Annotated in this window: 435 protein-coding genes, 1 tRNA gene, 7 other RNA genes, 4 pseudogenes and 1 riboswitch (2 of these 448 cut by a window edge); of the genes and pseudogenes, 233 read left to right on the top strand and 214 right to left on the bottom strand. The window is 68.3% G+C overall.

What is annotated here, in order from left to right; all coding sequences use genetic code 11:
• Positions 1-404: the 5' portion of a DUF2975 domain-containing protein gene (locus tag JNUCC0626_RS38595; RefSeq protein WP_394615598.1), read on the bottom strand. Its footprint begins 76 nt before the window's first position; only the first 404 of its 480 coding nucleotides appear in the window; the start codon lies at positions 402-404; its stop codon lies beyond the left edge, outside the window.
• A 76-nt stretch (positions 405-480) separates the two neighbouring features.
• On the opposite strand from JNUCC0626_RS38595, the gene JNUCC0626_RS38600 reads away from it, so the two are divergent.
• Positions 481-1,059 (top strand): TetR/AcrR family transcriptional regulator, encoded by a 579-nt coding sequence (locus tag JNUCC0626_RS38600; protein ID WP_394615599.1) that lies wholly within the window; start codon positions 481-483, stop codon positions 1,057-1,059.
• On the opposite strand, the gene JNUCC0626_RS38605 is transcribed toward JNUCC0626_RS38600, so the two are convergent.
• Positions 1,052-1,576, bottom strand: a complete 525-nt coding sequence (locus JNUCC0626_RS38605; protein WP_394622196.1) for a GNAT family N-acetyltransferase — start codon at positions 1,574-1,576, stop codon at positions 1,052-1,054. The two genes, JNUCC0626_RS38600 and JNUCC0626_RS38605, sit on opposite strands and share 8 nt — an antisense overlap.
• A 168-nt stretch (positions 1,577-1,744) precedes the next feature.
• The gene (locus JNUCC0626_RS38610; protein WP_394615600.1) at positions 1,745-3,919 is read right to left on the bottom strand and encodes a hypothetical protein; all 2,175 of its coding nucleotides are present in this window, start codon (positions 3,917-3,919) and stop codon (positions 1,745-1,747) included.
• 329 nt (positions 3,920-4,248) lie between these two features.
• Between JNUCC0626_RS38610 and ahcY the strand changes: the two genes are divergently transcribed.
• Entirely contained in the window at positions 4,249-5,712 is a 1,464-nt protein-coding gene (gene ahcY, locus JNUCC0626_RS38615) for an adenosylhomocysteinase (protein ID WP_394615601.1), read from the top strand.
• Between the two features lie 247 nt (positions 5,713-5,959).
• Entirely contained in the window at positions 5,960-6,421 is a 462-nt protein-coding gene (locus JNUCC0626_RS38620; protein WP_394615602.1) for a hypothetical protein, read from the top strand.
• Here JNUCC0626_RS38620 and JNUCC0626_RS38625 read toward each other — a convergent pair.
• Positions 6,414-7,019 carry a TetR/AcrR family transcriptional regulator gene (locus JNUCC0626_RS38625; RefSeq protein ID WP_394615603.1) on the bottom strand — a complete coding sequence of 202 codons (606 nt, stop codon included), beginning with the start codon at positions 7,017-7,019 and terminating at the stop codon, positions 6,414-6,416. The genes JNUCC0626_RS38620 and JNUCC0626_RS38625 overlap by 8 nt on opposite strands.
• Positions 7,020-7,104: 85 nt before the next feature.
• On the opposite strand from JNUCC0626_RS38625, the gene JNUCC0626_RS38630 reads away from it, so the two are divergent.
• Genes JNUCC0626_RS38630 through JNUCC0626_RS38640 form a run of 3 tightly spaced genes read left to right on the top strand, consistent with a single transcriptional unit; the run spans position 7,105 to position 10,360 of the window.
• Positions 7,105-7,866, top strand: coding sequence for an MBL fold metallo-hydrolase (locus JNUCC0626_RS38630; protein ID WP_394615604.1), 762 nt, complete (start codon positions 7,105-7,107; stop codon positions 7,864-7,866).
• Positions 7,867-7,903: 37 nt separating this feature from the next.
• Positions 7,904-8,287: a hypothetical protein gene (locus JNUCC0626_RS38635; RefSeq protein ID WP_394615605.1), complete on the top strand. Its 384-nt coding sequence runs from the start codon at positions 7,904-7,906 to the stop codon at positions 8,285-8,287.
• 21 nt (positions 8,288-8,308) lie between these two features.
• Positions 8,309-10,360, top strand: a complete 2,052-nt coding sequence (locus JNUCC0626_RS38640) for a hypothetical protein (RefSeq protein WP_394615606.1) — start codon at positions 8,309-8,311, stop codon at positions 10,358-10,360.
• A 104-nt stretch (positions 10,361-10,464) separates the two neighbouring features.
• On the opposite strand, the gene JNUCC0626_RS38645 is transcribed toward JNUCC0626_RS38640, so the two are convergent.
• Positions 10,465-11,433: a hypothetical protein gene (locus JNUCC0626_RS38645; RefSeq protein ID WP_394615607.1), complete on the bottom strand. Its 969-nt coding sequence runs from the start codon at positions 11,431-11,433 to the stop codon at positions 10,465-10,467.
• A 156-nt stretch (positions 11,434-11,589) separates the two neighbouring features.
• On the opposite strand from JNUCC0626_RS38645, the gene JNUCC0626_RS38650 reads away from it, so the two are divergent.
• From JNUCC0626_RS38650 to JNUCC0626_RS38670, 5 genes are all read left to right on the top strand, one after another.
• Positions 11,590-12,234 (top strand): dTMP kinase, encoded by a 645-nt coding sequence (locus JNUCC0626_RS38650; protein ID WP_394615608.1) that lies wholly within the window; start codon positions 11,590-11,592, stop codon positions 12,232-12,234.
• A gap of 76 nt (positions 12,235-12,310) precedes the next feature.
• Entirely contained in the window at positions 12,311-13,141 is an 831-nt protein-coding gene (locus JNUCC0626_RS38655; protein ID WP_394615609.1) for an SAM-dependent methyltransferase, read from the top strand.
• 185 nt (positions 13,142-13,326) lie between these two features.
• A complete protein-coding gene (gene mtrA, locus JNUCC0626_RS38660) occupies positions 13,327-14,004 on the top strand; it encodes an MtrAB system response regulator MtrA (protein ID WP_030471262.1) in 678 nt (225 codons plus the stop codon).
• Between the two features lie 10 nt (positions 14,005-14,014).
• Entirely contained in the window at positions 14,015-15,772 is a 1,758-nt protein-coding gene (gene mtrB, locus JNUCC0626_RS38665) for an MtrAB system histidine kinase MtrB (RefSeq protein ID WP_394615610.1), read from the top strand.
• On the top strand, positions 15,769-17,505 hold the full coding sequence (locus JNUCC0626_RS38670) for an LpqB family beta-propeller domain-containing protein (RefSeq protein WP_394615611.1): 1,737 nt from the start codon (positions 15,769-15,771) through the stop codon (positions 17,503-17,505). Before mtrB ends, JNUCC0626_RS38670 begins: the two co-directional genes overlap by 4 nt.
• 223 nt (positions 17,506-17,728) lie before the next feature.
• On the opposite strand, the gene JNUCC0626_RS38675 is transcribed toward JNUCC0626_RS38670, so the two are convergent.
• Positions 17,729-18,475 (bottom strand): ComF family protein, encoded by a 747-nt coding sequence (locus tag JNUCC0626_RS38675; RefSeq protein WP_394615612.1) that lies wholly within the window; start codon positions 18,473-18,475, stop codon positions 17,729-17,731.
• Positions 18,476-19,456: 981 nt separating this feature from the next.
• Between JNUCC0626_RS38675 and hpf the strand changes: the two genes are divergently transcribed.
• Positions 19,457-20,122 carry a ribosome hibernation-promoting factor, HPF/YfiA family gene (gene hpf / locus JNUCC0626_RS38680; RefSeq protein WP_394615613.1) on the top strand — a complete coding sequence of 222 codons (666 nt, stop codon included), beginning with the start codon at positions 19,457-19,459 and terminating at the stop codon, positions 20,120-20,122.
• 388 nt (positions 20,123-20,510) lie between these two features.
• Positions 20,511-23,462, top strand: a complete 2,952-nt coding sequence (secA, locus tag JNUCC0626_RS38685; protein WP_430623486.1) for a preprotein translocase subunit SecA — start codon at positions 20,511-20,513, stop codon at positions 23,460-23,462.
• Positions 23,463-24,094: 632 nt separating this feature from the next.
• On the opposite strand, the gene JNUCC0626_RS38690 is transcribed toward secA, so the two are convergent.
• Positions 24,095-24,502 carry an Rv3235 family protein gene (locus tag JNUCC0626_RS38690; protein ID WP_394615614.1) on the bottom strand — a complete coding sequence of 136 codons (408 nt, stop codon included), beginning with the start codon at positions 24,500-24,502 and terminating at the stop codon, positions 24,095-24,097.
• A gap of 69 nt (positions 24,503-24,571) precedes the next feature.
• Here JNUCC0626_RS38690 and JNUCC0626_RS38695 point away from each other — a divergent pair, with 69 nt between their 5' ends.
• Together JNUCC0626_RS38695 and JNUCC0626_RS38700 are read left to right on the top strand one after the other, a co-directional pair.
• On the top strand, positions 24,572-24,982 hold the full coding sequence (locus JNUCC0626_RS38695) for an HAD-IA family hydrolase (protein ID WP_394615615.1): 411 nt from the start codon (positions 24,572-24,574) through the stop codon (positions 24,980-24,982).
• Between the two features lie 86 nt (positions 24,983-25,068).
• On the top strand, positions 25,069-25,368 hold the full coding sequence (locus tag JNUCC0626_RS38700) for a hypothetical protein (RefSeq protein WP_394615616.1): 300 nt from the start codon (positions 25,069-25,071) through the stop codon (positions 25,366-25,368).
• Positions 25,369-25,374: 6 nt separating this feature from the next.
• On the opposite strand, the gene JNUCC0626_RS38705 is transcribed toward JNUCC0626_RS38700, so the two are convergent.
• Positions 25,375-26,121 (bottom strand): TrmH family RNA methyltransferase, encoded by a 747-nt coding sequence (locus JNUCC0626_RS38705; protein WP_394615617.1) that lies wholly within the window; start codon positions 26,119-26,121, stop codon positions 25,375-25,377.
• A gap of 105 nt (positions 26,122-26,226) precedes the next feature.
• Between JNUCC0626_RS38705 and JNUCC0626_RS38710 the strand changes: the two genes are divergently transcribed.
• The 3 genes from JNUCC0626_RS38710 to JNUCC0626_RS38720 are packed head-to-tail and all read left to right on the top strand — an operon-like array spanning position 26,227 to position 28,782.
• Entirely contained in the window at positions 26,227-26,892 is a 666-nt protein-coding gene (locus JNUCC0626_RS38710; protein ID WP_394615618.1) for a phosphotransferase, read from the top strand.
• Between the two features lie 10 nt (positions 26,893-26,902).
• Complete coding sequence (locus JNUCC0626_RS38715; RefSeq protein WP_394615619.1) at positions 26,903-28,294, top strand: WS/DGAT/MGAT family O-acyltransferase; 1,392 nt, start codon at positions 26,903-26,905, stop codon at positions 28,292-28,294.
• Complete coding sequence (locus JNUCC0626_RS38720) at positions 28,291-28,782, top strand: DUF6912 family protein (protein ID WP_394615620.1); 492 nt, start codon at positions 28,291-28,293, stop codon at positions 28,780-28,782. The genes JNUCC0626_RS38715 and JNUCC0626_RS38720 overlap by 4 nt, the downstream gene beginning before the upstream one ends.
• Here the strand turns inward: JNUCC0626_RS38720 and JNUCC0626_RS38725 are convergent.
• Together JNUCC0626_RS38725 and JNUCC0626_RS38730 are read right to left on the bottom strand one after the other, a co-directional pair.
• Entirely contained in the window at positions 28,779-29,615 is an 837-nt protein-coding gene (locus JNUCC0626_RS38725; protein ID WP_394615621.1) for a GNAT family N-acetyltransferase, read from the bottom strand. The two genes, JNUCC0626_RS38720 and JNUCC0626_RS38725, sit on opposite strands and share 4 nt — an antisense overlap.
• The gene (locus JNUCC0626_RS38730) at positions 29,612-30,025 is read right to left on the bottom strand and encodes a VOC family protein (RefSeq protein ID WP_394615622.1); all 414 of its coding nucleotides are present in this window, start codon (positions 30,023-30,025) and stop codon (positions 29,612-29,614) included. Before JNUCC0626_RS38730 ends, JNUCC0626_RS38725 begins: the two co-directional genes overlap by 4 nt.
• Positions 30,026-30,034: 9 nt before the next feature.
• Between JNUCC0626_RS38730 and pruA the strand changes: the two genes are divergently transcribed.
• On the top strand, positions 30,035-31,666 hold the full coding sequence (pruA, locus tag JNUCC0626_RS38735) for an L-glutamate gamma-semialdehyde dehydrogenase (RefSeq protein WP_394615623.1): 1,632 nt from the start codon (positions 30,035-30,037) through the stop codon (positions 31,664-31,666).
• Here pruA and JNUCC0626_RS38740 read toward each other — a convergent pair.
• Genes JNUCC0626_RS38740 through aroA form a run of 6 tightly spaced genes read right to left on the bottom strand, consistent with a single transcriptional unit; the run spans position 31,660 to position 36,177 of the window.
• Positions 31,660-32,388: an NAD-dependent epimerase/dehydratase family protein gene (locus JNUCC0626_RS38740; protein ID WP_394615624.1), complete on the bottom strand. Its 729-nt coding sequence runs from the start codon at positions 32,386-32,388 to the stop codon at positions 31,660-31,662. The genes pruA and JNUCC0626_RS38740 overlap by 7 nt on opposite strands.
• 22 nt (positions 32,389-32,410) lie before the next feature.
• Positions 32,411-32,938: a DUF3558 family protein gene (locus JNUCC0626_RS38745; protein ID WP_394615625.1), complete on the bottom strand. Its 528-nt coding sequence runs from the start codon at positions 32,936-32,938 to the stop codon at positions 32,411-32,413.
• Positions 32,935-33,393, bottom strand: a complete 459-nt coding sequence (locus JNUCC0626_RS38750; RefSeq protein WP_394615626.1) for a hypothetical protein — start codon at positions 33,391-33,393, stop codon at positions 32,935-32,937. The genes JNUCC0626_RS38745 and JNUCC0626_RS38750 overlap by 4 nt, the downstream gene beginning before the upstream one ends.
• Positions 33,390-33,878, bottom strand: coding sequence for a hypothetical protein (locus JNUCC0626_RS38755; protein WP_394615627.1), 489 nt, complete (start codon positions 33,876-33,878; stop codon positions 33,390-33,392). The genes JNUCC0626_RS38750 and JNUCC0626_RS38755 overlap by 4 nt, the downstream gene beginning before the upstream one ends.
• 29 nt (positions 33,879-33,907) lie before the next feature.
• Positions 33,908-34,906: a ribosome small subunit-dependent GTPase A gene (gene rsgA / locus JNUCC0626_RS38760; RefSeq protein WP_394615628.1), complete on the bottom strand. Its 999-nt coding sequence runs from the start codon at positions 34,904-34,906 to the stop codon at positions 33,908-33,910.
• A gap of 2 nt (positions 34,907-34,908) precedes the next feature.
• Positions 34,909-36,177 carry a 3-phosphoshikimate 1-carboxyvinyltransferase gene (aroA, locus tag JNUCC0626_RS38765; protein ID WP_394615629.1) on the bottom strand — a complete coding sequence of 423 codons (1,269 nt, stop codon included), beginning with the start codon at positions 36,175-36,177 and terminating at the stop codon, positions 34,909-34,911.
• An 86-nt stretch (positions 36,178-36,263) separates the two neighbouring features.
• On the opposite strand from aroA, the gene JNUCC0626_RS38770 reads away from it, so the two are divergent.
• The 3 genes from JNUCC0626_RS38770 to JNUCC0626_RS38780 are packed head-to-tail and all read left to right on the top strand — an operon-like array spanning position 36,264 to position 38,164.
• Positions 36,264-36,968 carry an SOS response-associated peptidase gene (locus tag JNUCC0626_RS38770; RefSeq protein WP_394615630.1) on the top strand — a complete coding sequence of 235 codons (705 nt, stop codon included), beginning with the start codon at positions 36,264-36,266 and terminating at the stop codon, positions 36,966-36,968.
• On the top strand, positions 36,965-37,576 hold the full coding sequence (locus JNUCC0626_RS38775; protein WP_394615631.1) for an alpha/beta hydrolase family protein: 612 nt from the start codon (positions 36,965-36,967) through the stop codon (positions 37,574-37,576). The genes JNUCC0626_RS38770 and JNUCC0626_RS38775 overlap by 4 nt, the downstream gene beginning before the upstream one ends.
• 42 nt (positions 37,577-37,618) lie before the next feature.
• Entirely contained in the window at positions 37,619-38,164 is a 546-nt protein-coding gene (locus tag JNUCC0626_RS38780; RefSeq protein WP_394615632.1) for a DinB family protein, read from the top strand.
• Between the two features lie 37 nt (positions 38,165-38,201).
• On the opposite strand, the gene JNUCC0626_RS38785 is transcribed toward JNUCC0626_RS38780, so the two are convergent.
• The gene (locus JNUCC0626_RS38785; protein WP_394615633.1) at positions 38,202-40,859 is read right to left on the bottom strand and encodes a hypothetical protein; all 2,658 of its coding nucleotides are present in this window, start codon (positions 40,857-40,859) and stop codon (positions 38,202-38,204) included.
• A 190-nt stretch (positions 40,860-41,049) separates the two neighbouring features.
• Here JNUCC0626_RS38785 and JNUCC0626_RS38790 point away from each other — a divergent pair, with 190 nt between their 5' ends.
• On the top strand, positions 41,050-41,523 hold the full coding sequence (locus JNUCC0626_RS38790) for a DUF4232 domain-containing protein (protein ID WP_394615634.1): 474 nt from the start codon (positions 41,050-41,052) through the stop codon (positions 41,521-41,523).
• On the opposite strand, the gene ybaK is transcribed toward JNUCC0626_RS38790, so the two are convergent.
• Positions 41,520-41,996, bottom strand: coding sequence for a Cys-tRNA(Pro) deacylase (gene ybaK, locus JNUCC0626_RS38795; protein ID WP_394615635.1), 477 nt, complete (start codon positions 41,994-41,996; stop codon positions 41,520-41,522). The two genes, JNUCC0626_RS38790 and ybaK, sit on opposite strands and share 4 nt — an antisense overlap.
• A gap of 50 nt (positions 41,997-42,046) precedes the next feature.
• Here ybaK and JNUCC0626_RS38800 point away from each other — a divergent pair, with 50 nt between their 5' ends.
• Both JNUCC0626_RS38800 and rsrA read left to right on the top strand, forming a co-directional pair.
• Positions 42,047-42,721 (top strand): sigma-70 family RNA polymerase sigma factor, encoded by a 675-nt coding sequence (locus JNUCC0626_RS38800; protein WP_394622197.1) that lies wholly within the window; start codon positions 42,047-42,049, stop codon positions 42,719-42,721.
• Positions 42,718-42,978 carry a mycothiol system anti-sigma-R factor gene (rsrA, locus tag JNUCC0626_RS38805; RefSeq protein WP_382444125.1) on the top strand — a complete coding sequence of 87 codons (261 nt, stop codon included), beginning with the start codon at positions 42,718-42,720 and terminating at the stop codon, positions 42,976-42,978. Before JNUCC0626_RS38800 ends, rsrA begins: the two co-directional genes overlap by 4 nt.
• Positions 42,979-43,042: 64 nt before the next feature.
• Here rsrA and JNUCC0626_RS38810 read toward each other — a convergent pair whose 3' ends face one another.
• Complete coding sequence (locus JNUCC0626_RS38810) at positions 43,043-43,117, bottom strand: 50S ribosomal protein bL37 (RefSeq protein WP_369809028.1); 75 nt, start codon at positions 43,115-43,117, stop codon at positions 43,043-43,045.
• Between the two features lie 55 nt (positions 43,118-43,172).
• Between JNUCC0626_RS38810 and JNUCC0626_RS38815 the strand changes: the two genes are divergently transcribed.
• Positions 43,173-44,651, top strand: coding sequence for a histidine kinase N-terminal domain-containing protein (locus JNUCC0626_RS38815; RefSeq protein ID WP_394622198.1), 1,479 nt, complete (start codon positions 43,173-43,175; stop codon positions 44,649-44,651).
• 143 nt (positions 44,652-44,794) lie between these two features.
• Here the strand turns inward: JNUCC0626_RS38815 and JNUCC0626_RS38820 are convergent, their stop codons facing one another.
• Both JNUCC0626_RS38820 and JNUCC0626_RS38825 read right to left on the bottom strand, forming a co-directional pair.
• Positions 44,795-45,049, bottom strand: a complete 255-nt coding sequence (locus JNUCC0626_RS38820; protein ID WP_330853468.1) for a WhiB family transcriptional regulator — start codon at positions 45,047-45,049, stop codon at positions 44,795-44,797.
• A gap of 246 nt (positions 45,050-45,295) precedes the next feature.
• The gene (locus JNUCC0626_RS38825) at positions 45,296-46,228 is read right to left on the bottom strand and encodes a diacylglycerol/lipid kinase family protein (RefSeq protein WP_394615636.1); all 933 of its coding nucleotides are present in this window, start codon (positions 46,226-46,228) and stop codon (positions 45,296-45,298) included.
• Between the two features lie 253 nt (positions 46,229-46,481).
• On the opposite strand from JNUCC0626_RS38825, the gene JNUCC0626_RS38830 reads away from it, so the two are divergent.
• From JNUCC0626_RS38830 to JNUCC0626_RS38840, 3 genes are all read left to right on the top strand, one after another.
• On the top strand, positions 46,482-46,901 hold the full coding sequence (locus JNUCC0626_RS38830; protein WP_394615637.1) for a hypothetical protein: 420 nt from the start codon (positions 46,482-46,484) through the stop codon (positions 46,899-46,901).
• 82 nt (positions 46,902-46,983) lie between these two features.
• Positions 46,984-47,697 (top strand): S1 family peptidase, encoded by a 714-nt coding sequence (locus JNUCC0626_RS38835; protein ID WP_394615638.1) that lies wholly within the window; start codon positions 46,984-46,986, stop codon positions 47,695-47,697.
• A gap of 143 nt (positions 47,698-47,840) precedes the next feature.
• Positions 47,841-48,653: an SAM-dependent methyltransferase gene (locus JNUCC0626_RS38840; protein WP_394615639.1), complete on the top strand. Its 813-nt coding sequence runs from the start codon at positions 47,841-47,843 to the stop codon at positions 48,651-48,653.
• Here the strand turns inward: JNUCC0626_RS38840 and JNUCC0626_RS38845 are convergent.
• The 4 genes from JNUCC0626_RS38845 to JNUCC0626_RS38860 form a co-directional block, all read right to left on the bottom strand.
• A complete protein-coding gene (locus tag JNUCC0626_RS38845) occupies positions 48,650-50,125 on the bottom strand; it encodes a glycoside hydrolase family 28 protein (protein WP_394615640.1) in 1,476 nt (491 codons plus the stop codon). The two genes, JNUCC0626_RS38840 and JNUCC0626_RS38845, sit on opposite strands and share 4 nt — an antisense overlap.
• A gap of 155 nt (positions 50,126-50,280) precedes the next feature.
• Positions 50,281-50,703: a DUF5684 domain-containing protein gene (locus JNUCC0626_RS38850; RefSeq protein ID WP_394615641.1), complete on the bottom strand. Its 423-nt coding sequence runs from the start codon at positions 50,701-50,703 to the stop codon at positions 50,281-50,283.
• A gap of 126 nt (positions 50,704-50,829) precedes the next feature.
• A complete protein-coding gene (locus tag JNUCC0626_RS38855; RefSeq protein WP_394615642.1) occupies positions 50,830-51,303 on the bottom strand; it encodes a GNAT family N-acetyltransferase in 474 nt (157 codons plus the stop codon).
• The gene (locus JNUCC0626_RS38860) at positions 51,303-51,899 is read right to left on the bottom strand and encodes a histidine phosphatase family protein (protein WP_394615643.1); all 597 of its coding nucleotides are present in this window, start codon (positions 51,897-51,899) and stop codon (positions 51,303-51,305) included. Before JNUCC0626_RS38860 ends, JNUCC0626_RS38855 begins: the two co-directional genes overlap by 1 nt.
• A gap of 68 nt (positions 51,900-51,967) precedes the next feature.
• Here JNUCC0626_RS38860 and JNUCC0626_RS38865 point away from each other — a divergent pair, with 68 nt between their 5' ends.
• Positions 51,968-52,129 carry a hypothetical protein gene (locus tag JNUCC0626_RS38865; RefSeq protein WP_394615644.1) on the top strand — a complete coding sequence of 54 codons (162 nt, stop codon included), beginning with the start codon at positions 51,968-51,970 and terminating at the stop codon, positions 52,127-52,129.
• Between the two features lie 293 nt (positions 52,130-52,422).
• A complete protein-coding gene (locus JNUCC0626_RS38870) occupies positions 52,423-55,083 on the top strand; it encodes an alpha/beta hydrolase family protein (RefSeq protein WP_394615645.1) in 2,661 nt (886 codons plus the stop codon).
• On the opposite strand, the gene JNUCC0626_RS38875 is transcribed toward JNUCC0626_RS38870, so the two are convergent.
• Positions 55,067-55,933, bottom strand: a complete 867-nt coding sequence (locus JNUCC0626_RS38875; protein WP_394615646.1) for a helix-turn-helix transcriptional regulator — start codon at positions 55,931-55,933, stop codon at positions 55,067-55,069. The two genes, JNUCC0626_RS38870 and JNUCC0626_RS38875, sit on opposite strands and share 17 nt — an antisense overlap.
• 153 nt (positions 55,934-56,086) lie before the next feature.
• Between JNUCC0626_RS38875 and JNUCC0626_RS38880 the strand changes: the two genes are divergently transcribed.
• Positions 56,087-56,923, top strand: a complete 837-nt coding sequence (locus JNUCC0626_RS38880; protein WP_394615647.1) for an oxidoreductase — start codon at positions 56,087-56,089, stop codon at positions 56,921-56,923.
• On the opposite strand, the gene fxsT is transcribed toward JNUCC0626_RS38880, so the two are convergent.
• Positions 56,917-59,028 carry an FxSxx-COOH system tetratricopeptide repeat protein gene (gene fxsT / locus JNUCC0626_RS38885; RefSeq protein ID WP_394615648.1) on the bottom strand — a complete coding sequence of 704 codons (2,112 nt, stop codon included), beginning with the start codon at positions 59,026-59,028 and terminating at the stop codon, positions 56,917-56,919. The genes JNUCC0626_RS38880 and fxsT overlap by 7 nt on opposite strands.
• Before the next feature lie 82 nt (positions 59,029-59,110).
• Here fxsT and JNUCC0626_RS38890 point away from each other — a divergent pair, with 82 nt between their 5' ends.
• Positions 59,111-59,698 carry a cadmium resistance transporter gene (locus JNUCC0626_RS38890; protein WP_394615649.1) on the top strand — a complete coding sequence of 196 codons (588 nt, stop codon included), beginning with the start codon at positions 59,111-59,113 and terminating at the stop codon, positions 59,696-59,698.
• 51 nt (positions 59,699-59,749) lie between these two features.
• The gene (locus tag JNUCC0626_RS38895; protein ID WP_394615650.1) at positions 59,750-60,097 is read left to right on the top strand and encodes a DUF4333 domain-containing protein; all 348 of its coding nucleotides are present in this window, start codon (positions 59,750-59,752) and stop codon (positions 60,095-60,097) included.
• A 40-nt stretch (positions 60,098-60,137) separates the two neighbouring features.
• Here the strand turns inward: JNUCC0626_RS38895 and JNUCC0626_RS38900 are convergent, their stop codons facing one another.
• The 3 genes and pseudogenes from JNUCC0626_RS38900 to JNUCC0626_RS38910 all read right to left on the bottom strand — a co-directional run bounded on the left by JNUCC0626_RS38900 (position 60,138) and on the right by JNUCC0626_RS38910 (position 61,418).
• Positions 60,138-60,545, bottom strand: coding sequence for an arsenate reductase ArsC (locus JNUCC0626_RS38900; protein ID WP_430623487.1), 408 nt, complete (start codon positions 60,543-60,545; stop codon positions 60,138-60,140).
• Positions 60,542-61,015 (bottom strand): annotated as a pseudogene (locus JNUCC0626_RS38905) (aquaporin); the annotation flags it as partial. The gene JNUCC0626_RS38900 and the pseudogene JNUCC0626_RS38905, both read right to left, overlap by 4 nt.
• Before the next feature lie 46 nt (positions 61,016-61,061).
• Positions 61,062-61,418, bottom strand: coding sequence for an ArsR/SmtB family transcription factor (locus JNUCC0626_RS38910; RefSeq protein WP_394615651.1), 357 nt, complete (start codon positions 61,416-61,418; stop codon positions 61,062-61,064).
• Between the two features lie 78 nt (positions 61,419-61,496).
• Here JNUCC0626_RS38910 and arsM point away from each other — a divergent pair, with 78 nt between their 5' ends.
• Positions 61,497-62,303 carry an arsenite methyltransferase gene (gene arsM / locus JNUCC0626_RS38915; protein WP_394615652.1) on the top strand — a complete coding sequence of 269 codons (807 nt, stop codon included), beginning with the start codon at positions 61,497-61,499 and terminating at the stop codon, positions 62,301-62,303.
• Between the two features lie 245 nt (positions 62,304-62,548).
• On the opposite strand, the gene JNUCC0626_RS38920 is transcribed toward arsM, so the two are convergent.
• The 3 genes from JNUCC0626_RS38920 to sodN all read right to left on the bottom strand — a co-directional run bounded on the left by JNUCC0626_RS38920 (position 62,549) and on the right by sodN (position 63,976).
• A complete protein-coding gene (locus JNUCC0626_RS38920) occupies positions 62,549-62,902 on the bottom strand; it encodes a hypothetical protein (protein ID WP_394615653.1) in 354 nt (117 codons plus the stop codon).
• A 195-nt stretch (positions 62,903-63,097) separates the two neighbouring features.
• Positions 63,098-63,367 carry a hypothetical protein gene (locus tag JNUCC0626_RS38925; protein WP_394615654.1) on the bottom strand — a complete coding sequence of 90 codons (270 nt, stop codon included), beginning with the start codon at positions 63,365-63,367 and terminating at the stop codon, positions 63,098-63,100.
• Positions 63,368-63,568: 201 nt separating this feature from the next.
• Entirely contained in the window at positions 63,569-63,976 is a 408-nt protein-coding gene (gene sodN / locus JNUCC0626_RS38930) for a superoxide dismutase, Ni (RefSeq protein WP_030476597.1), read from the bottom strand.
• A gap of 98 nt (positions 63,977-64,074) precedes the next feature.
• Here sodN and JNUCC0626_RS38935 point away from each other — a divergent pair, with 98 nt between their 5' ends.
• On the top strand, positions 64,075-64,356 hold the full coding sequence (locus JNUCC0626_RS38935) for a S24 family peptidase (protein WP_394615655.1): 282 nt from the start codon (positions 64,075-64,077) through the stop codon (positions 64,354-64,356).
• A gap of 3 nt (positions 64,357-64,359) precedes the next feature.
• On the opposite strand, the gene JNUCC0626_RS38940 is transcribed toward JNUCC0626_RS38935, so the two are convergent.
• Entirely contained in the window at positions 64,360-64,959 is a 600-nt protein-coding gene (locus tag JNUCC0626_RS38940) for a dTDP-4-dehydrorhamnose 3,5-epimerase family protein (protein ID WP_394615656.1), read from the bottom strand.
• A 335-nt stretch (positions 64,960-65,294) separates the two neighbouring features.
• Here JNUCC0626_RS38940 and JNUCC0626_RS38945 point away from each other — a divergent pair, with 335 nt between their 5' ends.
• The gene (locus JNUCC0626_RS38945; protein WP_394615657.1) at positions 65,295-66,491 is read left to right on the top strand and encodes an NAD(P)-dependent malic enzyme; all 1,197 of its coding nucleotides are present in this window, start codon (positions 65,295-65,297) and stop codon (positions 66,489-66,491) included.
• Positions 66,492-66,716: 225 nt separating this feature from the next.
• The gene (locus tag JNUCC0626_RS38950) at positions 66,717-69,896 is read left to right on the top strand and encodes a bifunctional diguanylate cyclase/phosphodiesterase (protein ID WP_394615658.1); all 3,180 of its coding nucleotides are present in this window, start codon (positions 66,717-66,719) and stop codon (positions 69,894-69,896) included.
• Here the strand turns inward: JNUCC0626_RS38950 and JNUCC0626_RS38955 are convergent.
• Positions 69,858-71,408 carry a bis-aminopropyl spermidine synthase family protein gene (locus JNUCC0626_RS38955; RefSeq protein ID WP_394615659.1) on the bottom strand — a complete coding sequence of 517 codons (1,551 nt, stop codon included), beginning with the start codon at positions 71,406-71,408 and terminating at the stop codon, positions 69,858-69,860. The genes JNUCC0626_RS38950 and JNUCC0626_RS38955 overlap by 39 nt on opposite strands.
• Positions 71,409-71,541: 133 nt before the next feature.
• Here JNUCC0626_RS38955 and JNUCC0626_RS38960 point away from each other — a divergent pair, with 133 nt between their 5' ends.
• The 4 genes from JNUCC0626_RS38960 to JNUCC0626_RS38975 are packed head-to-tail and all read left to right on the top strand — an operon-like array spanning position 71,542 to position 74,828.
• Positions 71,542-72,624, top strand: coding sequence for an ABC transporter ATP-binding protein (locus JNUCC0626_RS38960; RefSeq protein ID WP_394615660.1), 1,083 nt, complete (start codon positions 71,542-71,544; stop codon positions 72,622-72,624).
• Positions 72,621-73,259, top strand: a complete 639-nt coding sequence (locus JNUCC0626_RS38965) for an ABC transporter permease (RefSeq protein ID WP_394615661.1) — start codon at positions 72,621-72,623, stop codon at positions 73,257-73,259. Before JNUCC0626_RS38960 ends, JNUCC0626_RS38965 begins: the two co-directional genes overlap by 4 nt.
• A 7-nt stretch (positions 73,260-73,266) precedes the next feature.
• Positions 73,267-73,932: an ABC transporter permease gene (locus tag JNUCC0626_RS38970; RefSeq protein ID WP_394615662.1), complete on the top strand. Its 666-nt coding sequence runs from the start codon at positions 73,267-73,269 to the stop codon at positions 73,930-73,932.
• The gene (locus tag JNUCC0626_RS38975) at positions 73,929-74,828 is read left to right on the top strand and encodes a glycine betaine ABC transporter substrate-binding protein (protein ID WP_394615663.1); all 900 of its coding nucleotides are present in this window, start codon (positions 73,929-73,931) and stop codon (positions 74,826-74,828) included. Before JNUCC0626_RS38970 ends, JNUCC0626_RS38975 begins: the two co-directional genes overlap by 4 nt.
• A 45-nt stretch (positions 74,829-74,873) precedes the next feature.
• Here the strand turns inward: JNUCC0626_RS38975 and JNUCC0626_RS38980 are convergent, their stop codons facing one another.
• The 4 genes from JNUCC0626_RS38980 to JNUCC0626_RS38995 are packed head-to-tail and all read right to left on the bottom strand — an operon-like array spanning position 74,874 to position 78,006.
• The gene (locus tag JNUCC0626_RS38980) at positions 74,874-75,890 is read right to left on the bottom strand and encodes a GNAT family N-acetyltransferase (RefSeq protein ID WP_394615664.1); all 1,017 of its coding nucleotides are present in this window, start codon (positions 75,888-75,890) and stop codon (positions 74,874-74,876) included.
• A gap of 5 nt (positions 75,891-75,895) precedes the next feature.
• A complete protein-coding gene (locus JNUCC0626_RS38985) occupies positions 75,896-76,741 on the bottom strand; it encodes a haloalkane dehalogenase (RefSeq protein ID WP_394615665.1) in 846 nt (281 codons plus the stop codon).
• A 20-nt stretch (positions 76,742-76,761) separates the two neighbouring features.
• Complete coding sequence (locus tag JNUCC0626_RS38990) at positions 76,762-77,184, bottom strand: MarR family winged helix-turn-helix transcriptional regulator (RefSeq protein WP_394615666.1); 423 nt, start codon at positions 77,182-77,184, stop codon at positions 76,762-76,764.
• Positions 77,185-77,220: 36 nt separating this feature from the next.
• Positions 77,221-78,006 carry an IclR family transcriptional regulator gene (locus JNUCC0626_RS38995; protein ID WP_394615667.1) on the bottom strand — a complete coding sequence of 262 codons (786 nt, stop codon included), beginning with the start codon at positions 78,004-78,006 and terminating at the stop codon, positions 77,221-77,223.
• 113 nt (positions 78,007-78,119) lie between these two features.
• Here JNUCC0626_RS38995 and JNUCC0626_RS39000 point away from each other — a divergent pair, with 113 nt between their 5' ends.
• The 8 genes from JNUCC0626_RS39000 (at position 78,120) to JNUCC0626_RS39035 (ending at position 87,316) form a co-directional block, all read left to right on the top strand.
• Positions 78,120-78,647, top strand: coding sequence for a SigE family RNA polymerase sigma factor (locus tag JNUCC0626_RS39000; protein WP_394615668.1), 528 nt, complete (start codon positions 78,120-78,122; stop codon positions 78,645-78,647).
• Entirely contained in the window at positions 78,644-79,579 is a 936-nt protein-coding gene (locus JNUCC0626_RS39005; protein ID WP_394615669.1) for a hypothetical protein, read from the top strand. The genes JNUCC0626_RS39000 and JNUCC0626_RS39005 overlap by 4 nt, the downstream gene beginning before the upstream one ends.
• 73 nt (positions 79,580-79,652) lie before the next feature.
• Positions 79,653-81,158, top strand: coding sequence for a histidine ammonia-lyase (gene hutH / locus JNUCC0626_RS39010; protein WP_394615670.1), 1,506 nt, complete (start codon positions 79,653-79,655; stop codon positions 81,156-81,158).
• A complete protein-coding gene (gene hutU / locus JNUCC0626_RS39015) occupies positions 81,158-82,798 on the top strand; it encodes a urocanate hydratase (RefSeq protein ID WP_394615671.1) in 1,641 nt (546 codons plus the stop codon). The genes hutH and hutU overlap by 1 nt, the downstream gene beginning before the upstream one ends.
• A complete protein-coding gene (locus JNUCC0626_RS39020; protein WP_394615672.1) occupies positions 82,798-83,967 on the top strand; it encodes an allantoate amidohydrolase in 1,170 nt (389 codons plus the stop codon). The genes hutU and JNUCC0626_RS39020 overlap by 1 nt, the downstream gene beginning before the upstream one ends.
• Entirely contained in the window at positions 83,964-85,238 is a 1,275-nt protein-coding gene (locus tag JNUCC0626_RS39025; RefSeq protein WP_394615673.1) for a formimidoylglutamate deiminase, read from the top strand. Before JNUCC0626_RS39020 ends, JNUCC0626_RS39025 begins: the two co-directional genes overlap by 4 nt.
• On the top strand, positions 85,235-86,368 hold the full coding sequence (gene hutI, locus JNUCC0626_RS39030) for an imidazolonepropionase (RefSeq protein WP_394615674.1): 1,134 nt from the start codon (positions 85,235-85,237) through the stop codon (positions 86,366-86,368). The genes JNUCC0626_RS39025 and hutI overlap by 4 nt, the downstream gene beginning before the upstream one ends.
• A gap of 66 nt (positions 86,369-86,434) precedes the next feature.
• The gene (locus JNUCC0626_RS39035; RefSeq protein WP_394615675.1) at positions 86,435-87,316 is read left to right on the top strand and encodes a hypothetical protein; all 882 of its coding nucleotides are present in this window, start codon (positions 86,435-86,437) and stop codon (positions 87,314-87,316) included.
• Between the two features lie 129 nt (positions 87,317-87,445).
• Here JNUCC0626_RS39035 and JNUCC0626_RS39040 read toward each other — a convergent pair whose 3' ends face one another.
• A complete protein-coding gene (locus tag JNUCC0626_RS39040; protein ID WP_394615676.1) occupies positions 87,446-88,618 on the bottom strand; it encodes a S8 family peptidase in 1,173 nt (390 codons plus the stop codon).
• A 179-nt stretch (positions 88,619-88,797) separates the two neighbouring features.
• Between JNUCC0626_RS39040 and JNUCC0626_RS39045 the strand changes: the two genes are divergently transcribed.
• Complete coding sequence (locus tag JNUCC0626_RS39045) at positions 88,798-89,682, top strand: hypothetical protein (RefSeq protein WP_394615677.1); 885 nt, start codon at positions 88,798-88,800, stop codon at positions 89,680-89,682.
• 52 nt (positions 89,683-89,734) lie between these two features.
• Positions 89,735-90,727, top strand: coding sequence for an aldo/keto reductase (locus JNUCC0626_RS39050; protein ID WP_394615678.1), 993 nt, complete (start codon positions 89,735-89,737; stop codon positions 90,725-90,727).
• Positions 90,728-90,917: 190 nt separating this feature from the next.
• On the opposite strand, the gene JNUCC0626_RS39055 is transcribed toward JNUCC0626_RS39050, so the two are convergent.
• The 4 genes from JNUCC0626_RS39055 to JNUCC0626_RS39070 form a co-directional block, all read right to left on the bottom strand.
• Positions 90,918-91,451: an RICIN domain-containing protein gene (locus tag JNUCC0626_RS39055; protein WP_394615679.1), complete on the bottom strand. Its 534-nt coding sequence runs from the start codon at positions 91,449-91,451 to the stop codon at positions 90,918-90,920.
• 119 nt (positions 91,452-91,570) lie between these two features.
• Positions 91,571-91,750 carry a DUF6104 family protein gene (locus JNUCC0626_RS39060; RefSeq protein ID WP_285643817.1) on the bottom strand — a complete coding sequence of 60 codons (180 nt, stop codon included), beginning with the start codon at positions 91,748-91,750 and terminating at the stop codon, positions 91,571-91,573.
• Positions 91,751-91,832: 82 nt separating this feature from the next.
• Positions 91,833-95,528, bottom strand: coding sequence for a multifunctional oxoglutarate decarboxylase/oxoglutarate dehydrogenase thiamine pyrophosphate-binding subunit/dihydrolipoyllysine-residue succinyltransferase subunit (locus tag JNUCC0626_RS39065; RefSeq protein ID WP_394615680.1), 3,696 nt, complete (start codon positions 95,526-95,528; stop codon positions 91,833-91,835).
• A 328-nt stretch (positions 95,529-95,856) separates the two neighbouring features.
• Positions 95,857-96,906 carry a hypothetical protein gene (locus JNUCC0626_RS39070; protein WP_394615681.1) on the bottom strand — a complete coding sequence of 350 codons (1,050 nt, stop codon included), beginning with the start codon at positions 96,904-96,906 and terminating at the stop codon, positions 95,857-95,859.
• Positions 96,907-97,414: 508 nt separating this feature from the next.
• Here JNUCC0626_RS39070 and JNUCC0626_RS39075 point away from each other — a divergent pair.
• On the top strand, positions 97,415-98,632 hold the full coding sequence (locus JNUCC0626_RS39075; protein WP_394621944.1) for an IS110 family transposase: 1,218 nt from the start codon (positions 97,415-97,417) through the stop codon (positions 98,630-98,632).
• Between the two features lie 170 nt (positions 98,633-98,802).
• Here the strand turns inward: JNUCC0626_RS39075 and JNUCC0626_RS39080 are convergent, their stop codons facing one another.
• Genes JNUCC0626_RS39080 through JNUCC0626_RS39100 form a run of 5 tightly spaced genes read right to left on the bottom strand, consistent with a single transcriptional unit; the run spans position 98,803 to position 105,040 of the window.
• Positions 98,803-102,552, bottom strand: a complete 3,750-nt coding sequence (locus tag JNUCC0626_RS39080; RefSeq protein WP_394615682.1) for an ABC transporter ATP-binding protein — start codon at positions 102,550-102,552, stop codon at positions 98,803-98,805.
• Positions 102,553-102,578: 26 nt separating this feature from the next.
• Positions 102,579-103,454: a hypothetical protein gene (locus JNUCC0626_RS39085; RefSeq protein WP_394615683.1), complete on the bottom strand. Its 876-nt coding sequence runs from the start codon at positions 103,452-103,454 to the stop codon at positions 102,579-102,581.
• Positions 103,451-104,398 carry an ABC transporter ATP-binding protein gene (locus JNUCC0626_RS39090; protein WP_394615684.1) on the bottom strand — a complete coding sequence of 316 codons (948 nt, stop codon included), beginning with the start codon at positions 104,396-104,398 and terminating at the stop codon, positions 103,451-103,453. Before JNUCC0626_RS39090 ends, JNUCC0626_RS39085 begins: the two co-directional genes overlap by 4 nt.
• Before the next feature lie 22 nt (positions 104,399-104,420).
• A complete protein-coding gene (locus JNUCC0626_RS39095) occupies positions 104,421-104,858 on the bottom strand; it encodes a hypothetical protein (protein ID WP_394615685.1) in 438 nt (145 codons plus the stop codon).
• A complete protein-coding gene (locus JNUCC0626_RS39100; RefSeq protein WP_045312139.1) occupies positions 104,858-105,040 on the bottom strand; it encodes a hypothetical protein in 183 nt (60 codons plus the stop codon). The genes JNUCC0626_RS39095 and JNUCC0626_RS39100 overlap by 1 nt, the downstream gene beginning before the upstream one ends.
• A gap of 452 nt (positions 105,041-105,492) precedes the next feature.
• On the opposite strand from JNUCC0626_RS39100, the gene JNUCC0626_RS39105 reads away from it, so the two are divergent.
• Together JNUCC0626_RS39105 and JNUCC0626_RS39110 are read left to right on the top strand one after the other, a co-directional pair.
• Positions 105,493-106,941, top strand: coding sequence for an MFS transporter (locus JNUCC0626_RS39105; protein ID WP_394615686.1), 1,449 nt, complete (start codon positions 105,493-105,495; stop codon positions 106,939-106,941).
• A 9-nt stretch (positions 106,942-106,950) separates the two neighbouring features.
• Entirely contained in the window at positions 106,951-107,631 is a 681-nt protein-coding gene (locus JNUCC0626_RS39110; protein WP_394615687.1) for a TetR/AcrR family transcriptional regulator, read from the top strand.
• A gap of 70 nt (positions 107,632-107,701) precedes the next feature.
• On the opposite strand, the gene ald is transcribed toward JNUCC0626_RS39110, so the two are convergent.
• Positions 107,702-108,814 (bottom strand): alanine dehydrogenase, encoded by a 1,113-nt coding sequence (gene ald / locus JNUCC0626_RS39115; RefSeq protein ID WP_394615688.1) that lies wholly within the window; start codon positions 108,812-108,814, stop codon positions 107,702-107,704.
• Positions 108,815-109,038: 224 nt separating this feature from the next.
• A riboswitch (glycine riboswitch) is annotated at positions 109,039-109,132 on the top strand.
• Between the two features lie 62 nt (positions 109,133-109,194).
• Between ald and gcvH the strand changes: the two genes are divergently transcribed.
• Both gcvH and JNUCC0626_RS39125 read left to right on the top strand, forming a co-directional pair.
• Positions 109,195-109,578, top strand: coding sequence for a glycine cleavage system protein GcvH (gene gcvH / locus JNUCC0626_RS39120; RefSeq protein ID WP_394615689.1), 384 nt, complete (start codon positions 109,195-109,197; stop codon positions 109,576-109,578).
• A 32-nt stretch (positions 109,579-109,610) separates the two neighbouring features.
• Positions 109,611-110,975 carry an L-serine ammonia-lyase gene (locus JNUCC0626_RS39125; protein ID WP_394615690.1) on the top strand — a complete coding sequence of 455 codons (1,365 nt, stop codon included), beginning with the start codon at positions 109,611-109,613 and terminating at the stop codon, positions 110,973-110,975.
• Here the strand turns inward: JNUCC0626_RS39125 and JNUCC0626_RS39130 are convergent.
• The 4 genes from JNUCC0626_RS39130 to JNUCC0626_RS39145 form a co-directional block, all read right to left on the bottom strand.
• The gene (locus tag JNUCC0626_RS39130; RefSeq protein WP_394615691.1) at positions 110,962-111,579 is read right to left on the bottom strand and encodes a hypothetical protein; all 618 of its coding nucleotides are present in this window, start codon (positions 111,577-111,579) and stop codon (positions 110,962-110,964) included. The genes JNUCC0626_RS39125 and JNUCC0626_RS39130 overlap by 14 nt on opposite strands.
• A 39-nt stretch (positions 111,580-111,618) precedes the next feature.
• Entirely contained in the window at positions 111,619-111,972 is a 354-nt protein-coding gene (locus JNUCC0626_RS39135; RefSeq protein ID WP_394615692.1) for a winged helix-turn-helix transcriptional regulator, read from the bottom strand.
• Positions 111,973-112,051: 79 nt separating this feature from the next.
• Complete coding sequence (locus JNUCC0626_RS39140; RefSeq protein ID WP_394615693.1) at positions 112,052-113,641, bottom strand: TROVE domain-containing protein; 1,590 nt, start codon at positions 113,639-113,641, stop codon at positions 112,052-112,054.
• Positions 113,642-114,146: 505 nt separating this feature from the next.
• On the bottom strand, positions 114,147-114,797 hold the full coding sequence (locus JNUCC0626_RS39145) for a TVP38/TMEM64 family protein (RefSeq protein WP_394615694.1): 651 nt from the start codon (positions 114,795-114,797) through the stop codon (positions 114,147-114,149).
• Positions 114,798-114,867: 70 nt separating this feature from the next.
• Between JNUCC0626_RS39145 and JNUCC0626_RS39150 the strand changes: the two genes are divergently transcribed.
• On the top strand, positions 114,868-115,272 hold the full coding sequence (locus JNUCC0626_RS39150) for a hypothetical protein (protein WP_394615695.1): 405 nt from the start codon (positions 114,868-114,870) through the stop codon (positions 115,270-115,272).
• On the opposite strand, the gene JNUCC0626_RS39155 is transcribed toward JNUCC0626_RS39150, so the two are convergent.
• Positions 115,269-117,149 carry an ABC1 kinase family protein gene (locus JNUCC0626_RS39155; protein ID WP_394615696.1) on the bottom strand — a complete coding sequence of 627 codons (1,881 nt, stop codon included), beginning with the start codon at positions 117,147-117,149 and terminating at the stop codon, positions 115,269-115,271. The genes JNUCC0626_RS39150 and JNUCC0626_RS39155 overlap by 4 nt on opposite strands.
• Before the next feature lie 134 nt (positions 117,150-117,283).
• Between JNUCC0626_RS39155 and JNUCC0626_RS39160 the strand changes: the two genes are divergently transcribed.
• Positions 117,284-119,524: a glycosyl hydrolase family 95 catalytic domain-containing protein gene (locus JNUCC0626_RS39160; protein ID WP_394622200.1), complete on the top strand. Its 2,241-nt coding sequence runs from the start codon at positions 117,284-117,286 to the stop codon at positions 119,522-119,524.
• Between the two features lie 58 nt (positions 119,525-119,582).
• Here JNUCC0626_RS39160 and JNUCC0626_RS39165 read toward each other — a convergent pair whose 3' ends face one another.
• Both JNUCC0626_RS39165 and JNUCC0626_RS39170 read right to left on the bottom strand, forming a co-directional pair.
• Positions 119,583-119,978, bottom strand: coding sequence for an SSI family serine proteinase inhibitor (locus JNUCC0626_RS39165; protein ID WP_394615697.1), 396 nt, complete (start codon positions 119,976-119,978; stop codon positions 119,583-119,585).
• Positions 119,979-120,066: 88 nt separating this feature from the next.
• Complete coding sequence (locus JNUCC0626_RS39170) at positions 120,067-120,936, bottom strand: SGNH/GDSL hydrolase family protein (RefSeq protein ID WP_394615698.1); 870 nt, start codon at positions 120,934-120,936, stop codon at positions 120,067-120,069.
• An 87-nt stretch (positions 120,937-121,023) separates the two neighbouring features.
• On the opposite strand from JNUCC0626_RS39170, the gene JNUCC0626_RS39175 reads away from it, so the two are divergent.
• Positions 121,024-122,301: an MFS transporter gene (locus JNUCC0626_RS39175; RefSeq protein WP_394615699.1), complete on the top strand. Its 1,278-nt coding sequence runs from the start codon at positions 121,024-121,026 to the stop codon at positions 122,299-122,301.
• Here the strand turns inward: JNUCC0626_RS39175 and JNUCC0626_RS39180 are convergent.
• The gene (locus tag JNUCC0626_RS39180; protein WP_394615700.1) at positions 122,233-123,057 is read right to left on the bottom strand and encodes a hypothetical protein; all 825 of its coding nucleotides are present in this window, start codon (positions 123,055-123,057) and stop codon (positions 122,233-122,235) included. The genes JNUCC0626_RS39175 and JNUCC0626_RS39180 overlap by 69 nt on opposite strands.
• 23 nt (positions 123,058-123,080) lie before the next feature.
• Entirely contained in the window at positions 123,081-124,028 is a 948-nt protein-coding gene (locus tag JNUCC0626_RS39185; protein WP_394615701.1) for an SPFH domain-containing protein, read from the bottom strand.
• Positions 124,029-124,087: 59 nt separating this feature from the next.
• Here JNUCC0626_RS39185 and JNUCC0626_RS39190 point away from each other — a divergent pair, with 59 nt between their 5' ends.
• Positions 124,088-124,774 carry an NUDIX hydrolase gene (locus JNUCC0626_RS39190; RefSeq protein ID WP_394615702.1) on the top strand — a complete coding sequence of 229 codons (687 nt, stop codon included), beginning with the start codon at positions 124,088-124,090 and terminating at the stop codon, positions 124,772-124,774.
• 239 nt (positions 124,775-125,013) lie between these two features.
• Here JNUCC0626_RS39190 and JNUCC0626_RS39195 read toward each other — a convergent pair whose 3' ends face one another.
• Positions 125,014-126,021, bottom strand: coding sequence for a Gfo/Idh/MocA family protein (locus JNUCC0626_RS39195; protein WP_394615703.1), 1,008 nt, complete (start codon positions 126,019-126,021; stop codon positions 125,014-125,016).
• 193 nt (positions 126,022-126,214) lie between these two features.
• Here JNUCC0626_RS39195 and JNUCC0626_RS39200 point away from each other — a divergent pair, with 193 nt between their 5' ends.
• Positions 126,215-127,501: a bifunctional o-acetylhomoserine/o-acetylserine sulfhydrylase gene (locus JNUCC0626_RS39200; protein ID WP_394615704.1), complete on the top strand. Its 1,287-nt coding sequence runs from the start codon at positions 126,215-126,217 to the stop codon at positions 127,499-127,501.
• Positions 127,501-128,514 (top strand): homoserine O-acetyltransferase MetX, encoded by a 1,014-nt coding sequence (gene metX / locus JNUCC0626_RS39205; protein ID WP_394615705.1) that lies wholly within the window; start codon positions 127,501-127,503, stop codon positions 128,512-128,514. Before JNUCC0626_RS39200 ends, metX begins: the two co-directional genes overlap by 1 nt.
• Here the strand turns inward: metX and JNUCC0626_RS39210 are convergent.
• Complete coding sequence (locus JNUCC0626_RS39210; RefSeq protein ID WP_394615706.1) at positions 128,477-129,163, bottom strand: TioE family transcriptional regulator; 687 nt, start codon at positions 129,161-129,163, stop codon at positions 128,477-128,479. The two genes, metX and JNUCC0626_RS39210, sit on opposite strands and share 38 nt — an antisense overlap.
• A gap of 79 nt (positions 129,164-129,242) precedes the next feature.
• Here JNUCC0626_RS39210 and JNUCC0626_RS39215 point away from each other — a divergent pair, with 79 nt between their 5' ends.
• Complete coding sequence (locus JNUCC0626_RS39215; protein ID WP_394615707.1) at positions 129,243-130,370, top strand: erythromycin esterase family protein; 1,128 nt, start codon at positions 129,243-129,245, stop codon at positions 130,368-130,370.
• On the opposite strand, the gene JNUCC0626_RS39220 is transcribed toward JNUCC0626_RS39215, so the two are convergent.
• Complete coding sequence (locus JNUCC0626_RS39220) at positions 130,342-130,848, bottom strand: hypothetical protein (protein ID WP_382441550.1); 507 nt, start codon at positions 130,846-130,848, stop codon at positions 130,342-130,344. The two genes, JNUCC0626_RS39215 and JNUCC0626_RS39220, sit on opposite strands and share 29 nt — an antisense overlap.
• 120 nt (positions 130,849-130,968) lie before the next feature.
• Here JNUCC0626_RS39220 and JNUCC0626_RS39225 point away from each other — a divergent pair, with 120 nt between their 5' ends.
• From JNUCC0626_RS39225 to JNUCC0626_RS39240, 4 genes are read left to right on the top strand one after another with little or no spacing between them, the layout of a single operon-like run.
• On the top strand, positions 130,969-132,087 hold the full coding sequence (locus JNUCC0626_RS39225; RefSeq protein ID WP_394615708.1) for a sensor histidine kinase: 1,119 nt from the start codon (positions 130,969-130,971) through the stop codon (positions 132,085-132,087).
• Positions 132,084-132,737 (top strand): response regulator, encoded by a 654-nt coding sequence (locus JNUCC0626_RS39230; protein WP_394615709.1) that lies wholly within the window; start codon positions 132,084-132,086, stop codon positions 132,735-132,737. The genes JNUCC0626_RS39225 and JNUCC0626_RS39230 overlap by 4 nt, the downstream gene beginning before the upstream one ends.
• Before the next feature lie 52 nt (positions 132,738-132,789).
• Positions 132,790-133,494, top strand: coding sequence for an alpha/beta hydrolase (locus JNUCC0626_RS39235; RefSeq protein ID WP_394615710.1), 705 nt, complete (start codon positions 132,790-132,792; stop codon positions 133,492-133,494).
• Positions 133,491-134,528, top strand: coding sequence for an acyltransferase family protein (locus JNUCC0626_RS39240; protein WP_394615711.1), 1,038 nt, complete (start codon positions 133,491-133,493; stop codon positions 134,526-134,528). Before JNUCC0626_RS39235 ends, JNUCC0626_RS39240 begins: the two co-directional genes overlap by 4 nt.
• A gap of 1,351 nt (positions 134,529-135,879) precedes the next feature.
• On the opposite strand, the pseudogene JNUCC0626_RS39245 reads toward JNUCC0626_RS39240, so the two are convergent.
• Positions 135,880-136,344, bottom strand: a pseudogene (locus JNUCC0626_RS39245) (hypothetical protein); the annotation flags it as partial.
• Positions 136,345-136,480: 136 nt separating this feature from the next.
• Between JNUCC0626_RS39245 and JNUCC0626_RS39250 the strand changes: the two are divergent.
• The 3 genes from JNUCC0626_RS39250 to JNUCC0626_RS39260 are packed head-to-tail and all read left to right on the top strand — an operon-like array spanning position 136,481 to position 139,316.
• Positions 136,481-137,572: a DUF418 domain-containing protein gene (locus tag JNUCC0626_RS39250; protein ID WP_394615712.1), complete on the top strand. Its 1,092-nt coding sequence runs from the start codon at positions 136,481-136,483 to the stop codon at positions 137,570-137,572.
• A complete protein-coding gene (locus JNUCC0626_RS39255; RefSeq protein WP_394615713.1) occupies positions 137,572-138,699 on the top strand; it encodes a histidine kinase in 1,128 nt (375 codons plus the stop codon). The genes JNUCC0626_RS39250 and JNUCC0626_RS39255 overlap by 1 nt, the downstream gene beginning before the upstream one ends.
• Positions 138,696-139,316, top strand: coding sequence for a response regulator (locus JNUCC0626_RS39260; protein WP_394615714.1), 621 nt, complete (start codon positions 138,696-138,698; stop codon positions 139,314-139,316). The genes JNUCC0626_RS39255 and JNUCC0626_RS39260 overlap by 4 nt, the downstream gene beginning before the upstream one ends.
• On the opposite strand, the gene JNUCC0626_RS39265 is transcribed toward JNUCC0626_RS39260, so the two are convergent.
• The gene (locus JNUCC0626_RS39265; protein ID WP_394615715.1) at positions 139,313-139,885 is read right to left on the bottom strand and encodes an SACE_7040 family transcriptional regulator; all 573 of its coding nucleotides are present in this window, start codon (positions 139,883-139,885) and stop codon (positions 139,313-139,315) included. The genes JNUCC0626_RS39260 and JNUCC0626_RS39265 overlap by 4 nt on opposite strands.
• A gap of 163 nt (positions 139,886-140,048) precedes the next feature.
• Here JNUCC0626_RS39265 and JNUCC0626_RS39270 point away from each other — a divergent pair, with 163 nt between their 5' ends.
• The 5 genes from JNUCC0626_RS39270 to JNUCC0626_RS39290 all read left to right on the top strand — a co-directional run bounded on the left by JNUCC0626_RS39270 (position 140,049) and on the right by JNUCC0626_RS39290 (position 148,651).
• On the top strand, positions 140,049-140,837 hold the full coding sequence (locus JNUCC0626_RS39270; protein WP_394615716.1) for an SGNH/GDSL hydrolase family protein: 789 nt from the start codon (positions 140,049-140,051) through the stop codon (positions 140,835-140,837).
• A 138-nt stretch (positions 140,838-140,975) separates the two neighbouring features.
• On the top strand, positions 140,976-142,565 hold the full coding sequence (locus JNUCC0626_RS39275; protein ID WP_394615717.1) for a carboxyl transferase domain-containing protein: 1,590 nt from the start codon (positions 140,976-140,978) through the stop codon (positions 142,563-142,565).
• 2 nt (positions 142,566-142,567) lie between these two features.
• Positions 142,568-144,481, top strand: a complete 1,914-nt coding sequence (locus tag JNUCC0626_RS39280) for an acetyl/propionyl/methylcrotonyl-CoA carboxylase subunit alpha (protein WP_394615718.1) — start codon at positions 142,568-142,570, stop codon at positions 144,479-144,481.
• A gap of 5 nt (positions 144,482-144,486) precedes the next feature.
• A complete protein-coding gene (locus JNUCC0626_RS39285) occupies positions 144,487-145,638 on the top strand; it encodes an acyl-CoA dehydrogenase family protein (protein ID WP_285643725.1) in 1,152 nt (383 codons plus the stop codon).
• A gap of 289 nt (positions 145,639-145,927) precedes the next feature.
• On the top strand, positions 145,928-148,651 hold the full coding sequence (locus tag JNUCC0626_RS39290) for a hypothetical protein (protein ID WP_394615719.1): 2,724 nt from the start codon (positions 145,928-145,930) through the stop codon (positions 148,649-148,651).
• Here the strand turns inward: JNUCC0626_RS39290 and JNUCC0626_RS39295 are convergent.
• On the bottom strand, positions 148,648-150,183 hold the full coding sequence (locus JNUCC0626_RS39295) for an acyl-CoA dehydrogenase family protein (RefSeq protein WP_394615720.1): 1,536 nt from the start codon (positions 150,181-150,183) through the stop codon (positions 148,648-148,650). The two genes, JNUCC0626_RS39290 and JNUCC0626_RS39295, sit on opposite strands and share 4 nt — an antisense overlap.
• 113 nt (positions 150,184-150,296) lie before the next feature.
• On the opposite strand from JNUCC0626_RS39295, the gene JNUCC0626_RS39300 reads away from it, so the two are divergent.
• Both JNUCC0626_RS39300 and JNUCC0626_RS39305 read left to right on the top strand, forming a co-directional pair.
• Entirely contained in the window at positions 150,297-151,604 is a 1,308-nt protein-coding gene (locus JNUCC0626_RS39300) for an FAD-binding oxidoreductase (protein ID WP_394615721.1), read from the top strand.
• The gene (locus JNUCC0626_RS39305) at positions 151,605-152,837 is read left to right on the top strand and encodes a class I SAM-dependent methyltransferase (protein ID WP_394615722.1); all 1,233 of its coding nucleotides are present in this window, start codon (positions 151,605-151,607) and stop codon (positions 152,835-152,837) included.
• 48 nt (positions 152,838-152,885) lie between these two features.
• Here JNUCC0626_RS39305 and JNUCC0626_RS39310 read toward each other — a convergent pair whose 3' ends face one another.
• From JNUCC0626_RS39310 to JNUCC0626_RS39325, 4 genes are all read right to left on the bottom strand, one after another.
• Positions 152,886-153,713: a S1C family serine protease gene (locus JNUCC0626_RS39310; RefSeq protein WP_394615723.1), complete on the bottom strand. Its 828-nt coding sequence runs from the start codon at positions 153,711-153,713 to the stop codon at positions 152,886-152,888.
• Positions 153,714-153,779: 66 nt separating this feature from the next.
• Positions 153,780-155,813 (bottom strand): EAL domain-containing protein, encoded by a 2,034-nt coding sequence (locus JNUCC0626_RS39315; protein WP_394615724.1) that lies wholly within the window; start codon positions 155,811-155,813, stop codon positions 153,780-153,782.
• A gap of 246 nt (positions 155,814-156,059) precedes the next feature.
• Positions 156,060-156,527: a GNAT family N-acetyltransferase gene (locus JNUCC0626_RS39320; RefSeq protein ID WP_394615725.1), complete on the bottom strand. Its 468-nt coding sequence runs from the start codon at positions 156,525-156,527 to the stop codon at positions 156,060-156,062.
• The gene (locus JNUCC0626_RS39325) at positions 156,524-157,624 is read right to left on the bottom strand and encodes an LLM class flavin-dependent oxidoreductase (RefSeq protein WP_394615726.1); all 1,101 of its coding nucleotides are present in this window, start codon (positions 157,622-157,624) and stop codon (positions 156,524-156,526) included. The genes JNUCC0626_RS39320 and JNUCC0626_RS39325 overlap by 4 nt, the downstream gene beginning before the upstream one ends.
• Before the next feature lie 191 nt (positions 157,625-157,815).
• Here JNUCC0626_RS39325 and JNUCC0626_RS39330 point away from each other — a divergent pair, with 191 nt between their 5' ends.
• Positions 157,816-159,510: an FAD/NAD(P)-binding protein gene (locus JNUCC0626_RS39330; protein WP_394615727.1), complete on the top strand. Its 1,695-nt coding sequence runs from the start codon at positions 157,816-157,818 to the stop codon at positions 159,508-159,510.
• Here the strand turns inward: JNUCC0626_RS39330 and JNUCC0626_RS39335 are convergent.
• From JNUCC0626_RS39335 to JNUCC0626_RS39345, 3 genes are read right to left on the bottom strand one after another with little or no spacing between them, the layout of a single operon-like run.
• Positions 159,499-159,966, bottom strand: coding sequence for a flavin reductase family protein (locus tag JNUCC0626_RS39335; protein WP_394615728.1), 468 nt, complete (start codon positions 159,964-159,966; stop codon positions 159,499-159,501). The two genes, JNUCC0626_RS39330 and JNUCC0626_RS39335, sit on opposite strands and share 12 nt — an antisense overlap.
• Positions 159,963-160,442, bottom strand: coding sequence for an NADPH-dependent FMN reductase (locus JNUCC0626_RS39340; RefSeq protein WP_394615729.1), 480 nt, complete (start codon positions 160,440-160,442; stop codon positions 159,963-159,965). Before JNUCC0626_RS39340 ends, JNUCC0626_RS39335 begins: the two co-directional genes overlap by 4 nt.
• 56 nt (positions 160,443-160,498) lie before the next feature.
• Positions 160,499-162,154 (bottom strand): FAD-binding dehydrogenase, encoded by a 1,656-nt coding sequence (locus tag JNUCC0626_RS39345; protein WP_394615730.1) that lies wholly within the window; start codon positions 162,152-162,154, stop codon positions 160,499-160,501.
• Between the two features lie 69 nt (positions 162,155-162,223).
• Here JNUCC0626_RS39345 and JNUCC0626_RS39350 point away from each other — a divergent pair, with 69 nt between their 5' ends.
• The gene (locus JNUCC0626_RS39350; RefSeq protein WP_394615731.1) at positions 162,224-162,643 is read left to right on the top strand and encodes a cupin domain-containing protein; all 420 of its coding nucleotides are present in this window, start codon (positions 162,224-162,226) and stop codon (positions 162,641-162,643) included.
• Positions 162,644-162,922: 279 nt separating this feature from the next.
• On the opposite strand, the gene JNUCC0626_RS39355 is transcribed toward JNUCC0626_RS39350, so the two are convergent.
• On the bottom strand, positions 162,923-163,609 hold the full coding sequence (locus tag JNUCC0626_RS39355) for a hypothetical protein (RefSeq protein WP_394615732.1): 687 nt from the start codon (positions 163,607-163,609) through the stop codon (positions 162,923-162,925).
• A gap of 169 nt (positions 163,610-163,778) precedes the next feature.
• On the opposite strand from JNUCC0626_RS39355, the gene JNUCC0626_RS39360 reads away from it, so the two are divergent.
• Together JNUCC0626_RS39360 and JNUCC0626_RS39365 are read left to right on the top strand one after the other, a co-directional pair.
• On the top strand, positions 163,779-164,294 hold the full coding sequence (locus tag JNUCC0626_RS39360; RefSeq protein WP_394615733.1) for a hypothetical protein: 516 nt from the start codon (positions 163,779-163,781) through the stop codon (positions 164,292-164,294).
• Positions 164,295-164,573: 279 nt separating this feature from the next.
• A complete protein-coding gene (locus JNUCC0626_RS39365) occupies positions 164,574-167,816 on the top strand; it encodes a S8 family serine peptidase (protein ID WP_394615734.1) in 3,243 nt (1,080 codons plus the stop codon).
• Positions 167,817-167,867: 51 nt separating this feature from the next.
• On the opposite strand, the gene JNUCC0626_RS39370 is transcribed toward JNUCC0626_RS39365, so the two are convergent.
• Together JNUCC0626_RS39370 and JNUCC0626_RS39375 are read right to left on the bottom strand one after the other, a co-directional pair.
• On the bottom strand, positions 167,868-168,143 hold the full coding sequence (locus JNUCC0626_RS39370; RefSeq protein ID WP_394615735.1) for a hypothetical protein: 276 nt from the start codon (positions 168,141-168,143) through the stop codon (positions 167,868-167,870).
• A gap of 100 nt (positions 168,144-168,243) precedes the next feature.
• Positions 168,244-168,498 carry an alpha/beta fold hydrolase gene (locus JNUCC0626_RS39375; protein ID WP_394615736.1) on the bottom strand — a complete coding sequence of 85 codons (255 nt, stop codon included), beginning with the start codon at positions 168,496-168,498 and terminating at the stop codon, positions 168,244-168,246.
• Here JNUCC0626_RS39375 and JNUCC0626_RS39380 point away from each other — a divergent pair.
• Positions 168,497-168,703 carry a hypothetical protein gene (locus tag JNUCC0626_RS39380; RefSeq protein WP_394615737.1) on the top strand — a complete coding sequence of 69 codons (207 nt, stop codon included), beginning with the start codon at positions 168,497-168,499 and terminating at the stop codon, positions 168,701-168,703. The genes JNUCC0626_RS39375 and JNUCC0626_RS39380 overlap by 2 nt on opposite strands.
• On the opposite strand, the gene JNUCC0626_RS39385 is transcribed toward JNUCC0626_RS39380, so the two are convergent.
• On the bottom strand, positions 168,693-169,775 hold the full coding sequence (locus JNUCC0626_RS39385; RefSeq protein WP_394615738.1) for a mechanosensitive ion channel family protein: 1,083 nt from the start codon (positions 169,773-169,775) through the stop codon (positions 168,693-168,695). The genes JNUCC0626_RS39380 and JNUCC0626_RS39385 overlap by 11 nt on opposite strands.
• Before the next feature lie 59 nt (positions 169,776-169,834).
• On the opposite strand from JNUCC0626_RS39385, the gene JNUCC0626_RS39390 reads away from it, so the two are divergent.
• The 5 genes from JNUCC0626_RS39390 (at position 169,835) to JNUCC0626_RS39410 (ending at position 174,216) form a co-directional block, all read left to right on the top strand.
• Positions 169,835-170,317 carry a hypothetical protein gene (locus JNUCC0626_RS39390; RefSeq protein ID WP_394615739.1) on the top strand — a complete coding sequence of 161 codons (483 nt, stop codon included), beginning with the start codon at positions 169,835-169,837 and terminating at the stop codon, positions 170,315-170,317.
• A 64-nt stretch (positions 170,318-170,381) separates the two neighbouring features.
• A complete protein-coding gene (locus tag JNUCC0626_RS39395) occupies positions 170,382-171,389 on the top strand; it encodes an adenylate cyclase (protein WP_394615740.1) in 1,008 nt (335 codons plus the stop codon).
• A gap of 2 nt (positions 171,390-171,391) precedes the next feature.
• The gene (locus JNUCC0626_RS39400; protein WP_394615741.1) at positions 171,392-172,372 is read left to right on the top strand and encodes a hypothetical protein; all 981 of its coding nucleotides are present in this window, start codon (positions 171,392-171,394) and stop codon (positions 172,370-172,372) included.
• Positions 172,369-173,529 (top strand): adenylosuccinate synthetase, encoded by a 1,161-nt coding sequence (locus JNUCC0626_RS39405; RefSeq protein ID WP_394615742.1) that lies wholly within the window; start codon positions 172,369-172,371, stop codon positions 173,527-173,529. Before JNUCC0626_RS39400 ends, JNUCC0626_RS39405 begins: the two co-directional genes overlap by 4 nt.
• A gap of 18 nt (positions 173,530-173,547) precedes the next feature.
• Positions 173,548-174,216, top strand: coding sequence for an NUDIX hydrolase (locus JNUCC0626_RS39410; protein WP_394615743.1), 669 nt, complete (start codon positions 173,548-173,550; stop codon positions 174,214-174,216).
• On the opposite strand, the gene JNUCC0626_RS39415 is transcribed toward JNUCC0626_RS39410, so the two are convergent.
• The 5 genes from JNUCC0626_RS39415 to JNUCC0626_RS39435 form a co-directional block, all read right to left on the bottom strand.
• On the bottom strand, positions 174,194-175,390 hold the full coding sequence (locus JNUCC0626_RS39415) for a M1 family metallopeptidase (protein WP_394615744.1): 1,197 nt from the start codon (positions 175,388-175,390) through the stop codon (positions 174,194-174,196). The two genes, JNUCC0626_RS39410 and JNUCC0626_RS39415, sit on opposite strands and share 23 nt — an antisense overlap.
• On the bottom strand, positions 175,387-179,124 hold the full coding sequence (locus JNUCC0626_RS39420; protein WP_394615745.1) for a Pls/PosA family non-ribosomal peptide synthetase: 3,738 nt from the start codon (positions 179,122-179,124) through the stop codon (positions 175,387-175,389). The genes JNUCC0626_RS39415 and JNUCC0626_RS39420 overlap by 4 nt, the downstream gene beginning before the upstream one ends.
• A gap of 99 nt (positions 179,125-179,223) precedes the next feature.
• Entirely contained in the window at positions 179,224-180,903 is a 1,680-nt protein-coding gene (locus tag JNUCC0626_RS39425; protein ID WP_394615746.1) for a DUF4153 domain-containing protein, read from the bottom strand.
• A gap of 401 nt (positions 180,904-181,304) precedes the next feature.
• Positions 181,305-182,276: a HAMP domain-containing sensor histidine kinase gene (locus JNUCC0626_RS39430; protein ID WP_394622201.1), complete on the bottom strand. Its 972-nt coding sequence runs from the start codon at positions 182,274-182,276 to the stop codon at positions 181,305-181,307.
• A 23-nt stretch (positions 182,277-182,299) separates the two neighbouring features.
• Positions 182,300-182,986 carry a response regulator transcription factor gene (locus tag JNUCC0626_RS39435; RefSeq protein WP_394615747.1) on the bottom strand — a complete coding sequence of 229 codons (687 nt, stop codon included), beginning with the start codon at positions 182,984-182,986 and terminating at the stop codon, positions 182,300-182,302.
• Between the two features lie 84 nt (positions 182,987-183,070).
• Between JNUCC0626_RS39435 and recD2 the strand changes: the two genes are divergently transcribed.
• On the top strand, positions 183,071-185,254 hold the full coding sequence (gene recD2, locus JNUCC0626_RS39440; RefSeq protein WP_394615748.1) for an SF1B family DNA helicase RecD2: 2,184 nt from the start codon (positions 183,071-183,073) through the stop codon (positions 185,252-185,254).
• Here the strand turns inward: recD2 and JNUCC0626_RS39445 are convergent.
• Complete coding sequence (locus JNUCC0626_RS39445; protein ID WP_394615749.1) at positions 185,236-186,000, bottom strand: alpha/beta fold hydrolase; 765 nt, start codon at positions 185,998-186,000, stop codon at positions 185,236-185,238. The genes recD2 and JNUCC0626_RS39445 overlap by 19 nt on opposite strands.
• A gap of 480 nt (positions 186,001-186,480) precedes the next feature.
• Between JNUCC0626_RS39445 and JNUCC0626_RS39450 the strand changes: the two genes are divergently transcribed.
• The 5 genes from JNUCC0626_RS39450 (at position 186,481) to JNUCC0626_RS39470 (ending at position 192,129) form a co-directional block, all read left to right on the top strand.
• A complete protein-coding gene (locus tag JNUCC0626_RS39450; RefSeq protein WP_394615750.1) occupies positions 186,481-187,647 on the top strand; it encodes a M14 family zinc carboxypeptidase in 1,167 nt (388 codons plus the stop codon).
• Positions 187,648-187,661: 14 nt separating this feature from the next.
• Positions 187,662-188,744 carry a serine hydrolase domain-containing protein gene (locus tag JNUCC0626_RS39455; protein ID WP_394615751.1) on the top strand — a complete coding sequence of 361 codons (1,083 nt, stop codon included), beginning with the start codon at positions 187,662-187,664 and terminating at the stop codon, positions 188,742-188,744.
• 82 nt (positions 188,745-188,826) lie between these two features.
• The gene (locus JNUCC0626_RS39460; RefSeq protein WP_394615752.1) at positions 188,827-189,900 is read left to right on the top strand and encodes a serine hydrolase domain-containing protein; all 1,074 of its coding nucleotides are present in this window, start codon (positions 188,827-188,829) and stop codon (positions 189,898-189,900) included.
• A 70-nt stretch (positions 189,901-189,970) separates the two neighbouring features.
• Positions 189,971-191,062, top strand: coding sequence for a serine hydrolase domain-containing protein (locus JNUCC0626_RS39465; protein WP_394615753.1), 1,092 nt, complete (start codon positions 189,971-189,973; stop codon positions 191,060-191,062).
• Positions 191,063-191,064: 2 nt separating this feature from the next.
• Positions 191,065-192,129, top strand: a complete 1,065-nt coding sequence (locus JNUCC0626_RS39470; protein ID WP_394615754.1) for a serine hydrolase domain-containing protein — start codon at positions 191,065-191,067, stop codon at positions 192,127-192,129.
• A gap of 63 nt (positions 192,130-192,192) precedes the next feature.
• Here JNUCC0626_RS39470 and JNUCC0626_RS39475 read toward each other — a convergent pair whose 3' ends face one another.
• A complete protein-coding gene (locus tag JNUCC0626_RS39475; protein ID WP_394615755.1) occupies positions 192,193-193,821 on the bottom strand; it encodes a glycosyl hydrolase family 18 protein in 1,629 nt (542 codons plus the stop codon).
• Between the two features lie 236 nt (positions 193,822-194,057).
• Here JNUCC0626_RS39475 and JNUCC0626_RS39480 point away from each other — a divergent pair, with 236 nt between their 5' ends.
• From JNUCC0626_RS39480 to JNUCC0626_RS39490, 3 genes are read left to right on the top strand one after another with little or no spacing between them, the layout of a single operon-like run.
• Positions 194,058-194,888, top strand: coding sequence for a helix-turn-helix domain-containing protein (locus tag JNUCC0626_RS39480; protein WP_394615756.1), 831 nt, complete (start codon positions 194,058-194,060; stop codon positions 194,886-194,888).
• Between the two features lie 13 nt (positions 194,889-194,901).
• The gene (locus JNUCC0626_RS39485) at positions 194,902-195,081 is read left to right on the top strand and encodes a DUF397 domain-containing protein (protein ID WP_394615757.1); all 180 of its coding nucleotides are present in this window, start codon (positions 194,902-194,904) and stop codon (positions 195,079-195,081) included.
• 42 nt (positions 195,082-195,123) lie between these two features.
• Positions 195,124-195,795, top strand: a complete 672-nt coding sequence (locus JNUCC0626_RS39490; protein WP_394615758.1) for an HAD family hydrolase — start codon at positions 195,124-195,126, stop codon at positions 195,793-195,795.
• Here JNUCC0626_RS39490 and JNUCC0626_RS39495 read toward each other — a convergent pair.
• Positions 195,785-198,190, bottom strand: coding sequence for an ATP-binding protein (locus tag JNUCC0626_RS39495; RefSeq protein WP_394615759.1), 2,406 nt, complete (start codon positions 198,188-198,190; stop codon positions 195,785-195,787). The two genes, JNUCC0626_RS39490 and JNUCC0626_RS39495, sit on opposite strands and share 11 nt — an antisense overlap.
• A 204-nt stretch (positions 198,191-198,394) precedes the next feature.
• Between JNUCC0626_RS39495 and JNUCC0626_RS39500 the strand changes: the two genes are divergently transcribed.
• Both JNUCC0626_RS39500 and JNUCC0626_RS39505 read left to right on the top strand, forming a co-directional pair.
• Complete coding sequence (locus tag JNUCC0626_RS39500; RefSeq protein ID WP_285645022.1) at positions 198,395-199,108, top strand: response regulator; 714 nt, start codon at positions 198,395-198,397, stop codon at positions 199,106-199,108.
• A 144-nt stretch (positions 199,109-199,252) separates the two neighbouring features.
• The gene (locus JNUCC0626_RS39505; RefSeq protein WP_394615760.1) at positions 199,253-200,113 is read left to right on the top strand and encodes a DNA-3-methyladenine glycosylase family protein; all 861 of its coding nucleotides are present in this window, start codon (positions 199,253-199,255) and stop codon (positions 200,111-200,113) included.
• On the opposite strand, the gene JNUCC0626_RS39510 is transcribed toward JNUCC0626_RS39505, so the two are convergent.
• Positions 200,019-200,966 (bottom strand): serine/threonine-protein kinase, encoded by a 948-nt coding sequence (locus JNUCC0626_RS39510; RefSeq protein ID WP_394615761.1) that lies wholly within the window; start codon positions 200,964-200,966, stop codon positions 200,019-200,021. The two genes, JNUCC0626_RS39505 and JNUCC0626_RS39510, sit on opposite strands and share 95 nt — an antisense overlap.
• Positions 200,967-200,982: 16 nt before the next feature.
• Positions 200,983-202,356 carry an N-6 DNA methylase gene (locus JNUCC0626_RS39515; protein WP_394615762.1) on the bottom strand — a complete coding sequence of 458 codons (1,374 nt, stop codon included), beginning with the start codon at positions 202,354-202,356 and terminating at the stop codon, positions 200,983-200,985.
• Between the two features lie 52 nt (positions 202,357-202,408).
• Here JNUCC0626_RS39515 and JNUCC0626_RS39520 point away from each other — a divergent pair, with 52 nt between their 5' ends.
• Positions 202,409-203,104: a PP2C family protein-serine/threonine phosphatase gene (locus tag JNUCC0626_RS39520; protein ID WP_394615763.1), complete on the top strand. Its 696-nt coding sequence runs from the start codon at positions 202,409-202,411 to the stop codon at positions 203,102-203,104.
• A gap of 64 nt (positions 203,105-203,168) precedes the next feature.
• On the opposite strand, the gene JNUCC0626_RS39525 is transcribed toward JNUCC0626_RS39520, so the two are convergent.
• The 3 genes from JNUCC0626_RS39525 to JNUCC0626_RS39535 form a co-directional block, all read right to left on the bottom strand.
• Complete coding sequence (locus tag JNUCC0626_RS39525) at positions 203,169-204,941, bottom strand: alpha/beta hydrolase (protein ID WP_394615764.1); 1,773 nt, start codon at positions 204,939-204,941, stop codon at positions 203,169-203,171.
• Positions 204,942-205,118: 177 nt separating this feature from the next.
• Positions 205,119-206,009, bottom strand: a complete 891-nt coding sequence (locus tag JNUCC0626_RS39530; protein WP_394615765.1) for a helix-turn-helix transcriptional regulator — start codon at positions 206,007-206,009, stop codon at positions 205,119-205,121.
• 38 nt (positions 206,010-206,047) lie between these two features.
• Positions 206,048-206,869, bottom strand: a complete 822-nt coding sequence (locus JNUCC0626_RS39535) for an oxidoreductase (RefSeq protein ID WP_394615766.1) — start codon at positions 206,867-206,869, stop codon at positions 206,048-206,050.
• Positions 206,870-206,990: 121 nt separating this feature from the next.
• Between JNUCC0626_RS39535 and JNUCC0626_RS39540 the strand changes: the two genes are divergently transcribed.
• Positions 206,991-207,518: a TetR family transcriptional regulator gene (locus JNUCC0626_RS39540; RefSeq protein ID WP_394615767.1), complete on the top strand. Its 528-nt coding sequence runs from the start codon at positions 206,991-206,993 to the stop codon at positions 207,516-207,518.
• On the opposite strand, the gene cobF is transcribed toward JNUCC0626_RS39540, so the two are convergent.
• From cobF to JNUCC0626_RS39575, 7 genes are all read right to left on the bottom strand, one after another.
• The gene (gene cobF / locus JNUCC0626_RS39545) at positions 207,519-208,262 is read right to left on the bottom strand and encodes a precorrin-6A synthase (deacetylating) (RefSeq protein ID WP_394615768.1); all 744 of its coding nucleotides are present in this window, start codon (positions 208,260-208,262) and stop codon (positions 207,519-207,521) included.
• Between the two features lie 14 nt (positions 208,263-208,276).
• Entirely contained in the window at positions 208,277-209,497 is a 1,221-nt protein-coding gene (locus JNUCC0626_RS39550) for a phenylacetate--CoA ligase family protein (protein ID WP_394615769.1), read from the bottom strand.
• On the bottom strand, positions 209,497-211,950 hold the full coding sequence (locus JNUCC0626_RS39555) for an acyl-CoA reductase (protein WP_394615770.1): 2,454 nt from the start codon (positions 211,948-211,950) through the stop codon (positions 209,497-209,499). Before JNUCC0626_RS39555 ends, JNUCC0626_RS39550 begins: the two co-directional genes overlap by 1 nt.
• Positions 211,947-213,083 (bottom strand): hypothetical protein, encoded by a 1,137-nt coding sequence (locus JNUCC0626_RS39560; RefSeq protein WP_394615771.1) that lies wholly within the window; start codon positions 213,081-213,083, stop codon positions 211,947-211,949. The genes JNUCC0626_RS39555 and JNUCC0626_RS39560 overlap by 4 nt, the downstream gene beginning before the upstream one ends.
• Complete coding sequence (locus tag JNUCC0626_RS39565) at positions 213,080-214,234, bottom strand: GNAT family N-acetyltransferase (protein ID WP_394615772.1); 1,155 nt, start codon at positions 214,232-214,234, stop codon at positions 213,080-213,082. The genes JNUCC0626_RS39560 and JNUCC0626_RS39565 overlap by 4 nt, the downstream gene beginning before the upstream one ends.
• Positions 214,235-214,443: 209 nt before the next feature.
• A complete protein-coding gene (locus JNUCC0626_RS39570) occupies positions 214,444-215,082 on the bottom strand; it encodes a peptidylprolyl isomerase (RefSeq protein WP_394615773.1) in 639 nt (212 codons plus the stop codon).
• 57 nt (positions 215,083-215,139) lie between these two features.
• Complete coding sequence (locus tag JNUCC0626_RS39575) at positions 215,140-215,799, bottom strand: DUF2306 domain-containing protein (RefSeq protein WP_394615774.1); 660 nt, start codon at positions 215,797-215,799, stop codon at positions 215,140-215,142.
• Between the two features lie 523 nt (positions 215,800-216,322).
• Between JNUCC0626_RS39575 and JNUCC0626_RS39580 the strand changes: the two genes are divergently transcribed.
• Positions 216,323-217,177, top strand: a complete 855-nt coding sequence (locus JNUCC0626_RS39580; RefSeq protein WP_394615775.1) for a M23 family metallopeptidase — start codon at positions 216,323-216,325, stop codon at positions 217,175-217,177.
• On the opposite strand, the gene JNUCC0626_RS39585 is transcribed toward JNUCC0626_RS39580, so the two are convergent.
• Positions 217,178-219,847, bottom strand: a complete 2,670-nt coding sequence (locus JNUCC0626_RS39585; protein ID WP_394615776.1) for an AfsR/SARP family transcriptional regulator — start codon at positions 219,845-219,847, stop codon at positions 217,178-217,180.
• A 364-nt stretch (positions 219,848-220,211) separates the two neighbouring features.
• On the opposite strand from JNUCC0626_RS39585, the gene JNUCC0626_RS39590 reads away from it, so the two are divergent.
• The 3 genes from JNUCC0626_RS39590 to JNUCC0626_RS39600 all read left to right on the top strand — a co-directional run bounded on the left by JNUCC0626_RS39590 (position 220,212) and on the right by JNUCC0626_RS39600 (position 225,967).
• Positions 220,212-222,341, top strand: a complete 2,130-nt coding sequence (locus JNUCC0626_RS39590) for a bifunctional diguanylate cyclase/phosphohydrolase (RefSeq protein ID WP_394615777.1) — start codon at positions 220,212-220,214, stop codon at positions 222,339-222,341.
• Between the two features lie 26 nt (positions 222,342-222,367).
• Positions 222,368-224,341, top strand: a complete 1,974-nt coding sequence (locus JNUCC0626_RS39595; RefSeq protein ID WP_394615778.1) for an amino acid transporter — start codon at positions 222,368-222,370, stop codon at positions 224,339-224,341.
• 81 nt (positions 224,342-224,422) lie between these two features.
• Positions 224,423-225,967 carry a tannase/feruloyl esterase family alpha/beta hydrolase gene (locus tag JNUCC0626_RS39600; protein ID WP_394615779.1) on the top strand — a complete coding sequence of 515 codons (1,545 nt, stop codon included), beginning with the start codon at positions 224,423-224,425 and terminating at the stop codon, positions 225,965-225,967.
• Here the strand turns inward: JNUCC0626_RS39600 and pip are convergent.
• From pip to JNUCC0626_RS39615, 3 genes are all read right to left on the bottom strand, one after another.
• Positions 225,964-226,911 (bottom strand): prolyl aminopeptidase, encoded by a 948-nt coding sequence (gene pip, locus JNUCC0626_RS39605; protein WP_394615780.1) that lies wholly within the window; start codon positions 226,909-226,911, stop codon positions 225,964-225,966. The two genes, JNUCC0626_RS39600 and pip, sit on opposite strands and share 4 nt — an antisense overlap.
• 111 nt (positions 226,912-227,022) lie before the next feature.
• Positions 227,023-227,565 (bottom strand): DUF305 domain-containing protein, encoded by a 543-nt coding sequence (locus JNUCC0626_RS39610; protein ID WP_394615781.1) that lies wholly within the window; start codon positions 227,563-227,565, stop codon positions 227,023-227,025.
• Between the two features lie 74 nt (positions 227,566-227,639).
• Positions 227,640-228,113, bottom strand: coding sequence for a hypothetical protein (locus tag JNUCC0626_RS39615; RefSeq protein ID WP_394615782.1), 474 nt, complete (start codon positions 228,111-228,113; stop codon positions 227,640-227,642).
• Between the two features lie 276 nt (positions 228,114-228,389).
• On the opposite strand from JNUCC0626_RS39615, the gene JNUCC0626_RS39620 reads away from it, so the two are divergent.
• Both JNUCC0626_RS39620 and JNUCC0626_RS39625 read left to right on the top strand, forming a co-directional pair.
• Positions 228,390-229,142, top strand: coding sequence for a lytic polysaccharide monooxygenase (locus JNUCC0626_RS39620; RefSeq protein ID WP_394615783.1), 753 nt, complete (start codon positions 228,390-228,392; stop codon positions 229,140-229,142).
• Positions 229,143-229,146: 4 nt separating this feature from the next.
• Entirely contained in the window at positions 229,147-229,743 is a 597-nt protein-coding gene (locus tag JNUCC0626_RS39625; RefSeq protein ID WP_394615784.1) for a DUF305 domain-containing protein, read from the top strand.
• A gap of 41 nt (positions 229,744-229,784) precedes the next feature.
• On the opposite strand, the gene JNUCC0626_RS39630 is transcribed toward JNUCC0626_RS39625, so the two are convergent.
• Together JNUCC0626_RS39630 and JNUCC0626_RS39635 are read right to left on the bottom strand one after the other, a co-directional pair.
• The gene (locus JNUCC0626_RS39630) at positions 229,785-232,370 is read right to left on the bottom strand and encodes a BTAD domain-containing putative transcriptional regulator (protein WP_394615785.1); all 2,586 of its coding nucleotides are present in this window, start codon (positions 232,368-232,370) and stop codon (positions 229,785-229,787) included.
• Positions 232,371-232,374: 4 nt separating this feature from the next.
• The gene (locus tag JNUCC0626_RS39635) at positions 232,375-233,136 is read right to left on the bottom strand and encodes an AraC family transcriptional regulator (RefSeq protein ID WP_394615786.1); all 762 of its coding nucleotides are present in this window, start codon (positions 233,134-233,136) and stop codon (positions 232,375-232,377) included.
• Positions 233,137-233,186: 50 nt separating this feature from the next.
• On the opposite strand from JNUCC0626_RS39635, the gene JNUCC0626_RS39640 reads away from it, so the two are divergent.
• The 3 genes from JNUCC0626_RS39640 to JNUCC0626_RS39650 are packed head-to-tail and all read left to right on the top strand — an operon-like array spanning position 233,187 to position 235,422.
• Entirely contained in the window at positions 233,187-233,585 is a 399-nt protein-coding gene (locus tag JNUCC0626_RS39640; RefSeq protein ID WP_394615787.1) for a DUF2000 family protein, read from the top strand.
• A gap of 24 nt (positions 233,586-233,609) precedes the next feature.
• Positions 233,610-234,188 carry a Pr6Pr family membrane protein gene (locus tag JNUCC0626_RS39645; protein WP_394615788.1) on the top strand — a complete coding sequence of 193 codons (579 nt, stop codon included), beginning with the start codon at positions 233,610-233,612 and terminating at the stop codon, positions 234,186-234,188.
• A gap of 28 nt (positions 234,189-234,216) precedes the next feature.
• A complete protein-coding gene (locus tag JNUCC0626_RS39650; protein ID WP_394615789.1) occupies positions 234,217-235,422 on the top strand; it encodes an MFS transporter in 1,206 nt (401 codons plus the stop codon).
• Here JNUCC0626_RS39650 and JNUCC0626_RS39655 read toward each other — a convergent pair.
• Positions 235,332-236,153 carry an alpha/beta fold hydrolase gene (locus tag JNUCC0626_RS39655; protein ID WP_394615790.1) on the bottom strand — a complete coding sequence of 274 codons (822 nt, stop codon included), beginning with the start codon at positions 236,151-236,153 and terminating at the stop codon, positions 235,332-235,334. The two genes, JNUCC0626_RS39650 and JNUCC0626_RS39655, sit on opposite strands and share 91 nt — an antisense overlap.
• Entirely contained in the window at positions 236,150-236,833 is a 684-nt protein-coding gene (locus JNUCC0626_RS39660; protein ID WP_394615791.1) for an SRPBCC domain-containing protein, read from the bottom strand. The genes JNUCC0626_RS39655 and JNUCC0626_RS39660 overlap by 4 nt, the downstream gene beginning before the upstream one ends.
• A 143-nt stretch (positions 236,834-236,976) precedes the next feature.
• Here JNUCC0626_RS39660 and JNUCC0626_RS39665 point away from each other — a divergent pair, with 143 nt between their 5' ends.
• Complete coding sequence (locus tag JNUCC0626_RS39665; protein WP_394615792.1) at positions 236,977-237,561, top strand: DUF998 domain-containing protein; 585 nt, start codon at positions 236,977-236,979, stop codon at positions 237,559-237,561.
• Between the two features lie 58 nt (positions 237,562-237,619).
• Here JNUCC0626_RS39665 and JNUCC0626_RS39670 read toward each other — a convergent pair whose 3' ends face one another.
• Positions 237,620-237,844, bottom strand: a complete 225-nt coding sequence (locus JNUCC0626_RS39670) for a zinc-ribbon domain-containing protein (protein WP_394615793.1) — start codon at positions 237,842-237,844, stop codon at positions 237,620-237,622.
• 86 nt (positions 237,845-237,930) lie between these two features.
• Between JNUCC0626_RS39670 and JNUCC0626_RS39675 the strand changes: the two genes are divergently transcribed.
• Genes JNUCC0626_RS39675 through JNUCC0626_RS39700 form a run of 6 tightly spaced genes read left to right on the top strand, consistent with a single transcriptional unit; the run spans position 237,931 to position 242,689 of the window.
• Positions 237,931-238,431 carry a GNAT family N-acetyltransferase gene (locus JNUCC0626_RS39675; RefSeq protein WP_394615794.1) on the top strand — a complete coding sequence of 167 codons (501 nt, stop codon included), beginning with the start codon at positions 237,931-237,933 and terminating at the stop codon, positions 238,429-238,431.
• A gap of 36 nt (positions 238,432-238,467) precedes the next feature.
• Positions 238,468-239,058, top strand: coding sequence for a nucleotidyltransferase family protein (locus JNUCC0626_RS39680; RefSeq protein ID WP_394615795.1), 591 nt, complete (start codon positions 238,468-238,470; stop codon positions 239,056-239,058).
• Positions 239,021-239,269, top strand: a complete 249-nt coding sequence (locus JNUCC0626_RS39685; RefSeq protein WP_093592439.1) for a BON domain-containing protein — start codon at positions 239,021-239,023, stop codon at positions 239,267-239,269. Before JNUCC0626_RS39680 ends, JNUCC0626_RS39685 begins: the two co-directional genes overlap by 38 nt.
• Positions 239,266-239,985 (top strand): metallophosphoesterase family protein, encoded by a 720-nt coding sequence (locus tag JNUCC0626_RS39690; RefSeq protein WP_394615796.1) that lies wholly within the window; start codon positions 239,266-239,268, stop codon positions 239,983-239,985. The genes JNUCC0626_RS39685 and JNUCC0626_RS39690 overlap by 4 nt, the downstream gene beginning before the upstream one ends.
• Positions 239,985-241,742 carry a thiamine pyrophosphate-requiring protein gene (locus JNUCC0626_RS39695; protein ID WP_394615797.1) on the top strand — a complete coding sequence of 586 codons (1,758 nt, stop codon included), beginning with the start codon at positions 239,985-239,987 and terminating at the stop codon, positions 241,740-241,742. Before JNUCC0626_RS39690 ends, JNUCC0626_RS39695 begins: the two co-directional genes overlap by 1 nt.
• Positions 241,739-242,689: a TIGR03557 family F420-dependent LLM class oxidoreductase gene (locus JNUCC0626_RS39700; RefSeq protein WP_394615798.1), complete on the top strand. Its 951-nt coding sequence runs from the start codon at positions 241,739-241,741 to the stop codon at positions 242,687-242,689. The genes JNUCC0626_RS39695 and JNUCC0626_RS39700 overlap by 4 nt, the downstream gene beginning before the upstream one ends.
• 355 nt (positions 242,690-243,044) lie before the next feature.
• Here JNUCC0626_RS39700 and tuf read toward each other — a convergent pair whose 3' ends face one another.
• The gene (gene tuf / locus JNUCC0626_RS39705; RefSeq protein WP_394615799.1) at positions 243,045-244,226 is read right to left on the bottom strand and encodes an elongation factor Tu; all 1,182 of its coding nucleotides are present in this window, start codon (positions 244,224-244,226) and stop codon (positions 243,045-243,047) included.
• A gap of 206 nt (positions 244,227-244,432) precedes the next feature.
• Complete coding sequence (locus JNUCC0626_RS39710) at positions 244,433-245,302, bottom strand: LysR family transcriptional regulator (RefSeq protein WP_394615800.1); 870 nt, start codon at positions 245,300-245,302, stop codon at positions 244,433-244,435.
• A 70-nt stretch (positions 245,303-245,372) separates the two neighbouring features.
• Between JNUCC0626_RS39710 and JNUCC0626_RS39715 the strand changes: the two genes are divergently transcribed.
• Entirely contained in the window at positions 245,373-246,368 is a 996-nt protein-coding gene (locus JNUCC0626_RS39715; protein ID WP_394615801.1) for an FAD-binding oxidoreductase, read from the top strand.
• Between the two features lie 102 nt (positions 246,369-246,470).
• Positions 246,471-246,854 (top strand): STAS domain-containing protein, encoded by a 384-nt coding sequence (locus tag JNUCC0626_RS39720; protein ID WP_394615802.1) that lies wholly within the window; start codon positions 246,471-246,473, stop codon positions 246,852-246,854.
• Between the two features lie 27 nt (positions 246,855-246,881).
• On the opposite strand, the gene JNUCC0626_RS39725 is transcribed toward JNUCC0626_RS39720, so the two are convergent.
• The 7 genes from JNUCC0626_RS39725 to JNUCC0626_RS39755 all read right to left on the bottom strand — a co-directional run bounded on the left by JNUCC0626_RS39725 (position 246,882) and on the right by JNUCC0626_RS39755 (position 255,094).
• Positions 246,882-248,027 (bottom strand): glycosyltransferase, encoded by a 1,146-nt coding sequence (locus JNUCC0626_RS39725; protein WP_394615803.1) that lies wholly within the window; start codon positions 248,025-248,027, stop codon positions 246,882-246,884.
• A gap of 36 nt (positions 248,028-248,063) precedes the next feature.
• Positions 248,064-249,158 carry a nucleotide disphospho-sugar-binding domain-containing protein gene (locus JNUCC0626_RS39730; protein WP_394615804.1) on the bottom strand — a complete coding sequence of 365 codons (1,095 nt, stop codon included), beginning with the start codon at positions 249,156-249,158 and terminating at the stop codon, positions 248,064-248,066.
• 20 nt (positions 249,159-249,178) lie between these two features.
• Positions 249,179-249,688: a TetR family transcriptional regulator gene (locus JNUCC0626_RS39735; RefSeq protein WP_394615805.1), complete on the bottom strand. Its 510-nt coding sequence runs from the start codon at positions 249,686-249,688 to the stop codon at positions 249,179-249,181.
• 69 nt (positions 249,689-249,757) lie between these two features.
• A complete protein-coding gene (locus tag JNUCC0626_RS39740; RefSeq protein WP_394615806.1) occupies positions 249,758-250,678 on the bottom strand; it encodes a hypothetical protein in 921 nt (306 codons plus the stop codon).
• A 143-nt stretch (positions 250,679-250,821) separates the two neighbouring features.
• Positions 250,822-253,581, bottom strand: a complete 2,760-nt coding sequence (locus tag JNUCC0626_RS39745) for a helix-turn-helix transcriptional regulator (protein ID WP_394615807.1) — start codon at positions 253,579-253,581, stop codon at positions 250,822-250,824.
• An 86-nt stretch (positions 253,582-253,667) separates the two neighbouring features.
• Positions 253,668-254,591 carry an LCP family protein gene (locus tag JNUCC0626_RS39750; RefSeq protein WP_394615808.1) on the bottom strand — a complete coding sequence of 308 codons (924 nt, stop codon included), beginning with the start codon at positions 254,589-254,591 and terminating at the stop codon, positions 253,668-253,670.
• Positions 254,588-255,094: a SigE family RNA polymerase sigma factor gene (locus JNUCC0626_RS39755; protein ID WP_394615809.1), complete on the bottom strand. Its 507-nt coding sequence runs from the start codon at positions 255,092-255,094 to the stop codon at positions 254,588-254,590. Before JNUCC0626_RS39755 ends, JNUCC0626_RS39750 begins: the two co-directional genes overlap by 4 nt.
• Before the next feature lie 162 nt (positions 255,095-255,256).
• Here JNUCC0626_RS39755 and JNUCC0626_RS39760 point away from each other — a divergent pair, with 162 nt between their 5' ends.
• A complete protein-coding gene (locus JNUCC0626_RS39760; protein ID WP_394615810.1) occupies positions 255,257-256,870 on the top strand; it encodes a ricin-type beta-trefoil lectin domain protein in 1,614 nt (537 codons plus the stop codon).
• Here JNUCC0626_RS39760 and JNUCC0626_RS39765 read toward each other — a convergent pair.
• The 4 genes from JNUCC0626_RS39765 to JNUCC0626_RS39780 all read right to left on the bottom strand — a co-directional run bounded on the left by JNUCC0626_RS39765 (position 256,867) and on the right by JNUCC0626_RS39780 (position 262,323).
• Entirely contained in the window at positions 256,867-257,670 is an 804-nt protein-coding gene (locus tag JNUCC0626_RS39765) for an SAM-dependent methyltransferase (RefSeq protein WP_394615811.1), read from the bottom strand. The two genes, JNUCC0626_RS39760 and JNUCC0626_RS39765, sit on opposite strands and share 4 nt — an antisense overlap.
• 57 nt (positions 257,671-257,727) lie before the next feature.
• A complete protein-coding gene (locus tag JNUCC0626_RS39770) occupies positions 257,728-258,741 on the bottom strand; it encodes a hypothetical protein (protein ID WP_394615812.1) in 1,014 nt (337 codons plus the stop codon).
• Positions 258,734-259,204: an RNA polymerase sigma factor gene (locus JNUCC0626_RS39775; protein ID WP_394615813.1), complete on the bottom strand. Its 471-nt coding sequence runs from the start codon at positions 259,202-259,204 to the stop codon at positions 258,734-258,736. The genes JNUCC0626_RS39770 and JNUCC0626_RS39775 overlap by 8 nt, the downstream gene beginning before the upstream one ends.
• A 110-nt stretch (positions 259,205-259,314) precedes the next feature.
• A complete protein-coding gene (locus JNUCC0626_RS39780; protein WP_394615814.1) occupies positions 259,315-262,323 on the bottom strand; it encodes a TIR domain-containing protein in 3,009 nt (1,002 codons plus the stop codon).
• Positions 262,324-262,610: 287 nt separating this feature from the next.
• Between JNUCC0626_RS39780 and JNUCC0626_RS39785 the strand changes: the two genes are divergently transcribed.
• Entirely contained in the window at positions 262,611-263,081 is a 471-nt protein-coding gene (locus JNUCC0626_RS39785; RefSeq protein ID WP_394615815.1) for a DUF4262 domain-containing protein, read from the top strand.
• Here JNUCC0626_RS39785 and JNUCC0626_RS39790 read toward each other — a convergent pair.
• Positions 263,070-264,023, bottom strand: coding sequence for a helix-turn-helix transcriptional regulator (locus JNUCC0626_RS39790; RefSeq protein ID WP_394615816.1), 954 nt, complete (start codon positions 264,021-264,023; stop codon positions 263,070-263,072). The two genes, JNUCC0626_RS39785 and JNUCC0626_RS39790, sit on opposite strands and share 12 nt — an antisense overlap.
• Before the next feature lie 90 nt (positions 264,024-264,113).
• On the opposite strand from JNUCC0626_RS39790, the gene JNUCC0626_RS39795 reads away from it, so the two are divergent.
• Positions 264,114-264,587, top strand: a complete 474-nt coding sequence (locus JNUCC0626_RS39795) for a VOC family protein (RefSeq protein ID WP_394615817.1) — start codon at positions 264,114-264,116, stop codon at positions 264,585-264,587.
• Here JNUCC0626_RS39795 and JNUCC0626_RS39800 read toward each other — a convergent pair.
• The 5 genes from JNUCC0626_RS39800 to JNUCC0626_RS39820 form a co-directional block, all read right to left on the bottom strand.
• Entirely contained in the window at positions 264,571-264,957 is a 387-nt protein-coding gene (locus JNUCC0626_RS39800; protein WP_394615818.1) for a hypothetical protein, read from the bottom strand. The genes JNUCC0626_RS39795 and JNUCC0626_RS39800 overlap by 17 nt on opposite strands.
• Positions 264,957-266,324, bottom strand: a complete 1,368-nt coding sequence (locus JNUCC0626_RS39805; protein WP_394615819.1) for an NAD(P)/FAD-dependent oxidoreductase — start codon at positions 266,322-266,324, stop codon at positions 264,957-264,959. Before JNUCC0626_RS39805 ends, JNUCC0626_RS39800 begins: the two co-directional genes overlap by 1 nt.
• On the bottom strand, positions 266,325-267,539 hold the full coding sequence (locus JNUCC0626_RS39810; RefSeq protein WP_394615820.1) for an MAB_1171c family putative transporter: 1,215 nt from the start codon (positions 267,537-267,539) through the stop codon (positions 266,325-266,327).
• Positions 267,526-268,083, bottom strand: coding sequence for a hypothetical protein (locus tag JNUCC0626_RS39815; RefSeq protein ID WP_394615821.1), 558 nt, complete (start codon positions 268,081-268,083; stop codon positions 267,526-267,528). Before JNUCC0626_RS39815 ends, JNUCC0626_RS39810 begins: the two co-directional genes overlap by 14 nt.
• Positions 268,084-268,147: 64 nt before the next feature.
• Positions 268,148-268,855 carry a hypothetical protein gene (locus JNUCC0626_RS39820; protein WP_394615822.1) on the bottom strand — a complete coding sequence of 236 codons (708 nt, stop codon included), beginning with the start codon at positions 268,853-268,855 and terminating at the stop codon, positions 268,148-268,150.
• Positions 268,856-269,070: 215 nt separating this feature from the next.
• On the opposite strand from JNUCC0626_RS39820, the gene JNUCC0626_RS39825 reads away from it, so the two are divergent.
• Both JNUCC0626_RS39825 and JNUCC0626_RS39830 read left to right on the top strand, forming a co-directional pair.
• A complete protein-coding gene (locus JNUCC0626_RS39825) occupies positions 269,071-269,997 on the top strand; it encodes a diguanylate cyclase (RefSeq protein ID WP_394615823.1) in 927 nt (308 codons plus the stop codon).
• Positions 269,998-270,040: 43 nt separating this feature from the next.
• The gene (locus tag JNUCC0626_RS39830; protein ID WP_394615824.1) at positions 270,041-271,945 is read left to right on the top strand and encodes a right-handed parallel beta-helix repeat-containing protein; all 1,905 of its coding nucleotides are present in this window, start codon (positions 270,041-270,043) and stop codon (positions 271,943-271,945) included.
• Here JNUCC0626_RS39830 and JNUCC0626_RS39835 read toward each other — a convergent pair.
• Together JNUCC0626_RS39835 and JNUCC0626_RS39840 are read right to left on the bottom strand one after the other, a co-directional pair.
• On the bottom strand, positions 271,935-272,540 hold the full coding sequence (locus tag JNUCC0626_RS39835; protein ID WP_394615825.1) for a TetR/AcrR family transcriptional regulator: 606 nt from the start codon (positions 272,538-272,540) through the stop codon (positions 271,935-271,937). The genes JNUCC0626_RS39830 and JNUCC0626_RS39835 overlap by 11 nt on opposite strands.
• A complete protein-coding gene (locus JNUCC0626_RS39840) occupies positions 272,537-273,661 on the bottom strand; it encodes a glycosyltransferase (protein ID WP_394615826.1) in 1,125 nt (374 codons plus the stop codon). The genes JNUCC0626_RS39835 and JNUCC0626_RS39840 overlap by 4 nt, the downstream gene beginning before the upstream one ends.
• A gap of 114 nt (positions 273,662-273,775) precedes the next feature.
• Here JNUCC0626_RS39840 and JNUCC0626_RS39845 point away from each other — a divergent pair, with 114 nt between their 5' ends.
• Positions 273,776-275,899, top strand: a complete 2,124-nt coding sequence (locus JNUCC0626_RS39845; RefSeq protein ID WP_394615827.1) for an ATP-binding protein — start codon at positions 273,776-273,778, stop codon at positions 275,897-275,899.
• A 103-nt stretch (positions 275,900-276,002) separates the two neighbouring features.
• Here JNUCC0626_RS39845 and JNUCC0626_RS39850 read toward each other — a convergent pair whose 3' ends face one another.
• Positions 276,003-277,124: a hypothetical protein gene (locus JNUCC0626_RS39850; RefSeq protein WP_394615828.1), complete on the bottom strand. Its 1,122-nt coding sequence runs from the start codon at positions 277,122-277,124 to the stop codon at positions 276,003-276,005.
• Between the two features lie 244 nt (positions 277,125-277,368).
• On the opposite strand from JNUCC0626_RS39850, the gene JNUCC0626_RS39855 reads away from it, so the two are divergent.
• Positions 277,369-280,311 carry an AfsR/SARP family transcriptional regulator gene (locus tag JNUCC0626_RS39855; protein ID WP_394615829.1) on the top strand — a complete coding sequence of 981 codons (2,943 nt, stop codon included), beginning with the start codon at positions 277,369-277,371 and terminating at the stop codon, positions 280,309-280,311.
• 413 nt (positions 280,312-280,724) lie between these two features.
• Here JNUCC0626_RS39855 and JNUCC0626_RS39860 read toward each other — a convergent pair whose 3' ends face one another.
• The 3 genes from JNUCC0626_RS39860 to JNUCC0626_RS39870 form a co-directional block, all read right to left on the bottom strand.
• Positions 280,725-282,035: a DUF2252 domain-containing protein gene (locus tag JNUCC0626_RS39860; RefSeq protein WP_394615830.1), complete on the bottom strand. Its 1,311-nt coding sequence runs from the start codon at positions 282,033-282,035 to the stop codon at positions 280,725-280,727.
• Positions 282,036-282,302: 267 nt separating this feature from the next.
• Positions 282,303-284,303 (bottom strand): ArnT family glycosyltransferase, encoded by a 2,001-nt coding sequence (locus tag JNUCC0626_RS39865; RefSeq protein WP_394615831.1) that lies wholly within the window; start codon positions 284,301-284,303, stop codon positions 282,303-282,305.
• On the bottom strand, positions 284,300-285,517 hold the full coding sequence (locus JNUCC0626_RS39870; protein ID WP_394615832.1) for a glycosyltransferase: 1,218 nt from the start codon (positions 285,515-285,517) through the stop codon (positions 284,300-284,302). Before JNUCC0626_RS39870 ends, JNUCC0626_RS39865 begins: the two co-directional genes overlap by 4 nt.
• Before the next feature lie 152 nt (positions 285,518-285,669).
• Between JNUCC0626_RS39870 and JNUCC0626_RS39875 the strand changes: the two genes are divergently transcribed.
• From JNUCC0626_RS39875 to JNUCC0626_RS39885, 3 genes are read left to right on the top strand one after another with little or no spacing between them, the layout of a single operon-like run.
• Positions 285,670-286,338: a response regulator transcription factor gene (locus JNUCC0626_RS39875; protein ID WP_394615833.1), complete on the top strand. Its 669-nt coding sequence runs from the start codon at positions 285,670-285,672 to the stop codon at positions 286,336-286,338.
• Positions 286,335-287,648: a sensor histidine kinase gene (locus JNUCC0626_RS39880; protein ID WP_394615834.1), complete on the top strand. Its 1,314-nt coding sequence runs from the start codon at positions 286,335-286,337 to the stop codon at positions 287,646-287,648. The genes JNUCC0626_RS39875 and JNUCC0626_RS39880 overlap by 4 nt, the downstream gene beginning before the upstream one ends.
• 55 nt (positions 287,649-287,703) lie before the next feature.
• The gene (locus JNUCC0626_RS39885) at positions 287,704-289,788 is read left to right on the top strand and encodes a M6 family metalloprotease domain-containing protein (protein ID WP_394615835.1); all 2,085 of its coding nucleotides are present in this window, start codon (positions 287,704-287,706) and stop codon (positions 289,786-289,788) included.
• Here the strand turns inward: JNUCC0626_RS39885 and JNUCC0626_RS39890 are convergent.
• Together JNUCC0626_RS39890 and JNUCC0626_RS39895 are read right to left on the bottom strand one after the other, a co-directional pair.
• Complete coding sequence (locus tag JNUCC0626_RS39890) at positions 289,785-290,264, bottom strand: hypothetical protein (RefSeq protein WP_394615836.1); 480 nt, start codon at positions 290,262-290,264, stop codon at positions 289,785-289,787. The genes JNUCC0626_RS39885 and JNUCC0626_RS39890 overlap by 4 nt on opposite strands.
• A 57-nt stretch (positions 290,265-290,321) precedes the next feature.
• Positions 290,322-291,716, bottom strand: coding sequence for an LLM class flavin-dependent oxidoreductase (locus tag JNUCC0626_RS39895; protein WP_394615837.1), 1,395 nt, complete (start codon positions 291,714-291,716; stop codon positions 290,322-290,324).
• A gap of 64 nt (positions 291,717-291,780) precedes the next feature.
• Here JNUCC0626_RS39895 and JNUCC0626_RS39900 point away from each other — a divergent pair, with 64 nt between their 5' ends.
• Positions 291,781-292,263, top strand: a complete 483-nt coding sequence (locus tag JNUCC0626_RS39900) for a MarR family winged helix-turn-helix transcriptional regulator (RefSeq protein WP_394615838.1) — start codon at positions 291,781-291,783, stop codon at positions 292,261-292,263.
• Here JNUCC0626_RS39900 and JNUCC0626_RS39905 read toward each other — a convergent pair.
• From JNUCC0626_RS39905 to JNUCC0626_RS39915, 3 genes are read right to left on the bottom strand one after another with little or no spacing between them, the layout of a single operon-like run.
• Positions 292,260-292,637: a hypothetical protein gene (locus tag JNUCC0626_RS39905; protein WP_394615839.1), complete on the bottom strand. Its 378-nt coding sequence runs from the start codon at positions 292,635-292,637 to the stop codon at positions 292,260-292,262. The two genes, JNUCC0626_RS39900 and JNUCC0626_RS39905, sit on opposite strands and share 4 nt — an antisense overlap.
• Positions 292,630-293,010, bottom strand: a complete 381-nt coding sequence (locus JNUCC0626_RS39910) for a hypothetical protein (protein ID WP_394615840.1) — start codon at positions 293,008-293,010, stop codon at positions 292,630-292,632. The genes JNUCC0626_RS39905 and JNUCC0626_RS39910 overlap by 8 nt, the downstream gene beginning before the upstream one ends.
• 38 nt (positions 293,011-293,048) lie before the next feature.
• Entirely contained in the window at positions 293,049-293,549 is a 501-nt protein-coding gene (locus JNUCC0626_RS39915) for a class I SAM-dependent DNA methyltransferase (protein WP_394615841.1), read from the bottom strand.
• A gap of 226 nt (positions 293,550-293,775) precedes the next feature.
• Here JNUCC0626_RS39915 and JNUCC0626_RS39920 point away from each other — a divergent pair, with 226 nt between their 5' ends.
• The 4 genes from JNUCC0626_RS39920 to JNUCC0626_RS39935 all read left to right on the top strand — a co-directional run bounded on the left by JNUCC0626_RS39920 (position 293,776) and on the right by JNUCC0626_RS39935 (position 297,883).
• Positions 293,776-295,365, top strand: coding sequence for a glycoside hydrolase family 64 protein (locus JNUCC0626_RS39920; protein WP_394615842.1), 1,590 nt, complete (start codon positions 293,776-293,778; stop codon positions 295,363-295,365).
• Positions 295,366-295,564: 199 nt separating this feature from the next.
• Entirely contained in the window at positions 295,565-295,810 is a 246-nt protein-coding gene (locus JNUCC0626_RS39925; protein ID WP_394615843.1) for a hypothetical protein, read from the top strand.
• Between the two features lie 63 nt (positions 295,811-295,873).
• Positions 295,874-296,719, top strand: a complete 846-nt coding sequence (locus JNUCC0626_RS39930) for a peptidoglycan-binding domain-containing protein (protein WP_394615844.1) — start codon at positions 295,874-295,876, stop codon at positions 296,717-296,719.
• A gap of 51 nt (positions 296,720-296,770) precedes the next feature.
• Complete coding sequence (locus tag JNUCC0626_RS39935; protein WP_394615845.1) at positions 296,771-297,883, top strand: glycosyltransferase; 1,113 nt, start codon at positions 296,771-296,773, stop codon at positions 297,881-297,883.
• Between the two features lie 22 nt (positions 297,884-297,905).
• Here the strand turns inward: JNUCC0626_RS39935 and JNUCC0626_RS39940 are convergent, their stop codons facing one another.
• Both JNUCC0626_RS39940 and JNUCC0626_RS39945 read right to left on the bottom strand, forming a co-directional pair.
• The gene (locus JNUCC0626_RS39940; protein WP_394615846.1) at positions 297,906-298,697 is read right to left on the bottom strand and encodes a hypothetical protein; all 792 of its coding nucleotides are present in this window, start codon (positions 298,695-298,697) and stop codon (positions 297,906-297,908) included.
• A gap of 147 nt (positions 298,698-298,844) precedes the next feature.
• A complete protein-coding gene (locus tag JNUCC0626_RS39945) occupies positions 298,845-299,144 on the bottom strand; it encodes a hypothetical protein (protein WP_394615847.1) in 300 nt (99 codons plus the stop codon).
• A gap of 488 nt (positions 299,145-299,632) precedes the next feature.
• Here JNUCC0626_RS39945 and JNUCC0626_RS39950 point away from each other — a divergent pair, with 488 nt between their 5' ends.
• From JNUCC0626_RS39950 to cyaB, 7 genes are all read left to right on the top strand, one after another.
• Positions 299,633-299,947: a putative quinol monooxygenase gene (locus JNUCC0626_RS39950; RefSeq protein ID WP_394615848.1), complete on the top strand. Its 315-nt coding sequence runs from the start codon at positions 299,633-299,635 to the stop codon at positions 299,945-299,947.
• Positions 299,940-301,151 carry a helix-turn-helix domain-containing protein gene (locus JNUCC0626_RS39955; RefSeq protein ID WP_394615849.1) on the top strand — a complete coding sequence of 404 codons (1,212 nt, stop codon included), beginning with the start codon at positions 299,940-299,942 and terminating at the stop codon, positions 301,149-301,151. Before JNUCC0626_RS39950 ends, JNUCC0626_RS39955 begins: the two co-directional genes overlap by 8 nt.
• Positions 301,152-301,663: 512 nt before the next feature.
• Entirely contained in the window at positions 301,664-301,879 is a 216-nt protein-coding gene (locus JNUCC0626_RS39960) for a hypothetical protein (RefSeq protein ID WP_394615850.1), read from the top strand.
• Positions 301,880-301,974: 95 nt separating this feature from the next.
• Positions 301,975-302,109, top strand: a complete 135-nt coding sequence (locus JNUCC0626_RS39965) for a hypothetical protein (protein WP_394615851.1) — start codon at positions 301,975-301,977, stop codon at positions 302,107-302,109.
• 207 nt (positions 302,110-302,316) lie between these two features.
• A complete protein-coding gene (locus JNUCC0626_RS39970) occupies positions 302,317-304,464 on the top strand; it encodes a B12-binding domain-containing radical SAM protein (RefSeq protein WP_394615852.1) in 2,148 nt (715 codons plus the stop codon).
• Between the two features lie 51 nt (positions 304,465-304,515).
• A complete protein-coding gene (locus JNUCC0626_RS39975) occupies positions 304,516-305,541 on the top strand; it encodes an aldo/keto reductase (RefSeq protein ID WP_394615853.1) in 1,026 nt (341 codons plus the stop codon).
• On the top strand, positions 305,538-306,098 hold the full coding sequence (gene cyaB, locus JNUCC0626_RS39980) for a class IV adenylate cyclase (protein WP_394615854.1): 561 nt from the start codon (positions 305,538-305,540) through the stop codon (positions 306,096-306,098). The genes JNUCC0626_RS39975 and cyaB overlap by 4 nt, the downstream gene beginning before the upstream one ends.
• Positions 306,099-306,174: 76 nt before the next feature.
• On the opposite strand, the gene JNUCC0626_RS39985 is transcribed toward cyaB, so the two are convergent.
• From JNUCC0626_RS39985 to JNUCC0626_RS40070, 18 genes and pseudogenes are all read right to left on the bottom strand, one after another.
• Entirely contained in the window at positions 306,175-306,525 is a 351-nt protein-coding gene (locus JNUCC0626_RS39985) for a hypothetical protein (protein ID WP_394615855.1), read from the bottom strand.
• Positions 306,526-306,813: 288 nt separating this feature from the next.
• On the bottom strand, positions 306,814-307,146 hold the full coding sequence (locus tag JNUCC0626_RS39990; RefSeq protein ID WP_394615856.1) for a hypothetical protein: 333 nt from the start codon (positions 307,144-307,146) through the stop codon (positions 306,814-306,816).
• An 89-nt stretch (positions 307,147-307,235) separates the two neighbouring features.
• A complete protein-coding gene (locus JNUCC0626_RS39995; protein ID WP_394615857.1) occupies positions 307,236-308,483 on the bottom strand; it encodes a hypothetical protein in 1,248 nt (415 codons plus the stop codon).
• 291 nt (positions 308,484-308,774) lie between these two features.
• A complete protein-coding gene (locus JNUCC0626_RS40000) occupies positions 308,775-309,113 on the bottom strand; it encodes a sigma factor-like helix-turn-helix DNA-binding protein (protein WP_394615858.1) in 339 nt (112 codons plus the stop codon).
• Entirely contained in the window at positions 309,110-309,409 is a 300-nt protein-coding gene (locus JNUCC0626_RS40005; protein ID WP_394615859.1) for a hypothetical protein, read from the bottom strand. The genes JNUCC0626_RS40000 and JNUCC0626_RS40005 overlap by 4 nt, the downstream gene beginning before the upstream one ends.
• Complete coding sequence (locus JNUCC0626_RS40010; protein ID WP_394615860.1) at positions 309,406-310,590, bottom strand: hypothetical protein; 1,185 nt, start codon at positions 310,588-310,590, stop codon at positions 309,406-309,408. Before JNUCC0626_RS40010 ends, JNUCC0626_RS40005 begins: the two co-directional genes overlap by 4 nt.
• Positions 310,591-310,594: 4 nt before the next feature.
• Entirely contained in the window at positions 310,595-310,804 is a 210-nt protein-coding gene (locus tag JNUCC0626_RS40015; protein WP_394615861.1) for a hypothetical protein, read from the bottom strand.
• Entirely contained in the window at positions 310,801-311,475 is a 675-nt protein-coding gene (locus tag JNUCC0626_RS40020; RefSeq protein ID WP_394622277.1) for a toprim domain-containing protein, read from the bottom strand. The genes JNUCC0626_RS40015 and JNUCC0626_RS40020 overlap by 4 nt, the downstream gene beginning before the upstream one ends.
• Before the next feature lie 43 nt (positions 311,476-311,518).
• A pseudogene (locus JNUCC0626_RS40025) lies at positions 311,519-311,689 on the bottom strand (CHC2 zinc finger domain-containing protein); the annotation flags it as partial.
• Entirely contained in the window at positions 311,686-311,874 is a 189-nt protein-coding gene (locus tag JNUCC0626_RS40030; RefSeq protein ID WP_394615862.1) for a hypothetical protein, read from the bottom strand. The gene JNUCC0626_RS40030 and the pseudogene JNUCC0626_RS40025, both read right to left, overlap by 4 nt.
• Complete coding sequence (locus JNUCC0626_RS40035) at positions 311,871-312,248, bottom strand: hypothetical protein (protein WP_394615863.1); 378 nt, start codon at positions 312,246-312,248, stop codon at positions 311,871-311,873. Before JNUCC0626_RS40035 ends, JNUCC0626_RS40030 begins: the two co-directional genes overlap by 4 nt.
• Before the next feature lie 2 nt (positions 312,249-312,250).
• Positions 312,251-313,087: an AAA family ATPase gene (locus tag JNUCC0626_RS40040; RefSeq protein WP_394615864.1), complete on the bottom strand. Its 837-nt coding sequence runs from the start codon at positions 313,085-313,087 to the stop codon at positions 312,251-312,253.
• A 15-nt stretch (positions 313,088-313,102) separates the two neighbouring features.
• Positions 313,103-313,342, bottom strand: coding sequence for a hypothetical protein (locus JNUCC0626_RS40045; protein WP_394615865.1), 240 nt, complete (start codon positions 313,340-313,342; stop codon positions 313,103-313,105).
• Positions 313,342-313,776, bottom strand: coding sequence for a hypothetical protein (locus JNUCC0626_RS40050; protein WP_394615866.1), 435 nt, complete (start codon positions 313,774-313,776; stop codon positions 313,342-313,344). Before JNUCC0626_RS40050 ends, JNUCC0626_RS40045 begins: the two co-directional genes overlap by 1 nt.
• Before the next feature lie 198 nt (positions 313,777-313,974).
• Entirely contained in the window at positions 313,975-314,466 is a 492-nt protein-coding gene (locus JNUCC0626_RS40055; RefSeq protein WP_394615867.1) for a hypothetical protein, read from the bottom strand.
• Positions 314,467-314,501: 35 nt separating this feature from the next.
• The gene (locus tag JNUCC0626_RS40060) at positions 314,502-315,404 is read right to left on the bottom strand and encodes a RecB family exonuclease (protein ID WP_394615868.1); all 903 of its coding nucleotides are present in this window, start codon (positions 315,402-315,404) and stop codon (positions 314,502-314,504) included.
• Positions 315,401-315,667, bottom strand: coding sequence for a hypothetical protein (locus tag JNUCC0626_RS40065; RefSeq protein WP_394615869.1), 267 nt, complete (start codon positions 315,665-315,667; stop codon positions 315,401-315,403). Before JNUCC0626_RS40065 ends, JNUCC0626_RS40060 begins: the two co-directional genes overlap by 4 nt.
• Positions 315,668-316,078: 411 nt before the next feature.
• The gene (locus JNUCC0626_RS40070; protein ID WP_394615870.1) at positions 316,079-316,549 is read right to left on the bottom strand and encodes a hypothetical protein; all 471 of its coding nucleotides are present in this window, start codon (positions 316,547-316,549) and stop codon (positions 316,079-316,081) included.
• A 149-nt stretch (positions 316,550-316,698) separates the two neighbouring features.
• On the opposite strand from JNUCC0626_RS40070, the gene JNUCC0626_RS40075 reads away from it, so the two are divergent.
• On the top strand, positions 316,699-317,022 hold the full coding sequence (locus JNUCC0626_RS40075) for a hypothetical protein (protein WP_394615871.1): 324 nt from the start codon (positions 316,699-316,701) through the stop codon (positions 317,020-317,022).
• Positions 317,023-317,081: 59 nt separating this feature from the next.
• Here the strand turns inward: JNUCC0626_RS40075 and JNUCC0626_RS40080 are convergent, their stop codons facing one another.
• The 23 genes from JNUCC0626_RS40080 to JNUCC0626_RS40190 form a co-directional block, all read right to left on the bottom strand.
• Positions 317,082-317,318, bottom strand: coding sequence for a hypothetical protein (locus tag JNUCC0626_RS40080; RefSeq protein ID WP_394615872.1), 237 nt, complete (start codon positions 317,316-317,318; stop codon positions 317,082-317,084).
• A 55-nt stretch (positions 317,319-317,373) separates the two neighbouring features.
• Positions 317,374-317,724 (bottom strand): hypothetical protein, encoded by a 351-nt coding sequence (locus JNUCC0626_RS40085; protein ID WP_394615873.1) that lies wholly within the window; start codon positions 317,722-317,724, stop codon positions 317,374-317,376.
• A complete protein-coding gene (locus JNUCC0626_RS40090) occupies positions 317,721-319,010 on the bottom strand; it encodes a tail fiber domain-containing protein (protein WP_394615874.1) in 1,290 nt (429 codons plus the stop codon). The genes JNUCC0626_RS40085 and JNUCC0626_RS40090 overlap by 4 nt, the downstream gene beginning before the upstream one ends.
• A gap of 72 nt (positions 319,011-319,082) precedes the next feature.
• A complete protein-coding gene (locus tag JNUCC0626_RS40095) occupies positions 319,083-319,325 on the bottom strand; it encodes a hypothetical protein (RefSeq protein WP_394615875.1) in 243 nt (80 codons plus the stop codon).
• A gap of 9 nt (positions 319,326-319,334) precedes the next feature.
• Positions 319,335-319,949, bottom strand: coding sequence for a hypothetical protein (locus tag JNUCC0626_RS40100; RefSeq protein WP_394615876.1), 615 nt, complete (start codon positions 319,947-319,949; stop codon positions 319,335-319,337).
• 155 nt (positions 319,950-320,104) lie between these two features.
• The gene (locus tag JNUCC0626_RS40105; protein ID WP_394615877.1) at positions 320,105-320,425 is read right to left on the bottom strand and encodes a hypothetical protein; all 321 of its coding nucleotides are present in this window, start codon (positions 320,423-320,425) and stop codon (positions 320,105-320,107) included.
• 3 nt (positions 320,426-320,428) lie between these two features.
• Positions 320,429-321,646 carry a Gp37-like protein gene (locus JNUCC0626_RS40110; protein WP_394615878.1) on the bottom strand — a complete coding sequence of 406 codons (1,218 nt, stop codon included), beginning with the start codon at positions 321,644-321,646 and terminating at the stop codon, positions 320,429-320,431.
• Positions 321,646-322,506 (bottom strand): hypothetical protein, encoded by an 861-nt coding sequence (locus JNUCC0626_RS40115; protein WP_394615879.1) that lies wholly within the window; start codon positions 322,504-322,506, stop codon positions 321,646-321,648. Before JNUCC0626_RS40115 ends, JNUCC0626_RS40110 begins: the two co-directional genes overlap by 1 nt.
• On the bottom strand, positions 322,507-326,175 hold the full coding sequence (locus JNUCC0626_RS40120) for a hypothetical protein (protein ID WP_394615880.1): 3,669 nt from the start codon (positions 326,173-326,175) through the stop codon (positions 322,507-322,509). It lies immediately after the preceding gene.
• Positions 326,176-326,268: 93 nt separating this feature from the next.
• Positions 326,269-326,535, bottom strand: a complete 267-nt coding sequence (locus JNUCC0626_RS40125; protein WP_394615881.1) for a hypothetical protein — start codon at positions 326,533-326,535, stop codon at positions 326,269-326,271.
• A 110-nt stretch (positions 326,536-326,645) separates the two neighbouring features.
• Positions 326,646-326,999, bottom strand: coding sequence for a phage tail assembly protein (locus JNUCC0626_RS40130; RefSeq protein WP_394615882.1), 354 nt, complete (start codon positions 326,997-326,999; stop codon positions 326,646-326,648).
• Between the two features lie 132 nt (positions 327,000-327,131).
• Complete coding sequence (locus tag JNUCC0626_RS40135; protein ID WP_394615883.1) at positions 327,132-327,890, bottom strand: hypothetical protein; 759 nt, start codon at positions 327,888-327,890, stop codon at positions 327,132-327,134.
• Positions 327,891-327,968: 78 nt separating this feature from the next.
• On the bottom strand, positions 327,969-328,451 hold the full coding sequence (locus tag JNUCC0626_RS40140; RefSeq protein ID WP_394615884.1) for a hypothetical protein: 483 nt from the start codon (positions 328,449-328,451) through the stop codon (positions 327,969-327,971).
• Positions 328,448-328,801: a DUF5403 family protein gene (locus JNUCC0626_RS40145; protein ID WP_394615885.1), complete on the bottom strand. Its 354-nt coding sequence runs from the start codon at positions 328,799-328,801 to the stop codon at positions 328,448-328,450. Before JNUCC0626_RS40145 ends, JNUCC0626_RS40140 begins: the two co-directional genes overlap by 4 nt.
• Positions 328,801-329,136 (bottom strand): phage head completion protein, encoded by a 336-nt coding sequence (locus JNUCC0626_RS40150; protein WP_394615886.1) that lies wholly within the window; start codon positions 329,134-329,136, stop codon positions 328,801-328,803. Before JNUCC0626_RS40150 ends, JNUCC0626_RS40145 begins: the two co-directional genes overlap by 1 nt.
• Positions 329,133-329,594 (bottom strand): hypothetical protein, encoded by a 462-nt coding sequence (locus tag JNUCC0626_RS40155; RefSeq protein ID WP_394615887.1) that lies wholly within the window; start codon positions 329,592-329,594, stop codon positions 329,133-329,135. Before JNUCC0626_RS40155 ends, JNUCC0626_RS40150 begins: the two co-directional genes overlap by 4 nt.
• A 71-nt stretch (positions 329,595-329,665) precedes the next feature.
• Entirely contained in the window at positions 329,666-330,727 is a 1,062-nt protein-coding gene (locus JNUCC0626_RS40160) for a hypothetical protein (RefSeq protein WP_394615888.1), read from the bottom strand.
• A 75-nt stretch (positions 330,728-330,802) separates the two neighbouring features.
• Positions 330,803-331,366, bottom strand: coding sequence for a hypothetical protein (locus JNUCC0626_RS40165; RefSeq protein WP_394615889.1), 564 nt, complete (start codon positions 331,364-331,366; stop codon positions 330,803-330,805).
• A complete protein-coding gene (locus tag JNUCC0626_RS40170) occupies positions 331,363-332,415 on the bottom strand; it encodes a hypothetical protein (RefSeq protein ID WP_394615890.1) in 1,053 nt (350 codons plus the stop codon). Before JNUCC0626_RS40170 ends, JNUCC0626_RS40165 begins: the two co-directional genes overlap by 4 nt.
• A complete protein-coding gene (locus JNUCC0626_RS40175) occupies positions 332,412-333,839 on the bottom strand; it encodes a phage portal protein (protein WP_394615891.1) in 1,428 nt (475 codons plus the stop codon). The genes JNUCC0626_RS40170 and JNUCC0626_RS40175 overlap by 4 nt, the downstream gene beginning before the upstream one ends.
• A 14-nt stretch (positions 333,840-333,853) precedes the next feature.
• Positions 333,854-335,137 (bottom strand): hypothetical protein, encoded by a 1,284-nt coding sequence (locus JNUCC0626_RS40180; protein ID WP_394615892.1) that lies wholly within the window; start codon positions 335,135-335,137, stop codon positions 333,854-333,856.
• A 419-nt stretch (positions 335,138-335,556) separates the two neighbouring features.
• The gene (locus tag JNUCC0626_RS40185) at positions 335,557-335,991 is read right to left on the bottom strand and encodes a hypothetical protein (RefSeq protein WP_394615893.1); all 435 of its coding nucleotides are present in this window, start codon (positions 335,989-335,991) and stop codon (positions 335,557-335,559) included.
• A gap of 75 nt (positions 335,992-336,066) precedes the next feature.
• Positions 336,067-336,699 (bottom strand): peptidoglycan-binding domain-containing protein, encoded by a 633-nt coding sequence (locus tag JNUCC0626_RS40190; RefSeq protein ID WP_394615894.1) that lies wholly within the window; start codon positions 336,697-336,699, stop codon positions 336,067-336,069.
• A gap of 1,011 nt (positions 336,700-337,710) precedes the next feature.
• On the opposite strand from JNUCC0626_RS40190, the gene JNUCC0626_RS40195 reads away from it, so the two are divergent.
• From JNUCC0626_RS40195 to JNUCC0626_RS40350, 32 genes are all read left to right on the top strand, one after another.
• The gene (locus JNUCC0626_RS40195) at positions 337,711-337,926 is read left to right on the top strand and encodes a hypothetical protein (protein WP_394615895.1); all 216 of its coding nucleotides are present in this window, start codon (positions 337,711-337,713) and stop codon (positions 337,924-337,926) included.
• 1,060 nt (positions 337,927-338,986) lie between these two features.
• On the top strand, positions 338,987-339,361 hold the full coding sequence (locus tag JNUCC0626_RS40200) for a hypothetical protein (RefSeq protein ID WP_394615896.1): 375 nt from the start codon (positions 338,987-338,989) through the stop codon (positions 339,359-339,361).
• 78 nt (positions 339,362-339,439) lie between these two features.
• Positions 339,440-339,727, top strand: a complete 288-nt coding sequence (locus JNUCC0626_RS40205) for a hypothetical protein (protein ID WP_394615897.1) — start codon at positions 339,440-339,442, stop codon at positions 339,725-339,727.
• A 3-nt stretch (positions 339,728-339,730) separates the two neighbouring features.
• An RNA gene (locus JNUCC0626_RS40210) (hammerhead ribozyme type II) lies at positions 339,731-339,792 on the top strand.
• Between the two features lie 26 nt (positions 339,793-339,818).
• Positions 339,819-340,571: a hypothetical protein gene (locus tag JNUCC0626_RS40215; RefSeq protein WP_394615898.1), complete on the top strand. Its 753-nt coding sequence runs from the start codon at positions 339,819-339,821 to the stop codon at positions 340,569-340,571.
• A gap of 6 nt (positions 340,572-340,577) precedes the next feature.
• Positions 340,578-340,643: hammerhead ribozyme type II (locus JNUCC0626_RS40220), an RNA gene on the top strand.
• 17 nt (positions 340,644-340,660) lie between these two features.
• Positions 340,661-341,110, top strand: coding sequence for a hypothetical protein (locus JNUCC0626_RS40225; protein ID WP_394615899.1), 450 nt, complete (start codon positions 340,661-340,663; stop codon positions 341,108-341,110).
• Positions 341,111-341,175: hammerhead ribozyme type II (locus JNUCC0626_RS40230), an RNA gene on the top strand.
• 27 nt (positions 341,176-341,202) lie between these two features.
• Complete coding sequence (locus JNUCC0626_RS40235) at positions 341,203-341,760, top strand: hypothetical protein (protein ID WP_394615900.1); 558 nt, start codon at positions 341,203-341,205, stop codon at positions 341,758-341,760.
• Positions 341,761-341,826, top strand: an RNA gene (locus JNUCC0626_RS40240) — hammerhead ribozyme type II.
• A 78-nt stretch (positions 341,827-341,904) separates the two neighbouring features.
• Positions 341,905-342,033: a hypothetical protein gene (locus JNUCC0626_RS40245; RefSeq protein WP_394615901.1), complete on the top strand. Its 129-nt coding sequence runs from the start codon at positions 341,905-341,907 to the stop codon at positions 342,031-342,033.
• A 7-nt stretch (positions 342,034-342,040) separates the two neighbouring features.
• A complete protein-coding gene (locus JNUCC0626_RS40250) occupies positions 342,041-342,277 on the top strand; it encodes a hypothetical protein (RefSeq protein ID WP_394615902.1) in 237 nt (78 codons plus the stop codon).
• A gap of 86 nt (positions 342,278-342,363) precedes the next feature.
• Positions 342,364-342,936, top strand: a complete 573-nt coding sequence (locus JNUCC0626_RS40255) for a hypothetical protein (protein WP_394615903.1) — start codon at positions 342,364-342,366, stop codon at positions 342,934-342,936.
• Positions 342,937-342,991: 55 nt separating this feature from the next.
• On the top strand, positions 342,992-343,885 hold the full coding sequence (locus JNUCC0626_RS40260) for a hypothetical protein (protein WP_394615904.1): 894 nt from the start codon (positions 342,992-342,994) through the stop codon (positions 343,883-343,885).
• On the top strand, positions 343,882-344,157 hold the full coding sequence (locus JNUCC0626_RS40265; RefSeq protein ID WP_394615905.1) for a hypothetical protein: 276 nt from the start codon (positions 343,882-343,884) through the stop codon (positions 344,155-344,157). Before JNUCC0626_RS40260 ends, JNUCC0626_RS40265 begins: the two co-directional genes overlap by 4 nt.
• An RNA gene (locus JNUCC0626_RS40270) (hammerhead ribozyme type II) lies at positions 344,157-344,221 on the top strand. Before JNUCC0626_RS40265 ends, JNUCC0626_RS40270 begins: the two co-directional genes overlap by 1 nt.
• Positions 344,222-344,236: 15 nt before the next feature.
• Positions 344,237-344,506: a hypothetical protein gene (locus JNUCC0626_RS40275; protein WP_394615906.1), complete on the top strand. Its 270-nt coding sequence runs from the start codon at positions 344,237-344,239 to the stop codon at positions 344,504-344,506.
• A gap of 88 nt (positions 344,507-344,594) precedes the next feature.
• Positions 344,595-344,933 carry a hypothetical protein gene (locus tag JNUCC0626_RS40280; RefSeq protein WP_394615907.1) on the top strand — a complete coding sequence of 113 codons (339 nt, stop codon included), beginning with the start codon at positions 344,595-344,597 and terminating at the stop codon, positions 344,931-344,933.
• 3 nt (positions 344,934-344,936) lie between these two features.
• Positions 344,937-344,998: hammerhead ribozyme type II (locus JNUCC0626_RS40285), an RNA gene on the top strand.
• A 13-nt stretch (positions 344,999-345,011) separates the two neighbouring features.
• Positions 345,012-345,593, top strand: a complete 582-nt coding sequence (locus JNUCC0626_RS40290; protein ID WP_394615908.1) for a hypothetical protein — start codon at positions 345,012-345,014, stop codon at positions 345,591-345,593.
• A 109-nt stretch (positions 345,594-345,702) separates the two neighbouring features.
• Positions 345,703-346,305 (top strand): hypothetical protein, encoded by a 603-nt coding sequence (locus JNUCC0626_RS40295; RefSeq protein WP_394615909.1) that lies wholly within the window; start codon positions 345,703-345,705, stop codon positions 346,303-346,305.
• Between the two features lie 90 nt (positions 346,306-346,395).
• Positions 346,396-346,800: a hypothetical protein gene (locus tag JNUCC0626_RS40300; protein WP_394615910.1), complete on the top strand. Its 405-nt coding sequence runs from the start codon at positions 346,396-346,398 to the stop codon at positions 346,798-346,800.
• Between the two features lie 245 nt (positions 346,801-347,045).
• Positions 347,046-347,113: hammerhead ribozyme type II (locus JNUCC0626_RS40305), an RNA gene on the top strand.
• Positions 347,114-347,127: 14 nt separating this feature from the next.
• Entirely contained in the window at positions 347,128-347,349 is a 222-nt protein-coding gene (locus JNUCC0626_RS40310; RefSeq protein ID WP_394615911.1) for a hypothetical protein, read from the top strand.
• Between the two features lie 99 nt (positions 347,350-347,448).
• Positions 347,449-347,730: a hypothetical protein gene (locus JNUCC0626_RS40315; protein ID WP_394615912.1), complete on the top strand. Its 282-nt coding sequence runs from the start codon at positions 347,449-347,451 to the stop codon at positions 347,728-347,730.
• Positions 347,730-348,101: a dATP/dGTP diphosphohydrolase domain-containing protein gene (locus tag JNUCC0626_RS40320; protein ID WP_394615913.1), complete on the top strand. Its 372-nt coding sequence runs from the start codon at positions 347,730-347,732 to the stop codon at positions 348,099-348,101. The genes JNUCC0626_RS40315 and JNUCC0626_RS40320 overlap by 1 nt, the downstream gene beginning before the upstream one ends.
• A gap of 41 nt (positions 348,102-348,142) precedes the next feature.
• Positions 348,143-348,649, top strand: coding sequence for a hypothetical protein (locus JNUCC0626_RS40325; RefSeq protein ID WP_394615914.1), 507 nt, complete (start codon positions 348,143-348,145; stop codon positions 348,647-348,649).
• Between the two features lie 25 nt (positions 348,650-348,674).
• On the top strand, positions 348,675-348,851 hold the full coding sequence (locus JNUCC0626_RS40330; RefSeq protein ID WP_394615915.1) for a hypothetical protein: 177 nt from the start codon (positions 348,675-348,677) through the stop codon (positions 348,849-348,851).
• Positions 348,848-349,270 carry a hypothetical protein gene (locus JNUCC0626_RS40335; RefSeq protein ID WP_394615916.1) on the top strand — a complete coding sequence of 141 codons (423 nt, stop codon included), beginning with the start codon at positions 348,848-348,850 and terminating at the stop codon, positions 349,268-349,270. Before JNUCC0626_RS40330 ends, JNUCC0626_RS40335 begins: the two co-directional genes overlap by 4 nt.
• 57 nt (positions 349,271-349,327) lie before the next feature.
• Positions 349,328-349,591: a hypothetical protein gene (locus JNUCC0626_RS40340; RefSeq protein WP_394615917.1), complete on the top strand. Its 264-nt coding sequence runs from the start codon at positions 349,328-349,330 to the stop codon at positions 349,589-349,591.
• Between the two features lie 103 nt (positions 349,592-349,694).
• Positions 349,695-349,877, top strand: a complete 183-nt coding sequence (locus tag JNUCC0626_RS40345; RefSeq protein WP_394615918.1) for a helix-turn-helix transcriptional regulator — start codon at positions 349,695-349,697, stop codon at positions 349,875-349,877.
• Positions 349,877-351,277 carry an integrase gene (locus tag JNUCC0626_RS40350; RefSeq protein ID WP_394615919.1) on the top strand — a complete coding sequence of 467 codons (1,401 nt, stop codon included), beginning with the start codon at positions 349,877-349,879 and terminating at the stop codon, positions 351,275-351,277. The genes JNUCC0626_RS40345 and JNUCC0626_RS40350 overlap by 1 nt, the downstream gene beginning before the upstream one ends.
• A gap of 224 nt (positions 351,278-351,501) precedes the next feature.
• Here the strand turns inward: JNUCC0626_RS40350 and JNUCC0626_RS40355 are convergent.
• Positions 351,502-351,576: transfer RNA gene (locus JNUCC0626_RS40355), tRNA-Arg, on the bottom strand.
• A gap of 150 nt (positions 351,577-351,726) precedes the next feature.
• Between JNUCC0626_RS40355 and JNUCC0626_RS40360 the strand changes: the two genes are divergently transcribed.
• Positions 351,727-352,641: a cation diffusion facilitator family transporter gene (locus JNUCC0626_RS40360; RefSeq protein WP_394615920.1), complete on the top strand. Its 915-nt coding sequence runs from the start codon at positions 351,727-351,729 to the stop codon at positions 352,639-352,641.
• A gap of 264 nt (positions 352,642-352,905) precedes the next feature.
• Here the strand turns inward: JNUCC0626_RS40360 and JNUCC0626_RS40365 are convergent, their stop codons facing one another.
• A complete protein-coding gene (locus JNUCC0626_RS40365; RefSeq protein ID WP_394615921.1) occupies positions 352,906-357,138 on the bottom strand; it encodes a GH92 family glycosyl hydrolase in 4,233 nt (1,410 codons plus the stop codon).
• A 189-nt stretch (positions 357,139-357,327) separates the two neighbouring features.
• On the opposite strand from JNUCC0626_RS40365, the gene JNUCC0626_RS40370 reads away from it, so the two are divergent.
• On the top strand, positions 357,328-358,455 hold the full coding sequence (locus JNUCC0626_RS40370; protein ID WP_394622202.1) for an ROK family transcriptional regulator: 1,128 nt from the start codon (positions 357,328-357,330) through the stop codon (positions 358,453-358,455).
• A 220-nt stretch (positions 358,456-358,675) separates the two neighbouring features.
• Here the strand turns inward: JNUCC0626_RS40370 and JNUCC0626_RS40375 are convergent, their stop codons facing one another.
• From JNUCC0626_RS40375 to JNUCC0626_RS40385, 3 genes are all read right to left on the bottom strand, one after another.
• Positions 358,676-360,547 carry an acyl-CoA dehydrogenase family protein gene (locus JNUCC0626_RS40375; RefSeq protein WP_394615922.1) on the bottom strand — a complete coding sequence of 624 codons (1,872 nt, stop codon included), beginning with the start codon at positions 360,545-360,547 and terminating at the stop codon, positions 358,676-358,678.
• A 466-nt stretch (positions 360,548-361,013) separates the two neighbouring features.
• Positions 361,014-361,724: a DUF305 domain-containing protein gene (locus tag JNUCC0626_RS40380; RefSeq protein WP_394615923.1), complete on the bottom strand. Its 711-nt coding sequence runs from the start codon at positions 361,722-361,724 to the stop codon at positions 361,014-361,016.
• The gene (locus JNUCC0626_RS40385; protein WP_394622203.1) at positions 361,724-362,542 is read right to left on the bottom strand and encodes a DUF3105 domain-containing protein; all 819 of its coding nucleotides are present in this window, start codon (positions 362,540-362,542) and stop codon (positions 361,724-361,726) included. The genes JNUCC0626_RS40380 and JNUCC0626_RS40385 overlap by 1 nt, the downstream gene beginning before the upstream one ends.
• A gap of 169 nt (positions 362,543-362,711) precedes the next feature.
• On the opposite strand from JNUCC0626_RS40385, the gene argS reads away from it, so the two are divergent.
• The 11 genes from argS to prmC all read left to right on the top strand — a co-directional run bounded on the left by argS (position 362,712) and on the right by prmC (position 377,563).
• The gene (gene argS / locus JNUCC0626_RS40390; RefSeq protein ID WP_394615924.1) at positions 362,712-364,349 is read left to right on the top strand and encodes an arginine--tRNA ligase; all 1,638 of its coding nucleotides are present in this window, start codon (positions 362,712-362,714) and stop codon (positions 364,347-364,349) included.
• Positions 364,349-365,767, top strand: coding sequence for a diaminopimelate decarboxylase (gene lysA, locus JNUCC0626_RS40395; RefSeq protein WP_394615925.1), 1,419 nt, complete (start codon positions 364,349-364,351; stop codon positions 365,765-365,767). The genes argS and lysA overlap by 1 nt, the downstream gene beginning before the upstream one ends.
• Entirely contained in the window at positions 365,764-367,065 is a 1,302-nt protein-coding gene (locus JNUCC0626_RS40400) for a homoserine dehydrogenase (RefSeq protein ID WP_394615926.1), read from the top strand. Before lysA ends, JNUCC0626_RS40400 begins: the two co-directional genes overlap by 4 nt.
• Positions 367,062-368,114 carry a threonine synthase gene (gene thrC, locus JNUCC0626_RS40405; protein WP_394615927.1) on the top strand — a complete coding sequence of 351 codons (1,053 nt, stop codon included), beginning with the start codon at positions 367,062-367,064 and terminating at the stop codon, positions 368,112-368,114. The genes JNUCC0626_RS40400 and thrC overlap by 4 nt, the downstream gene beginning before the upstream one ends.
• The gene (gene thrB, locus JNUCC0626_RS40410; protein WP_394615928.1) at positions 368,111-368,962 is read left to right on the top strand and encodes a homoserine kinase; all 852 of its coding nucleotides are present in this window, start codon (positions 368,111-368,113) and stop codon (positions 368,960-368,962) included. Before thrC ends, thrB begins: the two co-directional genes overlap by 4 nt.
• 316 nt (positions 368,963-369,278) lie before the next feature.
• Positions 369,279-371,312 (top strand): transcription termination factor Rho, encoded by a 2,034-nt coding sequence (gene rho / locus JNUCC0626_RS40415; RefSeq protein ID WP_394615929.1) that lies wholly within the window; start codon positions 369,279-369,281, stop codon positions 371,310-371,312.
• A gap of 1,355 nt (positions 371,313-372,667) precedes the next feature.
• Complete coding sequence (rpmE, locus tag JNUCC0626_RS40420) at positions 372,668-372,880, top strand: 50S ribosomal protein L31 (protein WP_090095185.1); 213 nt, start codon at positions 372,668-372,670, stop codon at positions 372,878-372,880.
• Between the two features lie 103 nt (positions 372,881-372,983).
• The gene (prfA, locus tag JNUCC0626_RS40425) at positions 372,984-374,048 is read left to right on the top strand and encodes a peptide chain release factor 1 (RefSeq protein ID WP_394615930.1); all 1,065 of its coding nucleotides are present in this window, start codon (positions 372,984-372,986) and stop codon (positions 374,046-374,048) included.
• A gap of 23 nt (positions 374,049-374,071) precedes the next feature.
• Positions 374,072-375,280, top strand: a complete 1,209-nt coding sequence (locus JNUCC0626_RS40430) for an acyl-CoA thioester hydrolase/BAAT C-terminal domain-containing protein (RefSeq protein WP_394615931.1) — start codon at positions 374,072-374,074, stop codon at positions 375,278-375,280.
• A gap of 11 nt (positions 375,281-375,291) precedes the next feature.
• Positions 375,292-376,677: a dihydrolipoyl dehydrogenase gene (gene lpdA / locus JNUCC0626_RS40435; protein WP_394615932.1), complete on the top strand. Its 1,386-nt coding sequence runs from the start codon at positions 375,292-375,294 to the stop codon at positions 376,675-376,677.
• A gap of 19 nt (positions 376,678-376,696) precedes the next feature.
• Positions 376,697-377,563 carry a peptide chain release factor N(5)-glutamine methyltransferase gene (prmC, locus tag JNUCC0626_RS40440; protein ID WP_394622204.1) on the top strand — a complete coding sequence of 289 codons (867 nt, stop codon included), beginning with the start codon at positions 376,697-376,699 and terminating at the stop codon, positions 377,561-377,563.
• Between the two features lie 10 nt (positions 377,564-377,573).
• Here the strand turns inward: prmC and JNUCC0626_RS40445 are convergent, their stop codons facing one another.
• The 6 genes from JNUCC0626_RS40445 to JNUCC0626_RS40470 all read right to left on the bottom strand — a co-directional run bounded on the left by JNUCC0626_RS40445 (position 377,574) and on the right by JNUCC0626_RS40470 (position 382,941).
• On the bottom strand, positions 377,574-377,897 hold the full coding sequence (locus JNUCC0626_RS40445) for a hypothetical protein (RefSeq protein ID WP_394615933.1): 324 nt from the start codon (positions 377,895-377,897) through the stop codon (positions 377,574-377,576).
• The gene (locus tag JNUCC0626_RS40450; RefSeq protein WP_394615934.1) at positions 377,894-379,606 is read right to left on the bottom strand and encodes a hypothetical protein; all 1,713 of its coding nucleotides are present in this window, start codon (positions 379,604-379,606) and stop codon (positions 377,894-377,896) included. The genes JNUCC0626_RS40445 and JNUCC0626_RS40450 overlap by 4 nt, the downstream gene beginning before the upstream one ends.
• Positions 379,607-379,976: 370 nt before the next feature.
• Positions 379,977-380,726 carry an ESX secretion-associated protein EspG gene (locus tag JNUCC0626_RS40455; protein WP_394615935.1) on the bottom strand — a complete coding sequence of 250 codons (750 nt, stop codon included), beginning with the start codon at positions 380,724-380,726 and terminating at the stop codon, positions 379,977-379,979.
• Positions 380,723-381,967 (bottom strand): hypothetical protein, encoded by a 1,245-nt coding sequence (locus JNUCC0626_RS40460; RefSeq protein ID WP_394615936.1) that lies wholly within the window; start codon positions 381,965-381,967, stop codon positions 380,723-380,725. The genes JNUCC0626_RS40455 and JNUCC0626_RS40460 overlap by 4 nt, the downstream gene beginning before the upstream one ends.
• A 21-nt stretch (positions 381,968-381,988) precedes the next feature.
• On the bottom strand, positions 381,989-382,522 hold the full coding sequence (locus JNUCC0626_RS40465; RefSeq protein ID WP_394615937.1) for a DUF3558 family protein: 534 nt from the start codon (positions 382,520-382,522) through the stop codon (positions 381,989-381,991).
• Complete coding sequence (locus JNUCC0626_RS40470; RefSeq protein ID WP_394615938.1) at positions 382,522-382,941, bottom strand: type VII secretion target; 420 nt, start codon at positions 382,939-382,941, stop codon at positions 382,522-382,524. Before JNUCC0626_RS40470 ends, JNUCC0626_RS40465 begins: the two co-directional genes overlap by 1 nt.
• A gap of 229 nt (positions 382,942-383,170) precedes the next feature.
• Between JNUCC0626_RS40470 and JNUCC0626_RS40475 the strand changes: the two genes are divergently transcribed.
• The gene (locus JNUCC0626_RS40475) at positions 383,171-383,821 is read left to right on the top strand and encodes an L-threonylcarbamoyladenylate synthase (RefSeq protein WP_394615939.1); all 651 of its coding nucleotides are present in this window, start codon (positions 383,171-383,173) and stop codon (positions 383,819-383,821) included.
• 81 nt (positions 383,822-383,902) lie between these two features.
• On the top strand, positions 383,903-385,042 hold the full coding sequence (locus JNUCC0626_RS40480) for a glycosyltransferase family 4 protein (protein WP_394615940.1): 1,140 nt from the start codon (positions 383,903-383,905) through the stop codon (positions 385,040-385,042).
• Positions 385,043-385,052: 10 nt separating this feature from the next.
• On the opposite strand, the gene JNUCC0626_RS40485 is transcribed toward JNUCC0626_RS40480, so the two are convergent.
• Positions 385,053-385,397 (bottom strand): hypothetical protein, encoded by a 345-nt coding sequence (locus tag JNUCC0626_RS40485; protein ID WP_394615941.1) that lies wholly within the window; start codon positions 385,395-385,397, stop codon positions 385,053-385,055.
• Between JNUCC0626_RS40485 and JNUCC0626_RS40490 the strand changes: the two genes are divergently transcribed.
• The 12 genes and pseudogenes from JNUCC0626_RS40490 (at position 385,398) to JNUCC0626_RS40545 (ending at position 397,576) form a co-directional block, all read left to right on the top strand.
• A complete protein-coding gene (locus JNUCC0626_RS40490; RefSeq protein ID WP_394615942.1) occupies positions 385,398-385,790 on the top strand; it encodes an AfsR/SARP family transcriptional regulator in 393 nt (130 codons plus the stop codon).
• Between the two features lie 49 nt (positions 385,791-385,839).
• A complete protein-coding gene (locus JNUCC0626_RS40495; RefSeq protein WP_394615943.1) occupies positions 385,840-386,286 on the top strand; it encodes a hypothetical protein in 447 nt (148 codons plus the stop codon).
• A gap of 148 nt (positions 386,287-386,434) precedes the next feature.
• Positions 386,435-387,211: a F0F1 ATP synthase subunit A gene (gene atpB, locus JNUCC0626_RS40500; protein ID WP_394615944.1), complete on the top strand. Its 777-nt coding sequence runs from the start codon at positions 386,435-386,437 to the stop codon at positions 387,209-387,211.
• Between the two features lie 64 nt (positions 387,212-387,275).
• Positions 387,276-387,524 (top strand): ATP F0F1 synthase subunit C, encoded by a 249-nt coding sequence (locus tag JNUCC0626_RS40505; RefSeq protein WP_285646519.1) that lies wholly within the window; start codon positions 387,276-387,278, stop codon positions 387,522-387,524.
• A gap of 32 nt (positions 387,525-387,556) precedes the next feature.
• Positions 387,557-388,102, top strand: coding sequence for a F0F1 ATP synthase subunit B (locus tag JNUCC0626_RS40510; protein WP_394615945.1), 546 nt, complete (start codon positions 387,557-387,559; stop codon positions 388,100-388,102).
• A gap of 3 nt (positions 388,103-388,105) precedes the next feature.
• Complete coding sequence (locus tag JNUCC0626_RS40515; RefSeq protein ID WP_394622205.1) at positions 388,106-388,939, top strand: F0F1 ATP synthase subunit delta; 834 nt, start codon at positions 388,106-388,108, stop codon at positions 388,937-388,939.
• Positions 388,940-388,985: 46 nt separating this feature from the next.
• Complete coding sequence (gene atpA, locus JNUCC0626_RS40520; protein WP_394615946.1) at positions 388,986-390,632, top strand: F0F1 ATP synthase subunit alpha; 1,647 nt, start codon at positions 388,986-388,988, stop codon at positions 390,630-390,632.
• Between the two features lie 8 nt (positions 390,633-390,640).
• Positions 390,641-391,555, top strand: coding sequence for a F0F1 ATP synthase subunit gamma (locus tag JNUCC0626_RS40525; protein WP_394615947.1), 915 nt, complete (start codon positions 390,641-390,643; stop codon positions 391,553-391,555).
• On the top strand, positions 391,548-392,984 hold the full coding sequence (gene atpD / locus JNUCC0626_RS40530; RefSeq protein ID WP_394615948.1) for a F0F1 ATP synthase subunit beta: 1,437 nt from the start codon (positions 391,548-391,550) through the stop codon (positions 392,982-392,984). Before JNUCC0626_RS40525 ends, atpD begins: the two co-directional genes overlap by 8 nt.
• Before the next feature lie 145 nt (positions 392,985-393,129).
• A pseudogene (locus JNUCC0626_RS40535) lies at positions 393,130-394,328 on the top strand (MFS transporter).
• 15 nt (positions 394,329-394,343) lie between these two features.
• On the top strand, positions 394,344-395,849 hold the full coding sequence (locus tag JNUCC0626_RS40540) for an ABC transporter transmembrane domain-containing protein (RefSeq protein WP_394615949.1): 1,506 nt from the start codon (positions 394,344-394,346) through the stop codon (positions 395,847-395,849).
• The gene (locus tag JNUCC0626_RS40545; protein WP_394615950.1) at positions 395,846-397,576 is read left to right on the top strand and encodes an ABC transporter ATP-binding protein; all 1,731 of its coding nucleotides are present in this window, start codon (positions 395,846-395,848) and stop codon (positions 397,574-397,576) included. Before JNUCC0626_RS40540 ends, JNUCC0626_RS40545 begins: the two co-directional genes overlap by 4 nt.
• Before the next feature lie 246 nt (positions 397,577-397,822).
• On the opposite strand, the gene JNUCC0626_RS40550 is transcribed toward JNUCC0626_RS40545, so the two are convergent.
• Together JNUCC0626_RS40550 and JNUCC0626_RS40555 are read right to left on the bottom strand one after the other, a co-directional pair.
• On the bottom strand, positions 397,823-399,049 hold the full coding sequence (locus JNUCC0626_RS40550; protein WP_394615951.1) for a hypothetical protein: 1,227 nt from the start codon (positions 399,047-399,049) through the stop codon (positions 397,823-397,825).
• Positions 399,040-399,528, bottom strand: a complete 489-nt coding sequence (locus JNUCC0626_RS40555) for a SigE family RNA polymerase sigma factor (protein ID WP_394615952.1) — start codon at positions 399,526-399,528, stop codon at positions 399,040-399,042. The genes JNUCC0626_RS40550 and JNUCC0626_RS40555 overlap by 10 nt, the downstream gene beginning before the upstream one ends.
• Positions 399,529-399,636: 108 nt before the next feature.
• On the opposite strand from JNUCC0626_RS40555, the gene JNUCC0626_RS40560 reads away from it, so the two are divergent.
• Positions 399,637-400,002: a F0F1 ATP synthase subunit epsilon gene (locus tag JNUCC0626_RS40560; RefSeq protein WP_089921576.1), complete on the top strand. Its 366-nt coding sequence runs from the start codon at positions 399,637-399,639 to the stop codon at positions 400,000-400,002.
• A 22-nt stretch (positions 400,003-400,024) separates the two neighbouring features.
• A complete protein-coding gene (locus tag JNUCC0626_RS40565; RefSeq protein WP_382445019.1) occupies positions 400,025-400,456 on the top strand; it encodes a DUF2550 domain-containing protein in 432 nt (143 codons plus the stop codon).
• Positions 400,457-400,691: 235 nt separating this feature from the next.
• Here the strand turns inward: JNUCC0626_RS40565 and JNUCC0626_RS40570 are convergent, their stop codons facing one another.
• The gene (locus JNUCC0626_RS40570; protein WP_394615953.1) at positions 400,692-401,264 is read right to left on the bottom strand and encodes a cob(I)yrinic acid a,c-diamide adenosyltransferase; all 573 of its coding nucleotides are present in this window, start codon (positions 401,262-401,264) and stop codon (positions 400,692-400,694) included.
• Between the two features lie 35 nt (positions 401,265-401,299).
• Here JNUCC0626_RS40570 and murA point away from each other — a divergent pair, with 35 nt between their 5' ends.
• Entirely contained in the window at positions 401,300-402,565 is a 1,266-nt protein-coding gene (gene murA / locus JNUCC0626_RS40575) for a UDP-N-acetylglucosamine 1-carboxyvinyltransferase (RefSeq protein WP_394615954.1), read from the top strand.
• On the opposite strand, the gene JNUCC0626_RS40580 is transcribed toward murA, so the two are convergent.
• Positions 402,555-402,842: a hypothetical protein gene (locus tag JNUCC0626_RS40580; RefSeq protein ID WP_394615955.1), complete on the bottom strand. Its 288-nt coding sequence runs from the start codon at positions 402,840-402,842 to the stop codon at positions 402,555-402,557. The two genes, murA and JNUCC0626_RS40580, sit on opposite strands and share 11 nt — an antisense overlap.
• A gap of 127 nt (positions 402,843-402,969) precedes the next feature.
• Between JNUCC0626_RS40580 and JNUCC0626_RS40585 the strand changes: the two genes are divergently transcribed.
• The 4 genes from JNUCC0626_RS40585 to JNUCC0626_RS40600 all read left to right on the top strand — a co-directional run bounded on the left by JNUCC0626_RS40585 (position 402,970) and on the right by JNUCC0626_RS40600 (position 411,028).
• Positions 402,970-404,964, top strand: a complete 1,995-nt coding sequence (locus tag JNUCC0626_RS40585) for a protein meaA (RefSeq protein ID WP_394615956.1) — start codon at positions 402,970-402,972, stop codon at positions 404,962-404,964.
• A 71-nt stretch (positions 404,965-405,035) separates the two neighbouring features.
• Entirely contained in the window at positions 405,036-405,338 is a 303-nt protein-coding gene (locus JNUCC0626_RS40590) for a trypco2 family protein (RefSeq protein WP_394615957.1), read from the top strand.
• On the top strand, positions 405,335-410,260 hold the full coding sequence (locus tag JNUCC0626_RS40595; protein ID WP_394615958.1) for a trypsin-like peptidase domain-containing protein: 4,926 nt from the start codon (positions 405,335-405,337) through the stop codon (positions 410,258-410,260). Before JNUCC0626_RS40590 ends, JNUCC0626_RS40595 begins: the two co-directional genes overlap by 4 nt.
• A gap of 9 nt (positions 410,261-410,269) precedes the next feature.
• Complete coding sequence (locus tag JNUCC0626_RS40600) at positions 410,270-411,028, top strand: enoyl-CoA hydratase-related protein (protein ID WP_394615959.1); 759 nt, start codon at positions 410,270-410,272, stop codon at positions 411,026-411,028.
• On the opposite strand, the gene JNUCC0626_RS40605 is transcribed toward JNUCC0626_RS40600, so the two are convergent.
• Positions 410,943-411,797, bottom strand: a complete 855-nt coding sequence (locus tag JNUCC0626_RS40605) for a helix-turn-helix transcriptional regulator (RefSeq protein ID WP_394615960.1) — start codon at positions 411,795-411,797, stop codon at positions 410,943-410,945. The genes JNUCC0626_RS40600 and JNUCC0626_RS40605 overlap by 86 nt on opposite strands.
• 102 nt (positions 411,798-411,899) lie before the next feature.
• On the opposite strand from JNUCC0626_RS40605, the gene JNUCC0626_RS40610 reads away from it, so the two are divergent.
• Positions 411,900-412,601, top strand: coding sequence for an SDR family oxidoreductase (locus JNUCC0626_RS40610; RefSeq protein WP_394615961.1), 702 nt, complete (start codon positions 411,900-411,902; stop codon positions 412,599-412,601).
• Here the strand turns inward: JNUCC0626_RS40610 and JNUCC0626_RS40615 are convergent.
• Together JNUCC0626_RS40615 and JNUCC0626_RS40620 are read right to left on the bottom strand one after the other, a co-directional pair.
• A complete protein-coding gene (locus tag JNUCC0626_RS40615) occupies positions 412,598-413,005 on the bottom strand; it encodes a hypothetical protein (RefSeq protein ID WP_382445012.1) in 408 nt (135 codons plus the stop codon). The two genes, JNUCC0626_RS40610 and JNUCC0626_RS40615, sit on opposite strands and share 4 nt — an antisense overlap.
• Entirely contained in the window at positions 413,002-413,580 is a 579-nt protein-coding gene (locus JNUCC0626_RS40620; RefSeq protein WP_394615962.1) for a DJ-1/PfpI family protein, read from the bottom strand. Before JNUCC0626_RS40620 ends, JNUCC0626_RS40615 begins: the two co-directional genes overlap by 4 nt.
• A 107-nt stretch (positions 413,581-413,687) precedes the next feature.
• On the opposite strand from JNUCC0626_RS40620, the gene JNUCC0626_RS40625 reads away from it, so the two are divergent.
• Complete coding sequence (locus tag JNUCC0626_RS40625) at positions 413,688-414,614, top strand: GlxA family transcriptional regulator (RefSeq protein ID WP_394615963.1); 927 nt, start codon at positions 413,688-413,690, stop codon at positions 414,612-414,614.
• Here the strand turns inward: JNUCC0626_RS40625 and JNUCC0626_RS40630 are convergent.
• Positions 414,611-415,105, bottom strand: a complete 495-nt coding sequence (locus JNUCC0626_RS40630) for an NUDIX domain-containing protein (protein WP_394622206.1) — start codon at positions 415,103-415,105, stop codon at positions 414,611-414,613. The two genes, JNUCC0626_RS40625 and JNUCC0626_RS40630, sit on opposite strands and share 4 nt — an antisense overlap.
• Before the next feature lie 96 nt (positions 415,106-415,201).
• Here JNUCC0626_RS40630 and nucS point away from each other — a divergent pair, with 96 nt between their 5' ends.
• Complete coding sequence (nucS, locus tag JNUCC0626_RS40635; RefSeq protein WP_394615964.1) at positions 415,202-415,861, top strand: endonuclease NucS; 660 nt, start codon at positions 415,202-415,204, stop codon at positions 415,859-415,861.
• Positions 415,862-415,867: 6 nt separating this feature from the next.
• Here nucS and JNUCC0626_RS40640 read toward each other — a convergent pair whose 3' ends face one another.
• Positions 415,868-416,218, bottom strand: coding sequence for a hypothetical protein (locus JNUCC0626_RS40640; RefSeq protein WP_394615965.1), 351 nt, complete (start codon positions 416,216-416,218; stop codon positions 415,868-415,870).
• 188 nt (positions 416,219-416,406) lie between these two features.
• Here JNUCC0626_RS40640 and JNUCC0626_RS40645 point away from each other — a divergent pair, with 188 nt between their 5' ends.
• From JNUCC0626_RS40645 to JNUCC0626_RS40660, 4 genes are all read left to right on the top strand, one after another.
• Positions 416,407-418,098, top strand: a complete 1,692-nt coding sequence (locus JNUCC0626_RS40645; RefSeq protein ID WP_394615966.1) for a sodium:solute symporter family protein — start codon at positions 416,407-416,409, stop codon at positions 418,096-418,098.
• 11 nt (positions 418,099-418,109) lie between these two features.
• Positions 418,110-418,346 carry a hypothetical protein gene (locus JNUCC0626_RS40650; RefSeq protein WP_394615967.1) on the top strand — a complete coding sequence of 79 codons (237 nt, stop codon included), beginning with the start codon at positions 418,110-418,112 and terminating at the stop codon, positions 418,344-418,346.
• A 226-nt stretch (positions 418,347-418,572) separates the two neighbouring features.
• Positions 418,573-419,583: a hypothetical protein gene (locus JNUCC0626_RS40655; protein ID WP_394615968.1), complete on the top strand. Its 1,011-nt coding sequence runs from the start codon at positions 418,573-418,575 to the stop codon at positions 419,581-419,583.
• A gap of 86 nt (positions 419,584-419,669) precedes the next feature.
• Entirely contained in the window at positions 419,670-421,175 is a 1,506-nt protein-coding gene (locus tag JNUCC0626_RS40660; protein WP_394615969.1) for an aldehyde dehydrogenase family protein, read from the top strand.
• Positions 421,176-421,207: 32 nt separating this feature from the next.
• Here JNUCC0626_RS40660 and JNUCC0626_RS40665 read toward each other — a convergent pair whose 3' ends face one another.
• Entirely contained in the window at positions 421,208-422,200 is a 993-nt protein-coding gene (locus tag JNUCC0626_RS40665; RefSeq protein WP_394615970.1) for an ABC transporter substrate-binding protein, read from the bottom strand.
• A gap of 145 nt (positions 422,201-422,345) precedes the next feature.
• On the opposite strand from JNUCC0626_RS40665, the gene dhaK reads away from it, so the two are divergent.
• The 5 genes from dhaK to JNUCC0626_RS40690 all read left to right on the top strand — a co-directional run bounded on the left by dhaK (position 422,346) and on the right by JNUCC0626_RS40690 (position 428,094).
• On the top strand, positions 422,346-423,338 hold the full coding sequence (gene dhaK, locus JNUCC0626_RS40670; protein ID WP_394615971.1) for a dihydroxyacetone kinase subunit DhaK: 993 nt from the start codon (positions 422,346-422,348) through the stop codon (positions 423,336-423,338).
• 1 nt (position 423,339) lies between these two features.
• A complete protein-coding gene (gene dhaL, locus JNUCC0626_RS40675; protein ID WP_394615972.1) occupies positions 423,340-423,966 on the top strand; it encodes a dihydroxyacetone kinase subunit DhaL in 627 nt (208 codons plus the stop codon).
• A complete protein-coding gene (gene dhaM, locus JNUCC0626_RS40680) occupies positions 423,963-424,655 on the top strand; it encodes a dihydroxyacetone kinase phosphoryl donor subunit DhaM (RefSeq protein ID WP_394615973.1) in 693 nt (230 codons plus the stop codon). The genes dhaL and dhaM overlap by 4 nt, the downstream gene beginning before the upstream one ends.
• A 1,013-nt stretch (positions 424,656-425,668) precedes the next feature.
• Positions 425,669-427,444, top strand: coding sequence for a 3-hydroxyacyl-CoA dehydrogenase family protein (locus JNUCC0626_RS40685; RefSeq protein WP_394615974.1), 1,776 nt, complete (start codon positions 425,669-425,671; stop codon positions 427,442-427,444).
• A 44-nt stretch (positions 427,445-427,488) separates the two neighbouring features.
• Positions 427,489-428,094: a DUF3558 family protein gene (locus JNUCC0626_RS40690; protein ID WP_394615975.1), complete on the top strand. Its 606-nt coding sequence runs from the start codon at positions 427,489-427,491 to the stop codon at positions 428,092-428,094.
• A 33-nt stretch (positions 428,095-428,127) separates the two neighbouring features.
• Here JNUCC0626_RS40690 and JNUCC0626_RS40695 read toward each other — a convergent pair whose 3' ends face one another.
• On the bottom strand, positions 428,128-428,337 hold the full coding sequence (locus JNUCC0626_RS40695) for an FmdB family zinc ribbon protein (RefSeq protein WP_266038079.1): 210 nt from the start codon (positions 428,335-428,337) through the stop codon (positions 428,128-428,130).
• A 33-nt stretch (positions 428,338-428,370) separates the two neighbouring features.
• On the opposite strand from JNUCC0626_RS40695, the gene JNUCC0626_RS40700 reads away from it, so the two are divergent.
• Positions 428,371-428,664, top strand: a complete 294-nt coding sequence (locus JNUCC0626_RS40700; protein WP_285646468.1) for a hypothetical protein — start codon at positions 428,371-428,373, stop codon at positions 428,662-428,664.
• 7 nt (positions 428,665-428,671) lie between these two features.
• Here the strand turns inward: JNUCC0626_RS40700 and JNUCC0626_RS40705 are convergent, their stop codons facing one another.
• Positions 428,672-429,364 carry an alpha/beta fold hydrolase gene (locus JNUCC0626_RS40705; protein WP_394615976.1) on the bottom strand — a complete coding sequence of 231 codons (693 nt, stop codon included), beginning with the start codon at positions 429,362-429,364 and terminating at the stop codon, positions 428,672-428,674.
• Positions 429,361-429,903: a GNAT family N-acetyltransferase gene (locus JNUCC0626_RS40710; RefSeq protein WP_394615977.1), complete on the bottom strand. Its 543-nt coding sequence runs from the start codon at positions 429,901-429,903 to the stop codon at positions 429,361-429,363. Before JNUCC0626_RS40710 ends, JNUCC0626_RS40705 begins: the two co-directional genes overlap by 4 nt.
• 51 nt (positions 429,904-429,954) lie before the next feature.
• On the opposite strand from JNUCC0626_RS40710, the gene JNUCC0626_RS40715 reads away from it, so the two are divergent.
• Entirely contained in the window at positions 429,955-430,461 is a 507-nt protein-coding gene (locus JNUCC0626_RS40715) for a histidine phosphatase family protein (protein WP_394615978.1), read from the top strand.
• A 4-nt stretch (positions 430,462-430,465) separates the two neighbouring features.
• Here JNUCC0626_RS40715 and JNUCC0626_RS40720 read toward each other — a convergent pair whose 3' ends face one another.
• On the bottom strand, positions 430,466-431,755 hold the full coding sequence (locus JNUCC0626_RS40720) for a chromosome segregation protein (protein WP_394615979.1): 1,290 nt from the start codon (positions 431,753-431,755) through the stop codon (positions 430,466-430,468).
• 36 nt (positions 431,756-431,791) lie between these two features.
• Entirely contained in the window at positions 431,792-433,105 is a 1,314-nt protein-coding gene (gene ccrA, locus JNUCC0626_RS40725) for a crotonyl-CoA carboxylase/reductase (protein WP_394615980.1), read from the bottom strand.
• A gap of 164 nt (positions 433,106-433,269) precedes the next feature.
• On the opposite strand from ccrA, the gene JNUCC0626_RS40730 reads away from it, so the two are divergent.
• Entirely contained in the window at positions 433,270-433,629 is a 360-nt protein-coding gene (locus tag JNUCC0626_RS40730; RefSeq protein ID WP_319977776.1) for an SPW repeat protein, read from the top strand.
• 50 nt (positions 433,630-433,679) lie between these two features.
• Positions 433,680-434,243 carry a TetR/AcrR family transcriptional regulator gene (locus JNUCC0626_RS40735; RefSeq protein WP_394615981.1) on the top strand — a complete coding sequence of 188 codons (564 nt, stop codon included), beginning with the start codon at positions 433,680-433,682 and terminating at the stop codon, positions 434,241-434,243.
• Here the strand turns inward: JNUCC0626_RS40735 and mce are convergent.
• Positions 434,232-434,678: a methylmalonyl-CoA epimerase gene (gene mce, locus JNUCC0626_RS40740; RefSeq protein ID WP_394615982.1), complete on the bottom strand. Its 447-nt coding sequence runs from the start codon at positions 434,676-434,678 to the stop codon at positions 434,232-434,234. The genes JNUCC0626_RS40735 and mce overlap by 12 nt on opposite strands.
• A gap of 125 nt (positions 434,679-434,803) precedes the next feature.
• Between mce and JNUCC0626_RS40745 the strand changes: the two genes are divergently transcribed.
• The 5 genes from JNUCC0626_RS40745 (at position 434,804) to JNUCC0626_RS40765 (ending at position 439,870) form a co-directional block, all read left to right on the top strand.
• Positions 434,804-435,994: an acetyl-CoA C-acetyltransferase gene (locus tag JNUCC0626_RS40745; protein ID WP_394622207.1), complete on the top strand. Its 1,191-nt coding sequence runs from the start codon at positions 434,804-434,806 to the stop codon at positions 435,992-435,994.
• Between the two features lie 11 nt (positions 435,995-436,005).
• Complete coding sequence (gene meaB, locus JNUCC0626_RS40750) at positions 436,006-436,956, top strand: methylmalonyl Co-A mutase-associated GTPase MeaB (protein ID WP_394615983.1); 951 nt, start codon at positions 436,006-436,008, stop codon at positions 436,954-436,956.
• Positions 436,953-437,561, top strand: a complete 609-nt coding sequence (locus tag JNUCC0626_RS40755; protein ID WP_394615984.1) for a hypothetical protein — start codon at positions 436,953-436,955, stop codon at positions 437,559-437,561. The genes meaB and JNUCC0626_RS40755 overlap by 4 nt, the downstream gene beginning before the upstream one ends.
• A 150-nt stretch (positions 437,562-437,711) precedes the next feature.
• Positions 437,712-439,226 (top strand): GAF domain-containing sensor histidine kinase, encoded by a 1,515-nt coding sequence (locus tag JNUCC0626_RS40760; RefSeq protein ID WP_394615985.1) that lies wholly within the window; start codon positions 437,712-437,714, stop codon positions 439,224-439,226.
• Positions 439,217-439,870: a response regulator gene (locus JNUCC0626_RS40765; protein ID WP_382444984.1), complete on the top strand. Its 654-nt coding sequence runs from the start codon at positions 439,217-439,219 to the stop codon at positions 439,868-439,870. The genes JNUCC0626_RS40760 and JNUCC0626_RS40765 overlap by 10 nt, the downstream gene beginning before the upstream one ends.
• 291 nt (positions 439,871-440,161) lie before the next feature.
• On the opposite strand, the gene JNUCC0626_RS40770 is transcribed toward JNUCC0626_RS40765, so the two are convergent.
• Complete coding sequence (locus JNUCC0626_RS40770) at positions 440,162-441,502, bottom strand: glycosyltransferase family 2 protein (RefSeq protein ID WP_394615986.1); 1,341 nt, start codon at positions 441,500-441,502, stop codon at positions 440,162-440,164.
• 342 nt (positions 441,503-441,844) lie between these two features.
• On the opposite strand from JNUCC0626_RS40770, the gene wecB reads away from it, so the two are divergent.
• Genes wecB through JNUCC0626_RS40790 form a run of 4 tightly spaced genes read left to right on the top strand, consistent with a single transcriptional unit; the run spans position 441,845 to position 446,324 of the window.
• Positions 441,845-443,101 carry a non-hydrolyzing UDP-N-acetylglucosamine 2-epimerase gene (wecB, locus tag JNUCC0626_RS40775; protein WP_394615987.1) on the top strand — a complete coding sequence of 419 codons (1,257 nt, stop codon included), beginning with the start codon at positions 441,845-441,847 and terminating at the stop codon, positions 443,099-443,101.
• The gene (locus tag JNUCC0626_RS40780) at positions 443,098-444,867 is read left to right on the top strand and encodes a DUF2334 domain-containing protein (RefSeq protein ID WP_394615988.1); all 1,770 of its coding nucleotides are present in this window, start codon (positions 443,098-443,100) and stop codon (positions 444,865-444,867) included. The genes wecB and JNUCC0626_RS40780 overlap by 4 nt, the downstream gene beginning before the upstream one ends.
• Positions 444,868-444,924: 57 nt before the next feature.
• Positions 444,925-445,542, top strand: coding sequence for a hypothetical protein (locus JNUCC0626_RS40785; RefSeq protein ID WP_394615989.1), 618 nt, complete (start codon positions 444,925-444,927; stop codon positions 445,540-445,542).
• 35 nt (positions 445,543-445,577) lie between these two features.
• Positions 445,578-446,324 (top strand): hypothetical protein, encoded by a 747-nt coding sequence (locus JNUCC0626_RS40790; RefSeq protein WP_394615990.1) that lies wholly within the window; start codon positions 445,578-445,580, stop codon positions 446,322-446,324.
• Positions 446,325-446,364: 40 nt separating this feature from the next.
• On the opposite strand, the gene JNUCC0626_RS40795 is transcribed toward JNUCC0626_RS40790, so the two are convergent.
• The 7 genes from JNUCC0626_RS40795 to JNUCC0626_RS40825 form a co-directional block, all read right to left on the bottom strand.
• On the bottom strand, positions 446,365-447,882 hold the full coding sequence (locus JNUCC0626_RS40795; RefSeq protein WP_394615991.1) for an alpha/beta hydrolase: 1,518 nt from the start codon (positions 447,880-447,882) through the stop codon (positions 446,365-446,367).
• 7 nt (positions 447,883-447,889) lie between these two features.
• Entirely contained in the window at positions 447,890-449,431 is a 1,542-nt protein-coding gene (locus JNUCC0626_RS40800) for an alpha/beta hydrolase (RefSeq protein WP_394615992.1), read from the bottom strand.
• A 12-nt stretch (positions 449,432-449,443) separates the two neighbouring features.
• Entirely contained in the window at positions 449,444-450,967 is a 1,524-nt protein-coding gene (locus tag JNUCC0626_RS40805) for an alpha/beta fold hydrolase (protein WP_394615993.1), read from the bottom strand.
• A 210-nt stretch (positions 450,968-451,177) separates the two neighbouring features.
• Positions 451,178-452,152, bottom strand: coding sequence for an ABC transporter substrate-binding protein (locus JNUCC0626_RS40810; protein WP_382444071.1), 975 nt, complete (start codon positions 452,150-452,152; stop codon positions 451,178-451,180).
• A gap of 16 nt (positions 452,153-452,168) precedes the next feature.
• On the bottom strand, positions 452,169-453,206 hold the full coding sequence (locus JNUCC0626_RS40815; protein ID WP_394615994.1) for an ABC transporter permease: 1,038 nt from the start codon (positions 453,204-453,206) through the stop codon (positions 452,169-452,171).
• Complete coding sequence (locus JNUCC0626_RS40820; protein ID WP_394615995.1) at positions 453,206-453,970, bottom strand: ATP-binding cassette domain-containing protein; 765 nt, start codon at positions 453,968-453,970, stop codon at positions 453,206-453,208. Before JNUCC0626_RS40820 ends, JNUCC0626_RS40815 begins: the two co-directional genes overlap by 1 nt.
• Positions 453,967-454,049 carry the 3' end of a class I mannose-6-phosphate isomerase gene (locus tag JNUCC0626_RS40825; RefSeq protein ID WP_394615996.1) on the bottom strand. The gene runs 916 nt beyond the window's last position, so only the last 83 of its 999 coding nucleotides appear in the window; its start codon lies off the right edge, out of view — the gene reads right to left on this strand; its stop codon occupies positions 453,967-453,969. Before JNUCC0626_RS40825 ends, JNUCC0626_RS40820 begins: the two co-directional genes overlap by 4 nt.

A 454,049-nucleotide genomic window follows, 5' to 3' on the forward strand; every position in this document is an offset into this window, starting at 1 on the left:
CCGATCACCGACACCCCCGTCGTGAGCACGAAGAACAACACCAGCACACCGGGGTCGTCCGCGATGGTGCCGAGGTAGATGAACACCGCCACCAGCACGACCCAGCCGGCCGCGATCGCCCAGACCATCACGTCCACCCACTTGATCGCGGCCTCGGTGAAGATCAGATCCTTGCGCACCAACGTGAGCAGCTTCCACGTGGCCACGAGCACCACCTGCACGCACAGCACCCAGAAGATGGCGACGATCATGATCGCGAGGTTCTCGCCCGCGCGGTCCGGGTGCTGCTCGAGCGAGTACCGGTACGACCCCGGGATCGACAACGTCTCCAGCATGACCAGGACCCCGAACAGCGCCACGAGGAAGAACCGGAGCGCTATCACCGCCCAGCGTTCAGAAATCATGCATCGAGTATCGGTAGTGATCTATCGAAAGTCAATCGGTAGTGATCGTGTTGCAACAGGTCTCTACAGTGATCGCGTGGGACTGCGTGAACGCAAGAAGACCGAGACCCGAGCGGCGCTGTCGGCTGCGGCACTGAGGCTCGCCCTGGAGAAGGGCGTGGACGAGGTGCGGGTGGACGAGATCGCCGAGGCGGCGAACGTCTCACCGCGCACCTACAACAACTACTTCCCGAGCCGCGAGCACGCGATCGTCGCCGGCATCACGGCTTCCCGGGCGTTGCGAGTGGCCGAAGCCCTGCGTTCCCGGCCGCACGACGAACCGCTGGTCGAGTCGATCATCGCCGCGTTCGCCGAGCAGTACCGCGAACCCCCGACCGAGGCACTGGCCCTGATCACCTCGACGCCGGCCCTGCGCGAGGCCTACCTGGACTCGGTGACGTCGCTCGAACCGCCGATCGTCGAGGTCGTCGCCGCCCGCCTCGGCACGTCGGAGCTGGGCGCGGAAGTCCTGGCCGCAGCCATTTCCGCCGCCGCCCGCCTGGCCGTGCAACGCTGGGTCGACCTGCGCCCGTCCGGCCTGGTGGTGGTCGGCACGGCGTCCGTCGAGGACCACCTGCGCGAGGCGATCGGTCACCTCGCGCCCGCCCTCAGGTGAGCTCGTCCTTCAACACGCACATCAGCAACGCGTCGTGCCACTCGCCGTCGCGGAAGAACGACTGCCGGAACCGCCCGTCGACCTGGAACCCGACCTTCTTGTAGGACGCGATCGCGCGCTCGTTCGCTTCCACGACACCGAGTTCGATCGAGTGCAGCCGCATCGTGTCGAACCCGTACCGGCACACCGTCCGCAGTGCGTCGGTGCCGAACCCGCCACCCCAGTGGTCCTTCTCGCCGATGTAGATGTCGACCTCGGCGCGCGCGTTGACCGGATCCGCGTCCCGCAGCACCACGACCCCGATGAGCTTGCCGTCCCGCAACGTCTCGATGCAGAAGGTGACCTTCTCGTAGGAGTTCTCCTGCCGGTCGGCGAAGCGTTTGCGCGTCGACGCGAGCGACGAGTGGTAGTAGCTCTGGAGCCACCGCATCACGTCGTCGTCGTTGTGCCAGCGGTTGAACGCGTCGGCGTCCTCGGGCTCGACGGGCCGCAGTCGGACGAGCTCACCGGTCACCATGGTCATGCACTCCAACGAACTCGGACGACACCGTCGTCATCGGGCAGGGCTGTGCGCAGAACGTGCCACCGAACGGGATTCCCGACGTCCTCAGGACCGAAGTACCTGAAGCCGTCGAAGTGCGCCGGGTCGTACTTGGTCACCCGAAAGACGTGCACGCACCGGAGACTAGGAGCCGCCGAACGCGTCCCGCGACCGAGTTTCCGGCTTGCGCGCGAACGGCAGCGCCGGCGACTCCGGCGCGTCCACCTGCAGCAGCCCCGCCGCGACCGCCACCGCCCGATCCCACTCCGGATCCGACGTGTAGTCCGCGTGCCCCGACACCCCGGACCGCCACCGCCGACCGGGGAACGGCCCCCGCTGCGGATCCGGCAGCCAGTGATCACCGCCCAGCACCAAAGCCCCGGTAGGCCCGCGCAAGGCAGGGGCCAACGCGCCCTCCGAGCCGTCCTCGCGGTAGCCGACGCCGAGCAACATGCCGTCGAACACCTGCCGCCGCCACGTCGTCACCGCGCCGCCCAACGGGTCCGTGCCCCGGCACAACGCGCGCCACCGTCCGTCCAACCCACCGGCCAGCCGGGCCAGCGACGCGTGCGGCACCACCGCCGGGAACGCCCGCGGGTAAGCCCACTGCAGCTGCGAACCGGCGGTGACCAGCCCGATCCGTTCGCGGTCGTGCGCGGGCAGGTCCTCCAACAGTCGAGCCGCGGCAACGGCGACCAGCAACGACCCCTGCGAGTGCCCGCACAGAACGACGCGTGTGCCGGGGTCGCGCAGGTGGTCCTGCACGCGGGCGACGAGTTCCGGCACGACCTTCAACGCGTAGCAGGGCGGCACGATCGGGTGAGCTTCGCGCGGCCAGAACTGCGCGATGTCCGCGATGATCCCGAGCCGCCGTCCCGACTCCGGCTGCCGTGCCGCGAGGTAGACCGCGCGCAGCAAGGCCACCGCCAGCAGTCCGAGCACGAACACGCCGAACGCCGAGAAAGGCGCTGTCCACGACGCCAGCGGCACGTTCCGCAGTCGCAGCAACGAGGCCAGCACGGCGCCCACCACCAGCACGCCCGCGACGATCATGATCATGCGATGGCCGTGGTTGCGTTCCCAGCGCGCCCACCACCACGCACGCGTCGCGGCACGAAGGTCGCGCATACGTCCGGAGTGCAGCAACGACGCCTCACGCGCCCACACCTTGCCCTTGCGGAACGCCCGCCACCGCACAGCACCGGTGAACGACGCCACCGCGAACATGCTCAGCAGCGCCAACGCGCCCGCGACACCCCACAGGAGAGTGATGTAGTTGTAGCCGACCGGCAGCGCCAGCTCCGAGCCCAGCGCCTTGCGCACCGGCAACGCGACCCCCGCACCGAACCCGCCGCCGAGCAGCCCGGCGATCGCCAGCACGGGAGCCGAGAACCAGCCACCGGCCCACGGCCGGAGTTCGCGCGGCAACGACAGCCAGGTGCGCCGCGCCAGCAGGGCCGCGGGCACCAGCATCAACCCGAACAGCACCAGCACGAACGCCATCAGCAACGCCACGACCTGCACGGTCACGTCCGCACCCGGCACCCGCAACGGGATCTGCTCCTGCAAGCCCAACGTCGTCAGCACCAGCAGCACCGACAGGACGAGCAACACCCGCCGGGGCTTACGTCCCAACGCCGCCCGCAACCACCGTCCGCCGCGATGAGGCGCACCGCCCGTGGGGTCGTCCAGCAGCAGCACACCCAGCACGGACACACCGATCAGCACGAGTGACACGACCCACGCCACCGTGATCGCCACGCCCATCCCGCCGGTCGCGGTGAGCTGCTTCAGCGGTCCGCCCAACGCGATCAGCGCCGCCACCGCCAACGCCGTCACGACGTGCAGCGACCGCAACGCCGGCGTGTCCGGGTCGGTCGCGACGTGCGCGCCGGGCAGTCCGGACGACGGCTGCTTCTCCTGTTCCTCGGCGTCGGCGATCTCCCGCCGTTCGATCCGCCACTCGACGTGCGAGATCCGCCGCATCACGGCGACCACCACGAGGATTGGCAAAAGTCCCAAAAACGCCCGGAACCAGGGGAAGGCGCGCACGTCGTCCGGAATGCTGGTCAGGCACGCGGTGCCAGGACGGAGGCACTGCGCCGCGAGCAGATCGAGGCTGACCACGGAGATCTGCGCGATCAGCAACGCCGTCAGCAGCAGTGCGAACACCCGCAACAACGACCGCAGGCCGATGCCCAGCAGGTGGGCCGGGAGATTCCGCTCGGGGACGGGAGGGAGCATCCAGTGCGCGACGTTCGCGATGCTGAAGGGGAAGAGCAACGCCCACGTGGCCTTCGCCACACCCCCGGACGTCATTCCACCCCAGAGGTATCCCTCCACCACACGGGGAATCGGCCGTCCCTCGGTCTGCAGCACAGGTCCGGGCGCTGGTCTGCGGAGCCGGTCGGCAGGACGCACGATGCGTCCGAGCCCGTCTCCCGCAACGTCCACGGCCGCAACGGCGTCGACCAGCGTCTGCGGCGTCGTTCCTTGAACGCCGTGTACACGCAATTCGACGACACGTGTGTCCGGGCCGGCAATCAACACCCGAGACCTCCCTCACCCAACGTGGGGGCCATAGTGCTGCATCAGAGGGCGGTATGGTCGGACGACACCCGCTCTGAAGTGCCCTGGAGGACTTCGCAATGACCTCGGACCGGTTGCAGACCCGCAACGGCATCGACTTCGCAGTGGCCGATCTGTCGCTCCACGAGTTCGGTCGCAAGGAGATCCGTCTTGCCGAGCACGAGATGCCCGGCTTGATGGCGTTCCGGCGCGAGTACTCCGGGGTGTACCCGCTCAAGGGCGCCCGCATCTCCGGATCGCTGCACATGACGATCCAGACGGCCGTTCTCATCGAAACCCTGGTTGACCTGGGCGCCGAGGTGCGCTGGGCCTCCTGCAACATCTTCTCGACGCAGGACCACGCGGCCGCCGCCGTCGTCGTCGGCCCCCACGGCACGGAGGAGGAGCCCAAGGGCGTCGCCTGCTTCGCGTGGAAGGGCGAGACCCTGCCGGAGTACTGGTGGACGGCCGAGCAGATGCTCACGTGGCCGGACGGCAAGGGCCCGAACATGATCCTGGACGACGGTGGCGACGCCACCCTGCTCGTCCACAAGGGCGTCCAGTACGAGGCGGCCGGTGTCGTCCCGGCGGCGTCCGAAGATGACTCGGAAGAGTGGACCATCGTTCTCGACACGCTCCGCGCGTCGCTCGAGAAGGACGGCAAGAAGTGGACGAACATCGCCGAGGGCATCCGCGGCGTCACCGAGGAGACCACGACGGGCGTCATGCGCCTGTACCAGCTGGCCGCCGCCGGTGAGCTGCTCTTCCCGGCCATCAACGTCAACGACGCCGTCACCAAGTCGAAGTTCGACAACCGCTACGGCATCCGCCACTCGCTGGTCGACGGCATCAACCGCGGCACGGACGTCCTGATCGGCGGCAAGGTCGCGGTCGTCTGCGGCTACGGCGACGTCGGCAAGGGCTCGGCCGAGTCGCTGCGCGCCCAGGGCGCCCGCGTCATCGTCACCGAGATCGACCCGATCTGCGCCCTGCAGGCCGCCATGGACGGCTACCAGGTCGCGAAGCTCGAGTCGGTCCTGCCGCTCGCGGACATCGTGATCACGACGACGGGCAACAAGGACGTCGTCACCGTCGACCACATGTCGCAGATGAAGCACCAGGCGATCCTGGGCAACGTCGGCCACTTCGACAACGAGCTCGACATGGCTGGCCTGCAGCGCTACCCCGGCATCCGCAAGAACAACATCAAGCCGCAGGTCGACGAGTGGGTCTTCCCGACCGGCCGCACGATCATCGTGCTGTCCGAGGGCCGCCTGATGAACCTGGGCAACGCGACGGGCCACCCGTCGTTCGTGATGTCGAACTCCTTCTCCAACCAGGTGATCGCGCAGATCGAGCTGTTCACCAAGCACAAGGAGTACGACAACGAGGTCTACCGCCTGCCCAAGGTGCTCGACGAGAAGGTCGCGCGCATCCACCTGGAGGCGCTGGGCGGCGAGCTGACCAAGCTCACCAAGGACCAGGCCGAGTACATCGACGTCGACGTCGAGGGCCCGTACAAGCCGGAGCACTACCGCTACTGAGTTCGTCCGTTCGACGAGCCCCCGCCGCTGCGGGGGCTCGTCGTCGTTTTGAGGGGACCGAAGGTGTTCGAACGTTTCGTGGGCGCTCACCCGTTGGGCGCGGCGGAACCGACGCCGTGGAGAATCTCGAGGTGGTGGACGAGGAGGTCTGCTGGTCGGTCCACGGACAGCTGTGGGCCAAGGTCAAGGATCTTCCGGACGGCACGCCGGTCAGCGGCGTCGACATCAGCTGAGAGGACTGGCGACAGTGGGTTTCTTCGGCACCTTCGCCTACGAGAACGCTTCGTGGAAGACGCTGTCCGAGGGCGAGTTGCCGCCCCTCGCGGAGCCGTCGCTGTGGATCGACGTCCACGACAGCGACATCACCTCGGTCGTCTACGCCCCGGCGGGCCCCGGTTCCGGCGTCGCCTACCTGGGCCTGACGCCGCGCACGTACTTCGAGAACCCGAACGCCTCCGACCCGACGGACGTGCTGCGCGAGGCCGCCGGGCTGGCCGCCTGGTGGGGTGAGCTGAACCCCGGCGGTGACGTGCCGGCCATGCAGGCCGAGTTGTTGCAGTACCTGGCGGAGGACGAGGACCCCGACGGCTTCGAGTGGGACGAGGCCGAGGACGTCGACGACATCGACGACGGCGAGGTGTTCGTCGAGGTGAAGACCCGCCGCTTCCTGACCGCACTCGGGCTGCCGTTGCCCGCAGAGCTCAGCTGACCCAGTTCCGCGCGAACGCCCTCAGCGCGTCCAACTGGGCGTGCAGTTCCGGGCTGTCGGGCGCGGCCCGGGCGATGGTCATCGTGCCGAGCACGGCCGCCGTCATCAGGTTGGCCGCGGTCTGCGGTTCGGGCGCGTTCTCGCCGAGTGCGCGCGCTCGTTCGGCGACTTTCAGGAAGCCCTCCCTGATGTGGTCGCGGTACCGCTCGGTCGCCTGCGCGATGTGCTCGTCCACGGGCGCGACCATCGCCGTGGTCGCCATGCAGCCGTACCTGCCCTGCGACGTGTCCAGCACGTGCGCCAGCCGGTCCAGCATCTCCAGCACGTCCTCGCGGCCCCTGGTGCCGTGCGTGAGCGGCTCCAGGACGGCCACCATCTGCTCCAGGTAGTTGTCCATGGCCAGCCGGTACGTCTGTGCCTTCGTACCGAAGGTGTTGTACAGGCTGGAGGTCGACAGCCCCGAGGCCTTGGCCATCTGCTGCTGCGTCACCCGGTCGTAGCCGGTCTGCCAGAACAACGCCATCAGCCGCGTGAGCACCTCGGCCCGGTCGAAGCCCAACGGCCGACCGGACCGCGCGGGTTCCGTTCGCGAGGTCACCTCCTCAGTGTCCCAGCCGGTTGACACCTCTATTCTGAGTCGACAGACTCAGAACTACAACCCCGGCCTTCCATGGAGAGAACTCATGTCCCAGCACGTCCCCGTCCGCGCGTTCGGCGGCCCCACCACCCAGTTCTCCTACGGCGGCCTGAACTTCGTGACCGACCCGACCTTCGACGCCCCCGGCGAGTACCCGGTGCCCAACGGTCAGCTGGTCAAGACCGAGTCGCCCCGCGGCACCGTCGCCGACCTGGGCCGGATCGACGTGGTGCTGCTGTCCCACCCGCACCCCGACCACCTCGACCACGCCGGCCGAGCCCTGCTGGCCGAGGTACCGCAGGTCATCACGACCGTGAGCGCCGCAGACCTGGGCGACCACGTCACCGGCCTCGCCGACTTCGAGTCGATCGAGCTGAAGCGGCCCGACGGCGGCACGGTCGTGGTCACCGCGGCCCCCGCCGTCCACGGCCCCGGCACCCGCGAGCACGTCGAGTCGGTGCTGGGCGAGGTCATCGGCTTCGTCCTCACCGCCGACGACCTGCCGTCCGTCTACGTGAGCGGCGACAACGCCTCGCTGGACGAGGTGCGGAAGATCGCCGACCGCTACGCCCCGGTCGGCACGGCGATCCTGTTCGCGGGCGCACCGCGCGCGCCCCTGTTCGACGGCCAGTGCATCGTCCTGGACAGCAAGCAGGCGGCGGAGGCGGCACGGCTGCTCGACGCCCGGCAGATCGTGCCGGTCCACTACGACGGCTGGGCGCACTTCACCGAGGGGCGCGCGGACCTGGAGGCCGCGTTCGCCGTCGAGGGGCTGGCGGACCGCCTCGACTGGGGCAGGGACGACTGACGTTTTCCCGTTGCGCCGCGGAATTACCATCGAGGACGTGAACGAGTTCGAGCTGTCGATCGAGCCGCACGACGTCGTGCACGAGAACGTCGTCGTGCCGGTGCTCGACGGCTCCTCGCTGATCGACTGGCTCCAGGTCGAGGACGAGGACGACGAGCCCGCGTTCAGCGGGGTGCGCAAAGACGATCTCGACGCGAAGCCGTTCCAGCCGGGCAAGGCTCAGCTGGTGCTCGGGTGCACGTGCGGCATCGCGAGTTGCGGGCCGTTGGTCGCGGACATCACGGCGGACGAGAACACCGTCGTGTGGCGGCACTTCCGCCGACCGCATCGCAACGGGCGCGTGTACGAGGGCTTCGGGCCGTTCACGTTCGATCGCAAGCGGTACGACGAAGCGCTCAAGAAGCTGGCGGAACTCGGTTGACGTGCGGGTTTTACTGACGATGTGCTGACGACCATCATCAGGAAGACCCTGCGCGTTCCCACTTCGACGGGCGCCGCCGGTGACGGTCGGGCCGAGGCCAGGCAGCTCGACGCCGTGCTGGTCCAGGTGGGGTTCAAGGCGTCGAAGGACCTCCTCGACCACGTCTCCGGGCTCGCGCGGCCCGGCGCGTACACGCGGTTGGTCGTCGACGCCGTGCGCGCGCTCGTCGGTGACGACGTGCAGCACAACCCGTACTTCAAGGACTTTCCGCACGGTGTACCGGACACAGTGGAGTTCTGGGCTGACTGCGTCCGGGACGCGTTGAGCCGCGAGGTGCCCGACTTCCACGAGATCGGCCGCGGCAACCTGCTCGCGTTGCCGCGGTACGGCACGCTCCAGCACACCTACGAGGAGATGTTGGCGGCGCACGACGACCTGCTGCCGTCCGTCAAGGGACACCTGAAGATGCTGCGGCTCGGCGGGACGTTGGAGGAGGAGACGCACCGGCTGTACCTGGAGCTCGCGACGAGTCCGACGCCGCTCGGCGAGGCGGACCTCGAGATCCTCACCGAACTCGCCGAGCAGAGCGCGGAGATGCCGGAATCCGTGCCGGTGCGGGAGAACCGCGCGGTCATCAACGCCGCGCGGATGGCGCGGAACCTCCCGTTCGCCGTCGACACCGTCACGGACGTGCTGCGCATCGCGTGCCAGTCGAGCGGGGGCGACGTGACGCTGGTGCAGCCGACGCGCTTCCGGTCGTTCCGGCGGCCGGAGCGGCGTGCGCTGCTGGCGGCGCTGGACGAGGTGGTCAAGGACAACCCCGGCAAGCTCGGTGACGTCCGGCAACGCCGTGAGCAGTGGAAGCGGCTCGGGGAACGGCTGCACGCGCACGAGTTCGGTCAGTGGCCGCACGCGCAGGACGTGTTCGCGGTGGCACGCGGGGACAAGACCGCGCGGTCGTTCGCCGGGCGGTTGGACATGGCCTTGCAGGACAACGACATCCGCAAGGCCATCGAGGTGCTCGCCTCTGCGCCGGGCATGTTGTTGCGCAACGTCGACCGCCTGTTGCGCAGCACGACGGAGCCCGACCTCGTCGTGGAGGCGGTGCGCAAGGCCGCGCCGGACGCGTCGGGGCGTGTGTTGTGCTCGTTGCTCGAACACCTGGAGAACCGCGGAAAGCCCGACGCCGCAAGGTTCTTCGCGTCGCGGTCGCGCCGGGTGTGGATCACCGACGACGAGCGCGAGCCGCTCGACCCACAGGTGGTCCGTGCGATCGTGACGGTGATCGAGGACGAACTGGTCCGCAGGCTTCCCGTCGTGTCGGAGCTGACCGTAGACCCGGAGGCGTTGGACGTCGTGCTTCCGTTGTCCGGCAACAACTCCGAGGAAGGATTCGGTGTGCTGCCGCGTGGGTCGAAGGTGTGGCTCGAAGGTGACCTGCTGCGGTTCTTCACCTACTGGCGGCAGGCGGAGAGGACCACCGACTACGACCTGTCGGCCGTGCTGCTGGGCGCCGACCTTGACTACGCCGGGTCCGTCTCGTGGACGAACCACCGGTCGGACGGCGCCGTCTACTCGGGCGACCTCACCACCGCTGAGGAGGGGGCGACGGAGTTCATCGACATCCCGGCGGGCGCGGCCCGCACGAAGTACGTCTTGCCGCAGGTGAACATCTACCTCGGGGAGAGCTTCGACGACGTCGCCGAGTCGATGTTCGGCTTCATGTCGCGCGATCTCGACCAGAAGGGCAAGCCGTTCGAACCGAGCACCGTGCGGGCGCGCAGCGCCATGCGCGGCACCGGTCGAGTCGCCGTTCCGGTGATCTTCGAACGGTGCGAGGAGGGCTGGGTCGCCACGTGGCTGCACCTGTACCTGCGCGGCGTGGCCTGGGGCAACCAGGTGGAGCGAAACCACGACGCGTTGCGGGTGATCACGCGCGCTGTGTTGGCGCGCAAGCACTTCACGGTCGGACGGCTCGCTGAGCTGATCCGGCGCAAGTCCAGTTCGGACGGTCAGCGGCTGCACGTCGACCTGACGACCGTGGACCAGCTCGACAAACTGCTGGAAGCCTGAGCGCCGCGACTGCTAGCGTGACTGACGCGAGGCCATGAGAGTGCTTCCTTCTAACTCACTGCTGAACTAGCGCTCTCGCTTTCCTCGCCCCAGCTTCCCGGGCATCAGGTCCACTCGACGGCGATGCCCGCGATCCCCGGCCCGACGTCGCCGAAGTAGGCGCTCACGACGCCGCCGAGCCCGCACACCAGCTCGTCGACGTCGACCGGCGTCGCGTCGGCCGAGGCCAGGAACTGCTTCATGCAGCGCGCGGGCATCGCGCGCCGGTGGAACGACAGCTGCACCAGGTACGAGCCGCAGCGGTCGCGGAACGTGCGGTGGTGGCCCGGCGTCGCGTTGCCGGTGTCGTCGACGATCGTGAAGCTGAAGACGTGCTCCTCGCCCGCCGCGAGCCGCCGGTCGAACAGCATCTCCACGGCGAGGTTGCGGGAAGCGCTTTCCCGGCGCAGGCGTCCCTGCCTGCAGCCTTCGCCGGCTCTCACCATCGCGTTCTCGATCAACGAGCCGTCGTCGCCGTGGTGCATCGCCAGGTACCTGTCGGGGCCCTGTCGGGTCGCGCGCACGACCAGCCGGGTGGTGATGGAGCGTTGTTCGCGGTGCATGCCTATCTGGACGGTGTCGTGCACCGAGAGCACTTCCAGGTCGGCGTTGCCCCTCGCGGCCTCCGGCACCGAGTCGAACGTCGCGAGCAGCGGCGCTGGCTCCGGCCACGTCGCGACAGGACGCGGTGCGTACGTGTTGGCGTTGCGCGGGCCGATGAGGTCCAACAGGGACGACGGCGGTAGGCGCAGCACGGACTCCAGCGCGCGCACCGTCGTGATGGCCCGTGGGACCTCGGGATGACGCAACCCGCGTTGCCAGTACGAGAGCGTCGACTGGCCCACTTGGACACCCAGCTGCTCGAGATGTGCGCGCAGCCGGGCGAGCGAGAGGCCCCGGTGGGCGATCGCCTCGCGCAATGCGCGGTGAAAAGGCCCGTAGCGCAGCGTCTCGGCGAGAGGGGTCGGCAGACCCCCGGTCGGGTTACCGATCGGCTCGTCGACCGACCCGGCGTGCCCGGAATCCGCGGCCACCGCGGCACCTACCCTTCACACACGCGCCGTGTGACTGTTCACCGTAGTCACTCGTTCTGGTGATCGAAAGATCGGATTTCGCCCGTGTGGGGGACCTCCTGCCGCCGTGTGAGTGGGCGGAACCGGTCCCGCAGCCGGTCCCGTTAGGGTTCTGGCGTGGGAAAGCTCGTAGTGATCGAAGGCCTCGACGGTGCCGGGAAGCGCACTCTCGCCAACGGACTGACCGAGGCGCTGGCCTCGCAGGGCAGGACCGTGGCGAGCCACGCGTTCCCCCGTTACGGCATCAGCGTGCACGCTGACCTGGTCCGCGACGGTCTCTACGGCCGGCTCGGCGACCTCAGCGACTCCGTGTACGGGATGGCCGTGCTCTACGCGCTCGACCGCAGGGGAGCGGCCGACGAGATCCGCAAGGACCTCGAGGAGCACGACGTCGTGCTGCTGGACCGGTACGTGGCGTCGAGTGCCGCGTACAGCGCCGCGCGGCTGCACCAGGACGAGCACGGCGAGTTCGTGCGGTGGGTGCACGAGCTGGAAATCGAACGCTTCGGGCTGCCCGTGCCCGATCTGCACCTGCTGCTGCGCGTGCCCGTGGAGGTCGCGGCCGAGCGGGCGGCCAAGCGCGAACAGGCCGACGAATCGCGGGCCCGTGACATTTACGAATCCGATGGCTCGCTCCAGTCGCGGTGCGGGGTCGTTTACGACGGATTGGCGAACATCGGCTGGCTGGCCCCGTGGCAAGTGGTCGACGGGCGGTCAAACGTGAACTTTCATTCGCTTCTGGGACCACTCTTCACTCCTTGAGTGGTCGCTCACGTGCGTACCGATTGACACGATCGAGTGTCCGGTTAGTCACTGTGAGTGTATAGGAGATCGCAATTTGAAGCGTGTTCTGCAGCGCTCCCCGGTCGGTGTCGCCCGTACGGCGGTGCTGATCGCTGCCGCCCGCGCCAATGAGCAAAGTCGTCTCCGCCGCCTCTTCGACGACCCCCTGGCCGCAGGACTCGTGGAGGCCGCCGGCTCCGCGAACGACCTGAACGGCGTCCGGACCCTCGCGGGCGATCATTTCGTCCTGCGCACCCGTTATTTCGACGACCGACTCCTGGACAACGCCCAGCCCCAGGTGGTGATCATGGCGGCGGGCCTCGACACAAGAGCGTTCCGGCTGCAATGGCCACCAGGCACGACACTCTTCGAACTCGATCTGCCCGAGTTGATCGAGTTCAAGGAGGACGCCCTGCACGACCTGCGCGCCGAACCGGCGTGCGGCCGCGTGGTGGTCCCGTGCGATCTGCGCGAGGACTGGCCGACAGCGCTCATCCGCGCGGGGTTCGACCCGAAGAGGCCCACGGCGTGGTTGCTGGAGGGCCTCTTCATGTTCCTGCCCCCGGACGCCGGTGAACGGCTCCTGCACTGGGTGAGCGCGCTGTCGGCGAAGGACAGCACGCTCGCGCTCGAACACGTCAACCGCGCGTTCCGCGAGTTGCCGCAGATGAAGGCCGTGCACCGGCGGTTCGACCAGCTGGACGCCCGCTGGCAGTCCGACGTGGAGGATCCGGTCGGGTGGCTGGAGAGCCACGGCTGGGACGCCGAGGTGACGCATCAGGTCGATCTCGCCGCGCGGCACGAGCGCGCGGTGCCGGCGATCACCGATCCCCGGAAGGTGGGTGACGCGCGCATCTGGCTGGCCGCAGGCGTCCGCACGGGGTGAGAACACCTGGTAACGAAAGGTGATCCGCGCGCGCTTACTCCGGCGACGAACAGGTCAAACGGGGTGAGGTGGGGGACGTGGAACGACAGTTCCGGCCGGTGACCGAACGAGCGCGCACCGCCACCAGCGGTAACTCAACGTGGGCGGTGCGCGAACTCCCGACCGGCAGTGCAACGATGTTGGGTATGAAGGCACGCGTGCTCGTCGTCGATGACGACCCCGCCCTGGCGGAGATGCTGACGATCGTGTTGCGCGGGGAGGGCTTCGACACCGCGGTGGTCGCCGACGGTGCCCGTGCCCTGCCCGCGCTGCGCGAGCTCAAGCCCGACCTCGTGCTGCTCGACCTGATGTTGCCGGGCATGAACGGCATCGACGTCTGCAAGGCGATCAGGTCCGAGTCGGGCGTGCCGATCGTGATGCTCACCGCGAAGAGCGACACGGTCGACGTGGTGCTGGGCCTCGAGTCCGGTGCGGACGACTACGTCGTCAAGCCGTTCAAGCCCAAGGAGCTGGTGGCTCGCATCCGGGCGCGCCTGCGGCGCACCGAGGCCGAGCCGTCCGAGGTCCTGCAGATCGGCGATCTCACGATCGACGTCCCCGGCCACGAGGTGCTGCGCGAGGGCAGGCCGATCCAGCTCACGCCGCTGGAGTTCGACCTCCTCGTCGCGCTGGCCCGCAAGCCGCGCCAGGTGTTCACCCGCGAGGTGCTGCTCGAGCAGGTGTGGGGTTATCGCCACGCCGCCGACACGCGCCTGGTGAACGTCCACGTGCAGCGGCTGCGTTCCAAGGTCGAACGGGACCCGGAACACCCTGAGGTGGTGTTGACTGTTCGCGGTGTCGGGTACAAGGCCGGCCCTCCGTGACAGGTGGCGTATGAAGTTCGTACGGCCGGTCGCCGCTCGGGCGCGGTTCCTCGTCGAGGAAGCGCGCAAGCGGTGGGCCGCGTTTGGTGACCTCTGGCGTCGTTCGCTCCAGCTGCGCGTCGTCGTGTCCACGCTCGCGCTCTCGTCGGCCGTGGTGTTCGTGCTGGGCATGGTGCTGCAGATGCAGATCACCAACCAGCTGCTGAGCACCAAGGACGAGGCCGCGGTGCGCCAGGCGCTGGCCTCGCGCGCGCTGATCCAGTCCGACCTGGTGGGTCTCAACCCCGGTCCGGACAGCGTGCAGACGCGGTTCACCAGCGCGATCAACAAGCTCGCCGTGGGCGGTGCCGGCACGGACGCCACGACGGCGGGCGCCGGTGCGTTCGAACCGGTGCTGGCGGACGGGCAGAGCTCGGCCGGTGGTGGGCGCGTGCCGTCCGTCGGCAAGCTCGACGACGTGCCGCGCGGCCTGCGCGAGATGGTCGAGGACGGCGGTTCCGGCACCCAGATCCACACGGTGCAGCGCGACGGCCAGCCGACCACGTTGTTCGTCGTGGGCCTGCCGATCAGCACGTACGCGCGTTCCATGCAGCTGTACCTGATCTTCCCGCTGACCGCCGAGCAGCGCACGGCCGAGGTCGTGCAGTCGACGCTGGCGGTCGGCGGCATCGTGTTGCTCGTGCTGCTGGCGTTGATCGCCAACCTCGTGACGCGGCAGGTCGTCCGGCCCGTCCGGCAGGCGGCCGAGGTCGCGGAGAGATTCGCGGACGGCACGCTGCACGAACGAATGCACGTCGTCGGTGAGGACGACGTGGCCCGGCTGGCCGAGTCGTTCAACGAGATGGCCGAGTCGATCCAGGCCCAGTTCAAGCAGCTGGAGGAGTTCGGCCAGCTGCAACGCCGGTTCACCTCGGACGTCTCGCACGAGCTGCGCACGCCGTTGACGACGGTCCGCATGGCCGCGGACGTCCTGCACGCCTCGCGCGAGCAGTTCCCCGCCGGTCTCGCCCGCTCCACCGAGCTGCTGGTCGACGAGCTCGACCGGTTCGAGTCGTTGCTGGGCGACCTGCTGGAGATCTCGCGCCTGGACGCCGGTGTCGAGGAACTCACCGCCGACCAGGTCGACATCCGCGTGCTCGCCCGCCGCGCGCACGACTCGGTGCGCGCGATCTCGACTTCGGCCAACTCGCCGGTCGTGCTGGACCTGCCTGACTCGGAACTCGTCGCGGAGCTCGATTCCCGCCGCGTGGAACGAATCCTGCGCAACCTGCTCGCCAACGCCATCGACCACGGCGAGGGCCAGCCCGTCGAACTCACCATGCGCGGCAACGACGACGCCGTCGCCATCACCGTGCGGGACCACGGCGTCGGCCTGCGCCAGGGCGAGGCGGACCTGGTGTTCAGCCGCTTCTGGCGCGCTGACCCGTCGCGCAACCGCCGCACCGGCGGCACCGGCCTCGGCCTCTCGATCTCGCTCGAGGACGCCCGCCTGCACGGCGGCTGGCTGGAGGCGTGGGGCGAACCCGGCCACGGCGCCGTGTTCCGCCTGACGCTGCCCCGCCGCCACGGCGAGGAACTCCGCGAGAGCCCGCTGCCGCTGGCCCCCGCCCTCGAACTCGAACCCGTCGCCGTCGTGGAGGAACCGCTCCCCGAGGAGGAGCCGGGCGAGATCGAGCTGCGTCCCGAGGAGATCACCTGGCAGCCCGCCGAGCCCGTCGACGGCACCCCCGCCGCGAAGGTGGACGAGGTTTCGGAGGAAGTGCGGTGAAGCGCCTCGCGTTGCTGCTGCTCGTGCTCGTGACGCTCACCGGGTGCGCCGCGATCCCCACGAACACCCAGCCGAAGCCGATCGGCTCGAAGGACAACAAGGCGTCCAACACGCCGGCGGCCCCCGAGCCGTTGCCGAACATCGACCCGCTGACGCTCGTGCGCCAGTTCCTCGAAGCCACGGCGAACCCGGACGGCGAGTACGCGGCGGCCCGCGCGTTCCTGACGCCCGACGCGAACAAGAACTGGGACACCAAGAACCCGACCATCATCGAGACCGGCTTCTCGACCGTCCCGACCTCCGCGTCGGCGCAGGACAAGACGCAGACCGTTCTCCTGCAGGGCAAGAACGTCGGCCGCCTGGGCAGCGACAACGCCTTCACCTCGTTGTTCGGCGACTACATGAAGGCCGTGAAGGTCGAGCGCAACGCCGAGAACCAGTGGCGCATCTCCGAACCGCCCACCGGCGTGGTCATGCCGCAGAACGTCTTCAACAGCACGTACCGCCGCGTGACGCTCTACTTCTACAACCCGGAGTTCACCGTCCTGGTGCCGGATCCGCGCTACGTCGTGATCCCACCGGCCACGAGCATCCCGACCCGCGTCACCGAACTCCTGCTCGCAGGCCCCGGCGACACGACACGCGACACCCTCGTCAGCGCCCTGGGCCCGGACACCGACAAGTTCTCCGACACCAAGGAATCCGACGACGGAGCCCTGGAAGTCAACCTCACCAACGTCGGCAAGGACCTGACCCCGGAGAAGCGCAAGCAGATCGTCGCGCAGGTCGTGAAGTCGTACTCAGGCGTCACCTCCTCTCGTGTGCGCGTCCTGGTCGACGGCCAGCAAATCCTTCCGGACCAGCGCGACTACCGCCCGTCCGACGTGGCGGGCACAGCGGGCGACGCGCTGCTCTCGTTGAACTCGAACCTCCAGGGCATGCTCGTCTCGGACGGCAGCGTCCGCTCCCTGACCGACAACAACCCGATCAAGGGCCCAGCGGGTTCCGGCGCCTACAACGCCGTCTCCGCCGCCCAGTCCCTCGACGGCTCCCGCCTGGCCGTGGTCTCCAGAGCAGGCAGCTCGATGCGCCTGCGAATAGGAGAACTCGAACAGGACCTGTCCGAAGTGGACCTGAGCGCCACCACCCTGACCCGCCCGACCTGGCAACTCTCGAGCGGCCCCAAGGAACCGGGCACCGAAGTCTGGACCGCGGTCAACGGCAACTCGGTGGCCCGCGTGACCAGAGCCGACAACGGCAGCTGGACGGCCAAGGCGGTCAACATCACCGACCTCCAGCCGTTCGGCTCGATCAGCGAGATGCGCCTGTCCCGCGACGGGACCAAGGCAGCCCTGGTGATCGCAGGCAAGCTCTACGTGGCCTCGGTAGTCCGCAACGCCCAGGACGTGGCCCTGCGCCTGCCCCGCCAACTGCAACCAACGGTCCTGGGCTCCGCGGTCCAGTCCATCGACTGGCTCTCCCAGGACGTCCTGGCGGTCTCCACCAACCTCCCTTCGTGGCCGGTCAGCAAGGTCTACACGGACGGCTACAAGATGGACCGCTACAGCCAGTCCAACCTGACCGTCCCGGTGGGCTCGGTGGCGGCCGCGGCGGCACGCCAGGTGCAGGTGGTCGACCCTTCGGGCCTGTGGTCGGCCTCGGACATCACGGACGTGTGGAAGTCGAGCGCGATCCGCGTACCGCCGGGCACCCTGGTCTTCTACCCGGGCTGACCGCTCGCGCATCCCTCGGCCGGCTGCCGCAGGACGTGCGCGGTTCGGCGGGGGATCGGTGGTTCGGCTGACGGCGTGGAGTTGGCGGACGGCGCTGGGGCGGCTCGGTCGAGCTGACGCATGCTCGCCTTCGCAACTGAGCTGACCGCGAGAGCTGCGCAACGCCAGCCGCGCTGCTGGCGGCGTGCGGCATGAGCCGCGCCGTCGAGATCCCCAGCGGTCCCTACTCGCCGGGCCTGGGCGGCCGAGCCGACGTCAGCACCAGCACGGCGTGCGTCCGCACCCCGGCCTGCCTCAACGCCCGCACACAGGCCGAAGCCGTAGCCCCGGTCGTGACCACGTCGTCCAGCAGCACCGTGGTCCCAGCGGCGCCGCCAGACCGCAGCCCAGCCCTCGGCGGAGCCAAGCCCCCAGGCGGCCCAGGCCCCCGCGCGCCCACCAACCCGGCCGCCCCGAACGCCTCCTCCACCCCGAACGCCTCCTCCACCCCGAACGCCTCCTCCACCCCGTGCACCTCCACCCGCCCCTCCAGGTTCCGCCGCCGAGCCCCCGGCCCCAGCCCCACCGAATCCGCCACCCCGGCCGCCAGCCGCAGCACCGGTGCCACCGCGGCCACCTCCACCTCCCGCGCGATCCGCAGCACGTGGTCGCCCCCTCGGTCCCGCGCGGCACTGCGGCGAGAGGGGGCCGGCACGAGAGTCCAAGGTGGAGGTCCGATCGCGAGCAGGGCGGCTGCCACGAGGGCGCCGAACCAGGCCGCCAGTGCGTGGGCGCCGCGTTCCTTGAAGGCGAGCACCAGTTCGCGGGCCGCGCCTCCGTATGGCGCGAGTGTCCACACAGGCGGCGCCACACCCGGCACCTGCACACGCGCGGGCGGGCCGAAGGTGTCGAGGCACTTGGCGCAGCAGGGAGTTCCGGCGCGGCCGCAGCCTGAGCAGTGGGCGGGGACGAGGAGGTCGAGTGCTGTCATGGATTCAGGATGGCGGCGAGGTCTGACAGAAAATCGGGGGCAGCCCGGGGACGGACCGCGCACGGGGTCTTTCGGCACCGCCCACAAGGGTGAAGTTCAGGTGACGTTGTCGATCTCCGGGCGCCGCTGCGCGAGGAGAAATCCCCTGCTCGGCAAGAGTTCTGTGACGACGTCCCAAGATCCGGTGACTCGTTTCGACCCGTTTGTCCCAGCGACTGTTGAGCCGATGTTTCGGAACCGATCAGTCCGCACATCGGCACGGACGATCAAGCGCCCGCAGCCGTACTGCCCAGCCACGCGCACTACCCGCTCAAGGCCCCCTCACGCGCGCCTCAAGTTAACGATTATTCACGTATGGAGCTGACCAGCGGTTATTCATTGAATGGCCCCTGCGTGCCGTGTCGGCGGTGATCGACACCCTTGTCCGTGATTGGGCGAAATCCGCCGTTCAGCCGGGCGTGACAGGCCCGTGATCGGGCATCCGCACTGCCCGAAGGCGCCAGAAGAAGTGCGTCAGGCGTACCGGAAGTGGTTCGGAATTGATCTCTTCCAGGTTTCGGGAACATGACGCGCGGGTCGCCCGTTGGCTGGGTATGAGGGCGCAACGGGAGCCGTTCGACGCAGCGAGACTGCCGTCGAGTGCAGCTACGAGGGTGCGCCGTTCGGGTGAGCGAGGTGCTGTGGGGTTTGGTTCGGAGCACGCTCGGGAAGTGAGTGACGACAGGCTGTCGTCGCGCTGCGTAGTCACCAAAAAATCTCGTTGTTCCCCCGTCAAGGGGGCTTACGCGACGGTGAATCCCAAGCTAACGTGCACCGCTATCAGCGTTCCCGGCCCGCGGGGAGGAGGCGAACAGCCCATGATCCTGGCGCCGTGAGAGCTGCGAGGGGACAACCCTCAGCGACACATCCGCGATCCAAGATCGCCACGGCGCTTTTAAAGCAGTCCAGCCATAGCTCGCAGCAAAGCGAGGGAGGTCGTGTATGGACATCGTCGTTAAGGGCCGCAACGTCGAGGTGCCCGATCACTACAGGGTTCACGTCGCCGAAAAGCTGGCCCGGCTTGAGCGCTACGACCGCAAGGTCATCCGCTTCGACGTGGAGCTTTTCCACGAACCGAACCGCCGCCAGTCGAAGAACTGCCAGCGGGTCGAAATCACCGGCAAGGGACGTGGACCCGTGGTCCGTTCCGAAGCCTGCGCGGGTGACTTCTACGCCGCGCTTGATGCAGCGGTCGCGAAGCTCGAGAACCGTCTGCGTCGGTCTCACGACCGCAGGCGCGTCCACCACGGGGCCCGCGCCCCGATCTCGGTGGCCGAAGCGACAAGCGGGCTGATGGACCAGTCCGCCGGCGAAGCAATGACGTCGCGCCGCGCCAAGACCGCGGTGCTCGACGCACCCGAGGCCGACTACGAGGGCATGGCGGAAGTGCCCGCGCAGCGTTGGGACGACGGCCTCGAAGACAAGTTGCCCGGACGCGTCGTACGCGAAAAGGAGCACGCCGCCAAACCGATGACCGTCGACCAGGCCCTCTACGAGATGGAACTGGTCGGACACGACTTCTACCTGTTCGCCGACACCGAATGCGGGCGCCCGAGTGTCGTCTACCGCCGGAAGGGATTCGACTACGGCGTGATCAGGCTGGCCTGACCCGCACGGACCCTCGTTCCTTCGACCGCCGCCGCCCCGCACCCCTCGCGTGCGGGGCGGCGGCGTGCGTTTGCGCTGGCCCCGGGCGTGCCGTCTACCGCCACCCGGCCCCTTTTGACCCCGTGACGTTCACCGTCAAGGTGAAATCCGCCGGGCCAGGAACCTTTACGCGGTCCTCATGCGTTCACCACATCAGTAGCCGAGGTGGGGGCACCGGCGACAGGTGGGTTCGGGAAGATCCCGGAAACAGCACCTGACCTGCGGATTCCAGGTCGGGCGTGGCAATCCGCCTGTGTCCGTGCACACATCTTGGCGACTTGCCTACGATGGGCAGGGGAAAGGCGTCCGACGTGGGCGCGCCGCGATACAGGTGATGAGGTCTATCCAGATGGTGCTGTCCCGACTGCTCCGCTCCGGCGAGGGCAAGATGCTCAAGCGCCTCCGCAACATCGCACAGCACATCAACCACCTGGAAGACGAGGTGGTGGACCTCTCCGACGCAGAGTTGCGCGGCAAGACCGAGGAGTTCAAGAAGCGCTACGCCGAGGGCGAGTCGCTCGACGAACTGCTCCCCGAGGCGTTCGCCGTGGCCCGCGAAGCCGCGAAGCGCACCCTGGGTCAGAGGCCCTACGACGTGCAGATGATGGGTGGAGCGGCGCTCCACCTGGGTCAGATCTCCGAGATGCGCACCGGTGAGGGCAAGACGCTGACCTCGGTCATGCCGGTCTACCTCAACGCGATCGCCGGCAAGGGCGTCCACGTCATCACCACGAACGACTACCTGGCCAAGCGCGACGCGGACTGGATGGGCCGCGTGCACCGCTTCCTCGGCCTCACGGTCGGCGCGATCCTCTCCGAGATGACGCCGGACCAGCGCCGCGCGTCCTACAACTCGGACGTCACCTACGGCACGAACAACGAGTTCGGCTTCGACTACCTGCGCGACAACATGGCGTGGAGCCTGGACGAGTGCGTGCAGCGCGGCCACTACTTCGCGATCGTCGACGAGGTCGACTCGATCCTCATCGACGAGGCCCGCACCCCGCTGATCATCTCCGGCCCGGCTGAGCAGTCCGCTCGCTGGTACACGGAGTTCGCGCGCCTCGCCCCGCGCATGCGCGGCATCGACGTCACCCAGCTCTCCCAGAAGGACCGCATCGAGGTCATCGAGGAGAAGTCGAAGTCGTACCACTACCAGTACGACGAGAAGAAGCGCACGGTCGCCGTCACCGAGCTCGGTGTGGAGTTCATCGAGGACCAGCTCGGCATCGACAACCTGTACGAGGCGGCCAACACGCCGTTGGTGGGCTACCTGAACAACGCCCTCAAGGCGAAGGAGCTCTACAACCGCGACAAGGACTACATCCTCCGCAACGGCGAAGTGATGATCGTCGACGAGTTCACGGGTCGTGTGCTCTCCGGTCGTCGCTACAACGAGGGCATGCACCAGGCCATCGAGGCCAAGGAGGGCGTGGAGATCAAGGCGGAGAACCAGACTCTCGCCACGATCACCCTGCAGAACTACTTCCGCCTCTACGAGAAGCTCGGCGGCATGACCGGTACCGCCGAAACCGAGGCGGCCGAGTTCCACCAGACCTACAAGCTGGGCGTCGTCCCGATCCCGACGAACCGCCCGCCGCAGCGCACCGACCAGCCCGACCTCGTCTACAAGACGGAGGAGGCGAAGTTCGAGGCCGTCGCCGAGGACATCGCCGAGAAGCACGAGCAGGGCCAGCCGGTCCTGATCGGCACGACGAGCGTCGAGCGCTCCGAGTACCTGTCGAAGCTGTTGGTGCGCAAGGGAATCCCGCACGAGGTCCTGAACGCGAAGCACCACGACCGCGAGGCGCTGATCATCGCGAAGGCGGGCCGCAAGGGCGCCGTCACCGTCGCGACGAACATGGCCGGCCGCGGTACCGACATCGTGCTGGGCGGCAACCCGGACATCATCGCCGACCACGAGCTCCGCGACCGCGGCCTCGACCCGGTCACCACGCCGGAGGAGTACGAGGCCGAGTGGGCGAAGGTCGTCGAGGAACTGACGACCCTCGGCAAGGCGGAGGCCGACGAGGTGCGTGAGGCCGGCGGTCTCTACGTCCTCGGCACCGAGCGCCACGAGTCGCGCCGCATCGACAACCAGCTCCGAGGCCGCACCGGCCGTCAGGGCGACCCGGGCGAGTCGCGCTTCTACCTGTCCCTCCAGGACGAGTTGATGCGCCGCTTCAACGCCGCCATGGTCGAGATGGTCATGACGCGCCTGAACGTGCCGGACGACCAGCCGATCGAGCACAAGATGGTCACCCGTGCCATCCGCAGCGCGCAGACCCAGGTCGAGCAGCAGAACTTCGAGATCCGCAAGAACGTCCTCAAGTACGACGAGGTCATGAACCGCCAGCGCACGGTCATCTACGCCGAGCGCCACCGCGTCCTCGCGGGCGAGGACCTGCGCGAGCAGGTCGACCACATGATCGAGAGCGTCGTCGAGGAGTACGTCCACGGCGCCACCTCCGACGGCTACGCCGAGGACTGGGACTTCGAGAAGCTCTGGACCGCCCTCAAGACCCTCTACCCGGTCTCGGTCAACGCGGACGAACTCCTCGAGTCCGATGAGGACGTCACGCGCGAGTTCCTCCGCGACGCCCTCGTGAACGACGCGATGGAGGCCTACCGCAACCGCGAGACGGACATCGACGGCCGAGTGGGCGAAGGCGCCACCCGTGAACTGGAACGCCGGGTCCTCCTCTCGGTGCTCGACCGCAAGTGGCGCGAGCACCTGTACGAAATGGACTACTTGAAGGAGGGCATCGGCCTGCGCGCCATGGCGCAGCGCGACCCCCTCATCGAGTACCAGCGCGAGGGCTTCGAGATGTTCAACGCGATGCTCGACGCGCTGCGCGAGGAAACCGTCGGCTTCCTCTTCAACCTCCAGGTAGAGGCAGCAGAGCCCGAGCAGCCCGCCGAGCCGGAGGTGCCGGTGACCCTCGCGGCCACCCCGCAGGCGCTCCCGCAGGTCTCGGGCAACGGCGGCGGAGGCGGCGCCCGAGCCAGGGCAAGGGCCGCAGCAGCAGCCCAGCAGCAGGCACAGCAGCAGGCCCAGGCCCCCGCGGGCCCGGCCATGGCCCAACTGGCCAGCGGCAACGCCATCCCGCCTGCCCTGCGCGGCAAGGGCCTCGGCGGCCCCGGCCAGCAGAACCTGAGCTACAGCGGCCCGGCAGAAGACGGCGGCGTCGAGGAGCACGGCGAGCAGGGTGGCGCCCAGGCCCAGCAGGGCGGCGGCACCCGCAAGGAGCGCCGCGAGGCGGCCCGTCAGGCAGCCAAGAACCAGCGCAAGACCCGCTAGCCAGCACCACCGCACGACCACCGAGTGGGCCGCGTTCCTCAGGGACGCGGCCCACTCTGCATTTCCGGGGGAGGACGGCGGAGGCAGGGCGGGGAGGGGCGGGCCTGCGGAGGGCAGGGCAGGCGGGGCGACGCGAGGCGAGACGGGGCGAGGCAAGGCAAGGCGGGGCGGGGCGGGGCGGGGCGAGGTAAGGCGAGGCAAGGCGGGCGGGGCAAGGCGAGGCAAGGCGGGGCAGGGCAGGGCAGGGCAGGCGGGGGCGAGGCAGGGCAGGCGGGGCAGGGCAGGAGAGGCGGGGCGGGGAGGAGGGTGAGGCGGGGCAGGGGGTGAAGGCGGACAGGCAGCACGCTGCCCAGGCACGCGAAGCCGAAGGCGAGCCCGCATGAGCGCCGCAGATCGGCAAAGCGGTGTGGTGACATGCCAACGCAACTCAGCCACGTACGCGTGGGATTGGGGCTTGACTTTGGGTGCGAGGTGCTACCACTTGTGGCTCGGCCGGGCGCTTTTCAGCCCGGCCTTTCCGGTCCGTGAAGCGCCTCGCAAGGGCCCCGAAGTCAAGCCCCAATCCCTATCGTCGCGAAGCGGCGATGACTGGACCACGCTCGTCAAAGTCTTTGCACCCCAACGCAACCACCTCACTCCAGCACCGAAAACGACGTGAACCACCACCGCCCACCCCGATGCTCGACCCGAGCGGCCACAGCGAAAAACCGCCCACCGCGCCGAACAGTCACCGAAATCTCCCCGACCAACCGAGCAGGGTGACAAACACGAGGCGGCCGAACCATCCGAGTGGACGAAGCCCGAACCGAAGCACCCAACCGAGCAGCCACAGAAGGCACACAAACCTCCCGCAACAACCGGACCACCCGCCGCCCGTCCAACACCTCCAACACGACGCCGACCAACCGACCGGCGTCCAAAGCAGGCGGCACGGGCACCGGCAGCGGCACCCAAACAGGCCGAGGCCGAGGCAGCGGCACAAACGCGGCGCCACCAACGGGCGGTTCATACGGAGCGAGACGACGAATACCTGGGGGCATGCCGAACCAGGCGAACGAGCCGCCACATCAGGACGCCGAACACCCGAAAGTGTGGGTACGGTCCGAACCGTGCTCAAAGCCCTGGTGCTCGACTACGGCGGCGTCCTCACCGACCCCGGCGAGGACAACCCCGCAGAACCACCCCTCTTCACCGCCCTCAAAAAGGCGAGGCAACAGGGCCTCAAAACAGCCCTGCTGTCCAACGCGGACGGCTGGTGGCAGCCACCCCCGAACCTCACTGCCCTCCTGGACGCGACGGTCATCTCGGGCGAGGTCGGCCTGGCCAAGCCGGACACCCGGATCTACGAGCTGACGGCACGCGAGCTCGACCTCAAGACAACCGAATGCGTGTTCGTCGACGACCTGGCGATCAACGTCCGAGGGGCCGCGGAGGCCGGCATGGTCGGTGTCCACCATCGGTCGACACGGTCCACCCTTGAGGAGTTGGAAATCCTGCTAGCGATCGCACTCCGCGATTGAGGGTTCACCCTGCGGCGTCATTGCCCCTTAAAACGGCAGCGGCTAGCGTCTTTTTGGTCAGCCGGTCGGATTGCATAGGGGAGAAAATGCGAAGAATTGTCGCTTGTGTTGCAGTCGCCATTGCAGCCACGGCAATTGCATCACCCGCGCAGGCTCAGGAACGCGGTTGCTACGAGGATTATCTGCGGGACGGGCGCACCGTCGAGGTCTACTGCGACGACGGGCGGCCCGGGCGGTTCAGGGCCGTTGCGCACTGCACGAACGGTCTGGGGGTCTGGGACTCGTACGGGACGATCGGCCGGGTTCGGGGTGAGCCGTCGGTGGCCGCGTGCACGTCGTTGCTCGGGTACCCGCGGGTGAACGGGTACCACGTCGACTGGATCTGACGGGCGTCACAAACCTCGGCGGACCAGTTCGAAGCAGAGCACGGCTGCCGCTGAGGCCACGTTCAGGGATTCCACGCCCGCCGCCATCGGAATCGTCAGTCGTGACGTGATGTGCTGGGCCACGTCGTCGCTGATTCCGGATGTTTCGCCGCCGAGCACGAAGGCCACCGGGCCTTCGAAAGAGGCGGAATAAATCGTGTCGGACGCGTGGGAATCCAACGCGAACAACGCGAAACCGGAAGCCCGCAACAAAGCCGAGGCCTCCGCCGAGGTGCCGCAGCGCAGCACGGGCGCTCGGAAAGCCACTCCGGCGGAGGCCTTCACCACGAGCGGGTCGATCGAGGCGACGCCTCGGCGGGGGACGACGATGCCGTCGATGCCCGCGGCGGTCGCGGTGCGCAGGATCATGCCGACGTTCGCGGGCGTGGTGATGCCGTCCAGCACCAGCACCGAACGCATCGAGCCCTCTTCCAACGCCAGAGCCAGTGGCTTCATGCGCGGGGCGACGACGTCGGCCAGCACGCCCTGGTCCTGCTTGCCGTTGCCCGCCAGCACCTTCACGCGCTGGGCGGTGGCGCGCTGGACCTGAACCCCACGCCCTCGCGCCGCGTCGAGGATCTCGCGGGCGGCGGGGCCGCGAGCCGTGTCGGCGAGCACCACCTTGTCCACCGACAACGCCGGGTCGTCCAGCGCTTCCAGCACTGGCTTGCGGCCGTAGACGGTGACGAAGCGGTCCTTGGGCGAGATCTCCACCGGAAGAGAGTGCCAGAACGACGCACGCCGAGCTCAAACGGGTGAAGAGCCGCACTAGAGCCGTTCGGCCCTTGTGTTTCGGATCATATCGATGATGATCGTCACATGACGGCAGGTATGCGCAGCGTCGCGCAACGTCAACATCTCGCGAGCGGGCAGGAATCGGATGTCTTCATCCGGTCTGACGGCTTGCTGGTCAAGCGCACCCGCACCGGTCGTGACCTGCGGCGCGAGGCCGAGATGATGATGTACCTGAGCGGTCACGGCATCCCCGTTCCGCGCGTGCACGAGGCCACCGAGCAGGAACTCGTCATGCAGTACGTGCCCGGCCCGCGGATGTCGGAGGAGATCGGCCGCAAGCCGTGGCTCGCCGGCAGTCTCGGCGCGGACCTCGCCGACCTGCACCACCGTCTCGACGTCATCGCGGCGCCCGACTTCCTGGAGGGCGAGGGCGACCTGCTGCACCTCGACCTGCACCCCGGCAACGTCGTGCTCGGGCCGGAGGGGCCGGTGGTCCTGGACTGGGCGAGCGCCACGAAGGGTGACCGCAGGCTCGACGTCGCGCTCAGCTGGGTCTCGCTCACGGTCGCCCACCTCGCGCCGGTCATGAAGCTGACGCGCTGGCGGTTCCTGAGGTCGTTCATGGCCAACGTCGACCCGAAGGCCAAGGACGCGATTCCGGAGGCCGCGCGCATCCGGTTGCAGCGACACGACCGCGATCCGCGCGAACGCGCCGTGCTGCAGAAGCTGATGGACGGCGAACGCCACTAGGCTGGGCTGCATGCCGGACCGACTGTCAGCGCTGGACGCCTCGTTCCTGTACATGGAGGGCTCCACGACGCCGATGCACGTCGGTGGCGTGGCCGTCTTCCGCAGGCCCAAGGCGGGATTCGACTACGACAAGCTCGTCGACCTCATCGAGCAGCGCCTGAGCCTCGTGCCGCGCTACCGCCAGAAGGTCGTGCACGTCCCCGGCCGCATCGCGCGCCCGGTCTGGGTGGACGATCCGGACTTCGACGTCACCTACCACGTGCGCAGGTCAGCGCTCCCCAAGCCGGGCAACGACACCCAGCTGCACGACCTCGTCGCGCGCCTGATGTCGCGGCCGCTCGACCACTCCCGCCCGCTGTGGGAGATCTACCTGGTCGAAGGCCTGGAGGGGAACCAGACCGCGGTCATCACCAAGACCCACCAGGCCATGATCGACGGCATCGCGTCGCTGGAGATCGGCCAGGTCATGCTGGACGTCTCGCCGACGCCGCGCACCAACGTCGAGAACCTCTGGATGCCGCAACCCGAACCGGGCGGGCTCCAGCTCGTGGCCGACGCCGTCACCGACATCGTGCAACGGCCCGGCGAGCTCGTCGAGAACGCCCGCAGCGCCGTCCTCGACACGGTCAACACCGTCGAGAAGGTCTTCAACGCGTTCGGCATCCTCGCCCAGGCCGTCCGCACCGCCGCGACGCCCGCGCCCGGCACCCCGCTGAACGTCCGCATCACCTCGCCGCAGCGCCGGTTCTCCGTCGCGCGCGCCCAGCTCGACGACCTGCGCGCCATCCGCAAGGCACACGGCGGCACGGTCAACGACGTGGTGCTCGCGGCCCTGTCCGGTGCCCTGCGCAACTGGCTGCTCAGCCGCGGCGAGAACGTCACCGGCAGCACCACGATCCGCGCGATGGCCCCGCTCTCAGTGCGCGAGGCCGACCCGGACTCCGGCAACAACGTCAGCGCCTACCTGGTCGATCTCCCGGTGGGCGAGCCCAACCCGGTCGTGCGCCTGCACCACGTGAGCCACGCGATGCGCGCACACCAGGAGTCCGGCCAGTCCGTCGCCGCCGACGCGCTGGTGAAGGTCTCCGGCTTCGCCCCGCCGACGCTGCACGCGCTCGGCGCGAGGGCCGCGAGCTCGTTCAGCCGCCGGCTGTTCAACGTGATCGTCACGAACGTTCCCGGCCCGCAGGTGCCCCTGTACGCGGCGGGGGCGAGAATGACCGAGATCTTCCCGGTCGTCCCGCTCGCCAAGAACCAGGCGCTGGCCATCGGGGTGACGTCGTACGACGGCGGTGTGTACTTCGGGCTGAACGGCGACCGCGACGCCATGTCCGATGTGGACGTTCTCGCGACCATGGTCGAGGAGTCGGTGGAGGAACTGATGGGGACGGCGAGCGCATGAGGGTCTACATCCCGGCCACGGTGCCGATGCTGCGCACGTTCGTCGAGAGCGGCGAACTGGCTCCGGTGACCGGCACGGCGTTCGCGCTGACGCCGGCGTTGCGCGAGTCCTACGCGGCCGGCGACACCGAGGAACTCGAGTACGCGGCGATGCTCGACGCCGCACGGGCCTCCCTGCGGCTGCTCGCGGCCGACGAGAAGGCGGAACCCCGGCGCGCAGTGCTCGCGGTCGACATGGACGACGTGACGTTGCGGCCCGACCTCGACTTCTCGGTCGTGAAGGTCGGCGGCTCGTTCACGCTGAAGGACGTCGCGTCGGTGCACCTGGACACGGCCGAGGCCGAGCAGGACGTGCGCGCGGCCGCCGACGTCGTGGACGCGGCGGACATGGGCGACCCGGACGCCGAGTTCACCCTGGGCAGCGCCGAGGACCACGAACTGGCCTGGTACGCGGCGCAGGAGCTGCCGTTCGTGCTGGAGCTCCTCTAGTCACGCCGCTGGTCGAACACCTCGGGCAGCGCGGTGAACCCCGCTGCCCGATAGGTGGCGACCGCGCCCGCGTTCGACGAGGGCGTGCACACGAGCGCGCTCGACGAACCCAGCTCCCGCAACGCGGCCGCTCCGGCGATGGTGATCGCCGTGCCGAAGCCCTTGCCCCGATGGTCGCGGTGCACCCCCATCGGTTCGATCAGCCCCGGCCTGCCCGGACCCGCTGACCACACGATGATCGTGGCCACGGCGACACCCCGGTCGAGCGCGACCAGGCTGCGGGCGTCCGCGTACGGCGACCCGACCGCCATCGCGTGCCAGCGCTCCTCGGTGAACGTCGACTTCTCGAACGACGCCCGGATCACGGCGGCGTGCACATCGGCCTGATCGTGCCCGATGACCTCGATCGACACGTCGGGATCCAGCAGCGAGGAAGCACCGAGAGCGAGGCGCAACGGCGTCCACGGCTCGTCGGACTGCCAGCCGCGTTCGAACATCAACTCCTGGAACCGCGTGCCGCGCGGGGATTCCACGTAGACGGTCCCGGCGGGAAGGACACCGCGTTCGGGAGTGCAGACGTCGTCGGCCAGCCGCTGAGCCAGTTCGAAGTCCTGCCGCAGCTCGGGCGCGATCGTGCACCTCAGCAGGTCGGTGCCGTCCAGCAGCCCGACGGCGACGATCTCCCCGTCGACGTGCCAGATCCGGACCGCGTCGTCGGCCGCCTTGGCACCGAAACGCCGGTACCAGCCGAGATCACCGGGGTGGAGCTGGAACGGCTGGTCGTCGGTCTGCCACTCCCGCAATGCCTTGACGGCCTCGTCGAACACGCTCACATGCCCTCCGCCGGCTCCCACAGCTCGATCCGGTTGCCCTCGGGATCGACGCACCAGCCGAACATGCCGAACTCCGAGTCCTCGGTGTCGGGCAGCACCTCGACGCCGCGCGCCTTGAGCTTGGCCATCAGCGACGCCAGGTCGTCGACCCGCAGGTTCAGCATCGTGCGCTGGTGGGGTTCGCCGATGTAGTCCGTGTCGTGCGCGAACAACGCCATCGTCGTCGTGCCGGGGTGCTCGTTCGTCGCCGTGTCGAGCCAGTGGAAGGTGACGGTGCCCTTCTCGCTCATCGGCACGCCCAGGTTGTCGCGATACCAGGCGGCCAACCGCACAGGGTCTCTAGAACGCAGGAAAACCCCGCCGATGCCTGTCACCCGCGCCACCCGACGGACCCTACTACCGCGTGCCACGATGGGGGAATGGACGCTGTCACGTCTGCACCCGAACCGGTCAACGAGCCCGTGCGCACCTACGCACCCGGCAGCGCCGAACGGGCCAGTCTGAAGGCACGCATCGATGAGCTCGAAGGCACCACGCACGAGCTGACGATGACCATCGCCGGTGAGCAGCGCATGGGCGGCGGCGAACGCCTGAACGTCGTGCAGCCGCACGACCACAGGCACGTCCTCGGTGTCACGGCCCAGGCCACCAACTCCGACGTCGCCGACGCCATGCGCGCGGCTCAGCACGCCGCACCGGGCTGGCAGGAGTTGCCGTTCGACGAACGTGCCGCCGTGCTGCTGCGCGCGGCCGACCTGCTCGCCGGTCCGTGGCGCGACACGCTCAACGCCGCCACGATCCTCGGCCAGTCGAAGTCCGTGCAGCAGGCCGAGATCGACGCGGCGTGCGAGCTCATCGACTTCCTGCGCTACAACGTCCACTTCGGCCGTCGCATCCTCGAAGAGCAGCCGATCTCCTCGCCGGGCGTGTGGAACCGGATGGACCACCGGCCGCTCGACGGGTTCGTCGTGGCGATCACGCCGTTCAACTTCACCGCCATCGCGGGCAACCTGCCGCTCGCGCCCGCGTTGATGGGCAACACGGTGCTGTGGAAGCCGTCGCCGACGCAGCAGTTGGCCGCGCACTTCACGATGCGGCTGCTCGAGGAGGCCGGGCTGCCGCCGGGCGTGATCAACCTGGTGACCGGCGACGGGCAGGCGCTCAGCCAGGTGGCGTTGCGGGACAGGTTCTTCGCGGGCCTGCACTTCACCGGCTCGACGCGGACGTTCAAGGCGTTGTGGCAGACCATGGCGGGCAACCTCGACAACTACCGCGCCTACCCGCGCGTCGTCGGCGAGACCGGTGGCAAGGACTTCGTGCTGGCACACGCTTCGGCTGATCCGCGGGCCCTCGTCACGGGCCTGGTGCGCGGTGCTTTCGAGTACCAGGGCCAGAAGTGCTCGGCGGCGTCCCGCGCGTACATCGCCAGGTCGTTGTGGGAGGGCGGGGTGCGCGAGCAGCTGCTCGACGTCACGAAGTCGTTGTCCTACGGCGATGTCACGGACCTGTCGGTGTTCGGCGGTGCCGTGATCGACGCACGCGCGTTCGCGAAGCACAAGGAAGCGCTGCTGATGGCGTCCGCGTCCACTTCGGTCGAGGTGCTGGCGGGCGGCACGTGCGACGACTCGACGGGCTACTTCGTCGACCCGACCGTGCTGCTGGGCACCGACCCGCACCACGACATCTTCACCACGGAGTACTTCGGCCCGATCCTCGCCGTGCACGTCTACGAGGACGCGGACTTCCCGAAGATGATGGAAACCATCGACACGTCAACGCCGTACGCGCTCACCGGTGCCGTGTTCGCCCGTGACCGCGTCGCCGTCGAACAGGCTCATCGCGCGTTGCGGTTCGCGGCGGGCAACTTCTACGTCAACGACAAACCGACCGGCGCGGTGGTGGGACAGCAGCCGTTCGGCGGGTCGCGCGGTTCCGGCACCAACGACAAGGCGGGCTCGATCTACAACCTCCAGCGGTGGACGAGCCCGCGTGCCATCAAGGAGACCCTGGTGCCGCCGACGGACCACAGGTACCCGCACATGGGTCAGTGACGGGGCTGCCAGCCGGTGGCCTCGGTGAGCTTCGTGCTCACCACCCGCTGCGACCTGCCGAAGATCTCGAACGACAGGGCGAACTTCCCGAAGAACTTCGGCATGCGCGTGATCCCGGTGTCCCGCTTGAGCACCGGCGTGCCGACGTTGTAGATCCCGGCGGGCGCGTCGAGGGCGGCGATCGCTGCCGACGCGGCGTCCGCGGGGTGCACGACGGTCATCCAGCCGTCGCCGACGAGCACCGGCGGCGACTGCGCCTGGCCGCCGATCAGCAGGCCGTAGCGCAGGAACACGCCGCCGGGGTGGCTGAGCACGTTCTCCTGCGCCGTGACCGAGCTCGCGATGTGCCCGACGGGCTTCAGCGGCGCGCTCTCGTCGAGTTCGCGGTCACCGCCGTCCGCGTAGACGAACGAGATGCCCTCCTGCACGATCCGCCCGACCCCGGCCTTGGTCGCCGCCCGCACCAACGCCGCGCTGCCCGCGGTGCGGATGTGGTTGTTCTCCGCCCATGCGCTGGCCAGCACGGCCTTCGCGGAGAGCGGGATGCGGGTGGCGAGGTTGATGACGGCGTCGTAGCCCGTCAACGCGCGCGCCAGCTGGTCGGCGTCGAACATCGAGGTCGTGTGCCGGTCCAGCACCCCGACCTCGTGCCCGGCCGCCTCCAACTGCGGCACCGCTTCCCGTCCGAGGACGCCCGACGCACCGATCACGAATACCTTCATGACCGGTGGACGAGACAGCGCGTCAGGTTGTGACGAGCCGCTTGAACGCCTTCTGCGTCTTGCCGAGCGCGATCTGCGAGAGCTGGGAGGAGTTGGCGTTCGGCAGGTTCACGAGGACCATGAACGACTCGTTCGCGTTGACGGCGACGACGTAGCCGCACCCGTTGACGCCGGCCCGGTTCGTGAACATGATCGCGGTCGAGTGGCCCTCGATCAGCATCTCCGGCGCGTCCGGGGGCTTCAGGTAGATCTCCCCGAACGACACCAGCACGACCATGTCCGACGCGACGCCGGTGCCCTCTCGGAACTCGCACGTGCGCGGCAGGTCCCGGCGAAGTGTCGGCGGGCGCACCAACGGGGTGTCGAAGTCGGTCGAGGCGAGCAGTTCGCACGGGTCCGGCGGCAGCTTCTTGGGCGTGTCGATGCGGGGCGACGTCGTGATGACCGTCGTCTCCGTGGTCGTCGTCGTTGTGGTGGTGGGTGCGGGGGTCGCCACGGGGGTGGCGGTGCAGCCCGCGACCAGGAGCAGCAACGGCAGCAGGCGTCTCACTTAGGGAGCCTTTCGAAGACCTTGGCGGCGAGGCCCTGGAGGACCTGCCCGACCGCGTTGCGGTCGTCGTCGCGCTGGACCACCTGGAACCGGACGAGCTGCCGCTCCCGCACCTCCAGGACGGCGTCGCAGGTCACGACACCGGCGGAGTCCTTGCAGCGGGTGGTCAACGGGCGGTTGTTGCTCTCGGCCTCACCACCGGCGATCACCCGGCCGAAGCCGCCGTCGGACAGCAACGGGCCCGACTCGTCCGCGTAGGCCGCCTCGACCAGCGTCAGCTTCGCGGTCAGCGAGTCGAACTGGAAGTCGCACGACTGGCCTGACTTGGCGGGGGTGCCCTTCAGCGCACCCGCGTCGCCGTCCTTGAGCAACGCGCACGGGTCGGCGTCCGCGAACGTCGGGGCGGTCGAGCAGGCGGCGAGGACGAGGAGCAGCACGGGCAGCAGTCGGATCATGAGAACAACCTTTGCACCACCGCGACGGACCGCGTGCGGGCGACCGACCCGACGTCGTAGTTGCCCGGGATCTTCTCGGCCGTCATCACCAGCACGCGGTCCGCCGCGAGTTCGGTCACGACGGTGCCCAGGCTGGTCGACGGCTCGGCGGTGAAGTCCGTCTGCACGCCCCACCACGCCTTGCGGCCCTCGACGGTGAGCTCCGACCCGTCCCGGACGCGGACCTTCGCCTGCTCCAGCGACTCGTTCTCGACGCTCATCCACACCTTCTGGCCCTCGATCGACCACCGGCAGCTCAGCGGCTCGTTGAGCGGTTCCGGCGCCTTCGTGAGCGGCTTGCCGAAGTCCGGCTCGCCGAGCAGCGCGCAGGCGTCGACCGAGGCGAGGTCGCGGAGTCGGGGCGTGGCGGGGGCGGGGGATGGTGCCGGCGTCGAGCACGCGGTCAGCGCGGCCAGCAACACCAGAGCCCCCAGGCGTCTGTTCACAAGGGACAGTGTGACTGACCTGCGCAACCTCAATCCGTGTAATCGTCCAACCCGGCCCGCGAGGCCAGCAGCCGCCGCAACGACGTGAGCCGGCCCGGCGCGTCCGGCACCAGTTCGTCCAGCATGCAGTCGGGATCTTCGGGCGCACCCAGGTGACCGCAGCCCGGCGGGCACTCCTCGGCGGCCTCGGCGAAGTCCGGGAACGCCTTCACGATGTCGTCCGGCGTGATGTGCGCGAGGCCGAACGAGCGGATGCCCGGCGTGTCCACGACCCAGCCGCCGCCGGGCAGCCGCAACGCCACGGCCTGGGTCGAGGTGTGCCGGCCCTTGCCGACGCCGGACACCACGCCGACCGCGCGGTTCGCGTCCGGCACGAGCTTGTTGACCAGCGTGGACTTGCCGACGCCGGAGTGGCCGATCAGGCACGACACCGTGTCGGCCAGTCGCGCGCGGAGTTCGGCGGGTTCCTCGTCGGAGCGCGTGACGACGACCGGCACGTCGAGTTCGGTGTAGAGCGCGAGCAGCGAGTCGGGGGAGGCGAGGTCCGACTTCGTCAGGCACAGCACGGGTTCCAGGCCGCCGGCGTACGCGGCGACCAGGCAGCGGTCGATGAAACCCGTGCGCGGCGGGGGATCGGCCAGCGCCACGACCATGATGAGCTGGGAGGCGTTCGCGACGACGACGCGTTCGAACGGGTCGGTGTCGTCCGCGGTCCGGCGCAGCACCGAGGTGCGTTCCTCGACGCGCACGATGCGGGCCAGCGTGTCCGGCAGGCCCGACGTGTCACCGACGATGCCGACCCGGTCGCCGACCACCACGGGCGTGCGGCCCAGTTCGCGCGCACGCATCGCCGTGACGACGACGTCGGAGTCCAACGCGCACGTCCACCGGCCCCGGTCGACGCCGATGACCATCGCGGTCTCGGCGTCGGCGTGTTCGGGTCGTCTCTTGCTGCGCGGCCGCGTCCCCTTGCCGGGGCGCACCCGCACGTCGGTCTCGTCGAGCTTGCGCCAGTCCCGCTTGCTCACTTCTACGCGCCCCCGGTGAGCATGGCGTTCCACATGCCCGGGAAGTCCGGGATGGTCTTGGTGGTGCTGCCGATGTCGTCCACCTCGATGCCCGGCACCACCAGGCCGATGATCGCGCCCGCCGTCGCCATCCGGTGGTCGGCGTAGGCCTGCCACACCCCGCCGTGCAACGGCCTCGGGTCGATGATCAGGCCGTCCTCGGTCTCGGTGGCGTTGCCGCCGACCGCGTTGATCTCGTTGACCAGCGCGGCGATCCGGTCCGTCTCGTGGCCGCGGATGTGCGCGACGCCGCGGATGATCGTGCGGCCCTCGGCGAGGGTGGCCAGCGCGGCGACGGTCGGCGTCAGTTCGCTCTCGTCGCGCAGGTCGATGTCCACACCGGACAGCTTCGCCGGGCCGCGCACGGTCAGTCCACGCTCGGAAACCTCGACGCTGCACCCCATCCGCTCCAGGATGCCGCGCACGGAGTCACCGGGCTGGGTGGTCACCGAGGGCCAGTGCGGCACCGTCACCTCGCCGCCGGTCACCGCGGCCGCCGCGAGGAACACCGTCGCGTTCGACAGGTCCGGCTCCACGTGCCAGGTCCGCGCCTTGATCACGCCGGGCTCGACGCGCCACGTCGTGGTGCCGTCGGTCTCCACCTCGACGCCGACCGAGCGCAGCGTCTGCACCGTCATGTCGATGTGCGGCAACGAGGGCACCGGCTTGCCGGAGTGCCGGACCGTCACGCCCTTGTCGAACCGCGCGGCCGACAGCAGCAGGCCCGAGACGAACTGCGACGAACCCGACGCGTCGATCGTCACCTCGCCGCCGGGCACCGAACCCGTGCCGTGCAACGTGAACGGCAGCGAGTCGCCGTCGATCTCCGCACCGAGCGACCGCAGCGCACCCAGCACGGTGCTCATCGGCCGGATGCGGGCGTGCGGGTCGCCGTCGAACCGGATCTCGCCCTCGGCCAGCGCGGCGGCGGGCGGCAGGAAGCGCATGACCGTGCCCGCGAGGCCGCAGTCGACGTCGGCCGGACCGCGCAGCAGACCGGGCAGCACGTCCCAGCCGCCGTCCTCGCGGTCGGTGAACCCGACACCGAGCGACGTCAGCGCCGCCGCCATCAGCACGGTGTCACGGCTGCGCAGCGGAGCGTGGACCGTCGACGGCCCGTCGGCCAGCGCCGCGAGCACCAGGACGCGGTTCGTGATCGACTTCGAGCCGGGCACCGGCACCGTCGAGTGGACTGGGCCGGACGCGCTGGGGGCTGACCAGTGCTGAGTCATGCCCTGAATGATCCCGCATGCGATTCGGGGTGGCTCGCACAGGTGTTCCCGGCGTGGGACGATTGGGACTTCGGAGGTGATCGGTTTTGTGTGGTAGGTACGCCTCCACCAAGGACCCGGCGCTGCTGGCGGCCGAGTTCGACGCGGTGGACGGGACCGGCGACGAGGCACCGGGGGCGGACTACAACATCGCCCCCACCAAGCACGTCATGGCCGTGGTCGAGCGCAAGCCCGCGGACGACGAGTCCGGCGAGGCCGAGGTCGAGCGCAGCGTTCGCGTGATGCGCTGGGGCCTGGTCCCGCACTGGGCCAAGGACCTGTCCGGCGCCGCCAAGATGATCAACGCCAGGGCCGAGACCATCCTGACCAAACCCGCCTTCAAGCAGTCGGTCACCAAGCGGCGCTGCATCATCCCCGCCGCCGGGTGGTACGAGTGGAAGGCCGCCGAGGGCCGCAAGCAGCCGTACTTCATGACGCTCGGGGACGACACGTCGCTCGCGATGGCGGGCATCTGGTCCGTGTGGTGGAAGGACGACGTTCCGACCGTCACGTGCGCTGTGATCACCATGGACTCCCTCGGCGCGCTGACCGATGTGCACAACCGCATGCCGCTGCTGCTGCCGCAGGACCGCTGGTCGGCGTGGCTCGACCCGACGGCACTCGACCCGTCCGAACTCCTGACCCCGGACGAGTCGATCATCGAGGCCCTCGAACTGCGCCCCGTCTCGACGGCGGTGGGCAGCGTGAAGAACAACGACCCCTCCCTGCTCGAACGCGTAGACCTGTCGTGACCACGCTGTTGGTGGACACGCCGCACGGCCCGGCCAGGGCCTCCCTGCACTGTGCCCACGAACCGCGTGCCGCCCTCCTCCTCGGCCACGGCGCCGGCGGAGGAGTGGAAGCCCCGGATCTGGTCGCCGCGTGCCGCGCCGCCAACTCGGTGGGTGTGCACGTGGCGTTGATCGAACAGCCCTACCGCGTCGCGGGCCGCCGTGCCCCGGCGCCGGCGGGCCAGCTCGACACGGCCTGGATGTCCGTGGTCGACGACCTGGGCGAACGCTGGTTCGACGGCCTGCCGCTCGTGTTCGGGGGCAGGTCGTCGGGCGCCCGCGTGGCCTGCCGCACCTCGGTCGAGGGCCAGGCCGTCGCGGTGCTCTGCCTGGCGTTCCCGGTGCACCCGCCGGGCAAGCCGGAGAAGTCCCGGATGGCCGAGCTGGACGGCGTCGAGGTCGCGACCCTGGTCGTGCAGGGCGAGAACGACCCGTTCGGCCAGCCTCCTGGCGCCACGCACCGCGAGGTCGTGCTGCTCAAGGGCGACCACTCGCTGAAGGCCTCGGTGGCCGACGTGGGCCGGTCCGTGGGCGAGTGGCTGGACCGGGTGCTGCGCCCGCTCGACTAAATCGCCTGCTCATCGCGTACGACGGCATTACTGTCCGGCCCCATGAGCGACTTCGATCAGCAGGGCAGGCCCGAACCTCCGACCGACGGCGACGAGCTCGCCACCCTGAACGGCTTCCTGGACTTCCACCGCGCGACCCTGCTGTTGAAGATCAGCGGCCTGACCGCCGACCAGCTGGCGCAGCAGTCCGCGAAGTCCGAGATGACCCTCGGCGGCCTCGTCAAACACCTCGCCTACGTCGAGCACGAGTGGTTCCACGTCGTCCTGCACGACCGCGCACCGCTGGAACCGTGGGCGAGCGTCGACTGGAAGGCCGACTACGACTGGGACTGGCACTCAGCCAAGGACCACACCACCGAAGAGCTCACCGCGCTCTGGCAGGTCGAGGTCGACCGGGCCCGCAAGTGCGTCGAGGAGGCCCTGGAGACCGGCGACCTCGGCCAGGTGGCCAAGCGCAAGCCGTGGCGCGGCGACGACCGCACCGTCAGCCTCCGCTGGATCCTCACGCACATGGTGGAGGAGTACAGCCGCCACAACGGCCACGCCGACCTGCTGCGCGAGGCGATCGACGGCCAGACCGGCGAGTGAGCCGCACCGGCACGACACCGGTGCGGCCCGACAGCGCCTACTCGTCCTCGGGGCCCGCCACGAAGAACGTGTAGTAGCGGGTCAGCGACGTCTGGCCGTCACTGCTCCGGTGCCGGACGCTGATGTCGTGGTAGCCGCTGGTCGTCGGCGTCCACCTGAGCACACCGGTGTCGTCGGCGGCCGCGGTGACCGTGCCGCGGAACTCCTCGTCCCAGTTCGAGATCGTGTACTCGTAGCTCTCGACGTCGAACGAGTTCGGGTGGAACGTGAAGGTGCCCTCGACCCCGACCGCGCCGCCCGTGTCGTACTCCGGGAAGTCCGTCGAGGTGATCCGCGGGTGGCTGTACACGCTGAACGAGTGGTACTCGTTGCGCGACGACCGGCCCTCGGTGTCCCGGCTGAACACGACCCACTGGTAGGACTCCGACTCGCGCGGCGGGGTCCACACGAACTCCGCCTTGCCGTCCGGCCCAGCCGGCACGACGACCTGCGGGCCGTAGTTCAGCGAGTAGACGAACTCCTTCACGTTCGGCTGCTGCGCGGTGAAGGTGATCTTGCCGGGGTACCGGCCGCGGTCGTTCTGGCCGTAGAACTCCGAGGTGATCACCGGCTTGTTCTCGACCAGCAGGTTGTGCGCCCGCGTGCCGGTGTTGACGCCGGCCGCGTTGGTGGCGAACACCCACACGAAGTGGTCACCGCTGAGCACCGGCGTCCACGGCACGGACGCACGGCCGGCGTCGGCGGGAACGGTCCGCCGGGTCGCGTCCTCGTCGGTCCAGTACGTGTACGAGACCGGGTTGCGCATGATCGTGCCGAACGCGAGCTGACCGGTCTCGCCGGCCTTCTCCGCGCCGGTCCGCTCGACGGTCGGCTCGGCGCTGTCGACCCAGAGCGACACCTGGCGCTCCAGCGTCGGCGCCGCGTCGCCGCTGATGCTGCGCACCCGCACCGAGCTGTGGCCGGTGGTCAACGCCCGCCACGTCACCGAGGCCTTGCCCTCGGCGTCGGCGGCGATCCTGGTGAACTCGCCGCCCCAGCCGACCTGCCACTCGTACGCGGTGACGCCGGCGGCCTTGGGCGAGAACGAGAGGTTGACGTCGGTGCCGATCGCGATCACGTCGCCGCCGTCGTGCGTGACGGTCGGGGTGTCGTCGACGCGGAAGCGGTACTCGTGCGGGATCGAGAGTTCGCCGGACGCGCTCTTGTTGGCCACGAACAACGTGTTCCAGCCACCGGCGGTGGGGGCGAGGGTGACGGACGCCTTGCCGTCGGCACCGGCCGGGACCGTCTGCGTGGCGCCGTCGTTCAGGCGGTACGTGTACTCGACGACGTTCGGGATGCCCGGCGTGAAGGTGAAGACGCCCGGCCTGCCGACGCCGCCCTCGGGGGTCGCGTACTCACCGCGCGGGTAGACGTTCGACCACACGTCCGGCCGGTTCTCCCGGACGTAGAACGAGTAGCCGCCGGTCTGCGAGCGCATGCCGACCTTGTCGATGCTCGTCACGTAGAGGTAGTGGTTGCTCGCCGCGGTCGGCGTCCACGTGACGGTCGCCTTGCCGTCGGGGCCGACGGGCACGCGCTTCGGGTCCGCCGCACCGTACGGCGAGACGGTGTACTCGAACTCCACGACGTCATCGGAACCGTTGACGTCGAAGGTGAACGTGCCGGGCGTGCCCGGAGCGCCCTTGTAGCCGAACTCCGACTGGTAGTAGACGTCACCGACGGCGCCCGGCTTGGCCGGCGGGGTGCGGTCGACGGTGAAGTAGCAGGTCTGGCTCCACGCGGAGACGTCCGTGCCGTCCTCGCCGCGCACCTGCCACGCGTACGTGACCTCGTTCAGCTCGTTGTTGCGCAGGTAGGTGTACGCCCTGCCCTCGTGGACCTCGGCCACGAGCTCGCGCCGGTCTGCGGGTGAGGCCACCGGCCACACGGCGAACCGCGCGCTGATCTTGTCCCCGGCGTCCGCGTCGGCGAAGTTCGCCTGCGGGATGACCGACGAGACGTCGTTGAGCGCGATCGGGTTCAGGCGCTTGCCCGGTGCCGTCGTGTCGCACCCGAGCGCGCCGGTCGTCGTCAGCGCGGTCGGCGTGGACGGCGGGGTGTTGTAGGTGACCGCGAGCTTCACGTCGTTCGCGAAGTGGCGGTGGTACCTCGGGTCGTGCTCGAACTTCGCCGGTACGCGCAGGGCGACGGTGAAGGTCTTGTCACCCCGGGCGACGGCCGCCTTGATCGAGGCGGACACGTCGAACGAGACGTTCTCGACGAGGCAACCCGTGGCCGGCTTGCCCGCGGAGCCGAGCAGCTCCAGCTCCTTGGGCTGCCGCAGCCACGACTGACCGCGGTACGGCTCGGTGCGCCACAGCTCGACCGCGCGCCGCGAGCAGTCGTCCGCCTCGGTCTCCTTCGCGGCCACGGCGGCCGTGAGGACGTTCTTGCCGCGGAACTCCGCGACGTCGAAGGTGAAGTAGGAGCGGGTCCGGTGCCATCTTCGGTCCGTCCACGTTCCGATGAACGCGTCGGAGTCCGGGTTGGCGTGACCGTTGTTGGGAGTCCCCAGGTCCGTGTAGCCCCAGCTCGACCTGGTCAGTGTCTTGCTCGGTACGAAGTCGTCGGCAGCCGCTGCCGGCAGAGCGGTGACCGCTGTGGTCAGGCTCGCCAGCACGGCCGCGGACGTGAGCACGGCAAGCGTGCGCATCCGCAATCCCCCATCAGATGAAGTTGGTGTGAAGCCACATCATCTGTACAAATGCGTCAGCGCATGCGGTTGTTGCGAAAAAAGTTCAGAAGCTGATCGATCCAGCCAGACGGGCTAGTTACAACCGATCTCGGCTCGGCGGCGTTCATTTGGATGTGGACGAACGCCACTTGAGCATCGGGGAGAACAAGTGAACAAAACCCGTCTGACCGCAGCCGCTCTGGCAGGGATCGCAGCGCTGACCGTCGCGGGCACACCCGCTCAGGCCGAGACGCCGTGGTGCACCGGGAGCGACCTGGTCGTCACCGCCCACGACATGCGGTCCCCGTCGAGCGCGAGCAAGGCGCACCGGATCGGGTTCGCCGCCGTCGACGGCGTCTCCTGCGTCATCGGCGGCAGCCTGAGCGACGTGCGCTTCCTCGACGCCGACGGCACCGACCTGGGCATCGACCCGGAGATCCAGCCGGGGGACTACGTCGAGGTGCAGGTCGGCGGGCACCGCGAGGCCGCCGTCTACGTGGCCTCGCAGATCCACGGTCCGCGGGAGAACCCCGCGTCCGTCCGCTTCACCTTGCCTGGCTCCGGTGACTCGGTCACGGTCGCCTGGCCGTCGAACCTCAGTCCGGTCGTCCGGCTGGGCAGCATCACCGCACCCGTCAGCTAAGCGCTGATCGAAGCCACGACCGCGGAAGTCAGCCGCACGAGCTCGGACGGTGCGATCTCCACTTCGAGACCGCGCCGTCCGGCACTGCAGAACATGGTGTCGAACTCCAACGCCGAGGCGTCGACCACGACGGGCAGCCGCTTCTTCTGACCCAGCGGCGAGATGCCGCCGGCGACGTACCCGGTGGCGCGTTCGGCGTCGGCGACCACCGCCATGCGAGCCTTCTTGCCCTTCAACGCCGCCGCGAGACCCTTCAGGTCGAGCTGCGCGGTGACCGGCACGACCCCGACCGCGAGCTTGCCGTCGACCTCGGCGACCAAGGTCTTGAACACGCGTTGCGGCACCAGCCCGAGCGCCTCCGCGGCCTCCAGCCCGTACGACTCGTGCCGCGGGTCGTGCTCGTACGAGTGCAAGGTGTGCGCCACCCGCTGCTTGTCCAGCAGCGCTGTGGCGGGGGTCCCACGTCCGGCCATGCGGAATTACTACCAGCCCCTCCGTTGTTGGTCAGAACGTGGCAACGAACATGCTCGAGCGGTCACGCGTAAAGTCAGTCCCGACCCAGAACCTGTGGGAAGGGAGCGCGGTGCCCGCCACCGGCACGACAGAGACGACGGCGGAACGCGCTGCGCGTTTCGAGCGCGACGCTATGCCCATGCTCGACCAGCTGTACTCGGCCGCCCTGCGTATGACGCGCAATCCGGCGGACGCCGAGGACCTGGTGCAGGAGACGTTCCTCAAGGCCTACTCGGCGTTCGCGTCCTTCTCGGAGGGCACGAACCTGAAGGCCTGGCTGTACCGGATCCTGACGAACACCTACATCAACGGCTACCGCAAGAAGCAGCGCCAGCCGATTCAGCAGCCGACCGACGAGATCACGGACTGGCAGCTGGCGCAGGCGGAGAGCCACACCTCGTCCGGGCTGCGCAGCGCCGAGGTCGAGGCACTCGACAACCTGCCCGACAGCGACGTCAAGGAAGCATTGCAGCGGTTGCCGGAGGAGTTCCGGATCGCGGTCTACCTCGCCGATGTCGAAGGCTTCGCGTACAAGGAGATCGCAGACATCATGGGCACCCCGATCGGCACGGTGATGTCCCGGTTGCACCGGGGCCGTCGCCAGCTCCGCGACATGCTCGCGGACGTCGCGCGAGACCGCGGTTTCCTCCGTAGCGGCAACGGCAGCAACGGAGACGCGAAATGAACTGCGGCGAACCCCACGACACCGACTGCTCAGAGGTGCTGGCCGAGGTCTGGCTGTTCCTGGACCAGGAGTGCGACGGCACCCGTCGCGCGGCCCTCCAGACCCACCTCGACGAGTGCCACCCGTGCCTCGAGCAGTTCGGGCTGGAGGAGCACCTCAAGGCGCTGCTCGCCCGCAAGTGCGGCGGCGACTACGCCCCGGCGGACCTGAAGGCGCGCATCCGAGCCACGATCGTGGAGATTCGCACCGAGGACTGAGAAGTCCCCTGGCAAGACAAAAGGCCCTGGTCACCGGCGTGGTGTCCAGGGCCTTTCGCAGCACTCAGGCGTTGGGGCGCTTGCCTCGGTTGGCGCCGCCCTTTTTGCGGTCGCGGCGCTTGCGAGCACGCTTCGACATGGGTGTCTCCTAGGATCAGAACTTGCTTCACCCACCAGTTTCTCATGGAGGAGTTCTGAGCACGCTCACGGACCTCTTGGCCGAGCACACCAAGCTCCCCGGCGCCGCCGTCGACCACCTCCAACTGGTCGTCGCGGAGTGGCAACTCCTCTCCGACCTGTCGTTCGCGGACTTCGTCATGTGGGTCCCGCTGGGGGACGACAAGTTCCTCTGCGTCGCCCAGGCCCGTCCCACGACGGCGCCGACGGCCCACCCCGAGGACGTCGTCGGCAGCGAGGTCGAGAGCGACGAGCACCCGCAGCTGCGCCGGGCCATGGACGAGTCGCGGATCTGCCGCGAGGAGGACCCGCGCTGGCACCTCGGTGTGCCCGTGCGACGCGAGACCATCCCGGTGCGGCTGGGCAGTCAGGTCATCGCGGTGCTGAGCCGCAGCACGAACCTGGCGGTGCCGCGCGTGCCGTCGCCGTTGGAGATCTCGTACCTCGGCAGTGCCGCCGACCTGTGCCAGATGATCGCGGACGGCACGTTCCCCGCGCCCGAACCGTCGCCGGACGTGCACACCAGCCCGCGCGTCGGGGACGGCCTGATCAGGCTCGACCCGTCCGGCGCGGTGGTGTTCGCCTCGCCGAACGCGCTGTCGGCGTACCACCGCATGGGGCACGCGTCCGACCTGGTCGGGGTGCACCTGGCGCCGCTCACCCGCAGCCTCATCGGCGATCCGTTCGACGCCACCGAGGTCGCGCAACGCATCCGTCAAGCGCTCGACGGACAGCCGTCCATGCGTATGGAGGCCGAATCACGGCGTGGTGCCGCGGTGTTGTTCCGATCTTTGCCCCTGCGGCCACGCGGGCAGGCCGCCGGCGCCATCGTGCTGTGCCGCGACGTCACCGAGGTGCGTCGCCGCGACCGCGCGTTGATGTCCAAGGACGCCACGATCCGCGAGATCCACCACCGCGTGAAGAACAACCTGCAGACCGTCGCGGCCCTGCTGCGGTTGCAAAGCCGCAGGTTGAGCAACCCGGAGGCGAAGGAGGCGCTCGCGGAGTCGGTCCGTCGTGTGACGTCCATCGCACTGGTTCACGAGACGTTGTCGATGTCCGTCGACGAGCGGGTGGACCTCGACGACGTGGTCGACAAGGTCATCCCGATGATGGGCGACGTGGCGGTCACCGAGACCCAGGTGAGCGTGCGCCGCGAGGGCGGGTTCGGGATCGTGTCCTCCGAGATCGCCACCCCGCTGGTGATGGTGCTGACCGAGCTCGTGCAGAACGCCTTCGAGCACGCCTACGCCCCTGGCCAGCGCGGGGAGGTCGTCGTGCACGCCGAGCGGACCGCGAAGTGGCTCGACGTGACGATCACCGACGACGGCAAGGGACTGCCGCAGGGCTTCTCGCTGGAACGCACCGACCGACTCGGACTGCAGATCGTTCGGACCCTCGTCGATTCCGAACTGAGGGGGTCTTTGAGCTTGCGGCGACGGCCCCGAGGCGGTACTGAGGCGGTCCTGCGCGTGCCGCTCAGGGGGCGGCGCTAAACTAACGCCGTGCACACGTGACGATCAGCCTCAGCGGTCTCACGTGGTCATGCGGGAGGGTGTGCAAACAAAAGAAGAAGCCCGACACCTGGCACGGTGTCGGGCTTCTTCTTATATCGAGCTTTGTGCGGCGAACAGCCTGCTCAGGCGTTGCTGCGGGCGCGCGTGCGGGCGTTGCGGCGCTTGAGAGCGCGGCGCTCGTCCTCGCTCATCGCGCCCCAGACGCCGGCGTCCTGGCCGCTCTCGAGTGCCCACGCGAGGCAGTCGGAGACGACGGGGCAACGGCGGCAGACGGTCTTCGCCTCGGCGATCTGCAGAAGCGCGGGACCACTGTTCCCAACGGGGAAGAACAGCTCGGGGTCCTCGTCGCGGCAGATTGCGCGGTGGCGCCAGTCCATTGGAACTACTCCTCAGCCAAGGCGCGCACGAAGGCACGCCGGTTGTCAGCGGTCGTTTTTGGGGTGCTTGTGAATGCTTTCACGAACGGCAGAGATGTCAAGGGGTAAGCACTGACCCGGTGAGTGAACTCACCCAAAAGATCGACAGCGTTCACCTGGGGTTTCACGCTCTGCTGTCACTCGACTGCAGTACATCGCAGGTGGGTACCGAGACGGTCACGAACCGATCACGGACTGTAAAGTTCCTTACACAGCAACAGTCAACGCGTCCGGCACCGCTCTGAACTCCACCGCGGTGGTCTTCCCGAGGAAATCACCGTCGACCTGAAGGTTCGCGGGCTCCTCGCACTTCACTCTGACATAACCCACGTCGTCACGCCGAACGAGTTTCGCGCTCTTCGGATTGCCCGTCGCGAGGACCTGGGCCACGAAGCGCCCGACCGTGGGTACCCGCAACGTCTTCAGCGCACTCAGGCCGAGCCCGCCGTCGAACGACGTGCTGGGGTTGAGCTGAATCGCCTTGTCCCCGAAGTACGTCCACGGGTCGGTGTTCGACACGAACACCATGCCGACGTCGTCGAACGCCTCGCCGGGAACCTCGACGGTGAAGTGCTGCGGCTTGCGGATGTTCTGCGCCCACGCCTTCAGCGCGACGGTCAGGTACAGCATGGGACTCGCGTTGCGACCCTTGGCGCGCTTGTGTTCCACGCCCGAGACGACGTCGGCGTCGAGGCCCATGCCCGCGTTGAAGGTGAACCAGCGGCCGTCCTCGATGACGTCCGCGAAGACCTGCCCGAGCCCGATCCGGCGCTTGGTGCCGTGCTCGATCGACTGCAGGAGAACGTGCGTGGCCTCGACGGGGTCGCGCGGAATGCCGAGCGCGCCCGCGAAGACGTTGGCCGAACCGCCGGGCACGACGCCCAGCATCGGCCTCTCGGGACGGGGGCCGCCGCGCAGGATGCCGTTGACCACCTCGTTGACCGTGCCGTCGCCGCCGTGGGCGATGACCAGGTCGAATCCACCTTCCGCGGCCTCGTGCGCGGCGTCTGCCGCGTGGCCCCGGTACGAGGTCTGGATGACCTCCAGCTTCACGTCGCTGGCGAGTGCGTGCGCGAGTACGTCACGGCCCGCCGGCGTCGTTGTAGTCGCCTGCGGGTTCACCACGAGAAGAGCGCGCACTACTTGAGAGTAAGACAGTGCGTGACCGTCAGCCGCGCGCATGTCCTCCCTCAGGGTGGCTCCAGCCTCACGAAAGTGGCGCAAATCTCCCTTCCGTCGCGCGTCGCGTCTGCCCCGCAGACGAGTGCACCCCGGACGACCGCCGGCTCGCTGAAGGCCCCTTGATCTTCCCGCGCCGGACGTGCTTCCGAGGACCTCCAACCGGGTGGCCTACGATCCGTGACCAGGTACAGAACGTGAGGAGAGGTCGCTCGTGACCACTGCGATCCCGGCGCCTCCGCGGCCGGTCCGCATCGCCGCCGCACTCGCTTTCCTGCAGGGACTGGGCGGTGTCGGGCTGGGGCTCGCCCTCGTCGTCCGGGTGATCGGCGGAGCGCACCCGGCGGGCCCGATCCTCGGCGCGGCCGGTGTGCTCGTGATCTGGTTCGGCGCGGTTCTGCTCGCGACCGTGATGCTCTTCCGCGGCCACCACGGCGCCCGCACGCCCGTGATCGTCACGCAGCTTCTGCTGCTCGGGTGCGCCTGGTACGCCTACGGCCCGTCGGAACAGCAGCTGCTCGGCTCGCTGGGCGGCATCTACTGCGTCGTCGTGCTCGTCTTCCTGTTCACCAACGACGGCCGCCGCTGGGCGATGGGCGAGCCGGACGTGAACGAAGGTGACAAAGCCGACTAACGGAGGGTGGTCAGCCTCACACCAACGAGTGAAGCTGTGCGTGGTTGCTTAACCACTCCCTGCACTCAAGAGGTGACCAACCATGCGTGTTATGACTGCGATCGCGGGTGCCTTCCTGGCGGCATTCACCCTCGCTTCCCCGACGGCCTCGGCTGCGCCCGAGGACCCGGGAATGTCTCCGATGATCATCGGAGGTGGCAACGCCTCCAACTTCCCGTACGCGGCCCGTCTCTTCGTGAACGGCCGTGAGAACTGTTCCGCGACGAAGATCGCTCCTCGGTGGATCCTGACCGCCGAGCACTGCGTGGCGTCGTCCGGCACGTACACGTTCCGCGCGGGCAGCCTGGACCAGACCTCCGGCGGGCAGCTGGTGACCGGTACCCGGATCATCAAGCACCCGTCTGCCGACCTGGCGCTCGTGCAGGTCAGCACCAACATGAACGCGCCGTTCTCGCCGCTCGCCGGCTCCTCGGACGGCGTGGCCACCGGTCAGACGGTGCAGCTCTACGGCTGGGGCGCCACCTGCACCAACCAGCCGGAGATCAACTGCCAGTCGCGGTACCTGAAGGTCGCCAACACGCGGGTCACGAACCCCAACGGCACCGACTACCGCGGTGGCCGGGCGATCTCCGTGCAGCGCATCGACGGCATCGCCGCCGGTGGTGACTCGGGCGGCCCGATGTTCGGTGCCGGCAAGCAGGTCGGTGTCGCGTCCACCTCGGACCGTTCGACCCGCTCCAACTACACCCGCATCGCCACCTACCGGTCCTGGATCACCAGCAACGCCGGTGTGTGAAACCCTGCTTGACCAGCGGTAACCCTGCGATGGCCCCCGGCTCCGGCCGGGGGCCATCACCCTACGTGACCACGAATGGTGGATGGACACGAACGGAGTAGCCGGTTACCGTGCCTCCAGCGTTCGCGCCGCTCGGGAGCAGGGTGAGGTGCGCAGTGCAGGACGGCCCGCAGCGGGTGACGACAAACGGCGATTCAGAGCGCCCGAACACGGCTCGGCTCTTCGACTACTACCTGGGCGGAGCGCACAACTTCGCGGTTGACCGCGCGCTGGCCGAGGAGAGCATCGCCAGGTTCCCGGTCGCCGAGATAGCCCGCACGATCAGGTCGTTCTCGCGCCGCGTGGTGCGCCTGTGCGTCGAGGAGTACGGCATCCGCCAGTTCCTCGACCTCGGCAGCGGCATCCCGACCGCCGGCAACGTGCACGAGGTCGCCCAGTCGATCGACCCGTCCTGCGGCGTCGTCTACGTCGACCACGACCCGGTGACCGTCGCCCACGCCCGCACGATGCTGCGCGACAACCTCAACGCCGCCATCGTGCAGTCCGACATCAGCGACGTCGGCGCCGTGCTGCGGCACCCGGAGACCCGTCGCCTCATCGACTTCACCCAGCCGACGGCTGTGCTGATGGTCGGTGTCCTGCCGTACGTCATCGACGAGCCCGCGGGCGTCGTGGCGCGCTATCGGGCCGCGTTGTCCGAAGGCAGCATCGTCGCGTTGACGCACCTCACGAAGGACGTGGAGCCGGAGCTCGTCGGCCAGCTGGTCGGCCTCGGTGACGACATGGGGTCGAAGCTCGTGCCGCGCTCCAAGCAGGACGTGGAGGAGTTCCTCTGCGGCCTGAAACTGCTCGAACCCGGCCTGGTGCTCGCCGCCCACTGGAGGGCGGACGGCGAGCTGCCCGGAGCGTCCGCTGCCGCCGACGCGTCCACTTATGGCGCCGTCGGGATGGTCTAGCTCGTCTTCGCCCGCAGCGCCTGGCCGTTCGTGGTCGTGCTGTTCGTGACCGAGGTGCCGGTGCTCTTGCGCCACATCAGGTCGTTCGCGCCGGTACTGCGTTCCACCTGCACGCCGTCGAGCGAGATGTTCTGCACGCTGTCGGTCGTGAACGCCGGGCGTCCGTCGTTCTTCTCGAACTCGATGGTGCTGTTCAGGAAACTGACGTCCGTCGCGTTGCGGAGCCAGAATCCGAACGCAGGCCGCGCGCCGAAGATGCGCGGCGGGTACGCGTCGGACACCTCCGGCGGGTTCTTCGAGGCGTCGGATTCCTTGTGGTTGCCCGGAACCGTGAGCCTGACGTGGTCGAACGTCAGGCCGGTGATCTTCGAGTCGGACCGGCCGGAGATCGTCGACGCGTACTCGGGATCGCCCGGGATGTCGCGCGGTGCCGTGAGGTTCGTGCCGGTGATGTTGCGGTAGGTGATGTTGCGGATCTTGCCGGTGGGAGGGTTGTTCGGGCACCGGCCGCGCTTGCCGATGTGGACGTAGATCGGCGAACCCGTTTTGGTGAGCTGGATGTTGTCGTAGAGGACGTCCTCGATCACCGCGCCGTCCATGGACACCATGCCGAGGCCCGCCTTGGAGGCGCCGGTGACCTTGAGGTTGCGGAACTGGATGTTCCTGAAGCTGCCGCAGGTCTCCGAGCCGAACTGGATCGCGTTGTTCTCGGTGGACTGGATGGTGGAGTCGCGGACCACGTTGTTCTCGCTGAGGAACGTCTTGCCGGTGGCGTAGTCGCTCTTGAACGCCACGGCGTCGTCGCTGGAGATGATGGTGGAGTTCGACAGCTCGATGTTGGAGCTGTTGATGAAGTTGATGCCGTCGCGGTCCTCCGGGGAGTCGACGGTGATGCGGTCGAGCTTCATCCCGTTGCAGCCGTTGACGATGATGGCGAAGTGACCGGCTTCCCTGAAGGTCACGTCGGTGACGTTGACGTTCTTGCAGAACTTGAGCGACAGCATCTTGTCGCCCTTGCCTGCGGGGATGTTCTCGCCGGTCTCCAGCTTGTTCGCGCCGTCGATGACGCCCTTGCCGGTGAAGCTGATGTTCTCGACGTTCTCGCCCCACAGCAGGGCGTTGCGGAAGTGGCTGTGCCCGAAGTCCTGGTACCTGCCGTAGGTCGGGTTGGGTTCCGGTGCGTCGATGCCGCTGCCGGACGCGACGATCCGCGCGCCCTGCTGGATGTTGATGGTGACGTTGCTCTTGAGGTGGATCGAGCGCGACAGGTAGGTGCCCGGCGGAATTTCGACGATCCCGTCGCCCGCCGCCGAAGCCGCCGCGATGGCCTTGTCGATGGCGACCGAGTCGACCGCCTTGCCATCACCCTTCGCGCCGTAGTCCTTGACGTTGAAGCTGGCCGCCTTCGCCACACCCAGCGGTGCCACGACCACCGCTAATGCGACGAACGCGCCCGTCAGCCGACGCCTCATCGTGGAGAGGTCCTTCCTCTTCGAGTCGAGGGCGGCGGCTCGCCTGAAACGGTATGAAAACGATTACATTCTTGACGATAGTGAAGGCCGGGCCCGAAGTACAGGGGTGACTTCGAGACCCGGCCTGCTGGTGCTGCGTCAGCTCTGGCTCACGCTCAGCCCTTGTAGGCGCCCTGGGTGGCGAGAGCCGCCGGGCCGCGGTACTGCGCGTTGCCGAAGCCGAGGATGGCGTAGCCGACGATGCTGAACAGCCACAGGCCGACGATGCCGAAGACGGCGTCCTTGCCGAACGACTTGGCGATGTCGATGGACATGATCGCCAGGACGACCACGTTCACGAACGGGATCAGCAGCAGCACGGTCCACCAACCCGGACGGCCGGCGATCTGCGTCAGCACGTAGAGGTTGTAGATCGGGATGATCGCAGCCCAGCCCGGCTGACCGGCCTTGGTGAACGTCTTCCACATGACGATGATGCCGACGACGGCGACGATCGCGATGATCACGCCCATGAAGGCGAGGCCACCGAGCAGTGCGGTGGTGTCGGCCTCGGTGAGTGTCGGCTGGTTCGGGTCCACGGTCGTTCCTTCTTTCCACGCTTACTTTGTGCCGGGGGATCGGCGAGCGGGGACGCTGCCAGGACCGTGGACCCGTCCTGTGTGGAATACCTCTTTCGTGAGCTTTTCGAGACCTTACGTAGACATTCAGTCGGCAGAGGCGAGTGCGGACAGTGCCGCACCGGTCACGCGCATGGTCGTCCACTCGTCCATCGGTATGGCGCCCAACGACTTGTAGAACCCGATGCTCGGTTCGTTCCAGTTGAGCACCCACCACTGCAGACGCGTGTAGTTCTGCTCGACGCACTCCTGGGCAAGCGCTTGCAGCAGCTTCTTGCCGAGGCCGTTGCCGCGCTGGTCCGGTGTCACGTAGAGATCTTCGAGGTAGACGCCGTGCACGCCGTCCCACGTCGAGAAGTTGAGGAACCACAACGCGATCCCGACGACCTGACCGTCTACTTCGGCCACATGGCCGAACAGCGCGGGCCGTTCGCCGAACAACGCGGTGTGCAACTGTTCCGACGTGAGATGGCACTGCTCCGGCGCCTTTTCGTACAGCGCCAGTTCGTAAACGAGCCCAACGGCCGCGTCGACGTCGCGCGGCTCGATCCGCCGGATCATCACACCTCCCACGCGGGCACGTTGAGCCTGCGCACCTGCGGGTCGCCCCGCTCGTCGCCCAGCTGGCAGATGCCCGCCGGGTCCAGTCCGAAGTGGACGCCCTGGTCCGGCGCCAGTCCGAGCCACGCCGCGATCAGCACGCGGCTGAAGTGCCCGTGCCCGACCAGCACGACGTCACCGCCGGGCAGGATCTTGCGCACCTCGCCGAGCACGGTGCGCGCCCGCTCCTGCACTTCGGCGTGCGTCTCGCCGTTCGGCATCGGGTGCGACCACACGGTCCAGCCGGGCACGCGCTCGCGGATCTGCGGCGTGGTGATGCCCTCGTAGTCGCCGTAGTCCCACTCGGCGAGGTTCTCGGTGGTCGCGTTCACCTCCAGCCCGGCGAGCGCGGCGGTCCGAGTGGCGCGCTGCCGTGGGCTCGTCAGCACGAGAGCGGGCGCCTGGTCCGTCCCTCGCAGCCGGGCGAGCGTCGCGCCCGCCCGGCGTGCCTGCTGCTCGCCTTCCGGCGTCAGTTCGATGTCAGTGCGTCCCGTGTGCCTGCCGGTCTCGGACCACTCGGTCTGGCCGTGCCGCAGCAGGTAGAGGTGGGTGCTCACCCCGTTGATCCTAAGGAGTGACGGGGAGCACGTTTGGAGTAGTCCACCATCGAGGTACCCCGCTCGCCATGACCGCCGAGAGCCCCGACCACGGCGCACCGGACGACGTGAACGCCCAGGAGATCCGCGAGGCCTTCGGGGTTCGCGTGGCCCGCATCAGGGCCGAGCTGACCTCGACGTGGAACAAGCTGAGTCAGAACGAACGCGATGGCGACCACGACGGCCGGTGAATTTCCCGGTCGTTCGCGCGAAGACATTTCGCCTCCGCTCGAAATGCGTGCGCATTGCGGAGAAATCTGGTTGTCTGGAAAGACTGCGCTCGTCCAGGCGGCGGGGAAGTGATCGACAGTCGCGCCGCTGAGGGCCGTTGATGAGGGATATTCCCCCTCGCTGGGCCGAACGGCGTAATACTCACGGCTGTTTCTCGTTTTAATTGGCAGATTCCCGGCAGGAATGCGTGCCGGGTGCCGTGCGGCGTCGATAGAACGGAGTGGACCCGTCCTTTCAGAGGGGGACCCACACCATGCGCCGCACAGTCGCGCTGTTAGTACCTGTTCTGCTGTTCGGAGTTCTGCCCGCGCTGCCCGCGTCGGCCGCTCCCGGCACACCGACCACACCGGGCTGGAGCGTCTCCGGGGACGTCATCCGGTGGACCACGCCCTCGTCGATGCCCTTGCGCGACGCCGGCGTGGAGTTCTGGGAGGGCGACCGGTTCCTCGGGCACGCCCGGGAGTCCGCGAACTTGCGCACCTTCACGTTGGAGGCGAAGCTCACCGACCCGGCCGCGCTCCAGGTGCGGTCGGCCGGCAAGAGACTCGACGTCTTCGAGCCGCCGGTGGCGAGCCTGTCCGCGCCGCAGCTGCCCGCGCTGCAGCCCGACGGTGGCGTGGATCCCGGCAAGCCCGGGCCGTACGAGACCACGACCGGTGCGTACGCGCTCGACTCGATCAAGCTGCCAGGGTACGCGGCGCCGATCGAGATGGAGGGCGTCGTCGTGGCGCCGAAGGGAGCGCCCGGCAAGCGTTCGCTCGCGCTCTTCCTGCACGGCAGGCACTTCACCTGCTACAGCAAGTCCGATCCGAACCAGATCACGCTGAACTGGCCTTGCCCCAGCGGGTTGACGGCCGTGCCGAGCCACAAGGGGTACCTGAAGGCGCAGGAGTTGCTGGCGTCGCAGGGATATCTGACGGTGTCGATCTCCGCCAACGGCATCAACGCGCAGGACGCGGGGACGCCGGACGCGGGTGCGCAGGGACGGTCGTCGCTGGTGCGGCACCATCTCGCGAAGTGGGCCGACTGGGCTGCCGGACGCGGTGCGGTGCCGGACGCGGTGAAGTCGGGTCCGGCCGCCGACATGTCGAAGGTGTTGCTGTACGGGCACTCTCGCGGTGGTGAGGGCGTCAACCGCGCTGCCACGGACAGCCTCGCGCCGCCGCCCGGTGACACGGGTTTCTCCGGGCCGGTGCGCTGGAACATCCGCGGCACGGTCCTGGTCGGTCCGACGATCTTCGGCCACAACCCGGCGCCGGACGTGCCCTCGGTGACGTTCCTGCCCGGTTGCGACGGTGACGTGTCCGACCTGCAGGGCCAGATCTTCGTGGACCAGACCCGCGGCCTGAGCCGGGGCGAGGCGTTCCACAGCGCGCTGTACATGGTCGGCGCGAACCACAACTACTTCAACAGCGAGTGGACGCCCGGCCAGGCCGAGGCGCCGGCGTCCGACGACTTCTGGCCCGGCGAGCAGCCCGACCCGCTGTGCACGCCGGGTACGCCGACGCGGCTGACCGCCGAACAGCAGCAGACGATGGGGGCCACGTACGTCGCGGCGGCCACGAAGTTGTTCCTCGGCAAGGACGAGTCCGTGCTGCCGTTGCTCGACGGCTCGGGCGTGCGCGCTCCGTCCGCCGACCCCGCCCGCGTGCTCTCGCACGCCGTCGGTGCGGACCGCAAGTCGTTCGTCGTGCCGGACGGTGCGACGGGTGTGTCCGGCAGTGCGCGTGTCTGCCAGCAGACGTCCCGTGATGCGGCCATCGGTTGTACTACCGCGCGTTCGCCGCACTTCGTCGGCTTCCGCGGTGCGGTGTCCCAGCCCGAACGCCTTGCGGTCACGCTGAAGTGGACCTCCGCCGGGCAGGCCGGTGTGGTCACGCCCGGTGCGCCGGTGTCGTTGGCCGGGTCGCGTGATCTCGCGTTGCGTCTCGCCGTTCCGCCGAACGCGGCGGCGTCGAAGTTCGGTGTCGCGGTGACCGACCACAATGGACGCAAGCACGCGTTGGGTTCGGTGTCGGTGGCCGGTCTGCCCGGCAGCGACCGCACGAGTTCGTTGTGGGCGCAGGAAGTCCGCGTGCCGTTGCCGCACGGTCTCGGCAAGGTCGCGTCGCTGGAACTCGTGCCCGAGTCGGCGTCCGGCGAGGCGTGGCTGATCGACGCCTACGGCTGGGACAAGGGTCTCGTCCCGGTGGTGCCCACGAAGCTCTCCCGCGTCGACTCGGTGCTCACCGAGGTGCCGGAGGGCGACTCCGGCACGCAGACCCGCAACGTCGTCATCACGGCCACCGGCAACGGCACCCGCGTGTTCCGGCTCTTCTACAACGAGCCGGGCAACAAGCCCGCCACGAAGCTGGTGACGCTGAAGCAGGGCGAGCACCAGGCCGAGGTGCCGCTGACGTGGACCGGCAACACCCGCTGGGGCTCCGACGTGCTGAACCCCGTGCAGGTGCAGGCGATCTCCAACGCGGTGGTCGGTTCCGCGACGGGCGGCCTGCTGGTGCGCAACGACGACCCGATGCCGAAGCTGACGGTGACCCCGGTCGCCGACAGCGTCGCGGAGGGCGGCAAACTGAAGTGGAAGCTGACGCTGTCCGAGCCCGCCGACTCGGCGTTCATGTTCTACGGCACCCCGGCCGCGCCCGCGTCCGGCGCCGAACTGTCCACAACGGACGTAGACCCGACCTGGTTCGAGCAGAACTCGGGTGAGAAACCGTTGCCCGCCCGGCCGTTGTCGGCCACGGGCCTCGGCATCTACGTGTTCATCAACCCCGGCGCGACCTCGTACGAGTTCGAGGTGCCGACGGTGACGGACACCGAGACCGAGGGGGAGGAGCAGGTGCGGCTGAAGTTCGAGGGCTTCAACCCGACCGGCACCGACTTCGAGGTGACCGGCAAGGTCACTGAGGCGGTCTGACAGCACGCGGGTGGTCGCTCTTGCGGCCACCCGCGTCCTTCGTCGTCCAGCTGTTGAGGAGCCGCAGCTTCTCCTCCGACGGCGACCCGGTGTCGGCGCTGTAGATGACGACGGTCTGGCCTTCCGCGTCCGGCAGCCTCAACGTCTGCCAGTTGAGCTTCATGTCCCCGACGGCCTCGTGGAAGAACCGCTTGACGCCGTGCTGGTGCTCCGAAAGCTTGTAGTCGGCCCACATGCTCGCAAACTCCTCCGACCGCGTGCTCAGGTCACCCACGATCCGCGCCACCGCGCCGTTGTCCCGTCCGGGCACGATCGACGCGCGCAACGTGGCCACGATGTCCGCGGCGATCTCCGCCCAGTCCCGGTACACGACCCTGGCCCTGGCGTTGAGGAACATCCACGTCGCCAGGTTGCGCTCTTCCGCCGGCATGGCCTCGAAGTCGTCCAGCAACGCCTTGCCGGCGTGGTTGATGCCGAGGATCTCCAGGTGCGGCCCGTGGATCACCGCGGGCACGTCGATCGCCCGGATCATCGACTGCAACGCGGGCCTGGCCCTCACCGTGCCTTGGTGCTTCGTTTCGGGTTGGAGGAGCGAGCTGAAGTAGCGGCTCTCCACGTCGTCGAGCCTGAGTGCCCGCGCCACGGCGTCGATGACCTGCTCGGACACGTTGCGCGCCCGCCCCTGCTCGAGCTTGACGTAGTAGTCGACGCTGACCCCGGCGAGGATCGCGACCTCGGCCCGCCGCAACCCCTTGACCTTGCGCGGAGTCGTGGCCGCCGGCAGCCCGACGTCCTCGGGGCTCAACGCCGCCCGGCGCGAGGTGAGGAACTCCCGCAGTTCGCTGGTCATGGTTCCGAGTATGGGGTTGTTTCCGGTTGCTCGGCAGTTCGTGGGTGGTACTGCCAGAGCCATGCTGAGGGGTACCAGTTATCCCGTTCTCTTCTACTTCTCGCTGGGACGTAATGGAAAGCGTCAACAACGTCGCTTTGCAGGGAGAACATCGTGTCTGTTTGGTTCGTCACCGGCGCTTCCCGCGGCCTGGGCCTGGAAATCGCGAAGGCCGCTCTTGCCGCGGGCCACTCGGTGGTCGCCACGGCCCGCGACCCGCAGTCGATCGAAAAGGCCCTCCCGGACTTCTCCGATCGCCTGCTCGCGCTACCTCTGGACGTCACGTCCGAGAGCGCCGCTCTTGACGCGGTGCAGGCCGCCGTGGCCCGCTTCGGCACCATCGACGTCCTCGTGAACAACGCGGGCCGCGGCTTGGTCGGCGCCATCGAGGAGACGAGCGACGCCGAGGCCCGCGCGGTCTTCGACATCAACGTCTTCGGCCTCCTGACCGTCCTGCGCGCCGTCACTCCGGTGCTGCGCGCGGCCCGTTCCGGCCGAATCCTCAACATCAGCTCGACCGGCGGCGTGGTCGCATGGGCAGGCTGGGGCGTCTACAGCGCCACGAAGTTCGCGCTGGAGGGCATCACCGAGGCCCTGCGCCTGGAACTGGAGCCCTTGGGCATCCAGGTCACCTCGGTGCAGCCGGGCCCACTGCGCACCGACTTCCTCGCGTCGTCGTCGCTGGGGCAGGTGTCGCGCGTCATCGACGACTACGCCACCACCGGCGGCGCCTCGCGTGAGTGGGCCGCGTCTTCGCACGGTCAGCAGGAAGGCGACCCGGTGAAGGCCGCTCTCGCGATCCTGACCATCGCTGCTGCTGACGAGATGCCCGCCAGGCTGCCTTTGGGCTCGTCGACGCTGGGTGACATCCGCACGAAGCTCACGACCGTGGGCGACGAGTTGGAGAAGTGGCAGGAACTCTCCCGTTCAACCGACGTGGCGACCTACTGAGCCTCTCGGATTCTCCGAGCCCGTTCCCGAAGGCGTTCGGCTTCGTCGGGTTGGCCGAGGTCTTGCAGCAGCAGGGCGAGGTTGTTCAGACGCAGAGCTATCAGAGGGTGGTTGGGGCCGCGAGTTGCCTCGTCGATGGTGAGCGCGCGTTCGATCAGGAGTTTGGCTTCGTCGGGTTGGCCGAGGTCTTTCAGTACCAGGGCGAGGTTGTTCGCACGGATTGCGATGTCAGGGTGGTCGGGGCCGTAAGTGGTTTCGTCGATGGTGAGGGCGCGTTCGAGCAGGAGTTTGGCTTCTTCGGATTGGTCGAGGTCTCGCAGTACCAGGGCGAGGTTGTTCAGATCGGTGGCGACTTCAGGGTGGTCGGGGCCGTAGGCGGCTTCGTCGATGGTGAGGGCGCGTTCGAGTAGCGGTTTGGCTTCGTCGGGTCTGCCGAGGTCTTTCAGTACCAGGGCGAGGTTGTTCAAACCGGTGGCGACATCAGGGTGGTCGGGGCTGTAAGTGGTTTCGTCGATGGTGAGGGCGCGTTCGAGCAGGAGTTTGGCCTCGTCGAATTGGCCGAGGTCCTGCAACGCCAGGCCTAGGTAGGTCAGGCTCGCGGCGACTCCACCGTGACTGGGGCCGTGTGTGGCTTCGTCGAGGGCCAGGGCGCGTTCAGCCAGCAACCGTGCCTGATCAGCAAGGCCGATGGCTTGGAGGTATCCACTGGCGTAGTTGAGCAGCGCTGCGGCTGTGACGGGGACGAGTTCGGGGGTCGCTCGGTGGTCAAGGGCTGCCAGTACATGCGGCAGGAGTTGTTGCCATTGGGGCCATGCTCTCGGATCGCTGTACGCGCCCGCAGGCAGGTGTGCGCGCAGCAGATCGAGCGTCCAAGCCAACGGGTGGTGTTCGCTGTCGGCAATGGCATGCTCGCGCACGGCGAGCTGCACCAGGCGATGCACGGTGATGGTGTTCTCGTCGCGTTTGACCAGGGAGTAGTCGACCAGGACCCCGACGACGTGGCTGAACATGCCAGCGTCTGCCGCACCCGTCGCAAGCGGCGCGGGCAGTTCCTCGCTATTGGCGGTGAACAGCTCCATCGGCACCGCTTCAGGAGCGAGATAGGAACAGATCGCCAGCAGTTGCGCGGCTTGCGGGTAGTGCTCGTCCAGGCGGCGAAGGCTCAACGACCAGAGCGTGCGCAGCGATCGGTCCTGGCTGCGCCGCTGACCGTCCTCGCCCTTGTCGGCGAGGCCGTCCGGACTGGTCCGCAACAGGTGCAGGTACTCGTCCGCGGGTATCTGGGACTGGGCGAGGTAGGCCGCTGCCTGCTCCAGTCCCAGCGGCAGGTCGCCGAGCAACTCGGCCAGTTCGTCGGCCTGGTCGGCGGTCAGCGCCGGTGATCGCACCGCCAGCAGGGCGATGGACTCGGCACGGGTCATCGTGTCCAGGTCCAGCACTCCGCCGAGTGCGCCGAAGCCTGCGCGCCGGGTCGTGACCAGCACCTTGCCCGTGCCCGACGACGGCAGGTACGGGTGCAGGTCCGCCGCGGACTCCGCGTTGTCGAACACCAGCAGCCACCCCCGCAGACCACGCAGGTGCGACAACACGACCCGAGCCGCGTCGGCCACGTCCGTCGGCAGGTCCAGGCCCAGCGCACGCCCCAGGTCCCGCAGCTGTTCGGGGATCAGGGCCGGGTTCTCCGCCGCGACCCACCAGACCGCGTCCAGGCGGGTGCAGTGCTGGTGGCAGAACTCCAGCGCCAGCTGGGTCTTGCCGACGCCACCCATCCCGCGCACGGCCTGCACGGCCACCCGTGAGCGCGTCTTCAGCAACCGGCGCAGGTCGCTCAGGTCGTGGTCGCGGCCGGTGAAGTTGGGGTTCCGGCTGGGCACGTTCCACGCCCTGGCCCGAATCTTGGCGGCAGGTTCGGGTTTCTCGCCGGCGAACACGAACTGGGCGACGATGCCGGCCAGCACCAGCACGAGGAGCACCAGCCACGGTCGTGCCGGGTCGGCCTTGAACCACCCCGGGATCTCGTCCGAGGCGAAGTTCGTCACCAAGCCGACTGCCGCGGCCAGGACCGCGATGATGACGCCGTTGACGATCCGGCGACGGGGAGTCATACGACATCAATCGATCCGAGGCCCTGTCCTGTTGCGTTTCAACCCAAAATGAACGGCGATCGCCGCCCTGAAGGATGAACAAGTGAACCTCGGCACCATCGGCCAGGCGGTAGGCCTGTTCGCCGTCACCAACATCGACGACATCGTGATCCTGGCCCTCTTCTTCGCCCAGGGCTCAGGCCAACGCCACACCACCCGCACCATCACCCTGGGCCAGTACCTGGGCTTCGCGGGCATCCTCGGCGCCGCGGTGGCAGCCGCGTTCGGCGCCACCTTCCTGCCGGAGCAAGCGATCCCGTATCTGGGCCTGCTGCCCCTCGCCCTCGGCATCAAGGCCGCCGTCAGCGCGTGGCAGCACCGCAACGACCCCGTCGAGCAACAGACAGCGAGCCCGACGATCCTCGCGGTCGCCGCCGTCACGTTCGCCAACGGCGGCGACAACATCGGCGTCTACGTGCCCGTGTTCGCGACCTCAGGTGTGAGTGGCATGGCGGTCTACGTGGCCGTGTTCCTTCTGCTGGTCGCGTTGTGGGTGGCCATGGGCCGCTACTTCGCCACGCGCCCGGCAATCGCGCGCGTGCTGTCGAAGTGGGGCCACGTCGTGCTGCCGGTGGTGTTGATCGGCATCGGCGTGCTGATCCTCGTCGAGGGCGGCGCATTCGGCCTCTAGCAAGCCGATTGCCCTCCGGCGGCGGACCCGATCGGCTAAGAAATGCCCGTGATGAGTCGGAGCGCACAGTTCGCGCTAGCCGCGTCTGCCGTGGTGGTCGCCGTTTGTGCCGTCCTGCTGACGGCGAAGGTCCTGTTGTTCACCGAGGCACCGGTCGCGGCGCGGCAGGAGATGACGTTCAACAGCGCCGAACTCGCCAAACGGGTGCAGCGGACGCTGGGCGAACGGGGCGACCTGCCGGGGTCGAGCAGTGAGATGAGCTGCCCCGAGCACGTGGCGATCAGGGCGGGCAACGCGTTCGGATGCTCGGTCCTGCACAACGAGAAGCTCAAGAACGTGCGGGTCGTGGTGACTGACGCGGAGGCGGGGGCGATCCAGATCGGGAAACTGGAGGGCTAGCCCGGTCGCATGGCTTGCGGAATCAGGCTTAGCGCTCGCTTCACGCCGAGGTGGGCGCGATCTCCTCGATGAGGCTGCGCACACGACGTTCGATCTCGTCGCGGATCGGCCGGATCTGCTCGACACCTTGCCCGGCGGGATCTTCCAGCACCCAGTCGAGGTAGCGCTTGCCGGGGAAGAAGGGGCAGGCGTCGCCGCAGCCCATGGTGATCACGACGTCCGAGGCCTGCACCGCGTCGGTGGTCAGCACCTTCGGCGACTCGTGGGAGATGTCGATCCCGACTTCCTTCATTGCCTGCACGACGTGGGCGTTCACCCTGTCGGCCGGGGCCGAGCCCGCAGAGCGCACCTCGACACGGTCCTCGGCGAGGTGGGTCAGGAAGGCGGCGGCCATCTGGGAACGGCCGGCGTTGTGCACGCAGACGAACAGCACGGACGGACGGCTCACGGCTTTGGCTCCTTGGAGCGTGACGGGGCTGGACTGCTGAAGACGACGGCGACGAGGACCAGGCCCACGACTCCACCGAGTAGTTGAGCAGCGATGAACGGTGCGACCGACGAGGGTCCCGCCGTGGCCACCACCTCACCGACGAGCAGATTCGAGGCGTCCCGTTGGTGGGGCGACCAGGCGACGAGCGGTTCGGCGAACGTCGCGTTGGCCACGACCGCGCCACCGATCGCACCGGCCGTCTGCGCCCCGATGTAGGCGCCGACCTCCTTGAGCGGCGGACGGTTCACGAACCAGGAGGCGAGCGTGGCCACGGGGTTGAAGTGTGCCCCCGACACCGGTCCGAACAACGCGATCAGCACGCCGAGGCTGAGCACGGTGGCGATCGAGTTGGCGAGCAGCCGCACGCCGACGTCTTGCGACAGTTCCGCGGCTTGAATCCCGGAGCCGACGACCACCGCCACGAGCGCGGCAGTGCCGAGCGCTCAGCAGTCGCCCAGCGTCTGAGCGTGCCGGTCATGCGTTCACGGAGGTGCGCAGGAACCCGGCGAGCCGGTCGAGCGTGGCGGGCAGTGCCCAGTAGTAGACCCAGGTTCCGCGTCGTTCGCAGTCCACGAGTCCGGCTTGCCGCAGCAGCTTGAGGTGGTGCGAGATCGTCGGCTGCGCCAAGTCGAAGGCCGGCGTCAGCTCGCAGACGCAGACCTCGCCACCCTCGCGAGACGCGATCATCGACAGCAACCGCAGCCGCACCGGGTCGCCCAGAGCCTTGAAGACGGCGGCCAGCTCGACGGCCTGTTCGGCGTCCAGCGGCGCAGCGCTCACGGTGCTGCAACAGCCGTCCGTCTTCACGATCTCCAGCTCTTGATTCGACACTCTTCTATCTTGACGTTCTTCGAATCAAGGCGCAAGGTTGCATCGACTGATATCGATACAACGATTTGAGGGGCAGAGATGAGCGAGTCGTCCGCAGACCTGCGCGAGGTCGTGCGCCAGCGCTACGCCGCAGCAGCCGTGAAAGTGACTGACGGCGACACGGCGTGTTGTGGACCCCAGCCCATCGAGACCGACGAGAACTTCGGCTCGACCCTCTACGCCGCAGACGACCGCGAAGCCCTGCCGGCCGAAGCCGTCGCCGCCTCACTCGGGTGCGGCAACCCGACCGCCGTCGCCGATCTGAACGAGGGCGAGCGGGTCTTGGACCTGGGTTCCGGGGGCGGGATCGACGTCCTGCTGTCCGCGCGGCGAGTCGGCCCAACCGGCAAGGCCTACGGCCTGGACATGACCGAGGAGATGTTGGCCCTGGCGTTGGCCAACACGGCGAGGGCTGGAGCGACGAACGTCGAGTTCCTCAAGGGCAACATCGAGGCGATTCCGTTGCCCGCCAACACGATCGACGTCGTGATCTCCAACTGTGTGATCAACCTGTCTACCGACAAGCCCGCCGTGTTCGCCGAAACGTTCCGCGTCCTCAAGCCTGGTGGCCGTATCGGCGTCTCCGATGTCGTGTCGAACGACGACCTCACGACCGAGCAGAGGGCCGAGCGCGGTAGCTACGTCGGCTGCATCGCCGGGGCACTGTCGTTCACCGAGTACCGGGACGGCCTCGAAGCCGCGGGCTTCACCGACGTAGAGATCACCTCGACCCATGAGGTCGCCGACGGGATGCACTCCGCGATCGTCCGAGCGGTCAAGCCGGCCGATGTTCCTGTTGGCGCGGTTACCTTGCCGTTGGCCGACTCTTCCTCGGGCTGCTGTTAGGCCCTGTCGCGGCGGTCGTGTTCAGAGTTTCTCTTCTTCATCAAGGCGGCCCCTGCGGGGCCGCTCGGCCGCACTGTGCTGATCCCGTCCGGCAGGGGCTTCACGGCCCCGTCCCTTTGTCGCTCGGGCAAGCGGGCGGCGCGGCCTTCGGCCACCCACCCGCGCCCGGCGACGGGAGGCAGGGCCTACCCCGACCGGACGGGATAGCGGCCGAGCAGCCCCACAGGAACCGCAGGGAGTAAGACTTAGCCGCTGGGCGTCGGAGCGCTGGAAGGTGCCACGGATGAGATCGTGGCTGTCGCTGGGGCAGGAGTCGTCACCGTGATGAGCACGGGGTCCGCTTCTCGGGAAAAGTCGCCGATCAGTGCGATCAGTGCGATTGCTGCCGCCACAACTGCGAGGCCGACGCTTGCGTTCGTCATGCGCCTGGCGGCACGAGCTTCCTTCAGGGCGGCTTCGGTGCTTTCCAGTAGCGCGTGATGCATCAGTTCATCTCGCAGGAGCCCGAGGCCCGTGGTGGTGTGCGCCGCTACTCGATCATGCTCTGCAATCAGCTCTTCCCTGGACAGGGACTGAAGCTGGGCCCAGGTCTTCGTCACCCGCCATGCCTCTCTGGTGATCGTCTTCTGCGGTCCCGAACGGGACGTCACTCACCCCTGTAATGACACAGGTGGGATTCCTGCTGCAGTTGGAACGAGCGCGCGGTGGTCGGCTGGTCATGGCGCTCGGCTGCCGCGCCTATGGATAGCTCAACGCCTTGGCGGCGTTGACCAGCCCACAGGCTCGCCAACGATTCAACGTTGCTTCAGCGCGTCGCGGGCTGCTTCGAGGAGTCCGGCGAGGGTCAGGAGCGCGTAGTGGTTGAGGTGGAACAGATGCCGCATCAGGTCCGGCGCCGCAGGGCCGTCGACACGCACGCATTCGCCGTTCGGCAAGCGGTTGTCAACGATCGCCGGGCTGCCGTCGACCTCACCGACACCGAACCGCGTGGAGGTGTTGGCCAGCCTGCGCAGAAGGTCCACCTGGGTGTCGAAATGCGCTGCTTGCTGCCATGTCATCCGCACTCGGACACTCATCGCGCACGTGTTCGAATGAGCGTCAAGCTTCATTCATGCGCGAACCGACTCGACGGCCCGCCTGGGCATCATCCAAAGTGGACTGACTTGGGCCGTCCTCGGGCCGTGAAACAACCCCGAGAGACGACAAACGACGCTGACCGACGAAAGAGGTTTTCGCTGGTCAGCGTCGTTCTCAGGGCTTGGCGATCAGCCCTGCTTGGTCTCCCAGAAGATCTTGTCGATCTGGGCGATCAGGTCGAGCAGGGCCTGGCCGCTGGCCGGGTCCATCGAACCCTTGGTGCCCGACGCACCCGCGGCCTTGGTGGCGCGGTTGAACAGGTCGTGCAGTTCGGGGTACTTCTCGAAGTGCGGCGGCTTGAAGTAGTCCGTCCACAGCACCCACAGGTGGTGCTTGACGAGCTCGCTGCGCTGCTCCTTGATCAGGACGGCGCGCTCCCGGAACTCCGGGTCCTCGTTGGCCTGGTACTTCTCCTGGACCGCCTTGACGGACTCGGCCTCGATGCGGGCCTGCGCCGGGTCGTAGACGCCGCAGGGCAGGTCGCAGTGCGCGGTGGCTTCGACGCGCGGGCGGAGAATGCGCGACACGAGTCGCATCGTTCCTCCCAGAATGAGAAAAGACAGTGGATGCTCCGACAGGTAGGACCCTACTCCGGCTGATCGAAGGGTGATCGTTGAGACCGCGCCTCTCCACCGTGCTCGTCAAGGGGCCGTCGATGGTTCCCGCACTCCACGACGACGACATCGTGCTGGTCAGGTGGGGTGCGACACCCAAAGCGGGGCAGATCGTGATGGTCAGGTGGGCAAGTCGGCCGGGTCAACTGTCGGTCAAGCGCGCCTCCCACGAAGTGGACGGCGGGTGGCACGTGGTGGGAGACAACCCGTTCGCGAGCACCGACTCCGAGCACCTCGGACCCGCTGAGGTGCTCGGAGTGGTCAAAGCTCGACTATGGCCGAGACCTACGCTCCGGCCGTGAATCTCACGCCTTGAGCGAGGCGTACAGCGCGAGGCAGTCCTCGTAGCGGGGCAGGACACCGGCCTCGTAGGCCTCGGCCAAGGTCGGCGCGGCCGTGTCCTTCTCGGACAGCTTGAACTCGAGCTCGCGCGGCCACGGCAGGTCCAAGGCCGGGTCGAGCGGGGTGAGGCCGTGTTCGCCGGTCGGGTTGTAGGGCGTGGAACAGAGGTAGTTCATCGTCGTGTCGTCCTCGAGGGCGATCATCGCGTGGCCCAGGCCCTCGGCCAGGTACACCGCGTTGCACTTCTCGGAGTTCACCAGCACGGCGTCCCACTGCCCGAAGGTGGGGGAGCCGACGCGGATGTCCACGATCACGTCGATGAACGAGCCGCGCGGGCAGAAGACGTACTTCGCCTGCGACGGCGGGACGTCCGCGTAGTGGATGCCCCGGATCGTCCCCGCGCGGGACACGGAGTGGTTCGTCTGGGCGACCCGAAGCGGGTGCCCGACCGCCTCGACGAAGGCGGCCTCCTGGTACGGCGAGACGAACACGCCGCGGTCGTCGGGAAATGATCGGGGAGTGAACTCGAACGCGCCGTCAATTTTCAGCGAACTCGCCTGCATGCCGTCACTCTAAGGCGTCAATCTTTCTTGACCGATCGGGTGCTTCCTGCCAGCGGAAACTGACCGGTCGGTCCAGAAAACCGGACGGACGTCTTGCTACATGCCCTCTGACCTGCGGAAAAAGTGTGATCCCCGCCGCAGACAGCGACGCGGGACCCTGCCACACTTCCCGTCACCCGCAGCACTCGGGCGGTTCTCCGACGCAACTCGTCGGAGGGCACGACCGAGTTTCCAGGCCCCGTGTACCCGGCGTGACAACGCTGGGCCGGTGCGCCGTTTGGTGATGAGCCCGACTTAAAGGGCCACTACGCCGCCCGCACCGCAGGAGGGACGCCGTGACAGCAGTGAACGAAGCCCGTATCGAGAACTCCGATCCGACGCAGTTGACGGACGAGGAGATCTTCAACGCGCACCTGGGCGGGAAGCTCGAGGTCGGCGCGACCGCCTCGCTCGCTGACCCGAAGGCGCTGTCCATCGCGTACACCCCTGGTGTCGCACGAGTGAGCAAGGCCATCGCGCAGGACGCCTCCCTGGCCGCGAAGTACACGTGGGCGCACCGCCTGGTCGTCGTCGTCAGCGACGGCACCGCGGTGCTCGGTCTCGGCGACATCGGCCCGAGCGCGTCGCTGCCCGTCATGGAGGGCAAGTCCGCGCTGTTCAAGACGTTCGGCGGCCTCGACTCCATCCCGCTCGTGCTCAACACGACGGACGTGGACGAGATCGTCGAGACGCTGGTGCGGCTGCGCCCGTCGTTCGGCGCGGTCAACCTCGAGGACGTCTCCGCGCCGCGCTGCTTCGAACTGGAGCAGAAGCTGATCGAGGCGCTCGACTGCCCCGTCATGCACGACGACCAGCACGGCACCGCCGTCGTGTCGCTGGCGGCGCTCAACGGCGCGAACACCGTCCTGAGCAAGAACATCGGCGACCAGCGGGTGGTCATCTCCGGTGCGGGTGCCGCGGGCATCGCGATCGCCAAGATCCTCATCGCGGCCGGCGCCGGTGACATCACGCTGCTCGACTCGCGCGGCATCGTCCGCACGGGCCGCGCCGGTCTCAACCCGGTCAAGGAAGAGATCGCGGCGGTCACGAACAAGAGCAACCTCGACGGTGGCATCGACGTCGCCCTGCGCGGCGCCGACGTGTTCATCGGGGTGTCGTCCTCCAAGGTCTCCGAGGACCTCATCGCGAGCATGGCGAACGACTCGATCGTGTTCGCGCTGTCGAACCCGGACCCCGAGGTGCACCCGGACGTCGCCGCCCGGCACGCCGCGATCGTGGCCACCGGCCGCAGCGACTTCCCGAACCAGATCAACAACGTGCTCGCGTTCCCCGGCATTTTCCGCGGGGCTCTCGACGCGGGTGCGCGACGGATCACCGAAGGCATGAAACTCGCGGCCGCCGACGCAATTCTGGCCGTCGCGAAAGATGATTTGGGCCCAGACCGAATTGTGCCCTCGGCACTCGACCCGAGGGTCGGACCCGAGGTCGCAGCGGCTGTGGCCGTCGCCGCGAAGGCAGACGGAGTCGCCTGATCACACGCCTGTATTCGCCACTCATTTGCATCTTCATGGGAACCGGAACCACGAACGTGGCTTTTCGTTAACCCGTGCAGGGGTGGGCGATGACGCTCTGAAGCGCTACCGTCCCTCTCCTCGGGTGTTCACCCGAGGAGAGGGTTCGTGTTTGCCGCCGTTCGGGTGCCGTTGTCGTGCCCACCCGAATTGCCGCGGGCGGTGGATGCGGGAGAGGGTGGGTCGGTGCCCAAGTGGGTGGGACGCGCGACGGTGGTGAACGGCCGTGCACGGGCGGCTGCGCCGGCGAACGGGAAACCTCCGATGACGTTGGACGGGCTGACTCTGCCCGACGCGCCGTCGTTGCTCGTCGACGGCAAGGGCGTCGTCATGCAGGCCAACCCGGCCGCCGTGGAGCTCGCGGGCGCGCAGGGAGCCGACGACCTCGTCGGGCACCCGCTCGGTGAGCTGCTCCTCGGCAACACCTCCGACCTGCGACTGCTGCGCGCGGACAGCTCCGAGCTGCCGGTGCGCGTCGCCCGGCACGCCGTACCGGGAACGGGCCTGCAGGCCGTTCTGCTGATCGACGTCTCCGACCTCGCGACCGCCGCAGACGCGTTGCGCGACGAACAGCGCCGCCTGCGCAAGGTGCAGCGCGTCGCCGAGCTGGGCTCCTGGGAGTTCGATCCCGGCACGGGCCTGACCGTCTGGTCGGACACGCACTACGAACTGCTCGGCCTCGAACGCGGCACGGTCGTGCCCGGCGCGCAGGCCGTCCTCGACGTCGTGCACCCGACCGACTACCACATGGTCGAGACGTACTGGCACGGCCGCGAGATCACCGGCGACCCGATAGACATCGAGTACCGGATCATCCGCCCCGACGGCCAGCTGCGGTGGATCCGCGGCGTCGCGGAGGCGAAGCTCGACGACGCGGGCGCGCTGGACAAGATCACCGGCTACATCCGCGACATCACCGAGGCGAAGCGCGCCGCCACAGAGCTCGCCCAGGAACGGGCGCGGCTGCTGGAGGCGCAGCGCATCGCCCGCATCGGCAGCTGGGCGTACGAGACCGGCACCCGCGCCGTGCACCGCAGCGAAGTGCTGATGGAGATGTTCGCCGAGCTCGGCATGACGCCGGACGACGACCTGCTGAGCGGCGTGCACCCGGAGGACCGCGAGGCCGTGAAGGCGTTGCGGCACTCCCTGCTGCACGCGAGCGACGGCGAACCGGTCGAGATCGAGGTCCGCAGCGAGGTCGGCGAACGCGTCTACATGTGCCGTGCCCGCGCGGAGTTCGCGTCGTCCGGCAGCATCGAGCGCTACCACGGCACCATCCAGGACGTCACCGAAGCGCGTGCCCTCGAACGCCAGATGCGCGAGGACCGCCGCAGACTGGCCGACGCCCAGCAGGCCGCCCGCCTCGGCATGTGGGAGTGGAACCCCGGCACCGGCGTGGTCGTCTGGTCCGACATGCTGCGCGACCTCTACGGCATCCCCGCCGAGGTGGCGGGCAGCTACCAGTACTACCTCGACCTCGTGCACCCCGAGGACCGCTCGTGGGTCGACGACCTGTGGCGCCAGCTCTCCGTCGACGAGATCGCGGTCCAGTGCGAGCACCGCGTCGTGCGCCCGACCGACGGCGCGACCCGCATCTTCCGGTGCCACGGCATGATCGTGCACGACCCGCGCGGCAAGCAGCTCGCCGTCGGCACCGCCCAGGACGTCACCGAACAGCGCGCCGCCGAAGCCCGCATGAAGCGGTCGTCGCAGCGCTTCACCGACCTCGTGTCCGTGACGCCCGTGGGCATCGGCCTGTTCGACGAGGGCGAGCGCCTGGTCGACGCCAACGACGCGTTGTGCGACCTGCTCGGCATGGAACTGGAACAGCTGCGCGGCATGACCGCCGAACAGCTCACCCACCCCGAGGACACCTCGCCGGGCCTGCAGTGGGCCGCCGAACGCACGCAGAAGATCCCGCAGCGCATCCTGGTCCGCCCGGACGGCGAGAAGGTCTACTGCGAGCTCCACATCGCCCTGTCCGTCCAGGACGACGGCCGCCGCTTCTGGCTGATCGTCTTCCTGGACATCACCGAACGCCGCCGCGCCGCCGAGGCGTTGCGCCACCAGGCCACCCACGACGAACTCACCGGCCTGCCGAACCGCGCGCTGGTGAAGGAGATCCTCGGCAAGGCCCTGGACGGCCCCGGCCGCTCCAAGGTCGCCGTGCTGTTCTGCGACATCGACAACTTCAAGCGCGTCAACGACTCCCTCGGTCACGACGCCGGCGACGAGCTGCTCGTCGCTCTGGCTCGCCGGCTCGAAGGCGGCCTGCCCGACGGCTGCACCGCCGCCCGCCTGTCCGGCGACGAGTACGTGATCATCTCCGAGGACATCGACTCCGTCGGCGGCGTGGACGCGCTGGCGACGCGGGTCGCTTCGTTGCTGCGCACCGCCGTTCCCGTGCACGGCCAGCTGGTCCGCGTCTCGGCGTCGATCGGTGCCGCCGTGCCCAACGGTTCGCGCGCCAACGGTGCCGACCTGCTGCGGTTCGCGGACGCCGCGATGTTCGAGGCGAAGCGAGCCGGTGCCGGTCGCGTGTCCCTGGCTTCGGCCGCGCTGATCGCCTCCGCCGACCGTCAGGTGCACCTCGAAGGCCAGCTGCGCGACGCGTTGCAGCACGACGGTCTTGCGTTGCACTACCAGCCCGTCGTCGGCGTCGACGGCTCCGTGCTGACCGCCGAGGCTCTGGTGCGGTGGCCGCATCCTGATCGTGGGCTCTTGCCGCCGGACGTGTTCCTGCCCGTCGCCGAACAGGGCGACCTGATGCGCGAACTCGACCGCTGGGTGCTGCGCACGGCGTTGCGCGAGGCCGCGACCTGGCCCGCGCCCGACGGCCGCCCGGTGTCCGTGGCGGTGAACCTGGCGGGCCTCGTCCCGGGCGATCCGGAGTTCGTGGACATCGTCTCGACCGCGATCATGGAGTCCGGCGTCCCGTGGGAACGCGTGGTGCTCGAGCTGGTCGAGACGGCCTTCGTCGACCTGCCTTCGCGCGTCCGCCAGTCGATGGACGAACTGGTGAAGCGCGGCGTGCAGTTCGCCGTCGACGACTTCGGCACCGGCTACTCGTCGCTGGCCCGCCTGAAGGACCTGCCGGCCCAGATCATCAAGGTGGACCGCCGCTTCGTTTCGGGCGTGGGCAACGACTCCTCGGACTTCGCCGTGGCCCGCGCCGTGGTGGACATGGCGCGGGCGATGGGGCGCAAGTGCGTGGCGGAGGGCGTGGAGACCGCGACCCAGTTCCACGTGCTGCGGGGCGTCGGGGTGGACGCCTACCAGGGGTGGCTGTTCTCGCGTCCGGTGCCGCCCAAGGAGTTCCGCGCCGTGCTAGCCCTCGGTCCGCTCCACATACCCCGCGCTGGCTGAGACCTCCGGCAGCAACGCCGCGATCCGGTGCTTCGGCAGGTCGATCAGCCGAAGCTCCAGGTCCTCCTGCTCCACCGGAGCGTTGTCGATGATCTCGGCCGCCTGCTTCTTCGTCAGCACGCCCTGGGAAGCCGTGATCAACGCCTCCCGCCACACGTTGCGCAGCTTGCCGTGCGCCTTCATCAGCACCTCGCGCACGGCCCGCTCGCCCAGCGACAGCGTCCCGGTCAGGACCTGATCGGCGACGACGATCGTCGTCTTGCCATCTGGGTTGTTGCGCAGGAATTTCAACTTGAACCGCGTCGCGACGAGTTCCTGCAGTTCCTTCTGCCCCGCCTCCGACGACACGGCGGGGTGGTTGTTCGGCACCAGGCACGCCAGCCGGGCGGGTGACGACGCGAGCAGCGTGCGCAGCAGCCACGGGCCGGGGTCCGCGGACAGGTCGACGGCGAGCGAGGCGGCTCCCTTGCCGACGGGCTCGGCCCAGCCGGCGGCACGGGGCTTCGGCGGCGGCGAGGACTCGGGGCGCGGGGCCAGGTCGGACAAAGCGGCCAAAGCCTCGGACGAAGGCCCGGACGACTCGACGGACTGCGCGCCGTGCGTGTAGATGCGGGTGCCGCCGGACACCGCGCGGCGGCCGGTCGGGCGGCACACGTAGAGGTCCGCAGCGGAGCCGATGGCCTGGGCGCCGTCGAAGCGGTGGAACGCCGGGATGATCGCCTCGAAGACCAGGCCGAGCTTCTGGAGCTCCTGCTGCACCTTCAGGCCCAGCGCGGGGGTGCGGTCGGAGAATCCGTACGCGAGCAGCAGGCGGCCCGAAGCGATGTCCTCCAGGGCCTCGATGCCGCGGCCGGCGAACAGACCCATGCCCTCGGGCGTGTAGGGCGGGTCGCTGAAGATCAGGTCGGCCGACTCGAGAACGGCCTGCGGCAGCCCGAAACGCATGTCGCAGTGCAACGTCCGGATGTTCAAACCCCGTGCCGCCGCGCGCGAGTCGATGAACTCCAGCAGCCGCTCGTCCAGGTCCACGACGGTGATCGACACGTGCGGGTTGACCGCCGCGACCGCCAGCGACGTCAGGTCGTGGTCGCCCAGGCACAGCAGGCGCTTGCCCGACAGGTCGTAGACGGAATCCAGCCACACGGCGCGGTTGAGAGCGGTCTCAGCGGTGGCCTGCACGTGGTCCAACGAGGACAACGGCGGCGGCACGTCCGCGATGTCCACGAGGATCTGGCGCAGCACGTCGGTGTGGTCGCGCACACCGGAAACACCGAACTCCGCGCGGTAGGCGGGCACCAGGCCGGGTGCGATGCGGTAACGATCGCCTGAAGATTCGGCGTCGTCCCCCAGGGCCTTCAGCAGGTCCTGCACGGTGCGGCGGGGTACCGCGGGCAGGCGCACCAGTTCGGCCAGCGGGTGCCAGTCCTCGCTGAGCAGGGACAACACCTCGCGGAGCTTGCGGGCGTGCACGCCGCGTTCCGTCACCAACTGGCGAACCTGGTCGATCGTCACAAGCGGTAAACCATACGGCCTGTCACATCGTGGAACGCTGTGCCGGGGTACGCCGAACGAGTTAAGGTCTTTGGGATCTGCATCCAGGGCGGTCCGAATCGGGGAGACCGTCACGACCGGAGGGATCCGAAGGGTGATCGAGTTCCGGGCCGTAACCAAGCGGTTCGAGGACGGGACCATCGCTGTCGACGAGCTCGACCTCGCGGTCGAGGCGGGCACCATCACGGTGTTCGTCGGTCCTTCCGGCTGTGGCAAGACGACGTCGCTGCGCATGGTCAACCGCATGATCGACCCCACCTCGGGCACGATCCTGGTGGACGGCAAGGACGTCCTCACCGTCGATCCGCCCACGTTGCGGCGCGGCATCGGCTACGTGATCCAGCAGGCGGGGTTGTTCCCGCACCGGACCGTGCTGGACAACATCGCGACCGTTCCTCTTCTGTCCGGTTGGGACAAACGCAAGGCGCGCACGCGGGCCGCTGAACTGCTGGAGATCGTCGGGCTCGACGCGAACTTCGGCAAGCGGTACCCGGCGCAGCTCTCCGGTGGGCAGCAGCAACGCGTCGGTGTCGCTCGCGCGCTCGCGGCCGACCCGCCCGTGCTGCTGATGGACGAACCGTTCAGCGCCGTCGACCCGGTGGTGCGCGAGGACCTGCAGAACGAACTCCTTCGCCTGCAAGCGGAACTCGACAAGACGATCGTGTTCGTCACGCACGACATCGACGAGGCGCTCAAGCTCGGCGAACGCGTCGCGGTGTTCCAGAAGGGCGGGCACCTCGCGCAGTACGCGAAGCCGCAGGAGCTGCTGAGCGCGCCCGCCAACGACTTCGTGGCCTCGTTCGTCGGCAGGGACCGCGGCTACCGGACTCTCACCTTCCTCCACGCGGAAGTGCCCGTTCACCCCGTCACGACGGCGAAGTTGGGCGAGCGGATCACCGTCACGGACTGGACGCTGGTCGTCGACGAGCAGAACCGGCCCAAGGGCTGGCTGTCCGGTGTGGACGGTGAGGTCGAGGTGAACGAGCAGGACCTCGTCTCGGGCGGATCGCTCTACGACGGCAGCAGTCTCAGGGGCGCGCTCGACGCGGCGCTGAGCTCGCCGTCCGCGCTCGGTGTGGTGGTCGACGACGCAGGTGCGGTGAGCGGCGTGGTCAAGGCCGACGACGTGATCCAGGCGCTCGCGAAGGCCCGCGCGGCGGGTGAGGTCCCGAGGTGACCTGGATCTTCGACAACTGGGAGAGGTTCTGGGAGGTCACCGCGGTGCACCTCCGGCTCTCCGTGCTGCCGGTGCTGATCGGGTTCGTGCTCGCCATCCCGCTCGGGTGGTGGGCGAGCCGGTCGCAGACGGCGCGCACGGTGCTCTTCCCGTTCGCCAACATCCTCTTCACGATCCCGTCCATCGCGCTCATCGTGATCACGCCGGTGATCATCGGGGTGAAGATCCTCGACGAGATCAACGTCATCGTGCCGCTGACCGTCTACACGGTCGCGCTGATGATCAGGTCCATCGCGGACGCGCTCGCCGCGGTGCCCGGCAACGTGATCGCCGCCGCGAACGCGATGGGCTACCGGCCGTTCCGGCGCTTCCTCACCGTCGACTTCCCGCTGGCGCTGCCGGTCACGCTCGCGGGCCTGCGGGTCGCGACCGTGTCGAACATCAGCATGGTGAGCGTCGGCGCGCTCGTCGGGCTCGGCGGCTACGGCCAGCTCTTCACCGAGGGCTACCAGACCGACAACAGCCCGAAGGTTCTCGCGGGTCTCATCGGGACGGTCGTGCTGGCGGTCCTCGCGGACGGTCTGCTGTTGCTGATCGGACGGCTGCTCACGCCGTGGGCACGGGTGGGGAGGTGAGCTGACGATGGGTGGCTGGCTCTTCGATCCCGCGCACTGGTCCGGCACGTCCGGGATTCCGCTGCGGTTGCTGGAACATCTCGGCTACACGCTGCTGACGCTGGTCATCGCGGCGATCATCGCGGTTCCGCTCGGCGCGTACGTCGGGCACACCGGCAAGGGCGGGTTCGTGATCGTCGGACTCTCCAACGCGCTGCGGGCGCTGCCGACCACGGCGGTGCTGATCCTCGTCGTGCTGTGGGCGGGCCTCGGCGACTTCCCGGTGTACGTGGCGTTGGTGCTGCTGGCGATCCCGCCGATCATGGCCGGCACCTACGCCGGCGTTCGCGCGGTGGACCCGTCCGCCGTCGACGCCGCCCGGGGTGTGGGCATGCGCGAGTCGGGCGTGCTGCTGCAGGTGGAGATCCCGAACGCGCTTCCGTTGATCTACGGCGGTTTCCGCGGTGCCGCGCTGCAGGTGGTCGCCACGGCCACCATCGCGGCGTACACCGGCGCCGGTGGACTGGGCAGGTTCGTCTTCGACGGCCTCGCTCTGCAGGATTTCGGTCAGATGCTCGCCGGCGCGGTGCTCGTGGCACTGCTCGCCGTTCTCGTCGACCTGGGTTTCGCCGGCCTGCAACGGCTGACGGTGTCGCCCGGGCTGCGTCCAGTGGGAACCGGAGGAACGAAATGAAGCGCATCGCGACAGCCGTCGCTGCGGTCATGCTGTTGTCGGCGTGCGGTGGAGATCCGCTGACCGGCGGGGCGAACAACGAGCCGGCCCCGACGGACACCATCGTCGTGGGCTCCGGCAACTTCCCGGAGTCCCGCCTGCTCGCGGAGATCTACGCGGAAGCGTTGACGGCCAAGGGAGTCAAGGTCTCCAAGAAGCTGAACATCGGCAACCGGGAGCTGTACTACAAGGGCGTCCAGGACGGCTCGATCGACCTGATCCCCGAGTACACCGGCGTGCTGCTCAAGTACATCAACAAGGAAGCGCAGGAAGTCGGCTCGGACGAGGTGTACGCGGCGCTGCAGAAGGCGTTGCCCAAGAACCTCATCGTGCTCGAGAAGTCCTCGGCCGAGGACAAGGACGCGGTCGTCGTCACCAAGCAGATCGCCGCGCAGTACAGCCTCAAGTCGATCGACGACCTCGTGCCGTACTGCAAGGACCTCGTGTTCGGCGGCCCGACCGAGTTCCAGAACCGGGCGGACGGCCTGCCCGGCCTGAAGGCCAAGTACAACTGCGAGTTCAAGGAGTTCAAGGCCCTCGACGTCGGCGGCCCGCTGACCGTCGCCGGCCTCAAGGACAACACGGTGCAGGCGGCCGACCTGTTCACGACGGACGCGGCCATCAAGGCCAACGAGTTCGTGGTGCTGGAAGACCCGAAGAACGTGTTCGCCGCGCAGAACGTGCTGCCGCTGATCAACGAGAAGAAGGCGTCGCAGCAGGTCCGCGACACCCTCAACTCGATCTCGAAGAAGCTCGACACCAAGCAGCTGCTGGAGCTCAACCAGAAGCTGTCGTCGCCGGACAAGCCGGAGCCGGAGAAGGTCGCCAAGGAGTGGCTGGCCTCCGCGGGCATCTGACCCGGACGACGCGGACGCACCAACCGAACCGCCGGTCAGTGGGCATCACGCCCGCTGGCCGGCGGTTTTCGCGCGCAGGTCCGCCACCGAGGCGCGGACGGAGTTGATGTCGCTGATCGTCGTGAAGCCGATCGAGTGGTTGATCCTCGCCATGTGGACGTTCCCGGACCCGGTGCCGGTGACGATCTCGGTGAGCCGCGGCCGGTCAGCGGCGAGCCAGCGCAGCATGTGGGCCTTCACACAGCGGCCGAGGCCGAGCCCTCGGTGGGCCGGCAGGACCGTGGTGTCCCGTTGGAACCCCCGGTGCGGGCGTTCGTCGTGCAGCTCCAGTTCGGTCAGGCCCACCACGGCGCCGTCCGCCTCCCGGACGGCGACCACGACCCGTTGTTCGGCGCCGCGAGCGAGGTAGTCCTCCTCGGCCGCGCGCACCTCGGTGGACGTCCACGTCGGCATCGAGACGTGCTGGTCGCCCACGGGTGCGTCCTGGATCGCGTTGCGGGCGGCGGCGTAGGACTCGAGCAGGTCCTCCGGGACCCGGCTGATCCACCGCTCGAGCCGGTGGCCCGGCGGGACCGGGACGTCCCAGAGCCCGCGGTCCACCTCGGTGAGCGTCAGCTTCTGCACGATCATGGAGTGGAAGGTGTGGAAGCCCAGGCCGGCGAGCCACCCGGCCCCGGCGCCACCGCGGGTGACCTGCCAGCCCTCGACCTGAGTGCGGCCGCGGGCCTCCAGATCGGGGAGCAGCGCCCGCACCAGCGCGGTGCCGATGCCGCGGCGCCGCGCTCGCGGGTGCACCACGACCTCGGCCAGGGCGAGGTCCTCCCAGTCCGCGTAGTTCACGCCGGCGAACGCCACGAGCTCACCGTCCAGCCGCGCCGCCCAGTGGTGCGTCGGCCCGAGGCCCTGGAACGGTGTGCGCAGCCGGAACTCGATCTCCTCCAACGTCGGCGGCGTCCAGAGCGGGCGGTCGTCGGCGTACCGGCCGAGCGTGACCTCGTGATAGGCGCGGACCTCGGCGGCAGATGCCCGTGCGGGATCGAACTTCTCGGCCGTAACCCCCATGCACGCTATGCAACCAGAGCGCTGCTCTCCGCCCAACTGCGTATCGCGGCGGCGATCTCCTTCGGCTTGTCCTCCGGCGCGTGGTGCCCGGCCTCGCCCAGCGCCACCACGTCGAGCGCCGCGACGTTCTCGGTGCACCAGGCCGCCAGCGCGGGCGTGATGGCGAGCGTCGGCGACCCCTCGAACGTCAGCAGCAGCTTCGGCACGTCCGCGGACGAAGCCAGCCACGCGCCGTAAGCCTCCATTCGCCCGATGAGCGCGGGCGGGTCGCCGTCGACCGGGAGCTGCCGGATCCAGGCCAGCACCGGACGTCGACTCTCCCGGTCGGGGAACGGTGCGAGGTACGTGGCCATGTCCTCGTCCGAGACCGGTGTCCGCACGCCGCCGGTGAACGCCTGCCGCACGACGGTGTCCTGGTCCAGCACCAGTTCCTCGCCGATCGGCGAACGCAGCCGGCGCGTCCGTTCCCGTGCGGCGGGCTGGAGTTCCTCGCTGCGCAACGGTTTCAGCATCGTCTCGAAGAACGCGATGCCGGCTACGCGGGACGGGTGGCGGGCCGCCCAGTCGAACGCCAGCGCGCCGCCCCAGTCGTGGCCGACCAGCACGACCCGGTCCAGGCCGAGCGCGTCGAACCACGCGTCGAGGTAGCGGGCGTGGTCGTCGAACGAGTAGTCGATCGCGGGCTTGCCGGACCGGCCCATCCCGATCAGGTCGGGGGCGAGGCCGCCCAGCTCGGGTAAGACGTTGCGCCAGATGTGCGACGAGGCGGGATTGCCGTGCAGGAACACGAACGGCGCGGAGCCGTGCTGCTCGTAGTGCACGGTCGAATCGAGGACGGGGACGACGGGCATCGGGGTGCTCCTCAGCGAAATCAGTCGAGCGGGACGGCGAGCAGAGCGAGTACCTCGGCGGAGAACGCCGACGTCCGGTCGCCGAGCGGCGTCAGCAGCCGGTCCATCACCGCGCGGACCGTCGTGATCGCGGGCTCGACCACCTCGAGGCCGCGCGGGGACAGCGCGAGCCGCATGGTCCGGGTGTCGACGGAGTCGCGCACCCGCGTGATGAACCCTGCGGCCTCCAGCGACCGCGCGAGCTTCGACACGTACAACGGCTCAAGACCGGCCCACTCGGCGAGTTCGCGTTGGGAGGGCCGGTCGAGCGCCACCAAAGACGACAGCACGACGTACTGCGCGTGCGTCAGCCCGAGAGGGTCCAACGCGCGGTCAACGGCCGTCCGCCACTTCATCGCCAAACGCCACACGAGGTGCCCAGGCGTCGGTTCCGCACTGCTCATGGCAGATACGGTACATAGCTACTATGTACATGGCTACTAACCGACGGCCGCGTGCCCGCCGATCCGCACCGTCAGTTCCTCGGCGGCCTTCCGCACTTCCTTGGCCAGATCCGGCCACACCTGACCGCAGGGCGTGTCGCACAGGTGCCGGAACGTCAGCGTGATCGCCGCGATCGGCCGTTCCCCGTGGTCGAACACGGGAGCCGCGACCGACGCGAACCCGGCTGTCACGTACCCGTCCTCCACCGACCACCCCTGCCGCCGCTCGGCCGTCAGCAGCCGGCGCAGCGCGGGCAGGTTGTGCGGGCCGCGGCCGGTCCGGTCGACGAACGACGCCACGGACGGGAACAGCGCGCGCACCTGCGCCGGCGGCAGGTAGGCCAGCATGGCCCGCCCGGACGCCGTCAGATGAGCGGGCAACCGCACCCCGACGTCGGACACGATCGACTGCGGCTGGCGGGGCTGCTCGCGTACCAGGTACAACGCCTCCGCGCCATGGAGGACGCCCAGATGCGCGACCTTCTCCATCCGGTCGGCGAGCTTGCGCAACAGCGGGCGCGCGAGGCGTTCCAGCGGGTCGTGCCGCAGGTAGGCGGAGCCGAGTTCGAACGCCGCGACGCCCAGGCCGTAGCGCTTCTCCTCGGGGAAGTGGGTCGCGAAACCGGCTTCCGTCAACTCCGAGAGCAGGTGATAGGTCGTCGACCTGGGCAGATTCAGCTCGCGCGCCACTGACGCCGCGGAGACCGGGCCCGGTCGGCCGGCGAGCAACCGCAGGACCGCGAGGCCTCTCCGCAGCGCGGGAACGTCACTGCTGGTGCCCACAACAGTGATTTTCCCACGTGATGCAGCCCACGCCGTTACGACATCAGGGCACACTCAACAGAACAGGCTCGAGCTGCGTCATAGGGGTGTGACGGTTTTGAAGGGGGTCGGGATTGACACCGAGTTTCGATGACTTCGTGGCAGCACAGGTGACCCCGTTGCTGCGCTACGCCACCGTGCTCACGTGCGACCCGCACCTGGCCCAGGACGTGGTCCAGGAAGTCCTGCTGCGCGCGCAGCAGAAGTGGGATCGCATCGGTTCAGTCGACCTCCCGCACGCCTACGTCAAGCGCATGGTGACCAACGAGTACCTCTCGTGGCGCCGACGCAGGGCGGCCAAGGACGTCGCCCTCTGCATGACGACCCTGGAGTCCGTCACCCCGCCCGTCGCGGACAAGACGCACCACTACGACGAGCGGGAAGCCATGTTGCAGCGGATCGCGAAGTTACCCCGCAAACAGCGGGCCGCCGTGGTGCTCCGCTACTACGAGAACTACGAGGACTCGGAGATCGCACAGATGCTCGGTTGTGCCGAGGGAACCGTGCGCAGCCACATCTCACGTGCGCTGGCCACACTCCGCATGGACCACACGCCGGAACCCGCTGGTGTCGGGTTGCGGCTCGGGGAGGGCCTGTCGTGAACGACACCGAACAGCAGATCAAGGAGGCACTCGGCCTGCTGGCCGAACGCACTCCCCACCCTGCACCGACGCTGAACGCACTGCGCCGCAAGCGGAAGCGGCAGCGCAGCAACATCTTCCTGCTCGCCACGGCCGGGGTCGCCGCCGTCGCCGTCCTGATCTTCGCCGGCGTCATCGCCAGCGACAGGTACGTGCCGCCGAACCCGAACGACGCGGGCGCCGCACTCGTGCCGGCCACGCCGGGAGCGTTGAAGTACCAGCCGCACTGGCTGCCGGACGGGTTCGTCGAGACGTTTCGCAGCGCGCGCGACGGTCAGACCGATCGCGGTTGGGTGCCGGCGGACGCCGCCGCGGACGGGTACGGCGGCGGGCCGAGCGTCACCCTGTCGAGCGGCCAGGGCTTCACCGGTCAGCTGTCCGAGTGGAAAGAGGTCACGGTGCGCGGGCTCAAAGCCCGTGCCCAGGTGACCGCGACCTCGGCGCTCGTGGAGTGGAAGGCGCAGGAGACGCTCGTGGTCCGGGTGGACCGGGTGGGCCATCCGGAGTCGACGGCGTTGCGCGTCGCCGACTCCGTGCGGGCCGACTCGGACGCGGTCTTCCAGGCGCCGTTCAAGGTGAAGGACAAGCCGGCGACCACGTTCTCCGGAACGGGTCCCGACGACTGGAGCGCCCAGTACTCACCCGGCCGCGGCCCGTACGAGGTGACGGTCAGCAAGCGCGAGCCGGACTTCCGCGGTGCGCCGAGCAAGCCGGTGACGGCGCGCGGCAAGCAGGCCATGATCGTGGGTGGCGGCACCGTGGTGGTGCAGGAGGGCGACCTCTGGATCACCGTGACGAACACCCCCGCGGACAAGCCGGACGAGGAGATCGCCGCGGTCGCCGACGACGTCGAGATCGCTTCCGGCATCGACACCAGCTGGATCCGCAAGTAGGCCGTCTGGCATCCCAGACACCATCACCCGCTCCGGGGTCGCTGAGTCGGCTCCGGAGCGGTCTGATGTCTGCATGCGACAACCGGTGGAGCTGGGTCCGAAGCCTCTGACCCTCGAGGACGTTCATGCCGTCGCCCGCGACGGCGCCCCGGTGGAGATCACCGCGGCGGCCCGTGAGGCGGTCACCACCGCCCGCGGCCACATCGAACAGCTCGCCACGGCCGAACGCCCCACCTACGGCGTCTCGACCGGGTTCGGCGCGCTCGCCGTCCGGCACATCCCGCCGGACCGCCGTGCCCAGCTGCAGCGGTCGCTGATCCGCTCGCACGCCGCCGGTTCCGGGCCCGAGGTCGAACGCGAGGTCGTCCGGGCGCTGATGCTGCTGCGCCTGCGCACGCTCTCCACCGGGCACACCGGCGTTCGGCTGTCCACTGTGGACGCCATGGCGGGGATGCTGAACGCCGGCATCACGCCGATCGTGCACGAGTACGGTTCGCTCGGCTGTTCGGGTGACCTCGCGCCGCTCTCCGCCAACGCGTTGGCGCTCATGGGCGAGGGCATGGTCCGCAACGCGCAGGGCGAACTCGTCACCGCCGCCGAGGCCCTGGCCGAAGCCGGCATCGAACCGGTGCAGCTGGCCGAGAAGGAAGGCCTCGCGCTGATCAACGGCACCGACGGCATGCTCGGCATGCTGTCGCTGGCGATCGCCGACCTGACGAAGCTGCTGGACATCGCGGACCTCACCGCCGCGATGAGCGTCGAGGCCCTGCTCGGCACCGACCGCGTCTTCGAACCGGAGCTGCACGCGCTGCGCCCGCACCCCGGCCAGAACCTCAGCGCCGCCCGGATGCTCACGTTCCTCAAGAACTCCGAGATCGTCGCCTCGCACCGCGGCCCGGACTGCACCCGCGTGCAGGACGCGTACTCGCTGCGCTGCTCACCGCAGGTGCACGGCGCGGCTCGCGACACGGTGGCGTACGCCGCGACGGTGGCCGATCGCGAGCTGGCGTCCGTGATCGACAACCCCGTCGTGCTGGCGGACGGCCGGGTCGAGTCCAACGGCAACTTCCACGGCGCCCCGGTGGCCTACGCGCTGGACTTCCTGGCCATCCCGCTCGCGGACGTGGCCTCGATCGCCGAGCGCCGCACGGACCGCATGCTCGACGTCTCCCGGTCGCACGGCCTGCCGCCGTTCCTCGCGGACGACCCCGGTGTCGACTCCGGCCACATGATCGCCCAGTACACGCAGGCGGCGATCGTGTCCGAGCTCAAGCGCCTCGCGGTGCCGGCGTCGGTCGACTCCATCCCGTCCTCCGCGATGCAGGAGGACCACGTGTCGATGGGCTGGTCCGCCGCCCGCAAGCTGCGCAAGGCCGTGGACGGGCTCACCACCGTGCTGGCCATCGAACTCCTCACCGCCGCGCGGGCGCTCGACCTGCGCGCGCCCCTCAAGCCCGCCCCCGCGACGGCCGCCGCCGTGGCGAAGCTGCGCGAGACCGTCCAGGGTCCTGGTCCGGATCGCCACCTCGCTCCCGAAATCGCCGCCGCCGAGGCCCTCATCCGAAGTGGAGCCCTGTAATGGTCGTACGCGCTGATCGCGGCACCGAACTGACCGCGAAGAACTGGTCCACCGAGGCCGCGCTCCGGATGTTCCACAACAACCTCGACCCGGACGTCGCCGAGCGCCCCGAGGACCTCGTCGTCTACGGCGGCACCGGCAAGGCCGCGCGCGACTGGCCGTCGTTCGACGCCATCACCCGCGAGCTCAAGAACCTCGAGGCCGACGAGACGCTGCTCGTGCAGTCCGGCCGCCCGGTCGGCGTCATGCGCACGAACGAGTGGGCGCCGCGCGTGCTCATCGCCAACTCGAACCTCGTGCCGGACTGGGCGAACTGGCCCGAGTTCCGCCGCCTGGAGGCCGAGGGCCTCACGATGTACGGGCAGATGACCGCCGGCTCGTGGATCTACATCGGTACCCAGGGCATCCTGCAGGGCACGTTCGAGACGTTCGCCGCCGTCGCCACCAAGCGCTTCAACGGCACGCTGCGCGGCACGCTCACGGTCACCGCGGGCCTCGGCGGCATGGGTGGCGCGCAGCCGCTCGCCGTCACGATGAACGAGGGCGTCGCGCTCTGCATCGAGGTCGACCCGCACCGCGCCCAGCGTCGTCTGGAGACCCGCTACCTCGACGAGATCGCCGACGACCTGGACAGCGCCATCGAGCGCGTGCTGGCCGCCAAGGCCGCCGGTGAGGCCGTGTCCGTCGGCGTCGTGGGCAACGCGGCGGAGATCCTGCCGGAACTGCTGCGCCGCGAGGTCGCCGTCGACATCGTCACGGACCAGACGTCCGCGCACGACCCGTTGGCGTACCTGCCGGTCGGCGTCGCGCTGGACGAGTGGCAGGACTACGCGGCCGCGAAGCCGGAGGAGTTCACCGACCGCGCCCGCAAGTCGATGGCCGACCACGTCGAGGCCATGGTCGGGTTCATGGACCGCGGCGCCGAGGTGTTCGACTACGGCAACTCGATCCGGGGTGAGGCGCAGCTCGGCGGTTACGAGCGCGCGTTCGCGTTCCCCGGCTTCGTGCCCGCCTACATCCGCCCGTTGTTCTGCGAGGGCAAGGGCCCGTTCCGCTGGGCGGCTCTCTCCGGCGACCCGGCCGACATCGCGAAGACCGACGCCGCGATCCTGGAGCTCTTCCCGGAGAACGAGCAGCTGCACCGCTGGATCAAGATGGCCGGTGAGCGCGTCGAGTTCCAGGGCCTGCCCGCCCGCATCTGCTGGCTCGGCTACGGCGAACGGCACCTCGCGGGCCTCAAGTTCAACGAGATGGTCGCGTCCGGCGAGCTGTCCGCGCCGATCGTCATCGGCCGCGACCACCTCGACTGCGGCTCGGTCGCGTCCCCGTACCGCGAGACCGAGGCGATGGCCGACGGGTCCGACGCGATCGCGGACTGGCCGTTGCTCAACGCCCTGGTCAACACGGCCTCGGGTGCGACCTGGGTGTCGATCCACCACGGTGGTGGCGTGGGCATCGGCCGCTCGATCCACGCCGGTCAGGTGACGGTCGCGGACGGCACCGAGCTGGCCGTGCAGAAGATCGAGCGCGTGCTCACGAACGACCCCGGCATGGGCGTCATCCGGCACGTGGACGCCGGGTACGACGAGGCCAAGACGGTGGCAGCGGACAAGGGCGTCCGCATCCCGATGGAGGGCTGATGCTCGACCAGATCGCGGACGTCGGCAAGGACCCGAAGCGCGGCGGTTACTCGCGCCACGGGTACAACAAGCCCGAACTCGAACTGCGGCACTGGTTCGTGGAACAGGCGGTCCGGCGCGGTCTCAACGTGGAGACCGACCAGAACGGCAACCTCTGGGCCTGGTGGGGTGAGCGCGGCGACAACGCGCTCATCACCGGCAGTCACCTGGACTCGGTGCCGGGCGGCGGCGCGTTCGACGGCCCGCTCGGCGTGACCTCGGCTCTGGAGGCCGTGGACCTGTTGCAGGCCAAGGGGTTCAAGCCGGGTCGGCCGTTCGCGATCACGGTCTTCGCCGAGGAGGAAGGCGGCCGGTTCGGTGTCGCCTGCCTGGGTTCCAGGCTCCTGACCGGCGCCATCTCGCCCGAGAAGGCGTTGGGGCTCAAGGATCCTGACGGCATCACGCTGGCCGAGGCGATGAAGGCCGCGGGCTACAACCCCGACCTGGTCGGCCGCGACGACAGGGCGTTGAAGCGCATCGGCCAGTTCGTCGAGCTGCACGTCGAGCAGGGCCGGGGTCTCACGGTCCCGGTCGGCGTGGCGTCCAGCATCCTCGCGCACGGCCGGTGGCGCTTCACGTTCTCCGGCGAGGGCAACCACGCCGGGGCGACGTTGATCGAGGACCGCCGCGACCCGATGCTCCCGGCGTCCCAGCTCGTCCTCGCCGCCAGGAAGGCGGCCAGGGGTGGCGGTCGTGCCACCGTGGGAAGGCTCGTCCCCAACCCCGGTGGCACCAACGTCATCGCGTCCACTGTGGACGTCTGGCTGGATGCGCGGGACAGCGACGACGCGCGTACTCGGGCGATGGTCGCGGAGATCTCCGAGGCGGCCCACCAGGCCGCCAAGGAAGAGGGGTGCGAGCTGCGGATCACCGAGGAGTCTTACGGCGACACGGTGTACTTCGACAGCGCGCTGCGGGACGACATCGCCGGAGCGCTGGGTGGCGTTCCGGCGCTGCCGACGGGTGCGGGCCACGACGCGGGCATCCTCGCCGAGCACGTGCCGACGGCGATGTTGTTCGTGCGCAACCCCACCGGCGTGAGCCACGCGCCGGAGGAGTTCGCCGAGCAGGCCGACGTCGACGCGGGCGTGCGGGCACTGGCCGCGACGATCGCACACCTCGCCTCATGAACTTCTGGTGCGAGCGGGCCTGGTTGCCGACCGGCCTCGCCGAGCGCGTCCTGATCAGGACCGAGAACGGCGTGATCTCGTCGGTGTCCACTGTGGACACGATTCCGCTGGGTGTGCGGAGGTTGCACGGCATCGTCGTGCCGGGCTTCGCGAACGCCCACTCGCACGCGTTCCACCGGGCGTTGCGCGGCCGGACGCACGACGGCGGCGGCACCTTCTGGACGTGGCGCGAAGGCATGTACGCGCTGGCTTCGCGGTTGACCCCGCAGTCGTACTACCGGCTGGCTCGCGCGGTGTACGGCGAGATGGCGCTCGCGGGCGTCTCGGCCGTCGGCGAGTTCCACTACGTGCACGACAGGTCGAACGAGTTCGGGTACGCGTTGCGCGAGGCGGCGGCGGACGCGGGCATCCGGTTGACGTTGCTCGACACCTGCTACCTCGCGGGCGGCATCGACCAGCCCGTGAACGAGGTGCAGCAACGCTTTTCCGACGGCACCGCCGAGGCGTGGGCGTCCCGGGTCGGCGAGCTGAAGTCCGACGAGGTCATGCGCGTCGGTGCCGCGATCCACTCCGTCCGGGCCGTGCCGCGGGCGGGGCTTTCAGTGGTGGCGCAGGCGTTCCCGGACGCGCCGCTGCACGTGCACCTCTCCGAGCAGCCCGCCGAGAACGAGGCGTGCCTGGCCGCGTACGGCCTGACGCCGACCGCGTTGCTGCACGAAGCCGGTGCGCTCTCACCGCGCACCACAGCCGTCCACGCCACGCACCTCACGCCCGAGGACATCGCGATGCTGGGCGGATCCGGTACCGGCGCGTGCTTCTGCCCGACCACCGAGGCGGACCTCGCCGACGGCATCGGCCCGGCCCGCGAGCTGGCCGACGCCGGCAGCCCGCTCTCGCTCGGCAGCGACCAGCACGCGGTGATCGATCCGTTGCTGGAGTCCCGCGCGTTGGAGCACAACGAGCGGCTCCGCACTGGTCAGCGCGGCCGGTTCTCGCCGTCCGAGCTGATGGAAGCCGCCACCCGGCATTCCGCGCTCGGCTGGGACGGCGGCCGGATCGAACCGGGTGCGCCCTGCGACCTCGTGGCGATCAGCTGCTCGACGCCGCGCACCGCGGGTTCGTTGCCGCAGCAGGTCCTGCTGTCCGCGACGGCGTCCGATGTGGACACCGCTGTGGTCGGCGGGCGGGTGGTCGCTTCCGGCGGTGTGCACGAGACTCTGGGAGACGTCGGCAGGCTGCTGGCGGACGCGATCGAGGAGCTGTGGGCATGAGCGTGCTGATCACCGGTATCGGTGAGCTGACCACGAACACCGAGGTCAGCGGCAACGCGCTGGTCATCGACGGCGACCGGATCGCCTGGGTGGGGCAGGCGTCCGACGCCCCGGCGGCTGACGAAAGCGTCGACGTCGAGGGCCGCGCGGTGCTGCCCGGCTGGGTCGACAGCCACACCCACCTGGTGTTCGCGGGCGACCGCACCGCCGAGTTCGGCGCGCGCATGGCGGGCAAGCCGTACACCGCGGGTGGCATCGCCGTGACGGTGAACGCGACGCGGGCGGCGTCCGACGAGGAACTGGCCGCCGTCGTCCGCAAGCACGTCGCCGAGGCGCTCCGGCAGGGCACGACGTTCGTCGAGACCAAGACCGGCTACGGCCTGAACGTCGCCGACGAGGTTCGGAGCGCCCGGATCGCCGCCGAGCACGCCGACGAGGTCACGTTCCTCGGTGCGCACCTGGTGCCGCCGGGTGCGGACGCGGACTCCTACGTCGACCTGGTCCGCGGCGAGATGCTCGACGCCGTCGCACCCCTCGTGCGCTGGGCCGACGTGTTCTGCGAGAAGGGCGCGTTCGACTACGACCAGTCGAAGGCCGTGCTCGTGGCGGCCCAGCAGAAGGGCCTCGGCCTGCGGGTGCACGGCAACCAGCTCGGCGAGGGCCCCGGCGTGCGGCTGGCCGTCGAACTCGGTGCCGCGTCGGTGGACCACTGCACGTATCTGTCGGTCGACGACGTAGACGCGCTGGCGTCGTCGGACACGGTCGCCACGCTGCTCCCGGCGTGCGACCTCTCGACCCGTCAGTCGCTGCCGCCCGCCCGCGCCCTGCTGGACGCCGGTGCGACGGTCGCGCTCGCCAGCAACTGCAACCCCGGCTCGTCGTACACCTCGTCGATGGCGTTCTGCGTGACGACAGCGGTCCTGCAGATGCGGATGACCGTCGAGGAAGCGGTCTGGGCGGCCACGGCAGGGGGCGCGCAGGCGTTGCGACGGGACGACGTCGGCGTCATCAGGCCTGGTGCGCGGGCTGATCTGCACGTCCTGGACGCGCCTTCGATCACCCATCTGGCCTACCGTCCCGGGGTGCCGTTGACGCACTTGGTGTGGCGTCAGGGGCAACGCTCCATTTGAGACAGCCGTCTCGTTACCCGACCTGTGGGTCTATTGGCGGAAGGTGCGGGGCCGTACGGTGTCCCCGTGGTGGATTTCGCGGAGGCCCTGACGAAAGCCGTCGACAACAGCGGCCTCAGTCTCGAACGCATCCAGCACCACCTGGCCGCGCGCGGCATGCAGGTGAGCATCTCGACGCTCAGCTACTGGCGCCGCGGCCGCAGCAGGCCCGAACGCCCCGAGTCGCTGAAGGTCGTCGCGGCGCTGGAGGAACTGCTCGACCTCGGTGAGGGCTTCCTGACCGACCGGCTGGGCGACAAGCGGCCGCGCGGCCGGTGGGTGGACCAATCGCTGTCCCTGGAAGACATGTGGGACTCGCGCGCGACGGACCTCGGCGAGGTCATGTCGCGGATCGAACGGCTACAGCCGACCGCGAACACGTACCTGAGCGTGCAGGACCGGCTGCTCGTCGGGCAGGATCGCCGGGAGGTCTCGACCCACGTCACAGGTGTGGTCCAAGCCTTGGAGGACGGGGTCGACCGGTTCCTCGCGATCCAGCTGGCCGACGCCACGGACCTCGGCGTGCCGACGATCGAGGCGGGACCGCCGTGCCGGCTCGGGCGGGTGCGCGGGGAGGACTCGACCGGGTTCCTCGTCGCGGAGATCCTCTTCGACCGGATGCTGCGCGCGGGGGAGACGGCGCTCATCGACTACACGGTCCGGATGAGACCCGGCGCCCAGAGCGAGGTGTGCGACCGGCGGTTCCTGCGGCCCGTCAACGACTACACGTTGCAGATCGACTTCCACCCGGACGCGGTGCCGGCGCGCTGTTTCCAGTTCGCGCGGCCGTCGTTGCACGAGCCGGAGACCGCTCTGAACGACCTGTGGATCGGGACGACGGCATCAACGCACATCCACGTGCGGAACTCGAAGCCCGGAATCTATGGAGTGCGGTGGGAGTGGGAGTAGCCGCTACTCCCACTCCCACCGCAAGCGCCCCCAGTCGATCGATGCGCGTGGCCGAGCCGCATTCGGCCGTGGCATCGAGGGCGCCCAGGATGGCCGTCGCCGCTGCAGGGTGGCGGCGACGGCAGGTTCCTAGACCTTCAGCAGCAGGTTCGGCGAACCCGTCTTGATGTCGGTCAGCTTGTTCGGCGTGGCCGCGCCGACCAGGGCGTTGCGCACCTGGGCGGGCGTCGCGGACGGGTTGGCGCTCAGGTAGAGCGCGGCCGCTCCGGCGACGTGCGGGGAAGCCATCGACGTGCCGCCCATGGACCGCGTGCCCGTGTCGTTGCTGTGGGAAGCGCTCACGATGTCGCTGCCCGGCGCCCAGATGTCGAGGCACTTGCCGTAGTTCGACGAGCCGGCGGTGTAGATCGACCGCTTGTCGGTGCGGTCGGACGCGCCGACGGTGATCGCCTCGGGCGTGCGGGCCGGGGTGAAGTTGCAGGCGTCCTGGCCGCTGTTGCCACCCGCGAGCACGTAGGTGAAGCCCGCGCTGATGGACCGCTTGACGGCGTTCTCCAGCGAGGCGTTCGTGCCGCTGCCGCCGAGGCTCATGTTGACGACGGCGGGCTTCTTGCCGTTGGCCGTCACCCAGTCGATGCCGCGGATGATGGTGTCCCACGGGCCGCTGCCGTTGCAGTCGAGCACGCGGACGCCGACCAGCTTGGCCTTCTTCGCGACGCCGTAGGTCTTGCCGCCGACCGTGCCGGCGACGTGCGTGCCGTGGCCCTGGCAGTCCTGCGCGGTGGCGTCGTTGTCGATGAAGTCGTAACCGTCGGTGGCCCGGCCCTCGAATTCGGAATGCGTTTTCCTGATTCCGGTGTCGAGAACGTACGCGTTCACGTTCGACGCGGTGTTCGGGTACGTGTACGACTTGCTCAGCGGCAGGTTCGCCTGGTCGATCCTGTCCAGACCCCAGACGGGGTTCGACTGCGTGGCCTGGATCGTGGCGACCGTGTTGCGCTCGACGAATTCGACGTCCGGGTCGGCGGCGAGCCGGCGAGCCTGGCGGTCGGACATTCCGGTGACCGAGAACCCGTTCAGCGCGGCGCTGTAGGTGTACTTCACCTTGCCCTGGTAGCGGGACGCCAACGCGCTGGCAGGGGTGCGCGCTCCGTCCTTCAGCACCACGATGTAGCTGCCCTCGACCGCCTGCGTGCCCGAACCGGGCAGAACTGCTTCTTCAGCGATCGCGGTGGGCGTCCACATCGCTGTGGAAGCGATGCCCAATGCCGCGGCGATGGCGACATGACGCCGAAGTGCCATGGGGTTCCTCCTGGCAGGGAATGAACTGGGGAACACCAAGAAACTAACGCGAGCTGTGCGTTGGATAACAGGTTCGAAACTTCTGTTTTCAATACTGTCAAAACTGTGGCGACACCGTTTTCGGGTACGCGCTGTGCTGAGTTCGGCGGGATTTGATCACGGCCCGTAGCATTTGCATCGTGCAAGAATTCGCGGAGGCGTTGGCGAAGGCCGTGGAGGCGAGCGGCCTCAGCCTGGAGCGGATCCAGCACCACCTCGAAGCGCGCGGCGTGCAGGTGAGCCTGTCGACGCTCTCGTACTGGCGACGCGGCCGCAGCCGTCCGGAACGCCCGGAGTCGTTGCACGCCGTGGCCGTGCTCGAAGAGGTCCTCGGCGTGTCTGATGGTGCGTTGACCGGCCAGCTTGGTGCTCGGCGCCCGCGCGGCCGTTGGGTGGACCGCGCCACCGCGCTGGAGGGCATCTGGCAGGAGGCGGCGCTGGACCTCGGCCGAGCCATCGCCCGCGTCGACCACCTCACCGCGGCCCCGGCGCGCTACCTCACCGTGCGGGACGTGACCGTGATCGGCCCCGACCGCCGCGAGACCGAAATGCGCACCAGCGCCGTGATCGAGGCGTTCGAGGACGGCGTCGACCGCATCCTCGTCTCGCGCACCGCGGACCTCACCGACCGGTCCGCAGGCGAGATCCACGCGCTGAAGTCGTGCCGCCTAGGCCGAGTCCGCCGCGACGAGGAGCACAAGCTGATCGTCGCCGAGGTCATCCTCGACCGCGTCCTGCGCGCGGGCGACACCGCGTTGGTCGACCTCCGCTACACCTCCGACCCCGGCGCCGACAGCTTCACCGCCGACCGCAGCTTCGTCCGCCTGCTGCGCGACTACGTGCTGGAGGTCGAGTTCCACCCGGACGCGGTTCCGGTGCGCTGCCACGGTTTCAGCCGCGTTTCCGCCGACGGGCCGCTGGTCGACGGCGGCGAACTGTGGATCGGCAGCTCCGCCGCGGCACACCTGGTCGTGCGCGAGGCCCAGCCCGGTTCCGTGCACGGCATCAGGTGGGAATGGCAGTAGCTGGAGCAACTCCACGTGGCACAAGGCGTTCGTTGGGGGCAGGGTGAGTGGCATGGAGTACACGAACCTCGGCCGCAGCGGCCTGTCCGTCTCCCGCCTGTGCCTCGGCACGATGAACTTCGGTCCCGAGACGACCGAGGACGACAGCCACGCGATCATGGACCGCGCCCACGAGCACGGCCTGAACTTCTTCGACACGGCCAACGTCTACGGCTGGAAGATGGGCGAGGGCGTCACCGAGAACATCATCGGCAACTGGTTCGCCAAGGGCGGCACCCGCCGCGAGCGCACCGTGATCGCCACCAAGCTGTACGGCAGCATGGGCGAGTGGCCCAACGAGACCAAGCTCTCGGCCCTGAACATCCGCCGCGCCGCCGACGCCTCTCTGAAGCGCATGCAGACCGACTACATCGACCTCTACCAGATGCACCACGTGGACCGCGCGACGCCGTGGGACGAGATCTGGGAGGCCTTCTCCGTCCTGCGACAGCAGGGCAAGGTCATCTACTTCGGCTCGTCGAACTTCGCCGGCTGGCACATCGCCCAGGCCGCCGAGGCGGCGCGCACCCGCGGCTTCCTCGGGCTGGTGTCGGAGCAGTCCATCTACAACCTGATGACCCGCTGGGCCGAGTTGGAGGTCCTGCCCGCCGCCCGTCACTACGGCCTCGGTGTCATCCCGTGGTCGCCGTTGCACGGTGGGTTGCTGGGCGGGGTGTTGCGGAAGCAGCGTGAGGGCGGCGTTTCCCGTTCCGCCTCCGGCCGCTCCGCCGACGCGTTGGAGAAGAGCCGCGACCAGATCGAGGCCTACGAGAAGCTCTGCGCCGAGATCGGCGAGGACCCGGCCAACGTCGGCCTGGCGTGGCTGCTGCACCAGGAGGGCGTGACGGCGCCGATCATCGGGCCGCGCACGATCGAGCAGCTCGACAACTCGTTGCGGGCGGCGGAGTTGAAGCTCGACGCGGAGGTTTTGGCGAAGCTGGACGAGCTGTTCCCGGCGCCGGGGCCGAACGGCTCGAAGCCGGCGCCGGAGGCCTACGCCTGGTGACCTAGTCCGTTGCCAGGATGCTCGTCTCGTTCGCGGGGAGTTGGCGCGCAGAGGTTGCGCCGCCGCCCACGTCTGGAGCCAGACGAAGGCGGCGGTGGGCGGAACGAGAGCCGTGAGGACCGGCGCCAGGTGCTTGCCCATGCACCTCTGGTCGATCGTGAGGCGCCGATCGTCACGTTATTCCTGGTGGTTAGCCGCGACGGACGCGCGTCCACTGCTGGGGCGTGCCGCCGTGGCACTCCCACTGGTAGATGACGCCGCCGTTGCGGCTGTCGTCCGGGTTGGCGTCGAGGCAGCGGCCCGTGGCGGCGTTCTGCAGGGTGAGGCCCTGGTTGTTCCAGGGGCGCCACTGCTGTGGGGTGCCGCCGTGGCACGGCCAGACGTAGACCTGGCCGCCGTTGCGGTTGTCGTTCGGGTTGGCGTCCAGGCACATCTTGGTGTTGAGGACCGGGCGGATGCTGGCGTCGCTGAAGAACAGCCACTCCTGCTCGTCGGTGCCGTCGAACGACCACTGGCGGATCGCGCCGCCTGCCTGGTCCACCGTGGACCTGACGGCCTCCAGGTTGCGGAACGGGCTGAACCCGACGCGCAGGTTGAAGGGGCCCGACACGGCCAGTGGTGCGGCCTCGGTGTTCTGGGCGCTGTTGTCCTGGGCTGCCGCGAGTGCGGTGCCGGACAGGGTCATCGTGATCGCCGCGGCGGCCACCATCGTCTTCTTGAACAAAACTCCCCCTCGGAGTCGCGGGATCGAACGGGACGATCGTCGCGCTGACCCGAGGGGGAGTGCCTGAGCATCGGCATGCTCAAAAACGTTGGTGAAAAGCCAAAAGCCTGTGAAAAGGCTCAGTCCTCGAAGTCGTCGTCATCGCGCGCCAGGAAGGTTGCGAAGCGCTCGATCGGCGTCTCGAACTCCGGGTTGGCGTCGACGAACTCGCGCAGCTTGTCGGCCAGCCACGCGAAGGAGACCTCCTCCTCGCCGCGCCGCTTCTCCAGCTCTTCGATGCCGCGATCGGTGTGGTACATGAAGAAACTCCTGTGAGTCTTGAGAAACGAAGCCGCCGGACCCCAAGGGAGGAATCCGGCGGCTCGTTCGTTCAGTGCTGGCTTACTCGAACGCGCGGGTGATGATCTCGCGCTGTTCGACCTCGTGCACCTTGCTCGAACCGGCCGACGGGGCGGCCATCGGACGGCGCGACACGCGGCGGACGGTGCCGAGGTGCTCGGGGAGCAGCTCCGGCAGGGCCAGGCCGTAGAACGGCCACGCGCCCTGGTTCGCCGGCTCCTCCTGCACCCAGCGGACGTCCTTCGCGTTCGGGTAGCGCTCCAGGGTCTCGGTCAGCTTGCGGGCCGGGACCGGGTAGAGCTGCTCGACGCGCACGATCGCCACGTCGCCGCCGCCGCGCTTCTCGCGCTCGGCGTGCAGCTCGTAGGAGATCTTGCCGCTGCACAACAGGACCTTCGTGACCGCGTTCGGGTCCTTGATCGTCGGGTCGTCCATCACCGAGTGGAAGCGGTCGTTGATGAACTCGTCCGTGCCGCTGACGGCTGCCTTGAGGCGCAGCATCGACTTCGGCGTGAACACGATCAGCGGCCGGTCGACGCCGTCGAGGGCGTGGCGACGCAGCAGGTGGAAGTAGTTCGCCGGCGTCGACGGCACCGCGACGGTCATGGAGCCCTCGGCGCACAGCTGGAGCCAGCGCTCGATGCGGCCCGACGTGTGGTCGGGGCCCTGGCCCTCGTGGCCGTGCGGCAGCAGGATCACGACGTCGGAACGCTGACCCCACTTGGCCTCACCGGACGAGATGAACTCGTCGATGATCGGCTGCGCGCCGTTGACGAAGTCACCGAACTGCGCCTCCCACAGGACCAGTGCCTGCGGATTCGCCACCGAGTAGCCGTACTCGAAGCCGACCGCCGCGAACTCCGACAGCACCGAGTCGTAGACCATGAACTTGCCCTGGTCGTCGGACAGGTGCTGCAGCGGCGTGTACTCGTCGCCCGTCTTGCGGTCGATCAGGGTCGCGTGGCGCTGCACGAACGTGCCGCGGCGCGAGTCCTGGCCGGCCAGGCGGATGTTGCGGCCCTCGATCGCGAGCGAACCGAACGCGAGCAGCTCCGCGAACGCCCAGTCGATGCCACCGTCGCGCGCCATCTTGGCGCGGCGGTCGAGCACCGGCTTGACGCGCGCGTGCGGCGTGAAGCCCTCCGGCAGGTTCACGTGCGAGTCCGCGATGTGCTCCAGCACCTCGCGGGTGATGTGCGTGGGCAGCTTCGCCGGGATCTGCTGCTCGGCCTCCACCGACGGGCTGACCGTCACCGGGTGCTTCTCGAGCTCGCGGACCTCGTTGAAGACGTGCTCCAGCTGGCTGGAGAAGTCCTGCAGCGCCTTCTCGGCCTCTTCGACCGTGATGTCGCCGCGGCCGATCAGGGACTCGGTGTAGGTCTTGCGCACCGAGCGCTTCTGGTCGATCACGTCGTACATCGCCGGCTGCGTCATCGAGGGGTCGTCGCCCTCGTTGTGGCCGCGGCGGCGGTAGCAGACCATGTCGATCACGACGTCCTTGTGGAACGCCTGGCGGTACTCGACGGCCAGCTTCGCGACCCAGTAGCAGGCCTCGGGGTCGTCGCCGTTCACGTGGAAGACCGGCGAACCGATCATCTTCGCGACGTCGGTCGAGTACTTCGAGGACCGCGAGTGCTCCGGCGCGGTCGTGAAGCCGACCTGGTTGTTCACGACGATGTGCACGGTGCCACCGGTGCGGTAGCCGCGCACGAGCGCCAGGTTCAGCGTCTCGGCCACGACACCCTGACCGGCGAACGCCGCGTCACCGTGCATGGCGACCGGCAGGACCGGGAAGAAGTCGCCGCCCTTGTCGAGCATGTCCTGCTTGGCGCGGACGATGCCCTCGAGGACCGGGTCGACCGCCTCGAGGTGCGACGGGTTCGCCGTCAGCGACACCTTGGTCTCGCCGTCGCCGAACATGCGGAAGTACTTGCCCTCGGCACCGAGGTGGTACTTCACGTCGCCGGAGCCGTGCGCCTGACCGGGGTCGAGGTTGCCCTCGAACTCGCGGAAGATCTGCGAGATCGGCTTGCCGACGATGTTCGCGAGGACGTTGAGGCGGCCGCGGTGCGGCATGCCGATGACGACCTCGTCGAGCTCGTGCTCGGCGGCCTTGTCGAGCACCGCGTCGAGCAGCGGGATGACGGTCTCGCCGCCCTCGAGCGAGAAGCGCTTCTGGCCGACGTACTTCGTCTGCAGGAACGTCTCGAACGCCTCAGCCGCGTTGAGCTTGCTGAGGATGTACTTCTGCACGGTGGCCGGCGGCTTCTCGTGCGGAACCTCGACGCGCTCCTGGATCCAGCGGCGCTCTTCGGGCTCGAGGATGTGCATGTACTCGACGCCGACGGTGCGGCAGTACGAGTTGCGCAGCACGCCCAGGATGTCGCGGAGCTTCATCCGCTCCTTGCCGGCGAAGCCGCCGACCGGGAACTCGCGGTCGAGGTCCCACAGCGTCAGGCCGTGGCTGAGCACGTCCAGGTCGGCGTGCGAGCGCTGGCGGTAGTTCAGCGGGTCCGTGTCGGCCATCAGGTGACCGCGGGTGCGGAACGCGTCGATCAGCTCGATGACGCGGGCCGTCTTGTCGACAGCGCCCTCGGGGATGTCGGCGACCCAGCGAATCGGCTCGTAGGGCAGCCGCAGCGACGCGAAGATGTCGTCGTAGAAGCCGTCCTCGCCCAGCAGCAGCTGGTGCACGCGCTTGAGGAACTCGCCCGACTCCGCGCCCTGGATGATGCGGTGGTCGTACGTGCTGGTCAGCGTGATGATCTTGCTGACGCCCATGTCCGTGAGCGCCTGCTCACTGGTGCCCTGGAAGTGCGCGGGGTACTCCATGGCGCCGACGCCGATGATCGCGCCCTGACCGGCCTGCAGACGCGGCACCGAGTGGTTCGTGCCGATCGTGCCGGGGTTGGTCAGCGAGATCGTGGTGCCGGAGAAGTCGTCCGCCGTCAGCGACCCGCCGCGGGCCTTGCGGATCAGGTCCTCGTAGGCCTGCCAGAACTGCGTGAACGTCATGTTCTCGCAGCCCTTGACCGACGCGACGACCAGCGTGCGGCTGCCGTCCTTGCCGGGCAGGTCGATCGCCAGACCGAAGTTCACGTGCTCCGGCGTGACGACGAACGGCTTGCCGTCCACCTCGGCGTAGTGGCGGTTCATGTTCGGGAACGCCTGCAGCGCCCGGACGACCGCGTAGCCGATCACGTGCGTGAAGGAGACCTTCCCTCCGCGCGTCCGCTTCAGGTGGTTGTTGATGACGATGCGGTTGTCGGCCAGCAGCTTGGCGGGCACGGCGCGCACGCTGGTCGCGGTCGGAACGGTGAGCGACAGCTCCATGTTCTTCGCGATCGCGGCGGAAGCACCACGCAGCTGCTTCTGCTCGGGCTGCCCGCTCGGCTTGACCGGGGCGGCCTTCGCGGCCTGCTGCGGCGCGGGCTTGCCGGTCGACGGCAGCGTGGCCGCCGGCTTCGGCTGCGACTGCGCGGCAGGCTTGGGTGCGGCAGCGGGCGCGGGCTTGGCGGTGTCCGCCGCCGGCGGCGTCACGGTCGCGGTCGTGGTGGCCGTGGTGCCACCCGCGCTGGCCGTGGCGGCACTGCCGTTGCCGCCCGCACGCTTGTAGTCGGCAAAGAAGTCGTGCCACGCCGGGTCTACGGATGACGGGTCCGCGAGGAACTGCTCGTACATCTCCTCGACGAGCCATTCGTTCGGCCCGAACTGTGACGCAGGACTGCTGCTGGACACGGCTGTCGCTCGCCTCTATCCATCTCGCTCTTGGTGATGACTCATGCGGTAGTCAGGTTAGTCCCCCTGACACAGGCCTTCACACGCTGGAGGCACCTGGCAAGGAGTGCTCTGTCACAGGATCGATCAGGACGGGCCCGCCGTCACCCGCTGTTGAGCAATTCTTGATGTGCGTCTCACTACGTCGCCTCCCTTTCGGGTAATGCTCGCTGCGCTGTTGGACGGGCATACGCACACAGCGCACCGATCAGTTCACGATAGGTACAACACCCTCGCCCTGCGGATTGATCTTGAGCCTGTCTGTTCGTTCACGTGGATCTTCGCTTGTTCATGCCAGTGAACCGCGCAGCGAGCTCGTCATCGCCTGGACGAAGCGGGTGCGGATGTCGTCGGTGGTGCGGTCCAGCGACAGGTACGGGTTGAGGTCCTCCAGTTCGACCAGGAGCAGGTCGCCGGACTGGGTGCGGCAGGCGTCGACCCGTTGGATGCCGTGGGGGAGGGCGTTCCAGGCGATGAACTTCTGGGCGAATTCCAGGTCCGTGCGGGACGGGGTGTAGAGGGTCAGGTCCCATCGCTTCGTCGGGTCTGGGGCGTGCAGGGCGTACTGGAAGTCTTGGTCGACGAAGTAGAACGAGACCTCGTAGCGGAAATCGATCTTGGGTTGGATGAGGGTGTCGCCTGGGGAGTCAGCCGGTGATTCGGTTGGGGACTCAGTTGGGGACTCGGCGCTGGATTTTGTCGAGGATTTCGTCGGCGGCTTCGAGGTTCCGAGAGTGGATTCGCGGTTTTCCAGGCTTTGTCTGGTGTGGAACTCCAGGCCGTGGGAGTCGGCGCCGGCCTTCGGCTTGACCACGTAGGTCAGGGCTTCCGGGCCGGTGGGGTTCGACAGCGGGGTCGGCAGGTGGTCGGCCAGGGTGTCCAGGTCCGCCAGCGTGTCGATGGTGGGGATCACCGGGTAGCCCGCGTTCGTCAGGTCGATCAGGTACTGCTTGCCGACCATGTCCGCCTTGCCGGTCAGCGGGTTGTAGACGCGTTGGCCCGTGGAGTTGGCGGTGGCGCGGAAGGTGGCGTAGGCGGTCGGGTAGTCGATTACCGGGCCGCTGTTTCTCACCACGACTGTGTCGTAGGCGTGCATCAGGGCTGTGGCGTCTTCTGGGTGGGTTATGGCCAGGTCGAAGTGCTGTCTCAGGTTTGAGGTCAGGTAGATGTCTTCGTCGCAGTAGCGGCGGCCTTTGGCCGGGTAGGCGAGGTTGGAGACGTACAGGATGGTGGGGCGGGGCATCGTCGGCTCCTTCTGGTCTGGCTTTCGGTGGCTTCGTTCTGTCACCTTTTGGTGGTGGTTGCGTTGGGGTGAAAAGACTTTCGACGGACGGGTCATTTCATCGCCGCTTCGCGACGATAGAGATTGGGGCTTGACTTCGGGGCCCTTGCGAGGCGCTGGTCGGACCGGAAAGGCCGGGCTGAAAGCGCCCGGCCGAGCCACGAGTGGTAGCACCTCGCACCCAAAGTCAAGCCCCAATCTCGTTGGTGCGTGGCTGGGTTTGTGCTGGTACGTCACCTCACCCGCTGCACGTGTGGCCTGAGAGGGACGGCTCGCCTTCGGCATTGCGTAGCTCGGGTGCGCGTTGAGCCAAGAAACTCAAGGGCGCCTCGCCTAATGAGTGGTGGGCCGGTCGTCTGGCAGGCTCGGTGTGGTGGCGCTGGTGGGTGAGTACTTGTCTCGCCTGGACGTGTGAGTCCTTGCCGAAGATCGTGCCCCCGCTGGTGTCGGGAGAACGTGATCGCTGCTGGGATGTCGTGCCCGCCGGTGGGTGTGAGCACTGTTCATTAGGTCGCTGATTGTTCTCCCGCCGCTGTGGAACGGGTGTCGACGGGAGGACGCGATGCTGCTGTTGGTGGGCGATGACTGGGCCGAGGATCACCATGATGTCGAGCTGATGGACGCCGGCGGGCGCAGGCTCGCGAAGGCGCGGTTGCCTGAGGGTGTGGCCGGGATGGCCCGGTTACACGCGTTGATCGCCGAGCACGCCGGTGATGCCGAGGTCGAGGATGTGCGGGTGCGGGTCGGGATCGAGACCGATCGGGGTCCGTGGGTGGTCGCGCTGGTTGCCGCGGGCTATGAGGTGTTCGCGGTGAATCCGTTGTCGGTGGCGCGGTTCCGGGACCGGCACGCGGTCTCGGGTGCGAAAAGCGACGCGGGGGACGCGCATGTGCTGGCGGACATGGTCCGCACCGACGCCCACCAGCTCAGGCCGGTCGCGGGTGACTCGGCCGGGGTCGAGGGGATCAAGGTCGTCGCCAGGGTGCACAAGACGCTGATCTGGGATCGCACCCGTCACACGCTGCGGTTGCGGCACTCGTTGCGGGAGTACTTCCCGGCCGCGCTGGCCGCGTTCACCGATCTGGACGCGCCGGACACGCTGGAGCTGCTGGGCCGGGCACCGGACCCGGACACCGCGAAAAGCCTGTCGTTCAACCAGATCCGCGGCGCTCTCGATCGGGCCCGTCGTCGCGACGCCGACGTCAAGGCCGCCGAGATCCAGGCCGCGCTGCGCACAGAGCACCTCGGCCAGCCGCCGGTGGTGACCGCCGCCTACGCGGCGACCACCCGCGCCACCATCGCGATCCTCGCCACGCTGGCCGAGCAGATCACCGGTCTGCAGGGCGAGGTCGAGGCCCATTTTGGCCGGCACCCGGACGCTGAGATCGTGCTGTCCCAACCAGGGATCGGCGTGGTGATCGGTGCTCGGGTGCTGGCCGAGTTCGGAGACGACCCCGCCCGCTATGCCAGCGCGAAAGCCCGCAAGAACTACGCCGGCACCAGCCCGCTCACCATCGCCTCCGGCCGCAAACGCACCGTCACGGCCCGGCACGTCCACAACGACCGGCTCATCGACGCCCTGATCGCCCAAGCCTTCGTCGCCATGCGCGTCAGCCCTGGCGCCCGCGCCTACTACCAGCGACAACGCACACGCGGCCTCGGCCACAACGCCGCATTACGCCACCTCGCCAACCGCCTGGTCGGCATCCTGCACGGCTGCCTCAAAACCCGCACCCACTACAACGAAACCACCGCCTGGCCACACCACACCGCCGCCGCTTGACACCCCAGCAACTGGGATGTCTTCGGCTTCGTTCTCCTCAAGCCATTGGTTGCCTCGCGCTCGGCTACCTCGTGCCTGGTTGCCTTGAGTTCGGCTGCTTTGCGCTCGGTTGCCTTGAGTTCGGGTGCCTTGAGTTCGGCGGTGGCTGCCGCGCGGTCCGGTGGCCTGGGTCAGGTGGTGGCCGGTTCTGGGGTGTCGCCGTGGTGCCATAAGCGGGCGTAGGTGCCGTTGGTCGACAAGAGGTGGGTGTGGGTGCCCTCCTCGATTATTTGGCCGTTGGCCAGGACCAGGATTCGGTCTGCCTTTGCTGCTGTGGCTAAGCGGTGGGCCACTACGAAGGTGGTTCTGGGGCCCGTCAGGTGGTCGCTGGCTGCCAGCACTGCCGACTCTGTGGCTGGGTCCAGGGCTGCTGTGGCCTCGTCCAGGAGGAGCAGGTCTGGGTTCACCAGTTCTGCTCTTGCTAGGGCCACTAGTTGGCGTTGGCCTGCTGAGAGGTGGTTGCCTCGTTCGCCTGCTTCGTGGCGGAAGCCGTTTTGGAGGGTGGCCACCATTGCCAAGGCGCCTACTGATTCGGTGGCCTGTTGGATTTCTTGGTCTGTTGCTGTTGGGCGGCCGTAGGCGATGTTGGTGGCTATGTCGGTGCCGAAGAGGTGGGCCTCCTGGGGGACTACGCCCAGTCGTTGGCGGTAGGCGGAGAGGTCGTAGGTCTTGATGTCCTTGTTGTCGACCAGGACTGTGCCTTCTGTGGCGTCGTAGAAGCGGGCTATCAGCTTCACCAGGGTGGATTTGCCTGCGCCTGTTTCGCCTACCAGGGCCACCGTTTCGCCTGCTGGTACGTGCAGGGTGATGTTCTTCAGGGCCGGGGTTTCTGCTCCTGTGTAGGTGAAGCTCACGTTGCGGAGCTCTACCTCGCCCTTGAGGTGGGGCGGGACCGGGATCGGGTTTTGTGGTGGTTCCACTGTGCTCGGGGTGCGGAGCAGGTCGCCGATTCTGCGGAGGCCCACCCTGGCTTGTTGGTAGCCGTCGAAGACGCCCGAGAGTTGTTGGATCGGGCTGAAGAACAGGCCCAGGTACAGGAGGAACGCCAGTAGTACGCCTGGGGTCAGGCTGCCGGTGGCCACTCGGTGTGCGCCTACGGCCAGCACCACTGCTTGGGCTACGCCCGAGAGCATTGCCACGAACGGGAAGTAGGTGGCGATGTAGCGCTGGGCCCGCAGGCGGGAGCGGCGGTAGGCGTCGCTGCGTTCGGCGAAGGCTTCGGCTGAGCGGCGTTCTCTGGTGTAGGCCTGGGAGGTTCGGAGGCCCGAGACGTTTTCCTGGAGGTCGGCGTTGACCGCGCTGACGCGCTCTCTTGCTTCTGCGTAGGCGGTGGAGGAGAGGCGTTGGAAGATCACCGTGGCGATGGCCAGGATCGGGAGCACCGAGAGCGCTATCAGGGCCAGGGACGGGTCGGTGAACACCAGGGCCGCGGTGATGCCCACCACGGTGATCAGGCTGATCACTGCTGTTACGAGGCCTGTTTGCAGGAACGTGGAGAGGGCGTCCACGTCTGTGGTCATCCTCGTCATGATGCGGCCCGCCATCTCGCGCTCGTAGTAGTCGAGGCCGAGGCGTTGGAGGTGGGCGTAGCTGCGGACCCTGAGCAGGTAGAGGAGGCGTTCGCCCAGGCGGGCGGCGTAGATCGTGCTGCCTGCCGTGGTCAGCCAGCCGATCGCCACCAGGCCGATGCCCAGGCCCACGGCCAGCCAGACGACCGATTCGGCGTTGCCGACCACGCCGCCGTCGATGCCCAGGCGGACCAAGGACGGCATGCCCATGCCCACCAGGGCGTCGAGCACCACAAGCGCTGCCACTCCGGCCAGGGCCCAGCGGACCGGGGCCAGGAGGCGGGCCAGGCGGAAGGTCGGGTCCGGGGCCCTCGGGTCTTCGCCGTGCAGGACCGGGGTTTCGGTGGCCGGTGGGAGCTTGCGGACCTGGGCCAGCAACTCCGGGGTGGGTGGGCCGCCTGCCAGCGCCGCCATTCCGGCGCCCGGGCCGCCGCCACCTCCTCCTGCGACGCGGCGGCCGGCGGTGGCCGGAGTTGAAGTTTTGGCTTCGGCTATCAGGCGTTCGTCCCGGTCGGCCTGGGTGATCGTCGGCCACAGGGTGCCGGTCGCGGCGGGGGTGGTGGACTCGATCGCCTCGCCAGGGCCCGCCAGCAGGTCTCGGTAGAGGGCGCAGCGGGTGATCAGTTCGGCGTGGGTACCGATGTCGATCACCTTGCCCGCGTCCAGGACGGCGATGCGGTCGGCCAGGGACAGGGTTGATCTGCGGTGCGCCACCAGGAGGGTGGTGCGATGTGCGGTGACCGACGCCAGCGTTGCGTGGATCGCTGCCTCGGTGGCGTTGTCGACGGCTGAGGTGGCGTCGTCGAGCACCAGGATTCTCGGGTCGGACAGCAGGGCTCTGGCGAGGGCCACTCGTTGGCGTTGGCCGCCGGACAGGGTCAGGCCCCGTTCGCCCACCACCGTGTCGTAGCCCTGGGGGAGGGCCTCGACGAAGTCGTGGGCCTCCGCCGCCTTCGCCGCTCGCTCCACCTCGGCGCGGGAGGCGTCCGGGTTGCCGTAGGCGATGTTGGAGAAGATGGTGTCGGAGAAGAGGAACGCCTCTTCGAACACGACGCCGATCGCGCCGCGCAACGATTCCAGGGTCAGGGTGCGCACGTCCGCGTCGCCCACGGTGACCGCACCCGCGTGCACGTCGTAGAAGCGGGGCAGCAGCAGGGAGACCGTCGACTTGCCGGAACCCGCGGTGCCCACCAGGGCCAGGGTTTCGCCGGGCGCCACCGAGATCGTGAAGTCCTTCAGGACCGGTTCGCTGCGGGCGTAGCCGAAGCTCACGTTCGAGAAGGAGATGCCCAGCGGGCCGGGCGGCACCTCGTCCGGGCCGTCCTGCACGTCCGGCTGCGAGTCGATCAGTTCGTAGACGCGCTCGACGCCCGCCCTGGCGAGTTGCGCGGACACCATCAGGCTCGACAGCAGGCGGGTCGGGCCCACCAGGTTCGCCACGTACGTCGTGAAGGCGAGGAACGTGCCGAGCGTGACCTGGCCGTGCAGCGCCAGCCAGCCGCCCAGACCCAGCACCGCGACCTGGCCGAGCAACGGCAGCGCCGTCACCGTGGCCAGCGGCTTCGAGGACAGCCGGGCGGCCCGCATCCGTTCCGCGAACAGGAACTTCGCGTGCTTCTCCAGCCGCGCGACCTCACGGGCCTCCTGGCCGAAGCCCTTCACCACGCGCACGCCGGTGACGGTCTCCTCGACGTGCTGCGCCAGATCGGCCGCGCGCTGCTGCGCCGACCAGGTGGCCGGGAACAACGTCAGCCGGGTGCGGCCCGCGAGCCACGCCACCAGCGGCAGCACGATCACCGCGATGATCGTCAGCGGGATCGACAGGTAGATCATCGCCGCCAGCGCGGCCACCGCGAACACCACCGTGCCCACGGCCAGCGGCGCCATCATCAGCAACGACTGCACCAACTGCAGGTCGGTGATCGAGCGCGACACGATCTGGCCGGTGCGCAGCTCGTCCTGCTTCGCGCCGTCCAGCCGCTGCACCGCGGAGAACACGCCCAGCCTCAGATCGTGTTGCACGCCCAACGCCAGCCGGCCGCCCAGATAGCGCCGCAAGAACGCCGACCCGAACGTCAGCAGCTCCAGCACGATCAACGCCACCATCAACGGCCACAGCCGATCGGTGCGGCCGCCCGTCGAGTCGTCGATCGCCGTCTTGAGCAGCAACGGACCTGCCGCCTGAAGACCCACGCCGACGACCGCGGCGAGCACCGACAGCACCACCAGGCGGGGGTGCTGCCAGCACGCGGCGGCAAGTCGGCGGATCCAGCCCTTCGTCACGGAACCCACAGTACGGTCGGGGTCCGACATAAAATTGTGATGTCAGAAACCGCAGGTCAGGTGATGTCTTTCTGGGTCATGCGGGCCCAGCCGCCGCCGAATGCGGCCGCGACCCAGACGACGAAGATGATCCCGGACAGCCACCACGCCTGCGCGCCACCGCCACCCGCGATGATCCGCAGGAAGTCGATGCCCTCCTCCGGCACGACCCCGGCCTTGGCCATGAACAGGTCGACCACGACCGAGCCGGTGATCCCGTTCACCGACCCGTTCGGCAGGAACCCGAAGACCGTCTCCGGCGTGCCCGAGAGCCGCAGTCCGAACTGCACGGCGTTCTCCAGCACCAGGAAGTACATGATCAGCAGCACGACCACGCCCGCCGCGTTCGGCAGCAGCGCGCCCAGGCCGACGCCGAACATCGTCATCAGGATCGACGCCAGCACGCACGCCAGCGCGAGCATCGCCCAGTCGCCCACGCCCGGCATCTGGCCGGAACCGCTCGTGAGCACCACACCGAGCGCCACGGCCGCGATGGTCGCGATGCCGTAGATCGCGCCCCAGAGCGCGTAGACCAGCAGCTTCGCCAGCATCGCCTGCGCGCGGTTCTGCGCCGTCAGGAACGTCGTGGTGATCGTCCGCGTGCCGATCTCGTTCGCGACCGCCATCGCCCCGAACACCAGCGGGAACAACGTGACGATGTTGATCGTCCGGCCGATCCCCAGCAACGAGAACTTCCACTGGTCCGGCGTCACCCCGAGCACGTCGGAGATCTCCTCGGCCTCCGCGGACGTGGTGAACTCGATCATCAGCTGGCCGAAGCCGCCGGACAGCAGCCCGCCGCCCAGCGCCACCAGCACCGTCGGGATCAGCAGACCCCACCACAGGCCCGTGGTCGTGATCTTGCGGAGCTCCGCCTGCACGAGGCCGTTCACCGGTTCCACCCCTGCTGGTACGGCGCCGGCACGTGCCCGGCGTACTGGCCACTGGTGAGCCGGAAGAAGAGCTGTTCGAGGTCGACCTGCTCCTCCTGGATCCCGTAGATAGACACGCCCGCGCGCAACGCGCAGTCCGCGACGTGCTTCGAGTCCACCCCGGACACCGCGAGCCGTCCGTCCGGCAGCTGTTCGATCGAGGTGATCCCGTCCGCCTGCAACGCGCCCGCGAGCGCGGCGACGTCCGACGGCTGCACGAGCACGCGCCGTTGTTGTTGCTGGCGAAGCTGTTCCAACGGCCCGTAGTAGACGGTCTGCCCGCGCGAGACGATCACGACCTGGTCGACGGTCTGCTCGACCTCGGCCAGCAGGTGGCTGGAGATCAGCACCGTGCGGCCCATGCGCGCGAACGACTGCAGGAAGTTGCGCAGCCACGCGATGCCCTCGGGGTCGAGGCCGTTCGCCGGCTCGTCGAGCACCAGCACCTGCGGATCGCCGAGCAACGCCGTGGCGACCGCGAGCCGTTGCTTCATGCCGAGCGAGAACCCGCCGACGGCTCGGTCGGCGGCGGACCCGAGGCCGACCAGGGTGAGCACCTGGTCGGCCTGCGCGTCCGGCACGCCGATCGCCGCCGTGTAGACCCGGAGGTGGTTGCGCGCGGTGCGGCGCGGGTGGAATCCCTGCGCCTCCAGCACCGCGCCGACCACGCGCCCGGGCTGGCCGAGCTGGTGGAACGGTCGTCCGTTGATCGTCGCCGTGCCGGCGGTGGGCCGCACGAGACCGAGCAGCATCCGCAGGGTCGTCGTCTTGCCCGCGCCGTTCGGGCCGAGGAAGCCCGTCACGCTGCCGGGTGACACGGTGAAGCTCAGGTTCTGCACAGCGGCCACGGGACCGAAGTGCTTGGTCAGGTTCTGGACCGCTATGAGGCCGCTGCCGTCATGCATGCGGCCCATCCTGCCTGAACGATCAGTCCGGCAAGGCGTGCTTGGGACGGGACACGACGGGCGCGCGGTGCACGACCGACGGTTCCGCCGCCACGACTGGCAGCTCGGTCGTCAGCTCCGCAGGGGTCTCCTCCGGCACTTCGATAACACCTGATCGAGTGAAGGGGTTGCGCAACGGCCGCCGCCGTTCGCGGTGCGGCAGCCCTTCGCCGATGAGGTGCTGGTGCGCCATGTTCCAGACCTGGCAAGGCCACCGGCGACGACGCAGCCAGCCGGGACAGGCCTTGCAGCGGCCGTCCTCGTCGGGTTGGTGCACCGTCAGCAGCAGGCGCCAGCCGTCCGCGAGGCGGTGGATCTCCGCGCGGGCCAACGGGACCAGTGCCTCGGCTTCTCCGTGCTCGGCGACTTTGTCCAGCAGTGCCAGGCGTTGCAGCACCGCGTCGCGCAGGGTCTCGTCCATCACATCTTCGCCGTGGCCTGGTCGAGCAAAGAGCCCAGCCGACGCGTCTGAGTGGCGGACATCACAGCGGTCTCGCCAGGAGGCGTGACCAGCAGGACCCGGTCGTTCTCCACCAGCACGGTCATCGATCTGTCGCGACCGAACGGGTCGTGGCAGTGGATCCATCCCTGTGGTTCAGCCATGGAATCTCCCTTCGAGGGACACCCGACTCCGTCTTCATCGGCCGAACCCCCTGCTCGCCGCACCGCGCGACCCGGAATTCACTCGTTTGCTGGACGGGCCGGACACGGGCAGTGGTCCACTCGGGGAAACTTTTGGGTCGCGTTTCGGCGGGGGTGCTGGGCGCGCGCCGCCAAGGCCCGCTATATTTGGTGACGGCGGCCCCGCTCCCAGTGACCCCCAGGCTGGTTGAGCGCGGCCGCCCTTTACGTGGCGGGCTCCGGTGCTCATTGGTCTTCGACCAATTTCGCCGGAGCCCGCAGTGCTAGTCGGGGGACACCCCCGCACCCCCGGGCCTTCCTTGAAACTCCTTCGCTTCTGTAGCGACCTCTTCGTTCTGTCCTGAGCGTAAAAGGCTTGCGCCCAGCGGTCTCGTACGCTGTAAGTTCCTCGTACACCGTAAGGGGGAGGAACGATGACTTCGACGACCGAGAAGGCCGTGGTGCACCCGCACCCGCAACGCTGGGCCGTGCTCGGCGTGCTGTGCCTGTCCGTGATGGTCGTGGTGCTCGACAACACCGTGCTGAACGTGGCGATCCCGTCGATCTCCACCGGCTTGGACGCGAGCACCGCCGACATCCAGTGGATGATCAACGCCTACTCGCTCGCGCTGGCGGGCCTGCTGCTCACGACCGGGTCGCTGAGCGACAGGTTCGGCCGCAAGCGCGCGTTGCTGGTCGGCCTGGTGCTGTTCGGCACGGGCAGCGCGGTCGCGGCCTACGCGGGCTCGTCCGAGGCGTTGATCGCGGCCCGCGGGTTCATGGGGATCGGCGCCGCGGTGCTGATGCCGGGCACGCTGGCCGTGCTCATGCAGTTGTTCGACGACAAGGAACGCCCGAAGGCCATCGGCATCTGGGCCGCCGTCACGTCGCTTGGCTTCGCGGCCGGGCCGGTGATCGGCGGCGCGCTGATCAAGCACTTCTGGTGGGGCTCGGTGTTCCTGATCAACGTGCCGGTGGCGCTGCTCGCGATCGCGGCCGTCGCGTTCCTGGTGCCGGAGTCCAAGGACCCGACCGTGCGCAGGCCCGATGTCCTCGGCTCGATCCTGTCGATCATCGGCATGGTGTCGATCGTGTACGCGGTGATCGAGGTGCCGGAGCACGGCTTCGGCTCGGCCGAGTTCGGCGTGCCGGTGGCGATCGGGATCGTCACCATGACCGGGTTCGCGTTGTGGGAACGGCACACCGCCGACCCGATGCTCGATCTCGGGTTCTTCCGGAACCGGCGGTTCACCGGCGCGGTGGCGTCGGGCGTGCTGGCGGCGTTCGGCATGGCGGGCTCGCTCTTCCTGCTGACGCAACACCTTCAGGGCGTGCTGGGGTACAGCCCGTTGGAGGCCGGGGTGCGCGTGGCACCGATGGCGGTCGCGTTGCTCATCACCAGCAACACGTTGGGGCAGCTCGTGATGAAGCTCGGCGCGGGCCGGGCGATGTTGCTGGGCATGACGATCGTCGCGGGCGGCGTGCTGCTGCTCTCGATCGGCGACACCTACCCGCCGACGCTCGCCGGACTGGTGCTCATCGGCGTCGGAGTCGGTGTGTCGCAACCCGTTGCGGTCAACGCCCTGATGGGGTCGATCCCGCCGGAACGCGCCGGCATCGCGTCCGGGCTGTCGGGCACGTTGACGGAACTGGGCTCCTCGTTCGGCATCGCCGTGCTGGGCGCGCTGCTGTCGGCGCGGTTCGTCGCGTCACTGCCGGACGGCGTGTCGGGGCGTTCGCTGCAAGAGGCGTTGCACAGCGGTGCGGACATCACGGTCGTGCGCGAGGCGTTCTCGAACGGCATGAGCGTCAGCCTGATCATCGGCGCTGTCGCCGTGTTCCTGGGAGGTGTTGTGGCCAGCGTGCTGCTGCGACGTGCATAGGATCGCGACGTGGACAGCGTGTGGTTCAGCAAGCCCAGGCCCGGCAGCGGCCAGCCCCTCGGCCTGAGCCGGGACGCCATCGTGCGCAAGGCGATGGAGATGCTGGACGCCGACGGCCTGCAGAAGCTGTCCATGCGCAAGCTCGCGGCGGCGCTCGGCGCGGCACCCATGTCGTTGTACTGGCACGTTCCGACGAAGGACGCGCTGATCGAGCTCTGCCTCGACGAGGTCTACGGCGAGTTCACCCTGCCCGATCCCGAGACCGACTGGGAGATCGCGGTGCGCGCGTTGATGCACGAACTGCGTCAGCTCGCGCTGAAGCACCCGTGGTGGATCCGCGGGATCGGGCAGTTCAACACCATCGGCCCGAACGCGGTGGCCTACGCGGACGCCATGTTCGGGCCGATGCTGCGCGCCGGTCTGTCCACCGTGGTCGCCGCCCAGTCGATCTCCACGGTGGGCAGCTACGTCAACGGGTACGCGGTCGCGGAGGTCAACTTCGTCGGGCGCGGCGGGATGGACTCGCCGCCGCCGGACATGGGCAAGATCGCCGACCTCTACCGCGACAAGCACCCCAGGTACGTCGCGATGCTGGACGAACCCGAGGTGTGGACGCTGGACGGGCAGTTCGAGTTCGGGCTGGACTGCGTGATCGACGGCATCAAGGCGCGCGTCGCCGCCCTCAGATAGGCGAAACCCCCGCAGCGATTGACGCGTGCGGGGGCCTCATTCATTCAGTTGGCATTCATCTGGTCGGCTTTCAGACCACGGACTCCAGCGGCGTGTGCGCGAGGCCGGTCGCCTCGGCCACCGGGCCGTTGGTGAGCTGCCCGGCGTGCACGTTCAGGCCCAGGGCGAGCGAACGGTCGTCCTTCAGCGCCTTCTCCCAGCCCTTGTCGGCCAGCGCGACGGCGTACGGCAGCGTCACGTTGGTCAGCGCGTAGGTCGAGGTGCGCGGCACGGCGCCCGGCATGTTCGCCACGCAGTAGAAGACCGAGTTGTGGACCTCGTAGGTCGGCTCGGCGTGCGTGGTGGGACGCGAGTCCTCGAAGCAACCGCCCTGGTCGATCGCGATGTCGACGAGCACGGAGCCCGGCTTCATGTCGGCGACCAGCGCGTTCGACACGAGCTTCGGCGCGGCGGCACCGGGGACGAGCACGGCGCCGATGACCAGGTCGGCCTCGCGGACGGCCTGCTCGACGGAGAACGCGTTGGACGCGAGCGTGCGCAGACGGCCCTGGAACTGGGCGTCGATCTGGCGCAGGCGGTCGACGTTGGTGTCGAGGATCTGCACGTCCGCGCCCATGCCGACGGCGATGGTGGCCGCGTTGACGCCCGCCACGCCGCCGCCGATCACGACCACGCGGGCCGGGGCGACACCGGGGACGCCGCCGGGCAGCACGCCGCGGCCGCCGGAGGGCTTCATCAGGCTGAACGCGCCGACCTGCGGGGCGAGGCGGCCCGCGACCTCGGACATCGGGGCGAGCAGCGGCAGCGCGCGGTTCGGCAGCTGCACGGTCTCGTAGGCGATGGCCGTGGTGCCGGACGCCAGCAGCGCCTCGGTCAGCGGCTTGTCGGCGGCGAGGTGCAGATACGTGAAGAGGGTCTGGCCGGCGCGCAGACGGGGGTACTCCTCGGCGATCGGCTCCTTGACCTTGAGCACCAGGTCGCCCTCGGCCCACACGTCGTCGGCGGTCGCGAGGATCTTGGCGCCCGCGGCGAGGTACTCCTCGTCCGTGATCGCGGAACCGAGACCGGCACCCTGCTCGACGTAGACGTCGTGGCCGCGGCTGGTCAGCTCGTGCGCACCGGCAGGGGTGAGAGCGACGCGGTACTCGTGGTTCTTGATCTCGCGGGGAACAGCGATCCGCACGATGACTCCTCCGTTCGGTGGCCGACATCTCATAATGTGGGCCAGTCACAAGGTCATGTCACTGTGCTGATCGCACTATCCGGTAACCCTCCGGTTGTTCAGTTAGGACAGAGCGACCTGAGTGTTGTTCGCGTTCCACTTGACGTTCCCGCGTTGACACTCGGCGGGGGCCGCACATAGCGTTCGCGCCGAGAACTGAACACCGGCCGCGGCGCGCGAGCGCCAGAACCCGCGTGGGAGAGACCTCGACGAACGCAGTCGGGGCGCCGAAGGGGCAAGCTCCCGCACACTCTCAGGCAGCAAGACCACTCGGGGTAGGCAACTCTGCACGGCGGAGGGGGCGCTAGTTGTCCTGACCCGTCACAGCCAGAGGAGTCGCCGTGGAGTTCCCCGAGAACCTGCTCTACACCGTCGAACACGAGTGGGTCGACTGGACGCCGGGCACCCAGGACCCGCTGACCTGCGGAATCACCGCGTACGCCGCCGACGCGCTCGGCGACATCGTCTACGTGCAGCTGCCCGAGGTCGGTGCCAAGGTCGTCACCAACTCCGTCTGCGGTGAGCTCGAGTCCACCAAGTCCGTCAGCGACCTGTTCTCGCCCGTCACCGGGGAGATCATCGAGGTCAACGACGCCGTCGTGCAGGACCCGGCGATCGTGAACAACGACCCGTACGGCGAGGGCTGGCTGTTCAAGGTCCGCGTCGAGTCGGCCGAGAACCTGCTCACGGCGGCCAAGTACGCCGAGCTCACCAAGACCGACTGACTCCGCTCCGCCCCACCACGAAGGACTGATCAGTGGCGATCAGCGTTTTCGACCTGTTCTCCGTCGGCATCGGACCGTCCAGCTCCCACACGGTCGGCCCGATGCGCGCGGCCGCGATGTTCGTCGACAAGCTCGGCCCTCAGTTGTCCACTGTGGACCGCGTGCACGTCCAGCTGTTCGGGTCGCTCGGCGCGACCGGCCACGGCCACGGCAGCCCGAAGGCCGTGTTCCTCGGCCTGGAGGGCAACCTCCCCGAGGAGGTCGACCCCTCCGTCGCCGCCGAACGCGTCGAGGAGATCATCTCCAGTGGACGGCTGAGGCTCGGCGGGACGCACGAGATCGCGTTCACCCACGACCGCGACCTCGTCATGCACCGCCGCAAGTCACTCCCGTTGCACCCCAACGGGATGAGCTTCGAGGCGTTCGCGGACGGCAAGTCGGTCGAGCACGCCGTCTACTACTCGATCGGCGGCGGGTTCGTCGTCGACGAGAACGCGTCGGGCACCGACCGGATCAAGCCGGACACCACCCCGTTGCCGCACCCGTTCCTGACCGGCGACCAACTCCTCGCGCGCTGCCGCGAGACCGGCCTGTCGATCAGCGAGATCATGATGGCCAACGAGCTGTCGTGGCGCACGGAAACCGAGATCCGCGAAGGACTTCTGCACATCTGGCACGTCATGCAGGAGTGCGTCGAACGCGGCTGCACCGAACACGGCACGCTGCCCGGCGGCCTGAAGGTCCGCCGCCGCGCCGCCGAGATGCGCAAGCGTCTGGAGAGCGAACACTTCGTCACCGACCCGTTGCGGGTCATGGACTGGGTGACTCTCTTCGCGTTGGCGGTCAACGAGGAGAACGCGGCTGGTGGCCGTGTCGTCACGGCGCCGACCAACGGCGCGGCGGGCATCGTTCCGGCGGTTCTGCACTACTACACGAAGTTCGTGCCGGGTGCTTCCGACGACGGTGTCGTCCGGTTCTTGTTGACGGCGGGCGCTATCGGCGTGCTGTTCAAGGAGAACGCGTCGATCTCCGGTGCCGAGGTCGGCTGCCAGGGTGAGGTCGGGTCGGCCTGCTCGATGGCCGCGGGTGGGCTCGCCGAGGTGCTCGGCGGCACGCCCGAACAGGTCGAGAACGCCGCCGAGATCGCCATGGAGCACAACCTCGGGTTGACGTGCGACCCGATCGGCGGCCTGGTGCAGATCCCGTGCATCGAACGCAACGCCGTCGCGTCCATCAAGGCCATCACCGCGGTGCGGATGGCGTTGCGGGGCGACGGGTCGCACTTCGTGTCACTGGACAAGGTCATCAAGACCATGCGGGACACCGGCAAGGACATGTCGGTCAAGTACAAGGAGACGGCACGCGGCGGACTCGCCGTGAACGTCATCGAGTGCTGAACTCGATCATCAAATCGATGTCCTCGAGGGTGCTCTGCGCGTTCCGGTTGTCGATTGTGGACAGCCGGGCGCGCAGCTCGTCGGACACCAGCCACTCGCGGATCGGCTTGCCGGGATCGTCCCACCACATCCAGGTGAGCAGCGGGCCGTTGTCCCGCGCGTAGTCCCAGGCGTAGGTCCCGGCGACCTCCACGACCACGTCGTCCGCGAAGGTGTCGAGGAGTCGCAGCCAGGGAGCCATGTCCTGGTCCAGCTGCGCGGCGGCTTGGAGGAGGCGGTCCAGCTCGTGCCGCCGCTCCGGATCACCGGCCACCCGCACGACGACGTCGGTGATCAGCGTGCGCAGCGCCTCCTGCTCGCCCTCGGGCCAGCTGTCGAACCGAGCCCACGGCAACCCCGCGGTGAGCTTGTTGTCGAGCTCCCGCTCCAACACCTCGACCACGCGGTACCCGAGCCTGCGCCAGGCGAGCTCGTACTCGTCGCGGTCGAAATGGCTGGTCGTCTCCCAGGCGAACTTGCGCACGATCTCGTCGGACAGCAGCACGGGATCTCGGTCGAGCGCTTCCAGCTCAGCCTCGGTCCAGCACAGCCCGCAACCCCTCATGGGATGAGCGTAGGCGGCTCGATCAAGCGAATTGGCAGGTCAGCGGGCGTCGTAAGCGGCCTGCGCGTCCAGCACCCGAGGCATCGAGGCCTCCAGGTGGCGGATCAGCGTCAGCAGCTTGTCCGCCGTCTCGCGGCCGAGCGGCGTGAGGCTGTAGTCGACGCGCGGCGGGTTCGTGTGCTGCGCCTCGCGGTGCACCAGCCCGTCCCGCTCCAGCGCCTGCAACGTCTGGGAGAGCATCTTCTCGCTGACCCCGTCGACGCGGCGGCGCAGCTCGTTGAACCGCAGCGGGCCGGCGTCGAGCGCGCTCAGCGTCAGGCTGCCCCACCGGCCGGTGACGTGCTCCAGCGTGGGACGTGACGGGCACGCCTTCGCGAACACATCGTAGTCCATGAGGCGAATTGTACCTGGTCAGAACGCTAACGGAAAGTAAGTGTGAGAGCTCTCCGCGTCAGGGGAGCTCTCACACCCGTCAGAACGGCCAGGCGGCGTTCTGACCCGCCTCGAGCAACGGGATGGACCTGAACGTCGCGTCCGTAAGACCACCGAATTCGTGTCGGTTCGCCTTGCCCGTCGCGTACGCGGCGTTCTGGTACCCGCCCAGGTTGAAGCCGTAGATCGGCACGTGCCGAGGCACGACGTCCGAGACGCCCTGTCCGAAGTGGCCGCTCATCGTCTGCATGTCCGAGATGATGAACACCCGGTCGTGCCCGCGGTACGAGCGCTTCAGCGACCCGACGATGTCGGTGCCGTGCCCGACCTCGCCGATCCGCGCGAGGAACCGATCGATCTCGCGGAGGACCGACGCGCCGCGCGGCACGTCGTGCCGGAACGTGCCGTCCGCGAACCCGACGACGTCCACCTGCTCGCCCTTCGCGCCCAACGCGACGCCGAAGACCGCGGCGGCCGTGGCCGGCGTGACCTTCGAGTGCCGCGAGAACGCGCCGCCCGTCATCGACGCCGAGGTGTCGATCAGGATCAGCGAGCGGCCCGGCAGCGCGGGCAGGTTCGCGAGCGACGCCTGCAGCGCCTGGTCCAGGGCGTGGCCCCAGCGCAGGCTCGGTGCCGCCTGGTGCGCGGACAGGAAGCGGAACGGGAACTGCCGCGAGCGCGCGACCTGGCCGGGGTCGGCCAGCCGTGCGGCGACGGCCGCAGCGACCTCGTCGGACATGCCTGCCTCGTCGAAGTTCCTGAGGTTCCGAATGAGCGCCATGTAGCCCATCGACGGTGCGAGCGCCTCCCACACCTCACGGGTCATCGGCCCCTGCAGCCACCCCGACACGGCCTCCCACGTCATCCCGGCCCCGCGCAGCACGTCGGCCGCGTCGGGACGCGAGAAGAGCGCACGGCGCTGCTCCACCGGCCACGCCATCAGCTCGCGCCGCGCGGCGATCACGCGAAGCGACGCAGGGACGGGGGCGTCGGCCGAGCGACGGTGGTCCAGCACGTACTGGAACAGGTCGCCCTGCCACGGTGCGGCGGGCGTCGGGTGGGCGAGGATCAGGACGTCGGGCATGCGGAACCCGCGGGCGTCGCTGTCCCACTTGAGGACGGCGCGCTCGTTGTACAGGCGTCCGAGGGCGTCGGAGATGCCGCGCTTGAGCGGCTTCGGGATGCGGCGGCCGTGCTGGCCGGTCCAGTAGGCGAGGAGTTCGCCCGGCTCGTCGGCGCGCTGCAGGACGGAGGCGATGACGGCGCGGTTGGTGACGCCGGTGTCGGCCTCCGCGGCGAGGCGGGCGTGGACGAACTCCGCGGCGCCGACCAGCGAGGCCGTGCGCATGTTCGCCTCGGTGCGCAGCCACTGCAGCAGGCGCGCGGTCCACTCCGGGTCTTCCAGGGCGGCCGTGCGCACGAGGTGGGCGTAGCGGTCGTCGCGGCGGCCGCTCGACTCGTAGAAGGTGTTCTCGCTGCCCATGTTCGCCACGGCGAGCAGGAACAGTTCGGACTTGGTGTCGCGCGCGTAGCCGGGTGCGCCCTCGTGGGTGACGCTCGTCGGAACCGCCGCCGTGGCGACAGGACTGGTGCCCGCCGGACGTGCGCGGAAGATGTTGAACTTCGCCATCGGCTCTTTCCCCCTCGGAACAAACAAAAGGGGAGCCCACAAACATCACACGTGTCCGAGATCAAGGTCGCGGAAGGAACGTTGCTGCTCTGCCAGGTTGAGCTACGACCGGTTTCCCGGCCGGCGGGATTCGAACCCGCAACCCGCCCATCCCGAATGGAAGTATCCCTCTGCTTCGCACCGGACACGTGTGAAGTTGTGTGCTCCCGAGATCAAACTGCAGAAGGAGTTGTGGCCCCAGTGGGCCATTCCGTGGAAGGGAAGTATCCCTCTGCTTCGCACCGGGTGCGATTTCTATGCAACCACACCGCGCCAGCGATTTAATTCTGGTCGATGTGGAGTTTTGGACGCCCGAGATCAAATCGCGGAAGGAGACTGGCCCACCTGAGCGGGCCAAAGACCGGCCGGAGCCGGTTCCAGGAGTTGAACCTAGTTATCACCGAAGTAACCCTCCGCTGCGCACCGGGCGCACTTGTAATGCAACCACACCCCGCAACGGGTTTTTCTACGGCGCCGCCTTCACGAGTCGGCGGAGCAGGTAGAAGAGGCCGACGGTGAGCAGGAATCCGACCGCGCTGATCATCACGATCTGTTCGACCGTGTCGGCCTGTGAGCCCGCGAACACGTAGGCGGTGCAAATCGGGATGGTCCCGACGAGCGTGAACGCCATGAACGTCCGGAAAGACACCCGGGACACGCCGGCGGACACCGACACCGTTTCCGCCATCATCGGGATCCCGCGCGCCACGCCGAAGAACCACGGCCCGAACTGACGGCCCCATCGCCGCATCTCGGTCAGTTCCTCGATGGTCACCACCCGGCGCACCAGCCACGGGCCCGCGAACCGCCCCAGGGCGTACCCTGCGGCAGAGGAACCCAGGGATCCGACGATCGCGAGTGCCAGCCCGAAGGGCAGGCCGAGTGCCGTTCCCGCCAGCACGATGAGCGGAGTCGACGGCACGGGCAGCAGCACGTCCACGACGAGCAGGGCGAAGATCGCCGCCGCCGCCCACATCGGGTCGATGCCGCGCACCCACGCGACGACCCCGTCGAAGTCGATGAGGTCCAGTGCCTCGAACACGATCCAGCTCAGCAGCACGAAGCCGAGCACGACGGCCGGTATCCACTTCCACCGAACGCCCGTCTCATAACTCATCGGGTGATGGTCGCCCACGTAGATCCGCCGGACAATCCGCCAGTGGCGCAGGTTCCGCGAAGGGACACTCATGAGTGACGATCTCGTGCCTTTTCTGGGGCACTGGGTGCTCGATCCGGCACGCTCCGCATACGCCGGGGGTGATCCGCCGCGCAGCGGGCACCACGACCTGAGGCTCGACGGCGACCGCCTCATCGTCTCGATCGAGGGCGTGCTGGGGTCCGGTGACCCGATCCGCACCGGGTACACATTGGACCTCTGGCAGGACACGCCGATGAGCGTCGGCAAGGTCGACCGGGTGCGCACGGTCGTGGAACCACGCCGGTTCTGCACGATCGCGTACGCGGGCGCGCAAGCGGTTGCGCGGTCGTGGCGGATCCTCGGGCACCTCAACGAGATGACGATCGTCCAGTCCGCACCGGACCAGTTCGGCGTCTGGCGTGACGACGTTTCGGTCTACCGCAGGCAGTTCTAAGAGGAACGCGGCCTGAACACCGTGACAACCACGCGCAAACCCAGCAGCACGCTGATGATCAGCAGGTTGTAGCCGAACACCTGGTACAGACCGATGTCGGCCGCCACCTGAGGTCCGCTGGACGAACCGAGCAGCAGCACCGCCATCACGCCCGCCGTCGCGCCCAGGACGGTCAGCATCACCTGGTGCAGCAGGCCGGTGATGAACGACCTGTCGCGTTCGTCCGCGAACAGCCGCATCGACATGCTCAGCCGGCCTTGTTCGAGAGCCCCGGTGATCCGGTCGACCCGCCGAGGCAGCCGCCGCAGCATCGGCAGCACGGCCTGCAACTCCTCGGCCATCGTCGCCTGCACCGACTCCGGCGTGAGCCGTTCGGAGATCTGCTCGGCGGCGAACGAGCGGGACTCCACGACGATGTTGAACCCCGGCGCGAGCACCGCCAGCGTGCCCTCCAGTGTCGCCAGGGCCCGGAACACGGCCGCGATCTCCGGCGGGATGCTCAGCCCGAACCGCGACACGATCAGGAACAGGTCGCCGAACATCTCCACGTCCGGCCGCATGCCCGCGCCGAGGTGCCGGGCCATGAACTGCCCCAGCGCGCGTTCCAGCCGCTGCTCGTCGATGTCCTCCGGCCGTGAGGTCAGCTCCAGCAACGCGTCGGTGAGCCCGGCCGGGTCGCTGCGGTCGATCGCGAGCAGCAGCCGTTGCAACGCCGAACGCAGCGCGGAGTCGATCCGCCCGACCGAACCGAAGTCGAGCAGCCCGAGCCGTCCGTCGGCGAGCAGCAGCACGTTGCCGGGGTGTGGGTCGGCGTGGAAGACGCCGTCCAGCATCACCTGGCGCAGCACGAACCGCAGCAACGTCCTGGCGAGCCCCACGTCTTCCGAGGCGCCGCGCAACGGCACGCCGTCGAGCCGGTCCATCACGAGCACGCGCGACGTCGACAGGTGGACGTGCGGCAGCCCGACGGACGCGTCGGACGCCGCCGCCACGGCCGTGATGTTGCGTGCCTCGATCTTGAAGTCGAGTTCCTCGCGCAACGCCGCCGCGAACCCCGCCGCGAGGTCGCGCACGCCGAGCGCCGACCCCCACCGCGTGCGCTGCAACGTCTCCGCGAGCCGCGAAACGATGTCCAGATCGCCCTCGGCCGTTGCCCGCACGTCCGGCCGTTGCACCTTCACGACCACCTCGGCGCCGGACTTCAGCACGGCTCGGTGCACCTGCGCGATCGACGCGGCCGCCAGCGGTTCGGGGTCGACCTCGCGGAACGCGTCGAGCCCGACCTCGGCGTCGAGCACCGCCCGCACCTGCTCCCACTTCGCCGCCGGGACCTTGTCCTGCAGCAGGCTGAGCTCCTCGACGAAGTCCTCCGGCAGCAGGTCGGCCCGCGTCGACAGCACCTGGCCGAGCTTCACGAACGTCACGCCCGCGTCCTGCAGGGCGAGCCGCAACGACCGCGCGAGGCCCGTCGACGTCCGCTCACGGCCGCGCAGGTAGGGGCCGAGGCCGTGCCGGAACGCGATCGCGGTGATCCGCGAGTACCGCCGGGTCCGCTTGATCCGGCGGCGCGCCATGCCCCACCACTCCGTCGGCGGCGGGATCGCCCCGGTCGGCACGATGATCTCCGCGAACGCCAGCAGGGCGATCACGGCGAGGATCGAAATTCCGAGCTGGAGCGTCACCAGACCCGCGGACGGCTCCGCGGTGGTCTCGCCGAACGCGCTCTGGGCGACCGACATCGCGAGCAGGCACGCCAGCGCCGTGCGGATCAACCCGATGCGCAGGCCCAGGATGCGCCGCGCCGCCAGGGCCATGCCCAGGACCAGCAGCAGGAACGTGATCGGGAAGCCGATCGTGTAGACGAGGAAGTCCCCCATGATCGAAGCCTAGGCATGGCCCTTGACGAAGGCAGGCCGGTCGCGAAAGATCCGATGAATCGCCGCCAGCGAAGACCCGACCGCACAGCGAAGTGAGGTGCTCGGAAGTGGTCGAGCTCAACCGGCGTACGGTGATGGCAGGCGCGCTAGCAGGGGTTGCGAGCAGTGCTCTGCTTCCGGCCGACGCTTTCGCGGGTGATGCGTTCAGCTGGAAGGACTTCATCGGGTCATCCGATCTAAGATGGCAGAAGATGCCCACGACGTGGTTCGAGGGCCCGTTCCTCGGCAACGGCTACCTCGGTTCCGGCATCTACGCCGAGCCCGGCGCCAACGCCATCAGGTTCACCGTCCAGCACTCGCAGGTGCAGGACCACCGGCCGGAGTTCGGGTCGTTGTTCGGCCTGGCCCGGCTGCCGATCGGCTACTTCACGCTCGAACCCGTCGGTGCGATCACCGCCGTCGACTGGCGGCTCGACCTGTGGAACGCCGAACTCACCGGCACGATCACCACCGCTGCCGGGAGCCTGCGGCTCAGGGCGTTCGTGCACACCCGCCGCGACGTCCACGCGATCGACGTTCAGGCCAGCGAGGGCGAACGCGCGTTCCGCTGGGTCTTCCACCCGCTCAAGGCGATCAGCCCGCGCACCGACCCGAAGTGGGGCCGTCAGCCGCCTCCCGGCTTCACCGACAACCCGCCCGTGCAGCTCAACAGCGCCGGTGACGTGCGGCTGGCCGTGCAGCCTCTCAACTCCGGCGGCGAGCACGTGACGGCCTGGCGCGAGGTCACCCGCGGCACCCGCCGGACGCTCTTCACCAGCGTCGCCTGGTCGCATCCAGCCAAAACGGCGGTGCGCAAGGCGATCGCGAACGTCCGGTGCGGCTCGATCGACGCGCTGGCCGTCGACCATCGCCTGTGGTGGCACGACTTCTACCGGAAGAGCTTTCTGTCCATTCCGGACAAGAAGCTGGAGTCGTTCTACTGGATCCAGCTCTACAAGTTCGCCTCGGCGGCACGGCGGGAGGCGCCCGCGATGGCGACCTGCGGGCCGTGGCTCGAGAACACGCCGTGGCCGAACACGTGGTGGAATCTCAACGTGCAGCTGGAGTACTGGCTGATCCACGGCTCCAACCACGTCGACTTCGACGCGGTGACGTACTCGGTCGACCGGTACCGGGACGCCCTCGTCGAGCAGGTGCCGGCTGAGTACCGTCATGACTCAGCCGGCATCCCGCGCACCACCGACCCGGTGCTGAACAACGGTTCCGGGGTCGGCAACTCCGGTTACGGCGTCGGGGTTCCCGGCCGGGAGACGCCGACGCCCGAGGTCGGCAACCTCACCTGGACGCTGCACAACGTCTGGCTCACCTACCGGCACACCATGGACGACCGGGTGCTGCGCGGGGTGCTGTTCCCGTTGCTGCGCAGGGCCGTCAACTACTACTTCCACTTCCTGACGAAAAGGTCGGGCGGCAAGTGGCATCTGCCGTTCACGTTCTCGCCCGAGTACGGCGTGAACGCGCCGGACTGCACCTACGACCTCGCGTTGCTGCGGTGGGGGTGCCGGACGTTGCTGGAGGCAGCGAAGTCGTTGCGCGTCAACGATCCGCTGATTCCTCGGTGGCGGGACGCGCTGGCCAACCTCACGCCGTACCCGGTGGACGCCAACGGGTACATGATCGGCGCCGGGGTGCCGTTCGCGAAGTCGCACCGGCACTACTCGCACCTGCTGCAGATCTACCCGCTGTACGAGGTCACCTGGGAGGACCCGGCGCAGCGGCAGCTCATCGAGACGTCGCTGAACCACTGGATCAGCTTCGAGGGAGCGTTGCAGGGCTACACGTTCACCGGGGCCGCGTCGATCAGTGCGCAGATGTTGCGCGGGGACAGGGCTGATCACTACCTGGGCGAGCTGATGCGCCGGTACATCAAGCCGAACACGATGTACCAGGAGTCCGGGCCGGTCATCGAAACGCCGTTGAGCGCGGTGCAGTCGATGTACGACATGCTCTGCCAGAGCTGGGGTGGCGTGATCCGGGTGTTCCCGGCGGTGCCGTGGCCGGACATCTCGCTCGACGACTTCCGCACGCAGGGTGCGTTCCTGCTGTCCGCGTCCCGGCGTGGTGGCGTTACGCGGTGGATTCGGGTGCGCAGCGAGGCCGGTGCGCCTTGCGTGGTGCGCACGGACATCAAGGATCCGGTCGTGCGGGACGGGCGTGGGCGGCCGAGGAGGTTCTCGGTGCTGCCCAACGGAGATCTGCGCATCGAGCTGCGGCGCGGGGAGGAAGCTGTCATCCACCGGGCCGGTGACAAGCCTGATCTGAAGATAGGACCGGTGGGCGGATCACCGGTGCCTGCATGGGGTTTACCTGGTTAGGGCGCTGCCGGTGCCCCGTCGCGACGGCGGTGCGGCGGGACACCGGCACACGCAGTCATCAGTAGTCGAAGACCTTGCCGGTGAACGCCCGCACGACGCACGGGTTCGAGTACACCTGCTGGAAGTCGATCTTTTTGTTGCGCCACTTGCCGCGCAACGTGGCCTTGGTCGGGTTCAGCTCCATCGTGCACATCGCGCCGGTCTCTTCCAGTCTGCGGAAGTCACCTTCGACGGGGGCGAGCTGGGCGCACGCCTGGTCGGCGTTCTTGTGCAGGCCGCCTGCGGGTTCGCAGTTCAGCTGCGTGGTGCTGAGCGTGCCCATCTCCGGCTGGAGCGAGAGCACCAGGCCGGAGGCGGGCAGAAGGGGCGCTGTCAGGGGCGCTGCGTGAGCCGTCGCGGGGATCAGCGGGGCGGCGAGCGCGAGACAGGCAAACAAGATTCGGGTCCTTGCCATGCCAACACTCTGGCGCGGCAAGGACCCGGAATTCCAACCAACTGAGCGGTAAGCACCAGATCGTGTAAACCGCCGAAAGTGCGTGCAACTAGACGCCGGTTGATTCCGTCCCGGCGAGTGCGGCGGCGACCTGCTTACCCACCGCGTCCATTCCCTTGGCATTCGGGTGAACCGGGAACGCGAGGCTCGTCGGGATGATGCCTTCGACCCACTTGTCCCACGGTGCCGCACACGTATCGCGACCGGAACTGATGTCGTACGGGTTCACGAACGTGGCACCTGCGGCTTTGGCCTGGGTGCTCAGCATTCCGTTGAGGAGCTTCTGGACGTTGTCGAGGTACGGCACGTCGCCGCGCGAGATCGGGACGATCGGCCAGCAGCCACCGGAGGACGGCAGGATCCTCAGGTAGCCCACGACCACGATCTTGGCCTTCGGGCTGCGCTGCTTGATGCCGGCGAGCACGGCGGCCACCTTGGCGGCGGTGGCGTCGACGCGCTGGGCCAGCGAGTCGCCGAAGTTCGCCTTGCAGGGCGCGCCGTGCGGGTCGAGCACGCTCTTGCCGGCGCAGGTCAGGATGATGTCGGAGAAGCCGATGTCGTTGCCGCCGATCGAGACGGTGACGAGGTCCGTGTCGGCTTTGAGGGCGGAGAACTGGGTGACGGACTGGCCGGGGATGCCCGTTTGGACACCCGCCATGTCCTTGGTCTGGGCACCACCGCAGGAGATGTCGGTGAAGTTCGCGATGCCGAGCCTCTTCGCCAGCACCGACGGGTAGTTCTGGGTGGACTTGAAGCAGCTCAGCGGGTCGAGCCGCTGCAGGGGGATGAACGGTCCGGACACGAACGAATCGCCCAGCGAAACGTAGTTCCGGTACTTCGGCGCAGCGGTGGCGGTCGGGACCAGAAACGCTGCTATCAGGGTCGCTAGCAGGGAAACAACAGTCACTCGGCGCGTCATTGCTACCTCGTTACTGAAGAGTAGGAACGTAGGACGAAGGGTGACCGGACCATTGCGCAGTGTCAATCCCTCGACCAGGCTGGAACGATGACGGGGGTACGCAAAGTAGCGGCGGCATCGGCGGTCGGTAACACGATCGAGCTGTACGACTTCCTGCTCTACGGCACGGCGTCGGCGCTCGTGTTCGACAAGGTCTTCTTCCCGCAGTTCGACTCGCGCGTGGGCGTGCTGCTCGCGTTCGCGACGTTCGGTGCGGGCTTCTTCGCCCGGCCGTTGGGCGGCGCGGTGATCGGGCACCTCGGCGACCGGATCGGCCGTCGGCCGATGCTCGTGGTGACGTTGTCCGTGACCGGGCTGTCGACGGCGATGATCGGCTTGCTGCCGACTTACGCGCAGGTCGGCATCCTCGCGCCGCTGCTGCTGGTGTTGCTGCGGATCGTGCAGGGCTTCTTCATGGGCGGCGAGCAGGGTGGCGCGTCCTTGATGGCCGTCGAGCACGCGCCGCCGGGCCGTTGGGGCTGGTACGGCAGCTGGGTGTTCATCGGGTCGCCTGTTGGGCTCGTGCTGGCGAACCTCGCGATGTACGCGTCGTCGCGGGCTTCCGGGGACGCGTTTTTGAGCTGGGGCTGGCGGTTGCCGTTCGTGTTCTCGATCGTGCTGGTCGGGATCGGGCTCTACATCCGGCTGCGGGTGACGGAGTCGCCGCGGTTCGAACGCGCGGAGAAGGCGCGGATGCCGATCGCCGAGGTGCTGCGGGACCGGTGGCGCGTGGTGCTGCTGGGGGCCGGTGTGAACCTCGGCTTCACGATCTTCATCTACGTGCTGAGCGTGTTCATGATCGGCTACGGGCGCACGGCGTTGAAGATCTCCGCGGACGACCTGCTGATCGCGACGATCGTGGGGTCGATGGCGCAAGTCGTTGCGGTGCCTGCGTTCGCGTTGCTGTCGGACCGGGTCGGGCGGTTGCCGGTCATGTTCGGTGGCGCGATCTTCCAGGCCGCGTTCGCGTTCCCGTTGTTCTGGCTCACCGACTCCGGCTGGTTCACGTTCGCGATGGTGCTCGGGTTCGTGGGCTCGGCGGCGTTGTTCGGGCCGTCCGCCGCCTACTTCGCCGAACTCTTCCGGACGCGCGTGCGCTACAGCGGGGTGGCGTTGAGCTTCCAGCTCGGCGCGGTGCTCGGTGGCGGGCTCGCGCCGTTGGTCGCGCAGTCGTTGCTGCGCACCGGAACCTGGGCGATCGCGCTGTACCTGATCGCCGGTGCGGTGCTGTCCGGGGTCTGCCTGCTGGTGATCGGGTCAGCGCACGAGGCGGAGCCGGCGGGTGGCGAGTCCGACGCTCAGCCGTTGGCCCCAGCCCAGTCGTAGCGCGTCGCTCTCGATGCCGTCGCCGAACGCGACCAGGCCGTCGGTCTCGACGTCGATGGTCAGGGCCTGGTCGGTGATCTCGCCCTCGGTGTGGTCGATGCCGGTGGTCGGCGACGGCCAGGCTTCCCTGACGAACCAGACGAGTCGTGGCTCGGTCGGGGTGGGGAGGGCGATTCGGCTGTTGCGTTCGCGGTGGGCCGAGCTGCACCACCCCGTCGAGCCCGTGCCGGTGCCGATCAGGATTCCGGACGATGCCTGTCGTTCTTCGCCGATGCGGTAGCGGCTGGTCTGGTGGGTCGGGTGGCCCACGTAGATCTCGTTGAGCGCGTGGAGGGTTTGGCCGTCGTCGGTTCTGGCCTCGACCATCGTGCGGTCTTCGGTGTTGTTCGTGTTGTGCAGCAGGTCTTCTGCTTCGGAGGGGGCGTGTCTGGCGAGCACGCCCCGGTCCGGGTTGATGCCGATGACGGGCTGGTCGGTCAGGTACTTGGCGACGTTGGCCACCAAGCCGTCCTGACCGACGATGACGACTACGTCCTCGGGCGCGAACAGGAACCGCGACAGGTCTTCCCGCTCGACCACGCCGCGGCGCCAGTCCAGCGGGATGGCGGCGCTGACTTCTCCCAGCGCTTGTCGGGCCTGCTGGTCACGATCCACCACCTCGTCCAGGGTTCGGTTGCGGGACTTGAGGAAGAACTCGACCTGTCCTCGTGTCCCGTGTCGTGCCAGCAACTCTGTCAGCTCGGTGCGTCTGTGCACCAGCACAATTCTGGGGGCCAGGCTCATCGCGCGAGTCGGTTCAGGATCGGCTGGATGATGTCCGGGGTGAGCGTGATGCTGCCGATCTCCGGGAGGTTGCCGGCGAGTTCCTTGGCTGCCAAGGCGTACAGGGTTTGCTGGGGGACTTCCTTGTAGGCGTCGAGTCGTGCCTTCTCGCCTGCGGCTTCGGCTTCTGCCAGCTTGCGGATGCCGTCTGCCTTGGCGTCGTCGGCGATCCTTGCCGCCCTCGCGTGGTCTTCGGCTTGTTTGAGGGCGTTGGCGCCTCGTTGCACCACCAGGAGTTCTTCTCGCTTGGCCAGTTCGATCTGGTTCTGGAGTTCGTTCTCGCTGATGGCTCGTTCTCGTTCTACTGCCAGGGCTCGGCGTTCGTAGGTGGCCTTGTCGGCCTCCTGCTGGACCTTCTCTCGGACGGTGGTCTGGAGGGCCTTCTCCATGTCGGCGTCCGGGCGGATGGCGACCACGCGGACGTCGATGATCTCCAGGCCGATGTGGTCTGCCTTGAGGTTGTCCTTGACCTGTTGTTTGACGCGTTCCACGCCGGTTTTGATGGCTGTGTCCAGGTTCAGGGTGCCCAGGGTTTTCAGGGCGTGTTGCTGGGTGGTTTCGGTGAGGGTGTTGGCGATCTGGCTCAGCGGGTCCTGGCGCCAGGTGCCGGTGTCCGGGTCGATCGAGAAGTCGATGCGTTGGGTGGTGGTTTCCGGGGTGGTGCAGCGGTAGGTGATGGTCAGTTGGACCGTCACGTCCTGGTAGTCCTGGGTTCTGGCGTGGAAGAGCATCGGGAGTTCTCGGTCGTCCACCGGGACCTCGCTGATCACTGCTGATCTGGGGCGGAACCAGAAGCTCAGGCCCGTGCCCTCGTGGATCAGCTTGCCGTTCTTGACGTGTCGGATGTGGACGGTGGGGGTGCCTCGGAGGTGGCGGAGTCCGGGGTAGGTGCTGATGTCGGCCATCGTGGCGCTCCTCATCGGGTGCTTATCGTCGTGTTGACGATAAGCCTATAGTGGGAGGGGTGTACTCGCCAAGTGATTTCCCTCCCTTCGCTGTGACGGTCGACCTGGTGGTGTTGACCGTTCGTGGGGACGAGCTGTGTGCGTTGCTGGTTCGGCGGGGGGAGGCGCCTTACTTGGGGGAGTGGGCGCTGCCTGGCGGGTTTGTGCTGGTTGACGAGTCCTTGGATGCTGCTGCCGCTCGGGAGCTGGTGGAGGAGACCGGGGTTGCCGGGTTGCATCTGGAGCAGCTTGGGACGTATGGGGAACCGGGGCGCGATCCTCGTATGAGGGTGGTGTCTGTGGCCTACCTGGCGTTGGCGCCTGATTTGCCTGTGCCGGTGGCTGGGACCGATGCCGCTGCTGCCTCGTGGGAGCCGGTTGGGTCGGTGTCGTCGTTGGCGTTCGACCACGGGCGGATTTTGGGGGATGGGGTGGAGCGGGCTCGGGCCAAGTTGGAGTACACCGGGCTCGGGGCCGAGTTCTGCGGGCCTGAGTTCACGGTTGCCGAGTTGCGGCGGGTTTACGAGATCGTTTGGGGGAGTTCGTTGGATCCCCGGAACTTTCATCGGAAGGTCACCGGGGTTGAGGGGTTCCTGGTGCCCACCGGGGAGTCGACTTCTCGGGATGGGGGGCGGCCGGCTGCTTTGTACCGGCGGGGGGCGGTTGGGGTGTTGCATCCGCCGTTGGTTCGGTCGCCTGGTCCGTAGCGTTCCCCTGTTGCGGGCGGCCCGTTCTGTTGCGTGCTTCCCCCTGGGGGCTCTGCCCCCAGACCCCCGGCAATCTGATCGGGGGGCTCCGCGCCGCTCTTGGGTTGATGGCACGCCTGTTTGTGTTGGGCGGCTGCCTGTTTCGTAGTGTGGTTGCGTTGGCGGTGGGGTCGGGACCCCACCGCCGGGATCGCTTGCTCAGACGGGCTCGCCTTCGGCTTCGCGTTCCATCAGGTGTGTTAGAGCTTTACCGCGTCTCCTGTGGTTGCTGACTGCTTTGCCGCTTCGATTACCTCTAGGCCCGTCACTGCGTCCTGTGGTGAGACTGGGGCCTTGCCTGCTGCTACCTGGGCGTAGAAGTCCTGGTAGGCGCCTGGTTCGGTGCGGTACGGCTTGCCGCCGACCTTGCCCCACGCTTCCTCTGGCTCCTCGCCCCAACCTGGGCCTGCTGGGGTGTCGCCTGCCTTGAGGCGGTCTTCCTGCGGGTCCATGCCGTGCTTTACGTAGGCGGCGTCGTGGCCCAGCACGCGGAAGCGGGGGCCCAGGTCTGCTGCCAGTGCGCTCATCCAGAGGTGGGAGCGGACTCCGTTGTCGTGCGTCAGGGAGAGGAAGACGTCGTCGTCTGCCTTGGCGCCTGGGCGGACTGTGGTGATTTCGGCGTGGACTGAGGTTGGGCGGCCGAAGAGGGCCACTGACTGGTCCACCAGGTGGGTGCCCAGGTCGAAGAGGATGCTGCCCAGGTCTGCCGGGTCGCCTGATTCCTTCCAGGAGGACTTGATTTCTGGGCGGTAGCGCTCGAAGCGGGACTCGAACTTGTGGACTGCGCCCAGGGTGTTGTCGGCCAGGAGTTTGCGGACGGTCAGTAAGTCGCCGTCCCAGCGGCGGTTGTGGAACGGGACCAGTTGCAGGCCTTTGGAGGAGGCTATTGAGGCCAGGGCTCTGGCCTCCATGGCTGAGGCTGCGAAGGGCTTGTCGACCACCACGTTGAGTCCGTGTTCCAGGACCTGGCGGGCGTGGGTTGCGTGGAAGCGGTTCGGGGTGGTGATGACCACCAGGTCGAAGTTGCCTTGCCAGACTTCGTCCAGAGAGGACAGGAGGGTGGCGTTCGGGTAGCGCTCGGCCACCTCGGCTTGGCGTTTCGGGTTCGAGGTGACCACTGCGGAGAGTTCCAGGCCCTGGGTTGCCTCGATGAACGGGGCGTGGAAGGCCGCCCCACCCAGTCCGTAGCCGACTAGAGCTGTGCGCATGCGATCAGCCTAAGCGTTCTCACCTGATGGACGGGGTGTCGGAGGGACCGGGTGGAGCCCTACCTTCGTCTGCATGACCATGCCGCTGGTTAGCCGACGCCACGTGGATTACGTGCGCGTCACCAGCATGGCCTGTCGTTGCTCTCGTTGATCCCCAACCCCCTCGCATCAACGAACGTTCTGGAGCACAGCCATGTCCTGGTCCTTTGAGACTGCTCAGATTCACGCGGGTGCCGCGCCCGATCCGGCCACTGGTGCTCGCGCCACGCCGATCTATCAGACGACGTCGTACGTGTTCAGGGACACGCAGCACGGGGCGGACCTGTTCGCGCTCGCTGAGCCCGGGAACATCTACACGCGCATCAACAACCCCACGCAGGACGTGCTGGAGCAGCGGGTTGCCGCGCTCGAAGGCGGGGTGGCCGCGGTGGCGTTCGCCTCCGGGTCGGCTGCCGGGACGGCGGCGATCCTGAACCTCGCGCGGGCCGGTGACCACCTGGTTTCCAGTGCCTCGTTGTACGGCGGCACGTACAACCTGTTCCACTACACGCTGCCGAAGCTCGGGATCGAAGTGTCGTTTGTGGACGATCCGGACGATCTCGACGCCTGGCAGTCGGCGGTGCGACCCAACACGAAGTTGTTCTTCGCGGAGACGTTGGCGAACCCGCGGTCGCACGTGTTGGACATCGAGGGTGTCGCTGGGGTGGCGCACGCCAACCAGGTGCCGTTGGTGGTCGACAACACGGTGCCCACGCCGTATCTGCTGCGGCCGTTGGAGCACGGGGCGGACATCATCATCCACTCGGCTACCAAGTACCTCGGTGGGCACGGCACGGCCATCGCCGGTGTGGTGGTGGACGGCGGGAAGTTCGAGTACGGGGCCGAGAAGTTCCCCGACTTCCACGAGCCCGACCCCAGCTACAACGGGCTGCAGTACTGGCCGGTGCTCGGGCACGGGGCGTTCGCGGCGAAGTTGCGGGTGCAGGGGTTGCGGGACACGGGGGCGGCGATCGCGCCGTTGACCAGCTTCCTGGTGATTCAGGGCATTGAGACGTTGTCGTTGCGGATCGAGCGGCACGTGCAGAACGCGCAAGCGCTTGCGGAGTGGCTGGAGGATCGGGACGAGGTCGAGAAGGTGCATTACGCGGGCCTTGCGTCGTCGCCGTTCCACGCCAACGCTCAGAAGTACCTGCCGAAGGGGGCGGGGGCGGTGGTGAGCTTCGAGTTGCGCGGTGGTGTCGAGGCCGGTCGGGCCTTTGTGGACGGAACGAGTCTGTTCAGCCAGCTGGTGAACATCGGGGACGTGCGGTCGTTGATCGTGCACCCGGCCTCGACCACGCACAGCCAGCTCACGCCGGAGGAGCAGGTCGTCACGGGTGTGACGCCCGGGCTCGTGCGGTTGTCGGTCGGGCTCGAAGGGCTGGAGGACCTCAAGGCCGACCTGGAGGCGGGCTTCACCGCGGCGAAGTCCCAGTTGTAGTGGGCGGATGGCGGTTCGGCGATCCGAACGGGCGGCGGAAGTGGTTCAGCCACGCCGACCGGTTCGGGGAACTGCCTGGATTCCAGCTCGCGTACGAGACGTGGGGGACCTTGAACGCCGAGGCCTCCAACGCGGTGCTCGTGCTCCACGCTCTGACGGGCGACAGTCACGTCGCCGGGGGCGTGGAGCCGGGCCACCCCACGCCGGGCTGGTGGGATTCCCTGGTGGGGCCCGGGAAACCGCTCGACGGGTTCTTCGTCGTGGCGCCCAACGTGCTGGGCGGGTGTCAGGGCAGCACCGGGCCCTGGCAGTACCCCGGGTTCCCGGCCATCACGATCCGCGACCAGGTTGCGGCTGAGGTGCACCTCGCCGACTACCTCGGAGTTGCGCGGTGGGCTGCTGTGCTCGGTGGGTCGATGGGTGGCATGCGGGCCGTCGAATGGGCGGTGAGTGCACCCGATCGGGTGGAGTCGTTGTTGTTGCTGGCGACCACGGCGGCGGCTTCGGCCGAGCAGATCGCGCTGGCGTCGGCGCAGCTGCACGCGATCGGCGTCGATCCCGTTGCGGGATTGGGGATCGCGCGGCGGATCGCGCACATCAGCTATCGGAGCGAGCAGGAGTTGCAGGCCCGGTTCGGGAGGGAACGCAGAGAGGACGGGCGGTTCGAGGTCGAGTCCTATTTGGACCACCACGCGGCGAAGCTGTCCAGGAGGTTCGACGCGGCCAGTTACGTGACGCTGACCGAGGCGATGAACTCCCACGACGTCGGGAGCGGGCGGGGTGGGATCAAGGCGGCGTTGCAGCGGGTCCGGGCACGCACGATCGTCGCCGGGGTCGATTCGGATCGGTTGTACCCGTTGGCGCAGCAGGAAGAACTCGCGGCGGGGATCACCGGGGCGGACGAGGTCAGGGTGATCGAGTCGCCGTACGGGCACGACGCGTTCCTGATCGAGAGCGAGCAGGTAGGCGCGTTGGTCACGGAGTTGCTGCCCGTGCGGTCAGGTACTCGCTGAGCCGGGCCGACGCGGTCAGCATGGCCAGGCCGCGGGACTGGAGGCGGCGGCGCCAGTCGGTCAGGGCGGTGCCCAGCGTGTCGGTGCCGCCCGCCGAACGGATCTGGTCCACCACCAGGGCTATGCGCGCCAACGGATAGCCGCCGCGGCGCAGCAGGTGGGCCAGTTCCGCGTCGCGCACGTCCTCCGCGCGGAACAACCGGTAGCCCGTCGGTTCTCGTTGCGGCACCAGGATTCCCGCCTCCTCCCACGCCCTGAGCGTGGCCGGGGTGACGTCCAGGCGACGGGCCAGCTCGCCGATCGTGCGCGGTTCCAGGACCGGTTCGACGTCGGTCAGGTTCGCGACGGCGTTGCTGACCGAGTCGAGGGTCGCGCGGTCGCGGAGGAGTTGCTCGTGGCCCCGGTCGATCGTCAGCAGCACGTCGTCGAGCGAGTCGGCGTGCACGGCGTTCATGATCTGGCCGGCGGTGGCGTGCCCGTAGGCGGGGATCAACGCGATGAACGTGCGCAGCGCGGCCGCGTGGACCTCGGTGTAGACGCGGTAGCCGGACGGCGTGCGCTCGGCGGGCGGCAGGAAGCCCGATTCCTCGTAGTTGCGCACCGCCTGGGTCGAGAGGCCGTGCTCGCGGGCTAGGTCGGCAGGTCGCACAGTTGAGACTTTAGAGCAGGCGGGGTGGCTCTATTGCGAGAAAGTCTCAATGGAGCTTTCAATGTTACGGTTGAACCACATGAGCCAGGACATCAGCGAGTTCATCACCCCCTTCACCGAACTCCTCGCCTTCGGCGAGCCGACGCACCTCGAACACGCCCACTCGTGGGTGCGCAACGAGCTGTTCGAGCAGCTGGCAGGCCTGGGCTACCGGTCGATCGCCCTGGAGTCCTGCCGCATCCGGGGGCTCCTCGTCAACGACTACGTGCACGGCGGCGACGGCGACCTCGACGTCGTCATGAAGGAAGGCTTCTCCCACACGTTCGGCGAGAACTGGCCTGCCAACCGCGACCTCGTGAAGTGGATGCGCGAGTACAACGCACACCGACCCGAGCACGAGCGGCTGTCGTTCCACGGCTTCGACTTCCCGGGCGAGACGGTCAACGTCCCCAGTCCGCGCCCGTACCTCGAACACGCCCGCGACTACCTGGGCGAGGACGTGGACCTGAGCACTGACGACGAGAAGTGGAGCCGGGACGAGGCCGTCATGGACCTCACGAAGTCACCGGGTCGGTCGGAGGAGGCGATCAGGTTCCGCGAGATCGGCACCGGCATGCTCAAGCGGCTGCACGAACGCAAGAGCACCGACGCGGCGTGGGTGCGCGCCGAGACGTACCTCAACGCCGGGCTGAACCTGCTCCAGTACCACCGCGAGTGCGCCGAACCCAACCCGCTGGGCGTCCGCCTCAACCGCCTGTGTCAGCTGCGCGACGGCATGATGGCCCACAACCTGCTGGCGATCCGGCGCGAAGAGGCGGCGAGCGGGCCGACGCTCGTGTTCGCGCACAACGCCCACCTGCAGCGCACCAACTCGTCGATGGAGATGGCCGGCGAACGGATCGAGTGGTTCTCGGCGGGCGCGCTGGTGGCCCCGATCCTCGGCGACCGGTACACCGTCATCGGCGGCACGCTCGGCCGCAACGACTCCATCGGACTGGGCGAACCGGACAAAGCCACCCCGGAAGGTCAGCTGCAGGGCCGGTTCACGACCTGGGGCATCACCGGTGACAAGCCGGACGGTCCGCGCCGGACCGACACCGGCGGCGACCCGATGTTGGAGATGGCGTACTTCCCGCTCGACCAGCACCTGATGAACGGGGTCGACGCGCTGCTGCACGTCAGGGTTGGTCGTCCAGCGACGCGGTGATCCAGGGCGCGATCGGCAGGTCGCGCGTCTCGCACTCGATGGCCAGTTTCAACGTCCACCGCAGGGCTTGTAAGACCACGGTCGCGAGCTCCTGCGGCTGGCCGTTGGCCAGCGCGATCTCGATCTGCTCGGACGCCGCGTCCTGGTCGCCGTGCACCTCGGCCAGCAGGGCGCGGATCGCCGTGCGGACAGGCGGGTCGGCGTCGTCGATCTGGACCTCGTTGCCTTCCTCGTCGAACACCTGCATCTTGACCGGGGTCGCGCCGCCGGAACCGAGTGCGCTGACCATGCTGCTGCACTCGGCGAACAGCAGCAGCACCAGTTCACGGATCTCCTCGTTGCCTTCCGGAGACCCGCTGAGGTACCCGGTCACGAGGTCCACCGCCACAGCGTCTTCCCCGGCCCTGGCAGCAGCCAGCGCCTCGCCGGCGACGGCGGTCAGCCTCGCCCAGCGATCTGGATCCTGTGGTGGTCTCACAGGTACTGCCTACCGCGCGGTGTCACGGATTAGCAATGCCCCATCTTGATCAGAGTCATACCCCGGTACGTCACTCCGCAGGTCAATGTGCGAATCAGCGGATCGACCTAGCATCGGCTGGTGTTCCGCGCGTTGTACCGGACCGTTCTCGGTCCCGATCGCACCCGAGTGCTCGCCAGGCCGCTCGGCCGCCTGCGCGTTCCCGTCCACGCCGGCCTGATCATCTACGCCGCCGTCTGGGGAATCGTCGCGAGCGCCAACTACGTGCGACAACAGGACTCGGACGGCTGGTGGGTCGTCATCTTCCTGTCGACGGTCGTGCCGTACGTGCTGCTGATCTGGTCACCGTTGCTCGCCTGGCGACTCGCCGCGCTGAGCTTCTACTTCGTGGCTCTGCTGTGCGCCGGCGAAGGAGCCTCGGCGTTCCAGTACTGGACGGCGATCCCGCTTCTCGTGGCAGTCGCTGCCTTCTACTCACGGCCGATCGTGATCAGTGCCACGGTGATCAGCGCGGTGCTGGTCGCCGTCACCGAACGGCAGGCGGCCGACCTCGCGTTGTTCGTGCCGATGCTCGCCGCCGTCGTGTACCTGTTCGGTGCGCGCGGCCGGGCGGAACGCGACCTCGAAGAAGAACGGGACGCCAAGGCCGCGCTGGAGGAACGTGCCCGCATCGCGCGCGAGATGCACGACGTCGTGGCGCACCACATGTCGATGGTGGTGGTCAGGTGCGAAACCGCGCCCTACCGCCTCAAAGGACTGAGCGACGAGGGCCGGCAGGAGTTCGCGGAACTCGGCGAGGCCGCGCGGGAGGCGATCACCGACATGCAACGCCTGCTGGGCGTGCTGCGGACCAACGGCGAGGCGCCCCAACGCGAACCGCAGCCCGGCATCAGCCGCATCCCGGAACTGGTGCGGCCCGGCGACGAGGCTGAGGTGGACGTGGACGACGTCCCGGAGGCGGTCGGCCTCACCGCGTACCGGATCGTGCAGGAGGCGCTCACGAACGTCACCAGGCACGCGCCCGGCGGAACGGCGTCCGTCCACGTGCGCCGCGACGGCGACCGGTTGGACGTGCTGGTGCGCAACACCGCGGGTGGTCCGTCACGCGGTGGCGGCAGCGGGCAGGGTCTGGTGGGGATGCGGGAACGCGTCGCGGTGCACGGTGGCACGCTGACCGTGAAGTCGACCGAGGACGGCGGGTTCGTGGTGCGGGCGAGAATTCCGTTGGGGGACAAGTGATCAGGGTGGTCGTGGTGGACGACCAGGAGATGGTCCGGGAGGGCTTCTCCGCGTTGCTGGCCGCGCAGGACGACATTGAGGTCGTCGGATCCGCGGGGGACGGTGTGCAGGGCGTGGCGCTGGCCAGGGAGGTCGCGCCGGACGTCGTGCTGATGGACATCCGCATGCCCGAGATGGACGGACTCACCGCGACGCGGCTGCTGCTCGACGGGTCGGCCGAGGTGAAAGTGCTGGTGCTGACCACGTTCGACCTCGACGACTACGTCTACGAGGCGTTGCAGGCGGGGGCCAGCGGGTTCCTGCTCAAGCACGCGCCCGCCCGTGAACTGCTGAACGCCGTGCGCGTGGTGGCCGCGGGCGAGGCGTTGCTGGCCCCTTCGATCACCAAGCGGCTGATCGAGGACTTCGTGCGCTCCCGGCGTTCGGAACGGGTGCGGCCCGCGCAGCTGTCCGCGTTGACCGAACGCGAGACCGAGATCCTCGTGCTGATCGCGCAGGGCCTGTCGAACTCCGAGATCGCCGCGTTGCTGGTGGTCGCCGAGCAGACGGTGAAGACGCACGTGAGCCGCGTGCTGATGAAGCTCGGCCTGCGCGACCGCGCCCAGGCCGTGATCGCGGCGTACGAGAGCGGGCTCGTAGTACCGGGGTAATGGCGCTGCGGGGTGACGATCTCGTGGTCGTCGTCTTCCTAGCTTCGGGGACATGCGCCGAGCTGTCCTGTTCCTCCTGCTGATCGCCCTGCCGTCGGTCGCGCCGTCGATCGCGCAGTGGCGTGCCGACGTCGCCCGCCGGGTCGCGATCGTCGGGGACCTCGCGACCGCACGGGACGTCGTGGTCGTGGTGCCGGGGTCCGACGTGGACGTCGACCGGTTCGACCGGACGGTCGGGCGGATGGCGGCCAACCTGTACGCGGAGGCCCACCGCGACGACCTGGCGGTGATCGCCTGGCTCGGGTACCGGACGCCGCAGGGACTCGGGGTGGACGCGGTCACCGGATCGCTGGCCCGGCAGGGGGCCGTCGCGCTGGTCGACTTCGTGCGGGCGTTGCCTTCCGGGGTGCGGGTGCACGTCGTCGGGCACAGCTACGGGTCGGTGGTGGTCGGGCTGGCCGCGCACGACCTGGACGTCGCGGACGTCGTGTTCACCGGGAGTCCCGGGGTGCGAGCGTCGTCGGTGGCCGAGCTGGGGACGCGGGCGCGGGTGTGGGCGTTGCGGTCGAGCGGCGACTGGATGCGGTTCGTGCCCCACGCGCGGTTGTTCGACCTCGGGCACGGGACGGATCCGGCTTCGGACGGGTTCGGGGCCACGGTGCTGCGGTTCGAGGGCGGGAAGCACGACACGTACTACGAGCCCGGCACCGCCACGCTGGCCGCGCTCGTCCGGATCGCATCGGGGGAAGAGCAGTGAACGGCGAGTCGCCCAGGAACCCGTTCATCGACGCCGTGCGGGCGTTGGCGGTGGTCACCGTCGTGCTCGGCCATTGGCTGGTCACGGCGTTGGTCGACACCCCGACCGGCATGTACATCGACAGTCCGCTCAAGCACCTGCAGTCGCTCACACCCGTGTCGTGGGTGCTGCAAACGCTCGGCCTGTTCTTCTTCGTGGGCGGGTTCGCGGCAGCTCACTCCAAGACGCCATTCCTCACCCGTCTCAAGCAACTCGCCGTGCCCACGCTGCTGATGCTGGCCTGCTGGGCGTCCGTCCTCTTCGGACTGATCCTGCGCGGCGTCGACCAGGGCACCGCCTGGAACATCGGGTTCCTGGTCACCACGCCGTTGTGGTTCCTGGGCGTCTACCTGGTGCTGCTCGCGATGAAGCCGTTGGTGCGCAAGCTGGACGAACACTCGTGGGGTGTGCTCGTGCCGGTGCTGCTCGTGCTGGTGGTCCCGTACGCCGTGTGGTGGGCTGCCTGGCAGCTCGGGTACGCCCTGGCACGCCGCCGGATTCCCGGTCCGCCGCTGCTCGTCGCGGGTGTGCTCGGGTACGCGCTGCTGACGACGTTCGGTGGGTATCCCGTCTCGGCCGTGGGGATTCCGGGCGAGGCGGTCTCGAACCTCAACCCGCCGAACTACGCGACGCTCGCGCTGGCGTTCGCGCAGATCGGGCTGGTGCTCACGATCGCGCCCGCGCTGACCAGGCTCGGCACGGCGAAGCCCGCGGCGTGGCTGAACAGGCGGGCACTCGGGATCTTCCTCGCGCACCAGAGCGCGTTGATCACCGTGACGCTGGCGCTCAGCGCGTGGGGGCCGTTGCCGGGGCTCCAGCAGCCACCAGATCATCCGGACTGGGTGTGGCAACGGCTGCTGTGGCTGCCGGTGTGCGCGGCCGTGACCTGGGGATGGCTCCGAGCACTGCGAGGCCGATCGCCACGGCGTGCAGCACCACCACCGGAGGAGCCGGGTCCAGCGCCAGCATCGGCGGTACGCACGCCAGTGCCGTGAGCAGCCACGGCAGGCGCGTGTCGCAGCTGCCGGTGCGGGCCGTGTGGATCAGGTACCAGCCGAGCAGCAGGTGGATGAGGTTCTGCAACGGGTCGACCGGCAGCAGCACCAGCACGCCGTCGCCGAGGAACCCGCTCACCACGAACCCGAGCACGCCGAGCGTCCCGAACGACACGCCCATCGCCGTCGCGAGGCGGGTGCGGTGCGACTCGTGCGCCAACCGGTGCACCCGCACCAGGCGACGTTCGAACCGGTGGAACACCAGGATCAACGGCACCAGCGCGAGCACCAGCCAGATCGGCGCCTGCGTGAGTCCGAGCAACCCGACCAGCGCGCCGACACCAGCGAGGTAGGCGAGGTACACCGTCATCGGCGCGCGCCGGGCGAAGTTCACGACGTGCCACGACCGGCCGTCGAGCCACGTCGTGAGCCGTTCGCGGGCCAGCAGCGCCAGGCACACCTGCGCCACGCCGAGCACCATCATCGAACGCGGGTAGTCGCTGAAGAACACCAGCGCGGGCACCGTCACGGCACCGAGCGCGGCGAGCAGCCGGCGCGAGAGCCGGGTCAGCGTGCCGTCCGCGTAGAAGAACCCGATCTGCTGCATCAGCAACGCGCCGACGATCAGGTTCACGTACCCGCCGGTCTTCCAGTCCGTCGACGTGCGCGCGACCTCGACCGCCATCGTCACGATCACCAGCACGAACGGCGTGGTGCGGCGGAAGTTCTTGTGCAGCCACGCAGCCGCCGGGGTCGCCGCGACCGCCAACAGGTAGACCCCGAGGAACCACAACGGATGCGTGATCAACCGGCTGTAGGCGTCGACCTTGACGTCCAGCAGGTTCAAGGCCGCGAACAGCACCACCCACAGCAGCACGAACGCGAGCACCGGTCGCAGCAGCCACGACGTCCGGCTCGACACCCAGCAGCCGAACCCGCCCTGGTGCTCCTGCCAGCTGCGCAGGTTCGCGTGCCCGCCCGCGAAGAAGAACAACGGCACCGCCTGCAACGCCCACAGCCACGGCGTCCCGTCCCCGCGCAGGTGCGCGAGCGTCGCCACCGTCTCGCCGAGCACCAGCAACGCGAGACTGAACAGCCGCAGGAACGTCGCGTACCTGTCCTGCTCGGCGTTCTGCAGCACCTCCGGCAACGGCGCGCTGTCGTCACGACGGCGGCCGTGCAGCCGCGCCAGCAACAGGAACACCACGACCGCGCTGCCGAACGCCCACGCCACCACGGGTTCGTGGCCGGGCGCACCCCAGCGCTGCCTCCAGGAGTTGAACTTCAGGCCCATCGCGTAGGTCGTGGCGACCGCGTGGCAGCTCTGCTCGGCGCCGCGCGGGTTCAGCCGGCACTGGGCGTGCAGGTCGGTCGTGAGCCGGTCGTCCAACGCCTTGCGCGCCTGCGGGCCGAGCGGATCGCCCTTGTGGTCGGCGTAGCGCAACAGGTCGTAGCCCAGGTCGTGCGCCCGGCACGCCGCGCTGAAGTCCCACTCCGTGTCGCCGGCCGGGCCCGAACAGCCGCCGTCCTTGTCGACCACCCGCAACGTGCCGTCCGGCGCGGTGATGGTCTTCGGGTCGCGGCCCATCTCCTTGGCGAAGTCGCCCGGCAGGTTCAGGTACGGGTCGTGCGTCGCGGACGGCGCCACGAACGCGTTGACGGCGTTGGCCGCGGCGATCACGTCGGCACTCGGCGGGATCCCGCTGTCGCCGGTGGCCGGGCGGGAGGCGATCACCCCGCACACGAACACCGCGAGCGTGATCACCGTGAACCGGAACCAGGCCGGGAGTCGGAGGAGGAGTTTGCGCGCGCCCATTGTCGAGCCAGGTTACGGAAGGGTCTCGGCTGATCGCCAGTTCGCCAGGTCAGCCGCACGCCATCCGTCGATCGGTGGATACGAGCCGATGACACGGATGATGTTGGTCCTCCGGTTGTAAGGACACGCTTGGAGCATGAAACGACTGCTCACACCTGATCTGGCCCGTGGCGGCATGCTCGCGTTGATCGCGCTGGCGAACTCGGCCGTCTACCTGCACGGCCGTCCGTACGGCGTGCGCCAGCACATCGTCGAGACGGGGTTCGTCGACCACGTGGTCAGCTTCTTCGTCGTGACGTTCGTCGACGCCCGCGCGTACCCGATGTTCGCGTTCCTGTTCGCGTACGGCGTCGCGAAGATGGCCCCGCAACGAGTCAAGTCGCGCAACTGGTGGCTGATCGTCTTCGGGTTCCTGCACGCGTTGCTGCTGTTCCCCGGCGACGTGCTCGGCCTGTACGGCGTGCTCGGGTTCGCGGTGATCGCGATGACCCGGTGGAAGGACCGCACGTTGTTCGTGGTCGCCACCCTCTGGCTGGGGCTGACCGCGTTGATCGCCGGGCAGGCCTACGCGACGCCGCCGAACGGTGAGCGGGCGTTCTTCCTGTCGTTCGAGACGGTCGACCCGATGGCCGCGATGGCCATGCGGCCGCTGGAGTGGCTGCTGGTCCCGCTCGGCCTCATCGGGGTCGGCGCGGCCGCCATGATGGGTGTGTGGGCGGCTCGCCGGAACGTTCTCGCGTCGCCTGAGCAGTACCGGACGCTGCTGCGGCACGTTGCGGGGTGGGGCATCCCGCTCGCGGCGCTCGGCGGGCTGCCCAGCGGTCTCGCGGTCGCGGGGGTCCTGCACGTGGTGGAGCCGTCGGAGCTGGCCGGGATGGCCGCGCTGCACGCCGTCACCGGGATCGCGGGCGGGCTCGGGTACGCGGCGCTGATCGCGTTGATCTCGCTGCGGGTGCGGGCCGACAGCGCCGTCGTGCGGGCGATCGCGGCCTGCGGGGAGCGGTCGCTGAGCTGCTACCTGTTCCAGTCCGTCGTGTTCGTGCTGTTGTTCGTGCCTTACACGTTGGGGCTGGGTGCGACGCTCGGGTCGGCCGCGACCGCGCTGGTGGCGCTGGCGACGTGGGGCGTCTCGGTGCTGCTGGCCGACCTGCTGCGCCGCCGTGGTCAGCGGGGACCTGCCGAGGCGTTGCTGAGCAGTGTGCGCAGGCTGCAAGGATCATCGGTGTGATGTCCATGGTGGAGCAGGAACGCCGGTGGAACCAGGTGTGGGCGCTCGTGCCGGGCGGTCTGCTGGCGCTGGCGACGGGTGTCTACCTGGTGGCGCGGCCGATCTCTCCCGTGCCGCTGGCCGTGGTCGCCGCGCTGGTGTTGTGGCACTTGTGGTTCGTGATCGCGCACCCGTCGTGGCTGGAGCGGCGGACCGTGCTGATGCTGCTCTACTTCGCCGGGGTGCTCGGCGGGACCGTGGTGCTGCTGCTCCACGACGAGATCTTCATGATCTTCGTCGCCGCCTGCTACGGCCTCGCGTTCCTGACCTTGCCGGGCTGGCTCGCCTATGCGGGCGCGGTGGTCGTGGGCGGGTTGTGGCTGGTGCCGCAGGGCACCGACGTCAAGGCGGCCGCGCTGATCAACCTGGGCGTGACCACCCCGATGGCGATCCTGGTCGGCTGGATCATCCGCGTGATGGAACGCGAGGTCATCCGCCGCCGCGAGATCAACGAGCGGGTCACGGCGCTGTCCGAGGAGAACGCCCGGCTCCAGGTGCTCGCCGAGCGGGCCCGCGTGTCGCGCGAGATGCACGACACCGTCGCCCAGGGCCTCACCGGCATCGTGACGCAGCTCGAGGTGGCCGAGGAGCTGACGTCCGCGGACGACGCGGCACGCGGCCGCATCGCCACCGCCCGGCGGCTGGCCCGCGACAGCCTGGTCGAGGTGCGCCGCTCCATCGAGGCCCTGCGGCCGGGCCCGTTGCGCGACGGCCGGCTGAGCGAGGCGGTGGAACGAGCGGTGGACGCCTGGCGTGCCGAGCAGGGCGTGGTGGCTACCTGCACGGTCACCGGGTCCGCCCGGCCGTTGAGCGCGGACACCGAGGTGGCCGTGCTGCGTTCCGCCCAGGAGGCCTTGGCGAACGCGGGCAGGCATGCCCGGGCTTCTCGCGTGGACGTCACACTGTCCTACATGGAGGACGTGGTGGTGCTGGACGTGATGGACGACGGCGTGGGCTTCGACCCGTCGGTGCGCGGCTTCGGCCTCACCGGGATGGAGGAACGCGTGGGCCTGCTCGGTGGCACCGTGACCGTGGAATCGGCTCCTGGCAACGGAACCGCCGTGAACGTCACCCTGGACGCCCGATGATCCGCCTCATCGTGATCGACGATCACCCGGTGGTCCGCGACGGCCTGCGCGGCATGCTCGGCACCCAGGAGGACTTCGAGGTCGTGGGCGAGGCGGCGAGCGGCACCGAGGCCCTGACGGTGATCGCCGCCGTGCGCCCGGACGTGGCGGTGACCGATCTCCGGCTGCCCGCGCCGAGCGGGGCGGACCTGGTGCGGCAGATCCGTTCGCTGGCTCCCTCGACGCGCGTGCTGGTGCTGACGACCCACGACACCGACGCCGACGTGCTGCCGACGATCGAGGCCGGCGCCATCGGTTACCTGCTCAAGGACGCGCCGCGCGAGGAGTTGTTCCGCGCGGTGCGGGCGGCGGCGCGCGACGAGACGGTGCTGTCGCCTTCGGTCGCGGCACGGTTGGTGCGCAAGGTGCACGCGCCGGTTCCTGTGTCGGCGTTGAGCACGCGCGAACGCGAGGTGCTGGCTCTGGTCGCGCGCGGCAAGACGAACCGCGAGGTGGGGGCCGCGCTGCACATCAGCGAGGCGACGGTGAAGACGCACCTGCAACACGTCTACGCGAAGCTCGAGGTGCCGGACCGGGCGTCAGCCGTGTCGGCCGCGCACCAACGAGGTCTGATCTAGGTCGCGACCACGGCCGGCGTCAGCGAGGCCAACGCCATGCGCGACAACAGGGTCGCCATCTGATCGCGGTCGAGGTGCGCGCTGTGCGGCGTCGAGTTGATGAGCCCGAACACGGCGTGCGCGGCGGCCCGGGCCGTGGGCTCGTCGAAGCCTGGCACCGTGCGCCGGATCGTCTCCACCCACACCTCGACGTAGCGCCGCTGTAACGCCCGCACCCGCCGGCGGTCCGGATCGGTGAGGTTGGCCAGGTTCCGCATCTGCACGGTGATCAACGCCGGGTCGTCCAGCGCGAAGTCCACGTGCCACCCGATGAGCTCCCGCAACGCCTCGTCGGCGTCCGAAGCGCCGTCGACCCGCGACTGGCCGCCGTCGAGCAGCCGCTCGGAGATCGACGTCAGCATCTCGCCGAGCATCGCGTCCTTGCTGCGGAAGTGCCGGTAGAGGGCCGGGCCGGAGATGCCGACGGCCGCACCGATGTCGTCGATGCCCACGCCGTGGAAGCCGTGGCGCGCGAAGAGTTCGGCCGCAGCGTTGAGGATCTGGTCCCGACGTGAGGGTTTGTCGACCACCTGTGGAGGTTAGCAGGCGTTTACCTGATCCTCCGATGGGTGGAATTCACGCACGTGCAAGCCCTGAATGTTGACTCTTGACGAATACTTCACACAAGTCTTACTCGTGAGTAACGATTGCCGTGCAATGCATCACACCCTGCGGCCCCTTCGGGAGTCTTCGATGCGTCCTGCTCACTTCATCGCCTCGGTGGTCACCGCCGCCGCGGCCGTCATCGCGCTCGCCAACCCCGCGAGCGCCGCCGCCACCAACTACGTCGCGCTCGGCGACTCGTACGCCTCCGGCCTCGGGACCGGCAGCTACGACAGCGGTACCGGCTCCTGCAAGCGCGGTCCGCTCGCCTATCCAGCCCTGTACGCGCAGGCCACAGCCCCGGCGTCATTCCGGTCCGTCGCCTGCTCGGGGGCGAAGACCGGTGACGTCATCACCCAGGCGAACAACACCCTCGCCGCGAGCACCAACCTCGTCACGGTGCAGGTCGGCGGCAACGACGCCGGGTTCACCGACGTCATCACCACCTGCACGTTCGGGTCCGACCAGGACTGCGTCAACCGGGTGAACCAGGCCAAGACGTACGCCGCGAACACGCTTCCCGGGCTGCTCAACAACGTCTACGGCACGATCAAGGCGAAGTCGCCGTCGGCGCGCGTGGTGGTGCTCGGCTACCCGCGCATCTACAAGGTGCCGGGCTCCTGCAACGTCGGGCTGAGCGACACCAAGCGGGCCGCGATCAACTCCGGCAGCGATGCCTTGCACGCCACCATCAGCGCGCGGGCCGGGGCGGCCGGGTTCACCTACGTCGACGTGCGCGCGGCGTTCACCGGGCACGAGATCTGCTCGTCGAGCTGGTGGCTCAACAGCCTGAGCTGGCCGGTCGACGAGTCGTACCACCCGAACCGGGCCGGGCACGCGAGCGGCTATCTGCCCGCACTTCGGGCGGCGATCGGGTGACGCTTTCCGGAACGTGAGAGTGCCTCAAACGAGGCTTGACCTGCGTTCGGGTCACTCTTGAGTCGCTCCGGTGGACCGCTGGGTTAGCGGGCGCTAACATGAGGAAGTTAACGCCCGCTAACCTGAGGTCTGGGGAGCATGGACGCACCTGTCCTGCGCAGCGCCGCCGAGCCGTCGGACCGCTACGCCAAGGAGCACACCGCGCTCGTCGACGAGCTGCGGAGCAAGCTCGCCACCGCCGCGCGAGGCGGTCCCGAGAAGGCACGCCAGCGGCACGTCGACCGCGGCAAGTTGTTGCCGCGCGAGCGCGTGGACACGCTGGTCGACCCCGGTTCGCCGTTCCTCGAACTGTCGCCGTTGGCGGCCAACGGCATGTACGGCGACGAGGCTCCGGCCGCGGGCATCATCACGGGCGTCGGGCGGGTGTCCGGCCGTGAGTGCGTGATCGTCGCGAACGACGCCACGGTCAAGGGCGGCACCTACTACCCCGTCACGGTCAAGAAGCACCTGCGCGCGCAGGAAGTGGCGCTGCAGAACAACCTTCCGTGCATCTACCTCGTCGACTCCGGCGGTGCGTTCCTGCCGAAGCAGGACGACGTGTTCCCCGACCGCGAGCACTTCGGCCGGATCTTCTACAACCAGGCCACGATGTCGGCGCGCGGCATCCCGCAGATCGCCGCCGTGCTGGGTTCGTGCACCGCCGGTGGCGCGTACGTGCCGGCCATGTCGGACGAGGCGATCATCGTCCGCAACCAGGGCACGATCTTCCTCGGCGGTCCGCCGCTGGTGAAGGCCGCGACCGGTGAAGTGGTCAGCGCTGAGGACCTCGGCGGCGGCGACCTGCACTCGCGCACGTCCGGCGTCACGGACCACCTGGCCGAGAACGACGCGCACGCCCTCCGGATGGTCCGCTCGATCATCTCGACGCTCGGCCCGCGCGCCCAACGGCCCTGGGACGTCACGAAGACCGAGGCCCCGGCCGTCACGGACGACCTCTACGGCGTCGTGCCGACCGACTCCCGGACGCCGTACGACGTGCGCGAGGTGATCGCGCGGGTCGTCGACGGCTCGAAGTTCCAGGAGTTCAAGAAGGAGTACGGGCAGACGCTCGTCACCGGCTTCGCGCGCATCCACGGCCACCCGGTCGGCATCGTCGCGAACAACGGCATCCTGTTCGGCGAGTCGGCGGTGAAGGGCGCGCACTTCATCCAGTTGTGCGACAAGCGGTCCATCCCGCTGGTCTTCCTGCAGAACATCACCGGCTTCATGGTCGGCCGCGAGTACGAGGCGAGCGGCATCGCCAAGCACGGCGCCAAGATGGTGACGGCGGTGGCGTGCGCGCGCGTCCCGAAGTTCACCGTGATCATCGGCGGCAGCTTCGGCGCCGGCAACTACTCCATGTGCGGCCGGGCGTACTCGCCGCGCTTCCTGTGGATGTGGCCCAACGCGCGCATCTCCGTGATGGGTGGCGAGCAGGCCGCGTCCGTCCTGGCGACGGTCCGTCGTGACCAACTCGGCGACGAGTGGTCCACAGAGGACGAAGAGGCGTTCAAGGCGCCGATCCGCCAGCAGTACGAGGACCAGGGCAACCCGTACTACTCGACCGCGCGGCTGTGGGACGACGGCGTGATCGACCCGCGGGACACCCGCACGGTGCTCGGTCTCGCGTTGTCCAGCGCGGCCAACGCCCCCATCGACGATGTTTCCTACGGCGTCTTCCGGATGTGATCATGTTCGACAGCGTTCTGGTGGCGAACCGCGGGGAGATCGCGGTCAGGGTGATCCGCGCGTTGCGGTCGCTCGGGATCCGTTCCGTCGCCGTGTACTCCGACGCGGACGCCGAGGCGTTGCACGTCAAGCTCGCCGACGAGGCCGTGCGGATCGGCCCCGCCGCGGCCCGTGAGAGCTACCTGTCCATCGAGAAGATCGTTCAAGCCGCTGTGTCCACTGGCGCGCAGGCGATCCACCCCGGCTACGGCTTCCTGGCGGAGAACACCGCGTTCGCCGCCGCCTGCGACGAGGCCGGGATCGTGTTCGTCGGACCACCCGCGTCGGCGATCGACGCGATGGGCGACAAGATCCGCGCGAAGCTGACGGTGTCGGCGGCGGGTGTGCCCGTGGTGCCCGGCCGCACGCGCTCGGGCATGTCCGACGACGAGATCGTCGAAGCCGCCCTCGAGATCGGCTTTCCCGTGCTGCTCAAGCCTTCCGCGGGCGGTGGCGGCAAGGGCATGCGCCTGGTGCACGAGGAGTCGGCGCTGCGCGAGGCGATCGAGTCCGCCCGGCGGGAGGCGCGCGGCTCGTTCGGCGACGACACGCTGCTGATCGAGCGGTTCATCACGAACCCCCGGCACATCGAGATCCAGGTCCTGGGTGACCGGCACGGCAACGTCATCCACCTCGGTGAGCGCGAGTGCAGCCTTCAGCGGCGGCACCAGAAGATCATCGAGGAGGCGCCCTCGCCGTTCCTCACGCCCGAGGTGCGCGAGGCCATGGGTTCGGCCGCGGTCGACGCGGCGAAGTCGGTCGGCTACGTCGGCGCGGGCACCGTCGAGTTCATCGTGGACGGTGCGTCGGGCGACTACTTCTTCATGGAGATGAACACCCGGCTCCAGGTCGAGCACCCGGTGACCGAGATGGTCACGGGCGTCGACCTCGTCGAGTGGCAGCTCCGCGTCGCGTCCGGTGAGGTGCTGGACCTGGACGTCGAACTCAACGGGCACTCGGTCGAGGCGCGCGTTTACGCCGAGGACCCGGCGCGCGGCTTCCTGCCGACCGGCGGACGCGTGCTGGCGCTGAGCGAGCCGGCCGACGTCCGCGTGGATTCCGGCCTGTACGAAGGACTTGTCGTCGGTTCGGACTACGACCCGATGCTCGCCAAGGTGATCGCGCACGGCCGCACCCGCGAAGAGGCGTTGCGCAAGCTCGACCACGCGCTCGGCAAGATGGTGCTGCTTGGCGTCACGACGAACATCCCGTTCCTGCGCGCACTTCTGCGTGATCCGGACGTTCGTGCGGGTGCTCTCGACACCGGTCTGGTCGAACGCAAGCTGGACGCGTTGACGTCGGCCGAGATCCCCGACGAGGTGTACGTCGCGGCCGGTCTGGAGCGCTCGCTCCAGCCGCACGGCGACGACCCGTGGGACCAGCCCGGCGGCTGGCGCGTCGGTGAGCACGCCTGGACGACCTGGCGGATCAACGACGTCGACGTGCGCGTGCGCGGCGAGGAAGTCGTTGTGGGCGCTGGAGAACCGGTGCGCGCCCGGGCCCGTCAGGAAGGCGCCGACCTGCTCGTCGGCTCCCGTCGTTATGCGATGGCGCGCGAGGGTGACGTGCTGTGGCTGGGCCACGACGGCGCCTCCTGGGCGTTGGTCGAGGCCGAGTTCCTGGTCGGAGCCGCCGAGGGCGCTGCGGCGTCCGGCGGTCCGGTGAAGTCCCCGATGCCCGGCACCGTGCTCGTCGTTCGAGCGCAGCAGGGCGAGGAAGTGACCGCCGGTCAAGCGTTGTTCGTGGTCGAGGCCATGAAGATGGAGCACACCGTGACCGCACCGGTCGACGGCGTGCTCGCCGAAGTGCACGTGCAAGCAGGCCAGCAGGTCAGACTCGACCAGGTGCTGGCCCTCGTCGTCTCTCACGAGGAGTGACAGTGATGTTGGACTTCAGGCTCCCGAGCGAGTACGAGGACCTGCGCAAGACCGTCGAGGAGTTCGCGCGCGACGAGGTGGCGCCGGTCATCGGCGACTTCTACGAGCGTTGCGAGTTCCCGTACGAGATCGTCGCGAAGATGGGGCAGATGGGCCTGCTCGGCCTGCCGTTCCCCGAGGAGCACGGCGGCATGGGCGGCGACTACTTCGCCCTGTGCCTCACGCTCGAGGAACTCGCGCGCGTCGACTCGTCGGTCGCGATCACGGTCGAGGCGGCGACCTCGCTGGGCGCCATGCCGATCTACCGCTACGGCACCGACGCGCAGAAGGCCGAGTGGCTGCCGTCGCTCACGTCCGGCGAGAAGCTCGGCGCGTTCGGTCTCACCGAGCCCGGCTCCGGTTCCGACGCGGGCGCCCTCGCCACCACGGCGCGCCTCGACGGCGACGAGTGGGTCATCAACGGCACCAAGGCGTTCATCACGAACTCCGGCACCGACATCACCGGTCTCGTCACCGTCGCCGCCGTCACGGGCACCCTCCCGGACGGCCGCAAGGAGATCTCCTCGATCATCGTCCCGTCCGGCACCCCGGGCTTCACGGTGTCGAAGAAGTACTCCAAGGTCGGCTGGAGCGCCTCGGACACCCGCGAACTGTCCTTTCAGGACTGCCGGGTGCCCGCCGCGAACCTGCTCGGCGAGCGCGGCCGCGGCTTCGCCCAGTTCCTGCGCACGCTCGACGAGGGCCGCGTCGCCATCGCCGCGCTGTCGGTCGGTCTGGCCCAGGGCTGCGTGGACGAGTCGGTCCGCTACGCCCACGAGCGCGAGACGTTCGGCAACAAGATCGGCACGTACCAGGCGATCCAGTTCAAGCTCGCCGAGATGGAGGCCCGCGTGCACACCGCGCGCCTCGCCTACTACGAGGCCGCGTCCCGGATGCTGCGCGGCGAGCCGTTCAAGAAGCAGGCCGCCATCGCGAAGCTCGTCTCGTCCGAGGCCGCGATGGACAACGCCCGCGACGCCACGCAGATCTTCGGCGGCTACGGCTTCATGAACGAGTACCCGGTCGGCCGGTTCTACCGGGACGCCAAGATCCTGGAGATCGGCGAGGGCACCTCCGAGGTGCAGAAGATGCTGATCGCCCGCGAACTCGGGTTCTAGGCCCTGTCCTGCAAGTCCGTCGGGCGGCAGTGGCGGCCGAGGGAGCCGGAGACGGCACCGCCACGACGCCCGAATACCTCCGGTATGAGGGCGTCGTGGCGGCACCGTCTCCGGCTCGCTCACCCGCGCCTGCCACCTGACAGACTTACAGGACAGGGCCTAGTCCATCTCGGCAGAAAAACTTCATTCCACCGGTCCCGAACGGCCTGTCCGGCTAGCGTCGTCTGCCTTCCGCACGAGTGTGAGGGTGCAGATGACGGACAGCCGGACAGAGCCCGTTTTTCCCGGTTTGCAGGTACTTCTCGAGGTCATTCGCGGTCTTTGTGACCGGCCTGGTTTCTTCTACCGGAGCAAGACCGAGGAAATCGTCGGCGACCAGCCGTTGCCGCTGCTCTACCTGGAGAGCGAAGCCAGTCCGACGGCATTCCTGCGCGCTCTCGAACACCGGCTCGACGAAGGCCGCCCGGCCATTCCGCACGCTTACGTCGACGTGTCGTCGGTGACCGCCGAAGTCGCCAAGAACTGGCCTTCCGGAAGCCGCGAGACACCGCCCTTGCTGCCGTTGCTGGACGTCCTGAGCGACCGGCTCGGCGAGGTCCACGTCGGCACGGAACGGCTCACCCGGTTCGACCACTACCGCCTGGTCGACTGGCTCACCAGCAAGCGGCTGCCGCGCAAGCCCGGCCGCGACGACCGGGCGGCCGTCATCGAGTTGCTGCGGGGGTGGACCGGCAAGACCGCGCAGGGCGGCGAGGAGGTCAACCGGGCCGTCGACGCGTTCATCCCCGGCCTGGTGACGCGGCTCGGGCTCGGGCTCGTCGCGTGGGTCGGCAGCAAGGTCGGCTTCCGGTGGCTCGCCAAGCGGGTGCCGGGGCTCTCGCGCGAGTCGAAGTGGTTCATGCGGCAGAACTTCGCGCTGCCCAACCACTCCATCGAGTTCCTCGGGTTCGCCGAACGCCTCACCCTGGGGCGGCGCGAGTCGGAGAACGAGGAGCAGATCAAGCTGCTGCTCGTGCACGCGTTCCTGGAGGACCTGCGGATCGCGTACCGGCGGCGGCCCCGGTTCCTGCCGCGCCGGGCGGGTTGGCGGCGCACCGCGTACATCCCCGTGCTGCTCGACGGCGTCACCAAGGACAACGGCGGCTGGGAGCTGCTGGAACTGATCAACGACGTCCGCAACGAGACCGGCGAGGTCGACCCGTTGCTGGTGATCGCGGCCAGCTCGGTGCAACCCGCGCTGTCGCAACGCCTCGGCACCACACCGGTCAGCCCGGACGAGACCGCGGACGCGCTCGCGACGTGGCGGGAGGAGCTGCCGCGCAAACGGCAGATGCTCGCCCCGGACGCCCGTTACCTGATGATCAAGCTGCCGTTCCCCAGCCCGGACAGGAAGAAGTGGAAGGGCGCGCCCGCGTTCCAGGCGGCTCCGGTGCGGTGGCTCGCCAAGTCGCGGCGGCTGGAGGCGATCATCGCGGCGATCGTCGTGGTGCTGCTCGTGCCGGGGTTCGTGACCGTGCAGAACCACTTCGAGCTGAACTGCTCGATCGTCGGCTCCGCGATCTCGCCGGGCATCTCGACCCGGCTGATGGAGGTCGACGGCAACGCCGAATGCCTGGGCTACAGCGACAACAGCAACCAGATCTTCGGCTCGAACGAACGCCTCCGGTGGACGCAACAGGCCGTCTTCGCGCAGAACGAGGAGGCGGAACGGCTGCACGACACCAATCCCGCGCGCCCGCTCGTCTCGTTGCTCTACTTCTCCAGCCTCACCCACAAGGACAGCAACCCGGACGCCGACCACTCGCGCGCCGAGGAGCTCGAAGGCATGCTGCTCAAGCAACGGCAGCAGAACGACAGGTCGAGCAGCGGGCCGTTGCTGCGCATCGTGATCGCCAACGGCGGCGGCATGATGAAGCGCGCCCACGACGTGCTGCGCGACATGATCACCCCGTTGCTGGAGAAGGACCCGAGCATCATCGGCGTGATCGGTCTCGACCGCAGCGTCAAGCAGACCCAGGACGTCATCACCTCGCTCGGGTCGCTCGGCGTGCCGACCATCGGCACCACCCTCACCGAGGCCTCGCTGCCGGACCTCTCGGCCACCTACTTCCAGCTCATCCCCGGCAACGCCCGGCAGGCGGACCTGGTGCGCCGCTACGCCCAGCACGTCGGCGCCACCAAGGTGACGATCCACCACCCGAAGCTCGGCCAGGACGACGTCTACCTCACCGACCTGGTCGGCCTGCTGGGCACGGAACTCGCGCGGGCGCAGGTGAAGTTCCAGGCCGACGAGTGGAACGTCAGCCCGCAGGAGGTGCCGTCGCAGTGCGTCGAGGACCACTCCACCGAGCTGGTCTTCTTCGCGGGCCGCGAGGAGGACTTCGGCGAGTTCCTGCGTGCCGTCGGCAAGGACTGCTACGACAAGAACCGCCTGCCGCGCATCCTCGCCGACGACGCGATCATCCGGTTCATCGCGCAGAAGGCCAGCCGCGTGCAGGACTCGCTGGCCGGCATGCGCGTGTCGTACGTGAGCATGGCCGGGCTGATCGTGCTCGCGGGCAAGGCGTGCGTGGCGGGCAAGCCCGATCCGTCTGCGCGCGGCGGACTGCCGCTGGACGCGTTCTGCGCGGGCTACTCCAAGCTGGCCAAGGAGATCCAGGAGTCGTCGCTGCCCGCCGAGGACCGGCCCGCGAAGCCGTGGCCCGGTGAGCACATGGGCGTCGCGTACGACGCGGCCGGGCTGTTCCTCGACGCCGTGACGCGTGCCTACTCGCGGCGGGCCAGCAGCACGCCGCATCGCGGGGCGATCGGGGCGGAGTTCCGGGAATTGGAGTTCTACGGGGCGACCGGGCGGACGGACTTCAAGAAGTCACGGGTGGGGGAGGCGCGCAACTTCACCATCCTGGAGGTCACCGACCTGCACGACTACGAGCAGCAGCCGACGTGCGTGTTCCTGACCGGCGACCTCTACGGCCCGGACACGCCTCGGTTGCCGAACGGCTGTCCCGCCTAGAGCTTCGGCACGGCCCTGTCGATGATCGAGGCGAAGTCGGTGGACTTGGGGAGCGTCCCGAAGGCGACTCCCCAGTCCCCGCCGAGCCGCGACGCCAGGAACGCGTCCGTCACCGCCGGATGCCCGTGCTTCACCAGCAACGCGCCCTGCAGGATCAACGCCATCTTCTCCACCACCCGCCTGGCCTGCGACTGGTCCACATCGGACAGAGCGGCGCCGAGCTCGTTCAACGCGGTGTCGATCCGCCGGTCCACCCCGCTGACCTCGGACAGGAACTCCTGCACCGACTCGGGTTCCTTCTGCATCGCCCGCAGCACGTCTAGCGCCGCGACGTTGCCGGAGCCCTCCCAGATCGACATCAGCGGCGACTCGCGGAACAGCCGCGGCATTCCGCTGTCCTCGATGTATCCGTTGCCGCCCAGGCACTCCAACGCCTCGGCGGCGTGCACCGGCCCGCGCTTGCACACCCAGTACTTGGTGATCGCGAGCCCGAGCCGCGGGCGGTTCGTGGCCAGCCACATCGCGGTGGTGGTCGCCGCCTCCGACTCGATCGCGAGGTCCGCCAGCACGTTGCGCATGGCGGGCTGGTCGATCAGGTAGCTGCCGAACGCCTTGCGGTGCGCGGCGTGGTGCGCCGCCTGCCGCAGCCCGAGCCGCATGCCCGCCGCCGTGCCGAGCACGCAGTCGAGGCGGGTCATGTTGACCATCTCGATGATCGTGCGAACGCCGCGACCCTCGTCGCCGATCCGATGAGCGAACGCCTCGTCGTACTCGATCTCGGCGGAGGCGTTGGACTTGTTGCCCAGCTTGTCCTTCAGGCGTTGCAGGAAGAACCGGTTGCGGGTGCCGTCCGGGAGCACGCGCGGCACCAGGAAGCAGGTGAGGCCGCCGGGTGCCTGTGCCAGCGTGAGGAACACGTCCGACATCGGTGCCGACGTGAACCACTTGTGCCCGGTCAGCACGTAGCCGTCGGCGACGGGCTTTGCCACCGTGGTGTTCGCGCGGACGTCCGAGCCGCCCTGCTTCTCCGTCATCGACATGCCGGCGATCAGGCCCTGCTTGGTCAGCGGCGCGCGCAGGCCGAAGGCGTAGTTCCGTGCGGTGAGAAGGGGTTCGTAACTTTCGGCCAACTCCGGCGCGACGCGCAAAGCGGGCACCGACGCGTAAGTCATCGAAATCGGACAGCCGTGACCGGCCTCGACCTGGGACCACACGTAGAACTTGGCCGCACGTTCCAAATGCCCACCGTCGACATAGGCGTGCAAACCGTGCGTAACGGCAACGTTCATCAGTTCGTGCCACGCCGGGTGAAACTCCACCTCGTCGATCCGGTTCCCGAACCGGTCGTGGGTGTGCAGCACCGGCGGATGGGTGTTCGCGAGCCTGCCGTGCTCCTGCCACTCGTGGCTGCCGGCGAGCTTCCCCAAAGCGTGCAACTCGGTGTCGTCCACCCAGCTGAGCAGGGCTGGATCATCCGCGACGTCGTGACCGCTCAGCGGCGGAACCTGGTTGGTCACCTCGTGCGTTGCCATGCCTCGCACGTTACTACTCGCAAGTAACTTCGGACAGTCCGCGATGAAAGATCGCTGGCCCATTCGGGCTTTTGGACGCGACAACGGCGCTGACGAGGAATAACGTCGGAGTCGTGAGTGACCATGGGCACAGCTCGGCCGTGGCTGCGCTGAGTGCGCAGTACGCCGCGATGCGCGAAGGTGCGCCGGTGCGGCTCGCTAAGAAGACGTCGAACCTCTTCCGGTTCCGGGCCGATCAGGCCGGGGGACTCGACGTCGGCAGGTTCGACCAGGTCCTGTCAGTGGACCCGGTCGGGCGCACCGCACAGGTGCAGGGCATGACCACCTACGAGAACCTCGTCGCCGCGACACTTCCCCACGGCCTGATGCCGTTAGTGGTGCCGCAGCTCAAGACCATCACCATCGGCGGTGCGGTAGCGGGTCTGGGCATCGAGTCCACGTCCTTCCGCAACGGGTTGCCGCACGAGTCCGTGCGGGAGCTGGAGATCCTCACCGGCGACGGCGAGGTCGTCGTCTCGAAGCCGGACGACGACCTGTTCCGCGCGTTCCCCAACTCCTACGGGACGCTGGGATACGCGCTGCGGCTGGAGATCGAGCTCGAACCGGTGCGCCAGTACGTGCGGCTGCGACACGTGCCGTTCGGGTCGTTCGAGGAGTGCGCCGCCGTCATCCAGGAGGTGTGCGAGGACGGCTCGGCGGACTTCGTCGACGGCACGGTGTTCTCACGGGGTGAGATGTACCTGACCTTGGGTCACTACGCCGACATCGCGCCGTACACGTCCGACTACACCGGCAACCAGATCTACTACCGGTCGATCCAGAAGCGCCGCACGGACCACCTGACGATCCACGACTACCTGTGGCGCTGGGACACCGACTGGTTCTGGTGCTCCAGGGCGTTCGGCGCGCAGAACCCCGTCGTCCGTCGCATGTGGCCGAAGCGGTACCTGCGTTCGGACGTGTACCGCAAGCTCGTCGCGAAGCACCGGCAGCTCCGGCCGCGGGTGGACGTCGAACCGGTGATCCAGGACGTGGAGATCCCAGTCGGTGGACTCGCCGACTTCCTCGACTTCTTCGACCGCGAGATCGGCATCGCGCCGGTGTGGCTGTGCCCGGTCAGGTTGCGCGACACCACGGGGTGGCCGCTCTACCCGATGGACGAGGACACGTTGTACGTCAACGTCGGGTTCTGGTCGGAGGTCCCGGTCCGGCCGGGGGAGAAGATGGGTGACCGCAACCGGCTGATCGAGCGCGAGGTGGCGCGGCTGGGTGGCCACAAGTCGCTGTACTCGGACTCCTACTACACCGAGGACGAGTTCTGGCGGCACTACAACGGTTCGCACTACCGGTCCGTGAAGGCCCGGTACGACCAGACGAACCGACTGCCTGATCTGTACGCCAAGTGTGTCAGGGGACGATGAATGCGGTTGGCCTCTATTTTTCAGCGCATCACAGGTGGCGGCGACGTTCGCTTCCACGCCTACGACGGCAGCACCGCCGGGCCTGGCGCGGCACCGGTGTCCATCGACATCAAAACACCGGAAGCCCTGTCCTACCTGGCCTCCGCGCCAGGTGAGCTCGGCCTCGCCCGCGCCTACGTCACGGGTCACCTCGAGATCCTCGGCGACGTGCACGCGGGTCTCGCCCAACTCTCCGACTTCTCGCTGCGCCACCTGCCGGTGCTGCAACGCCTGGAGCTGGTCCGGTTCCTCGGCAGCGTCCGCCTGTCGCACAAAGTGGCCCCGCCGCCGCAGGAGACCCGCCTGCACGGCCTGCGCCACTCGAAGGCCCGCGACTCGCAGGCCATCGCCCACCACTACGACGTCTCGAACCAGTTCTACGAGTGGGTCCTCGGCCCGTCGATGGCCTACACCTGCGCGGTCTATCCCTCTGCGGAGTCCACTTTGGAGGACGCCCAGTTCGCCAAGCACGACCTGGTGGCCCGCAAGCTCGGCCTGAAGCCCGGCATGAAACTGCTCGACGTCGGCTGCGGCTGGGGCGGCATGGTCATGCACGCGGCCCGCGAGTACGGCGTGCGCGCCATCGGCGTCACGTTGTCCCGCAACCAGGCCGAGTGGGCACAGAAGGCGATCGTCGAAGCGGGCCTGTCGGAACTGGCCGAGGTGCGCCACCTCGACTACCGAGACGTCCGCGAGACGGGCTTCGACGCGGTGTCGTCCATCGGCCTCACCGAGCACATCGGCAAGGCCAAGCTGCCGGCGTACTTCTCGGCGCTGTACCGCAAGCTCAAGCCAGGCGGCCGCCTGCTCAACCACTGCATCACCCGCCCGAACAACAAGGAGAAAGCGCTCTCCGGCCCGTTCATCAACCGGTACGTGTTCCCGGACGGTGAACTGGTCGGGCCCGGCCACCTCGTGTCGTTGATGCACGACACCGGGTTCGAGGTGCGGCACGAGGAGAACATCCGCGAGCACTACGCGCTGACCCTGGCCGCGTGGGGTCGCAACCTCGAGGAGCACTGGGACGAGGCCGTTCGGGAGGTCGGTGAGGCACGGGCACGGGTGTGGCGGCTGTACCTCGCGGCGTCGCGGCTCGGGTTCGACCGCAACAACATCCAGCTGCACCAGGTGCTCGGGGTGAAGCTGGACGGGACGACGTCGCACATGCCGTTGCGCCCGGACTGGCTCTCCTGACACCACGAAGGGCCGCGGCATCTCGCCGCGGCCCCTTCGGGACTACTTCTAGCTCAGCTGGTCCACGATCTGCTTCGCCGTGTTGGACGGGATGGCGAACCCGATCCCGACGCTGCCGGCTTCCCCGCTGCTCGACGCCGGCGAGTAGATCGCCGAGTTGATCCCGACCAGCTCACCGGCGGCGTTCACCAGAGCACCACCGGAGTTGCCGGGGTTGATCGACGCGTCGGTCTGGATCGCCTGGTACGACACGGGCTGCGAGCGACGGGTCTCGCCCGGCACGGTCACCTTGCGGTCCAGCGCGGACACGATGCCGGTCGTCACGGTCCCCTGCAGGCCGGACGGCGACCCGATGGCCATCACCGCGTCACCGACCTTCACCGAGTCGGAGTCGGCCCACTTGATCGGCGTGAGCCCGGACGCGCCGGACACCTGCAGCACGGCGAGGTCGGACCCAGCGTCGGCGTTCACGACGGTGGCCGGGAGTTCGCGGCCGTCGTTGAACTTCACCGTGATCTGGCCACCGGCGGCGGCGATCACGTGGTTGTTGGTGAGGATCTTGCCGTCGGCGGAGAGGATCACGCCGGAGCCGAGGCCGTTGCCGACGTTCACCTGCACCACGGAGGGCAGGACGCTGGACGCGACGGAGCTCCAGTCCTGTGTGGACGTGTTGGCGATCGTCTGCGCGGAGACGGAAGACGCCGCCGGGGTGTTGTCCGGGGAGGCGATCACCGCTCCGGTGACGCCGCCGAACAGGCCGGCGACGAGTGCCGCGGCCGTCAGCATCGGGGCTGTCCGCCGCCAGAACTTCGGCGCGGCGACGGGCTGCGGTTCCACCAGTGACCCGCTCATCGCGGGGAAGCTCTGCTCGGTCATGACTCCACGATGGACCCCGACCTTGTGAGCAACCTGTGCCGAAACCCTGGAAAACCCTGATAAGAACTAGCTGAGAAGCAGGGAAGAAACCTCTGAGGCGCGCAGCGGCGGCCCGAAGTGCGGGCCCTGGCCGCCCGTCACGCCCAGCGAAGCCAGCCGAGAAGCCTCGACGTCGGTCCGCACGTCCTCGGCGTAGAGCGGCAGCCGCAGCAGCGACGCCCACCCCAGCAACGCCTCCGAGGCGCTCGCCTCCAGCCGGTTCGCACCGAGATCGAGGCCGTGCACGACGGTGCCGGTGAACTTCACGCCGGACAACGGCAGCTGGCGCAGCCGGTCGACGCCCACGTTGCCGCCGTTCATCTGGTCCAGCACGAGGCCGATGCCGCGTTCGGCGAGGATCGTCAGTTCTTCCAGCTGCTCGTCGTTCAGCAACGCGGGCAGGTGCTCGTGCAGTTCGAAGCGCAGCAACGACGGCGGCAGACCGGTGCGGTCGAGCACGCGGGCCACCTCGGCGACGAGTTCGGGTTCCTGGCAGAGGCGTGGCGGCAGGTCGATCGACAGCACGGGCATCCGCTCGCCCAGCGCCAGGTACCAGTCGCTCGCGTGCCGGCACGCTTCTTCCAACGCCCAGTGCACGAGCCGGACGATCATGCCGTTGTTCGACGACTGGTCGAGGAACGTGTCGGGGCACAGCACGCCGCGGTCCGGGTGCTCCCAGGCGATCTTGGCCTCCAGCGCGAGCACCGAGCCGTCCGTCAGCGAGTACGTCGGCAGGTAGTCGACGCGGAACTGGCCTTCCTCCAGCGCGCCGGGGATCGAGGCCGCCAGCGCGTACCTCTCCTTGTCGTGCACGTCCCGTTCGCGGTCGTACAACGCCCACTGCGCCTTGCCGTCGCGCTTGGCCCAGCCGACCGTCACGTCCGCCGCGCGCAGCAGGTCCGTAGCGTCACCTCCGCGGGCCGCGCGGGCCACGACACCGACGCTGGTCGTGACGCCGACACCGTGCCGGCCGATCCAGATCGGTTCCTCCAGCCGCGCCGTGAACTCCTCGACCAGGGCGACGACGCTGCGCACGTCCTGCGGGTCCCGGATCAGCACGGCGAACTCGTCCTCGCCGATCCGCGCGACCTTCGCGATCTCCTCGGTGAACACCGACCGCAGGTGCGTGGCGACGTGCATCAGCACCCGGTTGCCCGCCTCGTGCCCGAACGCGTCGTTCACGCCGCGGAACCCGTCGATGTCGACCTGCACGAGCGCCAGCGCGTCCGGACCCTTGGAGCCGACCGCGCCCTCCAGCCAGCCGAGGAACTGCGCGCGGTTCGGCAGGCCCGTCTGCACGTCGTTGAGGCTCTGCCGGACGAGCTGCGTCTGCAACGCCCGCATCTCGCTCATGTTCTCGATCATGGTGACGAGGTACGGCGGGGTGCCGTCGTCCTCGCGCACCACGGAGATCGCCATGTGGGTCTGGATCGTCTCGCCGTCGCTGCGGACCATCCGCTTCTCGACCCGGACGTTGTCGTGCTCGGACGCGATCAGCTGGATGGTCAGCTCGCGCAGCCCCGCCCGGTCGTCGGGGTGCACGAAGTCGCGGCCGCTCATCTCGCCGACCTCGTCCTGCTTGTAGTCGAGCATCGCGAGCAACGCCTCGTTGACGTCTAGGATCTCGCCCTTGAGGTCGCTCACGACGATGCCGAACGCCGAGCTCTCGAAGATCGCCCGGAACTTCGCCTCGCTGGCCCTGACCGCGCTCTCGGCCCTGCGCATCGCGGTGATGGCGGCCGTGCGGCTGATCTCCTGCTGGTCGAGCGTGCGGTCGCGCAACCCCTCCGCGTACCCGGCGGCGAGCGCGGCCAGCTGGGCGGGCGTGACGCTCGTGCGCTCACCGAGGTGCGCGAGCGAGACCTCCAGCGTGGCGGAGGAGATGAAGTGGTGCTCGACCATGGACCGGCCGACCTGGCGCGCCTCGTCCACCCCAGCACCGAGCAACTGCTCGACGTACTCGCCCAGCAGTTGCTCGAGCTTGTCGCGCGTCAAATTCGCGACGAGGGTGTTGGAGATCGCCGCTGCCCATGCAACGGCCGGCTCGCGGCTGTCGACCATGTTCATTCAGCTTCGGTGGCCATTCGTGGGGACCGGGGTGATCTGCTGATCGATCGTCGGACGCCAATCGATACGCCTGCCAGGCCCACTCCCGCAGGATTCGGTCGAACGGGTGACAGCCCCGCTCAGCACCACCACCGGGGGTAGGTCCAACAGACAAGCTTACTGATCACACAGCACCTGTCCAACCGAACCCCGAATCCCGGTCGGGAATCACGGGATCTGCCCTGAATTCACTCGTTAGAACTAATGAATCACCTTGCTGAAGGGGAGCGGGCCAATTGTGAGGGGGTCTGTCTCAACATCGAACAACGGCGTGTAACCGGACGCCAGGTAGAGCCCTTTCGCCTCCGGTTGGCGCGGCCCGGTCGTGAGGTAGATCCGGCTGTATCCAAACGTTCTCGCTTCGGCCTCCAGTTCGAGGAGCACCCTTCGTGCCAATCCACGCCTGCGATGCCCGGAATGCGTCCAGATCCGTTTCATCTCGGCGGTCTCGTCGTCGTAGCGCATGAACGCACCGCCCGCGACGGCCTCACCCGCCTCCACGAGCAGCAGGAACTGCCCGTTCGGCGGTTCGAACACGTCCGCCGGGCGTTGCATCTCCTGTGCGCCGCTCGGCCCGTAGCGGGTCGTGTATTCGTACGTGAGTTCCGCGACCAATGGCGCCGCGATCGGATCGGATTGCCGGACGCGGCGCACTTCGAGAGTCGTCACGCGGCCTTGGCCCTGTCCCGCTTCGCGATTTCCTCGCGCACGATGGGAATGACGTACCGGCCGAAGTCGATCGTGTCGTCGAGGAGGTCGTAGCCGCGGGCCGAGAAGATCTCCACGCCGAGGTCGTAGTAGTCCAGCAACGCCTGCGCGACCGTCTCTGGCGTGCCGACCAGCGCCGTCGAGTTGCCGTTGCCGCCGGACACCTTCGCGGTCGGCGTCCACAACGCACGATCGAAGAGTTCGCCACGTTCGGCGACAGCCAGTAGTCGTTGCGAACCGGCGTTCTCCGGCTTGGTGAGCGAACGGCCGCGGCTCAACGCGCCGGGCGCCTTCCGCTCCTGGATCAGGTCGACCGTGCGGTGCGCCTTCTCCCAGGCCAGTTCCTCGGTCGGCGCGATGATCGGCCGGAACGCGACCTGGATGCGCGGCACGTCGTCGCGGCCCGCCTCCTTCGCCGCCAGCCGCACCGACTCGATCTGCTGCGCGGTATCGGCCAGGGGTTCGCCCCACAAGCAGAAGATGTCCGCCTCCGCGCCGCCCGCCGCGTACGCCGCCGGGGACGACCCGCCGAACGAGATGCCCGGACGTGGTTGCTGCACGGGGAAGACGTCGCTCACGAAGTCCGCGAACTTGTAGTGCTCGCCCTCGTGGTCGAACGCCTCGTGGTTGAGCCAGACCTTCTTGACGATCTGGATGTACTCGCGGGTGCGGCTGTAGCGCTCGTCCTTGGTCAGGTAGTCGCCCTCGCGTTGCTGCTCGTGGTCGGTGCCGCCGGTGATGAAGTGCACGGTCAACCGGCCGTCGCTGATGTGGTCGAGCGTCGCGAACGTCTTGGCGGCGAACGTCGGGTAGGAGACGTTCGGCCGGTGCGCCAACAGGATCTGGAGCTTGTCGAGCTTGCTCGCGAGGTAGGCCGCCGCGGCCGCGGGTTCCGGTGCGCCGGAACCGTAGGCGAACAGCACGCGGTCCCAGCCGTGCTCCTCGTGGGCCCTGGCGAGCCTGATCGTGAAGTCCTTGTCGAAGGCGCCGCTGGACGTGCGCGGAGAGATTTCCGATCCGTCGTCCGTGGCGGCGATTCCGAGAAACTCAACTGGCATGACCGATTCCCCAGAGGTGGTAGTGAGAGCAGGGCGCGTTGAGGGAGCGCGCTTTCGAGTGCACACCTCGTGCGGGGTCGGTGGCAACGACGTCCACAGAGCGGGATTTGCTTGCACGCGCGGGGTAACGTGGTGGGGTCGGCGTTGAGGGGCGCGGCTTGTTCTCGTTGCCCTCCAACGGAAAGACGCGCATGCGCTCACTCGTCGTCATCGGTGGTGGCCCCCGTGCCGCCGGCCTGCTCGAACGCATCGCCGCCCAGTCGCCGACCGCGTCCTTCGCCGTGCACGTCGTCGACCCGCACCCGCCGGGTGCCGGCCGGGTGTGGCGGCACGCGCAGTCCCCGTTGCTGCGCATGAACTCCATGGCCGAGGACGTCACGGTCTTCACCGACTCGTCGTTCGGCGGCACCGGTCCGATCCGGCCTGGTCCGTCGCTCGCCGAGTGGACCGACATCGACCCGACAGCCTTCCCGTCCCGGCAGGTGCAGAGCGGCTACCTCTCGTGGTTCTTCGACCACGCAAGGAAATCTCTGCCTCCGACCATCTCGGTGACCGTGCATCAGGCGTCGGCGGTGAAGGTGGACGGCCATCGGATTCGGCTCGACGACGGAACATCTCTGCACGCCGATGTTTTGTTGCTGGCACTGGGACATCTCGATGCCGAGCTGGAACCCGAACACCGCAAGCTCGCGGAACACGCGGTGGAGCACGGACTCGTGTACGTGCCGCCGCTGTACTCCGCCGACGCGGATCTCTCGGCGGTGACGGGGGACGTCGTGCTGCGCGGGTTCGGGCTCGCGTTCATCGACCTGATGGTGTTGCTGACCGAGGGGCGCGGCGGCCGGTACGAGCGCGGTCCGGACAGGCTCAAGTACGTGCCTTCCGGTGCGGAACCGACGTTGTACGTGGGCTCGCGGCGGGGCGTGCCGTACCACTCGAAGACCGGGTATCGGTTGCAGGGCACGAGGCCCGCGCTGCCGCGGTTCTTCGTGGCCGACGAGGTCCGCGGACCGGAGCTCGACTTCCGTGCCGACGTGTGGCCGTTGATGGCCAAGGAGATCGCGTGGGGGCACTACCACGAGCTGTTCACCGGCCACCCCGAGTCGGTGCGGATGCCGTTCGAGGAGTTCACCACGGCGTTCGCCGCGTTGCCTTGGTACAGCGGCGAAATGCGGGCCTTGGAACTGCGTGCGGTGCCCGACCCGGCCGACCGCCTCGACTTCGAACGGCTCGACCGGCCTCTGTCCGGCGTGACGTTTTCGTCCGCTGAGGAGTTTCAGGAGCACCTGCGGGCGTACGTCGAGGCCGATGTGGCCCGGCGTTCGGATCCGCGGCACAGCGCCGATCTGGGGGCGTTCCTGGCCCTGCTGTCGGTCTACGGCCAGGTCGCGGACCTCATGCCGTTCGACGGCTGGTGGCACGGCTACTTCAGCTACCTCGCCTCCGGCCCGCCGCCGGACCGGCTGGAGGAGCTGCTCGCGTTGTCCCGCGCGGGAATCGTGCGGTTCCTCGGCGCCGACCTGTGGGTGGAGGCCGTCGAGGGCGCGTTCGTGGCGGGCAGCGCGACGACCCCGGACGTGGTGCGCGCCACCGGGTTGATCGAGGCCCGCCTGCCGTCGCACACGCTGTCGCGGACGGTCGACCCGGTGCTGCGGTCGTTGCGGGCGGCCGGTGCCGTCTCCGAGGACGAGGCCGGGCTGGTGCGGGTGTCGGCGAGCGGCCGGTTGATCGGGGAGAACGGCGAGGAGGACCCGACGCGGTTCGCGGTCGGGCCCTTCACGACGGGCAAGTCCTACGCGGCGTTCGCGCGCCCGCAGACCAACGCGCCGGCCTTCCGGCAGAACGACGCGCTGGCCCGGGAGTTCATCAAACTTCTAAGCGACTGACGTGTAGCGCCCCTGGTGCCGCACCAGGGGCGTCGCGATGTCCGAGTGCGTGATGTCGAGCGGCTCGCCCACCAGCGCGATGTGGTCGCCGACCGCGATCCGCCGCGACGTCCGGCACCGCAGCCGCACCGGCGCGTCCAGCAGCCACGGCACGCCGTCCTCGTCGGCCTGCCAGCGCGTGCCCGGCCCGAACCTGTCGACGCCCTTGGTGGCGAACAGGTCCGCGAGGCCGGTCTGCCCTGCCTCCAGCAGGTGCACGGCGAACAGGGGAGCGGTCCGCAGCACCGGCCACACCGACGCGCCCTCGCCGATCCAGACGACGACCAGCGGTGGTTCGAACGACACCGAGGTGAACGACGAGACCGTGGTGCCGACCGGGCCTTCCGCTCCATGAGCCGTGACGATCGTGACGGCCTGGGCGTGGTGGCGGAGTGCGTCGCGCAGCTGTTGCTTCATCGCAGCACCTTCAGGGCGTCGAGGTCGAAGGTCGTGACGTCGGCGGGAAGCGCGGCCTCGTTGAGGAAGAACGCCTGGGGCACAACGGCTCCCAGCTCGGCCAGCACCGGCCGCAGGTGCACCTCGACGGCCAGTGCGTGCTTGTCGGCGGCGGCGATCTGCAGCGGCAGCACGATCTTGCCCCGCAGCCACCCCGCCGGTGCCTGGTCCAGCACGGCCTTCAGCAGGCCGGTGTACGCCGCCTTGTACGTCGGGGTCGCGACGACGAGGAACTCGGCCTGCCCCAACGTCTCCAGCGCGGCCTTGATCTTCTCCGGCTCGGTGAAGACGGCGGGCGCGAGTTCCGCCGCCTCGACGACGGGCCCCTCGACGGGAACGCCCAGCGTCGCGGCGAGTGCCTCGCGCAGGGCCAGGGCCGCCTGCGCCGTGCGCGAGGCGGGCCGCGGGTTGCCGACCAGAACACCGATCTGCGTCATGCTTCCAGCACAGCCGCAAGCCGGGGGACCGTCAACCCGCGTCCACCACGCGGGACCTACTTGACGGCCTCCGCCGCCGACCGTCCGGCGATCCGCCCGGAGAACAGGCAGCCGCCGAGGAAGGTTCCTTCCAGGGCGCGGTATCCGTGCACTCCACCGCCACCGAACCCGGCGGCCTCACCGGCGGCGTACAGGCCCGGCAGCACCTCGCCGGACGGGTCGAGCACGCGCGACGACAGGTCCGTGTGCAGGCCGCCCAGCGTCTTGCGGGTGAGCACCGAGAGCCTGACCGCGATCAGCGGACCGGCCTTCGGGTCCAGCAGCCGGTGCGGCTCGACGACGCGGATCAGCTTGTCCGTCAGGAAGTTGCGGGTCTGCCGGATCGCGTTGATCTGCATGTCCTTGCTCAGGCCCGCGGTCACCTGGCGGTCGCGTTCGACGATCACCTTCTCCAGCGCGGCGGCGTCGATGCGCGAGTCGCCGGTCAGCGCGTTCATGCCGCGGGCCAGGTCCGCGACCGTGCCCGCCTGGATGAACTCCTTCGACTTCTGCGCGAACGCCTCGACCGGCGCGACCGCACCCGGCAGCGCGCGCTTCAGCACGGCCTTGGTGTCCTTGCCGGTCAGGTCCGGGTTCTGCTCGGATCCCGACAGCGCGAACTCCTTGCCGATGATCCGCTTGTTCAGGACGAACCACGAGTGCTCGTGACCGTTCTTCGTGATGTGCTCCAACGCGCCGAGCGCGTCGAAACCGGGGAACAGCGGGATCGGCAGCCGCTTGCCCTCGGCGTCGAGCCACAGCGGCGACGGCCCCGGCAGGATGCGGATGCCGTGCCGCGACCACACCGGCGCGTAGTTCGCGATGCCCTCGGGGTAGTGCCACATGCGGTCGGAGTTGATGATCGCGCCGCCGGCCTTCTGCGTGATCTCGAGCATCGAGCCGTCCACGAAGTCCGGCACCCCGGCCAGCATGAACTTCGGCGGCGTGCCCATCCGCTCGGGCCAGTTCTTGCGCACCAGGTCGTGGTTGCCGCCGATGCCACCGGACGTGACGATCACTGCCTGCGCCTTGAGCGAGAAGTCACCGACGACCGTCCGCGAACTGGGTTCCGCGCGGCCCACCGGCGACGGCTCCAGCACGTCACCCGACACGCCTTCGCACACGCCGTTGACGACGTCGACGCTCGTGACCTTGTGGCGGAACTTCAACGTCACGAGCCCCTTCGCGACGCCCTCGCGCACCCGCCGTTCGAACGGCTCGACGATGCCCGGCCCCGTGCCCCAGGTGACGTGGAAGCGCGGCACCGAGTTGCCGTGCCCGTCCGCCAGATACCCGCCGCGCTCCGCCCACTGCACGAACGGGAACCAGCGCACCCCCATGTTGTGCAACCAGGAACGCTTCTCGCCGGCGGCGAAGTCCACATAGGCCTGCGCCCACAGCCGGGGCCAGCGGTCCTCGTCCCGGTCGAACGCCGCCGAGCCCATCCAGTCCTGCAACGCCAGGTCGTGCGAGTCCTTGACCCGCAACCGACGCTGTTCCGGCGTGTCCACCATGAACAACCCGCCGAACGACCACCAGGCCTGGCCGCCGAGTGACGCTTCCGGCTCCTGGTCGAGGAGGATGACCTTGCGACCCGCGTCCGCGAGCTCTGCGGTCGCGACGAGACCTGCGAGGCCCGCGCCGACGACGATGACATCCGCGTCATGTGCCATCGGTCGAGTCTAGATCGACCCCTGGTCACGCACGAGACCTGAGTCAGTTTCACTTTTTGGGGGACCGCGATGAGCTTCCGACCGGCATCCGAGGTGGACTTCAGCACCAGGACCACGCGTTTTGTGGCTCCCGGCGCTGTGACGAACGGCGAGTTCGGCCTGTTCGAGTGGCGGATGGAGGCCCGCAAGCCGGGTGCCCGCCCGCACTTCCACAAGACGTTCTCCGAGTCGTTCTACGTGCTCGAAGGCGAGATCACGCTGATGGACGGCGATGAGTGGGTTCGTGCAGGTGAGGGCGACTTCCTGTACGTGCCGGCCGGGCGCCCCCACGCGTTCCGCAACGACAGCGACGCGCCGGTGCGGATGCTGATCCTGTTCGCGCCCGGCATCGCCCGGGAGAACTTCTTCCTGGAGGTCGGCAAGGCGGGCGATCTCGACCCGGAAGAGTTGCGCGCGTTCTACGAACGCCACGACCAGTACAACCTGTGACACCGCCTGAGGATGCCGCCGACCGCCACTACCGGTGAGGGGGGTTACCGGAGTGCCGGTCGACGGCGGGTTGACCGCGCGGCGCGAGCACGAACCGCCTGCGGAAGGACAGTCCGACCTGGGGGTGTCAGAGCGTCCTGGCGACCAGCTCGAGCGCCGGCGGCCAACCACATTGTTGAACGTACAACCGGACCGCTGTGTTCCGGTCGTCTTTCGCTGTGACCAGGCTCAATTCCTTCAGCTGGTCTTCAGGTTCGCCGTCCGGCGGTGATCACCCGATCACCCCAGGTCGTTGAGCCTGCGTTCGGCGGCCTTCCGCGCCTTCTCGGCCCCGGACGTCACCCGTTTGGCGTCCTCCAGCCGTTCGGCCGCCCGATCGAACGCCCGTTGCGCGGCCAGTTGGTCCGCCTGCGCCTCCCCGAGGGCCTGCTCGGCCTCGTCCAGCGCCTGCTGCGCCTCGGCCCGCTTGCGCTCCTGCCGTTCGCGGCGCTTGCGGGCCAGCGCGTCCTCGCCGTCCTGCGCGGGCTCCGGTTCGGGCACGGCGAACCCGAACCCCGAGTACTCCAGCCCCTTGGTGAGGTGCCCGGCCCGGACGAGCTCGGCGGACTCCGGATCGGCCATGGCCGCCGTCAGGGTGTTGCGGACCTGGGTCACGGCGTCGTCCGCCAGCGGGCCCGTCAGCTCCAGCGTGCGGTAGACGAGGGCCTCCGTGAGCTCCTTGCGCTTGCGGCCGAGCTCTCGCATGGTCAGCTGTGCCGTGGACAGCCCCAGCGCCTCCTGGAGGCCCTCAGGGGCGTCTCGCACGAGCTTGTTGACCGCCCAGGCGCCCACGGTGGGCTTGCGCAGGTCCGCGATGGCCTTGGCGAGGTCCTTGTCGTCGGTCTGCTTGGCCGCGGCGTTGCGGGCTGCGGTGAACTCCTTCGGGGGCAGCCCGTAGAGCTCGTCGGCGACCGGCTTGAGGTCCATGCGCGCAAGGTAGCGCCTGAACAGTCCCCAGTCCTGCGGAATGACCACCGCGCCACCCGTTCAACACCCGCGTGCCACCACGACTCCACTCCGCCACCCGTTCAACACCACGCCGCCCGCGTGCGTTCAAGAGTCGAGAACCGGGAAATCGGGTAAACAGGATGGAGTCATGCACACCAGGTGGAGATGGGTCCTGTTCGGCCTCGGCATCGCCGTGGCCGCCCTCGGTCCGCTCGCGGCCAAGGAAGGCCCCTGGTACGCCTACGTGTTCGGCGGCCTGTGGTTCCTCATGGGCGCGACGGTGGCGTGGCGCACGGTGGGGCTCGGCACGAAGCTGACCGCCGAGGGCATCACGTCGCACGGCATCGACCGGCAGATCGACGTCGAGTGGTGCGACGTCGAGTCGTTCGAACCGAAGCGCAGTCGCAACCTGATCTTCTTCCACACCATCGCGCCGGAGGCACGGTTGCGGCGCGGCAAGCACGTGCTGACCGAGCTGAGTCTGCTGTCGGTCAAAAAGGACTCGGTGCCGGAACGGACCGCGCGGCACGTGACGGAACTCCAGCAGGCGCTGAAAGCACATCGCGCCGGTTGCTCGTTGTGCGGTGCGCAGCCCAAAGCCCTCGCCACCGGCCAGAGCATCGTTGGTCGTCTGCGGGCGAGATTGCGCGCGCTATTGCGCTGAAATGGCGATCACTGCATCGTTGTGCGCGAGGATCCTGTTACAGGCCAACACCGTTCACCGTTGACGCAGGTCTTGACATTCCCCTCTATCAGCTCTTGACTGGAGGGTAGTTGCTCGTTCCACGGCAGAAATGAAACGCGCAGCACTAAAAGTGTGCCCTTTCAAGCCGCTGAACAGTCCAATGTGGATCTGCGAAATGGGCCGAACCGACGATTGCCCCTCGCGGGACGAAGAGATGTGCTTCGGAGCACTCTTTACCCCACGAAGGGCACATGCGCCGTGAAGAACTGGAGACGCCGCACCGGAACGGTCTTGCTGACCGCGGTGCTGGGCACTACCGGGTTCGGCTTCGCCGCCACCCCTGCCATCGCGCAGAACGCACCGCAGCAGACCCCGGCCGCTGACAAGCAGCTGGACAAGCAGGACCGCGCGCTCGTCGACAAGGCAGCCCAGGAGGGCAAGCCGACCGTCGACCTGCTGGTCGCCGCCGAGAAGGGCAAGACCGACGCCGCGATCAACGACCTCAAGGCGCTCGGCGCCACGGTCGACAAGGTCGAGAAGGACGTCGACTACGTCAAGGTGACCATCCCGCGTGACAACGCGGCGAAGGCGGCCAAGCTGGCGAGCGTCGACAAGGTCGACGTCGACGGGCTGATCGCGATGGACGACCCGCGTCCGCAGGGCATGGAGAACCCGGCCCCGCAGAAGGCGCCGGACTCGAAGACCCCGCGCACCAACCCGTACATGCCGACGCAGGACACGCAGGCGGCCCAGTTCGCCGTCGCGAACCCGAAGTGGGACGGCCGCGGCACCAAGATCGCCGTGATCGACTCGGGCGTCGACCTCGACACGCCCGCGCTGCAGACGACCAGCACCGGTGAGCGCAAGATCGTCGACTGGTACAACGCGAACGCCACGAACTCCGGCGACGGCACCTGGGTCACCATGACCAAGACCGGCAAGGTCGGCAAGTTCACCGACGGCGGCCGCGAGTGGACCGCGCCGGCGACCGGTGGCCCGTACTCCTTCGGCCGCTTCTCCGAGACCGCGGGCGACCTCGCCCTCGCGAACAGCGAGACCGGCGGCGACATCAACCGCGACGGTGACCGCGCCGACGTCTTCGGTGTCCTGCAGGACATCACGACGAAGGAAGTCTTCGTCGACGTCGACGGTGACGGTGACTTCACCAACAACAAGCGCATGATCGACTACAAGGTCAAGTACGACGTCGGCTACTTCGGTGTCGACAACCCCGCGACCGCGGTGACCGACCGCGTCGCGTTCGTCGTGCAGACCGACCGCTCGATCTACGACAACGCGGGCACCCCGTACGTCAACCTGGGCATCTCGGGCGCCGCGCACGGCACCCACGTCGCCGGCATCACCGCGGCGAACAAGATGTTCGACGGCAAGATGGCCGGTGCGGCCCCCGGCGCGAAGATCATCGCGATCAAGGCGTGCCTCACCAACCCGTCCTGCACGAGCTCCGGCCTCATCGACGGTGTCCTCTACGCCGCGCGCAACGGCGCCGACGTCGTGAACATCTCCATCGGTGGCCTCCCGGCGCTCAACTACGACGCCCCGAACAACGCGCGTGCGGAGCTCTACAACCGCACGATCGACGAGTACAACGTCCAGCTGTTCATCTCGGCGGGCAACTCGGGCGCGGGCGCCAACACCGTCGGTGACCCGTCGGTCGCCACCAACGCGGTGAGCGTCGGTTCGTACATCACCAAGGAGACCTGGCTCTCCAACTACGGCTCGAAGACCGCGCAGAAGCAGAACCTGCACGGCTTCTCGTCGCGCGGCCCGGCCGAGGACGGCGGCTTCAAGCCGAACATCGTCGCGCCCGGTTCGGCGATCTCCACCACGCCGCGCTGGCAGAACGGTGGCCCGGTGGCGGGCACCTACGCCCTCCCGCCCGGCTACTCGCAGTTCAACGGCACGTCGATGGCCGCCCCGCAGGCGACCGGTGCCGCCGCGCTGCTCGTGAGCGCGTTCAAGGCCACGCACGACGGCCAGCGCCCCACCAGCGCCGAACTGCGCTACGCGATCCAGCGCAGCGCGAACTTCGTGGACACCCTCGGTGCCTACGAGCAGGGCACGGGTCTGTTCAACACCAACGCCGCGTGGAAGCTGCTGGACAAGCACTCCGTGCCGGACAAGGTGAAGACCTCGGTCGCGGTCAACACCGTCCTCAGTGGACAGATTCTGCCCACCCCGAACGTCGGTGTCGGCATCCACGACCGCGAAGGCGTCACGGCGGGCCAGGAGTACACCCGCACCTACACGCTGACCCGCACCTCCGGCCACGACGACGAGCGGTACAACGTCTCGTGGAAGGGCAACGACGGCACGTTCACGTCGGCCAAGAAGGTCGACCTGCCGTTGAACACGCCGGTCCAGTTCCCGGTCAAGATCAAGGCCAAGACCGCGGGTGCGCACAGCGCCGTCCTGCAGCTCGACAACCCGGAGACCCCCGGCGTTGACGCGCAGACCATGAACGCCGTGTTCGCGTCGGAGAACTTCACCGCCGCCAACAAGTTCTCGGTCACCAAGTCGGGCACGATCGCGCGCAACCAGTCGACCAGCCTCTTCGTGAACGTGCCCAAGGGCACGACCGCGCTGAAGGTCGACATGACCGCCGGTGGCGCCGAGGCCGGCAAGGGCCAGGTCCGCTTCCTGCGCTACACCCCGCAGGGCCTGGGCTTCGACAGCAACACGTCGACCAACTGCTACAACCCCGACGCGGGCGCCGGTTGCGCCGGTGGCTCCCCGACGAGCCGCACGGTGGCCAACCCCATCGCCGGTGTCTGGGAGATCGTGATCGAGGCTCGCCGCACCTCCGACGCCGACTCGGCGCCGTACTCGGTGACCGCGTCCGTCCTCGGCACGACGATCAGCCCGAACCCGGACGTCATCGCGGCCGGCACGATCGGCACGCCGATCGAGCGCACGTACTCCGTCACGAACACGCAGGCCAGCTTCAACGGCCGGCTCGCGGCGGGTGCCGTCGGCAGCGCGAAGACGGCCCGTCCGTCGATCGCCAACCTGGCGTCGCAGCAGTACCCGATCACCGTCGCGGCGGGCTCGACGCGGCTCACGGTCACGATCGGCAACACCACTGACGTGGGCGCCGACCTCGACCTGTCGGTGTACAACTGCTCGACGGGCAGCTGCGTGCTCGCCGGTCAGTCGGCCGACGCGGACTCCGAGGAGTCCGTGACGATCAACAACCCGGCCGCGGGCAACTGGATCGCCCTGGTGGACGGCTACGCGGTGCCCGCGGGCACCACGGAGTACGACTACTTCGACGTCTACACCGCGCCGTCGCTCGGCACGCTGGCCGTCACCGACGCCAACGCCGACCGCGCCGCCGGTGCGTCGTGGAACGCCACGGGCGTCATCACGCCGCTGGCCCAGCCCGGTGCCGGCCGCGTGCTGCGCGGTGAGCTCGAGGTCCGCACGGCCGACAACGCTGTGATCGGCAGCGGTGCGGTGATCGTGCAGGCAGTCAGCTAAGTCCGTTTAGGAACGCAGAAAGCCCCAGAATCCACGAGATTCTGGGGCTTTCTACGGTTCCGGCAACTTGTTGCTGAGCGGTTCGTCCACGTCGATCGCGGACACCCCGATGATCAGATACGCGTCTTCCACCTTGTCGACCGGCATCTCGGCGCGCAGGTAGCCGATTCTGGGATCCCGCGACTCGACGGTCGCGCCCAGCGCCTTCAGTGCCTGCTCGACCTCCTCGCTGCGTCCCTGCTGCACGGCGATCGTCAGTGGCACTGTGAGGTGGCCGTCGCGCTTCGCCTGCTCGATCCGGAACCTGTCCGGTTTGGCTGCTGACACGACAGGCACCTCCGCCAAGGGCACGGCTGGAGACCCGTTCGTACCACAGCTGCCGAGAGCCAGCGCGCAAAACGCGACGGCGAGCGGTCTTCTCATGGATCTAGGACGGAGTGGCCTCGCGGGACGGTTGCACGGCCTTCGCGAAGAGTTCCGGATGCGTCAGGTGAGCCACGTGACCTGCGCCTTCGATCGTGATCAGGGTGCCGTTCGCGTCCCTGACGATGTCCCGCGCCGCTGGTCCGAACAGGTGATCCGTGTGCTCACCCACGATGACCGTGACCGGAATGTCCAGCTTCGGCGGTTGGTAGCGGAAGGCGACGGCGGCCTTGAGTTCGTGCAGCGTCGTGTCCAGCATGACCTGCGCGTCCGCCCACCGTCCCGCCGTAGCTGTGGCCGATCAGGGTGACGTTCTCGTGGTGGACGCCTCACCGCGCCTGGACCCGTGCGACGACCTGATGGCGACCCTGCGCGCCGAGGTGACCCGCCTCGACGACCAGGCCGCCGAGATCGCCCGGTGCCGCGGCCTGATCGCCGACATCCTCGAACGCTCTACGGCTTAGGCCCCGCGAACGCCTGCTCGCGCAACGCCCCGTCCAGGCTCTCGCCGAACACCCGAGCGTCCGTGTGCTGGTCGCCGGTGGGCTGCTGCTTGGCAGTGCGGGTGAGCGCGCGCGTCCTGATGTGCGGCAACGCCCCGTCGTGCTGCCGCTGCACCCAATCCACCAGGTGCTCGCGCGTCAAACACCTGAGGTCCCAAAGCTTTCCGGCGTCGGCGGCACTCACCAACGCCCGCAACCGCACGAACCCCTGCGTTGCCTGCGTGACCTGCAGAACGGACACCCGGCCGTCCCACAGATCGCTGCCCTCCAACATGGACCGCATCTCCTGCCGCATCGCCTCGACCGGCACCGTCCAGTCGAGATCGAGCTCCACGGTCCCGAGCAACGCCGACTGCGTGCGCGTCCAGTTCTCAAAGGGCGTCTTCAGGAAGTACGAGGTCGGCAACACCAACCGCCGGTCGTCCCACAGGTGCAGCACCACGTACGTGAGCGTGACGTCTTCGACCCGCCCCCACTCGCCTTCGACCACCACGACGTCATCGAGCCGCACCGCGTCGCTGAACGCGATCTGCAACCCCGAGATCAGGTTGCCCAGCAACGACTGCGCCGAAAACGCAGCCACCGCACCGATAACCGCCGCCGAAGCCAGCACGGTCGACCCCACCGCCCGCGCACCGGGGAACGTCATCAGGATCGCCCCGACCGCCAGCACCCCGATGACCACCAGCACCAGCCGCCGCACCAGCACGACCTGCGTGTGCACCCGCCGCGCGTGCCGGTTGTCCGTGACGTCCGTGCGAATCCGCGACAGCGACAGGTCCACCAGCGTGCTGATCAACGCGGCCAGCAACCACGCCCCGGCGAGGATCAACGCGATTCCCAGCACGTGCAACGTGATCGGCGCGTCGACCGGGTACGCGCTGAGGCTGATCTGCGCGGCCAGCAGGGCCCCGAACACCTGACCTGGCCGGTACATCCGGCCGCTGTGGCTGAACCGGCGCACCAGTCGGTGCAGCACCTCGACCACCAGCAACGCGAGGGCCACCGAGCAGCCCATGACGACGAAAAGCACTGTGCCTCCTCCCAGGTATCCGAGCCGGGTACCCGTGGGCGCAGGCGACAATGTCGACCATGACGGAGATCCGAGTCACGCCCGCGACGCCCCAGCCGGGCGACGTGTTCCTCGTCCCCGTCGTGGACGACCAGGTCGCCGTGGGCAGGGTCGTCACCCACGTCGAGGGGTACGTGCTCATCGCCGTCTACCCCGACCTGGTCGAGCCCGCCGGTGCGGTCGGCTCGCTGGCCGGCAAGCAGCACGTCTTCCTCCTGCTGACCTTCGACAACGTCCTCGCCGAAGGCACCTGGCCGACCGTGGGCAACTGGCGGCCGCAGCACGAGATCCCGGTGCCGACCTACAAAGTTCGCGTCTCTCCGGGCGGCCATTACGAACAGTCCATCGACGGCGTCGTGGGCGAACCCCTCACCGACGAGGAAGCCAAGGGGCTGGACCTGCACACGTCGTACACCCCGAACATCGTCCCGCTGGCGATGCGCGCCCTGCACGGCCTGGCTCCCTGGCTGCCGGCGTTCGACCGCCTCCGCGCCGACCGCTAGCCCGAACCCCGCCCCTGGGCCGAAGGGTGTTGCGTTCCGTGTTTGAGTCTGCAAGACTCAAACCATGCTCACGACGACGGAAGCGCTGGACCTGGTCGAACGCGCGACCTCGCCCGAGGCGTTGTTCGGACCCCGCACCGCGGACCCCGACCTGCGCCGGGAGGCGCGGCGCCGGTACCGGGCGTTGTCCTCGGTCCTGCACCCCGACGTGGTCGGCCCGGCCAACACCCGCGCCCACGCCGCCCAGGCCGAGCTCACCCGCCTGCACCACGAGTGGGTCAACACGAAGACCGTCACGCTGACCACCAGGACCGGCGCCTACCGCATCGGCGAACCGTTCGCGGTCGGCAGCGTCGCCAACCTCTACGAGGCCGACGGCCCGTACGTGGTGAAGGTCGTGCGAAACCCCGGCCTCAACCCGCTGATCCACGGCGAGTGGGAGGCGCTGCGCAGGCTCGAACGCTTCACCGACCGGAACGCCTGGTTGCGCCCGTTCTACCCGCGGCTGCTCGACACCTCGGGCGAGACCGCGAAGGGCTCCAGGGCGTTCACGGTGCTCGACCCGCTCAAAGAAGGCTTCGTGACGCTGGAAGAAGTCCGCCAGGCGTTCCCCGACGGCCTGGACGGACGCGACTACGCCTGGATGCACCGCAGGCTCCTGAAAGCGCTGGCCGGAGCACACCAGGCCGGGTTCGTGCACGGCGCTGTCACCGGGGACAACGTCCTGGTGCACCCCGAACAACACGGGATCGTCCTGGTCGGCTGGTCGTTCGCGGTGCAGGAGAACGAACGGCTGATGGCGACCAGCAAGACCATCGAGTACCCGCCGGAAGTCCAGAACAACGAGCCGGTCACTGCGGCGACGGACGTCCACATGGCACACAAGCTGATGCTGGACCTCCTCCAGCCCAACGAAACCAGGCAGCGGACGTTCGCGAAGGGCTGCATGCAGGACAACCCGCGACGCAGACCGGACGCCGCCGACCTGATCAACGAGTACGACGAACTGCTCGAAGACCTCTACGGGCCGAGGACCTTCCGCCCGTTCACGATGCCCAAGACAGGAGAATGACCATGGGACACGGCAGCTGGGACGACAACGCGTACGCCGCGGCCAGGACCTTCCGCGCCGCCAAGGGGATCGCGGACTTCGGCTACACCGCCTCGGTCAAGTCGACGCCGGCGTCGAGCTGGAAGGCGGCGCCGTCGCTCGACCCGTTCAAGGTCGCCTTCCGCGAGTGCAGAGACTCGGCCGACCACGCCGACTCGACACCGATCGCCGTGCTGTTCGACGTCACGGGCTCGATGGGCAGCGTGCCGATGATCATGCAGGGCAAGCTCGGCAAGCTGCACGGGTTGTTGCAGCGCAAGGGATACCTCGCCGACCCGCAGCTGATGTTCGGCGGGATCGGGGACGCCGACAGCGACCGGGTTCCGTTGCAGGTCGGGCAGTTCGAGTCGGACAACCGCATGGACGAGCAGCTGCGCGACATCTTCCTCGAAGGCAACGGCGGCGGGCAGAAGAGCGAGTCGTACGAGCTGGCGGCGTACTTCGTCGCCCGGCACGTCGTCACGGACGCCTGGCAGAAGCGCGGCCGCAAGGGCTACCTGTTCATCATCGGTGACGAGCTGAACAAGCCGCGGCTGGAGGCCAAGCACATCCGCCGCGTCATCGGCGACGACGTCAAGCAGGACATCGACCCCGTGTCGGTGTACCGCGAGCTCGCCAAGAAGTGGCACGTCTACTTCATCCTGCCCAACCAGTCGTCGTACTTCCACGACGACAGCATCGGCGAGCACTGGCGCGCGATCCTCGGCCAGAACTTCCTGAAGCTGGACGACCCCGGCGCGGTGTGCGAGCTCATCGCCGCCACGATCGGGCTGGAGGAGCAGGTCGTGGACCTCGACCAGGCGCTGGTCGACCTCGCCGAGGTCGGGTCGGCCGCCGAACGCGACGCCGTCGGCAAGGCGCTGGTCGCCGTCGGCAACACCAGGCGCGCGGTCGTGGCGGCACCGCTCGGCATCGACGGCCCCGACGACGTGGCGCTGTCGTGAACGACCACGTGATCGTCGTCGGGCTCGGGTTCGGCGACGAGGGCAAGGGAGCGGTGGTCGACGCCCTGTGCGCCGACGGGTCGGTCGACAAGGTCGTCCGGTTCAACGGCGGTGCGCAGGCCGCGCACAACGTGATCGTCGACGGCCGGCACCACACGTTCAGCCAGTTCGGGTCGGGCACGCTCGCGGGCGTGCCGACCTGGCTCTCCCCGCACGTCCTGGTCGAGCCGATCGCGCTGGCGACCGAGTCGCGGGAACTGGAAGCGATCGGCGTCGACAACCCGCTCTCGCTGATGTCGATCGCGGCCGGTGCCCTGCTCACCACGCCGTTCCACGTGGCCGCGAACCGGGCCCGCGAGAACGCCAGGGGCGACAACCGGCACGGCTCGTGCGGCAAGGGCATCGGCGAAACCGCGTGGTACGGCCTGCTCGCCGGTCGTACAAAAGGCGAAGTCGTCGAGGGACAAGAGGTTCTCGGATACCCGGGACCGGCGCCCAGGGTCGGCGACTGCCGGAACCCGCGCACGCTCCGGCAACGCCTGGACGTGCTCGCGAAGTTCTACGAGCCGTTGATCGGCGACGGCATCAGCGTCGACGAGCTGGTCGCGCTCTACCGCGCGTTCGCCGACGCCGTGCGGATCACGAACGCCGAACTGCCCGAGGGCAGGATCGTCTTCGAGGGCGCCCAGGGCGTTCTCCTCGACGAGACCTACGGCTTCCACCCGCACACCACCTGGTCCACGGTCGTCCCGCGCAACGCCCGCGAGCTGCTCAACGGCAGCCCGGCCCGCGTGATCGGCGTGACCAGGACCTACCAGACGCGGCACGGCGCGGGGCCGCTGCCGACCGAGGACGCCGGGGTCCTCGCGAAGTTTCCCGAGGCGCACAACGGGACGGGGGAGTTCCAGGGTGCGTGGCGGGCGGGTCACCTCGACGCCGAACTGCTGCGGTACGCGGTCCGGTGTTGCGGTGGCGTCGACGGACTGGCCGTGACGCACCTGGACGCCCAGGGTCTGCAGGTCTCCACCATCGAGGGGTTGGTGGAGCTGACAGACCCCGTGGCGTACCTCAGCGACCTGCTGGGGGTGGGCGTGGAGGTCACGGGGGCGGGGCCGAGCCGCGCCGACTACCAGGTGCGCACGCCGGTCCGGAACTGAAGGGGGAGAATCGCGGCCATGATCGAGTCGACTCTGGTGTCGGTGGACGTGATCGTGCTGCGGTTCGACGCGGACGCGCGCGCGGTGCTCGTGGGAGTGGCACCGCGCGCGCACGAGCCGTTCGCGGGCGAACTGGCCCTCCCCGGCGTGCTGCTGGGCAAGGGCGAACGCCTGCGCGACGCCACCACCAGGGCCGTCGTCGGCAAACTCGGCCTGGCCGAGGACTCGGTGACGGCGACGGGCCAGCTCGCGACGTTCGACGAACCGTCCCGTGACCCGCGCGGTCCGACGCTGTCGATCGCGCTGTGGGCCACGGTCACCCGTCCCCGCGAGGTCGACCACCTGACCTGGGCACCGCTGGCCGCCGTACCGCCGCTGGCCTTCGACCACGACCGGATCGTCGCCGACTGCCGCCCGATGCTCGCCGACAGGCTGTGGCGCGACGTGGCGTTCACGGCGGGCCTGCTGGGGCGTGAGTTCACGACGGCGCAGGCGTTGGACGTGACCGAGTCGCTGACCGGCGACCGGCCCTATCCGGCCAACCTGGGCCGCACGATGGACCGCGTGCCGGGGCTGAGCCGCACCAGCGAGCACGCCGCCGCGCTGCCCAAGGGAGGCAGGCCGCCTCTCGTGTGGAAGTGGGACCCAGGTTCGAGCAACGGCGCTAGCGAGGCAGTTCGGCCTTGAACAGCCAGCGCGTGAGCAGGTCGCGGTGGCCGGCGAGCGAGATGAAGTCCTCGGTCGTCGCCACCCCGTGCCGCTTGCGCGCACACCACTCCCGCAGCAGCGCGAAGAACGAGTCGTCGCCCATCTCGCGCCGCAACGCGTGCAACGTCAACGCCCCGCGCTTGTAGACCCGGTCGTCGAACCAGTCGGCCCGTGCGGGCCGTCCGATGATGATGTTCTGCGGCAACCGGCGCAGCAGATCCCGTGCGGCAGCGGCACAAACGTCCGCGGAACGGCCGCCGGACGCCTCCGACCACAGCCACTCCGAGTAGCAGGCGAAGCCCTCGTTGAGCCAGATGTGCTCCCACGCGGCGATGCCGACGGAGTTGCCGAACCACTGGTGCGCGAGTTCGTGCGCCACCAGCCGTTCCGAACCGCGACGCCCGTCGACGTGGTTCGACCCGAACGTCGACAAGCCCTGCGCCTCAACGGGAACGTCCAGCGCGTCGTCGGTCACCACCACGGCGTACCGGGCGAACGGGTACGGTCCGAAGAGCGACGAGAACAGCTCGATCATCGCGTTCTGCCGGCCGAAGTCGTGTGCTACCAGTCGCTTCAGCCGGGCAGGCGCCCACACGCCGGGCAACGCCTCGACGTACTGTCCGATCTGGACGGTCGCGAGGTAGGTCGCCATCGGCGCGGCCATCGAGTACGTCCACCGCGTCGTGCTGCCGGAGATCTTGCCGTCGACCAGCACCCCGTTGCACACCACCGTGTACGGCGAGGGCGCGGTGACCTCCAGGTGGTACGACGCCTTCGACGACGGGTCGTCGAGGCACGGGAACCACGACGGCGCGCCGATCGGCTGCGACGCCACCAGCGAGCCGTCCGTCAGCTCGTCCCAGCCGAGGTCGCCCCACTCGGGCGTCGAGATCGGGTGCGGTGTGCCCGAGTACCTGATGTCGACCGTGAACGCCCCGCGCACGGCCGCCCGCACGCGCAGCTTGCCGCCGGAGTGGAAGTACCGCACCGGGCGGCCGTTCACGAGCACCTTCGAGATCCGCAGCGAGCCGAAGGACAGCTCGAACGACGTCAGCGAGGTGCAGGAAGCCTGCAGCACCGCGCGCCCGGAGAGGCGCGCGGAGTGCGGCTTGTAGTCAAGCTCTAGCGCGTAATGGTGTACGGAGAAGCTCATGTCCACGCGGAGATCGGGTTGCCCAGCCAACGGGTTCCCGACGGTACATCCTCTCCGCGCATGACGAGCGAGGCGGGTCCGATGGTCGTGTGGTCGCCGATGGACGCGCCCGGCAGCACGATGCCGTGCGGGCCCAAAGTGGATCCGGCGCCCAGCTCCACGCGGTCCATCCGCAGGATCCGGTCGTGGAACAGGTGCGTCTGCACGACGCAGCCCCGGTTCACGGTCGCCCCGGCCCCCAGCTTCACCAGGTCGGCCTCGGGCAGCCAGTACGACTCGCACCACACGCCGCGGCCCACGGACGCGCCCAGCGAGCGCAGCCACAGGTTCATGATCGGCGTGCCGCCGGAGAACCCGATCAGCCACGGCACCGCGAGGACCTCGACGAACGTGTCCGCCAGCTCGTTGCGCCACACGAACGCCGACCACAGCGGGTACTCGCGGGTCTTGAAGCGGCCCACGAGCGTCCACTTGGCGATCACGGCGATCAGGCACGCGGCTACGCCGGCACCCAGCAGCACCAGGCCGGAGGCCCAGATCCCGAACTCCTTCAGGGCGAACAGGACGAGCACGACCAAAGCGACGTTCAGCATCACCGGGACGAACCGGCACAGCTCGACCAGCGCCCGCGCCCACATCAGGTGCTTCGGCGGGTTGAACGTGCGCGACTGGTCCGACACCTCGGCGGCGCGCGGCAGCTTCATCGGCGGCATGCCCAGGTACGACGACCCGGCCTTGGCGCGCTTCGGAGCCGCCGACAGCACGCCGACGAGCCCGCCCTTGGGGACGTTGCGGCCCGGCGCGGTCATGCCCGAGTTGCCCAGGAACGCCCGCTTGCCCACGCGTGCGGTGGCGATGCGCAGCCAGCCGCCGCCCAGTTCGTACGTGGCGACCATCGTGTCGTCGGCGAGGAACGCGCCGTCGCCCACGCGGGTCATCTTCGGCAGCGCGACGACCGTGGAGGCCTCGACGTGGCGGCCGACCTTCATGCCCAGCAGCCGCAGCCACACGGGCGTGAACAGCGAGGCGTACAGGGGGAACAGCGCCGAGCGCGCGTTGTTCATCAGCCGCTCGGTCGTCCACGCCGCCCACGCCACGCGGCTGTGCACGGGGTAGTGGCCCTCGCGCATGCCGATGCCGAGCAGCCGCACCGCGATCAGCACGATCAGCGCGTACGAGCCGAACCAGATCGCCGACGCGACCGGAACGTCCCACAGCGCCGACGTCAGCGTGACCGGCCGGCGCAGCACGTACAGCACCGCCGGAGCGGCCGCGAGCAGCGGCAACGCGCCCAGCAGGCCGGACGAGACGCCGTACATGAGGTTCCAGAAGCGCGAACGCGTCGGACGGCGGGACGGGAACGACCGCGCGGCCTTGCCCTCACGCGTGGCGGGCACGCCTGACCAGCGCTGACCGGTCGGCACGGAGCCCGTGACGCCGGAACCAGGAGCCACCTCGGCGCGCTTGCCGATCCGCGCGCCGGGGAACAGCGTGCTGCGGGCACCGATGGTCGCGCCCGCGCCGATCCGGATGCGGCCGATGCGCAACCGGTCGCCGTCGATCCACCAGCCGGACAGGTCGACCTCGGGCTCGACGGCGGCGCCGCGGCCCACCTTCAGCATGCCCGTGACGGGCGGCAGCGAGTGCAGGTCGGCGCCTTCACCGATCTTCGCGCCCAACGCCCGTGCGTAGTGCGTGACCCACGAGCCCGAAAGCTCGGTGGCGCGCGACATCTGCGCCAGCATCTCGGCGGTCCACAGTCGCAAGTGGACGGAACCACCACGCGGGTAGGTGCCCGGCTTCACGCCGCGCAGCAGCAACCGCGCGCCGCCAGCGGAGATCGCGAGGCGTCCGGCGGGGCTGAGGAACACGGCGAACCCGGCCGCGACCCACCACCACGACACCGACGTCCAGCCCAGGACGTTCGAGAGCGCGGTGAGGGCGACGACCCAGCGGGCGCCGGCGATCGTGAGCAGCGGGACCATCAGCAACGTCTGCACGACGCCGGTGAAGCGTGGCGTCGGCGCGACCTCGCGCACCTCGGCCGTCTCGCCGTACGACTCCAGCCTGCGGGCCAGCTTGTACAGCGTCGGATTCTGGTAGATGTCCTGCACCGACGTGCTCGGGTAGCGCGTGCGGATCAGCGAGACCAGCTGCGCGGCCCCCAGCGAGCTGCCGCCGGAAGCGAAGAAGTTCGCGCCCTCCGACGCCGGGCCGGAGCCCAGCACGGCCGCCCACTGCTCCGCGAGCCAGCCTTCGAGGCCGCTGAACACCACGCCCGCGGTGTCCATCGACTCGAGCGGCCACGGCAGCGCGGCGCGGTCGACCTTGCCGGACGTGCGCGTCGGCAGCGTGTCGACGACCGCGATCAACGGCACGAGCGCGGCCGGGAGTTCGGTGCGCAGCTGTTCGACGGCGGCTTCCTGGTCGAACTCGCCGTCCGTGACGACGTAGCCGACGAGGATCTGGTTGCCGCCTCGCGTCGTGCGGACGGCTGCGGCCGCACCGGCGATGCCGTCGAGCGCGGCCAGCGCGGCGTCGACCTCGCCGAGTTCGATGCGGCGGCCGCCGAGCTTGATCTGCTCGTCCGCGCGGCCGAGGAAGATGAGGCCTTCGGGCTCGGCGCGGACCATGTCACCGCTGCGGTACGCGCGGTCCCAGCCCATCGAGGGCAGCGGCGCGTACTTCTGGGCGTCCTTCTCGACGTCCAGGTAGCGCGCCAGGCCGACGCCGCCGATGACCAGTTCGCCGGACTCGCCCATGGGCACGACCTCGCCCTGGGCGTCCACGACGACGAGTTCCCAGCCGTCGAGCGGCAGGCCGATGCGGACCGGGCCGGTGCCCGTCATCTGCGCGGCGCACGCCACGACCGTGGCTTCGGTCGGGCCGTAGGTGTTCCAGACCTCGCGGCCGTCGATCGCGAGGCGTTCCGCGAGTTCAGGCGGGCAGGCCTCGCCGCCGAAGATCAGCAGGCGCACGTCGTCCAGCGCCTCGACGGGCCACAGCGCGGCCAGCGTCGGGACCGTGGAGACGACAGTGATCTCCTGCTCGACCAGCCACGGGCCGAGGTCCATGCCGGTGCGCACCAACGACCGCGGCGCGGGCACGAGGCAGGCGCCGTAGCGCCACGCGAGCCACATCTCCTCGCACGAGGCGTCGAACGCGACCGACAGGCCCGCGAGCACGCGGTCCTCGGGTCCGATCGGCTCCTCGGTGAGGAACAGGCGCGCCTCGGCGTCGACGAACGCGGCCGCGTTGCGGTGCGTGACGGCGACGCCCTTGGGCTTTCCGGTCGAACCGGACGTGAAGATGATCCAGGCGTCGTTGTCCAGCCCCGGTTCTCCCGGGACGCCGAGCGTGGTGCCGTGCAGCACAAGGGATCGCCCCTCGCCGAGCACCGCACTCACTTGCGCCTCACCGAAAACGAGCTCGGCGCGCTCGTCCGGGTCCTCGAAGTCGACGGGCACGTAGGCCGCGCCGGCGGCGAGGGTCGCGAGGATCGAGACGTAGAGGTCGACCGTCCCGGACGGCACGCGAATGCCGACCCGGTCGCCGACCCCGACGCCCTCGGCCGCGAGCTTTTCCTTGAGTTCCAGTACTTCCGTGATCAGTGCGCGGTACGTCAGCGCGGTGGTGCCGTCGTCGACGGCCAGCGCGTTCGGGTGCTTTTCAGCACTCGCGCGCAGGATGTCCATGAGGGTGCGCGGTGTCGGCGCCTGCCCTGCGGTGAACATCGATGGGAGGACAACGGGTTCAGCCGCGATCGTCACTTCAGCGTCACTTCTCACCCTCTCGGCAACTGGTAGCTGAGCAACTTTACAGTCTCGTAACCATTACCTCTCGCCGGAGTACGCGTCCTCACAAGTGACCTCAGTCACCGCAACACTTTCGAGTGACTTCTCCGCCTGGTGCCGCGCGAGGTTCCACTCCCGCCAGTCCTTCTCGACGATGGCCGTCGTCCGGTTCTTGATGTACCGCAAGGCACACGAGCGTTCGTGCTCCGGAAGCCTGACGAGCGCGGGCACCGCGTCCTCCGACAGCTGCGACAGGTAATACGTGTCGATCTTCTGCGTGGCCTCGTACCGCGACACGTTGTAATCGGCAACCACCCGTTCGGGGTTCATCACCACCACGGCGAGGAAGAACGCCGCACCGGTAGCGACCACGGCCTTCGGCAACCACTTGGCGCGCAACGAGATCCCGCCCGCGATCACCATCAGGTACACCACGGCCAGCCACACCTCACACGACGCCACCAGCAGTCGCAGCACCGTCCACCCGTACGCCTGCTGGTAGAACCACATGCGGCTCAACGCACTAGCGACGATCACGAGCGTCAGCACCGCCAACGCCCCGAGCAGACCCTTGAGCCACAACTGTTCCTGCCGCGTCTTCTTCGCCGCAAACCGCGCGACACCGGCAATTACGCCGAGCGTGAGAACGGTGACCCACAGCAGCTGCCAGAACCCGGACCGCGCGTACTCGGCGAACGTCACCCCAGCCGTCTTCATGACATAGGCCTCGCCACCGAACAACACCGCCAGCTGCGTCCCCACGAACCCGGCGAACAGCACCACCAGCACCCCGACCGGCAACCCGTAGTCCTTGAGCCGCAACGACCCGGGCTTCAGCTCCGCGTCCTCCCCGATCTCGGCCGGCGCCGCCACGAGATAACAAGCGCCCAAAGCCCCGAACGCCGCAACAACCCCGTAGAACGCCATCTGCACGTACACGTCGATGTCGAGGTCCGGGATCAGCCCTTCGAGGAAGTCGTTGAACCCCTTGTCGGCCCCCGCCAACAACGACCCGAACACGAGGAACAGCACCAACGCCACCCCAACGGAGATGAACGGCCTGATCCCCACCGGCCCACGCCGCTTGAACCCCTTGGCCACCCAGGGAATCGACCGCAGCGCACCCAGCCCGACCCCGAGCGCGCCGAACACGAGTCCCTTGACCGTCTTGCCCCCGGCCATGGCGATCGACCCGCACAACATCGAGGCGAGCACGCTCAACACGAAGATCCACTCGGCTGCGCGCAGGAACCCCATCGCGAGGAACGCGAGCGCGGCGGCCAGCCACAGCGCCCGCTCGACCGTCGGCTTGCCGGCGTAGAAGAGCACGCCACCGATGCCGACCAGGCCGGCGAGGAACCAGCCGATGCCGTTGTTGGGCACGGCCAGGAAGGCTCCGGCGAGACCTGCGGCCAGGCCTGCCACCAGCGCCTTCGTCGGCGCGCCGGTGGTGGGTGGACGCCACCAGGGCATGAAGGGGAGGCCCGGGGTCTGCATGGCCGCGGCCGCCGGGTAGCGGGGAGGGGCCTGCCAGGGCGAGGCCGGGGGCAGGGTGGCGGTGACGACCTCGGCGGGCTGCAGCGGAGGAGTGGGCGCGGCGACCGGGGTGGCGGGGTCGGCAACCTTGGTGCCCCTCGTGGGCTCCGCGACCTTGGCATCCTTCGTGGGTTCCGCGACCTTGGCGCCCTTCGCTGGCGGCGTGGCCCCGGAACCCTTCACGGGCGGCGTGGCCTTGGTGGCCTCGGCAGGCGGCGTGGCTTTGGTGTCCTCGGCAGGTGGCGTGACCTCGCCATCCTTCTCGTCCGACGGATCTTGTCGGACCTCCTGAGTAGGTTGGGTCGCGGGGGACTCCGATTCAGGGGTACCTCTGCGCGAGCCTGCCTCTGTCTCATCCACGGGGTCCGGCGAGCCCCCAGAACCCGCCGGCTCCCCGCCCCCGGACGTCGGCCGATACCCGACCTTCCGGAAGTTCCGGTACTTCGGCCGCCCCGAACCCTTCTCAGAAGGCGTCGAGGACGAGTCCGTCGAGTCAGTCATGTCTCTCTCCCAAGCCCGCGAAAGGGCGTGCGTCATCGCCGCACCGCGGTCACGAAAGACCGAGCGCGCTCAAATGGCCAAGCTCAACGAGGCAAAGTCACCCGGATGCACGATCCGGGGTCCACGACGGCGATCACGCCGCCGTGCAGGTCCACCACCCACCGGGCGATGGCGAGTCCGAGCCCGGTCCCGCCACCGCCCGCCCTCTCCCCTCGGGTGAACCGTTCGAAGATCCGCGACCGGTCGGCCGGAGCGATCCCGGGCCCCTCGTCGCGCACCTCCAGCACCACCCCGGCAGCGGACGCGTACCCCGCCACGGACACCAACCCCCCGGTGGGTCCGTGGCGGGCCGCGTTGTCCACCAGGTTCACCAACACCTGGTGCAACCGCTCCCCATCAGCGAAAACAGTCAACGAGCCAGAGACGTCGATCGAGAACGAAGCCGAAGGCGCGGAAACCGAAGCCTCAGCCACCACATCGGCGACCAAAGACGACACCGACAACGTCTCCCGGTTCAGCGACAAAACCCCGGCGTCGATCTTCGACAGGTCCAGCAACTCGGTCACCAGCCGCCCAAGCCGCTCGGTCTGCGCCAAAGCCGTCCGCATGGTCGAGGCATCAGCCACCGCGACCCCGTCCACCACGTTCTCCAGCACCGCCTGCAACGCCGAGATCGGCGTCCGCAGTTCGTGCGACACGTTCGCGATCAACTCACGCCGCTGCTGATCAGCCGCAGCCAAGTCAGCCGCCATCACCGTGAACGCCTCGGCAAGCTGCCCGACCTCGTCCGAAGACGTCGACCGAACGGTCCGCGAGTAGTCCCCGGAAGCCATCGACCGCGCGGCAGAGGTCATCTCCCGCAACGGCGAAGTCATGCCGTGGGCCAGCAACTGCGAGGTCAGCAGCCCCAGGATCAACGCCATGAGCGTCGTCTGCGCCGGCAACCACCCCGTCACGTACCGGAAGTAGGCGAACGAAACACACCCGGACACCACGATCACGATGCCGAGCTTGAGCTTGATCGACCGCACCGAGTCCAGCGGACGCGGCAGCATGTCCAGCAGCTCCAGAAGCCGCCTCACGACGACACCTGCCGAGGCACCTCCAGCGCGTACCCGACGCCGTGCACGGTCCGGATCAGGTCCGCGCCGAGCTTCCGGCGCAACGCCTTCACGTGCGAGTCGACCGTCCGCGACGACGCGCCCTCGTGCCACCCGCACGCCTCCGCCAGCAACCGCTCGCGCGCCTGCACAGCAGAAGGACGCTCAGCCAAGAACACCAACAGGTCGTACTCGGTAGGCGTCAGATGAGCTTCGACGCCGGCCCGCGACACACGACGAGATGCCAGGTCGATCACCAGATCACCCAGCTCCACCGACCTCGACGACACCGCCCGCGACACCCGCCGCAGCAGAACGTGCACCCGCGCCGCGAGCTCGCGCATCGAGAACGGCTTCGTCAGGTAGTCGTCCGCCCCGACGGCGAGCCCGACCAGCAGATCGGTCTCGTCCCCGCGAGCGGTGAGCATCAGGACGGGCACCGACCGCGCCGCCTGGATCCGCCGGCACACCTCCAGCCCGTCGAACCCCGGCAGCATCACGTCGAGAACCACCAGGTCAGGCAGAAAAGCAAAAGCCGAAGCCACCCCGGTCGGACCGTCGTGCGCGACCGCCACCTCGAAGCCCTCCGCCCGCAGCCGCGCGGCCACGGACTCGGCGATCGTGATGTCGTCCTCGACGACGAGCACCCGGCGCTGACCTGTCATGCCGGCGACTTTATGTCCATGTCGTGGAGGATGCCGGGACGAGTTGTGAAGATCGTGTGCAGAAGCCCGAGGTAGGTTCGCACCATGAACGTCCTCGAAGCGGTCCTGGAGAGGATCACCTACGCCAACGAGGACAACGGCTACACCGTCGCCAAGGTCGACACGGGCCGAGGAGACCTGGTCACGGTCGTGGGCGCGCTGCTCGGCGCGCAACCCGGCGAGTCGATCCGCATGCGCGGCACGTGGGGCTCGCACCCGCAGTACGGCAAGCAGTTCCACGTCGACGACTACACGACGATCCTGCCCGCCACCATCCAGGGCATCCGCCGCTACCTCGGCTCCGGCCTGATCAAGGGCATCGGCCCGGTGCTCGCCGACAAGATCGTCACCCACTTCGGCGTCCAGGCGCTCGACGTCATCGAGAACGAACCGCACCGCCTCGTCGAGGTCCCCAAGCTCGGCCCGAAGCGCACCAAGCTCATCGCCGACGCCTGGGAGGAGCAGAAGGCCATCAAGGAGGTCATGGTCTTCCTGCAGGGCGTGGGCGTCTCCACCAGTCTCGCCGTCCGCGTCTACAAGCAGTACGCGGACAAGTCCATCGACGTCGTCCGCACCGAGCCCTACCGGCTGGCGTCCGACGTCTGGGGCATCGGCTTCAAAACGGCGGACGTCATCGCCAAGGCCGTCGGCATCCCGCACGACAGCCCGCAACGCGTCAAGGCAGGCCTCCAGTTCACGCTGTCCGAGGCCACCGGCGACGGCAACTGCTACCTGCCGGAACAGGCGCTGATCGCGGACGCCATCAAGATCCTCCAGGTCGACACCGGCCTGGTCATCGACTGCCTCGCGGAACTCGTCGACGAGGAGGGCGTGGTCAGGGAGGAACTCCCGGACGACGAGATCGCCGTCTACCTCATCCCGTTCCACCGCGCCGAGATCTCGATGGCCGCCCAGCTCAAACGCCTGCTGCACACCGACGCCGACCGCATGCCGAGCTTCCAGACCGTCGACTGGGACAAGGCCATCGCCTGGCTCGGCACGGAACTCGAGCAGCACCAGAAGGAAGCGGTCCAGCTCGCGCTGACGAAGAAGGTCGCCGTGCTGACCGGCGGCCCCGGCTGCGGCAAGAGCTTCACGGTCCGCTCGATCGTGCGACTGGCCCAGGCGAAACGGGCGAAGATCGTGCTCGCCGCCCCCACCGGCCGTGCCGCGAAGCGCCTCACCGAGCTGACCGGCCACGAGGCCCGCACCGTCCACCGCCTGCTCGAACTCAAGCCGGGCGGCGACGCGGCCTACGACAGGGACCACCCGCTCGACGCCGACCTCGTGGTCGTCGACGAGGCCTCGATGCTCGACCTGTTGCTGGCCAACAAACTCGTGAAGGCCGTCCCGCCGGGCGCTCATCTCCTCCTCGTGGGAGACGTCGACCAGTTGCCGTCCGTGGGCGCCGGCGAGGTGCTCAGAGACGTGCTCGCACAGGGCAGTCCGATCCCGAACGTCCGCCTCACCCACATCTTCCGGCAGGCCCAGGAGTCCGGCGTCGTCACGAACGCCCACCGCATCAACAGCGGCGACTACCCGATCGTGCAGGGCATGCCCGACTTCTTCCTCTTCAGCACGGACGAGGCCGAGGAGGCGGCGAGCACGACCGTCGACGTCGTCGCGAACCGCATCCCGCGCAAGTTCCGCCTCGACCCGCGCAAGGACATCCAGGTCCTCGCCCCGATGCACCGCGGCCCGGCGGGCGCGGGCGCGCTCAACACGGTGCTCCAGGAAGCCCTCACACCGTCCAGGGACAACCTGCCCGAGAAACGCTTCGGCGGCAGGGTGTTCAAGCTGGGGGACAAGGTCACCCAGATCCGCAACAACTACGACAAGGGCAAGAACGGTGTCTTCAACGGCACCCTGGGCGTGGTCGTCGCGCTCGACACCGTCGAGCAGAAGCTGACCATCCGCACCGACGAGGACGAGGAAGTCGACTACGAGTTCTCGGAACTCGACGAACTCAGCCACGCCTACGCCATGACCATCCACCGCTCACAGGGCAGCGAGTACCCGTGCGTGGTCATCCCGATCACGACCAGCGCGTGGATGATGCTGCAACGCAACCTGCTCTACACGGCGGTGACGCGGGCGAAGAAGCTGGTCGTCCTGGTGGGCAGCAAGAAAGCCATCGGCCAGGCCGTCAGAACGGTCGGGGCGGGCCGCCGCCACACGGCGTTGGCCCACCGCCTCCGCACTGAGCAGAACTACACGGACGTCAGGTAGTCGGTGATCAACCGGGCCCACGGCTGCGCGGACTCCAGCGCGATCGCGTGACCGCACGGCAGGTCGGCGTACTTCGCGCCGGGGACGAGGTCGGAGACCTCCTTGCCCAGCTCGGGTGACAGCAGCTGGTCACCGGCCGCGCCGATCACCAGCGTCGGCTGCGTGATCTGCGGCAGCACGTCCGACAGGTCGGTCCTCAGGATCAGGTCGATGTGCTCGGACGACCCCGTCGGCACGGACGCGCCGATCAGTTCGGCGAACCCCTCCGCCTGCGCGGGAGAGAGCCGGGCCAGGTACTGCTTGCTGCACATCAGGGAGAGGATGTACCGCGCCAGCACCGAACGCGGCCCGGCGAGCAGCGACTTCCACTTGTCGATCTTCGCCTGGGACGCCGCGTCGATCTTGGTGAACGGCGTGCTCAGCACCAGCCCGCGGACCCGCTCGGGGTGCCGGACCGCCGCCGTGGCGGCGACCGCGCAACCCATCGAGTAGCCGGACACGAAGAACGACTCGTGCCCGGCCTTGACCGCGACGTCGACGACCTCGTCGGCGAGCGTCTCCAGGTCGAGCGCTCCCGGCGCCTTCGGGGACCCGCCGGAACCCGGCAGATCCGGTGCGACGACGGTGAAGTGCTGGGTCAGGGTTCCGAGGATCGGTCCGTAGTTGGCCTGGACGCTGCCACCCGCGCCGTGCACGAGCAGGAGAGCCGGGCCACTGCCCTTGACGACGGTGGACAGGCCGGTCATGGGGAACCCCCGAGTTTTGTCAGTCCATGCTGCGAACGATGGTCGGCTCCAAGCCTTCGTCGTCGTCCGTGAGCGAACCGCGCCAGGGGAAGTCGAAGTGAGCGGCCTCGGTGACACCGTCGTTGTAGAGATGATCCATGGCCTGGTCTCCTCAATCTTCCCAAGGTAGGTTTCTGCGCGGGACCTCGCTGTCCGTCGAGTCGGTTTCGGCCTCACCAGCACAATAACCGCTGCGGTGCTGGTGAAAATCCTATTGATTTTCGTCACAGAACGCCAAGTGGCCGGTTTCCCGATCCCAAGCACCGGACGGTAATCATCCGGTCGGTCGAACGGACTGGCGATGTACGGCCGAACGCGCCATCCTCGTTGATCATGCGGACCGCCGTCGCCCTGCTCGCCTGCACAGCCCTGCTCCTCGCTCCCGGACCCGCCCCGGCGGACGGTCCACAAGCGACATACGTCCTGCGTGTGCCTGCACCAATGGGTGATTCTGCCCAGAAGTTGTTGCGCCTCGGTTACGACGTGTTGGAGCAACGTGACGGCGACGACCTCTTCGTCGTGGGCGACAAGCACACCGCCGACGAGCTCACGACCGACGGATTCCAGGCGGCAATCGAGACGGTGATGCCGCCGTCTCAGTGGGCGCCGCGTTCTTTGGCCGACACGACCTATTACGGCGGATATCGGACCATCACCGCGCAGTTCGCCCATCTGAACGAAGTGGCCGAAGCGCATCCCGAACTCGCGACCGTCGTCGACTACGGCGACTCGTGGCGCAAGACGCAGGGCAGCGGCGGACACGACCTGAAAGCCCTCTGCGTCACCCGCAAAGGCCCTGGTGACTGCGCATTGACGCCGACCGCGTCGAAACCGCGGTTGTTCGTGATGGGCCAGCTGCACGCCAGGGAAATCACCACCGGCGACATGGCGTACCGATTCATCGACGACCTGGTCGGCAGCGACCTCACCGCGATGCTCGACGACATCGAGGTCTGGGTCGTCCCGATCGCCAACCCGGACGGCGTCGAGATCGTCGAGTCCGGCGGCGACACCCCGGTCCTGCACCGCAAGAACGCCAACGGCACCTGCACCTCCTCCCGAGGCGTCGACCTGAACCGCAACGCCGGCTCGCACTGGGGCGAGGTCGGCTCGTCCACGAACAAGTGCGCCGAGACCTACCGCGGCCCGCGCGCCGACAGCGAGGTCGAGGTCCAGGCGCTGGAGTCGTTGTGGCGCAAGCTCTACCGCGACACCCGCGCACCCGGCGACACCGCGGCGGCGTCGACCGACACCACCGGCGCCGTGATCTCCATGCACAGCTACGGCAACTACGTGCTCTTCCCGTGGGGCTGGAGCACCCAGAAGACCGGCAACGACGCCGCACTGCGCAAGATGGCCCAGGACATGGCGGCGCTGTCCGGTTTCACGGCGGGCCAGCCCGGCGAGGTGCTCTACAACGCGTCCGGCGCCACCGACGACTGGGTGTACGACGACCTCGGCGTACCCAGCTTCGTCTGGGAGATCGGCGCGGGCTCGGGCAAGTGCGGTGGCTTCCTGCCGCCGTACTCGTGCCAGGCGGACGTGCATTGGCCGAAAGTGCGTCCCATGCTCGTTTCGGCCATGAATGCAGCAAAACGCCCGTATTGACGCGTTGGGGTGGCATGGGGAAACGCTTGCTAGCCACCACAGCAGCTCTGTGCCTGCTCTTCACGGGGACCGCGGTCGCCGAGCCGCAGCAGGTAGACCGCAGGATCGTCCAGGAGGGGCTGGACGAGCTCGTCGCCGTCGGGGTTGCCACCGGCACCCAGGCGCACGTCACGGACGGCCGGACCCGCTTCAGCGCGCGGTCCGGCACCGCCGAGACGACCAGCCCGCGCCCGGTGCCGTTCAACGGCCGCTTCCGCGCGGGCAGCATCACCAAGACGTTCACGTCGACCGTCGTGCTCCAGCTCGCCGGTGAGGGCAAGATCGAGCTGGACGCGCAGGTGGACCGCTACCTGCCGGGCCTGGTGGACCAGCGGATCACCGTCCGCCAGCTGCTCCAGATGACCGCCGGGCTGTTCAACTACACGAACGCCCTGAAGTTCGACCCGCAGGGCTTCGAGCCGGACCGCTTCAAGAGCTGGACGCCGGAGCAGCTCGTCGCGATCTCCACGGCGCAGCCGCTCGACTTCGAGCCCGGCACGAAGTGGAACTACTCCAACACCAACTACGTCGTGCTCGGCCTGCTGATCGAGAAGGTCACCGGCAGGTCGTACGAGCGAGCCGTCGAGCAGCGGGTGCTGAGGCCGTTGCGCCTCAACGAAACCAGGTTCCCGGGCGACGACGTGGAGATCCGCGGCCCGCACGCCCACTCGTACGGGATCGTGGACGGCAGGACGGTCGACACCACGCGCTTCAACCCGTCCGTCTTCTGGGGCGCCGGTGACGTCATCACGACCACCCGCGACCTCGACACGTTCTACGGCGCTCTGCTCACCGGCAAGCTGCTGAAGCCGGCCCAGCAAGCCGAACTCACGAAGACCACCGCAGTCAGCACCGACTACGGCCTGGGAATCTTCGTCGACAAGGCGCCGTGCGGCACCACGATCATCGGCCACTCCGGTGGCGTGCCGGGGTACTCGAGCTTCGCCTTCTCGACGCCCGACCTGAAGCGCCGGGTGGAGCTCTCGATCTCCGCCGGCATCGGCACCGGGGATCCCAACCCGGCGTTCGGCAAGCTGATCAACGAGATCTTCTGCTGAACGGAGCAGGGGACATCCCCTAGTGCCGTTTCAGACCCTGGGCCGATGCTCCGGTACCCGGTTCGTCGGCAGGGTGCTGGCCATGGGGATGAAGAGGATCGCACTTCTGACGGTCGCGGGCCTGCTCGCGACCAGTGGCACCGCACTCGCGCAAGGCACTCGGGGGACCGTGCAGGAAGGCCTGGACCAGATGGTCCAGGCCGGCGTGCTGGGCGCGCAGATCCGCGTGACGCGCGACGGTGAGCACTTCACCGCGCGCTCCGGCAAAGCCGAGCTGAACAGCTCCCGGCCCGTCCCGGCGAACGGCAGGTTCCGGGCCGGGAGCATCACCAAGACGTTCGCCTCGACGGTCTCGTTGCAGCTGGTCGGCGAGGGCAAGCTGGTGCTGGACGCACCGGTGGAGCGCTACCTGCCGGGCCTCGTCGACGGGCGCATCACCGTCCGGAACCTGCTGCAGCACACCAGCGGCCTGCACAACTTCACCGAGACCATCCGGCTGGACCCGGACACCTTCGAACCGATCCGCTACCGGCACTGGGAACCGCGGGAGATCATCAAGATCGCCACCGACAAGCCGCTCGACTTCGAACCCGGCACGCGCTGGGAGTACTCCAACACCAACTACACGATCGTCGGCCTGATCATCGAGAAGGTCAGCGGCAGGACGTTCGAGCAGCAGGTCAGGCAACGGATCGTGCAGCCGTTGGGGCTGCGGGACACCACGTTCCCGATCGACGACGTCGAGGTCCGCGGACCGCACGCCCACGCCTACTGGACCTACCAGGGCAAGCCGTCCGACATCACCCGCATCAACCCGTCGTTCGGCTGGGTCGCCGGGCACGTGATCTCCACGACCCACGACCTCGACACGTTCGTCGACGCGTTGATCGACGGCAGGCTGCTGAAGGCACCTCAGCAGGCCGAACTGCTGAAGACCACCGCCGTGAGCCCGAAGTACGGTCTCGGCGTCGACGTGGACCGGCTCTCCTGCGGCACCACCGTCATCGGCCACAGCGGCGGCGTTCCCGGCTACGTCTCGGCCATGTTCACCAGCACGGACACCAAGCGCCGCGGCTCGATCAGCCTCACCACCGGCCCTGAGGTCACCGACCCGACCGAGGGCTACGAGAAGATCGTCGACGCCGTCTTCTGCTGACGACCCCTAGGGTTCGCGTGCGACTCAAGGTGGATGTGCGCGCACGCCGTGCCTCGATTAGCTGGGGCACATGGGGATTCGACTGATAGCAACAGTCACGGCAACGAGCCTGCTGGCTCTGACCACCACGGGCATCGCTTCGGCGGACACGTCAAGCGTCGACCGCAAGGTCATCCAGCAGGCTCTCGACCAGGTCACGCAGAGCGGCGCGGCGCTCGGCGTGCAGGCCAGGGTGACCGACGGACGGCAGCGCTTCACGGCCGTCTCCGGAAAGGCGGAGCTGAACAGCTCCCGTCCTGTTCCGGCGGACGGCAGGTTCCGCGTCGGCAGCATCACGAAGACGTTCGTGTCGACGGTGGTGCTCCAGCTCGTGGGGGAGGGCAAGGTCGACCTGGACGCGCCCGTCGTCCGCTACCTGCCCGGCCTGATCGACGAGCGCATCACCGTCCGCCAGGTCCTGCAACACACCAGCGGCCTCTACAACTACACGGATGGGCTGCCGCTCGACCCGGACGCGTTCGAGCAGATCCGGTACAAGCACTGGGAACCCGCCGAACTCCTCGCGCTGGCCACGAGCAAGCCGCTGGACTTCGACCCCGGCACCCAGTGGAACTACTCCAACACCAACTACGTCGTCGCCGGGCTGCTCGTCGAGAAGATCACCGGCAAGCCCTACGAGAAGGCGGTGGAACAACGCATCCTGAAGCCGTTGCGCCTCAACGACACCGAGGTGCCCGGCGACAAGGCCGCCATCAGCGGCCCGCACGCGCGGGCGTACTGGGTCGTGGCGGGGCAGCCGTCGGAGATCACCAAGATGAACCCTTCGGTCGCCTGGGCGGCCGGTGAGATGATCTCCACGACCCGCGACCTCGACACGTTCATCGACGCGCTGGCCGACGGCAAATTGCTGAAGCCCGCGCAGCAGAAGGAGATCAGCAAGACCACCGCGGTGAGCCCCGGGTACGGCCTCGGCCTCCAGGTCGAGACCCTGCCGTGCGGTGCGAAGGTGTGGGGTCACGGCGGCGGCATCCCCGGCTACTCGTCGCAGCTGCTGACCTCGCCGGACACCAAGAAGCGCTTCGAGCTCAACGCCACCAGCGGTCCGACCGAGGGCAACCCCGGCGAGGCCTTCAACCGGATCCTCACCGAGGTCTTCTGCTGACCATGAGACTCGTAGCCGCCCTGACCGCCGCGGCGTTGCTGGCCACCGCCGGCACCGCCGCGGCGGCGGAGCCGAAACACTCCGACGTTCAGAAGACCATCGACGAACTGACGAAGTCCGGCGGCGCGCTGGGCATCCAGGTCCGCATCGACGGCCGCGACACGCTCCGTTCGGGATTCGCCGAACGAGGCTCGCGCAAACCCGTGCCGCACAACGGAACCTTCCGCATCGGCAGCGTCACCAAGCCGTTCGTGTCCACTGTGGTGCTTCAGCTGGCAGGCGAGGGCAAGATCGACCTGGACGCTCCGGTGGTCCGCTACCTGCCCGGCCTGGTCGACGCCCGCATCACCGTCCGCCAGTTGCTGCAACACACCAGCGGCCTCTACGACCACGCGGAGGCGTTGCCGCTCGACCCCGCCGTATTCCACGCGATCCGCTTCAAGACGTGGACCGAGCAGGAACTCGTCGACATCGCCACCAGTCGCCCGTTGCTCTTCGAGCCGGGCAAGGGGCAGAGCTACTCCAACACCGGCTACATCGTGCTGGGCATGCTCATCGCGAAGCTGACCGGCAGGCCGTACCAGCACGCCGTCGAGCAGCGCATCATCAAGCCGTTGCGCCTGAACGACACCGTGCTGCCACGCGCCACAGTGGACATTCCGGGACGGCACGCCCACGGCTACTACCCGGACGCTTCGGGGAACGTCATCGACGTCACGCGCCTCAACCCGTCGTGGGGAGGAGCGGCGGGGGAGATGATCTCGACGACCCGTGACCTGGACACGTTCCTGGCTGCGCTGCTCGCTGGCAAGCTCCTGAAACCCGCCCAGCAAAGGGAACTGACACGCACCACGACCGTCAGCCCCGGCTACGGCCTGGGCCTCTCGGTGGTGAAGCTGGAGTGCGGCGCCACGATCTACGGCCACGATGGCACGATCCACGGCTACGCGTCGTTGATGCTCGGCGCACCGGACGGCAGGCGCTTCGAGCTGTCCGTCACCGACAACGGCAGCAACGCCGAACCCGGTGACGCCTACCGCAAGCTGATGAACCAGCACTTCTGCTGAAGTTCCAGGCAAAACAAAAGGGGAGCTGGGTTGACCCAGCTCCCCTCCCGGCGTTTATGAAGATCAGCCGAGGCCGTTCTTCATCGCTTTCACCAATTCACCGTTCGAGGTGTCTCCGGACATCTCCCAGAAGAAGGCGCCACCGAGACCCTGGCTGTTCGCGTACGACATCTTGCCGCCGATGGTGGCCGGGGTGTCGTAGCTCCACCACTGGTCACCACACTTCGCGTACGCGGTACCCGCGACCGTGCCGTTGGCCGGGCAGGAGGTCTTGAGCACCTTGTAGTCCTGGATGCCCGGCTCGATGCCCGGCGCGGGGCCGGTCGCCGTGCCGCCAGGAGCAGCCTGCGTGACGCCGGTCCAGCCGCGGCCGTAGAAGCCGATGCCGAGCAGGAGCTTCTTGGACGCGACGCCCTTGCCCTTGAGCTTCTGGATCGCCGCGTCGGAGTAGAAGCCTGCGGTCGGGATGCCGGCGAAGTTCGTCAGCGCCGAGTGCGGAGCCGTCGGACCCTGAGCAGCCCACGCACCGAAGTAGTCGTAGGTCATGACGTTGTACCAGTCGACGAACTGAGCAGCACCGGCGTAGTCAGCGGCGTCGATCTTGCCACCGTTGGTGCCGTCCGCCGTGATGGCCGAGGTGACCAGGTAGTTCTGGCCGAACTTCTGGCGCAGCTTCTGCATCAGCAGGCGGTAGGAGTCGAAGCCGCTCGTGTCGCAGGTGAGACCACAGGCGTTCGGGTACTCCCAGTCGATGTCGATGCCGTCGAACAGGTTCGCCCAGCGCGGGTCCTCGAGCAGCGAGTAGCAGGAGTCCGCGAAGGTCTGGCGCGAGGCCTCGGAGGCGGCCGCCTGAGCGAAGCCACCGGACCAGGTCCAACCACCGAACGAGTACAGCACCTTGATGTGCGGGTACTTCTTCTTCAGCTTCAGCAGCTGGTTGAAGGCACCGCGAACCGGCGCGTCCCACACGTCAGCGACGCCGTCGACCGACTCGGCCGCCGTGTACGACTTCTCGATCGCCGGGAACGACTCACCGATCACACAACGGCCGTTCGTCACGTTGCCGAACGAGTAGTTGATGTGCGTGATGTTCGCGGCTGTGCCGGAGGTGTCCATGTTCTTCGGCAGGTAGTTCTTGGCGGGGTAGGTGCCCCACTCGGTGAAGTAACCGAGGTTGATCTTCCCACCGGGCGGCGGCGTACCAGTCGTGGTCGTCGTCGTGGTGGTCGTGGTGGTGGTAGTCGTCGTGGTCGACGTCGTCGTGGTGGTCGTCGGGTTCGTCCCGCCGGCCTCACACGAGCCACCGTTGAGCTTGCAGTTGGTCGGAGCACCGAACGACCCGGTGTACGCGCCGTTGAAGCCGAAGCTCACCGACCCGCCGACACCGATGTTGCCGTTCCAGGTGTTCTTGACCGTGACGTTCTGGCCGCTCGTCGTGTACGAGCCGTCCCAGAGCGACGTGACCCTGTGGTTGGCGGGGAGCGTGAACTCCACCGTCCACGACGTCAGGGCCGCCGCGCTGTTGTTCTTGATCGTGTACTTGCCCTCGAAGCCCGTTCCCCAGTCCGAACCCTTGGAGAACGTGGCGGAAACGCCACCGGCACCGCTAGCAGCGGGCACGACGACGATTCCGAGGACCAACGCGGACAGGGCCGCGAAGAGAGCAGCTAGATGCCATCGGAACTTGGACATCGGTCTCCTCAGTCGCAGGGGGTACCGGAACGATGTGGTTTAGACCACTCGAAGGTCAAGGTCTAGACCTCTGCCGTCACTCGAACGGAGCAGTCCGAAAACGGTTTAGTAAGCCCGGCCTGTCTTGTTTCGGTCTATTTGGTTAACCATTGGAGGGGTTCCGAGACGACAGCCCTTCGGGCGGACTTCTGCCCTGGTGACTGTGCGAAGAGGACGGTCGGCCCTAGCTTCGTTCCATGCCAAAGCGTTTCTCCACGGCACGCGGCCGCGAGTTCGGCGACGCGATACGGGCGGCGGTCGCCAGCACGTGCATGACCGCGCGCGAGATCTGCGAGAAGATCGACTGGGACCCAGGCAAGCTCTCGGACCTGATGAACGGCAAGGGCGGCTGCACCGAGGTCGATGTCGCCATCCTGCTGAGCTTCTGTCGGATCGCACCGGCCGAGCGCGACCACCTGCTGCGCCTCTACCGCGAGACAGAGGTCAAGGACTGGTGGCAGCACCACGGCGAGACACAGCCGATCCTCCCCAGGACGTTCCTCGAGCACCTGTTCAAGGCCAAGAAGTTCGTGAGCTGGTGCCCGCTGGTCATCCCCGGACTGGTGCAGCTCCCCGACTACATGCGGGCGCTGTTCCGCACCTCCGCCAGCTTTCCGCAGGATGCGATCGAACAAGCTGTGGCCGCGCGGATCGGGATGCAAGAGGTCTTCAGGCAGCGGCTCGCGTGCACCTTCTACATCCACGAACAGATCCTGTTGGCGCCCGTGGGCGGGGCCGACGTCATGCGTGCGCAGCTCCATCACCTGCTACAGATGTCTGTCCGGCCGTACATCGACATCCGGATGGTGCCCTTCTCGGTCGGGGCCCATCCCGGCGCGGCGGGCACGTTCGAGTTGATGCGGTTCGACAGGATCGAGCCGGTGGTCTTCCTGGAGACCGAGAAGTCGAACCTCATCATCGAGCGGAAGGAGGCCGTCCAGGGCTACGAGAAGGTGGTGGAAGCGATCGACCGGCTCGCACTGGATGCGGAAGAATCCAGGAAGAGGATCTCCGACCTCGCGACCTGAGGGGGCACCTGGCATGTGGCGGAAGAGCAGTTACAGCGCGAACGCGAGCAACTGCGTCGAGGTCGGCCGCGGCGTCGGTCTCCGCGACAGCAAGGCACCCGCCACCCACCTGCCCGTCGCCCCCGGCTCGTGGTCGGCGTTCCTGCTCTCAGTGAAGGTCGGCAAGTTCGCACCATCGGGTCAAACCGCCTAGTCCGGACTGCGTCCCCGCCGTCCCGGTGCCAACCATGATCGAGTGACGCTTCTCGCGACGATCTTCGACCTGGACGACACCCTCGTGGACAGCGCGGCGACCTGGCAGCGGGTGATCGGCACCGTCGCGGCCCGCCACGACTACCGCTGGACCGCGCAGGACTGGGCCGCGATCCAGGGAACGTCGACCTGGGGTGCCTACCTCGCCGAACGGTGCGGGGACCTCACGCCGGAACGGGCGACCTCCGAGTGCGTCGACGGCATGGTGGACGCCATCGCGCGCGGAGAGTTCGGGCTGCTGCCTGGGGCCGCGGAACTGGTCGCCCAGGCTGCCGAACTCGGGCCGGTCGGGCTCGTGTCGGCGTCGCCGCGCCGGTACGTGCGGGCGGCGGCGTCGGCGTCCGGGCTCCGCAGGCACGTCGAGGCCATCGTGACCGGGGACGACGTCACCCGCGGCAAGCCGGCGCCGGACCCGTACCTGCTGGCCGCGCGCAAGCTCGGGCTCGACCCCGCGAACTGCCTGGCGGTCGAGGACTCGGCGTCCGGCATCCGGTCGGCGCACTCGGCCGGGATGACGGTGCTCGCGATTCCCAACGCCACCACGGCAAAGAACGCCGAGGTGTTGAAGCTGGCGGCGCTCCAGGCGGCGGATGCCCGGATCGCGGCCGAAGAGATCTGCCAGCTCTGGGTGAGCGTCTACGCGCTCAGCCGATAGCGCGTTCCGCTCCCCACGCGGCGATGTCCTCCCGGCTGCGCAGGCCCAGTTTGTCGCGCAGCCGGTGCAGCCGGGAGGCCACGGTCCGCACGGACACGTTGAGGCGGTTGGCTATCTGCTGGTTGGTCAGGCCGGTGGCCAGCAGGGCGATCACGCGGCGTTCGTGGTCGTCCAGGGCGTCGAACGCGGCTTCGGTGCGGTCCAGCCACACCTCGTCCTGGATGAACGCCTCGGTTTCCGCCGCTGTCAACGGCGTTGATGCCGCCTCTGCGCGCGCGACGGACAGCATCAGCCGTGCGGTGCGCATCGCTCCGTTGACCTTCTCTGCCCAGAACGGGTTCGGCACCACACCGACCGAACGGCGCATGGCGCGTCCGGTGGCCTCTAGCCGTAGCGCGCGCTCTGCCTGACCGCGCGTCAACGCGACCACGGCCAAACCCTCAAGGGCGTCTGGGGCGGTCAACGGGTTGATGCCGTCCATGCGCAGTGCTTCCTGGAACGCGTGCGTGGCCTCGTCCAGGTCGCCCTGCACCAACGCGACGGCGCCGCGTGTGTTCAAAGCGGAGGCGATGCGCGCGGGGACGCCCGACGCGCGCGAGAGGGGTAACGCCGACATGACGTTCTCTTCGGCGCGTTCGTGCTTGCCCAGCGACAAGGCCGTGCGTGCCAAATCGACCAATGCCGTCGCACGGGCCAATGGCTCGCCCAGCAACTCGGCGACCCTTAGACACTCGGTGTTGTTCTTGTCCGACGCCTCCCACTCGCCGGACGACTGCTGCACGGCCGCCAGCGTGCTGCGGCTGCTCATCAGCAACGCCGGTTGCCCGATGGTCCTGACCAGCCGCGACGCCTCGGCGGAGAGTTCCAGTGCCTCGCCGTGGTCGCCCTGCTCGGCCGCGAACCGGGCCGCGTGGTTCAGCGCCACACAGCGGTAGTCGTCGCGAGTGGACGGTCGGCGCAACGCGTCCCGGAGCATCACCCGCGCCTGGCCCAGCCGTCCGCGCCGGGCAGCGCAGTCGGCCAGCGCGGACGTCAACAGCAGCAACCGTTCGTCGGCGCGGTCGGCCGCCCATTCGACGGTGCCCAGCAGGCTGTCGACGTGGTTGTCGAGCTTGTGCTGCACGTCCGCCGACATCGACATGGGTGCGGTGATCAGCACGTCCGACAGGTCGGTGAACCAGCGGGCCAGCGCCTCGTAGGCGACGTCCAGTTCGCCTGCCGCCAGCAGCTTCTCCTTGGCGTGCAACCGGATCGTCTCCAGCTGCCGGAACCTCGTCGTGCCGGGCACGGCCGTCACCAGGGACTTCGCCTGCAACCGCGAGAGCACGTCCAGCACCGGTTCCGCCGACCGTTCCGACGAGCAGACCTCGGTGGCCGCGCCCAGGTCGAAGCCGCCGTCGAACACGGAGAGCCGCCGCAACGCGAACTGCTCGTCCGGCTGCAACAGCTGGTAGCTCCAGTCGATGGCCTCCCGCAACGAGCTCTGCCGCGGCGACTTGCGGCAGCCCGAGGTCAGCAGTTCCAGCGGTTCGTCCAGGCGGTCGCAGATGTCCGCGACCGGCAGCAACCGCACCCAGCGCGCCGCGAGTTCGATGGCGAGCGGCATGCCTTCCAAACGCGCGCACAACAACGCCACAGCAGCTGTGTTGTCCACGGACAGACGGAAGTCGGGCTTGCGTTCGCGCGCACGGTCCACGAACAGCTTCACGGCCTCAGAGCGCGGTGCCGCCGTCGTCACGAGGTCGCGGTCCGTCGACGGGACCGGCAGGCCCTCGACGTGGAAGCTGACCTCGCCGGTGATCCACAACGCCTCGCGCGACGTCGCGAGCACCCGGACGCCGGGGCAGCGGTTGAGCAGCACGTCGGTGAGTTCGGCGCAGGTGTCGAGGAGGTGTTCGCAGTTGTCGAGCACCACGACGACCTTCATGTTCACCAGCGTCTCGAGCACGGTGTCGCGCAACGGTTCGTCGGTCTCGGCGGCCACTCCGAGCGCGTCAGCGAGGGCTGGCACGACGTCTCGGGAAGTGGTGATCTCGCCCAGTTCGACGAGCAGGACGCGGTCCGTGCGGCCACGCCTGAGTCGTCCGGCGGCCTCCAGCGCGAGCCTCGTCTTGCCCGCACCCGCACTGCCGACGAGCGTAACGAGACGATGCCTGCGCAACAGCTGGTCGAGTTTCGACAGCTCCTGCTGGCGGCCTACGAACGTGTCGCGGGCAGCAGGCAGGTTGGAGAGGACACGCAGGTTTTGCCTGGTAACGGGCGTTGGTGCCGTAACGGTCACACGGCGTCGATACGCCCGTTGGCGGCAGGCGTTGGAGCAGTAGGACCTGCGTTGCTCGGAGGTGGCGGGAGGCAGCGCGCCGTCGCACAGAGCGCAACGTCCGGTGCTGGTCATGAGTCCCTCTCCGCAAGCCGTAACGGCAGGAGGTTCCTGTCTCGCTCCGGCGTTTGCGCTGTTCGTGGGCGGTGGCCCTGGACGTGCAACCCGTTACGCCTCCGTGTGCGTGAGACGGTTCGCAACCTGCTCGTTATGCATGCCTTCCCGGCGCTCTCGTTCGGGAACAAACTGGAAGCTGGTCCGGTCTGACAGGGAGTGCGCATGACGTTGACGACGAGCACCTCGTGGGCGAGCGCAGGGCTGCAGCTCGTGGACAAACCGCGCACGATCACCGTCGGCATCGCCGACGACGAGGTGTTGATCCGCACGGGTGTCCGCGGAGTGCTGGAGCGCAGCGGCAACGTCGCGGTGGTCGGCGAGGCGGGCGACGGCGGCGGGGCGTTGGAACTCGCGCGGCGGCAACGTCCGCAGGTGTTGCTGATGGACGCGTCGATGCCCGGCATGGAAGGGCTCACCGCGGTGCGGATGGTGCGCAGGCACGTCCCGGGCACCCAGGTGATCATGCTGTGCACCCCGCAGACCGAAGAGATGTTGTTCCCCGCGTTGCGCGCGGGCGCGGCGGGATTCCTGTTCAAGAACGGCGAACCCGACGCTCTCGTGAAGGCCGTGCGTGCCGTCGCCGCCGGAGAGGCGATGCTCTCGCCGTCCGCGACCCGTGCGTTGATCGACCACTTCACCGGCGCCGACTCGGAACGACGGGACGCCGCACGCAGCCGCATCGGCCTGCTCACCCGGCGGGAGCAGGAAGTGCTCGTGTACTTGGCGCAAGGCATGGCGAACGCACGCATCGCAAGGCTCATGTACCTCTCGGAGGGGGCTATCAAAGCCCACGTCAGCCGACTGCTGACGAAACTTCGGTGCGACAACCGCGTCCAAGCCGCCCTCATCGCACGCGACGCCGCCCTTCCCTGCTGAAAATCCGACAACTCCTGCAACGGCGCGACGGTCAGCCTAGCCACGGATTTTCGCGCCGAGTAGCAGGTCACCCGGTTGGCCCCGTCCAGAATGATGTCGCTTTCCCGCCAGCGTCTCGGTTGGAATGGCGTCATGCTTGGCGGTATGCCGCCGGCGACGTTCTCGGAACGCTTGCACTTTCAGCCACCGCTGTGTCCTGACAACCTGTTCGGCCACCTCATCGCCACCGCCGTGCCCGGCGTGGAGGAGTGGCGGGACGGTGTCTACCGGCGAACCTTGCGACTTCCTTACGGCTTTGGCGTCGCGGCTTTGCAACCGTTCCCGAACTACGTCGAGTGTGTCCTCGACCTGTCGGATTCTCGCGATTCGGCAAGTGCTCTAGACCTTTGCCGGTTCCTTCTCGACCTCGACGTGGATCCATTCGCGGTCGATGAGGCGTTGTCCGCCGACCCGCTTTTGGCACCGTTGGTCGCGGCCGCTCCTGGCCGTCGTGTGCCGCGCACGGTGGATGGCGCCGAGTTCGCGATCAGGGCCGTGCTGGGGCAGCAGGTGTCGACGAAGGCGGCTCGGACGCACGCCGCTCGGCTCGTTGCGGCTGAGGGGACGCCGGCGGGGGACCTGTTCCTGTTCCCGCTGTCGTTCGATCCTGCTTCTTTGGCGATGCCGGAGTCTCGTCGGCGCACGATGGCGGCGTTGCTGGAGGCTTTGGAGTCCGGTTTGGACCTTTCGCCTGCGGCTGACCGAGTCGTTGCGCGGGAATGGCTTTCGTCGTTGCCGGGGTTCGGGCCGTGGACCGTTGAGTCGATCCTGATGCGCTCTTTGGGGGATCCCGACGCGTTCCTGCCGACGGATCTCGGGATTCGGCTGGCCGCCGAGGCTTTGGGCCTGCCGTCGACGCCCGCTGCGCTGGTCAGGCGCGCGGAGGCGTGGCGGCCGTGGCGGGCGTACGCGGTGCAACACCTGTGGGCGACCGGTGATCACGAGGTGAACCGAATCCCGGCCTGACCTGCACGCTCGCGTACATCGCCGTCGAGTCCTCGTGGACGAAACCGGGCAGTGGCGGTGGGTTCTGCGCAAACGGTTGGAGGGCCTCGAAAACGTCCATCGCGGTGTCGGGGCGTCCGTCGGGTTCCTTGGCCAGCAGGCTTTGCAGCGTGGCGTTGAGCGGGCTCTTCAGCTGCGGCGGCGCTTCCTTGACGTGCTTGTCGAACACCGCATAGGCCGTCGGGCCGGTGAAGAGTTGTTCGCCCGTCAGCATTTCGTGCAACACACAGCCGAGTGCGTACAGGTCGCTCCGCGGTTCGGCGGTGCCGCGCTGGATCTGCTCCGGGGCCATGTAACTCGGCGTGCCGAGGATCTGCCCGGCGCGGCTGAACGGCGCCACGTCGCTCTCCTTGAGCAGCGCCAGGCCGAAGTCCAGCACCTTCACCGCGCCGTCCGGGCACAGCATCAGGTTGGTGGGCTTGAGATCCCGGTGGCAGATGCCGCGGTCGTGGGCCGTCGTCAGCACGGCGGCGGCCTGGGCGGCGATGTTCGCGGCCCACGCCTCGGGCAGCGGGCCGAACTCGCCGACGAGGTCCGCGACCGTGACGCCCTCGACGAACTGCATGACCTGGAAGAGGCGCTGCTCGTGGGTGCCGAAGTCGTACAGGACAGGCACTCCGGGGTGTTCCAGGCCGGCGACGATCCTGGCCTCGCGCGCGAACCGGTGCGCCACCTCGTCGTCGCTGCCGGGCAGCCTGAGCAGCTTGACCGCGACTCTCCTGTCGAGCCTTAGGTCCCGGCCTTCGTGCACGGCACCCATGCCGCCCCGCCCCAGCGGCAGGTCGTCGATCTCGTAGCGGTCGGCGATCAGCACTTCCGAAGCCTAACCTTCACCGCGGGCCGATCTGGCCCTGCAGCAACCCGGCGTACCCGATCCTGATCAGCTCGGCCGCGTCGTTGAGCTTCTCTTCGGCCTCTTTGAGCTGGTGGAAGGCCTGTCCGTACTTGCGTTGCTCGGCGAGCGGGAGCGACGGCACCTGCGTGCGCTTGACGTCGAGCCTGGTCGATCCCGTCGGCGTGCGGGCGAACGCGGCTTTCAGGACACCTTCGAGGAAGTCGGGGTCGATCTTGCGCGGGTCGATCTCGTAGACGGCGCCGGTGGGGGACGTGACGGGGTGCGTGCCCGGTGCGGTGCGGATGAGGTCGCCGATGGTGGTCATCGGCGGGGCCACTGCTTGGAGTTCGGGCAGGGTCGGCGGGGTGAAGACCGCGTTGATGTACTCGGTCGCGTCGGTGCCGGTGCGTCGCGTCGGGCTCAGGTCGACGTCGTCGTCGAGCAGGTCGATGACCCTGGTGTTGGGGTCGAGGGGGCCTGGCCGTTGTAGGAGTGCGATGTGTTCGGGGGCGCGGCCTGTCGGGTTCCTCAGCAGCCAGAGGTCGCGGCCGGGGGTGACGGTGATGATCGCCCGGATGGCTCCGGTCCTGAGCAGGTTGCCGCGGATGCGCTTGCCCGGTCGCCTCGTCGCTGCTGCCGAGGGGAGCAGGACGGCTACCAGGCCGCCGGGCTTGGTGAGGGAGAGGCAGTGCTGGAGCCAGGCGAGTTCGGGTTCGCCTCGGGGTGGCAGGCCGTAGGTCCATCTGGCGTCGCCGACGAGTTCCTCGTGCCCCCACGTCCTGTCGTGCCACGGCGGATCGCAGATGACCGCGTCCGCCTTGTGCGCGATCCCGTTGTGGCGCAGCGAGTCGCCGGTGATGATCTGTGCGTCGGGCATTCGCCGTCTCGCGATGACCGCCGACACGGGGTCGATCTCCTGGCCGATCTTGTTCCTGGCCTTGGACGCCTTGAGCAGGCTGCCGGTGCCGCACGCCGGGTCGATGACCGTGTCGCCGTCGGTGGTGGCAAGGAGCGCCTCGATGACTTCTGGCGGTGTGGGGTTGAGCAGCCGTGAGTGGGCTTCCAGGTAACGCGCGTGCAGGAACTCGAACGTCTCGTCGTCCGTTTCCGTGTTGGCCAGTGCCTCACCGAGACGGAGGTCGTCGTGCGTCCGCAGCTGCGTCCACAACCTCTCCGCCGGCGACACCCGGAACGCTTTCCCGTTGCGCTTGAGCCACACCTCGACGTCTCTGAGGAGGTACAACGGACTGGACGCCGTCCCGCCGACCGGCGAGGGAAAGTCCTCGAACCGCCGCCGCCAGTTGGACACGGCCGCCCGCCCCACCGCGGCGAGCCGAGCGATGTCCCCGGCGCTGACAGTCTCATCCATGTTCACAACCGTATTGCTTGTGAACTCACTTCACAACTGCTCTACTAGAAACATGACACACGAGCTGCGCATCGCCGTGGCCACCGATCCGGGGCTCGTCCGCGAGCACAACGAGGACTCGGTCTACGTCCGCCAGGACCTCCAGGCGGTGGCGGACGGCATGGGCGGCCACGAACACGGCGAAGTGGCCAGCGCGCTCGCGGTCGATGTCCTCGCGACCTGGCAAGGCGACCTGGGCCCAGCCGTGTCAGAAATAGCCCGCCGCCTGGACGCCGAAACCCCCACCGGCGCCGGCACCACCCTCACCGCCATCCGCTGGGAAGGCCTCGCCTTCCAGCTGGCCCACATCGGCGACTCCCGCGCTTACGTGCTGCGCGAAGGCGAACTCCGCCAGCTCTCCCACGACCACACCATGGTCCAGGCCCTGGTGGACGCCGGCCGCATGACGCCGGAGGAAGCTCTTGTGCACCCGCGGCGTGCGTATGTGTTGCGGGCTTTGCAGTCCGGCAACTCGCACGATCCCGACCTGTCCTGGCACCAGGCCAAGGTGGACGACCGGTACCTGCTGTGCAGCGACGGCCTCACCGACTACACGGACCTGGAGGACGTGCACGACGTGCTGTTGTCCACTGAGGACGGAACTGAGGCGGCGTGGCAGCTGATCGCGCTGGCGAACGGCAACGGCGGCCCGGACAACATCACGTGCGTGATCGTGGACGTCGTCCGCAAGAAGTGGTGGCAGCGCTAGATCCCCAGGCATGGAAACGGCCCCGGCGCGCAACGCGCACCGGGGCCGCAGCCTCAAAGGGGTGTTACAGGTTGGCCGGCATGCCCGACTCGTCGGCCGCCGCCGTGGACGACCCGCTGAGCAGGTCCTTCACGATCTTGTTGGCCTGCTTCACGGCCGGCGTGATCATCTTGATCTGCACCTTGCCGTTGGTCAGCTTGCCGCCGACGTCGAACGTCTTGTCCTCGTTCGGCAGCGGGACCGCCTGGCAGCCCGTGAACTGCTTGCGCGGGGTGGCGCCGGTCTGGAAGTAGAAGACGATCGGGTCGTCGACGCAGTCCGTGTTGTACGGGAACAGGCCGTGCGAGCCCTCGTTGTCGACGCTGATCAGCTTCGCGTTCGGCAGGGCCTTCGCGGTGGCGAGGCCGCCCTCGTAGGCGGTGGCGGCGTCGAGCTCGGCCTGGGCGACGAGCAGACGCGGGAACGTCTTCTTGTCCGGCTTCGGCATCGAGGTCTTGGCCGGCCAGTAGGCGCAGAGCGGGGTGCTCATGAACGGCGCGATGAACGGCGCGTTCACGGTCAGGTCCGCGAGCCAGTAGTTCCAGTAGTGCAGGTTCTGGTTCCACTGGCCGTCCTGGCAGCGGATCGCCTCGAAGGTGGCGTCCCAGGTCTCGACCTCGGCGGCGGCGGTCGTCGACTTGACGGCCACGCGCTCCTTCTTGGCGATGGCGGCGAGGGCGTTGTTCTTGGCCTTCGTGATGAACGCCTTGTTGTCGTCGGTGGTGCCGGGGATCGACAGCATCTTCGCGACGATCTGCTCGACCTTCTCCGAGTCCGAAGCGGCCGGGTTGGTCGCGTCGATCACGGAGGCGACGGCCGAGGCGGCCACGTGGTACTGCGAGGTGTCGTACATCGCCGGGATCACGAACCACGCGACGAAGAGCTGGCCGACGAACTCACGAGTGCCGCCGCCCTTCTCCCACTTGCGGCGGATCTCCATCGGGTCGCTGCCCTGGCCGTACTTGTCGGCGCTGCGGGCCATGAACGGCAGCAGGGCTTCCTGGAACTGGCGGTCGCGGGTGCGCGGCTGCAGGTCCCAGGTGTTCTCGAGGGTCGACTGCGAGGCGTCGACGGCCGAGTCGAGCAGCATGCGGTGGACCTTGGACGGGAACGTCGCGCCGTACCAGGTGCCGAGCCACGTGCCGTAGGAGTAGCCGATGTAGCTCATCTTCTTCTCGCCGAGCAGGACACGGATGAAGTCCATGTCGTACGTGGTCTGCTCGGTGGTGATGAACTGCGTGAGCGGGTTCTCGAGGCAGCCGTCGACCTTGGCCTTGTTCAGCACGTTGACGTCAGTGCTGTTCGGCACGGTGTAGCTGCACGTGAGCGGCGTGGAGAGGCCGACGCCGCGCGGGTCGAACCCGATGAAGTCGTACTGGCCCGCGAGGACCGGGGTGCGCAGGGCCATCGCCGCGCCCCACGGCAGGCCGGAACCGCCGGGACCACCGGGGTTCACGAGCGCGATGCCCTGGCGGCTGGTGCCCTTGTAGGCGGTCTCGGTCTTGGAGACGCGGATGCCGATCGTGTTGCCGTCGGCCGGGTTGTGCCAGTCGCGCGGGACCTGGACGGTCGCGCAGGCGAGGCCCTTGACGGTCTTGAACTTGGCCACGGTGGCCGGGTCGACGCCGGGGAAGGTGCACTCCTCCCAGGTCACCTTCTGCGTGGCGAGCGCACCCGCGAGCGCGGCCGTGTCCGGGTCCTGCTTGGCGGCTGCGCCGGCGGCCGGGGTGAGCACGAGGCTCGACGCGATGAGCGCCCCCGTCACCACGGCGACGCCGCCTCTGAAGTACTTCCTCACGGTGGTTCCCCTTCTGCCCCCGCACGGCCTGGGTGAGACCGTGCTTGCGACAAAGGAGAAGGGGAAAACGCCGCGTTTAACACTCCTGGGTGATGGCAGAAAGTCGCCATGTCAGGAAACCGTCACCGATCGTGTTCACAGAGTGATGAAGATCGGTGCGCCAATCACAACCAGTGACTAAAGCCAACCCCGCCGTGACGCCTGGACACCGAGCTGGAACCGGGTCTGCGCCCCCAGCAACTGCTGCAACCGGCTCACCCGGCGGTGCACCGTCCGCTCGCTGACACCGAGTTCGCGGGCGATCGACTCGTCCGTCAGACCCGCGCTGAGCAGCGCCATCAACCGACGGGTGGCGGTCGTCGGCTCCTCCTGGGTGTCTTCCTGGCCCCCAGGGGTGATCGACACCGCCATCCGCCAGAACGCCTCGAACAACTCGCTCAACGCACTCAGTAGCACGGACGGGTGAATGAGAAGTGCGACGACGTTCCCGCCGGTGACTGTCGGAACGGCGATCAACGCCCGGTCCGCGTCGGCGATCACGAGCTTCAACGGCACCCCGGGGAACGTCCGCGCCTGCTCGCCCGCCGAGATGCTCTCCTGCACCGACGCGAACCCGCGTTCGGTCTGCAACAGCGCCGACTCGTACACCACCCGGTACCCGACACCGCGGGCCAGCGCCGGAGGCTGCGCGGGACTCGCCTCCGGCTGCGGGCTCAGGTACGACCCCGGATCCAGAGCCCGGATCTCCGACTTCGCCTGGCTCTGCATCTCCTCGAACGCGCTGATCACCTCGTCCGCGTCCTTGAGCACCTCGACGAAGTCGACCTCCTTCGCCCCATGCGAGGCGTAGGCGGCGGCGAGCACCTCGGCGGTCTCGCGCGCCCGGACGGCCGCGGCCTCGTGACTCGACGCGATCGCGGCCAGTGCCGACCGCGGCGGCCGCACCTCGTCGTCCCTGATCAGCCCCAGTCGCTTCAGCTCGTCGTGCGCCGTTCCGGGCTCGCTCCGGGCACCTCGCAGCATCGCCAGGTACAGCTGCTCGGCCTCACGCGACAGCCCCTCGTGCACTCGACTCCCCTCGGTGGTGCTGAACCGAAGGTACCTGCTCAGACACGCCCCGCGCGCCGCATGGCGCCGAGGAACACCGCGTCGAACCCGCGGTCGGACAGCACCCTGCGCGCGAACAGGATCGGCCCCGCGCCGAACCCCGCCGCGTACCGCGTCTTCGGGCGGCGAGCCTTCGCCGCCTTCACGATCACGTCCGCGATCACCTTGGGCTCGGAACCCCGCTCGACCTGCCCGAAGAACGCCGACAGCTGCCGCACCTGCTCCTTGTACGCACCCTCACCGGACCGCTTGCGCAGGTTCTCGACGGCGATCCCGCCCCACTCGGTCTTGATCGCACCGGGCTGGATCACCACGACGTCGATCCCGAACGGCTTGAGCTCCAGCCGCAACGAGTCGCTCAGCCCCTCCACCGCGAACTTCGTGGAGTGGTACCAACCGCCGAGCGGCTCGTAGATCTTGCCGCCGATCGACGACACGTTCACGATCCGACCGCTGCGTTGAGCGCGCATGTGCGGCACGACCAACTGCACCAGCCGCGCGAGCCCGAACACGTTCACCTCGAACTGGTACTTGCCTTCCGACAGCGGCACGTCCTCGAACGCCCCGTACGACCCGTAGCCGGCGTTGTTCACGAGAACGTCGATCCGCCCGGACTCCGCGATGACCTGCTTGACGCCCGCGACCATCGACTCGTCGTCGGTCACGTCCATCTCCAGCACCTTGATGCCCTGCGCGGCGAGCCCTTCCATCCGCTGCACCCGGCGCGCCGCCGCGTAGACCGTGTAACCGGCTTTGTGCAGCTCAACCGCCGTGGACTCGCCGATGCCCGACGAAGCGCCCGTGACCAGTGCGACCTTCATGACCTGTTCCTCCCGCTGATTAACCAACCGGTTGGTTGCTAGAACCAGGCAACCACGTCTCCGGACATCTGTCAACTAAACGGTTAGTTGCCTCGACCAACCGGTTGGTTAGAATGGGGGCGTGGTGAGGGACAAGGAAGCGACCAAGGCCAAGCTGCTCGAAGCGGCTCTAGACGAGTTCGCCGAGTACGGCATCGCCGGCGCGCGCGTCGACCGCGTCGCGGCCAAGGCGGGCTGCAACAAGGCGATGATCTACGCCTACTTCGGCAGCAAGGAAGGCCTGTTCGACGAGCTGCTGAAGATCCAGATCGACCGCATGATCGAGTCGGTCCCGATCACCCCGGACGACCTGCCGGGCTACGCGGGCAGGCTGTTCGACTCCTACCTGGAGCAGCCGCAGATCCTCCGGCTCGCCGCGTACCACCGGCTGGAGAACGGTTTCGACAAGCTGCCGGAGGCGGAGGTCGAGGCGCACCACGTCAAGGTCGCGGCCATCGCCAGGGCCCAGGCGGAGGGCCGGATCTCAACCGCGTTCGACGCCGAGGACCTGCTGAACCTGGTCGTGCACACGTCGATCCTCGCGTTCAGCACCCCGAACGCGACGCGGGACCTCGTCGAACGCTCGGTCCGCCGGTTCGTCGAAGACTGATCAGGGGCGGCGCAGCAGGTAGGTGTCCATGATCCAGCCCTTGCGCTCACGGGCCTCCGACCGCACCGCGCGGATCTCCGCCGCGACGTCCCCTACCCGCCCCGACACCAGGATCTCGTCGGGCATCCCGAGGTAGGCGCCCCAGTAGATCCACGTGTCGGGGTCCACGCCCTCGAACGAGTACTGCGCGTCCAGCATCACGGCCACGTCGTCCACATCGGACGGCCACCCGGCAGCCAACCGCCGCCCCGTCGTGATCTGCACGGGCTTCCCGACCTGGTTCAGCGACACCCGGTGCCCGGCCGTCAACGCCGCCACCGACGTCACGCCCGGGATCACCTCCACCGAGAACGACTCCCCGCGCGCCAGCAGGTCGTCGAGGATCGCCAGCGTCGAGTCGTAGAGCGACGGATCGCCCCACACCAGGAACGCGCCGACCTCGTCCGGCCCCAGCTCGGCGAGCAGGCCCAGGACGACGTCGGCACGGTCACGGCGCCACGCGTCGATGGTCGCCTTGTAGTCGGCGGGGGTGCGGTCGCGGTCCGGATCCCGGCCCTCGACCCAGCGGTACGGCCGCGTCACGTGCTCGGCCAGGATCGACGCGCGCAGGTCGACGAGCTCCTGCTTCACGGAACCCTTGTCCAGCACGAAGTACACGTCGACCGTCTGCAACGCCTTGACGGCCTGCACCGTCAGGTGGTCGGGGTTGCCCGCGCCGATACCGATGACCAGGATCTTTCGCACGGGAGCCACACTAACTAGACCGAGCGCTCATCCAGGAGCCGGACGGTCTTGCCTGTGCGGGGATTCACCTCCAGCGCCGAAACCCACTCCACCGCCAACGGCGCCACCACGCCACGTCCGACCTGCAACGCGAACCGCGGGCTGATCACGTCGACCTCGTCCCGCACCCGCGAAGGGTCCTGCTCGGCCGCAGCGATCCGCAGCACCAGCTGGTCCCGCGAATCCACCCGGCGGATCACGACCTGCACGCCCTGGTGCACCACCCCGGCACGGTCGACCGCGTCCCGCAGGTGGTCGAGGTGCAGCGTCACCGGACCGACCCGCGCACCCTCGTCGGCACGTCCGAGCAGGCGGAAGATGCCGTCCTCGACGTCCACCCACGCGGCCAGGTCGCCGACCGGGTACCGGATCATCGGCTGCAACCGGCGGGTCAGGTCGGTCTGGAGCAACCGGCCCGCGACACCGGGCGTGGTGATCGGCGCGCCGGTGTCGACGTCGACGATCTCCAGCACCGAGCTGTCCACGAACGCCCGGAACACCCGCGGGTCCTCCGAGCCGAGCACCGCCGTGCCGATGATCCCGCCGTCCACGCTGCCGTAGACGAACGACCGGAACTCGGCCCCCGGAAACGCCTCGGCCAACAACGCGCGCTGGTCGTCGTACAACGCCTCACCGCTGAACAACACCAGTCGCACCAACGGAAGCGAGCCGACCGAAGCGACGACGTGCGCGGCCAGCCGGGACAGCGTCGTTGGGAAGCCCGCGACCACGGTGGCGTCGAAGTCCTGCATCGTCGACAACGTGAACTCGACCGGCGCGCTGCCGGTCACGGGCAGCTGCACGAGGTCGATCGGCGAGCGCTGCAACGAGTTCAACGCGAAGATGAAGCTGGAGTACAGTTCCCCGGCCGCGAACAGGTTCGCGATCCGGTCACCGTGCCGAAGTCCCGCGGCAGGAAGGGTTTCCGCGTACGTGCGACACATCGCGTCCCACTCCGCGTTGGTGTAGAAGGAAACGCGCGGGGCTCGCGTCGTCCCGCCGGTCTTGAAGATCAGGCCGTCGGTGTGGGCCTGGGTCAGCACCTGGTTGTGCCGCACGGTGTTCGCGGCCCAGAACGCGGCCTGGTCGATCACCGGCAGCCCGGCCAGCGGCGTCGACGAGTCGTACCCGTCGTAGAGCTCCTTGTAGAACGGCGAGTGCGTGCGCGCGTAACAGACGAGGTCGAGTACGGACATCACGCGCTCCTGCGCTGGTCGACGACGGCGATCAGCTTGCCGCTGCTGCGCGTCCGCTGGAAGTCCGCCAGCGGCACGTTCTCCACCCGAAGCGACAACAGCTCGTCCTTCTCGACGGCCTCCGCGACCTCGGCGTACTGAGCCAACAGGACGTCACGACTCGCGGCCGGCTCGGGCGCGCGGCCGAGTTCCAGCCGCACGACCAGCTCATCGCCGGAAGCGTTCTCGGACAGCTCGATCTGCACCGCGCCGGAGTAGCTGAACTCGTCCTCCAGGACCGTGAGGAACCGCCGGTAGTTCAACGTCTGCGCGGCCGTGCGGAACACGTCCCCGGTGCGTCCGAGCAGCTCGAAGCGCGGGGTCTGGCGTTCGCACGGGCAGTCGCCGGGCACCCAGCGGCCCAGGTCGCCGATCTCGTAGCGCTCCAGCCGCTGGCCACGCCGGGTGTGTGTGGTGACCACGAGTCGGCCGGACGGCGCCGGACGATCGTCGTCGTCGAGGATCTCCAGCGTGTGCAGGCCGGCGAGCACGTGGTGCACCTTGCCGGTGGACGCCGAGCACTGGTAGCCGATCGGGCCCGCGTCGACCGTCGCGTAGGCCGCCGACCGGATCACCTCGACGCCGAACTCGTCCCGCAGCCGGGCGATGGCCTGCGCGCCGAAGTGCTCACCCGCGTAGAAGATCTTGCGGATGCCGCCGTACTCCTTCAGCATCTCGCCGTGTTCGGCGAAGAGCCGTTGCACGAACGAAGGCGCGGTCAGCAGCGTGTCGACCCGGTTGTCCACGATGGCCTGGGCGATCGCGTCCAGGTGGCCCCACTCGCCGCCCATCGGGAACTGCACGGCGTTCATGCGTTCCAACGCCGAGAAGAAGCTGACGAAGCTCGCGTACATGTGCCCGTTGAAGAACAGGTTCATGATCCGGTCGGACCGCGGGTCGAGCCCGGTCGCGAGCAACGCCTCGGCGCCCACCCACATCTGCTCGTCCCAGTCGGCCCAGGTGTAGGCGGAGAGCTTCGGCGCGCCCGAACTGCCGCCGCTGCGGAAGTACACGTCGGCCGGGCCGTCCTGCAACGTCTCGAAGTCCGACTTCGCCGTCACCGGAACCGCGGGAACCGGCAGCTGGCGCGACTCGGCCAGTTCGTCGAGCGCGGCGTCGAACGCGAACCTGTCGTCGAGCTGCACCGAGACGCGGTTGCTGTAGCGCTGCAACGCGTACACGCCGTCGTGCGGTTCGCCGCTGTACCCGCCGAGCATCGACCCCGGCGTGGTGATCCGTTGCACGCCGACCGACACGAACGCCCGCGCCAACGCAGCCGTGTCCGGCCGGTCCGCCGCGAGCCCGACGGTCTGGAGGTACTGGCGCATCGGTCGCAGCACCGACGTGATCTGCTTGCGCGGCAACGGCTTCACCCACACCGTCCGGTACAGCGGCGAGGTGCGCGGCGCGAACCGGACGTCCGCCAGCACCCGCCAGTGCCCACCGGCGTGCACCTTCGTGAACCCGAGGTGCTCCTCCAGCTGCGTCACGACGACGGTGTTCGTGATCTCCGCCCACTCGGCCTGCGACGGCTCGCGGGTCGGCGGCCCGGTCAGCTCCAGCACCGCCGCGAACCGCTCGGCGAACGCGAAGACCTGCGCCGAGTCCTCGGTGTCGAGGTAGATCACCTGCGGGCTGGAACACGCCTGCTGTTCCAACTGGCAGACGTCCGCTGCCAGCGCGTGCAAAGTGTCCACATCGGACCACAGGTCGGCCGTCAGGTAGGCGAACGACAGCTTCGGGCCCCAGTCGACCACCCGCGTGCCGGGCTGCACGAACTCCCGGACGCCCGCGATCGCCTCCTCGCCACCCCAGACCGCGACGGCGTCGGCGGCGCCGAGCATCCGTGACGTCCAGTCGGTGCGCGACGACGAGAAGTGCAGCACGATCAACCGTGCCGCGATCTGCCCGGTCTGGTCGAGCGCGGCCAGCGCCGCGAGGACGGAGGCGGTGAAGCCGGAGTCGTCCGACGCGACCTTCAGCACGTTGAGGTTGCCGGAGAGCAGGCCCTCGACGGCGCTCAGCACACCGGCCGCCGGGGCGTTGCCCGCCGTCACGTGCGCGAGCAGGCCGAGCGGCACCCAGGCCTCGTAGACCGGCGTGCGGAAGTCGAACCTGACCATCCGCGCGGGGTCGAGGCCACCGAGTTCGCGCTGGAGCTTGCGTTCCAGCGACGGCCTGCTCAGCGCGTGCCGCAACACCTCCAGCGTCTCGTCGACCTCGGACTCGGCGAGGCCCCACGCGACCAGCGACGGCCGGTGCTGTTCCAGGTCCAGCTGCTCGGCGGCGGCGAGCACGACGAGCGGGTTCAGCCGCGGGCCCGTGATCACCTGCTGGGTCAGGTCGTCCAGGGTGTCGAGCCGCACCGACGCGGCCTCGTCGTCGATCCACGCGCCTTGCCAGAGGTGCCTCATGCCTTGCCCTTCAGGAGTTCCGCGGCCGCGATGGCGCAGGACCGGTTGCGGGAGACGCCGGCGCGGCCGAGGATCTCGAACCACGGGGTCTCGTTGCCGCAACCGCACTCCTCAGGTGCGTGCAGTGCGGCCAGGTCGCCCATCAGCACGCTCTGCGCGGGCGCCGAGGTGATGTAGGGCGACATGAACTGGATGTAGCCGGACTCGCCGTGCGGCAACGGTTCCAGCGTCCGGACGTCCCGGACGATCGCACGTGACCACGTCGGCACGTGCAGGTTGTGGCGCGCGCACTCGACGTACGGCACCGAGTGTTCGACGGAGCCGTAGCTGTCGCGGATCCGCTCGTCCGGGATGCCGAGCATCTCGACGACCTTGGCGCGCAGGTCGGCCTTGGAGATCTGCTTGTCGGCGTTGCCCTTCCAGCCACCGCCGAACCAGACCATCGAGTTCTCGTTCAACCGCAACGGTTCCACGCCCATCGCGCGCATGCGGTCGATCGTGAAGCTCAGGAACGCCGGGAAGCCGAAGATCCGCACGGGCTTGCCGTCGTCCGCGAACCGCTGCAGCGCGCGGATGCTGCCGAACGCGTCGAACTCGTGCCCGCTCCCGGTGTGCGCGAGCCCGTACTCGACGGACTCGACCGGCGCGAAGTCGGTCATGAACTGCCCGGTGAACGAGCTGCCGAGCTTGACCGACGGCGTGGGCTGGTTGAGGTTGATCAGGTAGTTCGCCGGGTCCTCGGTGATGAACCCGTTGTGGTCGTAGATGCGCGCGACCATCCGCTGGCCCGCGCGCAACGTCCAGGCGTCCCAGAACATCTGCGACTTCTGCCCGGTCGTGCCGGACGAGGTGGCGTGCACGACGACCTGGCCGCGCGGTACGGACAGCACCTCGTGCATCTTGAAGAAGTTGGCGTGCACGAACGGCTGCTCGGCGATGTCCTTGAGCGGCTTGCCGTTCCACAGACTGCGGAAGAACTCGTTGCGCTCGGCGTGCCAGCGGTTCGACTCGTTCATCGCTTCGAGGAACAGGTCGTCGTCGCTGTGGTCGTAAGGGGCTGCGATGTCGCACAACGCCTGGACGGCGTTCAACGACGAGTCCGGCACCCTTGCCGGACCTAAATGCGCGTTCATGCGCGGAACACTCCGTTGGTGTTGAGGAACTTCTGCGTCCACAGCTCGACGTACTGCTCGGTGAACGGCCGGAACGCCTCGTCGATCAGCAGGCCGCGGAAGTCGGGCGGTTGCGGCGTGTGCACCATGACGACGTAGTCGTGGAAGACCTCGCCGTCGCCGCGCATCGCCGGGTACAGCGCGACCGGCAGGAAACCGAAGGCCAGCAACGCGCTCAGCTCGTCGAACTCGTGCAGTGGCACCAGGGTCTCGACGTGCGGCGCGCCCAGCCCGGCCAGTGCGTCGATCACGCCGCCGAGGTGCGGCAGCACGGCCTGCGGGCTCGGCGTGGCACCGAAGATCGTGCAGTAGCCGTCGTGGCGGTTGAGGTGACCGTAGAGCTGGTACTCGCCGTGCTCGTCCGCCAGCAGCACGTTCGGCTTGTGCAGCGGGTAGAACCGCCGCGCCGGGTCGTTGATCGTGCGCTCGAAGTGCCGCTGCACGAACTGCGGCGCCTCGACGACCTCCAGCCGTGACGCGCGGCTCTCGGTGAAGCCGTCGTCCTCGACGAACTCCGGCAGCGCGGGCAGCCCGAGTGTCGCGTGTGTGGCGGTGACGAGCTTTTCCAAGCTCTTCGGCACCTTGTGCACCTCGGCGCGGCGTGCCAGCACGCCGTCGCGGTGCTTGGCGAGCAACGTCATCGTCTCGCGCCGGGCGTGCTTGAACAGGTTCGGGACCAGCCCGAGCGGGTGGAAACCGTTGCGCAGACACACCCGCTGCGGCGCGAGGTGGATCGTGCGCGCGGTGCCGTAGACCGAGTCGACGTCGCCGCTCGCGAGCATCGTGTCGGTGATCTGCCCGACCGCGTGGTGGGCGATGCCGCCGCCCTGCGCGTCCGGGTCGACGACCAGCCCGGCGATCTTGCCGAGCCGGTCGGTGCTCTCGACGTGCCCGGTGATCGAGGCCTGGACCTTGCTGTCCTGCCGCCACACCAGCCACGTGGTGTGCACGGACTCGATCTCGGCCGCCATGACGGCGGGGTCGGTGCCCATCGCGATGGGGTAGTTCGCGCCGTGCGCCCGCCGGTAGAGCCTGAGCAGGTCGTCGACGTCGTCGAGTCGAGCCGGCTCGAACTCGGGTAACACTTCCTGTGCCTCCTCCAATTGCTTCACCGAGATAAGCACAGGAGGAGAGAATATATTCACGGTGGCGAGCGGGATCACACGAACTCTCAAATCCACCTTAATTGTCGATGGTTCGAATGGGTGAATTCGTGCAGGTGGGGCGTGTGATCGAGATCGCCTGGCGGATTTTCGCCTGTTATAAATCTGTCAAGTGGTCGCCATTTCAACGAAATGGCGACCACTTCGAAAACGAGCAACTAGTGGGCGAGCAGGTGCAGAATCCGGACCGGCTTCTTCGGCGCGCCGTCCAGCAGACCGTCCGGCTGCGGCACGATCCCGGCCTTCACGATCCGGTCCAGCGTGTCCATGCCGTACGTGACGTGACCCATCACGGTGTAGAGCGGCTGGATGTTCGCGAACGAGTGCACGACGAAGAACTCGCTGCCGTTCGTGCCGGGCCCCTGGTTCCCGTACGCGATGGTGCCGCGCGGGTACGTCTCCTTGCCGGTCACCTCGTCGGCGAACTTGTAGCCGGGCCCGCCCTCCTCGGCGCGGTAGATGTCACCGCACTGCAGCACGCCCAGGCGCGTGGTGTCGGTGAGCCGCCAGCACTGCGACATCGTGTAGAACCAGCTCCGCGCCAGGTGGGCGAAGTTCTCGACGCCGCACGGGGCGTTGGCGCGGTCGAGGTTCGCGATCACCACGCCGTAGTTCGTCACGATGGTGACCTTCACGATGCCGCGCGCGGGCACGACGGCGCTGGGCGGCTGGACCGGGCGCGCGGCCGGGTTCTCCGGCGTCGGGGTGAACTCGCAGCGGGCCACGGGGGTGGCCGGAGCGGCGGACGCGACCGGGGCGAGGACGACCATCATCAGGACAGCGAGCAGTAGCCTCATGACTGCCGACCGTAGTCGCCGCATAACGCCTTGTCAGCCCACCTGGATCGGGGTGGCTCACACGCTGACGGCCTCGCGCTGCTCGACCTGGGCCCGCCGCCGCGGCTTGCGCTCCAGCCACCACTGCGACAGCAGCAGCGGCACCACCCAGCCCGTCCACGTCGAGATGCCCGCGATCGTGTTCGGCAACTGGGCCTCCGGCACCCGGTCCGCGAACGCCAGGAACGCGACCACGCCCCAGATCCGGTTCGTGATGATCGAGACGGTCAGCACGAAGCTGCGGATCATCCACTTGCGGTGGTCGCGGAACTGGCGCTGCCGCGCCGCCCTCCAGGCCAGCCCGGTGAACGTCAGCCACAGCACCGCCAGCATCACGTTGCTCACCATCGCCACCGGCCCGAACGGCGTCATCCAGCCGATGACCAGCCCGGACAGCCCGGCGGGGAGCACGCCCGCCAGCACGTAGACACGGCCGATGCGGCGGTGCCACGCCGGGAACCGCGAACGGAACCACGGCCAGATCTGCACCACGCACGTGAGGATCGCGACCGACGCGCAGACCACGTGCATCACGAGCAGGGGGTAGTGCGGCCCCCAGTCCGACTGCACGCGCGCCTGCAAGCGATCACCGGTCAGGTACGGCGGCAGCGAGAACGCCACGAACGCCAGCACCACGAACGCCAACGGGCCCACCCAGGGCTTGCGCAACCACGTCATGGCGTCACCGTGACGGCTCCCGCTGACCGATCGCGCACCGCTCGCTGACGTCCACGCACCGCGTGCAAGGGCTCCTGGTCACAGGCCTGAAAACAGCGCTGTCCTGCGCCGCTGACATCCCGCTGACACCTGACCGGGTGCAGCTGTCAGATCGCTGTGAGTGGCGATCAGCAGAGTTCTCCCCATGAAGCCGACAGCACCGGAAACCAGGCCGATGACCGGCTACGTCACCGACTGACCCCGCGCCCCGCAGCGCGGAAACCCTTGAGGGAGAAGCGTCGCCGACATGCACCTCAAGGGGCAGAAGGTCGACGTCGTCCGCCAGGACACCGGTCCTGACCGCCGGGCCGCTCGGACAACGACTCCGACTCCACCACACGTAGCCCTCTATTTGGGCGACAACAAGATCCTCGAAGCCTCGCCGCCACGTGCCGGCAAGAGCATCCAGAACAGCCAACAGCCAACAGCCACGAAACGCCGTACACGAAGGTCCGCCGGATCTTCGGATGATGAGGGGAAAACCATGAACGTCAAGAGAATCGTCTCCGGCATCGCGGGTCTCGCGATCGGGATGGGCGTGCTCGTGCTCGGCGGTCCGCAGGCCAGCGCCGCCACCAACTTCGAGCTTCCGTTCCCGTGTGGACAGACGTGGTCGGGCCAGACCCGCACCAACCACAGCCCGCAGCTCGCCCTCGACCTGAACCGCAGCGCCGACGAGGGTGACGCCGTGGTGGCGTCCGCGTCCGGCACGGTCAGCAAGGTCCGCAACGAGGGCAGCACGAGCTACGGCCGCTGGGTCGAGATCGACCACGGCAGCGGCTGGACCACCCGCTACGCCCACCTGTCGGCGCAGAAGGTCTCGGTCGGCCAGGCCGTCTCGCAGGGCCAGACCATCGGCAACGTCGGCAACACCGGTGGTTCGACGGGTGCTCACCTGCACTTCGAGCAGCTGCTGAACGGCTCCCCGCAGAAGATCAAGTTCGGCGGATCGACGATCCTGTACTACGGCACCAAGGACTACAAGTCGAACAACAAGTGCGGCGGCGGTGGCACCACCAACCCGTACACCCCCGAAGAGGCCTGTGGTGACGGCTACAAGGTGATCAACGGCGCCAACGTGACCGGTGCCCGCATCTCCCTGCTGTACAACGCGTCCAACGGCTACAACTGCGTCGTCGCGATCAAGACCACCAAGATCGGCGCGGCCTCCGACGTCGGCGCGTTCCTCGAGGTCGAGGGTGCTACCCGCACGACCGACCGCGGTGACTACGGCTACTACGCCGGTCCGGTGAAGAAGTCGGCCGCCGGCAAGTGCGTCAAGTGGGGTGGCATGGTCGGCTCCTCGACCTTCACCAGCCCGTTCCAGCACTGCGGCTGATCAGCCGAGAACGCTGTCCAACAGGTTGTCCCTTCGCAGACCGGGTGTGCCGAGCAGGTCGGCCGCCCGGTCTGCGGGCGTTTCCGTGACTTTCGCGAGCACCAGCCACGCCACGCCCTCGCCGTACCGGTCACCTCGCGCGCCGGTGATCTCCAGGCACCGCTGAGCGTCCTTTGTGGCCTGTTCGCGGTTCTCCAGCGCCAGCAGCACTTCCGCCCGGCACAGCAACGCCTGCCACTCGTCGTTGTGCTCGCCCGTCACCCGGCACAGCTCGATGCACTCGCTCAGCACGGCCTCCGCCTCACCCAGCCGGCCCAGCTTGAACAACGCCTGTCCCCGCGACGCCAACGCGTACGCCGTCCCGGCCGCGTCCTCGTGATCACGTGCGTGCTTCAGGCTCTGCTCGGCGGCGTCGAGCGCGTCCTCGTACCGGCCCGCGACCTGGTGCACCTGGGCCAGCGCGGACAGCGGAACCCGTTGTGCACCAGCAGGTCCGTGCTTCGACGTCAGCTCGACCGCCCGGGCCAGGGTCTCGGCCGCGGCGTCGAGCGAGCCGAGTTCCCGTTGGATCCCACCGATCCCGGCCAGCGCGCGCCCCTGCCCGAACGGGTCGTCGGCCCGCGCCTCCAGCACCTGCTCCAGCTGCGCGAGGGCGTCGGCGAACCGCCCGATCCGCCGGTTCGCGGCCGACCGCACCAGCAACGCCGTCTGCACCGCGGCCGACGTGCCGATCGTGCGCGCCGCCTGGTCCGCGATCTCGCCCAGCTCCACCAGATCCGCGACTCTGTCCTGTTTGAACAGATGCGGGTAGAGCATGTGCGCGATCGCCAGCCCGTGTTCCGCCAACGCGGCCGACGACACCGAGGACCGGGCCGCCGCCAGCAGGTTCTCGGCCTCCTCGGTCAGCCACCGCAACGGTTCGTCGATGTCCTGCTGCCCGACGGAATGCGTGAGCGCGCCGTAAGCGTGCGGCCGCAGCTTCTTCAGCGCCGCCGCCAGAGTGGCGCGGTAGTGCGCCAACGCGCGGGCGAGCGCGGCCTCCCGTTCGCCGTCGACCTGCTCGGCACCGAACAACCGCAGCAGGTCGTGCACCCGATATCGCTCGGGCCCGCACGGTTCCACGAGTTTGGCGTCCACCAACGGGTCCAGCGCCCGATCCACGTCGTCCTGCCCCAGCAACGCCCGCGCCACCGGCTCGCCGACGGTCGGCACGGTGAGACTGCACAGCAGGGTGAACGCCCTGGTGGACGCGGTGGACAGCCCCTCGAAGCTCATCTGGAAGCTCGACCGCACCGCCAGGTCGTCGAAGTCCAGCTCGTCCAGCCGGTGCCGCTGGTCCGCGAGCCGCCGCGCCAGCGTCGCCGTTGTCCAGTCCGGCCGCGACCGCAGCCGGGCCGCCGCGATCGTCAACGCCAGCGGCAGGTGGTCACAGGCCCGCGCGACCTGCCGGGCCGCCTCGCCGTCGTCCCCCAGCAGCCGCACGGCGTCCGCCTCGGGCAACGGGTCGAGCCGCACGTGCCGGGCGCTCAGCGTCGCGAGCATCCGCCGGCTCGTGATCAGCACCGTCGACCCCGGTTCGCCCGGCAGCAGCGGCACGACCTGCGCCGCGTCGACCGCGTTGTCGAGCAGCACCAGCACCTTGCGCCGCGCCAGCACCGACCGGTAGAGCGCGGCGGCCTCGGCCGGATCGGTCGGCACGGCCAGCGGCGGCGTCCCGAGCGCGCGCAGGAACCGCCGGATCACCTCGGCCGGGTGCAGCGGCGCGCGGCCAGGTGTGGCGCCGTGCAGGTCGACGTAGAGCTGCCCGTCCGGGAACCGCCCGGCCAGCGCGTGCGCGGCGGCGGTCGCGAGAGCGCTCTTGCCCTGGCCACCGGGGCCGTGCACGGCGATCACGGTCTCCGCCGACCCGGTGATCAGCTCGATCTCGGCGAGCCGCCCGACGAACGGCTCGGGCCGTGCGGGCAGCTCGCGCGGCACCGCCGGGAGGTCGCCGCGCAGGATCGCCGTGTGCAGGTCCCGCAACTCCTGACCGGGGTCGATGCCGAGTTCGTCGGCCAGCAGCCGGCGGCCCTCGTCGTACGTCCGCAGCGCGTCCGCCTGCCGCCCGCCGCGGTGCAGCGCCACCATCAACGCGCCGCGCAGCCGTTCGCGGGTCGGGTGCTCGGTGACCAGCCCGGTCAGCTCGCCGACGATCTCGTGGTGCCGGCCCTCGGAGATCGCCTTGTCGACCCGGCGCTCGGTCACCGCGAGCCGTTCCTCCTCCAGCTGGCTCGCGAACTGGGTGTTCGTGGTCAGCTCGGCGAGCGCCGGGCCGCGCCAGTACCCCAACGCCTCGTCGGGGTCGGTCGCGTCCCGGAAGCGCTGGAGGTCGAGCGACCGCGGCGGGATGCCGAGCCGGTACCCCTGCCTGGTCCACTCCAGTGACACACCGGGCAGATCTTTCAACGCTCGGCGAAGCTGGGAGACGTGCACCTGCACGGCCTTGCGCGCGCTGACCGGGGGATCGCCCTCCCACAGCACGGCCATGAGGTGATCGACGCTGACGAATTGACCGGCGTGCAGCAGCAGCAACACCAGCACCTGCTGCGGCTGGCCTGCGGGAACGCGGACGACGCGCCCCTCATGTGTGACGAGCAGCGGCCCCAGCACCCCGAACCGAACGTCGTCCACGGCCACACGATAGTCCGCGGATCAGCACTCCCATTGAGACAGCAACTTGCACTCCAGCAACGGTCAACGACGAACGATGTGCAACCTGTTAACCGACCGGAAGGTCGGGAATATCAGTGGCACAAGGTGCGCGAATCAGCGCCGAGCTGCGAAAAGTCGTGCGAAAATCGTTCGGGGGACCACTCGGTGGGACGGATCGGCGAAGTGCGAGATCAACGTCGTGGTGGTAGCGGAAAACAGAACAGGGATTTGCGGTAGCGTCCGTATTGGTGGATCACCTCATTGGAGTAACGGCGGTGCCGCGATCATCCCAAGTCGGGCATCATCACGTGGCTCGACCAAGTCGTAGAACGAGGGGTCTCGTGTGACCATCTTCCGTGCAGGCAGCACCGGAGCGTGGTGGATGTACCTGGTGGCGGGTCACCTGCTGCTGGGCGTCTACTACCTGATCCCGGTCAGCCCTGCGGGGACAACGGGGCAAACGGTACGGGTGGTGCTCTACTGCACGATCAGCGCTTCGGCTGCCATCGCGACATTCGCGGGTGTCAAGCGCAACCGGCCCCAATGGCGCAGGCCGTGGGTGTTCCTCGCACTGAGCCAGGTCGTTTACGCGTTCGCCGACCTCACGTTCTACGCATCGCACTACATCTTCAAGCACACGGTTTACCCGTCCTACGCGGACATCTTGTACCTGGGGCATTACCCGTTGATGGTCGCGGGCGTGATCCTGCTGATCCGCCGTCGCACTCCGGGACTCGACCTGCCGAGCCTGCTCGACGCCGCCGTCCTCGCGGTCGTCGCGGGCATGGCGTCCTGGCTCTACGTCATCGGCCCGCAGGCCCGCCTCACCTCGCCGGTGCTGGTCAAGATCGCCTCGCTCGGCTACCCGATGATGGACCTGGCGCTGTTCGTCGTCGCGTTGCGGCTCATCTTCGGCGCCGGGCCGCGGCCACGGGCGTTCGTGCTCCTGACGTGCAACCTGCTGGGCATCCTCACGGCGGACACGATCTACGTGTTGCAGCGCCTCGACGGCAGCTACCACGCGGGCAACTTCCTCGACGCCATCTGGCTCTCCGCGAACCTGTGCATGGGCGCGGCGGCGCTGCACCCGACGATGGCGCGGCTCGTCGACCGCGCGCACGTCAAGGACGTGGGCCTGAGCCGCGGCCGGATCATCGCGCTGTGCTCGGCCGTCCTCGCCGCCCCCGTGCTGATGCTGGTGCACGACGTCGGCCAGTCGTCGCAGGACGTCCTGGTGATCGCCGTCGGCAGCGCGGTGCTGTCGTTGCTGATCATCGCGCGGCTCGCCGGCCTCGTCGCCGACCAGCGCAAGCTCGCGATCACCGACAGCCTCACCGGCCTGCACACCCGGCGGTTCTTCGAGGCGCAACTGCCGTTGGAGATATCCCGGGCACGACGGAACGACGGATCGGTCGCGGTGTTCATCATCGACGTCGACCGCTTCAAGTCCATCAACGACAACTACGGCCATCCCGCCGGTGACGACGTGCTGATGGAGGTCGCGGCCCGGCTGCGCGCGGCGTCGAGGGCGGGTGAGGTGCTGGCCCGGTACGGCGGCGAGGAGTTCGCGCTGCTCGTCCCGGACGCGGGCCCCGGCCGGTTGTCCGTGATCGCGAACCGGCTGCGCGAACGCGTCGCGGAGAAGCCGATCCCGGTCAACGCGGGCAACGACGACATCCCGCTGTTCGTCACGGTCTCGGTCGGCTCGGCGAGCTTCCCGACCCACGGCGACGGTCCCGACGACATCGTGGTGATCGCGGACCGCGCGCTGTACGCGGCGAAGGCGGCCGGGCGCAACAGGATCGCGGTCGGCCCCGAGCCGTTGCCCGCGGTCGACCCGGACACCGACGGCGCGATGGCCGAGTTCCTCTGCCAGGTCGCGGACCGGGTGGACGGCTGGCTGCACCGCTACGACCACAGCCGCTCGGTGTCGCGCTGGGCGGGCGTGGCGGCGGGGGAGTTCGGCCTGGACGCGCCCACGATCCGCGTGACCCAGCTCGCCGGGCGCCTGCACGACATCGGCAAGGTGATCATCCCCGAGGTCGTGCTGACCAAACCGGGCGCACTGTCCGAAGAGGAATGGCGGCTGCTGCGCCAGCACCCCGACTTCGGCTACCGGCTCGCCCGCATGGTGCCAGGGTTCGCGGGCGTCGCGCACGTCATCAGGCAGCAGCACGAACGCTACGACGGCGCCGGGTACCCGGACGGGTTGCGCGGCGCCGACATCCGGGCGGAAGCCAGGATCCTGTCCGTGTGCGTCGCGTGGGCGGCGATGCGGTCGAACCGTCCACATCAGACCGCATTGGATGAGAACCGGGCGCGGCGGGAACTTTGGGCCGGTCGCGGCGAACAGTTCGATCCGGACGTAGTGGACATGTTCCTCGACCTGCACACGCAGGGGAACATCGGAATGCTGCGTCCGTCCGGTTTGTCCGTGCAGGAAGCGGGATTCCCGGCCGACTTCAGGCCATGATCGACTGACCGTGCCATGCTCTCGCCATGAGCACGGAGTTCGCCATTCCCGCCGAGGTGCCGAGCCCGGAACGGCCCGCCCCGCCCGGTGGACCGGTGGGCAGGTGGCTGCTCGCGGACCGGGTGGCACCCTCCGGCCCGGAGAGTCACGAGTCGCACGCCAAACCGCACCCGTGGTGGAAGGTCATGACGCTCACCGGCGTCGACTACTTCTCCACGCTCTCGTACCTCCCCGGCATCGCCGCGCTGGCCGCCGGAGCGCTCTCTCCACTTGCGACGCTGCTGATCGTGGCGCTGACGCTGCTCGGCATGCTGCCGATGTACCGCCGGGTGGCGAAGGAGAGCCCGAACGGCCAGGGCTCCGTGGCGATGCTGGAGGACCTGCTGCCGTTCTGGCGCGGCAAGATCTTCGTGCTGGTGCTGCTCGGGTTCGTGGCGACGTCGTGGATCATCACGATCACGCTGTCCGCGGCCGACGCCTCGGTGCACGCGCTGGAGAACCCGTACGTGCCGGAGGCGTTGCACGGCACCGAGCTCTGGCTGACGATCATCCTGCTGGTGATCCTCGGCGGCGTGTTCCTGATGGGCTTCAGCGAGGCCGTGGGCGTCGCGATCCCGTTGGTGGCGGTGTTCCTCGCGTTGAACGCCGTCGTGGCCGTGGTGGGGCTCGTGGACGTCTTCGCGACGCCGGACGCGCTGGACCGGTGGATCTCTGCTCTCGGTGCCCATGGCGACGGCTTCTTCGGCATCGTCGGGCCTGCGATCCTGGCCTTCCCGTTGCTGGTGCTCGGGTTGTCCGGGTTCGAGACCGGCGTGAGCATGATGCCGCTGGTGCAGGCCTCCGGGAAGACACCGGAGCAGCGGCTGGAGAGCCGCGTTCGCAACACCCGCAAGCTGCTCACCACGGCCGCGCTGATCATGTCGGTGTACCTGGTGGCGACGTCGTTCATCACGACCGTGCTGGTGCCGCAGGACAAGTTCGCGCCCGGCGGCCCGGCGAACGGCCGCGCGCTCGCCTACCTCGCGCACGAACTGCTCGGCGAGGCGTTCGGCACGGTCTACGACATCAGCAGCATCCTGATCCTGTGGTTCGCCGGTGCGTCGGCGATGGCCGGACTCATCAACATCGTCCCGCGTTATCTGCCGTCCTACGGCATGGCACCGGAGTGGGGACGCGCCGTCCGTCCGGTGGTGATCGTCTACACGATCATCTGCATCATCATCACGATCATCTTCAACGCCGACGTGAACGCGCAGGCCGGCGCCTACGCGACGGGCATCCTCGCGATGATGGTCTCCGGATCGTTCGCGGTGACGGTGTCGGCGTGGCGCAAGAGGCAACGCGGCGCGGGCATCGGGTTCACCGTGCTGACGCTGGTGCTGCTGTACGCGTTGGTGGAGAACGTCATCGAGAAGCCGGACGGCATCACGATCTCCATCGGCTTCATCATCGGCATCATCGTGATCTCCCTGGTGTCACGGATCTCGCGCACGACGGAGCTGCGCGTCGACAGCATCAAGTTCGACGAGCAGGCCCGCCGGTTCATCACCGAGACGATCGCGAACGACGGCCGCATCACGTTGATCGCGAACCGCCGCCAGCACGGGGACGAGGCCGAATACGTCGAGAAGGAGACCGAGCAGCGCGGTATGAACCCGGTGCCCGGCACGGCGGACGTGATCTTCCTGGAGATCGACATCGTCGACCCGTCGGCGTTCTCGAACGTCCTGTGCGTGTCCGGGGTCGAGGTGGCGGGGCATCGCGTGCTGCGCGCCTCCGCACCCGCCGCGCCGAACGCCATCGCGGCGATCCTGCTCGCGTTGCGCGACTCGACCGGCGTCATCCCGCACGCGCACTTCGAGTGGTCCGAGGGCAACCCGCTCGGCCACCTGTTCCGCTACCTGATCCTCGGCCGCGGCGATACGCCTCCGGTCGTACGGGAAATCATCCGCTCGGCTGAAGAGGATCCGTCCCGAAGGCCACGCGTGCACGTGAGTTAGCTGGAACACTCGCCCCGGTGCCGCGTCCGGTAACACTTCGGGCCGCGGCACCGGTACGTCCGACATCAGGGGGAGGACGCCATGTTCCGCAAGCTGCTCGTGTTTCTCGTCGTGCTGGGGACGGCAGGTGCCGGGGCCGCACCGGCCGTCGGATCATCGGGACACCGAACCGTCAGATCGTGTGCCGAACTCGTGCGGTCGTTCGACGTCCCGGACGCCCGCACGAAGGTCACGTCGGCGCAGATCGTGTCCGGTGACAAGGAGTTCTGCGACGTCCGCGGCACGATCGAACCCGCCATCGGCTTCCAGCTGAAACTCCCGCTGAAGGGCTACCAGGGCCGTTATCTCCAGTACGGCTGCGGCGGCTTCTGCGGGGTCATCGACGACCCGGACTTCCCGTCCGGCTGCGGCCCGGCGTTCGGGGACGCCGCCGTGGCCGCGACCGACGACGGCCACCAGGCGCCGCCGGAGAACCCGTTCGACACGACCTGGGCCGCATCGAACCAGCAGGCCCGCGACGACTACTTCTTCCGCGCGCCGCACGCGTTGTCGAAGGTGTCCAAGCACATCATCTCGGCGTTCTACGGCAAGCCGCCGGTGAAGTCGTACTTCAACGGCTGCTCCAACGGCGGCCGCGAGGGTCTGCTGCTGGCCCAGCGCTACCCGCGTGACTTCGACGGCATCATCGCCGCCGCGCCGGGGTCCTACTACACGGCGCTGATCGGGTACCAGGCGTGGATCGCGCGCAACACCATCCCGAACGACAAGCTCTTCGTGCTGCACAACGCGGTCATGCAGGCGTGCGACGGCAACGACGGCCTGGTCGACGGTCAGATCGAGGACCCACGGCTCTGCAAGTTCGATCCCGGCACGCTAGCCGGACAGCTCACCGACGACGAGATCGCGCGGGTCAGGCGGTTGTACGCGGGCCCGTCCGACAACGGCGTGCGGCTCTACCCCGGCGGCCAGCCGTACGGGTCGGAGATCTCGTGGACGTTCTGGCTCAACCCGTCCGACGGGCTCGGCCGCGGCATCGCGCCCGAACTCGCCGACAACGGCCTGAAGAACCTCGTCTACCCGATCGGCAAGCCGGGCTCGTCGCTGGAGAAGTTCGAGTTCACCACCCGCGAGTTCCGCAAGCTCGTGCCGGAGACGGTGAAGGCGAACGCGCTCTCGCTCGACCTGCGGGCGTTCGAACGGGCGGGCGGCAAGCTGATCCTCTGGCACGGCGCGGGCGACCAGGGCATCCCGTTCGAGGGCACGCTCGACTACTGGCAGCGGCTCACCGGCGGCAGGAACCCGTCCTACGCCCGGCTCTTCGTCGTGCCGTCGATGTGGCACTGCGCGGGCGGCGACACGCTGACCGACTTCGACCCGTTCCGCGCGCTCGTGTCGTGGGTCGAGGGCGGCCAGGTGCCGAACAAGATCATCGCGACCGGGCGTGACGAGGCCGGGAACGTCGTGCGCACCCGGCCGGTGTTCCCGTACCCGTTGCGGGCCAAGTACACCGGCTCGGGCTCGATCGATGACGCCAAGAACTTCGTCGCGGCGCCGGGCTTCGGGTTCGACGACCGGATCAGGTGGGCGGGGGAGGACCTGTACCGGTCTGGCCCCGTGGCTCCCTAGCGGAACTTCTCGATGGCGGCGGCGATGGCCTTGCCCATGCTGTTGCCGTCCGAAGCGGTGTGGCCGGCGTCGTTCAGGATGACCAGTTCGGCGTCCGGCCACCGCTTCGCGATCTCCCACGCCGTGTGCAGCGGCCCGCCGAAGTCGTTGCGGCCGTGGATGAGAACTCCGGGGATGCCCTTGAGGCGGTCGAGGTTGCCGAAGATGTGGTCGGGCTCCAGGAAGCAGTCGTTGCCCCAGTAATGCGTGACGACCCTGGCCATCTGATAGCGCATGACCGGGTCTTCGTACCGGGTGCCGGCGAAGTCGTTGTCGCCGCCGGTGATCGTGGCGAGGTCCCACTTGTTCCAGTCCCACGCGGCCTTCTCCCGGACCGCGGGGTCGGGCGAGTTCAGCAGCCTGTTGTACGCCAGGGCCAGGTTGCCGTCGCGGTCCTCCTCCGGGACGCCGTCGCGGAAGGCGTCGAAGTGGTCGGGGAAGAACAGGGCCAGACCGCGGGTGATCCAGGCGAGCTCGTCGGGACGGCCGGTGGTCACCGCCGGGATGATGATCTCGCTGACGCGGTCCGGGTGTTGGATCGCGTAGGCGAGGACCAGCGTGGATCCCCAGGAACCGCCTTCCAGCAGCCACTTCTCGATGCCCAGGTGTGCGCGGAGCTTCTCGGCGTCGTCGATCAGGTGCTGGGTGGTGTTGTGCTCCATGCCGGTCGCCGGGTCCGAGGCCGGCGGGGTGCTCTTGCCGCAGCCGCGCTGATCCCACATGACCAGGTTCCAGTGGGCGGGGTCGTAGTTGTCGCGCCAGTGCGGCTTGAACCCGGAGCCGGGGCCGCCGTGGAAGATGCACGCGGGCTTGCCGTCGGGGTTTCCACTGGCCTCCCAGTGGATGAGCTGGCCGTCGCCGACGTCGAGCATGCCCTGTGCGTAGGGCTCCACCTGTGGGTACATGCGCGCGAGGTTATTGCGGGGAGAACCGGACGGCGAGTCGATTTCGGCGCTGCGGATACGCCGACACGTCCACTGCCGTGATGGCGGTGGACGTGTGGAGTCGTTGGTGCGTCAGGACTTCTGCTTGGCGGCGATCTGGTCCAGCACCTCGGTCTGAGACACGATGATCTTGCCTGCCAACGCCTTCGAGCCGATGTGCTCGCCACTGGACTGCGCGGCCTTCGCCATGTCGACGCCACTGCGGAGGTGGCGGGAGAGCGTGGCGAGGAACAGGTCGTCGTACTGCTTGCCGCTGGCCGCCTTGAGCGCCTCGACGTCCTTGGCGGTCATCATGCCCGCCATCTTGTGCGCGGCGGCGGCGTCGTCACCCGGCACCTGGATGTTCCAGCTGCGCAGGTAGGTGGCCATCTGCTCGATCTCGCCCGCCTCGGCGGTCGCGATCTTGTCGGCCACGTTGATCACGAAGTCGTCCTTGGACTTCTCCATGGCTACCTTCGCGATCTCGATGGTCTGGCGGTGGTGGGGGATCATCTGCAACGAGAACATCGCGTCGGCCTCGTTCGCGGCCGGTTCGGCGGAGCTGTTGCCACCCCCGGACGAACATCCGACCAGCGCAAGCAGCCCTAGCACGATGATGAGCAGACGCGCTCGCATGAAGCCTCCCGTCTCGGTTCCCTGCCGAGGGATACGGGTGGCCGATGTGTCCGGTTCAGCGAAACTTTCCGAACCTAAGTGGTTCGGCGCTGATCGAGGGCCGCGACGACGCCGCTGACCACGTCGGGATGGCCGAGCGGCAGAGGGGACACCGCGCTGGCGGTGTGCGGGATGACCTGGGCGAACGTGGCCTCCACCGGCACCTCGGGATCGACCACGAGGACCGAGCGGACGAGGTCGGGGTGACTTGCCACGAGGTCCAGGACGTCTGCGGCGATCGGGCCGCTCGTGACGACGTCCAGCACGGTCCTGGTGTCGTCCCGGTGCCTGGTCAGCACGGTGTCCACTGTGGACTTCCACCCTGGTGCGGCGGGGACGCGCAGCCACACGATCCGCACGGTTTCGGACAGCGGACGCCAGGTCGCGGGAATCTCGTCGTGGAGGGCTTCCCCGGCTGGGTCGATCACGAGTACCGTTGCGGCGCCTGCGGGTCCGTCGGCGACGACACCGGGACCTGTCGCCCTGCTGGGCTCGTCGAAATCGCGCATGATCGTGGATACCCAGCGACTGAACGGTTTCAGTGCTCCGATCGGGTCTCCGTGATGACCCGAATGGCGCAGACAAGACCACTGCGTGACGTGGACTTGTTGACGCACACCGGTTTCCGGCTCATGTTCGGTGACATCTTGACCACTTTCTGAACACCGGTTTATGGTCTAGACCACAAACCGAAACTGGATCGGTGAGCATCTGAGAGTGCTCCCGGTTCCCGCCCCCTGCCTACGGGTCCACCCGTTTGGGAACGATCCAAGGAGTTCGGACGAATGAAAATCATGCGCAAAGCGGCGCTCGTCCTGGCCGCTGTCCCTGCAATCGTCCTCGTCATGCCGGTCGGATCGGCGAGCGCGCACGGCTACATCTCGTCGCCCGCGAGCCGTTCGGCGCAGTGCGCCAGGGGCGACATCGCCGAAAGCCTTTGCGGCCAGGCGAAGTACGAGCCGCAGAGTGCCGAGGGCCCCAAGGGCCTGAAGAACTGCAGCGGTGCGAACGGAGCCTTCGCTCCCCTCGACAACGACTCGCTGCCCTGGAAGGTCACCAACACCGGTCAGACCCTGTCTCTGACCTGGACCTTCACCGCCCGGCACGCCACGCGTGACTACGAGTACTTCATCGGCAACACGCGCGTCGGCTACTTCGCCGGCAACAACCAGCAGCCGAACAACCCGACCACGCACCAGATCAACCTCGGCGGGTTCTCCGGTCGCCAGAAGCTCTTCGCGATCTGGAACATCGGCGACACCGTCAACGCGTTCTACTCGTGCATCGACCTGAACATCAGCGGCGGTGGCGGCACGACTCCGCCGCCCACCACCACGACCACCCGTCCTCCGACGACGACGACCACGACGACCACGACGAACCAGCCGCCGGCCGGCGGCACGTGGGCGGCGAACACGTCGTACGCGACCGGCGCGACCGTCACCTACGGCGGCTCGAGCTACCGCTGCCGTCAGGCGCACACCTCGCTGACCGGCTGGGAACCGCCGAACGTGGCGGCGCTCTGGGAGAAGATCTGATCCGATGAAGCGCCTGGTGATCGCGGTCGCGGTCCTGGCGCTGGCGGGGTGCGGCGGAGAGGCGGTCGTCCCGGAGAGCCCAGCGGCTCACGGGCACGGCGCTTCTTCCGCCGCACCACCCGTTCCGGGTGCCAGTGCGAGGTTCAACGACGCGGACGTGACGTTCGTGCAGATGATGGTCGACCACCTGCAGCTCGGCATCAGCCTGTCGCAGGTGGGCATGGCGAAGGCGGAGAGCAAGGAGGCGAAGGACCTCGCGAGCGCGATCGACGTGACGCAGCGCGAGGAGCTCACGATGCTCAAGTCGTGGCTGAAGCTCTGGGACAAGCCCGAAGGTGACGGCGCCAACCTGCACGCCGCCCACGGCGGTCAGCCGCTGCTCGACGACAAGGTCATCAACGAGACCAAGGAGAAGAGCGGGACCGAGTTCGACCAGGTCTTCCTCAACCTCATGACCGGGCACCAGGGTGCCGGCGTGGAGATGGCTCTCGCCGAGAAGAAGGACGGGCAGAACCCCGAGGCGACGGCCTACGCCGAGCGCGTGGTGACGTCCCGGCAGGGCCAGATCCAGCAGATGTTGAAGATCATCGGCGGGGTGTAGCGGCGCTCAGCGGTTCAGGTGTCGGCGGCGGCTCCTGAACGTCAGCGGGTCAGGTCGCTGAGCGCGGCCTCGACCCGTTGCTGCGCCGACGCGTGCATCCACCCGACCCCGAGCTCCTGCCGGGCGAGCCGCAGGAGCCTTTCGGCCTGCCCGCGATCGCCCCTGCGCGTGGCGATCTCGGCGAGTCCGGTGTGCGCCAACGCCCTCGTCGCGGTCAGGCCCGCCTCGGTCGCCAGCTCCAGTGCCAGCAGGTAGTCCCGTTCCGCCGCGGCCTCGTCGACGTCGAGCAACCGGTCGGCCCTGCGTCCCCGCAGTTCGGCCAGTTCCTCCTTGGCGCCGAGTTCGCTCACGGCCGCGATCGCCTGGTCCGTCAGCACGAGCGCCTCGGCGGGGTCCTCCGTGAGGATGGCCAGCACGTCCAAGACCTGGGCCGCGCCCCAGCGCTCGCCGAGGTCCTGGAACAGGGTGAGCGCCTCGCGCGCCCGCCGGATCGCCGACGCGCGGTCACCTGACGTGGTCCAGGTCGTGTAGGCGTTGCTGAAGCCGAGCAGGCCGCGCAACCACGGGTCGTCGCTGCTCTCGATCTCCTCCTGCAACGCGGTGCGCGGCGCGTCCGGGCCGGGAGGACCGGAGAGCATGGCCCACGCGATGAGCACGAACGGTTGCCTGATCGGGCCGTGCAACGCGGACAGCTTGTCCTGCACGCGTTCCGGGGCGGCGAGCGCCAGCAGCACCGCGTAGTCCTCTGTGGACTGTTCGGGTACCCGATCGAGGAGTCGCAACGCCAGGCCCTGCACCTCCGACCGGTTGCCCTTCACGTACCAGTACCAGGCGAGGCCGCTGACGAGCCGGAGCGCCAGCGCGGGATCGGCGTCGGTGGCCCAGTCCAGGGCCTGCACCAGGTTCGCGTGCTCGGCGGTCAGGCGGGTGAACCAGCGGACCTGATCTCGTTGGCGCAGTTCGGGATCAGCGCGGACGGCGAGATCGGCGAAGTAGGCGGCGTGCGCGGCGTCGACGCGTTTGTGCTCCGCGCAGAACTCGCGGATCGTCTCCAGCATGCGGTAACGACCGTCAGAGGCCTCGACCAACGACTTGTCCACCAGGGCGTCCAGCACCTCGATGTCGTGCCCGCACACCGATTCGACCGCGTCCAGGCTCGCCCCGCCGCTGAACGTCGCGAGGCACGTGGCGAGGTCGCGTTCCTCGTCCGACAGCAGGTCCCACGACCACTCCACGACCGCGCGCAGCGTCTGGTGGCGCGGTGCGGCGGCGCGGTTTCCCTTGGTGAGCAGGCGGAAGCGGTCGTTCAACCGCAGGGCGATCTCGGAGGTCGTCAACGTCCGGGTGCGCGCCGCGGCCAGTTCGATCGCGAGCGGCAGGCCGTCGAGCGACCGGCAGATCTCGGCGGTGTGTTCGTCCCGCACGAACGCCGGGTTGACCAGCCGGGCGCGATCGGTGAACAGGTCGACGCTCTGCGCCGGGTCGAGCGGTGGCACCGGGCACAGCGTCTCGCCGGTGATGCCGAGCGGCTCCCGGCTCGTCGCGATGATCCGCACCGACGGGCACGCGCTGAGCAGGTGCCCGGCCAGCGCGGCCGCCTGGACGACCAGGTGCTCGCAGTTGTCGAGGATCAGCAACGCCGAGCGCTCGCGCAGGGCGAGCACCAGCCGTTCCTCCGGTTCCAGCACGGTTTCCTTGAGCCCCAACGCCTGCAGCGCGGCGGCCGCGACGTCCCGCGACGGAGCGAGGTCCACGAAGATCGCCCCGGGACCGGCGGCCTGGAGTGCCAGCCTGGTCTTGCCCGCGCCGCCGGGGCCGGTGAGCGTGATCAGCCGTGACGTCAGCGCTTTGATCCGCTTCAGCTCTTCCTGGCGTCCCACGAAGTTCGTCAGCTGGGCGGGCAACTCGCGGTGGGTCGTGCCGCGCAACACCTGGAGGTGCACGGCCCGCAGTTCGGCGGACGGGTCGGCGCCCAGTTCGTCGGCGAGCACGGACCGCGCGTCCTCGAACGCCTGCAACGCCTCGGCCTGCCTGCCCTGCTGGTGCAGCGCCTGCATCAGGAAGCCGCGCAGCCGTTCGTCCAACGGGTGCTGCCGCACGAGTTCCTGGATCTCGGCGACGTCGGCGGTGCCGAGCCGGATGCGCGCGGCGGTCAACGACCCCAGCGCGCCAGACCGCAACTCTTCCAGCCGCACAGCGTGATCGGCGAGCGGAACATCGGCGAGCGCCGGACCGCGCCACAGCCGAAGTGCCTCGGACAAAAGGGATTCCGCGCCACGGACGTCCCCGGCCTCCCACGCCTGACGGCCTTCCGCGGCCAGCGCGGCGAACCGATGCGCGTCGACCGCCGCAGCCTCCAACGCCAACCGGTACCCGGCCGGGTGGAACTCGATCAGCGCCGCGTCCCCGAGCGCCCGCCGCAGCCGGGACACCTGACCCTGCAAGGCGTTCGCCGCGTCCGCCGGCGGTTCGGAGCCGTAGAGCTCGTCCACCAACCGGTCAAGCGGGACGATTTCCCCCACCCGGAGCGCGAGCAAGGCGAGCAGGGTGCGTGGCCGTGGACCACCCACCGCGATCTTGCCGTCCGGGGAGTGCGCCTCAACGGGCCCGAGGATGCCGACGTGCACGGTGTCAGCGTACGAAGCGGCCGGGGCTCGTACCCAGCACCCGGCGAAAGTGCCTGGTGAGATGCGACTGGTCGTGGAACCCGGCCAGCACCGCCACCTCCGCCGCGGGCCGCCCCTCGATCAGGAAACCGCGGGCCAGGTCCACCCGGCGCGCGGTCAGGTACTTGTGCGGCGGCAGCCCGAACCGGCGGCTGAACGCCCGCACGAGGTGCGTCGGACTGGTCTGCAACTCCCGCGCGGCGTCGGCCAGCGACATCCCGGAAGGCAGCGAGGCGTCCAGCAACTGCCTCAACCGGTCGGCGAGCGTCGGGTCCGCGTGCACGACCGGCGCGGTGCCGGCGAAGTGGTGCTGGAGGCGTTCGCTGATCAACGCGAGCCTGCTGGCGGCCTCGAACGGTTCGTCCAGCGCGAGGTGCAGCTGGTGCACCCGCTGGCGCAGCAGGGGATCCGGCAGCATCGGGGTGTCGACGACCTTGCCGATCAGGTCGTCCGGCAGCACCGTGTCGTCCAGGTACAGCACGCGCTTGCGGAAGCCCGTCGGGTACGCGGATCGGCCGTCGTGCGGCACGTGCGGCGGCAACAGCGTGACGGCGGAGACGAGCGCGCCGTGTTCGTGACGGTCCAGTTCGTACTTCACGGCGCCGTCGTCGAGCACCATCAACGTCCACGCGTCGTGCGTGTGCGTCGGGTAGGCGTGCGTGGTGAACGACGCGTGGAAGGCCTCCTTGATGCCGTCCACCGCGGGTTTCCACGCGGTCGTGCTCATGTCAGAAACGTACAAGACCGCAGGTGCGCTCGCCCACGATCGTGGAGTCCATGTTCGACACCAAGATCGCTGTGCTGCTGCGGGACGACCTGGCCGGCTGGCAGGCGCTGAACGTCACCGCCTTCCTCGTCAGCGGCCTGCCCGAAACCCTCAAGGGCGAGCCGTACGTCGACGCCGACGACGTGCGGTACCTGCCGATGTTCGGCCAGCCCGTGGTCGTCCTCCAAGGCAGCGCCGAGCTGCTCAAGAAGGCCCACGAACGCGCGCTCAACCGCGACCAGGCCATGACGATCTTCACCGCCGACCTGTTCGCCACCGGCAACGACGACGACAACCGCGCGGCCGTCCGCAAGGTGCACACGCAGGACCTCGACCTGGTCGGAATCGCCGTGCACGGCCAGAAGAACGCGGTAGACAAGATCTTCAAGGGCGCCCGGATGCACCCCTGACGAAACCGGGTTCTAATTCTCGGCGTGATCAAGCTGCTCCGGATGGCCGCGTTCCTGTTGGTGCTGTCGGCCGAGGTCTACCTGGTCGTCGTGCTGGGCGACAGGTTCCGGCCGACCGACCACTTCAGCTTCTTCACCGTGCTGTCGAACGTGTTCGCGGCCCTCGTGATGCTGCTCGGCGTGTTCCGTCCGGTGTCGGCGCAGCTCAGGGGCGCGGCCGTCGTCTACATGGCGACGACTGGGCTCGTGTACTCGTTCCTGCTGCGGGGCATCGACGTGCAGACGCCCGCGTACGCGAACTGGGTGCTGCACATCATCGTGCCGATCCTCGTCGTCGTGGAGTGGCTGCTCACACCGGAAAAGACGCGGCGGTGGTGGACCTGGCTTGCGTTCCCGGCCGCGTACCTGGTGTACACGCTGGTCAGGGGCCCGATCGTCGGCTGGTACCCGTACCCGTTCATGGACCCTCGCTCGAACGGCTACGGCAGCGTCGCGGTGGGCTGCGTGTTCGTGGCCGTGGTGTTCGTCGTGCTGTCGTTCGCGGTGTCTTGGGTCGGCACCAAATTGGCCCAGAAACGCGGCAAGTCTTTGTCCCGCGACTAGGGCCATTGGTCGCCATAGCGTTGACGGCATGACCGGGCGACTCGCATACGCGCAGCTGACGAACTCCATCGGGGACGGCGGTTTTCTCGTCGTCTCGGCCCTCTACTTCACCCAGGTAGTTGGCCTGAGCGCGGCGAAGGTAGGCCTGGCGCTGACGGTGGCGTGGGGTGTCGGAGCCGTCGCCGGAGTCGCATTAGGACATCTCGCCGATCGGTTAGGTCCGCGGACCACAGCCGTTGTGCTTGCCGGAGCGACGGCCGCGAGCATCGGGATCCTGTTGCTCACGCGGAACTTCGCGGCGTTCGTGGTGGTCATGTGCCTGTACGCGAGCTTCCAGAGCGGGTTGCAGGCGTCCCGGCAGGCACTCCTCGCCGGTCTCACGACGCCCGACGAACGCACGCGGGTCCGGGCGCGGATCCAGGCCACGGCCAACGCGGGCATCGCGATCGGGGCGGCGGCGGGCGGGTTCGCGCTGCACCTCGGCACCGAGGCCGCCTACACGGCCGTGTTCGTGCTCGACGTCGTCGCGTTCCTGATCGCGGCCGTGGTGCTCGGCACGTTGCCGGAGACGGTGATGACCAGGGCGAAGGGCAAGTTCGACGTGCTGAAGGACCGCCCGTACGCACTGGTGACGTTGATCAACGCGGTGATGCTGCTCTACATGCCGTTGCTCAGCCTGATCATCCCGCTGTGGATCGTGCAGCGCACCGAGGCACCGACGTGGCTCGCGGCCGCGTTGCTGGTCCTCAACACCGCGGCCGTCGTGCTGTTCCAGGTGCGGATCGCCCGTCGCGCCACCGGTCTGGGCAGTGCTTCGACGCTCGTCAGGCACGCCGGGCTGGTCATGCTCGCGTCCTGCGCGGTGTTCGCGGTGACGGCGTTCAGCTTCGGCGCCTGGCCCGCGGCGGCGTTGCTGATCGCGGCCGCCGCGTTGCAGGTGCTCGGCGAGATGATGCTCGCCTCCGGGGCGTGGGAGATCAGCTTCGCCCTCGCGCCCGCCGACCGCCAGGGCCAGTACCAGGGCTTCTTCGCGACCGGGACGGCCGTCGCGCGCATGGTCGGCCCCGCTCTGCTCACCACCGTCGTGCTCGGCTGGGGAGCACTCGGGTGGCTCGCGGTCGGCGGGCTGTTCGTCGTGGCGGGTTACGCGATGGGACCGGCGGTGCGCTGGGCCCGTGCGAAGAACTCCACCAACGCCGGTGCCATGACCGACGACTTGTACATGTGCGTCTGACCGGGCAGCGTCTTGTGCTCCGCTCCCAACACCTCCGCGACGTTCTTCATGCCGTTGCGGAGGTACTCGGGGCTCTTGCCGCCGTCCATCGCGATGGTCGGCACCTTGATGTTCCACCGGTTCGTCGGCAGCTTCGAGCCGCGGCCGTCGTCGCCGAGGATCGTGAGGTCCCACGGCAGGGTGTGCGCTACCAGCTTGAGCTTCTTCCACATCGGCGTCAGCTTCATGACCGCGAGCCCGATCCCGGGCACGCCCACCATCTTCATGAACGTGGAGAGCATGCCGCCCCGGTCGCCGCGCGCGAGCATGTCGTTCATCTGCTGGACGATGTCGGCCGGACGCGGCTTGTAGGTGCCGTCGACGACGAACGGCGCCTCGTAGAGCGCGAGCCGGGAGATGCCGGGCAGCTTCGACGCCGCTTCCATCGCGAGCACCGCGCCGGAGGAGACGCCGAAGACGAACGCGCTGCCGCCCGCCTCCCCGATGACCGCGTCGATGTCCTCGATCTCGCGCTCCACCGACCACGGCGTCGCGCCGTCCCCGGTCTCGCCGCGGCCGCGCCGGTCGTAGGTGTAGACCGTGAAGTTCTTGTCCAGCACCGAGGCCAGTTCGGTCGACGGACCGAACATGCGGTGGCACATCGCGCCGTCCACGAGGATCAGCGCGGGCCCCGAGCCGGTGATCGAGTAGGCGACCTCGGTGCCGTCGGCGGAAGTCGTGAAGCGGGTCATTTCTGCTCTCCCAAGGTGGTGTCGAGGAAGTCCTGCCAGTCCTGTTCGGACTCGTCGCCCTCGAAGACGTGGTGCGCGGCGATGACCGGCCCGAAGAAGCCGCGCATGAACCGGTAGATGGCCTTGTCGGTGCGCAGGGCGACCGTGTGGGCGTTGCGGTGGAACTCGACGGCGTCCGGCAGCTTCTCCGCGATGGCCGCGTCGAGCTTCTTCCAGGCCTCGTCCCAGTCGCTGATCATCGGCCCGAAGACCGTGAGCGGACGGGCCGTGCGGCCGGGGAAGTGCGTGAGGTACTCCAGCAACGTGCGGCGGAACAGCGTGCCACCGAGCGTCATGGCCTCGAACTCGTCGGCCCAGTCGTCGCCGGGCAGGAAGCCGCTCGTGACCATCCGCAGCACGGTGCTCGCGTGCTCGCGGCCCTCGACGAGGAACTCGTAGGCGACGAACCGGCCGTCGGGCGCCTTGCCGGAGTCGTACGCGAAGTGCTTCAGGCGTTCCTCGGCGGTGATCTCGCTGGTCGGCTGATAGCCACCGAAGGCCATCTTGACCTGGCCGTTCTCGACCTCGTTGCGACCCATGAACCACGAATCGATGCCGGGGCCGGTGGCGATGGCCGTCCACACGTCCTCGACGGACGCCGGCACCTCCATCTCGTCGGTGCTGCTGAACTCGTGGCCCATCAGGTCTCTCCCCTTGCTCGGTTCGTGGATGGTCCCATCCTGCTCCCGACGATTCTCTTCGTCAAGACAGTGAAGCTCGTCTTGACAAAAAAACTTGTCGGTGATTCGGTTCTTCCCACACCGAGAACTTCCTGGAGGAACCCATGTCCCGCATCGCCTGTGGCGTCGTCGCCGGTCCGCTCTACCTCGTCGTCGGGTACGCCCAGGCGTTCACCCGCTCCGGTTTCGACCTGGCCCAGCACCCGTTCAGCATGTTGAGCCTCGGCTCACTCGGCTGGATCCAGATCGCGAACTTCGTGGTCAGCGGCGCGTTGTTCCTGGTCGCCGCCACCGGCATGGCGCGCTTCTCGAAGTGGGGCGCGCGGCTGATCGGCCTGATGGGGGTGGGGATGATCCTCGGCGGCGTCTTCGTCGCCGATCCGGCTCTCGGCTTTCCGGCCGGAGCCCCTGCCGGGCCACCGGAGTCGATGTCGTGGCACGGCGCGTTGCACGCGGTCGCGTTCGGGATCGCGATGATCGGCTGGATCGGGGCGTGCTTCGTGTTCGCGCGTAGGCTCGGTGGATGGCTGGCGGTGCTGAGCGGGCTGACGGGCGTGCTGCTGATGGCGCCGATGGCGTTCCTGGGCAACCCCGGCGGGACGGTGCTGCTCTACGTGGTCGCGACGATCGGCTGGCTGTGGACCTCGGCGGTGTCCCTGAAGCTGAGCCGGCCTGCCTTCTCGAGCTGATCTGCCCGGAGTGCGGGCGCGTCACCACCGACTCGGGCGCGCCCGGCTGCCCGGCCTGTCAGACCAGCTGATGCGCGTGCATCTTGCTGATGTCGTACTGCACCCCGCAGAACGTGCACTGCAGCCCGTAGTGGCTGCTGATGGTGAACAGCGGGATGAAGAAGATGGTCGGCTTCGTGTAGCGCCGGAACAGGTTGTGCGCCGACTGGTGGTGGCAGTGCCCGCACACCAGCGTCAGCATGCGCAAGGTCTCGATCGTCGTCCGCCAGCCGAAAATGACCATTAGCGCTCCTGATGTCGGGTTGCTCCTAGGACGCACAGCGAGGTGTCTGAGTTGCGATCGGATCGCCTTCTTCGGAAGGTGGACAGGTGGACACCCTGCTGCGGCCCTGGACCCCTGACGACGCCCCGATCATCCTGGCCGCCGCGGCCGAACCCCGGATGAGCCGTCAGTTCACCCTTCCGATCGACTCGCTCGCGGCCGCCGAGGACTGGATCGCCCTGCTCACGGCCCGCCGCGACGACGACATCGGCTACGCGTTCGCCGTGCTGGACTCCGGTGTGCCCGTCGGCAACGTCGCGGTGTCGAGTGTCGAACGCCGTCACCTCACCGGGTGGATCTCGTACTGGACGCTGGAAGCGGCGCGCGGCAAGGGCATCGCGACTCAGGCGTGCCGGGCGGTCAGCGAGTTCGCCTTCACCGAGCTCGAGCTCTTCCGGCTGGAACTCGCGCACCGGCTGGACAACCCCGCTTCCTGCCGGGTCGCGACGGGGGCGGGGTTCGCCGTGGAGGGGGTCGAACGGGCGCGGCTGCTCTACGACGGCGTCCGCTACGACACCGAAACGCACGCACGTCTCGCCACCGACTGAGGTTCACTCCGCGTCGAGGCGGGTAGCCCGGAGTGCATGAGCGACGTGCAGGCCGAACTGCTGATGACGTTGACGAAGGTCGCCAAGGTCTTACGTGGAGCGGAGATCCCGTTCGCCCTGACCGGTGGATGTGCCGGTTATGCGCGCGGCGGTCCCGTGAGCGAGCACGACGTCGATCTCCTGGTGAAGGAAGAAGACGTCACCGAGGCCGTACGAGTGCTGGTGGAGGCGGGACTGCGCGGCGCGGAGCCGCCGGAGGACTGGCTGCTGAAGGTCTACGACGGCGATTCGCTGGTGGACCTGCTGTTCCGGCCGAACGAACGGCCGGTGACCGACGAGGTCCTCGCGATGGCCGAGGAGATGCCGGTCGGGTCCGTGATGCTGCCGGTCATGCCGGCGACGTTCGTGCTGAGCAGCAAACTGCTGGTGCTGGACGGACATCGCTGCGACTTCAGCGAACTGCTGCCGTTCGCGCGGGCGTTGCGCGAACAGATCGACTGGGACCAGGTGCGTGAGGAGACCAAGGCTTCTCCTTACGCGGAAGCGTTTCTGATGCTCATCGAACGTCTCGACATCATCGGGAGGGGCCATGAGTTCCGAGCAGTACCTGGCGGCAAATCTGCGTAGGGCGGTGGCAGAGGACCCGCGGACCGCCGAGTTGGGCGTCCGGGTCACCGTGCGCGGTGATCACGTGATGCTCTCCGGCGACGTGGCGTGCGCGGACCGCCGCGCCGCGCTGGAGGAGGTCCTGCACGAGGCCGCCCCCGAACTGACGATCTTCAACGACGTGCGCGTGACACCTGCGGGCGAACCGGAGGGTGAGGAGGACCTGCGATGATCCGTGTTGCTGCGGTCGGGGACATCCACCTCGGCGAGGACATGCGCGGGCACCTCCGGCCGGCGTTGGACAAGGTCGGCGAGCACGCCGACATCCTGCTGCTGGCCGGTGACCTCACCCGGCACGGCACCGTCGTCGAGGCCGAGGTGGTCGCGGACGAGTTCGCCGACCTGCCGGTGCCCGTCGTCGCCGTGCTGGGCAACCACGACCACCAGGACGACAAGCCTCTCGAGGTCGCGAAGACCTTGGAGGACAAGGGCATCCACGTGCTGGAGGGCACGACGTTCACCCATCGGGCCAACGGCTGCTCGATCGGCATCGCGGGCGTGAAGGGGTTCGGCGGCGGGTTCGCGGGCAAGTGCGGAAGCGCGTTCGGCGAGCGCGAGATGAAGGCGTTCATCCAGCACACCGTGGGGATCGCGGAGAACCTTCGCAGCGCACTGTCCGAACTGGACACCGACATCAAGGTGGCGTTGACGCACTACGCGCCGGTGCCGGACACGTTGCGCGGCGAACCGCCGGAGATCTACCCGTTCCTCGGCTCGTACCTGCTCGGCGAGGCCATCGACGCCACCGGCACGCACCTCGCCGTGCACGGCCACGCGCACTTCGGCACCGAACAGGGCCTGACGCCCGGCGGTGTGCGCGTGCGCAACGTCGCGCAGCCGATCATCCGCTCCGCCTACACGGTCTACGTGCTGGAAGGGAACAACTGATGACCGTCGGGGACTTCGTCGTCCAACGCCTGCGCGACTGGGGTGTCCGCCAGGTGTTCGCCTATCCCGGCGACGGCATCAACGGGATCGTGGCCGCGTTCGGCAAGGCGGACAACGACCCGAAGTTCATCCAGACGCGGCACGAGGAGATGGCCGCGTTCGCCGCCGTGGGCTTCGCGAAGTTCAGCGGCGACGTAGGCGTGTGCCTGGCGACCTCGGGTCCTGGTGCGATCCACCTGCTGAACGGCCTGTACGACGCGAAGCTCGACCACGTGCCGGTCGTCGCGATCGTCGGCCAGACCGCCCGCACCGCGCAGGGCGGCAGCTACCAGCAGGAAGTAGACCTGCACTCGTTGTTCCGCGACGTCGCCTCCTACCTGGTCGACGTGACGGTGCCCGAGCAACTCCCGAACGCGCTGGACCGGGCGATGCGCACAGCCGCCGCCGAGCGCGCCCCGGCCGTGCTGATCATCCCGAACGACGTGCAGGAGCAGGAGTACGCGGCACCGAAGCACGAGTTCAAGTACATCCCGTCGAGCCCGCCGTCCCGGCCGATCTCGACCGTCCTGCCCGCGCTGGAGGAGATCGAGCGCGCGGCCGAGGTGCTCAACAGCGGCTCCAAGGTCGCTGTGCTGATCGGCCAGGGCGCTCGCGATGCTGCCGACGAGGTGCGCGCGTTGGCCGAGATCCTCGGCGCGGGGGTCGCGAAGGCGTTGCTGGGCAAGGACGTGCTGCCCGACGACCTGCCGTACGTGACGGGCTCGATCGGCCTGCTCGGCACCCGGCCGTCGTACGAGATGATGCGCGACTGCGACCGGTTGCTGATCATCGGCTCGAACTTCCCGTACTCGCAGTTCCTGCCGAAGTTCGGGGCCGCCCGGGGTGTGCAGATCGACCTCGACGGACGGTCGATCGGCATGCGCTACCCGACCGAAGTGAACCTGGTCGGCGACGCGGGCGCGACCCTGCGCATGCTGATCCCTTTGCTGGAACGTCAGGAAGACCGTTCGTGGCGTGCGTCGATCGAAGCCAACGTCGCGCGCTGGTGGGAGGTCGTGGAACGGCAGGCGCAGGTGCCGGCCGACCCGGTCAACCCGATGCGGATCGTCTCCGAGCTCTCGAAACGCCTGCCGCACAACGCGATCGTCACCGCGGACTCCGGTTCGGCGACGAACTGGTACGCGCGACTGCTGAAGATCCGCGGCGGCGTTCGGTCATCGTTGTCCGGCACCTTGGCCACGATGGGGTGCGCGGTTCCCTATGCGTTGGGCGCTTCCTTCGCGCAGCCCAACCGCCCGTTGATCGCGTTGGTCGGTGACGGCGCGATGCAGATGAACGGCATGGCGGAGTTGTTGACACTGCGGCGATACGGCGTCCGTTGCGTCGTGTGCGTGTTCCACAACAACGACCTCAACCAGGTCACCTGGGAACTCCGCGCGATGGGCGGCGCCCCGAAGTTCGAGGAGTCGCAAACACTTCCGGACATCTCCTACGCCGCGTTCGCCCGCTCCATCGGCCTGCAGGGCATCGAGGTCAACGACCCGGCGTCGCTGAGCACCGCCTGGGAGACCGCCCTCGCGTTCGACGGCTCGACCGTCCTCGACGTGCGCTGCGACCCGAACGTGCCGCCGATCCCGCCGCACGCGACGTTCGAGCAGATCAAGGACATGACCGAGGCCGTGCTGCGCGGCGACCCGGACGCCTGGGACCTCATGACGCGCGGCCTCAAGACCAAGATCCAGGAGTTGCTGCCGTGATCACCGGCTACTTCCTCTCGTCAGAAGAACACGGCCCGCGCGCGTTGGTCCAGAACGCCCGCATGGCCTCCGACCACGGCTTCGAGTCGTTGTGGATCTCCGACCACTACCACCCGTGGAACGACGAACAGGGCCAGTCCCCGTTCGTCTGGGGCACGATCGGTGCTCTCTCCGAAGCAGTGACCCTCCCGATCACCACGGCCGTGACGTGCCCGACCGTCCGCATCCACCCGGCCGTGATCGCCCAGGCCGCCGCCACCGCGGCCGTGCAGACCGAAGGCCGCTTCGTCCTCGGCGTGGGCAGCGGCGAGGCCCTGAACGAACACGTGCTCGGCGACCACTGGCCGTCCGCCGACGTTCGCCTGGAGATGCTGGAAGAGGCCATCAACCTGATCCGCACGCTCCACCAGGGCGACGAGGTCACCCACCACGGCAAGCACTACACCGTCGAGAACGCCCGCCTCTACACCATTCCCGAACGCCCGGTGCCGATCTACGTCTCGGCGTTCGGCCCGAAGGCGGTTCGGTTGGCCGCTCGGTGTGGCGACGGCTACGTGTCGGTGGGGCCGGCTGGGGACCTCGTGTCGCAGTACCGCGCGGAGGGTGGGCGCGGTCCGGCGCAGAGCGGGCTGAAGGTGTGTTGGGCGCCGTCGGTCGAGGAAGGTGTTGCGACCGCGCATCGGTTGTGGCCCAACGATGGCCTGCCCGGCGAGCTGGCTCAGGTGTTGCCGACCCCGCGGCACTTCGAGCAGGCGTCGGAGTTGGTGACGCCGGAGATGATCGCGTCGGCGATTCCCTGCGGGCCGGACCCGGAGAAGTACGCGGAGAAGGTCCGGGAGTTCGCCGAGGCGGGGTTCGACGAGGTGTACGTGCAGCAGATCGGGCCTGCGCAGCAGGAGTTCTTCGAGTTCTGGGCCAAGGAAGTCGTGCCGCTGCTCGACGACTGACAGCTAGGATCGTGGCCATGACCAACCGAAAGGGCCATGCCGCGTAGGCGCCCGGTCCGCGCACAGCGGACAGACCTGGCTGAAGTCGCCCGTGCGCTCGTCATCTGGAGCCGGTTCGTGCACGGATCGCTCCGCGACATCGCCCGCCACGAGGCCGGCCAGCTGCGGCAGCCCGCGAACTGTTCTGCCGAATCCGGCCGTTCGACGAGCTCTACCTCGCCCGCTCCGTCCCCTACGACAACGCGGAACTCCGCGCCATGCTCACCGTGACGTGACGAAAAGCGCGGCGGGACAACAATATCCCGCCGCGCTCTCCAAGGCAGCGCGACCACCTTCTCGGGCCGTCAACCGCCGCCTAGGCGAGGATCTCGCCGACCGTGCCGGCACCCACGGTCTTGCCGCCCTCGCGGATCGCGAAGCCCAGCCCGGTGTCCATCGCCACCGCCTTGCCCAGCTCCACCGTGACCTCGACGGTGTCCCCTGGCATGGCCAGCGTCCTGTCGAGCTCCACCACACCGACGACGTCGCCGGTGCGGAAGTGGAACTGCGGGCGGTAGTTCGACGCGATCCCGGTGTGCCTGCCGCCCTCGGCGTGCGAGAGCAGGTACACCGACGCGCGGAACCTGGTGTGCGGCGCGACGCTGCCCGGCAGGGCCAGGACCTGGCCTCGCCGGACGTCGCCGCGCTTGACGCCGCGCAGCAGGATCGCGGCGTTGTCTCCCGCCTGGGCCTGCTGCATGGGCTTGCCGAACGTCTCGATGCCGGTGGCGACCGAGGTCACCGCCGCGCCGAGACCGAGCACCTCGACCGTGTCGCCGAGGCCGAGCACGCCGCGTTCCACCGCGCCGGTCACGACGGTGCCGCGGCCGGTGATGGTCATGACGTTCTCGATCGGCATCAGGAACGCACCGCTCAGATCCCTTTCGGGCACTGGGACGTGCGTGTCCACGGCGTCGAGCAGGTCGACGACCGACTGCACCCACGCCGGGTCGCCCTGCAGCGCGCGCAGGCCGGAGACGCGGACCACGGGTGTGGCGTCGCCGTCGAAGCCGTACTGGGAGAGCAGGTCGCGGATCTCCAGCTCCACCAGGTCGAGCAGCTCCGGGTCGGAGACCGCGTCGGCCTTGTTCAGCGCCACCACCACGTGCGGCACGCCCACGCGATGCGCGAGCACGACGTGTTCGCGCGTCTGCGGCATCGTGCCGTCCTCCGCGGACACCACGAGGATCGCGCCGTCCAGCTGCGCCGCACCCGTGATCATGTTCTTCACGTAGTCGGCGTGGCCGGGCATGTCGACGTGCGCGTAGTGCCGCGTCGGCGTCTCGTACTCGACGTGCGCGATGTTGATCGTGATGCCGCGGGCCAGCTCCTCCGGCGCCCGGTCGATCCGGTCGAACGCCGTGAAGGTCGTGCCCGAAGGGTCCTTTTCGGACAGAACCTTGGTGATGGCCGCGGTCAAGGTGGTCTTGCCGTGGTCGACGTGGCCCATGGTGCCGATGTTGAGGTGCGGCTTGGCGCGCACGAACTCTTGCTTCATCTCTCTGTTCCTCGAAGGCGAACCGGTGGCTCAGAACCGATGGACCGCTACAACCCTCCTCCAGTGGTCCTGAAGGATGGACTGGAGAAGGGTCAGAGTCGGGCGCCGTTCAGCTGCACCGAGGCAACGGCGAGCGCACCCGCAGGAACACCCGCGTGCGTGTTGAGCTCAGCCGTCAGGAACATGCGGTGATCGTGACAGGCGGTCTAGACCGCTGTCATCCCATTTTCCGCCAGTCGGATCAACGCCCGCGCGGCCGGGCTGTGCGGGCCGGTGGCGCGCCACGCGAACGCCAGCGCGCCGTGCGGTTCGGGATCGGTGATCCGCACGGCGTGCAGGCCGGACACCATCGACTCGGCGAGGATCGCCGGGCCCAGCCCGCGCTCCGCCAGCGTGATCACCATCGGTGGTGAGGAGGCCTCGAACGCGATTCGCGGCGCACGAGTGCCACACGCGGCGTCCAACGCCCCGCGCAACCCGGTTCCCGGCGGTAGGCAGATCAACCCGCGCCCCAGCAGCTCGTCCACCGACACGGATTCCCTGCCGTACCAGGGATCCGATGAGCAGACGGCCGCCACCAGCCGTTCGTCGGCCAGCACCCGGACGGCCAGTCCGTCCGGCGCAGCACCCGCGTAGCCGATCAGCGCGAAGTCCAGCGAACCGTCCACAAGGGACGATATCAGCGCGTCGGAATTGGCCTCCGCCAACGTGATCTCCACCGCGGGGAACGACGAGTGGAACGACGACAGCAACTCTGGCAGGTCCATGATCCCGCAGGACACGACCATCCCGACGCGCACGGACCCGCGCATCAGCCCGGCCATCTCCTCCACGGTCCGCCGCGCCGACTCCACCGACCCCAGCGCCGCCCGGGCCAGCGGAAGCACCGCCGCGCCCACGTCCGTCAGCGTCACGGTCCGCCCGGAGCGGTCCAGCAGGTCGTGCCCGAGCTCGCGTTCCAGCCGCCGGATCTGCGCGCTCACCCCGGGCTGCGCGACGTGCACCCGTTCCGCCGCCCGCGTGAACGACCCGGACTCCGCGACCGCGACGAAGTACTCCAGCTGCCGAAGCTCCATAACCAACGATTATAGAAGCCAGCAGAACTAGATCTTGGACATATAGCACCAGGCCAACCACCCTGGAAGCATGCAGATCTTCTACCCCGGAGACACCGGCTACGACGAGGAACGCAGCGGCTTCCAGACCGGACTCCGCCACGAACCGCAGGTGGTCTTTGCCGTGGAGAGCGTGCAAGACGTCGAGGAAGCCGTCCGGTACGCCGAGGCCCACGGCCACGAGTACGCGATCCAGACCACCGGCCACGGCCTGATCACGGCCACGACGGGCGTCCTCATCTCGACCAGGCGCCTGAACAAGGTCGAGATCAACGCCGGCACCCGAACCGCCAGGGTCGAGGCGGGCGCGGTCTGGCAGCAGGTGATCGACCAGGCCGCCGAGCACGGCCTCGCCCCGCTGAGCGGCGACGCGAGCGACGTCGGGGTCGTCGGCTACACCCTCGGCGGCGGATTCAGCGTGCTGGCAAGGGAGTTCGGCTTCGCGAGCGACCGCGTCACCAGGACCGAGAAGGTCGGCGACGTCGTCACCGCGCTGGAGTTCGAGCTCCTGCCGATCGAGAACGTCCACGCCGGCGAGCTGTTCTACGCGGCCGACCACGCCGAACGGGTCTTGGAGGCGTTCCAAGACTGGGACCTGCCGGACCACGTCACCCCGTCGTTCACCACCCTCGGCGACGTCGTGCGCGTCACGTTCGCGAGCACGCAAGCGTTTGACATCGCCCACCTCCGCGTCGCCCCCACCCTGAAGGAGGAGTTCAGCGTCAAACCGTTCGCGCAGGCAGCGGGCAGGCCACTGCCCCCGCACACCTACAGCGGCGACAACGTCCTCCTGAAGGACGTGCCCTTGGAGGCGCTCCAAGCGGCGCGCGAGACTGCCGAGAACTCCAGCGCCGAGATCTTCCTCGGCCTCCTCCCGCTCGGCGGCGCGCTCGACACCGAGGCGACGCACCTGCTCAAGCTCATCTCACCGGTGCTCGGCGTCGAGCAGCAGCACGAAGAGGTGTTCGACCAGGCACGACCGTTCGTGGTCGGACGTTCGCGCACCTTCCGCTACGCCGCGAGGTAGGTTGTGGGAGGAAGGCAACGGCCGTAACGTCGGGGACGTAGCCGGGTTCAGCAGCGTGCTCGGAGTCCTAGTCTCGTGCGCTTCGGCCACCGGGGAGTGCTGGTGAACGAAGAAGAGTTCCAGGAATCACCGCTGCTCACGGCACGTGCCACGGAAGTGGCCGGAGTGGTGGTCATCGCGGTCGAGGGGGAGATCGACGTCGACACGGCCGACGTCGTGCTGGACGCCGTTCGGCTCGGCTTCGACACCGCGGGGCCTGCCCTCGTCGCCGACCTCACGCTGGTCAGCTTCTTCGGCTCGACCGGCATCTCGACGCTGATCACGGCACACGAGATGGCCGAGGGGCACGGCAAGAAGCTGCACGTCGTCGCGCCGCAGCGGGCCGTCCGGAGACCGTTGCAGGTCACCGGCGTGGCCGACGTCCTCGCCCTGTACGACTCCGTCGACGACGTGTTGTCGGCGTTGAAACCGGTGCCCAGCGAGTAGGCCCTGTCCTAGGCACCGGTCCCGTTCTCACCCGGCCAGGTCGACCAGCTTCGGCACGACCTCGCCGGGGGCGGGCATCGCGGCGATCTCCGCCTTGATGGTCTCGTTCGCCGCCTGAACATCGTTGTCCCGCAACAACTTCCGGGCCATCTCGTGCAGTGCGTCCGAGGTGAACTCCTCGCCGACGAGCCGGTCGCCGAGGCGGGTGTCCCGCACGATGTCGGCGTTGCGGAACTGGTCGGCGCCCTGTGGCAGCACGAGTTGCGTAAGGCCGTTCGTCATCGCGGCGACCGTGGTGCCGGCGCCGCCGTGGTGCACGACGAGATCTGCGTGCGCGAGCAGATCCGCCTGAGGCACCCACGGCAGCACGTGCACGTTGCCCGGCACGTCGGTCAGCACGGACGGGTCGACCTGCGGCCCGGTCGCGACGAGCACCTCGGCGTCGAGCCCGGAGAGCCCGGCGACCGCGGTCTTCAGCACCTCCGGATTCGAGAACGCCGTGCCGAACGTCAGGTAGACGAGCGGCTTCTCGTGCGCCACGACCCAATCGGGCAATTCGCCCGGTTCCGCGAACGGAACGGGTCGCATCGGAATGCGATCGACGTCCGAAAGAAAGTCCAGGTCCTGCAAAGACGGCGGGAAGACGTCCAGATAAGTCGATCCGAGTCCGTAATGATGCCCATTCGGCAAGGTGATGCCGAGTTCGGCGACGTACTCCAAAAGGAGGTTGCTCATCGCCTCCGGAACGAGGTCGCCGTCCATCTTGCCGAAACCGTGGCACACCGCCGGGATGCCCGCGCGCATGGCGGCGAGGCCCGCGCCGGGGTTGATCAGCTCGAAGACGACGAGGTCCGGCTTGTCCCGCTCGAGCACCGGCTCCAGATCGTTCACGAACGCCCTGGGCAGCAGCGATCCGAACGCGTCGACGGCCGTCTGGCGCAGCATGTCGCGCCGGAACTCGCCGGTGCCGTGCAGTGCGTTGGCCTGGCGGAACGCGTCCCAGATGCTGATGCCCGCGTCGACCACCGTCAGACCGAGCTTTTCCACTGTCGCGTGGAATCCGCTGTCGACGGCGTAGAGAACGTCGTGTCCCTGCTCGCGGGCGGCGATCGCGAGCGGAAGTATCGGATACACGTGTCCGTGCGAGCCCAGGCTCGAAAAGAGAATGCGCACGCGGACACATTAGGTGCTCCCCGAATGGAGCGGGAGTCATTCGCGTGAATTTTGCCCCTGATGCAGGACACTTTCCCACCGATCGGCGACAGCAGCCGGTGACGGCATGGCGGCGATCTCGGCACGCACCTCGCCCGACGCCCGCTGGAGCTTCGCGTCCTCGATCAGCGAGGTCAGCAGCTCCGGTGTCACCTCGCGCGGCGTGGCCCGCAGCCCCGCCCCGCGCCCGGTGACCGCCGTCGCGTGCACGGTCCGGTCACCCGGCCCCGGCTCGACGAGTTGTGGCACCCCGGCCGCGAGCGCGCCGAGCAACGTCCCCGCGCCGCCGTGGTGCACGATCCCGTCGCAGAACGGCAGCACCCGCGGGATCGGCACCCAGCCGACGGTCCGCACGTTCTCCGGCAGCCCGTCGGTCCGGTCAGGACGCACCAGCACGAACTCGGCGTCGACCCGCTCGGCCGCCTGCACCACGGCCGCCATCATCCGCCCCGCTCCCGGACCGGGCGCGGTGCTGCGGCTGACCAGGATGCGCGGCCTGCCGGACGGCCCGGCCAGCCAGTCGGGCACCTCACCGTCCCCGCTGTACGGCACGAACCGCATCGGCTCACCCCCGGCGAACTCCGCGAGCGACCGCGGTGCCGTGCGCAGAACCGTTGCGGGAGAACGCACTTCGGCCTTCATCCTGGCACCGACCGCGGCCGTCAGCTCCAGCCCGTCGAACAACGACACGTCGTGCACCACCGACGGCACGCCCAGCGCGGACCCGGCGGCGGCCAGCGGTTCGTGCACCACGACGTCCGGCCGCCACCGGTCCGCGAGCTCCCGCAAAGGCGCCGTCATCGCGTTCCCGACGGCCCCGAACAGCCGCGACACGAAGTCGAGCCGGCCGCTGCCGCGCAGTTCCCTCTTGGCCACCAACGGATGCGTCAGCATGATGCGCAACGCGATCGGTCCGAAGCGGACGTTCGACGGCACGACGTCCTCGACCGGCAAGCCCGAATCACGCACGCGCAGCGCCTCGCCACCCGTCGCCACCAGGACTTCGTGGCCCGCGTCGCGCAACGCCAGCGCCAGCGGCATCACCGGGAAGACGTGACCGAGAAGGGGAGCGGCGACCACGAGAACACGCATGCCTCCACGTTAACCCTCGTTCAGGGCTCCACGAGCCTGCGCACCGCGTCCTCGACGGTCTGCCGCCGCACCACGTGGTCCGAGGTCGACGGCGCCGACGCCCACATCGAGGCGATCGCTTGGACGAGCTGCAAGACCTGCTCGGGGGCGAACCGCGCGGACACCAGCCCCAGCTCCTGCGCTGACCGGATCGACTCGACGTCCGCGGCCCTGCTGATCGATCCGCGCCGTTCCAGCCGTTGCCACGTCGCGAGCCGGGCGAGTTCGGGGTGCTGGTGCTGGAGGTCGTACAACCGGCCCGCGTACCCCGGCAGGTCGCGGGCGTCGAACTCCACCGACGACGCGCCCACCACCTCGGACTGCACGGCGTCGAACAGCTCGTCCTTGCCGCCGTAGTAGGTGTAGGCGAGACCCGCCGAACACCGGGCGATGCGTTCCATCCGCGCCCCGGCGATCCCGTAGGCGGCGAACTCGACGAACGCGGCGTCCAGCAACCGGCGGCGGGTGCGTTCCCGATCGCGGCTGGGCATGAAACCAGGCTAGGGCCGCGCTCAAGAAGAGCGCGGCCCCAAGCTGCCTCAAGCAGTTGCCCCGAGTACTTACTTCGCCATGTCGAACCAGTTGAAGCCCTCGACCATCTGGCGGGTGGTGTCGCTGACGTAGCGCGGGCCGGTGAGCTCCCAGCGCGTCACCGTGCGGTAGGTGCCGGGCTGCATCGACTCGTCCTCGCGGGTGTTCTCGTCGTCCTTGACCGGCACGTACTCGTTGAGGACCTTCTTGGTCAGCGTCACGTCGAGCGACTCGTAGGCGGACTGGGTGTAGAGGTAGTTGCCCTGGCCGCTGTCGCCCGCACGGCCCGGGTCGGCGAGCTTGAGCTGGATGGTGTTGCCGTTGAACGACCCGGTGGCCGACACGACCGTGACGATGTGACCGCCGCTGCGCTGCAACGATCCGGTGGTGGGGCCGGCCTTGTAGCGGCCGTAGACCAGCTGGATCGGGCCCTCGTTGAGCTTCTTCGCGAGCTCACCGCCGAAGTCGCTGACGTTGTTGGTGCTCACGACACCCGTGGAGGTGCTCCAACCGGCGTCGCGGGCGGGCTTGGTGGCGATGTCCCACGCCTTGCGGAGGTTCGTGAGGTTGGTGCCGCCGTCGTACTTGGCGTCGACGCCGATGCGCCAGATCGAGTTCGTGATGACGCTGAAGTCGGCGGGGTCCTTCGGGTCGAGGTTGCCGACCTTGGTGGTCAGCCAGCCGACCGGGGCGTTCTTCTCGTGGCCCCAGTAGTGCAGGACGTTGTAGAGGGAGGCCGGGCCGCAGTACGCGCCGCCGTTGCTCTCCAGGCCTGCGCGGTGCTGGTCGACGTCGCTGATGCCGCACTTCTTGACGTTGAACTGCGGTCCGACCAGGTCGGAGGCGCCGACGCACGGGGCCGGCGTGCCGATGATCGGGTCGGCCATCGCGGTGGCGGGAGCGACGACGGCGGTCAGAGCGGCGGCGGCGACGAGAGCGTTGCGGATCATTTCGGTGTCCCCTTCGAGTTCCTGTGTTCCCCTGCGGTGACACAAGATTCGCCGAGGCGAACCCCCAAGGGCATGAGGGAACGACCCTCAACGTTCAGGCCCGAAAGTTGGGTGTATCAGGGACACCCCCATGTCGCTCTGTCTCAGGCAAGGACGCGTGCGAGGTCCCTGCGACCTGCGATTCCCAGCTTCGTGTAGATGCGGCCGAGGTGGTTCTCGACCGTCTTGGGGGTCACGAACAGCTCCTGCGCGATCTCCCGGTTCGCCCGGCCCGCCGCGGCCAGGTCGGCCACCCGGCGTTCGGACGCCGTGAGCGCCTCCGCCCCCAGCACGACCTGCCTGCGCGGCCGGTCGCCGAGCGCCTCCAACGCCTCGGAGGCGCGGGTCTGCAGGATCGTCGAGCCGCACGCCTCCGCCAGTTCGATGGCCTTGTGCAACGGCTCGCGTGCGTCGGTTCTTCTTCTTGCGACGCGTAGGGCTTCACCCAGGTCCACGAGAGAGCGGGTGAGCTCCAGGCGTGACGGCGACTGCTCCAGCACGCTGACCGACTCGGTGAGCAGGTCCAGGCGGGTGTCGGGGGAGGCGTGGGCGAGCAGGCGCTGGGCGGCACCCAGTTCGGTCGCCGCACCCCACTTGCGGGCGACGTCGAGCTGTTCGGCGGCCAACTCCAGGGCGAGTTCGTGCTGGTTGAGCAGGAGCGCTGCCCTCGTCGCCGGGGCACGCCACGGGATCGTCGGCGGGTCCACGTGCACCTGGTGCATGGCGTCGCGCTGGCGGTAGGCCTCGGACATGGCGCGCCGGGCGTCACCCTCGGCCAACGCCGTGAGCGCGCGCACCTCGTGCAGCCAGATCATCGGCATGGTCAGGCGGGAGTCGGCGTGCTTGCTGTCGAACGCCGTCGTGAACGCCTTCGCGGCGCCGACGTCGCCTCGTTCGAGGGCCGCGTAGACCGCGAAGTGCGTCGAGGTCGCGCGGAGGCTGATCACCTCGGACACCGGGTCCTCGTGCGCGACGGCGGCGAGCGCGCCCTCGGCCTCCGCCTCGACGGCCCGCATGGTGCCGCAGCGCCAGTTCAGGAACAGCGACGCGTTCGCCACCATCGCGAACTCGATCGGTGAGCCGTGGGCGCGGACCTTCAGCCGGGCGCGCTCGATCTCGTGCCGGGCGGTGTCGACGCCGTCGGCGGCCATCAGCGCGAGCAACGCCACCAGCCAGGCGACCATCGCGTCCGTGCTGCCCGTCGCGTCGTCGAGGTACGCACCGTTTGCGAGCGCGCGCGTTGCGGTCGTGGCGACCTCGTCGTGCGGCCACACCTCGTAGCGGCCCATCTGGGCGAGCAGGCCGAGCAGCGTGCGTTCGTCCGGGGTGCTGCCTGCCAGGCCCGCGTACGCGCTGAGGTGCGCTGATGCGGTCTGGCGTTGGTCGGGGAGGAACGAGCGGAACACCGCGAGCCGTGCTTCGAGGTGTAGCCGTGACTCGCCATCGGGCCGTGCGTCGATGGCTTCGGTCAGTTCGGCGATGGCTGCGGCCGGACCTTCGAGCGCGGCCGTTGCCGATGCCGCTGCCGCCACGAGTTCGGCGTCCGGCAGGCCCTGCGCCGCTGCCTTGAGGTGCCGGTGGGCGTTGACCGCGTCGCCGACTCGCAGCAGCGCTCGGCCGAGTTCCGCGCGAAGTCCTGCGTCCGTCGGCTTCTCGTCGACGGCTCGGGTCAGATGTCCTGCGGCCGTGCGGGGATCGCCGGCCGCGAGCAACGCCGCCGCGGCCTTCCTGAGCACCTCGGCAGCGTTCGGGAGTGTCCCTTTGGGAGCGTGGACGAGGTGGGCGGCGATCCGGTCGGCTGGAGCGTGGGCTTCCTGGAGTTTCCGAGCGGCCCGCGCGTGCAGCGAGGCGCGGGCGATCGGGCCCAGGTTCGCCAGCACCGCCTCTCGCACAACGGGATGCACGAACTCCAGGTGTTCGCCGGTGAGGAGGACGTTGGCGGCGGTGAGCGCCTCGACGGCGGCCGGGAGGTCGGTGACCTCGGCCAGTTCGGCGGACTGCCAGGGATCGGCGTGCGTGCCGAGCACGGCGACCGCGCCCGCGAGCGCCACGCCTTCGGCCGGCAGCCGTCCGAGCGTGGCGCGGAAGACCGTACTGGGCCCGAGGGAGCCGACCTTCTCCGCCGTCTCCGGTGCGTCCAGCGGCAGGCCGAGCGCGTTGAGTTCGTCGACCAGAACCCCGGACAGGAAAGGATTTCCGCCGCTCGCCGCGTGCAGGGCGGTGATCACCTCGGGGTGCCCGCCGACCAGTTCGCCGAGCGCGTCCGCCGTGAGCGGACGCGGCAGCAACCGGTCGGCGGACACGCTGAGCTGCGCGAGCGGTCCGAAGTTGTCGAGCGGGGGCCTCGTCGCGACGACCAGGGCGATCGGCAGGTCCGCGATCCGGCGGGACAGGTAGACGAGGAACTGGAGCGACGAGTGGTCCGCCCAGTGCGCGTCGTCCACTGTGATCAGCAGCGGGCGGGTGGACGAGAGGTCCACCGCGACCCACCACAACGAGTGCAACGTGCGGGCGAGCTCGGCCTGACTCGGGTCGAGCGCGGCGTCGTCCAGAGCCTTCAGCGCCGCCCCGGACGGCCCGGCCAGGATCTTCTCGCGGAGCTCGCCGGAGTACCGCGACACGGACCGTTCGACCATCTGCCGGACGACGCCCCACGCCATGGCGCTCTCCAGCGCGTCGCCCACCGCCTGGAGCCTGCCGAACCCGCGCTCCTTGGCCAGCTCACGACACTCGTGCACGAGCCTGGTCTTGCCGATGCCCGCACGGCCCTCGATGACGACGACGCGACCCTCACCACGGGTGGCTGCGTCCAGAGCTTCACGAATGTGCGCGATCTCGGAGTCACGTTCAAGTGGTTCGCGCACGAATTGATCGTAGCGGCCGATGATCGCGCTACATGCAGGTCATCGGCTGCGCAGAAGGGCGACTTGATGCTCCATCCGAGTGATCGTCAGTCGACGCAGCCGTCCTGCACGGGTGCCGCGCCGCCGAACTGCTTCTCGACGAACTGCCTCGCTTGAGCCGGTTCGACCGCGTATCCGTAGGTGCTGTCGCGCGCGACCGACTCGGCCACCGGCAGCGTCGCCGTCCGGATCTTCACCGGTCCCTGGAACCGCGCCGCGAACCCGACCACGTCGAAGCCCTCGTCGACCTGGATCGTCTCCTTGACCTGCTGGGCCATCATCAGCGCCTTGTCGCCGCCGAGTTTCGCGGCGAGCCCGGCGAGGAAGGCCTGCTGCCGCTTCACCCGGTCCAGGTCGCCGTTGGGCAGGCCCTGCCGTTGCCGCAGGAACGCGAGTGCCTGGTCGCCGGAGATCTGCTGCTTGCCGGCGGGCAGGTCGACGCCGCTGTACTGGTCCTTCACCGGTGCCTTCAGACACACCTCGACACCGCCCACGGCAGCCGCGACCTGGCCGAACGCGGTCATGTTGATCGCCGCCCAGTGGTCGATCCTCGCCCCGGTCAGCTGCTCGACGGCGTCGGTGAGCTTGCGCGGGTCCCGCATGTACAGGCTGTTGAACCGGTCGGCGCTCGACCCCACGAACATGTCGCGCGGCAGTGAGACGAGCGTGGCCGACCCGTCGCCCTCGACGCGGGCGAGCACGAGCGAGTCCGCGTGGTGCCACCCGTCGGTGCCGATGACCAGCACGTTCTGCGGTTCCGGAGTGCTCGCGGCCGGCGCCGCGTCGGTCTTCTTGATCGTCGTCGGGATGATGACGGCGGCCGCGGCGGCTGCGGCCGTCAGCGTGGCGACGCCGATGATCAGTCCGAGCGGCTTGCGCTTCTTGGCTTTGTGCAGGTTCGCGAGCACCGTCCGGGAGTCGACGCGCTCCCCGGCCTCGGCCTCGATGGCCTGACGGATCAGGTCGTTCATGCTTGCACCCCCAGGGTGGCGGATCGGGCGAGTTCGTGGGTGCGCAACGTCTGGAGCGCACGAGAGAGTTGGCTGCGCACGGTCGATTCCGTGCACCCGAGCACCTGTGCGATCTCCGCGTCGGAACAGTCCTCGTAGAACCTGAGCACCAACGCCGCACGTTGCTTGCGCGGCAGCACGGCGATCCGCGCGCGCATGGCGTCACGTTCAGCGTGTGCGTCGGCCGGATCGGCCATCGACGGCACGTGCTGCGCGAGCTCCGCGCGTTCGACGGCTATCTCCCTCGCGGCCTTGCGACGGCGCCACGACAGGTAGTCGTTGGTCACCATGCGCTTCACGTAGAGGTAGGGCGCGTCCATCGCCCCGATGCGTTCCCACTTGCCCTGCGCGCGCATGAGCACGTTCTGCACGATGTCCTGCGCCAGATGTTTGTCGCAGGTGATGGCCGTGGCGTACCCCAACAGCCGGTCCAGCCGATCAGCGACGAACTGGTCGAACCCCACGCCGCCCCCTTCTCGTTCGCGGTCGCTTGCGGAGTGGGAAACCCCGCCCGCGCCCCGATCCGCTGCATCGACTTCTGTGGCCCGGCTCACCGATGTCTCGGTTCGGACGGATTTCGGCATGAATCCTTTTCATGTTCACGTCCATGAGCGAGCCTTCACCCCATGCGCATCATCCCTGCACTCGCGCTGTTGTCGCTGCTGCTCGTCCCGGTGGACGCAGCCGCCGCCCCCAACGGCGACTACTACCTGCAAAGCGCCGTGACCGGCCAGAACGCGGCCGTCTCCGGCACCGCCGTCCAGCAACACCGCCCCAAGGGCAACGAGGACCGCCAGCAGTTCTCGTGGAACGGCAGCACCCTCTCCGAAGGCGGCCAGTGCCTCGGCCGCACCGGCGACACCGCCCAGATGATCAGCTGCTCGAGCCCCGACGCCCGATGGGTCGGCCAACTCGACGACCAGGACAGATACCGCTTCAAGGACCCCGGCGCCGACCGCTACCTGATCGCCTCCGGCACCGACCAGGTCCGCGTCGGCACCGGCAACGACACCTGGTACCTCACCCCGGTCAACCCGGTCCGCGTCCCCGTCCCGGCCGATCCGCGCCTGGACCAGATGACGTTCCTGACCTCCCACAACGCCTACGCGAACGGCGTCGACGGCGGCTTCATGTTCGCCAACATCGCCCCGAACCAGTCGCGCGGCATCGTGCAGCAGCTCAACGACGGCGTCCGCGGCTTCATGCTCGACATCCACCAAACCCCTGATGGCGCCATCCTCTGCCACAACAGCTGCACGGCCGTCATCAAGCCCGTCGCGCTGAACGTCGACATCCAGCGCATCGTCGACTTCCTGAAGTCCCGCCCCACCGAGGTCGTCACTGTCTTCCTGGAGGACTACGTCTCCGCCGACGTCCTGCGGTCCGAGCTCGCACGGGTCAACGGCCTCAACGACGTCCTCTTCCGAGCCGAGGGCGTCCGCGAGAACGGCTGGCCGACGTTGTCCCAGATGAGGGCAACGGGCAAGCGCTTGCTCATCTTCACCGACCACGGCCGGGACGGCCGCGAGAACTCAGGCGTCCTCTACCAGAAGGACTGGACCGTCGAGAACTACTGGTCCATGGGCGCAGGAGTGGGCGGCTCCGACTGGTCCTGTTACTCCCGGTGGGGCGAGAAGCCGCTCACCGCAACGGATACCAACTTCCGCCCGCTCTTCGTGATGAACCACTTCCGCGACGTCCCGATGGAGAACACCGTCGCCACCGACAACTCCAAGGCCGTCAACCGAGCCCAGCGCTTCTGCGAACCGGCGGCCCGCAAGACCCCGAACTACCTGGCCGTCGACTTCTACCACCGCAACACCCCGGCCCTGCCCGCCGAACGCCTCCCGTCCGGCACCGGCGCCGTCGAACTGGCCGCCAACCCCGCTCTCTGCCTGGACAACAACGCCGGCGGCACCGCCAACGGCAACCCGGTCCAGACCTGGACGTGCAACAACTCCTACGCCCAACGCTGGCGAGTGGTCGCCGACGGCACCATCGCCATCTCCGGCAAGTGCCTCGACGTCAGCAACAGCGGCACCACCAACGGCACGATCGTCCAGCTCTGGGACTGCAACGGCACGGGCGCGCAGCAGTGGCGCGTGCGGGCCGACGGCTCCGTGCAGAACCCGCAGTCGGGCCTGTGCCTGGACAACCCGAACGCCTCCACGACGCCGGGCACCCGGCTGAACATCTGGACCTGCAACGGAACCGCGGCGCAGGCCTGGAAGTTCCGCTAGGACTTGCGGCCGATGCCCACGTAGACGTCGGCCGGACCACCTTCTCCGGCCGGGCCGAGTTCCGGGTGCCACTGCGGCGCCGAGACGACGCCCGGCTGGAGGACGTCCAGGCCGGCGAACATGGGCTCGAACTCCGTGAGGGAGCGGAAGTACATCGGGTCGCGGCTGTGCTGCATGGCGTCAACGACGGCGCCCATCTCCTGCGGCTTGAAGTCGGCTGTGAGGTGGGAGAGGGCGATGAGGCTGCCGGGCGGCATGGCGTCGCGGTAGCGGGCCACGACGTCGGCCGGGCCCTTCTCGTCGGAGACGAAGTGCAGGACGGCGACCATGAGCAGGCCCACCGGCTTGGTGAAGTCGATCAGGTCCTTGACGACCGGGTCGGACAGGACGTCGTCCGGGCGGCACATGTCGGCTTGGACGACGCCTGCGTTGTCGTTGTCCTCCAGGATGAGTTGGCTGTGGGAGACGGCCACTTCGTCGTAGTCGACGTACACGACCCGTGCGTCCGGGTTTTCCTGTTGCACGATTTCGTGGACGTTGCCGACGGTGGGGATTCCCGATCCGAGGTCGAGGAACTGGGTGATGCCCTGGTCCATCATCAGGAGGACGGCTCGGCGCATGAACGAGCGGTTCGACGAGGCGATGGCGCGGCCGTCGCGCAGGACGTGCAGCACCTTTTCGCCGACCATGCGGTCGGCGGCGAAGTTGTGGCCACCTCCGAGCAGGAAGTCGTAGACGCGTGCCGCGCTGGGCACGTCCGTGTTGATTCCTGCGGGCACCCATGCGAACGGCTCGGCCATGTCGACGAACCTACTCGCATGTGCGCAGGCGTGTATCGGCCCGGATTGGGTGAAGGATCAGGAAAGCTGTTCTGCCAGTGCCGTTGCGCCTGATGCGCGGGCTTCTGCCGCCAGCCAGGTCAGCTGGTCGTCGGCGCGGGCCGACCGCAGATTCCTGCCCGCATCGACTGCCTGGGCGGCGAATTCGGTGGCTCGCTCGAGATTGCCGAGGGCGAGGTGGTTGCGGGCCAGGGCGGTCAGGGTCAGGGTTCGGGCGCGGCCTTCGCCGTACGTACCCAGCTTTGTCGTCAGTGACGTGATGGCGGTGGGCGGGTCGTCCAGCGTGCGGCGGTCCGCCCAGGCGTTGTGTGCCGCGACCAGTCCCAGTTGGAACGCTCGGTGGGCGTCGTTGGGTGCGTTGTGGTGCAGGAACATTCGGCCCACGAGGGTGAGGACGGAGGCGATCAGCGCCTCGTTCTCGGCCTGGCGGGCGAGGGTCAGGGCGTGCGCGAAGTGGGGCAGGGCGGTACCGGGCAGGCCGCTGTCGAACGCCGTCCAGCCCGCCAGTTCGCAGACCTCGGCCACGGCGGTCCACGTGGGAGGGTCGCCGACGACGATCATCGGTTCGATCTCGGCCAGGTGTGCCAGAACCGCGCTGTGGCAGGCGAATCCGCCGTAGCGTTCGTCCAGGACGCGCAACGCCCTGGTGCGCGCGGTGATGGTGTCGACCGGTACCCGAACGGACGGCACGCCGGACGGGACCCAGTCGAACGTGGGCGCGCCGACCATGATCCGGGCCGCGTGCTCCAGGAAGCGTTGTCGTGCGGCCGTGTTCTCCTCGGCCAGGTCCGCCGCCTCGGGGAAGCCGTCAGCGACGGCTTGACGGCACCAGTGACGAGCCTCGGGTTCCTGCCCGAGCGCGAACAGCACGCGTGCCAAGCGCACCGCGCCGTCGCCCAGGCGTTGGTCGGCGGCCACCCGGAAGTGCACGGCCGCGTCCCGCAGGCGTCCGGCCCGTTCGGCCTCGGTGCCCAGGTGGTACTGGCGTTCGACGGCCTCGTCGAGTTCGAAGTCGTCCAGCAGCTCACTCATCACTGCCTCCGAGGATGCGCCGCAGCTCGGCCCGGCCGCGGGTGAGGTGCGTGCGCACGGTGGACTCGCCGACGGTCAGCACGGCGGCGATCTCGCTGACCGAGTAGCCGAGCAGGTGGTGCAACGCCACGGTCTCGCGATGCCGGGGCGAGAGTTCGCGCAACGCGGCGTGCAGCGCCTCGGCCTCGCCAGAAGGCTCCGGAACGTCCGGCAGCTCGGCGACCGGTGTTTCGCGGTCGCGCTGCTGCCACCGCCTCATCAGCCGTATCGCGACTTTGAGCACCCAGGCCTCGGGCTTGTCGTACGCGTGGATGTCGTGCCATCGGTGCCGTGCGATCACCATCGCGTCCTGTGCGATGTCCTCGACCACGCGCGAATCACCGCTCAGGGCCGTCAACGTCCGCGTCACCACGGGCAGGCACTTCCGGAAGAACTCGGTGAAGCCCTGGTCCGGTGTGCTCAACAGCCTTCCCTTCAGCGCCCGCCTGCGTCGTTCACCGCCGTGAGGCGACCTTCACCGATGACAGGCGTTGAAGGCGTCAAAAGCTGAGTGCGGTCGACCAATTCACCCGATCAGGGGAGCAGGTGGCGGAAGGCGGCGACCAGCAGCATTCGTTGCTGGTCGACGTCCAAGCCCTCGTCGGTCTCCTTGTCCTGCTTGAACGACTCGACGCGGACGGCGATGTCCACGACGTCGGAGGCGAGCTCCACAGTGGACTCGTCGGCCGCGATCGGTTCGTTCTGCTGGTACAGCTCGTAGGTGAAGCGCATGCCGATCGTGCCGTCGAACGTGATCTGCTCGGTCGGCAGCTGCAGCGCCTCGAACACCGACCGGTACAGCGCTGATCCGGTGAGGTGCAACGGGGTCATGACGATGTGCGTGGTGCCGAGGTCGTGGCTGCGCACGGAGATCGCGACCGTCGGGCCGTCCGGCGTCGGCGGGACCGGTTGCGGGAACACGGGAAGCTCGGACTTGCGGTCGGCCCGCCAGGTCGCGACCAGGCGGTCGGCCGCGTCCACCAGGTCGATGTGCTTGCGCGGCGCGAGCAGCGGCGGCAGCGGTTCCTCGTCCAGCCGCACGATGAACAGGAACGCGCGGCGCCGCGTCATCTCCAGGTTGAACGCCGCCGTCCAGTCCGCCGCGATCCACTCGCGGTGCGGGGTGTTCTCCGACCACAGCAGCACGTAGTAGTCCGACGTCGCCAGCGCCTCGTCGATCGCGGCGGTCGCGGTGTCGCCTGCCTCGGCCTCGTTCTCGTCCAGGTACGCGTTGACGTTGCGGGCCTCCAGTTCGGCGCGGAGCTTCTCGGCGTGGCCGCGGTCCTTCCCGGCGAACGACAGGAACACCTTGGGGCGGGTTTCGAGCGGCACGGGGTCTCCGTCCTTCCTGAGTCTTCTGCGCAGCGGGCCCGCTGAGGTCTGAACGCCCGCGTCGCCGTGCAGGGACCAGCAGGCCCAATCAGCCGGGTGCCGGTCGGCGACTTCCTTCAGCGCGTGCTGCAGAGCGAGGTCTCTCGGGAACTTGGCCAGGTGGTGGTCGAACGCGTCGAGCATCTTGCGTTGCGCGTCGGCCGCCGGTTGCCAGCGGGCGGCCAGGACCGACGACGTGCCGGCGGTGATGGTCGCGTGGGCGAAGCCGATGTCGGCGGCGCCGAGCACGACCGTGCCGAACGCGCTGAAGTCCAGCTCCGCCAACGCTTCGGCGGACATCTGTTCGTCGGTGAACTGGAGCCACGACAGGTCGGGGTTCATGCGGTCGTGCATGCCGTGGGCGTTGATGCGCACGCGCTGGCAGCGGCGTTCGTCCAGAACTCGTTGCAGCTCTTCGGCTTTCCCGACGATCTCGGCCTGATCGCCGCGCTGCCCGCGCGCACGGCGGTGCAACGGGCGCAGCGCCGACAGGTTCGGCAGGCTGGACAACGCGAGGAGCCGGCCGAGGTGCGTGCCGGCGACCGGCAGGCCCGTCAGCGGAACGTCCGCGAGCAGGCCGTCCGCCACGACGACGACCCTGGTCGCGTTGGGCGGCAGGGCTTTGACGACCTCGTCGAGTGCGATCTCGCGGCTGAGCTCCTGGAGCAGCGCGCTGAGGATCGCCGGGTCGTAGCGGGGTTTCCAGGCCTTGATGCGGCGGATCGTGTCGGTGAGGTCGCCGATGTGGACGTCGGTCGTGAAGTGCGTGATCCGGCGGCCCTTGATCAGCACGTGGTGCAGCTGGTCCGGGGTCGCGTGCATCAGCCACACGGCCTGGTCGTTGGCGAGATGCCTGGTGGCGCGGGCGAGCCAGCGCCGTGCGGCCTTCAGTTCGACGAACCCCGGCAGGTCGCGGTGGTCGGCCAGCGCCGTGCCCCGTGCGGCCTCGACGGCGACCACCAGGCCCGGCAACGCCTTCGCGCCCTCGCGGTGGACGCGGCGGGCGGCCGCGCGCACCCGGCCGTCGCGCACGTCGGGGGCGGTGCGCAGCATCCTGAGCTTGACGCTGGAGCTGTCGCGGTGGTCGGCGACGCTCTCCTCGACCTTCCTCGACTCGGCCCAGTGCCGGGTCGCCAGGGCCTCGTGCCCCGCGTCGGCGAAGGTGTCGCCGAGCTTGCGCAGGGCGAGCGCGGTGAGTTCGGTGTGGCCCGACCTGCTGGCGACCTCGAAGTGCTTCGCGGCCTGTTCGAGTTCTCCCTGCGCGTAGGCGAGTTCGGCGGCGGTGAGGTGCCACAGCGGGGAGTTCCCCTCGCCCAGCATGCCTTCCGCCTTCAGCAGTTCGTCGTCGGCGATCAGGCGGCGCACGTGGGTGAGCCTGCGTTCCGGCCGCAACGTCTGGGTGGCGTCGGGAAGCCGGGAGATCGCGTCCGGGCCCGCCGCGGCGACCAGCAGCGGGAAGAGGCGGCGGGCCGCACCGGCCTGCCTGGTCATCACGAGCAGCACGGTCAGCTCGAACAGCACGGCGAACCGCAGCGCGGGCTCGATCTGGTAACTGGTGGCGCACCTCGTCATCAACGCCAGTGCCTCGTCGTAGCGGACCTCGCGACGCAGCGCGGTGGCCCGTTGCAGGAACTCGGCGGGACTGCTGGGCGGGGTCGTGGTGATCTTCGAGACGCGGCTGCCCCTGCGGACGTCGAGCAGGACCCGGTCCCGGCCGACGTGTTCGAGGTGTTCGGGCCGTCCGGCGCGGCGGAAGTGGCGTTCGGCGGCGTCGAACTCGCTCTCCGCGGTGGGGTAGTCGTAGCGGTCGGCGGCGGCCAGCGCGGCGACGCGGGCGAGCCTCGCCTGTTCGAGTTCGGTGAGCTTGAGCTTGCGCAGTTCGCGGACGTCCTGCTCGGCGGCGGTGTGATCCGTTGCGGCACTGCGGATCTGGGTCCGCAGGATGCGCAGGGTCGTGTCCTTGGTGCGGCCGAGGTACTCGTCGCAGCGCTGTGCGGCCTTGGACACCGCGCCGAGGTTCAGCAGGGTGGCGCAGTGGTCGTGGGCGACCAGCGGGCTGATCAGCGCGGCCCGGCGGTAGGCGAGGTCGACGCCGAGGACGTTGCCGCGCAGTGCCGCGGACCGGGCGGCCTTGACCGCGTCCGCGAGCGGGGTGCCGGGTTCGAAGTGCATTCAGGCCCCGCAGCCCCAGGCGTCCATTGTGGGCCGTGCCGCATTACCGGGTCCTATGTCGCCCATGTCTCCGTCCGATCGGGAGGACCGGCGGGTGGACACGGCCGCAGCTGCTACGGCCGCGGTGAGACGCGTTCGTTGGCGCATGCACGATCCTCCGTGCGTCGCAGATTAACGATCCAGACGGCCCACAGATCGTTTGTCCACTTTCTGTCAACGAACTGCTCAAACGATCTTGTCGGTGCTCCTCGGCACACTGGATCCACCACCGATCCGAGGAGACCGCGATGTGCTGGGACTGCGACCACCCCGCCGACCGCATGGAGGAACACCTGGCCACCCTGCGCCGCTGCATCGACGCGCGAGGGTGGGCCGTGCAAGCGATGGACCGGGACAGAGCCCATCCACCGTGGGCCTACACGGTCGGCCTGAGCCCGCACGGCCTGCCGGAGCTCGTCGTGACGGGCCTGCCCGTGCTGGAGGCGGGGCGGTTGCTCGACTCGGCGGCTGATCACGTCGTGCGCGTGTGCCTGCCGTCGCCGGGGGAGCGCTTCACCGTGTCCGGTCGGTTGTTGGAGGTCGTGCGCGTCGCACGGCCGTGGGCGCATCTGCTGGTGTCCGCGCGGTTGTACGGCGAGGGCATCGCGGCGTTGCAGCTCGTGCACGCCGATTCCGCGGGGCGTTGGCCGTGGGACCGCGCGTACTCCGGCGTGCTGGGCGGGCAGCCGGTGCTGGGGATCAGGGCCTCACCGGACTGAGCGGGTGATCCGCTCGCCCAGGCCGCGCAGGTGCGTCAGGAGTTCGTCGGGCCCGTGCACCACGAAGTCGCAGCCCAGCAGCGTCAGCCGGAACGCGAGGTAGTCGATCGTGTCCTCGACGCTGTGCCAGGTGCACGAGTCGTCGTCCACCGGGGTGATGTCGCCGGCGAAGTCCGCCAGCCGGGCCCGCGCGAGGTCCGCGGGCAGCCGCAGGGTCGCGTGCGCCCGGTAGGTGGGCGCTGAGTCGTACATCTTGCGCGTCACGAACTCCGCGGCGTCCCCGCCGGGCGGCACGCGAGGAGTGAACCGCGCCCCGGTGGCGAACGCCTCGGACACGCGGTCCAGCCGGAAGATCCGCCAGTCGTCCCGTTCCACGTCGAAGGCGAGGAGGTACCAGCGCCGGCCGAGCGCTACCAACTGAACAGGCTCCACGTGCCGCTTGGAGACCGCGCTCTCATTGGTCACGTACGCGAACCGCACCCGCTCGCGCGCGGTGGTGGCCGAGGCGATCACCGTGAGCTGCCCGGGATCGACCAGCGTGGCGAACGACGCCTCCGCTGCCGACGTGGCCTTCGTGAGCGCCGAGACCCGCCGGCCCAGCCTCGGTGGCAGCACCTGCTGCAACTTCGCCAAGGCCCGCAGCGACGCCTCGGCAATGCCCGCGACGGGCTGCCGCGCGGCCGTCCGCAACCCGACGGCGATCGCCACGGCCTCCTCGTCGTCGAGCAGCAACGGCGGCATGGCCGCACCCGCCACGAGCCGGTACCCGCCGAGCGCGCCGAGCGTCGCCTCGACGGGATACCCGAGGTCGCGCAACCGGTCGACGTCCCGCCGCACGGTCCGCCCGGTGACCCCGAGCCGCTCGGCGAGTTCGCTGCCGGGCCACTCCCGGGGCGTCTGCAACAGGGACAGCAGCCGCAACAACCGAGCCGCATCACTCATGGTCGCCAACCTAAGCACAAACTAGGACCGATCTGGTCCTACATGCGCCATACGGTCGTCCTCGAAGCACTTCTGAAGGGGAGAGACCGCATGAACGTCGTGCCCGAGGGCTACCACACCGTGACGCCGTGGCTGATCAGCCGAGGCCGCACCGCGGACCTGATCGACTTCATCGTCGAGGTCTTCGACGCCACCGACCTCGGCCGCGTCGGCGAGGCCCCGAACATCGGCCACGCCGAGGTCCGCATCGGCGACTCGGTCGTGATGCTCTTCGACAAGCCGGACTGGACCCCCACCCCGGGCTTCCTGCGCCTCTACGTGGCCGACGACGCCGAAGTCCTGCGCCGAGCGGCGAAGCTGGGCAGCAGGGTCGTCACCGAGCCCACAGAACTGTTCTGGGGCGACAGGGTCAGCCGCTTCGCCGACCCCTACGGCAACCTGTGGTGGGTGCACCAGCGGGTCGCGCAGCCGACGGAGGAGGAGATGGCCGCGCGGATGGCCGACCCGGTGTTCGTGGAAGCCATGAACTACGTGCAGAGCGCGGTGTTCACTCCGCAGACGTGACCCAGTCGCTGGTGTCCCGGTGCCGGCCGAGCCCCACGGCGTCGAACTCGTCGTGGGGCTCGCCGCCCACGGCACCGAGCCGCCGGAGGGCGAGCGAGATGGGGGAGACGTCCGGCGCCGGGTCGTCGTGCCCGCGCACCAGCGGCCCGAGCACGCGGTGGCCCTGGTCCCAGACCTCGGCCCGCTGCGTGCCCACACCACCGAAGTACTCGGCGTCCACGAGCGCGACCGGCCCGCGCGACGACCACTCCGCGGGCCGCGCCTCCTGCGGGCCGTCGGGCAGCGGCAGCAGTTCCAGGCCTTGGGCGAGCGGCACCGCGCCGTCGCCGAGCACCCCGGCCGGAGCGATCGCGGCCTGCAGGTCGTACATCAGCCGGTCACCCGCTCGCGTTCGTCCTCGGTCAGCGTGGGCTCCGGCGAAGCGGACCGGGGCCCGCGCAACGTCGCCCACAACACCTTGGGACTCAACAGGTTCGCCATCGGCGCCGACAACGTGAACGCGTCCAGGAACGCCCGCGTCACCGCCGCCTCCGTGGTGGCCGTCCGCACCAACCGGTCCACGTACCGCTGCAACACCCGCCCGGCCAGCGGCAACGGCTTCCCGACCGCCCCCGGATACAGGATGTCCTGATTGGTGGCCATGGCCCAGGCCCCGTCGACCACCTTGCCGATGCCGCGCTGGATCTGGTGCGCCGACTGCCCGGCGGCCAACCCGGCGTCCAGCACCTCGGCGCTCTGCGCCGCGATCGACATCCCGTGCCCGTAAACGGGGTTGTAGGTGGCAACGGAGTCACCCAGCGCCAGCAACCCGGCAGGCCAGTCCCGCAAGCGCTCGAAGAACATCCGCCGGTTCGCCGTGCTGTGCGACCCGTACACGGGCGACAACGGCTCGGCCTCCGCGATCAGATCGCCGACGACCGGATTGCGCACCGACCGGGCGAACGCGACGAACTCCGACTCCGAGGTCGTGGGCTCACCGCCGCGCGTGCCGGACAGCGTGACCAGCCACCGCCCCTCCTCGATGGGCAGCAACGTGGCGGTGCAGCCGGGGTGCGGGTCACGAGGATTCGCCTGCACGTTGACGATCGGGAACCCGGACACGGCCGTGGCAGGCGCACGGAAGATCCGCGTGGCATAAGCAAGACCGGAGTCGACGCTCTCCGAACGCACCTCGGGCAGCCCGAGCGAGACCAGCCAGGCGGGCAACCGCGAACCACGCCCGCAGGCGTCCAGCACCAGATCGGCTTCGAGAGTGGTCTGCGCCTGGGAGACCCGGTCCTCGACCACCACCCCGGTCACGGCGTCCGAAGACCCCAGCAGCGACACCGGTTCGGTGCCGGTCAGCACCGAGATCCGGTCGTCCCGCAACGCCTGGGAGCGCACCACCCAGTCGAGCAGACTGCGGCTGCACGACACGATGAACTGCATCTCGGGGAACCGCGGCACCCATCCCTGTGCGCTCAGCGACACCAGGTCGTTCGGCACGCCGATGCGGTGTGCGCCAGCAGAGAACAACGCGTCCAGCGTGCCGGGCAGCACCGTCTCGATCGCCCGCGCGCCACCGGACATCAGCAGGTGGGCGTGCCGGGCCTGCGGGACGCCGGAACGGGACGCGGGGCCGTCCGGCAGCTTGTCCCGCTCCACCACGGTGACCTCGTCGAAGTGCCGGGCGAGGACGGACGCCGCGAGCATGCCGGAGAGTCCGCCGCCGAGGACCACGGCGTGTGTCGGTGCCATCTAATCCATTCCCCCTGCTGCATCCACCCGTGCCGCGTCGGCGACGGCGGCGTCGACGATCGGCGAGTGCTGGTACGCCCGCGAGATCCGCACCCACCTGTCGTGTTCGGTGGCGAGGTCGGTGCCGTCGACGATCTCCGAGGCGGGACGGCGCTGCGCGGGCTTCGAACGGCCGGAGGACCCGGCGGCGCGCAGTTGGGCGGCCTCCACGACGGCGGCCACGTCGTCCTTGCTCAGCGACGCCTGCGCCGCCCGGGACGACGCGGCCTCGCCGACGTTCAGGTCGAAGTACGGCGTGAGCGCCCAGCGCCAGTCGTTCAGTTCGATGATCTGCCGCCGCACGCGGTGGTGCGGGTTGAGGAACTTGCCCGGCGCCACCAGCACGATGCCGGGGTTAACGTGCACCAGCGCGCGGTGCAACGGCCGCAACGCGAAGTAGGTGCGCCAGCGCCGCAACCACAGCGACGGCGACGGGCGGCGCGGCCCGAAGACCGGCAGCGCCATCGCGATCACCAGCGGGATCATCGACAGCGACGCCATCAACGGCGCGGTGGTGCTCAGCACGTCGAAGCTGCGCTCGCCCGCCCAGTCCATCAGCAGCACGAACAGCTTGATGACCGCGAACGCCATCGGGAACAACGCGGCCGCGCAGTACCAGCGCAGCCCGAGCCGCAGCCACGGCCGCGCGGAGATCGCCGGATCCCGCGAACCCTGCCAGCAGTGGTACGCCTGACCGCCGCAGCCGACCATCGTGGCCACGAGGTAGATGAACAGGAACACCGCGATCGTCGGCTGCGTCGCGTAGTGTGTGTCGAAGTCGATCTGGCGTTCCTCGTCCACCTCGGACTTGAAGAACAGCACGACCATCGTCGCGACGATGGTCGTGTAGCTGACGACGATCAGCCGGACCCGGTGCCACGCCTGGGCCGCCGGGTAGCGCCAGTACAGCACCAGCGCGAACGCCGCCCCCGCGAAGCACACCACGAGGCTGTAGACGAGCAGCGCGGAGAAGTTCGGGACGCCGGAGACCCAGTTGATCCAGGTGATGTTGGCCGGCGCCGCGAACAGCACGGCGAACGCCGAGAAGAACACGGTCGAGATCAACGCGACGACGCGCGGGCTGCCCCAGCTCGAACGCAGCGCGCGGATCTTGTACGCGAGGAGGAGCAGGCCGACGATGCCGCACGAGAGGTAGATCAGGTTAAAGATCGCCACGACGCACCCAGCGAGATCTTCCCTCGAGCGACTCGGCCACCCGGCGCACGTGCGCGGGCTCCTCGGTGGCGGCCGTGTCGGCCCACACCCGGTGTTCGGTCAGCCTTTCCAGCAGGTGGTCGGCGAGGTTCTCGGCCTCGCGCTCCTCGTCCTCGGTCAGCGTGGTGCGGCCGGCGATGATCTTCGCCATCCTCGGCAGCAGGTGCGGTGCGAGCCGACGCATGCCCTCGTCCCGTGTGAGCGCAACGGGTTGATGCTTCAGCAGCACGTGTGCGAACTCGTGCAGCAGCACGTGCAGACGGTGGTACCACGACGGTGAGTCGGCGCAGATGACGAGATAGGTGCCGTTCTCGAGCAACGCGGTCGCGCCGCTCAGGCAGACCGCGTTCGTGATGGCGGCGAACCGGACGTCGACGCGGCGCTCCAGCCGTTCGCTCATCAGCTCGCAGACGCGGCGGCTCGCCTCCTGGTGCGTGGCGTCGGGCGGCAGGTCGAGGTCGCGTGCGACCTCGTCGACCAGCTTGCGCAGCCTCCTGCGGTTCACCCGTCGCCTCCTCTCGATGTCGTCTGCAGCGGTCCAGGCCGAGATCTTCACGCCGTCGTCGTCATCAATTGTGGTCCGCGGACGTACGGCGGCTGTTCAGTGGGAACGACCACCCCTCGCCGCCCTCCAGCGCCTGCCGGAATCCTTCTACCGCAGCAGCCCTGGCCTGTGGGGAAAGATCGCCCGTGCGTTCGGCCAGACGGGTGACGAATTCGACGACGCCGAGTTCGCGCAGGGCGAGGAAATCCGTCAGTTCCGAATCTACTTTCGCCGCCAGGTCATCGTCGAAGAAGTACGCGGGGTCGGAGCCGAAGTGATCCGCGAGCCCCAGGATGTGCTTCAGTCGCGGATTGTCACTTGTATTGCTCAACAATTCACGGATGTAGCTCGCCGAGATGCTGCCGAACTGACCGGACGAGCTGATCGCGGCGGCGACTTCCTCAGGTGACCACGGCCCGCGGTCCGGCGGGTGCACGGCTTCGAAGAGCGTGCTCAACGCCGTCGCGCGCCACCCCGGACGTTCGTTCGTGTGCAGGTCACGGCGTCCGCCGAGGAACGCGGCGGGGTGCACGCCGAGCGCGCCGGCGAGGTCGACGATCGCCTGGCAGGTGGGGTTGTCCTTCACGCCGAGCCGCAGCTGCGAGATGTAGCCGTGCCCGATGTCCCCACCCCGCGATTTCACCGCGGCGGCAAGCGCTACGTTGGTGACCTTGCCTCGGTTGTCGGGCGGGTTGGTGCACAGCTCGTTGAGGACCTCGGCGAACGGCCTCACGCCACACCTCCGCTGGAGCGACTCAGGGCCCAGTGATCGTTCCACTGCTGTGGAACCAAGAGATCATATGACATCACAGGGGTTGAATCCACCTGTCCGTAGTCCTATGATCACACTCCGCCGCTTGCACTGATGTGTCGCGTTTGATCCGAACGACGTCACCTCAGTTGAAAGGGGCAGATCGGGCCGGTCGGAGCTGAAGTCTGGGGGGACTCGTGGCGACTGTGCGAATGGGCTTGCCGGTGGACCGCGGTTCTTTGCGGCTGCACGACGAGAGCGCTCCCTCGCGGTGCGGTTCGTGCGCGCAACCCGTTGGCGCGTGGGCAACTGACCGACTGACGGGCCTGCTGGGCCGCTGGGGCTGGGACGACCAGGCACCGGGGACGTACCGCCGCGCGCAACGCCGGTGGGAACAGGTCGCGTTGCTCATGGTCGACCTCGACCGCTTCAAGAAGATCAACGACGAATACGGCCACCCCGCAGGCGATGTGGTGCTGTCCGACGTCGCCGCCGTGCTGGCCGCCCACACGCGACCGACGGACCTCGTGTGCCGCTACGGAGGCGACGAGTTCCTCGTGCTGCTGCCGCGCACCACGGGCGGTGAAGCCGCATTGGTCGCCGAACGAATCCTGCGCGGCGTGCGCGCGCTGCAGTCCGAAGTCACCACGAACGACGGCCACCACCTGACGTTGCACGGCCAGACGGCGTCCATCGGCGTGGCGGCACACGTGCCGACGGCCGAGGACTCGCTGCTCGACCTGGTCCGCGACACCGACGCGGCCCTGCAGCGCGCCAAGCGGGCCGGCCGCGCGCGCGTTCAGGTGCACGACCCGAGCACGCACACGGCCGAACGCACCGACTCCGCGGCCCTGCACCACCTGCTGGCGTTGCAGGACCTGATGAGCAGCGACCAGCTCCCGCAGGTCCTGGTGGGCCTGTCCGACGGTGCCAAGTCGGCGGAGGAGTTGATCGCGGTGCTCGGCCCGCGCGTGATCATGACGTTGGAACGCCTGCAGGACAACGGCTTCGTGCTCCGCCGCGCATCCCGCTACGAGCTGACGGCCGCCGCCCGCGAGTGGATCACCGACGTGCTGCCCGCCGTCGCCGCGTGGACGAACCGGCACCACGGCCGGGTCAACTAGAACCGCTGTTGTGAGGCCCTGACCACCGGTACCTTCTCGCTCCGTGCGGAAAGACCTGCGGGCCCTGCTGCGATCTGCCCACCACGGCGACGTGATCGAGCTGCCGCCCGGCCGCTACGAGGGCGAGTTCGTCGTGGACAGCCGGATCGAACTGCGCGCGCAGGACGGTCCCGGCACCGTCACCCTGTTCTGCGCCACCGGCACCACCCTGATGTTGCTGGCCGAAGCGACCGTCCGCGACCTGACGATCATCGGCAACGCCTGGGGTCACGCCGCCGTCGAAGTCTCCGGCCCGGTCCGCCCGAAGATTGACAACTGCGTCCTCAGCGCACCCGGCCACACCGCCGTCCGGGCGCGCGGCGGTGCCCGGCCGGAGGTGCTGGAGTGCCGGATCGGCCCGGCGGCGCACGGCGTGCGCGGCGAGGCCGGCGGCGAGTTCTGGCAGTGCGAGTTCACCGACGTCGCGCTCGCGTCGGTGGTCGCCGCGTTCGGCGCCCACTTCGACGTGGCGAACTCCCGGTTCGTGCGTCAGGGCGGGCACGCGGTCGTCGTCGAGAAGGGCGCCATGCTCTCGTTGCGGGACAACGACTTCGAGTGCGGCCCGGTCACCGCGATCAGCTCGTCCGGGCGGCTCGACCTCTCCGACTGCACGGTGCACGGCGGCGACGGCACCGCCCTGGAGATCGAGGACGGCCTGCTGCGCGCGGACCGCGTTCGGGTCGACGGCGTGGGCGGCGAGGGCGTCCTGGTCAGCGGCGGCGAAGGGCTGCTCCGCAGCTGCCGGTTCACCGGCACGCACGGCCCGGCGGTGTGGATGATGGGCGGCCGCGCCAGGTTCGAGCGGTGCGAGGCGATCGACTCCGACCGCGACGGATTCCTCGTGGTGGCAGGCAAAGCGGAGTTCGACCGGTGCGTCGCGCACAACAACGCCGGCAAGGGTTTCTCGCTGCTGCAAAAGGTTTCGCTCGACTCCTGCGAGTCGTACGGCAACGGCGTCCGCGACGACCTGAGCAGACCGGCGGCCGTTTCCCTTTCCCCTGACGGAGAAGTGCTCCGGCTCGTCGGTCCGGACGGCTACCGGAGCGTGCAGGAGGCGGTGAGCGCCGCGGCCCCCGGCGAGGTCGTCGAGATCGAGCCGGGCAGGTACCCGGAGAACGTCCGCGTGGACGTTGCGATCGAACTGCGCGCCATGGCCCAGTCGGGCAGCGCCGCTCTCGCCGCGACCGAGAAGTACGTCCTCAGTCTCACCGGCGACGCCACCCTGCGCGGTCTCGCCCTGTCCGGGGACGTCTGGGTCTCGTCCGGCACGTCGGTGACGTTCGAGAACTGCGACCTCACCGACGGCACCCTCCACAGTGGACCGGGGAGTGCCCTCGTCTTCCGGGACTGCCGGCTGAGCTCCGAGGTGATCGCCGGAGGGGCGCTGACCATGAACCACTGCACGATGACCGGCGCCCACGGCGTGCGGGTCGCGCACGAGGACAGCGTCGCCACGATCCACGACTGCCGTTTCGTCGACGTGGAGAAGGCGATCGTGCTGGCCAGAGGCCGGTCGGACATCGCGGAGGTGTCCGTGCACGGCGGCTGCGGCGCGCTGGAGGTGTACGAGGGCGTCCACGAGATCTCCAGGCTGACGGTGGACGGCGTGACCGGCACGGGCATCGAGATCTTCCACGGCACGGGCACGTTCACGGACTGCGCGGTCACCGGCGCCGGCGGCCCTGGTGTGATGGTCATGGGCGGCACGATGACGTTCGAACGCTGCCAGACCCTGAACGGCACGCTGGCGGGGTTCGAACTGGCGGGTGGCACCTCGACCCTCACCCGATGCGTCGCCAAGGACAACGCGCGCGAGGGCTTCGTCCAGTACGGCGAAACCCCCGCGACGCTCGTCGAGTGCGAGTCCACCGGCAACGGCCGCGCGGACCTGCCGCCGCTCAGTGCGTGAACATCGTGATGGCCTGCTGGGCCAACCACTTCTCGGCGTCGTCCCAGGACCAGCCGCACTCCTTGACCAGCGTCCGCCAGGCCCCGAAGCCGAAGCAGAACCACAGCACGTCCGTGGCCCGATCCACGTCGACCCGCAGAAGTCCTTTGCTGTCAAGGTGTTCCGCCGCCTCGCGCAGCGCCAGCCGGTAACTCCGGGTGCTGTGCTCCCACAACGCCGCCCCGTCCTCGTGCACCGGGAACGCCGCGAACAACACCTCGATGACCTGCTGCTCGCTCTCGTTGCCCATCCGGGTGCCCTTGGCCAGCACGGTGAGCGCGGCCCCGACCCCCTCGGTCTCCCGAATCGCCCGGGTCACCGACGCCGCGTCACTGCGGGCGATCGACTCGCTGACCACCTTGTGCAGGATCTCCGACTTGCTGCCCGCGCTGGTGTACACCGTCTGCGGCGCCACCCCGGCCAGCTTGGCGATCTCCGCGACCGTGACCCGCGCGTACCCGTTGGTGGAGAACAACTCCGCGGCCGCCCGCAGGATGTCCCGCCGGGTGTCGGCGGCATCCTGCGCACGGCGCGGCGAACGGTAGGACCGAGTCATGGACCAGCTTCCAACTGCGCGGCCACCTCGGGCGCATTCGGCATGGCGGCGATCTCCTTGGCCACGGTGACGACGTTCTCCCGAATGCTCGCATCCCCGAGCACCCGCCGCACAGCCTCCACCACCGCGTCCGGCGTCTGCTCGGGCGGTGCCAGCGCCACCCCCACCTGAGCCGCCGCCACCCGCTCGGCCTGAAAGAACTGGTCGGCCCCCTGCGGCAACACCACGAGCGGCACCCCCTTCATCAACGCGGCGGCGGTGGTCCCCGCACCCCCGTGCGTGACGACGGCGTCCACGCCGTCCAGCAGTTCCTCCATCGGCGTGAACCCGACGAACCGCACCCGTTCCCGGTCGACGTCGAACTGCTCGGCCGTCGCCGCCAGTCCCAACGTCACCACGACGTCGACGTCCAGTTCGGACAGAGCCCTGACCAGCGGACTGAGCTTCGCCGGGTCGCTGAACCAGGTCCCGAACGTCACGAGCACCCGAGACCGTCCGCTCACCGGCACACCTTCGCCCCGGACCGCGCCGGGCTCCCGGAACGCCTCGGGGCGCAGCGGCAACCACCCGGCAGGCTGCTGCCACTCGTCGGCCCGCATCGACGCGGGCCACGTGTCGAGCAGCCAAGTCCGCTCCCGCCAGGGCAGCCCCCGAGCCTCGTGGCGGGTGCGCGCCAGACCGTTCATGGCGTCGGTGAACACCGGCGGCAACGGCGGCCCGAACGCCAGCGTCGCTACCGGCACATCGGCGGCGGCAGCCACCAACGGCCCGACGAAGTCGCACAACTCGGCCACCACCAGATCCGGCCGGAACTCCGCCGCCACGCGCAACGCCTCGTCCGCGGTCAGGTCGATCCGCGTGCCCGCGAAGAACTCCGCCACCGACCCCGGCGTGGGCGCGGACGCGGGATCGGCCCCGGTCCGCCGGGCGACCTCGGCGAACAACACGTCCGGCAACGGCCCGGCCGGCAGGTGTCCGAGTCCCTGCGCCGCGATCACCGGTGCCATCCCCGCGGCCGTGAGCACGGCGACGTCGTGCCCGCGCTCCTGGAAGGCGCGGGCGAGCGGGAAGAGGGGCAGCAGGTGACCGTGCTGAGGAACGCTGGAGAAGAGGATCCGCATATTCATCAGAGTACTCATCTAACGAATAAGGGCAGTGTCGCCTGGATCACGCCCCCGGTGAGCGGATGTTTGGAAGCGGAGTAAGTCGTAGCTTGGTCGCAGGGGTGATGCCGGGTGGCCAGAGTCGAGAACGCCGTGACCGGGGGTGTGCGCGGGAACGTGGTGCAGACCGAGTCCATCGGAACGGTGAACGTCTATTCCGGACCATCTGGAAACCAACAGGTGCCTCGACAACTACCGCCCGCGCCGCGGGTGTTCGTCAGCCGCGCGGACGAGCTGACCGAGCTGCACCGGTGGTACGAGCGCGAGGATCAGCAGCTGCTCGTCGTCGTCAGCGGGCCGGGCGGTGTCGGCAAGACGTCTCTCGCGTTGAGATGGCTGCACGACACGCGCGACCAGTTCCCCGACGGTCAGCTGTACGTGGACCTCGGAGCCCACGCGGAGGCGGCGCAACCGGACGAGGTGCTGGAGTGGTTCCTCGACGCGCTCGGCGTCGAGGTGGTGCCACCGCAGTTGCCGCAACGGCAGGCGCTGTTCCGCACTCTCACGGCGGACCGGGCGTTCGCCATCCTCCTCGACAACGCCGCCAGCGCTGCCCAGGTCAGGCCGTTGCTCCCGGCCTCGTCCGGCTGCGTCGTGGTGGTGACGAGCCGGTGGCGGCTCAGCCCGCTCGGCATGGACGGCGCCCGGTTCATCGAGGTCGACCCGATGGACGTGCGCGACTCGGTCGAGTTGCTGGAGCAGGTGGTGGGGGAGCCGAGGCTCGCGGTCGAGGCCGACGCCGCCCGGGAACTGGCGCGGTTGTGCGGCGGGATGCCGATCGCGCTCGGGGTGCTCGGGGCGAGGCTGTCCCGGAGGCCGCGGCGCACGCTGGCCAGGGAGGTCGACGAGCTGAGCGCGGAGAACCGCAGGCTCGCCGGCCTCGACCTGGGCGGGTCCGCGTCGGTGAGCGCGGTGCTCGACCTGTCCTACGTCGACCTGCCACCCCGGCAGGCGCGGCTGTACCGGCTCACCTCGTGGCATCCCGGTGCCAGCTTCGGTGTCGGGGCCGCCGCGGCGATGCTCGCGGACGACGTCGGTGAGGTGGAGGACGACCTCGACGATCTGGTGGAGAAGAACCTCCTCATCGAGATCGGTGACGACCGGTTCCGCTTCCACGATCTGCTGCGCCTGCACGCGCGTGGGCACGATGACGCCGATCGGGAGGAAGCGATCCATCGGGTCGTGGAGTTCTACCTCGACAAGGCGGTGATCGCGGACGCGGCCGCGATTCCCGGACGGCCGCGCGTTGGCCTGAGGTTCAAGTCGGCCGACCCCGACGTCTTCGGCTCCCGGGCCGAGGCGCTGGACTGGCTCGACCACGAGCGCGACAACCTCGTGCAGGCGTTGCGCGCCGCCGACGGCAACGGCTGGCCGGACCTCGTCTGGCAGCTCGCGGAGGCGATGTTCGCGTTGTTCCAGCGGCGGCACCACTACTCGGACTGGCTCTTCTCCCACGAACTCGGCGTGCGGGCCGCGCAGACGTGCGGGGAGCAGACCGCGGAAGCCAGGCTGCGCAACCAACTCGCCGTCGCGTTCCGCAACCTGGGCCGTCTCGACGAGGCGACCGCCCAGGTCCGCGTCGTTCTCGAACTCGCCGGCGACCACGACCTCGGCAGCCGGGCGACGGCGCTGGTGCAGCTCGGCCACACCTACCGGCTGAAGGGGGAGTTCGACATCGCGCTGCGGTACTTCCGCCAGGGCGTGGACGTCGAGACCCGGCACGGCCGGGTGCGCGGCATCGGTCTCGCCCGTCGCCGCGTCGGCGAGGTGCTCGTCGAGATGGGGTGTCTCGACGAGGCCATCGCCGAACTCGAGGCCGCGGAAGCGTTGCTGGACAACGCGGTCGACAAGGCGCGAGCCCGGATGTTCCTGGCCCGCGCGATCTCGGGCACGGGTCGTCACGACGAAGCCTCGGATCTCGCCGAGAGCGTGCTCGCCGACGTGCGCGACGCCGGGTCACCGTTGCACGTCGCCGACGCCTTCGAGCTGCTGGGCGAGATCGCCGAACGGCGAGGCGATCTCGTGCGCGCTCGTGACCACCACAGCTCCGCCCTGGCCTGCTACGGCGAATCCTTCGACCCCAGCGCCGACCGCGTCCGGGCCAGGCTCGCCGCGCTGGATCGGCACGACGACGAGCGAACACCCGACGTACCGCCCCAGCAACAGCCCGGCGACCGCGAGCGCGGCGGCCGCTGACCTCTCCGGCGCGGCGAGCAGCACGTCCGCCAGCGTCCACCACCTCGGCGCGGCCCGGTGGCCGTGGACGAGCAGCACGCCGTCGCGTCTGACCACTCCCTCGTCAACGACCATGGCGCACCGGCGAGATCGGCACCGCGTGAGCGGGCTCGGAGATGCCGAGGAGCCGGTACAGGGCGGTGCGCAGGATCGTGGCCGACCGGTCGAGGCGGGAGCTGATGGCGGCGGCGAACCCCGGGACGGTGACGGCGTCGGCGAGGTCGCCGGAGTACCGCGGCACGGCCTCGCTGATCGCGTGCGCGAGGCTGCCGGGACGGACGTCGGGACAGGTCGCCAGCAGGACGCGGGTGCCGACGGCGGCGGCGTACTGCGTCGTGGAGCCGTGATCGCCGATCACGACGTCGCTCGCGATCACCGTCGCGCGCCAGCCCTCTTCCGGCGGAACGACGATCACGTCGCAGTCGGCGAGCCACGACCGCACCTGCCACGCACCGTGCGCCGCCCAGATGTTCGGGTGCAGGACCGCGGCGACTCGCGCGCGCCCGGCCAGTTCCCGGTAGAGCTCAGGACGTTGGTAGAAGGTGGATTCGGCCGTCCACGTCGAGCTGATAGTGACGAGCGGGTCGCCGGGCTCGACACCCAGTGCCCTGCGGTACTGCTCGCGGAACGGCAGGCTGGCCCGCATCCGGTCGAGGCAGATGTCGCCCGCGACGACAGCGGCGGGCAGGGCCTCGGGACAGGACGCGGCGAGCGCCTTGAGCTCGTCGTCGTGGGACAGCACGATCGCCGACGCCGGCACTCTGCCGTCGCGCACGAGCAGTTGCCGGTCGAGCCCGTGCACGGGGCGAGCGGTGCGTCCGGCCGCGCGCACCCGCCGGCGCGACTTCATCGCGCCCGCTCCGTGCGGCAGCACGAGAACCGGTCCCGGCGCCCGGTCGATGAACCGGTAACTGGCCGCGAGCACGAGGTCGAACCGGTGCTGCAGGGCCATTTCCCACGGGATCACCAACCCTCCGGCCGAGGTGACGAACCGCAGGGTGTCCGCGTCCGGCTCCGGCAGCGTGAAGTAGGTCTGGACGCGGAAGTCGCTGTCCAGCAACGGCAGCAGGTCGAGCAGGCGGGTGCCCGCCACCACGCTGGGCACGATCACGAGCACCTTGCGGCATCCCGGCACCGTGACGCGGTGCTCGCCTCCCGCGCCGAGCGGGGTGGTCAACCAGTTCATCCAGGCCTCCATCGGTCGAGTTCGACGAGAAGACCGTCCCGTGCCGAGTGTTCATCGAGCTGTCAAAAGCTCTACTCGCACTTCAACGCACTGCTGATCACGTCTCGTGTCCCCTTCCGATCGCAATTCACGTCCAAATGTCAATGGACTGTCACTGAACTGTCATATTCGGCCGATTGAGTGCGTTGCATTGCTGCTGAACTGGGAGGACACTCTTTGGTCGGGGATGCGAGGGGTGGCGCCGGTGACAGCGCGATTCACGATTCTGGGGCAGACGGGGATACGTGTCGGCGAGGCGATCGACACGCAGTGGGGTCCGCTGAAGCTGCGGGCCGTGCTCGGTGCGCTGCTGGTGCAGCCGCAGGTGCCGATACCTGCGGCGGAGCTGGCCGACTGGGTCTGGTCCGACGACGGCGAGCTCCCGTCCAGGCCGGAGCAAACCCTCTACCTGTATTCCTCGCGCATCCGCCGCGCACTCGATTCCATGCAGGACCGAGTGGAATTGGTGGTCGCGAACGGAACCTACAGGCTCGAAGTCGCGCGCGAACACGTGGATTATTTCGTGTTCCGCGATCAGGTGGAAAGAGCGCGTGCGCTGGTGCGTCGCGGAGATCATCAGCAGGCGTTGGACGCCATTCGCGGCGCATTCTCCGTCTGGCGTCATCAGCGTCCGCTGGAGGACCTCAGGTCCGTGCGGGCCGACGCCTGGCGGCACCGCGCCCGGCTGAACGTCCAACTGCCCGCCTACGACCTCCTGTGCGGTGAGCACCTGGTGCTCGGCAACTACGCCGAGGCCCTGGAGGTGCTGGACGACCTCGACCACCACGAGCACCCCGCGTTGCTGAAGCGCCGCCTGGAGACCCTCTACCGGCTCGCCCGCACCGAGGAGGCCACGGAGCTGTTCTTCAGCGCCTACAAGGGTTTCAAGGCCGACGTCAACGAGGGCGCGGCCAACGACCTGCGCGAGTTCCACGACCGCCTGAAGGAGAACGGCGTCGCCGGAACCCGGTCGCGCACGGGAACAGCGGGCGTCCTGGTGCCGGAACAGCTCCCTCTCGACGTGCCGACGTTCGTCGGTCACGAGGAGAAGCTGACCGAGCTGGACGCCGCTGCCGGGCAACCGGGTGTGGTGATCGTCGACGGGCAGGGCGGCGTCGGCAAGACCGCTCTCGTCGTGCACTGGTGCCACACCCGGCGGCAGAGGTTCCCCGGCGGTGTCCTCTTCGCCGACCTGCACGGGTTCTCCGACGGAGCGATCGTGGCCGCGTCGTCCGTTGTGGACAGATTCCTGCAGGGGCTCGGTGTGCCGCCGGACCGCATCGCGAACCCCGAGCACCGGACCGCGAAGTTGCAGACCGTGCTGTCCGGGCGTGCAGTCCTCGTGGTGCTCGACAACGTCCGCGATCCCGCGCAGATCCGGTCGCTGCTGCCGCTGTTCTCGTCGAGCGTGGTCGTCGTGACGAGCCGGTCACGCCTGTCTGGCCTGGCGGCTCGCCTTGCGCCGCAACGGATCTCGGTCGACCCGCTGGGCGTCGACGACGCGGGCGCGCTGCTGGTCGACCGCATCGGCGAACGCGTCCGAGGGCGTGCGGAGCTGACCGAGTTGGCGACGGCGTGCCGCGGTCTCCCGATCGCGCTGAAGGTGCTCGCGAACCACATCGCGACCCGGCCGTCGGTGCCGCTGGAGGACTTCGTCAAGCACTTCCGCGAACGAGGTGTGCTGGCCTTCGACGCCACCGACGGCCCGCGCGCCGTGTTCACGCAGTCGTTGCGCGCCTTGGCACCCGAGGCGAGCGACCTGTTCCGCACGATCGGCGCGCACCCGGGCCCGAGCCTCACCGTCGGGGTGGCCGCCGCGATGTCCGAGTTGCCCCGCCGCAGGGTGCACGAGGCGCTGGACGCCCTGGTCGAGGCCCACCTGCTGGAGCAGGCGGGCGCGCTGGACCGCTTCAAGCTGCACGACCTGCTGCGGGAGTTCTCCGCAGGCCTGCTCGAGGACGAGGACGAACGGCGGGTGATCGAGGTCCGCATGCTCGACCACTACCTGCGCACCGCCGAGCACGCCGACCGGATCATGTTCTCGACGATGGTCAGGGTGCCGACGCGGGAGAGCGACCAGGACGCCGGCGCGATCGAGTTCGAGAGCGCGGCGGCCGCCCGGAACTGGTGCGGCGCGGAGGCGCAGAACCTCCTCGCCCTGGTGCGCCTCGCTTTCCACGCCGGGCACTACGAGCACGCCGTGGCGATCCCGCAACTGGTCGGCCAGATCTGGTTGCGGGAGGGGAACACCGCTGAGGTGTTGAACCTCCTGCACGCCGGGCTCGCCGCCGCGAAGTTCCTCGGCGCGTCCGCTGAGGAGGAAACCTCCGCGCTGTTGCAGCAGATCGGTTTCACCTATCTCCTCCGGCAGGAGTACGGCCCTGCGGAACACCACGTGCACCTGGCGCATTTGGGTTTCGCCCGCGCCGAGGGCGATCAGTCACTCGCGATAGCCGTGTGCCTGCACACCGGAGCCAGGATATTGGTCGCCACCGGCAACGTCCTCATGGGAATCGATTCCCACGAACGCGCGCTGGCGATGTTGCGTCAATCCGGGACCAATGCCCCGAGCATGGAGATCGGTTTTCTCTACCGCGCGGGCGAGGCGTACCAGAAGGCGTTCGAATACACCCGCGCCGCCACCTATTATCGACAGTCGCTTTCCCTGGCTCGCGAAATTCAGGACGAGGCTTCGGAAGCCACCGCGTTGTACCTCCTCGGAGTGCTCAGCTTCGCGCGTGAGCAGACCGCCGAGGCACGCGAACTGGGGGAAGCCGCGCTGGCCAAGTACGCGCGCCTGCGGGCCGTCGGCAAGGCCGGGGAGGCGTGCGCGTTGCTGAGCGAGGTGGAACTGGACGCCGACCGGCTGTTCGAGGCCAAGCAGTACGCACGTCAGGCAATCCGGTTGTGCGGCAGGGCAGGCGCGGCTCTCCACGAGGCGACGGCGTTGCACGTGCTCAGCCGCATCCTCGTGCGGCAGGCCCGGCGCGACGGGGCCGTCGAGGCTTTGGAGCGAGCCCACGATCTCCTCGTGGACCTGGATGCAGGTCGTGCAGAGGTGGTCGCGGCAGAACTGCGGGACCTTCAGGTCGAGGTGGACTTGCCCGTCGCCCGTTCCAGCTCACCGGTTTGGGATCACGAACGCTGAATTGCTGGATAATTTCTACTGTCAGCATCTAGTTGATTAGTCATCTTCACGGTCGTGTGTCGCCCGAGTGGCGCAGTCGGTTGACTTTGGAGCTCTTCTAAGTAAGGCTTTCGCTCCCGCAGGGAATCTCCCTGAAGAACCCCGACTGATCCAGGAGTACAACCCTTGAGCTCGTTGGTGCGCCGATGGCTGCTCGCGTTCGGCATGGTCGCAGTGGGCGTTGTTTTGGTCTGTGCCAATTTGACACCGACGAAGTCGGTTGCCAGCAGATTCTGGATTGACAACGTCGAGCAGTCAGGCCCGGTGAACTAGTCCCGCCGACGCCAGGTGTCCCCCGCACCTGGCGTTCAGCGGAGTTCGATTCCCGAACGGGCGCGCCGTGCGCCCGTTCGGGAAGTCGGCCGGCGACCGTCCTAGGCCGTCGCGCCGACCCCCTTGATCCGCCCGTCCCGGAACGCGTCCACGAACAGCCGGTGGTCCTCCCGCGTCTGCCGCGCGTAGTCCAGCGCGAACTCCACGATCGACGCCACGAACTCGCTGTCGCGGTCCCCGATGGCCGCCGCGATCGCCTCCTCGCACTGGAAGTCGACGAGGGTCTGCGCCGAGTCCGAGTCGGAGACGCAGTGCATCTTGGCGGTGGCGCGGCCCAGGTAGTCGAGCACGGGCAGCATGTCGGCGGGCTCGGTGAGATCCGACCAGTCGAGGTCCGCCTCGTAGGGCGAGAGTTCGGCGACGACGTAGCCGACGCCGCCGATCTGGGTGTGGCCGAGCCACGGATCTGCGTGGGCCTGGAGGGCTCGCTGCGAGACGGCGGTGCGGTGGCCGTGGTCGGTGAAGTACTCGCGGATCCGGGCGTCCGGGACGATGCGGCTCGGGGCGGCGATGTTGGCCTGCTTCATGGAGAGGACGACGTCGTTCTCCAACGCCTGGGAGCGGCCCTCCACCAGGATGTTGTAGGCGTGCAGGCCGGCCGAGCCGATGCCGAAGCCGCTGCGGCCGACGATGTCCTTGACGGCGTAGGTGCGCGAGGACGCGCGTTTGCCGGTGGGGATGGTGTCCAGGTAGGACTCGTAGGCCTCGGATACCTGAGCCAGGACGTCCGACGAGAGTTCGTGGGTGCCGTCGCGGTCGCGGCGGAAGCGGCGTTCGTAGTCGACGATGGAGGTCTTGTCGTCGAGCAGGCCGATGCGGGTGGCCAGACGGGCTCGTTGCAGGACTCGGTGCAGGGCGCCTTCCGTGCTGTCCAGGCCCAGGCTGAAGAGTTCGTCGCCGGGGTGCTCGGCGAACGTGCGGACCTGCGCCACGTAGGACAGCAGGTACGTGGTGATCAGCTCGGTGATCACGGCGTCGGGCAGGGCCTTGCGCCAGCCGAGCAACGCCATGGAGGCGGCGAAGCGGCGGAGGTCCCAGGTGAACGAGCCGAGGTAGGCCTCGTCGAAGTCGTTGACGTCGAAGACGAGGGTGCCTTCGGAGTCCATGTAGGTGCCGAAGTTCTGGGCGTGCAGGTCGCCCTGGATCCACACGCGGCTGGTGCGGTCGTCGGCCCACTCGTCCGGCAGGTCGGCCATGTCGGCGTAGAACAGGCAGGCGCTGCCCCGGTAGAACGTGAACGGTTCGGCCGCCATCTTGCGGAACTTGTGCCGGAACGCGGCGGGGTCGGCGGACATGAGGTCGGCGAAGGCCTCTTCCAGCACGTGCACGATCTGGTCGCCGCGGTCGGTCATGGGTGCCCCTCTCTCCGGGTGCGAATCCCAACACGGCTGGGGGCTGCGCGAGGCGTGCGCATGCAAATTTCGTCTCCGGTTCGGCGTGCGTTGGGGTGCGAGGCCTCGCAAAACGGAAGAGCGAGCAGGAATCGAGAAGCTCCGCGCACGACCCGCGCCTAACGTCGACGGCGTGTGCTTCATGTTCGGTGCGAGCGAGGAACAGGTGCGCCGCGTGCTCGAGGAGGCGCGGCAGCACACCGGTGAAGAGGAGCCGGGCACTGACCGTCACGCCCGGCACTCCAGCAGCTTCGAGCCCGACGAACCGCCGTAGGCGCTCGGGTCCACCTCGGAGCAGTGCGAGTTGATCCACTCCTGGCGGCCGTTGTCACCGCGGCCGTCAGGTCCGCGCGCCCCCATCCGGTCGCCCGTGCCCAGGACGTACTTGAGCCTTCCGGAAGCCACCCACGACTCCAGTTGGTCGACCGACGGCGCGTTGTCGGAACCGGAGAATCCGCCCATGCCGATCACGACCTCGTCGGTGCCCATGATGAACGGCGACGCCATCTGCGCGGACCCGGCCACGGCCAGGGTGATCTCCGCGCCACCGCCGTTCTCCCTGGCGTAGGCCAGGATTCGCCGCTGCTCGTCGGTCAGCTCACGACCACCCGGCGGCGATCCGACCTGCGGACGCGCGGGCCGGTTGCCGTCCTGCGGGGGTTGCCCGCCGGTGTAGAGCTGCATGCCGCCACCGCGCTGCATCGGCCCGGCCGCCGGCATCACGCCGTTGGTGCTGGACGTCGCCGCGGTCGCCGACGACCACACGGCAGGCACCAGCAGCACCGCGACCAAGGCCGTCACCAGACCGGTCCGGCGCAGTCCGGCCAGCAGCACCACGACCGCCGCGAACGCCACCGCGAGCACGGCCCACCGCAGCCAGCCGTGCCACGACGGGTCGCGTGAGACCACCACGAACGCCCAACCGGCCGTCAGCGCCACCGACAACGGCAGCAGGAACCGCACGAAACTCCTGGCCCGCCAGAACATCATCAGCCCGGCGGCGCTCAGCGCGGCGATCGCCGGAGCCAGCATCGTCGTGTAGTAGGGGTGGAAGATGCCCTGGGCGAAGCTGAACACCACCGCCGTGATCAGCAGCCACCCGCCCCACAGGAACCAGCCCGCGCGTTCGGCCGCGACACCGGGAACGCCTCGGCGCCACCGCAGCACACCCGCCACCGCGACGACGAGCAGGACCAGCAGGCTCAACGGCAGCAGCCACGAGATCTGGCCGCCGACCGAGGCGTCGAACATGCGGGTGGCACCGGGCTGGCCGCCGAACATCGCGCCACCGCCGGGACCGAAGAACTCGACAGGGCCCTGGCCGGTGGGCGAGGAGCCGCCGGGCACAGCGCCTGAAGGCATCCCTGAAGGCGGCCCACCACCCCGGTTCCCACTGCCCCCGAACACCCGCCCCAGCCCGTTGTACCCGATGATCAGGTCCCAGGCCCCACCGTCGGTGCTCCCTCCGATGTACGGCTTCGACCCGGGCCAGAACGCGTGCAGCGCCACCCACCAGAACGAAGACACCACCAGCACCCCGGCGGCAGCCAGCAGATCAAGAATCCGCCGCCGCCAAGCCCCGGAAGTCCCCACCAGATAGGCCGGACCGAATGCCGGCACCAAGATCCAGGCCTGCAACATCTTCGTCAGGAACCCGCACCCGACGAAGAAAGCACACCACAGCAACCACTTCGTGCGAACTCGCGGCTCGACCGACTGAACCGACCGCGTGAACGCATAGGCGGCCGCGACCAACAACAGCACCAGCAAAGTGTCCGGGTTGTTGTCCCGGTTGATCGCCACGGTGATCGGCGTCAAAGCGAAGATCAACGCCGCGAGCAACGCCACCTTCTCGTCCGCCCACAGCCGGACGGTCCGGTGCAGCAGGAACACCGCCGCCACACCCTCGACGACCTGCGGCAGCAACACCGCCCACCCGCTGAACCCGAACAACCACACGGAAACCGCCTGCGGCCACAACGCCATCGGCGGCTTGTCGACCGTCACCACCCCGGCCGGGTCGAACGACCCGAACAGGAAGTTCGTGAACGACGTCGACATCGACTTGGCGGCGGCCGAGTAGTAGGAGTTGCCGACCTGCCCACCCCAGATCGCCCAGCCGTACAGCACCCCGGCCAGCACGCAGATGCAGACCAGAGCCCAAGCAGGCCAACGGGAACGTGACACCACACCCGCGGCAGGCAAAGCCACTGAAGCAGTGGCGGTCATCGAACGTCCTTTCGTTCGGTCCTGCGGAACACCCAGCTCCGCAACAGGAAGAAGCGCCCCACCGTGCCCAGCGCCGAAGACCCGAGCAGCACCAACAGCTCCAGCGAACGAGGCGGCGAGGCGGAAACCGCGTGCAGCACGAGCAACGCGGCCGAGGTGAACGCGTAGTACAGCCCGAACACCACGAACCCCTGCAGATGCGTTCTGCCCCGGGAAGCGTTGCGGGCGGTGAAGGTGAAGCGCCGGTTCGCCTCGGTGTTGAACAAGGTCGTGATCACCAACGCGGCCAGGTTCGCTCCCAACACAGGCCACCACAGCCGGAAAATGCCGTACAGAGCCAAGTTCGCCAGAGTCGAGATCACCCCGATCACCGCGAACGACAGCATCTGCCACGAGAGCCCACCGGAACTGCGGCTCAGCACGGCGTCCGGGTGGATGGCCCGCGGCAACGGTCGCTGCGGCAGCCCGGTGACCAGCGCCGTTCCGTTGGCCTTGGCCCGGGCCACCCGGATCAGGCCCTTGATGTCGTCCACCGCCGTCCGCACGACGTCGACCCGGCTGTCCACGTCCTCGACCCAGTCGACGGGCACCTCGTGCACCCGCAACCCGTTGTGCTCGGCCAGGAGCAGCAGTTCGGTGTCGAAGAACCAGGCGTCGTCGGAAGCCTGCCCGAGCAACGGCCGGACGACGTCGGTGCGCGCCGCCTTGAACCCGCACTGCGCGTCGCTGAACTTCGCGCCGTGCGTCAGCCTGATCAACGCGTTGTAAGCACGCGAAACCAGCTCACGGCGAGGCCCGCGCACGGTCCGGGACCCTGGGGCGAGCCGCGAGCCGATCGCCAGGTCCGAGTGGCCGTTGAGCAACGGCGCCACCAGCGGCAGCAACCCGTCCAGGCCGGTCGACAGGTCCACGTCCATGTAGACGACCACGGCCGCCTCGCTGGCACCCCACGACTCCCGCAGGGCCAGTCCACGACCCTTCTGGTCGAGGTGGTGCACCCGGACGCGCTCGTACTTCGAGGCGAGGTTCCAGGCGACCTCCAACGTGCCGTCGGTGCTCGCGTTGTCGACGACGACGATCGACCAGTCGAAGGGGAACTGCTCGCTCAGGAACGCGTGCAGCACCTCGACGCAGCCGGGCAGCGCCCGTTCCTCGTTGTAGACGGGGATCATGATGTCGACCGTCCCCGTGGCCTGTGCGGTGCTCACCGTCATGCCATCTCCGTTCCACTGTGGACACAGCTGTGACCGTTGTGAAACCGAGCCTGCTGATCCTTCTGTGAGAACGTCCTTGGGTTGCGCTGAGAGAATCGTGAGAGCGCGAATGCACAGGTGGCTCACAGCGAAGCGCCCTACCGTCTTCGAGCATGAGACTGCTCGTGGTGGACGACGACCCCGACGTGCGGGACAGTCTGCGGCGCAGCCTCGAGTTCGAGGGCTACGAGGTCACGACCGCCGCGGACGGTGCCGAGGCGCTGCCGCTCGTGACGAGCGCCGACCTGGCCATCCTCGACCTGATGATGCCGAACCTGGACGGCTCGGAGGCGTGCCGCCGGATCAGGGCCGCGGGCGTCCGGCTGCCCGTGCTGATGCTCACCGCCCGCGACGCGCTGGGCGACCGCGTCACCGGCCTCGACGCCGGCGCCGACGATTACCTGGTCAAGCCGTTCGCACTGGAGGAACTGCTGGCCAGGGTCCGCGCGCTGCTCAAGCAGAACCGCCGCCGCACCACCACCCCGCCGCTGCTCAGGTTCGCCGACCTGAGCATGGACCCGCAGGCCCGCGAGGTGCTGCGCGGCACCGTCAGGCTGGACTTGACGCCGACCGAGTTCGACCTGCTCGCGGTGTTCCTGAACGACCCGGACCGGCTGCTCACCAAGAAGCACCTCAAGCACGCCGTGTGGGGCAAGGACCAGGGCACCAACCTGCTCGACGTCTACATCGGCTACCTGCGCCGCAAAACCGAGTCCGGCGGCCGCCCGAGGCTGCTGCACACCGTGCGGGGCATGGGTTTCATCCTGCGCGAGTCACCGTGAGGAGCCCGGTCCTGTTGCGCGGCAAGCTCGCGCTGATCACCGCGTTCGTCGTAGCGGTCGCGATCGCGGGCATCAGCGTCGTCACCTGGATCGCCACCGAGCACAACCTCCGCTCGCAGCTCGACCAGTCGTTGCTGGCCAGCATGCCGCCGCCCCGCATCAAGATCCGCTGCGACGACCCCGCGCCACCGCAGGGACTTCAGCAGGTCCTGCAGGGCATCCAGACCCTGAGCCTCGATGGGCACACCTGCGCACCGCCCGGCGTCGACCCGGTCGTCACCACCGCCGGCGATCTCATCACGACGCCGACGTTCCGCGACGGCGTCACCGAAAGCGGCGCCCCGGCGCGGATCCTCATCCAACCGATCGGCACCGGTGACGTGCTGATCCTCAGCCGCAGCACCGCCGAGATCGACAGCACCCTCACCACGCTCGCCGGCGTCCTGGCCGCGGTGTCGATCCTGGGCGTGCTGCTCGCGGCAGGCGCCGGACTCTGGCTGACCCGCCGCGCCCTAGCCCCGATGGAACGCCTCACCGCCGCCGCCGAACACATCGCGCGCACCGAGGACCTGACCACCCCGGTCGAGGTCGACGGCAGGGACGAGGTCGGCCGCCTCGGCCGCGCGTTCACGTCGATGACCGCCGCCCTCGCCGAGTCCCGGCGACGGCAGAAGGACCTGGTCAACGACGCCGCGCACGAGCTGCGCACCCCGTTGACCAGCCTGCGCACCAACATCGACCTGCTGGTCCGCAGCGAACGCACCGGGAGACCGCTCCCACAGCGCACCGAGGTCCTCGACCGGCTCCAGGCCCAGACGAAGGAGTTCGGCGACCTCGTCACCGAACTGGTCGTGCTCGCCAGGGACGACCGCGAACTCGCCCAGGACGACGTCGAGGTCGCCGAGGTGATCGACAAGGCGGTCCGGCGCGCCCGCAGCCGTTCCCGCGACCACTTCTTCGACGTCGACCACGAGCACTGGTCCGTGGTCGGCGACGCCAACGCGCTGGAACGCAGCGTCCTCAACCTCCTCGACAACGCCGTGAAGTTCTCCCCGCCGTGCTCGACGATCACCGTCCGCTCGAAACCCGGCTGGCTCACCGTCAGCGACGAGGGACCGGGCGTGCCGTTCGAGCACCGCAACGCCGCGTTCGAACGGTTCTGGCGCGCCCCGGACGCCCGCCGCCTGCCCGGATCGGGGCTGGGCCTCGCGATCGTCGCCGACGTGGTGGCCGTGCACGGCGGCAGCGTCCGGTTCGAACCGAGACCGCGCGGTGCGTCCGTTCGCGTGGATCTGCCCGAATTCCGTTGAGCGGCAGACGATCGACGGGTGTTTAGCACCACCCGTTCTGCACCACGGTGTTGGCATGAAGCGCACACACCGGCGCCCTGCCTTGCTGATCACCGCGCTCCTCTCGATCGCGATGGTCAACGTCGGCAACTCCGCCGCCGCCCCTGCCGATCCCGCGAACCACTGGCAGTACGACCACTGGCCGCAGCAACAGCCGTGGCAGCAGACGAGAGACTCCGCGCGCGTCCTGTCCCAGGCGGGGTTCCCCGGCCCGATCGACCCGCAGAACTGGGTCAACCCCGACCACATGACGTGGGAGAAGGACTACAAGAAGATTCCCGGTACGAACTGGGCCGACCCGGCGGTCAAGGGCTCGGTGCGCAACTTCAAGGGCGCGCTCGTCCTGCTGGACTACCCGAACCAGCCGTTCGTCGTCACGCAGGCCAAGAACTCCACGGTGTTCGGCAACCCGAGCGCCGAGGCCGCGAACGTGCCGCGCGCACAGGTCGGGCAGTTCTACCAGGACTTCCTGAACAAGCCGAACGGCCTGAACCGCGGCCACACCGTGCACGAGTACTGGATGGAGACCTCCGGCGGGCGCTACGGCGTCGAGCTGAAGGCGTTCGGCCCGTACACGATGCCGGGCAAGGACCACGAGTACGCCATGGAGTTCCAGGGCGGCACGGCCTGTCCGGCCGGCGACAACTGCAACCGCAACATCCGCACCGACGGCCGGGCGGCGTGGGTCGCGGACGCGGGCGCCGAGGTCCCCGCGGGCTACGACTTCATCTACTACCTGTCGGCGGGCCAGGACGAATCGGGCACCTGGCAGGAGTTCGGGATGATGAAGTTCCGGACCAAGGAGGACGTCACCGACGACTTCGGCCCGCCGGACCCCGCGCTGCCGAACTGGTCGAACACCCGGTACGTCGACTGGACGTCGTGGGCCGCGGGCTCGTCGATCTGGCCCAACGCCGGCGGCGGTTCGTCCACCCAGGCCGAAAGTTCCGGTCAGGGCGTCTACGCGCACGAGCTGAGCCACATCCTCGGCATCGGCGACAACTACAACAACCCGTACGGCAACCCGCCGCGCCGTGACTACAGCGGCCCGTGGGACATGCTGTCGCGCGGCTCGTTCAACGGCCCCGGCGGCCCGCACTCGCGCTGGACGATCCCGGCGACCGGCGGCGGTTCCCTCGGCTCGCAACAGACCTTCCGCAACCGGATCAAGCTCGGCATCATCGACGAGAAGAACGTCCTGAGGCTCTCGCGGGAGGCGCTGGCCGGTTCCGGCACGGTCATCGCGAAGATCACCGCCCGCGAGGTCAGCCCCGGCCTGAACGGCCTGACGGGCATCAACCTCGCGCTGGGCACCGGCGACAAGACGCCGTCCTGCAACGTCTCCACGAACCCGTTCTGCGACGGCGGCGGCTACAACAACTACACGCTCGAGGTCGTGGACCGGATGGGCGCCGACTCGTTCACCCCGGACTCCGGTGTGCTGCTCGCCAAGACCAAGAACGCCGACGCGGCGCCGTTCACCTGGGTGATCGACGCGAACCCGCAGGACATCGGCATGACGGACTACGTGCTGCCGGACGGCACGAAGGTCCCGATCACGGTCGGCGACTACCGCCAGCTCTCGGACGCGTTGTTCCACGCGGGCACCAACTCCGGCAGCGAGTTCGAGTTCGTCGACACCGCGAACCGCCTGCACTTCTACATCTTGGACGTGCAGCGGGACGCCCGTGGCGTGCTGGCGTACACCGTGGCGATCCGGTCGCTCGACGGCGCCGGACCGCAGCAGCGCGGCGTGCGGGTCAACCCGACCTCGGCCCGTGCCGACTCGTCGGGCGTGGCGACGTGCAAGTTCCCGCTGACCAACACCGGCCGTGCGGCGACGCCCGGCGGTCAGCACCCGGAGCCCGTCGACCAGTACCTCGACGGTGACGTCTACCGGGTGAGCGCGAAGGCCGAGAACGGCTGGACCGTCTCGGTGCCGAACGCCCTGGCCACCGCCAAGTTCGGCGGCAGGGTCGACGTTCCGGTGCACGCGCAGCGGGGCAACGGCCCGCTCATGTCGAAGGTGACGCTGACGGCCGTGTCGGAGAGCAACCCCGGCAGGTCCGCGACGGCCACCTGCACGGTGGTCGGCCGCTAACGAGGACGGCTCCGGACCGGCCTGCGCCGGTCCGGAGCCGGACGCTCCTGCGGGGGTACGGGCCCTGAAGTCAGCATCACGAAGCAGGCCAGCAGCACGACGGTGCCGCACGCGATCCACGTCAGCGTGCGCACCGCGGACACCGGCGGGATCACGCCGATGCTGAACAGCAGCAACGGCAGGCCGAGCGCATAGCAGACCCCGGCCGCGAACGTCCGGCCGGAGCCGTTGAGCAGCAACGGAATCGCGGCGATCGCGGCCAGCACGGCGAACACGAGCCACGCGTACGTCATACCGGTGTGCAGCGCGATCGTGACGTCCAGGCCGTCCTTCGCGCGGATCGCGGACTCCGTGTCGGCCGCGTGGCTGAATCCGGCGGCGGCTCTTCCTCCCGCGAAGACGGCTGTGAGCAGCAGCGACGCCCCCAGGATGGTACGACCGCGGCGTACGGGATCGACTCGCTTCCTGGTGTCCACGCACCCCAGTCTGTTGGCAGTGGACGGTCGCGCGCCGCCGCACACGCCGAAGTGCACTCAGTGGTGGTACGCGATGCGCGCCATCGGTTCGAGCAGTTCACCTTCCTCATAGGACAGATGCGACAGCAGGGTGTCGGTCAGCAGGTCCACCGACTCCTTCACCTCGGCGATCCGGTGCGGTTCCGCGACCGTCGCGACGAGGGCGGCGTCCAGGCGTTCGAGCACCTCGTGGATGACGTGGTGCTCCTCGGTCAGCCGGTCGAGCACGGGACCCAGCCGCCCGTCGCCCTGGCGGAGTTGCGGGTACAGGCTCGTGTCCTCGAGCGTGTGGTGGATGGTGACGAGACGGCAGTAGCTCTCGCAGTACGCGCCCATCGTCCAGTTGTTCTGGCGCATGGTCATCGTGTTGATCTCGTCGCGCGCCTCGCCGACGTCGATGATCCCCGCGGCGGCCTGGTCGACGATCGACCTGACCTTCTTCAGCTCGTCGCGCAGGTGGTTGTGGACGCCGACGAGCTGCCGGCCGAGCGCCCGGCCCGAAGCGGTGTAGACGGCGTCCGCTTCAGGCGCCGGTGCTTTTGGGCGGGTCGACTCGTCCCACGGGAGCTTGCTGCCGCGTTCCTTCTGCACGATCTCGCGCACGGCCGGAGCCGTCTCCTCGGCGAACGTCCGCAGCTCGGCCTCGGTGTTGATCATCGCGATGAACCCGCTCATGCCGTCCTGGAGGGCCAGTTCGGCGAGTTGCTGCGGCGTGAACTCGCTGCCGATGTTGTAGATGCGGCGGATGTCCTTGGGGGAGCGGCCAGCGTCGTGTGCGGCTTCGTCGATGATCGCGTTCATCGCCTTGAGCTGCTCCGGTGGCGCGTACGGGCTCGACGGCAGCCAGCCGTCCGCCGCGCGGCCGGTGAGCTGGAGCATCCGCTTCTTGTAGGCGCCCAGCCAGACGCCGATGTCGTGCGCGGGGAACGGGCCCGGGCGCGCGCCGTTCAGCGAGTAGTGCTTGCCCTGCAGGCGAACCCCGCGGCCGGGCGTCCACAACGCCCTGATCACCGCGATGGCCTCTTTGAGCGCCTCGACCGACTCCGGCGGGGTGCGGTGCGGGCCGCCCATCGCGGCGATGGCGTCCCAGAAGGAGCCCGCGCCGAGCCCGAGCTCGACACGTCCGCCGCTGATGATGTCCAGACTCGCCGCCGCGCGCGCAAGGACGGCCGGTGGCCGTAGCGGCAGGTTCGCGACGTTAGGGAACACACGCACGTTGGTAGTGGACGCGGCGATGACGGACAACGACGTCCACGTGTCGAGGTTCGCCGCGTTGTACGGGTGGTCCTGGATGCTGACGAGTTCCAGTCCTCGCACGTCAGCGGCTTGCGCCAGGCGGAGCGTGGTGCCGAAGTCGTCTGCCCCGGGCGGGAGGAACACCCCGAACTCCAGGGGGTGGCCGTAGTCTGTCATGCCGAAAGTATGCCACGCAGATGTTCTGTTTGGCAGACGTTCTGTGGTGGCTATCATTGGTTGGGTGACCGCGCTTGAGGACGACTTCGGGTGGACCCTCGGTGTGGTGTTCCGCGCCTACGTCAAGGCGACCAACCAGGCGGTCGGCGATCTGCCCGGCGGCCACCGCGGCTACCAGATCCTCACCGCCGCCACCCGTGACCAGCCCGAGAGCCAGTCCGCGCTGTGCGCTCAGCTTGGGATCGACCGCACGGTCATGACCTACCTGCTGGACGACCTCGAACGCGCGGCGCTCGTCGAACGCCGGCCCGCGCCCACCGACCGGCGGACCCGGCTGGTGGTGGCCACCGAGGTCGGCCGGAAGCGGTTGACCGAGCTCGACCTGCGGCTGGAACACGCCGAGGCGCACGTCCTGTCGAGCCTGCCCAGTGCGGACCAGGCGACGTTCAAGGAACTGTTGTGCCGCCTCGCCGGTCACGTGAACGAGTTGGACCCGGTGCCGAGCGCGTGCCAGGTCGTGCAGGACATCGCCGCGAGCACGCCCTAGGGTCCCGTCCTCCGCAACCACCACAACCCGAGCACGGGCAGCACGAGCGGGATGAACCCGTAGCCGATGCCGAAGAACGACCACACCGTGGCGTCCGGGAACTCCTGCGGCACAAGAAGACTGGCCGCGCCGACGAGCAGCACGCCCGCGAGTTCGATCGAGCACGCGACCACCGCGATCCGGCGCCCACCCCTGGCCAGCGCGACCGTCGCGAGCACGTACACCAGCGCGGCGAACGCCGACAGCACGTACGCCACCGGCGCGTGCTCGAACCGCGTGCCGATCTGCACGGCCGACCGGGACGTCGCGGCGAGCGCGAAGATGCCGTAGACGGCGATCAGCATGCGGCCGGGACCCTCGCGCAGCTCAGGCATGTCCGGCCCAGATCTGCCCGAGCCGCAGGATCATCACCGGCACGCTGAGGCACGCCACCACCAGCACGCCCGCGCTCCAGCGGGTGCGTTCACCGCCCGCCCACGCGACCCCGACCGGCACGATCACCAGCGGCCCGAGCAGGTACCCGACGAACGACCACGTCTGGATCTCGCGGTCGAGCCCCGGCAGCGCGGCGAGCCCGGCGACGGCCTGCACGAACAGACCCACCTCGAGCACGGCCAGCGTGCCGACCAGCCCCTTCGTCAGGGGTGTCAGCGGCAGCAGGGCCTTGTTCAGCGCGATCAGCAGGCCCGCGTAGGCGGCACCCGCGAGCGCGAGGACGGTCAGCACCGTCGGCAGCACGTCGATCATGAGGCTCTTCCGGAAAGCGAAGGGGACTACCCCGGAATCTAGCTGACCAGCAGGTACCGCTCGTCGTCGATCTCCCGCCCCACAACGCGGGGTCGTCCAGCCGCGTGACCTCGGCCTCTCTTCCCGTGCCCAGGACGAGCCGCCGGCACTCGTCTGCGGTCAGCCCGGCACCCGTCGACCAGCGCCCCTCGACGAGCACCAGCCGTGTCCGCGGTTCCCGGCTCGTACGGCGGCTTCGCGGCGTCGCCCTCGGTGAACTCGGCCTCGACCCCGGCTGCTTTCGCCTTCGCCCGTGCCGCGGCGACCATCCGTCCGGACAGGTCGACCCCGCTCACCCGGTGGCCGGCCTGCGCGAGCAGCACGGACAGGCTGCCGGTGCCGCAACCCAGGTCGACCACTCGCGTTTCTGGTTTCGGCATCAGCGGGACCAGCAGTCGGGTCCACGCCTCGCGCACTGCCGGGTCGAGCAGTCCGTGGTCAGGCTCCTCGTCGAACGTCGCCGCGTGCCGGTCCCAGAACTCGCGCACCTCGCTGGTCATCCACCCAGCCTGCCGCACCGCACCGACGGTCTCGTCGCACTCGCCCGACCGTGATCAGGACCGTGCCCGGTTCCGGCCCGGTATTGACATCGCTCCCATCTGCGAACAACCATGGAAGCGCTCTCATAACCGGTCTGGACCAGTTCTCGGAACGGAGTGCACCGACCTCTCCTGCGGTTCCCGGTCGGTGACCTGCCAGCGGAGCACCCCCTGCACAAGGAGTCACATGCGCACTCGGACGAAGTGGTTGAGCGCGCTCGCCGCACTGGCGGCGACCGCATCGGCGACCATCGCGATGACACCGGCCCAGGCCATCGGTCCTGACCTGTTGCCGTTGAACGTCACCAACAACAGCGGCAGATCGGAGTCCGTGCACCTGTACGTCCTGGGCACCGACATCCGCAACGGCCGCCTCGGGTTCGTGAACCAGGGCGGCACCTTCACGCCGTGGTCACCGGGCGGCAACCCGCCCACCCCCGCGCCGGACGTGTCGATCGCCGGGCCGGGCCAGGGCGGCACCACCACGTTGCGCGTGCCCCGGTTCATCTCGGGCCGCGTCTACATGTCGTTCGGCGAGAAGCTCAAGTTCTTCCTGACGCCCGACGGCCTGGTGCAACCCGCGCCGTGGGCGGGCGGCGACCCGAACAGCGGCATCCTGTTCGACTGGAGCGAGTTCACCTACAACGACGCCGGTCTCTGGCTCAACAGCTCCCAGGTGGACATGTTCGCGGTGCCGCACGCGGTGACCGTGACGGGCGCGAGCGGCGCCACGAAGAAGACCGGCGAGCTCAAGTCAGGCGGCCGTGACGCCGTCATCAACGGCATCCGCGGCCAGGCCGGCTGGGGCGGTTCGATCATGACCCGCGGCGACGGCACCGTCCTGCGCGTCCTCGCGCCGGGCAAGGCGGCCGACGTCGGCAACTTCGACCGCAACTACCTGGACCCGTACATCAACCAGGCGTGGAACGCCTACACGGGCAAAACCCTGACGGTGCAACCGTTCGGCGACCGTCCGGACGTGAAGTACTTCGGCCGCACCTCCGGCAACAACATGAACTTCACGAACTCCGCCGGCCAGCAGGTCGCGTCGTTCGCGAAACCGTCCACTTCGAACGTCTGGGGCTGCGACGGCGCCCTGCACGCCCCCAACGACCAGATCGTCGGCCCGATCGCCCGCACCCTGTGCGCCGCACTGCACCGCACCACGCTGGACCGCATCACCACCCAGCCGGGCGGCGGCCCCGCGGACTTCTACCAGGGCGCCATCACCAACCACTACTCCAAGCTGGTGCACCAGAACATGGTGGACGGCAAGGCGTACGGCTTCGCGTTCGACGACGTGCAGGCCCAGGAATCCCTGGTGCACGACGGCGATCCGCGCTCGGCCGGCATCATCCTCACCCCGTTCAGCGGCGGCTCCACCCCACCGCCGAACTTCAGCAGCATCGTCAGCGACTGGCACGGCAAGTGCATCGACGTGCCGAACTGGAACTTCGCCGACGGCCAGCGCCTCATCGTGTGGAACTGCACGGGTGGCACCAACCAGAAGTTCGAGTGGGTCAACGGCACCCTGCGCACCGAGAACAACAAGTGCGTGGACGTGGCCTGGGGTTCCCGTGACAACGGCGCCGCCGTCCAGCTCGCGACCTGCTCGGGCAACCCGGCGCAGCAGTTCGTTCTGTCGGGTGCGGGAGACCTCGTCAACCCGCAGGCGAACAAGTGCGTCGACATCGCCGAGTGGAACCCGAACAACGACGCCGTCCTGCACATGTGGGACTGCGTGGGCGGCGCCAACCAGAAGTGGCACCGCGGCTGACACGTTCTCCGGACGACGCCGGGGCTCGCACGCCCCGGCGTCGGCGGAAATCAGGACGACGACGTCCGCGGTCGCGCGCTGGCACGTCACCGAGAACTGGTGGCGGGAGGCGTGCTTCCCCGACGAGTGGCGCAGGGCCGACACCTGGTCGCCGTGGACGTGGAAGGAAGGACTGCTCCGCAAACTCGGGAAGTTCGGGTTGCCGGCGGAAGCACGAGCCGAGGCCACCGACCTCCTCCTCGACGTCCTGCACCGCTCCTACCGTTGCAAGGACTGGATGTTCGCGCTCCTGGTCCGCCACCTCGACGACGCCGCGTTCCGCGACCGGCTCACGGCCGTCGAGGACAACCCGCGCACGGCCCGGTTCCTCCTCCACCTCGCCGACCACCCCGAGGTGAGGATCAGGCGCAAGACCTGGCGCAACTGGCTGGCCGCACAGGCGTGACGCGTTCCTGTGCTCACCCGTCGTGTCAGAGCATTGTCAGCGCCATCTACGAGCCTTGCCCACATGAAGACAGAAATGAAGGCCCGGAGCGCCACGGCGGCGTTGGCGGCGTTGGCTGTACTGGGTTGCCTGACGTCGACCGCAACGCAGGCCTCGGCCGCCCCGCTGCCCGTCGTCAACATGGAAGCCACCGTCCTCGCGGCCCAGATCGATCCTCGGCGCGCGGACAACACGCTGACACCGGGCGCCAAGGACTCCGTGCTGGCCGTCGAACGGGCCCTCCAGGCACGCGACCTGCTGGACGCCCGCTGGGTCGACGGCTACTTCGGCACCACGACCGTCACGGCGTACGCGGCCTACCAGCGCTCGCTCGGCTACACCGGCCTGGCCGCGAACGGGCTGCCCGGCGCGAGTTCGCTCGCCGCGCTCGGCCAGAGCCGCTTCACCGTCTCCCACGTGCTCAAACCGGGCTCGAAGGTGCAGCGGGACGGGTACGTCGTCAACACCCGCACCCAGGCGATGCTCGCCGAGGCCGAACGCCTGCTGGGACGCCGGCTCGTGCTGTCACAGGGTTCCTACAACCCCGGCGGCGACCCGACCTCCGCCGGCACCCACGACGGCGGCGGTGCCGTGGACATCGAGGTCGACGGCATGACCGCCGCCACCCGCACTGCCGCCGCCCGCGCGTTGCGCCAGGTCGGCTTCGCCGCCTGGGTTCGCAGCCCGTCCCAGGGCAACTGGCCGTGGCACATCCACGCCGTGGCGATCAACGACACCGACCAGGCCACCCAGGCCCAGAACCAGGTCGGTGACTACTACCTCGGCTTCAACGGCCTCGCCAACCACCGCCCCGACGACGGGCCCCGAATCCCGATCAAGACCTGGGAGGAGTACCAGCGCGCACGCTGACCTGAAAGCGGTCCACCAGAGCTGTCAGCTTTGATCGTTAGGGTGGGGTGAGTGCGCATCCTGTTCTCGTGCCGCCCCGCCTACGGCCACCTGTACCCGTTGGTCCCGCTCGCCCGTGCCGCCCGCGACGCCGGTCACGACGTCGTGTTCGCCACGGGACCGGCCTTCCTGGGCGAGGTCCGGGCGCTCGGCTTCGAAGTCCACCCCTCGGGCATCTCGATCAGGGAGGCGGAGGCCGAGGCGTTCCGCCGGCACGGCCGGGACGACGTGTTCCGGGTCATGATCACGATGTTCGCCGACCTGCTGCCGCGCGCCACGGTCGCGGACCTCACCAGGCTGCTGCCGGTGATCAGGCCGGACCTGGTGATCTACGAGCAGAGCGACGTGGGTGCCGCGAAAGCCGCGCGGGACGCGGGAGTTCCCGCCGTCTCGCACGTGATCGGACGGTCGCTGCCGCCCGAGGTGCAACAGGTCGCGGCCGCGGAACTCGCGTGGCTGTGGGACAGCACCCCGGCCGACCTGCTGATGGGGGACGTCGCGGTCGACCTGTGGCCGGACGTCGTGCGCGATCCCGTGGTCGCCGCGCTGCCGAGGGTGCTGCGCCAGCGCCCCGCCGCGTTCGACCTCGACGTGCCGATGCCGCGCGTGCCCTCGGACCGGCCGTTGGTCTACCTCACGCTCGGCACCGTCTCCTTCGGCGCCACCGAGGTGGTGCGCGCGGCGGTCGACGGACTCGCGCGGCTGCCGGTGAACGTCCTGGTCGCGCTGGGGCCAGGCGATCCCGCGGCGCTCGGCGACGTACCGGACTCCGTGCGGGTAGCCGGATTCGTGCCGCAGGCAGAGGTGTTGCGGCGAGCGGACCTCGTCGTGCACCACGGCGGCACGGGCACCGTGCTCGGCACGCTCGCCGCCGGTCTGCCGCAGGTGCTGCTGCCTCAGGGCGCCGACCAGTTCGTGAACGCGGACGCACTCGCAAACACCGGTGCGGCCGCGAAACTGGTCGGTCAGGAGGTCACCGCCGACGCCGTGGCCGAGGCCGCCGGCCGGTTGCTCAGCGATCCGGCAGCCCGTGAGGTCGCCGCTGCGACGGCCGCCCAGATCGCCGAGATGCCCGCACCGGCCGCAGTCGCGGAACAGCTCACCGCACTGGTGCGGGAGTCCTGAAGTCCTTGCCGAGCGTGCCCGGCTACGCCGGGTTCTCCGCGACGGCGAGGTAGTCGGTGTAGATCTGCGGCGACCCCGAGAACGAGGCGAGCTGCTTCCACTCCTCGTACATCTGCTTGGTGTCGCGGTGAGCGGCCGCGAACTCCGCGGCCTCGCCGGTGGCGATGTCGGGCTCGGGGTAGAAGACGTCCAGCGCGTCCAGGCTGGCGATCTCCATCATCATCACGTACTGGTCGAGCCGGTTGCCCCGCTCACCCTTGAGCACGTGGAACCGCCAGTCCGGGTAGTCGTCGATCCGGTGGTGGTTCTCGGCGATGAAGCGGTCGAACATCTCCTCGGTCACCCCGGAGCGCAACGCCAGGTTGTGAATCCCGACGACCCTGGCGACAGACGCCTCCCCAGCGCGGTCGCGGTAGCGGGGCCCAGGCGTGACCGTGCTCCGCGGGTTGTCGGCCAGCAGCCGGTAGTCGGTGAACAACGTGGGCAACTCACCGAACGTGCCCAGCCCCCGCCACCGAGCCAGCACGGCCTCCGCCTCGGGGTGCTCCGCCCAGAACTGCCGAGCCAACGCGGTCTGCTCACCCCTGGCCGTGACGTAGAGATCGCGCTGTTCAGCACTCTCGATCTCGAACAACATCAGGTACTGCCCGGCCCGCTCCCCGCGCAACCCGCGCAGCAAAGTCCACCGCCACCCTGGGTACAGGGGCAGATGCACGCCTTCAGCACGCACGAAGGTCTCGAACTCCTCCGGCGTGACACCGGCCTCCGTGTCGATGGCGATGTACTGGAAGGTGAACACCGACGAGCGTCCCATTGCGTCCAATCCTCAAGCCGGGAAAGGGAAACGCGCGTCCGCCGAGCACGACTCCCGGCACCCATCCTGCCAGCGCCGGACACCGGAGGCCGGTTGCGTCCAGTCCAGGAAGACCTGCCGGCGCGCGACCCTTTCAGCGCAAGCCCGTCAGCCGAGCACCGCCCGAATCAGCCCGGCACTCCCGAACACGAGCAGGAGCGCGAGCAGCATCCACCCTGCCCGCGCCCCCAACAGCCGCGCATCGGGAGACACCTGCGCACGTGCCTGGGAGTTCAATGCTTCAGCGCGCAGCACGCAGGCGAGGACGCCGAGCCAGATCACGAACACGCCCAGGAACACGGGGTGGCCGAAGATCCCGCCGACCAGCAGTCCGATCAGAATCGGCGTGAAGACCGCGAGCCACAGAGCGCGGAAGAGCAGCCCCCATCGAAAGGTGCCGGTGGCCACGCCGTCCTCCGCCCGCCCAGCTTCTCCAGGCTCGTCACCTTACGTGACTGCCTGAGCACTGTCAGATCATGTGGGCGACATCTGCGAGGCGCACGGAAAAGGCCCGCGACCAAGCTGGTCGCGGGCCTTTCTCGAGGTGCCCCCGGCAGGATTCGAACCTGCGCTCCCGCCTCCGGAGGGCGGTGCACAGACACGCTCTGACCAGTGGGAACGCCAAAGAGCAAGTCTTCGTCGGCACACTATCGGCAGGCGCGGTCAGCGGGCAAATTGGCGAGCACGGTGGCGTCGGAAGCCGCCCAGCACGGATGGCGCAAGGGAGCCCTCCCTCCTGCCGAGGGGTAGTGCTCGCGATCTTCGCCGTGCTGGGCAGCCCTCGCGTGCTGCTGGCGAGTACCTGCCAGGACCCCTGTCGCACCTTTCGTGCCAAGTGATACACAGAGTGCGGTGCCGTACACTTCGTGCGGACGGTTCGCCCAATAGGAGGCACGATGTTTGCACTCTATGTGCGGTTCGAGCTCAAGGATGAGACCGCGGCGATTGGCTTTGATGAGCTGGTCGCGAAGACCGCGCCGTTGATCAAATCTGAGGAGCCCGGCACGCTGCACTACATCGTGCACACGATCAAGGATGCGCCGCTGTCGCGGGCGTTCTACGAGGTCTACGCGGACCGCACGGCCTTCGAGGCGCACGAGCAGCAGCCGCACGTGAAGCATTTTCTTGCCGAGCGCGACCAGTACCTGGAGAGCCACCAGGTTGATTGGCTCACGCCGACCGGCGGCAAAGGCTTGATCACGGGTGAATGATGAGGCTCGGCGCGTCGGCGCCAAGATCGCCGCCAAGCGCGTCGAGCTGGAGCTGTCGCAGAAGGAATTCGGGAAGCGGATCAAGAGGTCCGAGTCCTGGGTGAGTCAAGTTGAGCGCGGCGTTCGCAAGATCGACCGAATGTCGGTGCTAGAGATAGTCGCCGAGGTGCTGGAGATTCCTATCTCGGAGCTCCAGCCCGCGGCCATCGTCGAGGCGGCCACGTCTGGGAAGCCTCAAGCTGTTAGCGATCTTGCGCTGGCTCTCACTGCGAGTAGTGCGCTTCGCTCCACGCTAGGGCGCCCCTTCGAGTCTGATCGTGATGTTGGTACAGCCGACCTGCTCGATGGGGCAAAGCGGGCTTGGGAGCTGGCTCACGGTTCGTCCTACCGCGAGCTGGGAGAGAAACTGCTCGACCTTCTCCCGCAGCTGGAAATCGCCGCACGAGTCGCAACTGCGGATGAGCAGACGAGCCTTTTCGCTGCACTCGCAAAGGCGTATCACGCGGCTGCCGCCGTCCTGTCCAAGCTCGGCGAGACTGCTGCGGCGTGGGTAGCTGCTGACCGCGCTATCAGCAGGGCAGAACGCTCGGGCGATCCACTGTTGATGGCGGAAGGCGCGTTTCGCCTGACGATCGTCTTTCACAGTGCACGGTGGTTGGAACTTGCCCGCTCGACCGCCGAGGATGCTGACGAAGCGCTTATGGCGCTTGACATGGCGGACAACCCGTCCGTGCACTCGCTTCGGGGAGCGTTGAACCTCCAGTTGGCAGTCCTTGCGAGCCGCAGCGACGACGCAGACAGGGCCTATGCCCACTTGGATGTGGCGGCACGGCTTGCAGAGCAGCTCGGTGAGGATCGCAACGACTACGACACCGAGTTCGGGCCGACCAACGTGCGACTACACGAGGTCTCCATCGCGCTAGGTCTCGGAGATGCCGGCCGTGCCCTCCGAGTCGGTGAAGCCCTGGATGCCTCTGGTTTGTCGGCAGAACGTCAGGTGCGGCTTCTAATCGACCTCGCCCGTGCCCATGAGCAGCGTCGCAACGTCTCCGGCGTCATGGTCGCACTTGCTGCAGCTGAAGAACTGGCTCCAGAGCAGGTTCGCAGCCATCCCCTTGTGCACAAGCTGTTGGCCGATCTCAGTGAAACCTCCGCGGCCAACGACCCGGCGTTCATCGACCTGAAGGAGCGCCTCGTCGATTAGCCCTTTCGAGTGAACGCACTTTTAGTGCTAGACCCGTACGAAAAGTACTTGTAGCGTCACCTCTTGGAAACAGGAGGTGACGCTACGTGCTATCTGCGCTGTTCAGACGATTGCTCGGGTGCATCGCCGTCGTTTCGCATGCTGCGGTGTCACGGTTGGATCAGCCCCGACGATCCGGCCGTGACGCCGTGTCCACTGCACCTCGCGCTGCTAGAGCCGAAGCCTTGCCGATCCGGCCGGCTGCCGCAGTGCGCGGGTGTGCGAGAAGCGACCCGCATCCTCAAGGGCGCGGTGTGCGGGTCGCTCCGTACGTGAACGGAGGCGCCGACCATGTCCTTGCCAACCGGAGAGCCACCGCCATTGGCCGGTGGCAGCGGGGGACTCGATTCGCTCGCAGCAGACCCAGCTTGGCAGGCTGCTCGTGACCGGCTCGGTGCGTCGATCCGTGCGACCAGCCTCTACACATATGGCGGGCAGGCTCGCCTTCGCGACGTTGCGCGCAAGGAAAACCGTTGAGCGGCAAGCATGTCTGGTGGACGTCGCCGCGCGACAACCAGTGCCACGCGATCTTGAAGACTCAAGTCGACGGTCCCGGCGACGGCACAGTGGACGCCGAGTGTGGCGGGGTGCTGATCCTCGACGAGGTCACCAAATCGCCCAACAACAACTGGTGCACCTCGTGTCTGAGGGCCGTAGGCGAGACCGCGGACGATCACCGCTGGCGATGAAGCTCGTGGCCTCTCAACACGTTTACCGTGAGGGCAACGAGTGGGGTATGACCGTTGCCGAGCTCCTTGAGGACGCTGTCTCTGAAGGTCGCCCAGTGCGCCTCGTGTGGGACGAGGCAGGCATAACCTGGGACTGGCCCGGCAACGGCTTCGACACGATCGTGATGACCGCGATCACCGACGACACCGAGCCCATCGTGACGAAAGCTAAGCACAGCAAGGGTGACTAGCCGCGGCGAGGCTGCTTAGGCACTGCGCGGCTGCGCCGTGATCCACATCTTCACCGCCTACCCCCGCATCGGCGGTCACATAGAGCGCGAAGACGCGCTACCCCCAGAACGCGCGTCTTCGCCTCTCAACTCCCCACATACAACGGATGTTCGTGGCGTCCGGCGATCTCGGCTGCCCGAATTTCCCTGCCAGCACCGGAGGATTCGATGCGCGACTCGTTCTTGTCGCCGCGTGATCGCCTGATGCACACCTTCAGAAGCATCACCAACCAGGCGCCGCCACCGCGGTCACCGCTGTGGACCGTCGATTTGGCGGACCCCAACGCTATCCAGCGTGTCCTGATGGAACACCTTGGCGGGCAACACGCCGTTATTGTGACCGGCACCCTGGACCGGAGGCTTGTGCTGATCCAGCACGAACCCGACGGTGGATCGTGGACCGTAGCCGACCTGTCCGGCCGCCCACACGTGAGTCGTGACTGGCCACATTGGACGCATGGCAACCACCTGCTTCTGGATACGCCCGGAGAGTGGATCTCTGGCGGGCAGATTAGCGCGGAGGCCGTGTACCGGATGCAGCGACCGCGGTTGTCGCTGGTTGCGCTCTACCACCCAGAGCACTTCCCGCTCCCCAGGTTCCCGTTGGGGATCTCGGACCTCGCCCGCTCTGCCCGTACTGCACTCCTCGGGCAGGTAGAGCTGATGGACATGCAGCTCGGTGCACTGCTGCACGAGGTCGTCGAGCGCGCCGCATCCGGGTGGACGGATATCCTCGGGATCTCTGCGACATTTGGCCAGTACGACTTGATGACCGAGTTGTGCGATGCGGTGACTGCGCTTGATTCGCCGCCGATGTTGGTTGCTGGCGGGAGCCTCACGGCCCGCAATGAGCGGATGTTGCTGGAGCGCTACCCCAATCTCATCATCAGCCGCGCCGCGGGCGAAGCCACCATCGCCGACGTGCTTTCCCACTGGCACAAGGATCTGCCGCTCGAACACGTTCGCGGAGCGGGTTACACCGGTGCAACACGAGGCGCTGGAACGGTGACGATCGGACGCCGCCGCAATGCAATCGTGCCGAACCTTGCGCAGTCGGACATCCTGCCCGAGCTCGACCTGCTCGACCAAACTCTCGCACACAATGGAGTCGCCCAGATCGAGTTCAGCAGGGGCTGCACCAACTCCTGCTCCTTCTGCCCGAGAAGCCACAAAGGACAGTGGTTCGGCGCGGCGCCTGAGTCGATGCCCTGGATGTTGGAAGAGATCGGTGCCATCTTCGACAGGTATCCGCATCGCAGCCGAACTCTTTACCTGGTGGATGAGGAGTTCATCGGGAGGGGCGAGGATGCTGTTCCGCGCGCGCTCAAGGCCGCAGACTTGCTGACGGACGCGGGATTCGACTGGGAGACCTCGTGCCGCGTCGATCAGGTGGTGCGGCTGGATCGGGACGACGCCTGGCACAGAGAGCGCGCGGAGATGTGGCGCGGCTTGGTCGCCCGCGGACTGCGACGCTGCCTGTTCGGCGTGGAATCGGGTGTCACCTCGATCCTGGCGCGCTTCAACAAGGAAACCACGAGTGAGCAGAACGCCTTGGCGATCCGGACGCTCACCGCGCTGGGAGTACCGCCGCGGTTCACCTACATCACCTTCGACCATCTGATGTCTGCGGACGAGCTGCGTGCGACCTACCTGTTCCAGGGGCGCACCGATTTGCTGATGAAGCCGCAACCGCACCTCACGGTTGACGAGATCGTGAAGGGCGTGCGGGACAAGCAGTGGGTCGCTCGGCACTCGGCCGGCAGGCCGTTCTATAACGGCATTAGCTACATGCTCGTCGGCATGGAGTGTCTGATCGGCGCGGCTTACACCCGCCTGGCCGAGAAGGCTGGCCTTACTGGTCAACCCGAGCCCTCCCTCGGACGAGTCGAGGCTCGTTACAAGGATTGGCGAATCGGGACACTTGCTCTCTGGTCGCAGTTGTGGATCGACAGGAACTTCGCTCTCGACTACACGCTCAAGAGCCTGGAGAAGATCCTCAACGGGCTGGCCTACAGCAGCGTGCGCGACATGCGCCGCGTACTCAAGGAGACTGCCTACCTGGTCTTCGGCGGCATGCTCCATGCCCTTGAGGGCACCGACGAAGATGCAGAGGACAAGCTGGAGCTCAACGAGGTGTGCGCCGCGACAGTCGACACGATGATGCGACACCTGCGCAGCACTCTGGAGCCGATCGTCGCCGCCGTGTGCGATGACCTCCCCCCTGAACAGCGCGACATTCTGAAGCGCGAGCACGACCGCTGGACCCGCAACCACGACTGGAAGCTCATCAACGCCGGCGACCCGTGCGGAACCTGAACAAGGAGAACCACCACCTTGCCCACCCTGGAACGCCGGACGCTCCCCGGCTTGAACAAGGACGTCGCCGCGATCGGTGCCGGATGTTGGACCATCGGCGGTCCAGCCTCCAACAACGGTGTACCGATCGGCTGGGACGGCGTCGATCCACACGAGGCCTTTGCCGCGCTGCTCATGGCGCACGAGCTCGGCGTCGACTTCTACGACACCGCGGACGTCTACGGCATGGGCCGCTCGGAGCGGCTCCTCGGCTGCCTGGTGAAAGAGGTCGGTCGCGACAAGCTCGTGCTGTCCAGCAAGGTCGGCTACTTCGCCGGCACTGGCGCGCATCCGTACCACCCCGATCAGATGCGCCACCAGCTCAAGACCACGTTGGCGAACCTCGGCACCGACCACCTGGACCTCTACTCGTTCCACAGCAACGACTTCGGCGAGGATGACCGATATCTTCCGGACGCGGTCAAGCTCATGACTAGCTGGCATAGAGACGGCGTCATCGGCGCAATCGGACTGCGTGCGCCGCACGTCTTCGCTCAGCAGTGGGCCGAACAGGATGTCCCTCAGGCTGCGCAATCAGCGAGGTTCATCGAGCTGTTTGAACAGATTGCCCCCGACGTTGTTCAGGCACGGTTCAACCTTCTCAGCCCGTTGTACGGGCCTGAGGAGAACGACATCTTCGCGTTCGCTCGCCTGCACAATGTCGGAGTGGTGATCAAGCAGGCACTCGGTCAAGGCGTCCTCCTCGGCGGCTACGACCCCGACCGGCTGCCGACGTTCAGCCCGACTGACCACCGAAGCACGGACCCCATGTTCGTGCCGGAAGCGCTGCGAGACGTCGCGGCCAAGCTTGAGCCCCTTCGCGAGCGGTTCGGCAACAACCCGCCAGCGCTCGCCCGCGTCGCCTTGCGCTACGCCCTGCAAGCCGCACCCGACTCGATCGTGCTCACCGGCTTCCGCCACGCTGCACAGATACAGACGAACGTCACGTGTCTGGGCGACCCGCTCACCGACGAGCAGCTCGCCGAGATCCGGACCCTCCTGCACTCCACCCCCGACGAGGAAGGCGACTTGAAGTGAAGTACATCGAGGTCGAGAAGAAGTTCGCCCTGCCCGACCCGGATGCGCTGAAGGCGAGGCTCATCGAGCTGGGCGCGAAGCCGGCCGAGCCGACCCACCAGGTCGACGAGTACTTCAACCACCCTGACCCGGAGCGGGATTTCCTGAAGCCGGCCGCGATCTCCGAGTGGGTGCGCTTGCGCACCGAGGCGCGCGGCTCGTCGATCAACTACAAGCTCTGGCACCCGGTGGAGGCCATCAAGAAGACCCACGCTGACGAGTACGAGTCGACCGTTGGTGACGTCGAGGCGGTGCGCAACGTTCTCATGGCCACGGGCTTCACCACACTCGTCACCGTGGACAAGACCCGCGAGGAGTGGAAGCTACCGGACGTCGAGGTCGCGTTCGACCACGTGAAGAGCGCGGGCGACTTCGTCGAGTTCGAGTTCAAGGGCGAGTTCGAGACCGTGGACGACGCCGTCGTGCGCCTCGACGAGTTCATCGAGTCCCTCAACGTCGAGCTGGGCGAGCAGATCATGCGCGGCTACCCGCACATCATCCTCGGTCGCGAGCACTGATAAACAGCGCTGTGTCGGCCCTGCCACCGTGGCGGTGGTGGGGCCGAATTGCGCGACGTTGCGGGCTTGAACTCCCTCATGCAGTGGGGGCCGCGGGCTGTTGAACGGGTCCCGCCGCGGGAAGCGCAGCAGGCCGGGCGGCGTCGGGCGCGGGCAGAGCGGCTGGTTGGACGGCCTCGATCGCCGGGGTGGCCTCGTCTGCTGTGGCAGGTTGTGCGGGAGGTGGTGCCTTGACCTCAATCTCGACGCGAGGCCACGGAAACGGGCGCACCTTCACCGACACGTCGCGGTCAGTCGTCTTCGCACCGCAGGACTTGAGCACCATCCACACGAGGAAGAACGCCCAGACGAGGAACAGGCCGAGCATGCCGAGGACGAACCACGGGCCGACCGCGGCGGCCAAGTCGCCGAGCTGAGTCCAGGACACGCGCACACCTGTCCGGCGACCAGTCCCGAAGTGCCTAGCCACCTGTCCAGGTGGTCCCTGCGTGTACCTGCGTTCCGAGGTTCCGTTCGGGTGCCCCAACTTCGGGTGGCCCCTCGCGACTTCAAGTCATCTCGGGCCTTGGAGCACCAACCTGGGCGTTTTGAGGTCCTCGGGAGCCCTGAGTTTTCCGCGTTCCCAACCTTGTTGGGCCCGCTTACTCGCTTGTACTCGCCGGGGCTCACGCCCTAGGTGAGTCCACAATACCAGGCTAGTCGGGCTTGTCCGCCCTCAGCGCCGCTCGGTCGAGCGCTGGGGGCGCGCGGGCGCGTCCTCGCGGAGCGAGAGTGCATACTCGATCACCAACTGCGAGACGCGCACGCCGGCGTGCGACTTGGGCATGACGAACGAGACGTAGCCGACCCAGTGGCCGGTCGTGGTCTTCTCCCAGAAGAGCAGCTCGCCGGGAACGCGCGCTTGGAGGTCGAGTCCTTCCGCGAAGTGCTCACGGGGTCGTCCGATGGGGAACGCGGCGCCCAGGTCGACCCAGACGGCCTTCGGCGGCTTGCACCAGACCTGGCGGCCGTGCGCCCGCGGCGCCTCCGGCTTCAGGTCATCGAACATGGGTTCGATTATGGGGGTTGGCGGTCTCGAATTCCATGCCTGGCGGAATGTGGATTCGCGTGGCGCTTCGAGGTTTGACGAGCGGCACATCAGGTGCGTTGGAGGCCCTGGAGGCGCGTCTTGATCACGCGGCGAACACGGTTCTCGCCAAACGAGTCGGGGAGGCCGTTGAGTCGAGCGGCTCGCTTCCAGCTCTTCCTTCCCTCGCAGGTGGCGTAGGTCAAGCAGACTTCGCGCTCAAGCGGGTCCAGCTCTGCAAGTACGTTCCTTACGCGCATGATGCGCGGTTCGGTAGTGAAGTCGAGATCGGGTCCAGGGAGAACGTCTCCCATCTCGACGGTCTCGCCGTTCGCGGTGTGCACCAAGGCTGAGTGCGAGGTGATCGACATCCCGTTGATCTGCCCGACGTCGTACGGACGCCAGTTGCGGTAGTGATCCTTGACCAATCCCCGCAGGAGCGTTGGAACGTCTGCAGGGCCGTCTGTGTCAGGTGCAGATGGCCACGCATCGCTCAATAGCGCGTCGACCAGCGCCTCGATCTTTTCCTCTGGGACGCTGGCCTTCCAGCCCAGCCAGTCACAAGCGAACTTGCGGACGGCATGGTCTCTGCTTTCGAGCGGCGTGGCAGGGCTGAGATATGTCTGCCGTACCTCAACCGCGGCAGACCATGCGTCAAGGGCTGCATCGCTAGCGAGCCTAGCGGCGGTGAGCAGAAACGCTGGCGACGCCTTGCCAGCGTCGTGCTGGCTGGCCAACTCGGCCACGAGTTCCCAGCGATTGCGCCCGACGTGGTGCCAACGATTGAACGTTGCGGTGGAGAGAGAGTATTCGAGGTCGTAGGACGAGCGAGAGTAGTTCGCTGGATCGATGAGGACGGCCGGGTTGTCATTGCGCTGCTTTAGGAATGCGGTGACCGACCTGTCCCCGCGGCCCACCAGCGCCACCCCAGCAAGTGTGACCAGGGCCAGCTCGACGTGGTCAAGGTTGAGGTTGCTGGTCGTCCGTTCCAGCATGTCGGCAACGTCGGTTACGGCCTGCCCGATGTGGTCGACGTTGAGGTTGCTGGTCGTCCGTTCCAGCATGTCGGCAACGTCGGCCAGCGCCTGCCCGATGTGGTCGATGTTGAGGTGGGTAGCCGTCCGCTCCAACGTGCCAGCAAGGCCAGTCACCGCCTGCCCGATGTGGTCGACGTTGAAGCTGCTGTCGGCGGACCGAACGTGGGCGACATCAAATTCGCCGCCGTCGAGCGCTGCATGGCAGTCCACGCAAAGCATGAGCAGCTCTGAGGCTTGCCGGGCGGACTCACTCCAGACGGTGCCTGTGACGAGCTGGTGCATCTCGCGGTTCGACAGCTGCGGCCCGTGAGGGCTTCGCGTAGTTCGGCGCGCAAACCTAACGGAACTGGGCGTCAGCTCTCGGTCGCAGTGCTGGCAGGCGAAGTCACCGGCCGGTTCGGGCCGGTTCTGTTCAGACTCGCTCGGTGCCATCTGTTCTCCAGGTCGGTGAGGTGTTCGTGCTCTCACCCTCTAGCCGCGAGGTGTTCCAAAAACGACAGCAGGGAGGCTGTGATGTGCGTCACTTCAAACAAGTGGAGCCCCTGCCATCAATTCTGACAGGGGCTTCGTGAGTCAGTCGTTGAGGTGGTCGACAAGTCGTTGGAGACCGCGCGACAGTCGCTTGCTGATCGCTCGCTGGCTGACGAGTAGAACCTGGGCGATCTCCTCCTGAGTCCATCCAAGTCCGTGCCTGAGTAAGAGCGCTGCGCGCTCCTCGCGAGGCATGATCGTTGTGTCCCAAGCGGTGCGGATGTCCGCGAGGTGAGCCCAGTAGGTACCGCCATGCGAGATCACGTTGGAGGCTCGTGGCATATCTGGGTCCGGGGCGCGAGGGTTGGCCATGCCCCACGCCCACGTGCGGTCCCAGACGGTCGGCAGCAGCTGCTCGACCAGCTCCGGGGTGTAGGTCAAAGGCGCACCGCCTCAAGCCTCTGGATTGGGATGGTGCTGTTCGCCTTGCGCGCGTGAGGACGCATGAGGTCTACGAGGCGCGACCACAACCACTTGCTGAGGTAGCCGGGGTTCGTGGTGTCCTCCAGGTACCCACGGACCTTCGTCGCGTTAGATGCCACGAGGATTGCGGCCTCCTGGCGGAGGTCGTCGAGCTCCGTGATGCCCTCGAACGACCTGCCGGCGGAGCTCACCGCGGCACCGATCGCTCGCCGCACGGCGGGTTCGTCCAGCAGGGTCCAGTCGAGCTCGTTCAACGCACTACCTCCAGGGGACTCGTGACCCCGTCCTTGGTGATCGCGACGACCAGGCCGGGGTGCCCAGTCGTTCCCTTGGCGTGCCGCCACCACGTGCTTTCCGACTCCATCGCTGGCGGCTGCACGAACAACCGGCGACCGTCGCTGTCGACGTGCTCGTGGTGCAGGTGGCCGGCCAGGAGGAGGTCGGCCTGGTGCATGGCGGAGTCGGCGTTGAACGCCTGGCCCCGCCACCAGTCGAAGTGCTTGCCGGGCTTCCACTGGTGCCCGTGCGCGTGGGCGACGACCGTGCCGGCGACGGGCACGACGACCGTGAGCTCGTCGGTCTGCGGGACGTAGAACTCGACGTGACCGAACGCCTCGGTGTTGAGCTCCGCCGCATCAGCGACGGCGATCAACGACTCGGTGTCGTGGCTGTCGTCGAAGCGCGTCAAGCCCTTGCCGTTGAGGCGAACGGCCTCGCCGTGGTTGCCAGGCACCGCGGCCATCGAGACCTTGCTCGCGGAGTTGGCGAACAGGCTGAGCGCGTAGAGCATCACGCGGCGGGTGAGCCTGATCTGCTCGTTGAGCGTGAGCGGCGTGCGCCAGACGTTCGCGCCGGCCTGGGACACGAACCCTTCGATGTGGTCGCCCAGCCACGCGATGTGCACGTGGCCGATGTCGAACCGAAGCCGGTAGCTCTCCAGCGCGTCCGCGGCCTTGTCGAGGTAGGCGATCGTGCGGTGGAGCGTGCCGGCGAATCCGTCGCCGTCGATCTTGCCGAACTGCATGTCGCCCAACGCGACGATGAACCCGTGGTCACCGATGGCGCGGTCCGCCTTCGGCTCGTGCAGCTGCAGGTCGGCGAGCAGCTCGTCGAGCGGGAGCCTCTCGACTTCTGCGGTGGGTCGTCGGGTGAACGTGTAGCGGGCGGACACGCCAGTCTCCCCGTTGGGCATCGTCCACTCCGAGGAGCGAAAGCCGGTTGCCGTCCACAGAGCGGGGTCTTCGCCGTGGCTCCGCAGGTGCGTCGCAGCAGCGCTCTCGTCGGTCTCCTTTGTGGACCCGCGCACGGTCACCGCGGCGTGGTCGCCGACGATCTCCACCTGCCGGGTGAAGTCCCGCTCCGGATTGGTCACGCGGGGCGCGATGAACGGGCCCACGGGCTTGGCGAGCAGTCGCTCTGTCAGAACATCAGCCAAAGTTTCACACCTCCTTCTGATGAAGTGCTCGTCGGTAGGTACGGATGGTCGAGGCGGACACGGCGCGGCCGGCCTCGCGCAGCAGTTCGGCCAGCCAGTCGGCTGAGGTGCCGCCCAGCAGATGGGGACGCAGTGCTGCGCGTTGCGTGTCGTCCAGCGAGTCCCACAACGCATTCAGCGTGCGGCCAGGCGTTCCTGGCAGGAGCTCGGTCATGCCGCGAGCTCCAGGGGGCGGACCAGCGCGTGCAGGGCTTCGGCCCCACCTGCCAGGTAGGTCTCGTTGGCATCGCCTTCGCGTAGGCGCACACCCTTCGCTGAGCGCAGGGATCGCATGACCTTCGCGTTGAACTCGGCCCCCGCCGCGTCAGGATCGCCCCACGACCAGGTGCGTGAGAATCCTGCGAGCATCCGGCGGTGGTGGGCTCGCCACCCGTTCGCCCCAGGGATCGCGATCGCGAGCAGGCCGGCGAGCGTCAGCGTCATAGCGTCGATCTCGCCCTCGGCGATGTGGATTTCGTCGACCGCGGTGTGGATCGCGCGGATGTTGAACACCCGCGGCGGATCGTCCTTCAGGGTCATGTACTTGCCGTGCCCGAGGGCGCGGTGATCGTGTTCCTGAAGGCAGCGGAACCGGATCGTCAGGGGCGCGTTGTCGCGGTCCAGGTACGGGATTGCGAGCCAGCCGCGAAACTTCTCGTGTCCGGGGAACGGGTCATTTCCGACGACGCCAAGCCGGAACGTATCCGCCGCCTGCTTGCCGAGTCCCCGAGCGACCAGCCACCGCGCGGCGTCCGCCGTAACGGCTGCCTGATAGCTCGTCGTCGCCTCCTCCAGCGCTTCCCGTTGCGAAGCCGAGAGAGGCTGCAAGGGCTCGTGCTCCGACAAAGTCGAGGCCCTCCTTCTCCATGATCAAGCTGTAGCTGTCGCCGCCTTTCCCACAGGAGTGGCAGCGCCAAAGGTTCTTCTCCAGGTGCACCGACATGGAGGGGGTCCGGTCCTCGTGCAGCGGGCACCGGACCATGTGCGTGACGCGGTTGGAGCGCTCGACGACGTAGTGGTCCAGGACCGCGGCGAGGTCTGGGCGCTCGTCGTCGCTCACGCGACTCGCCGACCGCGCAGGACGCTCGCGGACAGCTCGTCGCCGAGCTCGGCCAGCGGGTTCGGCGGGCGCTCGAAGAACTCCTCGACGGCGTGGATCTCGGTGATGGAGAACTCGGGGTCGAGCGTGAGGTCGAACGCCACGGCCAACTTCTCCGTCAGCGTGGTCTCCGGATGCCAGGTCACCGCGTCAACCCGAAGTAGTCGCCCACGGTGGTCAGGACGTAGGCGTCCTTCCAATTCAGCCCGGCCCGCTTGACGACAGCGATGCTTGAGACCCGTGCGCGGTCCAGGCCGCGGTGCGCGGCGAAATGTCCGCCCTCCGTGATCGCCTGACGGACGAACTCGGCGGCGTGCATCGCGCCGGCCTTTGCCTCGATCACGACGAATTCACCTGGGTTCAGGTAGTCGCGCACCACGAGGTCGCCTTCGTCTTCCTTGCCGGTCAGGACAAGCCGCTCGACGTCGAGGCCGGCCTGCCGCAGTCCGTTGCGGAGGTCGCTCTGCCACTGGGCACCTCGGCGCCTGTTCCGCGCGTTGCGCTTGGCAACGTCAGCCAAAGTTACACACCTGCCAATGCTGAAGGGGGCCCGTATGGGCTGTAGGGGTGGAAACGGGTCTTGTTCGGCTCGCACAGCAGCGTCGCGAACGAGCGTGCCGTGGGATCGCTAGGGCCCATGCGCTGCTTGATGACGGCGATCTTGTACTCCAGCGACATCGGGTCCAGCGCGACCGACAACGACAGTTCAGGCTTCTCACTGAGGCCGCCCTTGACCTGGTCCCGCGAGGGAGGAGTCCACGGGTCGGACTTGGCCTCCCAGGACTTGTCGCTGGCGTGGTGCAACAGGATCACCGTCGCTCCCGTCGCGCGGGCGAGCTCCGTCGCACTCGACATCACCGCCATCTGCGCCGTGTAGTCGCTCTCCGCACCTTCGAAGTCCATGAGGTTGTCGAAGACGATCACTTCGGGATACGCATCCCAGAGTTCGACGTAGGCCTCAAGTTCCTCGTCGACCGCGCGCCACGTGATGGGCGAGCCGAAGCTGAAGGTGATGCGGGAGTGCTCCAGGGCGTCCAGGTAGCGCGCACGGTGCGTGCCGCCCGCGGCCATGCCTGCTTCGACCTCCTCGGTGCTGTCGCCCGTGAACATCGAGGCGAGGCGCGACGAGGCGGTGAAGGCGCTCATGTCCGCGGAGAAGTACAGGGTGTTCAGGTTCATCTGTGCTACCCAGAACAGCGCGAGGCCGGACTTCTGGGTGCCGCTCCGTCCGGCGATCATGATGACTTCCCCATGACGGGGCCTGCATCCCTTGGCGTACAAAGCCGAGAATGCAGGCACCCGAGGAAGTTCACGGCCGGACTCGGCGTGCAGGCTCAACGACCGCGCGGGCGTCAGCACCTGCCACGCCTCCTCTCAGGCCCGTGGAGGCCAGTTGTAGTGACCGGGAGTCGGTTCGTCGGCGAACGGCACATCAGTGATGGGGTTCGCCCCCAAGTGGTTGAACACGACGAGATCGACGGTGTCCTCGTAGACGGCGGTGATCACCGCGGCGCGTGCGGCTCCCTCAGTCGCGGTCGCGTAGTGCACGACCCTGCCGAGAACCGGTTGTGCTGGTGTCGACCGCGGAGCTCGCCGCGCAGGCGTCTCGGCCATCAGTCGAAGTCCGGCGCCGCTGCAACAGCGGCCTCGACCTGCGCCTCGCGCTTGGTCGCGTAGCTGATCACCTGCTGGCGCACTGCGCCATCGACCTGACGCCACACCCAAGCCGGGTGCGCTCCGGGCTTCGACGCCGGCACCTGCACCACCGTGACGATGGTCGCGCCACCAACAATGCCGGCCAGGTCGCGGGCGAGGACCGTCTGCTCGACGCGCGTTCCCTTCGTGATTACCGGCGACCCGGTGTCCAGATCGGACTTCGAGTTGAACACCGAGATGTCCACCAACGCGGAGTCCTTCGGGCCGTTCGGTGTCGGCCGCTGACGGTCGAACTGCTTCACCTCAACAAGGATTGCCACAGCACCGACGTTGTCCTTCGGCTTGAACCAGCCGCCGCCCTGCGTGGGGATGTCCATGAAGTTGAGAGCCACTAAGTTGATCTCCTAGATCGTTGTACAGCAGGAAAAAGGGTTACCGACATCGCGAAGGCAGCGCATGTGCCTCGCGTGTGGGTATGAGGACGGGGCACGGCGCGTTCCACACGAGCTCGTAGATGCCCCAGGCGGCGCCGATCAGAAGGGCGCCGGAGAAAAGAAACGACAGCAGAAAGTAGTGCGCAGACCGCGGACTCAGGCTGCAGCCTTCAAAGCGCGACCGCGCTGCTTGTAGGCGTCCATGAGGTCGCCGTTGGCGAACGCTGCCTGGTTCTCCGCCCAGATCCGCTGCAGGTCCGGAATGGACGGTGCGGTCTTGATCTGCGCTAGAAGCGGGTTCTCTGCGGGCTTGTCGGTCGGCCACGGGGGAGTGGACGTGTCGGCGCCCGCCCAAACGTCCTCGCCCGGAGCAGGTTCGGTGACGGTCTCCGTGGCCGGCGGCGAACCGACCGCGACCGCGCCGAGGATGGACGCGAGGTTGCTGACGCCGTGCGCCAGGCTCGTCATGTCCACCACGATGTCGTTCAACGACAGGTTTGACAAACTTTCACACTCGACGCCGAAGAACGCGCAGATGTCCTCGCGGACTTCTCCGACCTGGCCACTGAAGATGGCCTGGCTTCCTTCGTAGTCCTTGCCGTACTTGATGGTCACCGTGATGTGGCGGCCGATGTGCTCGATGCTCACGCGGTGCGAGCTCCTCTCGGTATCTGCGGTCAAACTTACACACTGAGTGGAGAGTGTGCAAGTTTGACATCTGTGGTGCGGCTCACGATCTGCGCGGGCTGCAACTCGTCCCGCACGGGGATTTCGACGGCTCGGGCACCGCCAACGGCGCGGCAGAACTCTCGCACGCCGCATGCCCTGCATAGCGAGGTCACGTTCGGCAGGAAGACGCCAGCCCGGATTGCGTTCCAGGCCATCTCGTACTGCGCGTCGATGTACTCCTCGGTGTAGAGGGACAGGTCCTTGAGGCTGGTCAGTTCGCCCTTGCCGGCCATCCAGTACGCGCCCCAGGTGGACAGGAGGCCGTACTTCCGCCACAGCCCCACGGCGTAGGTGCCAAGCTGCAGTGCGGACAAGGGAACTGAGCCTGTCTTCAGGTCCACTACGACGACTTGCCCCTCGGGCGTGATGTAAACACGGTCGATGAACCCCAGGTGGTCGTCGCCTCCCATCGGGTCGTCGATCCTGACCTCGACCGCGGCCTGGCCGTCAGGCAGGACGGCAAGCTTCCAGGCGCTCTGCGCCTTCCAGCTCACCCAGTTCTCGACGAACTTGGGGCCGTAGATCAGCCACCAGTCGTAGTCCTTCTTGTTGGGACCCCCGCGCAGGCTGATGGACTTCAGCACCTTGCCTGAGGGGTTGACCTCGATGCCCTTCGCGCGCTCCTCGGCGAGGAGGCGGTCGAACACCGACTTGAAGGATGGCGTCTCGCCGATGCGCCGGCCGAGCTCAACCAAGTCGAGGTGTTCGGTGATCTCGTGGATGGCTGAACCTGCGACGGTGGCGAACCAGGTGTCGCCGCGGATCTTGTAGAGGCGTTCTAGCCGGAACCGTTCGCCGCAGTCCGTGAGAAGCGACTTTGCGCTGAAGGATAGGCGTGTTGGAAGTTCAAGGGTCAAAAGCGCACCTGCATGGGGATCGTCGTGATCACTGTTTGCCAGTGATCTGCGTCTTCTGGAGTGTCAGGAGTCGGCTCGATGGGCGCGAGGTACATGCGCGTCCAGCCGTTGTCGAGCAGTTCGGGCTCGCACTCCTCGACAGGGATCGGCTGGAAACCGAGCTGTCGCGTCAAGCTCAGGGCGAGGCGGATTCTGCATGTCCGTGCCTCGGGCGCCGCGTCGATGTGGAAGTCGAACTCGCCGACATCGAGGTAGACCATCACGTGGCCTTCTTCGCACACGGCCAGGGTTCGCGCGGTCTGTCTTCGCGCTGCGAGCCCTTCGGTCTGAGTCCCCTCGGAACAAGCCGCCGTGGCAGCGGTAGGTGTGTTGAGCAACTTCGCGTCCTTCGCGCTTCGGTGTGAAACCTTGGCAGGAACGGAGTCAACGCGGGGTGTGCAACTTTGTCAAACGACAACGACAAGTCCAGTGCGACGATGCGTGGACTGTCTGCACGCGGCGCAACCTTGCGGCTGCGGCCCCCCCAGGCTGCGTGGCGATCCTCTTCGAACAGTAAACCAGTTGTAACTTCAATCATGTTGCAGGGTGCAGATCGCCGGGGCGGTGATCATCACATTCGATCTTGTGGCGCTACCGTGCCGGTCTGTGATAACTAACGGCGGCAAGCGGGTGGCTCAATCGCCTGCCGCCTTGCCGCCCTTCGGCATTGTCTTTGGGTCCCGAATGATGTCGTCATCCGTGATGTCGTCGTCCGGGCCGCCGCGTGGAATGTAGTGGAAGCCCTCGTCGGTGTCGGGGTCGTAGTGCACCACGGCGTTGTTCTCGTCGAGGGACTCGCGCCAGCTCTGCAGCCTGGCCGCATCGCTGTCGCGTAGCTTGAAGCCGGCGCGCACCCGAGCTTCAAGGCGAAGCATTGCGACGGGGTAGGCGAATTGGTGTTCAGCCTTCACTTTCCACGGAATCAGTCCGCTGTCGCGGGCAATGCGTGGATCAAGACCGCGCCTATTCCGGAAGTTGCTCCACATGGACGGCACGGTCTCGATGTTGTACTTCTTGAGGTACTGCTCGGACATCCATTGATACGTCCGGCCTTCCTCGAACCAGCGTATGACTTCTTGTTCATCCTGGATTTTCGATGCGGGCATGGGGCACCTCCTTCTTTAAGCGCGGACAGCCGCTTTGCCGGATGCTTGCGGTGTGTAAGATTGGCACGACCCAAACGAGCCTGTCAAGGTTACACCAAGCGATGTGGCGCAGCGTAACATCTCATCTCGGCGAATCAGGGAGGTCGAAGTTGAAGATCAGCCTAACTGTGTGCGACCTCTGCCAGCTGCCGGACAGGCCGGCGCAGTTGCACACGATCGGCAGCGGTGCGCGCTCGGTCGACAAGGACTTGTGCGACGAGGATGCCGCGCGGCTTGAAGAGTTTCTCGGTGAGATTGGCGTGGTTGTGAAGAAGGCGGCCAAGTCCAAGGCAGCTACGAAGGCTGGGGCTGGGAGAACAGCCGCTCGGAAGACCGAGGGCTCGACAAGCGCGACCAGGCGGCCGGCGCCAGGTCGCAAGACCGGCATGGTGGTCAGGACTCTTGACGAGATCGAGCAAGGGAAGCGCGGCTAAGTCCACATACGACGAAAGCGCCCCACCCGCAAGGTTCAACGGGTGGGGCGCTTTCGTTGTTAGCTCTTGGTGATCTCGCTGTCGCGAATGGACGGTGCCGCAGAGCCGCGGGTCCACACAACGAGAACAGCGGTGCCAACCAGATCGACCGCGTCAGCGATCGCGCGCTCGGCCTCGACGTCAAGGGGAAGAGCCCCAACAACGACGAGTACGTGAAGCAGCGCTGTGACGGCTGTGACGATCGCTGCCCGGATGATCAGGGGCTTGCTGGCGGTAACGGAGTCGCGGATTGCCACTCTGTGTAACTCCTCTTCGTGAAGGTTGAGCAAGGACTGCGACGCGCTTCCCAGTTCAGTTGTGGGGAGCGATGTCGATGTGGCGGTCTAGGCGTTCAGCCACTGCGAGCCGCTCGGCGCGCTCGTGGGAAAGGTCGCGGCGCAAGGCGGTGATCTCCTGGCCGTGTTCGCGGAACGCCTCGTCGTGTCGGGTCTGGCCCGCGAGCACAGCGTCAAGGCGTTCGATGACGCGGTCGACGTCGTCACGCAGGTTCGTCGTGTGCGTGTTCTGGACCTGCTTGCGGGCCTCGGCGGTGTGTTCCTTGACCTCGTTGAGCTTCTTGTCCTGTCGCTTGAGCAGGCCAGCCACGATGCCCAGGAAGCCGAAGCCGCTGGAGATGAGCGCGATCATGACGGGGTCGCTCACGCGGCACGCTCCGCGAGCTCGGCGACAAGCTGCTCAAGGCGTGCGATGCGGTCCTGCTGGTCCTGCACGACTGAGAGCAGGGCGACGCCCAGCAGGTCGTAGCGCAGGGCCATGATCTGGCCGTCGTCGTTGCGCTGCACGATCTCGGGCAGGGTTTCGTTGACCTCTTCTGCGATGAGGCCGAGCTCGTTCTTGTGGTCGGTGTTCTTGCGGTCGTAGACGCGCGGACGAAGAGCCAGCACTCGCGTCGGGTCGATCCAGTAGTCGCGGATGTTCTCCTTGAACCGCCGAGCCGACGTGTTCTGGCAGAAGTTGCGGTTGCCGTCGACCCAGACCGCGAACCAAGGGCCAGGTCCGGGGCCGTTGGTGTGCGCACGATCCGTTCCCCAGGCGCGGCCAACGTGCCCGTCGATGTCGCCGCCGCCGTGCCGGTGCCCCCAGGTCGCGTATTGGCCGTGGCCGTGGTCGGCCCATGCCTTGTTGTTCACCAGGTAGTCGAGGTCGCCCTGGAGTCCGGCGATGTCGCCCTTGCCGTGCGTGTGGCCGGAGGGCGGGAACGAGGACGGCTTGCCGGTCACGCTGTCCCAGGTGTGGGTGTGCGCGGACGGGGTGAAGCTGGACGGCACGCCGTCGAGGTCGTTCCAGTGGTGGCGGTGCGGGGCCGGGGCGAAGGTCGCAGGCCTGCCCTCGATCGTGCTCCACACGATGACCGGGGCCAGGTCGACCCAGCCTGTGCCGTTGTGCCACTCCCAGCGGGCGGTCGAGAGGTTGAGGCCCAGTGCGCCCAGCCGCGGTGAAGCCGGGCGGGTCTCGGTCCGCCAGACGCGGACGCGACCGCCCGTGAACTGCCGCTCGTCCTGCGGCACGGTGGTGCCGATGTTCGTGGTGCCGGTCGGCACGGGGATGCGGCTCAGGCTCAGCTCGAAGATGCCGCTGTCGGTCTGCGTGAGCGGTGGGGTGCTTGCCCCAGGCTCGCCTTTGACGGCCTCCAGGCTGATCTTGTTCTGGGTGGGGTCCAGGCGCAGCACGACGCGGTCGGTGCGCGAGGCGGACTCGGCTGCGGGGATCGGGACCTGCTCGACGCTGGTGGAGACCACGACGTGCCCGCGGACGATGGCGGTTCCGGGCTGGACGTTGACGTACATGCCGCCGGCGTCGGCGCTGACCGAGAAGGCTGTGCCGTTCGCGCTGTCCACGACGCCGGAGTCCTGGAGTTCGCGGAAGAGGTGGCTGTACTGGGATTCGGTGGTGGACTGGTTGTCGAACGGGTACGAGCTGATCGCCACGGGGGCGGCCTCCTGCGGACATGGCGAAGCCCCCAGCGCGATGCTGCGCTGGGGGCCTCGGGAGACGGAAAGCTAGGCGGAGTCCGGCTCGGGCGCCGGGGCCGCCGGCTGCTCGTCGAGCGGGTGGATCTCGCTGGCGATGACCTCCAGGGCCACGACGTAGCGCAGCGTGGGCTGGAAGGCCGCGGGGTTGGGGTCGTTGGCCGCGGGGGCGTCGGTGAAGATGCCGAGGATCATGTCCGCGGCTTGGTCGTACTCCCAGCCGAGCAGGCGTAGTGGCACGCCAGCAGCGGTGCTCGTGTTCGGGTTGGTCACTCGCACCTCCTACAGATCGGCGTAGAACGTTGCGTTGATCGTCAGCCAGGCGTTGCCGCTGCCGAGGCGGTGGATTTCGCCGTTGGCGCGGAAGTCGACGCGGTTGAAGGTGTCGGCCTGGTTCTGGACGGTCAGGTGGGTCGCCGAGGGGCGATAGCCGACTGGGAGGGTCGCGATGTGGCTGCCGTTGCCCGCACGGACGAGGCCACGCACTTCCACGAGCGAGCTCGGGCCTTTGCGGTATTGGGCGGTGGCCCATTCCCCGCCGTAGTCGACCCACCCGCTGAGCAGGGGCAGAGGCTCCCAGTGGTCGTCGATTTCGCCTGTGCCCCAACGAACATGGGGACTTGCTCCGCCTGCGTCGTTGCGGGTGAGGATCATGACCCAGTGGGACGGGATCTCCCACGGAACGCGGTTGTCGTCGTAGACGCTGGTGATGCGGAAGTTGCCTGGGAAGGGTTCGCCGAACGAGCCCAGGGGCAGCTCGTACCAGAGTGTGGAGTAGTACCCCATCGGGATTCGGCCGTCTGTCACGGTGACGCTGTCGCCGCCGGGATTCGGGTTGGGGATGACCGTGCCGTCTGGTGGCATCCGAATCCACCACGATGTGTCGGTGACCAGCATCGGGTGGTAGCCGTGCGCGTAGACCCGGAAGTCGTATGACCATCGGACGCTGCGGTCCCGGTTCACCGTTTTGACGCCGCCACCGGTCAGTCCGAATTGGACTCTGATGGCATGCAGTGCTGGGTCCGGGCCGTTGTTGAGAAACTGGTGTCCCATCAGGCATCCATCTCCACGCCGCAGGCGTGCAGCGCCGCGCCGTAGTTCCCGTCGGCCCAGGCCTGGATGCTCTGACCCGCTTCGAGCACCTGGGCGCAGTCGAGCGTGAAGACCCCGCCGGGGCTGAGTTTGAGGTCGTGGAGCACGTACACGTCGTCCAGGCACACGAAGTTCAGGCTCGCGCTGTCGATCCCCGTCCTGAAGTTGGAGAGCAGCAGGCTGGTCAGGACCCAGCGCTTACCCGCTGGCACTGTTGCGACAATCTGGCCGTTCGTGCTTCCGAGTGCCTTGCGGACAAAGGTCTTCGGCGTCAACGCCACGAGCTACCACACCCCCATGAGGCTCATAACCGCCGCGTTGTCCGCGGCCGTCGTTCCGATCTCTGCGTTGCGCTCCAAGGCGCTGATGCGCTTGCGCGCGTCCTCCAGGCGCCGGTTCAGCGTCTCGTTGCGGTCGAACTGGCGCGGGTCGCCGAGGATCGCGCCGAGCTGCACACCCGCGGCGCCGACCGCGAGCACATAACCGGTCGCCACGGCCGACAGCTCGCCTGAGCCGACGACGGCTGAGACGCGGTCGCCCAGGTACCAGTCGACGCCGAAGCGCATCGTGGAGTCGTCGGTGGGCACCGCGCGCATGGCGACGGCTGTGAAGCCCTCCTCGGCGAGGACCTCGTCCGCTGCCTGCTGGTACTCGGTGGGGTCGTCGGTCTGGCGCTGGTCGACGAATCGCTCGATCCGCCGGCCCCAGTCCTGTTCGGCCTCAACGGCTTCCGGTGTGGTGGCCGCGAGGAAGGCGCGGTTTTCGAGTTCGCCCTGGCCGCCCACGATCACGCGCGTGACACCAGGGGCGGCGACGGCGACGGACTGGGAGGCCAGGGTGCCGCTCAGGACGTCCAGACGGATGTCCAGGCTGCGGTCGGTGACCCGGTAGGTCTCGAACACCAGCTCGTCCCCGCGCTGCACCACCCGGAACCCCAGGCCCGCCATCACCGCGATCTCGGCGACCAGCGAGCCCAGCACGGGGAAGCGGGCTGACTTCTTCACGCGAGGGCCACGCGCGAGGTTGGTCCCCATGCGCAGCCGTGCCTTGCGTCGCGCGGCCGGCGCCGCTGGCCCGCAGTTGGCGTTGACGTAGCCGTGGATGACGCTCTCCGCGTCGCCCTGGCGGACGTCGTGCGAGGCGGCCTGTTTGGTTGGGTCCGGATTGGACGGTTGAGGCCAGGCCAGCATGTCGGCGAGCACGACGGAGTCCGACACGCCCTCGAAGCTGACCATGCCCGCGGTGTCCTCAGCGGAGGTGATCGTGACCGGGCTGACCGTGGGGCCGGACATGAGGATGTCCTGCGGGCCGGTGACGATGATCCCGGCGCCGGGCTGGCCGAGGGCTCCCGCGAGGGGGTGCTCGGCGGGCAGCTCCAGCTTCCAGACCCCGACCCCGTTGTGCTCGCCCTCGACCCGGAGGTTCAGCTCCTCGGGCCGGATGAGGCCTAGGCGCTTCAGGTCGCGGTTGCGCACCTCGACCGTGAGATCGGCGAGCCGCACTAGATCACCATCCACTTCCGGGGCCGCCAGGTGCACAGGATTCGTGACTCGGGGATGACGTCCTCCAGGCTCACCGTCGCGGTGGTCGTGCCGGGAGGGATGCCCCAGAAGCGGGGCGCCGGGGCGAGCTCGCCGTAGCGGTTGCGGCCGAGGTTGTCCACGACCGTGCCCAGGCCGGCGTCGAGGAACAGCCGCTCGCCGTCGCCGAGGACGCCGCGCCAATACAGCACTTCGCCAGCCGGTGACGTGGCCTTGAAATCTCTGCCAGGGCCGACGATCTCCCAGACCGGGAACGAGCTGGCGTCGCCGGAGTTCTCCAGCTGGATGGCGCCGATGGCCTGCGAGCTGGCCACGTTCATGGTCGCGAGGCTGCCCGCGAGCAGACCGCGGGTCTCGGCCTGCTCGCCGATCGTCTTGCGGGTGGGCACGCTGTAGGTGAAGAACGGGTTCCCGGCTCGGAGCGTGAGCACGATCAGCAGGTCGGTCTCGCCGATCGTGTCCACGCCGAAGCCGTAGTCACCGCCCCCTACACGCACCACGCTGGTGGTCCACGAGGTGCCGTCGTCCTCGACCCAGCGCAGCGTGCACGGCTCGGCCAGCATGATCGCCAGCCGGTTCACGAGACGCTGGAGCTCCGCGCGGTCAGGAGCGTCGAGCAGCAGGGGTAGGTCGATGTCGCGCGGCAGGACGCGCCGACCGCGGTAGATCGCGCCGTCACCCGCACCGCTGAGCCACTGCACGGAGACCGGGGGCAGGCCCAGCCCGGTCACACCGGACAGGGCCTGAACCCCTCTTCCCTTGCGCAGCGCGTCGTCGAGGTCGAAGACGTCCACTGTGGATTCGAGTTGCAGTCGTGGCACTTACCAGCCCATCCTCGCGCGACCGGCGGCTGCGAACAGGTCCTCTTCGGAGCCGAGCGACGAGCCGGGGGCGGCGTAGTAGTTGAGTACCTTTTGAGTGCCTTGCCTGCCGCCTGCCAGCGCGCCGTCCGCCAGCCCCGCTGCCCGTCGCGTGACGCCGGGGGCGGTTACTGCGGGGATGGCGAAGTCGGTGTCGGCCACGTCGTCGGTGAGGCCCCGCAACGACTTCCGGACCGCGTCGTAGCGCGATTCGAGGCCGTCGATAAAGCCGTCGATGACGAGCTGGCCGGCGCCGCGCAGGATGGTCCGGTCGACGGGGGCCGGTCCCTTCCAGTCGGGCAGGAGATCGGTCAACTCCTTGAGCGCGGCCTGCACCCGCCCGAAGGCGCTGCGGAGGCCAGCGAGGAAGCCGTCGATCACCTGGCGTCCGGCATCGACGAGGAGCGGTCCGAGTGGGCCGAGCGCCGCGATCATGCGGTCCGGGATGCCCCGGACCCAGTTGACGACGTCGTTCACGCCGTCGCGGGCGGCGTTCCCCAGGCTCCGCCAGGCGTCGCGGGACTTCTGCTGCATGTCCTGCCACCCGGCAGACCAGCGCTCGCTCATCGTGCCGAGGCCGTCTGTCAAGGGCGCCAACAGGTTTGAGCCCATGAACACGGCGAAACTGCCGCTGATCACGGACCAGATCCCCGAGCTGACATCCTTGATCCCGCGCCAGACCCGGCCCCAGTCCGCCGTCAGGAATCCGGCGAAGATGTCCCAGTAGCCCTTCATGGCGACGAAGCAGCCCTGGAAGGCGTCGGCGAGCCCGGCCAGGGTGATCGAGAAGTTGTCGCCCAGGTAGGACGCCAGCTCCCGCGCCGCGGGCAGGACGTCCTCCCGGAAGATTCGCGCGGCGTCGGCTGCCTTCGAGATCAGCGGTGCAAGGACCCCGGCCACCAGGACGATGGCGTCGACCAGTGCTGGCAAGGCCTTCTGCGCGAACGCGACCAACGCGGGGACGAGGGTCTCGCTCGCGAGCGAGGCCAGCTCGGCGAAGCTCGGCAGGAGCGGCGTAGCCGCTTCCGTGACCCGCGCGAGCCCGTCAGCGACGAGCGGGACCAGCTTGATCAGCTCGGGCAGCTGCCGTTCGACCATGCCGCCCCACACACCGACCATCTGCACGAACAGCTCGGCGAGGTTCGGCAGCAGGCCGCTGGAAGTCAGCGACTCCAGCGCGGTCACCAGCGCGTCGCCGATAAGCGGAAGCACCCGCTCCAGCACGGGGATCAGGCCGTTGATCGCCTTCGTGAGCGCGGGGACCAGGGCCGTGTCGGCTGCTCGCGCGAGCGCGTCGGCGACGCGCAGCAGGACCGGCGAGAGGGTCTGCGCTACGCGCAGCAGTCCGTCGCCCAGAACGCCGACCAATTTGGTGACGCTCGGCGCGAGCCGGATCAGCGCCTCGGCCAGGATGCCGCCGAGGACCTCGGCCGCCAGCGGTCCGAGGACGCGGGCGAGTTCGCCCACGAGGATCGCCAGCTTGCCCAGCGCGACAGCGACCGGACCGAAGGCAGGCCCTAGCGCGGCCAGTGCATCGCGCAGCGCCTCGAACATCAGCACCAGCGCGCCCTGGAAGGCAGGGTGACTCAAGGCTTCGGCGACGTTGCCGAGCAGCGTGCCGAGCGCCTCGCCGACTACCGGGAGGATGGCGGTGAGCGTGCGGCCCAGGCTCTCCAGCAGGCGCGTGACCGCGGGACCCGAGATCGTGGCGATGAGGTTCATGGCCTCGTGCGCCGCGCGGAAGACGTCGGTCATGCCGCTCTGGAAGCGGTCGCCGTTGACGATGTCCGCGATCCGCGTGAGCTTGTCGGCCAGCGTGCTCAGGGTGGAGCCGCCCGCGGCCTCCGCCGCCTTCGCCATCCCGACGAAGATCCGTCCGATTTGGACGATGACCGTGCCGAGGTCGGCGAGTGCCTGGATGCCGTTGTCGATCCAGGTCTGGAGTCGGCCGTCTGCGGACGCCTGTCCGAGGAAGTCGTCCAGGCGCTGGGAGATGTCGACGAACCACGCGGCGAGCCGGGGCAGGTAGGAGGCGCCGACCGTGCCGAGCTTGGCCAGGATTCCGGCGTAGGCGTCGGTGCCCTTGCCCGCGATGTCGATGGATTCGACGAGTGCGTCGAACATGCCGGCGAGCACGTCCGGCCCGAGCGCGGTACGCAGCGAGTTGGACAGGTTGGCGAAGAACACGCCGAGCGCGTCCGCGGTGCGACCTGCGCCGCGCTCCAGCGAGGGGAACAGCTCGTCGACCAGCCGGCGGATGGGCGCCTCGGCTACCTTCCAGAACCGCTCGGAGAGCTGGTCCTGCAAGCTGGACAGCCGCGTCTTGACCTCGGGCAGGACCTCGTTGAAGTCCTTGAGGACCGCGATGGCGACGCCGACGCCGACCGCGATGCCGCCGAAGATGCCGGGCAGCGCGAACGCCGCTCCGCCGATCTGCGCCAGCGACGCCGACAGGGTGAAGAGGTTGCTCACGGCGGTGAGCGCCCACCCGGCCAGGCCCGCGACCGCGAGTGCGATCGAGCCGATGATCGGCACGTTTTTGTCCAGATTGGACAGTGCCTGTCCGAGCTGACGAATCCAGTTGGTTGCGACTCGGGCGCCCGACAGCGATGCGAGCACGGCGGTCACGCGCGCGGCCGATGCCTTGTTGATGTCGACGATGATCTGGACGCGGCGGGCGCGAGTCATCGCGGCGAGCTTGGCCTTGGAAGCCTTCTCCGACAGCGCGTTGACGTCGGTGTGGATCTCGGCCGTCAGGTCGCTGATCTGGTCCTCGATGTCGTCGATCTCGCGTTCGAGCTTGCGACGGGCCACCGGGTCCATGCCCGGCTTGATCTCGGCCTTGAGCTGCTCGATCCGCTCCGCGTAGCCCTCGATCTGACGCATGGTCCGGGCGACGGCGCCCTGGTCGAGGGTGGGCGCGATCTTGATGCCGGCCAGCCGTTCCTGCACGCGCTGACGCAGCTGGACAGCCTTGACGTAGTCGGCGACCATCTCGACGCTCTGCTGGATCTTGAGCCGTCGCTCCAGTTCAGCCTTGGTCCGCTCCAGCGACTCCCGGTCGGGCTTCACGGCGACCTTCAGCTCGCGGAGCTTCTCCAGTTCGCTGTCGAGCTTGGCGATGGCCCGGCTCAGGGAGTTCTGGCTCGTGGGGTCGATCCGCAGATCGACTCGGCTCGCGGCCTTGAGCTCCGCTTCCAGCTCCCGCTTGGCCTTCTCCAGCGACGCCCGGTCCATCTTGACCTTGAGGTCGACCTCGGCGAGCTTCTCCAGCTCCGCCTCGATCTTGGCGACGGCACGCTGAAGAGAGGATGCGCTGCCGGGCCGTACTTTGAGGTCCAATGTGGCGATGTCAGCCAGGTGCTTCTCCAGCGCGCCCAGCTTGCTCTCCAGGTCGGCGCGGTCGAGCTTGACCTGGATCTCTTTCTCGTCCAGCTTGTCCAGCTCGGAGCGCAGGCGCGCAATGCCTCGCTGAACAGAGTTCTGGTCGTCCATCTTCACGCGCAGCGTGATTTCACCGAGCATCTTGGCCGCGGTCTCACGGACCTTGCGCGCCTCGGCTGCGATGGCCTTCTCGTCGAACTTGGGTTTGACCTCAACCGTGATCGCCTTGATGGACTTCTCGATCACGTTGAGCTTGCGCTCGGTCTCCGCCCGAAAGTCGTTGGTGTGCGGGTAGACCTTGACCGCTACGCGACCGATGATCTGGGTGTCGGGAATGGGCTACCTCCGAGAGATGCGCGCGTGCAGATCCGCGACGCTCACGCGCTTCTTGGGAGTGGGAGCGGGCGCTGCCCTGGGCTTGTCGTTGGGGCGCGGCCACTCCGGGAACCTGGGAGGCGTCTTACCCCAGTTGCCGGTCGCGCGGGTCTGCAGGTTGATGGCGTCGTAGGTGTCGGCGTGCATGTGCCGGTCGACGCCCCAGCCGAAGTGCTGTATCCCGCCGTTGGCCAGCGCGGCGGTCAGGGAGGTGTCGGGGAGCCTCTGCACCAGAGCGAGGACAAGACCTGGAGCCGGTCCGCGGCACTCGATCACGTCCACCAGGTCGATGCCGTAGTGGAAGCGCAGATCCGCGTACAGGCCCCGGCCGTAGTCGTCGATCAGGCGGCAGAGGACGAGGCTTCCCCCACGGACTGGCCCTCCGTGTAGCGCTCGAACACCTCGGCCAGCACGCCGAGGTCGTCACCGATCGCGTCGATGAGCAGCTTGGCCTGCGCGGGGGTCTGCGCCACGATGCGCAGCGCCTGCTGGAAGACGGCCACCTGGTCGACGTCCTCCGCCTCGTCGGTCCCAGCCTCCATCTCCTTCTGGACGCCGATGAGCTTGTCGCGCTGAGCCTTCTTCATCCGCAGCGGGTTGAGCAGGCGCACGGTCGTGTCCTCCACGGTGATGTCGGTGGAGCCGTACTTGCGGTCGGCGGCTGCGCGGATGTCGTCAAGGGAGAAGCTGGACACGGTTTTGCGGACCTCCAGTTTTGGTGCAGGGCAAAGGGAAGCGGACCGAAGGGGTGCCACCGTGAGGGGTGGCCCGGCGTGCACGCGGGTCCGCAAGGCAGGCGCACGCCGGGTGTCAGGGGGAGGGCGGGGTCAGGGCTTCGCGCCGGACTCCCAGGAGTCGCCGTCCCAGTGGGCCTGCGTGGCATCGCCCAAGGCGACGTACTGGCCAGTGGTCCACGCGGTCGCCGGAGATGCGGTGATCGTGCTCGCGCGCAGCGCCGCAAGGCTCGACGGACGAGCAGCGCCCGACGGAGTGAAGGCGCCGGGCGTGCCAGCTGTCGCACCTGTGGCGATCACGGACGTCGGCGTGCTCGCCAGTGGGGTCACCGCGTAGGTCCACGTGTTCGTGCCGTGCACCAGCGGAGTGATGCCGATCGGCATGCCGGCGAGCGACTCCGTGTCCGACAGCGACATGTCGTCCGCGCGGTAGATCTCCGCCTTGGGCGCGTAGAACGCGAAGATGTTGTCGCCGTCCACGAACACGATCAGCACCGCGCACACGGTCGGCTTGGGGTCGGTCGGGACGCCCAGCGTGCCGTTGGCCAGCAAGGGCGCGTTCGCGCCGTAGAACAGGCGCAGGCCCTTGACGTCGAACTGCTGGAGCGTGAACAACATCCGCTCCGTGCGCGCCGAGTAGCGCGTGCGCAGCGTCTTGTTCTGGAGCGTCGCGAGGACCGTCGCCTCGCCACCCTCGGAGGTGATGCTGAGCAGCTCCTCCAGCGAGGTGTGACCGACGTTGTCCCACGGGGCCGCAGGCGAGGTCAGGTCCGAGGGCATCTGCGTGCCAGTCGGGGCCAGCAGGTAGTTGCCGGTGTCAATGACGAGCGTCGCGCCGTCGTCAAGTGCCAAAGTCGTTCCCTCCCAAGGGATCGAGGGGTCAGCAAAGACCCCGCTCCTCGGCGAGGGCGGGGTGAGGGAAAACAGAAGTCAGCGACCGCGCGGCTTGCGGATCTTGAGGTCGTAGGTGCTCTCGTAGCGCCACATACCGGTGGGCAGGTCGGCGTACTGCACCGGACCCGTACTGGTCGCCCAGTCGGGCTTGCGGGAGGGTTCACCGCGCATCTTGATCGAGATGATGGAGCCGAGGGCGGGGTAGCTCGCGTGCGCGAGCCAGGCGTTGCGCATGACCACGCGCACGGCCTCGCTCACCAGTGCGGACTTCTCGTCGCCGTCTGGGTCCTGCGCGAACACGTTCACGCTGAACCGGCCCCAGTCGGTGAAGCGCGGGTCGCCCTTCCAGTTGCCCAGGGCTGGCAGGCGGCGCACGAGGATGAACAGGCCGGGGGCGTCGTCCGCGATCAGAGAGACGATCGGCACGTCCGGCAGGCCCTCACGCAGCACGCGCAGGCAGATGTCCTCGACGGGCGCCAGCTCGACAAGGGCGAGCACGCTGGGCGGCAGATCGATCATTGGTCACCGCCAGGGCGCTTGAGACCCATCGCGTCATGCAGGATCCACAGGCCCTCCATGCCCTTGCCACCGTCAGGGTTTTCCTCGGACGCGGGTGTCGGCTTGCGGCCGTACTCAATGGACAGAGCGGCCATCAGGCCGCGTTCGTCGTCAAGGACCACGTAGCGGTCAATGTCGCCCTGTTCCACGTCGATGCGCGCGTGGCCGTCGTGCCGGTGCTCGCCGAGCCTGGCCTCCGCGCGTGCGGCGCCCTCCAGCGTGAGGTCGTCCATGCGCTTCTGCACGGTCGCGTGCTGCGCGATCAGGCGCTCGATCTTCTGGCCTCGGACGCGCCGGTACACCTGAGCCACTACGGCCTCTCTCGGATGTCGAGTGACCAGTGCCGGGTGCGGCGCGTGCCGTGGTGGTACTGCGGCGGCGAGACGATGTCCCACTGCCGCCCCTTCCACTCCACGCGAGACCAGAGGTTCACGTCCTCCAGGTCCGCGGACACGATCATGCGGGTCACGTTGATCTGTTGCTGGCCGGGCACTTCAGCCTTCGAGCTGCGCTGCGGGATGAACGCCGCGCGTACCTCGTGCGGGCCGTCCGGCTGAGCGCGGGTCACGTGGTTGCCACGCCGGTCGATGGCCTGGACCGCCTTCCAGACGCGGGCGCGTTGTCCGCGCTTGCGCTGGTGGCTCACCAGGGGCTCGCCGGGTCGGAGAACAGCGGAAACTGTTTGCCGCCACCAGAAACTGGAACCGTGCCGGTGCCCGCGTGGCGCTTGCGCTGCGGGCCCCAGGCGCTGATCGGGGCGGAGAGCAGCTTGCTCTTGCCGGACATGGCGGCAAGAGCGGTGATCTCATCGTCGTTGAAGTGCGCCGAGCCAGCGCGGTCGCCGAGATCGGACCAGCCGAGCGTTTCATCGCCCGCACGTGACTGTACGTAGCCCTCGGGGTTGCGCATGTAGCGCACTGCGGCGCCGAGCACGAGCGTGCGCACCAGCTGAGGGGCCCTACTCGGGTCGGGCCATGCGCGGCCGTAGTGCCGGGCCCAGCCGGACAGGTCGTCCAGTGCGGCTTTCGCGATGCGCGTCTCGTCTGCGTCGAGGGTCCAGTCCAGGCGTTCCTTGAGCTCGTCGAACGATGCAAAGGGGGCCAAATCTGCACCTCCTTGGATGCAAGAAAGCCGGCGCCTCTAGTGAGGAAGCGCCGGCCTTTCTGCTGCAGCGATCAGGCGTTCGCCGGGTCGGTCTCGGGCTTGGGTCCGGTCGGGGTCCACACCCGCGCGTCGCTGATGCCCGTGATCTTGGCCAGCTCGGAAGCTGCGGGCGGGTAGTCCGAGGAGCCGTCGAGCTTGAGCTTGATCCCGCGGACGAAGTGCTCGCCGGCGGAGACGATCTCGGTCTTGTTGGCCGCGTCCCAGCCGACCAGGACGTCCTTGACGTCGCGGGTACCGGCGTAGGTGTTGACCACGCTGCGGTCCTGCATGAACTCGCTGTCGTAGTCGCGCACCCAGCGGACCGCGAGGCCCTCGAAGCTGGTCGTGGCGCCGAACGGAACCGACTGAGGCACGGACGGTGCGGCGGTCGCCAGGATGAACGCCTGGTCGACGAAGGCGTACGCATCGTCACCCGCGATGGTCTGATCGACCACGAACTCGAAGCCGAACCGCTGGCCGAGCGAGGCCAGGCGCAGCGCGCTCTCGGCCTCGGTGTCGCCGACGTACTGCGCCAGGTTCAGCTTCTCGTCGTTGAGCAGCGCGGACTCGAAGTCCGAGCCGACGACGATGTAGCGCCGGCCGTCCGGCACCTGGAACTTGTTGAGCACTCGGCGAGCCTCGATCAGCGCGCCGCGCAGGTTGCCCAGCGCGTTTCCGATCGTCACGTTGTACGTTGCGCCGGTCAGCGTCGCGACGCAGCGCCGAGCCAGGCCGCGGGCGACCGCCTTCGTCTGCGGACGCAGCAGCTTGCCCCACTGGTCGATGTCGAAGTCTGACTGCTCGTCGGTCAGCTTGACCGCGGAGTAGACGTTGCCCCCGAACGTGACCGGGATCTTGCGCTCCTTGTACTCGTCGAAGCGGATGCCCGTCGAGCGGTCGTTACGCCAGGCGTACTCGTGGAACGGCAGGACGCCCTCGACCTTGACAGTCACGGTGTCGTCCTCGGCGCCCTTGAACTGATCGACGCCTTCCTTCTTGAACAGGTTCGGGATGACGAGCTCCTGCTCCAGCATCCCGACCGCGGTCGCGGCCAGCTTCTCCGGCTTAACGACCTGGTGCTGTGCGGTGGGCAAGGTTCACGGCCTCCAGGGCATGAAAGGTCCCTGGCCAAAATGGCTCAGGGTAAGGGAAAGGGAGTTCGCCGAAGATCAGCGCCGAGTGCGCCGGGCGAGCTTGCGCGGGTCCATTTCGCCGTCGTCGGTGCTGTCCGGAGTCAGCCCGCCGCCCAGCGATTCTGGGGTGACGGGGCCGGCGAACTTCTGCAGCGCCTTGGCGTCGGATTCCATTTCCTCCGCGGTGCTGCCGCGCAGACGCTCGGCGAGCTCGTCGGGAAGGTCGTACTTGCGTGCGACGCTGCTGCGCAGCAACGAGGTCTCCAGCTCCGTGACCTTCGCGGAAAGCTGTGCGGTCGCAGCCTGGAACTCCTCGGGAGTCTTCGCGTTGGACAGCGACTCCTGCGCGGCGCGAAGCTGCGTGCGGTAGTTCGCAGCCTCACCGCGGACCTTGGTCAGCTCCTTGCGTGCCCACTCCGGAAGGTCGTCCTCAGGCTTCACCGCGGCGGACGGCGTCCCGTCTCCGGCCACCTCGGCGCCATCGGCGGGCGCAGCGCTCCCTGGGGCCTGCTGGTCATCGGTCGTGGAATCCTCGGTGGAGGGAGCGGGCGGGGTGGTGTCGGACAAGGGGCACGCCTCCTGGACGTTCTTGGGGATCACGCCGCGTCTCCTGGACGCCGGTGGGCCAGTCGCGCGGCGTCGCGCTGCTCTTGGCGGATACGGCGACGCCACTCGGTGAGCGCCGCTTTGCCCTTGAACCCGCGGTCGGCGATGTGGGACTTCCACTCGGCCTTGTAGCGGCGATTCAGGGCGGTCAGTGGCGAGTTGTCGAACTGCTCGCGGCTGTAGATCGGCTCGGCATAGCAGTGGCAGCCGTCGTGGTACTTGTCCAGGTCGCCGAAGGACAGATCCGAGCTGGACCCCTCAGCCGACTTGTAGACGGCACCACGCGAAATCAACATCGCGCACCAGCCGCACGGGGTGCCGGTGCGGGAGATTCGGGCGTAGCCGACGACGCGCTTGTCGCGCTGGGCGAGCATCCAGACGGTGCTCCTGGCACCATCCATCGCTACGCGCTCAGCTGCGGCTGCTTGTCGTGTTCCTGCTCTGCGGTGAGCGTCCTCGCGTAGCTCGTCAACATCGGTGGCTGGCGCGTCGGTGTCGATCGCCTTGAGCTTGCGCTCCAGGTTCTTTGGCCCCAACGCATCGAGGACGAGGGTCGCCTCACGCTCGGCTTCGCGCTCAAGACGTTGCTGTTCACGATCGAGGTGATCGAGGCGCTCAACTGTGATGCGGTCGGTCGGATCTTCCTCGGCCTGCGCTGCGGCCGACGCGCGGTCGTCAGGCCGTAGTGCGCGCTTGGAGTCGGACTGAGTGCCGGCCAGCGCGGTGAACTCGCGACGCAGCATGTTCAAGCTGACGTAGAGCGGTTCAGGCTTGCGCGGGTCCGCGATGGTCGAACCGGTACGTAGCGCCCGCACGAGGCGGTAGTAGGCCAGCGCGAGCTCGCGTGATCTCGCCCGCCGCGTCATCACCAGGTGAACCGCCCTGGCCAGCCAAGCTCCGCTTGTGGCGGCTGTTCTGGTCGGCGGTACGCCTGCCCAGAGCTTCAGCGCGTCCTCGACAGTCCCAACGCCGATCTGCGTCAGCGCGACGTGAAACGCAAGCGAAGCCTGGTCGGCCTCAGCTTGCAGGACGGCGCTTGTCACGCCGCCTGGCCCTGAGGACTGTTCGTCTCTGAAGGGTCGGGTGTTGCACGACGGATGGACTGTGCAAGCTGGAGCTCTGCGTCGTCGTCCTCGCGCATCTGCTCCCACGAGTCGATCTCGTTCTGCGTGACGTCGGGGACGCGACGCCACAGGCCTCGCTTCGGGATTTCCAACGCCTCGGCCAGCTTGCCGAGCGCATCCGCGGACTGCGCCAACGACCTGGACTCCATGTCGCGCCAGAGCACTTCGCCGTGGAAGTCCTGTGCGGACGACATGTCGCCGGCGAGCTCGGCGGCGAGCCGGAAGACCCGCTCCCAGGCCTCGCCGAAGGAGTGCCGGAACTCCTCGATCATGCGCGACAGCGCAGTTTCCGCTGCGGTGAGCGCCTCGGCGGAGAGGTTCGCGATCTGGCCGAGCAGGTGGTGCGGAGGTGTCTGCGAGATCGCCGCCAGGTGCCGAATGCTCATGTCGATGGAGTCGATGAACCCGGACAGCGGGGTCTCGTCGAGGCTGCCGAACTTCACGTCGGGGTCCTCAGCGAACAAGAACCGCTTCGCGTTTGCGTTGATGGGCAACGGTTTTGGGTTGCCAGACTCATCCAGAACCGGCTCACCCTCGGCGTCGCGCTCGATGGGCGGTGCCATCCCTGTCGCGAACCGCACCTTGAACGAGGCGTAGGTCTGCGCGATCAGCAGGTCGAACACGGTCTGGTTGATGCGGTTCTGCAGCGCGATCATCGGCTCGATCACGCCGACCGTGCGACCTTCGAGGTCCACCGACGCGGCGAACCGCGTAACAGGGCACTCGGACGCGCCGTGTCGGCGCCCGTTCTGAACCGTGATGCCGGCCGTGTCGGACAACGACCTGAACCGCACGCGGTACTCGTTGCGGTGGTCGAACAGCCGCGCGGTACCGGGCGTATCGCCGTTCGGCCAGCGGACCACCGTCAACGCCGCGAAGGGGACGTCGTCGTTGGCCGGGTCTTCGTACAAGGCTGCGGTCTTGAGCGCTGACAGGCCCTTGGTCACGACCTTGCCCTTGACCTTCTCCGTCAGCGCGAAGCTGTGGCCGTAGGTCAGCGCTCCACGGTGAATCGCGCTCTGCCGCGCGTCGAGCCTTGAGGTCTGCCAGTGGTCCCACTCGGGGAGGGCGGTCGAGGTCGCGCGATGGGCGCCGGCGCCGCGTCGGCCACGCCGAAATCCGTCCACATACAGCGCCTGAGCTGGAGTGCCGACCAGCAAGGGCATCCAGTTCGACACCGAGCGCTTCGCGATCAGCCGGTACTCGTCATCGGCCTGCGCCGGCATGTACGGGTCGTCGTGGTGGCCATGCAGGTAGTCGTCGATCCGCGCTAGGCGAGCCTCATCCCGGTACAGGATCTGAAGGAGCTGCTTCGCCAGGGACGCGGGACTGGTGTCTGCCAAACTTACACACCGTCCTAAATGAAGTAGCCGCGCCCCGTGCGCTTCTTGGTCTTCTTGCCGCGGGTCCGCAGGTCGTGCAGCGCCTCGTGGGCGAGCATCAGCGCGGCGTAGATGTCCACCTTGCGGGGAGAATCAGCCGTCTCCTTGCCGAAGGAGAGGCCGTAGTTGTTCGTGCGGCGCCGCGCGTTGAGCACGTGGCGCTTCATCGCCAGATCGCCGTTGTGGCCGAGCTTGGCATCGAAGATCGAGCGCAGCAGCCGCTCGTGCGCGCGGGTCACCTTCTTCAACGACGAGCGCATGTCCCAGCCGATCGCGTTGTGGCCCTCGGCCTTCACCGCGAGGCCCTCGCCGTAGTCGGCGGCCCAGTCGGAGATGTAGGACTCCCACAGCGCGACGTCGGCGTAGAAGGCCTTGACCTCGTAGAGCTGGAACGCCTCGTGCACCGTGCTGTCCACGAGCTCGCGGTTGACCTCCCAGCCCTCACCACGAGGGCCGTCTGGCTTCTCCCAGCAGTCGATGACGAACGCGACGAAGTCCGAGATCCGGATCGCGACCAGCGCGGTCGCGTCGTCCGACTTGCCGCCGTCGAAGCCGAGCACGATCTCGTCACCAGGACGGAGAACAGCCCCCTCGACGAAGCACGCCGCCCATTCGGCCGGCCCGTAGACCGCGTCCTCCTCGGCAACGATCTGGTTGAGCCACATGCGGCGCGACCGCGACGCTGACAGCGTCGTGTCGAGCACCGACTGGATGATCGTGTCCGGCCTGAGCCAGACCGCGTCACCGCGGATCTTCGGCAGCACGATCCGCAACGCCTCAGGCGTCAACGGGGTCTTCGGGTGTGCCTCGACCGAGTCGTACAGGAACCCGATGTCGACCGCGCGGCCCTCGACGATCTTCTCGAAGGCATCGCGCATCCGCTCGGCGACGGAGTCCTCGCCGGGCAGGTAGGCGTTGGTGATCGCGAGGTAGCGACTGTCCTTTTTGGTCGCGTTACCGTCGATCGTCTCGTACATCTTGTGACCGTTGTTGCCGCTGACCCAGTGGTGGGTCTCGTTGAGCAACGTGAACGTCGTCCGCTTGCCCTCCAGGGCGCGGTAGCTCGACGTGACGGCCTCAAGGCGACACTTCCCGCCGTTCGCGCGGATGATCTCCGCGCCGTCCTTGATGCGGTAGGTCGTCTTGAACTTGTCGCTCATCAACGAGGGGATGAGCGACATCGTGTTGGTGGTCTGCGACTGGTTGACCGCGGTGACCTGCACCCAGGCTTGCGGGTGCGGCACCCCGACCGGCTCCATCGTCTTGGTGTCCCAGTGGGAGAACCGCGACGGGCCGACGAGCTCGACCAGGCAGAGAACAGCGAGAAGGGGGTCCTTACCGGGGTAAGCCCCAGCCCTTCATGCGCTGAAGAACTCCCTTGCGGTGGATGAAGCGACCGGTTTCGTCGATCGCGTACCACCACAGAACGAAGCGGAGTTGCTCCCTGGTGAACTTCCAGGGGCCGCCGTTCTCGGCTAGGAGGTAGTCCGCGCACCAGCCGGCGATCTGCCAGCCGAGCGTGTGGCGCGGTAATTCCCAGGCGCCGAGAGGGTTCCGCTTCCAGGTCGGGCCGATGGTCGACGGCTCAAGCGCGTCGATCTCCTCGGCGGTCAGCGTTGTTGGGGCTGAGATGGGGACTCACCTCCCTTCGGGGATTCGTCACCGCGAAGGGAGGTGGTCAGGCTTCGAGGCCGAGCTCCTTGCGGTAGTCGGCGATGGCCGTCACGGAGGCCGGCGTGGTCTCGTCCTCCGGCTCGTGGAGCTCGATGCGCACTCGACGGCGATCTCCCTCGGTGACGAGCAGCCGCTCGAACGCCGAGTAGATGGTCTGCAGCATCTGCCCAGAGCGCTTTCCGCCGGGCGCCCGCTTGTAGTACGACAGGTCCTCACACAGCGAGTACGCGAACGCCCAGTCGCTGTTCTGGTAGAAGTCGGCTTGCCCTGACGTCTTCAACGCCTTGTAGAGGCGGAGCGCGATCGGGTGCCACTCCGGATCAGGATGCGGGACGGTGACCGAGCGCAGCTCTCCGCGGCTAACGGCTTGAACGTCCTTGCCCTTGCGCTCACGCGGCCGGGCCAGGTTGTCCTCCCGCTCCGGAACGGGGCCTGGCATCTCGATCACCTCCTCGGCAAGCGGGGGACGCCCGCCCAGCCACAGCTGCGGCGGAACGGGCGTAAGAGGGCTTGATCAGAGGCTGAACAGGTGCTGCCAGTCGTCGCTGTAGCACTTACCCCAGATCGTGGTCTGGTTCGCACGGTGGCGACGCTGGAACTCGCTCATCGCCGCGGTGGTCGGCGGGTCCCAACGACCATCGGCCCAGCCAGGGACGTTCGGAGCGCAGCCGATCGCCTGGAGCTTGCGCTGGATTGCCAGCACGTGCGGCCTCTCCCAGTCGTACTGAGAACCAGGTGCACCACCATGCTGCTCGTTCGGTCCACGCCAGTCTCCGAACCAGTGGCCTGCCGGAAGCGGCCAGCCTGGAACTGAAGGACTCGGTGCCGGCGTCGGAGTGGGCGCCGGTGCACCCGTGCCTGCCAGCATCGGTAGGTTCCACGGCCGCGGATCGAGCAGACGGCGGTCGTTCATGACGCTGAAGTGCGCGTGCACCCAGTGACCGGAGCTCGGCGTCCACTGGAACGGGCTGAACTGCGGGCGCGTGTCCATGATCAGCGCGCGGTGGATCGCATACTTCAGCCTGTTCTCACCGCCGTCACGACACAGCACCTGCAGCTCGTCGGTGAGCTTGTTCAGGTCCAGCCCGATCTCCGGATGGTTCGTGATGTCCAGCGCGGTCACGTAGGCCTGGCCGTCGATCACCACCCACGGGTTGTGATCGGAAGCCGAGCCTTGAGCGCGGTGAGCCGCGTCCCCGATCCAGCCATCCGACGCGCGAGAGCGGTTAGGGAACCGCTGATCGAACTGTGCGCGAAGGGTCGCGAGCGCCGGCGCCAGGAGGTATTCAGGCAACCTTGGACTTCTCCTCTTCTGGATGAAGCCCCGTCCGATGCACTACCCACCGAGACGGCAGGAACCTTTACGTCGCAGCGGAAGCAGGGCAGATGAGACAGACCCCGAACCGGGGAGCAACAGCGCGGCCCGAAGCACGCGCATGCGCTCAGAACCCGGTCGGAGCCTGGGAACCGGAGGACATCGCCCATCCGGGAACGCCGCGAACGCGGCGCAGTTTGTGTCTGGTGTTAGAGAAAGCCGGGATGAGCCTCGGTACGTCTGAACTTCGCGTTGTGCCGGCGCCACTGGGCAGCCTTGGCCGCGGCGCCCTCGCGTGAGGACTTCTGCCGGTGATGCCATGCGCAGATCGAGGTGAGGTTGGTGTCTCGATGGTCATCACCGGGCAGAACGTGGTCCACGTCGCTCGCCGGCTCCGCGCACCGCACACCGTTTTCGTCGATGTGCGTGCAGCGGGAGCCGTCGCGCCGCAAGATGCGGCGCCGAATGCGATCCCAGTCAGCCGGGAGGCGTGATCGCCGGTCTGAACCGGACCACTGGGGCATGGCGTTTCACCGCCTCGCGACGTGGAAGAGAAGAGCCCCGACGGCGTGTGCGGGCGTGATTCGCCACCGCTGCCGACCCAGGGCTGAAAGAGGGGCCTCAAGGAGTTAAGGAACTTCCTTAAGCCTTTTCGCTAGGTGGCCCCCGAAGGGGGCCTTCAAGACGAAAGCCTTGCTGCAGAAGGCATACCGTCTGTGCTTGCTGCCTTCACTTATAGATCCGGTCGCAGGCAGGCGCTTTAGAACCGAAGCGCGTTGTGAGCTGGGCCACGCCAGCTGGGGGGCACGCTGCACGAGCTCTGGAAGTGTGTAAGCTTGACACGTGAGCAGCGAGCGGGACGACCGGGATGACGTGCAGATGACCGCGCGCTTCGGCGCGCTCGTACTTGATGGTCAGCTGGTCGACGGAGCGGCTCCGGCCGGCAGTCGCCTCGCGGAACTCCAGCGACTCCGATCCGAGCTCGCAGCGCAGGGGCTGTCGAACGCTGAGATTCGTGCTGCCATCGTTCGGCGAATGCAGGGGCAAACTAGCCCTTGAGCTGGCATTACTCGCTCCGCCGGCGCCTTGCGGTCGGCTTGAACGACTTCGGAACCGTGGCAGGATTTCGGCGGCTAAGACTCGGCGGTCTCCGTTGTGATGTGATCGGGGTCATACCCCCACTGGTGAGAGTTGTGTCGTATTCTCGCGCGCTCGCACGGTTCCTTTCTTTGTCGCGTAGCGCGCCGACGCACCGAGCTGCACGACCCAACGGCAAGTGAGTTCGCCGCTTAAGCCCCAAGTTAGGTCGTTCGCAGGGCTGCAGCAGAGCCACATCAGACCGTCCACAAAGGATCCGTTGAAGTCGGAAACCGTCGCTGATCAGCGACGAAAGATTGGTGCTTGACCAGCGTGTGCAACTTTGACTAATGTTCTCGTTGTCGCCAGGACGGGACGCCCCAACCGGGGCTGAACGGAGCGGAACGACACGAACCTTGAGAACTCCATCTGCGCAACCTGCACCAACAGGAGCCGCTTTCTCTGCGGTCACAAGCGCGCCATCTCTGCCAGACGCAACGCCTTTCCGTTGCGGAAGCTGGGAAAGTCACTCGCACTAGGGGCGACCGTGGCTGACCTTGCTGCCTCTGTCAGAACACGTTGGCGAGCATGGGGCCGCGAACTGCGCGGCCTGAATGTGCAAGTTTGGCAGATGGGGAACGAGGTGCTAAAGTTGCACACAGCACGAACCGGAATCGCCCTTCGTACAACCGGAGGAACCGACCGGGATCACTCGAACCTTGAGAACTCAACAGCGTGTACCGGACATGAAATACGTCGCCGGATTACGGGCAGCCCGCCACCATCCCTTGGGGTGGACGTCAAGGGCCAGCCGATACGTCAGGAGGGACCGCGCGGATGAGCATCGCGCGACGGCCTGATCAGGAAGACGGCGACGAGGAGACGGAATCGCCATGCCCTCACGCCTAACCGGGTGTGAAAGTTTAGCTAATGGCGACAGTTCTCGGCCTGCTGCGACCACCAGCCTCATATAGCGGGGGCGGGGTGGCGTGACCTCGGAAGTGGCAGCAGGCACTCGGACCAACCCTTCAGGAGTTGAGAGATGTTCTACCTGCACGAGGTCTCGGCAGACACCTATCGCGATGCGCTCGCCGTGGCACGGGACCAGTCTGTCCGCGTTGCCGACGCAACCTCCTCGCCCGAGGAGATGCCTGACAACGCCGTGTACTACCTCGCCGATGACCTCACGAGTGGGTTTGGCGTGTCGTCCGACGCTGACCTGATTGGACTGTTCAGCACTACCAAGGGGCGGGGGCAGCACCTCGTCAATGAAGCGATCGGTTTGGGGGCGCGAACCCTCGACTGCTTCGACGGGTTCCTGCCGGATTACTACGAGTCCTTTGGCTTCGCGGAGACCAAGCGCGAGCCGAACTGGGCGCCTGGCGGGCCAGACGTCGTCTACATGGCGCTGGTGTGAAAGTTTGGCGAAACGGGGGTGACCCCGTCCGTGGAGCTGGCATCTCCACGCTGATGAGCCTGCCGAATGGAGGGAAACATGACCACCACGGAACCCAGCAGCTCGCTCGCCGCGCTTGCGCATCTCTTCGGGGATCACGCCACCGCGAGTGGAGCCGGGTCCGCCTTCTCGTGCGAACAGGCCGACCTCATCGCCGGGGCGCTGATCGAACTCGGCGACGTGAGAGCTGCGGTGCGTTGGCTTGTTGGCCACGCGGAAGGCGACGACTACGAGCACGACAGTCACGCCTACTTCTTCGTTGGACTGCTGAGCCCGTCTCAGGTGGACCAACACGCGCTCGGGTACATCGTCGAGAACTTGCTCTGACAAGGGCGAAACGCCGCGAGGCGTCTGCCGGGAGCGGCACCCCGGCACTGATGAGCCTGCCAATCTACCGCCCACAAAGGACGGAACAAGTATGAGCGTTGAGCTTGCGATCACGCATGCCTATTCGCCGGACCAGTACACCGAGGCCGTAGAGCTGTGGGAGCGCCTGGCGGACGTCCCGCGAGTCGGTCTCACGCTGGATGAAACCGGCCGAGCGCTGGAAAAGGTCCCTGCGGAACACCTGTTCTCGCTCGTCATGAGCGATGGTTCGCCGACCCGCGACTTCGGCGCGGTCACGGTCATTCTGGTCGAACACTCGGACCTTCACGGTAGCGAGTATGACGCCACGAATGTCCTTGTCCTGGAGGAGGACTACGACCTTCCGGTGGACGAGGGGAGGCATGGATACCGCGCTGTCTGGCTCCAGCTCGGGGAGCTTCCGGTCGTCACGGATGACGACATCGACACCGGGATCGGACGGTTGCGTCTCCTTGTCGAACTCGCGGAAGGGATGAGCGGCGATGTCGTCTGCCTTCGCAACGATCGGCTGGAGGAGTACCGAGAAGAACGGATCACCCACGCCTGGGAGGGCTTCTACGCCCAGGAGCTCTCTTCGGAGCTGGACAGCGTCACTTGGTGGAACGCGGATGACCTCGCGGTCTCGGACGACGAGATCCGCAGTCTCTACTTCGGTTTTGATCAGAACGACTGGCAGTTCAACACGTCCACCGACGTCACGAACGACGCCCACAAGCAGGCTGTCGACCACGTGATCGACTCCATCGTGGCCGCTTGGCGGGAGCCTCGGCACGAACCCGAGCAGATTGCACTGCCGATCGCATGAGCAGTACGGCGAAACCATCCCGCAGGGGTGGTCCCTCGGGCTGGCATCCCGAGGCTGATGAGCCTGCCAGACATAGAGAAACAGGCGAAATGACGACCCTCAAGACGCGAGGTCTCTTCGGAGGACTCTGCTACACGGAAGGCTGTTCCGCCACGACGGCGATGGGTTCGAGCATGTACGACGCGGGCAACGAGAAGAACCGATGCGACGACTGTCTCGACGCCATCAACGTTCTGATTCCCGCGATCCCAAGGGCTGTGTGGGAACTGAGGTTGGTGGACAACGAAGCGCACAGTAAGTACATCCGGTCCGTTGTCCGGCTGGATCGACAGACCCTCGAATCTCGCGCTGCGCCGCTTCTAGGACGCAAGCGCAGGGCGTATCAGGACTTCGTCCGGCTCGCGAGAGCCACAAAGGACGCTGCGGTAGCCCGTGATCTGGTCCGAGAGATCGTCGAGGTACCCCACCTGGTGATCGATTCCACCATCACGAACTTCTGGGCCGACTTCTACCGCTCGAACGGCAACAGCAACCACTGACGGCGAAACCGTCCACTGCGGACGGTCCTCTGGGCGGCATCCCAGGGCTGATGAGCCTGCCTATCCACTGAGTCTGTGAGAGGCGATTTCGCATGCCTGAAAACAACACTGTTACGCACGACGTCCTGGAAGAGATCAACGGCCTGGTCGGTTGCGCATTCGACCAGATGACCTGGGCCGAGGATGAGATCAAGCGCGCTATGGCTAGACATCCCGCCGAGGCGGACACCCTGTATCACGCTTTTCACCTCCTGAAGCCGATCAGTCATCGGCGTATGGACCTGGAGCGTGTCTACCGCGCCCACTGCCGGGAAATGCTTGATCGAGTGGCCTCAGGTGTCGACACCCGGATCGGAACGTCTGCCGAAGTGCTCTGCCTCGTCAGCCAGGCGAGCACGGCAAGCCCGCTCACGACGGCTGCAGCCGGACTCTACTTCCGAATGTTTGCGGCAGCGCTACCGGACTTGCAAGTGGTTGAGCAGGAGCACCTCGACCACTACGAGGCGTTGAAGGCGGCGGAGATTGACGACCTGGAGTCCAGCAGCCGGAAGAAGCTTACGGACCCAGACCGCGTCCTGCGGTCACCAACCTGCAGAGGGATGCACGACGGCGAGCCGGTTCTCTGCAAGTACTTCGGAGACAGCAAGTAGGGGCGAAACCGTCCATGTAGGACGGTCCTTTGGGCTGGCGTCCCAAAGCTGATGAGCCTGCCACCTGGAAGGAACCACATGAATGAAGGTCAAGAGCTCTTTCGCGTGGAGTCGATCGGATTCCCGAACGGCTGCGTGGTCTCGATGCACGAGAGTACGGGCAGCCACCAGATGTTCGTCGTCATCTCGTCGTTCGACGGGATGCCCGCCGATCTTCACCAGTTCGAGGACGAGGAATCGGCGACGCGCTTCTACCGCGAGATCACGGCGTAGGGGCCTGATGGCCTTTCCGTACAAGGTCGGTCAGCGGGTCTGTGGCTTGCGTCTTGTTGAAGGGGTCGGCACATGCCTTTTCAACGGCACCGTCGCCCGCATCGAACCGAGATCGGACCTCTGGGTCTACGTCTTCGTCCGACTCGACGGCTACGACGACGAGAAGCGCTACCTCACAAGTCCCCGCGGAACCAGCGATTCCCTGGAACCTGAGCCGTTCGAGCCACCTCCTCAAGGCGCCTGAACCGGACGGCGAAACCCCGCAAGGGGTCCGCAGGGCTGGCATCCCTGCGCTGATGAGCCTGCCACCAAGGCAAAGGAGTGGTCTCGATGACCGAAGTGCAGATGGACGTGCCCACGATCGCGGCGGAGATCGCGACGGAGTTGGGGGACGGGTGGAGCGCGTCCCTTGGAGTGTCGGACACCAACGAGGATGCCTTCCTGATTGGTCCGGACGGCCTGGAGCTACACGTCAGGCACAACCGGGACATCACCAAAGGCCAGTTCCAGGTCGGTCTCTCGCTGCGACAACTGAGCCCCTTTCAGTGGCTCGCCGATCGACTTAACGACATCAACGTCTCCACGACCAAGACTCCTCGGCGAATCGCGGGCGACATCACGAGCCGCCTGCTGCCCAAGGCAATCCCCGTGCTCCGTGATGCGCAGACGCGAAAGCGGGCGCAGGAGGAGCGCGAGGCAGCTATCGCGAGCCTGGCCGAGGAGATCCGCGCGGCGATGGGTGACAGCGCACGAGTGAACAAGGACAACCACTTCGTTCGCCTTGGCGACTACGCAGACGAGACGCGAGCCGAAATCGACCCTCGACACGGCTCGATCTTCTTCAAGGTCACCACGACCCCCGAGCGGGCAATCCTGCTGGCGCAGGCGATTGGTCGACTCTGACCGACCTGGTCGGCGGCTGGCGAAACGGGAGTCGACTCCCGTCCACGGGCCTGGCGTGCCCGTGCTGATGAGCCTGCTACGAAGGAAGAAATCCATGACGAGCACTTTGATTCCGGAGTTCCGCTACCGCATCGAGCACGACGAGTACGCGGCGAACCCGCGCACGGCGGGCGCTGCGGTGACGAACGTGGTCACGTTCGAGCGGCGCAACTACGTCCCGATCGACGACGACTTTGGGCCGCTGTCCGATGCCTGGTTCCGCCTGGTTCGCCGCTACTCGACTCCGCAGACGATCCGGATCTTTGAGCGCTATGCGCGAGCGGTCCACGGTGCGGTCACCCTGGCGGATCGGCCAAGCGACGGGGCGTTCGCGATCTGGTACGTGATGCCCGGCGACGTGGAGTTCTGGGCCGGGGGCAGGCGCGGCAATCCCGAGGAGTTCGAGAGAGCAGGTCTGGGGCTCCTGCGTGATGAGCGCGACGAGTACCGAACCTGGGCCCACAACATGGCTGTCCGCTACGTGATCGAGGAGCGGACTACCTGGACCAGCCCTGACCGCGAGGACAGGGACACGTGGGAGGAAGTCGAGGCGATCGGCGGCTTCTTCGACGAGGGTGAGGCCAAGGCGGAGGCGCGGGCGGCGATCAGTCGCCAGGAGAAGTACGCCCGCGTGGACAGCAGTGCGCACGCCTCAACGCCTCCAGACGATCCCGAGGGCCCTGCGGACGAGCCCGCCCAGGAGGACAGGGACGAGGACGAGGCGCTCGATGAGGTGCCCGACGAGGTGTGGGGCGCAGTCGTTGCCGGCCCGGCAAGCCTGGAGCGCGTCGTGGCGGCTACTGAGGGGAAGAACCCAGCCTGGGACGTCAGCTCCCTGATCAACGAGGTCGTCAGGGTCGCAGTGCGAACGGTGCGCGAGGTGGACAACGAGTCGAGGGAGACGGCGTGATTGAGAACTCCGTCCTGCCCGAGCTGGTCAACGCGAGCAGCGAGCGCTGGTTCGCGGTCGACTGGATGTCGCAGGACCGCCGAACACTCTTCCGACTCGCTAACCCCGTTGGTTACCAGCGCCTCCACTTCGGCACCCAGCGCAGCGGCACGGACAAGTGGTCGACGGTGCGCGTCGGTACCCCCGAGCGCTTCATGACTAGGGCCCCAGAGACCTACGAGCAGTTTCTGGTCGCAGCGCAGGTGTTTGTCTGCGCGTTCGAGGGCACCTAGGGCGAAACCGTCCTTCTTGGACGGTCCGCAGGAGTGGCAATCCTGCGCTGACGAGCCACGCCTGGAGATAGGAGTTTCCATGAACAGCAACAAGTTCGCTTTCGGCCCGATCGCCTTTCCTTTTCAGGTCAACAGTCCTGTGTGCGGGGTGCGAGTGATCGAGGGGCTCGGCGCCTGCCTGGCGAATGGTGTCGTGACGAGGGTGGTGCACCGCCCCGACGGTCGGTTGGTAGACGTCTTCGTCCGCTTGGACGGCCTGGCGGATGAAACCCACTACCTCTCGACGCCAACGGGCGTGAGTGACCTCCTGCTGCCGCGGCCGACGTTGAGTCCGCCGTCGTTGGTCTAGCTCGATCCGTCCGGCGAAACCCCGCAAGGGGTTCGTGGGGCTGGCATCCCTGCGCTGATGAGCCTGCCGAAGCGAGGGAGTGTGGGGAATGAGCCAGTTGCGTGAGTTCGTCGTCAGGCTGTCACACGGCCAGGACCGCACGACGGTCCACCCGTTGGCCTACGACGTAGACCAGGCCGAGCTGCTGGCCCGGCTGATCACGGGGGCCTGGGGGCAGGACGCCCTCGTCGAAGTTCTGGGGGTTCGGCCGTCCTGCGACTACTGCGACGGGGTGGCGACTCGCGTCGAGCGAGGCTCGCTGTACCCGCTTTGCGAGAGACACGCGAGAGAGCAGAACGGCAGTTGCTGGCGCACCGAGACCCGGCACCTCGGGGACAAGCACCTCCTGTCCCTGGCCGAGGTGGGGCTGGCCGGCACCGATCACTGAACGAGGCGAAACCCCCTTGCGGGGTCCGCGGGGCTGGCATCCCCGCGCTGATGAGCCTGCCGTGAAGAGAGGAGTCGAATGACCACGGTGCAAATCGACGTACACGCCCTGGCTGAGGAGGTCGCCAGCGAGTTGGGGGAAGGCTGGTCGGCGCGCGTCGGCAAGGGCAGCGGCAACATGGACGCCTTCCTGGACGGGCCAAATGGCATCGCCGTCCAGATGCTCCACGAGCCGTGGGGACGACGAGGCCCGAAGTTCATCACCATCAAGTGGTCCTTTGGTGACCTGGACGAGTACGTCAACTACGGCGAGGGCAAGGGCGACATCGGAGCGTCGGTAGGCAAGGCGCCGAACAAGGTCGCCGGAGACATCCGGCGCCGATTGCTCCCTGGCCTCAACGAGTTCATGGCAGTGGTCCGTGAACGCAAGCGCATGGCCGACGAACGAAAGGCCGACAGACGCGCTCTGGCCACCGTGATTGCTGGGGGGTTCGGCCCGGATGTCGTGCCTGTCGAGCCGTACCGCGTGAGGTTCGGTGGGCTGGATTCCCCCGTCTACGCCGTCGTGAACACAGATCACGATCGAGATTCCGTCTGGTTCGACGTCAGGGTTCCCAGAGCGTCGGCCGTGAGCTTGGCCGAGGCGATCGCCTGGCTCTGAACGGCCCAGTCGTGCAGTCGGCCGGCGTGGCGAAACGGGAGGTGACTCCCGTCCCCTGGGCTGGCATCCCGGGGCTGAAGAGCCTGCTAAAGCGAGGAAGGACCACACGATGGTTCGTACGCACTACGGGATTCCCGATATCGCCAAGAAGGTCGCGAACGAACTCGGCCGGGGCTGGAAGTCTGATGACGGGTCCCATTGGGACGGAAGCACCGCTCGACTCCGCGGCCCGAACGGCGAGGCGCTCTACCTCGACATGCTGTCCGCAGAGAGCCGTAGGACGGGGCGGGTGCACATCTCTGGCTCCCTCGAACCCGAGCTCGCACGTCGCGTGAATGGCGCCGTGGTCGAGCCCTCCATCGGAGTCAGCGTGAGCAAGCCTGCGGCGCGGATCGCAAACGACATCAGGGCCCGCTTGCTGCCGCTCTGCGACCAGATGGTGAAGGCCGCCGAGGAGCGAGTACGTCTCGACGACGAACGGGACGCTGCGCTGAAGGCGTTGGCCCAGGAGATCGTGACGTCGCTGGGGCCAGGCGGCCAACTTCACCGCGACGGAATCGTGCGGTTCTCCGAGCCAAGGCAGCCCGTCTACGCCTCGATCAATCCAGATCACTACCGGGGGAAGGCGCGGTTCGAGATCAGCATCGCCTCCGACCTCGCTCCACAGCTCGCGAAGGCACTGGGCTCGATCGCGATTCAGGCTGCTGCATAACACAAATCGGCGAAACGGGAGACGCTCTCCCGTCCCCTGGGCTGGCATCCCAGGGCCGAAGAGCCTGCCCTGAAACAGAAGGAGAACCGGATGAACGTTGAACAACGAGGCTTGACCCTCGACTTCTACCGCAGCGCCCGCGGTATCGACCACACCGCAGGCGGACTCTCGTCTCGCTTCGACACCTGCACGCTGGTCGGCACCGTCGACTACCGGAAAGTGCACGGCGCCTCCGACCGGCCGGAGATACGACCACTGGCACCCGGTGGTCGTGTCTCCCCGGTCCGCCCCGACGCGCCGGCTGTCTGGCTCGTGGTCGGGAAGTACATCGAAGACGACCGCTTTCTGATCCCTGCCGACCCGGAGTTCGGGCAGCCACACCTTTCGGTGCAGTGGATGGCCGGCGGCAACTACGCCACCACAACGGACAGCCGGTTCAGGGAGCTTCTCCCGATCACCTGCGCCGTGCGCGTCCTCGACCGCCGCGAGATCTAACCGAACTTCCACGACGAAACAGGGGGAGTCCCCTGTCCGCAGAGCTGGCATCTCTGCGCTGACGAGTCTGCCGAAACAGAAGGGACACAACGATGAGGAACACCCGACACAACCGCCGCTCCGCGAAGCAGGAGGTCAAGCGACGCCGCTTCGAGCGTGCCATGAAGCAGGGACAGCCGGACTCCGCTGGAAGCCGCATTCGATAGTGGCGCAGCGGAAGCAGCACCAATACCACGACGTGTAACCGGCGAAACCGCCTTCGTTCGAGGCGGTTCTTCGGGCTGGCATCCCGAGGCTGATGAGCCTGCCACGAGAAGAAGGAGTCAGATGTGGAAGTTCCTGCGGCTGCTGTTCGTAACCGTGATCCTCGGACTCGCCGTAACACCCGCCGCGATCCTGATCTACGAGGGTGCCGGACAAGAGGACGGCCCAGACTTCAACTGCCGCACCGACGGCAACCGGATCTGCGGCGTTCCTGACGAGGACGGCGTGACCCTGCTAGTCCACTTCGACAAGTTGGGCGAGCCAATCAGGGCGACCCGTCAGTAGCCAGGTCGCAGTGTGAAAGTTTGGCGAAACCCGGCTGTAGTCGGGTCCTCTGGGCTGGCATCCCAGAGCTGAAGAGCCTGCCACTGAAGGAGAGTGCTAGTGCAGACGATCCAGCAGAAGTTCGAACGGTTCCATCGAGACAACCCGGAGGTGCTCCAGATCCTGGAGAAGCTCGCGAGGGAGTGGTTCGCCGCCGGCGGGCCTCGCAAGCTCGGTGTGAAGATGCTCTGGGAGACCATGCGCTGGCACCGCAGCATCACCGCTGAGGCGGAAACCTTCGCGCTCAATGACGTCTACACGTCGCGATACGCGCGCCTGTTGGTGATTCGAAACCCGGAGTGGGCTCCGCACATCGAGCTGCGCGAGCTGAGGGCCGCCTGATGCAGCGCGGCGAGGAGATCCGCGTGACCTCGGAGACCGGTGGTGAGAAGGGCAAGAAGCTCGCCCAAGTGAGCAGCCTGGACCCCAAGGCGCTGCTGGTCCTGGCAGAGGTGAGCGGTTGGGGTGCGACCAAGTACAGCGCCCACAACTTCCTCCGGGGCTATCTCTGGAGCCTGAGCTTCGATGCAGCCATGCGGCACCTGCTGAAGTTCTGGGGTGGCGAGGAGCTCGACCCCGAGAGCGGTCTGCCGCATCTTGGGCATGCTGCGTGGCACTGTCTCGCGATGATCTCGTTCCTTGAGCGGGGCATCGGCACCGACGACCGCTTCGACAGTTCTGCCAAAGTTGCACATCGCCCACAGGGTGTGTAAGTTTGGCTGCATTGAAACGGGGAGAGGTTGGGGGTGGGAACGTGGAGAACGACGAGGGTGGCGCCAGCGAGGCGCCGCCGATGGGGCAAGCGGGGGAGTCGTTCGACTTCTTCGAAGGCTCCGTCCAGTCGGGATTGCTGCGTGCGGATTTCCTTGAGGGGCAGAGGGTTGAGCTCGTTGCACATCCGGGCGCAGAGGTCTTCACGGTGCTAGGGAAGGTTGAGCATCCAGAGGTTGAGGGGCTTCGTTACCTCGCGGCCGGGAGCAGTGGTGCGACTGTCCTGCTGAGGGCCAACGAGATTCGGCTGGCGATTGAATGGCCAGCGCACGACGAAGAGCCTGAACTCGACGATGGAGTGCGAGTGCGGATCGTGACTGACGCCTTGCCCAACCTTGCGCCACGTGGAACGACCGGGGCTGTGTTGGGGACCTGGCTGGGATACGTCGATGTGCAGTTCGACGACGGGTCTTCAGTGCCGATGCGCGTGGACGAGATCGCCCTGCTGGACACGGAAACGTCCATGCCCGTCTTCGCGAACGGAGTGTGAAACTTTGACTTCGATTCGACTTGAGTTGCTGGACGAGCTGGCCGGCCTCGCGACCCACTGCTGGGCGGGGCCCGCGCAGCAGGCGCAGGCTGCTGTGACGCTGACCGAGGCGCGCGAGGCATTGGTCTGGGCTGTGGATGAGATCGCGCAGCTGCGCGACGACCTTGAGTCCGGTCGACGTCGCGAGCGCGAGGCATCTTGAGGATCACTCCGCGCAAGGACGAGATCTCCGCGGTCGCCGAGCTCCTGGAGAGCGATGCCTACGACTCCGCGGAAGCGCTCGCTAAGGCCGTGATCAAGCGCGTGGCCGAGGTGCTCGCCGATCGAGAGTTCTACGCCGGCGTTCACCGATTCGGACCTGGTCAGCTCCAGCTGGCGTGGGGGCCGTTCACGAGTGACGCCGAGGTCGTCAAGTTCGCGAAGACCGCGGCCCTCGGCGGCGAGTGGATGTCGCTGAAGTTGTGCAGTACAGGCGCGTTCCTGGCGCGCAGGGAAAAGACCCTGGCGCAGCCGAGCACGCACTGCTCCACCTGCCGGCATCCGCACGGTGCGCACGAGCACCCGAAGTTCGGCGGTAGGTGCGCCGCTCGTGGCTGCACCTGCAAGCAGGACACCAAGTAAGTCACCCAGGTTCGGCCCGCGTCCATCCGGGCCGGGCCGCTCTCACTGGAGCCTGACGTGAGCAAGAGCAAGACCGTCCCGTACATCTGGTGCGAACCCTGCGGCAAGCGGGGGTTCGAGAACGACCACGACGCCACCAAGGCGCTCGGTCGAGCTCGCACCAGGCGTAACCGGGCTGCAGCGAAAGCTGGCGCCCCCACCCGCCGCGGGATCAAGCGCGAGAACCGCATCTACATGTGCGAACTCGGCCTTCTGCACCTCACTGAACAGTCGCGACGCTCATTCTCGTCGAGCGCATGGGCATGGCGAGACGCCGCCTAAAAATGCTGCTGTGGTGTGAAAGTTTAGCAGAGATCATCGCGGCTGGACGGTCATTGCTCCCGCTCGTGGTTCAGCTGGAGATCTGCGATCGGAGAAATTCGAGATGAGCGCCCGCCGCCGTCTGTCGATTGCTGACGTTTGCGCCGACCTAGAGATCTCGCGGTCGACTTTCTATGACTGGCGCGCAAAAGGAAAAGGGCCGCGTTGTTTGAAGCTGCCGAACGGTGAGATTCGCATCCGATTGTCCGACTACGAGAGGTGGTTGGAGAGCCTGGAGGAGGGATAGTGCTGGAAGAGAAGTCATTCAGCATCAAGGTGTACGCCATTGAGGAGTATGTCCACAAGGGTAAGCGGGCGGGCGGTGGGAAGACCTACAACGTTCGCTGGAGGGTGGCCACCAAGAACTTCAAGAGCCCTTTCAGAACGAAGGCATTGGCGGACAGCTTCCGCTCGACCCTCGTGGCTGCTCAAGGAAAGGGTGAGGCGTTTCGCATTGCGGATGGGTTGCCCGTTTCCGCTGCCCGCGCTGCCTCGAAGATGAGCTGGTACGACTTTGCTTGCAAGTTCGTGGACATGAAGTGGCCAGGAGTGGCGGCCACAACGCGAAGAACCCATGCGGAGGCTCTGGCTAAGGTCACGCCCGCGATGTACTCGACCGCCAAGGGAAAGCCTGACGACAAGCTGCTCCGTAAGGCACTCCAGCGGTACGCCTTCAACACGACCAAGCGGCTCGCTGACGATATGCCGGAGGACATCCGCCTAGCCCTCAAGTGGGTCGCCGAGAACACTCGCCCGGTTTCAGCACTGCAAGACCCGCAGGTCCTTCGGCCGCTTCTGGACTGCCTCCTGGTAAAGCTGGACGGCAAGCCTTACGCGGGCAGCGTGGTATCCCGCCACAAGAAGATCGTGAACACCGCGCTGGAGTACGGAGTGACGGAGCTCAAGCTGCTCGACGTCAACCCCATCCCCGCGCTCAAGTGGACCGCCGCGCCGCGGAAGGCGGTGCAAGCCATCGACCCTCGTCGCGTGGCCAACGCGGAGCAGGCCGGCCTACTGATCAAGGCAGTGGGAGAGCAGGGCGAGAGTGGCGAGTTGCTCGAAGCCTTCTTCGGCGCGCTCTACGAGTGCCTCCTGCGTCCCGAGGAAGCCGCCGCGCTGACCAAGGATCAGCTCAAGCTGCCCGAGAAGGGCTGGGGAAAGATCCTCCTGCAAGACGCACGTCCGTACGCGGGCTCGGAGTGGACCGATGACGGCGAGGCGCGTGACAAACGGGGGCTGAAGCAGCGCGATCCAGGCACCATCCGCGTCGTCCTGGTCCCGCCGACTCAGACCGCCCGGTTCCACGCGCACATTGCGAAGTTCGGCACGACCAAGGACGGGCGCCTGTTCCGCGGTGTCCGCAACACCGAGGAGCTGCCGAAGTACACGGTGCTTCGGGTGTGGAGAGCCGCTCGGGTGGCCGCCCTGTCGGCGGAACTCGTCGAGACCGACCTTGCGGCGTCTCCGTACGACATGCGGCACGCTGGCATCTCGCTGTTCATCTCCCTGCGGATCTCGCCTGCTCGGGTTGCCGAGATGGCCGGCCACTCACTGGAGATCCTGTTCCGGATCTACGCCCACGTCCTCGCCGAGACCGACGAGGGCATCCAGGGACTGATTGAGGGGGCCCTCAGCGCAGCCGCTTGAGCCTGGAGCTCCGTCGGCACAGGCAGGTCTTTGAACCGCCGTCGAGCTGGGCAAACGGCCTGATTTCGTCGGCACACTATCGGCACAGACACCCGCAAACGGCCGGTTCTGGCCGGACTCGGCCGGACACGGCGTGGCGCTACAGGGCGCAACAAAAAACGGCCGCTGAGCGGATTTGCGCTGCTCAGCGGCCGTTTGTGCTGTCGGTAGCTACGGGCACTACCTGGTGCCCCCGGCAGGATTCGAACCTGCGCTCCCGCCTCCGGAGGGCGGTGCTCTATCCCCTGAGCTACGGGGGCCGTAGCTACGTGGAAGATCCTAGCGCACAACCGCCACCCCGTTTCACACCTACCCCCACCCAGGCTGGGGGCGTGGCCTCCGTCACGTAGTCGCGGGAACGGGAATAGCCCGGATTGCACTCATGCGCATATCGCTATATGTTCCGAAGCATGGGTCACGGGCATGGACACGGATCGGCGAGCGGGTCGGCGAGCGGGCAGCACGCCGGCAAGCTGTGGATCGCGTTCGGCATCGGCGCGGTCTTCATGGTGGTGGAGTTCGTCGTGGGGTTCGCGACGTCCTCGCTGGCGTTGATCTCCGACGCCGCCCACATGCTGACCGACGTGCTCGGGGTCGGCATGGCGCTGGCGGCGATCATGGTGGCGCGCAGGGCCAAGGCCGGGAAGAACCGCACGTTCGGGTTCTACCGCGCTGAGGTGCTCGCTGCGCTGGCCAACGCCGTGTTGCTCTTCGGGGTGGCCGGGTACGTGATCTACGAGGCCGTCGGGCGGTTCCAGGACCCGCCTTCGGTGCCGGGGTGGCCGGTGCTGATCGCGGCGACGCTGGGGCTCGGGGCGAACCTCGTCAGCTTCGCGGTCCTCAAGGAGGGCGCGAAGGAGAGCATCAACGTCAAGGGTGCTTACCTCGAGGTGCTGGCTGACCTCGTCGGGTCGGTCGGTGTGCTCATCTCGGCCCTCATCATCATCACGACCGGGTGGAGGTACGCGGACCCGATCATGGGTGTGCTGATCGGCGTCTGGGTGTTGCCGCGGACGTACAACCTCGCGAAGAACGCGCTGCACATCCTGTTCCAGCACGCGCCCGAGCGGTTGGACGTCACGGAGATGCAGGTCGCGCTGACGGAGATCGAAGGGGTCACCGAGGCGCACGACCTGCACGTGTGGACGCTCACCAGCGGCATGGAGGTGTGCTCGGCGCACCTCGCGACGGCCGAGGACGCCGACCACGAGAACGTCTTGAAGGCCGCTCAGGTGTTGCTGGCGACCAAGTACCGCATCGAGCACGCCACGTTGCAGGTGGAGGGCGGCTCGTCAGCGCAGCGGTGCCGGGAGTTGAGCTGGTGACGCCGGCAGGTCGCGGATACCGTCCTTAGTGGACTGCGCGCCCGTTCGTGACGGAACGAGCGGGCTGCGGGGTTGAGGCACGGACACCCACGCGCGGCCTCGTTCGAACGGCACCACAACAGCCTCCCCAAGGACCGCGCACAAAACCCACAAGATCTCATCGAAGTATGTCTGAAAGGGATAGATCCTTTCAGGTGAACGGGAAAGGCCGCGTTCCGTGACGGAACGCGGCCTTTCCTTTACGACATCAGGAGCAGTTGGGCATTACAGCCCAGCGCACTGTCCTGCCTTCGGACCCTTCACGTCGTTCGCGAAGCCGTTGTTCGACGGTGCCGGGGTGTTGCCCGTGCAGGACAACGGTCCGCCGACCGACGAGGCCGCCACGACTGACCTGGTCTTGTTCGACGTCAGTGACACAGGGCCACCAACGGTGGTGTTCTCCAGCGCCACTTCGGTCGCGGAGCCGTGCACCGACACCGGACCGCCGACCTTGGCGCCGACGAGCACGACCGAAGCCGCGTTCGCCGCCGAGATCGGGCCCTTGATCTCGCCGCCGAAGACGTAGAGCGTGGCACCGCTCTGGACCGTCACCGGGCCGTTGATCGTGGCACCGTCCACATAGGTCACGCCCTTGACCTGCAGCGGACCGCTGACCGTGCCGGTCACCGTGGTGGTGGGAGCCGCCAGCGGCTTCGAGAGCAGTTCGAACTCGGACACGGTCACGTCGCCGGTGAACTCGAGCCGGTAGAAGTTGTACCGGCCGGGCGACGCGATCTTGAACGAGCGCGTGTACTGCTGCCACTGGAAGTTCTCGCCGGACCGCTTGTCGACCGACGCCCACGTCTTGCCGTCGTAGGAACCCTTCAGCTCCCACGCGGTGGGCGACGTGCCTGTCTTGCCGTTGGTCAGCGTGTAGAACTCCGCCTTCTCCTTGACGTCGGAGGCCTTGAAGTCGAACGACTTCACCACCGCGGACGTGGAGGAGTTGTTGTCCACCAGCGCAGCGGTGGACACACCCGCGGCGACGTCGCGCAACGGCGTCGGGACCGCGTCACCGGTGGTGATCGAGTCCGGCACGTCGTTGGCGCCCGTGCCCCAGGCAGAAGGCTTCGCACCCATGTCGAAGTCGATCGTCGCGCCATTCGCGAGCACGTCGTGCGGCAGCGACGTCTTGTTCCACGCCTTGCCGTTGACCTTCACGCCCTGCACGTAGATGTTCTTCGCGTTGTTCTTCGGCGCGTTGATGACGAGCTTCTTGCCGTTCTCCAGCTTCACGGTCGCCTTGGTGAACAGCGGCGAACCGATCGCGTAGGCCGGCTTGCCCATCTGCAGCGGGTAGAAGCCGAGCGCCGAGAAGAGGTACCAGGCCGACATCTCGCCGTTGTCCTCGTCACCCGCGTAGCCCTGGCCCTGCTGCGAGCCCACGTACAGGCGCGACAGGATCTCGCGCACCTTCTCCTGGGTGCCCGAGGGCTTGCCCGCGTAGTTGTACATGTAGGCGATGTGGTGCGACGGCTGGTTGGAGTGGCCGTACTGGCCCATCCGCACGTCCCGCGCCTCGACCATCTCGTGGATCACGCCGCCGTAGCCGCCGGGGAACTTCGCGGTCTCGGGCAGGGTGAAGAACGAGTCCAGCTTCTGGGCGAGCTTGTCCCGTCCGCCGTACAGGTTCGCGAGACCCTGTCCGTCGTGCGGCACCGTGAACGCCATGTTCCAGCCGTTGGTCTCGGTGTAGTCGTAACGCCAGTCCTGCGGGTTGTACTTCGCCGGGTCCTCGACGCGCCACGAGCCGTCGACGTTGCGTCCCTGGAAGAAGTCGATCCGCTTGTCGAACGTCAGCACGTAGTTCTGGGCGCGGTTGAGGAAGTACTCGTACTCGTCCGCGTACCGCTTCTCGCCCGTCTTCTCGTGCAGGGCCTTCGCCATCGACGCGATGCCGAAGTCGTTGAGGTAGCCCTCGATCGCCCACGACCACGCCTCGTGCAGCTGGTCGTTGCCGGTCCAGCCGAGGAAGATCGACCGGTCCATGCCCTTGCGGCCGACGTTGTTGCTCGGCGGCACGACGGACGCGTTCTTCACCGCGGCGTCGTAAGCCGCCTTGATGTCGAAGTTCGAGACGCCCTTGAGGTAAGCGTCAGCGAACGCCACGTCGGAGCTCGTGCCGGTCATCAGGTCCGCGTAACCGGGGGAGGACCAGCGCGAGATCCAGCCGCCGTCCTTGTACTGCTGGACGAAGCCCTCGGCCATCTCGCCCGCCTTGGATGGCGTGAACAACGAGTAGGCGGGCCAGGTCGTGCGGTAGGTGTCCCAGAACCCGTTGTTGACGTAGACCTTGCCGTCGACGATCTTCGCGCCCGTCTTCGTGGGCGTGTCCGGGCCGACCGCGGGGGACACCGGGGACGCGTACTGGGTCTTGCCGCCCACGTTCTCGAAGCCCGAGTTCGGGTAGAGGTACAGGCGGTACAGGTTGGAGTACAGCGTGATCAGCTGCTCCTCGGACGCGCCCTCGACGGTGATGATGCCGAGGATCTTGTCCCACGCGGCCTGCGCCTTGTCGCGCACCGAGTCGAACGTGTCCGAACCGGTGATCTCCTGCTCCAGGTTCGACTTCGCCTGGTCGACGGAGATGAGCGAGGTGGCGATCCGCAGCTCGACGGTCTTGTCCCCGAACGAGAAGTAGCCACCCACGTTGTCACGGCCCGAGCCGGTGAGCCGGCCGCTCGCCGTGACGGCCTTGTCGACCTTGCCGTAGACGAACAGGCGGGTCGCACCCGTGGAGAGGCCGCTCTTGACGTCCGAGTAGCCCGTCACGACGCCGGTGGCGGCGTCGAGGGTGACCCCGCCGTTGTTGTTCACGTTGTCGAACACGAGGTTCTTCTGGGCCTCGTCGTTGAACGTGAACCGGAAGACCGCCGCGTGGTCGGTCGGCGCGATCTCGGTCTTCATGCCGTTCTCGAAGGTCACGCCGTAGTAGTGCGCCTTCGCGACCTCGTTGTCGTGCCGGAACGGCAACGCCCGCAGCGCGCGGTCCTGCGTCGGCGCCTTGTCCGACGGCATGACCTGGAACGTCTGGCGGTCACCCATCCACGGGCTGGGCTCGTGGGACGTCGTGAACGCCTGCAACGTCGGCAGGTTCTGCGCGTTGTTGCGCTGCGCGTACTCGTACAGCCAGCTCTGCGAACCCGCGTTGGTCATCGGGGTCCAGAAGTTGAAGCCGTGCGGCACCGCCGTCGCCGGGAAGTTGTTGCCCCGCGAGAACGAGCCGTTCGAGTTCGTGCCACGCGTGGTCAGCACGTAATCGGAAGGCTTCGCGTACTGCTTGGTGACGACGTCGCCGATGCGGATGTCGTCGTACCAGGCGGCCAGGTCCGTCGGACCCTTCGGGCCGTCGTAGGCGACCAGGATCCGCTTGATCGTCTTGCCGGCGGCGACCGCGCCGATCGTGGACGCGACCTTGTTCCACTGGTTGGTGTACAGGAACTTGCCCGCGCCCTGGCCCTGCGGCGACAGCGTCGCGCCGTACTGGTCGACGGCCTTGAGATCGCTCAGGTACGTGCCGTCGGAGAACGCGAGGTCGACCGACGAGTAAGTGCTCGGGTAGTTCAGGTTGTCGGTGATGAACTCCGGGAAGATCATGTACGACAGCTCGGTCTTGGCGGTGACGGGCACGTCGACGTCGAAGACCTTGTTGTAGCTGTACGCACGACCCTCGGCGGTGTGGCGGCCCTGGGTGCGGAACGCCTTGACGCCCGTCCAGCCGGCCCGCGACTTGGCCGTGTAGCCGCCCGTGGGGCCGTTGCCGACGACGCTGCGCATGTTGGGCGCCGGCGGGTTCGTGGAGCCGTCGGAGAGCTGCACCTCGGCGAGCTGCACGATGTTCGTGGAGCCGTTGTTCAGCGTGACGTCCAGCTTGTAGTGCTGGAACGACTGCGGCGCCGCGATTTCGTAGGTCTTGGTCTGGAAGCGCTCGGGGAACGTCTCACCGGCGCGGGTGTCGAGCACCGTCCAGTCGGTTCCGTTGGCGGAGCCCTGCAGCGTCCAGTTCTTCGGGTCGCGCTCGGGGGAGTCGTTGGCCGACGAGAGCGCGTACTTCTTGATCGTGCGGGCCTCGTCGAACTTGAACGTCGCCCAGCCGGTGGTGGCGAAGACGAGCCACTTGGTGTTGACACTGCCGTCGACGAGGTTCTCCTTCACCTCGCCCGACTCCGCGTACTCGCCGTTGGCCTTGACCTCGACGACCTTGTCGGAGACGTTGCCGGGGATGCCCGAGCCGTCCGAACCGATCACGCCGGACGCCTTCGGGTTGCCCGAAGCGTCGGTCTCGACGGTGTTCGACCACGAAGGCTGTGGCTGACCGTCCTCAAAGGACGACGAAAAACCCACTCCTGGCTCCTCTGGTGCGGCGGCCGCGTAGCCGTTGGTGACGCCGCTCACCAGTGTCGCAGTAATCGCAACGCTCAACAGGGTTGTAGTTCGTCTCTTGCGCAGGTGCCTCATTGCAACCCTTCCGCCCGCCTGCCCCATGTGCCAGGGAGCGTTTCTGCACGTGACATCGTTGTCAAGGGACAAGACGGGAATTGTCGTGCAACCTGTCCTCTCCACAGTTGCGGGTATTACCGGGCGATCAAGATCTAGAATCGGCCGGTGAGCGACCGCAAGCCGCCAGAGGTGGGCACACCAGCGGGCATGCGCGTGCTCAACCAACGCGCTGTGCTCGACCTGTTGCGCCGTCTGGGTGCCGCCACCCGGCCGCAGATCGCCAAGGACACCGGCCTGTCCAAACCGACCGTCGGGCAGGCGCTGCTCGATCTCGAACGCCACGGCCTGGTGCGCCCGATCGGCCGCACGACGGCAGGTCCCGGCAGGTCAGCCATGGTCTACGAGCCCAACCCCACGGCCGGCTACGTGCTCGGCGTCGACATCGGCCGCGAACGGATCAGGGCCGCGCTGGCCGATCTGGGCGGGTCCGTCGTGGCCCGCGTGGACGTGCGCAACCGCAGCCGGTCGGCCGCCGCCCTCGTACGCACCGTCACGGACCTCGCCACGCGCACCGCGGCCGACGCTGGGATCGCTCTCACGGACGCCGTGGTGAAGGTGATCGGCAGCCCCGGCGTGATCGACCGCCGCACGCGGGCCGTGCGGCACGCGCCGCAACTGCCCGGCTGGGAGTCGGCCGGAGTGCTGGACGGGCTGGAGGCTTCGCTCGGTCCGGTGATGCTCGTGGAGAACGACGCGAACCTGGCCGCGTTGGGGGAGCACGTGTACGGGGCGGCTCGCGACGTGCGGGTGTTCGTGTGCGCGACCGTCGGCACCGGTGTGGGCATGGGGATCGTCGTGGACGGCGCGCTGTTTCGCGGTGCGCACGGGGCGGCGGGCGAGGTCGGGTTCCTGCCGTTCGGTCAGTCCGGTTCGGACGTCCGACGTGGACAGTTCGAGGACGCCACTTCCGCCGGTTCCGTTGTGGCGGCGGCACGGGAGCGCGGGCTGACGGCGCGCACGGCCCGTGAGGTGTTCTCGCAGGCGCGCGCCGGCGAGGCCGGTGCTCTTGAGGTCGTGCGGGTGGAGGCGGAGCGGATCGCGTTCCTGGTGGCCGCCGTGACCGCGGTGATCGACCCGGAACTGGTCGTGCTGGGCGGTGGCGTCGGCTCGAACGTCGACCTGCTGCTGGCACCGATGGAGGCCGCGCTGCGCACGATGACGCCGCTGGTGCCTCGGATCGTGGCCGGCTCTCTGGGCGATGGCGCGGTGCTCTCCGGAGCCATCGCGATGGGCCTGGAGGCCGCACGTGAATTGGTCTTCGAAGTTACTCTCTGAGAGTAGTTGAGCACCACTCACCTGGTAGTTCACTCAATTGTCGTAACTGTTAACGGTGTTTTGTGGCTTAGCGTTACCGACACCTCCACCTGGAGGGTTGTGTCCTTCCGTTGCAAGGGGAGTCGGTAGGGGGATGCGGGGGACGTAGCCCCCTACCGGCCGTGCACTGGGCAGGTGCCGCGCCCGCACCACCATCAGCCTGCCCAGTGCAGTCAACGGCCTACCGGGGTGTGGGCCGGTGGACGTTCTCCGCCGTCGATTCGCGGTGGGTGGAGTCCGCGATCCAGCTGCCGGGGATGGAGGCGTCGAGCACACCCTGCTCCAGCCAGGTGTAGTCACCTTTGAGCACCTGGTTCGCCAGCGTCTGGTCGCTGTCGTCGGTGTTCTTCCACAACTTCTCGAACAGCTCGTCCACCCGGATCCGCGCCTGCTTGGCGAAGGCGTCGGCGAGTTGGGTCGCGTTCGGGTTCTGGTCCTGCTGCGCGCGCACGCAGGCCGCGGAGATCGCGAACAGTTCGGCGCCGATGTCCACGATCCGGCTCAGGAACCGCTGCTTGCGCTCCATCTTCCCCTGCCACCGCGACATGGCGTAGAACGTCTGCCGCGCCAGCTTGCGCGCCGACCGTTCGGTGAACCGCAGGTGCTTGGCCAGCGGCCCGAACTCGGTGTACGCGGTAGGAGCTTGGCCTTTTCCTACCGCGAGCGTGGGCAACCATTTGGCGTAGAAGGCTCCTGCTTTCGCGGCGGCCTTCATCTTGGCGTTGCGGTCGGCGTCGGGGTCGATGATGTCGCCGGCGACGCTTAGATGGGCGTCCACCGCTTCCCTGGCGATCAGCAGGTGCATGATCTCGGTCGAGCCTTCGAAGATGCGGTTGATCCTCAGGTCCCGCAGGACCTGCTCAGCCGCGATGCCGCGTTCTCCTCTGGCCGCTTGGCTTTCCGCCGTCTCGTAGCCGCGGCCGCCGCGGATCTGGACCAGTTCGTCGGCCACCAGCCAGGCTTTTTCGGACGCGTAGAGCTTGGCCAGGGCCGCCTCGATGCGGATGTCGTGGCTGCCGGCGTCGGCCAGTTCGGAGCTGAGGTCGAGGACGGCTTCCAGGGCGTACGCGGTGGCGGCGATGTAGGCGATCTTGCCCGCGATGGCCTCGTGCTTGCCCACCGGGAGTCCCCACTGGACTCGTTCCGCGGACCACTCCCGCGCGATCTTGAGGCACCACTTGGCTGATCCGGCGCAGAGGGCGGGGAGGCTGAGGCGGCCGGTGTTCAGGGTGGCCAGGGCGATCTTGAGGCCGGCGCCTGGCTTGCCGATCACGTTCTTCTTGGGGACCTTGACGTCGTGGAACCTGGTCACGCCGTTCTCCAGGCCCCTCAGGCCCATGAAGGCGTTGCGGTTCTCGACGGTGATGCCCTCGGCGTTCGCCTCGACGACGAACGCCGTGATGCCCTTGGCGGTTTGGGCCATGACCACCAGGAGGTCGGCCACGACTCCGTTGGTGGTCCAGAGCTTCACGCCGTTGAGGACGTAGTCGTCGCCGTCTTCCTCGGCTGTGGTGCCGAGCCTCGCCGGGTCGCTGCCGACGTCTGGTTCGGTGAGGAGGAACGCGGTGATCTCGCCCTTGGCGCACCTCGGGAGGAACTCCTGCTTCTGCTCCTCGTTGCCGAACATGGCGATCGGCTGGGGGACACCGATGGACTGGTGTGCGCTGAGCATTGCGCCGATGGCCGGGCTGGCTGAGCCCACGAGCATCAGGGCCTTGTTGTAGTAGACCTGGGTCAGGCCTATGCCGCCGTACTCCGGCTTGATCTTCATGCCGAACGCGCCGAGGTCCTTGAGGCCCTTGAGGACTTCGTCCGGGATTTGGGCGTCGCGTTCGATGACTGTGTTGTCGATGTGCTGCTCGGTGAAGGTGCGGAGCTTGGTGAGGAAGGCTTCGCCTCGTTGGCGGTCTTCCGGGGAGCCGGTCGGGTGGGGGTGGATCAGGTCTACGCGGAAGTGGCCTAGGAAGAGTTCCTTGCCGAAGCTTGGTCGCTGCCAGCGGGTTTCCCGTGCTTGTTCGGCGACCTGCCTGGCCGCGCGCTCGTCGACGGTCATGGGTTACCTCCCAGTAGGTGTGACCTACGTTACTCAGAGGTAGGCGGTTGTCCATGACCTTTGGTGGGTGGTTGCGTTGGATGCAAGGACCTGAGACGGGCGTGGTCCTGGCATCGCCGCTGGCGCGTCGATAGGGATTGGGGCTTGACTTCGGGGCCCTTGCGAGGCGCTGGTCGGGCCGGAAAGGCCGGGCTGAAAAGCGCCCGGCCGAGCCACTAGTGGTAGCACCTCGCACCCAAAGTCAAGCCCCAATCCCACGCGTACGTGGCTGAGTTGGGCAGGCACGTCACCACACCGGCTGACCGGTGCAGCCAAGACTGTCGGCTCGCCTTCGGCATTGCCGTTGTGCCTTGGGTGGGCTCGCCGGCTTGGCGCTTTGCCACCTCACCCTCATCCAGACAGAGCAAAAGGCCGCCCCCGTGCTTCCGGGAGCGGCCCTTGCGGTCCAGCGGTGACGACCGAGTGGCTACGGCAGCGGGGCGGCTCCGCGCTTCGCCAGGTAGTCCTTCATCAGCTCGGTCTCCGAGGCCTGCGACTTCAGCATGTTGTCGGACAGCGTTCGCACGAACGGCTGGCTCGCCGCGGTCGAGGCGTACTCGGCCATCGGGGAGCCGCCCATGTGGTGGCGGAGCATCAGCTGGAGCCAGTACACGTCGAACTCGCGGCCGGCCGCGATGGTGCGCAGCTTGGTGAGTTCCTCGGTGGTGGCCATGCCGGGCATGATCGGCTTGCCGGCTTCCGGGGTGGTGGCGCCGTGGCCGTGGATTCCGGCCGCGTCCATCCACTTCATGTAGACGCCGCTGATGTTCTGCTCGTGCTCGTTCCACATCATCAGCCAGCCCTTCATCCTGCCCACCTGTTCGAGCTGGGTGGAGGAGATGTCGAAGGCGAGCTGGCGGATTTCCGGGTCTGTGGAGCGGTCGCGGGCGATGTTCGCCATTTGGATGCCCTGCAGGTGGTGCATGGACATGTCCTGGCAGAAGCCCACGTCCACGGAGCCCGAGGCCGGTGCTGCGGCGGAGCTGGAGGAGCCGGGGAGCTTGACCAGCAGGCCCACGGCCGCGCCCAGGAGGAGCACGGCCAGGACCGCAGCGCCGATGACGAGGACCCTCGCCACACCCGAAGGTGGGGTGGAGGCCTCGTCCTCGGCGATGTCAGCGTCGGTTGGAGCAGTCATCAGCTCGACGGCGGCGTCGAGGCAGAGCCCGACGCGGGCGGGGTCTGAGGCTGGCCCTCAGTGGCGGAGTCGTCCTTGCCGCCGTCCATCGGCACGGCGTCGGCGCCCGGCTTCTCGGCCACGAACGGGGCCGGGCTGGCGAGGAACTGCGGGTTCTCGCAGGACGCGCCGACCTCGGGGTAGGTGTTCGGGTTGCGCAGCAGCGACGAGATGAACTGGTCGATGCGCTCGTCGTCGGCGTTGTCCACCTTCAGCTGGTGGCCCCACGACTGGAGGGAGACCGGCTTGTCGAGGCCGGGGTACGGCGACAGCATCATGTACGGGATGCCCTCGACCTTGACCTTCAGCTTGTTGAGCGCGTCGTCCTTGACCTGGTCAGGGTTGTACGCGATCCACACGGCGCCGTGCTCGAGGCCGTGGACCATGTTCTCGGTGCGGACGGCCTTGTCGTAGACGACGCCGGTGCAGTCGGCCCACTGGGCGTCGTGCGGGCCACCGAAGGACGGGGTCTGGTCGTACGCGACGCGCTGGGTCGGCTCGACGTGGCGGGAGCCCTTGTACTCCTTGGACACGATGCCCGCGAGCTGCAGCGACGGGTCCTTGTTCGTGTCGGAGGGCTTCCACTTGGCCAGGGCGGCCTCCTTGACGTTGTTCTCGTGGATCTGCATGTACGCATATCCGAAAACACCGCCCGCGAGGGCCAGCACTGCCACAACCGCGATGATCGTGCCCCACGGCTTCGGCTTGCTCGCCACCACCGAGGAACGGGCTGCGGCCACGCTGTTGCGTGTGGCCTTCGTCTTCTTGCCGCTGGTCATGTCCGCCTCAGATGTCGTCCTGGTCAACCGGCGCCAGTGTAGGGACATCGTGTCTGATCACTGTCAGCGCAGGGCATTACCACGTGCGCGTTAACACTTGCCGTCTCACCCTCCGAGACCCGGTAACCCGGTCGAGACCTGCGACAACGCTTCTCTAAACTCTTCTGGCGTGACCCCTGAAGTGCTCGCCGATCTGGTCCGGACCACGGTTGCCCAGTTGCTGGCAGACCGAGGCCTGGACGCCACCTCGCTCCCGGAGCAGGTGACGGTCGAGCGACCCAGGAACCCCGAGCACGGGGACTACGCCACGAACGTCGCGTTGCAGCTCGCCAAGAAGGCCGGTGTGCCGCCGCGCGAGCTGGCGACGTGGCTCGCGGAGGCCCTGCTGGCCCAGCCCGCCATCGCGAAGGCCGACGTGGCCGGTCCCGGCTTCCTGAACCTCACGATCGCCACCGAGGCCCAGGGAGCGATCGTTCGTGCCGCGCTCGAGGACTTCTACGGCACCGGCTCCGAACTGGTCGGCAAGCGCATCAACCTGGAGTTCGTCTCCGCGAACCCGACCGGTCCGATCCACCTCGGTGGCGCGCGCTGGGCGGCCGTGGGCGACGCGCTGGGCAAGGTGTTGCAGGCCCGCGGCGCGGACGTCACCCGTGAGTACTACTTCAACGACGCCGGCGCGCAGATCGACCGGTTCGTCCGGTCGCTGATCGCCGCCGCGAAGGGTGAGCCGGCCCCCGAGGACGGCTACGCGGGCACGTACGTGAGCGACATCGCCGCCGAGGTCCTGCGCCGCGAACCGGGGGCGCTCGGCGACCCCGAGACGGTGCGCAGGGTCGGCGTCGGGCTGATGTTCGAGGAGATCAAGCGCAGCCTGCACGAGTTCGGCACCGACTTCGACGTCTACTTCCACGAGGACTCGCTGCACCAGAGCGGCCGCGTGGACGAGGCCGTGGCCAAGCTCAAGGCCAACGGCTCGCTGTACGAGAAGGACGGCGCGTGGTGGCTGCGGTCCACGGACTTCGGTGACGACAAGGACCGCGTCGTCATCAAGAGCGACGGCAACCCGGCGTACATCGCGGGCGACATCGCGTACCTGGTCGACAAGCGCGGCCGCGGCTTCGACCTGTGCATCTACATGCTCGGAGCGGACCACCACGGCTACATCGCGCGCCTCAAAGCAGCGGCGGCGGCCCTCGGCGACGACCCGGACAGCGTCGAGGTGCTGATCGGCCAGCTCGTGAACCTCGTCAGCGACGGCCAGCCCGTCCGGATGAGCAAACGCGCGGGCACGGTCATCACGATGGAGGACCTGGTCGACGCGGTCGGGGTGGACGCCGCCCGCTACGCCATGATCCGGTCGAGCGTCGATTCCAGCCTCGACATCGACCTCGACCTGCTGCGCAAGCACAACAACGAGAACCCGGTCTACTACGTCCAGTACGCGCACGCCCGCATCTCCGGCGTGCTGCGCAACGCCGCCGACCTCGGAGTCACGCAGGGGGACGACCTCTCCCTGCTGGTGCACGAGCGCGAAGGCGACCTGATCCGCACGATCGGCGAGTTCCCCAGGGTCGTCGCCACCGCTGCCGACCTGCGCGAACCCCACCGGGTGGCGCGCTACCTCGAGGAACTCGCCGGCGCGTTCCACCGCTTCTACGACCGGACGAACGGCGTCCGCGTCCTTCCCCAGGGCGACGAGGAGACCACCCCGCTGCACCAGGCGAGGCTCACCCTCTGCGCCGCCACCAGGCATGTTTTCGGAGCGGGCCTCGGCCTGCTCGGCGTCACCGCACCGGAGCGAATGTAATGCGAGCACACCCCGCCGGACCTCGGCACGCCGACGTCACGGCGCCCGGCAACACCGCCGGAGACCGTCCCTCCTCCACCGACCAGCTCGACCTCCTGCACCCGACGGTGTGGCCCCGCAACGCCAAGCGCACCGACGCGGGCGTCCTGGAACTCGCGGGCGTGGACGTGCGCGAGCTGGCCGAGCAGTACGGCACCCCGTTGTTCGTCATGGACGAGCAGGACTTCCGCGCGCGGTGCCGCGAGCACGCCGAGGCGTTCGGTGACCCGACGCTCGTGCACTACGCCTCCAAGGCGTTCCTGAGCGTCCAGGTCGCGAAGTGGGTGGCCGAAGAAGGCCTCTCCATCGACGTGTGCAGCGGCGGCGAACTCGCCATCGCGCTGCGGGCGGACTTCCCGGCCGAGCGCATCGCGTTGCACGGCAACAACAAGAGCGTTCCCGAACTGGTCGCGGCCGTCGAGGCGGGCGTCGGCGGGATCGTGCTCGACAGCTACCACGAGATCGCCCGCCTGGACCAGATCGCCCGCGAACGCGGCGTGGTGCAGCCGGTGCTGATCCGCGTGACGGTCGGCGTCGAGGCGCACACGCACGAGTTCATCGCGACCGCGCACGAGGACCAGAAGTTCGGCTTCTCGCTGTCGTCCGGCGACGCGGCCGAGGCCGTGCGGCGCGTGCTCAAGGCCGGCGGTCTCAAGCTCGTCGGCCTGCACAGCCACATCGGTTCGCAGATCTTCGACGCGTCCGGTTTCGAGGTCGCCGCCCGCCGCGTCATCGGCCTGCTCGCCGACATCCGCGAGGAGCACGGCGACGTCCCGTCGTTGAACGTCGTCGACCTCGGCGGCGGCCTCGGCATCGCCTACACGCCGGACGACGACCCGCCCCCGCCCGCCGAACTCGCCCGGCAGCTGCACAACATCGTGCAGAAGGAGTGCGAGCACAACGGCCTGGAGATGCCTCGCATCGCGGTCGAGCCCGGCCGCGCGATCGTCGGCCCCGGCACGATCACCGTGTACGAGGTCGGCACCATCAAGGACGTCGAACTCGACGGTGGCGCGCGCCGCCGGTACGTCAGCGTCGACGGCGGCATGAGCGACAACATCCGCACGGCGCTCTACGACGCGGTCTACGACTGCAAGCTCGTCTCACGCGCGTCCGAGCCCGAGTCGAGGGCAGTGCTGTGTCGTGTTGTCGGCAAGCACTGCGAGTCCGGTGACATCGTGGTTCGCGACTGCTGGCTGCCCGATGACCTGGCCCCGGGAGACTTGGTTGCGATCGCGGCCACAGGGGCCTACTGCTACTCGATGGCGAGCGGGTACAACCGACTTCCACGGCCCGCGCTCGCCGCGGTGACCGATGGGGAGGCGCGGCTGTTGCTGCGTCGCGAGACCGAGGACGACCTGTTCCGTCTGGAGGTATGAAAGCCGTGAAACCGATTCGGGTCGCCTTGCTCGGCTGTGGCACGGTGGGCACGGAGGTAGTCCGGCTGCTGACGGACCAGGCCGACGACCTCACCCAGCGCATCGGCGCGCGGGTGGAGCTCGCGGGCATCGCCGTGCGCAGGCCGAACAAACACCGCGAAGTGCCGGAGCACCTGCTCACCACGGACGCCGAGGCGCTCGTGAAGTCGGACGACGTGGACGTGATCGTCGAGGTCATCGGCGGCATCGACCCCACGCGGGGCCTGCTGCTGGAGGCGTTGCGCAACGGCAAGTCCGTCGTGACCGCGAACAAGGCGCTGCTCGCCGAGCACGGCCCCGAGCTGTTCGAGGCGGCCGACGCGTCCGGTGCGGACCTCTACTTCGAGGCCGCCGTCGCCGGTGCGATCCCGTTGCTGCGCCCGTTGCGGGAATCCCTTGCGGGAGACCGGATCACGCGCGTCATGGGCATCGTGAACGGCACGACGAACTTCATCCTGTCCGCGATGGACGCCACCGGCGCTGGCTACGGCGAGACGCTCGAGGAGGCCTCGCGGCTCGGTTACGCCGAGGCCGACCCGACCGCCGACGTCGACGGGTTCGACGCCGCGTCGAAGGCCGCGATCCTTGCGTCCCTTGCGTTCCACACGCGCGTGACGGCGTCGGACGTGTACCGCGAGGGCATCCGCGCGGTGTCGGCCGCCGACATCGCGGCCGCCAAGGGCCTCGGCCGCACGGTGAAGCTGCTCGCCATCTGCGAGCGCGTGGTCAGCCCGTCCGGCCAGGAATCAGTCGCCGTTCGAGTGCACCCGGCGATGATCCCCAGGACGCACCCGCTGGCCTCGGTCAACGGCGCGTTCAACGCGGTGTTCGTCGAGGCCGACGCGGCGGGGGAGATGATGTTCTACGGGCAGGGCGCCGGTGGCGCCCCGACGGCGAGCGCGGTCGTCGGCGACCTGGTCGCCGTGGCGCGCAACATGGTCGCGAGCGGGCACGGTCCGCGCGAGTCGGCCTACGCGGCGCTTCCCGTGCAGCCCATGGGGAACACGCCCACCCGCTACCACATCAGCCTCGACGTCGCGGACAAGGCCGGTGTCCTCTCGCAGGTCGCCGCCGTGTTCGCGGAGCACGACGTGAGCATCGCCGCTGTGCGCCAGGAAGGCCGGATCGAGGACGCCAGCCTGGTGATCGTGACGCACGCGGCGACCGACGCCGCGCTGCGGTCCACTGTGGACAAAATCGGTGGCCTCCCCGTGGTGCGGGACGTCGTCAGCGTCATGAGGGTGGAGGGCGAGGAATGAGCGCTGTCAGAGCGGGCTGGCCAGGTCTCATCAACGCTTACCGGGACCGCATCGAGATCCCCGACGGCGCCGAGGTCGTGACGCTGCACGAGGGCGGCACACCGCTGGTGCACGCGAAGCGCCTCTCCTCGCTCACCGGTTCGGACGTGTGGGTGAAGGTCGAGGGCGCGAACCCCACCGGGTCGTTCAAGGACCGCGGCATGACCGTGGCCATGACGTACGCGCTGGCGTCCGGCCTGAAGGCCGTCATTTGCGCCTCCACCGGCAACACGTCGGCGTCCGCCGCGGCCTACGCGGCCAAGGCCGGGCTGACGGCGGCCGTGCTGGTGCCCAGCGGCAAGATCGCGATGGGCAAGCTCGCGCAGGCCGTCATGCACGGCGCGAAGATCCTGCAGATCGACGGCAACTTCGACGACTGCCTCGAGCTCGCGTCCAAGACCGCCGCCGAGTACCCGGTCACCCTGGTGAACTCGGTCAACCCGGTGCGGCTCGTCGGCCAGCAGACCGCCGCGTGGGAGGTCTGCGACGTGCTCGGCCAGGCGCCGGACGTGCACTGCCTGCCGGTCGGCAACGCGGGCAACATCACCGCGTACTGGAAGGGCTACACGTCGTACGACAAGGGCCTGCCGAAGATGTTCGGGTTCCAGGCCGCCGGTGCCGCGCCGCTGGTGTCCGGTGAGCCGGTGCCGAACCCCGAGACCATCGCGACCGCGATCCGGATCGGGTCGCCGGCGTCGTGGACGGGTGCGATCAACGCCCGTGACTCGTCGGGTGGCCTGATCGACGCCGTCACCGACGAGCAGATCCTCGCCGCGTACCGCCTGCTGGCGTCGTCCGAGGGCATCTTCGTCGAGCCGGCGTCGGCCGCGTCCATCGCCGGTCTGCTCAGGACCGCCGAGGACGGCAGGCTGCCGAAGGGCTCGACCGTTGTGTGCACCGTCACTGGCCACGGCCTGAAGGACCCCGACACGGCGTTGCTCGGCACCACCGAGGTCGAGCCCGTCCCGGTCGACCCCGGCGCCGTCGCGCACGCGCTGGAGCTGGCGTGAAGTTCCTCGTCTCCGTCCCCGCGTCGACCGCGAACCTCGGTTCGGGGTTCGACGCGCTGGGCATGGCGCTCGGCATGTACGACGACGTGGAGGTGGCCTCCGCTCCGGACGGCCACCTCTCGATCACCGTCGACGGTGCCGGTTCGGGTGACGTCCCGCTCGACGAGTCTCATCTCGTCGTGCGGGCCGTCCGCGCCACCGGCTACACCGGCGGCCTCGCGCTGAGGTGCCGGAACACCATTCCGCACGCACGCGGACTGGGCTCGTCGGCGGCCGCGATCGTGGCGGGTGTCGTAGCCGGATTCACCCTGTTGGGTCGCGAGTTGGACACGGACGCGTTGCAAATCGCCGCCGAGTTCGAGGGGCACGCGGACAACGCGGCTGCCTCTTTGTACGGCGGAGTTGTTGTTGCGTGGTCGGAAGGAGAGCGGTACCGCGCGGTCCGGAAGGACGTGGACGCACGGGTGCGCCCGGTCGTGCTGATCCCTTCGACCGAGTCGTCCACCAAGACGACCCGCGGCCTGCTGCCGGCCGAAGTACCGCACGCCGACGCCGCGCACGCCGCAGGGCGGGCCGCCCTCGCGGTGCACGCGCTGACGTCCGATCCGTCCGTTCTCCTTGCTGCGACTGAGGATCGACTTCACCAGAACTACCGGGAACCCGCTTGGCCCGACACCGTTCGGGTGATCAACGATCTTCGGAAGCTCGGAGTTCCCGCCTGCGTGAGCGGAGCGGGACCCACCGTGATCGCCTTCGGTGATCTTCCGGCCGAGGTCGACGTGCACGGCTTCGACGTGCGCAGACTCGATGTCGACGCCGCCGGCGTGCGCGTTCGTCCATTGGACTGACACGCCCGACCCCGGTTGTTGCATGCCGGGGGACCGGCGTCTACCCTCGGGGGCGATCAGTCACTGCGCGCACGGGCGCCGGTGTCGCGCCCGGACACTCGTTCCGGGTCGCAATCCTTTTGTGTTCCGGCTCTGTGCCGTGCGGGCGGGGCGGACGCAAGAGGCACCCGATCGCCGTGATCTGAGAAAAGTCCCGTGCCAGTCGGCAGCCGTCGTGCTTCCGTCTTCATCGGACTTGACCGCCGTTCCCCGCTGAAGTGGGAAGGCGGGTCCGCTGGGCCGCGTAGGAGGCGGGGCCTGGTCAGGAAGGACTTGTGTGACCAACACCGATTTGCTGAGCAGCGAAGTCGCAGCTGCCGCTGGTTCTGGAGCCGAGGAGAACGCTCTGTCCACCCCATCGAACGGCACGACGCCGCGCCGCCGCGCGGGTCTGTCCGGCATGGTGCTCGCTGAGTTGCGCGAGCTCGCCGGCCAAATGGGCATCACCGGAACCGCAGGCCTGCGCAAGGGCGACCTGATCGCGGCCATCAAGGAGAAGCAGGGTTCCGGCGCACCGGCGAAGGCCGAGAAGCCGGCGAAGGCCGAAAAGGTCTCCGCCAAGGCCGAGGCGCCTGCCGCCGAGAAGCCCGCCGCCAAGGCCGAGAAGGTCGTGGAAAAGCCTGTTCAGCAGCAGCTCGAGGTAGCGGAGAAGCCCGCTGCCGCCGAGTCTCCCGCTGGCGACGACACCCGCTCGTCCGAGGACGGTGGGCGTCGCGGAAACCGCCGTCGCCGTTCCGGCCGCGGTGGTGGCAACGCCGAGGGCGAGGGCCAGCCGCAGCAGGAGCAGCAGCAGCGTCCCGAGCGCGCCGACCGCCAGGAGCGCGCTGAGCGCCCCGAGCGCGGCGAGCGCCAGGACCGCTCCGAGCGTTCGGACCGCGGTGAGCGTTCCGACCGTGGCGAGCGTTCGGACCGCGGCGACCGTTCCGACCGGGGCGAGCGCTCCGACCGGGGCGACCGCAACGAGCGCGGCGGCCGTGACCGCAACCGCGACCGCGGCGAGCGTTCCGACCGCGGTGACCGCGGCGGCGACCGCCAGGGCGGCAACCAGCCCGACGGCGACGACGACGGTGGCCGTCGCGGCCGCTTCCGCGACCGCCGCAGGCGCGGTGGCCGTGGCGACGACCAGGGCGGAGGCGGCCGTCAGGACCGCGAGACCGAGGTGCGCGACGACGACGTCCTGCTCCCGGTCGCGGGCATCCTGGACGTGCTGGAGAACTACGCGTTCGTCCGCACCTCCGGCTACCTCGCGGGCTCGAACGACGTCTACGTCTCGCTCTCTCTCGTGCGCAAGTACGGCCTGCGCCGCGGCGACGCCCTCACCGGCGCCGTCCGCCAGCCGCGTGACGGCGAGCAGCAGCGGCAGAAGTTCAACCCGCTGGTCCGCGTCGACAAGATCAACGGCCTGGACCCGGAAGAGGCGCGCAACCGCCCCGACTTCACCAAGCTGACGCCGCTCTACCCGAACGAGCGCCTGCGCCTCGAGACCGAGCCGCACATCCTCACCACCCGTGTCATCGACCTGGTGATGCCGATCGGCAAGGGCCAGCGCGCCCTGATCGTCTCGCCGCCGAAGGCCGGCAAGACCTCGGTGCTCCAGTCGATCGCGAACGCGATCACGACGAACAACCCCGAGTGCCACCTGATGGTCGTCCTCGTCGACGAGCGTCCGGAAGAGGTCACCGACATGCAGCGCTCGGTGAAGGGTGAGGTCATCGCCTCGACCTTCGACCGCCCGCCGTCGGACCACACGACCATCTCCGAGCTGGCGATCGAGCGCGCCAAGCGCCTCGTCGAAATGGGCCACGACGTCGTCGTGCTCCTCGACTCGATCACCCGCCTGGGCCGCGCCTACAACCTGGCAGCCCCGGCCTCCGGCCGAATCCTGTCCGGTGGTGTCGACTCGACGGCTCTCTACCCGCCGAAGCGCTTCCTGGGCGCCGCCCGCAACATCGAAGGCGGCGGCTCCCTCACGGTGATCGCAACGGCACTGGTCGAAACCGGCTCGGCCGGCGACTCGGTGATCTTCGAAGAGTTCAAGGGCACCGGCAACGCCGAGCTCAAGCTCGACCGCAAGATCGCCGACAAGCGCACCTTCCCGGCCGTCGACGTCGACAGCTCCGGCACCCGCAAGGAAGAGCTCCTGCTCTCGCCGGACGAGATGGCAGTCACGCACAAGCTCCGCCGAGTGCTCCACGCCCTCGACGGCCAGCAGGCAATCGACCTCCTGCTGGACCGCCTGCGCAAGTCCCGCACCAACATCGAGTTCCTGATGCAGGTGGCCAAGACCACCCCAGGCGCCGAGCAGGACTGACCGACGTAAGTTTCACGTGAAATTGCCCCCGCTGCAGGTCAGCGGGGGCTTTTTCGTGCCAGTCACTCGAATGCCGACCCCGCCAACGCCACAACGGCAGGCTGCCGCAGAGGTCCCCTCGCGCGCAGGCTCCTTGCGACCCAACGTACAGAGCAGGTCTGACACTCCCGCCCAACCGCAGTCGCGAACGCAACCCAACCACGGTCTTGGCCCGGCGCGAGGTGCCAACCGGATAGCCGAAGACGTGAGCTGCCCACCTACGAATCCTGGTGTGGCGAAGCGAAGCGAGCCCGAACGGGCTGATCAGCTCTGGGTAGCGGTTGCGCCGTTCTTGGCGATTGGGGCTTGACCTTGAGGGGCTGGATGCCAACCTGTTCGGTCCGGCCGGGGCGTACTACTCCCCGGCTTTTGAGGCCGCGAATGCATCCAGCTAGAGGCTCAAGGTCAAGCCCTAATCGCAACCCCGCTCACTTCGTCACTGCCTGATGGACCACCCTCGCAACCGCAGCCCAACCAACAGAACGCAACCAACCCCGCTGGAACGCGCGGCCAACCGACGGAACGCAACCACCGGACACCCAAAGCGGCCCTCAACGGCAGTCGGCAGCCTGCCGACTCTCATCACTCTGCACCAGGCACTGAAACACGAGCCCCAGCAAAACCGGCACCCCCACCACAGTCGCCACCAAAGCGGGAACCTCCACCGCCCCGACAACAACCCCGGCCCCAAGCACCCCAGCCAGGTAAGGCCACCGAAGCCAAACCCGCTGCCACCCCCGCCGCCACCGAACCCCACCGGAAACAGCGGCCCCCACCGCCACCCCAGCCCCCGTGACCACAGGGGACAACGGCACCGTGCTCCAGGACGCAGTGAGCAGCCCTGCCGACCCCATCAGGCCGAACACGGCAGCGGAGAACAGGAACGGCAACGCCAGCCACAAGCGCTGACCCATTGGCCGCTCAGCGGTGCAGAACACGCCGCACAGTCTGATGCACGCCCACCAACAACACAGAGCCGCATCCAGTCGAACGGCGACACCTTGCGCCGAACGGCGTACCGGAAACGCCGAGCGGTTGTGACATGAACCACGCAGAGTGGTACGCCGCCAACACGCGGAGGCAAGCGCCGACCCACTCCAAGATCAGCCCGGTCGGCCCCGTGACCAGCATCAAGCCTCAATCGCAAGCCTCCGGCCACGCCCGCCGAGGGCATGACCCAGCCCACACCCCCACCTCGGGAACAACCGCGTTTTTGCACGTGTTGAACGGTCTGGCAAACTAAACGGTCGAGTCCGGCTCCGGTTCACCCGTTCACCAACAGGGACCCGGCGGCCATCCTTGAAAGGGACAAGATCTTGAAGAGTGGAATCCACCCCGAGTACACCGCTACCGAAGTGACGTGCAGCTGCGGCAACAGCTTCACGACGCGCAGCACCACTTCGGCGTCTGAGGTTCGCGTCGAGATGTGCTCGAACTGCCACCCGTTCTACACGGGCAAGCAGCGCATCCTGGACACCGGCGGTCGCGTGGCGCGCTTCGAGGCGCGTTACGGCAAGCGCAACAAGTAGCTGCTTTCACGGCGCCTGACCTCGGCCATCACGGCCGGGGCGGGCGCCGTCGCCGTTTCTTGGGCACACCCACGGACTAAGGCCTCGAACGAAAGCAGGAGAAGTGTCGCAGTCGCTGGACAGCTTGCTCGCCGAGTACGACGAGCTGGAGAAGAAGCTCGCGGATCCCTCCGTGCACGCTGACCAGGCGGGTGCGCGCAAGCTCGGCAAGCGGTACGCCGAACTCGGGCCGATCGTGAAGACGGCTCGGGAGATCGAGCAGGCCAAGAACGATCTCGAAGCGGCCAAGGAGCTCGCGGCCGAGGACAGGTCGTTCCAGGACGAGGTCGACGAGATCGAGGCCCAGCTCCCCAAGCTGGAGGAACGCCTCACCGAGCTGCTGCTGCCGCGCGACCCGCACGACGGGGACGACGTGCTGCTGGAGATCAAGTCCGGCGAGGGCGGCGAGGAGTCCGCGCTGTTCGCCGGGGACCTGCTGCGCATGTACACGCGGTATGCGGAGCGGCAGGGCTGGAAGGTCGAGATGCTCGACGGCACCGACTCCGACCTCGGCGGCTTCAAGGACGTCACCGTCGCCATCAAGACCAAGAGCGCGACGCCAGACGGCGTGTGGAGCCGGCTCAAGTGGGAGGGCGGCGTGCACCGGGTGCAGCGCGTGCCCGTCACCGAGAGCCAGGGGCGCATCCACACGTCCGCGGCCGGCGTCCTCGTCTTCCCGGAGACCGAGGAGACCACCGCGGTCGAGATCGACGAGAAGGACCTCCGCATCGACGTCTACCGGTCGAGCGGCAAGGGCGGTCAGTCGGTCAACACCACGGACTCCGCGGTCCGCATCACGCACCTGCCGACCGGCATCGTCACGTCCTGCCAGAACGAGCGCAGCCAGCTCCAGAACAAGGCCCGCGCCATGCAGGTGCTCCAATCCCGTCTGGTCGCCCTCGCCGAGGAGCAGAAGGCGCAGGAGCAGTCGGACGCCCGGCGCACCCAGATCCGCACCGTTGACCGCAGTGAACGGGTGAGGACCTACAACTTCCCCGAATCACGCATCTCCGACCACCGGGTTGGGTACAAAGCGCATAACCTGGACCAGGTCCTCGACGGAGACCTGGACGCGGTGGTGGACGCACTCGCCGCCGCAGACCGGGCGGAACGGCTCGCAGGCGGGTAATCCGACGTGAGAAGGGGCGCGTTGTGGCCGAGATCCTGGTGAATCCGCAGTCAGCGCCCCTCGACCAAGAGGTCGAAGTGGTCGTCGCAGGCCTCAAACCCGGGCAAGAGATCACCGTGCAGCTCTCCACGGGCGAGCGCGCTTCTCACGCCGTGTTCGAGGCGGACGACCGTGGTGTCGTGGACCTCACAAGGCACGCACCACGAGACGGCAGCTACGCGGGCGTCGACGCGATGGGCCTCTTCTGGTCCCTGGAACGCACGGGCGGCAAGCCCGGCCCGACCGTCCTCTCGGTCGAAGGCGTCGGCGACCGGGTCCTGGAGCGCCTCAAGGTCCCCGAGGGCGTCGAACGCCAGGAAGTCCGCGAGAACGGACTCGTGGGCACCCTGTTCGCCCCTGAGGACGACGGAGGCGAGCTCCCCGGCGTCATCGTGCTGTCCGGCTCCGAAGGCGGCCTGCACGAGACCGACGCCGCTCTCCTGGCCGCGCACGGCTTCGTCACGTTCGCCCTCGGTTACTTCGGCCTCAAGGGCCTGCCCGAGCACCTCGTCGACGTCCCGCTCGAGTACTTCGGCAAGGCCATCGCCCACCTGGAAGAACGAGCGGGCGCCATCGGCGTGCTCGGCGGCTCCCGCGGCGGTGAACTGGCCCTCCTCATCGGAGCCACGTTCCCCCAGGTCAAGGCAGTGATCAGCGTCGTGGGAAGCGGCGTCGTCACCCAGGGCATCGGCCCGGGAGCGAACCTGCTGCAGAAGCTCCAGTACGAGACGGCCTCCTGGACCCTCAAGGGCCAGCCCCTCCCGTACCTGCCCTACGACCTCGGCGACGAGCTCCGCGCGAAGATCGTCAACGACGAACCCGTGCCGTTGAAGCTCGCCTTCAGCACCGAGGACGGCATCCCCGAGGACACCGAGATCGCCGTCGAACGCATCAACGGGGGTGTGTTGCTCATCTCGTCCGGACAGGACGAAGGGTGGCCCAGCGCCGAACTGAGCGACGTCGCGATGCGGCGGCTGAAGGACCACGAGCACCCGTTCCCGCACGAGCACGTGGTGTATCCCGAGGCAGGACACCTGATCGCGGGCCCGCCGCACCGCCCGGCCACCGAGGTGACCTATCCGGGGCCCGGCGTCACCTTCTCGGGTGGTGGTTCTCCCCGCGCCACCGCGCACGCCCGGCAGAACGCTTGGAAACGGACGGTTGAGTTCTTGCGGGAGCAGCTCGGGAGCTAGGTTGTGTGCTTATGAGCGCACACTTTGATGTCGTCGTCGTGGGTGCGGGTCCCGGCGGGTACGTCGCCGCGATCCGTGCGGCTCAGCTCGGGCTGAAGACCGCCATCGTCGAGGAGAAGTACTGGGGCGGCGTCTGCCTGAACGTCGGCTGCATCCCCTCGAAGGCGCTGCTGCGCAACGCCGAGCTGGCGCACATCTTCACGCACGAGCAGAAGACGTTCGGCATCAAGGTCGACGGCAACGTCAGCTTCGACTACAGCGCTGCCTGGCAGCGCAGCCGCAAGGTCGCGGACGGGCGCGTCAAGGGCGTGCACTTCCTGATGAAGAAGAACGGCATCACCGAGTACAACGGGTGGGCCAACTTCACCGACGACCACTCGCTGACGGTCAACGGCGAGGTCATCACCTTCGGCCACGCGATCATCGCCGTGGGCGCCACGACCCGGATGCTGCCGAACACGCAGAAGTCCGACCGCGTCGTGACCTACGAAGAGCAGATCATGACCGAGGACCTGCCCGAGTCGATCATCATCGCCGGCGCGGGCGCCATCGGCGTCGAGTTCGCCTACGTCATGCACAACTACGGCGTGAAGGTCACCATCGTCGAGTTCCTCGACCGCATGGTGCCGCTGGAGGACGAAGAGGTCTCCGCCGAGCTGCTCAAGCGCTACAAGAAGCTGGGCGTGGACGTCCGCATCGGCACGCGCGTCGAGTCGATCGACGAGTCGGGCCCGAAGGTCCGCGTCACCGTCTCGAAGAACGGCGCGGAAGAGGTCCTCGAGGCCGACAAGGTCATGCAGGCCATCGGTTTCGTGCCGCGCGTCGAGGGCTACGGCCTGGAGAACACCGGCGTGAAGCTGACCGACCGCGGTGCCATCGACATCGACGGCCGCGGCCGCACGTCCGTGCCGCACATCTTCGCGATCGGTGACGTCACCGCGAAGCTGATGCTCGCGCACACCGCCGAGTCCATGGGCATCATCGCCTCGGAGACCATCGCGGGCGCCGAGACGATGGAACTCGACTACGTGATGATCCCGCGCGCGACGTTCTGCCAGCCGCAGATCGCCTCCTTCGGCTACACCGAGAAGCAGGCGCGCGAGAAGGGCTACGACGTCCAGGTCTCGAAGTTCCCGTTCACCGCGAACGGCAAGGCGCACGGCCTGGCCGACCCGGGCGGCTTCGTGAAGCTGATCAGCGACAAGACGCACGGCGAGCTGCTCGGCGGCCACATCATCGGCCCCGAGGCGACCGAGTTGCTGCCCGAGCTCACGCTGGCGCAGCAGTGGGACCTGACCGTCCACGAGGTCGCGCGCAACGTCCACGCGCACCCGACGCTGTCCGAGGCCGTCAAGGAAGCTGTGCACGGCCTGGCCGGGCACATGATCAACTTCTGAGATAGTTTTCTCCACGATGATGAACCGGCAACCGCTCCGTCTCGCGATCTCCGAGGCGGCCAAGATCCTCGCCGAAGCGGGTGTGGACAGTCCGCGCGTCGACGCGGAGTACCTGGCCGCGCACGTGCTCGGGGTCGAGCGCGGGCGGTTGCCGCTCATCCCGCTGGTCGATCCGTCGGTGATCGACCAGCTGCACAAGCTCGTGCGGGTGCGCGCCTCGCGCATCCCGTTGCAGCACATCCTCGGCTGGGCGCCGATGGGGATGATCTCCGTCGAGGTCGGGCCGGGGGTGTTCGTGCCGCGGCCGGAGACCGAGCTGCTGATGGAGTGGGGCCTGAAAGCCCTGGTCGGCGTCTCCAACCCGGTCGTCGTGGACCTCTGCGCGGGCACCGGCGCGCTGGCGTTGTCGATCGCCGCCGCTCGCCCGGACGCGGTGGTGCACGCCGTGGAGATCGACCCGCAAGCGCTTGCGTGGACGCGCCGGAACTCCGACGTGCGGGTGGCCGCGGGGGACACGCCGATCCGGCTGCACTTCGGTGACGCCACCGACCCGGCGCTGCTGTCCGATCTGGACGGTCTGGTGGACCTCGTCGTCTGCAACCCGCCCTACGTGCCCGAGGGAACGCCCGTGCAGCCCGAGGTGGGTGAGCACGACCCGCACCACGCGGTGTTCTCCGGGGTGGACGGGCTGGACGTGATCAGGCACGTCGTGTGGGCGGCGGCGCGGTGGCTCAAGCCGGGCGGGTTCGTCGGCATCGAGCACGACGACACGCAGGGGGAGTCCGTGCCGGCGCTGCTGAGCGCGCGCCGGTCGCTCACGGACGTGGCCGATCACCTCGACCTGGCGGGGCGGCCCCGGTTCGCGACCGCCCGCAGGGTTTCCTAGCGCCTGAGGCCTAGAACAGGGCGTCGAAGGCCTTCGACAGGTCCCGCATCTGCTCGCCGAGGCCTCGGTCCGCCAGCTTGTCCATCAGGTGTTCGGTGACTTCCTTGCTGGGCTTGGGTTTGCGGGCTTCCGCGCGCAGGTCGTCCAGGGCCTCGATGGTGGACGTGGGCGCCTGGGCGTCGTTCAGGTCCTCGCGCAACTCGTCGAGCAGCCGCAGCACGGTGCTCACGTCCTTGATGTGTCCGATGTGGACGTCGCCGGTCCTCGCGCGCCCGCTGGTGCCGACGTTGCTCCCGATCACCGGGCCCTGGATCTCGAAGTTCCGTTCGTTCATGTGGTTCCCTTGCTGACGTTCACGCTGCCGGTGCGGGCCTTGCCGGTCGTGCCGATGTTGCTGGAGATCACCGGCCCGGTGATGTGGACGTTGTTGCTCGTCACCTGCATGGCCTGTTCCATGAACTCGGTGACGGAGATGCCTTTGCTCTCCAGGAACTCGCCGAGCGTGCGCAGCAGCCGCGACTCCAGGACCTTGACGTAGCGCTCGACGTCGGTGAGCTGGAAGTAGTTGTCGACCTGGCTCCTGCTCGCGAGCTCGCGCAGGCTGTTGCTGGCGCCGTAGCGTTCCGCGACGAACGTGCCTTCGGCCTGGTGGATCGGGTTCATCCAGCCGACCGCGGACGCGAACCGCTTGGGGATCGACGCAGGGAACTTCAGCAGGTCGACGACCGCGTCGAGGAACGGCCTGAGCGACTGCTCCGGCAGCACGTCGATCTGCCGGTGGTGGGCGTGGATGGGGTGCAGGATGCACGGCGTCCACTCGACGTAGAGCATCTCGTCGTCGAGCCCGAACGTGAGGTAGGCGGAGACGACGACGTCGCGGTCCCACGTCTCGACCTGGAAAGAGCGGAAGTAGCGCATCCACTCCATCGGCCGGGCGATCAGTTCGTCTACAACGGACTTCCCGACGCCGTGCTCGGGGGAGTGGTCCTTGTCCGGCAACACGATCCGGGCTTCGTCGTCGTCGATGTGGTCGATCAGCTCGACCGAGGAGATGACGACGCGGTCGCCGGTTTTGAGGCCCCGCAACCGGTGTCCCGGTGACAGCGACGCCGACCGGCCCGTCTTGACCAGCTCGCCCGTGATGTGTTCGTAGAGCTCGGGAAGGGTGAAGCCGGGTAACGGCACGTCGTTTTCGGAGTCCTTGGCAGGCTTGAGGGGCAGCGCCATGGACCAGGGTTCGAACATCACGCCGGAGCCGACGAACGGCCGGTATCCGTGGTAGACGATCACCTGGGCCTCGTCGGGGTCAGGTTCGCCGTCCTCCTCGGTCGGGTAGAGCGCGAGCGCTTCGGCGTAGCTGGAGTGCCCAAGCGACCGGAAGGTCCACTCGTTTCGCCACTGCTCCCCGCCGGCCTTGCCGGTGCGGAACCCTGCGCGGCGGAAGCTCTTCGTGACCAGCAGCCACGTCACCACCCGGTCCGCGAACAGCACCGCGAACAGCAGCACGATCGCGAAGATCGAGATCACGAGCCCGGCGTCGCTGCTCTCCTCCACGCAGTTCCTCAACCTGGGACTGCAGTAGACGTCTGCGGCGGCGATCTCTTCCATGAGCTTGTACAGCACGAAGAAGAGCGCGATCACGCTGGCGATCGAGCCCAGCACGACCGGCACGCGCGGCGTTCTTGGCCGCTGCGGCCTCTGGAACGCCAGCCGCGCTCCCGTCCCGACCGCCACGATCGAGGCGACCAGCAGCCATCCGCCGAGCAGCATCCCGCTCGCGGCGAACAGCACCACCACCGCCAACACCAGCAACACGCTGTCGCGCACCTTGCGCCGCGTCCGTGCCGCCACCGCCTCCCGCAAGACCGCGCCCGCGTTGACTCCGGGTGAACGCGGAATCGACCGAGTGGACTCGACGAGGTACTCGCGAATGGCGGAGTCCGCGAACTCCTCGTCGCGGTGAGCGGCTCCGCAGAGGAAGCGGGTCGTGTCGTCGCGCAGCTTCGGAGAATCGTTTCCCTTCGTCGTCGCAGCTGTTGACATTGTCCTGTCCACTTTCTGTCATTGAATCGAGCACTCTGTGTTTGTGCTGGTCAGGGACATGGTGAGACAACGAACAACGGGCAAATGCACTGTGCTGCTGGGACGATAGTCGCTTTGGATCCGAATTGCGCGAAGGTCGCCTGAAAGTAAATTGTCAATGCGCCGAAAGAGGGCAACCGGCACGCTTCTCGGACGCGCCCGATGATCGGTTGCCTGTGAGGTGCTGCGCGGGTGGCCAAAACGTGGCCAATAACGCGACGTTTCTTCGACTTGAGGCCGAACGGACGTATGTTCTCCGCGGGGAGGGCACGCGGTCACGCGCTACGAGGAACCGCCGCCTCGCGCGTGACCGCGTGTGGGCCTTCTCGTCTCAGCGCTCGCTGGTCATCGCGAGCACCTGGCCGAGGTGCCGCGCCAGTCCCGTGTTGTCGGCGGGCCCGATCGTGAACCACCCGGCGCGGGCAGGCACGTTGGCGTACCGCCCCGCCTTGGTGTCGATCCACGTGACGGGCGGGAAGTCCCGCTTCGTGCGTCCCTGGCTCAACTGCACGAGGAAGTGCCCGTTGCCGAGCGCGGGCCCGGTCAACATCTGCTTGGCCAGCCGGACGTCGTCGTTCTCGGTGGTCCGGACGGCCTGCCGAAAACCTTCTTGCTGCTGGGGCGCCTCGAACGCCTGAGCCGGCACCGTCACCGGCTTGCCCGGCCCCGGCCGCCCAGGCGGCATCACGTTCGCAATGCTGGTCGCGATCTCGTTGGGCTGCACCAGGTTCAGCGTGACGCCCGCCTCCTCCTGCACCACGAGCACCGCGTACCCACCGCGAGCCACCACACTGGCCCGCACCAGCCGCTCCTGACTCATGTCCGGAATGGCAACGGCGATGACCCGCAACTCGGGCCGCGCCAACAGGTTCAGCGCGTCCTCGAGATCGGGCTCAGGCCGCCCGCGCCGTGCGAGGTTCCGCCGCTCAAGATCCGCGTGCACAGCGACCTTGATGCGCTCCCGCTCCTCCAACGTCTCCCCGTGCTGGTCGACGTCGAACGGATACGGAATCCCGCCCACCTTGATGTTCTCCCACAGCACCTCGAACGCGGGCAGCGAGAGCTGAGCGATCCGCTTCATCCGCCGATCACCGGCGGCGCGACCATGCGATCGTCGTCGAAGAACTCGTCAGTGGGCACGAGGTAGTTGGACTTGTGCTCCTTGTCCTCCTCGCCGGCACCACCCTGCCCGGCCCCGGCGCCACCACCGGCCCCCATGCCGCCGGCAGCACCACGACCACCCGCACCGGCACCAGCACCCGCCGCACCTGCGCCGCCGCCGGGTCCGCCCATGACACCCGCGCTGCCGCCGGGCGTCGCGGGCCCGAAGCTGCCCATGCCACGTCCGGAACCACCGACGCCGGCCATACCGCCTGCGCCCATGCCACGACCCGCGCCACCGGCGCCGCCGCCACCTGGACCGCCGCGTCCCATGCCGGGACCGCCACCGCCGGGCCTGCCGTTCTGACCCGCGCCGGGCGGCCGCATGCCGGGAGGGAACCCTCCGGGCGGGCCGATCGGGGGTCCGACGGGAGGCCTGTTCTGGCCGCCGGGCGGGTTGTTCGGGTTGTTCAGCCCCGGGTCGCTGGTCTTGGGCGCTGCCCACGCGGCGTTGGTCGTGCCGTTGCCGGGAGGCGGCAACGACGGCATGCCGTTGCTGTTGTTGCCGAACTGCTGATTGGCGTTGACGTTGCCCAGGTTGGTGTTCGAGTTGTTGTTGTGGCCGGGCGGCGTCACCACGCCGGGGTCCTGCGTGACCTTCGGCGTGGATTCCATGGTGGGCATGGACATCGCTGCGGCCATCATCGTGTTGTCCCGCGTCTGCATGACCTGGACGGCTTCGGCCTTGGCCGCCTGCTGTTCCTGGTGCTTGGCGACCATCTCGAACGGGGCGCCCACCATGGCCGGCGGGAAGATGACCGCGGGGGTGGCCCACTTCGTGAAGATGTCGCCGGGGCTGAACTTCACCACCGGCGGCATGGTGCTGTGTGCCTGGCCCGCGGCGTTCCGCTGCTCGGCGATGGCCTTGGAGGTGCGCTCGAAGCCCTCGCCGGTGTTGTCGGCGAACGTCCCCACCTTGCCGAGCGCCGTTCTGACACCCTCTGCCGCCTTGCCGGTCCACGCCGACTGCGACCCGTTGACCAGGATGTTGAAGTCGGTGGCCAGGGTCTTGAACTGCTCACCGATCTTGGCCCAGGCGTCGATCACCGGGTCGGCGGCGCCGGCCACGTACTTCTCGGTGACCAGCTTCTGCATCTGCTCGTGCGCCACACCGGGGTAGTTCGCGTTCGGGTGTGGGACGGTGGGTTTGACGGGCGCCATGAGATTCCCCCTCGTGCGGCGTTACGGCAGCTTCGGTGCGATCAGCTCGGCGGCCTTGGAAGACCGTTCACATGCGGCGGCGGTGTCGTCCGAGGTGCCGGTGAGGTTGCCGATCACCACGACCGAGGACGAATCCGAGACCGCGATGGCGAAGGTGCAAATGTTCTTCGCGCCGTCCTGTGCCTCGACCTTCTTAGCGTCGTACTTGCCGACCTTCACGTCGCTGATCTTGTCGCCGGAGAGGTTCAGGTCCGCGAGGCCGGACTTCGTGCGGATGCCCGCGAGGAGTCCGCCGTTGCCGCTGATGTTCCAAGAGCACGTGATCGCGACTCCGAGCTGCTCTGCCTCTCCCGGGTACTTGAGCCCGAGACCGGTCACCTCTGCCTCACTGAGCAGGTCACACGGCTTGACCCCTTCGAGGCCCGATGCGGAACTCGAAGTGCTGGTGGGCGTAGAGCCGCCACTCGTCGGTGCAGGGTCGCCGCTGACCGTGTTCCCGGTGCACCCGGCGGTGAGGGCTGCCAGTCCGATTGTGGCGACGAGGATGCGCTTCATCACTTCCCAAGTTTCTTCATCGAATCGGCGGAGTCCTGGTCGGAGGCCTTGTAGGTGGCCCGGCTCTTCTCGATCTGCGTTTTCAGCTCGTCGATCGCCTTGAGCAAGTCCCGGAGCGTCTGCTGCGCGGCCTCGCCGAAAGTCCTGTTGCTGGCGCTGATCTGCTCGGCATAGCCACCGCCGAGCTTGGTGTCCTGGCTGAGGACCGCCGACCGCTGCATGACACGGTCGAGGGCATCCTTCATTCCGTTCAGCTTCTTGATCATGGCGTCGACCAGGTGCGGGTCGACGGACAGCTGCTGGGTCTCCACGGCGATCGCCACGGCCCTGCCCGCGTCCATGACGGCGGTGAGCCCGCTGCCGAAGATGTCGGTGAAGCTGCTGCCGACTTTCCCGCTCGTCACAACTTCTTCAGACACAGAAGCTCGACCCTCCCCCATTGCGCTCTGTGGTCGACCCATGACCTTACAGTTGTGCGCCCGTTTGGGGGATGCGTTGAACTACTTACAACTCACGGGCTCAAACAGTCCCTGGTCAGGCTGGCCGCAACTGCGCAAAGTGAGAATCGAGGCACAGGTCGGGCACCCCAGGCGCGGTTAGGGCGGGCCTTGCGTCACCCGATCGGGCTGGATGGCTAGGCTCACCGAGGTGAGCACGGTCTACGACTGCAGCGAACCGGGCAACCGCGCGGCGGGACTCGCCGCTGCCGCCGGTGCGGTGCGAAGCGGACGCCTCGTCGTCCTGCCCACCGACACCGTCTACGGGATCGGCTGCGACGCGTTCGACGCGGAAGCCGTCCGGAGTCTTCTCGACGCCAAGGGGCGCGGGCCCGACATGCCCGTGCCGGTGCTGGTCGGGTCCTGGACCACGATCGACGGGCTGGTGCTGAGCGTGCCCCGGCAGGCGCGGGCTCTCATCGAGGCGTTCTGGCCCGGTGGGTTGAGCATCGTGCTGCCGCACGCGCCGAGCCTGGCGTGGGATCTGGGGCAGACGCGCGGCACGGTCATGTTGCGCATGCCGTTGCACCCGGTCGCGCTGGAACTCCTCAGGGACGTCGGTCCGATGGCCGTGTCGAGTGCGAACCGGACCGGGCACGCGCCCGCGTCCAGTGCGCAGGAGGCACGCGACCAGCTCGGCGACGCCGTGCCCGTGTACCTCGACGGTGGACTGAGCGGGGAGAACATCGCCTCGACGATCGTCGACCTCACCGGGCCGGACGCGCTGATCCTGCGCGAGGGCGCGGTGAGCAAGGCCGACGTCGACGAGGTGCTCGGCGTCGAGGTCGAGATCGCGCGGTAGCGGGCGGCTGCCAGAATTGATCATGGTCGCCGCGAGTACCGTGGCGACCACCCCGAACATTCCCGATTGATTGGTAGGCCCGTGGGGCCCGCATCCTCGTTCGTCCTCCCCGTGCGCGAGTACCTGCTCGTCGCGTTGATCGCTGCCGTCGTGACGTTCCTGCTCGTGGGTCTGGTGCGCGCCATGGCGTTCCGGCTCGGGGCAGTGGCCTATCCGCGGCAACGGGACGTGCACGTGCAGCCGATGCCGCGCATGGGTGGTGTCGCCATCTACGGCGGCGTGCTGTGCGGCATGTTCGTGGCGCACCAGTTGCCGGTGCTGCGGGCGGCGTTCGACTTCTCCAACGACCCGTGGGGCGTCATCGTCGCGGGCGGCGTCATCGTGCTCGTGGGCGCGATCGACGACAGGTTCGAGCTCGACTCGCTCACCAAGCTCGCCGGCCAGGTCACCGCTGCGGGCATCCTCGTGCTGTTCGGCCTGCAGTGGATGATCGCGTGGGTGCCGTGGGACGGCGGCGCGACCATCTCGCTCGACCAGAACCAGGGCGCGCTGCTGACCGTGCTGCTCGCGGTCACCATGATCAACGCGATGAACTTCGTCGACGGCCTCGACGGACTCGCCGCCGGCATCGGCCTCATCGCCGCCGCCGCGACGGCCGTGTTCTCGATCGGCCTGCTCGTCGAACGCCAGGGCGCCGTCGAGGCCTACCCGCCCGCCCTGATCGCCGCCGTGCTCGCGGGCGCCTGCCTCGGCTTCCTGCCGCACAACTTCAACCCCGCGCGCATCTTCATGGGCGACTCGGGCTCCATGCTCATCGGCCTCATGCTCGCCGCCGCCACCACCAGCGCGTCCGGCAAGATCAACCAGGCCACCGGCAGCGCGGCCGACCTGCTCGGTCTGCTCTCGCCGCTGATCGTGGTCGCCGCCGTGCTGTTCGTGCCGCTGCTCGACCTGCTGATGGCGATCATCCGCCGCACCAGGCGCGGCGAGAGCCCGTTCTCGCCGGACAAGATGCACCTGCACCACCGGCTGCTGGAGATCGGCCACTCGCAACGCCGTGCCGTGCTGCTCATCTACTTGTGGGCCGGCGTTCTGGCGTTCGGTGCCGTGGCCCTCACGCTGTTCGACCCGATCATCGTGGCCACGTGCTTCGTCATCGGGCTGATCGTGACGTTCGTGGTCTCGGTGATTCCCAGGCTGCGGGACGCCAGGAAGTCCTGACGCATCAACGTCAGATCGGGTTCTCCACGCACGGACGTCCAAGCAATTTGAACGTGCCGTCGTCCTGCAGTGACCACCCCTCGGCGCAGTGCTGCTGGCCGTCGGCGTAGTCGCGGCCGACCGGCACGTTCCAGACGCGACCGGTGTCCCACGCCTTCGTGGGCGACACCGCGCTGTAGTCCAAGCTGCGTTGCCTGTTCGCCGCCCTCCTGCCGCACGCGGGAAGACCGGTGTCGCAGCACGACCTCGTCCACCAGGTCTGGGACGAGCCGCCGGCGCGGGCGAACTCCACGCTCCAGGTCTCCGCGGCTCGGCAGCGCGCCGCGACCCCGACGCCCAGACCGAGTTCGGCCACGTGCGCGAGGCGTTGTCGTTGTGGCGCGGCCCGGCGCTCGCCGACGTGACGTCGGAGGCGATGCGGTTCGAGGCCGACCGGCTGGACGAGGAACGAGTCGTCGCCGTCGAGCGCAGGATCGGGCTCGGCGCGCATCGCGAACTGGTCCCCGAACTGCGCGCGTTGAACCGAAAGCACCCGTTGCGCGAGCGGTTCGCGGAGTTCCTGATGCTCGCGCTGCACCGGGGAGGGCGTTCTGCGGACGCCCTGCAGATCCACCGAGTTGTTCACCGGATGTTCGCCGACGAACTGGGAGTCCGGCCCGGACAGCGGCTGGCGGAGCTCGACGAGCAGATCCTGTGCGGCCGGGAAATTGGTACGCCATCTTGTTTGGGGCCGCTTAACCGTCGTTAATCAGGGGCTGCCCGCAAGGTCTCATATGGCAGTTCCTACACTTCGGGACATGAGCGACGCGGACAAGGCCGTCACGCACGAGCTGGTCGTCCAGCGGCTCGCCGGGGAAATGTTCCGAGCGGCCGCGTGGGCCGCGCTCGGCACGTTTGTCCTCGGCGTGGCCGTGTCAACTGTGATCTGGGGGACCGCTGGTCTCTTCGGGTCATTGATCGGTGGTGCCATCGCCATCGTTTCGAGCCTTGCCACGCTGTTCTTGATGCGCAAGACGGCGGCCATGGATCCGATGTTCGTGATGGTCGCCGCACTCGGCGGATTCATGGGCAAGCTGATGGTCCTGCTACTGGCGGTGATCCTGCTGCGCAACCAGTCGTGGCTCGAACCCAAGGCGCTCGGAATCACCCTGGTGGCGACGGTGCTCGTGACGTCGTTCCTGGAGGCCAGAGCCTCCAAGCGGAGCCGTAGTCAGATGGTGGTCCCCGCCTCCGAAGGCGCCTAGACCTGCTGATATGGTCCGCGTGACCAGGGACACCCGATCGAATGGGTGCCTCTGGTAGTCGCTTGCGAACCGTAAGGTACGTTAAGTCCAGATCGTGACGATTCCCCCGGCGGAGTGAACGCCGGCCGGGAGAACCGGAAGGAACACAGTGACCAAGTTGCTGGCTTCGGGGGGCGAGTTCGTCGCTCCCGGTGTGAAGGACTTCTTCCTCCCGCCGATCTTCGGCTCGGTCACGAAGCCGATGGTCCTGCTGGTGCTGTCGATCGTGATCATCGGCGTGTTCTTCGTCGCCGCGACACGCAACATGAAGCTCATCCCCGGCAAGTTCCAGTTCGCCGCCGAGTCGGTTTACGACTTCGGGCGCAACAACATCGCCAGGGAGCAGATCGGCGCGAAGGACTTCAAGCCCTTCATCCCGCTGATTCTCACGATCTTCACCTTCGTCCTGGTGAACAACCTGTTCGGGCTCATCCCGATCATTCAGTTCCCGACGATGTCGCACATCGGCTTCCCGCTCGCGGTTTCGCTGCTCGTCGTTTACCCGGTGTACCACTTCGTCGGGTTCAAGCGGCACGGCTTCACGGGCTACTTGAAGCACCAGACGATTCCGCCGGGCGCGCCGTGGTTCGTGCTCCCGCTGCTGATCCCGATCGAGTTCTTCCAGAAGTTCATCCTCAACCCGCTCACGCTGGCGATCCGAGTTTTCGCGGCCATGTTCGCGGGTCACCTCCTGCTGCTGGTGTTCACCCTGGCCGGTGAGTTCCTGCTGCTCAATGGCGGGCTGACCGTCATCGTGGCGCCGGTGTCCTTCGCCTTCGCCATCGCGCTGACCTTCCTGGAAGCGCTGATCATGTGCCTCCAGGCCTACATCTTCGCGCTGCTGTCTGCCAGCTACATCGGCATGGCGCTGGCAGAAGAGCACTGAGTAACAGCACAAAGCCTCCGATCCGCGAACTCTCGCGGACCGAGTTGGAAAGGGAACAGCAACAGTGAGCGCTCTCCAGATTGCCCAGGACGCCGGCTCCATCAACCCGGGTCTCGCGGCCATCGGTTACGGTCTCGCGGCCATTGGCCCCGGCATCGGCGTGGGTCTGATCTTCTCCTCGGTCATCAGCGGCACCGCCCGCCAGCCCGAGGCCCGCGGCGTCCTGCTCAGCCTTGCGTGGACCACCTTCGCCATCGTCGAGGTCCTCGCGCTGATCGGCTTCGTCGTGTACTTCATCGCGACCGCGGCCTGACCTAACCCTTCACCGCGTTAGGAGAAACCGTGATGGACACCCTCATCCTGGCAGCGGAAGGTCCGGTCAACCCGGTCCTGCCGCACACCTCGGAGATCATCCTCGGTCTCGTCGCGTTCCTGCTCCTCCTCTTCGTCATCAAGAAGTTCGTGTCACCGCGCTTCGAGGCGTTGTACGAGGAGCGGACGGCCAAGATCGAGGGTGGCATCGAGAAGGCGGAGCAGGCTCAGGCCGAAGCTCAGCGCACTCTTGAGCAGTACAAGGAGCAGCTGGCCGAGGCTCGCGCCGAGGCCGCCCGCATCCGCGACGACGCTCGGGCCGAGGGCCTGCAGATCGTCGAGGAGCTGCGTGAGCAGGCGCAGGCCGAGTCCGCGCGCATCGTCGCGCAGGGCCAGCACCAGCTGGACGCTCAGCGCGCCCAGATCGTCGCGGAACTGCGTGCCGACCTCGGCCGCACCGCCGTCGAACTGGCGAGCAAGGTCGTGGGCGAGTCCCTCGAGGACGACTCCCGCCGCCGCGGCACCGTCGACCGCTTCCTCAACGAGCTGGACGCCGTCGCGGCGCCCGCGAGCAAGTAGAGGCTGCCGATGACGTTGCACGCCGCAAGTCGTGAAGCTCTGGCAGCCGCTGAACTGCGGCTGCTGGAGCTGGCCGACGCCACCACGTCGACGGACGACCTCGCCAAGCTCGGCGAGGAGCTCTTCGCCGTGCTCGGCCTGCTGATCGAGCAGCGGACGCTGCGCGGCGCTCTCGCCGACGCCTCGTCCGAGGCCTCCGGTCGCGAGCAGCTGCTGCGCGGCCTGTTCTCGGGCAAGGTCGGCGAGGAGACCCTGCAGGTCCTGGTCGCCGTCGTGACCGCGCGCTGGTCCAGCCCGCGCGAGCTCGTGGACGGCGTCGAGTCGCTCGCCCGCACCGCGCTGCTGGTGCGCGCGGAGCGTGACGGTCAGCTCGACTCCACCGAGGACGAACTGTTCCGGCTCGGTCGCATCGTTGCCGGCTCGAACGAGCTCGAACTGCTGCTGGCGGACCCCGCTGGTGACAACGCCGGCAAGGTCGCCCTGGTCGACTCCCTGATCCAGGGGAAGGTCAGCCCGGTCACCAAGTCCCTGGTGGACCAGCTGATCAGCAACCCGCGCGGAGTGCGCGTGGCGGACGGGCTCTCCGAGCTCGCCGACCTGGCTGCCAAGCGCCGTCAGCGTTCCGTCGCGCACGTGAAGTCCGCTGTGGAGCTGACGGCAGAGCAGGTCGACCGCTTGACCGCGACGCTGACCACGATCTACTCGCGCCCGATCGCGCTGCACGTGGAGGTCGACCCCTCGCTGGGCGGCGGCCTCTCGATCAAGATCGGCGACGAGATCATCGACGGAAGCATCGCCGGCCGGTTGGCGGCACTGCGCCGCAATCTCGCCAGCTAGCCCCCGAGCCCTTTCCCAAGTACGAAGAAGTGAGAGCAGGAACGACATGGCGGAGCTGACGATCTCGTCGGACGAGATCCGCAGTGCGATCGAGAAGTACGTCGAGAGCTACTCCCCGGAGGTCAGCCGGGAAGAGGTCGGTACCGTCTCCGAGACCTACGACGGCATCGCCATCGTCGAGGGCCTTCCGGGCACGATGACCAACGAGCTTCTCGAGTTCCCCGGCGGCGTCCTCGGCGTCGCGCTGAACCTCGAGGTCCGCAACATCGGTGCGGTCATCCTCGGTGACTTCGACAAGATCGAAGAGGGCCAGGAAGTCCGCCGGACCGGCAAGGTCCTCTCGGTTCCGGTCGGCGACGGCTTCCTCGGCCGCGTCGTCAACCCGCTGGGCCAGCCGATCGACGGCCTCGGTGACATCGTCGCCGACGACAACCGCGCGCTGGAGCTGCAGGCCGCCACCGTGCTGCAGCGCCAGCCGGTGTCCGAGCCGATGCAGACCGGCATCAAGGCCATCGACGCGATGACCCCGATCGGCCGCGGCCAGCGTCAGTTGATCATCGGTGACCGCAAGACCGGCAAGACCGCGGTCTGCATCGACACGATCATCAACCAGAAGAAGGCCTGGGAGTCGGGCGACCCCAAGCAGCAGGTCCGCTGCGTGTACGTCGCCATCGGCCAGAAGGGCTCCACCATCGCGGGCGTCAAGACCGCGCTGGAGGAGGCGGGCGCGCTCGAGTACACGACGATCATCGCCGCCCCGGCTTCCGACTCGGCCGGCTTCAAGTGGCTGGCGCCGTACACCGGCTCCGCCATCGGCCAGCACTGGATGTTCGAGGGCAAGCACGTCCTCATCATCTTCGACGACCTGACCAAGCAGGCCGAGGCGTACCGCGCCATCTCGCTGCTGCTGCGTCGCCCGCCGGGCCGCGAGGCCTACCCCGGCGACGTCTTCTACTTGCACTCGCGTCTCCTCGAGCGTTGCGCGAAGCTGTCGGACGAGCTCGGCGGCGGTTCGATGACGGGTCTCCCGATCATCGAGACCAAGGCGAACGACGTGTCGGCGTACATCCCGACCAACGTCATCTCGATCACCGACGGTCAGTGCTTCCTCGAGTCCGACCTGTTCAACGCCGGTGTCCGCCCGGCCGTCAACGTGGGTATCTCGGTCTCCCGCGTCGGTGGTGCCGCGCAGATCAAGGCGATGAAGTCGGTCGCGGGCTCGCTGCGTCTCGACCTGTCGCAGTTCCGCGAGCTGGAGGCCTTCTCCGCGTTCGCGTCCGACCTCGACGCCGCCTCGCGCGCCCAGCTGGACCGCGGTGCCCGTCTGGTCGAGCTGCTCAAGCAGGGCCAGTACTCGCCGGTCCCCGTCGAGGAGCAGGTCGTCGAGATCTTCGCCGCGACCAAGGGCCACCTGGACGACGTCCCCGTCGCCGACATCCGTCGCTTCGTGGCCGACTTCAAGGACTCGCTGCGCCGCAACCACGCCGACCTGCTGGGCTCGATCGTCGAGACCAAGCAGTTCGGTGACGACGCTCAGAAGCGCGTTGTCGACGCGGTCAAGGAGTTCAAGAAGCAGTTCACCGCTTCCGACGGCTCGACCATCGTCAACGAGGCCCCCGCGAAGGCGCTCGACGCCGACAAGGTCGGCCAGGAGTCGGTGAAGGTCAACAAGCCCGAGCCGACCAAGAAGTGATCTGAGCCATGGGCGCACAGATTCGGGAGCTCCGCCAACGGATCCGAACGGTCAACTCGACCAAGAAGATCACGAAGGCCTACGAGCTCATCGCGACGTCTCGCCTCGCGAAGGCGCAGACCAGGGTCGCGGCCTCCCGGCCGTACGCGGACGAGATCACGAACGTGCTCTCCGCGTTGGCCGAGGCCTCGGCGAACCTCGACCACCCGCTGCTCACCGAGCGCGCGAACCCGAAGCGCGCCGCTGTCCTGGTCGTGACCAGTGACAAGGGCATGTGCGGTGGCTACAACGCCAACGTCCTCAAGGCCGCCGAGCAGCTGCTGCAGCTGCTCCGGTCCGAGGGCAAGGAGCCGGTGCTGTACGTGACCGGCCGCAAGGGCCAGGGCTACTACCAGTTCCGTCGCCGCGAGGTCACCGGTTCGTGGAGCGGGTTCTCGCAGACCCCGCACTACGTCAACGCCGTCGAGGCCGGTGACACGCTGGTGGAGGCGTTCCAGGAGGGCACGGAGAACGGTGCGCAGGGTGTGGACGAGATCCACATCGTGTACACCGAGTTCAAGTCCATGCTGGTCCAGACGCCGACCGCCCGCCGGATCGCTCCGATGGAGGTCGAGTACACCGGTGAGACCCCGAAGGGGCCGCGCGCGGTGTACGACTTCGAGCCCAGCGCCGAGGCACTTCTCGGTGCGATGCTCCCCAAGTACGTGAAGACTCGCCTGTTCTCCGCCATGCTGGAGGCGGCGGCTTCGGAGTCTGCTGCCCGTCGTACGGCCATGAAGGCCGCGACGGACAACGCGACGGAGCTGGTCCGGAACCTCAGCCGGGCGGCGAACTCGGCCCGTCAGGCCCAGATCACCCAGGAGATCAGCGAGATCGTCGGTGGCGCTGCCGCGCTTACCGGTGGCGCAGGAAGTGATGAGTGACATGAGTGCTACTGCCACCACCACCCGCACCGGCCGTGTGGTCCGGGTGATCGGTGCGGTCGTCGACGTGGAGTTCCCGCGCGACGCCGTGCCCGAGCTGTTCAACGCCCTGAACGTGGAGATCACGTTCGAGGCCGTCGCCAAGACGCTGACCCTCGAGGTCGCGCAGCACCTCGGCGACAACCTCGTCCGCACCATCTCGATGCAGCCGACCGACGGCCTGGTCCGCGGCGCTGTCGTCTCCGACACCGGCGCCGCGATCTCGGTGCCCGTCGGCGACATCGTCAAGGGCCACGTCTTCAACGCCCTCGGCGACTGCCTCGACCAGCCCGGCCTCGGCCGCGACGGCGAGCAGTGGGGCATCCACCGCAAGGCGCCGTCGTTCGACCAGCTCGAGGGCAAGACCGAGATCCTGGAAACGGGCGTCAAGGTCATCGACCTCCTCACCCCGTACGTCAAGGGCGGCAAGATCGGCCTGTTCGGCGGCGCGGGTGTCGGCAAGACCGTTCTGATCCAGGAGATGATCACGCGTATCGCGCGTGAGTTCTCCGGCACCTCGGTCTTCGCCGGCGTCGGTGAGCGCACCCGTGAGGGCACCGACCTCCTCCTCGAGATGGAGGAGATGGAGGTCCTCCAGGACACCGCCCTCGTCTTCGGTCAGATGGACGAGCCGCCCGGCACGCGTATGCGCGTCGCGCTGTCCGCTCTCACGATGGCGGAGTACTTCCGCGACGTGCAGAACCAGGACGTGCTGCTCTTCATCGACAACATCTTCCGCTTCACCCAGGCCGGTTCCGAGGTGTCGACCCTGCTGGGCCGCATGCCTTCCGCCGTGGGTTACCAGCCGACGCTGGCCGACGAGATGGGTGAGCTCCAGGAGCGCATCACCTCGACGCGCGGTAAGTCGATCACCTCGCTGCAGGCCATTTACGTGCCCGCGGACGACTACACCGACCCCGCCCCGGCGACCACCTTCGCTCACCTGGACGCGACGACGGAGCTTTCCCGTCCGATCTCCCAGAAGGGCATCTACCCGGCCGTCGACCCGCTGTCGTCGTCGTCTCGAATCCTCGAGCCGTCGATCGTCGGCGAGGAGCACTACCGGGTGGCCCAGGAGGTGAAGCGGATCCTGCAGAAGTACAAGGAGCTGCAGGACATCATCGCCATCCTCGGTATGGACGAGCTCTCCGAGGAGGACAAGGTCCTCGTCGGTCGTGCGCGTCGTCTCGAGCGCTTCCTCGGCCAGAACTTCTTCGTCGCGGAGAAGTTCACCGGTCAGGTCGGCTCGTTCGTGCCGATCAAGGACACCGTCGAGGCGTTCGACCGCGTCTGCAAGGGCGAGTTCGACCACTTCCCGGAGCAGGCGTTCTTCTCCTGCGGCGGGTTGGACGACGTCGAGGCCAACGCCAAGAAGCTGGCCGGTAACTGAGGTTTCCAGCTTTTCGAAGGGCCGTTCCTCCTTTGTGGAGGGACGGCCCTTCGGCGTTCGGCGTGTCGTCCCGCACCTGTCGGTGCTCGACAGCTTTCCGTTGAGTGGAAACCGGGCTCCCCGCTGCCCGGCCTGAAGGCCCACGATGCACGGCATCACCTCGACGAGGAGAGTGCGCGTGAACAAGTGGGTGCTGCCGCTCTGTTGGACCGCGGTTCTGCTGGACGGCTTTGATCTGGTGGTGCTCGGCACGGTGATTCCCGTGCTGTTGCAGGAGAAGCTGCTCACCACCGCCTCCGCCAGTGCCGTGTCCACGGCCGGGCTGGTCGGGATGATGATCGGTGCGCTGGTCATCGGGACCATCACCGACGTCATCGGGCGGCGCAAGGTGATGATCTTTGCGGTGGCCGGGTTCTCGGTGTTCACGCTGGCGTGTGCGTTCGCGCCGGACGCGATGACGTTCGGGGTGCTCAGGTTCCTCGCGGGGCTTGGGCTTGGCGGGTGTCTGCCCACGGCCATCGCGTTGGTCAACGAGGCTCAGCCCCAGCGGGGTGGGCGGGCCACCACGCTGATCATGACCGGGTACCACGTGGGTGCTGTCATCACGGCGTTGCTGGGGATCGTGCTCATTCCGGAGTGGGGGTGGCGCGCGCTGTTCGTGGTGGGGGCTTGCCCGCTCTGGTGCTGATTCCGTTGATGGTCAAGCACTTGCCGGAGACCGTGGTGCGGACGGCGCCCGCGTTGGAGGCTGTCGGGTCGTTGTTCCGGCCCGGGTTGCGGAAGGCCACTGTGGCCTTTTGGGTCGCCTCGTTCATGGGGTTGTTGTTGGTGTACGGGCTGAACACCTGGCTGCCGCAGATCATGCGCAGTGCCGGGTACGAGCTCGGGACGGCGTTGGCGTTGCTGCTGACGCTCAACATCGGTGCTGTGGTTGGACTTCTCATCGCCGGTGCGGTGGCGGACAAGATCGGAGTCCGGCCTGCGGCCGTCGGGTGGTTCGCCGGGGCCGTGGTGTTCTTGGCGCTGTTGAGCGTCAAGTTGCCCGGGGTGGGGGTTTACGTCGCCGTGTTCTTGGCCGGGTGCTTCGTGTTCAGCGCTCAGGTGCTCGTTTACGCCTTTGCCGGGCGGGTCTACGAGGAGAACCGGGCCACCGGCATCGGGTGGGCCGCTGGGGTGGGGCGGTTGGGCGCTATTAGTGGGCCGTTGTTGGGCGGTGCGTTGCTCACGGCTGGACTGGCGCATCCGTGGGGCTTCTACGCGTTTGCGTTCATCGCGGCGTTGGGCGCTACGGCCGTTGGTGCGATTAGCCTGAAGGCGAAATCGGTCGTGGCGGCTGCTGAGTGATGGCAAGGTCGGGGTATGGCCCGACACGTTCCTCACGCCGATCCCGGGAATCCGGATCTGCGCTCGCCCTGGTGGTACCTGTGGTGGCTCGTGCGCGTGCAGCGCGGGCGGGTGCTCGCCGGGGCGTGGTGGGGCTCGTTGTCCATGTGCGGGCTCATGGTGCCGCCGTACTTGATCTCGCGGGCCGTCGAGGACGGGTTGCGGGGTGGCGACCGGGTGGCTCTGGTGTGGTGGTGCGGGGCCTTGGTGCTGGTGGGTGTCGGGCTCGCGTTGGTGTTCATCGCTCGGCACCGGACGATGACGTTGGTGCGGACCGACGCCGCGTTGCGGACGGCGCAGATCGTGGTGCGGCACGTCACCCGGTTGGGCGGGGTGGTGCGGCGGAAGCTGTCCACAGGGGAGCTCACGTACCTGCAGAACGGTGACACGGCGCGGTTGGCGCACGCGTTGACCAGCACCGGGCCCGGGGTGGGGGCGGTGATCGCGTACGCGGCCACCGCGGTGTTGCTGGTGCGGATCTCGCCGTTGGTCGCCGTGGTGGTGTTGCTCGGGGTGCCGGTGCTCGCGCTGGTCACCGGGCCGGTGCTGAAGCGGCTGCACGAGGTGGAGGCCGGGTACCGGGACCGGCAGGGGGAGCTGAGCGCTCGGGCCGGGGACATCGTCGGTGGGCTGCGGGTGTTGTCCGGCATCGGCGGGAAGCCCGCGTTCGAGGCGCGGTTTCGCGGGATGTCGCGCGAGGTGCTGCGGGACGGGTACCGGGTGTCGTCCTGGCTCAGTTGGGTGCAGGCGGTGACGTGGGGGCTGCCCGCGGTGTTCCTCGCCGTGGTCACGTGGATCGTGGCGCGGATGGTGGTGTCCGGGGCGATCACGATCGAGGAGATGCTCGCGGTCTACCTGTACGTCACGACGTTGACGGTGCCCGTGGCGTTCTTCATGGAGGGTGCGGACGCGATTCCTCGTGCGCTGGTGTCGGCGCGGCGGGTGATCGACGTGCTGCGGTTGCAGCCGGACGAGAAGAGCGACGATCCCGGGCCGCTGGACGTGAAGACAGGGGCGTTGACGGTGGTCGTCTCGGCCAACGCGACGGCGGCCAGGGAGGCGGTCGACCGGCTGCCCGGTGTGGTGGCGGACAACGACGACTACCTGTTCCCCGGCACCGTGCGCGAGGCCGTGTCGGTGGGGGAGCACCTCGATCGCGAACTGGACGAGGCGCTGTACGCGGCCGCCGCTGTCGACGTCGTCGAGGCGATGCCGGACGGGCTCGACTCGCACCTGGAATCGCAGGGGCGCAACGTGTCCGGCGGTCAGCGGCAACGGTTGCGGCTCGTGCGGGCGTTGCTGAGCGAGCCCGATCTGCTGGTGCTGGTGGAGCCCACGTCGGCGCTGGACGCCGTCACCGAGGCGGCGGTGGCGAAGCGGGTACGGGAACGGCGGACGGGGCGCACGACGGTCGTGGTGTCGTCGTCGCCGTTGTGGGCGGGGCAGGCGGACCAGGTCGTGCGGCTGGAGGAGAGCCGATGATCACCAGGCTCCCGGTCGCGGACCGGCGTGAGGTGCGGCAGGCGGCGGCGCAGCTGCTGCGGGGCGAACGGCCCGCGCTGGCCGCGGTGCTGCTGATGACGGTGCTCTCGGCCGTGTCGGCGCTGGTCGGTCCCTACCTGCTCGGCAAGATCGTCGGCGGCGTGGAGGCGGGCACGCTGACGCTGTCCACTGTGGACGCGCTCGCGCTCGGCGTGCTCGGTGCCGCGCTGGCGCACCTGTTGTTGGTGCGGTACAGCGCTTTGCTGACGGCGCGGCTCGGCGAGCGGTTCCTCGCGTCGCTGCGGGAAGAGGCGGTGGCGCGGACGCTGGCGTTGCCCGCACGGGTGGTCGACAGGCTGAGCACCGGCGACCTGCTCACCCGCGTGACGAGCGACGTCGGCGTGGTCGGCCAGGCGTTGCGGGACGGCGTGCCCGAGGTGCTCACGGGCGCCGTGCACCTCGTCGTCGTGTTCGCGGCGGTGTTCTGGCTGGATCCCGTGCTGGGCCTGGTGTCGCTGGCCGGCATGCCGTTCGTGCTGTGGGCGACGCGCTGGTACCTCGTCCGTGCGCGCGAGGCCTACCTCGTCGAGAGCGAGGCCAACGGCGACGTCGCCGAGATCTCCGCGGCGGTCGGCGAAGGCAGCCGGACGATCGAGACGTACGGGCTGCGGGACAGGATGGTCGCGGCCGCGGACACCGCCATCGCGCGGGCGTTCCGGGCCCGGATGCGCACGTTGCGGCTGCGGAACGTCCTGTTCCCCGCCACCACCTTCCTGAACGTCGTCCCGGCCGTCCTCGTGCTGCTGGTCGGCGGCTTCTTCTACGCGAACGACGGGGTGCGGCTCGAGGTCGTCGTCACGGCGGTGCTGTGGGTGTGGCGGCTGGTCGAACCGATGGAACGCATCATGTTCTGGATCGAGTTCCTGCAACGCGCGGGCGCCTCGTTCGCGCGGATCGAGGGCATCGGAGCGCACGGCGAATCCTCGCCGGAGGTACCCGACCCGGCCGACGACCGCATCGAGGTGCGCGGCGTCCGCTACTCCTATGTGGACGGCCACGAGGTGCTGCACGGCGTAGATCTCGTGGTGCAGCAAGGAGAACGGCTGGCGATCGTCGGCGTCTCCGGCGCGGGCAAGTCGACGCTCGGCAGGCTGATCGCGGGCGTGGACAGGCCGTCCGAGGGCTCGGTGCTCGTAGGCGGCGTGCCGGTAGCGGACCTCACAGCCGCGGGCGAACAGCGGATCGTCCTGGTGACGCAGGAACACCACGTGTTCATCGGCACGGTCCGCGAGAACCTGGCGATGGCAGCACCGGACGCCCCCGACGAGAACCTGCTGGAGGCGTTGCAACTCGTCGGCGCACGCTGGTTCGACGAGCTACCCGAGGGCCTGGAGACAAGGCTCGGAGCAGGCGGCGTCGAACTGGATCCCGCGCAGGCGCAACAACTCGCGCTGGCCAGGGTCGAGGTCGCCGACCCGCACACGCTGGTGCTGGACGAGGCGACGTCCTCGCTGGACCCGGCGACGGCCAGGCACGCCGAGCGCGCGATCGCGGCCGTGCGGGAGAGACGCACGGTGATCGCGATCGCGCACCGGCTGCAGACCGCGCGTGACGCTGACCGGATAGCGGTCGTCGACGAGGGCCGCGTCGTGGAGCTGGGCTCGCACGACGACCTGGTGGCCAGAGACGGCACCTACGCAACGCTCTGGCGCTCCTGGCACGGCTAAACGGCGGCGCGCTGCCGGTCCTGGGAAGGGCTGGACAGGGGCGCCCTGGTGTTCGCGGCACGGCTGGGCTGGTGTGCTGTGGCGCCCCCGGCACGGCTGCGCTGGTTCGCTCCTGGCACAGCTAGACAGGGCGCTCTGGTTCCTGGACACCGCTGGACGGCGGCGCTCGGGTGTTCAAAGCTCTGCGCGGCCGGGCCGGTCTGGCATTCGTGGCACGGCTGGACGCCGGGCACGAGCCGGGCGCCGCTAGGGCAGCTGGACCACGGTGGACGCGCCCTGCTGCACCACGGTGACCTCCTTGGTGCCCGCCGGGGCCAGCCAGGCGTGCTCCCGTCCATCGGGGCCGAGGTAGCCGTTGAAGTCGGCGACGATCGTGCCCTGGCCGTCCGGGAGCGGCAGCACCGCCGGCTGCCCCTTGACGGCCCTGCCGCCGAACGCGGGCGCGCTAAACGTGCCGTCCGGGCGGTACAGCGCGCCGTAGAGCTCGCCGTACGCCTCGAACATCAGCGCGTAGCGGCCGTCCGGCAGCCACGCGCAGACGCTCCAGGTGCCGGCCGAGTCCCAGCTGACCAGGTAGTCGAGCAGGGCGCGCTTCTGGAGTTCCTGTTGTGCCGTCGGCACGTTCGTGCCCGGCCAGCTGGCCGGCTGCGGTGGGCCGTCTGTCGCGCACTGCTGGCCGTTCCAGCCGACGCCGGGATGCGGCATGAACGGGCCCTGCGGGTAGTAGCCGGAGCCGAGGATCGCCTGCTGCGCGAAGTCGTCGGACTTCGGCACCGAGTCGCCGCGTACGAACACGGGCCTGTCGGACGGCTGAACGACCGTGTAGACGGCGCCGTCTGCGTCGTGGGGAGCCGACGCCCACAAGCGGCTGAGCCGGTGGTCGGTACCCCGGTCCGCCTTCAACGACCAGGACACCGTCTTGCCGAGCGTCAGCACCACGTACTGGTCGCCCGCGGGTCCGAACCGGTAGAGGCCCGCTTCACGGCTCTTCGTCTCCTCGGTGACGACCTCACGGCTCACCACCGCTCCGTCGGCCACGAGACCGACGAGCGTCGCGGGCCGCGCGGAGTTGCGCACCCGGATCTCCTGCGCGACCAGGGCCACCGGTCCGGACATCGCCTGTCCCGTCCAGAACACGTTCGGCGGTGATGTGACTTCAGCCACCGGTTCCGTCGGTTTCCACGGCTCCTTCTGCGCGTCGGTCCACAGGTGCGCCGCCGTCGCGAGGAGATCGGCGTTGTCCGCGAACGGGCCGGTCGGCGCCGCCGTCACGCGTGCGTCGGCCGGTTCGGTTTCTGTTGTGCGCGTCACCATCACCCCGGCCGTCGCGCCCGCCAGCAGTGCCACCACCGCGGTCACCGTCACGAGCTTGCGCGTGTGCCTTCGCCGTCCCCCGGCCATCACGTCCCCCACGAATCCCGGCCGCACGTCCAACTCCGCCGTCGCGGCCTCCATCGCCTGCTTCAGCTCCACGTCAGCACCTGCTCACCCATCAGTTCGCGCATGCGGGCGAGGCCGCGCGAGGTCTGGCTCTTCACCGTGCCGACACTGCACCCGAGCACGCGTGCCGTCTCGGCCTCGCTCAGGTCGTCGAAGAACCGCAACACCAGCACCGCGCGCATCCGAGTGGGCAACTGCGCCAACGCGCGCACCACGCTGTCCGCGTCCACCACCTGCTGCTCGTGGCCGCGGGCCGCAGGCACCACCCCCAGTTCCAGCGGTGCCTCCGGCCTGCGGGAACGCCGCCGCCAGCGGTTGGCGGCCGAATTGGCCAGCGCGGTGCGCGCGTACGCCTCCGGGGAGGTTTTGATGCGGCGCCACTTGCCGTACATGCTCATGAGGACGTCCTGCAGAATGTCCTCGGCGGCACCTCTGTCGCCGCCGCACAGCAGGTAGGCGGTGCGCAGCAGTGCCTGCGAGCGCAACGCCACGAAGTCTTCGAAGTCCTGCACGTCCCCCCTTCCGGCGGTCGTCGAACGTACTGACACCGGGCGGGGCGGCAAGGTTGTCAGGCGACCGTTTAGACTTCAGTTCGACTCCAGACGACGAGGGAGATACGCGTGGCCGAGATGACCGTTGAACTGGTCGCCGTTGAACGCCGTTTGTGGTCCGGTAAGGCCACCTCTGTTTCGGCGCAGACCACCGAGGGCGAGATCGGCATCCTGCCCGGTCACGAGCCCGTGCTCGGCCAGCTGGTCGAGGGTGGAGTGGTGCGCGTGCGCACGACCGACGGTGGCCTGGTCACCGCGGCGGTGCACGGTGGCTTCCTGTCCGTGACCGGCACCGGCGTATCGATTCTCGCCGAGGACGCCGAGCTCGCGGGCGAGATCGACGTGGACGCGGCGCGGACCGCCCTGCAGGACGCGGACGACGCAGAGCGCGCACGTGCGGCAGCGCGCGTGCGGGCCGTGGAACAGTCGGCCTGAGACCGGGCACGAGGCCGCAGCCATGGGGATCACCGAGATTGCCGGCCTGATCCTTCTTGGGGTGGCGATCGTCATCGCCTACTTCGCCTGGCGCCGGATTCGGTTGTTGCGGGAGGGCGGCGTGCACGTCGCCCTGCGCAGCTCGTTCGACGACCGCGGGCGCGGGTGGCATCTGGGCGTGGGGCACTACCGCGGGGATTCGTTCGCGTGGTTCCGGGTGTTGTCGCTCGGGTCCGGGCCCAATGAGTTGATCTCTCGGGATGGGCTGGAGATCGACGCTCGGCGGGAGCCGACTGGGCCTGAGGCTTATGCGATGCCTGTGGGGGCGACGGTGCTTCGGTGCCGGTCTGCTTCTGGTGAGGTTGAGATCGCCATGGGGCCGGATGCTTTGACCGGGTTCTTGTCCTGGTTGGAGTCTTCGCCGCCTGGGCGGTCCATTCCTTGGGCTTCTTGATTTGTGCGGTTCGACCCGTCGGGGGTTCCGGCGGGTCGTTTTGCGTTTCGTGGGGTTGCGGTTCGCAGCGGGGTTGGTTGTGTTCCTGGGGGTCGGTCGCCTCGGGGCTTGACCTTGAACCTCAAGGTCAAGCCCCAATCGCCATGAGCGGTTGCGTGCGCACGCCGGGCCAAGACGGTGGTCGCCTTGCGTTCGCGACTTCGGTTGGCAGCTTTGCGTTCTGCAGCGTGCCTGGCTAGGCGTTGCCGCCCGGCTGCCACAGGACGTCGCCGTCCGGGTTCGCCACCCGGGCCAGGATGAACAGCAGGTCCGAGAGACGGTTCAGGTACTTGGCCGTGAGGACGTTGGTCTCCTCCGGGGCCGCTTCCAGTTGTGCCCACGCGCGGCGCTCCGCTCGGCGGGCGATGGTGCGGGCCTGGTGCAGCAGGGCCGCTCCTGGGGTGCCCCCGTTCAGGATGAACGAGTCGAGTTTGCCCAGGCGTTCGTTGAACGTGTCGCAGTAGCCCTCCAGGCGGTCGATGTACGACTGCGCTACGCGGAGGGGCGGGTACTTCGGGTCCGGGACGATCGGGGTGCAGAGGTCCGCGCCCACGTCGAAGAGGTCGTTCTGGACCTTGCGGACCACCTCGTGGACGTCTGGGGCCAGGTTGCCGAGGGCGAGGGCCACGCCCAGGGAGGCGTTCGTTTCGTCCACGTCTGCGTAGGCTTCGATGCGCGGGTCGGTCTTCGGGACTCGCGAGAAGTCGCCCAGGCCTGTGGTGCCGTCGTCGCCCACGCGCGTGTAGATCTTGGTGAGGTGTACCGCCATGTTCGCCACTCTATGGCCGTACGTAGGATTGCCGTGTGAGTGAGCATTTCCGGGTACACGGTGGCGCACGGTTGGTCGGCGAGGTCGAGGTCGTCGGCGCCAAGAACAGCGTGCTCAAGTTGATGGCCGCTGCTCTGTTGGCCGAGGGCACGACGACCATCACGAACTGCCCGGACATCCTCGACGTGCCCTTGATGGCTGACGCTCTGCGCAGCCTCGGGTGCGAGGTCGAACTCGAGGGTGACGTGGCGAGGATCACGACCCCGGCACAGTTGAACCATCGGGCCGATTCCGAGGCCATGGGGAAGCTCCGGGCGAGCATCTGCGTGCTCGGGCCGTTGGTGGGGCGGTGCAAGCGGGCCGTCGTGGCGCTGCCGGGTGGGGACGCCATCGGGTCGCGGCCGTTGGACATGCACCAGAGCGGGCTCGAGAAGCTCGGCGCGACCACGTGGATCGAGCACGGGTGCATCGTCGCCGAGGCCGAAGGGCTGCACGGGACGCAGATCTGGTTGGACTTCCCCAGCATGGGGGCCACCGAGAACATCCTGATGGCGGCGGTGCTGGCCAACGGGACCACGGTCATCGACAACGCCGCTCGCGAGCCGGAGATCGTCGACCTCTGCCTGATGCTCACGCAGATGGGCGCGAACGTCGAGGGCGCGGGCACCTCGACGCTCACCGTGCACGGCGTCACGGAGCTCAAGCCGACCGAGCACCGCGTCATCGGTGACCGGATCGTGGGCGCCACCTGGGGTTTTGCTGCTGCTATGACGCGCGGCGACGTGCGGGTGCGCGGCGTGAACCCGCACCACCTGGACCTCGTGCTGGAGAAGCTGCGGATGGCGGGGGCCGAGGTCACCGTCTACGAAGGCGAGGACGAGGGGTTCCGCGTGGTCATGGAGGGACGGCCCAAGGCCGTCGACTTCGTGACGCTGCCGTACCCCGGCTTCGCCACGGACAACCAGCCGTTCGCGATCGCGCTGTCGACGGTGTCCGAGGGCACCGCGATGATCACGGAGAACCTGTTCGAGTCCCGGTTCCGGTTCATCGACGAGATGATCAGGCTCGGGGCCGACGCGCGCACGGACGGTCACCACGCCGTGATCCGCGGCATCGACAAGCTGTCCAGTGCGCCGGTCTGGGCTTCGGACATCCGTGCTGGTGCGGGGCTCGTGCTCGCCGGTCTGTGCGCGGACGGGGCCACCGAGGTCTACGAGATCTTCCACATCGAGCGCGGTTACCCTGGGTTCGTGGAAAACCTCCGCAAGCTCGGGGCCGACGTCGAGCGCGTCAGCTCCTGAGCACCAGCCGCGCGTTCGGGACGTCCGCCGGGAACACCATCACCTGGTAAGGCGCGTTTCTCGAACGCGTGGCACGCACGCCGTTCCTCTTGAGCTTCTGCACGAGGACGTTCGCGGCCTCTTCGGTGGGGACGACCGCGACCTCGCTCAGCAATCCGAAGTCCGTGCCGTCCAGATCCGGTACGGGCCGCTTGTCGTTGCCCGCGAAGTACCTCAACGTCAACGCCAGCAGTCCGAGCACCGCGAACACGACGACCGTCTGGTAAATCCCCGTCACCTCCTCATGATGCTCTCAGTGGTCTCGATTCAGTGAGCAATCGCACGCGCAGGCTTGGTTACCGGCCAGTACCCTTCGAGGAATTCAACACAGCGGAGAACGACGTTGCTGTTTTTGGGAGGTTGCTGTGCCGTACCCGGCTGACCGTGAGCGCGACCGCCCCTGGGTGATGCGGACGTACGCGGGCCACTCCTCGGCCGCGGCTTCCAACGAGCTCTACCGCCGGAACCTGTCGAAGGGCCAGACCGGCCTGTCCGTGGCGTTCGACCTGCCCACGCAGACCGGCTACGACCCCGACGACGAACTCGCCAAGGGCGAGGTCGGCAAGGTCGGCGTGCCGATCAGCCACCTCGGCGACATGCGGCAGCTCTTCGACCAGATCCCGCTCGGCGGCGCCAACACGTCGATGACGATCAACGCGACGGCCATGTGGCTGCTCGCCCTCTACGTCACCGTGGCCGAGGAGCAGGGCGCGGACCCGTCGGCGCTCGCCGGCACGACGCAGAACGACATCATCAAGGAGTACCTGTCCCGCGGCACGTACGTGTTCCCGCCGGGACCGTCGCTGCGGCTGATCACCGACATGGTGGCGTGGACCGTCTCCAACGTCCCCAAGTGGAACCCGATCAACATCTGCAGCTACCACCTCCAGGAGGTCGGCGCGACGCCGGCGCAGGAGGTCGCGTACGCGATGTGCACGGCGATCGCGGTCCTCGACTCCGTGCGCGACTCCGGTCAGGTGCCGCAGGAGAAGTTCGGTGAGGTCGTCGCCCGCATCTCCTTCTTCGTGAACGCCGGTGTGCGGTTCATCGAGGAGATGTGCAAGATGCGCGCGTTCGCCCAGCTGTGGGACGAGATCACGAAGGAACGCTACGGCGTCGAGAACCCGAAGCACCGCCGGTTCCGTTACGGCGTGCAGGTCAACTCGCTCGGCCTCACGGAAGCCCAGCCGGAGAACAACGTTCAGCGCATCGTGCTGGAAATGCTCGCGGTGTCGTTGTCCCGCAACGCCCGAGCGCGCGCGATCCAGCTCCCGGCGTGGAACGAGGCGTTGGGCCTGCCGCGTCCGTGGGACCAGCAGTGGGCGTTGCGCATGCAGCAGGTGCTGGCCTACGAGACGGATCTTCTCGAGTACGACGACCTCTTCGACGGCTCGCCCGTCATCGAGGCGAAGGTGAACGAGATCCTCGCCGGTGCGCGCGAGGAGATCGACCGCGTGCAGGCGATGGGCGGTGCCGTCGCGGCCGTCGAGTCCGGCTACATGAAGTCGAACCTGGTGTCCTCACTGGCAGATCGCCGTCGTCGGGTCGAGGCCGGCGAGGACATCGTGGTCGGCGTCAACAAGTTCGACACGACCGAGCCGTCGCCGCTGCAGGCCGAGGGCGCGAAGGCCATCGAGACCATCGACCCGATCGTCGAACTGCACGCCGTCGAAGCCATCCAGCAATGGCGTTCGCAGCGCGACAACGACGCTGTGGCAACGTCTTTGGACGCTCTGCGCGCGGCCGCGAAGACCGACCAGAACCTCGTGGAGGTGACGCTCGCGTGCGCCCGCGCGGGCGTGACGACCGGCGAGTGGTCCCAGGCGTTGCGCGAGACGTTCGGCGAATACCGTGCTCCCACCGGCGTTTCCGGTGCTTCGGCGTCCGGCGAGGCGGGCTCGGAGATCGCCCGCGTGCGCGACCGGGTCCGCTCCACCGGCGAGGACCTCGGCGAACGCCTGCGCATGCTGGTCGGCAAGCCCGGCCTCGACGGCCACTCCAACGGCGCCGAGCAGGTCGCCGTCCGCGCCCGTGACGTCGGCTTCGAGGTCGTCTACCAGGGCATCCGCCTCACGCCGTCGCAGATCGTCTCGGCCGCCGTGCAGGAGGACGTGCACGTCGTCGGCCTCTCGATCCTCTCCGGCTCGCACCTCGAGGTCGTGCCCGCGGTGGTCGACGGCCTGCACGCGGCCGGTGCCGGGGACATCCCGGTGATCGTCGGCGGCATCATCCCGCCGGACGACGCCGCCAAGCTGCGCGAACGTGGTGTGGCACGGGTGTTCACGCCGAAGGACTACGAGCTGACCGAGATCATGGACGAGATCGTCACGGTGATCCGCGAGGTGCGCGAGCTCGGCTGATCGGCTCGTAACGCCCGCTTGTTTGGAGTAGAAAATCCCCGTAGATCGTGTTCACACGGGGAGGGGCCCAAATGGCGGTGGAACTTGCGGAGCTGATCGGTCAGCTGCGATCCGAGCTGACCGAGGCGATGCACGCAGGTGAGAACGAGGAGCTGCGCTTCCAACTGGGTCCGGTGGAACTGGAGCTGACCGTAGCGGTCACCAAGGAGGCCAAGCCGGGTGCGAAGGTGAAGTTCTGGGTCGTCGAACTCGGCGCGGACGCCACCGTCGGTTCGGCCACCACTCAGACGATCAAGCTCGTGCTGGACCCGCGCCGACGCGGCAAGTCCGGCCCGGCGGAGATCTCCGGCGCCGAGGTGGACGGCGAGAAGTGAGCGGCGCGCCGCTCGACCGGTCGCGGGTCGCGGAGTTGATCGTGACCCGCGCCGGCGAGCGGCATCGCGGTTCCGGCTACCGCGTGCGCACGGATGCCGTGCTGACCGCTGCGCACGTCGTGGACGGCGCGGAGTCGGTCCGGCTGCGGTTCGAACCCGACCTGCCCGGTGAGCGGATCGTCGCCGCGGTGTCGTGGTGGGCGGATCCGGTGTCCGACATCGCGGTCGTGATGTTCGAACCTGCGGACGCCCTCGTGCTGGCACCGGTCAGCTTCGGTCGCATCGAGGACCGTGCGGCCGTGCTGAGCGTGGCGGCGGTGGGGTTCCCGCGCTGGAAGATGCGCACCGACGACGCCGGCCTGAAGTACCGCGACTCCTGCCACGTCACGGGCACGGTCGCGGTTTTGTCGAACTGGCGCGAGGGCACACTCGAGGTCGTCGTCGAGCCGGCCGGTCCGGCGGAGGGCGAGGCCTCGCCCTGGCAGGGCATGTCCGGCGCCGCGCTGTGGGCGGGTGGCCAGGTCGTCGGCGTGCTCGCGAAACACCACCCCGGCGACGGACGAGGACGGCTCGCCGCCGCGCGCATCGATCTGGCTCTGGACCGCGTCGACCCCGCGCACGGCACCACGTTGCGCGACGCGCTGAGCGCACCTGCGGCGTTGCGGGCCGTGCTCCCTCCGCACCGACCGGCCCTGACCACGAGCACTTACCAGGCCTTGGTGGCCGAAGCCGCGCCGGAACGACTGCACGACCGGAACTGGGAACTCGGCGAGCTGGTCAAGTTCTGCGCCGGCGACGAGCCATATCTCTGGTGGCAGGCAGGTCCCTGGGCGGGCAAGTCGGCCTTGCTGGCGTGGTTCGCGCAGCACCCGCCGGACGGCGTGGACGTGGTGTCGTACTTCATCACCGGCCGGTGGGCGGGTCAGTCCGACAGCGACGCCTTCACCGAGGCGCTCATCGAGCAACTCGCCGCGCTGGTCGGGGAAGCACCCGAACCCGCACTGGAGGCCAAGGCTCGGCGCGGCCACACGTTGCGTCTGCTCAACGCCGCGGCGGCGGCCTGCGAGGAGTCCGGGCGCACGCTGCTGCTGGTCGTCGACGGGCTCGACGAGGACACCAGCCGCGACGACGGCCTGGGCCGCCCGAGCATCGCCAGCCTGTTGCCCCGCAGGTTGCCGCCGTCCACCAGGGTCGTGGTGGCGAGTCGCCCGCATCCGGACCTGCCGGACGACGTCGCCGGCGACCATCCCTTGAGGACGGTGCGGCCGAGCCTGCTCTCCGTGTCGCCCTACGCCAAGAACCTGGAGACCGAGGCGAAACGTGAGCTCACGACCCTGCTCGCCAAACCAGGTCCGCAACGCGACGTGCTCGGCCTGATCACCGCGTCCGGCGGTGGTCTCACACAGTCCGACCTGGAGGAGCTGACCGACCAGCCGCGGTACGAGCTGGACGCCCTGTTCGGCGGCATTCTCGGCCGCAGCGTCGGTGCCCGCGCGGCCAGGGACCAGGGCGACCAGGTGTACCTGTTCACCCACGACACGCTGCGAGAACAGGCGGAACGGGCCTACGGCAAAGGACTAGCCGCGTACCTGGAACGGGTGCACGCCTGGGCCGACGACCACCAGGCTCGCGGCTGGACCGGGGAAGCGCCGGAGTACCTACTGCGCGGCTATCCCCGGCTGCTGGCGGCGCGGGGTGAGGTGGACCGCCTGGTGACGCTGGCTTTGGACCGGTCCCGGCACGACCGAATGCTGGACAGGACCGGTGCCGACGGGCTGGCACTGGCGGAGATCGTGGCCGCGGCGGGTCTGGTCGCTCAGGCGTCGGTCCCGGATCTCGGCGTGCTGCTGCGCCTCGGTGCGGTCCGATCAGACCTGGGCCAGCGCAACGCGGACATCCCGGCCAAGCTGCCCGGTGTGTGGGCGGCGCTGGGCGAGGACGACCGCGCGCTCGCGCTCGTCAACAGCATCGTGGACGACGAGGATCGCGTCCGTGCACTGACCGGGGTGGTCGCGGCGCTCGCCAAGCGCGGTGAGCACGCTCGGGTCGCCCGCATGGCGAACGACGTGGAGCGTGCAGCGGCACAGCTCCCCAACCTTCAAGACCGCCTGGAAGTGCTGTGCGCCTTGGTAGAGGCGTTGGTCATCGATGGCGAGCAAGAACGCGTGGAGCGTGTCGTGCGGGAAGTCGAGAGAAGCCTGGACCAGCTCGGCGGTTCGTACACGCGCGACGAAATCGCCGGGAAGCTCGTCATGTCGGCGGTCAAGCGCGGAGACCACGAGCGGGCGTTCGGCTGCCTGGAACTGTTCGCGGACGATTTCCGCCAATCCATTCTGCTGGAGGGACTTCCGCTCACGGTGCAGCGCACGGACGGCGACGAACTCGCGCTGCGCTACGCGATGGCGATCCGCAACGACTACCTGCGCGACCAGGAGTTGGGGGTGCTCGCGCAGGAGGTGCAGGCAGATCCCGGTCGTGCGCTCCTGTTCCTGGAGCGAGTTCACGACTGGGACGGGGAAGAAGCCGGGCCCGTGCAGGAACCCGGTCATCGCGAACTCGCCGTCGCGGCGCTGAACGAGGGTGACGACGAACTGGCCGTGCGGTGCGCGCGGGCAGCCGAGGAGCCGGACGACGTCCTCGCTGAGTTGATCGACCTGCTCGGGGCCGGCGGCGACCTCGGCCGTGCCACTTGGTTCGCTGACCGGCTCGTGCAGCCGGACACGATGGCTCGGGCCTGGTCGACGTTGGCGCTCGCCCGCGCAGACGCGGCTGACCACGCGGAAGCGTCGAGGCTGGTGGAGCTGGCCGAAGGAACGCTGCTGGTGATCGACGACCTGGGCGAACGAGCGTGCGTTCTCGAGCGACTCGCGTTGACCGCCGGAGTGCTCGGGGAGCACGACCGGAAGACCGCGCTGCGCCGTGCCGCCGACGAGGAGGTGGGTCGAATCGGCGATCTCGCGGCCTGCGGGCACGTGCTCGGTGCGATGTCCGGGGTGGCTGCGCTCGGTGACGCTGAGCGGTACGTCGACCTGGCCGACCGGGCGGCGGCCATCGCCGACCGGACCAGCGGTGACGAACGGCTGGCCCTGCTGTCCGACTTGGCCAGTTCTGCCGTCGACGCCGAGGACGGCGCCAGGGTCAGGCGCTTCGTCGTGAGCGCGGCGAGCGAGATGGCGGAGAGCGAATCCGAGTACGACTACTGGCCGCAACGACGGGAACTGGCACGCCTCGCCCTCGTGGTCGGCGCGCTGGACCTCGCGCTGTTGGTGTTCGAGCCCGTTTCGGCGGTAGCTGATCTCTGTTCGTTGTTGCGCCTCGCACTGGAGTCGGGCGACGACGACCGGGCACGGAGGATCGTCGAGCTGGTGTTGGAGGCCGTACCGCAGTACGACACGTTCACCGATCAGATCGAAAGCCTGACGAGGCTGGGCGCGGAGGAACTCGTCTTCGCTGTGGTGAACAGGACCGGCACCTGGATGGAGGTGAACCGCCATCTCGGCGAGGCCGTGAAGGTCGCGGCCGAGACCGGTGACGACGATCTCGCGTTGCGTTTGGCCGCGGCGTTCAGCACGTCGTTCCACCGGGGTGACTCGTGCGGGGACGTGGCCGTGGAGCTGGCGAGCACCGGAGAACACGACAGAGCCGACCGGTACCTGAACGTGATCGAGCCCGGCTATCGGCGGGATCAGATCCTCGTCGAGATCGCCCGTGCTGCCTGGGAGCGAGGTGATCACACCCGAGCGCGCGCTGTGCTGGACGGAGTGAGTTCCCGTACCGAACGCGCTGCCGGGGTGGCCGAGCTCTCCGCGGTGACCGCGGCGACGGGGGATGCCGACTTCGCGCGGAGGTTGTGCCTGGAGGTCGAGAACATCGCCAGAGCAGGTGAGGGTGCGGAGGTGATCCGCGAGCGTGACGAGCTGGCGATCGCACTGGCCGTGGCAGGGGACCTGGATCGTGCGGACCGGCTGGCGAGCACCACGGACGACCTCGACATGCGCATACAGGTGTGCACCTCCCTGGTGAACTGCGCACTCGACTCCGGCGATGCGAGCAGAGCCCGGGCCTTGGCCGGGGGAGTCGCCGAGATCGAAGGTGAACCCGTCGTCTGGCGGTTCGACGTCGTCGTGGAGATGCTGCTCCGCGCGGGTGCGGCGGGGGCGGCAGATCGGGTGGCCACCGCGCTGGAGTCGATCGCCACCCGGTGCACGGACCACTTCGAACGGCCGCGCTGGTACTCGGTGCTAGCCGGGGCCCTGGCGGTGGCAGGACGGCACGAGGAAGCCGTCGGATGTCTCTTCGAGATCGAAACCGCTGCTCAGGAGGCTGAGGCGTACTGCGCCCTCGCCCGGACGTTGCCTGCGGGCCCACTGCGGAACGACGTTCAGGCCTTGATCACAGAGGCGGCGGATGCGCTGAACGACGCCGACCGTTCCATCTACTGGCTGGGCGACATCACCGAGGCGTTGGTGCTGATCGGTGACCTTGACAGGGCATGGGGGCTGGTGCACGCCGGTTTTGGCACGTCTGAACAGACTGCCGCGCTGCTCGCGCTGCTCAAGGCCTTGCCTGACGAACCGGCGGAGCGCCGGGAGTTTTCGGCACGACTGGAGTCGGCGGCTACGGACATCACCGATCTCTTCTATCGCGACTGGGTGCTCAGGGACCTGGCCAGGAAGTTGGATGAGAAGGGGGACCACGACGAGGCCCTGCGGATCGCCGGGCTCATCCCCGAAGGAAGCACTCGTGAGGAGTCGCTGCGGGACATCCGGCTGCGGGCCATCGCGACCGGCAGGGAGACAGCCGGTGCGCGGAAGTACGTGGCCGAGGTGCTCGCCACCAAGGACTGGTCAGCGGCGTTGCCCGCCCTCGCGAAGGTGGACCTGCCCATGCTCCAGGCGTTCGCGGACGAGGTTTTGGGTTAGCGTCAGAGGATGGTCGACGTTGCGCGTGAGGGTTCCGTAGTCCGGATCACGATGGATCGTGCGGCTAAGCGCAACGCGCTGTCCGCCGAGCACCTGAGCGAGTTGCTGGAGGCGTTCCGGGAGGCCGGGGAGTCCGACGCGGCCGGGATCGTGCTGGGAGCGCAGGGGCCGGTGTTCTCGGCCGGGCACGACTTCCGTGACGTGCACGCTCGTGATGAAGACGGCGTGCGGTCGTTGTTGGAGTTGTGCACGGACTTGATGAAAACCATTCAGGCCGTGCCGCAGGTGGTGATCGCACGGGTGCAGGGGCTGGCGACGGCGGCTGGGTGTCAGCTGGTGGCGTCCTGCGATCTCGCGGTGGCGGCGGACACGGCCGGGTTCTCGTTGCCCGGCGGCAAAGCGGGGTGGTTCTGCCATACGCCCGCGGTGCCGGTGGCGCGGTCGGTGGGGCGCAAGCGGTTGATGGAGCTGGTGCTGACCGGCGACGTCATCGACGCGGCCACGGCGGTGGAGTGGGGGCTGATCAACCGCGCGGTGCCTGCGGACGAGTTGGACGCCGCCACGGACGACCTGCTGGCGCGGGCTACGCGGGGTAGCCGGGCGTCGAAGGCGATCGGCAAGCGGACGATCTACGCGCAGCTCGACCGGCCCGAGAGCGACGGCTACGAGGTCGCGGTGGCCGTCATGACCGAGACTTCGCAGTCCCCGTCAGCCAAAGAGGGACGGGCGTCGTTCCTGGAGAAGCGCTCGCCCGTGTGGCCTGACTAGTCGCGAGGAGTTTCATGGCGTCGGCGTTCGGGCCCGGCTCGGCCTGGTAGATCACGAGGAACTGGCCGGGCGCCTCGCGGACGTCGAACGAGTGGTAGTTCAGCGCGATCGGGCCGACGGCCGGGTGCAGGAACTCCTTGGCGTCCTGGGTCTTTCCGCGCACCTCGTGCTGTTCCCAGAGCTGCTTGAACACCGGACTCCGGTTGAGCTCCTCGACCATCCTGCGCAGCCGCGGGGAGTTCGGGTCGGCGGTCTGCCGCAGGTGCGCCACGGTGGTCTGGGCGATCCAGTGCCAGCGCGGGTAGAAGCTCTGCGCGGCGGGATCGAGGAACGCCATGCGCACCGCGTTGTCGGCCGGCGTGAACGGCTCGTACAGGGCGTCGGCCAGCGCGTTCGTGGCGAGGATGTCGAGGACCGAGTTCATCACGAACGCGGGCATGTCGGTCAGGCTGCTGATGAGCCGCCGCAACTCCGGGCTGACGACGTCCGGCGCGTACCCCTCGTCGGCCGCGACCCCGGCCAGCCGGTGCAGGTGGGCACGCGCGTCCGCGTCGAGCCGCAGCGCACGGCTCAGGGCGTCCAGCACCTGCGCCGACGGGTTGGTCTCGCGTCCCTGCTCCAGCCGTGCGTAGTAGTCCGCGCTCACCCCTGCCAGCACCGCGACCTCCTCTCGTCGCAACCCCTTCACCTTGCGCTGGGTGTGCGACGGCAACCCCGCGTCCTCGGGATTGACGCGGGCACGATGGGCCTTCAAGAACTCGCCTAGCACGTCACCGAGGCTATTCGGTTCGCGCTCGCGCTGCCTGGGTGTGGCGCACCTAGGGAGAAGGTGTCCTGGTGGCGGGGCCTCGGGCGGCCGACCGTGGTGGCCATGAGCAAAGTTGTGTTGATCAGTGGAGCGTCCAGCGGCATCGGCGAGGCGACGGCCCGAGTGCTGGCCGCGGCAGGACACCAGGTGTTCCTCGGGGCACGGCGGGAGGACCGGCTGGCCGCGTTGGCGGCGGAGATCGGTGGGGCGTACGCGCCACTGGACGTGACGTCGCGCGGCTCGTTCCAGTCCTTTGTGGACGCAGCGGTGGCGCGGTACGGGCGGGTCGACGTCCTCGTGAACAACGCGGGCGTGATGCCGTTGTCCCTCCTGAGTTCCCTCAAGGTCGACGAGTGGGACCGCATGGTGGACGTGAACGTCAAGGGCGTCCTGAACGGCCTCGCGGCCGTGCTGCCGCAGTTCGTCGACGGCGGGCACGTGGTGAACGTCGCCTCGGTCGCCGCACACACGATCATGCCCACCGCCGCCGTCTACTGCGCGACGAAGTACGCGGTGCGCGCGTTGTCCGAGGGGCTGCGGCAGGAGCGGTCCAACCTGCGCGTCACCGTGATCTCCCCTGGTGCCATGGAATCCGAGCTCGCGAACTCCATCACCGAGGACGTCGCGGCGGGTGCGATGGAGGAACTGGTGAAGATCGCGCTGCCTGCCTCCGTGATCGGTGACGCCATCGCCTACGCGATCGCGCAGCCCTCGTCGGTGGACGTCAACGAGATCATCGTGCGGCCGGTGGTGCAGCAGCTCTAGGCGCCGGTCGTCGAGCCCGGTCGCAGGATCATCAGCACGGTCACGGTGGCCCACAACAGGTTGAAGATCCCCGTGTACATGGCGAGGTGCTTGACGTCCTTGGTCTTCAGGGCTTTCTCCTGGCCGGGCAGGATCTTGAGGGCCAGCACGAACGCGGCGGCGGTGGTGAGCGCGATCGACACGATCACCCAGGGGTGGCCGGTCACGCCCATCACGCCGGCCGTCGCGAACCCGAACACCGGCACGGAGATGCCGATCAGGGCGTAGACGCGGCAGATGCGGTGCAGCAGTTCGGGGTTGCCGGGGGTGGTCACGGCCTTCGGGAACATGCTGGCGGCGACGGTGACCGGGCCGATGGCGATGATGGCCGCGAGGACGTGCAGGGAGAGGAAGAACTTGCTCACGCGGCCCTCCAGGCGGTGCCGCGGCGTTCGTGGGCGAAGAGTTCCTCGACCTGGAGTGCCTGCTGGGCACCGACTTCGCGGTCGAGCAGGTAGAGGCCGAGGTCCAGGCCCGAGCTGACGCCGGCGGCGGTCACGAGGTCGCCGTCGTCGACGACGCGGGCGCGGATGGCGTTGACGCCCATGGACTCCAGGGCGTGCAGGCCGAGGTGGTTCGTGGTGGCGTTGCGGCCCTTGATCAGGCCCGCGATGCCGAGCAGCAACGAGCCTCCGCAGACGGTGGCGATGATCGCCGTGGTGTCCTTCAACGTCGGCGCGAGCGTTGCGGCACCGGCGCTGAGCAGGGCGAACGTCTCGTCCTCCCGAAGAGCCGCCGCGCCGGGCACGACGATCAGATCGGCCTGGGGGTCCAGCCGGGCGGTTGCCTTGAGAGTCAGAAGGCCGAGGCCCGCCGGCACGTCGCGCGGTCCCTCCGCCGACACGAGTTCGGTCTGGACGCCGCCCGCCGTCAACGTCTCGTACGGGCCGATCGCGTCCAGCGGGTCGAACCCGTCGAACAACACCACTTGAGCTCTCACAGCGCACTCCTCGTCTCGGTGATCAAAACCGTAGAAGGGCGAGAACCCGTCGAGAACTGGCTGGAATGCCATGTTCCAACGGATTCTCGCCAGCTACGGTGGTGGACGTGCACGAGGTGGCAGTGGTAGCGATGGACAGCGTCGTCCCGTTCGACTTCGCGACGCCGGTCGACGCGTTCAACTGGGTCGGGCGGTACCGGGTGCGCGTCTGCGGTCCGAAGAGGACGGTCGACGCGGGCTGCTTCGAGATCAAGGTGCCGCACGGCTTGGAGTTGCTGTCCGAAGTGGACACGATTGTGCTGCCCGGGCACGACCCCGCGATGGTGGTGCCGAAAGCGTTGATCGAGGCGCTGCGGCAGGCGGCGGAGAGAGGCGCGCGGATCGCGTCGATCTGCACCGGGGCGTTCGTGTTCGCGGCGACCGGGCTGCTCGACGGGCTGCGGGTGACCACGCACTGGCTGGGCGCGGAGGAGTTGGCCGCACGGTTTCCCGCGCTGGAGGTCGACCCGGACGTGCTCTACGTCGACAACGGGCAGTTCCTCACATCTGCGGGGGCGGCGGCTGGGCTTGACCTTTGTCTGCACATGATTCGGCGCGATCACGGGTCCGCGGTGGCGGCCGATGCGGCGCGACTGGCCGTGATGCCCCTGGAGAGGGAAGGCGGGCAGGCTCAGTTCATCGTCACGCCGCCCGTTGCGCCGCAAGGGGTCGAGCTCGAACCGTTGCTGCGGTGGATGGAGGCCAACGCGGCGCGGGAGTTGACGTTGGAAGATCTCGCGCGGCAGGCCGGCATGAGCACGCGGACGTTGAACCGGCGGTTTCGGGAGCAGACCGGCACGACGCCGTTGCAGTGGCTGCACCGGGCACGCGTCCGGCAGGCGCAGCACCTGCTCGAGACCACCAAGGAACCGGTGGAGCTGATCGCGAGCAGGGTCGGGTTCGGGTCGGCGACGGCGTTCCGCGACAGGTTCAAGCGGATCGCCGGCACCTCACCGCAGAGCTACCGGACGGCTTTTCAGGGCTGCCAGAACTAGGGCTGCGAGTGCTCGTGCAGCAGGAGAAGCGTGTAGGCGGCGATCGACTGGGCGTCGGTGATCTCGCCCTTCGCGATCATCGCCTCGAACGACGCGCGCGGGAACCACGCCGAGCGCATGTCCTGCTCCTCGTGCTCCCGTTCGTGGAAGCCCTCGGTGAGTTCCGTGGCGAGGTACACGTGCCCTCGCTGCGACGACATGCCCGGCGCGACGTCGAGCAACCCCAGGGACGTCATCCGCCCGGCGCGCAACCCGGTCTCCTCGCGCAACTCGCGCGCGGCGAGCTCCAGCGGGTCCACGTCGGCGCGGTCCGGCGCGGTGCCCTGGGGGAACTCCCAGCGGCGCAGGCCGATCGGGTACCGGAACTGCTCGACGAGCCGGACGCGTTCGCCGTCGAGCGGGATGACCAGGGCGAAGTCGGGCTTGTCGACCACGCCGTAGATGCCGTTCGAACCGTCAGCGCGCCGGACCTCGTCCTCGCGAACGGTCATCCACGGGTTTGCGTACACCTCTCGGGTGCCGAGGCTCTCCACGCCACGGACCGTACCTAACGTCCGGATTCTGGACGCACCCCGTAGCCTGTCGCGGTGCGTCTCGTCATCGCTCGCTGCAAGGTCGACTACGTAGGCCGACTCACCGCCCACCTGCCCATGGCTCAGCGGCTGCTGCTGATCAAGGCCGACGGTTCGGTGTCGATCCACTCGGACGACCGCGCCTACAAGCCGCTGAACTGGATGAGCCCGCCCTGCTGGCTGATCGAGGACCCGGACATCTGGACGGTGCAGAACAAGGCGGGGGAGAAGCTGATCATCACCCTCGAAGAGGTCCTGCAGGACTCCAAGCACGAACTCGGCCCCGAGCCCGGCCTGCAGAAGGACGGCGTCGAAGCCGACCTGCAGAAGCTGCTCGCCGAGCACGTCACGACCCTGGGCGACGGCTACACGCTGGTGCGCCGCGAGTTCCCGACCGCCATCGGCCCGGTCGACCTGATGTGCCGCGACGGCGCGGGCGTCTCGGTCGCCGTGGAGATCAAGCGGCGCGGCGAGATCGACGGCGTCGAGCAGCTGACCCGGTACCTGGAACTGCTGAACCGCGACCCGTTGCTCGCGCCGGTGCAGGGCGTGTTCGCGGCGCAGCAGATCAAGCCGCAGGCGCGGACGCTGGCCGAGGACCGCGGGATCCGGTGCGTGGTGCTGGACTACGACGCGTTGCGCGGCATCGAGCCGGACGAGTTCAGGCTGTTCTGACGGCGGTCAGCTCCTCGACCTGAGTCGGTCGAGGAGTACCATCGCCTCGCTCGTCTCGCACCCGACCAGCTCGCGCACCCAGGCGACGGCTTTGACCGCGTTCTGTTCGGCGATCACCCGGTGGACCTCGTCCTGGGTGTCTCGGGGCAGCGCCAGCCACACCCGCGTGGTCTCACAACTCCGACACCGCGTGCCCTCGTCCGCGCGTACGCCGTGCAGGACCTCGGCGCAGTCCGGGCACGGCCACGTCATGTACTTCAGCGAACAGCGCGCGCACAGCACGTAGTGCGCGTGGTCGTCCCACTTCTGCGCGGGCGTCGAACCGCACATGTCGCAGGCAGGGCTCATGTCGATCACGCTGCCCATTCTGGCGTTTCGTCCATTGAGTGCACCCGTATTTCCCCAGCTCCCGACTTCAGTGAGCGCCCTTCCAAACCTCGTGGTTTGGTGATCATCAACACCGGGTAAGTCCCGCTGCACCTGGAGTAATGTCCTCTCCTGGTCGTTGATGTTCGACTTTGTTTGAAGTCTTTGGGAGGTGGACGGTGTCGATCTTGGCCGAGGCGGACCTGCGGCTCGACGCGGGGCCGATCGACTACGCGTTGCTGTTGATCTACTTCGTGGTGGTTCTCGGCATCGGCGTGATGGCACGACGATCCGTCTCCTCCAGCCTCGACTTCCTGCTGTCCGGGCGGTCGTTGCCGGCGTGGGTCACCGGTCTCGCGTTCATCTCCGCGAACCTCGGTGCCCTCGAGTTGATGGGCATGACCGCGAACGGCGCGCAGTACGGCATGGCGACCGTGCACTACTACTGGATCGGCGCCATCCCCGCGATGGTGTTCCTCGGTCTGGTGATGATGCCGTTCTACTACGGCTCGAAAGTGCGCAGCGTTCCCGAGTTCATGCGCCGCCGGTTCGGCAAGCCCGCGCACCTCGTCAACGCCATCAGCTTCGCCGTCGCGCAGATCCTGATCGCGGGCATCAACCTCTTCGCGCTCGCGGTGATCATCGACGCGCTGCTCGGGTGGCCGCTGCCGGTGTCGATCTGCGTCGCCGCCCTGGTGGTGCTCGCGTACACGACGCTCGGTGGTCTCAGCGCCGCCATCTACAACGAGGTGTTGCAGTTCTTCGTCATCGTGGCCGCGCTGGCGCCGTTGACGATCGTCGGCCTGATCAAGGTCGGTGGCTGGCAGGGCATCGTGGAGAAGGTGACCGACAAGGAACAGCTGTCGGCCTGGCCCGCGACGGAACTCACCGGCATCGACCACCCGGTGTGGAGTGTCATCGGGTTGGTGTTCGGTCTTGGCTTCGTGCTGTCGTTCGGGTACTGGACGACGAACTTCGCCGAGGTGCAGCGCGCGATGAGTGCGAAGTCGATGTCCGCGGCGAAGCGCACGCCGATCATCGGCGCGTACCCGAAGGCGTTGATCCCGGCGATCATCATCATCCCCGGCATCATCGCCGCGTTGATCGTGCCGGAGATGGCGCAGCTGAAGGCCGGTGACACGAGCAGCGGCGTCGTCTACAACAACGTGCTGCCACTGCTGATGCGCGACCTTCTGCCGAACGGCATCCTCGGCATCGCGATCACGGGTCTGCTGGCCAGCTTCATGGCCGGTGTGGCGGCGAACGTCAGCTCGTTCAACACCGTCTTCACGTACGACCTCTGGCAGGACTACATCAAGAAGGACCGGCCGGACGAGTACTACCTGCGCGTCGGGCGGTTGGCCACGGTCGGTGCGTGTGTGCTCGCGATCGGCACGGCGTTCATCGCGGCGTCGCTCGGCGGGTCCAACATCATGGACTACATCCAGGCGCTGTTCTCGTTCTTCAACGCGCCGCTGTTCGCGACGTTCATCCTGGGCATGTTCTGGAAGCGGATGACGCCGACGGCCGGGTGGGTCGGTCTGCTCGCGGGCACGTTCACCGCGATCTTCATCTACGCGATCTCGGAGCCGTCGTTCGGCATCGAGTGGCTGCAACTGCCGGGCCAGGGCGCGAGCTTCCTCGGCGCGGGCCTCGCGTTCGTGGTCGACATCGTGGTGAGCTTCGCGGTCAGCCTCGTCACGCGGCCGAAGCCGGACAGCGAACTCGGCGGGCTGGTCTACAGCCTCACGCCCAAGGAAGACAGGGCGCACTCCACCACCGGTGAGGACGCGGGCTGGTACCGCTCGCCCGCCCTGCTCGGTGGCGGTGTGCTGGCCCTGACCACCGTTCTCTACTTCATCTTCGGCTGAGGGAGGCCGCCATGAGGTTGTTCGACCTGCGACTCATCATCGCTTTCCTCTTCGGCCTGTACGGCGTCGTACTGGTCGTCATCGGGCTCGGCTTCACGACCGACGAGGACCTGAAGAAGGCCGAAGGGGTCAACATCAACCTGTGGGCCGGCATCGCGATGGCGGTGCTGGCGGCCGCGTTCGCCGTCTGGGCGACGCTGCGGCCTCAGTTCGCGGACACGGACAAAGAGCCGCTCAAGGAGCTATGACTGGGGACGACCAGGGTAAACAGGGTTGAAGGCCTCGATCGTCCACGCGTCGAGCCAGTTGAATGCGCGGCGAATTCGGTTTCGCACGTCTCTCCTTTGGTCGGGGTCTCATCCTGTACATCGCGTTGATCTTCTGAATCGTTCCCGTAGCTGTGGGTGACATGTGCCACGGAGTAACTCGGGGTACCGCCCACAAACGCCCACAAAGGCCGCTACCGTGCACGTCGTGCCTCGTTTTCGTGCCACCGCTGTGGTCGCCGCCGCCGCGTTGCTGATGGCCGGCTGCGCGACTGGGCCGGGTCTGGCCAAGACCAACTCGCCGCGCCGCACCGTGCAGGCGGGTGCCGACGCGACCACGACGACCGATCCGTCGACGAAACCGTCGTCGCAGGCGGGCAAGCCGGTCGACCCGGCGTTCGCCGTGGAACGGTTGCGGCTGGTCAACCCGTGCGCGTTGATCGAGAAGGAAGTCCTGCAGACGGTCGGCACGCCGTCGAAGTACTCGAGCACCTCCTACACGCGCTGCTCGAACTACATGAAGGACAAGGCGGGCAAGACGCTCAACGTCACGCTGGACATCGGCTACACGCTGACGTCCACCGAGCTCAAGAACGCCACCAAGCAGATCGCGGGCCTCAAGAGCGGCGAGCAGAAGCTGAACGCCTCGGCGTGCTTCATCTCGGCCGTCACGATGGAGAACCCGGCGCAGGCCGTGCGGGTGCAGATCGGCACCGGCAACGACGGCAGCGAGGCGTGCGAACCCGGCCGCAAGATCCTCGAAGGCGCGGTCCGCAAGCTCAAGGGCAACCCGCAGAAGTACACCCCGCCCAAGGGATCGCCGGTCGAGGTCGACCCGTGCACGATCGTGGAACGGTCCGCGCTCTCGCCGGTGCTCGGTGCCTCGCCGCGCGCGCTGCCGTTCGGTCTGCACCAGTGCTCCTGGACGGGGCAGAGCGCGCAGATGCAGCTCGAGGTCAAGACGGCGCGCATCCCGAAGGACGGCAAGTTCGACACCAAGTCGGTCGAGGTCGACCTCGGCGGGGTGAAGGGCTACCAGGCGTTCAAGGACGGCCCGTTCCCGACGTGCGAGCTCGTCGTGGTGCGGACGAAGGACCAGTCCGACGCGGGTGAGATCGTTGAGTTCACGGTCGCGGCTTCGAAGGAGAACGGGATTGACCGTTGTGTGGCGGCGCAAGCGTTCGCCAAGGCGGTTCTTCCCTCGCTGCCCCAGGCCTGAGGTCCTCCTGCGGGGCCAGGCGGGGGCTGAAAGTTCTTCGAGTACGCGTTAGTGTCGAGGTTACTGGCGAGTACCGGAGGAGCACCATGACGCAAACCGCTTCGGACAGCGCGCTGTCGGCCGATGGCGAGCAGCGGCGGTTCGCTTCACTGGACCCGCGCACGGGCGAGGTCGTCGCCCATCACCCGATCCACACGGCCGAAGAGGTCGAGGACGCGGTGGTGTCGGCGCGCGAGGCCGCGGCGTGGTGGGCCGGGCTGGGGTTCGAGGGGCGCAAGACCAAGCTCGACGCCTGGCGCAAGATCCTCTCGCAGCGCGCCGACGAGTTCATCGCGTTGATCAGCGCGGAGACCGGCAAACCCGCCGACGACTCCCGCGTCGAGGTCGCGCTGGTGATGGACCACCTGCACTGGGCCGCGCGGAACGCCGGGCGTGTACTGGGCAAGCGCCGTGTGTCGTCGGGCATGCTGATGGTCAACCACAGCGCGTCGCTGGAGTACCGGCCGTTGGGCGTCATCGGCGTCATCGGGCCGTGGAATTACCCCGCACACACGCCGATGGGTTCCATCTCGTACGCGCTGTCGGCGGGCAACGCCGTGGTGTTCAAGCCGTCGGAGTTCACGCCGGGCGTCGGCACGTTCCTCGCGTCGACGTTCACCGAGGCGGTGCCGGAGCACCCGGTGTTCCAGGTGGTCACGGGCTTCGGTGAGACGGGCGCGGCGCTGGTGTCGGCCGGGGTCGACAAGATCGCGTTCACCGGATCGACCCGGACCGGCAAGAAGGTCATGGCCGCCGCGGCCGTCTCGTTGACGCCGGTGCTGGTCGAGTGCGGTGGCAAGGACGCGCTGATCGTCGACTCGGACGCCGACCTGACCGCCGCCGCCGAGGCCGCGATCTGGGGTGCGGTGTCGAACGCGGGCCAGACGTGCGCGGGCGTGGAGCGGATCTACGTGGCCGAGGACGTCGCCGACGCGTTCACCGAGGTCCTGGTGAAGCGGGCTCGCAAGCTCAAGCCGGGTGGCGAGCCGAACGCGAACCTCGGGCCGATCACCATGCCGTCGCAGGTGGAGATCATCCGCGAGCACGTGCAGGACGCGCTGGACCGCGGTGGCAAGGCGCTGGTGGGCGGGCCGGAGTCGATCAGGCCGCCGTACGTCGAGCCGGTGGTGCTGACGGACGTGCCGGAGGACTCGCTGGCGGTCACCGAGGAGACTTTCGGGCCGACCGTGGTGATCAATCGGGTACCGAACGCCCTGGAGGGCGTGCGGCTCGCGAACCAGTCCAAGTACGGGCTGGGGGCCGCGGTGTTCTCGAAGTCGCGCGGTGAGGAGCTGGCCGCGGAGCTGCGGGTCGGGATGGTGTCGGTCAACTCGGTGCTGACCTACGCGGCGATCCCGGGGCTGCCGTTCGGTGGTGTCGGGGACTCCGGGTTCGGGCGCATCCACGGCGAGGACGGGCTGCGCGAGTTCGCCTACGCCAAGGCCGTGACGAAGCTGAAGTTCAAGTCGCTGATCAACATGGCGACGTTCGACCGGTCGTCCATGGCGGGCAAGCAGATGCTGCGCCTGGCGCGGATGCTCTTCGGGCGCTGAGCCGCTGAAGAGCACCCGCGTTTCAGGGGCTCTTAGACGCCGAGCTGCTTCTTCATGTCGTCCAGCACGACGTTCGCGGCGAGCACGCCGAGACCGAGGAAGTAGGTCTCGTCGAGGACCGGCTTGGCCTTGCCGGCGCTGACGGCGTTCAGCTTCGTCCACAACGGACCGCCGAGGACGGACGCCTGCGCGGTCTTGGCGGGGTCGCCGTAGGTCGAGTAGAGGATGAAGTCGCCGTCGGCCTTGCCGATCTCCTCCGCGCTGACCTCGGCGGCGAGATCGTCCACCTGGGACGGCGTCGGCTGGCCGATCTTGGCGTCGATCAGGATCGTGCCGATGAACGACTTCTTGGCGTACAGGCGGATGCGGCCGGGCATGAAGCGCAGCGCCGTGACCGTGGGGCGCACGCCGAGCTTCTTCTCGACGGCGTCACCGGTCTCGGTGGCCTTCTTCGTGTAGTCCTCGAGCATCTTCGCGGCGTCGGCCTGGCGGTCGAGCGCGGCTGCGTTGAGGAGGAAGTTCTCCTTCCACACGTAGCCGGGGCGCACGGCGAACACCGTGGGGGCGATCGCGGCGAGCTTCGGGTAGATGGCCTCCGCGCGCAGCTGTGAGCCCAGGATCAGGTCCGGGTTCAGCTTGGTGATCGCCTCGAGGTTGAGGTTGTTGGTGCTGCCGACGTTCTCCGGCGTGCCGCCCTTGTCGCCGATGTAGGACGGCATGGTGGGGGCGCCGTCGGGGTAGGCGATGCCGACGGGCTTGATGCCGAGCGCCACGACGTTGTCGAGCTCGCCGGTGTCGAGCACGACCACCCGTTCGGGTTTCTTCTCGAGCTTGGTCTCACCCATCGCGTGCTTGATCGTGCGGGGGAACTCGCCGGGCTTGGAGGTCGTGCCGAAACCGTTGCTCAGCTCGTACGCCTTGCCGAAGTCCTCGCCGCCCTGGGCGACGGTGGGCTTGTCCGGCGTGCTCGAACACGCGGTCAGGGTCAGGGCGACTGCGACGAGCAGCGCGGCTCTCTTGGACACGACGTTGTTCCTCCACTACGGAACGTGATGTTGACCAGCTTTTGTTAGGGCAGCCTAACGGTTCCGGGGCACTTTGCCCGTTCCGAGTGTCAGACCCCCGGAGTAAGAAGGAACACGGTCACCGGCGATCGGAAGGGGCTGTTCGATGAAGAAGATCATCAATGATCCGGAAACCGTGGTGCAGGAAGCTCTTCGGGGAATGCAGGCCGCCCATTCCGATCTGCTGACCGTGCACGACGACCCGGCGGTCATCGTGCGCGCGGACGCACCGGTCGCCGGCAAGGTCGCGCTCATCTCGGGCGGAGGCTCGGGCCACGAACCATTGCACGGCGGCTTCGTGGGCCGGGGCATGCTCGCCGCGGCCTGCCCCGGTCCCGTCTTCACGTCGCCGACGTCGGACCAGGTGGTCGACGCGATCGCGCGCACCGACGGCGGCGCGGGCGCGTTGCTGATCGTGAAGAACTACACGGGCGACGTGCTGAACTTCGAGATGGCCGCCGAACTGGCCGAGACCGAGGTCCGCTCCGTCGTGATCGACGACGACGTGGCGGTGAAGGACTCGCTCTACACGGCGGGCCGCCGAGGCGTGGGCGGCACAGTCCTGCTGGAGAAGATCGTGGGCGCCGCCGCCGAACGGGGCGACGACCTGGCGGCGTGCGAGGCGCTGGCGTTGCGCGTGATCGCGTCCGTCCGCTCGATGGGCCTGGCGCTGACCGCGTGCACGGTGCCGCACGTGGGCGAGCCGTCGTTCGCGCTGGCCGACGACGAGATGGAGATCGGCATCGGCATCCACGGCGAACCGGGCAGGCAGAAGGTGCCGGTGAGCACCGCCTCCGAGATGGTCGCGGCGCTGCTCGACCCGATCCTGTCCGACCTGCCGTTCGCCTCCGGCGACCGAGTCCTGCTGTTCACCAACGGCATGGGCGGCACCCCGTTGATCGAGCTGTACCTGGCCCACGGCATAGCCGAACAACTGCTGGCAGACCGAGGCATCACGGTCGAGCGCAGGCTGGTCGGCCCGTACATCACCAGCCTGGAGATGCAGGGCATGAGCATCACCCTGCTCCGCCTGGACGACGAGATGGTCGAACTCTGGGACGCGCCCGTCCACACGCCCGCACTGCGATGGGGAGTCTGAAGTGGGTTGCACGGCGACTGACGTGATCACGGCCGTACGAGCGGCAGCGGTCGTGATCCAAGACCACCGCGACGAACTGGTGCGCCTGGACCAAGCCATCGGCGACGCCGACCACGGCGAGAACATGAAGCGAGGCTTCACCGCCGTGGTGGCCCGCCTGGAAGCAGAACCCCCGGACACCCCGGGCAAAGTCCTCAAGCTGGTGGCCACCACCCTGATCTCCACAGTGGGCGGCGCAGCGGGCCCGCTCTACGGCACGGCCTTCCTCCGAGCGGCCTCAGCGGTGGGCGACGTGTCCGAACTGGACTGCGACACAGTGGCCCGAGCCCTGCAAGCAGCCCTGGACGGCGTAATAGCCAGAGGCAAAGCCGCAGTGGGCGACAAAACGATGGTCGACGCCCTGACCCCAGCCGTAGCAGCAGCCTCCTGCACCGAAGGCACGGTAGCGGCGGCCCTCTCCGCAGCAGCAGACGCAGCAGCAGAAGGAGCCAACTCAACGGTCCCGATGGTCGCCCGCAAGGGCCGAGCCTCCTACCTGGGCGAGCGAAGCGCGGGCCACATGGACCCGGGCTCGAGGTCAACGGCCCTCCTCCTCCGCTCCTTCGCAGACACAGCAGCCAAGTCATGACCACGCGCGTGGGCCTGGTAGTCGTCTCCCACAGCGACATGCTGGCCAACGGTGTGGCCGAGCTGGCAACCCAAATGGCCCCGGACACCACAGTGATCCCAGTAGGGGGCACCGAAGAGGGAGGCCTGGGCACCGACTACAACGCAGTAGTGGAGGCGCTGACAGACGCCGACGCAGGCGCAGGCGTAGTGGTCCTCTACGACCTGGGCAGCGCCAAGATGACAGCAGAAATGGCCGTCGAGTCAGCAGACGACCCAACCCGCTACGCAGTAGTAGACGCCCCACTGGTCGAAGGCGCAGTGGTCGCAGCCGTAGCGGCGCAAGGCGGCGCAGCCCTGGCCGACGTGGCCTCAACAGCCGAGGGCGCCGCAACCGAAACCACAACCCCCACCCCCCAACGCCCAGCCCTGCACGTGGTCCCAGACGCCACAACGGCAGAAGTCCTGCTGACCAACGAAGTGGGCCTGCACGCCCGCCCAGCGGCCCTGCTGGCCCGCACGGTGGCAGAACTGGACGCCGACGTGACCATCCGCTACGGCACAGAAGAGGCCAACGCAGCCAGCGTCCTGGCCCTGATGGGCCTGAGCGCACCAGGCGGCAAGTCCATCACCGTGGTCGCCACGGGCAAGGACGCAGCGGAGGCGGTGCGCCGAATCCAGGAGCTGGCCGAAAGGGGCTTCGACGACTGAAGACCGGCCGCCGAGACGAGGCAGGCGAGGAAGGGGAATGAGGGGCGTCGGCAAGCGGCGCGTGGCTGGTGGTGCGCGGCAGGCGAGGCGCGGCAGCGGGCTCGGCGGGCTGCGCTGAGCGCAGCGGGCCAGGTGAGGTGGCAGAGCGCTGGGCAGCCGAGCGCTGGGCAGCCGAGCGCGGGGCAGCCGAGCGCGGGGCAGCCAAGCGCTAGCCAGCCGAGAGCTGGCGACCGAGCGTGGGGTAGCCGAGCGCTGGCGACCAAGCGCGAGGCGACCGCGAGTTCGGTTAGCCAAGAGCTAGGTGACCAATGGCTTGAGGAGAACGAAGCCGCAGGCGAGGCCGACAGAGCGCAAGCATCGCGATGGCGCAGCCAAGCCCACCCAAGACCCAACGGCAAGGCCGAAGGCGAGGCGTCCCTCTTCTTGGCTCACCACACCGCCCGCCACACGCAATGGCGAAGCCGAGGCGTCCTTAGCTCTTGGCTCAAGACAACGCGCGCCCGAGCTACGCAAAGCCGAAGGCGAGCCGTCCCTCTCAGGCCACACGTGCAGCGGGTGAGGTGACGTGCCCACCCAACTCAGCCACGCACCAACGAGATTGGGGCTTGACTTTGGGTGCGAGGTGCTACCACTTGTGGCTCGGCCGGGCGCTTTTCAGCCCGGCCTTTCCGGTCCGACCAGCGCCTCGCAAGGGCCCCGAAGTCAAGCCCCAATCTCTATCGACGCGCCAGCGGCGATGACGAAACCACGCCCGTCTCAAGTCTTTGCACCAAACCCAACCACCCGCAAAGGTGACAGGCCAGCGCACCCCGATCGGCCCAGTCGAACCGTTCCCCTACACGGGTTCACCAGGCGAAACCCCAGATCTGGCCGTCTCCTAGACCGATAACTGTTTCGATCCTGATGGCGAAGCTCACGACCCCACCACCCACCATGAGTGGCATAGTCGCCCGCAAGTTACTCCTTGGTAGCCCACCGGAAAGCCCAGGCAAGATCCCCGCAGGGAGGTCGCAGTGGCGCGCGAGATCACCACCGTCGGAGTCGTCGGCTTCGGAACCATGGGCGCGGGCATCGTGGAGGTACTGGCGCGCACCGGCCTCACCGTCAAGGTCGTGGAAGCAGACGCCGCCGGCATCGACCGCGGCCTCGACCACCTCGAGCACTCCACCGCCCGAGCCGTGAAGCGCGAAAAGCTCACCCCCCAAGACAAAACCGCGCTTCACGCGCGAGTCTCCACGAGCCTGGACCTGAGCACCCTCAAGGACTGCGACCTCGTCATCGAGGCCGTTCCGGAAAGCGCCGAGCTCAAAACCAGGATCTTCAAGGAACTGGACGAGATCCTCGATCCGGAAGCGATCATCGCCTCCAACACCTCGTCCCTCAGCATCACCGAGATCAGCGTGGTGACGAAGCGCCCGGGCAAGGTCGTCGGCCTGCACTTCTTCAACCCCACGCAGGTGTTGAAGCTGGTCGAGGTCGTCCGCACCGTCGTCACCGAGCCCGACGTGATCACGGACGTGGTCGCGTTCACCGAGAGCCTCGGCAAGTCGCCGGTCGTGATCGGCGACAGGGCCGGGTTCATCGCGAACGCGTTGCTGTTCCCGTACCTCAACCACGCCGTGAAGATGTTGGAGTCCAGATACGCCACGCGTGAGGACCTCGACGCGGCCATGCGGTACGGCTGCGGTTATCCGATGGGACCGTTGGCGCTGCTGGACCTCATCGGTCTCGACACCGCCTACGAAATCCTCGACACGATGTACCACCAGTCGCGCAACAGGTTGCACTCGCCGGCGCCGCTCCTCAAGCAGATGATCACGGCTGGCCTCAAGGGCAGGAAGACGGGCCGCGGGTTCTACACCTACGACGGTCCGGACTCGCCGACCATCGTGAAGGACGCGCAGACTCCGTCCGAAGTGGACACGAAGGCGCAAACCCGGGAAGTCCAACGGGTTGGCGTCATCGGCACCGGCACGATGGCCACCGGCATCGCCGAGGTGTTCGCCAAGCGCGGGTACGACGTGGTCCTCCGGGCGCGCAGCCTGGAGAAGGCGGAGAAGTCGATCGGCGCGGTGCGCAAGTCGTTGGAGCGTGCGGTCAGCAAGGGCAAGCTGAGCGAACAAGAACGCGACGCGGCGCTGGGGCGCATCTCGCCTGCGGTGGAGTTCGTGGAGCTCGCGGACTGCGATCTGGTCGTCGAGGCGGTGGCCGAGGAGATCGGGATCAAGAAAGAGGTCTTCGCGGCACTCGACGAGGTGTGCAAGCCGGGTGCGGTGCTCGCGACGACCACGTCGTCGTTGCCGGTCATCGAGGTCGCGGCGGCCACGAACCGGCCCGCGGACGTCGTCGGGCTGCACTTCTTCAACCCCGCGCAGGTCATGAAGCTGGTCGAGGTCGTGGAGACGATCTCCACCAGCGCCGACGTGGTGGCGACGGCCCGCAAGATCTGCCTCGACCTCGGCAAGCACCCCGTGCACTGCGGGGACGTGGCCGGGTTCATCGTGAACGCGCTGCTCTTCCCGTACCTCAACGACGCGGTGAAGATGCTGGAGGCCCACTACGCCGAGGCCGACGACATCGACAACGCCATGAAGGTCGGCTGCGGGCTGCCGATGGGACCGTTCGCGCTGCTCGACGTCGTGGGGCTGGACGTGTCGCTGGCGATCCAGCGGACGCTCTACAACGAGTTCCGCGAGCCCGGATTCGCGCCGGCGCCGCTGCTGGAGCACCTGGTCACGGCCGGTCGGCTCGGCCGCAAGACCGGCAAGGGGTTCCGCGACTACTCGTGAGCCGCTCACAGGGGCACCATGTCGCGTCTGGCATCGTGGGTGTCATGCGTCGACTGGTGCTCCTGTTGGCTGTCCTCGTGCTCGCGTCCGGGTGTGCCCGGACGACGGTCGAGGGCAGTCCCGTCGCGCAACCGGTGCTCGACGCCGCCTCGCCCTTCGATCAGAAGGACCCGGGAACCGACCCGAGCACTGATCCGAGCGAGTCCGAGGACCCCGAGGACCCGGAGAACGCGCCGATCGACGGCGAGATCACGCCCACCTGCGCCAAGCTCAAGTGGACGGACCTGCCCTACCCCGGCACCAAGGCCGAGACGCCACCCACCCAGATCAACTACGACTCGACGTTCGAAGAGTCGTGCCGGTGGACCACGAAGATCGACAACGTCGAGGTCGGCGTCTCGCTGCGCGTGCGCGAGGGCAAGCAGATCACCATCGAGCGCACCACCGGCGAGTGGGACGTGAAGGACCACAAGGTCTCGTACCTCGACCGCACGGGCGAGGAGGACGTCGAACCGTCCTGCGTGGTCGCCCTGCCCTACAACGGCGGCGGGCTCGGGATCATCGTCATCGACTCGACAGGCAAGTTCGGCAGCGTCTGCGACCAGGGCCGCAAGATCGCCGAAGTGATGATCGACCGCGAAACGGCCTGACCCGGCCTGGTCGCGAGCACCGCCTGACCGGGCTCAGCCGCAGCAGCCCCCACCGCAGCACCCGCCACCGCCGCCACCACCGGGCGCGGCCTGCTGCGTGCCGCCGATCCCGGCCATCGACAGCAGCTTCACCGTGTCGGGGTGGCCCTCGGGACAGTTCGCGGGCGACGAGGACTCGCTCATCGGGCGCTGCACGTCGAAGGTGTCGTCGCAGGTTCGGCAACGGAACTCGTAGGTCGGCACGAGCTGATTCTACGAGCGATTACCGTTGTGGCCGTGCCTCGCCGTAACAGTCCCAAGCCAGAAGAACCCCGGCCCCTCGGGGGCGGTGTCGGCTGGGCGCGCGCCGAGTCGGGTCCGGACGGCGAGTGGCTGGTCCGCGCCATCTCCGGCGCACAGGCGCAGAAGACCTACCGCTGTCCCGGGTGCGACCACGAGATCCGCCCCGGCGTCGCGCACGTCGTGGCGTGGCCCGCGCAGGAGTCCGGCTCGGTCGACGAACGCAGGCACTGGCACCAGGCGTGCTGGGACTCGCGCGGACGGCGTGGGCCGACCGCGCGCCGCTGGTAGGTAGCGCCTAGATCCCGACCTGCTCGCGCCACCGTTCGAGCCGGGCCCGGAACTCGTCGGGCTGCTCGACGGGCGGCAGGTGCCCCGCGTGCTCGATGCGTTCGCTGGTCGAGTGGTGGAGCGTCACGGCGAGCTTCGCGGCCACGTCCGGCGGCGTGATCTTGTCGTGCTCGCCGACCAGCACCAGCGACGGGACGTCCAACGACTCCAGCACGTCCGTCGAGTCCGGCCGCTTCGCCATCGCGCGCTGCCACCACGCCACGTCCTCGGCCCGCTGCTCCAGGATCATGGTGCGCACCGACGCCCGCGCCGTGTCCGAGGCGTCCGGGCCGAGCAGGTTCGGCAGCATCGCCTCGACGAGCCACTCGCCGACGCCGTCACGTTCGACGCGGTCCGCCATGGCGTGCCGGTTCGCGACGGCCTCAGGTGCGTCCGCGGTGTGCTTGGTGTCGACGAAGACCAGGCCCTTCACGCGTTCCGGTGCCCGCCGCAGCAACGCCATCGCCACGTACCCGCCCATCGAGCACCCGCCGAGCAGCACCTGCTCGAGGCCGCGCTCGTCGAGCACACCCAGGACCTGGTCCGCGACGGTGCCGAGGTCGGGTTCGCCGTGGCCGCGCAACGACGGCGTCAGCGCGCCCGGCACGTCCCACATCCGCGCGTCGAGCGGAAAGGCGTGCAGCAGCACCAGGTCGTTCATCGGCTCTCCCACTCCGGCGCCAGCAACGACCACACCTCGAGGTCCTGCCGGACCCCGCGGTACTCGTGGTGCGAGCGCAACACTCCGTCCCGGCTCATCCCGAGCCGCCGCGCGACCGCGATGCTGGCCTCGTTGCGCGACGACACCATCCACTCAACCCGAACCACGCCACGCTCGCGAATCGCCCAGTCGATCAACACGCCGGCCGCGCGCGTGACCAGCCCGTGCCCCGTGGCCGACGGCTCCAGCCAGCACCCGACCTCGACGCGCCCCTGCGGGATGTCCATGATCCGGAACAGCACACCGCCGACCAGCTTGTCGTCGAGCCAGATCCCGAAGATCCGCCCGACGTCGGCCGCGGCCTTGTCGGCGTACCCCTGCAACAGGTCGCGCGCGCTCTCCAGGTCCTTCGCGGCGTCGGCGAACCCGATGTGCTCGCCGATGAAGTCCCGCCCGCGCTCCATGTGCGCGAAGAACTCCTCGGCCTGCCACGGCTCCAACGGCCGCAGCTCGGCGCCGTCGTCACCCAGTGACTTCACGAACATCCTGTTCCCCCAAGATGGTGAGTTGTGCCTACACGAATCGTATTGGTGCGTCACGCGCAATCCGTCGTGCCGCGCTTCGGCGAGGACGACAACGACACCCGGCCCCTCGCCCCCGCCGGCCTGGTGGCGGCGGACGAGTTGGTGCCACGGCTGGTGCCGTACGAGCCGGTGGTGGTGTTGTCCAGCCCGCAGCTGCGAGCGGTGCAGACGGTTCAGCCCACGGCCGACGCGCTGGGACTCCCGGTGATCACGTGGCCCGAGCTGCGGGAGTGGGAGCCGGGCTTCGTGCCGACGCCGGACTGGGAGGTGCTGTGCGCGCGCAGCTGGGCGGACCCGTCGTCGGTGCACGGGGCGGGGGAGAGCCTCGACACGCTGACCAGGCGCGCCGGGAAAGCGTTGGCGCGCATCGGGGTCGAGTACCCGGACGCGACCGTGCTCGTGGGGTCGCACGGGACGTTCGTGTCGCGCGCGTTGATCGCGGTGGGGCGGCACGCCGACTTCGACTCGTGGTGTGCGATGCCCATGCCCGCGATCTACGAGGTCACGGCCTGAGGCGTCAGGGCTTCTTGGCGGTCTGCGGCCGGGCGAGCTTGGCCGTGGGGCCGTCCAGCTGAGGTGCCTGGGCGGGCTTGTTCGGCGCCTGTGCGGGAGCGGACTGCGCCGGAGCCTGCGGCACGGCGGGCTTGGCCGGTGCCTGAGGTGCCGGAGCCGCCTGAGCGGGCGCAGGTGCCTGAGGCGCCTGAGGTGCCGGAACGGCCTGAGCGGGCGCGGCCTGAGCAGGTGCGGCCGCCGGAGTGCCCGGACCGGCCTGCGTCGGCGGCACCGGACCAGCCTGTGCCGGCGCCTTCTCCTCCTCCACCGGGTCGAGCAGCGGCACGACCTCCTGCAGCGCCGTCCGCACGTTGTGGAGCTGGTGCGAGAGGCGGTTGCGGAGGTTGCGGAGCTGGTCGACGCGCTGCGTGGCGGCGGTGGTGCGGCGGTTGGCTTCCTCGGTGGCCTCGCGGACTCGGCGGTTCGCCTCGTCGGTGGCCTCCTGGATGCGGGCGGTGGCCTCGGTGACCGAGTCGTGGCGGCGGCGGTTGGCCTCTTCGGTGGCCTCGCGGACGCGGCGTTCGGCGTCGGACTTCGAGGTGGTCTGCTCGGTGGCGATCAGAGCGCGGACGCGGGCTGCTTCCTCGGCCGCCTCGCGCATGCGGCGGTCCGCCTCGCCCTTGGAGGTGGCCTCCTGGGTAGCGAGGGTGGCCATGGCCTCGGAACGGCGGGCGGCCATCGCGATCTCGAAGTCCTCTTCGACGGTCACGCGGCGCTGCTCGGACTCGTCGGCGATCTTGCGGGCGGCGCCCTCGGCCTCGGAGACGATCTTCTCGGCCTCGGAGCGCGCCGTCTCCAGCACGCCCTTGTGTTCGGCCTCCATCGAAGAACGGCGCTCGTCGAGTTCGGCGATCAGCTTCTCGTAGCGCTGGCGCAGGACGCTCGCGTCGGCCTCGGCCTTGGCGCGGATGTGGCCGCCTTCGGCTTCGGCGCGCGCCTTGATCTCGTTGGCCTCGTCCTGGGCCAGGCGCAGCATGCGCTGGAGGCGCTCGGAGAGCCCCTCCAGCGTCGTCGGCGGCAGCGACAGGCGCTCCACCTGGTTGCGCATCTCGGTGATCTCCGAGCGGGCGGCTTCCAGTTGGCGCGCCAGATCTGACGTCTGGGACACGGCGGCATCGCGGTCCGCGGCGAGCAGCCGCAGGTCCGAGTCGAGGCGTTCGAGATGATCCTCGACCTGGGCGCGGTCATAACCGCGCTTGACGATGTCGAAGCCGGATCCCAGAGGGACGAGGTCACGGTCGTCGGCGAGGCCCATGACCTTCACGCTACCCGTTCGGGTAACCCCGGAAGGTCACACACCCCGGAATCGATTGATAGCTGTGAGGTGCTTCGCGCGCAGTTCGTGATCCAACACACCAAGACCTTCTTCCGGTGCAAGGCAGAGCACGCCGACCTTGCCCTGGTGCGCGTTGCGGTGCACGTCGTGCGCGGCCTGGCCCGTTTCGTCCATTGAGTACACCTTGGACACAGTCGGGTGGATCTTTCCCTTGGCGATCAAGCGGTTCGCCTCCCACGCCTCGCGGTAGTTCGCGAAGTGCGAAGAGAGGATGTGCTTGAGGTTCATCCAGAGGTAGCGGTTGTCGTACTGGTGCATGTACCCGGACGTCGACGCGCACGTCACGATCTTGCCGCCCTTGCGCGCCACGAACACCGACGCGCCGAACGTCTCCCGGCCGGGGTGCTCGAACACGATGTCGGGGTCCTCGCCGCCGGTCAGCTCACGGATCTTCGCGCCGAACCGCTTCCACTCCCGCGGGTCCTGCTCGTGCTCGTTCTTCCAGAACCTGTAGCCCTCCGCCGAACGATCGATGATCAGTTCGGCGCCCATGGAACGAACGATCGCCGCCTTCTCCGGCGACGACACGACGCACACGGGCGTGGCGCCACCGTTCAGCGCGAACTGCGTGGCGTACGAACCGAGCCCGCCGGACGCACCCCAGATCAGCACGGTGTCGCCCTGCTTCATGTTCGCGCCGTTGGTCGACACGAGCTGCCGGTACGCCGTGGAGTTCACGAGGCCGGGGGACGCGGCCTCCTCCCACGTGAGGTGGCGCGGCATCGGCATCAGCTGGTTCGACTTCACCAGCGCGAGGTCCGCGAGGCCGCCGAAGTTCGTCTCGAAACCCCAGATCCGCTGCTGCGGGTCGAGCATCGTGTCGTTGTGCCCGTCCGGCGCCTCCAGCGGCACGTCCAGACAGTGCGCCACGACGCGGTCGCCCGGCTTCCACGCGGTGACGCCGGGACCGACGCGCACGACGACACCGGCCAGGTCCGAGCCCACGACGTGGTACGGCAGGTGGTGCTTGCCGCCCAGCTTCTTCAGGAACCCGAACGTCGAGACCGGCTCGAAGATCGACGTCCAGACCGTGTTGTAGTTGATCGCGGACGCCATGACCGCGACCAGCGCCTCGCCCGGCCCCAGCTCGGGCGTGGCCACCTCGTCGACGTGCAGCGACTTGCGAGGGTCTTTGTCCCTCGTCTCAAGGCCTGAGAACATCTCGGCCTCGTCCGCGTGCACGGTCACGCCCCGATAGCTCTCCGGAACGTCCAACGAACCGATCGCGTCCAGCTCGTCGGCCAGGATCGCGTCAAGGATCTTCTGCACAGCGGCATTCCTTCCCTAGTGAGGGATAGTCGCAGGTTGCCGGAGGTTACTCAGTAGTAACCGATTCAGAATCCTGCTTGTGAGGGATTCCACTCGGAAGAGTTGACCGGGCGGCCAACCAAGGGGGACGATGACAAGGGTCCGAGAAGGAGGAGGTGGTGGAGATGACCAAGGCGTGGACCAGGTGGCAGGACTGGACCGAGGTGGCGATCGGTGTTCTGGTGCTGCTGTCTCCGCTCGTCGTGGACACCTCGAACGCGGCCATGTGGACGATGATCGTGCTCGGCGCGCTCATCGCGATCGACGGACTCGTCGACCTCGCCATGCCCGCGATGATCTACGGGGAGTACGTGCAGATGGTGCTCGGAGCACTGCTGTTCATCTCGCCGTGGGTGATGAGCTACAGCGACCTGATGGCGGCCTCGTGGGTCTCCTGGGTCGGTGGCGTGCTCACCGTGGCCGCGGGGGCGCTGGCGATGCCCTCCGCGAACGCCGCGCACTCGGCAGCGGCACAACCGCACTGATCAGGCAAGCAAACCTGTGGGCCCAGGAGCTTTCTTGGGCCCACACACTCATGGAGGCGAAACGCGTGGAGGATTCGGCCAAGGAGCGCATCCTGACCGCGGCCGAGGAGCTCTTCGCCGACGGAGGCTTCGACGCCACCCCGACGTCGAAGATCGCCGAACGCGCCGGCGTGCCCAAGGGCCTGGTGCACTACTACTTCAACCGCAAGAAGGACCTGCTGGCCGCGTTGGTCGCACGCCTGCCGGACAGCACGGTCGACCACCGCAGGGTCGTCGTCGCGGGGGACATCGCGGAATCGCTCAGAAGGCTCGTGGCCGCACTCGACGCACGCCTGAACGCCTCACCGCTGCTCTCACACCTGCTGTGGCGCGAGGCGGACACGCACTCGGCGGTCAGGGACGCGATGCAGGCGCGGTACGACAACGTCGCCGCGCAGATCAAGCAGGTCATCCTCGCCGCGGGCGGGGCGGCCGTCGCGATCAAGGACGTCGAGGCCGCCGCGGCCCTGCTCGCCCTCGCCGTCAGCTACCGGCACTCGGTGGCCCGGCACAGCGACGAGGACGACCCGATCGACAGGGAGCTGAACTTCGTCGCCAGTGCGCTAGTGCGCTGACGCGGCAGGCTCGACCAGCTCGATGAGCACGCCACCCGCGTCCTTGGGGTGCACGAAGTTCACCCGGCTGTTCGACGTCCCGCGCCGCGCCGCGTCGTAGAGCAGTCGCAGCCCCTTCGCCCGCAGGGCATCCGCCGCAACGTCCACATCGGACACCCGGTACGCGAGCTGCTGCAACCCGGGGCCGGACCGGCCGATGAACTTGGCGATCGTGGAGTCCTCGTTCAACGGCGCGAGCAGCTGGATCGCGGTTCCACCGACATCGCCGGGCGCGTGCAGCATCGCCTCGCGCACGCCCTGCTCCTCGTTCACCTCTTCGTGCGCGACTTCCAGCCCGAAGTTGTCGCGGTAGAACGCGATGGCGACGTCGAGGTCGGGCACCGCGATGCCCACGTGGTCGATCGCGGTCACGAATCGAGCGATGTCTGCGTTCATAACGGCGAAGGGTAGCTACCTGATCGGTGCAGGTGCCCCTGTGCGGGGTCTCACACGATTACCGCCCAGTAGGCGCAGGTATGGTGCCTAGTTAACGACCGTTCGCTCTTCCAATGGAGGCAGTTGTGTCCGGTTCCGTGATCGTCGCCGGGGCGCGCACCCCGATGGGCCGACTGCTGGGATCGCTCAAGGACTTCTCGGGCGCCCAGCTGGGTGGCGTCGCGATCAAGGCGGCACTGGAACGCGCGGGCGTCGCCCCCGAGCAGGTGCAGTACGTGATCATGGGTCAGGTGCTCACCGCCGGCGCGGGCCAGATCCCCGCCCGCCAGGCCGCGGTGGCCGCGGGCATCCCGATGACCGTGCCGGCGCTGACCATCAACAAGGTCTGCCTGTCCGGCATCGACGCGATCGCGCTGGCCGACCAGCTGATCCGCGCCGGTGAGTTCGACGTCGTCGTGGCCGGTGGCCAGGAGTCGATGACGCAGGCGCCGCACCTGCTGCCGAAGTCGCGCGGCGGGTTCAAGTACGGCGACGTCACGATGCTCGACCACATGGCGCACGACGGCCTGTTCTGCGCGTTCGACCAGGTCGCGATGGGCGTCTCGACGGAGAAGCACAACGAGCGCTACGGCGTGACGCGTGCGGAGCAGGACGCGTTCTCCGCCCGCTCGCACCAGCTCGCCGCGAAGGCCGCCGAGAACGGCGTGTTCGAGGCCGAGATCGCGCCGGTCGCGATCCCGCAGCGCAAGGGCGACCCGGTCCTGTTCTCGACCGACGAGGGCGTCCGCGGCGACACGACCACCGACACCCTCGGCAAGCTGCGCCCGGCGTTCGCCGCGGACGGCACGATCACCGCGGGTTCGGCGTCGCAGATCTCCGACGGTGCCGCGGCGGTCGTCGTGATGAGCAAGGCCAAGGCCGAGGAGCTGGGCCTGGAGTGGATCGCGGAGATCGGCGCCCACGGCGTCGTCGCGGGCCCCGACGCCTCGCTGCACGAGCAGCCGTCCAACGCCATCAAGGCCGCCTGCGCCAAGGAGGGCATCGACCCCGCCGACCTCGACCTGATCGAGATCAACGAGGCGTTCGCGGCGGTCGGCATCGTCTCCACGAAGAAGCTCGGAATCTCCGAGGACAAGGTCAACGTCAACGGCGGCGCCATCGCGCTCGGCCACCCGATCGGCATGTCCGGCGCCCGCATCGCCCTGCACCTCGCACTCGAGCTGCAGCGGCGCGGCGGCGGCGTGGGTGCCGCGGCGCTGTGCGGTGGTGGTGGTCAGGGCGACGCTCTGATCATCCGTGTGCCCTCCAAGGCCTAATCTCCTTGGCTGTGGCCAAAGCCGTTGACGTAGAAGGACTGGTCGACCGCGCGCGTGACGGCGAGCCGCGCGCGGTCGCCAGGCTGATCTCCCTGGTGGAACAGGCGAGCGAGGCGCTGCCCGAGGTGGCCGCCGCGCTCGCGCCGCACACCGGCAAGGCGCAGGTCATCGGCCTGACCGGGGCCCCGGGCGTCGGCAAGTCGACCTCCACCAACGCCCTCGTGCGGGCCTTCCGCGACCAGGGCAAGAAGGTCGCGGTCATCGCCGTGGACCCGTCCAGCCCGTTCTCCGGTGGCGCCCTGCTCGGCGACCGCGTGAGGATGGGCGACCACGCGACGGACGCCGGCGTCTTCATCCGCTCGATGGCCACCCGCGGCCACCTGGGCGGTCTCTCGTGGGCCACCCCGCAGGCGTTGCGGGTGCTGGACGCGGCCGGTTTCGACGTCGTCCTCGTGGAAACCGTCGGCGTCGGCCAGTCCGAGGTCGAGATCGTGGCGCTCGCCGACACGACGATCGTGCTGCTCGCGCCGGGCATGGGCGACGGCATCCAGGCCGCGAAGGCCGGCATCCTGGAGATCGCCGACGTGTTCGTGGTCAACAAGGCCGACCGCGACGGCGCCGACCAGACCGCCCGCGACCTCAAGTACATGATCTCCCTGGGCCGCCGCGACCGCGAAGGTCCGCTGTGGCGCCCACCCGTCGTGAAGACCGTGGCCGCGCGCAACGAGGGCCTCGACGCGGTCGTCGAGGCGATCGGCGAGCACCACGCGTGGATGGCCGAGCACGGCGAACTCCATGAGCGCCGCCTGCGCCGTGCGGGGGCCGAGATCGAGGCGATCGCGGTCGAACGGGTCCGCACCCGGTTCGGCGGAACGGACGAGCTCGCGAAGCGCGTCGTCGCGGGTGAACTCGACCCGTTCACCGCGGCCGAGCAGTTGATCAGCGGTAACCTGCGGCCATGACCGCTTGGGGACCGCCTCCGCCCGTCATCCTCGACCTCGGCAAGAGCGACACCCGCAAAGTCCTGATCGGCGGCTCGGTCGCCGGAATCCTCGGCATCCTCGCCCTGGTCGGCGCCGTCACGGCGTTCGTCGACGGCGAGCCCGTCGGCGGCAGCATCGCGGCCGTCATCGGCATCGCGTTCACCTTCATCGGCGTGATGGCCGTGGTGAAGTGGAAGACCATCTCCCGCCCGCGCAAGCTGATCATCGAGCAGCAGGGCATCCGCCTGGACGACCCGCAGGGCAATCCGTGGGCGGTGGCCTGGCAGGACCTGGGCGCGATCTCGATCTCCCGCACGCAGGAACGCGCCGTGCAGCTCGCGGACGCCCTGGTGCGCCGCACGCTGGTCCGCGTCGACCTGCACCCGCGCGACCCGCAGCAGTTCCGCCCGGCGCACCCGACGATGGAGCCCATGTGGGAGTTCCACCGCGTGCAGAACGGCTACCGGCTGCCGCTCGGCGACTCGGCGGGCTTCATCGCGCCGATCGACCAGGGCCTGCGGACGTTCGCCCCGCAGATCTACCGCGGCGTGATCGACGAGGGCTTCACGGTCGGCCTGCACTGAGCGTGACGATCCGCCATTCAAGACGCCCCTCTACTCTCAGTAGTCCCAAAGTTCACTGTTTGCAGTGATGGTCTCCCCCTTGACTACTCAGGGGAGTTACCCTCAGTCGTTCGTGCGGTGTCACTTCTAACCCCCAAAGGGGTGAAGGCCGTGGGCGGCAACGTGAGCACAGAACAGCGGGTTCTGGACGTCGTGCTGTCCTTCGCCGAGGACGACACGCTTCCCGAACTGCTCCGCCACGTCGTCGAATCGGCCTGCGAACTCGTCGACGCCCCCTACGGCGCGTTATCGGTGATCAACGGCCACCGCGAACTCACCGAGTTCACCGCCCGCCACGACGGCCAGGTCCAGATCACCTCGGGCGACCCGCGCTCGATCACCGCCGCCGACTTCCTCGGCGCACCGATCAAGGTCCACGACGAGACGTTCGGCAACCTCTTCCTGAGCGGCAAAGCCGAGTTCACCAGCAAGGACCGCGACGTCCTGCACGCACTCGCCACCGCGGCGGGCAGCGCCGTGGGCCACCTCGACCGCTACGAACAGTCCCGCAAACGCGAAGTCTGGCTCCGCGCCGCAGCAGAAGTGACCACCGACCTCCTGTTGGGCACCAACGGCCGTGACGCCCTCTACCGCGTGGTGAAAGCCGCACGCAGAACAGCACGAGCAGACTTCGCGGCGCTAGTGCTGCCCGACCACAACGGCGACCTGGTCATCGAAGTAACCGTAGGCGGCACCTACGACGCCGAGGGCATGCGTGTGCCCAAGGAGGGCACCTCCACCTACCGCGTCTACGAGTCGGGCATGGGCGAGTGCCACGACGAGGGCACCCTCCCCGAAGTCCCGGGCCCGTGCGCCGTAGTGCCGATGAAGGTGGGCGACCGCACCATCGCCGTCCTCCTCGTAACCCGCCTGCCGGACGAACCGAGCTTCGACGACCCGGACCTCATCGAAACCTTCGCCGCCCAAGCCGCCCTGGCCCTCGAATTCACCAGGGCAAGAGGCGACACCGAACGCCTGGCCGTCCTGGAAGACCGCGACCGCATCGCCAGAGACCTGCACGACCTGGTGATCCAACGCCTCTTCGGCCTCGGCCTGGGCCTCCAGGGCCTCACCGGCATGAGCAGCGGCAGACCCCAGGTAGTAGAACGGATCAGCGGTTTCGTGGAGGAGGTGGACCACACGATCCGAGAGATCCGCCGCACCATCTTCTCCCTGCAAGAGCCCCCGACAGGCAGCACGAGCCTCCGAGGCCAACTCCTCAACGCCGTCCACGACTCAGCCCGCCTGCTCGGCTTCGAGCCGGACGTCTCCCTGGAAGGCCCCCTCGACACAGTGGTCCCGGACCAGGTCAGACCAGACCTCCTGGCCACCCTCCGCGAAGCGCTCACCAACGTGGTCCGCCACGCCAGAGCCAACCACGTGGCCGTGGCCGTCACCGTCGACCGCACCGTCTCAAGCCTCGAACTGCTGGTCAAAGACGACGGCCGAGGCTTGCCGTTGTCTGACGATTCCACCGCCCAACCCCACCACGCGGGCGGCTTGGCCAACATGGCGGCGCGAGCACGCCGCCACCACGGCGACTGCGCGGTGGACTCCATCCCCGGCGCGGGGGTGAGCGTCACCTGGTTCGTCCCACTGGTGCTGCAGGAGGCGAGATGGCGATAGCGGTGCTCTTGGTGGACGACCACGAAATAGTGCGACGAGGCCTGGTCCAACTACTCGCACAGGCAGAAGACGTAGAGGTGGTGGGCCAAGCAGACAGCGCGGCCGCCGCCATAGCCCAAGCCCCACGCCTGAAACCCGACGTGGCGATCATCGACGTCCGCCTCCCGGACGGCGACGGCGTCACGGTGTGCCGAGAGATCCGCAGCCTGGTCCAACCACCACCCGCCTGCCTCATGCTCACGTCCTATTCGGACGATGAAGCCCTCTTCGGCGCCATCATGGCGGGTGCCTCTGGCTACATGCTGAAAGAGGTCTCCGGCAACGACCTGGTGGCCGCAGTCCGCACCCTCGCCTCAGGCGGCTCACTCCTGCACGCCGGGGTAACGGCCACCGTCCTGCAACGCCTGAGGGGCGGCCCCGAGGAAGACCCGCGCTACGCGGCCCTGAGCCCGCAGGAACGCCGCATCCTCGACCTGATCGCCGAGGGCATGACCAACCGCCAGATCGCGAACCGCCTGTTCCTGGCCGAAAAAACCGTCAAGAACTACGTGTCCTCGCTCCTGCACAAGCTCGGCTTCGACCGCCGCACCGAGGCAGGTGTCTACGCGGCAAGGCGCAGGCGCACCCACCCAGGCACCTTCTAGCACCAAGAAAGCAACCGCAGTCGCGGCACGCAACCGCACTCGCCAACGCAAGGCGACCACCGCCCAAGCCCGGCGCGAGCACGCAACCGGCGGCCACCAACGCAAGCCCACCACCTACGAGTCCTGGCGTGGCGAAGCCGAAGGCGAGCCCGAACGGGCTGCTACGCGAATGCATCCAGCTAGAGGCTCAAGGTCAAGCCCCAATCGCAACCCACTTCATCCGTCACGACCTACGCGAGCACCCTCGCAACCGCAGCCCAACCAACAGAACGCAACCAACCCCGCTGGAACTCAAGCGATCTTCGGAACCGGCACCGGCGCAGCCACCGCCGGTCCGCCAACCACCGGAACTTCCTTCTCCGCCAACCGTTCCGTCTTGGCCCAGGTGTTCCGCCCGGCAAAGTGCCGGTACAACGCCCGCAACGTGGACACGGACCCAAGGATCAGGAAGAACGGATAGGTCAGCCCCACCAGCAAACACCGCCACAACGGTTCGTCGCCGTGCTTGAGCCGGTGCACCACTCCCCAGATCAGGCCGGGCAGCACCAGGGCCACGAGCCAGATCCCCAGCGCCAGCAAGGTGTTCCCGCCGTTGGCGGTGAACCCGGCGATCCCGTGCCCGGTGAACTGGGCGTAGAAGTTGATCCCCACCAACAAGGTGACCAGCAGCGTCATCGGCGCCACCAGCCAAGGCGTCAGCAAGTACTGCAGGAACTCCAGCAACGCCACCGACCCGACGTGCTTGGCCCGGATCAACCGAGGCACGTACCTCAGGCACTGCAAGTTGCCCTGGCCCCATCGGGTTCGCTGGCGCAGTAGACGTTTCACGTCGACCAGCCCCTGCTGAGTGATCGTCGCGTGCGTCGCATACCGAATCCGCTGCCCGTCGAGGTGCACCCGCAACCCGAGCTCAAGATCCTCGACGAGACAGGCGGACCAGGGCGCATCCCCGAGATCCATCAACGTCTTCAACCGCACGAACTGCCCGTTCCCACCAAGCCCCACGGTCCCGACGACATCACGCAACGACTGCGAAGCGTCGACCACACAGCTGAACTCCAGGTCCTGCAAGAACGCCAACAGGTTCGTCCGGTTGTGGATCCGAACCCGGCACTGCACGGCACCGACGACCCGCGCGCCGAAGTACGCGCTGATCTCCGACAGCATCCCGGGCTCACCGCGCCCGTCACCGTCGATGACGCCGATGATCGTGCGGTGGACCGTGCCGGCCTCCTCGGCCAGCCCGCGGATGTAGGCGAACGCGTGGTTCAACGCCTCGCCCTTGCCCTGGCGAGCCTCAGGCAGGGTGCGCCGCAGTACGTGCAGCCGATGATCGTCGATCTCGGCCAGCACCTGGGGTGTGCCGTCGTCGGAACCGTCGTCGACAACGACGACCTGAACGGGAGTGCGCGCGCCGTCCAATGCGAGTGCGGAGCGCACCGTGTTAGCTACGACACGTTCTTCGTTCAATGCCGGAATGATGATCCAGTACTCCAGCGGATGCCGTGAGGGAACCTCCGGTCCGCCCGGTTTCGGGCGCCACCAGACGAACACCGCGAGCACCAGGTTGTAACTGGGCCAAAACACGAGCAGGACGAGCATGAACGTCGCGAATTGTGTGGTGTCTGTCATGAGACAAACCTGTCTACAAAAGCGCTTGCAGGGGCAACAACAGGGAATGAAGTGTGAAGTTGACTCATTTCGGCTCCTGGTAACGAAGCGCTGGGCTGGTGCGAGATACCAGACAGCAGGGCCGGGAGCTGGTGTTCGAGGCGAGACTAGGGCTAGCTGAGCAGAGCGTCAACGGCCATATCGGGCACGAATAGACCTTCGTTACACAAGGCTCGCATTGTGATCACCGATATGGCGGTACCCCAGCGAGGCGGGTACCAATTGATTGTCAGCGGAGATCAACCGCTGCGGTGTTGGCGCACGTTCGCCGCGCGTGCCTGGAAGAGCCCAAAGAGGTAAAAGATGGGACCAAGTGCCCTGGTGCCCGGCCCTCGGCAGTTCTGCGTGGACGAGGTTCCGGAGGTTTTCCTGGTTGCGGGAACGCGCCCGGAAGCTGTGAAGATGGCCCCCGTGGCCGCCGCGATGTTCGCGGGCGGTCGCATTCGTCCCGTGCTGGTGAACTCGGGCCAGCACCCCGAAATGGTCGACCAGGCGCTGGAGTCGTTCGGCTTCGCGGCGGACGTCAGACTCAAGCTGAACCGCGTGTCCGGCGGGCAGGCCGAGCTGACGAGCCAGCTGATCGAGGAGCTCGACCGGCTGCTCACCGAACGCGTGCCCGGCGCCGTGCTCGTCCAGGGCGACACGACGACGACGCTCGCCGGCGCGCTCGCCGCGTTCTGGAAGCAGATTCCCGTCGTGCACCTGGAGGCCGGGCTGCGCTCGCACGACCTCACCTCGCCGTTCCCCGAGGAGGGGAACCGCAAGATGGTCGGCCAGCTCGCGTCGCTGCACCTCACCCCGACCGCGGACTCCGCCGCGCACCTCGCCGCGGAGTCGTTGCAGGGCAACAACGTCCTGACGATCGGCAACACCGTGGTGGACGCCGTGCTGGACGTCGCCGCCCGCCGCGCGCCCTACGGCGACTCCCGGTTGCAGGAGATCGAGAACCGGGTGCACCACGGGCAGTCGCGGCTGGTGCTCGTCACCGCGCACCGGCGCGAGTCGTGGGGCGAGCCGCTCGACCACGTGCTGCACGCCGTCGCGGACATCGTCGCGTCGAGGCCCGACGTCGAGGTCGTGCTGCCCGCGCACCCGAACCCCGCCGTGCGACGGCAGGTGCTGGACGTCCTCGGTGGCGTGGAACGAGTGCTGATCACCGACCCGCTGCCGTACGCGCAGCTCGCGCGGCTGCTCGCGCAGTGCACGCTGGTGCTGTCCGACTCGGGCGGCATCCAGGAGGAGGCGCCGTCGTTCGGCGTCCCGGCGCTGGTGCTGCGGGACGTGACCGAACGCATGGAGGCCGTGAACTCGGGTTGTGCCGTCCTCGTCGGCACCGACCGCGAGCGCATCACGTCGCTCACCCTCCAGCTCCTCGACAGCCCCGCCGCGCGCGAGGCCATGACCGCCGACGGCAACCCCTTCGGCGACGGGCTCGCCTCCGTGCGGACCGAACAGGCGTTGGCCTGGCTGCTGGGCCTGCAACAGCAGCGACCCGTTGAGTTCGCTCCTTACGCGGGCAGCGCCACCGTGCGCGTGTCCGGAGAAATGGATGTGGCATGAGAAGCCGACTCTTCCAGGCCGCGGCGGGAGTGGCGCTCGCGGTCGCGATGATCCCGGCGCCCGCCTACGCGGCGCCCATCTCGATCAACCTCGACCCGGTCGGCGAGCTCGTCGAGAAGGCGTTGCCGGCACCGCCGAAGCCGCCTGCCAAGCCCGCGACGACCAGTCCGCGCATCGCCAAGCGCACGACGCAGCCGACCGCGGTGTCGTCGGCGGTCGGCACGCAGGCGAAGGCGGCGGCCACCGGCACGAACGGCGGCGGCGCGCCCGGTGCGAAGTCGACGCAGAAGACGTTGGTGCTCTACGACAACACCGGTCCGTGGGCCTGGCTCGGCGAGGCGTACGCGGTGCAGACGGGCAACCTCGTCTCGCACGGCAGCCCGTACGTCATGCACCCCGTCGGGTCCTATGTGGCCGGTGAGATGTCGGCCTACACCGGCGTGATCTACATCGGCTCGACCTACGACGAGCCGATCCCCGTCGCGTTCCTCGACGACGTGCTCGCGGGCAACAAGCCGGTGCTGTGGATGGCGCACAACATCTGGCAGCTCACGGCCCGCGCGCCCAGCTTCGCCACCACCTACGGCTGGAACTGGGTCCAGTACGACTTCGGCAACGCGACCACGGTCCGGTACGAGAACACCGACCTCGGCCGCAACCCGCTCGCGACGCCGTCCGGCCTGATGCTCACCTCGATCACCAACCCGGCCATCGCGTCGGCGCCGGCGATCGCGAACGGGTCGGCCGCCGGCCCGATCAACTGGGCCACCAAGGCGAAGAACCTCACCTACATCGGCGAGATCCCGTTCAGCTACGTCGACCACGGCGACCGCTACCTGGCCGCGGCGGACCTGATCAGCAAGATCTCGAACCCGACGATGGTGGACCGCAAGCGCGCCCTGGTGCGCATCGAGGACGTCGGTCCCGACGCCGATCCGGCCGAGCTGCGCGCCGTCGCGGACTACCTGTACGCGCAACGCGTCCCGTTCAGCATCGCGGTCTACCCGCGCTACGAGAACCCGCTGGGCGCCGACAACAACGGCGTCGCGGAGGCGGCGAACCTCTCGCAACGCCCGCAGGTCGTGAACGCGTTGCGCTACATGACCCAGCGCGGCGGCACGATCCTGATGCACGGCTACACGCACCAGTTCGGCAAGGCCGTGAACCCGTACGACGGCCGCAGCGGCAACGACTTCGAGTTCTACACGGCTCACGTCGACGCGAACGACAGCGTGATCTACGACGGCCCGGTCCCCGGCGACTCGGCGGCGTGGATGCAGGGCCGGATCAACTCGGCGACGACCCAGTTCGCGCTGGCCGGCTTCCCGAAGCCGACGATCTTCGAACCGCCGCACTACGCCGCGTCCGCCGTGGACTACCAGGTCATCCAGCAGAACTTCGGCAAGCGCTACGACCGGGGTCTGTACTTCGGCGGCTACTGCCCGAACGGCGCGTGCGGCACCGGCACCCCGCAGTACGACAAGATCTACGGCCAGTACTTCCCGTACCTGGTCCGCGACGTCTACGGCTCCGTCGTGGCGCCCGAGGCGGTGGGCAACGTCGAGCCCGAACCGTTCAACAACCACCCGGCTCGCCTGCCGGCCGACCTGGTCAAGACGGCGAACCAGCTCAAGGTGGTCGATGATGGTGTCGCGAGCTTCTTCTACCACCCGTACCTCGGTACGAGCTTCCTCCAGCAGACCGTCTCGGGGCTGAAGAACGCGGGCTACACGTTCGTGTCCGTCGGCACCCTGATGGCCGGCTGATTCTGAAATGAGGCCGGGAGACCTCTGCGGGGTCTCCCGGCCGACCAGGAGGTCGTTGTGCGTTGGGCGTTGGCCGTGCTGGTGCTCCTGCTGGCCGGGTGCTCGTCGCCCGGTTCCCCGGAGGAACCGCCCTCGACCGACGAGGGCTGGGAGGTCACCGTCTACTACACGGCCGTCGAGACGTTCCACAGTGGACCGTCGGCGGTCGTGAAGGGCTGTCCGGTCATCGACTGCGAGAACGGCGACGACGTGCTCGGCACGTTCCCGCAGTCGTTCTCGAAGGCCGTCGAGGACGAGGGCACCGGCCGCACGGCGGACGGCCGGTACCTCAACTGGTCCTACGACAAGGGCTATTGGCTCGACACCGAGCCGCGCGACTCGTTCGGCAAGCCGCTCAGGCCCTTCGTGTCCGCGGCCGCCGACGGCGTGCGGACGGGTTCCCGGATCAAGCTGGTCTCGTGTGGACAGACGCCCGAGGGCGGGAACGTGGACCGCGCCGTCTGCCAGAAGCTCGCGGGCTCGTCATGGGAGATCACCGACGAGTTCACCCCGGGTCTCGGCGGGGAGAGGCACATCGACCTCTACCTCGGCGAGGAAACCGGGCCGAAGTTCACCGAAAGCCCTTGGTACACGACGTTCGCGAAAGCCGTGCTGGAAGTCTCGCCGCCGAGCTGACAGTGTTGGGGTCTCGACCAGTCTTGGGGGACTGCATGAGATTTCACGTCGTTCTGAGCGGGGACACCAGCCACCCGGTCGTCGGCCCGCTGGCGGTCGTGCGCGTCGACGACTCGCGGGAGACGATCTTCGACCCCGTGCGCGGCTGGGTTCGCGCCGACAAGAGGTACCGCGAGTGGTTCCTGAACACGCGGATCTCCGACGCCGAGGCGGAGGAGCTGATCGCGCGCACCGGTCCGCCGCCGTCGCTGGACGACGAGCGGTGGAACCCGCGCAACACCTCGCGGACGGCACACGCCATCGAGGGCTACGGCGACACGTATCTCCGCTTCGCGGTCGAAGACCGGGAGCACCCGTTCGACGACCCGATCGACCTGGCGCACGAGCAGCAGTACGGCAACCGGTTGTGGTTGACGTACCTGCCGGATCTCTCCTGGGGCAGGGGCAGGACCCCGGGGCGGTTCGTCCGAGTCAGCGAGGAGGAGTCCGATCGGATCGAGGAGGTGCTGGCGCGGAGGGTGTTCGGAGACGCCGAGTTCCGCCACTTCGCCGTGGTGAACCGCCAGTGTCCGGACCTGCGCGACCCGTACGCCCTGCTGCGGGAGGACGCGCGTGTGGAGGCCTCGGGGTCTCTCCGCCTTCGCCTCTGCGACCGCTACGACGCGAACCGCGAATGGGTGCCGGTCGGCCGGCAGTCCCGCATGGGCATGCCGGTGGTCGGCGCGGTGCTCGACCACCTGCTCACCTCGTGGACGCCGAGCGCGGAGCCGCGTCCGTTGTGACGCCGCGGCGGCCGACGTGCGACCGCCGCGGCACCTGACCTCACCAGCCGAGCTGAACCGCCAGGTCCCGTGCCTTGGACAGCGGGTTGCCCGTGCGCTGACCGGGTTCCGGCAGCGGAACGCCCGGGCAGCTCAGGTCCTTGCGCGGCACCACACCGTCGACGAGGTACCGCTCGACCACGTCGTTGACGCAGGCGTTGCCGAACCCGTAGATGCCGTGGTCACCCTCGTCCCGCACGGTCAGCAGGCGGGAGTTGGCGAACTTGGCGTGCGCCCGTTGCGCGCCCGCGAGCGGCGTGGCGGGGTCGCGCACCGACTGCACCATCAGCGCCGAGTCGACGCCCTTGCCGTTGGGGCGCTTGAGGTTCACGTCCGGCCGATCCCACCAGGCGCACGGCCCGGTGATCTGGTAGCCGCCGACGAGCGAGTTCTTCTTGACGCTCGCGTTGCCCTCGCGCTCCAGCGACTTCCGGTCGCCGCGGTACGGGGTGTCGTTGCAGATGATCGACATCTGCGTGCCCATCACGCGGTCCGGGTACTGCTTCGGTGCCGCCAGCGCCTGCACGCCGGGGTTGGCGATCAGGCCGAGCAGTTGGGCGGTCGGCTCGAACGAGTCCTTCTTGTAGAGGCCCGTGAAGATCACGGCGTCCAGGACGACGGACGTGACGACCGTGCCGTCCGGCAGCGTGTACGGCTGCTTGGCGAGCCTGGCGCGCGTGCGTTCGTAGGTCTGGCGCACCTCCTCCGCGGTCTTGCCGAGGTGGAACACGTTGTCGTACTTCGCGACCCACGGCAGGAAGTCCGTGCGGAACCGGAGTTCGGCGCCGGGCGGGAGGTTGTCGAAGACCTTCTGCCACGACTCGGTGAACTCGGCGTTGGAGTCGAGCACGATCTTGTCGAGGGTCTTCGGGAAGTAGGTGGCGTAGTAGGCGCCCATCCAGCTGCCGCCGGAGTAGCCGACCCAGCTCACCTTCTGCCGGCCGATGATCTGGCGCAGCAGGTCCAGGTCGCGCACGGTCTGCTCGGTGGTGATGTACCGGCCGAGCTCACCCGACTTGGCCTGGCAGAACTTCGCCTGGAGCTCCATCCCTCCGTAGATCAGGTCGAGGTTCGCCTTGCTGCGGTCGCGCCAGTCAGCGGCGAGGCGGTGCTGGTACTCGCCGCACGTGACGTTGTCGCTCGCGCCCGTGCCGCGCACGTCGATGCCGTAGATCTCGGCGCTCTCGCTGAGCTTCGGCCGCTCCAGGAACACCATCGGCATGATGCGGCCCTCACCGCCCGGACCGCCGGGGTTGGTGAAGACGGCGCTCTTCGCCTTGCCGGACAACGGAACCGTGCGGCTGACCGCGATCGTGATGGTCTTGCCGTTGCGCGGGTTGTGCCAGTCCATCGGCGCGGTGAAGCTGCCGCACTGCAGCCGTTCGAAGCCCGGCTCGTCGGTGCACTGCTGCCACTTGATCTCCTGGCGGGCGAACGGCGTGCTCGCCGACGCCTGCGGAACCACGATCAACGACGTGGCCACGGTGACGGCCGCTACGGCCGCGAGTTGCTTCCTCATGGTGCTGTCACCAACCCAACTGAGTCGCGAACCTGCGGGCCTGCTCCAGCGGACCGGCCGCCTGCTGACCCGGTTCAGGCAGCGGGACACCGGGGCAGGACAGGTCGCCGGACGGCGTCACGCGGTCGACCAGGTAGCGCTCGACGACGTCGTTGACGCAGGAGTTGTCGAAGCCGTAGATGCCGTGGTCGCCCTCGTCCTTCACGGTCAGCATCCGCGACCCGGCGAACCCGGCGTGCGCCTTGCGGGCACCCTCGATCGGCGTCGGCGCATCACGTTCGGACTGCACCATCAACGTCGGCGCGACGCCCTTACCGTTGGGGTGCTTGAGGTTCACGTTCGGGCGGTCCCAGAACGCGCAGTGGCCGACGACCTGGTAGTAGCCGAGCAACGGCCACTTGGCGCCGTCCGCAACCGCGTCGCGTTCCAGGAACTTGCGGTCACCGCGGAACTTCGTGTCGTTGCAGACGATGGTGTTCCGGGTGGCGACCTGAGCGTCGGGGAAACTGGCCTGCGCCGTCAACGGCGTCGGCAGCGTGCCGGCCAGCTCGGCGAGCTTGCGCGCGGTGCTGTCGAACGCGTACTTGCTGTACTGGCCCTGGACGAGCACCAGGTCCAGCGTGACCGCGTTGTACGTGCCGTCGGGCAGGGTGACGGGTTGCTCCGCGAGCTTCGCGCGCGTGCGTTCGTAGCTCTGCCGCACCTCTTCGCCGGTCTTGCCGAGGTGGTAGACGTCGTCGTGCTTGGCGACCCACGGCGCGAAGTCGACGCGAAACCGGCGCTCGAAGCCCATGCCCCAGTCGCCGAACACCGTCTGCCACGGCGCGGTGAACTCCGTGTTGGAGTCGAGCACGATCTTGTCGAGGGTCTTCGGGAAGTAGGTGGCGTAGTAGGCGCCCATCCAGCTGCCGCCGGAGTAGCCGACCCAGTCGACCTTCTTGCGGCCGATCACCTGCCGCAGCAGGTCGAGGTCCTTGACGGTCTGGTCGGTCGTGACGTACTTCCCGAACTCACCGGACTTGGCCTGGCAGAACTTCGCCTGCAACTCCATGCCCTGGTAGATCAGGTCGAGGTTGGCCCTGCTGCGGTCGCGCGGGTCGGTCGAGCCGAGCGTGTCGTAGCTGCCGCAGGTGATGTTGCTGCTGGCGCCCGTGCCGCGCACGTCGATGCCGTAGATCTCGGCGTTCTCGCTGAGCTTCGGGCGGCTCAGGTAGAGCAGCGGCAACGTGCGCCCCTCGCCGCCGGGGCCGCCGGGGTTGGTGAAGACGGCGGTCTTCGCGGTGCCCGTCTTCGGTCTGGTGCGGCTGACCGCGATGGTGATGGTCCTGCCGTTGCGCGGGTTGTTCCAGTCCATCGGCGCGGTGAAACTGCCGCATTCCAGGCGTTCCGAGCCCGGTGGCAGACCCGGCGTTCCCGTCGGGAAGCACTGCTGCCACTTGATTTCCTGCTGCGCCAGGCCGTTCGGGACCTGCGCCTGTGCCTGTGGTGCGATCAGGAGCGATGTCGCGGTGACGACGACGAGTGCCGCCGCCGTTTTGGTGCGGTGCATGCGTTCCTCCCTCTAACGACGAATGTGCGTGGCGAGCTGACGTGCGTTCTCCAACGGGCTCGGTGAGGTCTCACCGGGCGCCGGGAGCGGAACCCCCTGGCACGTCAGGTCCTTCGCCGGGGTGACGCCGTCGATGAAGTAGCTCTCGACGATGTCGTTGACGCAGCTGTTGCTGCCCACGCCGTAGATGCCGTGGTCCCCCTCGTTCTCAACGGTGAGCAGCACCGAGTTGTTGAAGCCCTTGTGCGCCCGTTGTGCGCCTTCGAACGGCGTCGCCGGGTCGCGCACCGACTGCACCATCAACGTCTTCGGCGCACCGATTCCGTTGGGGCGCTTGAGGTGCACGTTCGGCCGGTCCCAGAACGCGCACGGCCCCATGACCTGGTAGTAGCCGACGAGCGGCCACTTCGCGCCGTTGGTCGCGGACTCGCGTTCGAGGAATTCGCGGCCACCGCGGAACTTCGTGTCGTTGCAGAACAGCGAGTACGCCGTGGCGTTCGCGGCGTCCGGGTAGCTTTCCTGCGCCTTCAGCAGCGCGGGGGTGGCCCCGGCGAGGTCCGCGAAGATCTGCGCGCCCAGCGGGAAGTCCTTCGACCGGTACATGACCGCGCGCAGCAGCAGGTCGAGCTGCACGCCGTTGTAAACGCCCTCCGGCCGCGTCACGGGCTCCTTGTTGAGCTTGACGCGGGCGCGTTCGTAGGACTGCCGCACTTCCTCGGCGGTCTTGCCCAGGTGGTAGGTGCTGTCGTACTTCGCCACCCACGGCAGGAAGTCCGTGCGGAAGCGGCGTTCGAAGCCCATGCCCCAGTCGTCGAACGAGTCCTGCCACGGCGCGGTGAACTCGACGTTGGAGTCGAGCACGATCTTGTCCAGCGTCTTCGGGAAGTAGGTGGCGTAGTAGGCGCCGACCCAGCTGCCGCCCGAGTAGCCGAGCCAGCTGACCTTGCGCTTGCCCAGGAGCTGGCGCAGCAGGTCGAGGTCCTTGACGGTCTGGTCGGTCGTGACGAACTTCCCGAACTCACCGGACTTGGCCTGGCACAGCTCGGCCTGCTTCTTCATGTTGCCGTAGAGCAGGTCGAGGTTCGCCCGGCCGCGGTCGCGCGGGTCGGTCGTTCCTTCCGCGTCGAACCCGTCGCAGGTGACGTTGCTGCTCGCGCCCGTGCCGCGGATGTCGATGCCGATGATCTCGGCGTTGTCGCTCAGCTTCGGCCGGTCGAGGTAGACCAGCGGCAACGTCACGCCGGGCGCGCCAGGTCCGCCCGGGTTGGTGAAGATGGTCTGCTTCGCCGTGCCGTTCTTCGGCTTCAGGCGGCTGACCGCGATGGTGATCGTCTTGCCGTTGCGCGGGTTGTTCCAGTCCATCGGCGCGGTGAAGCTGCCGCACTCCAGGCGTTCGCCGCCGGGTGGAAGTCCTGGCGTCCCCGGTTCGAAGCACTGCTGCCACTGGATCTGTTGTGTCGCTGATGCCTGTGGAGCGATGAGCAGAGATGTTGCTGTCGCGACGGCGAGTGCCGCCGCGATCGTCCTTCGTTGCATTCGAGCCCCCTCCAATGTGCCTATAGCTCATCGGTTTCGGGGAACCTGAACATCGGCTGAAGGATGACCGCCTCGTACAACTTGGGTCTTAGCCCAACGCGGCCAAACGGCCATGACATGCGTCATGAACCCGTAGGTGGAGCCCTGGGGTGCACAAGCGAAAGGGCCGTCCCCGAGGCGGGAACGGCCCTTCGTCGTCAGCTTTGAGGATCAGCAGGACTGCTTGTAGAAGTACTTCGAGTTGGCGTCCGCGTCGTCCTTCGTGATGGCGACGAGGTCGGTCTCGATGTTGCGCTTGTTCTCCTTGCCGTCGATCGCCGCCACGGCCTGCTCGACGCCCTGTTTGCCGATCGTGGCCGGGTCCTGCGCGATCAGGGCCTGCACGGTGCCCGCCTTGAGGTCCTCGACCTGCTTCGGGGAGGCGTCGAAGCCGACCAGGTTCACCGTGCCGGTCTTGCCCGCGTTGCGCAGACCGGTCGCCGCGCCCTCACCGGTGTTGAGGTTGGTCGCGAACACGCCGATCAGGTCGGGGTTCGCGGCCAGGGTCGCGGTCACCTTCGAGGCCGCGGTGGCGGGCTCGTTGTCGGTGTACTGCTGGCCGATGTACTTGAGGTTCGGGAACGCCTTGATGGCGTCCTCGAAGCCCTTGGCGCGCGCGTCGGTGGTGGACGTGCCGGCCTTGGTGTTGAGCACCAGCACCGAACCGGACTTGCCGGCCGCGAGCTTGTTCAGCGTCTCGGCGGCGAGCTTGCCGCCCTGCTCGTTGTTCGAGGAGATCGACGAGACGCCGATCGAGGTGTCCTGGAGCTTGGTGTCGACCTCGACGACCTTGATGCCCGCGTCCTTGAGCTGCTTCATCGGGCCCGCCATCGCCTTGTCGTCGGTCGGCGCGATCAGCACCGCCGCTGGCTTCGAGGCGAGGATGCCGGTGACGATCGGGGTCTGCTGGGCCGCGTCGAACTTCGCGGGGGCCTGCGTGTCGAACTCGTAGCCCGCGGCCTTCGCCGCCTCCTCGAAACCGCACTGCATCGAGATGTAGAACGGTTCCGCGGTGATGCCGGGGATCAGCACCATCTTCTTGTTGGCAGCGGCGCTGCCCGAGTTCGAGTCACCGATCTGCCCACCTCCACCACAGGCGGCGAGCAGGAAAACGGCTGAAACAGCCACTGCGGAGCGGATCTTCATTGGTCCAGCACCTTTCCTAACGTTGGTTGCGCGCCCGACGCCGTGTCTGGTCCAGCCACACGGCGGCCACCAGCACGATCGCCACGGCGATCGGCTGCCAGAACTCCCTGACCCCGATGATCACGAGGCCCTTCTCCAACACCGCCGGGATGAACACGCCGAAGACCGTGCCCAGCACCGAACCCATGCCGCCGAAGATGCTGGTACCGCCCAGCACGACGGCGGCGATCGCGTTCAGGTTGTCCGTCTCGTGGCCGGTGACGACCGCGACGCGGAAGAACGCGTTGCCCATGAAGCCCGCGAGCCCCGCGAGGGTGCCGGCGAGCAGGTACACCTTCGTCAGGTGACCGCGCACGGAGATGCCGACGCGCCGCGCCGCCTCCTCGTTCGACCCGACCGCGTACGTGTAGCGGCCGAATCGCGTGGTGGACAACAACAACGCGCCGAGTGCCGTGACGACCGCGGCCACGATCACGATGTTCGGGATGCCGAGGTACGTGCCGGAACCGAAGGTGCGGTTCAGCTTGTCCGGGATGCCGGACACGTTGGAACCGTTGTTCAGCAACAGGGCCGCGCCCTGCGCCGCACCGAACGAGCCCAGCGTGACGATCAGCGGCGGGATCTTCGCCCGCGAGATCAGCAGGCCGTTCAGCAGGCCCCAGACGGCGCCGCTGACGAGCGCGACGACCAGACCGAACCCGATCACGCCCCAGCCCGCGTTGGTCGCGTCACCGCCGGAGACGGAGTTCATCGCGAGCGCACTCGACACACTCGCGAACACGAGCACCGAGCCGACGGACAGGTCGATGCCGGACGTGATGATCACGAACGTCATGCCGACCGACAGCACGAGCAGCACCGCGGTCTCCGCCAGCAGGAACTGCAGCGTCGTCACCTGGAAGATCGCGTCCGGGCGGATCGCACCGAACGTGGCGACGAGGACCAGCAGCACCAGGCCGATCCAGAGCGTGTTCGCGCCGGTCAGCCGCTTGAGCAACGGCGTGCGCTGCTCGTCCGAAGGAGTTGACAACGTTGTCTTCTCGTCGGTGGTCATTACGCTGCGTCCTCCTGGGTCAGCGCGCCGGTCATCGCGCCGACGAGTTCCTCGACGCTGGTGTCGGAGGCCTTGAAGCGGGCCACGCGACGGCCGAGGCGCAGCACCTCGACGCGGTCGGAGACCGAGAGCACCTCGGGCATGTTGTGCGAGATCAGCACGACGGCGATGCCCTCGTCGCGGACGCGCTTGATCACGTCCAGCACGCGTTCCCGCTGCACCACGCCGAGCGCGGCCGTCGGCTCGTCCATGAACACGAGCTTCGACGCCCACGCCACCGACCGCGCGACCGCGACGGACTGGCGCTGACCACCGGACAGCGCCGCGATCGGCACGTCGATGCTCTGCAGCGTCGCGCCGAACCGGGTGAAGTGCTCGGTGGCCTGCTTGCGCATGGCCTTCTTGTCGAGCACGCCGAAGAAACCCAGCACGCCGGGCTTGAGGATCTCCCGGCCCAGGAACATGTTCGCGGCCGGGTCGAGGTCCGGCGCGACCGCGAGGTCCTGGAACACCGTCTCGATGCCCAGGCCGCGGGCGTCGTTGGGGGAGTTCAGGATCAGCGGCTCGCCGTCGAACATCAGCGTGCCGCTGGTCGGCTGCTCCACCCCGGACAGGCACTTCACCAGGGTGGACTTGCCCGCGCCGTTGTCGCCGATCAGCGACACGACCTCGCCTGGGTAGGCGGTGAACGAGGCACCGCGGAGAGCTTCCACGGTGCCGTAGTTCTTCGTGAGATCACGAGCCTCCAGCAACGGCTGGCTCATGGCGTCACATCCTCCACATCGGACAGAACAGGCGGACGGCAGCGGATCGCCACCAGGTCACCGGACAGTCCTAGTTCGC

The sequence above is a fragment of the Lentzea sp. JNUCC 0626 genome (assembly GCF_043632865.1).
Taxonomy (GTDB): domain Bacteria; phylum Actinomycetota; class Actinomycetes; order Mycobacteriales; family Pseudonocardiaceae; genus Lentzea.

What these genes read in the sequence shown, in the direction of transcription:
- JNUCC0626_RS40590 (WP_394615957.1), top strand. Translation starts at nt 405,036, where the DNA reads ATGGCGGTGGAACTTGCGGAGCTGATCGGTCAGCTGCGATCCGAGCTG.
- JNUCC0626_RS40370 (WP_394622202.1), top strand. Translation starts at nt 357,328, where the DNA reads ATGCGCGTGCTCAACCAACGCGCTGTGCTCGACCTGTTGCGCCGTCTG.
- JNUCC0626_RS40200 (WP_394615896.1), top strand. Translation starts at nt 338,987, where the DNA reads ATGTTCTACCTGCACGAGGTCTCGGCAGACACCTATCGCGATGCGCTC.
- JNUCC0626_RS39790 (WP_394615816.1), bottom strand. Translation starts at nt 264,023, where the DNA reads ATGAGTGATGCGGCTCGGTTGTTGCGGCTGCTGTCCCTGTTGCAGACG.
- JNUCC0626_RS39345 (WP_394615730.1), bottom strand. Translation starts at nt 162,154, where the DNA reads ATGGCACATGACGCGGATGTCATCGTCGTCGGCGCGGGCCTCGCAGGT.
- sodN (WP_030476597.1), bottom strand. Translation starts at nt 63,976, where the DNA reads ATGCGACTCGTGTCGCGCATTCTCCGCCCGCGCGTCGAAGCCACCGCG.
- JNUCC0626_RS40290 (WP_394615908.1), top strand. Translation starts at nt 345,012, where the DNA reads ATGACCACGGTGCAAATCGACGTACACGCCCTGGCTGAGGAGGTCGCC.
- JNUCC0626_RS39560 (WP_394615771.1), bottom strand. Translation starts at nt 213,083, where the DNA reads ATGAACGCGCATTTAGGTCCGGCAAGGGTGCCGGACTCGTCGTTGAAC.
- JNUCC0626_RS40565 (WP_382445019.1), top strand. Translation starts at nt 400,025, where the DNA reads ATGGGGATCACCGAGATTGCCGGCCTGATCCTTCTTGGGGTGGCGATC.
- JNUCC0626_RS39865 (WP_394615831.1), bottom strand. Translation starts at nt 284,303, where the DNA reads ATGACCGCCACTGCTTCAGTGGCTTTGCCTGCCGCGGGTGTGGTGTCA.
- JNUCC0626_RS39750 (WP_394615808.1), bottom strand. Translation starts at nt 254,591, where the DNA reads ATGAACGACCTGATCCGTCAGGCCATCGAGGCCGAGGCCGGGGAGCGC.
- JNUCC0626_RS38750 (WP_394615626.1), bottom strand. Translation starts at nt 33,393, where the DNA reads ATGATCCGACTGCTGCCCGTGCTGCTCCTCGTCCTCGCCGCCTGCTCG.
- JNUCC0626_RS39235 (WP_394615710.1), top strand. Translation starts at nt 132,790, where the DNA reads ATGCGCCGAGCTGTCCTGTTCCTCCTGCTGATCGCCCTGCCGTCGGTC.
- JNUCC0626_RS39250 (WP_394615712.1), top strand. Translation starts at nt 136,481, where the DNA reads ATGAAACGACTGCTCACACCTGATCTGGCCCGTGGCGGCATGCTCGCG.
- JNUCC0626_RS39165 (WP_394615697.1), bottom strand. Translation starts at nt 119,978, where the DNA reads ATGGCAAGGACCCGAATCTTGTTTGCCTGTCTCGCGCTCGCCGCCCCG.
- JNUCC0626_RS40765 (WP_382444984.1), top strand. Translation starts at nt 439,217, where the DNA reads ATGGCGATAGCGGTGCTCTTGGTGGACGACCACGAAATAGTGCGACGA.
- prmC (WP_394622204.1), top strand. Translation starts at nt 376,697, where the DNA reads ATGAACCGGCAACCGCTCCGTCTCGCGATCTCCGAGGCGGCCAAGATC.
- JNUCC0626_RS39685 (WP_093592439.1), top strand. Translation starts at nt 239,021, where the DNA reads ATGAGTTCCGAGCAGTACCTGGCGGCAAATCTGCGTAGGGCGGTGGCA.
- mce (WP_394615982.1), bottom strand. Translation starts at nt 434,678, where the DNA reads ATGAACGCAGACATCGCTCGATTCGTGACCGCGATCGACCACGTGGGC.
- JNUCC0626_RS40380 (WP_394615923.1), bottom strand. Translation starts at nt 361,724, where the DNA reads ATGACTGCTCCAACCGACGCTGACATCGCCGAGGACGAGGCCTCCACC.
- JNUCC0626_RS40610 (WP_394615961.1), top strand. Translation starts at nt 411,900, where the DNA reads ATGAGCAAAGTTGTGTTGATCAGTGGAGCGTCCAGCGGCATCGGCGAG.
- JNUCC0626_RS40525 (WP_394615947.1), top strand. Translation starts at nt 390,641, where the DNA reads ATGGGCGCACAGATTCGGGAGCTCCGCCAACGGATCCGAACGGTCAAC.
- JNUCC0626_RS38980 (WP_394615664.1), bottom strand. Translation starts at nt 75,890, where the DNA reads ATGGGGGTTACGGCCGAGAAGTTCGATCCCGCACGGGCATCTGCCGCC.
- lpdA (WP_394615932.1), top strand. Translation starts at nt 375,292, where the DNA reads ATGAGCGCACACTTTGATGTCGTCGTCGTGGGTGCGGGTCCCGGCGGG.
- JNUCC0626_RS40545 (WP_394615950.1), top strand. Translation starts at nt 395,846, where the DNA reads ATGATCACCAGGCTCCCGGTCGCGGACCGGCGTGAGGTGCGGCAGGCG.
- JNUCC0626_RS39950 (WP_394615848.1), top strand. Translation starts at nt 299,633, where the DNA reads ATGTTTGCACTCTATGTGCGGTTCGAGCTCAAGGATGAGACCGCGGCG.
- JNUCC0626_RS39330 (WP_394615727.1), top strand. Translation starts at nt 157,816, where the DNA reads ATGCGCTCACTCGTCGTCATCGGTGGTGGCCCCCGTGCCGCCGGCCTG.
- JNUCC0626_RS39195 (WP_394615703.1), bottom strand. Translation starts at nt 126,021, where the DNA reads ATGCGCACAGCTCTAGTCGGCTACGGACTGGGTGGGGCGGCCTTCCAC.
- JNUCC0626_RS39470 (WP_394615754.1), top strand. Translation starts at nt 191,065, where the DNA reads ATGAGACTCGTAGCCGCCCTGACCGCCGCGGCGTTGCTGGCCACCGCC.
- JNUCC0626_RS40600 (WP_394615959.1), top strand. Translation starts at nt 410,270, where the DNA reads ATGGTCGACGTTGCGCGTGAGGGTTCCGTAGTCCGGATCACGATGGAT.
- JNUCC0626_RS39930 (WP_394615844.1), top strand. Translation starts at nt 295,874, where the DNA reads ATGAAGACAGAAATGAAGGCCCGGAGCGCCACGGCGGCGTTGGCGGCG.
- JNUCC0626_RS39325 (WP_394615726.1), bottom strand. Translation starts at nt 157,624, where the DNA reads ATGCCAGTTGAGTTTCTCGGAATCGCCGCCACGGACGACGGATCGGAA.
- JNUCC0626_RS39465 (WP_394615753.1), top strand. Translation starts at nt 189,971, where the DNA reads ATGGGGATTCGACTGATAGCAACAGTCACGGCAACGAGCCTGCTGGCT.
- JNUCC0626_RS40445 (WP_394615933.1), bottom strand. Translation starts at nt 377,897, where the DNA reads ATGAACGAACGGAACTTCGAGATCCAGGGCCCGGTGATCGGGAGCAAC.
- JNUCC0626_RS39895 (WP_394615837.1), bottom strand. Translation starts at nt 291,716, where the DNA reads ATGACAGACTACGGCCACCCCCTGGAGTTCGGGGTGTTCCTCCCGCCC.
- recD2 (WP_394615748.1), top strand. Translation starts at nt 183,071, where the DNA reads ATGAACGTCCTCGAAGCGGTCCTGGAGAGGATCACCTACGCCAACGAG.
- JNUCC0626_RS38740 (WP_394615624.1), bottom strand. Translation starts at nt 32,388, where the DNA reads ATGAAGGTATTCGTGATCGGTGCGTCGGGCGTCCTCGGACGGGAAGCG.
- JNUCC0626_RS40540 (WP_394615949.1), top strand. Translation starts at nt 394,344, where the DNA reads ATGGCCCGACACGTTCCTCACGCCGATCCCGGGAATCCGGATCTGCGC.
- JNUCC0626_RS39615 (WP_394615782.1), bottom strand. Translation starts at nt 228,113, where the DNA reads ATGCGCGATTTCGACGAGCCCAGCAGGGCGACAGGTCCCGGTGTCGTC.
- JNUCC0626_RS40295 (WP_394615909.1), top strand. Translation starts at nt 345,703, where the DNA reads ATGGTTCGTACGCACTACGGGATTCCCGATATCGCCAAGAAGGTCGCG.
- JNUCC0626_RS40215 (WP_394615898.1), top strand. Translation starts at nt 339,819, where the DNA reads ATGAGCGTTGAGCTTGCGATCACGCATGCCTATTCGCCGGACCAGTAC.
- JNUCC0626_RS39130 (WP_394615691.1), bottom strand. Translation starts at nt 111,579, where the DNA reads ATGAGGGGTTGCGGGCTGTGCTGGACCGAGGCTGAGCTGGAAGCGCTC.
- atpA (WP_394615946.1), top strand. Translation starts at nt 388,986, where the DNA reads ATGGCGGAGCTGACGATCTCGTCGGACGAGATCCGCAGTGCGATCGAG.
- JNUCC0626_RS39650 (WP_394615789.1), top strand. Translation starts at nt 234,217, where the DNA reads ATGACCGGGCGACTCGCATACGCGCAGCTGACGAACTCCATCGGGGAC.
- JNUCC0626_RS40205 (WP_394615897.1), top strand. Translation starts at nt 339,440, where the DNA reads ATGACCACCACGGAACCCAGCAGCTCGCTCGCCGCGCTTGCGCATCTC.
- JNUCC0626_RS40275 (WP_394615906.1), top strand. Translation starts at nt 344,237, where the DNA reads ATGAACAGCAACAAGTTCGCTTTCGGCCCGATCGCCTTTCCTTTTCAG.
- dhaM (WP_394615973.1), top strand. Translation starts at nt 423,963, where the DNA reads ATGACCACGCGCGTGGGCCTGGTAGTCGTCTCCCACAGCGACATGCTG.
- JNUCC0626_RS39395 (WP_394615740.1), top strand. Translation starts at nt 170,382, where the DNA reads ATGCTCACGACGACGGAAGCGCTGGACCTGGTCGAACGCGCGACCTCG.
- JNUCC0626_RS39780 (WP_394615814.1), bottom strand. Translation starts at nt 262,323, where the DNA reads ATGCACTTCGAACCCGGCACCCCGCTCGCGGACGCGGTCAAGGCCGCC.
- JNUCC0626_RS38675 (WP_394615612.1), bottom strand. Translation starts at nt 18,475, where the DNA reads ATGACAGCACTCGACCTCCTCGTCCCCGCCCACTGCTCAGGCTGCGGC.
- JNUCC0626_RS39940 (WP_394615846.1), bottom strand. Translation starts at nt 298,697, where the DNA reads ATGGGACGCTCGTCGGTGTTCACCTTCCAGTACATCGCCATCGACACG.
- JNUCC0626_RS39275 (WP_394615717.1), top strand. Translation starts at nt 140,976, where the DNA reads ATGGACGCACCTGTCCTGCGCAGCGCCGCCGAGCCGTCGGACCGCTAC.
- JNUCC0626_RS40070 (WP_394615870.1), bottom strand. Translation starts at nt 316,549, where the DNA reads ATGCCCGCATCGAAAATCCAGGATGAACAAGAAGTCATACGCTGGTTC.
- JNUCC0626_RS40185 (WP_394615893.1), bottom strand. Translation starts at nt 335,991, where the DNA reads ATGCCAGGCCCCGTTCCGGAGCGGGAGGACAACCTGGCCCGGCCGCGT.
- JNUCC0626_RS40180 (WP_394615892.1), bottom strand. Translation starts at nt 335,137, where the DNA reads ATGGAGCCGGTCGGGGTGCCGCACCCGCAAGCCTGGGTGCAGGTCACC.
- JNUCC0626_RS39070 (WP_394615681.1), bottom strand. Translation starts at nt 96,906, where the DNA reads ATGACCCGTCCGTCGAAAGTCTTTTCACCCCAACGCAACCACCACCAA.
- JNUCC0626_RS40250 (WP_394615902.1), top strand. Translation starts at nt 342,041, where the DNA reads ATGGCCTTTCCGTACAAGGTCGGTCAGCGGGTCTGTGGCTTGCGTCTT.
- JNUCC0626_RS40800 (WP_394615992.1), bottom strand. Translation starts at nt 449,431, where the DNA reads ATGCACCGCACCAAAACGGCGGCGGCACTCGTCGTCGTCACCGCGACA.
- JNUCC0626_RS40255 (WP_394615903.1), top strand. Translation starts at nt 342,364, where the DNA reads ATGACCGAAGTGCAGATGGACGTGCCCACGATCGCGGCGGAGATCGCG.
- JNUCC0626_RS39910 (WP_394615840.1), bottom strand. Translation starts at nt 293,010, where the DNA reads ATGATCGACGTGCTGCCGACGGTGCTGACCGTCCTCGCGCTCGCGGGT.
- JNUCC0626_RS38720 (WP_394615620.1), top strand. Translation starts at nt 28,291, where the DNA reads ATGAGGGTCTACATCCCGGCCACGGTGCCGATGCTGCGCACGTTCGTC.
- thrC (WP_394615927.1), top strand. Translation starts at nt 367,062, where the DNA reads ATGAGCGCTGTCAGAGCGGGCTGGCCAGGTCTCATCAACGCTTACCGG.
- JNUCC0626_RS39970 (WP_394615852.1), top strand. Translation starts at nt 302,317, where the DNA reads ATGCGCGACTCGTTCTTGTCGCCGCGTGATCGCCTGATGCACACCTTC.
- JNUCC0626_RS40495 (WP_394615943.1), top strand. Translation starts at nt 385,840, where the DNA reads ATGAGCGACGCGGACAAGGCCGTCACGCACGAGCTGGTCGTCCAGCGG.
- JNUCC0626_RS39340 (WP_394615729.1), bottom strand. Translation starts at nt 160,442, where the DNA reads ATGACGCAGATCGGTGTTCTGGTCGGCAACCCGCGGCCCGCCTCGCGC.
- JNUCC0626_RS39505 (WP_394615760.1), top strand. Translation starts at nt 199,253, where the DNA reads ATGCCGCCGGCGACGTTCTCGGAACGCTTGCACTTTCAGCCACCGCTG.
- JNUCC0626_RS38715 (WP_394615619.1), top strand. Translation starts at nt 26,903, where the DNA reads ATGCCGGACCGACTGTCAGCGCTGGACGCCTCGTTCCTGTACATGGAG.
- JNUCC0626_RS40570 (WP_394615953.1), bottom strand. Translation starts at nt 401,264, where the DNA reads ATGGCGGTACACCTCACCAAGATCTACACGCGCGTGGGCGACGACGGC.
- JNUCC0626_RS39255 (WP_394615713.1), top strand. Translation starts at nt 137,572, where the DNA reads ATGTCCATGGTGGAGCAGGAACGCCGGTGGAACCAGGTGTGGGCGCTC.
- JNUCC0626_RS39420 (WP_394615745.1), bottom strand. Translation starts at nt 179,124, where the DNA reads ATGTTCACCGCAGGGCAGGCGCCGACACCGCGCACCCTCATGGACATC.
- JNUCC0626_RS39670 (WP_394615793.1), bottom strand. Translation starts at nt 237,844, where the DNA reads ATGGTCATTTTCGGCTGGCGGACGACGATCGAGACCTTGCGCATGCTG.
- tuf (WP_394615799.1), bottom strand. Translation starts at nt 244,226, where the DNA reads ATGAAGCAAGAGTTCGTGCGCGCCAAGCCGCACCTCAACATCGGCACC.
- JNUCC0626_RS39435 (WP_394615747.1), bottom strand. Translation starts at nt 182,986, where the DNA reads ATGACAGGTCAGCGCCGGGTGCTCGTCGTCGAGGACGACATCACGATC.
- JNUCC0626_RS38610 (WP_394615600.1), bottom strand. Translation starts at nt 3,919, where the DNA reads ATGACGTCCGGGGGTGTGGCGAAGGCCACGTGGGCGTTGCTCTTCCCC.
- JNUCC0626_RS40450 (WP_394615934.1), bottom strand. Translation starts at nt 379,606, where the DNA reads ATGTCAACAGCTGCGACGACGAAGGGAAACGATTCTCCGAAGCTGCGC.
- JNUCC0626_RS39215 (WP_394615707.1), top strand. Translation starts at nt 129,243, where the DNA reads ATGAGCCAGGACATCAGCGAGTTCATCACCCCCTTCACCGAACTCCTC.
- ybaK (WP_394615635.1), bottom strand. Translation starts at nt 41,996, where the DNA reads ATGGCCGGACGTGGGACCCCCGCCACAGCGCTGCTGGACAAGCAGCGG.
- JNUCC0626_RS39990 (WP_394615856.1), bottom strand. Translation starts at nt 307,146, where the DNA reads ATGTTCGATGACCTGAAGCCGGAGGCGCCGCGGGCGCACGGCCGCCAG.
- JNUCC0626_RS39455 (WP_394615751.1), top strand. Translation starts at nt 187,662, where the DNA reads ATGGGGAAACGCTTGCTAGCCACCACAGCAGCTCTGTGCCTGCTCTTC.
- JNUCC0626_RS39135 (WP_394615692.1), bottom strand. Translation starts at nt 111,972, where the DNA reads ATGGACTACGATGTGTTCGCGAAGGCGTGCCCGTCACGTCCCACGCTG.
- hutI (WP_394615674.1), top strand. Translation starts at nt 85,235, where the DNA reads ATGAGCGTGCTGATCACCGGTATCGGTGAGCTGACCACGAACACCGAG.
- JNUCC0626_RS39380 (WP_394615737.1), top strand. Translation starts at nt 168,497, where the DNA reads ATGACCTGCGCGTCCGCCCACCGTCCCGCCGTAGCTGTGGCCGATCAG.
- JNUCC0626_RS39390 (WP_394615739.1), top strand. Translation starts at nt 169,835, where the DNA reads ATGACGGAGATCCGAGTCACGCCCGCGACGCCCCAGCCGGGCGACGTG.
- JNUCC0626_RS40365 (WP_394615921.1), bottom strand. Translation starts at nt 357,138, where the DNA reads ATGAGGCACCTGCGCAAGAGACGAACTACAACCCTGTTGAGCGTTGCG.
- JNUCC0626_RS40280 (WP_394615907.1), top strand. Translation starts at nt 344,595, where the DNA reads ATGAGCCAGTTGCGTGAGTTCGTCGTCAGGCTGTCACACGGCCAGGAC.
- ahcY (WP_394615601.1), top strand. Translation starts at nt 4,249, where the DNA reads ATGACCTCGGACCGGTTGCAGACCCGCAACGGCATCGACTTCGCAGTG.
- JNUCC0626_RS39570 (WP_394615773.1), bottom strand. Translation starts at nt 215,082, where the DNA reads ATGAGGCTACTGCTCGCTGTCCTGATGATGGTCGTCCTCGCCCCGGTC.
- atpD (WP_394615948.1), top strand. Translation starts at nt 391,548, where the DNA reads ATGAGTGACATGAGTGCTACTGCCACCACCACCCGCACCGGCCGTGTG.
- JNUCC0626_RS40650 (WP_394615967.1), top strand. Translation starts at nt 418,110, where the DNA reads ATGAGGTTGTTCGACCTGCGACTCATCATCGCTTTCCTCTTCGGCCTG.
- JNUCC0626_RS39475 (WP_394615755.1), bottom strand. Translation starts at nt 193,821, where the DNA reads ATGTCCAAGTTCCGATGGCATCTAGCTGCTCTCTTCGCGGCCCTGTCC.
- JNUCC0626_RS40790 (WP_394615990.1), top strand. Translation starts at nt 445,578, where the DNA reads ATGAGATTTCACGTCGTTCTGAGCGGGGACACCAGCCACCCGGTCGTC.
- JNUCC0626_RS39535 (WP_394615766.1), bottom strand. Translation starts at nt 206,869, where the DNA reads ATGAAGGTCGCACTGGTCACGGGCGCTTCGTCGGGCATCGGCGAGTCC.
- JNUCC0626_RS39305 (WP_394615722.1), top strand. Translation starts at nt 151,605, where the DNA reads ATGCGGTTGGCCTCTATTTTTCAGCGCATCACAGGTGGCGGCGACGTT.
- JNUCC0626_RS38975 (WP_394615663.1), top strand. Translation starts at nt 73,929, where the DNA reads ATGAAGCGCATCGCGACAGCCGTCGCTGCGGTCATGCTGTTGTCGGCG.
- JNUCC0626_RS38875 (WP_394615646.1), bottom strand. Translation starts at nt 55,933, where the DNA reads ATGACCAGCGAACTGCGGGAGTTCCTCACCTCGCGCCGGGCGGCGTTG.
- JNUCC0626_RS40690 (WP_394615975.1), top strand. Translation starts at nt 427,489, where the DNA reads ATGCGTCGACTGGTGCTCCTGTTGGCTGTCCTCGTGCTCGCGTCCGGG.
- JNUCC0626_RS40510 (WP_394615945.1), top strand. Translation starts at nt 387,557, where the DNA reads ATGGACACCCTCATCCTGGCAGCGGAAGGTCCGGTCAACCCGGTCCTG.
- JNUCC0626_RS39100 (WP_045312139.1), bottom strand. Translation starts at nt 105,040, where the DNA reads ATGGCTGAACCACAGGGATGGATCCACTGCCACGACCCGTTCGGTCGC.
- fxsT (WP_394615648.1), bottom strand. Translation starts at nt 59,028, where the DNA reads ATGACTCCCCGTCGCCGGATCGTCAACGGCGTCATCATCGCGGTCCTG.
- JNUCC0626_RS39140 (WP_394615693.1), bottom strand. Translation starts at nt 113,641, where the DNA reads ATGGCGAAGTTCAACATCTTCCGCGCACGTCCGGCGGGCACCAGTCCT.
- JNUCC0626_RS39185 (WP_394615701.1), bottom strand. Translation starts at nt 124,028, where the DNA reads ATGGCCGACATCAGCACCTACCCCGGACTCCGCCACCTCCGAGGCACC.
- JNUCC0626_RS40245 (WP_394615901.1), top strand. Translation starts at nt 341,905, where the DNA reads ATGCACGAGAGTACGGGCAGCCACCAGATGTTCGTCGTCATCTCGTCG.
- JNUCC0626_RS39145 (WP_394615694.1), bottom strand. Translation starts at nt 114,797, where the DNA reads ATGAGTTATGAGACGGGCGTTCGGTGGAAGTGGATACCGGCCGTCGTG.
- JNUCC0626_RS39920 (WP_394615842.1), top strand. Translation starts at nt 293,776, where the DNA reads ATGCGCACTCGGACGAAGTGGTTGAGCGCGCTCGCCGCACTGGCGGCG.
- JNUCC0626_RS39105 (WP_394615686.1), top strand. Translation starts at nt 105,493, where the DNA reads ATGACTTCGACGACCGAGAAGGCCGTGGTGCACCCGCACCCGCAACGC.
- JNUCC0626_RS39655 (WP_394615790.1), bottom strand. Translation starts at nt 236,153, where the DNA reads ATGACCCGCTTCACGACTTCCGCCGACGGCACCGAGGTCGCCTACTCG.
- JNUCC0626_RS39520 (WP_394615763.1), top strand. Translation starts at nt 202,409, where the DNA reads ATGACACACGAGCTGCGCATCGCCGTGGCCACCGATCCGGGGCTCGTC.
- hutH (WP_394615670.1), top strand. Translation starts at nt 79,653, where the DNA reads ATGCGACAACCGGTGGAGCTGGGTCCGAAGCCTCTGACCCTCGAGGAC.
- JNUCC0626_RS40805 (WP_394615993.1), bottom strand. Translation starts at nt 450,967, where the DNA reads ATGCAACGAAGGACGATCGCGGCGGCACTCGCCGTCGCGACAGCAACA.
- JNUCC0626_RS39285 (WP_285643725.1), top strand. Translation starts at nt 144,487, where the DNA reads ATGTTGGACTTCAGGCTCCCGAGCGAGTACGAGGACCTGCGCAAGACC.
- JNUCC0626_RS40235 (WP_394615900.1), top strand. Translation starts at nt 341,203, where the DNA reads ATGCCTGAAAACAACACTGTTACGCACGACGTCCTGGAAGAGATCAAC.
- JNUCC0626_RS39635 (WP_394615786.1), bottom strand. Translation starts at nt 233,136, where the DNA reads ATGAGCACGACCGCGTGGAAACCCGCGGTGGACGGCATCAAGGAGGCC.
- lysA (WP_394615925.1), top strand. Translation starts at nt 364,349, where the DNA reads ATGCGAGCACACCCCGCCGGACCTCGGCACGCCGACGTCACGGCGCCC.
- JNUCC0626_RS39870 (WP_394615832.1), bottom strand. Translation starts at nt 285,517, where the DNA reads ATGACGGTGAGCACCGCACAGGCCACGGGGACGGTCGACATCATGATC.
- JNUCC0626_RS38870 (WP_394615645.1), top strand. Translation starts at nt 52,423, where the DNA reads ATGCGCCGCACAGTCGCGCTGTTAGTACCTGTTCTGCTGTTCGGAGTT.
- JNUCC0626_RS40400 (WP_394615926.1), top strand. Translation starts at nt 365,764, where the DNA reads ATGAAAGCCGTGAAACCGATTCGGGTCGCCTTGCTCGGCTGTGGCACG.
- JNUCC0626_RS38895 (WP_394615650.1), top strand. Translation starts at nt 59,750, where the DNA reads ATGAGTCGGAGCGCACAGTTCGCGCTAGCCGCGTCTGCCGTGGTGGTC.
- JNUCC0626_RS39200 (WP_394615704.1), top strand. Translation starts at nt 126,215, where the DNA reads ATGTCCTGGTCCTTTGAGACTGCTCAGATTCACGCGGGTGCCGCGCCC.
- JNUCC0626_RS39840 (WP_394615826.1), bottom strand. Translation starts at nt 273,661, where the DNA reads ATGCGGATCCTCTTCTCCAGCGTTCCTCAGCACGGTCACCTGCTGCCC.
- arsM (WP_394615652.1), top strand. Translation starts at nt 61,497, where the DNA reads ATGAGCGAGTCGTCCGCAGACCTGCGCGAGGTCGTGCGCCAGCGCTAC.
- JNUCC0626_RS39640 (WP_394615787.1), top strand. Translation starts at nt 233,187, where the DNA reads ATGTTCGACACCAAGATCGCTGTGCTGCTGCGGGACGACCTGGCCGGC.
- JNUCC0626_RS39415 (WP_394615744.1), bottom strand. Translation starts at nt 175,390, where the DNA reads ATGAGCTTCTCCGTACACCATTACGCGCTAGAGCTTGACTACAAGCCG.
- mtrA (WP_030471262.1), top strand. Translation starts at nt 13,327, where the DNA reads ATGAAGGCACGCGTGCTCGTCGTCGATGACGACCCCGCCCTGGCGGAG.
- JNUCC0626_RS39515 (WP_394615762.1), bottom strand. Translation starts at nt 202,356, where the DNA reads ATGGATGAGACTGTCAGCGCCGGGGACATCGCTCGGCTCGCCGCGGTG.
- JNUCC0626_RS39610 (WP_394615781.1), bottom strand. Translation starts at nt 227,565, where the DNA reads ATGCGAGCGCGTCTGCTCATCATCGTGCTAGGGCTGCTTGCGCTGGTC.
- JNUCC0626_RS40770 (WP_394615986.1), bottom strand. Translation starts at nt 441,502, where the DNA reads ATGACAGACACCACACAATTCGCGACGTTCATGCTCGTCCTGCTCGTG.
- JNUCC0626_RS40300 (WP_394615910.1), top strand. Translation starts at nt 346,396, where the DNA reads ATGAACGTTGAACAACGAGGCTTGACCCTCGACTTCTACCGCAGCGCC.
- JNUCC0626_RS39040 (WP_394615676.1), bottom strand. Translation starts at nt 88,618, where the DNA reads ATGGCACTTCGGCGTCATGTCGCCATCGCCGCGGCATTGGGCATCGCT.
- JNUCC0626_RS39665 (WP_394615792.1), top strand. Translation starts at nt 236,977, where the DNA reads ATGTCCCGCATCGCCTGTGGCGTCGTCGCCGGTCCGCTCTACCTCGTC.
- JNUCC0626_RS39800 (WP_394615818.1), bottom strand. Translation starts at nt 264,957, where the DNA reads ATGTACGACCTGCAGGCCGCGATCGCTCCGGCCGGGGTGCTCGGCGAC.
- JNUCC0626_RS39400 (WP_394615741.1), top strand. Translation starts at nt 171,392, where the DNA reads ATGGGACACGGCAGCTGGGACGACAACGCGTACGCCGCGGCCAGGACC.
- JNUCC0626_RS38780 (WP_394615632.1), top strand. Translation starts at nt 37,619, where the DNA reads ATGAGCGACTTCGATCAGCAGGGCAGGCCCGAACCTCCGACCGACGGC.
- JNUCC0626_RS38985 (WP_394615665.1), bottom strand. Translation starts at nt 76,741, where the DNA reads ATGCCCGTCGTCCCCGTCCTCGATTCGACCGTGCACTACGAGCAGCAC.
- JNUCC0626_RS39410 (WP_394615743.1), top strand. Translation starts at nt 173,548, where the DNA reads ATGATCGAGTCGACTCTGGTGTCGGTGGACGTGATCGTGCTGCGGTTC.
- JNUCC0626_RS39020 (WP_394615672.1), top strand. Translation starts at nt 82,798, where the DNA reads ATGCTCGACCAGATCGCGGACGTCGGCAAGGACCCGAAGCGCGGCGGT.
- JNUCC0626_RS39740 (WP_394615806.1), bottom strand. Translation starts at nt 250,678, where the DNA reads ATGATCCGCAACGCTCTCGTCGCCGCCGCCGCTCTGACCGCCGTCGTC.
- JNUCC0626_RS38865 (WP_394615644.1), top strand. Translation starts at nt 51,968, where the DNA reads ATGACCGCCGAGAGCCCCGACCACGGCGCACCGGACGACGTGAACGCC.
- pip (WP_394615780.1), bottom strand. Translation starts at nt 226,911, where the DNA reads ATGTACCCACAGGTGGAGCCCTACGCACAGGGCATGCTCGACGTCGGC.
- JNUCC0626_RS39050 (WP_394615678.1), top strand. Translation starts at nt 89,735, where the DNA reads ATGGAGTACACGAACCTCGGCCGCAGCGGCCTGTCCGTCTCCCGCCTG.
- JNUCC0626_RS39795 (WP_394615817.1), top strand. Translation starts at nt 264,114, where the DNA reads ATGAACGTCGTGCCCGAGGGCTACCACACCGTGACGCCGTGGCTGATC.
- JNUCC0626_RS40755 (WP_394615984.1), top strand. Translation starts at nt 436,953, where the DNA reads ATGACCGCTTGGGGACCGCCTCCGCCCGTCATCCTCGACCTCGGCAAG.
- JNUCC0626_RS39310 (WP_394615723.1), bottom strand. Translation starts at nt 153,713, where the DNA reads ATGACCGAGCAGAGCTTCCCCGCGATGAGCGGGTCACTGGTGGAACCG.
- JNUCC0626_RS39860 (WP_394615830.1), bottom strand. Translation starts at nt 282,035, where the DNA reads ATGACCGACCGCGGCGACCAGATCGTGCACGTGCTGGAAGAGGCCTTC.
- JNUCC0626_RS38845 (WP_394615640.1), bottom strand. Translation starts at nt 50,125, where the DNA reads ATGAGGCGTCGGCTGACGGGCGCGTTCGTCGCATTAGCGGTGGTCGTG.
- JNUCC0626_RS39485 (WP_394615757.1), top strand. Translation starts at nt 194,902, where the DNA reads ATGTGGCGGAAGAGCAGTTACAGCGCGAACGCGAGCAACTGCGTCGAG.
- JNUCC0626_RS39625 (WP_394615784.1), top strand. Translation starts at nt 229,147, where the DNA reads ATGAAGCGCCTGGTGATCGCGGTCGCGGTCCTGGCGCTGGCGGGGTGC.
- JNUCC0626_RS40660 (WP_394615969.1), top strand. Translation starts at nt 419,670, where the DNA reads ATGACGCAAACCGCTTCGGACAGCGCGCTGTCGGCCGATGGCGAGCAG.
- JNUCC0626_RS39905 (WP_394615839.1), bottom strand. Translation starts at nt 292,637, where the DNA reads ATGCCTGAGCTGCGCGAGGGTCCCGGCCGCATGCTGATCGCCGTCTAC.
- JNUCC0626_RS38700 (WP_394615616.1), top strand. Translation starts at nt 25,069, where the DNA reads ATGCGAAGAATTGTCGCTTGTGTTGCAGTCGCCATTGCAGCCACGGCA.
- JNUCC0626_RS39450 (WP_394615750.1), top strand. Translation starts at nt 186,481, where the DNA reads ATGGGTGATTCTGCCCAGAAGTTGTTGCGCCTCGGTTACGACGTGTTG.
- JNUCC0626_RS40045 (WP_394615865.1), bottom strand. Translation starts at nt 313,342, where the DNA reads ATGGCCGAGACGCCTGCGCGGCGAGCTCCGCGGTCGACACCAGCACAA.
- JNUCC0626_RS40780 (WP_394615988.1), top strand. Translation starts at nt 443,098, where the DNA reads ATGAGAAGCCGACTCTTCCAGGCCGCGGCGGGAGTGGCGCTCGCGGTC.
- JNUCC0626_RS39995 (WP_394615857.1), bottom strand. Translation starts at nt 308,483, where the DNA reads ATGCACCAGCTCGTCACAGGCACCGTCTGGAGTGAGTCCGCCCGGCAA.
- JNUCC0626_RS39555 (WP_394615770.1), bottom strand. Translation starts at nt 211,950, where the DNA reads ATGAGGCACCTCTGGCAAGGCGCGTGGATCGACGACGAGGCCGCGTCG.
- JNUCC0626_RS38630 (WP_394615604.1), top strand. Translation starts at nt 7,105, where the DNA reads ATGTCCCAGCACGTCCCCGTCCGCGCGTTCGGCGGCCCCACCACCCAG.
- JNUCC0626_RS40465 (WP_394615937.1), bottom strand. Translation starts at nt 382,522, where the DNA reads ATGAAGCGCATCCTCGTCGCCACAATCGGACTGGCAGCCCTCACCGCC.
- JNUCC0626_RS40345 (WP_394615918.1), top strand. Translation starts at nt 349,695, where the DNA reads ATGAGCGCCCGCCGCCGTCTGTCGATTGCTGACGTTTGCGCCGACCTA.
- secA (WP_430623486.1), top strand. Translation starts at nt 20,511, where the DNA reads ATGGTGCTGTCCCGACTGCTCCGCTCCGGCGAGGGCAAGATGCTCAAG.
- JNUCC0626_RS39805 (WP_394615819.1), bottom strand. Translation starts at nt 266,324, where the DNA reads ATGGCACCGACACACGCCGTGGTCCTCGGCGGCGGACTCTCCGGCATG.
- JNUCC0626_RS40810 (WP_382444071.1), bottom strand. Translation starts at nt 452,152, where the DNA reads ATGAAGATCCGCTCCGCAGTGGCTGTTTCAGCCGTTTTCCTGCTCGCC.
- JNUCC0626_RS38820 (WP_330853468.1), bottom strand. Translation starts at nt 45,049, where the DNA reads ATGGACTGGCGCCACCGCGCAATCTGCCGCGACGAGGACCCCGAGCTG.
- JNUCC0626_RS40455 (WP_394615935.1), bottom strand. Translation starts at nt 380,726, where the DNA reads ATGAAGCGGATCGCTCAGCTCTCGCTGCCCGCGTTCGAGGTGCTGTGG.
- dhaK (WP_394615971.1), top strand. Translation starts at nt 422,346, where the DNA reads ATGAAGAAGATCATCAATGATCCGGAAACCGTGGTGCAGGAAGCTCTT.
- JNUCC0626_RS40630 (WP_394622206.1), bottom strand. Translation starts at nt 415,105, where the DNA reads ATGACCGTTCGCGAGGACGAGGTCCGGCGCGCTGACGGTTCGAACGGC.
- JNUCC0626_RS39850 (WP_394615828.1), bottom strand. Translation starts at nt 277,124, where the DNA reads ATGAACTGGTTGACCACCCCGCTCGGCGCGGGAGGCGAGCACCGCGTC.
- JNUCC0626_RS39770 (WP_394615812.1), bottom strand. Translation starts at nt 258,741, where the DNA reads ATGAGTGAGCTGCTGGACGACTTCGAACTCGACGAGGCCGTCGAACGC.
- JNUCC0626_RS39080 (WP_394615682.1), bottom strand. Translation starts at nt 102,552, where the DNA reads ATGTCGGACCCCGACCGTACTGTGGGTTCCGTGACGAAGGGCTGGATC.
- JNUCC0626_RS39350 (WP_394615731.1), top strand. Translation starts at nt 162,224, where the DNA reads ATGAGCTTCCGACCGGCATCCGAGGTGGACTTCAGCACCAGGACCACG.
- JNUCC0626_RS39765 (WP_394615811.1), bottom strand. Translation starts at nt 257,670, where the DNA reads ATGGCCGAGCCGTTCGCATGGGTGCCCGCAGGAATCAACACGGACGTG.
- JNUCC0626_RS39730 (WP_394615804.1), bottom strand. Translation starts at nt 249,158, where the DNA reads ATGCGTGTTCTCGTGGTCGCCGCTCCCCTTCTCGGTCACGTCTTCCCG.
- JNUCC0626_RS40310 (WP_394615911.1), top strand. Translation starts at nt 347,128, where the DNA reads ATGTGGAAGTTCCTGCGGCTGCTGTTCGTAACCGTGATCCTCGGACTC.
- JNUCC0626_RS39710 (WP_394615800.1), bottom strand. Translation starts at nt 245,302, where the DNA reads ATGGAGCTTCGGCAGCTGGAGTACTTCGTCGCGGTCGCGGAGTCCGGG.
- JNUCC0626_RS39735 (WP_394615805.1), bottom strand. Translation starts at nt 249,688, where the DNA reads ATGCCCAGCCGCGATCGGGAACGCACCCGCCGCCGGTTGCTGGACGCC.
- JNUCC0626_RS40720 (WP_394615979.1), bottom strand. Translation starts at nt 431,755, where the DNA reads ATGGGCCTCGCCGACGACCGTGACCTCGTCCCTCTGGGATCCGGCTTC.
- JNUCC0626_RS40460 (WP_394615936.1), bottom strand. Translation starts at nt 381,967, where the DNA reads ATGGCGCCCGTCAAACCCACCGTCCCACACCCGAACGCGAACTACCCC.
- JNUCC0626_RS38710 (WP_394615618.1), top strand. Translation starts at nt 26,227, where the DNA reads ATGACGGCAGGTATGCGCAGCGTCGCGCAACGTCAACATCTCGCGAGC.
- JNUCC0626_RS39460 (WP_394615752.1), top strand. Translation starts at nt 188,827, where the DNA reads ATGGGGATGAAGAGGATCGCACTTCTGACGGTCGCGGGCCTGCTCGCG.
- JNUCC0626_RS38940 (WP_394615656.1), bottom strand. Translation starts at nt 64,959, where the DNA reads ATGCAGGCGAGTTCGCTGAAAATTGACGGCGCGTTCGAGTTCACTCCC.
- JNUCC0626_RS40140 (WP_394615884.1), bottom strand. Translation starts at nt 328,451, where the DNA reads ATGATCGATCTGCCGCCCAGCGTGCTCGCCCTTGTCGAGCTGGCGCCC.
- JNUCC0626_RS40100 (WP_394615876.1), bottom strand. Translation starts at nt 319,949, where the DNA reads ATGCTGGTCACCGACACATCGTGGTGGATTCGGATGCCACCAGACGGC.
- JNUCC0626_RS39660 (WP_394615791.1), bottom strand. Translation starts at nt 236,833, where the DNA reads ATGGGCCACGAGTTCAGCAGCACCGACGAGATGGAGGTGCCGGCGTCC.
- JNUCC0626_RS39715 (WP_394615801.1), top strand. Translation starts at nt 245,373, where the DNA reads ATGCAGATCTTCTACCCCGGAGACACCGGCTACGACGAGGAACGCAGC.
- hpf (WP_394615613.1), top strand. Translation starts at nt 19,457, where the DNA reads ATGGACATCGTCGTTAAGGGCCGCAACGTCGAGGTGCCCGATCACTAC.
- JNUCC0626_RS40225 (WP_394615899.1), top strand. Translation starts at nt 340,661, where the DNA reads ATGACGACCCTCAAGACGCGAGGTCTCTTCGGAGGACTCTGCTACACG.
- JNUCC0626_RS39690 (WP_394615796.1), top strand. Translation starts at nt 239,266, where the DNA reads ATGATCCGTGTTGCTGCGGTCGGGGACATCCACCTCGGCGAGGACATG.
- aroA (WP_394615629.1), bottom strand. Translation starts at nt 36,177, where the DNA reads ATGACTCAGCACTGGTCAGCCCCCAGCGCGTCCGGCCCAGTCCACTCG.
- JNUCC0626_RS40730 (WP_319977776.1), top strand. Translation starts at nt 433,270, where the DNA reads ATGACCAAGGCGTGGACCAGGTGGCAGGACTGGACCGAGGTGGCGATC.
- JNUCC0626_RS39430 (WP_394622201.1), bottom strand. Translation starts at nt 182,276, where the DNA reads ATGCTGCCGCGTCCGCTGGACTCGGTGCGGTCGATCAAGCTCAAGCTC.
- JNUCC0626_RS40735 (WP_394615981.1), top strand. Translation starts at nt 433,680, where the DNA reads ATGGAGGCGAAACGCGTGGAGGATTCGGCCAAGGAGCGCATCCTGACC.
- mtrB (WP_394615610.1), top strand. Translation starts at nt 14,015, where the DNA reads ATGAAGTTCGTACGGCCGGTCGCCGCTCGGGCGCGGTTCCTCGTCGAG.
- JNUCC0626_RS39835 (WP_394615825.1), bottom strand. Translation starts at nt 272,540, where the DNA reads ATGACTCGGTCCTACCGTTCGCCGCGCCGTGCGCAGGATGCCGCCGAC.
- JNUCC0626_RS39620 (WP_394615783.1), top strand. Translation starts at nt 228,390, where the DNA reads ATGAAAATCATGCGCAAAGCGGCGCTCGTCCTGGCCGCTGTCCCTGCA.
- JNUCC0626_RS38690 (WP_394615614.1), bottom strand. Translation starts at nt 24,502, where the DNA reads ATGCCCCCAGGTATTCGTCGTCTCGCTCCGTATGAACCGCCCGTTGGT.
- JNUCC0626_RS39885 (WP_394615835.1), top strand. Translation starts at nt 287,704, where the DNA reads ATGAAGCGCACACACCGGCGCCCTGCCTTGCTGATCACCGCGCTCCTC.
- JNUCC0626_RS39095 (WP_394615685.1), bottom strand. Translation starts at nt 104,858, where the DNA reads ATGGACGAGACCCTGCGCGACGCGGTGCTGCAACGCCTGGCACTGCTG.
- JNUCC0626_RS39355 (WP_394615732.1), bottom strand. Translation starts at nt 163,609, where the DNA reads ATGGACCTCAAGCCGGTCGCCGACGAGCTCTACGGGCTGCCCCCGAAG.
- JNUCC0626_RS38970 (WP_394615662.1), top strand. Translation starts at nt 73,267, where the DNA reads ATGGGTGGCTGGCTCTTCGATCCCGCGCACTGGTCCGGCACGTCCGGG.
- JNUCC0626_RS39580 (WP_394615775.1), top strand. Translation starts at nt 216,323, where the DNA reads ATGAACGTCAAGAGAATCGTCTCCGGCATCGCGGGTCTCGCGATCGGG.
- JNUCC0626_RS40795 (WP_394615991.1), bottom strand. Translation starts at nt 447,882, where the DNA reads ATGAGGAAGCAACTCGCGGCCGTAGCGGCCGTCACCGTGGCCACGTCG.
- JNUCC0626_RS38605 (WP_394622196.1), bottom strand. Translation starts at nt 1,576, where the DNA reads ATGGTGACCGGTGAGCTCGTCCGACTGCGGCCCGTCGAGCCCGAGGAC.
- JNUCC0626_RS38785 (WP_394615633.1), bottom strand. Translation starts at nt 40,859, where the DNA reads ATGCGCACGCTTGCCGTGCTCACGTCCGCGGCCGTGCTGGCGAGCCTG.
- JNUCC0626_RS38855 (WP_394615642.1), bottom strand. Translation starts at nt 51,303, where the DNA reads ATGATCCGGCGGATCGAGCCGCGCGACGTCGACGCGGCCGTTGGGCTC.
- JNUCC0626_RS40705 (WP_394615976.1), bottom strand. Translation starts at nt 429,364, where the DNA reads ATGAACGACCTGGTGCTGCTGCACGCCTTTCCGCTCGACGCGCGGATG.
- JNUCC0626_RS39295 (WP_394615720.1), bottom strand. Translation starts at nt 150,183, where the DNA reads ATGGCAACGCACGAGGTGACCAACCAGGTTCCGCCGCTGAGCGGTCAC.
- JNUCC0626_RS39270 (WP_394615716.1), top strand. Translation starts at nt 140,049, where the DNA reads ATGCGTCCTGCTCACTTCATCGCCTCGGTGGTCACCGCCGCCGCGGCC.
- JNUCC0626_RS39025 (WP_394615673.1), top strand. Translation starts at nt 83,964, where the DNA reads ATGAACTTCTGGTGCGAGCGGGCCTGGTTGCCGACCGGCCTCGCCGAG.
- JNUCC0626_RS39360 (WP_394615733.1), top strand. Translation starts at nt 163,779, where the DNA reads ATGCACACCAGGTGGAGATGGGTCCTGTTCGGCCTCGGCATCGCCGTG.
- JNUCC0626_RS38835 (WP_394615638.1), top strand. Translation starts at nt 46,984, where the DNA reads ATGCGTGTTATGACTGCGATCGCGGGTGCCTTCCTGGCGGCATTCACC.
- JNUCC0626_RS39575 (WP_394615774.1), bottom strand. Translation starts at nt 215,799, where the DNA reads ATGACGTGGTTGCGCAAGCCCTGGGTGGGCCCGTTGGCGTTCGTGGTG.
- JNUCC0626_RS39915 (WP_394615841.1), bottom strand. Translation starts at nt 293,549, where the DNA reads ATGACCAGCGAGGTGCGCGAGTTCTGGGACCGGCACGCGGCGACGTTC.
- hutU (WP_394615671.1), top strand. Translation starts at nt 81,158, where the DNA reads ATGGTCGTACGCGCTGATCGCGGCACCGAACTGACCGCGAAGAACTGG.
- JNUCC0626_RS39160 (WP_394622200.1), top strand. Translation starts at nt 117,284, where the DNA reads ATGGCAGGCGCGCTAGCAGGGGTTGCGAGCAGTGCTCTGCTTCCGGCC.
- JNUCC0626_RS39550 (WP_394615769.1), bottom strand. Translation starts at nt 209,497, where the DNA reads ATGTCCGTACTCGACCTCGTCTGTTACGCGCGCACGCACTCGCCGTTC.
- JNUCC0626_RS39500 (WP_285645022.1), top strand. Translation starts at nt 198,395, where the DNA reads ATGACGTTGACGACGAGCACCTCGTGGGCGAGCGCAGGGCTGCAGCTC.
- JNUCC0626_RS39695 (WP_394615797.1), top strand. Translation starts at nt 239,985, where the DNA reads ATGACCGTCGGGGACTTCGTCGTCCAACGCCTGCGCGACTGGGGTGTC.
- wecB (WP_394615987.1), top strand. Translation starts at nt 441,845, where the DNA reads ATGGGACCAAGTGCCCTGGTGCCCGGCCCTCGGCAGTTCTGCGTGGAC.
- JNUCC0626_RS39060 (WP_285643817.1), bottom strand. Translation starts at nt 91,750, where the DNA reads ATGTACCACACCGATCGCGGCATCGAAGAGCTGGAGAAGCGGCGCGGC.
- JNUCC0626_RS39090 (WP_394615684.1), bottom strand. Translation starts at nt 104,398, where the DNA reads ATGCATGACGGCAGCGGCCTCATAGCGGTCCAGAACCTGACCAAGCAC.
- JNUCC0626_RS40815 (WP_394615994.1), bottom strand. Translation starts at nt 453,206, where the DNA reads ATGACCACCGACGAGAAGACAACGTTGTCAACTCCTTCGGACGAGCAG.
- JNUCC0626_RS40375 (WP_394615922.1), bottom strand. Translation starts at nt 360,547, where the DNA reads ATGACCGTCGACGAGCGCGCGGCCAGGCAGGTCGCCGAACAAGCACGG.
- JNUCC0626_RS39175 (WP_394615699.1), top strand. Translation starts at nt 121,024, where the DNA reads ATGACGGGGGTACGCAAAGTAGCGGCGGCATCGGCGGTCGGTAACACG.
- JNUCC0626_RS40015 (WP_394615861.1), bottom strand. Translation starts at nt 310,804, where the DNA reads ATGACCGAGCTCCTGCCAGGAACGCCTGGCCGCACGCTGAATGCGTTG.
- JNUCC0626_RS39150 (WP_394615695.1), top strand. Translation starts at nt 114,868, where the DNA reads ATGAGTGACGATCTCGTGCCTTTTCTGGGGCACTGGGTGCTCGATCCG.
- JNUCC0626_RS39260 (WP_394615714.1), top strand. Translation starts at nt 138,696, where the DNA reads ATGATCCGCCTCATCGTGATCGACGATCACCCGGTGGTCCGCGACGGC.
- JNUCC0626_RS39335 (WP_394615728.1), bottom strand. Translation starts at nt 159,966, where the DNA reads ATGAAGCAACAGCTGCGCGACGCACTCCGCCACCACGCCCAGGCCGTC.
- JNUCC0626_RS39595 (WP_394615778.1), top strand. Translation starts at nt 222,368, where the DNA reads ATGAGCACGGAGTTCGCCATTCCCGCCGAGGTGCCGAGCCCGGAACGG.
- JNUCC0626_RS39760 (WP_394615810.1), top strand. Translation starts at nt 255,257, where the DNA reads ATGCGCATCATCCCTGCACTCGCGCTGTTGTCGCTGCTGCTCGTCCCG.
- JNUCC0626_RS39315 (WP_394615724.1), bottom strand. Translation starts at nt 155,813, where the DNA reads ATGGTCGACAGCCGCGAGCCGGCCGTTGCATGGGCAGCGGCGATCTCC.
- JNUCC0626_RS39170 (WP_394615698.1), bottom strand. Translation starts at nt 120,936, where the DNA reads ATGACGCGCCGAGTGACTGTTGTTTCCCTGCTAGCGACCCTGATAGCA.
- JNUCC0626_RS39375 (WP_394615736.1), bottom strand. Translation starts at nt 168,498, where the DNA reads ATGCTGGACACGACGCTGCACGAACTCAAGGCCGCCGTCGCCTTCCGC.
- JNUCC0626_RS39155 (WP_394615696.1), bottom strand. Translation starts at nt 117,149, where the DNA reads ATGGGGGACTTCCTCGTCTACACGATCGGCTTCCCGATCACGTTCCTG.
- JNUCC0626_RS39875 (WP_394615833.1), top strand. Translation starts at nt 285,670, where the DNA reads ATGAGACTGCTCGTGGTGGACGACGACCCCGACGTGCGGGACAGTCTG.
- JNUCC0626_RS39280 (WP_394615718.1), top strand. Translation starts at nt 142,568, where the DNA reads ATGTTCGACAGCGTTCTGGTGGCGAACCGCGGGGAGATCGCGGTCAGG.
- JNUCC0626_RS40820 (WP_394615995.1), bottom strand. Translation starts at nt 453,970, where the DNA reads ATGAGCCAGCCGTTGCTGGAGGCTCGTGATCTCACGAAGAACTACGGC.
- pruA (WP_394615623.1), top strand. Translation starts at nt 30,035, where the DNA reads ATGGACGCTGTCACGTCTGCACCCGAACCGGTCAACGAGCCCGTGCGC.
- JNUCC0626_RS40320 (WP_394615913.1), top strand. Translation starts at nt 347,730, where the DNA reads ATGCAGCGCGGCGAGGAGATCCGCGTGACCTCGGAGACCGGTGGTGAG.
- JNUCC0626_RS39600 (WP_394615779.1), top strand. Translation starts at nt 224,423, where the DNA reads ATGTTCCGCAAGCTGCTCGTGTTTCTCGTCGTGCTGGGGACGGCAGGT.
- JNUCC0626_RS40385 (WP_394622203.1), bottom strand. Translation starts at nt 362,542, where the DNA reads ATGACCAGCGGCAAGAAGACGAAGGCCACACGCAACAGCGTGGCCGCA.
- JNUCC0626_RS39480 (WP_394615756.1), top strand. Translation starts at nt 194,058, where the DNA reads ATGCCAAAGCGTTTCTCCACGGCACGCGGCCGCGAGTTCGGCGACGCG.
- JNUCC0626_RS38800 (WP_394622197.1), top strand. Translation starts at nt 42,047, where the DNA reads ATGCTCGAGCGGTCACGCGTAAAGTCAGTCCCGACCCAGAACCTGTGG.
- JNUCC0626_RS38990 (WP_394615666.1), bottom strand. Translation starts at nt 77,184, where the DNA reads ATGAGCAGTGCGGAACCGACGCCTGGGCACCTCGTGTGGCGTTTGGCG.
- JNUCC0626_RS39680 (WP_394615795.1), top strand. Translation starts at nt 238,468, where the DNA reads ATGAGCGACGTGCAGGCCGAACTGCTGATGACGTTGACGAAGGTCGCC.
- rsrA (WP_382444125.1), top strand. Translation starts at nt 42,718, where the DNA reads ATGAACTGCGGCGAACCCCACGACACCGACTGCTCAGAGGTGCTGGCC.
- JNUCC0626_RS40360 (WP_394615920.1), top strand. Translation starts at nt 351,727, where the DNA reads ATGGGTCACGGGCATGGACACGGATCGGCGAGCGGGTCGGCGAGCGGG.
- JNUCC0626_RS39445 (WP_394615749.1), bottom strand. Translation starts at nt 186,000, where the DNA reads ATGACCGGCCTGTCCACCGTCGTCAAGGGCAGTGGCCCGGCTCTCCTG.
- JNUCC0626_RS39785 (WP_394615815.1), top strand. Translation starts at nt 262,611, where the DNA reads ATGTGCTGGGACTGCGACCACCCCGCCGACCGCATGGAGGAACACCTG.
- JNUCC0626_RS39495 (WP_394615759.1), bottom strand. Translation starts at nt 198,190, where the DNA reads ATGACCAGCACCGGACGTTGCGCTCTGTGCGACGGCGCGCTGCCTCCC.